Below are 409637 nucleotides of genomic sequence, written 5' to 3' on the forward strand. Positions count from 1 at the left end.
AATAAATGAAGCCGGACTGTCGTAGGAGGGATAGTAAGGGCGAAAGTCTATAAAGCCCAGCTCACCCTGAGGCGCTTTGCGTACCGCTTTATAGGCATCAGCCAAGCCACTGGTTGAATACGGGCCGGTTAACAGGTTGGTCGCGTAATCCAGCTCTTTGTAAACGCTATAGACAATATTACCCTGATTATCGACCAGGAAAATATCGTAGTAGCCGAAGGTCTTTAAATAATGCTGAAAGTTGGGATGAAAGACGCTGTGGATCTCACTGTAGACACTGCCGTCGTTGGCTTTCGCCATGGCATCTTTACTTCCTAATGGATGGGGGTTGCCGCTGATATACGCGTGTTGCAGCCGTTTAGCTACATCAGGTAACTGATTGTACCTTCCCATTACGTCGGTGGATGTATCGTTAATCTCTTGATAGGTCGCGCCGAATTGATTGCGATAATAACTGGCCAGTTGGCTCTCTTGGCTAGGGGAGTTGGCAGTGTCTGCGGCGATGGTGTTAAACGCTTGTGCCAATTGTGCCAGTGCATCTTCTGTCATGGTGGAGTCTGACAGCGTATTAATTTGATCACCAATGAACTTGAAGTAATTACTTATTTCTGACTTTTTCGACGCTTTCACCGCCGTTAGTTGCGATTTTACTTTCTTATCAAGTGCTTGTGATGATAAGCCGATGGTTCTAAACGCTAAGATAGCCGCAATAGTTAAAACACAGGTTAATGATGCCGCAACGATTGCGAGCGTGATCTTATTACTGATTCTCATCGTGACACTCCTTCCTACCTCACGTTTTGAATCTAGTCACGGCGGATAAAAAGTGCGTAGAAAAGGGGATGAAATTTGAACAAATGGTGAGCGTGTGTCTAGCTAGTAAGGCGTAATGGGTGGTTTCTAGACAGACAGCGAGAAAAGCAGGGAGGTGCGATGACCTCCCTAGGTAGCGTGAGTATTTACTCAGTTTTGAAATGACCGATAGTATCAGCCAGACGTGCTGACCGTTGGCTTAAGCCGGTGACGGTTTCTGCGGTGTCATGCGTGCGTTGTGAGACGGTTTCAGCCGATTGCGCGATATCAGAGATGCTTTCGCTGATTTCTGTCGTCACTTGCGTTTGCTGCTGGGTGGCATTGGCAATGTGTGAGGTCATCTGATTGATTTCGGTGACCATGTTGGCAATATCAACCAGTGCGGCGTTATTTTGCTGACAATAATCCACACAAGCGTCGACGGTTTGGCTGGTGGTATCCATATCTGCCACCGCTGACTGCGTCTCTTGACGTAATGCGGCAATTTTATCGCGGATACTTTCGGTCGAGTCTTGGGTACGTGAGGCGAGGGTGCGTACCTCTTCGGCGACCACGCTGAACCCGCGGCCTTGCTCGCCCGCGCGCGCCGCTTCAATCGCCGCATTCAGTGCCAACAAGTTGGTTTGCTCGGCAATGGCTTGAATCACATCCAGTACGGTACCGATTTCTTCGCTCTGTTGCGATAAGCGACCCATGGTCGCTGTTGCAGCATCCATGCTCGATGACAAGGTGCGGATTTGCTCAACCAGGTCGTCACCAATTTTTGAGCCCGTGTTGACGGCTTGCGTGATGTCATCAGACGCGGTGGAGGCTTGGTCTGCATATTGGGCAACGTCCGTGACGGAAGTGGCCATTTCTGTCGCTGCCGAGGCAACTTGATGGGTATGCTTGACTTGGTCGGCGACCCTATCGCGCATAGTGACCACGTCTTGATTAATGTCGTTAGAGGCTTGGCCGAGTAACCCAGAAGCTTGGTGCGCCTCTTGAATCACCTGTTGGAAACTGGCGAACATGTCATTGAGCGAGCGGCCGAGCAGTGCCATTTCATCTTTACCGCTATCAGGTAAGCGTTGGGTTAAATCTTTATTTTCTGCAATGGTTTTGATCCGTGTAGTGACCGCAATCATTGGTTTGGCAATATTGCCACCGAGAATATAGGCAATTACGATCGCCACGCCAACAAGTACCAACGAGGTAATAACCGTCGCTTTTAAAATAGTGTCTTGCATGGCAGCGACTTGTGATAGCGCCTCTTGCTGACTGATTTGATTGACCAGTGCCCAGCGCTTGCCGAAGACATCAATCGGTGAGTAAGCGGTATAGACGGTTTGGTTGCGATAACTCTGCTCTTTGCCAGTGCCCGTTTCGCCGGCCAGTGCTTGCGCAATGCTTTGGGATGCCATCGGCATTTGGCCCGCTGCGGTATCGGTGAACTCAATGCGGCGAATCAAGTCGGGTTTGACGCCATTGGTGCGCAACAAGTGTAAATACTCAGATTTGTCCTCTTGTAAAGCGCGCGCTTCGGTGCGGAGGACTTTATCAGGCCCCACCATAAACATTTCGCCGCTTTGTCCAAAGCCTGCGGATTGCCATTGGCCTTGACCGCTGATCACGCCACTTAAACGCTGAATCGGCAATTTAAAGATAAGTACACCCTGCGTTTCGCCGTTTTCGACGATAGGGGTGGCGATAAATGAGGCCGGTTCATCGTAGCTGGGAAAGTAAGGGCGATAATCAACAAAGCTGATGTCACCGGCTTGCGCGTCAATGGCTTCTAAGAAGGCATCGCCCATGCCGCTGGTAGCGTAGGGGCCAGCAAATAAGCTGGTTCCAAAGTCAATCTCTTTGGCCACTGAATAGACGATACGGCCATTGGCATCGGCTAACACGATGTCTTGGTAGCCAAACGTTTCGGCAAAGCGATGGTAGTTGGGATGATATTGAGTGTGCACCTTGTCATACGTGGAGCCATCGTTGGTTGTCACCAACTTGTCTTTCTCGCCCAAAGGATGGGGGCTGCCGCTGATATAAAATTGCTGCAGTGTCCGCGTGGCAGGGGCTAGCGCTGCGAGGTTGGAGCGTGCATTGGCGTTGGTATCATTGCGCGCTTTGTAAACATCGCCGAAAGTGTCGGTGTAGTAGTCTTGCAGCGCGCGCCGGGCCGCTCTATCGGTGCGGACTTCACGACTGTAGCGTCGATAAGCTTGGCTAAAAGAGGTCACCGCATTTTCGGTCATGGTGGAGTCGGCCATTGAGGTTAATTGCTGGCCGATAAATGAAAAATAACTGGTTAATTCAGAGTGCTTGGCTTCGCGTACGGCTTTAAGCTGGCTAATCGCCTGCTCTCGCATTTCATCGCCAAACAGTGYGGTGGTTCGGTTTGCCAACACCGCGGCGGTGGCGACAATACAAATAACACAGGCGGAGATGATCGCCGCAGAAACCTTGGTGCGAACTTTCATACTACTAAACTCCTGAAACGTCGTTATGACGGCATCAAATCAAGGCACCTTACTGGCGTAAAGTGGAGGTGGGGGCTTATTCGATAGGGAAATAACATGCTCAAACCGTTAGGTCGCACTCTAGCATTGCCACACTGTGGTATTGGCCAAATTTTTCACCGACATCATTTAGCTGTCCAACTTGTTGGAAGCCAAAGCGACGATGCAATGCCAATGACGCTGGGTTGGGTAGCGTGACGAGAGAATAGGCGCGGCGCAGGGCCTTATCGCGCATTCCGTCAAGCAAGGTTTGCATTAATGCCGAGCCAACCCCACGGCCACCGGCATCGGGGGCCGCATAAATGGTGATTTCTGAGGCGATGTGGAAAGCCTGCTTGGGATTGAAAGGCGTATTGTAAGCAAAGCCAAGGATTTGTTGGTCTTGCTCTGCCACCCAGGCTTGATAGCAGGAGGACGGATCAAACTGAGCGAACCATTGTTTACGTTCAGCTAATTGCCATGGGCACAAGTCAAACGTAATGGCAGTGTGTGTAATGTAATAATTATAAATCGTATTGATCGCGTCACAATCACGCAATTCCATGCGTCGAATAAGCATTTTCGCTTCCTTTTCGCTTTTTTTGCGCGACATAAGATAACGAAGTTCACCGCATTCGCCAAGTGTTGGTGATAAATTAAACACTTGTCGTACATTTAACACCCAAACAGTGCTGTCCTTTGCGCGAAAACAAACGAACGCACTGTTAGGCTAACAAAATGCTCGATAAGGCATTGAGGGTGGCGGGAGATAGGATTAGCATGATAGCTCCACTTCTCGGCATAAAGGATCCGTTTTGTCAGAGTTTAAAGCGACATCTATTTCTCCGGTCGGTCCGTTTTTCTCGCCCATGGTGCAAGGTTACTGGCGACTGGATGATTGGCAAATGACACCGCAGCAGCGTTTAAGCTTTCTTAAGGCGCATATCGATTTGGGGGTGACGACGGTCGACCATGCGGATATTTATGGTGACTACCGCTGTGAAACACTGTTTGGCCAAGCGCTGAAGCTTGATCCCAGCGTGAGGGACGATATCCAAGTGGTGTCGAAGTGCGATATCAAGTTGGTCAGTGAAGCGGCTCCAAACCGCAAAATCAACCATTACGATACCAGTTACCGGCATATTTTGGAGTCGGTAGATAACTCATTGTCTCGTTTGGGCGTGGAAAAACTGGATGTGTTACTGATCCACCGTCCTGACGCGTTGATGGATGCGGATGAAGTGGCTGAAGCATTCACCACGTTGCGTCATCATGGCAAGGTGGCTCACTTTGGCGTGTCTAACTTTACGCCTGCACAGTTCGACCTGCTTCAGTCTCGTTGGGATGAATCCTTGGTCACCAACCAAGTTGAAATCAACCCGCTACGTTTTGATGTGGTCCATGACGGGACCCTGGAGCAGTTGCAGCGCTTGCGTATTAAACCGATGGCGTGGTCTTGTCTTGCAGGTGGTGAGATGTTTAACGGCGAGTCTGAGCAGGCTGTGCGGGTACGTGATACCTTGCATGCTATTGGCGAAGAGCTCGGTGGTGCGACGATCGATCAGGTGATTTATGCTTGGGTGATGCGTCATCCGTCTCAACCTTTGCCGATCATTGGCTCGGGCAATATTGAACGTGTCAAAGCAGCCAAAGCGGCTTACGACCTCAAACTCACGCGTGAGCAATGGTATCGGATCTGGGTAGCGTCAAAAGGACACAATGTACCTTAAATAACAGCGTGTAACCGACTGACTCTCAATCCATAAGGCGGCTATTAGCCGTCTTTTTTTGTTGATTGTCTGGAGACGGAATAGGGGCAATATGGCGCATTGATAACGGATGAGTGGAAACTGCTATACGGTAAATGGTGCGACTGGGTGTCGCATGCAGAGCCAGTGCATGACTGATGGCGACAAAAAGCGAACGTCCTTTGCTTTTAATACGCCACTTTCTTTTAATACGCCGTAGTAGGCAGGTGGACCGGTGGAGACATCCTGTTTACCCGCCGGAGACCATTATTTTTTTGCCTGGAATTGCGAATTATGTGAGGTGAGGGCAGACACTTCTAGCATCGGTGCCGCATCAATATCATCGGCGTTCATCATCGAAGAGATACGTTGTACCGATGACAGCAATAACGATTGCTCCCACTCATCTAAACTTTGAAAGCGTGAAATAAAGTTTTCTTGTAGGGGCTTGGGTGCTTGTTCTAACGCCGCTTCCCCTTGCTCGGTCAAGTGGGCATGCACTTTACGCTTATCAAGCTCACTGCGAACACGCAAAATCAACCCGCGCTTTTCTAGACGATCAAGAATGGTCGTTGCCGTTGCCTGACTCATATTGGTATGGGTCGAGAGCTTACGAATGGTCACTTGGCCCAGCTCTTTAATCGCACGCATTAGGACAAGTTGGGGGCCAGTGATCCCGGATACTTTGTTAAGTTTTCGTGAATGCAGGTCTATTGCGCGGATGATTTGCCGCAGCGCAACCAGTACTTCTTCGTGTTTTTCCATTTACTCACCTCCACCAGAAAAAATCGCCAACGAAACTTACAATACCCGCGGTTGGAGTGCAAAGGCATCGAGAGAAAAATCGACTTTTTATGGTTTTTTTCACTATCAAATAATCAATGTGCTTTCAGTCTATTATAACCCTTAGAGTTCAAATTAAATCTAATTTATTGTTATTTTTAGCTGTTTCAGTGAGCAGGCGCAAAAAGTGCCACATAGTCATCAATTTAAGCAGTCAAGAGGTCGGATCAGCGTTGCAACAAGTTGCATTAAACCATGCTTAGAGTGTGGAGATCACAGCTTTGATAATAGCCTCAATTCTTTGTTGCATTTAGTAACATAATGCTTAGAATCTCTCGCATACAAACGATAATAGTTCTCATAACTGTTCATATCAAAGCGAAGGACAAAGTACTATGGAAATGACCCCTTTTAAGCGTAACCTTATCGCGCTTTCCTTATTTGCCGCACCTCTGGGTGTTAATGCGGCGACGCAAGAAGACGTTGTTGAACATTACGCTGATATCGCGCATGCGGTATTCGCAGACTCCCACGCGACAGCGGTCGCGCTCGATGAGGCCATTGAGGCTTTTACTGCCAGCCCCTCTCAAAAAACCTTTCAGGCAGCTAAAAAAGCATGGTTAGACGCGCGAGTCCCTTATCAGCAGTCAGAAGTGTTCCGTTTTGGCAACGCGATTGTTGATGATTGGGAAGGACAGCTGAACGCGTGGCCATTGGATGAAGGTTTGATTGATTATGTGGCAGACGGTTACCAAGCAGAGCTGGGGAATGCCGGTGCGACAGCAAACATTATTGCCAACCAGAGTATTCAAATTGGTGCGACCGATTTAGACGTGGCTGACATTACGCCAAAACTGTTGGCAAGTCTCAATGAGGTAGGTGGGTCAGAAGCCAACGTTGCTTCCGGTTATCATGCGATTGAATTTTTGCTGTGGGGGCAAGACTTAAATGGCACTAACCCAGGTGCGGGCGAGCGCCCATACTCTGACTTTGCTTACGGGGAAGACTGCACGAACGGCCACTGCGACCGTCGCCGCGAGTACTTGAAAGCGGCCGCTGATCTTTTGGTGGATGATTTAGCCTGGATGCGCGACCAGTGGGCGGAAGGTAATAAAGATAACTATCGCGCGACGCTATTGGCGGATTCGAGCGAGAACGGTTTACGTAAGATGCTGTTTGGTATGGGGTCACTCTCGTTGGGCGAGTTGGCCGGCGAGCGCATGAAGGTGGCATTGGAAGCCAACTCGACCGAAGACGAACACGATTGTTTCTCTGATAATACCCACAATTCGCATTTTTATAACGAGCAAGGCATTTATAATGTCATGATGGGAACCTATCAGCGTGTTGATGGCAGCAAATTGACCGGGCCATCAGTGCTCGACTTGGTCAAAGACAAAGATACTGACGCGGCAAGCGCGATCAAGACAAGCTTTGACCAAGCGCGTGAGCAAGTCAAAACGCTGGTTGTGTCAGCGGAAGAAGACAATGTGCATTTTGATCAATTGATAGCGGCGGGCAACAATGACGGTAACCAACTCGTCAATGCATCCATTACCGCACTGGTTGACCAAACCAAACACATTGAGAAAGCCGCTCAGATCATCGGCATTGATAATCTCAACCCAGATACCGCGGACCATCAATTCTAATTGTCCGCTAATGATGTTAAGCCCCGTGCCGCGGGGCTTTTTGCTTTGTCAGGATACAACATGAAGTCCAAAGTCATTGTTTACCTCGGTGCAATCGGCATCAGTGCCTTGGTGAGCGCTTCAGCGGTTGCTTTTGAACGCACCTCTGGTGGCCGCACCACGGTGATTAAAGAAGGTGCCAACGCTTTCTCCCAACCTGCCGCTAACCTACCCATGAGCGAGCGCATCGACTTCAGTGTCGGGAACAGTTTTTTTCGTAACCCCTGGGTGAGTTCGCCGGCTTCAACCGATGCGCGTGATGGGCTTGGCCCTTTGTTCAATACCAATGGCTGTCAAAATTGTCATATTAAAGACGGCCGTGGGCATCCGCCTTCTCCTGGCGATACCAACGCCGTGTCTATGTTGGTGCGATTGAGTGTGCCGGCAATGAGCGAAGCAGAGCGGCAGAAATTGATCCAATATGGCAATATTCCCGAGCCAAATTATGGGGGTCAGTTGCAAGACTTTGCACTGCCAGGCGCGAAGCCAGAAGGAAAGGTCGCCATTACCTATTCTGCGGTCCCCGTGACCTTTGCCGATGGTGAGACTGTCACTCTGCGTAAGCCACGTTTAACGATCACCGATCTTAATTATGGGCCGATGGCAGAAAATGTTCAGATGTCGGCGCGGATTGCGCCTCCGATGATTGGATTGGGGCTGTTGGAATCCATTCCTGCGGAAGACATTTACGCCCTGGCTGATCCTGATGATGCCAATGGCGATGGGATCTCAGGACGACCAAATCAAGTGTGGGATATCGAAAAACAACGCACTGCGCTTGGCCGGTTTGGTTGGAAAGCAGGGCTACCCACGGTTAACCAACAAAACGCCGCGGCCTTCAATGGCGATGTGGGATTAACCACCTCCATGTTTCCTCATCACAATTGTATGCCGTCACAGTCTGTGTGCGACGAGATGCCCAATGGTGGTGATCCAGAAGTCAGCGACAATATCCTCGGGTTTGTAGAGTTTTACGCCCGTCATTTGGCTGTGCCAGCACGTCGCAATATGCAGGATCCGGCAGTGAAAAAGGGACAAGATACCTTCGTTCAAGCCGGCTGCAATGCGTGTCATGTGGCGTCTTTTACCACTGCAAAGCGTCCAGCGCTTCAGGCGCTCAGCGAGCAACGTATTCACCCCTATACAGACTTGCTTTTGCATGACATGGGAGCGGGGCTAGCGGATCATCGTGGAGAGTTTATCGCCAACGGCAGAGAGTGGCGCACACCGCCTCTATGGGGCATTGGGTATACCAAAGAAGTGAATGCGGATGCCACCTATCTACACGATGGTCGCGCGCGTACCCTCATGGAAGCCATTTTATGGCATGATGGCGAAGCCGCCAGTGCGAAACAGCGTGTGCTGGCGATGCCGAAAGCTGAGCGTGACGCCTTGATCGCGTTTTTACGTTCATTATAACAACAATATGCTGGAGTCTTGTCGCATGCGTTTTCGACTCAATCCTATCGCCGCGCTCTCTCTGAGCGCCACGGTATTACTCGGTGGGTGTTTATCTCAAACTGAGACTGGGCCTAATCACGGCCTATGGCAACTACAAAAGCAGCGAAGTGAGCAGTTTCTTTCTGCGACCACGGATCTGGCTAAGACCACGCAATCGGTCTGTACTCAGGGTACGCCCATTGATGATGCGCGCCAAGCGTGGAAGACGGTGATGGCCAATTGGATGCCGTTACAAGGGGTAGAAAAAGGGTCTGAGGACGCCTTGGCGCAAAGTTGGCGTATTCAGTTTTATCCTGACAAAAAAAATACCACAGGGCGAAAAATTAATGCCTTGCTGGCCAGTGAAACACAGTGGACCGCGGAGGCATTGGCCGAGCAAAGTGTGGCCGTGCAAGGCGTCGGCGCGATGGAGTGGTTGCTTTATGATCAGCAAGCTGACTTAAGTCAACCGAAACACTGTGAAGTGGCGATGGCGGTCAGTGCTCGCTTGCAACAAACGGCATCTGCGCTCAATGCGGCTTGGCAGCAAAATCCTTGGCATGGCATGCCGCCTTCGATGGCGGTATCAGAAAAGCTCGGTGCGTTGACCCATCAGCTGGATTATGTGCTGAAGAAACTGTCTGGCCCTCTGGGTAAACCGGGCTTTCCTAACCCTTACCAAGGTGAAGCGTGGCGCTCACGGCACTCTCTCACATTGTTACGCCAAAGCATCAAAGCGATGCAAACCCAATATCACGCTGAGGGTGGCATTGAACAATCCCTCCGTGAGCGAGGTTATGATGAGGTCGCGGATCGTGTCAGCGAGCATTGGCAGTTGGCATATAACAGCGTGCCACAAGATGGTGAACCCTTATTTGACAGGCTAAATAGCGTCGCAGGGTATCGAGACATGCTCACCGTCTACAACAATCTAGAATATCTCAAATTGGTGCTTGGCGGTCAGGTCGCGCAAGATTTAGGTATTATCGTCGGGTTTAATGCATCAGATGGAGACTAGTTTAAAGCGACGCCGTTTATTAAAAGCGGCACTGATGGGAGCGGCGCTGCCTACCGTGGTGAATGCGTTGAGTGGTTGTCGTGGCAACAGCACGTCAGCGCGTTGTGAGCTACTCGGCTGCGCGCTGAGCAGTGATGGAACGTTCGCGGTTGTCGGCGCTGACCGTATGGGACAGCCCGTCTTCCGTCTTCCTTTACCCGCGCGCGGTCATGGTGTCGCCGCCCAACGTCGCGAGGTTGGGACACTGGGTGTGGCATTTGCGCGTCGGCCCGGTCATTTTATGCAGGTGTTTGATTATCAACGTGGCGTGACGTTATCACAGGTAATGGCCAGCGCAGAACGCTACTTTTACGGCCATGGTGTGATTTCTGATGATGGTCAATGGTTATATACCACTGAAGGAAAACGTCAAACCAGCGAGGGCGTGGTCGGTGTTTATCGACTGAGCGAGCACGGCCAGGTGAAAAAAGTGCGTGAGATAAGCGGCTTTGGGATTGGTCCTCATGAAATCGCGCTGGCGGATGCGAACACACTGGTGGTGGGGGTCGGTGGCATGCATACCGATGGCCGCACCGTGCTAAACATTGATTCAATGTCACCGGCGTTGGTGTACATTGACATCGACACGGGTGAGGTGGTTGAGCGTGCTGAATTAGCCAATAAAAAGCTGAGTATTCGTCATTTGATGGTGTCAGATGAGGGCTATGTGGTGACGGGGCAGCAATACCATGGTCAGGATAATGCCCCCTTGGTGGCCATTCACCGTCGTGGTGAGCCGATGAAAATGCTCAATGCTACCCCTGAGCAATGGGCTCGATTTAACAACTATGTGGCGAGTATCGCGACACTCAATGGCTGGGTGGTGGCGACCTCACCCAGAGGCAATTGCTACGGTGTCTGGTCATTAGACACGAAAAAAATGATAGGTTTGCATCCATTAGTGGATGCCTCTGGTGCCAGTCGTGACGGTGATGTGATCAACTTAAGTTCAGGGGGCGGCAAAATGGTGACCCTTGATAGCGCACATCATCCCGATTATCAGATGACGCCAGTACGATGGGATAATCATTGGATAACGCTGGTGTAATGAAAGCATGGTAGCGTGAAAAGCGGTAGTCTGGAGAGGCTGCCGCTTTTTGTTTCATTGCGGGTTGGGGGGCGAGAAAAAATCAGGCGATGATTTTGTCGAGACGGGGGCAAAATTTGCCATAATTAAAGCATGGATGAGGAGGGGCGTATGGTGAGAAGGCACGGTGCCTGGTTGGCTAACCTTCTGATAGGATATTGTTTTTGGGTAAACCCCGTTGTGGCAAATGAGGCGATCGAGGCCGGTGGCATGCGGTTTTTGGCACCATCCACCTTGGCGCATTCGGCCTCAGATCAAGCGGCGTCGGCTGAGCAAGCCCTGTCGGCTGACGATCATCGTCAACGCGCCTATCAGTATGCGCGCGACTGGCTGGAGTCGGCCGCCCCCGATGCCACTGTTTTGGCCTATCCCTCAGCGCTGACTCAAGACTATCTCGATAATGGTTTTTCTTTGCTTTGGACCCAGGATGCAGCGCGGGACGAGCTTGCAACGCAAGTTAATGTGATTTCATTAGCCAGCTTCAGTCCGGAATTTGAGTGGCGCGCGTGGCAACTTCGCCAACTCCGCCAGCAGGGTAGCGACACCGCGTATGATATTTTTGCTACCGACACCGCGTATGCCTTGATGAGTTACCTGGATGCGGTGTCCGATAAAGGTATGCGTTGGTTTTTTGGCTCTTTGCATCACACGCCACTGCCCGAGCCCTCCGAGTCTCAGCGAGCGTCCTTTTTTCAAGCAGGTTTGGGGCCGGCGTTGCCCGCTTTTCTGCGCAAGCTTCGGCCACAGCATCCGCAATATACCGCGCTGATTAAGCAGATTGTTCGCTTGCAACGTCAAGCCCGCTCAGTGTGGCCCAGCGTGACCAGCGATGGATTGATTTACCCTGACCAAGCGGTAGCGATCCCCTTGGCGCTCAACTTAGTTGATAATCTGCGGGTGCAGGGATATTGGGGGGACAGTCAACGGTTAGAGGCACTGGATGGTAAAACGGTGCAATATGGTGGCGATCTACTCGATGCCGTTAAACGGTTTCAGTTACAACACGGACTGAGTGTGGATGGCATCATTGGCCCATCAACATTGAAATGGCTTAATTTAGATGCGTCGGCGCGGATCCGGCTGCTGGCGCTTAATGCGGAGCGGTTACGGTTATGGCCCCAGCAACAACCGGATCGCATTGTGGTCAACATCCCGGATTATCGTATGCGCCTGTGGTCTAACGATCAGAATGTGTTCGAGAGCAAAGTGGTGGTCGGACGCCAATCTAGACGCACGCCCTTGTTCTCGTCACGACTCGACTCTGTGGTACTCAATCCAAGCTGGAATGTGCCTCGGAGCATAGTGCAAAAAGATATCCTGCCCAAGCTGGTTGATGGGCACGAGTATTTGTCTCAGCATCAATATCGTATTTTGCCCAATTGGCAAAGTGACACCCAGATTGACCCTAACTCGATTGATTGGCAAAAAGTGTCAGTCGACGGGTTTCCCTATCGGCTTCAGCAGGCACCAGGTCGAGGCAACGCCCTCGGAAAATACAAATTCAACACGCCCAATCGTAATGCTATTTACCTGCATGATACGCCAGCGCAAAGCTTATTCAGCCGGTCACGGCGTGCATTTAGTTCCGGCTGTATCCGTGTCGAGCAAGCGGAGCAACTGGCGGACTTATTATTGGATTTATCGGGTAAGCAGCTGACCGACTACCAGTACTATATTGATAAAACCCAGACCAAGTGGGTACCGCTCAAAAAACGTTTAGCGGTACAGACCATTTACCAGACGGCTTGGGTCACTGATGAAGGGGAATTGGCCTTTCGTGATGACGTGTATGCCTATGATGTCCCTGCAAAACGTAAGATCACCACACAAGAGCCCAGTTATTTAACCCAGCAGCGTCATTCTGTGCAGATGCAAGCGCAATAGTCACCAGGAAGCCGCGTATAACCGCGGCTCTCTCTTCATGTCGGTATAGGCGAGTCACGCCATTGTCGTTAGCTCAACGAGATGTATCAGCGTTAGGCTGGTGGCTCAGGTGAGGGGCAATGTAGCGTTGATAACGTTTGGGTTTTAAGCGCTTAAGATCGACCAAAACAAGACCATCAATACAATCGGCAAAGTCAGGATCCACGCCGAAGTCCAGGAACTGGACACCACCTGGTTCGCATAACTCACTATACTGTTTGTACAAGGTGGGGATCCCAACGCCTAAGTGATCGAGTAGCATTTTAAGTTGTTTAAGGTCTTTGGCGTAATCGTTCCCGCAGAAGTGACCCAGAAGCTCACTTTCTTTACTGTCTGCTAGTTCAAAGGGGCGTTTAGAGCGTGCACACTCGCTCTCGCCAGTAAAGTAGGTACGGTAAAAGAAAATGAGCAATTCTTTAGCCGCCTGTGGCATGGCGTTGCTGATGGTGACTGGACCAAACAGATAACGGTACTGTGGCTTCTGCGCGAGCAAAGCGCCAATACCAAGCCATAAATAGTCCAAACTCCGTTTACCCCAATATTTAGGTTGCACAAAACTACGTCCCAGCTCCAGCCCCTGTGTAAGATACGGCTGCATGCCTTGCTCAAAATCGAATAAGCTCGCGCTATAGATCCCATCAAGCCCTTGGGCGGTGAGCGTCGCTTGGGTGTCACATAAGCGGTAGGCGCCCACAATATCGAGTTCGGCAGGATCCCAAAGGACCAAATGCCAGTAATGCTGATCATATTTATCGAGATCACGTCGCTGACCTGTGCCTTCTCCCACAGCACGAAAAGCGACTTCACGTAATCGTCCAATCTCGCGCATGACAGGGGAGTCTGCTTGATAGTCGAGTAAATAAATCAACTTACCATCAGGTGTTTGTCCGAGTTGCTGGCCAGCATTGAGGGCTTGTTTAAGCGCTAAACGAGGCTCGGGAGAGGCGATGGCTGTCTCTGTGGGAAACAAGCCAGGCTTGCGTTTGGCAATACGATACAAGTGCTTATGGAATAACTTAACGCGTGTTTTGACGGGCAGGGAGGCAGTAGCACTGTAACTGTGGTGTGGGATTAATTCGCCGACGGTAAAAGCAATGGTATTGTTCTCTTGGCGAAACATTTCCTCGACGAGCAACAGGGTAGAGAGCGGCTTATATACCATGGATGCGCCATAAAAACGGGCTGAATTACGGCCCTGGACGTGAATCGGGAGAATGGGCGCTTTTGATTTGGTTGCCATGCGTAAAAAGCCAGGGTGCCAGGCGCCATCACGGATCCCGGTTGGCGCCACCCGTGACACTTCACCGGCGGGGAAAATGATGATTGCTCCGTCATTTTCCAGCCACTGAGTCATGTTTTGTAGGTTCTGTTTCGGGGTATATCCCCCCATATTGTTGACGGGCAACAAGCAAACGTGGAGCGGTTTAACCTGCATTAATAAATCGTTAGCAATCACTTTGACGTCCGGTCGGACAGAGCGCACCAGTTTTAACAGCGCCAGTCCATCCAGCGAGCCGATAGGGTGATTGGCGATAATCACGACACGTCCTGATTCGGGAATCCGCTCTTTCTCGCGATCACTCACCCGATAGCTAAAGTTAAAGTAGTCGAGCACTTGTTCAACAAACTCAAACCCTTGCAGATGAGGATACCGCTCAGCAAAGGCTTGAAACTCCTGCTCATGAAGTAACCGTTTAAGGGTTCTACTGACGGGACGTTTTAGCCAGTCACGCTGTTCTAGTTGGGGATAATGAGACGATAGAACTTTATCAACATCTAACATAAGCAACCCTGCATGCAAAAATGCGCATCTGATTTATCCAGATATCCTGACGTTAGCCTAGATAGTAAAAGTGACACCTCCTTGGCAGCATAGTTGCAAACTGATGACAGCGTGGCATAGTGAGGCGCATATTGACGATTCAAAACCTGAGGGCGTGTCACGGATTACGTGTTATTGCGTCACTGAACAGACAAAGAGAAGGTTAACTCCATGGCGTTGCATTATGAAATTGTGCCAGTCACGGCATTTCAGCAAAATTGCTCCATTATTTGGTGCGACCAAACGCAACAGGCGGCTGTCGTGGATCCCGGTGGGGATATTGCTAAAATTCGCCAAGTCATTCATTCGCTCGAAGTGACGGTGACGAAAATCCTCCTAACGCATGGCCATTTAGATCATGTTGGCGGCACTGTTGAGCTTGCTAGCGCGTTAAATGTCCCTGTGGTGGGACCGCACAAGGAAGATGCTTTCTGGCTACAAGCGTTGCCGGCACAAGCCCAAATGTTTGGTTTCGCGCACGCTGAGCCGTTTGACCCTGATCAGTGGCTACAACAAGGTGACACCGTGTCCGTGGGTAATAGTACGCTCTCGGTGTTGTTTGCCCCTGGACATACCCCTGGCCACATTGTGTTTGTCGATCTGGAAGGGCGAACCGCTTGGGTAGGAGATGTGCTGTTTAACGGTGGTATCGGGCGAACTGATTTTCCCAAAGGGGATCACGCCACCTTGATCAACGCCATCAAACACACCTTGCTGCCGGTTGGGGATGATGTGACCTTTATCCCTGGCCATGGCCCTACATCGACCTTGGGTCACGAGCGGAAAACGAACCCCTTTTTAACGGGAGCGTTCTAACCTACCGTTGAGAACAGCCGGCCTTTTGCTGCTATCTGATGCTAAAGGCTAGTCTTTAGTCATCACCGCTGGCAGCGGCCAAATAGCGCCGGGCGACGCCAACAAAGTCCTCGAGGGGTCTATCGAGCAAGTCTTCGCTGACAAACAAATCGTACCCGAGTAACTCTCTGGTATAGCGCATACGGTTTGCCAGCATGGCCATCAACCCTTTGTATAGCACGCCGTTGCTTCCCCGATACGGCGTGTCATCAAACATCATGTCTTCTAGCGGTTTACTGGGTTTATGGTCTCCACGCCGATACGCAGTGATGAGTAATGCGCGTTGCGTCATAATAATGTGGGTTACCATTCGCAAGCTGATACTGTCTAAGAGCGCATCGTAACGCTTAATTTTTATTCCAACCCATGGAAGCGGTTCACCTAATCCTTGCCGGTGGAGGTGCGGGATGCCAATGGCTTCAATGTTTCGCCACTTAAGCGCCCAGCCACCACGAAAACTATGGTGCTGTAAGTGCATAAATGACAATGAAAAAGAGAGCTGAACACGTTGAAGCAACTGGTTAACGGCATAAAAAATGGCAATTATGGCCGCCAAGCCCAATAAGCCCTGGCCAAGCGAGAGCGTCGGTTGGACGAGGAAAAAGCAGATCAAAAGAAACGCCACCGCCATGGCGGCTAACATGCTCCAGCGCGCCGCTTCAAATTGAGGAGGATAGATTTTGATCGTCTTTAAAGCATCCATGATCATCCATTCTTCGCAAGAGGTGGCAAAACCGCCCCGTCTTTTTTACAAACTACCCGTTAAATATACGCGCATAGTGTCTGATTAGTTTGCCTAAGAATCACTGGATTGGTAAACATTTATCGCTGAATATCACGATCTTTGCGCCTATTAGGGGGCGGTTACCTACAAAAGTGGCTGGAAATTTGGTATAACACGCGCTTTGTTTTTCACCCGCTGCATTCAGCAAGCCTGAACGTAGTGCGTCGGAGTAGGATGATTGAATGAAAATCTCTCACAAGCGTAAGGTACAACTTAAACTCAACAAGCGTGTTAAGGCATCATCGCCAGCACGTCAGCGTCCGGTTAAATCAAAACCGGTTGCCGCTGCGAAACCAGCAGCAAAACCAGCCGCTAAGGCACCGGTGGCGAGCTCAGCCTCTTCATTGACGCCAAAGCAACAGCAAGTACTCGAGATTGTTCAAGCAAACCCTGACGGCATTAATCCAAAAGGGATTGGCCTTGCGGCTGGTCAAGAAGACACGAAAGCGGCTTCTTGGGCGACAGGCGCATTGAAAAAATTGACTGAAGAAGGCGCCGTTGAGCGTGTTCAAGTCGCCGCCAACAAGGTGATTTACAAAGCTTGTTGATCCCTTTGCGCATCCGCTTACGTGTTTGATGATGGTATTTGATACGTAAGCGGATGTTCACTCGACTCACCAATATTCTTGTCTGATTTTCTCCCCGCATTGTGATGCTAGGGTAAACAAACTTTTCTATTATCAACTATTTGTTTTTATTGTGTTAATAAAGTTTGTCTTTATTGCGCATTCCCTTAGCTAAAGCATGATCAAGCGCAAAATACTGTACGATCTTCCAGACATACGTTTAAAACTGCCTATAGTGGGAGTGTCTATTTCATTTTCTGTCTGGAGGTAAGCCATGGATGTGCTGTCAACCCAGCTGAAAGCGCCCACAGAAGTCGTTTTCGACTACACCCACTTTTTGTGTGAGAGTCAGCAACCAAACTGGACGTTTACCGATATTTTTCGCAGTTTATTACCCATCTTTACGACTGTGCTTGAACATCAAGCCAGTGATGGAGCGTCTCCGCTTTCTGCACAAGAGCAGCTATACCAGCAAGCCACTCGCGTGATGTCGGTGCGTAACACCGATACGGCCAATTTGGTGCAGCTGGCACGTCTTGCGCGTCAACAAGGCATTGAAGAGCTAACGATTTTAATGCCTTATGCCCTTGAATATCGACAAATGGAGGCGATTAGCCAGCAAACCGATGCGCAAATTGAGTACAGCAATGAGAACCGTGAATGGGTTCGTCTAACGCTACCCTCAGGTCTTAATCCTCAATCCTAACCAGCCATGATCCCAACTTATTGATACTGCGTGAATTAGTGACGCTGGATAAAGGCGGGATCGACGCGCGCGATCCCTTGTTTGTTTTGCTCACAGTAATTGAACGGCTTGTCTGTTGGGGTAAAGGCGATAATGGCACATGAGGTGTCAGCCGCTAACGCCGCATCAATAAGCGCTTCATCATCGTACCCTGCTTGGCGATGGACCACTCGTACTTGATTCGCATTAATGCCCCAGAGGCTAAGCTGTGCCGCATTTAAAGCGCGAGGTGGATTAATGATCGTGACCCACTTGGGCTGGCGTGCTTGCAGTGCAATCGCGCGTAAGGTCGCTTGCCAGTGTGCGTTTACCTGTGTGGCGGCGGTAAAAGCAGCATGATAGCAAGATGATGGCGTGACACGCGCGGGAGACTGAACCTTAGCTTGATTTGACACATTAGACGTCACGTACATAAAAAACCTGTATATATAATCAATACTGTATGTTTAAACAGTAATGTTTTGTGGCGTCACTCGCAAGTCACTTAGTGGCTAGTTTGTGATCAAGATCGATAATAGCGTCTAACGCGCCTGAGTCTCGACGTTAGTGAGTTTGGGGAAATAACTTGCTAAAATCACCGTTTTCATCACGTTGGAGAGAGCATGGAACAAGCGTTCTGGCATCAGCGCTGGGCTGAAAACCAAATAGGCTTTCATCGCGATACGGTACACCCGATGCTTATCCGCCACTGGTCATCACTGGCCCCACAAAGTGACGAAACGGTTTTGGTGCCCCTTTGCGGAAAGTCGATCGATCTCAACTGGCTTGCTGAAAAACATCAGCATGTGATTGGCGTCGAGCTTAGTGAGATCGCAGTGCGTGCGTTTTTCTCGGAAAACTTATATACCCCTCAGGTTTATCGCGCACCGTCAGGGCATATGCACTATTGTTTTGATGAACTGGAGCTGATCAATGGCGATTTCTTCACCGCGCGCCTGAGTCCTATGCCATTGATTTATGATCGCGCCGCCTTGGTGGCCATGCCGCCTGCTATGCGCGCGCAGTATGTCAGCCATATTCGAACCTTGCTGGCACCTGGAGGGCGTTTGCTGCTGATTACCTTATTTTATCCGCAAACGGATGACACGCCGCCATTTTCCATTGATGCGTCGGTGGTAGAAGAGGCGTTCCAAGGCTTAGACATCAGGTTGCTCGAGACACACACGGAACCCGACGGCGAGCGTGGTGAACAAGTGTGGTTAATCAAAGCAGCGGCGTCGTAGTGGCCGATGTGGGTGAGAATGTGTCAAGGGGCCATGACGGCCCCTTTTCTTTGACGTCGCACGCTCTTTGACGGCGTAAGCAGCCATCTTAGTGGGCAAGAAAGCGTAGAAACTGGCAAACCGACTACGCGAGCTTATTTTGTGCCTGCGTGTATTGGCGTGATTCCCAGTGAGTAATAAAAAAGACCGCTGCAATAATAATACCTGCCCCTAACCACAGTCGGCCGGGTGGAACCCAACTAAACACCAGCCAACCAAAGAGGACGTTAAGAGGGAGTTTAGCGTGATCAAAAGGCTGCACAAAAGAGGCATCGGAAACAGCATATGCCTTGGCAATGGCCCACTGTGCGAGGGCGGTCAGTATGCCGGCGCCAAATAACATCCACCAAGCAGTGGATGTCTGAGGGAGCGTCCAATCAGGCACGGCGAGTAGCAAATTAAAGGGCGTGATCAACAAAAGTAGATATACCACCATGGTGGTGGGCGGGTCATAAGCGGATAAACGTTTCACCATCAGCGAGTAGGTGGCCCAGAAAAACGCCGCACCAACAGGCAATAACGTTGCCCAAGTGAACGCATTTGACCAAGGCTCGAGGATAATCATGGCGCCGCAAAACCCAGCGAGCGTCGCAAGACCGCGCGCGATCCCCACTCGCTCTCGTAAAAACAGCCCAGAGCCTACCGTTGCGAATAGCGGTGAGGTCATTAATAGCGCAATCCCTTGCCAAATGGGCACTGGGTAGGCCAGCGCCCACAGCCACAGTTGAATGCCAATCACGGAGACAAACACCCGCAGACAATGCTGACCAAGGTGTTGGGTTTTGAGTGCTTGACGGATCCCGAGTTGCTTCAACCAGGGGATCATCGCAACCAAGGCGATGGCGTATTGAATGAAGGCAACCGTGGTAGAGGGTAAGCCCATTTTAAAACTAACGTACTGAGACAGGCTGTTAACGAGGGCAAAACACAGGCCTGCGGTCAGCATCCAGGCCGCACCTTGGAGTGGATTATGAATCTGTTTCATTGCCGTGACTATCCGAAAAAAGACGCACGGATAGTAGCGCAAATCCGACCTCAGGGCGACCTGAAATCCCCTGAGGGCCGGACAAATAAGGAGGGCGCTTAGCGGGTTGAATACACTAAGGGAATATCTGGGTCAATGGCATCCAGTGTTGCCTGGGTATCGGCAAGGTGACTGACTGTACTCGTTGCCATTTCGGCCAACGCAACAGAGCGAATGTCTGTCCAATGGTAGCCCGCCATATTGACCGCAATTAATGCAACCTGAAGAGGCGGAAGACTTGGGTTAAAAGCCGCGTTCTCGGCATACATGCCAGAGAAAAATTCGCCATCATTGGTTTCAACCGCTGCCCCGCTATAGTTACCTGAGTAGGGCGCGTGACTGCGGTTAGCGGCGTCAGCGGCGGCTTTTAGCAATGGGATATCGATATCATCCGTTGATAATTGATTGGACTCGTCAGTCAATAAACGAGAGTCAATCCCCAAATCGGCAGGACCAAACGGCTCGGGTAGATAGGTGTGCAAATCTTTCGGATCGGATTGTGGCAGCTGGATGATCAAGGACTCAGCGCCATTGAGCTCATTCATGAACTGCCGACAGTGACCACATGGGCTGTAATTGATCGTAATATCGGTGAGGCGTTTTGCCCCTTTTGTCCAAGCATGGCTGATAGCGCATTGCTCGGCATGCACTGTCTGCCCTAGCTGCACCCCGGTGAATTCAATGTTTGCGCCTAAATACAGGGTGCCACTTTCATCACGGACAATAGCACCAACATTAAACTGAGAAATGGGGGTAACCGCATAGGCCGCCGCCAAAGGCAATAAAGCAAGACGCAGTGCGGCGCCGTTAAGGCCACTGGCGGATTCCATCTGCGCCACCTGCTCTGGTGTGAAGGTAGCACCAAAGTTTGCGTCATTTATCCAATCAGAGACAACGCTTTGTAGGGCGTCGGGTAATTGTGTCAGTGCGTCAGTTAGTGCGGTTCGCATAGCATCTCTTCTTTATCGTTAACGGGAGGACAGTGTAGAGAAGCCTTTTCAATAATTGTGTGAGTAATGTCACGCATGTTTTGCAAGAGCGGATTTGTTGCTGAAAGTTAGAGTGACATCAATATTTTTATGCCTCTTAATGTGGCCATCATGACGACGTGCGTAGGCAGACACGTCCGCGAGCCGAAAGACGGTTGATGCATTATGGCTGCCAATCGACATAGGGGCGATGTACCTTACGATACTCACGCGTGAGATCGCCCTGGTCACGCAAGCGAGTAATCAGTCGTGTGAGATACGCATCGATTTCTCGGCCCGCTTCGCCTTTAGGAATGATGAAGACATCGTGGAAGTCAGCAAAGTGTGCGCGTTTGATCATGGTTAAACCTAGCTCTTTAAGTGCCATGTCAGCTTCCTCTTGCGCCCAAACGAAACCATCAATTCTCCCCGCGGCCAAGCGCAACAAAGATTGTTTAATACTGTGCGAGCGTTGCACCTTAAAAGGCATATAGTAGGGGACGGCTTCAATGGTATAGCGTGAGGGGGTTGCCCACAGCGCTTTGACCGAGAGCGGGAGCGCTTTATTGGTGTAAAGGACATGCGTGACCTGGCCAAATGACACCTCGCTAAAGTCGAAAGGCAAGGTGAACACTTCCCGCGTCGGACGCACCGCGGGTAAACCAAAGTCGGCTCGCCCTTGTGCGACACTGTTTATCGCGCGATGAATAGGGAAAACCTCGATAATAATCTTGGTGCTAGGGTCTTGCGCATCAAGGTAGCGGACGAAATCGACAAACGCGCCGCTACCGTCCAAATTGATCAAGCCAGGTAGTTCGCCAAGGTGTGCGACATAGGTTTGTTCAATGGTGGCTCGGGTAGGGGTGGAGAGGCTGAGCAGCGTGATAAACAACAGAAGCGGTAAATAGCGGCGTGGCATTATCTCTCTCTCAGATTTTAAAGCCGATGGACAAAGCAAAAACGACGACCTAACACGACACGCCCGTGGCGCACCACGGGCATCAAACACGCTAAGCTTGAGTCAATAATGCTGTCATGCCAATAATGACCGCCGCTGCCGTGACCAGGATCGTGAGTGGTTTAGCGATACTAAACGACGACTCTTCAATGGTCGTTGAGTGCGTTAAAGACGGTGGAGGCGTCTGTGATGCAGCGTTTGCTGCTCGTCCTGGACGCTTGGCAAGTGTTTGCTGCGGAAGCGACACACGAAAACCAAATTCACCGACTACCTCAAAGGGAAGGCACTTTTTGCCGTTGCGGTAGGATTTGGCCATTAATGATGTCACCACACTTTGATGCTGGGCAAATGAGCTGTCGGGCAAGGCCACTTGTTTGAATAAGGTGCGGCTAGAGAGTACCTCTCCGGCATAGTAGCAAAGCATCTCGAGTAAACGAGACTCTTCGTAAGAGAGAACCGTGATCGTGTCATCGGCCCAATATAACGTACGGCTTTCTGGTTCAAAATCAACCTCGGGAAAGCGGTAACAGCGCGTATCTACTTTTGTTGTCATCATTGCCCACACTCCAAACAACATCCTTTTTAAAAGTGTGGACTCAAATCACAGAACTGCAACTGGTCAAGCTATCTTTTTTTTGGTAGGACAAAGTGGGCAGTGTGTCAGCATTGCTAGTTAATAACTTAAAAAACATGACGTTAAAAACAAAAGGCGACCAAACCTGTCCACCACCGCTACCTGATAGGTAGACTAAGGTCGGAGTGATGGTCGGTCGCCTTACTGACCGGACGGTGTATTCGCGATGCGTCTTTAGCAACCGTGCCAGTGTTAGCCAACCAGTGATTCCACATAGTGGTAAATCGCTTTTAAAACGCGAACTTTATCCTCCTCAGCTTGGTGCTGTTCAGCGAGATGCTGCAAGTTATCCATATAAGCAGGAAGGTGTGTTTCAAAGTAATCACGTCGATGCATAAACCATTTTTGCTGCTCGGCTTCGGTGAGCGTCCATGGGTAATTGCGCGCGCGATAACGGAATAACAGCGGCTTAATGCGCCAGTCATCAACACTGAGATCCAGGGCTGCAAGATTCTCAGGATCGCGTGCACGGATGATGTCCATCGCACTGCGGTCGCTTTTCGAGAAAAAGCCCGCATACAGGGCCGTATCCACGTCCTGATCGTTGAAAGGCTTGGCATCGGCAAACACGGCAACGAGCTTTTCGCGTAATTCTGGCGCGGCTTTCAATGCTTTTAGGTGTTGTAAGCACGCTTCGCGATCCACACCGAGTCGGGCAGCATCCTCTGGTCGTAATGTTTTTGCATCGGCGAGAACGGGGCATTTATTGATATGCACCAGTTTAAGTGGTGCCGGTAACTGTCCTTCCGTGAGGTCGTGGTGCGGGGTATACAGGCGCTCGCGTAACGTATCAGCGTCCAATTCAAACAAAGGGGCCGGGTCACGGGCCAGATCGACAGTAATCACGGCATTGGGGTTATCAGGATGCCAAACAACGGGCACAATCCAGCTGGTGTTGCCTCGCTCGGTGCCGAACATGCCAGAGACATGCACGAGAGGCGTCATATTCACCACATCGATCAGGTGCTTGATTTTGTTTTTATTCCGATGTTTTAACAAATAATCAAATAGCCGTGGCTGTGCCGCCTTAACCTTTTTCGCCAGCTCTATGGTCGCGTGCACATCCGCCATCGCATCGTGTGCGTCGCTATGTTCTATACCATTGGCAACAGAAAGGTTTTCTAGTTTAAAGCTGGGTTTACCGTTGTCATCGTGGGGCCATTCAATACCATCCGGACGCAGTGCGTAGCAGGCGCGCATTACATCGAGCAAATCCCAGCGCGAATTACCGTTTTGCCAACTCCATCCGTATGGGTCAAAAAAGTTGCGGTACAGCGTGTAGCGCGTGACTTCATCATCAAAGCGCACGTTGTTATACCCGACAATGCAGGTATTGGGTTGCGAGAAGGCTGTATGGATCTGCGCGATGAACTCCGGCTCGGATAAGCCTTTTTTCAGTGCCAGCTGCGGTGTAATCCCGGTGACCAAACAGGCTTCCGGAGCCGGTAAGTAGTCATTGGGTGGTTGGCAGTACAGGACTAAGGGTTCACCGATGACATTAAAGTCACTGTCGGTACGAACGCCAGCAAATTGGCAAGGTCTGTCTTTACCTGGATGGGTGCCGAATGTTTCAAAGTCGTAGAAAAAAAAGCTTGGCTGGTCGGCGTCTGTCACAATCGAATCCAACTTGGTCAATAAGAAAGCAGGCGCAAAATCCTGCGATAAACCAGTATGGTAACACTGGCATCGCGTATCACCAATCCTGAGCTAACCGGCGCAATATTGAAGCGCTGATGCGTATAAAAACAGGCAGTCAGCAGTGAAGATCGATAATGAGAGCCTGCACGCAGGCAGGCTATCGTGATAAGGCAGGTGGAAAGGTCGGTTCGTTCACGTCGCGCGAACACTCAAAAGCATGCGTTATCCGCCGCTAAGACGCTAAGACGCTAAGACGCTAAGCGTTTCAGTGTTTGCTTGGCCTCATCAATGGCTTGGCTTGCAGTGTCTTCGCCCATTGCCAGCCCCTCGGCGTAAACAAACTCGACGTCGGTGATCCCAATAAAGCCAAGTACGGTCTGCATGTAACCCGTGATATGGTCGGTCGTGCCCCCTTTGTGCATCCCACCGCGTGTGGTGACCACAATGGCACGCTTGCCTTTCAGTAGACCTTCGGGACCATTTTCAGTGTAACGGAAAGTCACCCCCGCACGGGCAACGAGATCAATCCAAGCTTTGAGTTGCACGGGGATAGTGAAGTTGTACATAGGCGCAGCAATCACTAGGGTATCGCTTTGCTGAACTTCTTCAATCAACTGATCTGAAGCTTGCTGCACGTGCTGCTGGGCATCAGTGAGTTCACCTGTACCGCGTAGGCCGCCTACATTGTCCCCAGTGAGAATCGGCAATGGGGTAGAAGCAAGATCGCGCTCAATCAGCGTGTCTGGAGACAGCTCATCCACCACACTGTTAATCACAGCGTTTGAGCTCGAGTAGGGGCCAAGAATACTTGATTTCAGTACCAGCGCTTTCATGCGTCTCTCCTTACAGTTTATGGCGTTTTGCCCATGAGGTTGTTTTGTTGACTCGATGTAGTCTAGAGACTTTCACAATGAACACCAGCGTACAGATTCGTTAAACTTGTTCAAAATTTTTGTTGATGTCGCTGCACGTGGCGTGGTCAGTTGCGCTGCGTGAGCATGGGCGTATGATAGCGGCCGATAGTCGTTCAAAATGTAAAAATAATGTTATAATGCCCGTTGTGTTGGCTAGGGATCCAAGACAAAGAACGGCAAAGCGCCAGATCAAATCACAAGTCGGTCGCTTGTGGGACGCAACGGGGTTTGAGGAAATGCGCGTGAAAAATTTATTTATGTTAGACGTGGATGGCACGCTGGTCGATAGCTGCCAAATGGACCACGAGTGTTTTAGTCAAGCTGTTTATGAAGTCACCGGTTTAACGGTGCCGGATGATTGGGGTGGCTACACCAATGTCACCGATGCGGGGATCATTGAAGAGCTGATTGATAGTCATGATCTTCAGCGCGAAAAGATCATGTTGTTTCGAGAAATTAAGCGCGTGTTTACGCATAAACTGGCCAGCGCAATTGCTAACCACGGATTAAAGCCGTTGCCAGGTGCGGTAGCATTTATTGATGAGATGCGTCATATGCCGACCGTTGCCTTGGCGATAGCAACAGGAGGCTGGGAAGAGACCGCACGGATGAAGCTTAAAGCCGCTGGTTTTAATATTGACGGTATTGTTTTTTCTTCGTGTTCAGATGCGATGAGTCGTAGCGAAGTGATGGCATTGGCTGCGTTCCGTGCCAAACAAGATTACGGTGTCCATTTTGAGCGGCGCATTTATTTTGGTGATGGGGTGTGGGATAAACAAGCCACACAGTCGCTAAACTACGAATTTGTCGCCGTGGGCGATAAAGTCGAGCACGACGTAAGCGTGAGCAATTTTGTCAACCCGCGTGCGATTTTAGGCAAACTGGGTATTGATGAAGCGCAGCGTCAATACGCCTAATCGTTTTATGCGTAAACGCGATGCAATGCGTGAACGCGAACAATGAGCAGAAAAGAAAAGCCGACGCGTCGACACGTCGGCTTTTTTATCCGCTGTTCAACTTCTTAGCGAGTCGCTAATCACTTTCACTGTGCATCAACAACGGCGTTGTTTTCTTGGCTCGTTACATTGGTTGCGCGAGTCCGGTTGTCTAGTGTGGCAAAGTAAGCTTGGGTTTCCGCAATGACCACCTTGCGCAGCAGCAATAAACCAATCAAGTTAGGAATCGCCATTAAGCCGTTGACGATATCGGCCAGTATCCAAATCGTATTCAATTGAATAAAGGCACCGGATGCAATTAAGCCGATAAAGAATAGCTTATAGATATAAATGGCTTTTTTGCCAAACAGGTACGCGACGCAGCGCTCGCCGTAATAGTGCCAACCTAAAATGGTGGTGAAGGCAAAAAACAGTAGGCCAATGTTGACCAGCACCGGACCAACACTGCTTTCCATCCCTACCGCAAACGCATGTGAGGTCATGGCGGCGCCTGCGAGCTCCCCAGACCAAGATTGCGTTAGGATCAAGGTCAGTCCTGTCATGGTACAAATCACCAGCGTATCGATAAAGGTGCCAGTCATTGATACTAAGCCTTGCTCAACACAGGAGTCCGTTTTTGCTGCGGCCGCGGCGATGGGCGCACTCCCGAGGCCTGATTCGTTAGAGAATACCCCACGTGCAATACCCGATTGAATCGCAAGCATCATGCCGGCACCCGCAAAGCCTCCGGTTGCGGCCATGCCGTTGAAAGCAGATTCAAACACCAGGCTGACTGCTTGTGGTAGTTGTGCGGCGTTTGCCACGAGGACCCATAAGCACGCGCTTACATAAAGCACTGCCATAACAGGCACAATTTTGGCGGCGACGGCGGAAATGGATTTGACGCCACCCAAGGTGACTGAGGCGACGAGCACGGTTAACAGGGCTGCAACAACGGCTGTTGGGATATTAAATAAGTGGGTCGCCGCGCTGCTAATCGCGTTCACTTGTGGGAAGGTGCCTATGCCAAAGCATGCCACTCCCAGTCCAAATAAAGCAAAGAGCTTGGCGAGAATGGGTTTACCGGCACCTTTAGAAAGGTACATCATGGGGCCACCAAGCATGTTGCCTTTATGGTCGACCTCACGGTATTTCACCGCGAGTAGACACTCGGCGTACTTAGTCGCCATGCCCAAAAAGGCGGCGAGCCACATCCAAAACAGTGCCCCTGGGCCCCCAAGAGAAATGGCGGTGGCCACGCCGATGATATTTCCGGTACCTATGGTTGCGGATAAGGCTGTACACAGTGCCGCAAACCCTGAAACATCCCCTTGGGTTTTGGCGTTCGACGGCTTAAAGATTTGCTTGAGCGCAAACGGCAGGCGACGGAGTTGGAGTAGCCCTAACCGTACTGTAAAAAAGAGCCCCGTACCGGTGAGTAGCAAAAGAAGCGGTGGCCCCCATATCCAGTCGTCAATGGTGGCTAGAAGTGTTTGTATATCTGGTAGTTGCGAAAAAAATGGCATTCATTCCCCCTTTAAACATCAAAGGAGGAGATAGACCACACTAATATTAACAAAAGTGCTACATATTGGGGTGGGTATCTCCTCTGTCCTTTTGCCTGAGAGTTTCACTTGAAAACAAGCTTGCTCCTTCGGCGCCCGAACTAACGGGTCTCTCCAGAGTCTCCTCCAACAGCAGTCCATACAATTAAGTGCCTGAAAGATTTACTTCTTCGGCGGATGGCGTCAGCCACCTCTCTCCTGCTGTCTTCATCGGAACGTCGTCATGACGGAAAGTATGATAGATCACAGAAATATGAATGCAATGCAAAAATCAGTGAATGGGGAATAATTCTTTCTTAATGGCAAAAAACACAAACTTTTAGTATTTCTTTCTAACAACAGAGATGTCGACGCATGCCTTCGCCGAGTTTGTTAACTTGAAAACAAGATGAAAGGGGTTAATTTTTTCCCACATTGGCCGATAAATTGGCTAATCTGGACAGGCAACGAGTAGGATAACGAGCAGCAGCATGACCACGTGGAACGAACTTTTAGGCGTGAACGCTGGCGACAATGCCGAGCAAATAAAACAGCGCTATAAGCGACTTTCTAGCCGCGTACATCCAGATAAAGGAGGCAGTACGGGGCTAATGCAGCTGGTCAGTGAAGCCTATCAAGCGGTTAAGTCAGGTAAAGGCGAGGGCAGTGCGCTGGGTCAGTCGCTAAGTGGTGCCAGTCAGGCAGCATTGCGTAGCCAAATTGCGCATCTACAAAAAGAACTGGCGGCGCTACAACAAGAAAATCGGACATTGAAGTCTCGCCAAGCCAATACTCAAATCCCCGCACACTTGACAGCCAAAATTGCCAAACTCGAATTTGATAATCGCCAATGGCGCGAGCAATACCAAAAGCTTGAGCGACAGCATCACTCATTGGAATCTCAGCATCACGCGTTACAGCGCGAGCAGGACCAACGTAAAAAAGACCTGGTACAGGTGAACCGTGAGTTAAAAGAAGCGCTATCGCGCGCAGAGCAATTGGAAACTGATCTCACTCGCAAAGCGACACCAGTGACATTAAAGCCAGCCAAACCTGGTTTATCTTGGCGCTGGGTGCTTGTGTCTTGGGCCATGATGGCGCTGCTGATAAGCCCATTGGGCCAATGGCAGCAATGGGTTGACCGCTTTTGGGGGCAAGATCAGGACCAGACCGCACAACGTGTACGTATTATCGACCCAGCGCCCTCAGAGTCTCAGCCCACGCAAGCGAATAATGAGCCTCAGCCTCAGGCGGCGCCTGCACCAGCGATACCCGTTGCCCCTATGATTCAGCTTAACCCTGACGCGAATCAGTGGCACATCAATCAATATGCAGAGACCGCACGGCCTTACTTGGCCTTACGCAGTGAGCAGGGGTCATATGTGGTCGCGAATTGTATGGGCGAGTTTTATATCTACCTTAATCAGGGCTATCAGCCGCTTCGTGTGCCACCAAACTTGGATTACGTAGCACAGCGTCAGCACTTTCATGTTTATGCCATTCCTTACGGGCAGGGGGCGTCGGTGGATAGTTGGCAGTTGGCACGTAAGGTACAAATACTCGAACACACCTTCGTTAGTGCTGACTTGGCGCCCAAACTCAGCGCTTTTGAACAATCCTGTCGACAAGTACCAGGTTTAACCGCGGTAAACTTATAAACAATATCGTGACTAGGCACGCATCTCACATCGCTTTAATCATTGCCTCGCACGGAAATCGATAGCGAGATCGCAGACCGCGAGTGGACACGCTCAAGATATCAGAGCGGAAAACCGTGAAATAGCGTCTGATTTCACGCACATGTATTACACTGATCAATAAGTAATAAGCGTGACTGATGAGGCCTGTGTACATGCTCGATCAAGCGATGTTTGCGCACCCGTTCGATCCACCACGTCAAGACAGCCTAAATGGGGTATTTCGGCGTTATAAACTGGCAGTTTCCCACTCGGTGTCTGTTGAGGAACATGTCGCTGGTATCGGGATCCCCTCATGGTCTGAGGGACGCACCGCCGCCAGCCAAGACGCTGCGGTTGTCAAAACCATGATGGCCCAGGGCGCCAGCTTGATTGGGCAGCTGCAAATGGATCCTTTAGGCTTCAGTATTACCGGTTTTAATCCGTTTTATGCGGAGCTTCGCAACCCTCACTTCCGCCAATACCGCGTCGGAGGGGCAAACGCAGGTATCGCAGTGGCGGTGGCAAAAAAGCTGGCGGATTTGGGCATTGGTAACGATGCATTTGGCGGCGTACGGATCCCTGCTGCACACTGTGGACTGTTCGGATATCGTCCCACGCCAAGCCTTATCGATACCCAGGGGATCATCTCTGTCGCAGAAACCTTTGATAATGTAGGTGTGTGCAGCGCGGCACTTGGCCCGCTAAGTCAGTTCCAAGAGTTGGTGGCCAAGCCGTCCTCCGCCGTGACGAATATCCAAGGCGTGGTCATCGCCGAGGCGGTTTTTGCGTTATTCTACAGCGATGAAGCGATGGCGCAGGTCTACCAGCACCTTGAGCATTTAAGCTTACCGCAAGAGTCGACGTTGACCATGAACAAACTGGTGCTGTCGCGGCTTGAAAATGCGCAGGTGTCAATTGCCAGCCAAGAGTTTCTGTTGATGTACGGCGCATGGTTGAAACAGGCCAAGCTTGATTTGCCCACCTCAACGCAACAGTATTTAGACCGCTTACAAGCTGTCGACTACAAAGCGCATTATCAGGCGAAGAAAACCCGCAAGCAGTTGAGAGATACCGTTTGTGCCATGTGGCCAAGCGATAAGGTATTACTGATCCCATCCACACCGGGCGCCATTTTACCTCGTGATGCGGATGCATCAGACGGTGATGCGTTTAATTTATCCCAGCGACGACTCATGGCGCTGGCGGATGTATGTGGCTTACCCCAGCTCACTATCCCGTTATTTGAGCATCAAAACACACCTTATGGCGTGACATTATTGGCTCACCCTTTTAAAGATAAGTTATTGATGGAAGTAGCACGCCGTTGGCTCGATTAACCGTATGGATTGCACCTTTATCCGCCCAGCCGTCAAGAATTTTCTATAAAAAACCGTTTTTTGTGTTTAAAGTTCTGATAATAAAATAAAAAATAAGTTTATCGTTCCGCGTTTACTATCAACAGAAACTGTGGATAACCGGTTGGATTAGTCGGTGTTTAACTTGGTAAATTATTGAAAATAAAGATTATAGTATGGGCCTGTTGAGCTTGGGACGGGGTGGGTGAGTGTTACAAGAAAGTGACAAATTGGCTGTCACTTTGGTTTAACACCGCGTAGAGACTGTATTCGCCCATATTCCGATGCGGTGATGCTGTCACTTATCGTCAATATGGTCACTTTTTGGCGGCTTTAAACTTGTATTGTGTCTTACAATGGCTACGCACCACGCTCCTGGAACGCAGGGCTGTGTGCTTGGTTTTGCGACCACGTGTACGCGTACGCCATACTTTGAAACTACGCGGTTTTAATTCACGTCGCATTAAAGCAATCACATCATCTTGGCGTAGCCCATAGAGTGCTTCAATCGCCTCAAACGGGGTCCTATCTTCCCACGCCATTTCAATGATCCGGTCTAAGTCACCAGGCTCAGTCAGTCGCATAGTCTCCTCCTCGCATTGGACTAATAATTACGTATACGTTGAGCAACGCGGATCAATAAGTGGGGATGCCTAAACCCCTTATGACCCTTATTTTTTGACTTTTTAAAAATAAACAATAAATACAGCTAGTTAAGAAAGGCCATTTTAAACAAGGGTAAAAGGCCATTTTTATCCTAACGGCCTGTTGTTCCGAGCTATTATTACGTTATTCTATTGTTCACTGCCGCACAGGCAGCTTAGAAAGTCAGTGGCAAGGCCACACAGCGACGCTTTCTGTTCACTGCCGCACAGGCAGCTTAGAAATTGAAGATGATCCCCCGGCTATCGAATACCGCGTTCACTGCCGCACAGGCAGCTTAGAAATAGGGTTGGGATTTCGTAACGAGCGCCCGAAAGTTCACTGCCGCACAGGCAGCTTAGAAAGGCGCGATGCTGTTTATCGATGACGCGCATAAGTTCACTGCCGCACAGGCAGCTTAGAAATCGCTGAAAGGCATCCTCGGCCCTGGCGCCGAGTTCACTGCCGCACAGGCAGCTTAGAAATTGCGCACTTTGCCTGCGACAATCGGGTCGATGTTCACTGCCGCACAGGCAGCTTAGAAATTTCGCCATTTTCTGGACCATCTGCCCCGCGTGTTCACTGCCGCACAGGCAGCTTAGAAAGTGAGCCTCAGTGTCGTGTAGTAGCTGGACATGTTCACTGCCGCACAGGCAGCTTAGAAATAGACAATCAGTGTATTTTTACTCGGTTGGTAGTTCACTGCCGCACAGGCAGCTTAGAAATGGCGTTGTCGACCTGGCCACCGCTTCCGGCCGTTCACTGCCGCACAGGCAGCTTAGAAAAGACGCAGACAATGGTGACGCGTCAAGATATGGTTCACTGCCGCACAGGCAGCTTAGAAAATGTGACAGCGGATGTTGCTATCGGTGTATGCGTTCACTGCCGCACAGGCAGCTTAGAAAGTTTGCGCTTGCTCAATATGACATTGTTCATGGTTCACTGCCGCACAGGCAGCTTAGAAATTGGCGTAGTTGTTTTGCTTGTAGTACTCCAAGTTCACTGCCGCACAGGCAGCGTAGGTGACACAAGCCCCAGCACTATGTTGGATAGGRGACATTGCYAACGGGCGCCTRTCACGATCGAGRTTAATCGTTGGCGCCGATGTCGGAGGCGCGCAGKCYGCTTGGRTAATAGATGGCTGACATTGCACTGGCGCTTGTCCGACCTACGCACAGGCAGCGTAGGTGACACAAGCCCCAGCACTATGTTGGATAGGAGACATTGCCAACGGGCGCCTGTCACGATCGAGRTTAATCGTTGGCGCCGATGTCGGAGGCGCGCAGKCYGCTTGGGTAATAGATGGSKGACATTGCACTGGCGCTTGTCCGACCTACGCATAGGCAGCGTAGGTGACACAAGCGCCGGTACGGTGTTGGATAGATAAAAACTGTCAACGGGCGCCTGGCTCGATTGGCGCTTATATCAAACGATGTAAATGCACCATGCTAGTCTTGATGTTGTGACTTATTAAACAATGAATATGTTGTAATTCCTTAAATGACAACTAATATGTTGTATATAGACTATAGTACAACATTAAAGTTGTTTGAGGGTGTGATGGTGTCACTAAAAGATATAGCGCGTGCATTGCAAGCGCGTCGCAAGTCACTTGGGCTAGAGCAGTCTGACATGTACATGCGTATTGGCATGAAACAACAGCAGTACCAGCGAGTAGAGGCGGGGAGTGATGTCCGGCTATCGACTTTGCTGCGTGTGCTCGAAGGGCTCGACCTGACATTAACGCTTACGCCCAAAACGTCTCAGACGATCGATGAGCCGGTAAACCTCGGTCGTTATAAAGATGATGATAACGACGATCTCGACTTTTGGTTAGGGACGGAGCACAGCGATGACCAAAACCAGTGAAAAGGTTGAGGGACTAAACATTCAACTGCATGGCGTTGACGTAGCGATTGTCACCCACTACGCGGGTGGGAAGAATATTCTCACGTTTAATCCGGCGTTTATCGCCACCTCTCAGCATGAGCGTTTAACCTTTTCGTTGAGGCAACGTCGCGATTCGCAATACTTACGCACACCACAAATTCGCACGGACAAACTGCCGCCAGTGCTCTCCAACTTGCTCCCAGAAGGCGCATTAAGAGATGTCGTGTCAAAGGCGTTACAGTGTCATACAAACAATGAATTCGCGATACTGGCATACATGGGTAAAAACCTGCCCGGTGCTATTGTGGCGACGCCAATTAAAGCTGGAGAGTTACCGCGTTGGGCATTGGCGCAAAGGCTTTCAACCGCGCCGCAGCAGATTGATGTTAAGCATGCTGATAGCAAATTCTCATTAGCCGGCGTACAAATGAAGTTTTCTTCATCGCACTGTGATGGGCGATACCATATTGATCACGACGCCAATGAAGACTCATGGATCATAAAAACGCCCTCAACCGTGCATAAAGGGGTGCCTCTCAACGAGTTCACATGTATGACGCTCGCTGAGCAGGTCGGTGCCGTGGTTCCCGAAAGACGTTTGATTAATGTGGCTGAGTTAGAGGGTTTACCCAATATTCAGCTGCCAAATGAGCCTCTTGCGTATGGCATACAACGCTTTGATCGCGGAGCCGACGGCCGAATACATGCGGAGGATTTTGCACAGGTATTTGGCTTATATCCTTCAGATAAATATCAAAAAGTGAACTATGAGCAGTTGGGAAAAGTGTTATATCGTGAGAGCGCTAATGGACGAGAAGACATACAGCAAATGGCACGCAGGTCGCTGATTAATATCTTGCTCGGGAACGGCGATGCGCACTTAAAAAATTGGACGATCTGTTACCCCGACCGCATGTTGCCGCGTTTAGCACCGCTTTATGATGTGGTCTTTACGCAGCCTTATATTGAATATGACAACATTGCGTTGAAAATGGCGAAAAGCAAGCGTTGGTATGATATTGGTTTGAGCCATTTCGAACGCTGGTCGCAAGATGTGGGTGTGCCGTGGCAAATGATCAAACCGCACCTATTGGATACGATCAACCTGGCGCGAAATATGTGGCCAAATCAACTTAAGCAATTACCGATGTTAACGGAGCACAAAGCGATGCTACGTGATCATTGGAAAGCCCTGCACGAGGACTTCACCATCGGTTCATGATCCAGCCAAACCGGGCGCTAAATCGGCGCCTTCTTACCCTTATTTTTTGGCTATTTAAAAATAAACAACAAATACAGATAGTTACGGAATCCCCTTTTAAACAAGGGTAAAAGGCCATTTTTATCCTAACAGCCTGTTGTCACTGACGATTATTAAGCTATTCTATTGTTCACTGCCGCATAGGCAGCTTAGAAAGCCCAGGAGAAGGGCCGCGAGTTCACCGACTTGTTCACTGCCGCATAGGCAGCTTAGAAATGCGGCTTGCGGTCGTCGGTCAACTTGGCCGTGTTCACTGCCGCATAGGCAGCTTAGAAATGTGGCCGCTGTGTGGTCGCAATGACTTGGATGTTCACTGCCGCATAGGCAGCTTAGAAAAACCCGCTGCGCGTATCGGCCACCACTGCGCCGTTCACTGCCGCATAGGCAGCTTAGAAATTCGGCGACATTACGCGGCGGGACGACTTAAAGTTCACTGCCGCATAGGCAGCTTAGAAAATTCGAAAAGCTGCTGATCTGTTTTACCCTGCGTTCACTGCCGCATAGGCAGCTTAGAAAAGACAAAGACAAAAAAGTATCGGCGCGTTGTTGTTCACTGCCGCATAGGCAGCTTAGAAAATGATGTACACCGCGCCCTGACATTCCGTGGTGTTCACTGCCGCATAGGCAGCTTAGAAAAACATTACACGGTGGCCGTTATAAAACGCCCAGTTCACTGCCGCATAGGCAGCTTAGAAATGTCTCGCTCGGTGATGGGGGTAGCGAATTACGTTCACTGCCGCACAGGCAGCTTAGAAATTCAGTCGCAGCGTAGTACCGTGTGATGTTCGGTTCACTGCCGCACAGGCAGCGTAGGTGACACAAGCCCCAACACTATGTTGGATAGCGGACATTGCCAACGGGCGCCTGTCACGATCGAGGTTAATCGTTGGCCTTAATGTCGGAGGCGCGCAGTCCGCTTGGGTAATACATGACAGACATCGCACTGGCGCTTGTCCGACCTACACACCATTTTAATATCGGCGGTGCCATTGGCGTACATTGGTTATCGGAATAGCCACTTTTGGCCCGATAATACCATTGGCGTAGGTGACACAAGCCCCAGCACGGTGTTGGATAGATGCACATTGCCGACGGGCGCCTGTCACGATCGAGGTTAATCGTTGGCCTCAATGTCGGAGGCGCCAGTTGCACTGCGCGCGGTGCAAATCACACCTAGCTTGTACGATCGAGTTAGCGCTTCTCCGACATACGCACAGGCAGCTTAGAAAGGATTGAATGAGAAGTCTTATGTGTGCTGCTATATACCTAACGTTGTTCGGCTGAATCAATATGAGTCAAAAAGTTGGGAGTCACTTACAAAAAGCGCTATATTCATTATTCATATTTATGAATAAGTGCGATAATTATGGCAACAACAAGTTTAAGCTTAGGGGAGCACTGGGAAGTGTTTATTAAAAACGAGGTAGCAAGTGGCCGGTACGGCTCTGCTAGCGAGGTTGTTCGTGATGCATTACGCACGCTTGAGGAACGCAAAACCAAACTGGATGTGTTGCGCGCACATCTTGATGAGGGGGCTCAACAGGCAGCCAGTGATACGTTTGTCGATGACTTTTCAATGGATGAACTGATTAACGACTTGGACACAGAATCTTGACGGCGAGCCAAACAAAAAAGCAGGTTCGTATTACGCCCAGAGCACGTGATGATCTTAAAAATATTGGTCGTTACACTGAGCGTAAATGGGGAAAAGCACAGCGTAACACTTATTTAAAGCGCCTAGCTACGCGGTTTAACTGGCTAGCAGAGAACCCGCAACTAGGCCAGCATAGAACAGACATTGAAGACGGATACTATTGCTTTCCTGAAGGACAACATCTTGTCTTTTATCTTATCCGACGCCATGCAATTGATATCATTGGTGTTCCTCATAAAGAAATGGACATTATTAACCATTTCACTATTGGTTAGTGCGCACATTGTGATTGATAACTACTGACATACGCACTACTAATGCGATCTTCCTTCAAATTCTTTGCTATGTTCACTGCCGCACAGGCAGCTTAGATACTGAAATAGTTGTTTTTTTTGATGCCAGTTCATTGTTAGTGGTCGTGGCATCGAGGAATTAGGGGATGGTTAAAGGTCAATAAAAGCGTATGACTAGTAATGACCATATACGTCAATTTAACGCATGTTTATAGCCAAAGTTAAGCTTGCAATTGCATGCTTTTGCATAGCTAAGCAGGGTTTTAAGGGTTGGATTACCTTTCCCTTTTTCAAGTCGAGAAATATTGCCTTCTTTCGTCCCCATACGTTCTGCAACCTGCTGTTGAGTTAGCCCGGCCTGCTTACGCATACTGAGTAACATATCGATCAACTCAAACTCAGGCGTCAATTCATCGTATGCTTGTTTCACGTCTGGGTTTTGCAATGCTTTCGCTTTTAGTGCTTGTAGGCTATTCACTTTTCACCTCTTTCATACGCCCTGTTGCCAATGCTAAGTCGTTCTTTGGTGTCTTTTGGCTTTTCTTCACAAATGCATGAAGGACATAGATGTTGGGGCCGTCTAAATAGCAGAATAGACTGCGTCCGATCCCTTCTTTTGCTTTGGCACGAATTTCAAACAGGCCGTTACCTATTGATTCTGTGTGAGGAGGACCTAAGTTTGCGCCATGTTTTTCTATTAGTTAAAGCAGCTTGAGCATTCGCGCTTGAATCTTAGGAGGCATGTTGAGAATGCTCTCTTCCACGCCTGGGTAAAAAACAATGTTCCAGTTCATCTTTTACTTCTTTTTATCATATATGATAAGTTTTTGTGGGTCAAAATCCACTTATCATACCGAGTAATCTCGAGCAATCTTGGCTGATTAGTGTTATCTGGTTCGCATAACAATCGCACAGACAGCAGAATGCGATCTTCCTTCAAACCCTAAACTGTGCCTTGTTTCACGGGCATGCATTGCTATTTTTGTTACCTTTCTTGCGCTTGTGAGTGATCTGTTTTGTCACTCGGGACAACCACGAAAGGGACACCCATGGACGATCTCTCGCCCTCGGATCTTAAAACCATCCTTCATTCCAAACGCGCCAATATGTACTACCTCGAGCATTGCCGTGTGATGCAAAAAGATGGGCGTGTGTTGTACTTGGCGGAGGCGAAACGCGAAAACCTTTACTTTAATATCCCCATTGCCAATACCACGGTGTTGTTGCTCGGGACTGGCACATCAATCACTCAAGCGGCGATGCGTATGCTCTCGCAAGCGGGCGTGCTGGTTGGCTTCTGCGGAGGTGGCGGTACACCACTGCATATGGCAACTGAGGTTGAGTGGTTTACACCGCAAAGCGAGTATCGACCTACTGAATATCTGCAAGGGTGGTTGTCATTTTGGTTTGATGATCAAAAGCGATTGGACGCTGCGCGAACTTTTCAGCTGGCACGCCTGAGTTACTTAAAGCAGGTCTGGCAAGCGAGCCGTGAGCTCAAGCTTGAAGGGTTTGATGTGGCCGAATTGGCCGGCGCACTCGATACCTTTGTGGAGCGAACTGACAAAGCCAACAAGCCGGCTGATTTATTGCTTACCGAAGCGCAGCTCACCAAAGCGCTTTACAAACACGCGGCGAACCGTACTCAAAAAAACGGTTTTAAACGTCAGCATGAGGCGGACGATCTCGCCAACCGCTTTTTAAATCATGGCAATTACTTAGCCTATGGCTTGGCGGCGAGTTGTTTATGGGTGCTTGGGATCCCGCACGGATTTGCGGTGATGCATGGCAAAACCCGTCGCGGCGCGCTGGTGTTTGATGCCGCGGACTTAATCAAAGATGCCATCGTGCTGCCTTGGGCGTTTATATGCGCTAAAGAAAACGCCACCGAACAAGAGTTTCGCCAGCAAGTTCTGCAAGCCTTTATTGAACACAAAGCGATGGACTTTATGTTCAACACCATCAAAGCCATTGCGCTGCAAAACGACTCCGACGATGAGATGACGGAGCCGCAACGATGATGGTGACCTTTATTTCTCAGTGCGAGAAAAAGGCACTGAAGAAAACTCGCCGCGTGCTTGATGCCTTTGCTAACCGAATTGGTGATAACACCTGGCAAACACTGATCACCGAAGATGGCTTAAACACGGTGCGAAAACTGCTGAGCAAAACCGCCAGCCGCAGCACCGCGGTCAGTTGTCATTGGGTTCGTTCGAGAACCCACAGCCAACTCGTGTGGATTGTGGGTAATCGCCGCAAATTTAACTTAGAAGGCAATGTGCCGGTTAATCGCACTGAGTTGGACCTTAGCCACAAAGAATGGGAGCAGGGCTGGCAGCTTAATGAGGTGATTGTGCTGGCAACGGCCATGGCGGGATTGTTTCATGATTTTGGGAAAGCCAATGCGTTGTTTCAGCAAAAGCTTCGCGGCCAAACAGTACACCAAGGTGAACCGTATCGCCATGAGTGGGTGTCGTTGCGTTTATTCGAGGCGTTTGTCAAAGGCAAGGCGGATCAGCAATGGCTTGATGAACTTAGTGAGCTTACGCCTGAAACCGCCGTCGAGCATGAAGCTGCGCTACTGGCGCGACTGTTTACCGAAACGGACGGCTATCAACCTGTCTTTGATGACTTATCGCCATTTGCACGTATCGTGGCTTGGCTTATTGTCTCGCATCATCGGTTGCCCGTGAACTATGATGTCGACAAGGCTCCAGTTGAACTCTCGCAAATCGACCAATGGCTTCGCCGTTGCTTTGGTAGTCACTGGAATGCGCCCAACGCGCTCAACCTTGGTAAATATGACCCGCCAGCACTTGCCAATAACTGGCGTTTTCCCGATGGCACGCCGTTTTTAAGCCAGCCTTGGCAACAAAAAGCGCGCCAATTGGCCCAGCGTGCCCGCCAATATCCATGGCACTCTCATGGACAAATTAATTGGTTATCACAGCGGTTTGTCAGCCATATGGCACGTCTATCATTAATGCTAGCGGATCATTATTACTCGTCACTGCCACTGGAGAAATCCAAGCCCAAATGGCGCGATCGCCATTACGCACCGATTGCTAACACAGACCTGTCTCAAGGCAAATGCAAAAACGCGCCGCCTAAACAACAGTTAGATGAGCACAATATCGGTGTAGCCATTAATGCGAGACGCTTTGCAGAGAATTTACCCTCACTTAAATGGACATTACCAGCGATTGCTCAACACCGCCGTTTTAGCCAAGGCGCCGAACAAGAAAAGTATCGCTGGCAAGATATCGCTTATCGGAAAACCAAAACTATAGCTACTCAGTCGGAAACACAGGGATTTTTCGGCATTAATATGGCGTCGACAGGTTGCGGGAAAACCATCGCCAACGCGCGCATTATGTATGCGTTATCGGACCCTTGGCAGGGATGCCGTTTCTCGGTGGCGCTGGGGCTGAGAACACTCACCTTGCAAACCGGCGATGCGTATCGCGACTTGCTAAAACTTGGCGATGACGAGTTGGGCGTCCTCGTTGGTTCGCAAGCGATCCAGCGCTTACACGAGGCGCAAAATACGTCACATCAGTCTTCCGGTGGCAGTGAGTCTACCGAAGACTTTCTTGAAAAACTGTTTATTAGCTACGAAGGGCAAATATACGATGGCCGGTTGAAACACTGGCTAAGTAGTCAGCCTAAGCTGGAGAAATTGGTCAGTGCGCCGGTATTGGTGAGCACGATTGATCATCTGATGCCCGCCACTGAAAGCCTGCGCGGCGGCCATCAAATTGCGCCCATGTTGCGTTTGCTCAGTACCGACTTAGTGCTTGATGAGCCCGATGATTTTGGTCTTGAAGACTTACCGGCGCTGTGCCGCTTGGTAAATTGGGCAGGCATGTTGGGGTCACGGGTGCTGCTCTCATCGGCGACCTTGCCGCCTTCGTTAGTAAAAAGCTTGTTTGATGCCTATCGTGCGGGCAGGGCGCAGTTTAATCATGCCCAGTTTGGTGACAGCGCGACGACAAACGGCGCTGACGGTGCGCCTGTGATTTGCGGCTGGTTTGATGAATTTACCAGCGAGATCCAAACGGTGACGAGCAAAACCGATTACGTGACTTACCACCGTGAATTTGTCGCCAAGCGCGTTAAGCGATTAGAGGGCGAGCAACAGGTGCTACGCAAAGGGAAGACGGTAGACACCTCCGCGATTACCTCTTTAGTAGTCCCCCCAACACCCAGCGAACCTAACCTCGATTTTGGGCCGCTAGCGCAACTTATCCATACCCATATTCATCAGCTGCACCATGCGCATCATCAAAGCCATGCATCCGGCAAAACAGTGTCGGTAGGTGTGGTGCGCATGGCCAATATTAACCCCATGGTGGCGCTGACTCGGGCGCTGGTACAAATCTCGCCGGAACCGGATCATGCGCTCTTTATTTGTCCGTACCACTCCCAGTTTCCGCTGGCATTACGTTCTTATCGAGAAAGTCGTCTCGATGCGGCGTTAAATCGCCATGATGAAGCGGCGATTTTCGAGCAGCCAGAGATTCGCGATGCCATTTCGAACAGTGATGCCAAACATCTGATATTTGTGGTGGTGGGTACCGCAGTGGTGGAAGTTGGGCGTGATCACGATTACGACTGGGCCATTGCTGAACCGAGTTCAATGCGTGCCTTAATTCAGTTGGCGGGGCGGGTACAACGTCACCGTCAGCAACCGCCGACAAGCGCCAATATTCATGTGCTCGATCAGAATGTCCGTGCGCTAAAAGGCAAGCATCCCGCTTATTGTAAGCCAGGCTTTGAAAGCGCTGCTATCCCGCTTGAAAAAGGTTACAAGGTCACGCTTGATGAAGGGCTGACTGCCATTTCCGCCACGCCGCGTATTCAGGAAATCCCCAAGCTGGAAAAATCTGCCTTTATATTTGCTTCGTCGGCAAAAAGAGCGGCCAAGCCGGTGAGCCACTGGGGCGTGCAGGAGCACCGTGCGTTGCGCTTTACGTTAGAAATCACGGGCGGGGAAAAGCATCAGCCTGATTTTTTCCGAACCGGTAAGGAAGCCGAGCTTTGGTGGAATGAAACACTGATCAGTCAAGCTGCTGGACTACGTTACCCCGGTAAACATGCTAGCTGGAGCGGCGAACTGATCCGGCGCACTCCGTTTCGTCACAGCCAGCCCCAAGAAAGCTTTGTGCTGGCTTATAACGACGATGACACGCTGGCTTGGCAGCAGTTAGATACCTCACGTTATCCCTACCAATACGCCGATCACTCATATCGCTTTAAACCCGTCGAGATATCGCTAGCAGCCGGTTGCCATTGGTGGTTTGACGTTGATCCGGAAGCTGTTTATCAGCACTTTGCTGACCAAATGGGATGGTCGATTAAAAAAGCGAGCCAGCATTTGGGCGAAATACGCCTCGCGGCTGAGCGGGAAAGCCAAAACAGCACTTGGTGTTGGCACCCACAGCTGGGTGCTTATCGGGAGTAAAAAATTTAATGGAACAAATAGGATAAAAGGAAGCGCTTATGGAACACAGACTATACGATGCGCTGCTGGCATATATTGAACAGCGCAAACAGGCGAAGCTTGAGCCTTTGCAAAAGGCGCGTGATAAGGCCCTAAAAGCCGCCGCCAGCCAAGAGCAAGAGGCGATCGCCAATGCCGATTACGCAGAGAAAGCTGCTCCGATCGAAGCGAAGTTTGAGCCAATTCATTGGATCACAGACGCTGCGACGCGAGCCAAGCAAATCAGCCTCGCCACGCATTGCCCTAAATTTACTCACGGCGATGCTAAAGCAACTAGTATGCTTGTCACTGAGGTCGATAAGAGTGAGTCTCGCTACCTTACTAGCTATTCGCTGACCGATAAAGCCATTGATGCGGATTGCAATGCGGCTGTGTTGGATGTGGCGCGTTTTTTAAAAGTCACTGTGGAAGGTGAGTCGCTTATTTCGCAGTTGCAAGCCGGCCATATCAACGCGCTTAAGCCACTCATTGATGACGCTACCTTGCTAGAGACTTGGCGTGCGGGATTTTCACTTGCTTTGAATGATCAGACGTTGTCAGCCCATAATTTAACTAAGCAAACCTACTTTCCGGTGAATGAAGGTGAGTACCTCCTGCTGTGTCCGCTATATTCATCCAGCCTTGCGCACGCACTGTATAACAAGGTGCGTGCGACACGGTTTGGGGAGAAAGTTAAAGCGATTCGTGAGGCAAAGAACAAACAGTATTATCATCCGGAGAGATGGGAAATTTTTCCGCACACTGTTAAACAAGCTTTTGGCGGAACAAATAAACAGAACATCTCACTCTTAAATAGTAATCGCCAAGGCGAGGGATTTTTACTCAATGCCGCCCCGCCAAGCTATCAGCAGCAGCCGGAGGATCCGAGCAAGCAAACCAGCATCTTTAATCTCCGTTTAGCCTACCAAGCCAGTCATTTGCTTCACGACTTTCGCGCCTTTCTGGCAAGCCTTACCGAACGGGATCGTAACTTTGCCACCCGTTATCGGCGTGATCATGACTTTATTCTGCCACTCACTGACTTGGTGTTTGACTATGCCGCGCGGGTTCAGCAGCAAGTTCCAGCCGGTTGGAGTCAAGGCACTGATGATCAAGCATGCCGACTAAAACGTGAACATGCAATTTGGCTGGATGTGCACAACCCCGACGATCAATTTCAGCGAGAGCGTGACGCACAAGCGTGGCTGGACACTGTTGCCTCTGATTTTGCCGCTTGGTTACTGCGCCAGCTTGAGGACAAACAACACTACCTGCTTGGTGATACGGAGTTCAATTACATCCGCAAAGTGTTCCTAACCCAACTCAAAGCGTTTGAGCGCGACACGCCTCAATTTGAGGAGAACCGATAATGGCACAGTATTTATTGCTTAAGCACATTGAGGTGCAAAACGCGAATGCGGTCGCAGGGCTGACTTATGGTTTTCCGGCGATCACGCACTTTCTTGGCTTTGCCCATGCGCTATCACGTCAACTCCCTGATGCCTTGGGGTTGCGATTAGGTGGCGTGACCGTGGTTAGCCATAAAAACAATGTTCATGTGCGGCAGCCCACAGGGTGGGGCGACTATGTTTTTGCCTTAACCCGCAATCCGGTCACCGCCAAAGGAGAAACAGCGCCGATCAATGAAGAAGGACGCATGAACATGCAAGTCTCTTTGCTGATCGAGGTTGAGGGACTGATTGCTGGTGATAAAGCCGCGGCAGCACAGTTGATCGCGGAAGTGAAAGATTTGGCGCCTCAGCGACGGCTCGCGGGTGGGCAAATCTTAACCATTGGCGAGGTTGATTTGCTCGCGGATGCAAGCATGCAGAAAAAAGCGTTGCGCCGCCTCATGCCGGGCTTTGTCCTTTGCGACCGACATGATTATCTCGCCCAGCATCATCAACAGCTATTGCAACACAATGCGCAGGCCAGCTTGTTTGATGCGTGGTGTGAGTTTGCCATGTTGTCGTACCACGCTGTCGCCGATGATGAACACGTGCCTGACGACGATAACCAACCGATTCCGGCGCAATGGCAACGCGAGTCCAAACCTAAGCCAGGATATTTGGTGCCGATCATGACGGGCTACCGCGCGATTTCCCCGTGTTATGCCGCAGGTGAGGTCGCCAATGTGCGCGATCCGGAGGTACCGGTAAGCTTTGTGGAAGCGGCATACAGCGTAGGTGAGTGGCGCAGCGTCCACCGCCTTAAGGATATCGACGACGCATGCTGGCGTTATCACGGTGAGCATCCTTGGTATCTTGCCCGTGTGACGACAGCGACGCATGCCGAACCCATTGAACCTGACGTTGTGCCCACAACCGATGACGACACTGACTTTGACCCCGACTTTTTGTAATTAAGGAGATTTCATCATGGCTGATAAAAAACTGACTAACCCTTCCGTGTTTGCTTTTGAGGCGAAACTTTTACCTTCCGATGCACTAATGTATGCGGGTAATTGGGAAAAAGGCGATTGGCAACCCATTCAAGTGGGAGAGAAATCGGTGCGAGGCACGATTTCGAACCGCTTACAAGCGCCTACCGCCAATGATCCCACCAAGCTGGATGCGGAAGTATCTAAACCAAACCTACAAACGGTCGATATTGCGGCACTGCCGCATGATACTGATACGCTCAAAGTGGCTTTTTCGCTGCGTGTGCTCAGCGGGCTGCATGTGCCGTCAACCTGTAACAATCCAGACTATCAGCAAGCACTGGCTGATAAAGTGCGTGACTATCAATCAGAAACCGGTTTTAAAGAGCTGGCGCAACGTTACGCGCACAACATTGCCAATGGGCGTTTTTTGTGGCGCAACCGTGTCGGTGCCGAGCAAGTCAAGGTGGTGGTCATCGCAGGCGAGAAGCAATTTAGCTTTGATAGCTACGAATTTAGCTTGCATGATTTTGACGCGCACCCAGATGTCACTGCGCTAGCAGAGGTGATCCAATATGGCCTGACAGAAGCGCATGCACTTATTCATGTTGAAGCCTACTGCCAACTGGGCGAAGGGCAAGCGGTCTACCCCTCTCAAGAGCTGGTGATGGGCGGTGGTAAAGGCGATAAAAGCAAGTTCTTATATCAATTAGATGGCCAAGCCGCGATGCACTCACAAAAAATCGGCAACGCGCTGCGCACCATTGACACCTGGCACCCCGCCTATGACGAAGTGGGTGCAATTGCCATTGAACCTTATGGCTCAGTGACTAACCGCGGGGCGGCGTATCGTCAGCCAAAAGAAAAGAACGACTTTTACAACTTGCTCGATGGATGGATGTTAAAAGACAAAACCCCAACGCTCGAGCAGCAGCATTACATTATGGCGATGCTGATCCGCGGCGGCGTGTTTGGCAAGGGTGATAAAAAATAGGTGACGGGAATGAACTACTATCAAGAGGTTACTTTATTGCCAGATGTAGAGATCGCAGTAGGCTTTCTCTGGCACAAGGTGTTTCAGCAAGTGCACATTGCCTTAGCGGAAAACAAAATCGGACCGAATCAATCGGCCATTGCGGTGGGGTTTCCGGATTACCGCCAAGGTGATTTTCCACTCGGCCATCGGTTGCGCCTGTTTGCGCAAACTGAGGTGGCATTTGAGCAGCTTAATATTCCGCGATGGCTGTCACGCCTGACCGATTACGTGCATATCAAAGCCGTTAAGCCGGTGCCAGACGGGGTGCAAGACTATGCCTACTTTAAACGCTGGAACTACAAATCGCCGCAGCGACTGTATAAAAATGTCGATCGGCGTGCGGCCGCGATTGCCAGCAAAAATGGTTACGATGAGGAGGAAGTAAAGCGTCGTTTGTTGGCAAACATTAAAACGGACGACAAACGCTGGTCCCTGCCTTTTATTCAAGTGACCAGCCTGTCGAGCCAAAAACGAGCGGGGCAGCCAAATACCGAGTTCGCCTTGTATATCGAGCGGGAACTCACCAAACAGCCGCCCAATAATGGCCAACCATTCACCTGTTATGGGTTAAGCAGACGAGAGCCCGACCAGCAATGTGCGGTGCCGTGTTTTTGAGGGGGCAACCCCTCTTTACCCCTTCTTTTTGGCTCTTTAAAAATATACGGGAAATACAGTCAGTTACAGCAGGTGCTTTTTAACAAGGGTAAAAGACGATTTTTATCCTAACAGCCTGTTGTACCTGACGATTGTTAGGTTATTCTATTGTTCACTGCCGCACAGGCAGCTTAGAAAAAAAAAATGGAAGCGCGTGAACACCTAGGAAAGTTCACTGCCGCACAGGCAGCTTAGAAAGCCAATTAGGCGCAATCACGCCATAAGCGGCCGTTCACTGCCGCACAGGCAGCTTAGAAATGAGTATCCGGCTGCGCACTTTGAGAAGAACTGTTCACTGCCGCACAGGCAGCTTAGAAAAAAATCCGCAACGGTTACACTCAAAGTCGCAAGTTCACTGCCGCACAGGCAGCTTAGAAATGTTCGTCATCGTGCACACCTGCGGTCTTACGGTTCACTGCCGCACAGGCAGCTTAGAAAGTGCTGTGTGTGCATCACGCCGGTTTCTTTCTGTTCACTGCCGCACAGGCAGCTTAGAAAACTTGGCCAGCGGGGCCAGGTTGGTGCCCTCCGTTCACTGCCGCACAGGCAGCTTAGAAATATGAAATAGCGTTGCCACAGTATCAACGCGGGTTCACTGCCGCACAGGCGGCTTAGAAAATGCGATGCAAGCGCAAGCCGTGCAAAGCTCGGTTCACTGCCGCACAGGCAGCTTAGAAATCGCGATGGTGATGTATCCATTCAGTGGATGAGTTCACTGCCGCACAGGCAGCTTAGAAACGACGAAACCACAGCAAAAGCTGGCAGCGTGGGTTCACTGCCACACAGGCAGCTTAGAAATATGACAAGGGTAACATAAAGGAAACTAACCCGTTCACTGCCGCACAGGCAGCTTAGAAAGCACGGCTAATTGATACCCCCCCGAGTACGCTGTTCACTGCCGCACAGGCAGCTTAGAAAAACAACGCACTTTAAAATCAATTTTGAATCACGTTCACTGCCGCACAGGCAGCTTAGAAATTTAGTGGGGTTCGAGCGCTCACTGTTCAGAAGTTCACTGCCGCACAGGCAGCGTAGGTGACACAAGCCCCAGCACTATGTTGGATAGGGGACATTGCCAACGGGCGCCTGTCACGATCGAGTTTTATCGTTGGCGCCGATGTCGGAGGCGCGCAGTCCACTTGGGTAACAGATGGCTGACATTGCACTGGCGCTTGTCCGACCTACGCACAGGCAGCGACGGTGACACAAGCCCCAGCACTATGTTGGATAGGGGACATTGCCAACGGGTGCGCGTCGGCCAGGTACCTATAACTCACATCATACTGGCGCTTGTCGACCTACGTGAACGTTAACGTCGGTGGTGCCATTGGCGATGCTGCCTGTCTGGGTTTTTCATTGAAATGACTAGTTTAATGTATCTATGAGCCACTTAACTTTATGGCCCTACATTAATCGTTGCGTTTATTTTTATCGAGTAATCAAAAACTAATTGATATCGAGACTTTTCCTGTCCAGCTTTTTTTAATTGATGGCGAGAATCTATTCTACGATCAAACGGTAGTGGCATTTTGGTCGATGTTGTCTGTTGTTGAGTGGCAGGAGTTGGATATGAACATCAATAACACCATGAAGTTAGTGTTCTTTATTATTGGGGCAGGGATTGTCGTTAGTTTTATAACTATTATTCAACTCAACGGCCTGATGAATAAAGTCGATGAAATGGCTCAGGTGCGATATGAATCGTACCAAACGGCCGATGAATTAAGGCAAAGCTCTGATGACTTGACCCGCTTGGGTAGAACGTATGTGGTGACGGGAGATGAAAAGTACGAAAAGATGTACATGGATATCCTCGCTATTCGCAACGGAGAGAAACCTCGCCCTGAAGATTATCACACCATTTATTGGGATTTAGTATTAGATTATGGGCAAAAGCCAAAACCTGATGGAGAGAAGATCGCGTTAAACCAGCGTATGCAGGCGCTTGGTTTTACGGAGAAAGAGTTTGATCTTCTTAAAAAAGCTCAGGCTAACTCTGATGGATTGGTGAATATGGAAGTGAAAGCCATGAATGCGGTCAAAGGGCTTTATCCGGACAGTAGCGGTAACTATACCGTTCGTGGCGAGCCAGATAGGCAAATGGCGATCGACTTGTTACACAGCCCGCAATATCACCAAGAAAAAGCAAAGATCATGAAGCCTATCGAGCGTTTTTTTGTGGCATTGGAAACACGAACCAATGCGCAATTTAATCAGGCGGCGGCTAGCGTGAAAAAAACCGTTCTCATTGGCAATATTTCGTTGGCCGTTGTGGTTGTGATTGCTGTACTGGGTTATGTGGTCACCAAGCGTAATGTTGTTAACCCCATTGATAGAATGGCATCTATCCTTAAAAGCGTTGATGACAACTCAGATCTAACGTTGCGTGTTGATGATAGCAAAAATAATGAAATTGGCACGATTGGTAGCACGGTAAATAAAGTTATCACTAGCTATTCGTCGACCATTGAAAAAATCAATACTGTTAACCATATGATTTCCCAGATCACAGATAGCTTGGTGAACATCACGGATAAAAACGCTAAGGTGTCGAGCCAGCAGAATCAGGAATTGGAAATGGCTGCGACCGCGATGGAAGAAATGACCTCTGCATTATCAACGGTCGCGGAAAATACGTCGATGGCGGAAAAATATGCGGGCAATACCGAGCAAGAAACTGGTTCGAGTAAAGAGGTGTTTGACAAAACAATGCTAGAATTCGGTAGCTTGGAAACGGAGTTCAAGAAAACCTCGGAAGTCATTCAAGAATTAGCTGATGAGTCGACCAATGTCGGTAATGTTTTGGACGTGATTAAAGACATCGCTGAGCAAACAAACTTGTTGGCCCTGAATGCGGCTATCGAGGCGGCACGTGCAGGTGACCAAGGCCGCGGCTTTGCGGTGGTGGCGGATGAAGTTAGATCACTCGCACAGCGCACGCAAAAGTCGGCTGGCGAAATAGAGGAAATGATCGGTGGTCTGCAAGGTAAAGCCGAGCAGTCGACACAAACTATTCGTATTAATGCTGAAAAGATCTCATCCACGCGTGAGAATATGACCACGGCGAATGACGCCTTGGGGACAATCAAAGAGTCGGCAATAGAAATACATCGCCTCAATACCTCGATTGCCTCAGCGACCGAAGAGCAGCTGTCTGTCAGTGACGAAATTTCTGGCAACTTATCGAATATAAAGAACTTGTCGAGTGACATGAATGAGGAAATTGAGCAGTTAGGCCCGATTGTCTCTAACTTGAAAGAGAATGTTGACTCGCTCAGTGGCGCTATTCGACATATTCGCACGGAATAACCGCACTTTAGGCTGCTTGCCTGGGGCAGGAAAGCAGCCATTCTCCCCGAGGGAGTACGGTGTTTATGTAGAGCGCGCTCTCACGGTCATCTGATTTCTAAGCGGGCGCGAAACTAAACACTCGCGCGTCTTCGAAAGAGACGATGCCCCATTGCATTGAACAACGCGCCAGCGACAATTAACCCGCCACCGATATATGTCCAGATCGAGGGCACTTCGTTAAATATCCATACCCCAATTAATGTCGAGAACACGATTTGAATATAGGCGTAGGCAGAGGCTTGTCCCGCTTGTTGGGTTTGCATCGCTTTAGTTAAGCCGTATTGGCCAACTTGGGTAAAGACGCCGACTAACACCAACAGCAAGGTCAGTGACAGGCTGGGCAGTACAAAAGACGGCCACATCAGCACGGTGGAAACCGGTAAGGCGATCATGGGGAAATACAAGATGATCACTGAGCTGTCTTCGGTGCGACTGAGTTTGCGCACAATCACATAGGCAATCGAGCTGCCGAATGCGCCCATTAACGCCACTACCACGCTAAAGGTAGGAAGTGCATCGTCAATGGATGCATTGAGGTTAGGTTGCACCATAATATAGAGCCCGGTTAAACACAGGGCGATACACACTAACGTCGCCCCTTGTAAACGCTCTTTAAGCAGCACGAGCCCTAGGATGGCAGTAAATACTGGGTGGGTGTATTGCAACACGGTGGCTTCGGCGAGTGGCAGCATCGTTACCGCATAATACACACACATCAATGCCATAGTTCCCAACACGCCGCGCAATAAAAGTAGCGGTTTGTTGTTGCCCCAAGGCGATAGGCCTTTGCGCCTGACATCGGTATAACTGATGATTAGCGAGACCAAGGCTCGCGATGCCACAATCTCAAACACTGGGATGCCGTTGATGCTGACATATTTCACACAGGCCGACATGAGCGCGAACCCGAGTGCAGAGAGGAGCATATAGCGGATCCCGATGGGGATCGCAGAGAGAGAAAAGGTAGGCATAATCACACGGCGTTGAACAACAAGGCGGATATGATAACGCGTCTCGATGCTTTTTTCTTGCCGGTTTGTTAAATAAACACGCGACCCTCAAGGCCGCGTGTGGAAAGCGAGTGTGAGGTTAGGGCCAAAGTTGGGTAAGGGAACTGAGCAACCCTTGACTGGCACCTTGTTGCCCAAGGTACTCAAGCACAATGGGCACAAATTGTTGAAGCGTTGCAGGGTCAATCCCGAGTTGCTGTGTGACGTCGTATAATGCACTGATGGAGCCAATGCCGCTGCTGACGCCTGAACCGCCAAGTAGCGAAGACAGTGATGTTAAATCGGGGCGGAGATTGGCAAGCTCTTGTTGGTTGTTACCGGTGAGGTTATTAGCTGCCATCGCTAACAATGCAGTAGCGCCGCCGGCGGCTTGCGTTGAACTTACATCCACTTGGTCGGTAATCGACTGGACAAGGGGAGATTGGCTGGCCTGGTCATCCGCGAATTGCGTCGCCATTTGCGTCATCACATCGGTCGTTTTATCGCCTTGGCCGAACAGTGCGTAGCTTGGTGTTGCGAAAATAAGACTTGAGAGCGTCAGAAAGGTCGCCGCGTATTTCATCATGATCATCCATTAAGCAGAAAAGAGAACCGTGATCTAGGTATAGCGAGGATCGCCGCTGAAATAAAGCACCTCAGCGGCAAAGTGTTGGCGAGTCTCAGCGTTAAGCCACGGCACGCACTTTTTCTAAATGGGCGAGGTACTCATCGTAACTGCCATTAAAGTGGATCAATTGCTGATCTTTTATCTCAATAATGTCGGTGGCCAGTGAGGAAACAAATTCACGGTCGTGGCTGACAAAAATTAAGGTGCCAGGGAATTGCTCTAGCCCTTTGTTGAGAGATTCGATGGCTTCCATATCCATGTGGTTAGTCGGCTCATCCATCACAATCACATTGATATCTTGCATCATCAATTTGCCAAACATCAGGCGGTTTTTCTCGCCCCCTGAACAGCTTTTGGCTTTTTTATTCACATCATCAGCCGAAAACAGTAAGCGGCCTAAAATGCCACGAACCATCAAATCATCGTGCTTGGCCGTACGCCACTGCGACATCCACTCAAACACGGTGAGATCGTTATCAAACTCAGCGCTGTTATCTTGCGCACAGTAACCAATGGATGCGTTCTCTGACCATTTGATCGTGCCCTCGCTTTGCGCAAGCTCACCGACCAAACAGCGTAGCAGCGTTGATTTACCCACCCCGTTTTCGCCAATAATGGCGAGACGCGAGCCGGCTTCCAGTAAGAAGTGGCCACCGCGGAACAGGGGCGAATCGTCAAAGGCATGGCCTACCTCGCGCAATTCGACCGCTTGACGATGCAGCTTTTTACTTTCAGTAAACTGGATGTAAGGGTGCACGCGACTGGATGCTTTGACTTCATCAAGTTGGATTTTTTCCATGCGTTTCGCGCGAGAGCTGGCCTGTTTGGCTTTGGAGGCATTGGCCCCAAAACGGTTAACAAAGTCTTGCAGCTCACTCAGTTCGGCTTCTTTTTTGGCATTGCTGGCCAGTAATTGCTCGCGTGCCAAGCTAGATGCTGCGACAAAGTCATCGTAGTTGCCGGGGTAAACACGAAGCTCACCAAAATCGATATCGGCCATGTGTGTGCACGTGGCGTTAAGGAAATGACGATCGTGAGAAATGATAATCATGGTGCACTGGCGCTGCTGAAGCTCACCGGCCAACCAGTTGATGGTGTGAATATCCAAGTTGTTGGTTGGCTCATCCAACAGCAAAATATCAGGATTGGCGAACAGCGCTTGCGCGAGCAGCACGCGTAGCTTCCAGCCCGGTGCGACTTGCGACATCAAGCCAAAATGCAGCTCTTCGGCAATACCCGCTTGTAGCAGAATGTCGCCCGCGCGGCTCTCGGCGGTGTAACCGTCCATTTCGGCGAACTGGCTTTCTAGTTCCGCCACGGCCATACCGTCTTCTTCGCTCATTTCCGGCAGAGAATAAATGCGCTCTCGCTCTTGCTTGATCTCCCACAGCTTGCGGTCACCCATCATCACCGTATCAATCACTGAATACTGCTCATAGGCAAATTGGTCCTGGCTGAGCTCGCCCAAGGTTTGTCCTGGTGTGACGGACACATTGCCTGCGGTGGGCGTGAGGGCACCACTCATGATTTTCATCAGGGTTGATTTGCCACAACCATTGGCACCGATTAACCCGTAGCGGTTTCCGTTACCAAATTTGGCAGAGATGTTTTCGAATAGCGGCTCGGCACCAAATTGCATGGTGATATTGGCGATTGAAATCAAAAGAGTTTCCTAGCGACTGTACTCAACCAAGGCCCGTATCGTTTATGACAAGCGATAAATTCACGGCCCAGCGAGGAGGGTGTAAAGATAAATATGACTGAGCGCGCATTGTACAGAAATGTGATGGAATTAACAGATTAACCTGAAGAAACCCAAGCCAGCTGGGCTGGCGTGGGGAATGTAGAGAGGCTTACAAATACCGCCCTTGAATGTAGTCGCGAAAGTGGGCGGGGTTAAGGGCTTCGCCGGTGGCGTCTTTGAGTAGGTTATCGGTTGAGGTGGTGCTGGCGCGTTGCCAGATATGTTGGGACAGCCAATCAAAAATCGGTGACAGATTGCCGCTGGCGATAATGCCATCCACGTCCAACTGCTGGCGCATCGCTTGCATCAATTGTGCGGCATAGAGGGCCCCCAGCGTATAGGTTGGGAAGTAGCCAAAGCTGCCATCGGTCCAGTGGATATCTTGCATGCAGCCGTTTTTGAAATTCCCGGCGGTGCTGAGGCCAAGGTATTGCTGCATTGCGTTGTCCCAGCGCTCAGGGATATGCTCGACCTCCATCTTGCCACTGATCAGATCGCGTTCAATGTCATAGCGCAGCATAATGTGCGCGGGGTAGGTGACCTCGTCGGCGTCGACGCGGATATAGCCAGGTGATACCTGAGTGAGCACGCGGTGGAGGTTTTCGACCTGAAACGCGGGATCGTCTTGGCGGTTAAAGGCCTGCTTGGCTTGCTGACAGATTAATGTTGCGAAGGGTTCGCTGCGGGCGAGCTGCATTTCAAAAAATAGGCTTTGACTCTCGTGTACGCCCATTGAGCGTGCTTGGCCAACCGGTAAACCGGCTAGGTCTTTAGGTAGCCCTTGCTCATAACGCGCATGGCCGGTTTCATGAATCACACCCATCAAGGCGGAGGTAAAATCTTGCTCATCATAGCGGGTGGTAATCCGTATATCGGAGGGTACGCCGCCACAGAATGGGTGGGTGCTGACATCAAGGCGACCATGGGCAAAACTAAACCCAAGCTGCTTCATGATTTGCTCACCTAGGGCTTTTTGTTGCGCTTGCGGGAAGGGGCCATTAGGCGTGATGGCTGGCTGCTTGGCTTGCTTGTCGACCACGGCTTGGATAGTTTCCGGCAGCCATTGTTTGAGTGCACCAAACACTTCATCAATACGCTCTGCCGTCATCCCCGGCTCATACAAATCAAGCAGCGCATCATAAGGCGAGCAAAGCTTTTGATCGGCACGAATATGAGCTTCTTCACGCGCGAGCGCAACCACCTCTTTCAAGTTTTTGGCGAAGCCTTGCCAATCGTTGTCTTGGCGCTGCTGGCGCCAAGCATGCTCGCATTTAGCCCCAGCCAAAGACTTCGCTTTGACCAAGGTGTCGGGTAACACGCTGGCCTGCTGCCACTCGCGCTTCATCTCTTCTAGACTGGCGTGTTGCGTCGTCGTCAGTGACGAGGATTTTGCGTCCACATCTGCAAACCAATCACCCAGCTCGGGTTGTGTCAGTTGGTGATGACAATACAGCGCGAGCTCTGCCATGGCTTCGGCGCGAGCCTTGTTGCCGCCTTCTGGCATCATGGTTGCTTGATCCCAACCGCAGATTGCGGCAAGGTGCTGAAAATGCGAAAGGCGCTTAAAATGTGCTTCCAGCTTATCGAGTGGTTCCATTATCACTTCCTTGTTGACAACATTGCCGGATATTCTGGCAATTTCAGTGAGAAAAGCAAGGCAGCGCCTCTGGTTCTGCCAGTGAATGCAATAAAGGAGTTTGCAACGTCATGTATCTATTTGGGTACGGCAGTTTGATGAATCCAGCCTCACGGGCGCTGACAGGCGACTCAGGGTGGGCCTGTCCGGTGACTGTCAGTGGACTTAGCCGCCACTGGAGCAATGTGAGTGAGGCATTTATCTCACCGCTGGTGGTGCTTGAAGGGGAGGGGGAATGCAACGGGGTATTGGTAAACATTGACCCACAATCACTGCCCGATTTTGATCGGCGCGAAGCGGGTTATCAGCGTTTACAGTTAGCCGAATCAAACATTGTTTTGCCCGAAGACGTTATCCTGGATGGTCCCGTGTATGTATACGTTGCTGATAAACGGCGTGCCCCAGATGCAGATAAGCCGATTGCGCAATCCTATGTGGATACGGTAATGGCAGGGTGTTTGCGCTATTCGACGGACTTTGCTCGCGCCTTTTTAACCACCACTCAGGGATGGGAAGGCGCTTATCATAACGATCGCTCAGCGCCAAGATACCCGCGGGTGGCGGGCGTGAGCGATCAAGACAGAATCGAAATAGACCGTTTGATGCAGAACCATTTACAAGGTGTTGTCGCGCCCTCCGTCAATTTTTAATCTCGCGAGCACAATGAAACAGGCCACCGCTCAAACGGTGGCCTGGTGGGCGTTTAAGTCATTTTAAGCGCGGGTGGCGTTAATTGACTTCCACGTACACGATCTCGGGCGAGGTAACCTCAACGCGGCGGTTTTGTGCGCGTCCTTCCGGCGTGTTGTTACTGGCGATGGGATCGGCTTCGCCTTTGCCTTCGACGGTGAGGCGGCTCGCATCGATACCCGCATCCAAGAACACATCTGCCACCGCTTGCGCGCGCTCAACAGACAGCTTCTGGTTATAAGCCGCAGGGCCTTTGCTATCCGTGTGACCCACAATCGTCGCGGTGGCTTGTTCGTGGCGAAGCAAGCGGTCAACCAGCGGTTGTAATGATGCCGCTGCTTGGTCAGAGAGTGTGGCTTTGTCAAAACCAAACATTTCGGTTTCGCCGGCTTCCGAGAGCACGATTGATTGTGGTTCAGCCACGGGTTGTGGCTCTGGTGCAGGCTCTGGCTCTTCCACCACTGGCTCTTCAACCATCGGCTCTGGCATTGGCTCGTGGTTAGTGCGTCCAAAGTGATACGTCATACCGACAGTGACCAAATTGTTATCGACGCTTGAGAAGTAGCCATCATCCATATCGTTGATGTGCTGATATTCAAGGCGAACGTTAAGTTTTTCAGTCGCTTGGTGATCGACACCTAACGCCCCCATCAGTGACACATCATCACGATCGCCGGCGTTGCTATTAAAGTCCCACATGGTGCCACCAAGCTTACCGTAAAGCGCCGTATCAGGTTTGAAGTGATAAGAAAACTTGGGCGCAAGTGTCAACGCAGTCAGATCGCCCGAGGCGCCAACAGTGGTACCTGATTGGTCAAATGCGGTATCAAAGCGGCCTAAGTAATCATAGGTGCCTTCGAGCGCAAACCAATCGTTGAAATCATACCCGGTGATTATCCCCGCGCCGAGCTCTGAATCTCCGCAATCGGTGTCAGTCACACAGCTATCTTCTAAAAACGAAGGACCAATGCGGCCACCCATATATAGGCCACTGTCTTGCTGTGCATAGGCGGTAGGTGCCACCGCGATTAATAACCCTAGGCTTGTCACTATTTTTTTCATGCCACTGTCTCCTCAGTAAGGATATGAAGAATTATTTTACGCATTTGCTGCTTGTTATAGGCTCACATTAGCTCATAGCAACTGGACTGCCAGCGGGCAGCGCCAATAGCCATTGATAACGTGACACTGATCCTAGGCTAGACGCCAGCGCAGTGTAACTCAACCGGAGAAAAGGGATTTAACCTTGATTTGACGAGGTTTAACACAGGTGTCTTATCGATGGGAAAGTGCTGACACAGGCCGGACATAAGCCGGCCTGTCACTCAACAAGATTATGACTTGTGGGTTCCCGTCAGACGCTTTTGAGGGCCTTGACCACTTACGGGACGACTGACTGAGATTTCACGGCCCTTTTTCATTCCACGCTCGTAGTCATCGGTCATGGCCGCCATGGCTTCTTTCAGTTGCTGCTTAAAGGTCTCGCGGTCAATATTGGCGAACTCTTTATCGATATAGCTTTTGATTTTGTCGTCGCTATCACGCGCGTCAAGCTGAGGAAGTTTATCGAGCGCGCCCTCAAGCCAGCCTGTGGTAAATGACTGTACGCGCCGCGTCACCTCTTGCGTACTGGTGCCAGTGCCTGCAAAGCTATTGCGAAACTGGCCGATATGTTCATTCATATCACGATAGACCACATCGAAGGCAAAGGCCGCAAAGATGGCACGGTCTGCATCACCAATAAACTCGGCCTGCTTTAGCCCCTTGTGATTGACGAGCACACACTCCACCTCAAACCGGCTATTGATACCGCGAATGATTTTTAAGATCGATTGGCCAATTGAAGCGGGTAATAGCTTTTCTGAGCGCGTTTTGCCCATGCTGATGAAGTCAATGTCGTCCTGGTCGAGGCCATGCTTACGCATCAGCCGCTCGGCCATTTTGATCGCCTGCGCTGCCTCATTCACATTGGCGGAATTGCTGAGCTCGAGACACTTAGCAATTTTTTTGAGCGCTTTGCTTTTCGGATCTGACATGCATACTTCCCGGAAACGAACAAACGCGTATTGTATCGCGTCCGCAAGAGACAACAAAGGGTTGAAAGAATGGGTGGCTGCGTTCGGTCTTGTTGAAAGAATCAGTAATAAGGTATGAGGACGAATGAAAAGAGCGAATCGTGTCATTGGCGCGTTAGTGGTGGTTGTGGTTGCGGTGATCAATGCCGAGGTGGGCCGCCGTGTGATTAATCAATGGATTGATCCGGCCAGTTACATTGGCCTTTGGTTGTTATCTGCCGCCGTCATGGCGTTGGTAGGGCAGCGATTTTCCCCGCTAAAGGACGTGGCCAACCGTTGGCAAGGGGAAGCTCTCGCCTCGCGTCAAATGCCGCCTTTTACCACATGGCGCCTTGCAGGCTTGCTTTTCCTGGCGGTGACCAGCGCGGTATTCGCCTGCCGATTACTTGATATCGCCACCTTGGGATTGGTCGTGGTGGCGAGTGTGCAAGGTGTCTTGGGGCTGGTATCCCGTTCAACGCATCAACATTGGTTGTGGATGGGGTTAATGTTGATTTTCGCGGGACTGGGATATTTACTCGCGCCGGGCATGTATGCCCCCAGTCCGTTAGGTATGGTGCTAGGGCTGATTAGTGGTGCTGCATGGGCGAGTTTTTGGCTACAAGTGACCCAAGGTGCTCATCAAGCCGACGTCATCGTGGCGACCAGTTTACGGATGAGTTTATTGTTGGTGCTGCCCCTAATCATCTTTACCTTACCCAATGGTTTTCTTTCGCTGCGCGGTGTTGGGTTTGCTGTCCTTGCTGGTGCATTTTTTGTGTTCGCTGTTGGGGTATTTTGGCGCATGATGGCATCAACCCAGAGATTGTTGGCACAACAGCTCATTTGGGTGGCCGTCTTGCTCGCCTTAATGAGTCTGGTGGCTTGGGATCAAAGTAGCATGATGAATATGCGACTCACTAGCGCGGCTGTGGTCGTGGTGGTTGGGGTAGTTGTCATTGGTGTTGCCGGGCGCGCTGAGGATCCCGACCAACTTACTTAGGGCTGTTTATCTATACAGTGGTTGGTGGGGTTTGTTACACTGAACGCATGACCTACACAATGCAACCGTGATAACGCCTGTGCCCTCACTCTCTTCGTCCTACATGCAGCAAGGCTTCGTGATCACGCGCCAACAGCGTGATCGTGGCCAAACCACGTCGATTGTACTGTGGCTATCGACGCCAGATGGTCCCGTAAAGCTGTGTATTGATGATCAGCAAAGCGTGTTTTTTGTGCCTCAAGAAGAAAAAGCGCGAGTGGATGCTTTACTCCCATCGGTTGACCCTCACGCTTACTGTAAAGCGGTGTCATTATCCACCTTTCAACACACCCCCGTGGCGGCTTGTTATTTCAGTAGTGTGAAGCGCGCGCAAGAGGGGCAGAGGGTGATAAGCGGGGCGGCTATTCCTTTGTATGAAGGGGATATTCGGCTCGCCGACCGCTATTTAATGGAGCGGTACATTTGTGGCAGCTTGTTGTTCACCGGTCAAGCACGTCAACGTCAAGGTTACCTAGAGGTGACGCAAGGCAAAGCGAAACAAGCAGACTACACCCCCGCATTGCATCATGTGTCTTTGGATATTGAATGCTCACAAAAAGGGCAACTTTATTCAGTGGGGCTCGCGAGTGAAAAAGACAGCCGAGTGATCATGGTGGGCAGCCCGCAAGACAATGCCCCTGATTGGATAGAGTGGGTCGATGACGAAGAAGCATTACTGAGCGCGCTAGAAAGATGGTTTGCCTATTACGATCCTGACGTTGTGGTGGGTTGGAATGTGATTGATTTTGACTTTCGCTTGCTTGTGAAGCGCGCCCACATCTATCAACGTGATCTACGTCTTGGGCGCGGCGGAGAGCGAGCTTATTGGCGGGATGGGGGGAGCAATAAACCTGGCTTTATCAGTTTATCGGGGCGGGTGGTGATTGATGGTATCGACGCACTAAAAACCGCGACTTATGGGTTTCGTTCATGGGCGCTAGAGGCGGTTGCACAAACGTTATTGGGAGAGGGAAAAGCGATTGATAATCCCCATGATCGCATGGCCTCCATCAATCGCATGTTTCATCACGACAAAGTCGCACTGGCCACCTACAACTTACAAGACTGTGTTTTAGTCAACCGTATATTTGATCACACCCATTTACTCGACTTTCTCATTGAACGATCGCGGTTAACCGGGGTGGAGCTTGACCGTGTAGGGGGCTCGGTAGCGGCCTTTACCAACTTGTTTTTACCACGCCTGCACCGATCGGGATATGTGGCGCCTAACCTTGCCAGTGAAGGGTGGATAGCAAGCCCCGGCGGTTATGTGATGGACTCAAAGCCTGGGTTGTACCACTCGGTGTTGGTCTTGGACTTCAAATCGCTGTATCCCTCTATTATCCGCACCTTCCTTATCGATCCCTTGGGGCTTATCGAAGGACTTAGAGCGCAAGAGGCAGGGCAGGACGCGGACACGGTGCCAGGCTTTCGAGGCGGCGTCTTTCATCGTGAAAAACATTATCTCCCCGCCTTGATTGATGATTTGTGGCAAGCCCGTGACCGGGCAAAAAAAGCCGGTGAAAAAGCCTTTTCACAAGCGATAAAAATCATAATGAATTCCTTTTATGGGGTGCTGGGCTCACAAGGGTGTCGGTTTTTTGATCATCGTTTGGCATCGTCGATTACCATGCGTGGCCATGAAATCATGAAAACCACCCGTGAATTGATTGAGGCGCAGGGCTTTGAGGTCATATATGGCGATACGGACTCGACGTTTGTGTCCTTGGGCGGTGAGCAATCGAGCGAACAAGCGGACCGTATTGGTCAGCAATTAGTGAGTGAAATCAATCGGTGGTGGCAAAGCCATTTACGCGACACATATGGGTTAGACTCGGCCTTAGAAATCGAATACGAAACCCATTACCAACGCTTTCTCATGCCCACCATTCGGGGTCAAGAAACGGGCAGTAAAAAGCGCTACGCCGGCCGCGTAGTAGACAGACAGTCTGGCGAGGCAACACTGGTGTTTAAGGGGTTAGAAACCGTTCGTACCGATTGGACCCCGTTGGCACAAACCTTCCAAAAACAGTTGTACCAACGTGTGTTTGATGGTGACGAAGTAGACGGGTTTATTCGCGACATCGTAGAGCGTACCAACCAGGGTGAGCATGACGATGCATTGGTCTATCGCAAACGGCTGCGCCGACCATTGGCAGAGTATCAAAAAAATGTGCCACCGCACGTGCGCGCGGCGCGGATGGCAGAAAGTGAAAACCGTAAACTTGGGCGTCCCGAGCAATACCAGCGGGGTGGCTGGATAGAATACGTGATCACGGTAAATGGCCCGGAACCCTGCGATTATTTGCGTAGCCCGATTGATTACCAGCATTATATTGATAAACAGTTAAAACCGATTGCTGACGGCATTTTGCCCTTTATCGGCAAAGAGTTTGATACGTTGGCGCTGCCGCAACTGGGGTTGTTTTAATCTAAATTTGCAATTTCGTTGCCCACCCGCTTGAATGAAAGAATCAGCAGGGAGGTCGACGTGGAACAGCTCGATTTTTTCGAGGTGCCGAACCCGTGTAAAGGCATCTGTCAGGTCAACAACAAAGGCTATTGCAAAGGATGCTTTCGCAGCCGCGACGAGCGTGTTCACTGGTATGCGTTTACCAACGAGCAAAAACGCAATGTCGTCCGCCTTTGCCATCAGCGCTACCTGCGCATCTTGCGCGCGAAAAGAAAACAGGCGCAAGACGCGGCTTTAGACGCAGAGCCCCTGCCTTACCAACCTTCTTTGTTCGATGAACTAAACGACGACTCCTCGTCTTAGTTATTTGCTTTCCCTCTCCCTTGATTGAACGGCATGTTCGCTGGCGAGTTGGCACGTCCTTTCTAAAATAGAAATAGGAGGGCGAGCGATGAGCGGTAAAGTATGTGGGTTTAAAGCGCGTAATGGGTGGCAATGTGATCAGCAAGCGGGTGAGTCCGGTCTTTGCTATTGGCATGATCCTAACATTGACAAGCGACACCATGACGTAAAAGCGGATGTAGAAGCGTGGGCAGCTTCGGGCCGGCCACTGGATGGTTTTCAGCTGGCGCGCACCAACTTGACTGACATTCATTTGGTCAATCGTGGTAACAAGCAAGGTTACTCGTGCCAAGGTGCGGATTTTTATCGTGCGAATTTAACCGAAGCCCATTGCTTTGGCCTGGACTTACGCAATGCGTCGCTAATGAAAGCGAACTTGCTGCGCGCCAACCTTAATTGTACCCGTCTCGATGGTAGCAATTTATTGGGGGCGGATATGGCGCGCACGGGGCTCGAAAATGTCGATTGGGGTGCGCAACTTAAGCAAGAGCGGTTGGCTTTTTTGGAAAAGGATCCGTCTCGGCGTCAATCTTTGTTCCAAGAATCGGAAGAGGTATGCCGCAACATCCGCAAACAATGTGAAAAACAAGGGCTGTTTGATGTAGCGGGATATTTTTTCAAAAAGGAAATGCGGTTTCGCCGTTATCAGATGCCGAAGCTCGGCTTTCAGCGCGCACTATCGAAGACGGTCGATTTGTTTTGTGGTTACGGTGAGGATCCGTTACGGGTAGTGATTTTTTCCGTATTAGTGATTGCGTCTTGTGCGCTGGCGTATTTTGCGCTGGGTACCACACAAGCCAACCCGATTTATCCGGATCTGACTGGCGTCGAAGCCCGCTTTTATGAGTTGCTGAATGCGCTGTATTTCAGTGTGGTGACCTTTACCACCCTAGGATATGGCGATATTACACCGTCTGGCTTTGCTCGCTTTATTGCTGCTTTTGAGGCATTTCTGGGGAGCTTTACCATGGCGCTCTTTGTGGTGGTGTTCGTGAAGAAGATGACGAGGTAGGGAAGGAAAAGCAGAGGAAGAACTCACAATGAAAAAGGCGCCGCGAAGGCGCCTTCTCTCATCTCATCATGATCGCAAATGCGATTAGATGCGGATGAAGTCCATGTGCTCAACTTTTGGCTTGAACGCGTGGCGCTGGATGTCTTGTGGCTTAACTTTTACTTCTTGGCCATCGATAACCAGGATGATGCCTTCGTAGAACTCAGGCTTGTCCATTTGGTTAACAACCACTGGGTGGTCAAGTGCGATTGATACAGGCTCTTGGTTGCCACCGTAAACGATCGCAGGGAATTTCTTCTGATGACGTAGGCGGCGGCTCGCACCTTTACCCTTTTCTGTACGTACTTCAGCTTCGAACTTAAACATAATTAATAACTCTCTTTAGAGTGAAAACACAGTACTGAGCGTAGCGACCTAACTCAGTACCCAAAAACGAGCGCGGATATTAGCACTGCTTGACCACTAAAACAAGCTTTATAGGCGGGATTCATCACCGCCCAAGCCGCCCACACAGTGCCTTTTGCTCGTGGAGGCGTCTTTGAATGGACCCTTAGTGCTTTCAACTCGCGTCGGATTCTGCGAAGGCTTGCCCTCGGCTTTGCGCTAACATGGCCGTTAGCCTGTCTTGGCCAATAAAGCGCTCCACATCAAAGATTTTCTGACGCAGATGCCAGAATCGGCCTTGTTTACGTGCAATCACAAAGTCGGGCGGACGAAATCGGTGCTGTGACGCGGCCACTTTGGTCGGGGCGGTGGCGTCGAAGGGGCGGTGCCGATCGACCAGGTGTGGTCGGACAAATCGTGCCAGGAAGTCTTGTTTTTGTTTTTTGCTGGCCAGCGGCCACACCTCGTGTAAATCGTTGCCCTCGTGGGTGTGATAGGTCACTTTAAGTTGTGGTTTTTGATAGCGGTTTTTGCCCGCGGTGAGGGTCATGTCGGTGCATGCGACCACGAGTGCATCCTTGAGCTTGAGTGCTTCACGGAGTGTTTTGTCTGGATCAATTAAGGGGGCGTCACATTGGTGACAGCGACGTGCGGCAATATCGTTATCGGCGCCACACTCATCGCAAAACTTGGCGCGAAAGCGGTAACCACAGATCTCGCGTTCGCCATCTTCATCCTCAAAATAGCCTTGGCACTGGCGGCCATAGTGTTCAATCAAAAAGCCATTGTCGTCCAGTTTTCCCCAAAAGCTGTTATTAAACCCGCATGCGGGGCAGGGAATCGTCACCAGCTCGCTGTCACTATCAGGTTTGGGCATGCCTATTTCTGGTTGGTACAAGTCGTAGACATTCCCGGCGTAGTCGAGAATCAAACAATCTTGCTTTCCTGGCGCGAGGCGAAGACCACGCCCGGCAATTTGTTGATAGAGACTGACCGATTCCGTGGGGCGTAAAATCGCGATCAAGTCCACATGAGGCGCATCAAAGCCGGTCGTGAGTACCGATACGTTCACTAAGTATTTGAGCGCTTTTTGTTTGAAAGCACTGATCAAGCGATCTCGCTCGATACCAGGCGTGTCACCCACGATCAACGCGGCGGAACCGTCCGGCAAATAAGAGAGAACTTCCTGCGCATGATTGACCGTGGCGGCAAAGATCATCACCCCTTGGCGTTCTTGTGCATATGCAATAATTTGTTCGACAATTTGCGGTGTCGCGCGAGGGGCATTGGCAACCACCTTCTCGAGATCCGCTTCCCGATAATAACCGTTCGCGGTGCGTGATACTTGGGAAAAGTCATAGCTAAGTAGCGGTGCATCCAGAACATGGGCAGGGGTAAGGAAGCCTTCATCAAGTAAGTGACTAATCGGCAGCTCAAAAACACAGTCACGGAAAAACCGGGAAGCAGTCGTGCGCACTTTGCCACTGGTATGGTATTGATAAATCCAGCCTTGTCCGAGTCGATAAGGGGTGGCAGTGAGTCCCAACACTTTGAGGCCAGGGTTGACCGTTTGCAGATGCGCAATGACGCGGCGATAACTACTGTCTTGGTTGTCAGGAACACGGTGACACTCATCTATCACCAGTAAGGAAAACTGGTCTGCAAAGGCATCCAAGTTTCTTACCACTGACTGAACTGACGCAAAAACCACTTTGTCGTCAGAGTCTTTGCGGCCGAGTCCAGCGGAAAAGATCCCGCCCGTTAATCCATAGCCTTCATATTTGGCATGGTTTTGCTCGACAAGTTCTTTCACATGAGCGAGCACCAGTACTCGACCTTTGGCGATACGTGCGAGCTCTGCGATCACCAAACTTTTTCCCGCACCGGTCGGTAACACGGCGACAGCAGGAGACGTATGGCGGCGAAAATAATGCAGCACGGCTTTAACCGCGTCAGATTGATAGGGGCGTAGGGTATACATAACGAAAAAACGGCCTAAATGAGGCCGTTTAGTTTACTGACTTGTGACGTCAGGTACAGAATTAAAGTCGTTTAGTCATAATGCAGTGCTGGCGGCGAGGCTGGTAATCGAACTGCTCATAGAAAAGTCGAGCGCCTTTGTTGCCAATATTGACCTCGAGGATGACGGCCACACACTCTTTTTCTTTGGCTCGCGCTTCAACGTGTGGGATCACTTGCGACCCCACGCCTTGCCGCCGCCATCTTTGTTGGATAAAGAATTGGTCTATCACACCGACGCTACCGCCGTTTTCCACGCTGAAGCTGTAAGCGACGACTAAAAAGCCAATCGTTTCGGTTTCTCCCTCATGCTCAACATCAATCAGAAAAACATCACCACGCTCGGGTTGTGAGAGCAAGGTGTTGAAAGTGGCCGTGACGGGAGTACGATCAAAGGGCAGCGCTTCGTGGTCGTGCTGTTCGTGTGACAGCGTCAATAAGGTTTCAAAGGCATCGGCGTCGGGGCGGCGAAGAGAGACAATCATGGTGTTTCCTTCTTTATCACTGATTGGTCAAGACGACCGTATCATACTCGCCAAATTGGCATGCTCAATCACCAACAATATTTTGATTAGCAGGTTGTGACAGACTCGGCGTCTCAGCAAAAAGCGTTGGGTTTTGCTTGCATTGTCATATGTCCATCACCTGGACGATGACAATCAGTTTATCCTATCACGGCGTGTTTTTCCGTCAGATCTCGTAAAACTTGATCTGTGTCTGAGCCGCAATGTGACGTATAATCCGCGGCAAACAAAGGTGCAATAAGCGGTAATATGCGATTAGATAAATTTTTATGTGAAACCTTAGGGGTGACACGAAAGCAAGCAGGGCGTGTGCTTAAAAGCGAGCTGGTGACGGTTGATGGTGAGGTGATCAAGTCGGGTGCCGTCAAAGTGAGCGATCAAGTGGAAGTGGCGTTTGAGGGACGTGCCCTTACGTTGTCAGGCCCGCGCTATTTTATGATGCACAAGCCTGCTGGCGTGGTGTGCTCGCATGAGGATGCGTTTAATCCGACGGTCTTTGTATTGCTCGATGAAGTCAATGCGGAAAAGTTACACATTGCTGGGCGCTTGGATGCGGACACAACGGGACTGCTGTTGTTTACCGATGACGGTCAGTGGTCACATCGTATTACATCTCCTAAACATCAGTGCACCAAAACCTACCGTGTGTGGCTGGCTGATCCGATCAGCGCGGAGACGGCAAAAGCCTTTGAAGAAGGGGTGATGCTACGAGGCGAGAAGCAACCCACGCTACCGGCAACCCTCGAGAAAGTTGATGATTATGAGGCACTGCTCACTATTCAAGAGGGCAAGTATCATCAAGTAAAACGTATGTTTGCGGCAGTGGGCAATAAAGTCGATGCGTTGCATCGAGAGTCAATCGGTGACTTGGTCTTAGACGAACACTTAGAGCCTGGTGAATATCGTCCATTAACAGACGAAGAGATCGCGTTACTGGGTTAACGTAGGTGACTGGTTAGCCCCGTCATTGTTGGCGCTCGGTGAGTAACGGTAAGCACAGCATGGGCTGTGCTTTTTTATTGCTCATCGAGAGGCATGTGTTACGACAACGTGACCAAAAGAAAGACATTCTTTCCCACGGCGACACAATAAATTGTTACACTTTGACCACGCTCACGTTATTTCCCTTTGTCCTGTCTTTTACGTTAAGGAGAGTTATGTCGCAATCATCGGCTGTCACGTCGTCCCCGACTCAATTAAGCTGGCTTTTGATCTTGGTGCTTGGTGCGATTGCTGCGTTGACACCGTTAGCGATCGACATGTACCTCCCGGCGATGCCAGCGATTGCCGCGGATTTAAATGCACCAAGCAGTGCGGTGAAATCAACCTTGGTTGCGTACACGGCCGGCTTTGCCATTGGACAGCTTTTTCATGGTCCGATTTCTGACAGTTATGGTCGAAAACCGGTGATGCTGGCCGGTGTGGCACTGTTTTTCATTTGTGCCGTGGTCAGTGCGATGGCTCAAGATATCGACGTACTGACAGTTGTACGTGCAACGCAAGGGTTTGCCGGAGCCGCTGCCGCCGTCATTATTCAAGCCTTGGTCCGTGATATGTTTGAGCGCGAGGAGTTTGCGCGCACCATGTCTTTTATCACCTTGGTGATGACGATTGCGCCTTTAGCGGCACCGATGATTGGTGGCTATTTGCTCACTTGGTTTGATTGGCGCGCGATCTTTTGGGTACTGGCCGGTTGGGCGTGTTTTGTGATGCTTTGCATTATTGTCCGGATCCCTGAAACCTTACCTAAACACAATCGTCCGCCTATGCGTATTGGCGCGTCATTGCGTAACTATGCCCGCATGCTTAAAACACCGTTTGCCGTAGGAATGATCTTCTGCTCTGGGTTTTCCTTTGCTGGGATGTTCTCTTTCTTAACCGCAGGCTCATTTGTTTACATTGATTATTACGGTGTGAGCGCGAAGATGTTTGGCTACTTGTTCGCGTTAAACATTGTCTGTCTGATTGTGATGACCTTTATTAATGGCCGTTTGGTGCGCAAAATGGGCTCGCATTGGATGCTGCGCTTAGGTCTGGGATTGCAGCTGGCTGCGGGGATAGCCATTGCCGTGTTCCAATGGTTAGACATTGGGCTTTGGGGCACTGTGATTCCAGTGATGATGTATGTTGGGGTAATTTCAACCATCGGCAGCAACAGCATGGCTTGCTTGTTGGCCTGCTATCCGCAAATGGCAGGCACCGCGTCTTCTTTAGCGGGGACAATGCGGTTTGGTATCGGCTCGTTGGTTGGTGCAGGGGTTGCCGTTGCTTCAGACGGTACGCCCTGGGGGATGGTTGGCGCGATCGCCCTTTGTGCGATACTCTCTGCCGCTTTCTATTGGCTAATGGCAAGCAAAGAACCATGAGTTATGTCACCGAAATTCAAACTGTGATGGCCGCCGCCTTTGACGATCTCGCGGCAGCGATCGCCGCCAAAAAAGTGGCCGATGCGCCCCATGCGCGTGAGGCGTTTCTTGGTCGTTGGGTGGCGCAAGCGGTGAAGCAACAACGTTTTCATCACAGCGTTAAAGCGGACTTACAACGCTGGACTCAACGTGCCCGCAGTGCCGGCACGCAGGCGGGTCTCGGCGCTGAATTTGCTCAAATCCAAACAGTGTATGCCGAGTGGTTTCCGGTTGGCGAACCTGCCAAGCCTGTCTACAAATCGCAATTACAGCAGTGGATTGATTGTGCGGTTGAAGCGGGTTGGTGCGTGCATACACAAGATACGATTGACCGAAAAGTGAAAATCATATCAGGTGGGCAGCATTCAATGGCCGTGTGTCCAGACGCGATGCAATCGGCTTTTGATGATGAGCAGCGCTTGGTCTCACCACTGAGCGTTTATGTCCGGGGGCCTGAGCAGGCGGTAGTAGCCTGGGCGCATCAGGCATGGATAGCACCGACGAGAGTGACTGCCTATAAATCGATCGTCAAATACCATGCTGAGTACCGTATTTGGCCGAACAATCAAGCCGATGGCTTAATGGTGATGCCACATTAATCGGAATGTCTTCGCAGATAAGAAAACGCCCTCGGGCGTTTTTTTCTGTTTTAAAGGCACGTAAACTAACTAGGTTACCTATAGGTTGGAGTCGTGTGTGACCGTACTTTCCCGTCCTTTCTTTGATCCTGTGTTTTTAAAACGCTTACTTTTAATTGCGGTACCGATTGCGCTGCAAACCATGATGTTTTCGAGCCGCAGTTTGGTCGATATCCTGATGGTGGGACAGTTGAGTGAAGCGGATGTCGCCGCCATTGGTATTGCCGGTAAAGCGATGTTTGTCTCCTCCTTACTGATTCTCGGCGCCATGACCGGCGGCTCTATGCTGGTGGCACAATATTGGGGCGCGGGTGATCGGCAAGGCTTTCGTGAAAAAACGGCGCTGACTGTGACTTTAACCAATGCCACGGCGGCGTTAAGTGCGTTTGTCTTTTGGGCTTATGCAGATGTCATTGTGGGGTTTGCCAGTGATAATCCCACCGTTATTGCGCTGGGCCAAGACTACTTGCAAATTGCGGGTTTATCCCTGTTTTGTCTGGCCAGTGTATCCGGGTTGGCTGCCGGGCTTCGTGCCATGCATAAGCCAGGGATCAGCACCTTTTTTAGTGGGGTCGGGATCAGTGTCAACGTGGTGCTCAACTGGGTATTTATCTTCGGTAATCTGGGCGCGCCTGAACTGGGTTCGAAAGGGGCAGCAGTGGCGACTGTACTTAGCGGTATGGTTGAGGTTGTTGCCTTGTATGTCTATTTGTATCGCCGTCAACACTTGGTTGCCTTCTCTTTGGCTGATTGGCGTGCGTCATTAACGTTACTCGCCGTAAAGCGCTTTTTATCACTTTCGTTACCGACGGCATTTAATTTTTTAATGTGGTCGTCAGGCTTGTTCGTTTACCACGCGATTATCGGTCACGTTAACGAAGCAGGCTTGGCGGCTATTGCGGTTATCACGCCCGTCGAGTCACTTTCACTGTCGTTTTTGATTGGCACCGCCAATGCTGCCGCCGTTTTGGTCGGCAATAACCTTGGGGCGCAACAAACGGACACCGCTTACCACCAAGCCTGGCAGGTGGCGGTATTTAATTTTATCGCCGGCGTGGCAATTGCCTGTTTGATGTTGATGATTCAGCCCTGGGTGTTAAGTTTCTTCCCTGCATTAACGGGTGAGACCGCACAGATCACGGCTTATTTTTATTGGGCGATGTGTGCGTTGATTGTGGTGAAAACGATCCCCATGGCGATGATTGTTGGGGTACTGCGTGCTGGTGGTGATGTGCGCTACTGCTTGGGGCAAGATTTTGTTGCACAGTGGCTCATCGGCATTCCTGTCGTATTGGCCGCCGCGGCGGTTTTTGAGTGGCCGGTTTATTGGGTGTATGTGCTGCTGGGAGTGGAAGAAGTGGTCAAATGGATAGGGTCCTTGATTCGGGTGAAGTCAGGCGTTTGGCTAAATAATCTTGTTAATGATGGCTAAGGATAAACGAAATATAAATTGGGAAGCTGCCCATCGGTTTTAACGCTTTTCTCAGCCTCTTAATTGGGGTACATTGCCAAATTAATCAAACAGTGTGACCTAGTTCTCGTTTATTGCTGTTTTTAAGACACTATAAGGGTGTGCATTGGCATGTTAGCAATTAAAGGGCTGTGTAAAGGTTATCAGGATGGGAGCGATTTCCACCCTGTGCTGCAAGGCGCCGCGATGTCGCTGTCGTCGACTAGCCAATTGGCGTTGATGGGCGAAAGTGGGTCGGGTAAAAGTACCTTGTTAAATTTGATTGCGGGATTGGATAAACCCGACAGTGGCGAGATCTGGTTTGACGATACCCCCCTTCACCGATTGAGCGAGGCGGCACGCACGCAGTTTCGACGTCAAAACATCGGCTTGATTTTCCAACAGTTTAACCTGCTTCCCACCCTCTCTATTGCGGATAATATTCGCTTTTGTCGCCAATTAAAAGGCTTGAAAGAAGACGGTTGTCTGTGGCGACAAATTGTCTCTCAGCTTGACTTGATGCCATTGCTCAATCGTTACCCAGAAGAAGTGTCTGGTGGTCAACAGCAGCGCGCCGCCATCGCACGTGCGTTATATATGTCGCCCAAACTGCTACTTGCCGATGAGCCAACGGGAAGTTTGGATGAGCGTAATGCGGACGCGGTGATGCGCCTGCTTATCACGCTAACCGGTCAGCAGGAAGCTGGGCTGCTATTGGTGACACACAGTGATACCGTGGCCAGCTACTTGCAAGGTAGTGTGGGGCTACAAGGAGGCGTGCTCAGTGTTCGGGCCCGTCGCTAGCGCTTTATGGGGGCATTATCGCCGCCATCCGTTTCAAGTCTTTCTCGTCTGGCTTGGGTTAACCCTGGGTGTCTCTTTGCTGGTTGGTGTGTTATCGATAAACCAGCATGCGCAGCAAAGCTATCGCCAAGGTGCACAGCTTTTTAGCAATCCGTACCCGTTTAGCATTCATCATACCGAGCGAACACAGCGCGTGCCGCATGCTTTTTACATTGGCTTGCGCCGTCAAGGCTTGACGCAATGTGTGCCGATTGATCGTCTCGACGTTGTGACACCGTCACTTAGCGATATTCATCTGATGGGAGTGGATGCGATCGCGATGCTGCCATTTATCGCGAATCAGCGTACAGATGACGCCCCCTCATTGTCTCCCATGGATGCCATTTCAGTGCCTTATCCTGTCTATGTAGGAGAAGCCATGGCTGAGCACAAAGGCTGGGAAGAGGGGCAAATGATCGATTTGCTGGATTACCCGCCGATCGGCCCTTTGCGTATTATCGATAATGATGCGCTGAGTATGGGCACCTACTTGGTGGCGGATATGGCGCTACTGCGTAAGCTTTCGCCTCGTACTGGGTTTACCGAGGTGTTATGCGGGGATTTGTCTCAAGCGGAACGACAAACGATTCGTGACAATTTACCTTCAGCCTTGACGCTGACCAAAACCCAATCAACCCAACTAGGCCCACTCACCCGTGCTTTTCACTTAAATTTGCTTGCGATGGGATTATTGGCCTTTGTGGTGGGGCTGTTTATTTTTTATCAGGCGATTTCCCTTTCCATGACCCAGCGTCAGCCCTTGGTCGGTACCCTTCGGCAGCTAGGCGTTGATGGACGCCAGCTTTCTGGTGTTATGGCGACAGAGTTATTACTTTGGGTGCTACTTGGCGTGGTCAGTGGCAATGTGTTGGGTATGTTGCTTGCCAACCAATTACTCCCCGCGGTTGCTACGACCTTGTCTGATTTGTACGGCGCAGATATCACTTTAGTCATGCATTGGCAGTGGCAATGGGGACTCTACAGTTTACTCCTCGCTATTTTGGGGGCGGCGATGGCATCCGCTTGGCCGCTGGTGCGCTTAGTCAGCACCTCACCAGGGCGCTTATCGCAACGGATGACCTTGATGCGTGGCACACATCGAGAGTATGCCGTGCAGGCGATTTTAGCGGTGTTGCTTGGCGTGGCGGCGTGGGGCGTATCGTATCGGGAGACCAGCCAATGGCAAGGCTTTACCTTGATTGCCTTTACCATGTTAAGTGCTGCTTTAGCGCTGCCATATTTGTGTGGCGGGCTGTTTCATGCCAGCGCAGCAGCCTATGCGGGCGCGCGATGGCGATGGTTTTTCACCGATGCGGCGGCAAGTTTAAGTTACCGTGGTGTGGCGGCGATGGCATTTATGCTCGCGATTTCGGCGCATATTGGTATGGAAACCATGGTCGGTAGCTTTCGCACCAGCACTGAAACTTGGCTACAGCAGCGCTTGGCTGCGGACGTTTATGTTCGACCGAGCCATGCCGCTCTCAATGAGATGGAAACATGGTTGGTCAACAATAAAGACGTGGCGCAATTTTGGACCAGCTACCGGCGTGAGCTGACGGCAAACCAAGGGCGGCTTGAAGTGCTGTCGGTAGGAAACCGTCCGTCTGAGAAACAAACGTTGGCGATGAAGGCGGCTCAGCCTGATTATTGGGCACAAGTGCACCAAGAACGTGCCGTATTACTCAGCGAGGCATTAGCGGCTAAATTTGGCGTGGGCGTGGGGGAGAGCATTAACCTTCCCGCGCCGATGGGCGAGCGGTGGCAGGTTGCTGGGATCTATTACGATTATGGCAACCCCTACGGCCAGCTTGTGGTGTCTACACGCAGTGATGCGGGACAATGGCTAAAGCAAGGCCGATCATCACTGGCGGTGGTCTTGAATCAGGACACGCAAACAGAGCAATTCGTTGATCGCATCAATCACCGTTTTTCGCTGACCACCGGGCAGGTGCAAAACCAGGCGGATATCATGCGTTATGCAATGCGTATCTTTGATCGCACGTTTACTGTGACCGAAAGCTTGTGTGCACTGATGTTGGTTGTCGCGATATGTGGGTTGTTCTTTTCGACTTTGGCGACCGAGCTATCGCGCCAACGGCAATACAGCTTGCTACGTTACCTTGGCCTGTCAGGGCGTGAGCTCATTGCGCTCGGGGGAGGACAGTTAGTGTTGCTTGGTCTCACCAGTGCGCTGATTGCTATCCCGTTGGGGCTTGTGCTGGCGGGCATGTTGATCCATGTTGTCCTGAAAGCATCGTTTGGGTGGACCATGACCATGAGCGTCTTCCCGATCAGCTATGCCACCACGATCGGGCTATCCATGTTGGCGCTTATGGTCGCAGGGGCTTGGCCTGTTCATCGCATGCTAAAACGCACCGCGGCGGCGTCGTTGCGTGATGCGCAGTAAAAAAGAGGCAGTGAAGTGATTCAGCGATGGAAGCGGAAAATGATACGTTCATTGTTAGGAGGCGGAGTGATCATCGCGCTCGGCGCGCTGGTATGGTGGGGTCAGCAGTCCGCATCGTCTCCTGATACCAGTGGAAATTTTGCCGTTTTTGATTCGCAAAGTGGCTTTGCCCCTGTAACCCCAGACCATACGCCTTCCTATCCCCAAGACATGGCGGCACACTCAGACTTTGCCACTGAATGGTGGTATTTGACCGCGACCTTAACCGACGCTAATGGAAAAGCGTATGGCGTGCAATGGACATTGTTTCGCCGCGCATTAGCACCGGATCGTAAAGAAGGATGGGCGAGTCAGCAGCTGTATATGGCGCATGTCGCTATCACGAGCGATGATAAACAATGGGAGTCGGAGCGCTTTGCCCGTGGTGGGATTGATCAAGCAGGAGTGACGCTGTCACCTTTTGAAGCTTGGTTAGACGACTGGCAATGGCAGGGCGGTAAACAACCTTTTCCTGCCAATGTGCGTGCAATGTGGCCTGCGCAAGGTAAGCAAGTAGGCTTTACGTTGGAGGTGCGCGAAAATGGACAACAGGTCAAGCATGGTGAAGAGGGATATAGTGTCCGTCATGCCAGTCAGCCGTCGGCTTCGTATTATTTTTCTTTGCCACAGCTAACCGTCAAGGGTGTGCTAACCATTGCGGGTGAAACCATTCCCGTGACAGGAAAAGGCTGGTTTGATAAGGAGTGGTCGAGTGGTGCGATGGCCGCCGAACAAACGGGATGGGATTGGTTTGGGCTTAACTTAGATGATGGCCGTGCGTTAATGGTTACCCAAATACGCGGCACCGAGCCGTTTATGTTTGGTTCATTACTGTTTCCTGATGGCCGAGTCGTGACGCTGAGCCAGGATGATATTCGTATGCTGCCGGTCAGTCATGCCAAGATGGCGGAGGGCGCTAACTTGCCGATTCGTTGGCAGATCAAAGTGCCCAGTGAGGACATTAGCCTTATCACTCAACCACTTAACCCACAGAGCTGGATGGACTTGAGCTTTCCCTATTGGGAAGGGCCTGTGGAAGTGCATGGCAGTGCCACAGGCCGAGGCTTTATGGAAGCGACAGGCTATTAACCCAGCCCGACCCAGGCTTGTGTTTGATGGGGGCGCCAAATCGGTTGGCGTTCAACCGTGATAACCCCAGGATGGTTGTCTCCTTGCGCGGCCGACACCGCGAGACTGAGCGCCGCGTCGCTAATTGCTTCAAATTGTTGAGGGAGAGACTGCACGCCGAAAGGAAGAAAATCGAGGATGCGGCTATCACCAAAGGTGGCAAAATACAGTGCAGTAGGGGCGATACCTGTTTGCCTAATGGCGTCCAGCACCCCTTCACACAGCGTGAAGGACGTGGTGAGCAAAGCATCGGGTAAGTCACCAGCTTCAATCCACTCTGTCATGAGCCTTTGTCCCTCAGCACGGCTAAAAGCTTGGCCGTAACGCACTTGTCCATCTACGCCTTGTGCCGCTAATGCACCACGAAAGCCGTTCTCCCTGTCTTGTGAGATGGCCAGCGATGGGACGGCCCCAATCAGCCCTGCTTGATAGACATCCGTTGGGGCAATTAACATCTCGGTGAGCTGGTAAGCGCCTTTTTCATCATCACTCAGCACATTCGCGAATTGGTTGGCATCCAGCCCACGGTCAATGGCAATGATGGGAGTGCCTTGCTGTTGTAATTTGGGGTAGAAGGTATTATCTGCAGGCAAACAAGAGGCGACGATTAACGCATCAATTTTCCTGGAGACGAGGGTCTCAGCCACTATTTTTTCTCGTTCTGGGTCGTCATCAGAGCCCGTGATAATAACCTGATAGCCCTGATCGTGGGCTTTTCGTTCAAAGAGTTTTGCCAACGTGGCGTAACTGGTGTTCGCCAAGTCAGGAACGACTAAACCAAGCGTTTGTGTGGTGCCTGCACGCAAGGCTGTGGCGGCGCGGTTCGGCTGATAATTGTGTTGTTCGACCACAGCCATCACGCGTGCTCGCGTTTTTTCACTGATCCGATAACGGTCGGCTTTGCCATTAATCACATAACTTGCCGTTGTGCGTGATACACCGGCAAGACGGGCAATTTCATCAAGCTTCATAAAGCGATCCTTAAGTAGGCCGATCGTTACTGATGGCTTTGTGAATGCGATCAAAGTTTACGCACTTCAGATCCATAATTTATTTGCATTATAAGCTAAAACGATTCAGCCTTAAAGCTGAAAGGTTTCAGCTTGTGTCAATTATTGGCGGCTGATCTCAAGATGCTGGAAAGACGATGCGGCTTATCTCTTCCGGCACTTATAAGTGGAAGAGATTGACCAAACGCCGGGAGCAATGTCTATCGCTTTACCTAAAAGCTGAATCGTTTCAGTTTTTAGGTAAAGCGAATGTGGCAAGTCAAACGCGAACACGGCCAATGAACGGTGACTTGCGACCAACCAATATGTCCGCCATGTCTCAGTGATACTGATGTGGCCGACGACAACATCAACCCGTGCCGCGGCACTGAAAAAAGAGGAACGACCTCATGTTGGCACTTAACGTACACGATATTCATATGCAGCAACACGCGGCGTCTAAGCACGAGGCTATCAAAGCCATGGCCGCAGCACTCACCCAAAAAGGGCTAGTCGACGCGGGCTATCAAGACGGTATGCTGGCGCGAGAAGCCCAAACCAGTACCTATCTGGGCAACGGTATTGCCATCCCGCATGGCACAACGGATACCCGCGATCAAGTTAAACAAACAGGGGTACAAGTGTTTCATTTTCCCCAGGGTGTTGACTGGGGAGAGGGAAACCTCGCTTACGTGGCCATTGGTATCGCCGCTAAATCAGATGAACACTTGAGTATCTTACGTCAGTTGACGCGTGTGCTGTCACAAGACGGCATAGAGCAACAACTAAAAACGGCGTCGGCGGCAGAGCAACTGGTTGCTTTGCTCAATGGGCAAACGGCGGATACTCAGGCCTTCACGTTTAGCAGCGACATGGTGTTAACTGGCTTTCCAGCGTCAGATATCACCACCTTGCAAGCCGTGGGCGCGGGATTGCTCAAAAATCATCACTGTTTAAATAGCGATGGCGTAAGCCAAGCCGTCGCTGGCCAGCCGGTGCACCTTGGTGAAGGGCATTGGTTGCTCGGTGTGGGAGACGGTGTACTGCAGAGCGGATTGTCGTTGGTGATGCCTGCGACGTCATTGTCTCACCAATCCCTGTCGGTCAGTGCGCTTTGGTGTGTCGCAGCCAACAACCGTGCGCATCTTCCTGTGCTCAATACCTTGATGCAATGGAAGCTTGATAAACAACTGGCGGCATCTGGCCGTTACTCGCCACAAGCGCTGGTTGATGCGTTGTCTGCTGAACCCGCCCCCGTACAACCTCATACAGCGGCGCCGTCTGAAGCGCCCACCGCAGAGGGGCCAACAGGGCTGTATACGGTGACGAATGCGCATGGTTTGCACGCTCGTCCTGGGGCGATGTTGGTCAATACGGCGAAAAAATTCAGTGCTGATATACAGGTTGCCAACGCTTCCACCCAGTCGGCGCCGGTTAACGCAAAAAGCTTGATGAAAGTGATCGCGCTTGGGGTGAAACATGGGCACCAGTTACAGTTTTCCGCCCAAGGAAGCGACGCCGAACAAGCGATTGCGGCACTGGGTGATGCCATTAAAGATGGGTTGGGAGAGAACGCATGAGTGCCATTCTGACCGTAACCTTCAATCCCGCACTCGACATGACAGGCTCAGTCAGTGCGTTGCAGCCTGGTGATGTCAATTTGGTGCAAAACTATACACTGCACCCGGCGGGAAAAGGCGTCAATGTCGCTCGTGTTTTAACGGATTTGGGCGCGACGGTCGCAGCGTCAGGTTTTCTTGGCGCAGATAACCAAGACCCGTTTGCCCACCTTTTTACCGAACACGGCATTGCCGATCACTTTTTGCGTGTACCGGGCGTTAGCCGCACCAACGTCAAGCTGGTTGAAAAAGCGGGACGTGTCACTGATTTGAATTTTCCTGGTATGGCGGTTGAACAGGCCGATATTGAGGCATTGACGGCGCGGTTGCTTAGTCTGGCTGAGCACCATGAGTGGATCGTGCTTGCGGGCAGTTTACCTCCCGGCGTCTCGACCGAGCAGTTGACCGCTTGGATAACCACCTTGCGCGATGCAGGGAAAAAAGTGGTTGTTGATACCAGTCAGCATGCCTTACGCGCAGCCGTTGAGGCAACCCCTTGGTTGGTTAAACCTAATGAAGCTGAACTGGCTCAATGCCTCAACGCGCCGATTAGCAATGAGCAAGCCGTGTTGCTGGCGCGCGGTGAGCAATTGTTTAACCAGGGGATCGCGAATGTGGTTATTTCTCGCGGCGTCGATGGGGTGCTTTGGCGCGATAAGGAAGGCTGGCTTAAGGCTGTGGCGCCTGCGCAATCAGTGGTGAGTACCGTTGGGGCGGGGGATTCTTTAGTGGCAGGGCTGGTATCAGGATGCCAGGCCGGCCTAAGCAAAGAGGCGGCGCTGTGTCGCGCGGTCGCTATCTCTGCGCTTGCTGTCACCCAAGTGGGGGTCGGTGTGCGCAATCGTAAAGACGTGAACCAATTAATCGAAAAAATCAGCGTGTCGCCTGTTGAGCTGTCAGTGCACGCGTAATAAAACCAATCCATGAGTGGGGTAAAAGGTATGAATCTGGTGATTGTGACGGCGTGCCCAAGTGGCGTCGCCAATACCGTTATCGCGGCTGGGCTGTTAGAAAAGGCCGTGATGTTAAAAGGATGGACGGCACAGATCGAGTGTCAGTCCAGTGTACAACCAACCCAGGCGGTATCGACAACTGATATTGAAAACGCTGACCGTGTTCTTTTGGTGGGGGAGCCAAAAGAGTCGGACCGCTTTAACGGCAAGCCTGTCTATCAAGCAAGCTTGAATGAAGTGATGGCCGATACCCAAGCGGTATTGGATGCCGCCGCGAATCATGCACAGCCGTATCACGCGCAGACGCAAAGCGAGAGCAGCACCGTCAGCATCGTGGGTATTACGGCGTGTCCTACCGGTGTTGCGCATACCTTTATGGCGGCAGAAGCGGTTGAAGAAGCGGCTAAAGCGAAAGGTTATCAGGTCAAAATTGAGACACGTGGCTCGGTAGGTGCGAAAAATGCATTAACAGATCAGGAAATTGAAGCGGCGGATCTCGTCTTTATCGCGGCGGATATTGAGGTCGACTTGAGCCGATTTGCGGGTAAACGTTTATACAAAACCAGTACGGGCACGGCGTTGAAAAAAGCGTCGCAGACGATCGATGATGCGCTTGCTAACGCAGAGGTCTATCAAACAACGCAAGCGAGTTCATCGAACAGCAGTGCCAACCAAGGTGAGCGCTCAGGTGTCTATAAGCACTTGATGACAGGCGTATCACATATGCTCCCTCTGGTCGTCGCCGGCGGGTTGGCTATCGCGCTCTCGTTCGTCTTTGGTATCGAGGCGTTCAAAGAAGAAGGGACGCTTGCGGCGGCATTAATGCAAATTGGTGGCGGCAGTGCATTCGCGCTGATGGTACCGGTATTGGCCGGGTTTATTGCCTTCTCAATTGCAGATCGCCCTGGTCTGGCGCCCGGCTTGATTGGTGGTATGCTTGCCGCGTCTACCGGTGCTGGGTTCTTAGGGGGGATACTGGCAGGTTTTATCGCCGGTTACAGTGCTAAATTTGTGGCAGACAAAGTCAGTTTGCCGGCCTCAATGGAAGCCCTTAAACCCATTCTCGTGATCCCTTTATTAGCCAGTTTGTTTACCGGTTTGGTGATGATCTATGTCGTGGGCGGGCCTGTCTCTGTTGCCATGGAAAGTCTTACCAGCTTCTTGCAGGGTATGAACTCGACCAATGCGGTGATCCTTGGCGTCGTTTTGGGCGCGATGATGTGCTTTGACCTTGGCGGTCCCGTCAACAAAGCGGCGTATACCTTTGGCGTCGGCCTGATTGAGAGTGGTACCTATATGCCGATGGCAGCCATTATGGCGGCAGGTATGGTGCCGGCGCTAGGGATGGGGCTATCGACGTTCTTAGCCAAGCGTAAATTTAATGATGCAGAACAAGAGGCGGGTAAAGCATCGTTTGTGCTTGGGCTGTGTTTTATCTCGGAAGGGGCGATTCCATTTGCGGCCAAAGACCCAATGCGAGTGATCCCATCGTGCATCGCAGGTGGTGCACTGACAGGAGCGATATCTATGCTAATTGGTGCAAAACTGATGGCACCACACGGTGGCCTCTTTGTGCTGTTGATCCCGAACGCAATCAGTCCGGTGTTGATGTATTTAGCCGCCATTGCCGCAGGTACGCTGGTAACTGGTTTGGTTTATGCGGTGCTTAAGCCCGTCAGCCAACCGTCACCCTTGACGGCGGCTGAACAGTCTTAACCTCACATTGAGTGGCGGACACGTAATAAAAAAGGCCCATCAGGGCCTTTTTTATGGCGGTAAAACGGGTTAAGAAAGCGCTTCTGGCTCGGGAACCATCGGATAGCGTACTCCCATCATTTGTTCCATGCAGTGAACAACCTGGCAGCTGTAGCCAAATTCGTTGTCATACCAGATGTATAGCACACAACGGTTTCCCTCGGCGATCGTCGCTTGGCTGTCCACCACGCCGGCAAAGCGCGATCCCACCAAGTCACTTGATACCAACTCCGTCGACTGGGTAAAGTCTATTTGCCCAGAGAGTGGTGAGTACAAGGCCACATCTTGCAAATAGGCGTTGATTTCGTCTTTGTGAGTTGGGTTATCTAAATTCAGGTTGGCGATAGCCATGGAAACATTTGGCGTGGGTACACGTACAGAGTTCCCCGTTAACTTACCTTTTAGCGCGGGCAAAGCTTTCGCGACCGCACTGGCGGCACCGGTGGACGTGAGAACCATATTCAATGAGGCAGAGCGACCACGGCGATCGCCCTTGTGGTAATTATCAATGAGGTTTTGATCATTGGTAAACGAGTGAACTGTCTCAATGTGTCCGCCATCAATACCAAATTTATCGTGCATGGCTTTGAGCACGGGTGTGATTGCATTGGTGGTACAGCTAGCGGCAGAAATAATTCGATCATCTTCGTTAATCACATCATGATTAACACCGAATACGACATTTTTAAGCTCGCCTTTGCCCGGCGCGGTGAGTAGCACTTTCTTGGCGCCTTTGCTGTCAAGGTGTTGACGCAAGCCTTGTTCATCACGCCACATGCCTGTGTTATCGACCACCAGTGCATCATGAATACCGAATTGGGTGTAATCGACTTCTGTTGGGTTATTGGCATAAATGACTTGGATAAAATTACCATTGGCGATCAATGCATTGCGCGATTCATCAACGGTAGTGCTGCCATTGAATGGGCCGTGTACAGAATCGCGACGCAGCAGGCTGGCGCGCTTTTCCAGGTCGCCTTCTTTTCCGCCACGCACCACGATCGCGCGTAAACGTAAGGGATAGCCGGGACCGCTTTTTTCAATCAGTAAGCGCGCGAGTAAGCGACCGATACGACCAAAGCCATAAAGTACTACGTCTTTAGGGTCGACTCGATTACCCGTTCCCAATAAATGCCCCAATTGGTGATGTAGAAAATCAGGAATGCCGTTCTCACTGTCATGCTGTTGCCAGTAGGTCCATGCGAGCTGACCGATATCGATTTTACTGGGAGCAAGATCTAATTCAGCCATCACTTCGATCAACGGCAACGTTTGGCTGGGCGATAAGGTGCCCCCCGTATAGCGGCGCGCAACGCGGTGTGCCTTAATGATATCAATGGTGCTAGCGTTGATCAGTTGACGACCGAACAGTTGAATTTCAACGCCTTTTTGGCGGTAAAGCTGGCTAAGCAGCGGATACATGGTTTCAGAGTGAGTTTGACTGGTTTGCCAATCGAGTAGGTAGCTTTCTGGACTCATGAATCGACCTTTTTCACGAATGATAGTGGGTGGGCAGGGTGCCCAGTAGGGTATTTGGCTGATCGTCGCCAGCCTTTTGATTTTGCCGCGCAGTCTAAATGATGCGGAATTATTCACCTACTAAAAAAAAGTGGGCAGAGATAAAGACTTATGAGGGCGAGAGGTGGGGAAACGACGACCACAATATCTATCAAATGTGATCAAGATTGTAACTCATATGAAACAAATCAAATTGGGCACTTATAACTGTGAAGTGCTGTGTCCGTTGAATTGCCTTAATAATCGTCAAGAAAAAAGTAAGCAAAGAAGAAAAAACACAAGTTACACGCGTCTTTGCAGCGAAGCGTTACAAATCGATAGCAACTTGTGTTTATGTCTTAGCGACAGTAAGAGGGGGAGGGGTTAAATCCCTAGTTCGTCAAGTAAGTCATTACTACCGCTGTCTTTTTTGTCGCTTTTGTCGTTAGACTTTTCTTCTAGTTGGCGTACTGTTTCTGCTTCCAGAATGGAATCAGGATCAACCTCTTCCCCTTCTTCAAAGTCCTGAAGCTGAATAAACTCGGTACGCTCCATGGCAAGCTCAAGATAGAAGATATTGTTGTGCTCAGTGGTAAAGCTCACGCGGCGCGCCTGTGGCTTGTCGATGTTGCTATCGACTGACACCGTAATATTTTTGTTAACCGCCATCATCTTCGGCTGGTTTTGGGTGATAGAGGTTTGGATTGAACGCTTAATCTTACCGGTGAAATCGCCAATAATCTGGTTCATGAGCTCACCGAGCACATCGCCCACTTCATCTGCGGTGTGTAAGCTTGCTAACTCTTCTTCGGGGATCCCCATATGCTGCATGTAATTGCGGTAAATTTCTAACGCCGCGGCGGAGGAGAAGTTGATCACAACAAGGCCAGAGAAGCCACCATCAAACAGCACAAAACAGCCGAGGTCAGGCTTGAGGCTGGTTTTGGCAATCTTTTGTACCATAGCAGCATGGTGTACGGGAGAGTCAGTCGCTTTGGTTAATACTGCCGTGGCGGACTGACACAGTTTGAGCAGAATGTCCTCGGAGGTGACTACTTTGGTTTTTCTCATTATTCACTACCGTCATGGTTGATAAAACTTACTGTCAGTGTGGCACTGGATTGCGCGATTTGTACACCGATTTTCCGGATATCCGGATAAGGGATCACATTCATCTGTCTGTGACCGCGTATATTGGGTCATTGAGGATCACGCGGTAATACCTCCAGCAAATGATCAAGTACCGTGTTGATACGGGTTAATGCCTGAACAAGTGCTTCTGTTTGCTGATTGTTGGCGGCTTGTTCGGCCTCAAGACAGGCTTGGTGAAGCGCTGTCGCACCAATGCTGCCTGCGGCAGATTTCTGTTTGTGTGCCGCCTCTTTTAATGCTTGCCAGTGTTCAAAAGGCGGTTGCGATTGCGCGAGGGCGCGTAGGCCAGGGACGCTACGTTTGAGGAAAACATTCACAATGTCTTGATAGGCGTGTTGCTGTCCGCCATATAAGCGATCAACCACCGTTGGATCGAGTATAGATGGCGCGTCGGCGCTGGCTGTCACAGGGGGTGGAGTAGGTCGCGTCGTCGCGTGTGGACGGTTAATCCAATAGGTTAAGCGTTCGTCAAGCGGATCCAGCTCAATGGGCTTGGTAATGTAATCGTCCATGCCTGCTTCAAAACACCGTGTTTCTTCACCACTGAGCGCATTGGCGGTAATGGCGATAATAGGCACCCAACCCGATGCCCCTTGGATCTCGCGTAAAGCCGCGGTGAGTGCATAGCCATCCTTGTTGGGCATATGGCAGTCGGTCAGGACAAGATCCACCTGATGGTGTTGATACGCTGTGAGTGCCTGGTCACCATCATCCGCCATCACCACCTCATAGCCAAGATAATGGAGTTGCTGGGTGAGTACCTGTTGGTTCGTGGGGTTATCCTCTGCGACTAAAATACACCCGCGAGTGCGTTCGGGATCGCGTGCTTTGGCTTCTGCCTCGTCGGGAAGAGGCAACATAGCGTCAGATTCCGCCAACATACTGATATCGGGACTTTCAAGCCCAAGGCATACACGTAGACCGTGGACCAGACGACGATAGGTTAATGGTGAGGCAAACAGCTCTACGATGCGTTTATCAGGGTGGGTTGCCAGCGATAAGGTATGTTTGAGCGCAATCACATGATCGACCGCGCGTTCAGCGATTAATGTACTTGGCTCGGCGTGGGTGGTAATCAATAACCGGTGTGTGGCCAGTTGCTTGTCCACTTTCGACGGCGATGAATCATGGTGATAAGCGATATGCAAGTGCTCCAGATAGCGGCACACCGCGTGATTGAGTGCGTCTTGAGGAATATCCACTGCAACCGATAATTGTTGCGCATGCTCGCGATTAATCGGTCGCTCTGCAGGTTCTGCCAATGGGTTTACCGTATAATCGATACGCACGGTAAATCGTGTGCCGTTTCCCTGCTCACTCTCAATGTCAATCTCACCGCCGAGGAGATCGATAATATTCTTACAAATGGCTAAGCCGAGCCCTGAGCCTCCAAACTCTCGGGTGGTAGACGACTCCGCTTGGCTGAATGGCTGGAAGATAGTGTCGAGTTTATCTGGTGCAATGCCGATCCCGTTATCGGTGATGGTAAACACCAGCTGTGCTTTTTGCGCCTGTGGGTTATCTATCGCATCAATATTAACTGTTACAAAACCAGGCTGACGGTGATGGCCACCAGAGAACTTAATCGCATTACCAACCAGATTAAACAGTACCTGTTTTAATCGGTTGGGATCGCCCACCAGTTGATCGGGGAGGTGAGGGTTAATGAATAGTGACAGTGTCACCTTTCGCTTATTGGCATGATGGCTGACGGTGTCCATCACTTGCTCTACGGTATCGGACAAAGAAAAGGTGACACGTTCAAATTGCAGCTTTCCGGCCTCGGTGCGTGAAAAGTCGAGGATGTCGTTAATGATGGAGAGCAAAGAAAGAGCGGATTCGCGCACCGTGCTAATCAGGCTTTGCTGAGAGGGCGTTAACGACGAGCGACGAAGCATATCGAGCATCCCAATCACACCATTCATTGGTGTGCGGATTTCATGACTCATGGTGGCGAGAAATTGCGCTTTGGCGCGAGAGGCACTTTCTGCGCGCTCTTTTTCGGCCATTAATTGCTCTCGAGCCTGATTACGAGAAATGATATGCGCACGAAATATCACTAGACCATGGGCGATCTTACCGACTTCATCCGTCCGATCTTGAAAATTACTGGCCGGTGGGGTCATATCGCCAGCCACTAGGCGCTGCATGGAATCGGCGAGTTTGGCAATCGGCTGAGTGAATGTGCGGTAAATATAAAAGTACATCGCGCCACTGACGAACAAGATAAAAATCAGCAAATAGCCAAGGTTGAGCTGATTTGAGTGGAGTATTGAACGCAAATCAACCATTGAGCGGGTAACCACTTTTCCTGTCTGTTGTGCGAACGTTGAGAGCGCATCCTCAAGCGCTTGGTATTCTTGATCACTCAAGGTTCGCACTGCGGTCATGGCGCCGACTTTGGCACTGGGCTGATAGTTATTAAAAATGGCGATACCACTGCGCTTTAAACTGGTGAAATGGTGGCGGATGTTGGACAGTTTTTTCAGTGAGGCAGGGTCGTTGAGCTCGAACTGCGCCAAGGAAAGATAGCGCTCGAATGTTGCCATATCTTCCATAAAGCGTTGTCGGCTACTTTCTCGCCCATCTAGATATTGGTTAAGCTCAGTCAGCATATCGCCATTTTCATCGACCAGCTCATCAAGGTATTGCAACACGGCCAGGTTATCGGGCTGTGTGAGCGATTGTGAGGCCTTTAATTCGGCAATCAAGTTATCAATCGGTCGCACCACATCAATGGATAGTCGCATTACCTGTTTACGTGCCCATTGCTCAGCGACCGGATCAAACTCTGTTAAGACTTTTTGATGAGCGATACGTTGAAAGCGCTCATAAAGCTGGCTGATCAATGAAAGTCGCTGCTCTGCGTCGGGTTTTACCTCACGTAGGCGAGCCAGTAATTGTTCAAAATCTTGCTGACTTTCTAGAAAAACCGCGAGCGATTCATGACGGCCCATGACATATTTGAGCATGCTGGCATTCATATCACTGGCGGCACGCTGCATGCGCATGGTGATAATTGCACTCGGGATTTCTTGATGAGTAGCGCGGCCAACATCGCGGTTGACGCGCTCCTGCATGATGTAGCTCGAGACTGACAGGCCCAGCACCATCAAGGTGATGAAGGTCATGATCAACCCAATCTTGCTGACGATACTCTTACCAAATGGGCGAGGGTGATTTACCTTCATGACGATTCCTACATCCTTGTCAACGATTGATTTGGGCGTGATCCGTGTTAAATTGCGCGTTGTGTTGTTTGCTTTCATCACAGTGAAGCCAGACTATACTGCAAGGAGACTGGCGTCAGTCGTTTGTATGATTTGACGTTGTCACTCGGCCCCCTTATTTGAGCCAGACTGAAAGGGAAGAGGACGATGTGAGCAGACACCATGTCATAGAACGATGATCAGTTTATAGTATACAGTGCGCTAAGCACTGCGAAGCGTGACTCGCTTTCTAATTTCGCCTTCAATAGGCGCAAATAGCCGACGGGCACGGTACAATAGCGATAGTTGAATAGTCTAAGGACAAGTAATCATGGTAGTAGACTCAGACGGGTATCAAGCACTGATCGAACATTTTGCGTTTAATCTCTCTGTGTTTGAAAAACCGGGTGAAGCCATTGGCGATGATACCATTGCCGATATTGTGCACGATCTGGTCGCCTCTAATATTATGACCATTTGCGAGCAAAATCCTGGGCTTTCGTCTGCATTGCGCTTCACCATATTACGAGAGGCTGACCGTGTGGTTGAAGATATGGAAGAAGTGCTGGCGGGTCGGTGGGAGCAACCAGTGACCGCAGAGCAGGTAGGCTTTCTCGAAGAGTACGTTGCCTTGGTAAAAAACCTTTTTGATGGTGCCATGGTCGAGCTGCGCTAGTGACAAGCCCTGGCGGTTACCGTTTAATGCCTGTCTTCCTCTGCTTTTGTGATCTTGGCCGCGCGATACTGACAGCAAACCTCAGTTCGGTATACTAGGCGGTCCATTTACAACCTCAGATTTTACCATGTGCCAATCCGCCCCGCGTCACGCTATTCATGCGCTTTATTCCGCCCGTTTGGCTCGTGCAACGCGTCCCTATCTCGCACGTGGCGCCGGTGTAGACCGCTGCCCATCATGCATGTTAGTTCGTCATTTCTGTGTGTGTGAGTACCGAGCAGCGTGCCAGACCCATGCCGCGTTCATGTTACTCATGTACGATGATGAGGTGCTAAAACCCAGTAATACAGGACGTTTGATTGCTGACTGCGTCGCGGATACCTACGCGTTTATCTGGTCACGTACGCAGCCTGATCCTGATATGTTGGCGTTGTTATCCCGCTCAGCGTTTCAACCCTATGTTGTCTTTCCTGCTCAGTACACAACCCCGACGCGTATGACGGCGCCAGCACGTATCCATGACAGCGCGAAGCGGCCGTTATTTATCATCATTGACGGCACTTGGCGGGAGGCGAAAAAAATCTTTCGTAAAAGCCCTTGGCTTGATCACTTTCCGGTTTTAAGTATTGAACCTCAGGCATTATCTCGGTACCGCGTGCGCGATGCTCACGGTGAAAACCAACTGGCGACAGCAGAAGTGGCTGCGGAAGTGCTTGCTGTCAATCAAGAGCACAAGGCGGCAGATTACTTAAACCAATGGTTCGATGTCTTTCGTGAGCGATACCTCGCAGGCAAACGACAAAAACACCTTGCGGAAGACAATGCGTTGACGCGCTTTCTTGATGACGACCCCTTGTGAATGATGCCGACCCCTGAGTGAAAAGTCTGGTTGGAAAACAACGAAACTTGGGGCTAATCACGGACTTTTGCCTTGGTTTGCTGAATAATCTGGTTAAATAACGACAATTTAAGGTGGCTTAGCCATGTATTACGGCTTTGATGTGGGCGGCACAAAAATTGAATTTGGCGCCTTCGATAAACAACTCAATCGTGTTGCGACCGAGCGTCACCCAACACCAACGCAAGATTACCCCGCATTAATCGACACATTGGTGCGGTTGGTGGAAAAGTATGATGCGGAGTTAGGGCAAAAAGGAACCATTGGTATTGGTATTCCAGGCTCTCAAGCAGAAGATGGAACGGTGCTGACCGTCAATGTGCCCGCGGCAAATGGACAGTCGTTACGGGCTGATCTACAAGCACGCGTCGGGCGCGAAGTGCGTATTAGCAATGACGCCAATTGTTTTGCGTTGTCAGAAGCATGGGATGCGCAAGCGCAATCGGCGAAAACCGTGTTAGGGCTAATCTTGGGCACAGGCTTTGGTGGTGGCTTGGTGATCAATGGCAAAGTCATTAATGGCAAAAACCAAATGGCGGGCGAAGTCGGGCATATGCGTATGCCGATTGATGCCTGGCTAAGGTTGGGTGATAACCCGCCGATGTTTGCGTGTGGTTGTGGGAATAAAGGTTGCCTAGACAATTATTTATCTGGGCGTGGGTTTGAACAGCTTTATGCTCACTTTTATCAGCCGTTGTCAGCGATCGAAATCATCGAACAGTATCGCCAAGGTGAACCGGATGCGGTGGCATTTGTTGACTGCTTCTTTGATGTGTTAGCCATGGCTCTGGGGGGCGTATTAACCGCGTTTGATCCAGACATGGTCGTGCTTGGTGGCGGCCTATCTAACTTTGATGAGCTGTATCAAGCGATTCCTGAACGCTTACCGGCACACCTACTGTCTGCGGCTAACGCCCCTGATATTGTCAAAGCGCAGCACGGTGATGCGGGAGGGGTGCGTGGCGCTGCCTTCCTACACCTAACTTGATGCCAATAACAAAGCCGACGCAAGTCGGCTTTGTGGTGAGACATTTTATTCTGGTTTTTTATGCTGACAATGGCGGATGGCGTTGTCGAGTAATTCAAGTGCCGTTTTATCGGTTGGCGGTAACGCTGCGTCAGACTCAGCGATTGGCGTTGTACGCTCGCCCCAACGGATTAAGCCTGCGCCCCAAGTCAGGCCAGCGCCAAATGCCGCGGTGAGTAGCTGGCTATGTGGCTTGACCGCCCCTTGCTCAACTGCTTCGCACAAAGCGATGGGGATCGTGGCTGCTGAGGTATTGCCATAGCGCTGGATATTAATAAACGCCTTATCTAACTCGATGCCAGCGTGCTCACATAAGGTTTCGATAATCCGTTTGTTGGCTTGGTGTGGCACGACCAGATCAATACCGTCAGCATTGAGCTGATTCCGTGTTAACACCTGATTCGCCGCTGATCCCATGCCTTTAACCGCGCGTTTAAAAATGTCACGGCCGATAAAATCAAACGCAAAATAGCCATTGTCCGGGTCGAAGCGATCCATTGCGGTACCAAAGGCAGGGATCGCGAGTACATCACGGCCTGCTGGATCACAACCAAGTTGCGCGTCAAGTAGCCCCACTTCCTGTTCGCTTTTGCTCACCACGACCGCGCCGGCACCATCACCAAATAGCACGGCGGTATCGCGTTTGCTCCAATCCAAATACCAGGTTAAATGCTCTGCGCCGATAATGAGTGCATGCTGATAGTGGCCAGCTTGGAGCATCTTGGTTGCGGTTTCTAATCCGTATAAAAACCCGGTACAAGCGGCATTCATATCAAATGCAGCGGCACGAAGTGCACCTAAGTTGCCTTGCACTTTGGAGGCAATATTGGGGATCAGCGTGTCTGGTGAGCAGGTCGCTACAATCAACAGATCAAGCTGGCTTGCCTCAATGCCTGCCGCCGCTAATGCGCGTTGAGCGGCAACGGTGGCGAGCTCTGAGGTTTCTACATGACTCACTCGGCGCGCTTCAATACCTGTGCGTGAGCGAATCCATTCATCATTGGTCTCTAAAATTGTGCTGAGATCGTCATTGCTCAACACCGCGGGCGGAAGGCACTTCCCCCAGCCTGTAATTTCTGCAAATGCCATAGTTATTTACGGGTTGTTTAGCGTTGCGCTAGTGTAAACCTGAAACTCGGATGAAACAATTTTGATGGTTGATAAGGCGTGAAAAACACTACCTGGCGCAAACACCAGGTAGTGGGAGAGTGATTACCAGAACAGGCGAGTGAAAATCGCCAAGACAGCAATACAAACAATGTTGAGATATAAGCCAACACGCATCATATCACGTTGTTCTATATGGCCTGAACCAAACACAATGGCGTTTGGTGGCGTGGCGACCGGCAGCATAAAGGCACATGACGCGGCAATAGCGATCAGCGCAGAGAGTGCAACGGGTGACACACCCAATGCTTCGGCGATGGTAGCAAAAACCGGTACTAGGAGTGCAGCGCTGGCGGTATTACTCGCAAACTCAGTCAAGAAAATGACGAATGCCACCACGCCTAGCATAGTGAAAAACAGCCCAGATCCTGTCAGTGCATTGCTCAGGTGGTTGGCGAGAAACAAACTCGTGCCGGTTGCTTTGAGGACATTGCTCAAACAAATTCCCCCACCGAAGAGTAGCAGCACGCCCCAGTCAGCGGTTTTTTCGACTTCTTTCCATTTCACAACTCGCGTTGCCCCCAGCAAGACAATCGCGGATAACGCCACAATAGAGTCAAACTTGCTAAGGCCACCAAGCATGGCATTCAATGGTTTACTGAATATCCAGGCACTGACGGTCAGTGCGAAAATCACAAGCGTGATCACGCGAGGTTTGCTCCAGGTGAAGTCACGCTGATCCGCTTTAAAACTATGGTTAAGGTTCGGCTTGGTGAGCACATACAAGACGGCAACGGCGATGGGGAGCAATATCAGAGTGACAGGCAGGCCTAATTTCATCCAATCTGCAAAGCTAAGCCCAGCTTCAGCCGCCGCAATCGCATTTGGGGGACTACCGACAATGGTCGCTATGCCGCCGATGCTCGCGCAATAGGCAATACCCAAGAGCACAAACACATAGGTGCCATGATCTTTTTGATTATTTACCTTGTGCAAAATGCCTAACACCAGTGGCAGCATCATAGCGGTTGTCGCGGTGTTACTGATCCACATGGATAGAGCGGCCGTGACCCCAAATAACATCATGACGGCCACCGACATTTTGCCTTGGGCAATGGTGAGCACTTTATTGGCGATGGCTTGATCGAGGCCTTGTGCTTGCAGCGCGGCTGCCAAGGCAAAACCACCGAGAAAGAGAAAAATGATGGGATTGGCGAAATTTGACATCGCTGCCGGTGTTTCAAACACGCCAAGCGCGACGGCCATAATGGGCACCAGGATCGCGGTGATGCTGACATGAATCGCTTCAGTCAGCCATAACACGGCAATGAATATCAGTAAGCTTAGGCCGGTTGTGACATCTGTTTCAAACGGCAGGGTGTTGTACAAGATGAAAAACAGGGCAATGTCAGCAAACAAGATCCACGCTTTTCTATCCAGCCCCGACGCACGGGAGGAAAGGGTTTGCACATCCATAGGGCGTCCTTTTTTAAACGTTATTGAGTATTTTTATAATGTTTTGCTTTGAGTTTTTAGGTGCTTGATAGGGGTAGGGTTACTGCCATTTGGGCGACAGTGGGCCTCCAAGCGACGGCTAATATACGCCTAAATAGTCCGCGTGTTAATCGATTGCAGGCAGGTTTTTAAACAAATGATTAAAGTAATGTGAAAATTGTGATTGGGTCGGCACTGGTCGATATTGGGGTTAGTCGTTCGACGTTGAGACGCCACTGATTGGCTCTTTTGGGCCGGTAAACTTGGGTTTGACGTTGAGAATAAAGCTATCAAGTACCGCTTTGGTTCTTGCTAATACTTCACGTGCGCGAATTTTGACACCTGCCCAGCCTTGCGGACTCGGTACAGCGTAACAAATAGCATCAATATTGTTTACATCGGCGAGAAATAACGCACGCTCGCAATGAAACTGTTGGCTGATCACGGTGTAGCGCGCCAAACTGAAAACGGTTTTCGCGCGGACAACGGAGTCCAGCGTTCGAAAACCCGCATAGTCAAGGTGAATCGTCTCTTCCGGGATCCCTGCTTGACGTAAATCTCGCTTCATCGTCCAGGGCTCATTATACGAGCGGTGCGCGTTGTCGCCACTGAGTAAAAGGTGCTGAATCTTACCCGCATGATATAACGACTCCGCGGCTTCAATCCGGTAGGTATAATAGGGATTGGGTGTTTTACCAATATACTTACTGGTTCCCAGAACCAAGCCGACTTGCCGAGCGGGTAGCGTCTCAGCTTGTTGATAAACACGTCCTTTGGCATTAAGCGTGATCGCGATATCACTGGCGGCCATCACGATAGCGGTGACCACAGTAAAACCAATCAATGTGAAAATCGCCCGATGAAAAAGGCGCTGGAGAGCCATGGTGCGTTTTATTACCTTTGCGCGAATTAAGCCGCACTCGGGGTCACGTGTGCGGGCAAGTAGATGGAATAATAGCAAAAAAAGCGCCGGGATAGACGCTTTTTTCTGTTAGGCTCGCGTTAAAAAGAGGTCCGTTTGTAAGCACGATATTGTGGTGACCAGAAGCTCTCTTCAATACGCTTTTTAAGGGCCTCGTCAGACAGTTCTGAGGCAACCCCCTCAGCAATAGCCTCTTTCGCAACCGCAAACGCGATGCGTTTTGATACCTGCGTGATATCTTCCAACGACGGTAGTAGGGCGCCTGTGCCACGCTTGGCTAATGGCGAGCACTCAGCTAAAGCGCGCGATGAGGCCATCAGCATGCCATCTGTCACCCGGGATGCAGCAACCGCTAACACGCCCAGCCCAATGCCTGGGAAAATATAGCTGTTATTACACTGTGCAATAGGAAAGGTCTTGCCATTGTCTAAACGAACAGGTTCGAACGGACTCCCTGTGGCAACCAGCGCTTGGCCGTCAGTCCAGCGCAAAATATCAAAGGGCGTTGCCTCCACACGGCTGGTAGGGTTAGAGAGAGGGAAAACGATAGGACGTGGGCAATTGGCATGCATTTCTTTCACCACATCCTCGGTAAATAATCCAGGTGCGCCAGAGACGCCGACCAATACGGTCGGTTTCGCATTCCGCACGACATCGAGCAACGAAATGTTACTGTCTTCTAACTGCCAGTGGTTGAGCGCCTCGCTCTTTTGCACCAGCCGTTGCTGAAAGTCGAGTAAGTTAGGCATGGCATCGATTAATAGCCCCCAACGGTCGACCATGTAGACACGTGCGCGCGCCTCTTGATCGGAGATACCTTCAGATACCATTTGCGCGATGATCGCTTCGGCAATACCACAACCGGCTGATCCAGCGCCCAAAAATGTGATGCGTTGCTCGGAGAGCTTAGTACCTGCGGCTTTACACGCTGCAATCAAAGAGCCAACAGTCACCGCGGCAGTACCTTGAATATCGTCATTAAAGCAGCAGACTCTATCCTTATATCGCTCCAGGATCGGCATAGCATTTTTTTGTGCAAAGTCTTCAAATTGAATCAAGGCATCTGGCCAGCGGCGTTGAACCGCTTGGATAAACTCTTCAATAAAGGCATCGTATTCTTGTCCGCTGATGCGGGTGTGACGCCAGCCCATATACATGGGATCAGAAAGGCGTTGTGGGTTATTGGTACCGACATCCAACACAATAGGGAGTGTGTAGGCTGGACTGATCCCACCACAAGCTGTGTAAAGCGACAGCTTACCAATCGGGATGCCCATGCCGCCAATTCCCTGATCGCCGAGTCCGAGAATACGCTCCCCATCGGTGACAACAATCACTTTGACGTTATGACGAGAGGCGTTATTAAGTACATCATCAATGCGATCGCGGTTAGGATAAGAAATGAAAAGCCCGCGGCCTCGGCGATAGATATTGGAGAAGTTCTCACAGGCTGCGCCTACCGTCGGAGTATAGATGATGGGCATCATTTCGGTAATATGGTTGGAAACTAACCGGTAAAAAAGCGTTTCATTGGTATCTTGGATGTTGCGTAGATAAATATGCTTGTCGATATCGTTCTCGAAGCGCTGATACTGTTGGTAGGCACGCTCAGTTTGTTCTTCAATCGTTTCGATGGCGTCAGGCAATAAGCCCTCGAGGTTAAAAAACTTACGCTCTTCGACGCTGAATGCGCTTCCTTTATTCAACAATGGCGTTTCTAGCAAGGCTGGTCCCGCATAGGGAATATAGAGAGGACGTTTTTGGTTATTCATGAATGATCAGACTCGATGTTGTCTTTTAATTAGGTCGATGATGAGTATTGGGCGTTATCTGGTGCCTTCGTGGCAAAAATGATCCCTTGCGAAACGCTTTAAAGGCGTCAGTCTGCGATAGCCCATAATTACGCTGTAATTGGGGACAAAGTTTAGGCATGAATGGTGACCTAATTCAACTTTTTTACTTGATTGTGCGGGATCGGCAGAGGTATCTAAGAGAGCGTTTAAATTTGTTATCAGCGCTGAACGGCTCATTTTTTTCTGATTATTCAAACGTTTGTACATAGAAAAAACGGAAGTTAGATCACAACCTCCGGCAAAACTGCGCACGGGACATGGAAGCTGACTACACTAGAGGTGGTGAGCGAATAGTGACAAGGCCACGCCTTATCCTATTCAGCTTCTCCAATTTGGTATGAGCTAATAATAATAATGTTGGCTGAGCACATTTAATGGAAGGTTAAAAGAGGTAGTCCAATGAAGTCACTCATTGCCGCCAGCTTGCTGGTTTTCTCAACCACCACAGTCGCTGCAAACTTAGGCGATCTTGATTATATCACTGAGGTGTATCCGCCGTTTAACTATGAAGAGCGCGGTGAGTTAAAGGGAATTGCGGTTGATTTTCTCGAAGCTGCAACAGAAGCAGCAGGGGATCCGGTAAGCCGAGATCAAGTGAAGATTCAGCCATGGGCACGTGGTTATGCCACGGCACTGTCTGAGCCCAATACCGTATTGTTTTCAACCACACGGACGGATGAACGGGAAGATAAGTTTAAATGGGTAGGGCCGATTACAGACACAAAAATTGTTGTCTGGGCCCCTAAAAGCAAAGGGATCACTATCGACAATGCGAGTGACTTTGCCAACTATAAAGTCGGCGTTGTACGCGATGACGTCGGTGAGCACTTGTTACGCTCAATGGGTGTCGATGAAGGCGCGCTACGCCTCTCGCCAAAAGCGGATTTACTCGCCAAACAATTGGCGGCGGGTCGTGTTGATATGTGGGCGTACGAGGAAAACGTCAGTGCCTTCATTATGAGCCAAAACAATATTGACACTAGCCAGTTTGAAGTGGTTCATGTCTTGGATGAGTCTCAGCTCTACTATAGCTTTAGTAACAACACGCCAGATAGCTATGTTGAAAAGCTACAAGCGGGCATTGATCAAGCGACCGCCGATGGCACGCTTGAGGAAATCAAAAGCAAGTACAAGTAGTATGACGCGAGTGTTGTCACGAAAAAGCGCTTAGCGACTGACACGCGCTGCCGAATAAAACGGGCCTAAGTCTAACAGGCCCGTTTTTTTATGCTATTGATAACAAGTGCTCGGGGCTAGTCGCGAAAGTTTTCAAATTGGAAAGGCTGCTCAAAGTCACTTTCCTTGATTAATTGAATCACTGCCTGCAAATCATCCCGTTTCTTTCCGGTGACACGCACTTGCTCGCCCTGAATCTGGGTTTGCACTTTCATCTTGGCATCTTTAATCGCTTTGGTGATCTTCTTCGCGACAGGCGTTTCAATACCGTTTTTAAATTTCACCTGTTGATAAAAGGTTTTGCCAGAGTGAACCATGTCTTGGATATCCATTGCGCGTGCATCAACACCACGCTTGGCGAGATTACTGCGCAGCATGTCCATCATTTGGTTAACCTGAAAATCCGCTTCAGCCGTTACTTTCACGGTTTCTTTATCGAGTTCGAAGCTGGCCTCAACACCACGAAAATCAAAGCGAGTTGCAAGCTCTCGGTTGGCGTTGTCCACTGCGTTTTTTAGCTCAACGTTGTCAATTTCAGAGACAATATCAAATGAAGGCATAGTCTTTTCCTAATTGGGGCGTGAGCCAGTCACGCCGATAAATCGTCAGTCATTATGGGGTGTTGCGCGCCGCGACGGCATCAGCCAGTTGCTCGAGCAAGCGCTCGGTATCGGCCCATCCCAGACAGGGGTCAGTGATCGACTGGCCATAAACGCGTGATTGCTCGTCACCCATGGTTTGATTGCCTTCTTGTAAGAAGCTCTCAGCCATGATACCGGCAATCGCTTGCTCGCCATGGCGGATCTGATCAGCAATATTCGCGCATACATCAAGCTGGCGGCGATGCTGCTTTTGGCAATTACCGTGGCTGAAGTCTACCACAAGCTTACCAGGCAATTTGAAATCGCTTAGCGTTTGCGCGGCGGCTTTCACATCGTCGGCGTAATAGTTCGGCTGATGACCGCCGCGTAAAATGACATGCCCATCTGGGTTGCCTGCGGTTCGATAAATGGTCATGCTGCCATTTTTGTCGGGTGAGCAGAAAAGGTGAGACTCTCTGCTCGCGCGAATGGCATCGACGGCAATACGGATATTGCCGTCTGTGCCATTTTTAAAGCCGACAGGGCTGGAGAGTGCAGAGGCCATTTCACGATGAATTTGTGATTCTGTCGTGCGGGCGCCAATCGCTCCCCAGCTGATCAAGTCAGCGATATACTGACCCGTGATCATGTCGAGAAACTCGGTAGCAGTCGGCAGTCCCATTTTGTTGATATCGAGCAGGAGCTCACGCGCCGTAAACAGGCCTGCACGAATATCACCGCTTCCGTCAAGGTGCGGGTCATTGATAAGGCCTTTCCAACCGACAACCGTACGTGGCTTTTCAAAATATGTGCGCATCACCACCAATAATTGGTCGCTGTACTTATCGGCGAGCGGTTTAAGCTTGGCTGCGTAATCACGGGCCGCGTCGGGATCATGAACAGAGCAGGGACCAACAATCGCTAGCAGCCTCGTATCGTCGCCATTGAGAATACGACTGATCGCCTGTCGTGCGGCGGTAATATGGTGAGCAACATTGTCGTTGATGGGGTGGGCAGCTTCCACCTCTGCAGGCGTAGGCATGGTATCAACCACACGTGTTCGAAGCTCATCGGTTTTCAGTGGCATAGAGGACAGCCTTCCTCACATCTTATTCTGTTGCGAAGCCAGTAAGATAGCAAAAAACGCCGCCCATGAAAGCATCAATGTGACATCTGTTGGATTTTTCTTGTCAGAGCGGTGATCACCGAGGCGTATTTTAGTGAATTGATGATGAGCGCCTCAGTGGCAAATGACTCAGGCGCACGTTTAGGCTACGAGGAGCAGCTAAGGGTCATATCTTTCTCTTCATCGGCGGGACGCCGAGCAAGAGAGTCAAGCGCGGAATGTGACGCAAACGGGGAAGCCAGTACTGTCATCAAATTGTGAGTTGGCTGCATGTCACCTTGTTCTGCCGCCTCTATCGCCTGCTGGGCCAAATAATTACGTAAAATAAACTTAGGATTGGTTGCCTGCATGCCAGCGAGGCGAGTGTTGTCGTCATGATCTGCCACCCGTTGGTGGTATTCGCTTAACCAAGCCGTTAAGGCATCGGCATCTGATACGAGGTCGTTAAACTGGCTGAGTGTCTTTGCACTTAATAGCGCCTCTTGCTTGATGTCACTGAGCCTGCGAAAGAAAAGGGTGTAGTCGACTTGTTGAGATTCGAGCAATGAAAAAAGCGCGTTGAACAAATCACTGTCCCCTTGCTGTGCATCGGACAACCCTAGCTTGTCGCGCATGGCTTTGCTGTAAGCTACCTGGAGATGGTGTTCATAACCGCCGAGAATGTCGTTAATCACGTCACTTTCAAGCAGTGGGGTAAAGGCGTAGCCAAGCGCAGAGAGGTTCCATAGCGCGATAGCAGGCTGCTGATTAAAGGCATATCGCCCCGTGTAATCAGTGTGGTTACAAATATTGCTCGGGTTGAAATCATCCAAAAAAGCATAGGGGCCATAATCGAAGGTCTGGCCTAAAATCGACATATTGTCGGTATTCATGACACCATGGTTAAAACCAACCGCTTGCCACTTGGCAATCATTTCTGCCGTGCGCTCGACAATTTCTTGTAGCAAGGCGGCATAAGGCTTCTCGGCCTCGGCAAGCTCAGGAAAATGGCGTGCAATGACATAGTCTGCCAGCGTACCCAGTGCATCGTGCTGTTGGCTGTAAAACAAGTACTCAAAATGGCCGAAACGCACGTGGCTTTCCGAGACCCGAAGTAAGGTTGCGGCCGTCTCGATGCGCTCGCGCATCACCGGGGTATCGCTGGTGGCCATGGCTAATGCCTGCGTGGTAGGGATGTTGAGTCCCTTCATGGCCGCGCTCGCGAGATACTCACGGAGGGTGGAACGTAACACCGCACGCCCGTCGCCGTGGCGGCTATAGGGCGTTTTTCCCGCCCCTTTTAAATGCCAATCCCAGAGTGTGCCATTATCATCACGCCACTCTCCCAATAACACCCCACGACCATCACCGAGCTCAGGGTTGTATTGGCCGAATTGGTGCCCTGTGTATTTCATTGCAAAGGGTTTGCGGCCCGCAAGCGGCGCCTCCGCAGACAGAATTGCACGAAAGCGTTCACTGTGAATGTCTGCCGTCGTTAAGCCGAGTTCATCAGCTAGCGCGGCGTTGTATGTTAGAAGCCGGCCGTTGTCCAAAGGCGTAGGGGTCACTGCTTTACCCAATGCGCTCCCTAATTGGCTAAAGCTAAACCGAATATGTTCACCATCAAATACTGCCATGCATCCCCCTTTAGGTTAATCATTTAAGCCTAACAGCCTGTCAGCCGCTAACAAGGGATAGAATGTAGGGGTATTGGTTGACATGGGTTGGTGTTTTTTTCCTCACCCGAACCGTATTTCTTCCACATCTCAAGGACAAATTGCGTATACTCACGGGCATTATTTTCTACAGCGCTGAGACAATGATTAAACTAGGGCAATACAACAAACTATCAGTGGTGAAACAGGCAGACTTTGGCGTGTTCCTTGATGGCGATGACTTTGGCAATATTTTGCTGCCGACCCGTTACGTCCCTGAGAATACCCGTGTTGGTGATACGCTCAATGTGTTCATCTACTTTGACTCCGAAGATGAGATTATTGCCACGACTGAAACACCCTATGCGCAAGTGGGTGAGTTTGCATCATTGCGCTGTGTTGGCGTCAATACGGTCGGGGCGTTTGTCGACTGGGGGTTAAGCAAAGATTTGTTGGTGCCCTTTAGCGAGCAACGTACGCGCATGGAGGAGGGAAAACCCTATGTGGTGCGGGTTTATACCGACAAGGCATCTGGGCGTATTGTTGCTAGCCGCAAGTTCAATAAGTTTATCAGTGAGGAGCCGCCTCAGATAAAAGTCGGCGATAAGGTCTCGGTGATCATTACTGACATCACCGACCTTGGCTTTAAGTGCGTGGTGAATAACCAGCATTGGGGGCTTATCTATCGCGCTGAAGCGTTCGGTAAGCTGTTTATCGGCAAAAAACTCAGTGCCTATGTAAAAACCGTTCGTGAGGATGGCAAAGTTGATCTGGCATTACAAAAACATGGTAAAGCGCGGGTTGACGATCTCAGTGACAAAGTGATTAAGATGCTAGAGAGCAAAGGGGGCTTTTTACCACTTAATGATAAAAGCTCACCTGACGCTATTTTTTCTCTCTTTCGTACCAGCAAGGCGACCTTTAAGAAAACACTGGGTGGGCTTTATAAGCAACGTAAAATTCGTATTGAACAGGACGGCATTTACCTGAACAAGTGACGGTGTCACAAATTCCCGATAAAAAAAGACCCGGAACGTCCTGTTCCGGGTTCAGGGAAAAGGCTCAAGGAGCCATATGCCAATATTTAGGTTGTGATTCCTATAGTGTAGTCTATCAATAGCGACATGCCAGTTTGTGACACAATTTTGTTAAAGGATAAGTATTATCAGGGACCTAGCGAGCGCGTTGAGGTCCCTGATTTTTTAGCGAGCATATCGAGGGTCGCTTAGTACAAGCAGCTTATGGTGTTGGAATAGCCGTTCGCCATTCTTGCCATACTTTTTTACTCTCACTGTGCAGCAAGAAGTGACGATGATCATTGGCCACTGGCTGCAAAGGTTGATCGTCCGGGGTTGAGAAAGCAATACCGCCTTTCAGCAAACTATCAATCGTGCCGCTTTTGAGATCTGCACCCGTTAGCCCAATGGAGACATCGACCCCGGACTCGTTCCAAAAGACCGTGTTTTCACGAACCAGGTGTGCATATTGAGGCGCGATTTGTAGTTCGAAGATGACTCGGTCAGACAGCTCGCCTAATCTAACGCTAGAGACGATACCCACTTCGATATCGCGATGTAATACCGGTGTGCCAGGGGCGATAGAGTGGCGAGCGTCGCTCTCCAGGATGAGTGTCAGCCCTTTTGGGTACTTGGGCGAGTCATGGAGGGTGAACTGTTGGGTGAAGTCACCCTCGCCGGGGACCACCGAGATATAGGTGCCAAATAGTGAGTCCAAGTTCTCTGTTTTGGTCAGGCTGAGGACGGGTTGAGTGAGCCAGAAATAGCTGCCGGTGCGCGCAAGCGCATTTTTGTATTCAGGGTAGAGACGAGCCTGAATGGTCACGTTTTCGTGGTCGAAGTCGGGGCTTAGGGTGATCACTTCGCCAACATCGACTCCTTGATAACGGATCGCGCTGCCCACTTTTACCCCGTTAGCCTGGTCAACCGTTAGCCTAATATCTACACCGTATTGAGCGGCTTCTTGCTTTGAGGGGTAAAGCTTCCAATCTCCGTTTCGTTTATTACTAATACCAGGCATGGTGCCGAAGGCGATACCGCCGTTAACCAGTGAACGCAACGAGCCTGTATTAATTTCGACGCCGCTGAGGTTGGCTTTGATATCCAGCCCAGATTGATTCCAAAATACGGTTTGTGGATTAATCAGATGCTTATAGCGATTACTCACCGCAATGGCGATGGAGACAGTGTTGCCGTTAAGCTGATATCCTTCCACTTGGCCGACCACAAAATTGCGGTACATCACGGGACTGCCTTCACTCACACCAGGCATACGACTCGCCACTAAGGTAAAGCGTGTTTCACCGCGTGCATCTTGCTTGGCGTGCTTCGCTTGAATAGGGGAGGTGTAAAGTGGATATGTCTCCTTGATGCCTTTCGCCCCTTCGCTGGTAAAGCTTAAAGCCGGGTCGGCGATTTGTTCCATCGCTGGCACGACCACATTGAGACCGTCACCACTGAGCTCGCCCGTGATCCCACCGAGAATAAAAAACTGCGATTGTTGTTTCACCAAGTGGCGGTATTCTGGATAAATCAATAGCTTTAAAGTGACAGTGTCACTTTCATTGAGCGCGACACGGTCGATAAAGCCCACTTGAATGCCGCGATGCAATACTTTGGTGTGGGGGGTTAAGCCGTATGCATCGTCTGCGGTTAAGGTTACTGTGAGGGCACCGGTCAGTTGCTTTTGCTGTTGGTGCCAGGTTCGGGCGGTAAACACATTGTCAGGCATCGCGGGATCAGCATCTGCCGAACCAGGTTGGATCGTCAAGTAGTTGCCGAGGACTAAATTACCCAGGTTCTTTAGTCCATCAAAACCAATTTGGGGCTGCTCTATCTGAAAGTAGGTGTCTTGGTTGAGCAGCCAGCTCATGCTGGGGTCAATGTGTGCGGTCGCGACTGGGCGTTGTTGCTGTGCCGCGACGCCTATGTGGGTAATTTCACCGACTTCTAATCCTTGATAGGTGATCTTCGTCCCCGCGCCGGGCAGCCCATGTTGTTCAGGGAGCGCTATTTGTATCGATTGACCGCGTGCGGCCTGCGAAAGGCTTTGGTAAAGCTGAAAAGGGCGATTGTCCTCAAGTGTTGGGCTTGCTTTCGGGGAGTCGAATGCAATGCCACCGGCAATCAAGCTCGCCACACTCTCGAGCTGCACATCAACACCCGACACATCAACATTGGCTTTTACACCGCTGATCGACCAAAAGCGTGAGTCTTGTTTGAGTAAATGCGAGAATTGCGGCTCAATTAACGCGGAGAGCGTCACCCCTTGCGAATCTTGATCAAGCCGGTAACTGTAAATTTCGCCGACACGAATTTTCCGATAGTAAATCGGCGAACCGACATTCAGTGAGCCTAATGTCGGTGCGTGTAGCTTGACGGTTGTGCCGGCTTTTTCTGCGATATCTGTCGGTGGTTCGTCACGCGCGACGAAGGATAGGCTGGGGTCACCACTGCCAGGCTGTAAGGCAATATAGTTGCCTGAGACCAAGGTTTCGAGGCCGCTGATCCCAGTGATCGAGGCGCGTGGTTTCACAAGCCAAAACTCGGTGCCACTTGTGAGCAGTTGCGTCGCCTCTGGATAGATATTGGCGTCAACATAAATGCCGTCCAAGTCATCCGCGAGTGTAATATTTCGCACCTTACCCACTTCCAACCCTTGGTAACGGATCGTGGTTTGGCCAGCCTCCAAGCCTTGCGCATCGCTGAACACAATTTGAATCCGTTGCCCCGCTTCACTGATGGATTGAAACAGGAGCCAAGCGGCCATCAGCAAGGCCAATACAGGCAGTATCCATAGGGGAGACAAGCCATAGCTGCTTTTAACGATCGGTGAGGGTATGTCTTGTTTGTCGCTCATGATGATCCCATATCAAACGCGTATCAAGAAATTCAGTGGCAAGCATGGTTAATACCACGACCAAGCCGAATGCAATGGCACCCGGTCCAGGCATAAAGTCCATAATGCGACCACGATCGACTAAGGCGACCATAAACGCAATCACAAATAAGTCCATCATCGACCACTTTCCAATCCATTTCACCCCTCGGTATAGCCACATATGCTGACGTGGTGTGATGGCGGTGGTGCACCGTAAGCTTATTAATATCAAACCTAGCCCTAGTATCTTTGCTACGGGCACGACGATGCTGGCAGTAAAAATGATCGCAGCGATGCCTGGCATCCCATTATTAATCAGACTCGCGACGCCCGAAAAAATGGTGTCTTCAAGTCGAATGCCGTTGGAGAACAAAATGGAGATTGGGAACAGGTTGGCCGGAAACAGAAAAATGGTAGCGGTAATTAAGCAGGCCCAGGTTTTTTGCTCGCTTCGAACCATTCGGCGGTGAAGCGGTAAATGACACCGACGACAGTGAGCGCTTTTCTGGTGCCCTTGTGTTAAGCCGCAGTGGCTGCACCGGATAAGAGGGGACGGCTCGGATTGTGGTGCTGGGCGAGTAAAGGCATCCCAGTATCTTTGCGTGTTTACCCGCACCAGTAAAACCGATAGTAGGATTTGTATCGTCGCATAGCAGGCAAGCCCCACGGAAAAGTGCAAGGTGGCGTAGTCTTGAATTTTAAAACAGGCGATGGCTAAGCTGACCATTAAAACATCCGCCATCACCCAGTGGCGGCTGTGCGCAATCACGCGTACCGCTGGGCGAAACCAGCGGATGGATTGTTGGCGTCGAGACAGGTGCATCACCAATAACGCACAGGTGAACAAAAGCGGTGCAAATGAAGCACAGAATACGACGAGGCTAGCGACAAACGGGAATGAAGACCAGAGAATCTTGGCACCGGTAAGCACGGATGTGGTGATGGTTTTTCCCAACAAATCGATGGAAAGGAGCGGCAGAAGGTGAGCGGGAAGAAACAGCACCAAAATCGTGAGTGCCAAGGCTATCTCTCCATTAAAAGACAGCCGTCGTCCGTGCGCGAGCTTGGTCGCGCAACGTGGGCAGATAGCAAGATGATCGGAGTCAGTTTGGCACGGTTGTAACACCAGATCGCACCCCGAGCACCTCGTTAAAGGTGGGGACGCCGCAAACGGTGTGTCTGGTGACTGTGTCATGGTCTACTTTCCCGCCGCCTGTTGTATTTGCCCATACAAGGTTTGATATACCCCGGGCGCATTGACTAACTCTGTGTGCGTGCCTTGTTGGGTCACTTGTCCTTCATCCAACACATAAATCACATCGGCTTCTTTAACCGCAGAGAGGCGGTGAGCCACGATAAGGGTCGTCCGTCCCGCCAAAAATGTTTGCATTGCTTGATGTAGCGCGCGCTCAGTGGCCGTGTCTAGGGCGGACGTGGCTTCATCCAAAATAACCAGTTTAGGGTCACTCAGGAGCATTCGTGCAATCGCCACACGTTGTCGCTGACCGCCAGATAAACGGATCCCTTGTCGTCCAAGCGGTGTATCTAGCCCGTCGGTGAGTTGTGTCACCACATCCCCCAATTGGGCGTGCTCGATAGCTTGCCAAAGCGCGGTGTCGGCAAGGTGACGGCCTAAGCATAAGTTATTTCTCAACGTATCATTAAACAGCACTGGCTGTTGCAATACCACGGCAATTTGATGACGGAGAGCATCCATGTCGACATGGTTAATCGAGTGGCCGTTAAAGCGTATATCACCTTGTTCTACCGGATACAGTCCTAACAGCAACTGAATAAGGGTTGATTTTCCGCCGCCACTGGCACCAACCAATGCCACACGCTGGCCGGCAGGGATACGCATGCTTAAACCATTGAGTACCGACTTATCCTCATCGTAGGAGAAACATAGATTATCAATCTCGACCGTTAAGCCCGAGGCCTGTGTGTGGGCGGCGATACGACTTGGGTCAATGCCCGCGGGTCGACGCGGCTCTTCGGCCAGTTGTAAAACCTCATTAATACGCGTCATCGCGGCTTTAGCACTATACCAAGCAAATTGAATCCCGAGCAGCTCTTGCACTGGGCCGAGCATAAACCACAAATAACCAAACACCGCGAACATCAGACCAATCGATAAATCACTGAAAAAGACCATTCCCATTGCTACAGCGCGAAAGAGCTCGAAACCGATCAAGAACATTAAAAATGATAAGCGTCCCGCGGCTTCTGACTGCCAGGCATACTTGTCAGCACTGTCTTTAATCTCACTGGCACTGTGGTCAAGCTGACGCAAATACTCACGTTCACGATTGGCAGCACGAAGTTGATACAAACCGTCTAACGTATCCACGAGACGTTGCTGGAAGCGCTCAAAAGATTGGTTCTCTTGTGTTTTAAGGTGCTTAACTCGTTGGCCAAGGGTGCGGCTTAACGCCACGACAATAGGGTTAATCAGTAAGATGAACAAGCCGAGTCGCCAATCAATCCAAAGTAAGACGACCGCGGTGCCGGTGACCGTCAACAGACCAATAATAAACTTGCTTAGTGTGGTACCAATAAACTTATCGATGGTTTCGACATCGGTGACAAGGTGAGAGGTGAGGCCGCCACTCCCACGTAATTCGTACTCACGCATACTGATCCGCCCAAGTTTGGCGATCAAGTGTTGGCGGATTTTGTAGGTGATTGCCTTACCAACCAGGGTAAATTGGCGGCTTTGTAGAATGTTAAGTCCTTGGCTGACGATGCGCATGATAACGACAATGATCAGCACAGCGGCAATGTAAACGCCCGCCTGTTGCCAGCTTATAGGCAGGAGGGTGTTGAGTACCGCAAGTCCCCAGTCTGGCTTATCCAATAGCACCTCATCGACCAATAACGGCATGAGTAACGGGATAGGCACACTGACCAAGGTGGCGGCAATGGCTACCACGTTAGCCCAAATGAGCCGGGTGCGATGGGGTCGAGCTTGGTCAAGAAGCCAGCGCCAGGTGATCATAAATAGGGATACTCAATTGAAAAGTCTTTGGATTATTTCTATTGTAATGGTCTTGTTGTTTGAGATGCAGTGATTTATGGAAAACAAAGCTGATTTTTACCGCTTGTTAACCCAACAAGCGGTTGCGTTGTGCGAAGGGGAACCCAACCTTATTGCAAAACTGGCCAATATAAGTGCGTTACTCAATAGCCAGCTTGAAGATATTAACTGGGTGGGTTTCTATCTCGACGAGGGAGAAGAGTTAGTCCTTGGCCCGTTTCAAGGTCAACCAGCCTGTGTACGCATCCCCTATGATAAAGGGGTATGTGGGGCCGCCTATCGTCAGGATACCGTAATGCGAGTAGAAGATGTGCACGCCTTTGAAGGACATATTGCGTGTGATGCGGCGAGTAACTCGGAAATTGTGGTGCCTGTTCGGGTCAATAATCAATTGCAGGCAGTACTGGATATTGATAGTCCAAGTATCGGTCGCTTTGACCAAGAAGATGAACATGGACTCGCTACCTTGGTCAAAGAAATGCAAAAACACTTGTGATTTCGCCAATCTTGGTAGTTTTTTCATATCAGGTATCTATAATACGCACCACTTTCATACTTAAATACACGTAGATACGCTGCTGTGGTTTCTCGCAGCAGGCCAGGAAAAAACATGGAAAATACTGAAAAGCTCGCGAACAGCAAAGAAGTCATTGCCTACATTGCTGAACGTTTCCCTAAATGTTTTACTGTTGAAGGCGAAGCCAAGCCATTAAAAATTGGTATTTTTCAAGATCTTGCGACACGTCTTGAAGGCGATCCCAAGGTAAGCAAGACCCAATTGCGCGCCGCGCTTCGTCAGTACACGTCTTCCTGGCGTTATCTGCACAGCGTGAAACCAGGGGCGTCACGCGTTGACCTTGATGGCAATGCGTGTGGCGAGCTTGAGCAAGAGCATATCGACCATGCTGCGCAGACCTTGTCAGAAAGCAAAGCGCGTGCGGCAGAGCGTCGTAAGCAGCAACAAGCGAAAAAGTCAGAAGGCCAGGCGAAAAATGCGGGTAAAACCGCACCAAAAGGCAAAAAGGCGGCTGCGCAATCAGCGAAAGGCCGTACGAGTAAACCAAAGCCCGCTAAAATGACTAAGAAAGAGAGTGAGCCACGTCGCGAACTCAACGCCAACGATGTTGTCGTAGGTAAAGACGTGAATGTGAACATGGGCAACGGTAATCTGCCAGCGACCATTGTTGAAATTAATAAGGATGAGGTGCGTGTTCGCCTGACTAACGGGTTAACCATGTTAGTAAAAGCGGAGCACCTCAGCGCCTAAAGGAGACTCCTCGACGCATGTTTTGTCGACGCCGCGTTTCGGCTATCGCTGCCAGCTTGATGCTGGCAGCCTCTGCCCAGGCCGTAGAAGCCAATTTTCAACTCAGTGAACTACCTTCACTGTCCGCTGAACCCCAACACGAAACCGCTTCCAAGCGTGTAACTTCTCGTTTCACTCGATCCCACTATAAGCAGTTCGCGCTCGACGATGCCTTCTCGGCGGCGATTTTTGATCGTTACTTGGAAACACTGGATTATAATCGTGTGTTTTTAACCCAAGATGATGTCGAACGTCTATCTCGTTGGAAAACGCGTTTAGATGATCAGCTCAAAGAAGGTGAGACACAAGCGGCCTATGCGATTTACAACCGTGTGCTGAAAAAACGCTTTGAGCGTTATCAGTACGCGCTGCACGTGTTGGATAAACCCTTTGATTTCTCTGCTGACGAAAGCATGGTGCTGGATCGTACTGAGCTGCCATGGGCGGCTAACGAGGCCGAGCTGGATGCTATCTGGGACAAGCGGGTAAAAAATGATGCCTTGAACCTGCGCTTAACGGGGAAAGAGGATGAAGAAATCCGAGAGACCTTGGGCAAGCGTTATAACAGCGCGTTAAAGCGTTTAACGCAAAGCCATAGCGAAGATGTGTTCCAGGTCTACATGAACGCCTTCGCGCGTGAAGTTGACCCACATACTAGCTACCTTTCACCGCGCAATGCTGAGCAATTCCAGTCGGAAATGAATTTATCCCTCGAAGGGATAGGGGCGGTATTGCAGATAAAAAATGAATACACAGTGATTCGTTCTCTCGTTGCGGGTGGCCCTGCATCCAAGTCCAAACAGTTGTCACCCGGTGATCGAATTATTGGTGTGGGCCAAGAAGACGAAGCGATTGTCGATGTGATTGGCTGGCGACTGGACGATGTGGTCGAGCTGATTAAAGGCCCGAAAGGCAGTGAAGTTAAACTGAAAATCTTACCCGAAGGGGCGAATGCTAAAAGTTACAATGTCACGCTAACCCGTGACAAGATTCGCTTGGAAGATCGCGCAGTAAAATCTGAAGTGATTGAGCGCGGTGACGAAAAAGTTGGCGTACTGACGGTCCCCGGATTCTATGTTGGTCTGGCCGATGACACCAAAAAAGAGATCGCGAGTCTGAAAGAAAAGGGCATTAGCGGTATCGTCGTGGACTTGCGAAATAACGGAGGGGGGGCACTGAGTGAAGCAACCGCGCTCAGTGGGTTGTTTATTGACCAAGGCCCTATTGTACAAGTCAGAGACAGCTATGGGCGAGTGAAAGTCAACAGTGATACGGACAATAAACGTTTCTATGATGGCCCGATGACGGTGTTGATTAATCGCTACAGTGCCTCCGCTTCGGAGATTTTCGCGGCCGCCATGCAAGATTATGAGCGTGCGGTGGTGATTGGCGAACAATCTTTTGGTAAAGGGACCGTACAGCAGCACCGCTCTTTGAATCATATCTACGATTTATTTGATAAGCCGTTAGGTTATGTGCAGTACACGATCCAAAAGTTTTATCGGATTAGCGGTGGCAGTACCCAAAATAAGGGTGTGGTGCCAGATATTGTCTTCCCTTCTCCCGTTTCACCGGATGAAACAGGTGAGAGTGTGGAAGAAAATGCCTTGCCATGGGATCGAATTGAGAAAGCGGATTATCAGCCTAGATCCTTGCCTGATTCGGTGCTTAATACGATAGGTGAAAAGCACAAAGCGCGGATCAAAGATGATCGAGAGTTTGATTTCATCCGCCAAGACATTGCGCGCTATCAAGAAGAGAAAGATAAAAACACAATCTCCTTGAATGAAGACGCACGGCGCAAGGAAATGGATCGAGAAGATCAAGAACGCTTGGCGCGATTAAATGTACGTCAGAAGGCGTTGGGTGAACCGCCCTTCAAAACGCTCGATGATGTGCCTAAAGACTATGAAGAGCCAGATGCATACTTAGATGAAGCCGCGAGCATCACAAAAGATTTGGCTAACCTTCTTTCAGCCAACCGTTAAATGTCAGGTCGGCATACGGTCTTTTAGCACGTTAGCGCACCCCCAAGCCTAGGCAATTCGCCTAGGCTTTTTTTATGACGTTATGGTGACGACTAGGCGGATTCAACCTACATGAAACGAGATCTTGCTCAAAAAACTGCATAAAACTGAGAAGTCAGTCTAACCTTATCGTTAAGGCATCACTGCCAATGAGGGGGAAGGTATGCGTTGCTTATTGGGTGTTTTTCTGGCCTTAGTGATGGCCTTGCCAGTGCGCGGTGACGATTTAGCACGATTTGATGTCCCGTTACTGCTTGGTCAATGGTATTGGTTTAGTGCTGAGGAAGAGTCAGAGGCGAGCCATCCGTATAAAGCGATTAATCTTTCGTTTAACTCTCATTATGAGTTCCGTATTGATATGCTACGTCGTGATGGGCAGCTCGAGACGGCTGCAGGCAGTTATGCGGTGAATCATCAAGCATTGCGGTTGTACGATGGGCAGGGGGCGGATCAAGTGCATGCCTACCAGTTAAATCATAATCAATTGCAGCTTCAGGGAGCCGTGTTTACTAAACTGCTACCTGACGATCTCTCCGGGGTGTGGCGTTCAAACAGCATAGAAGGGGAAGATGTGAGTGAAGAGGTGGATGGTGTCTCGCTGAAACTTCGCCCAGACTTTCTTTTTGCGATGCAAGTTCGCGGCAACAACGGCCGTTCAATTACTCACCGAGGCGTTTACTTGGTGGAAGGTGACAACCTGATGCTTATTTATGAAGAAGGACGCCATTCATCCCAGTACCAACTTGCCTCAGATACCTTGCGCTTGACCAATGAGGTGTTTGGTATGGAGGCGGTGTTACAACGGCAACGGTGAGCAATGACAGAGCGTGTTATCATAAAAACTCATCAATAAAACATTGATGAAAAGGGCCGGTGATAAATAAACTGGCCCTTTTCTATTGGGGAAGCGTTTAGTCTGACAACTTGAACGCGGCTTTTAGTGCAGAGAGGTGCGCTTCATCTTTACAAATGGCTTTGTTAGGCTCATCAGAAATTTTGGCAACAGGTTTCCCTTGGCAGCTGGTTAATTTGATCACCACATTGAGGGTTTTCACATTAGGGAGATCACAGGTTAGCTGCGTGCCAATACCGAATGAGGTCGTGGCTTTGTCGGCAAAGTATTGATAGATGTGCACGGCTTTCGCCAGCGTGAGGCTATCGGAAAAGACAAGTGTCTTATCTTTGGGGTCAATACCATGATACCGATAATGCGCGATCGCCTTCTCACCCCATGCAATCGGGTCACCACTGTCATGACGCAATCCGCTAAAGGCGTGACAGAGCGAACGATCAAAATCCTGTAAAAAGGCATCCATGTTGATACAGTCGGTTAACGCTATCCCTAGGCTATCGGGATACTCTTGCAACCACATTTGTAACGCAAGCTGCTGGGAGTCAGCAAGCTGACCTGCAAGCTGTTGATGGGCTTGAAACCACTCATGCGCTTGGGTGCCGACAGGCACAAGCCCTAACTGTTTGGCTAGCCATACGTTAGAGGTGCCTTTTAAAGGCGGATAGACCGCGTGCAGACGTGTCACTATCGCCTGATGGACCTCACGAGAAAAACGACGCCGCGTGCCAAAGTCAACGAGCTGGAACCCATCGGCAAATCCCTCTTTAGGGAGATGGGCTAACTTATCGTCAAGACGTGCAATCGCGTCATCGACACTTAGTTGAGCATAACAAGCGCGGTTTCTCAGCTCACAAATAATCGCCAGTAGTGGCACTTCCCATAGAATCACCTCTTGCCAAGGGCCGGCGATATGAATTGCTAATTGACCGTCTTCGACACCGACAGTGACTTGGTCAGGATCGAATTGAAAACCTGACAAAAAGGCGAGAAAGTCTGCTTGATATAGACCTAGCGAGTCCAGATAGCTGAGCTCGTCTGCATGAAACCGCAACGTCGCGAGATGATTGACATGCTCCACCACCTGTTCACGTAGGTAGGAGAGGTTTTCATCACTGCGGCAGTAAAAGTCAGCGGTAACATGGACATCAGGATAATGATGAAATACGGCCTGCTGCATATTGATTTTATAAGCATCAGTATCCAAGAGTGATGTAATGATCGGATTGTGCATGCGTGGTGAACGCCTTACGGGTTACAAAACGAAATGAGCGTCATAGTACCGCAATTTTTAGAAAATTTAACCGTCGTCACATTATATTTCAGTCGGGATTGGCAGGCTGCGTTGACATTATACTGCGCTTATTGAATGTAAACGCAAACATTTGATAACAAACTGTTAAATCTATAGTCATTAATGCCGAGCCGCGGTATGGTATGGCATGCAAAATCGCCCTTGGGCGAATGAATACAGTTCGTTGGCTGAGGTACACTCGATAAAAAGGAAACGACATGTCTCAACAACCCACCGCCAAATACCGTGATGATTACCGTGCGCCGGACTTTACCATTACGGATATCAACCTTGAATTTGATCTTGATCCGAACAACACCCTAGTCACGGCGGTTAGCCAGGTGAAACGCCTGAATGATCACGCCACCGATCTGGTGTTAGACGGGGACGCGCTCACGTTAGTGCGCCTAGATATCAACGGCGACCCCTGGACAGCCTATAGTGAAGAGGCGGGCAAATTGATTGTCCGAGACGTCCCAGCCGCATTTACTTTAACCATCCAAACTCAGCTCGATCCTGAAAACAATACCGCTCTCGAGGGGCTATATATTTCGGGCGGGGCTTATTGTACTCAGTGTGAGGCGGAAGGATTTCGCCGGATCACTTATTATCTCGACCGTCCCGATGTGTTAGCTCGCTTTACCACCAAGGTGATTGCGGATAAATCTACATACCCATACTTACTCAGTAACGGCAATAAGATTGCGTCGGGTGAGTTGGAAGGTGGCCGCCACTGGGTAGAATGGCATGACCCGTACGCGAAACCCAGTTACCTATTTGCACTGGTCGGCGGCGATTTTGATGTGTTACGTGATACGTTTGTGACCCGCTCTGGACGTGATGTGGCACTGGAAATCTTTGTTGATAAAGGGAATTTAGATCGTGCCGATCATGCGATGACTTCATTGAAGAACGCAATGAAATGGGATGAAGAGCGGTTTGATCTTGAATATGATCTAGATATTTACATGATCGTCGCCGTTGACTTCTTCAACATGGGTGCCATGGAGAATAAAGGCTTAAACATCTTTAACTCCAAGTATGTATTGGCAAACGCCGAAACCGCCACCGACGCCGATTATCTCGGTATCGAAGCGGTCATTGGGCATGAGTACTTCCACAACTGGACGGGGAACCGAGTGACATGCCGTGATTGGTTCCAACTTAGCCTGAAAGAAGGGTTAACTGTTTTTCGTGATCAAGAGTTCTCCTCCGACTTAGGCTCGCGCTCTGTCAACCGTATCAGCAATGCGCGTATTATGCGTGGCCCCCAGTTTGCTGAAGATGCCAGCCCTATGTCTCATCCGATCCGGCCAGAAAAAGTGATCGAAATGAATAACTTTTACACCCTGACGGTGTATGAAAAGGGCAGTGAAGTTATTCGTATGATGCATACCATTTTGGGTGAAACCGAGTTTCAAAAAGGGGTCAAACTCTACTTTGAACGTCATGACGGTACAGCAGCCACTTGTGATGATTTTGTTCAAGCAATGGAAGATGCGTCTGGGGTCGATCTGACTCAGTTCCGCCGTTGGTACAGCCAATCTGGGACGCCGGTATTGAATGTATCATCGACCTACGACCCCGATAGCAAACAGTTGGCGTTACATGTCACGCAGCACACGCCGCCAACAGCGGATCAGCAAGAGAAGTTGCCGCTATATATTCCACTGGATATTGCACTCTATCGTCGCGACGGCAGTGTGATTGAGTTACAACGTCACGGTGAGTCGGTCTCAAACGTCCTGGCGGTGACAGATGCTGAGCAGACCTTTATTTTCGATGGGGTGGATGAGCAACCTGTGCTTTCCCTGCTCAGGGAGTTCTCCGCGCCAGTGAAGCTTGAACATGACTATCAAGACGATGAGTTGGCATTCTTACTGCAACATGCGCGCAATGATTTCGCGCGGTGGGATGCGGGTCAGAGTCTACTGGCCAAGCATATTAAGGAGAACGTCGCACGGGTACAAAACGAACAGCCTATTGATGTGCCTTTGTCAGTGATTGATGCATTTCGTGGCGTATTGCTCAGCGACAACACGGATCCGGCATTGATTGCGGAAGTGATCAACTTACCGACCGAGACGGAAGTGGCTGGCTGGTTTGATATTGTCGACGTTGATGCGATTCATCAAGTCATGGCGGCGTTCAAGCAACAATTTGCCGATCATATGGTTGATGAGTTTGACGCGGTATACCGTCAGTATGCGCAACCTGAATATCAGATCACCCACAAAGCGATCGGTGAACGCGCTTTACGTAATGCCTGTTTGAGCTATCTCGCGCACACGGAAAACGGCAACACGCATGTAGAGCGTCATTACCAAGCCGCGAACAATATGACTGACACCATGGCAGCATTGAATGCCGCTAACAATGCGCAATTACCGTGTCGTGAACCACTGATGAAAGATTTCAGTGATAAATGGCAGCATGATGGACTGGTGATGGACAAATGGTTCATGCTCCAAGGTGCGAACCCTTCCGAGACTGCCTTAGAGCAGGTGAAAGCACAGATGGCGCACCCTGCCTTTACGCTCAAAAACCCCAACCGTGTACGCAGTTTGGTCGGGGCATTTTGTAATCGTAATCCGGCGCGTTTTCATGCCCAAGATGGTAGCGGCTACCGCTTTTTAAAAGAGATCTTGGTGACCTTGAATCAGTCGAATCCACAAGTGGCATCACGATTGATTGATCCTATGCTCAAGCTGGCCTATTACGATCACCATCGCCAGCAGCAAATGCGACAGGTACTGCAAGAGTTGGCAGATATGGATAACTTAGCTGCGGATCTCTATGAAAAAGTAGAAAAAACACTTGAGCAGTAAAAAACGATTTGGGATAAAATCAGCCAAGCGTTAACAAGTGTGAAAAGCCGTCCACCTTGGGCGGCTTTTTGTTTTCGGTGGTTGATTGGTTTGCGGTGTCACGGTGATAGGTTGAGCGGAAGAGATGGAGTACTATTTTAACGTTTACATTGCTTACTCAGAGTATCAACACTACTACAGTGGTGCCGCGGCCAATGTGGTGGTGACGACCGATCAGGGTCTGCGTCTTCAGATCCCGGCTTCGCGTTTTCGTCCTTTCCTATCGCAACTCGGTATACGCGGGCGTTTTAAACTGGTGACCGACGCCAACCATAAGTTCCAGTCGTTAATGCGGGTTGCCTAGTGGGGCGCGAGTGATGCCTCGCCAATTCTTCTGTTTAAATAGCCACACCAGTCACATTCTGGCGAAATTCGCGTAAATCCAGCCGTTTACCTATAACGTTTTTACCTGCCAAGCCTTACACTAGACAGTGCGTTTGTTAACGCAATGTTTACCTCTGAATACTCACAACGATAATGTTCTAAAAAGGACAACGGAGCTCCAGAATGACCTCGCGTGACCCTATAGTACCTGTGTTACTTGAGAAGGTTTATCAGCTGATTGCCGATAAACTGGATGATACTCAACAACCACTTGTCGATGCATTAGCCAAAAGGATATTGGGTCAAATCTCTGATGATGACTTGCAGGAACGCAATGAGTCAGATCTTTATGGTGCTGTGATGAGTTTGTGGCACCATCTAAACACCTTCGAACAAGACAAAGTGTTTGTAAAAGTCTTTAACCCGAGCCTCAGTGGCAATGGCTGGCAGTCCACCCACACCATTGTCGAGATCTTAGCACCAGATGCCCCCTTCCTGGTCGACTCGGTGCGCATGGCCCTCAACCGTTTGGGGATCACGACCCACCTAATGCTTAATACCCCGATAAAATCACAAAAAAATGATCAGGGTAACGTGATTGCGATTGGCGGTGACAACGGGCAGTTCCAAAGTACGTTCCACATCGAAATCGACAAAATGTCCGATGAGTCAGAGATGGCGGCATTAGAGGCGGAATTGTCTGAAACCTTGATGGATGTGGTGATGGTGGTAAACGACTGGAAGCCGATGCGTGAGCAAATGCTTGCGCTGGTATCGGAGCTGAAAGATACACCGTTACCCATTGATGATGAACGTCGCCAAGAAGCGATCGAGTTTTTGAGCTGGATTACCGACAACAACTTTACCTTTATGGGGTATAAGTGTTTTGACTTAGTCGCGGTGGAAGGGGATTACGAGCTTCGTGCTAGCGCAGATTGCAATGCACTCGGCTTAGCCAAAAAGCATAAATCGCCCGCCGTCCTTAGCCTATCAGACATGCCAGAGTCAGCGCGCGCCGAGGCGCTGAAAAAAGAATTACTGGTGTTGACGAAAAGCAATGCCAAATCTCGTGTTCATCGTCCGGCTTATGTGGATTACATCGGGATCAAAAAATTTGATCAAGATGGCAATGTGATTGGTGAGCACCGTTTCACCGGTCTTTATGCATCTTCAGCGTATAACCAATCCACCGCCAGTATTCCCGTCTTGCGTAACAAAGTGCGTCGCATTCTTGATAACAGTGGCTTTTATCGTGAATCACACTCGTGGAAAGCACTGGCGAATATTTTGGAAAACTATCCCCGTGATGAGCTTTTTCAGGCGACCGAAGAAGAAATGCGCGACGTTGGGATGGGCGTGGTGCAAATGCAAGATCGTGACATGCTGCGCGTGTTTGTTCGTCGCGATCCATTCGGGCGGTTTTTCTCGTGCATGGTGTACATCACCCGTGAGCGCTACAACACCGAGTTCCGTCGTCAAACCCAACGTATTCTTCAGCAGTACTTTGGCTCTGATCAGACGGTAGAATTTACCACTTTCTTCTCGGAAAGCCCCTTGGCGCGGACGCACTATATCGTCCGAGTAGAAAACAACAATTTCGATATTGATGTGAAGAAGATCGAACACAATCTAACAGAAGCGGCTTCGTCTTGGGACGATCGTCTGCAAGAGGCTGTGATCGCAAACTTTGGTGAAAACCGAGGCACACCGATCGCCAAGCGTTACCTGCGGGCGTTTCCACGTTCGTACAAAGAGGCCATGCTGCCTGGATCAGCGGTGGCGGATATTGAGCGCCTTGAGGGACTCAGTGATGATAACAAGCTCGATATGCTGCTTTATCGCCCCCAAGAGGTAAGCCATCAATCGAACGCGATCAGCCTGAAACTCTTCCAAAAAGGCGAACCTATTCACTTGTCTGATGTGATGCCAATGCTAGAAAACCTTGGCTTACGCGTGATTGGTGAATCACCTTATGAAGTAGAAACCAGTCAAGGGGATGTATACTGGATCCTCGACTTTTCGATGTTGCACAGTGCTGGATCGGCGTTTGATCTTGGTAATGCCCGGGATCGTTTTCAGCATGCCTTTGCGGATATCTGGCATGGCCGCCTGGATAACGATGGCTTCAACCGCTTGGTGCTTAATGCCGGTTTGTCGGGGCGCGAAGTGACGATTTTACGTGCGTATGCGCGTTATATGCGTCAAATTGGCTTTCCATTTAGCCAAGCCTATATTGAAGAGACGCTAGCGTCACACTCTCAACTTGCCAGTTTCTTGGTAAAACTATTCAATACGCGTTTTGACCCGGTTGGTAAACAAACGAAGCGGGCACAAGACATCATCATCAATGATATTGAAGAAGCCCTCGATAATGTCGAGAGTCTTGATGATGACCGTATTATTCGCCGCTACATGGAAATCATGTTGGCGACCACGCGAACGAACTTTTTCCAAAAAGATCCGGACAATGGCCAAGACAAGCCTTACTTGTCGTTAAAACTCGAGGCCTCTGAGATCCCGGATATGCCTAAACCTGTTCCTGCATTCGAGATCTTCGTGTATTCACCGGATGTAGAAGGGGTGCATTTACGCGGCGGCAAAGTCGCACGTGGTGGCTTACGGTGGTCCGATCGGCAAGAAGACTTCCGCACCGAAGTGCTGGGGCTGGTTAAAGCGCAGCAAGTGAAAAACACGGTGATTGTGCCCGTCGGAGCCAAAGGTGGGTTTGTATGCAAGCGACAGCACCAGCTCTCGGGCCGAGATGCAATTTTTGCAGAAGGGAAGCGCTGCTATCGGATCTTCATCCAAGGGTTGCTCGATATTACCGATAATATCGTTGAAGGCACCCTGACACCGCCGCAACACGTTGTGCGTCATGACGAAGATGATGCCTATCTCGTGGTAGCTGCAGATAAAGGTACCGCGACCTTCTCCGACCTTGCTAACAGTGTCTCAGCGCAATATAACTTCTGGCTGGGCGATGCTTTCGCGTCTGGTGGCTCCAACGGTTATGACCACAAAAAAATGGGGATCACCGCAGCGGGTGCTTGGGAATCGGTGAAGCGTCATTTCCGCGAAGTGGATATCAATTGTCAAACCACAGACTTTACCTGTGTGGGGATTGGCGATATGGGAGGCGACGTGTTTGGTAATGGCATGTTGCTCTCTAAACATATTCGCTTAGTGGCAGCCTTTAACCACATGCATATCTTCATTGACCCTGAACCTGATGCCGCGAAAAGCTGGAAAGAGCGCCAACGCCTTTTCAACCTGCCGCGCTCAAGCTGGGAAGATTATGACAGCGAGTTGATTTCCAAAGGCGGGGGGATATTCTCTCGTCGAGCGAAGTCGATTAACTTAACGCCAGAAATACAAAAACTGCTTGGTACACGCAAGCAATCCATGGCGCCGAACGATCTGATCAAACAGATCTTAAAAGCCAAAGTCGATCTGCTATGGAATGGTGGGATTGGCACCTATGTTAAATCGTCCGATGAAACCCATACCTCTGTTGGCGATCGCGCCAATGATGGGTTACGTGTTAACGGCAATGAAGTCGGTGCGCGCATTATCGGTGAAGGCGGTAACTTAGGGATGACACAACTGGGGCGTATTGAGTATGCGCTCAAAGGTGGCCGCGTCAATACCGACTTCATTGACAATGTCGGCGGGGTAGATTGCTCAGATAACGAAGTTAATATCAAGATCTTGCTCAATGGGCTGGTCGCTGCCGGTGACTTGACCATGAAAAAACGCAACGAGCTTTTGGAGCGGATGGAAGATGAAGTGTCTGATATCGTGCTTGAAGATGCGTACAGTCAGAGCGAGTCAATTTCCGTAACCCACAATCAGCAAGCGGCGTTATTAAAAGAGCAGATCCGCTTTATTCATTATCTTGAAAAAGAGGGCAAGCTGGATCGTGCACTTGAATATTTGCCGGATGATGAGACCTTGTCTGAGCGTAACTTACGTGGCACGGGCCTAACTCGCCCAGAAATTGCTGTGCTGGTGGCGTACGGGAAGATGGTGCTCAAAGAGCAACTGGTGGTTGATGAAGTGACGCAAGATGCACACTTTGGCCAGCTACTCCCCAGTTATTTCCCGAAAGAGTTACAGCGTCACTATCGCAAAGAAATGGAATCCCATCCATTGAGAGGCGAGATCATTGCTACCGCCTTGGCGAACCAGATGTCGAACGACATGGGCTTCAATTTCATTACGCGTATGCAAGATGAAACGGGAGCAAGTGTCAGTGATATTGCCAAATCGTATGCGATTGCCCGTGATGTGTTTGGTTTTGAACAACTGTTTGACGATGTGCGAGCGCTAGATAATCAGGTCAGCGCCAAGGTGCAATACGATATCTTGTTCCGTTGTCGCCGGATGCTACGCCGAGCAACCCGATGGATGCTACGTAACAAACGCAAAGGGGAAAGTATCGAGGCACAAGTGGCCTTTTATCGTCCGGCGCTGCAAAACTTGGTCGAGCACTTGGATGACTATCTGGTTGAGAGTGAAATCAAAGAGCATGATCAACAAGCGGAGACGCTACGACAAGCTGGGGTGCCGGATGCACTGGCGAATAGAGTCTGTCGTCTAACCAGCGTGTTCTCTGGATTGGACTTAGCACAGGTGTCAGAGCAGCTGAATAAACCGTTCGAGCTGGTGGCACGCTTGTACTATGTGCTAGGGGATAGCTTGTCACTGCACTGGTTCTTGAAACAAATCAACAACCAACCGGTGGATAACCACTGGCAAGCGTTGGCGCGTGCGTCTTTCCGCGAAGATCTGGATTGGCAGCAACGATTACTCACCGCCCGTATCGTGTCCGAAATGGCAACCGATCAAGATGCTGAGACGGGATTAGCCCAGTGGATGGATGAGCACGTAGTCATTCTCGGGCGTTGGCAGAGCATTGTTGATGAGTTCAAAGTGGGCTCAGTACATGAGTTTGCCAAGTTCTCCGTCGCGTTACGCGAATTGTCGCTGTTAAATTTAAATTGAATTAAAGCGCCAATAACGCAATAATCTAGCCCCGTTTATACGGGGCTTTTTTATTAGGAGGGATAATGCTTTACCGCCTCGCCAGACCGGCTATCTTTCAGTTAGATCCAGAAAAAGCACATGATCTAACCATCAACACCCTTTCTCGATTCCATCACACCCCGCTTCGTTTTCTCTATTCCCAACAGCTTCCTCCTCGTCCAGTTACCGTAATGGGACTCAACTTTAATAATCCCGTTGGTCTAGCGGCAGGATTGGACAAAAACGGCGAGTGCATAGAAGCCTTTGGTGCGATGGGTTTTGGTTTTGTGGAAGTGGGGACAGTGACACCCCGGCCACAACCGGGAAACGACAAACCTCGACTTTTTCGTATTAAAGCCGCCGAGGGGATCATCAACCGTATGGGGTTCAATAACCTGGGGGTTGATGCGTTGGTAGAAAACGTCAAGCGTGCGAAAAACTTCGACGGTGTGTTGGGTATTAATATTGGCAAGAACAAAGATACACCCATCGAGCAGGGCACCGATGACTATGTCGTCTGTATGCGAAAAGTGTACCCATATGCCGACTATATCGCGGTTAATATCTCGTCGCCCAATACGCCAGGATTACGGACGTTGCAATATGGCGAGATGTTCGACGAACTCCTGAGCACACTGAAAGCCGAACAGGCACAGTTGGCAGACACTCACGATAAATACGTGCCTCTGACGGTTAAGATTGCCCCAGATTTGAGTGAAGAAGAAATTCAACAAGTGGCGCAAGCACTGATTCGTCACCAGATCGATGGTGTGATTGCGACCAACACCACGCTTGAGCGCTCATTGGTAGATGGTATGCCTCATTATCGTGAAGCGGGTGGGCTAAGTGGCCGTCCTGTTCAACTAAAAAGCACCGAGGTTATTCGTCAACTACATCGTGCGCTCGATGGGGCGATGCCCATCATCGGTGTAGGGGGAATTGATTCAGTCACGGCGGCGCGTGAAAAGTTGGAGGCAGGAGCCGACTTGGTGCAAGTCTACTCTGGGTTGATTTACCAAGGCCCTGGGCTCATAAAACAAATCGTGCGTCATATTTAAGTTAGGAAATAAAGTCTTAAGGTATAAAAGGGGGCGTTTTCTTCCCCTTTTTTTTTCGCTTCAGCCCATTACACTTCAGGCAATGGCAGTTTTGGTATCGCCAGACACCCAGTTAGTGAGTCATCGCGGGAGCTGAAGTATGTTAAAACCTAACAATGCATGGAGATGGTATTTCGATAATACGTCGAATTCACTAATGCTGGATTTAGGCGACGACATGGTTTTTCGCGTGGCGGTCAACGCCAAACATCTCATCCCCGATGCGTTCTCATCATCCCCATTTTCTGTTGAGGATGCATCACTCTTTCAACGTTTGACCGATCCCCTGTCAAACCTCTCTCTTTCCGGCCCTCGTCAGGCCGAACTCGCTTTGAACGCAGTGGCAGCCTATCGCTTCCACAAACCTGTCTTACCTAAAAGCTGGTTTTTCGAGCCACAACAAGACACTATCGCCACCCCTGAGTGGGGGCAAATAGTCGAGCTCACCAGCCAAACAGGGGATAGGGCGCCGTTTATTATCATAGAGAACGCCGGTTCTGCCTCGCTCTGCATGCTCGCACGTGAGGCTGATTTTGAACTGAGCGCGAATAAAACAATGGCGTTTTGTGGTGCGATTAAAGTAATGAACGACCGGCTATCGCAACCAATACTTCAAACAAATAGCCAAAAAGGTCGCTTTGCGTTAGTGGGCTGAGTGGTTTTCACTCAGCCCACGCCTCCTTTCTTCCCTCACTTTTCTTGTTTCTTGTACAGACTACAGCGCTATAGCTGTATCTTGACGTTTCTTATACCAAACAGATGTGCATAAAAAATGTGATATCAGTTCATTTTATGAGCGAAAAGTGTGCACATGCCTGCGCATTTTTTCATTGATTTTGGGGTGTTTTCACCATTATAAGGCCAATGAATGACGTCTTTCTTCCTATTTTAGCCGTTAAAATGCTTGAATAAACCCATCCTGGTCTAGTCCAGTTTGCGCAATTTGCGATTCGTTCCCAAAGGGAAAGGTAAGCCATTTTCGTTTTAATAGTATCAGACATAATGTGCGTAATAGTCACAGTGAATGCTTACACGCGTTCAGCTCAAAACGGATTTGGCGAGGTGAGATGAGTGACAAAGCAAGGTGGTTTCCTGAGGGAAACAGGTATGCGCATCTAGTTGGGGTGATTGATTCTCATTGGAAACAAAGGCATCTAGATATCTGTTTCTTAGTGGAAACAACAATCCGGCGATTTATTCATCACTCAATGAGATTGTCGCCGCTTGGGTCAACGATAGGCGTAAGATTGATGTATAATCGCCGCCATGATGACAACGACGCCCAAAGGGTGTAGAGACTGAATGAAACACTATCTCGCAATAACCGCTCGAGGTCTCGAGCACATGCTAGCTCAAGAGCTTGAACAACTTGGCGTATCTAGCCTCAAACAAGTCCATGCAGGGGTTAAATTTAAAGCCGACGATTCAACACTGTATCAATGCTGTTTATGGAGTCGGATTGCGTCACGGTTCGTCTTGGTGCTGGGCGAGTTTGCGGTGCGCGATGATATGGATCTCTACCTCGGTGCAACGGCCATTAACTGGCCAGATTATTTTCACGCCAGTCAGCGGATTGCGGTGGACTTTAATGGTACCAATCGCGAGATACGTAACAGCCAGTACGGGGCGTTGAAAGTCAAAGATGCGATTGTAGACAAATTTGAAAAGTCGAATTTGCCCCGTCCAAGCGTCGACCGCGAGCAGCCTGATTTACGTATCCATATGCGGTTATCGAAAGATCAAGGCCTGCTTGGGATTGATATGGTGGGGAGCGGCCTACATCAGCGTGGCTATCGCACCCAGGCTGGCGCGGCACCATTACGAGAAACCCATGCCGCGGCTTTGGTGGCAAGGAGTGGCTGGAAGCCCGATCAGCCTTTGATGGACATCATGTGTGGCTCGGGCACCTTGCTGATAGAAGCGGCGATGATGGCAGCGAAAATTGCGCCTGGATTAAAGCGCAAGCGTTGGGGCTTTGAATCATTGTTGGGCTTTGATGATGAAGCCTTTAAAGCGATCAAAGCTGAAGCGAGTGTCAAGGCGAAACGAGGTGTAAGTCAGTGCCAGACACGTTTTTATGGCACTGATAACGATGCCCGTATCATTGAGACAGCACGTGCGAATGCACGACGTGCTGGCGTTGGTGAATTGATTGACTTTGAAACGGGTGATGCCACGCAAGTGACGCCGCCTGAGGGATTCTCAGGGGGACATATTCTTTCTAATCCGCCGTATGGGGAGCGCTTGGGAACCACGCCTGGCTTGATAGCCCTCTACACGCAGCTCGGTGATCACCTTAAAGAGGCATTTGCGGGGAACACGGTTTCTTTGTATTCAGGTTCGGAAGAGTTGCTTAGTTGCTTGCGGATGCGTGCGGATGACAAATTTAATCTACGCAATGGTGCGTTAGATTGTGTGATGAAAACCTATGCGGTCACCGCGCGTGGTGAAAAATCGGAGAGTGAGGCGGCAAAGGCGGACGTCGCCCCAGATTTTGCTAATCGCTTGCGCAAGAACATGACCAAACTGGATAAATGGGCAAAGAAACAAGGGCTAGAGTGTTATCGACTCTATGATGCTGACTTACCGGACTATAAAGCCGCGATTGATCGGTATCGCGACTTTTTGGTCATCCAAGAATATGCGGCACCGAAAACCATTGAGCCAGAAAAAGCACGTCGTCGCTTGCTGGATATGGTGCGCGCAGCCATCGCGGTGACCGGTGTGGATGCCAATAAAGTGGTGCTAAAAACGCGCGAAAAGCAAAAGGGCAATAATCAATATCAAAAACTCGCCGGCGCATCTAGAACGATGACGGTCGATGAATATGGCGTGGCGCTTGAAGTTAATCTCTATGATTACCTGGATACAGGATTATTTCTCGACCATCGCTATACCCGTCGTCTAATTGGTGAGAAAGCACAAGGGAAAGATTTCCTTAACCTCTTTGCCTACACGGGCAGCGCGTCCGTTCATGCTGCGGTAGGTGGTGCACGGTCTACAACGACTGTCGACATGTCAAAAACCTATATAGCGTGGGCTGAACGCAATATGGCGCTCAATGGCATTGTCGGACGTCAGCACCGTTTTGAGCAGGCAGACTGTCTACAATGGATTCGCCAGTCTAACCAGCAATTTGATTTGATCTTTATCGATCCGCCGACATTCTCCAACTCGAAAAGAATGCAGAGCACTTTCGATGTTCAACGTGATCACCTTGATGTGCTTTTAGCACTGAAGGACCGTTTGCGTCCCGATGGGGAAATTATTTTTTCCAACAACAAACGGCACTTTAAGATGGATAGTGAGGGGTTAGCCGCGGCCGGCTTACGTGCGGAGAATATTAGCAAGCGTTCGATTCCTGAAGATTTTGCCCGCAACCCACATATCCATAATTGTTGGATAATCCGTCATCAGGCAGTATCAGCATGACACTCGTATTGTTTAGCACGGAAGGGTGCCACCTTTGTGAACAAGCGTGGGCACTCTATCAATCTCTCGGTTATCAAACGCCACTCAACAGTCAAGACATTGCCTTTGACGATGCGCTCTTTGAGTGTTACGGCGTCACAATTCCTGTGATTGCAATCCGCGATCAGTCTGGAAAGGTGAGGGCTGAATTAGGATGGCCGTTTGATCACACACAATTACAAGCTTGGTTAACGCAACATGGCATTGATTAAAATAACCTCCGCCCAGTTGGCGTATGGCGACAACCCATTACTGGACAAAACAGACTTTATTCTTCAGCCAGGTGAGCGCGTGTGTCTTGTTGGACGCAATGGTGCGGGCAAGTCGACGCTGATGAAAGTCCTTGATGGTCAGGTACAGCTCGATGATGGCAGTATTCAAAGCCAATCTGAACTTAAAGTCTCTCGGCTTGAGCAAGATCCACCACGAGATAGTCAAGGAACTGTGTTTGACTATGTGGCCGAAGGTCTCGCTGAGGCAGGGGACAAGCTAAAGCAGTATCACCAACTGATCGCGAAGATCGAAGCAGATCCTAGCGATCGCAACATAGCCGAGTTGGCCAAAGTGCAAGAAGCACTGGACCATGCTGACGCTTGGCGCTTTGACAATCAAATAATGGTGGTATTAGGGGCATTAGGACTGGAAGGTAACACCGCGCTTAAAGCCCTATCGGGTGGCTGGCAACGCAAAGCCGCCTTAGCGCGCGCACTTGTCTGCGAGCCGGATGTGTTGCTTCTTGATGAGCCAACTAACCATCTGGATGTTTCGACGATTCTGTGGTTGGAGCAGTTCTTGAAAGACTTTAAAGGCGCGATCGTCTTTATCTCGCATGACCGTTCGTTTATCGGGGCAATGGCCACGCGTATCGTGGATCTTGACCGCGGCAAGTTGACCTCATGGCCAGGTGATTATCAAACCTATCTGGACGGTAAAGAAGAAGCTCTGCGTGTAGAAGCCGAGCAAAATGCCGAGTTTGATAAAAAACTTGCCCAAGAAGAGGCTTGGATTCGTCAAGGTATCAAAGCGCGTCGCACCCGCAATGAAGGACGTGTACGCGCATTGAAAGCGCTACGGCAAGAGCGTGCGAGTCGTGTTGAGTTACAGGGTAACGCAAATCTGCAGCTCGATGACGCCAACCGCTCGGGGAAAATTGTGTTTGAAGCCGAAAACGTTGCCTTTACCTATCAAGATCAGCCACTGATTAAGCCATTTAGCTTTACGGTGATGCGCGGCGATCGCATTGCACTAATTGGCCCCAACGGATGCGGTAAGAGTACACTGTTGAAGCTTATGCTTGAAAAACTCACCCCAGACAGCGGGCACTTGCACGTGGGGACCAAGCTCGACGTGGCCTATTTTGACCAATATCGTGAGAAATTGGACCCAGAAAAAACGGTGATCGACAACCTGGCAGGGGGCAAAACAGAAGTTGAAGTAGGTGGCCGAAAACGTCATGTCATGGGTTATCTACAAGACTTCTTGTTTCATCCACGCCGTGCGCAAACCCCGGTGAAAGCGCTATCAGGAGGAGAGAAAAACCGCCTATTGCTGGCCAAGCTTTTCCTCAAGCCTGCCAACTTACTGGTACTTGACGAGCCGACCAACGATCTTGATATCGAAACGCTCGAGTTGCTGGAAGACTTACTTTCACAGTTCCAGGGAACCCTGTTATTGGTCAGCCACGACCGTCAGTTTGTCGACAACACAGTGACGCACAGCTGGATATTTGAAGGCGACGGCACCATTAATAAATTTGTTGGGGGGTATCACGATGCCCAACAACAGCGTGAGCAGTATCTCAAAGCCATCACACCCAATAGCCGTAACCATTCAATGAGTGGTGAGGGTGATACGGAACAAAAGACGGCAAAACCTAAGAGTAAGCCACGCAAGCTATCTTATAAACTGCAACGTGAGCTAGAAGCCCTGCCGGCGCGGCTTGAAGCGTTAGAAGAAGAGATTGAAGCGTTACAATCAGAAATGAACGATCCTGATTTTTTCTCGAAAAGTCAGGACATTACTCAACCTAAACTGACCCGATTAGCTGAGGCTGAACAAGCTTTAGAGCAAGCCTTTGAACGCTGGGAAGAATTAGAGGCTATGCAATAATTGTGTTAGTGACGTTGTCACATATAGAGGGATATGACTCACATTTTGTTTAGTCGTTGCTCGATAGTGCTTGCTTAAAAAATAATCATGATCGAAGCTGTAGAGGATGCTTCATAAAAACGTCATAGACGGAAGTATCCTTGCAAATGGCAAGCAGCATTGAACAAAATGGAATAAAGAGGGCGACCCTATGAAAAGACAGAAGCGAGATCGTTTGGAACGCGCACAGTCAAAGGGCTTTCAAGCTGGGATAAACGGTCGATCGTCTGAACTATGTCCTTACCAACAAACGGATGCGAGAAGTAGCTGGCTTGGCGGATGGCGCGAAGGCAGAACCAGTAAATCGGAAATGATGAAGTAACCTCTTTTTATATTTCACGGCCTTATCGTTTTGGTAAGGCCTTTTTAAATACATCTTAATGCACTATAACTTTATATATTTGCCACTAAATAGACATAAATACAGCAATCAATTTATCCAATCACTAAAAATTTCCTTCTTAGTTGTCCAAAAGCGGAGAAGTACTTGATAAGTAGGAAGGGAGGGGTAATAGAAGCCGGCGATGGTCATCTCACCGGCTCGACAGAGAGGATTAGAACGCGGATGTGTCTTGGAAAAGACCCACTTTCAGATCTTTAGCGACGTAAATCTCTTTATCATCAACGTAGACGCGGCCATCACCGACACCCATAACGAGTTTACGGTTAATCACGCGTTTCATGTGAATTTCATAACGAACACGCTTAGCCGTTGGCAATACTTGTCCGGTAAACTTCACTTCACCAACACCCAGGGCACGGCCTTTGCCTTCGCCGCCAACCCAGCCGAGGAAAAAGCCAACTAGCTGCCACATAGCATCTAAGCCAAGGCAACCTGGCATCACTGGATCACCTGGGAAATGGCAGTCGAAAAACCATAAATCTGGGTTGATATCCAACTCAGCGACAATCACGCCTTTATCAAAGTCACCACCTTGATCGGTAATGTTGGTGATACGGTCCATCATCAGCATGTTTGGTGCCGGAAGCTGTGGGCGTCCCGGGCCAAAGAGCTCACCTTGGCTAGATGCGAGTAAATCGTCGCGGTTATAGGAATTTTGGCGTTTCATTATATCTAAACTGCTCCTTATTCAATTGCGAGCAGGTTAGCGTACACGTGTACGCCAAACAACTCGGATCAGTACTGGCCAAACCAGTTTTTTAAGCGTTTAAACAAACTGTTGCAGCTTTGTTTTTCATCAGTATGAAAATGATTTATTCGATTAGATATTTTTCTTAGCAATGTCTCCTCATCGTCTCCGGAGAATGGGAGACCTGTCACAAGCGGCAAGGCTTGTTCGACATCATCCACCGCCCAAATATGAAATTGACCGGCTTTAATCGCTTCAACAACGTCGTTCCGTAGACACAAGGATGAGAGGTTCGTTTTAGGTAACACGACACCTTGTTGACCCGTTAATCCTCGATGCGCGCAAACTTGATAATAACCTTCAATTTTTTCATTAATCCCGCCTACCGCTTGTACGCGACCAAATTGGTCAACTGCACCAGTGATGGCAATGGCTTGATTAATCGGTTGTTGAGATAGCGCGCTCACAAAGGCACACAACTCGGCCAAGGATGCACTGTCACCATCCACTTCACTATACGATTGTTCGAATACAATAGAAGCCGAATAGGGTAAAGGGTCATCAAGATTTAGCGCCACGCTCACAAAGGCTTGCATAATCATCATGCCTTTGGCGTGAATGTTACCTGCAAGCTCGGCTTTGCGCTCCACATCAGCAATATCGCCATCACCGGAGTGAACAACACAAGAAATTCTCGCTGGCTCACCGTAACTCATCGGATGGCCAGGCACTTCGATCACAGTTAAACCGTTGATTTGGCCGATATGCTCGCCACGGGTATCAATAAAAACCTGTCCTTTGTGGATATCTTCAATCGCACGCTCGGGGAGATAGGCAGCACGTTGGTAACGCTGAGAGATAGCGGCATCAATGGCGGCTTTGTCGAGCGCATCCGACGCCGTTATGACAGACTCAGCCAGTAGTTGCTGATACCAAACTGGACACAAGGGCATCCGCCATTGATCTTCGCTTTCTCGTGCCCCTGCTTGTAATAAACGCACTAAGCCTGATTCTGTCATGGGTAAATGCGTTTGAGCGGTGGCCAAGCCTTTAAGCCAAGCAAAGTAGGGCACAATGGTGGCCGAGTCGAGCGCAATGTCTTGCTCATATTCGGCATAAGCTGACAGACCTTCGTAGAGATCAGGCTCATTGGTTTCAAAGTCGGCCAGCCACTGTCTGTCGCCGACTAACACCAAACGTACGTTCAGTGCCTCATCGGGCAAATCCGTTACTTGATCGGCACGGGCGGTTTGCCAGGCGAGTTTGCCTGATGATAAAAACTGCTTGAGGCGCACCCAGACGCGTGGCTGCTGCAGTACATCCGCCACTTTTAAAATCAATACGCCATCGTGAGCTTGATGCAGTAAACCGTACTTCCTTTGTGACGCTGTCACATTTTTATTCGCATCATAAGCAAAGCCAAACAGTGTTGATTCGGTAAATGCGTCACCGATCACAACCGGCATCTCTGGGTACTGTGCAACTAATTCTGCTTGATAGGCATTAAGATATTGAGGCAAGTCAGCTGACATCACGGTAAGACAAGCCGTTGGACACGAAGGTGACATTAACCAAGTCAGTGCCTTTTTTAAGCGCGATTGCAGTGATAACAGTGAGGCCGCCTCTAAATGCGCGAATTGTGCAATGTCGAGAGAAAACTGAGAATAATGTGGTTTGGCATCACGCCAATCAACTTCATGCATGTCTATGATTACTGACTAAGATTAGAATGGACAGAGTATAAAGGATAACACACTGTGGTAATAGGATAGTGCGGCCATTGGATCGTCCACTGGCGTACGCGGTATCTTTGAGGTGTGCGATAATTGAACAGACAGCGAGTTAGTGTTACGCTGTCACCACTTGGCGTGACTGAAGCTTGGCATATGAAATATCAACAACTCGAGAACCTTGAGGCAGGCTGGAAATGGGCCTACCTAGTGAAAAAGTGGAAAGACGGTGACGCTGTCACAAAATACATTGATAGTGATGAGGCTCAGACGGCCGTTGACGCCTTGTTAGCGCTGGAGCATGAACCAACGCGTGTACATCAATGGATTGAAAAGCACATGTCACCTTCATTGGAGAAGAAACTAAAACAAGCGATTCGTGCCAAGCGCAAGCGTCACTTTAACGCCGAGCAAGAGCAAACGCGGAAAAAATCTATCGATTTGGATTATCGTGTGTGGGAGAAGCTCTCGCAAAAAGCACACGAGCTTGACGCGACCTTGTCAGATACCATTGAATATTTACTTTCTGAGGCTAATCGCTCAGAGAGTGCTAATAAGCAGGTAGACACCTTAAAGCAAGATCTGAGTAACTTGCTGGGTATGTAGAACCGTTTGACCGATAAGCGAGCATCGCAGTATGGGCTATTTTTTACTTATCTCTTTTGCCATCTTTCTCGCATTTATGTTGATTGACCGGCCACTGATCGTGATTGCGTTTAAAGATGGCCAGCTAGTGCGTCACAAAGGGAAAGTGCCGAAAGGTTTCTTACATGACTGCCAAGACATTGCGAAGCGTCATCCGTTCACGGGCACAGTGAAAGTGTATAGCAACCGCTTTAAACCCGCGAAGGTGGTGATGTCGCGCAGCATTGATAACCGCATTCAGCAACGCATCAAAAACGTATTCCCACATCAGTCATTCAAATAGCATCAGATTACAAGCCATGCTGGACAAGGAGCGATATGATAAGCGAGAAAAGCGATATCGCTCCTATATTGACTCGTACCCATCAGTGCGCATTATATAGATTATGTTAAATTAAGGCTTGAGGTCTGACGTTGGATACTGCTTCTGCTCGCCCAGCACTCTTCCTTTTTTTGTCATTAAACGTAATTAGCTATTTACCATAAAATAGCTAATTACTACTTCCTTGAATCGTCATTATCCAAGAGTTACTTGGCCTAAGTCGATTCAAATCAGCGGTAATTAGTGGAAAGATCTAATGGCTGATGAGCATGCAGTACGGCGTTAAGGCTTGCCGCCCTAATGGGCTTGGTAACAAAGTCATCCATGCCGGCACGGACACAGCGCTGTTTATCCTCATCCATTGCATTGGCGGTCAGCGCAATGATCGGTCGTTTAAACCCTGAAGCACGCAGCGCTTTGGTGGCAGCGATGCCGTCCATGACAGGCATCGACATATCCATCAGCACAAGATCAAATTCTGTTTGTTTAACCTGTGCCAGTGCTTCTTCACCATTGGATGCTAATACGACGGTATGACCTTGTTTTTCCAGCATTAACCTAACCACCATTTGATTAGCACGGCTATCTTCGGCGACCAATATCGACATAGCCTGCACGGCGTCGGCCGAGACGTTTGGTTGTGCTTGGTGTTTTTGTGCATCTTGAGGTGTTTCGACAATCGGCAAACGAACGCAGAAGTCAGTTCCCTGGTAAGGCTCACTTTCCACGTGAATACTGCCTCCCATCATCTCTACCAGCTTTTTACAAATGGATAATCCAAGGCCAGTACCGCCAAAGCGGCGAGTAATGCTGCCATCCGCTTGAGTAAAAGGCTCAAAGATTCGACCAATCTGTTTTTCGTCGATGCCGATTCCTGAATCTTTCACCCATAACTCGAGTACATCATCATGAGCGTCAAGTGACACTGTCACCCCGCCGCGTTCCGTGAATTTTAAGGCATTGGCCACCAAGTTAAGGAGTATCTGCGTAAAGCGGTTCTCATCCATAAACAAGGTGTTGGGCACAGAAGAAGAGACACTAACAGAGAGGTTAATGCGCTTTTTATCGGCCCGCTCAATCAATTGTTGATAGACATTCGATACGCTATCGCTGGGCTTCATCAATGAGGGAGATAGCGAAAAACGGTTGGACTCAATTTTAGATAGATCGAGAACATCGCTGATCAATGTTAGCAATAGCTGAGCAGATTTATCCATTTGCCCTACCCACTGCTTTTGTTCTTGCGTTAATGAAGAGTGTTGCAATGCATCGATCAACCCTAAAACAGCATTGAGCGGCGTGCGGATTTCGTGGCTCATAACGGCAAGAAACTGCGATTTGGCATTATTGGCTAACTCAGCTTGCTGACGAGCCTGTTGCAATTCGACAACACGACGCTTGGTCGCAGTGATATCTTTAGCCGTCCCTCGATAACCGGCGAGCTCACCGCGCTTATTATAGCAAGGACGGCCTGAGAGGCTTACCCAGTAGTCATGGTGACGAGATTCTATATGCCATTCAATATCGCTAAAGGCTTCTTCTGTATATATGTACTCTTCTAATTTCGTTTTTAATTCGGCGTCTGATTTGAGCTTTGCCAGCAGGGCTTCAGCATCGATGTCGGTATCAGTATTGGGTGATGACAGGTAAGTCAGTTGAAATTGGTTGTCGAGCTCCCAAAACCAGTCACTCGCTGTTTGGGCAAAGTCTTGAAAGCGTTGCCGGCTAGCATTAAGTTCCTGAGTGCGACTCCCCACTAATGCATGTAGACGGTGACGGTAGTCGATGTCCATAATGGTGCGTTCAATCAAGGGGCGAAATCGGTCGATGACTTGCTGGGCTTCGTTATTAAATGCATCGCGGCGGTGTGACAGCAAAATAAGCATGACTTCGCTGTCATTTACCGTTAATCCGCTAATCAGCGCAGTACCTTGTAAATAACTGGCGTATTGATGCGTTAAGCAATGCATCTCTTTCACCATGCCAGGTTTATAGATAGCAACCGTTTCACCACTTACACAGCGGCGGAACACATCGCCTGTTTGCCAAGTGACTGTTTCCAGTAAGCGTTCAGTCGATACGAGACAGCGAAACGCATCTTCTGTTTCTCGGTTACGGCTTAGCGCCACGGCGCTATCAAAGCTGACATACCGGCGGATCACATCAAGTAAGGAAGCAAAAATATCAGTTTTTGACGTCGCTTCCGTCATGGCTGAGATTGCCGACAAAATCGCGTCGTTTTCTTCCCTTAAACGCTTTTCTCTTGCTTCAACACGACTGAGTTCAAATAAGGTTTCTTGTAAAGATTCAGAGTCTGAACGTTCAGAGGCCGATACGCGTTTCGACGTCATGATTAATCCTTATGAAATAACACAGCCGAGATCATTAAATTACCATGGGACAGTTCCCCACCTTTAAACAAGCCTTGTTCACCAAAGGTAAACGGGCAGACAAACGGCGCAGTGTATAAGGCCGTGTTGATATTGTCGGCGACTTGGTCAAGGCGATCTTTGACATGAAGCATACACCCCGCACAATAAATCGCCAGTCCACCGAGAGGTTGAGGCGTTCGCAGCGCATGATCGTTTGCCGATTCCACGACTCGACTTGCACGGGCAATCAACCCTTCACTGGTGCCTGTCATAAAGTGCGCGGTTTGCCCTACGGCTATTTGCGAGAAGAGTTCCATGTGCCCTTCTTGGTTAACAAACATGGGGTGTGACAAGGTGTAATAAGGTAAGCCGTGTATCTTGCCCGTTTGTGTCCCGAGCGGATACAAGGTTGATCGTGCGAACAGCGAGTCGCCTAAATCTAGCGTTTGCCCGGTTTCTTCTTCGTACCAGTCTTTATATACCGCCGATGCGGGTTTATGGTCCAAACTCACTAAGGTACGACCACGTACCTCTGTGACGACGGCCTTCTTGGTGGTGGCCGCATAACCAGAGTGGAATGAATAACTCACCCGTGCGGTTGGATAAAAAACACTGATTGCGATGCCAGATTGCGCGGTTTGCTCATTATCGAAAATGGCCCATCGTCCGCCGACGGTGTCGGCCGCAGCGGAGCCACCTATCACTGGGACCGATACGCCCAACTCTTCTCGAATGGCGGCTAACGTCGTTTCCTCATCACCCGGTGTACTGTGTAAAGCGATGAGTTTGGGGAGCTCGCCACAACGGCCGCTCTCTTCTATCGCTTGATTAAGCGCAATGCGCGCTGAATCGCGTATAGGACGATGGGCTTGGTGTGGCACGAGGGATGTGCCGTAACTCCCCTTTTCATCACTGCAAGCCCAGACGGCGGCTGTCGGCCCTTCGATATAACCGGCTTGCGTCATGACACCGCAGCAGGTCGTACACCCTATCAATGGCACGCCAGGGAAAAGCGCAACCATTGCTCGCTGAAGTGCATCAACATCGTATTGTTCCGTGCAGTAGAGCATTAAAAGCTTAGGTGCCTTTAGACGGCCCAATAAAGTGCGCGCCAGTGTTTGCGCGGCGTCTACTGCGTCTGGATTTTGTGTGCATGCCGTGGCTATTTTCATCTTAATGTGCGTTATTGTGCTCGCGATTTATCACGATTTTAATGATACCTGCATCAGGCGATCAAATCATTGCGCTAGTCGGCTGAAATAGTGGTTAAAATCACGTATCCTATTTCCCATTTATATCGCTAGAGTGCTCAACATGGATTGTCGACCCGTTGCGTTATTCGGTGGAGCCTGCGCCTTGGGTGCCACTATCGCCTACCAATTGGCCGCGAAAGGCTATACGCCAATTATTATTGATCACAATCAAACGGCAGCGCTCGATATCGTCGCTCATGATCCCAGAGTCAGGTTTAAAGAAGCACCTGTATTCACGCCCGGTACCCTCCAAGCCACGCTTGATCAGTGCACCGCGCAACTCTCCCCTTTTGTCGGTGCTGTTGTCGTGTCTGAGCAGGGGCATGCCTATATACAATCACTAGGGGTTGGTGGGCTGGATTCATTTTGTCAGATGGGGGCTCGTTGTGTCGTTATTCATACGAACAGCCATCTGAGCAACACCCCCCTACTAAATGACAAGCTGGCTACAAATCGCCTGCAACGGATTAACAGTATAAGTTTCTGGTCGGATCACAATATTAACACTGATGTGGAAACATTACCGTCGCGTAAAAAGAGCGAAGTTTTATCTCCATTGGTATGTTTTCTTTTAAGTGATGAGTCAAATAGCATTAATAATCAAGAATTTAAGATGAAGATATGAAAAGTAAAAAAAAGAAACACTCATAAATAAGCATTTCCTTTTATAATGACTACAAAATAGAATAAATAAGATTTAAACCGCAGTTTATCACTCGCTTTTGGGGTAATTAAATTTAAATTGATATCGATCAAAGACAAGGTTAAACCTCATCGGATTGCGAGGTAAATCTTGGGTTTTCCACTGCCACGTTAGCGTGATCTTCTCCCCATTTCGGTCTAGCTGATCGCTAATTTCGATCTGCTTACTTCCTTCTTCTCCCCAATAAGCCGAATGTGGCTTTTTGTCTGAAACCACTGAAAAAATTACATTATCTTGTTCTTTACTCCAGGCGAACTCTATGAGCTGCTGAGATTGTGACGTGCCACAAAATCCACGTTCCCCTTCACAGTCTATAATGGTCAATCCAGGTGTATAGACCAGCGTCCTCCAGAAGAAAGCAACCACCAAAAGTGTAAGCATAACGATGATTTGCGCGAGTCGTCCTCGAGTGAGTTTTTCTGCTGCCATGAGTCGCTTTCTCCGTGTTACAGAGGTCAAAGTTTTATAAGAAAGGTAGGTAAGCCGCACTAAGTGTGTGGGTTAGACCCTGTTTTTTAACCAGTATCTACAGTATGATTCTGGTCGAAAATGCCATTTTTACAAAGAAATAGCAACGGAGTGTGCAAAGTGGTTAAAAACCATACGCAACGGGGCGTTTTCTTAAAAATGGTATGTTAACAGGCGAAGCGGAGGCTTCGTCCGTATCAAACGTGAGTGTAGTTAACTAAAAGTGGAAGCATGCAATATGAGCCAAGTTAAGCAGCTTGAACAAGACTACAACTACCGCGTTGTCCGCTTATTTACCCTAACAACGATTTTGTGGGGTATTGTGGGCATGGCTGTAGGTGTACTTATTGCCGCTCAGTTAGTGTGGCCTGCACTGAACTTTGATATTCCGTATTTGACGTATAGCCGTCTGCGTCCACTGCATACCAACGCAGTGATTTTCGCTTTCGGTACCAGTGCGTTGTTTGCAACCTCTTATTATGTTGCGCAGCGAACTTGTCAAACACGGTTGTTCGGAGGGAAGTTAGCAGAGTTCACCTTCTGGGGTTGGCAAGCCATCATCCTTTCTGCAGCCATCTCGCTGCCAATGGGATACACCACCTCTAAAGAGTACGCTGAACTAGAGTGGCCAATTGATATCGCCATCGCGGTGGTATGGGTCGCATACGCTATCGTGTTCTTTGGCACGCTTATCAAGCGTAAAACGTCACATATTTATGTGGCCAACTGGTTCTTCGGTGCCTTTATTCTGACCATCGCGGTGTTGCACATCGTCAACAGCATGGCAATCCCTGTTTCACCGATGAAGTCTTACTCCATCTATGCTGGCGCAGTTGATGCGATGGTGCAGTGGTGGTACGGACACAACGCGGTTGGCTTCCTGCTGACAGCAGGCTTTTTGGGTATGATGTACTACTTCGTTCCCAAACAAGCGGGTCGCCCTGTTTACTCGTATCGACTCTCCATCGTCCACTTCTGGGCATTGATTTCGCTCTATATCTGGGCGGGTCCTCACCACCTTCATTACACGGCTCTGCCCGATTGGACACAGTCACTGGGGATGGTGATGTCGTTAATCTTGTTTGCACCTTCTTGGGGCGGGATGATTAACGGTATTATGACGTTGTCAGGTGCGTGGCATAAACTTCGCTATGATCCCATTTTGCGCTTCCTTATCGTGTCTTTGTCATTCTATGGCATGTCTACGTTTGAAGGCCCAATGATGTCGATCAAGACAGTTAACGCCTTGTCGCATTATACCGATTGGACAATCGGTCACGTTCATTCTGGTGCACTCGGTTGGGTCGCAATGGTCTCTATCGGCTCTATCTACCACTTGATTCCTAAACTGTTTGGTCAAGAGCGTATGTACTCAGTGTCTTTGGTGAACGTACACTTCTGGCTTGCCACGATTGGTACCGTGCTTTACATCGTTGCTATGTGGATTTCTGGTGTGATGCAGGGTCTGATGTGGCGCGCCGTCAACACTGACGGTACGTTGACATACAGCTTTGTGGAGTCATTGGAAGCCTCCTATCCGTTCTACTTCGTCCGCTTTATCGGCGGTGCGATTTTCCTATCAGGCATGTTCTTGATGGCTTACAACGCATATAAAACGATTCGTGCGCCTGAAGCTAGCTTGAAGTCGCTTGAGCCTGCGGTGTAAGGAGGACGATTAAATGAGTTCAAATCGCCACGAGATAGTAGAAAAAAACACAGGTTTGCTAGCGATTTTGATCATCGTTGCAATCAGCTTTGGTGCATTGGTGGAGATAACGCCATTGATTTACCAAAAGCAAACCACTGAACCGGTAGATAACCTTCGTCCGTATACAGCGTTAGAAATGGAAGGACGTGACATCTACATCCGTGAAGGATGCAACGTGTGTCACAGTCAAATGGTTCGTCCATTCCGTGCTGAAACCGAGCGTTACGGTCACTATGCCGTCGCAGGGGAAAGTGTTTGGGAGCATCCCTTCTTATGGGGCTCTAAACGTACCGGTCCTGACCTCGCCCGAGTTGGGGATCGTTACTCTGACGAATGGCACCGCGTTCACTTAATTAATCCACGTGACGTAGTACCTGAATCGAACATGCCTGGTTTCCCTTGGTTAGCAGAGAACAAGCTGGATGGGGAAACAACGGCCGCGAAGCTGAAAGTATTCCGTGACCAATTTGGTGTGCCATACACCGATGAGGACATCGAGAATGCCAAGGCGGCGGTTGAAGGTAAAACGGAGATAGAAGCGTTGATTGCTTATCTTCAGTCACTAGGTCACGCAATGAAGTAATAAGGAGGGCCTATGGATATCGGCACCTTTCATAGTATCTGGACAGTTGTCCTATTTGTGAGCTTCATTGGGATCGTTGTTTGGGCTTATAGCAAACGTCGCAAAAAGCACTTTGATGAAGCGGCTAACCTGATTTTCGACGATGAGGAGAACAATCAGGATAAGTCCAATAACAAGACAGGAGATAATCGCTAATGAGTACGTTTTGGAGTATCTTCGTAACAGTCATCGTACTCGGCACGATTGCTGGCTGTGCTGCTCTTATCATTTGGACAACCAAAGATAAAATGGGCGTCGCAGAAGGCGATGACATGGGTCACGAGTATGATGGTATTCGTGAACTCAACAACCCACTGCCTAAGTGGTGGTCGTACATGTTTTGGGCGACCTTGGTGTTTGGTTTGGGGTACCTCATCCTCTATCCGGGGCTGGGTAACTTTGCTGGCGTATTAGGTTGGAAAAGTTCGTACCAAGACGTAAGCAGTGTCGAGGAGTCGCGTGAGTTAATGGCAAAAGCGCAAGAAGCGCAGCATATTAACCAATATGCGATGGAGCTCGAGGCAGCTGACAAGGTGTTTGGTGAAGCATTCCGCAAACTGGCGTACCAAGAAGATGGCAAATCATTGCGTCCGATTACCCAAATCGCGCGTAATGAAGAAGCCTTGAAAGTGGGTCAACGTTTGTTTAGCCAAAACTGCGCGGCCTGCCATGGGTCGGATGCGCGCGGTCAGGCTGGTTTCCCGAACCTTACGGACGATGCGTGGTTGTATGGTGGTGAGCCTGAAACCATTAAAGCCACCCTTCTCCATGGCCGAAAAGGCAACATGCCGGCTTGGTTAGATACTATGGGTGAAGAAGGCGTTAAAGAAGTCGCCGCTTATGCACTGAGCTTGTCAGGTCGTAAAGTCGATCCGCAAATGGCTGCTAAAGGTAAATCTCGCTTTGTTGTATGTGCCGCATGTCACGGCACGGACGGCAAAGGTAACCCTGCCTTTGGTGCGCCGGATTTAACGGACAATATCTGGCTATATGGTGGCTCTCGCCGCGCCGTTGAGCAAACCATTCGTGGTGGCCGTCAAGGCGTGATGCCCGCGTGGGAAGCTCACCTTGGCGAAGAAAAAATCCAGATACTCTCTGCCTATGTATGGCGCTTGAGTAATCCTGAGGTAGAATAAGCACTTAGGTGTGATACAGCCCTTGCTTGCAGGGGCTTCTTAAATGTAAATGCTCAAACCGAGGAGCTTCTGATGGTAACACCCTGGTACAAGCAGTTTTGGCCTTGGTTCCTGATTGCCCTTCCCGCTTCTGTTGTCGTCGCGAGTTTGTTAACTGTGACCGTCTTTTCGATGAATTCCGTGTCTCTGGTAGCAGAGGACTATTACAAGAAAGGCAAGGCGATCAATGTTGATCTATCCAAACTGAAAGTCGCGGCCCAGCTGGGTGTTTCAGCGCAATTGTCGTCAAACAACCAGGCAATCGCGATAGCACTAGATAAGGGCGATCTCGCGTCATTTCCTGCGCTCAAGGTGCATATTCAGCACCGTACGCTCGAGCGAAAAGATGTGAACGTCATGGTAAACCCAAACCAAGCGGGGATTTATCATATCGATCTTGCTGAGCCAATATCCGGCCCCTGGTTTATCGAAATTACTTCATTCGATAAGCAATGGAAAGTGCACGGTCGTATCAATTTCCCTGTCTCAACTCCCCTGACGTTAACCGGTAAGCAGTAACCATGACCACGCCTTGTTATCACTGTGGTGATCCTGTACTAACAGGAGACACCTACCAAGTAGTGATTTTCGATAAACCCCGCCTTATGTGTTGCCCTGGCTGCCAAGCCGTGGCAACCACGATCGTAGACAGTGGTTTGAGTTCTTATTATCAGTATCGTACAGAGAACGCCGATAAGGCCGACCTCGTCCCCGAAGAGCTCAAATCACTGACGCTATACGATAATCAAGATGTACAACAAGAGTTTGTCCGCGATGTGGCAGACCAAAAAGAGGTGACGTTGTCACTTGACGGTGTCTCCTGCGCTGCGTGTGCGTGGCTGATTGAAAAGCAGTTACAACGCACAACAGGCGTCACACATATTCAGGTCAACACCACTACTAACCGCGCCCAGGTGCGTTGGGATGAGAGTGAAACTTCCCTGAGTACAATACTCACACGCATTCATCACCTAGGTTATAAAGCGGCACCTTTTGAGGCTGACAGACAAGAGCAACAATACCATCGCAACATGAAGCAGTACTTATACCGATTGGGGATTGCTGGCTTGGCCACCATGCAAGTCATGATGTTAGCCGTGGCGATGTACTTCGAAGTGTTTGGGGATATGGATGAAACCTTTCGGAATTACTTCCGTTGGATAAGTTTAATCTTCGCGACGCCTGTCTTGCTTTACTCTGCGTTGCCCTTTTACACCAATGCTTGGCGGAACCTTAAGGCACGCACACTGGGAATGGATGTCCCCGTTTCTATTGCCCTGTTATTTGCCTACTTTTCAAGCCTGTACGCGACTGTCACTGGAAAGGGCGAAGTCTTTTTTGAATCGGTGGCAATGTTTACCTTCTTCTTATTGCTCGGGCGTTTTCTGGAAATGCGCGCACGCCGCACGGCAGCAGCAGCCAGCGCCAACTTGTTAAAACTGGTTCCCAAAATGGCGCGCCGCCTTAACGGTGAAGCCGTGCCAGCTAACAGTCTTAAAATAGACGATAACATTCGCGTATTGCCCGGTGAGCCCTTCCCTGCCGATGGACAAATATTGTCTGGCACAACCTCTGTCGATGAAGCCATGCTGACAGGCGAGTCACTACCTCAGACTAAGCAAGTGGGTGATGCCGTTTATGCCGGCACCATGAATGTGGAAGGGAATGTCGATATTTGTGTTACGAGTAATCACAAAGAGTCTCTCGTGGCTCATATTGTGCGTTTGCAAGATGAAGCTCAAATGGCAAAACCCAAGGTGGCAGTGTTGGCAGACCATATCGCGCGTTACTTTGTCGCCGCCATCTTAATTATTTCCGCATCGACTTGGCTCTATTGGCATTTTGTTCAACCTGACGATGCCTTTTGGATCATGCTATCCGTGCTTGTTGCGACCTGCCCTTGCGCATTATCACTCGCCACCCCCACGGCCCTGACTTGCTCAACATCGACCTTTGGCCAGCTCGGCATCATGTTACGCCGAGGTCACGTCTTAGAAACCTTAACCAAGGTGAATCGATTGGTGGTTGATAAAACAGGTACACTGACCGAGGGTGAGGTGAAAATTGATTCAGTCCACGTGTTTGCTGCTGACATTAGCGAACAATCGGCCTTGAACATTGCGGCCAGCTTAGAAGGGTTTGCCAATCATCCCATCGCCAACGCGTTCCAATCAAAAGCGACTGAGTCTCTGACAGTCAAAGCGGCGGACAACCATATTGGTCAAGGGGTAAGCGGCGAGATCAATGGCCAGCATTGGCGTATTGGCAAGGCGGCGTTTGCTCTATCCTCGCCTAAAACGCACTATGATTCCTATCCCGTCGTGCTCAGTTGCGAGGGGCAAGCGGTGGCCGCGTTTTCACTGACCGATCGGATTCGTCCCAGTAGCGCACGCTTGATAGCCGCATTTAAACAAGCTGGGATCCAAACCACCATGCTAACCGGTGATCAATCGCGAAATGTTGAACAGGTCGCTAACCAGCTCGGCATTGATTCTGTGATTTCAGGGGTATCTCCTCAAGGAAAATTGGCGTACCTTCAAAGCCTTGATGATGATACCGTGACCCTGATGGTGGGTGATGGCGTCAATGATGCCCCCGTTTTAGCCGGTGCCCACTTGTCGGTTGCGATGGGAGGAGGCACTGATATCGCTAAATCGTCCGCCGATATGGTGTTGCTGAGTGACGATTTGGAAAAACTACTGACCGCCAGGCAGCTTGCCCAGCAAACTCGCCGTATTATCCGCGAAAACTTAATTTGGGCTTTAGGCTACAACATCACCATTCTGCCTTTGGCGGTTATGGGCTATGTCGCTCCTTACATAGCGGTGGTAGGTATGTCAGCAAGCTCAATCATTGTCGTGTCTAACTCGCTGCGCCTACTTAACAAAAAAGAGGATTAGCGTTATGGCTAGTTTGTATATTTTGATCCCCATCGCCATTATGCTGGTTTGCGTGGCGGCCGTCGTGTTTATCTGGGCCGTCAAATCCGATCAATTCGAGGATCTAGAACGACAAGGCTCTTCGATCCTTTTTGATGAAGAAGAACCGGGGAAAGACGCCGGATCACAATCAAGCCAACCAACCGAACCTCACGCGTCGACGCAAGATGACAAACATTGATTTTATTGGTGCTCTCGTCATTGGCTTGTTGGGGGCGGGCCACTGCCTAGGGATGTGTGGTGGGGTCGCAGCGGCTATGTCGCTTGGTATTCCGCCACAAAAAGCCAAGTGGCCGTATCTTGTCTTGTATAACTTGGGGCGTATCAGCTCGTATACCCTTGCCGGCGCAATGATCGGTGGTACCGTGGCTTCATTGCTTGCTTTGTCTGATTTAACACAGCATCTTGCGGTATTGCGGCTGTTTGCGGCCATTATGATGTTGCTATTGGCAGCCTATATGGCTCAAGTATGGAATGGCCTTAGCTATATTGAACGGCTGGGTAGCAAACTCTGGCGATTTATTTCTCCGCTAACGTCCAAGCTAATGCCACTGCGTTCGCCATTATATGCCTATCCTTTTGGCCTTGTGTGGGGCTGGCTCCCCTGTGGGCTCGTTTACTCCGCGCTGAGTTGGGCCGCCGTTGCTGGCAGCGCATCCGGGGGCGGCCTTGTGATGCTTGGGTTTGGATTAGGGACGCTACCGGCGATGTTAACCGTTGGTGCCCTTGCCGAGCGGATAAAGCCAATTCTTAACAACCACGCACTGCGTTTGATATGTGCCACAATGTTGGCGCTTTATGGTTTTTATACGGCTTACTCCGCCCTCAAACTCCTGATATAAGGTCGACCTGGCACACAATCATGGTGTAATATGTATATTGACGTTTATCAATTTTAGGCAGGTGTATGGTGTCGAATAAGATCATCACTCGGCGGGTTCAGTCAGGCGGCTGCGCAATTCATTGTCAAGATTGCAGTATTAGCCAACTGTGTATTCCCTTTACGTTAAATGAGCAAGAGTTGGATCAACTGGATAGCATCATTGAGCGAAAAAAACCTATTCAGAAAGGCCAAGAACTGTTCAAAGCCGGTGATAATCTACGAGCGCTGTATGCGATTCGTTCAGGTACGGTTAAGACCTACACAATCACAGAACAAGGTGATGAGCAGATAACTGCCTTCCATCTCGCCGGCGATTTGGTAGGCTTTGACGCTATTAACGATAGTGAGCACCCCAGCTTTGCTCAAGCGCTAGAAACGTCAATGATTTGTGAGATCCCCTACGACACACTTGATGACCTCTCTGGGAAAATGCCCAAGCTTCGCCAACAAATCATGCGACTAATGAGCAATGAGATAAAAGGTGATCAGGATATGATTTTGCTGTTATCGAAGAAAACAGCTGAAGAACGTCTGGCCGCTTTCCTTTATAGCCTCTCGAAGCGCTTTGCTCAGCGTGGATTCTCTCCTCGAGAGTTCCGCCTTACCATGACACGAGGTGATATTGGTAACTACCTAGGTCTCACCGTTGAAACTATCAGTCGCTTATTAGGCCGCTTCCAAAAGTCAGAAATATTGGCCGTCAAAGGTAAATACATCACGGTTCTAGACTTAGAAGAGCTTGCACGTCTTGCGGATGAAGAGTGCTTCGTTTAGCGAATAAAAGTAAATAAGTTGTTAATAAATGGCGCTTTATGCGCCATTTCTCTTTTTTGCTCAATGGTGAACAATTTCTTTCGCGTGAACGGACTAAGTAGGTTAAAGTGAAATTAACCGATGCATCTGTGCAAAGGAGGCAGATATGTCTAGGTACACGAACCTGCTCGTCGTCATTGATCCTTCCCAAGAACAACAACCTGCACTTTCACGTGCGGTCACGCTTAGCCAGCGAAGTGATGCAAAGGTTAAGCTCACCCTCTTTCTTGCCATTTATGACTTTTCATACGAAATGACATCTATGCTCTCATCAGATGAGCGGCAAGCAATGCGCCAAGGTGTGATGCACCAGCGTGAAGAATGGATGAATGAGGTTATTCAAACGCACCAAGCTCAAGAATGTGAGATCGAAAAAGTCGTGGTATGGCATAACCGCCCTTACGAAGCGATTGTCGAACGCGTGCTGAGCCACCACCACGATTTGGTGGTTAAAGCGACACACCAGCACGACACACTAGGCTCTGTCATCTTTACGCCCACCGATTGGCACTTGTTACGCAAATGCCCAAGTTCAGTGTTATTAGTTAAAGATCATGGTTGGCCAGATAAAGGCAAGATAGTCGCCTCTGTTCATGTGGCATCTGAAACCGAAACTCACGCTGAGCTCAACGACAAATTGGTCGATGAAGGGAATATCATGAGTGCCATGCTAGGGGCTGAGTTGCACCTGGCTAACGCCTACCCTGCTACGCCGGTGAATATTACTATCGAGCTGCCTGACTTTGATCCAACATCGTATACCGATGCTGTACGAGGCCATCACCTCACCGCAATGAAAGCCCTGCGTCAGCGCCATCACATCGAAGAAACACGCACGCATGTCCAAGAAGGATTGCCGGAAGATGTTATCCCTAACATTGCCCGGGAGCTGGATGCAGAGCTTGTCATTCTCGGGACCACAGGGCGCACTGGCTTATCCGCGGTGTTCATTGGGAATACCGCAGAACATATGATTGATCAACTCGACTGTGACTTACTTGCCATCAAACCTGATGGTTACATTAGCCCACTCGACCCTCGCGCTAACGATTAACCTTTCTCATTCCATCATACAGCAGGCAGTGGCATTCACTGCCTGCGGGTGACTAGCATTTGTGGTCAAAATCCGTATCATACCCGCCATTCATGCACACTGGCAGTGTAATGCGTTTACCTTGCCTGACAACGCGATAGTACTTATGAGCACCGAAGAGCTGAGCAAAGCACAAAAATACGGATTTAATAAACTGCAAAAGCGCATTCGTCGCAACACCGGACAAGCGATTGCCGACTTTAATATGATCGAAGATGGCGATCGCATCATGGTTTGCTTATCAGGCGGCAAAGATAGCTATACCTTGCTTGATATGTTGCAAAGCCTGCAAAAGAGCGCGCCAGTTTCATTCCAACTCATTGCGGTCAACTTAGATCAAAAGCAACCTGGGTTTCCTGAGCACATTTTGCCAGAGTATTTAGAGGGCTTGGGCGTCGAGTACAAAATTGTTGAAGAAGACACTTACTCTATCGTCAAAGAGAAAGTGCCTGAGGGCAAGACAACCTGTTCACTATGCTCGCGACTTCGCCGCGGTATCTTATATCGCACAGCAAAAGAGCTGGGTGCGACCAAAATTGCATTGGGCCATCACCGAGATGACATACTAGAGACCTTGTTCTTGAACATGTTCTATGGCGGCAAGATGAAAGGCATGCCACCGAAGCTCGTCTCTGATAACGGCGAACATGTGGTGATCCGTCCACTGGCCTATTGCCGAGAAAAAGACATTGAGCGTTATTCAGAGCAAAAAGCCTTCCCGATCATTCCGTGTAACCTTTGTGGCTCACAGCCCAACTTACAACGCCAAGTGATCAAAGATATGCTCCGAGATTGGGACAAGCGCTACCCAGGCCGCATTGAGACGATGTTCCGAGCAATGCAAAATATCGTCCCCTCGCATATGGCCGATACCGAGCTGTTTGATTTTAAATCCGTCGCAGCGGGTATGGCGTTTGAGGGGGATGGTGATACCGCATTCGATAAGGAAAACTTTACTGATCCGGCGCCCGTTTCAGAGAGCCCTGTCGAGGTTGACCCCAACTTATCACTCGACGTGGTCAATGTCGGCACATAGTGTTTGAAGCATGACAGAATTGTCGTTGGCCCTAAATGGCCTGCTAATAAAAACGCCCACTTTAAACAGTGGGCGTTTTTTGTCGTTTCAGCCTTCTACATCATGCGCATTATGTCTTTGAAGCTCAGTGCAGACTTGAAGTCTTTTCCCGTTTATCCGTTTTTCGGCAACCAAGGCGACACCTTGATGGGAGCGTCTGGCAGCGTTAACGTGGCGCTATCGCCAAGATGATTGACATCTATAATGGCTTGGTGAGCATCGATTGGGTATTTTGTTCCCTCACTGCTAGTCACCGCACCAGTCACCGAGGGCGCAAAATGCAAGACGACTCCCTGTGTCTTCGGCATAAACCAAGAAGCAAACATCCCGCCTAAATTTTCCATCATCGTATCCATCTGAGGCAACCAGCCCTGAATCTGCTGGCTGGTTAATTTCTTTCCTACTGGTTGATCAACCAATACCTGGAACGAAATATCGCAGTTACGATCGGCGGGCGTTTCAACAAAGACATCCGGATTCACTTTGCGGAGCTGGTTATCGAGAGGAAGCGGCAGCGCTTGAGAGGCTGGAATATCAAAGGCTTCATAATGCTCTTCCTTGCTCATCCATGCGCGAGAAATCGGGCAAACCTCTCCCGACTCGGCCGAGACCATAAAGTACGCTACACCAATATCAGGGTGCCCTTCTTCCACGTTATGTTTAAGCTGAGTAAATAGCTTGCTATAGCTAAAACGGTATGTATCGGCACTGGCTGGGACGCTCACCATTCCCAACAAAACCAGTACACTGGCTAGTTTTTTCATCAGAACTCCAGTTGCAGGCTCAAAGCGAATCAAGCGTCAAAGGTGTCTTGGTCAGATGACGACGGAGTTGTACTATTCGGTGCTCTTTCTTCATTCTCATTTTGTGACACTGTCACCTCCACACCAACGCCAAACATTTCTCGGTAAATCACACCTTTAACATTGAAGAGAAAGGGTAACGCCCAAACCAAGGCAAAGCCAGCGGTGGCAAAAGAAATGAGAAATAGCACGCCGACAACGGCATAAATGGTTGCCATTTGGAACAATTTCTTGTTTACCGCCCGGAAGGATACGGTGAGAGCTTTAACCGGCGTGAGGCGTTTTTCACAAATCAATAACGGCGACATGGAAAACGCCATCGCAACATAAAGGCTCAGTAATGGAAAAATCATGCTCGCCACACTTTGCAATGTCGCCGACAGGCAGATCACGACCGTCACGGGTAAAGCAAACACGAGCCCTTTTAGTAGATGGCGTGGTTTAGAGCGAAAGCCTATAGCGTGACTCAAGCCCATTAAGCTCGCCCCCGCATATAATGGCGCAATCAGAACCTCGGAAGTAAAATTCGCTAACCACACGGATGAAATCATATCTGTGGTGAGCTCACGTTGACCGACCAATGCCTCAAATAAATGCGACGGCGCCCCCAACAACAACGTCAGCATCAGCATTAATATACCTATTTGAGTCGCGAATAGGCACAAGGTAGCGGGCAAAAACGACCAAAAGTGCTTGAAGGTCTGAGAGAAGGCTTCTTTGATTATCTCAAAAGGATCGAGCCGGTAGCGACCGTTTAGCGCCGTTTCTACCGACCCACCGATATGTAAAGCATTGTTGTATTCTTGTTGACTCATAATCGTTATCTATCATGACTAATGCACCCAGTATATCTGACTGTAACCCATAGCCAAAAATCATTCTGACAAATAAGGAAAAATAACCAGATCAGCTTTGCGTTGACAATGGTCTGGTTTAGGCTGGACACCTTATCGAACAACAGACACCAAAGTGCCAAAACGAGCGAAAAACTGCTTTAACTTCGACTGGCACGCGTCTATTATGCGCCGTCTGTTTTATGGGTACGAATGTACAAGACAATTTGCCAGGTAGAGAGAGAACGAACCATTGAAGCACGCAAATGTATCTCACAAACCGGTTGTCGAGCTCGCGTCACTAACCAAAAGTTTCGACGGCAAAGAAATCATCTCCCGTTTCAACCTAACGGTCAATAACGGAGAATTCCTAACGATCCTTGGCCCTTCAGGCTGTGGCAAAACAACCGTACTGCGTTTGATTGCGGGGCTGGAAGATGCCGACAGTGGTGCTGTCGTTATTGATGGCAAAGATGTCACGACCCTCCCAGCAGAAAAACGCAATGTAAACACTGTCTTTCAAAGCTATGCGCTTTTCCCACATATGACAGTGTTTGAAAACGTCGCATTTGGCCTGCGCATGCAGGGCGTGAATCATCACCATATTGAACCTCGGGTGATGGAAGCGCTGCGAATGGTACAGCTTGACCATTATGCCTCTCGTAAACCTCATCAATTGTCTGGCGGACAGCAGCAACGTATCGCGATTGCACGCGCCGTGGTGAATAAGCCGAGCGTGCTCTTGCTGGATGAATCCCTCTCTGCACTCGATTACAAACTGCGTAAACAAATGCAGATGGAGCTTAAACAGCTGCAACGCAAACTGGGGATTACGTTTATCTTCGTTACCCACGACCAAGAAGAAGCCCTGTCGATGTCAGATCGCATTATCGTTATGCGTGATGGCGAAATCGAGCAAGACGGCTCACCGCGTGAGATATATGAAGAGCCTAAGAATTTGTTCGTGGCACGCTTTATTGGTGAAATCAATGTCTTTGATGCCAATGTGATTAAACGCATCGATGACAAACGTATTTGGGCCCGAGTCGAATCACGTGAGTGTGAGGTCTATTGCAAGCTCGATGTCCATCCAGGTGACGCTATCAAGGTATTGCTTCGCCCTGAAGACATCCGCTTGGAAGAAATTCATGGTAATGCTAAGCCCAATGGTATTGTGGGCTATGTACGCGAGCGAAATTACAAAGGCATGACCCTAGACTCGGTCCTCGAGTTGCCATCAGGGCAAACCGTGATGGTGAGCGAGTTCTTCAATGAAGATGACCCTGACGTCGATCACTCCATCGATCAGAAAGTGGCTCTGACGTGGGTAGAAAGCTGGGAGGTGGTGCTGGCCGATGAAAAAGCTTAATCTGCAAACCGCCATCGTGGGTTTGGTCGTAGGTTGGTTGCTGATCTTTGTTTTTTTACCCAACCTAATGATTATCGCGACCAGTTTTTTAACGCGCGATGACGCCGATCTTGTCGAGATGACCTTCACGCTGAGCAATTATGCGAAACTGCTCGATCCTCTTTATGCGAAAGTAGTCTGGCACTCTTTCTACATGGCGGCCTTGGCAACCCTGATCTGCCTACTCATTGGCTATCCATTTGCGTTTATCATTGCCAAAATGCCTAAAAATACACGTCCTTTGATGCTGTTTTTAGTGATTGTTCCGTTTTGGACCAATTCCTTGATCCGTACGTACGGGCTAAAAATATTTCTTGGTACCCGTGGGCTACTCAATGAAAGCATGATGTGGCTTGGCTTGATAGAACGCCCCGTTCGCATCATGTACACCGAGTATGCGGTGATGGTTGGCCTTGTCTATATTTTGCTGCCATTTATGATCCTGCCTTTGTACTCGAGCATCGAGAAACTCGATCGCAGCTACCTTGAAGCGGCGCGTGATTTAGGCGCCAACAAATTCCAGTGTTTTGTGCGCGTGATCCTGCCATTGACCACACCCGGTATTATTGCTGGCAGTTTGCTGGTCATTCTTCCCGCTCTAGGCATGTTCTACGTCTCGGATTTGCTGGGGGGAGCGAAAAACCTACTGATCGGCAATGTGATTAAGAGCCAGATTTTGAACGTTCGTGATTGGCCATTTGGCTCAGCCGCCAGTATCTCTCTGACGGTGTTAATGGGCCTGTTGCTGTTTGCATATTGGCGTGTGGGTAAGTGGATGAATCGCAAGGAGGCCTTATCATGATCCGGTGGCTAAGGAATAGTTTTCTCTCCTTGGTTTACGCCTTCCTTTACATCCCAATTCTGGTGTTGATCGTTAACTCGTTCAATGCCAGCAAATTTGGCATGAGTTGGAAAGGCTTTACTTGGGAGTGGTATGGGCAGCTGGTCAATAATCATAGCCTGATGCAAGCGGCGGGTAACTCATTAACCATTGCGGTCTTTTCTGCTAGTGCTGCCGCCATGATTGGTAGCTTGACTGCCGTTGCCCTCTTTCGCTACCGCTTTCGCGGTAAACAGTTTGTCAATGGCATGCTTTTTGTGGTGATGATGTCCCCGGACATTGTGATGGCTATTTCGTTATTGGCGCTATTTGTGTTGATGGGCGCGCAACTGGGATTTTTAACCCTACTGCTCTCTCATATTACTTTCTGCCTACCATTCGTGGTCGTCACGGTATACAGTCGCTTAAATGGCTTTGACGTTAAAATGCTTGAAGCCGCGCGTGATTTAGGCGCGAGCGAATGGGTGATCCTCACCAAGATTATTTTGCCACTGGCGGCTCCTGCGGTCGGTGCAGGTTGGCTACTGAGTTTTACCCTTTCGCTGGACGACGTTATCGTTAGCTCATTTGTGACCGGGCCAAGCTATGAAATTTTGCCCTTAAAGATTTATTCGATGGTTAAAGTGGGCGTATCACCCGAAGTGAATGCACTTGCCACTATCATGTTATTGGTGTCGTTAGTGTTGGTCATGTGCTCGCAATGGCTCGCGAAAGACAGGTTAAAGTAACCCTTGCGCTAGGGCTGCTATTCCATCAGCAGCCCTTTTTTCTATCTGTATCCTCTTGCGTTACTGCTCCAGTGCCAGAATTTCCTCCACCAGCTTCGGCACGAGCGTGCTCGCCTTCCCGTAACGCCGCTCATTAAATTCACTTTCCACAGCGCTGGGCTCCAAGTTTATTTCAATAGTGTGCGCACCATGCATCGCCGCTTCGTGCACAAACCCCGCCGCTGGATACACCGCCCCAGAGGTGCCAATAGAAACAAACAGATCCGCTTGATTGAGTGCATCATGAATTTTCCCCATTCCCAGAGGCATCTCTCCGAACCACACCACGTGTGGCCTCAACGGTGCGGGCATCTGGCAACAATGGCAGTGATCGGACACCTGGATATCACCCGTCCAATCGATGGTTTGCTGCGAGTGGCTACAACGCGCCTTTAACAGCTCACCATGCATATGAATGATATTGTGCGTGCCGGCGCGCTCGTGGAGATTATCAATGTTTTGGGTCACAACGAGCACACTGGCCTCGGTTTCCTGCTCTAGGCGTGCCAGTGCCTCATGGGCCGGATTGGGGATGATCTCTCCTTGTAACTGGCGCCGACGATCATTATAAAACTGTTGAACAAGGGTCGGGTTTCTCTCAAAGCCCTCAGGCGTTGCAACGTCTTCAATATGATGCTCTTCCCAAAGGCCATCTTGATCTCGAAAGGTTCTAATCCCTGACTCTGCAGATATTCCCGCGCCTGTCAAAACTACGATGTGTCGATAAGGGAATGCCATACGCCGTTCCTATGCAAGTGACCTGTTTATTTATTTTATAACACTCTCACGCTTACCATTGAAGTAGTAAGGGTTTAGACCTTAGTCGTTGACTCCAATCACAAAAAGATAATGCAACGACTGGCTAGACCAATGCCGCGCTTCGCTTGGGTTACAATGTCGGCTTATTTCTCGCATCTGTTATCCATTATGAAATTAGAACATTATTACACTGAGCAAGATGGCAAACTGATTTTTACTCGCCAGCAAGCAAGTGACTTTGCTAAACGTATCGCCGGCGACTTTAACCCGATTCATGACACAGACGCTTCACGGTTCTGTGTGCCCGGGGATTTGCTGCTTTCTATCTTATTGGCCAAAACAGGGATCAGCGAGCAAATCGAGATTCAGTTCAATGGCATGATCAGTGCCAACACGCCCTTGTCGATTATCGAAACAGACGATGGCGTTACCGTCGTCGACGATAATCAAAAGCTTTATCTCACCATGACACGCCATGGACAAACACGTCACGATAAAGCATTAGCAACAGAGATCGCCGAGCACTACGTGCAGTTTTCCGGTAAGAACTTCCCGCATATCATGGTGCCGCTAATGCGGGAGCAACAAATGATGATTAACACTGAACGTCCACTCGTCATGTACGAGAAAATGAGCTTGGCGTTTGATGATCTCTCAATCAAATCTGCCGATGTCGCTTTATCGGATTCGGTGATGCAAGTGAGCGGCAAACGCGGAAAAGTCGATCTTGCTTTTGATTTTATTGTCGATGGGCGGCGTGTGGGACACGGATGCAAAACGATGGTTGCCAGTGGTTTGCGCCCCTACTGCGAAGAGGCCATTCAAAACCTAGTAGAGCGTTTCAATGCCAGAAAACAGGCCTACTGCGCTACGCCCGCCACGGAGTAATTTTCTTCCCTGAAGCCTTTGGCTCTGATCTATAGTTACATCAGAGCCAACGCTGAAGGAAGTTGTTATGGAATCCAATAGCTTGGTCGAGCTTATCGATCGTCTCCCGAAAATCCCCAAAGTCGTGCAAGAGTTGATTGAGTTGGTCAACAGCCATGACGCTGAGCTTAATCAAATCGCCGAAAAAATCGCCTACGACCAGGTCATTTCCGCGCGAGTGCTTCGCTTGTCTAATTCAGCCTATTTTGGCCGCGCCCGAAACGTAGGCTCTGTCAACGAGGCCGTTATCCGGCTAGGTCTAGGCCCTGTGAGAACTCTGGTGGTGTCTAGTGCACTGATGAGTGCCTTTGACGTCGATGACGAAGTGGATATGGATGCGTTTTGGCAACACACTTTCGAAATTGCAACCTTGAGTAAAGCCTTAGCAAACGCATTAAGAATGGACGGTAACGAAGCATTTACCGCCGGCATGCTCCATAATCTCGGTGAGCTGCTGATCATGACCACCGCTTACGACAAGCTGGACCGTATCAATCTGCACATGGAGGCGGGTAAGCCCAAGCAAGAAGCCCAGCAGCTTATTTTGGGGATCACCAGCGCCGAGTTAGGTGGAGAGCTCGCACAAACTTGGAACTTTCCCCAGCGCTTAAGCGATGCAATTCGTTATCAGTTTTCGCCCGTACACGATGAGCAGTTTTCGCCATTGGCGGGCATACTTCGCTTAGCCAACAAAATTGACGCCGCTTGGGGCGAGTTTGTTACCACCGACTCTAAGCTTGATTGGCTCGACCAGCAGCTCGAGTACAACATTCTCGGTTTGCCTAAAACCGTGGTCGCTAATATCGACGATGTCATTGGCTCAGGGCGTGAAATGGCCAGAATGCTTAAATAACAATGGCGTCTCTATCACCACGTGGGCGCAGTATATGAACCACGTGGTGCTTTCTAAAAGCAATGCTGAATCGCAAGGTATTTATTGCGGATGTGCTCTATCAGCAAACGTACTTTTTTAGGTGGCTGGCGAGTGAATGGATACACCGCATAAATCCCGAGTTTTTTGCCCACTTGGTCAGGAAAAAGATCAACCAATACGCCCTGCATCAAATCGTCATACACCAAACAACGCGGTACATACGCGATGCCATGGCCACTTAGCGCACCTTGTCGCAGGGCGATGGGGTTATCGGTCGAAAAGTTGCCGGCCACTTTAATCACTTGGTTTTTATGCTCGCCTTTAAACTCCCAGTCACTGGCTCCCGTGGTTTGGTAGGCATATTGCAGACAATTATGCTGTTTTAACTCGATAGGATGTTGTGGCCGCCCATGACGCGCAATATAGCTGGGCGCCGCACATACCACCCATTGTGAGTCGATAATATGGCGAGCAATTAAGCTAGAGTCCTCGAGGTAGCCGGTGCGGATAACCAGATCAAACCCCTCATCAATTAAATCAACAAAGCGATTGTCCAACGACATATCGATGTTGAGACCAGGGTATTGCCCACAAAACGCCGCCACCGCTTCGGCCAACAACAGTTCCCCAGAAATGGTCGGCACTGAAATTTTAATTTGGCCCGTTATCGCCTCCCCAAACCCTGCGACCGCATCAAAGGCTTCATCAGCGGCCTGCTTCACATTTTTTGCACCTTGATACAAGGTACGTCCGGCATCAGTCAGTGTCAGCTTACGCGTGGTGCGATACAAAAGCTGCACTCCCAACCCCTCTTCGAGCTTTTTAATCCGCTTGCTAACTACGGAATTTGTCAGGGAATTTATTTCCGCTACCTTGCTAAAAGAGCCTAATTCGGCGACTTGAGCAAAGAGGACAAGATCATCTGTTTTCGGCATATTATGTCAATTATGGAAGTAATTATTTTCATTATTTCCATATATCAGAAAAATGCAAACGCGTAATGTCACATACGGTTAACATCGAGTCACCGAGCTGTCAGCAAAATAACAACACATTGGTGACTTGTTTATTCAACGTGATTCAACGGAAGAGACACCTAATAAGGAACCCTTATGACAGATACCCTATACGCCCTCGTCGCGTTCTCACCCATCGTGGTCGCGGCTATCTTACTGGTCGGCTTAAATTGGCCAGCCAAGAAGGCGATGCCCGTTGCCTTTATCATGACAGTCTTAATCGCACTCTTCCAGTGGCAGATGAGTGCGGCACGCGTATCGGCCTCCATCGCACAAGGTTTAATCATTACAGCAGCCGTACTTTGGATCGTGTTTGGTGCCATCCTTTTGCTCAACACCTTAAAGCACACTGGCGCGATTACCGTAATTCGCAACGGCTTTACCACCATCTCCGATGATAGGCGTATTCAGGCCATCATCATTGCATGGTGCTTTGGCTCGTTCATTGAAGGGGCATCAGGCTTCGGCACCCCCGCTGCCATTGCGGCGCCGTTATTGGTCGCCATCGGCTTCCCTGCTCTCGCCGCGGTTGTGGTGGGGATGATGATTCAATCTACGCCTGTCTCCTTCGGCGCAGTGGGCACACCTATTATCGTGGGCGTAAACAAAGGGTTAGACAGCCATGCAATTGGGCAAACACTCACCGCCAATGGCAGTGATTGGGCGGCCTACCTGCAGTCTATTACCACGCAAGTGTCGTTTATTCACGCGGTGATTGGCACACTGATGCCTTTGCTAATGGCAATGATGTTGACCCGATTTTTCGGCAAGAACAAGAGCTGGAAAGAAGGCTTAGAGGTGGCGCCGTTTGCGATTTTCGCCGGGTTAGCATTCACCGTTCCTTATGCCCTCACCGGCTGGTTGTTAGGACCCGAATTCCCTTCATTACTCGGTGGTCTAGCAGGGATTGTGCTTGTAACCACCGCGGCACGTAAAGGCTTTTTAGTGCCGAAAAAACAGTGGGACTTTGATGACGAGTCAACGTGGCCAACCCATTGGCTGGGCTCGCTGAAGATGGATCTTAAGGTTCAAGAAAAGCCGATGAGCATGGCCATGGCCTGGACCCCTTATATTTTGTTGGCGGTTTTCTTGGTGATCAGCCGCGTTAGCCCGACGGTCAAGACGGCACTGACCGATGTCAGCCTCGGTTTCTCCTCTTTGTTTGGTGAAACAGGGGTCAACGCCGCCATTCAGCCACTTTATCTACCGGGCGGTATCCTTGCGTTCGTGGCTTTATTAGCCGTGTTGCTGCAAGCGCGTCAATTGTCACCGCTGGTAACGGCTGCGCGAGAATCGAGTAAGACACTGATTGGCGCAGGATTTGTCTTGGTGTTTACCATTCCCATGGTACGGATTTTTATTAACTCAGGCGTTAATGGTGCTGATTTGGTGAGTATGCCAGTCATGACCGCACGCTTTGCGGCCGATTTAGTGGGGAATGGCTTCCCAGCGTTAAGCGCCACCATTGGGGCGTTGGGCGCTTTTATTGCTGGCTCCAATACGGTGTCCAATATGATGTTTAGCCAGTTTCAGTTTGAAGTGGCACAAACGTTAGGCGCATCGACCGTGGTGGTAATTGCCCTGCAAGCCGTTGGTGCCGCAGCTGGCAACATGATCGTCATCCATAATGTGGTCGCAGCATCCGCGACGGTAGGCTTACTCGGCCGTGAGGGCGTGACGCTGCGGAAAACCGTCTTACCCACCATTTACTATCTGATTGCCGCGGCGGTTATTGGCTTGGTGTTAATCAATGTATTGCAATTTGCCGATGTCCTCTCCGGGGCGTAATCTTACATGTTATTGGCCGAGCTACCTCTCGGCCTTTCTCTCCACAAGCGGGCCAGCTAGGCTGACCCCAGCCTTTGTCGTAACATAAAGGAAAGGAACGCTTATGAATACCCCATCACGTTTGTCGTCATCACAGCAACAAGCATTTATTTCGACCTTGACCGACATCGTGGGCGAAAACAACGTACTCACTGAGACAAGCCAGACCCAGCATTATCGTACAGGCTTTCGCTCGGGAGGCGGCCCTGCGCTGGCGGTTATTTTCCCCACCTCTTTGGTGATGCAATGGCGAGTGCTCCAAGCATGTGTCGACGCGGATGTGGTGATGATCATGCAAGCCGCGAATACGGGCTTAACCGAAGGCTCAACCCCCAAAGGCAGCGACTACGACCGTGATGTGGTAATTATCAACACTACACGCCTAGACGGATTACAGCTTCTCGATAACGGCAAGCAGGTACTGAGTTTTCCCGGAACAACATTGCACCAGTTAGAGCAGACGCTCAGGCCTCTTAAGCGCGCGCCGCATTCGGTCATCGGTTCGTCGTGCATTGGCGCATCGATTGTCGGTGGTGTGGCCAATAATTCCGGTGGTGCATTGGTCAAACGCGGCCCAGCTTATACCGAGTATTCTTTGTTCGCACAGTTGAATCAACATGGTGAACTGACGCTGGTTAATCATTTGGGCATTGCCTTAGGTGATGACCCAGAAGCTATTCTCTCGCGCGTTGAGCATGGTGATTACACCGCCGATGATATTACCTATGACGAGCGCAAGGCGTCTGCTGATGACTACGAGCAGATCTTGCGTGATGTCGATGCTGACAGCCCCGCGCGCTATAACGCCGACAAACACCGCTTACATGAAGTGAGCGGCTGTGCGGGGAAACTTGCCGTATTTGCCGTGCGCCTTGATACTTACCCGATCCCTGAGCGCGAGCAAGTTTTTTACATTGGCACCAACAACCCAGATGTGTTTAATACCCTGCGCCGCCGTGTTCTGAGCGAACTCTCTCACTTGCCTGAGGTGGCTGAGTATATGCATCGTGATGCCTTTGATATCGCCGAGCGTTACGGAAAAGATGTGTTTTTAGCGATTGGTCGACTGGGGACAGATGCAATCCCGAAAATGTTTGCCTTGAAAGCAAAAATAACCGCCTGGCTAGACAGTGTTCCCCTACTGCCTAAAGCATTACCCGATAAAGTGATGCAATACGCCAGTCAGCTTTTTCCACAGCACTTACCCAAACGAATGCTCGCATTTCGCGATAGGTTTGAGCACCATCTAATATTCAAAGCCTCAGATGAGGGAATAGAAGAAGCCTCGGCGTTTCTGAGCCGCTTTTTCACCGAACACGCAGACAGTGATTACTTTGCCTGTAGTGAGGATGAAGCGAAAAAAGCCATGCTTCACCGCTTTGCGGCAGCCGGTGCGGCGATTCGCTACCACACCATGCACAGCCGTGATGTGGAAGACATTCTGGCGTTAGATATTGCGCTTAAGCGCAACGAGACCGAGTGGGAAGAGCACCTGCCCATCGAGATAGAACAAGAGATGGTCGCCAAGCTTTATTACGGGCACTTTTTCTGCCACGTCTTCCATCAAGACTATGTGGTGAGAAAAGGTGCGGATGTGAGTGCGATTAAGGCGAAAATGCTGGCGCTACTCAATGAACGAGGTGCCAAGTATCCTGCCGAGCATAACGTAGGTCACCTCTATGCGGCGGAGCCGGACTTAGCTAACTTCTATCACCAGTTAGATCCTACCAATAGTTTTAACCCAGGGATCGGTAAAACGGGGAAACAAAAATACAGCGCTGATTGCCAGTGCCTGGACCATCAATTGCGCCAACAGACAGGTGCTTCCTCCTCTTCCGTCACTCAGGCGCATTCGTGAGCGCTAATCGTTAACGGGGAGCGGCTACACCGCCAACGGTGAGGTATCACTCTCCGTTGGCGGAGGTTTCATTACAGGGACGGCTTCTCGCGAATAAAACGTGCAAAACGTGGAATGCCTTTTTGGGTGACACCGTTATGGCGCACCAAGATAGTACTACCAACCTGTGGCGGATCAGCCCGCTGCGCATCACTAAAGCCAGATCCCACGCTAAACTCGGTGCCGTCAGCCAGGCGTACCACCAGAGAGCCCATCAAACCTTGTAACCGCCCTTTGCCAGGGTTCATCCCTACCACAGTCACGTCTTTTTCTTGGTAGGTTTTCAACTTAACGACGCTTTCTACCCGCTGACCCACATACACACTATCAGGGTGATGCAGCATCAAGCCCTCACCGCCTGCTTCATCGATGGTAGCCAACCTCTCCTTAAGTGCTTCATTGCTCGTCACAGGCTTCTGTGGGACATACGCTAAGTGCGGCGATGCTGTCTTAGATACGATCTGTTTTAACGCTGTATAGCGGGTTGAAAATTGGCCTGAATGATCGGGCATATCAAACGCATAAAAGCGAATACGCTGCCACGCATCCTCATCCGGGGTATCATCAAGCACAGTGCGTAGTACGGCTTGAAACTCTCCTCGTCCTGCCCATAACTCGCCATCTAAGGGTGTCTGGGGAAGCGATTGGATAAACGCTTCAGGGGCGTGAATAGGATTGCCTTGCCGCGTCAATAATCGAGATCCTGTCCAGTAAGCACGGATCCCATCGAGCTTTTCACTGGCCCAATAACCGCGATAGTCTTGTTCGGCAATCTGTCCGTCAATACCATGCATCAACGCTGGCGCCGACGGTGCAGCATCAGCATCACTGGTAGGAAACAGGGTAAAGGCGGAGAGTAAGCATAGAGTAAAAGGATTTAGGCGTGCCATGGCATTCCTCCTTAGTGGTAAGGAGCATACGCTAGCGCGATAGAAGGCGTATCAACATGCCTTTATTTTTTCTTGGTAGAGAACGCGTGTTCACGGTGAACAATGGGCAGGTGTTACATCGTCCACCGTGAAATGACTCGTGAAAGCCCGTCCGCTATGACATCTTTGATCATCAAACTTGGCTGGCAAACGCATAGATAAAAGTGCCGTTTTTTATCGCATCAATCACGCGGGCCGATAAATAGCTAGGTAGCGCTGGGCAGCCCCAACTTCGACCGAGTTGGCCATTTTGTTTGATCACGTTCGGATGGGCATAATCGGCACCGTGAATAACAATCGCTCTTTCACGTGCATTGTCATTTAACCCCTTTGACAAACCATCGAGGCGTAATGAATAGCCATGTTTGCCATGGTAGGTTTCAGCCGCGCGATAGACCCCCAATGATGTTTTTAGCGAGTTGATTCTGTTAGAAAACTGCTTTGCGTAAAGGGCGCCGCTATTTTTTCCATGAGAGACATAAGAGCGAAATAGCATTTGGCGTTTTTTCACATTGATCACCCAAAACCGCTTTTCTGACGACGGTTTTCCGTAATCAATCAGTGTCATCACCGGCTTGCTACTTGGGTTGTGCTTAAAATGGCGATACGCATCAGAAAAGGCTTGGTACGACACCTCCCCAGCGAGATTGAGTGATTGATATAATCCACTGACCTCATCTTTAAAACTGGCCCAAACCGAGGTTGGCATGCTTAGCGCCAATACATACAAAACCACCCGATACCAAGGGGCCACATCTGCTTGTTTCATTTTTTGCTCCTTTCTTGCCACGGCAACACGCACCACCGAGCTGTCTGTCGTTCGTATTGACAAAAACAAAAACCGTGCCATGTGACACGGTTTTGATTATTTATTGATATTTATATAAATTATCTCGCATCGACGTTTTACCCGTCTTCATCTAATCCGTAGCGGCATAAGCTTGCCGCATTTAAACCGCCGCAATGGCGTTTTTAATCCGCTTATCCGAAACAGGGTAAGGCGTGCCGAGTTGTTGCGCAAAGTAGCTCACACGTAGCTCTTCAATCATCCAACGAATCGCTTTCACCTCATCAGGCACAGGCTTTCCTTTAGGCAGCTTGTTCAGCAACGCCTTGTACTCATTCATCACAGATTCAATTTTGAGCATGTGGTTGCGATCGCGGGTTGGATCCACAGGTAGCTTTTCCAACCGTCGCTCGATCGCTTTCATGTAGCGAAGAATATCAGGCAGCCGCTGCCAACCTGATTCGGTGGCAAAGCCTTTGTAGATAAGCCCCTCTAGTTGGGCTTTGATATCCGACATCGCAAACGCCATGGAAAGATCCACTTTGCCTTTGAGCTTTTTGTTGATATTGAACGCGTGCGTCAATATTTGCTCGACCTGTTGCGCTATCTCCACCACGGTATCGCCTAGCTCAGCACGCACCGTCTCTTTAAGCGATTCGAATGCCTGTGCCTCCCAGGTTAAGCCACCGTGTTGCTCGATAAGCTTATCGATCCCGCAAGCGATGCAATCATCAATCAAATCCAACACGCGACCATACGGATTGAAATAGAGTCCCAATTTGGACTTGTTGGGCAAGTGTGCATGCAGATATTTAATCGGTGATGGCACATTGAGCAAGATAAGCCGACGCTGCCCCGCTTGCATGGCTTTATGTTGTTGATCTTCGGTTTCGAACAGACGAATGGCAACACTGTCTTTTTCATCGACTAATGCGGGATAGGCTTTGACTTCAAAGCCGTGTTTTTTCTGCTGATAGCGCTGGGGCAAAGCCCCAAAACTCCATTGGGTAATCCCTTGCTGCTCGATATCATCATCCGCCACATCCGATAACGTCGCTTGTACTTTGTCTTTCAGAGAGACTTTAAGCGCATTTAAGTCTTCGCTTTCGGCCAAGGTTCGATTCTTATCGTCGACGACACGGAACTGAATACGCAAATGCTCGGGAAGTTGACTGAAGTTCCAGCTGTCACGCTCGATGGTGACACCGGACATCTGCTTCAAGGCTTTCTCCATGCTATCGAGCAAAGGTGCCTCCATGGGCGTCACTCGTTGTAAGACCGCATCCGCATAGTTTGGCGCGGGTACAAAGTTACGACGTAACGGCTTAGGTAGCGATTTAATCAGCGCGACAATCAGCTCGTGACGTAGCCCGGGAACGTGCCAGTCAAAACCTTCTTCTGACACCTGATTGAGGATCGGCAACGGGATATGCACCGTCACCCCATCGTGGTCTTGGCCTGGCTCGAATTGGTAGCTCAACTTGAGTTTCAAGTTGCCTTGATGCCAAAAATTGGGGTAATCCAGCTCCGTGACATGGCTGGCGTCCCCTTGCAGTAGCATGGCTTTTTCGAAGTTGAGCAGGTCGGGATTGTCTTGACGTGCCTTTTTCCACCACGTATCAAAGTGACGCCCGCTGACGACGCTATGATCGAGGCGCTGATCGTAAAAGTCGAACAAGGTATCGTCGTCTGCCAAAATGTCGCGCCGGCGAGATTTCAGCTCAAGCTCTTCCACTTCCGCCAGCAGCTTTTGATTTTGGCGGAAAAAGGCATGCTTGGTTTGCCAATCCCCCTCAACCAATGCCGAACGAATAAACAGCTCACGACTAAGCACCGGGTCGATGGCGCCATAATTGACTTTACGGCTGGCCACAATTGGGATCCCGTATAGCGTGACCTTCTCACTGGCCATCACAGCCGCTTGCTTGCGTGACCAATGTGGTTCACTGTAGCTGCGCTTAATCAAATGCTGCGCCAGTGGCTCCACCCATTCGGGTTGGATACGCGCGACAATTCGCCCCCAAAGTTTCGAGGTTTCAACCAGCTCGGCCACCATCACCCATTTAGGCTGCTTTTTGAAAAGCCCAGAGCCGGGGAAAATATGGAACCGTGCATTCCGCGCGCCTTGGTATTCATTCTTTTCTTGGTCTTTCAGACCGATGTGACTTAATAGCCCAGCGAGCAGTGCCATGTGAATGGCCTGATAACTGGCAGGCTCTTGGTTGAATTGCGCATTCTGCTCTTTCATCACTTGGCTGATCTGATAGTGAACGTCTTGCCACTCTCGCACGCGCAGGTAATTGAGATAATCTTTTTTGCACTGTTTACGGAACTGGTTATTCGACAGCGCTTTTTGCTGGTCTTTAACGTAATCCCAAAGGTTTACATAGGCTAAAAAGTCCGATTCTTTATCGGCAAAACGACGATGCTTTTCATCCGCTTGTTGCTGCTTATCAGCCGGACGCTCACGTGGGTCTTGAATAGCCAAGGCCGCGGCAATCACCATCACCTCATGTAAGGCACCATGCTTGGGCGCCTCAATCACCATGCGTGCCAAACGCGGGTCAATCGGCAGTTTGGCCAAGGTTTTACCAATCGCGGTCAGCTTACGTTTATCGGTGGTTTGGCCGGGCTTAATCGCTCCCAGCTCTTCGAGCAAACGGACACCATCTTTGATATGACGGCTATCAGGCGGCTGAACGAACGGGAAGGCTTGAATATCACCGAGCCCTATTGCCGTCATTTGCAGGATCACTGAGGCCAGATTTGTCCGCAGAATTTCTGGATCGGTAAATTCAGGACGGCCTAAAAAGTCCTCTTCGCTATATAAACGCACACAAATGCCTTCCGACACACGGCCACAGCGCCCTTTACGCTGGTTAGCACTGGCCTGTGAAATCGGCTCAATCGGCAGTCGCTGCACCTTAGTCCGGTAGCTATAGCGAGAAATCCGTGCCGTGCCGGGATCAATCACATACTTAATGCCCGGCACGGTTAGCGAGGTCTCGGCGACGTTGGTGGCCAATACAATCCGGCGCCCCGAGTGAGATTGGAATACACGATTTTGCTCGCCAGCAGAAAGCCTTGCGTACAAGGGCAAAATCTCGGTATCGCGCAGTTGACGACGCTGGAGATGATCGGCGGTGTCGCGAATTTCACGCTCACCGTTCATAAAAATCAGGATATCACCCGGCCCTTCCTGACACAGCTCATCGACCGCATCGCTGATCGCTTCCAGCTGATCACGATCGCTATCTTCCTCTTCCACCAATGGACGGTAGCGCACTTCCACCGGATACGTTCGGCCAGACACCTCTATCATAGGCGCGTTATTAAAGTGCTTAGAAAAACGCTCCGGGTCGATAGTTGCCGAGGTAATGATGACTTTGAGATCGGGGCGCTTAGGCAATAACTCGCGCAAATAGCCGAGAATAAAATCGATGTTTAGGCTGCGCTCGTGGGCTTCGTCGATAATGATGCAGTCGTACTGATTCAGATACCGATCGTGTTGAATTTCGGCCAGCAAGATCCCGTCCGTCATCAGTTTGACTTGCGTCGACTCTGAGACTTTGTCGTTAAAGCGCACTTTATAGCCCACGCTGCTGCCTAACTCGACGTCAAGCTCTTCAGCAATCCGTGAGGCGACCGAGCGTGCAGCCAAGCGACGTGGCTGAGTGTGGCCTATCGTACCGGCGACACCTAGCCCAAGTTCCATACAAATTTTGGGCAGCTGAGTGGTTTTACCTGAGCCCGTTTCCCCCGCGATGATCACCACTTGGTTATTCGCGATTGCCTCGGCAATGTCATCTTTCTTTTGGCTGACTGGCAATGCTTCTGGATAGCGAACGGTTGGCGCATTGGCACGACGGGCGAGCACACGCTGCATACTCTGCGCCATTTCCGCGGCGATTTGATCGTACACCGCCTGTTTGGCGTCGTCTTTTTTGATTTTTTGCGCGCCATGGATGCGCTTTTTAAAACGAAAACGGTCTTGCAGCATACAATCGTTTAGTGCTGCAAACAGTGTCTCTGGCGTGTTGTGATGACGTGAACTCAAGGCGATTCCTGCTTACTGCTTAATCTTTTAAGGCGTTTATCAGTGTCACAGCCGATAAATAAGGTTGATTGGTGTCGCATCCTATCACAAAGTAAAAAGAATCAAAGTCGCGCCAGCCACGCGCTCACCACCAACGTGGCAGCGTAAAGTAAACGCATTGGCCGTTCGTCGCGTATAAACGCATAATGACGGCCAACAAACCCCGCAGTTTGGGAGAGCAGCCATGCTAAAACAGCTTTTTAAAAAACTCGAATCCGCCCTCGCCGCTGAAACCGGCCAACACGGTAAGCAATCCGGGCTATCCCTTCACCAAGCGATGGCGGGGCTATTAAGTGAAGTGGCGATGGCCGATCACGATATTGATGAGCGAGAGAGAACAACCAAACGCAACCGTATTTGCCAGTTGCTATCACTCGACGTGACACAAGCCGAGCAATTACTTGAGGAGGCGAGACAACACAGCGAGCATGCGACCTCGCTGTATGAATATACGGATAAATTACGCGACCTTGACCCACAAGCGCGGATAGCATTAATCGAGGCGATGTGGTCAGTCGCGTATGCCGATGAGAACATTGATCCGCTCGAGGAAGCGGTGATCCGTAAAACCGCCGAGCTGCTCTATGTCGATCATGCCGAGTTTATTCGCGCCAAGCTTAACGTGATTGAGAACGACGACAGCGAAAGTTAGGTCAAAACGTTCAAACTCATGCCGAGGACGCGCGCATGATCACTGGGCCATTGGCGGTTGATACCTGTTCCAGTGGCGTGGCAAAAACATCTGAGAGCAGCTGATCCGTCAATACCGCTTTCGGTGGGCCTAGTGACACAACACGACCTTGTTTAAGCACCACAACCGTATCCGCGTGCTCTAGGGTGCGGTTTAAGTCGTGATTAGCCATGATAACTGCGATTTCCTGCTCTCGCGCCAAGGCGGTCATTTCTTGGTAAATCACTTCCTGTTGCGCGACATCAAGTCCGGTTGACGGCTCGTCAAGCAAAAGCAAGCGCGCATGTGGATTTAACGCCTTTGAAACTTGCAACATAACGCCCGCCAATCGCACCCGTTGCCACTCTCCGCCCGATAAGCTGTCTATTCTTCGGTGGAGCTTGTCGCTGATAGCCAAACGAGACACCACGTCCGCGACCGTCTTGTCTCGAATCTCACCGGTTGCCAATTGCACACTATCGAGCACGAGATTGAGGTATTCAAATACCGCCATGACAAACGCAGGGCGCTGTTGTTGCATTAGGTATCCCCGCACTTGCGCCAAATCGTATCGGGTTTGTCCTGATACGGGTTGGCCTTGCAGCCAAACACTCCCCGATTGCGGCACTTCCAAACCCGACAAGAGTTCCAGTAAGGTGCTTTTGCCACTTCCGTTGGGACCGATAAGGTGTACCACTTGCCCGGCATCAACCGATAAGGACATCGGTAGTAAACGTGGCGATAAGCTCAAATCTTTAGCGCGAACGATCATCCCGCCCTCACCAACATCCACATAAATAATGGAGCACCAAGCACACTGGTGACCACCCCCACCGGAAGTTCCGCTGAGGGAAGGATAAGTCGACCAACGGTGTCGGCGCTGACCAATAATAGCGCCCCAGCCAACGCAGACATGGGCAACAAGGTACGGTTGCGGCTACCAAGCCACAGGCGTAAGTAATGCGGAACAATGAGGCCAATAAAGCCAATAACACCCGCAACAGCCACAGATACCCCGACCAAAACGCTAATTAAGGCGATCAATTGCCAACGTAGTTGATGTGTATCTAGCCCTAACTGCTGCGCCTGAGACTCTCCTAGCATAAGCTGGTCAAGCTTATGTCCGTATCGCCACAATACCGCAATGCAAGGTAAGGTCATTGTCAGTATACCCACATGCTCCAATCGCATGCCGGACAGTGATCCCATTAACCAGACCATTAACTGGCGCAAATTAAAGTCAGTACTGAAATAAAAGGCCAAGGTAACGCCTGCCCCCGCCAAAATGCTCAGAGCAACACCGACCAATAAAATGCGTGCCGTCGCTAGAGCGCGACGGGCTAATATCACTAATATAAAGGTAAACAAGCTCGCGCCCAGCATGGCAGTGACCGCCATACTGCCACTCGACGCCCAAGCTGGTGCGAGTAATAACAGTAAGACCACAGCAATGCTTGCGCCACCGGAAATGCCTAAGACACCGGGCTCCGCGAGTGGGTTACCCAATAGCACTTGTAGGCTTGCCCCGGCCATTGCCAGTGAGGCCCCTATCATCACACTGACCAGTACACGAGGGAGGCGAAGCTGTAAGAGTAACTGCTGCTCTAATGTTGAGTCAGGCGCGAACGGATTGATCCATATCTCGCCAACACTCAGCGCGAGCCCACACACCAACAGCAGTAAAGCCGAGAAAGTAAGTAACGCGCGCCGCCAACGGCTCTGTTGGCGGGCGGTGAGTTCTGACACTCGCATGCGTCATCCATTAAGCCAATACTGTGACGCACTTTACCGACTGATTGCCAGCTTGAAAAGCGCTACGCCGAGGCTTTTTGTGGTGCGTGCACAAAGAGTGGCTGATTGACATTAGGCTCAAAGGGCGTGGCGAGTAATCCAGCCCGATGACCTAGGTGGACATTGGCATTGGGAAAAATCACCACTTCCCCCTCATGCTCGGCATAGATTTCTTGTCCCTTGTCGGTGGCCAATAATGCCCCCTTCTCGAACGGTGTGAAGTTTTTAGCTGATGAAGGGAACGTGAGGGCAAATTGCTCCGTGTGCTTGGTCAAGGTTCGGGTCACACGATAAAAGCGCATCGGCGCCAATTCAGTCGGTAATGTGGCGGCTTTGAGTAAGCCTCGTAAGGTGCGTTCAAGCGGCTCGTATTCACGCATATCATTTTCAAACAAAGGCGCGACACGGCCCATTTCTAAGGTGGCAGCCAGTGCATCATGGTGGTTGGCACTATACCAACTGAAAGTCGGTGATGGTGATTGAGACAGAATAGTGGCATCCATTTTGGCGTCATTGAGTAATGCCGCCAATGAACGTACATCCTTTTGGGTTGGCGTCGTTGGGATCACCCCAAACATATAATGATAGGACTCGCGAATCGCACTGTGTAAGTCAAGATGCCAACGAGTCATACTGTCCGGTTGAGCAGAAAAGAAATCGCTTACCGCTTGTTGCAACTGATTGGCTAGGTAGTGCTCTTCGTTTTTTTCCTCATTCCAGCCTCCGAATAAGCGGTTGAGGTTATCTTCAATAAAACGAGTGTGCGCTTTAATCGCTTCGGCATGGCCAATAATCAGTAATAGCGGCACATTGGGGGTAAATGTCTCTGACATTATATCGGCAAGAAGACTGTCAACGAGCTCAATGGGCGCGGTTTCGTCACCGTGAATACCTGAAGACAATACGACGCAACGCGAAACCTTGGCGACATCGGGCTGTATCGAAATAATACCGGGGGCACTGTGATTGAAGGTAAGCGAGCCTACTCGCCATGAGTCTGGGGTAAAAGCATGAGGTGCAGTCAATGCGGCATCAATAAAGGCACCTGGGCGTGCTGTCAGCATAATGCTTCCTTTTATTACAACTAGACAACAAAACGTTACAGCGAGATAACCAATAAACCCAGGATTTTCCCCTCACAATGTGATCATGTATAGACAAATTAAAAAGCCGTGGCGCATCGGCACACGGCTTTCTAGTGTGGTGTCGTCACCACTGTCGGGGTCACACAGCGTTATTCTTCAACGTCTGCGTTTTCAACTCGCGCTTTGAGTTTTTGGCCCGGTCTAAATGTCACGACGCGGCGCGCCGTGATCGGAATATCTTCCCCTGTTTTAGGATTTCGACCGGGACGTTCATTCTTGTCTCGCAAGTCGAAGTTACCAAACCCTGATAACTTGACCTGTTCGCCACTTTCGAGCGCCTTCCGAACCTCTTCGAAAAACGCTTCGACTGTCTCCTTGGCGTCCCGTTTGCTAATCCCGATATTTTCAAACAGGTTCTCAGCCAAATCGGCCTTAGTGAGCGCCATAGGTTTTTCCCTCAAGAATTGTTGAACACATATGCAATACCGCAGTATCGACACCACCATTCTACACTTGGCCCATACGCCTTTAGCCCTTGTATTTTAGGGATATTTGAAGGCCAGCTCAAAACAAGTGTATGCCAACTGGCTGATTTGCGCCAACTTTTTTACATTAAAAAAGCAAGAACAATGTCCAAAAAATTGACCTTTCAAACCAAGATGTTACAAGGGTTTTCTCAACCAGCATAGTCAATAGACGGCTAAGCTGCTTAATATTAGGCTTTTTTATCAATATCTGAACACTTTCTCATCAAATATAGTGAATTTATTTAGTTTTTCAAATGGATAGATGTTAGGCCATTTAGGCATAAAAAAAGCAGCGTTTCCGCTGCTTTTTGGGATGACGTTAGGTTAGTCACGCAAGGTAACGCCTAATTTCTCTGATAAATAGCTGACAACACCAGACACGGCTTCACTGATATCGGCTTCCTCAAGCGTGCGCGCATCAGATTGCAAGGTCAGTGCGATCGCCAAGCTCTTCTTGCCCTCTTCCACACCTTTGCCGGTGTAAAGGTCGAAAAGCTGTGCGTCCTTAAGCAAGGGGTTGCCGCTTTGCAAACACGCGTCCACCACATCGCCAGAAGCAAGCGATTGATCAGCAATCACCGCGATATCCCGGCGGTTAGCAGGGAATTTAGACAGCCCTGCCGCTTCGGGAATAAAGCGTTCGTCAATGGCCTGCCACTCTAGCTCAAACACCACCGTTCGGCCATTTAAGCCAAACTCACGTTCAAGTTCAGGGTGCAGGGTACCAATGTGACCCACCACTTTGCCGTCAAACGCTATCGCGGCGGTTTGACCTGGGTGCATGGCAGGATGAGAGGCTGACACGAAACGGAAGTCTTTCAACTTGCCTGTGAGTTCCAGTACCGCTTCTAGGTCGCCTTTCAAATCAAAAAAGTCAACGGTCGCGCTCGCCAGATCCCAATGCTCTTCACTGCCAGGACCTGCAATCACCCCCGCAAGCATGCTTTCTTGGCGAATGCTCGATTGACGAACGGCACCACCGACCTCGCCTTCCGGGGTAAAGCGTAAACCAAATTCAAACAGACGCACCCGAGGCTGCTGACGCTTTTGGTTATAGGCAACCGTGTTTAAAAGCCCAGGAAGCAAGCTCAGGCGCATGGCTGACATATCTGCAGAGATTGGGCTTGGCAGGATCAGCGGCTCAACATCCGGAACAATCAGCGCTTGCTGTTTAGGTTCAACAAAGCTGTAGGTAATCGCCTCGTGGAAGCCACGGTCAACCAACAAATCGCGGACACGTTTCAGTGGCATCGCTGCTTCTTTGTATTCGCGCATCGTCAGTGCCGCTTTAGGCGCACGGGTTGGAATGTTGTCGTAGCCGTAAATACGCCCGACTTCCTCAATCAAATCCTGCTCAATGGCAATATCAAAACGCCAGCTAGGTGCCGTTGCTTGCCACCCTTTCTCGGTTTCCGTTACCGCACAGCCAAGGCGAGACAAAATGGCTTGTACATCACTGTTATCGATAGAATGACCCAATAGGCCATCTAACTTCTCTCGACGGAGAGTGACGGTGTCACGAGTGGGGAGTGTTTCTGCCGACTCAGCGGTAACAATATCTCCCGCTTCACCACCACAAATCGCCAATAGCAGTTCAGTCGCCCGCTCCATCGCCGCTGCTTGTAAAGCTGGGTCGACACCACGCTCAAAACGGTGAGAGGAGTCTGTGTGTAGCCCATAGCTACGTGCACGGCCGCGGATCACATCAGGGGCAAAAAACGCCGATTCGAGTAAGATATCTTGCGTGTCTGTGGTGACGCCAGAGTCTTGCCCGCCAAAAATTCCGGCCATCGCCAAGGCTTTTTTCTCATCGGCAATGACCAAGGTTTGCGCATTGAGTGTTGCTTCGTTGCCATCGAGCAATGTGAGCGTTTCGCCCTCTTTTGCCATACGCACCACAATGCCACCCTCAAGCTTGCTAAGATCAAAGGCATGCATCGGCTGACCTTGCTCAAGCATCACATAGTTAGTGACATCCACCACAGGGTCGATAGCGCGAATGCCACTGCGGCGCAGTTTCTCTTGCATCCACAGCGGGGTCTGGGCATTAAGATCCACATTTTTTACCACACGCCCTAAATAACGTGGGCACGCTTGTGGTGCATCAATACGCACGGATACCTTATCTTCAATGCTGGCAGCGACCGGAGTGATGGTCGGCTCGGTGACATCAGTGCGGTTCAATACGCCGACTTCACGCGCCAAACCACGCAGGCTCAAGCAATCAGCACGGTTCGGGGTTAAGTCGACATCGATGGTTACATCGTTTAGTGCGAGGTAGTCACGGATATCAGCACCAATCGGTGCATCGGCAGGCAGCTCGATAATGCCGTCAGATTCGACATCAATCCCTAGCTCAGTAAATGAGCACAGCATGCCGAAAGACGGTTGACCACGCAGCTTCGCTTTTTTTATTTTGAAGTCACCTGGCAATACCGCACCAACCATTGCGACCGCGACTTTCAGGCCTTGACGACAGTTTGGTGCACCACAAACGATATCAAGCAATTCATCTTCGCCGACATTGATTTTGGTGACACGCAGCTTGTCTGCATCTGGATGCTGGCCACACTCAACCACTTCGCCCACAACCACACCACTAAAGTCGCCAGCAACGGGTGCAATTTCATCGACTTCGAGGCCGGCCATGGTGATCTGATGGGCAAGCGCGTCGGTGTCGTTTGCTGGGTTTACCCACTCTCTCAACCAAGATTCACTGAATTTCATTATTACCTTGCCCCACTGATTACTTAAATTGTTTCAAAAAGCGCAAATCGTTCTCAAAGAACGCACGGAGATCATTCACGCCATAACGCAGCATGGTTAGGCGCTCTACGCCAATACCAAAGGCAAAGCCTTGATATTCCTCTGGATCGATATTCACCGCACGTAGTACATTCGGGTGAACCATGCCGCAGCCTAAGATCTCGAGCCATTTTCCGCCTTTGCGGCGTACATCAACTTCAGCAGAGGGCTCTGTGAACGGGAAGTAAGAGGGGCGGAAACGCACTTCCAGATCTTCCTCGAAAAAGTTACGTAAGAAGTCGTTGAGGATCCCTTTGAGATCAGCGAAGGTGATGTCTTTATCGACCAATAACCCTTCCACTTGGTGGAACATCGGGGTATGCGTTTGGTCGTAGTCATTACGATAAACGCGACCGGGGGCAATAATACGGAATGGAGGTTTACCCGCTTCCATGGTACGAATTTGTACGCCAGAGGTATGCGTACGCAACATCAAATCAGGGTTAAAGAAGAAAGTATCGTGATCGGTACGTGCAGGATGATCTGGGGCGATATTCAGCGCATCAAAGTTATGAAAACCGTCTTCAACCTCTGGCCCAGAAGCGACAGAGAAGCCCAATTCACCGAAAAATTGCTCAATACGTTCAATGGTACGCGTCACGGGGTGAATACCACCGTTTTCAATACGACGGCCCGGCAAGCTTACATCAATGGTTTCTGCGGCAAGCTTCGCTTCCAACTCGGCGCGCTCAAGCGCATTTTTACGCTCAGCAATCGCTTGTTGTACGGTTTGCTTCGCTTGGTTAATCTTTTGACCCGCTTCGCGGCGCTCTTCCGGTGGCAGTTTGCCCAACGCCTGTAATTGTGCGGTTAGCTCGCCTTTCTTTCCTAGGAATTTAACCCGGACTTCATCCAATGCAGCCACAGAGGCGGCATCGGCCACCGCACTGGTTGCATTCGCAAGAATTTCTTCTAATTGTTGCATTGTTTCCTCGTCGACCCGTTGGGCAGTCCAAATCAGGTAGGTGCGTGACAATACCTGCTGACATCATGGTTTCACCCATTGTCTAAGCAAACTGACAGAGTCGCCTCAATAATACGCCTCAATGCCAATTGACTGAGAGAACAGGTAATAAATTGACCTTACATACTAATTAATGCCACGACTAATGCCAAACGCTAAACAGCATTTACGCGATTTTTCCTTGCCATCCGGTCACAAGGGGCGTCATTTTGGTGGTAGATTGGTCATTCAGCGCTTCAATCCAGTAAAAATCGAGCATATGGGCGTTGATCGAATAACTCGCTAAGCATTGTTTGGTATTCTAGCGCCTATATTGCCAAACAAGCTTGTGTGGCCACTCTCTACTTGGCCTCCGACCGCGTTTCCCTAATAACTTGTTTCCCGAACAATTGGAGCCAGTATGCAAGACACCAGTCGTCCCTTACGTGTGTTTGTTTCGACGTCGACTCACCCTTGGTTCAACCTCGCCGTGGAGGACACCATATTTCGAACCATGTCCTCGCAGCAGAACGTCCTGTTCCTCTGGCGTAATGACAATACGGTGGTCATTGGACGCGGACAGAACCCATGGCGCGAGTGTAATACGCGCAAAATGGAACAAGATGCCGTAGTGTTGGCGAGGAGACAAAGCGGCGGTGGCGCGGTGTTTCACGATTTGGGCAACACCAATTTTACCTTTATGGCGGGTAAACCAGGTTATGATAAATCAGTATCAACGCAAATTGTACTCGATGCCCTGAAAACGCTCGGGATCAGTGCCTCAGCCAGTGGCCGAAATGACCTCACCATGGATACACCCGACGGCCCAAGAAAAGTATCGGGCTCAGCCTACAAAGAGGCCAAAGATCGCGGCTTTCACCATGGTACGCTCTTGATTAATGCCAACTTGTCGCGACTGGGTGACTACCTCAACCCTGATCCTAAAAAGCTACAAGCCAAGGGGATTTCATCTGTACGTGCCCGCGTGGCCAATATCGCTGACTTTGTCCCAGACGTTGATCACCAACGCGTGTGTGACGCGATTAAAACCGCCTTTTTCCGCCATTATGGCCATACCACTGAGATTGAGTATATTTCTCCCGACGCCAAGCCCGATGTCGAGGGGTTTGACGCGATTTATGAAAAACAGTGCAGTTGGGCGTGGAATTTCGGTAACAGCCCGCAGTTCATGCATACCTTTGATGAGCGTTTTGAATGGGGAGGCGTTGAGCTGCACTTGGATGTGAAACATGGAGAAATCATCGATTGCCAGTTATTCACTGATAGTTTAACGCCAGGCCCGCTAGAAACCCTGGCTAATCAATTGGTCGGACAAGCCTACCACCCGGAAAAACTTTACCACTTTGTGATGAGCTGGGCCGACGCAGACCAAAGTCATCAAGTGATGTACGAAGATATTGCCCTGTGGTTACGTCAAGCCATCGCCTGATCGCTGAACACGGCTAGAGTGACCTTTATCACATAATCCCCTCTCCTTTGATCCCACGCAAAGACGCAAACGCCTGTCACGTCACTATAGGTGACAGGCATGTTCTGGTCATATATCCCACATGTAATAGACAGACTGTTATTATCCACGCTAATTTGGCTTGAATAATAGTTTTTAATTTTGGTAAAAAACCATTACGCTAGTTTTACATATTTTGTTACAAAATACAGGAGGCCATTTTACAAAGGCGTTAACGCCAACACCCTGCACCCGGCTAGCCCCATGCAGACCCAACAATCATTCAACGAATAATTAGATAGTTATGGAAAACCAAAAAACAATACTTGGTCACCCTCGGGGACTGTTCTTACTTTTTGGCACTGAGCTTTGGGAGCGCTTTTCCTACTACGCAATGCGTGCCATCCTCGTCCTTTATTTGACCGATCAAACCATCAACGGTGGTTTAGGCTGGTCAACCAAAGACGCACTCGAACTTTATGGCTACTACACTGGCCTCGTCTATATCACGCCGCTGATTGGTGGGTGGATTGCCGATAACTTCATTGGCCAACGTCGCGCTGTCGTCGTTGGTGGTGCACTGATGGCGATTGGACAATTCACCTTAGCTTTTCCTGCTCAACAATACGGTTTGGACATTGTTCATACGTTATACGCCGGTCTCGCGTTGCTCATCACCGGTTGTGGCCTGCTAAAACCCAACATTTCGACGATGGTTGGTGACCTTTATGATGAAGGCGATCATCGTCGTGATGGTGCGTTTACCATCTTTTATATGGGCATCAACATTGGCTCATTGTTAGCAGGCTTCGTCTCGGGCTCTGTGACCAGCGCTTACGGCTGGCAATATGGCTTTTTCGCCGCCGGTGTAGGTATGGTGATCAGCCTGCTGATCCAGCTAACCATGGCCAACTCTTGGTTAGGTGAAATAGGTCGAGTCCCAGCCGCACAGCAAGCGCGAGACGCCAATCACTCCAAGACCAACGCTCCATTGACGAAGCAAGAAATCGATCGCCTTAAAGTCATCTTATTAATGGGTTTGTTTGTCATTATTTTCTGGGCTGGCTTTGAACAAGCCGGTGGCTTGATGAATATTTATACCCAAGAGTATACGGACCGTATGGTTGGTGGGTTTGAGATACCGGCGGCTTGGTTCCAATCACTTAATCCTTTCTTCATCATTGTCTGTGCACCCATCGCAGCCTCACTGTGGGTACGCCTAGGCCCTAAAGAGCCCAGTTCGCCCGTGAAGTTCGCGATGGCGCTATTTATGTTGGCACTGGGGTTTGTGTGCATGATTGGCGCGGTGTTAGAGCAAGGTGGCGATACCACAGTGAAAACGTCAATGTTTTGGCTGGTGGGCGCGTTCTTCTTCCACACGTTAGGCGAACTTTGTCTCTCGCCTATCGGTTTATCCTTGGTCACTAAGCTCGCGCCGCTACGCTTGGCTTCATTGATGATGGGTGCTTGGTTCGGCTTTAACGCGATTGCCAACTATGTGGCGGGTATCATAGGCTCGCATGTGGGTGATTATGGCGCTATGGCCATCTTCGGCGGTATCGCGGCAACCGCTGCGATTTCCGGTGTGATCTTACTCGCGCTATCCGGCACGCTGATTCGTTGGATGCATGGCGCTGAGTCCGGCGCCACACCAAGTGAAGAAATCGAACAACAACAAGTGCAAGTGGCTTAACACGCCCACTTCACCACTGAAAAAGAGGCCGTTTGGCCTCTTTTTTTAGTTGCGCTGATTATTGCTAGGTCTTACTTAAATCCAGCGTTCCGCTAAATACGGTTACTGCTTGGCCTTGTAGCAACACATGGTCTTCGCTAAGCGTCATCTTGATACACCCACCGCGTGCGGATGCTTGATAACCGATAAGCTGCTTTTTACTCAACGCTTGTGACCAATACACTGCCAGCGCGCAATGCGCCGAACCCGTCACGGGATCTTCATTCACCCCCACCCAAGGAGCGAAGTAGCGAGAGACAATATCGACCGTATTATCAGAGCTTGCCGCAGTCACCACCACGCCACGTCCAGGGTGCGTATTTAACGCGGCAAAATCCGGAGACAGCGCTTTTACATCGTCTTCAGAATCAACCACCAATAGCTCTTTTTCGCCAAAAGAATAACTCGTGCGGATATCAGAGCCACGTAAACCTAAACCTTCTAGCCGCGGTGGATTTGGCGTTATTTCTGTCAGCTCAGGAACAGGAAAGGCCATGGCTATACCCTCGCGTTGAATCGTCACATCAAGAGGCCCAGACTGCGTATGAAAAGTGACATTGTCACCTATCTTGACGTCACCACGCTCAGCTAAAATATGAGCTGTGGCGAGTGTGCCATGACCGCAGAGTGCGACTTCAACTTTCGGTGTAAACCAGCGTAAGGACATGGTATCTAAAGCAAGAAATGCGGTTTCAGAGACCGCCATTTCCTCGGCAATGGCCAACATGGTTGCTTCATCCAACATGGACGCCGAGATACACACCCCTGCCGGGTTTCCCTGAAACAATGACGCGCTAAAGGCATCAACTTGATAGATATCGACAATCATCATTTAGCTCCAAGACGACGACGCAGCGAATGATACATTTCCATAATAAAGGTCGTAAAGCCAACGGTAGGATCGTGCTGAATGTAATCTTCAATCGCATTGAGATTAATCTGGCGAAATTTTTCAATCGCGGTCTCCGCACAATCAGCAACAATCACATCCCCTTCAATGATCATTCCCTGCTCTAACAATGTGCCTTTTTCAACAAGGTAGCTGGGGGCTTCCTTGACCAAGTAAGTAAACTGGTCACAGTGGTTAGGCTGACAAAAGAAGACGTATTGGTTCATCGTTATGCCCCTAATGGTATTTTCAGACACTATATCATGATACGAGTAATGGGTAGGCGTTAGCAGTGAATACTTTTGCATGCTCAGAGTTAAATTACTTAGGCAGTGATAAATAATAAAAAAGGAGAGCCGAAGCTCTCCTTTCTCAGCAATTCTTTACTGTAAAAATTACAGTGAAGCTTTCGCTTTTTCTACCAGCACAGAGAATGCTGCTTTGTCATATACCGCGATATCGGCAAGGATCTTACGATCGATTTCGATAGATGCCTTTTTAAGACCGTTAATCAGACGGCTGTATGACATACCGTTTTGGCGAGCCGCAGCGTTGATACGTGCGATCCACAGTTGACGGAATTGGCGTTTCTTGTTGCGACGGTCACGGTAAGCATATTGACCAGCTTTCGTTACCGCCTGAAAAGCTACGCGGTATACGCGTGAACGCGCACCATAGTAACCTTTCGCTTGCTTCATTACACTCTTGTGACGTGCACGAGCTTGTACACCACGTTTTACGCGAGCCATTGTCTCTCTCCTAAACTAAATAATAAAACTAAAAACTTATGCGTATGGCAGCATGCGAGCTACTTGCGCGTTTTCGCACGCAGGAAGAACCGCATTTGGACGAAGCTGACGCTTGTTCTTAGTAGTACGTTTAGTCAGGATATGACGCTTGGTTGCACGCTTGTACTTGAAGCCACCAGCTGTTTTTTTGAAACGCTTAGCAGCACCTTTGTTGGATTTCATCTTAGACATGATGAATAACTCCGCATTGTATTAATAACATAGCAATTTGGCGAACAAAGCGGCTGCACCCAACGGGCGCAGCCGCATGTTACTTGGAAGCCAGAATTACTTCTTCTTTGGGGCCAGAACCATGATCATCTGACGGCCTTCGATGCGTGAAGGGAAGCTTTCTACTGAAGCAATTTCAGCAGTGTCTTCTTTCAAGCGGTTCAGCACGTCAACACCGATGCTTTGGTGCGCCATTTCGCGACCGCGGAATCGGATAGTGACCTTGACCTTATTGCCCTCTTCAATGAAGCGAACCAGGTTGCGTAGTTTTACCTGGTAGTCGCCTACATCTGTGCCAGGACGGAATTTGACTTCCTTAACCTGAATAGTCTTTTGTTTTTTCTTCTGCTCTTTCGCAGCTTTACTCTTCTCGTAAAGGAATTTGCCGTAATCCATAATACGACAAACCGGCGGCTCAGCGTTCGGACTGATCTCTACCAAGTCAAGAGTCGCCTCTTCTGCTTTGGCGAGTGCTTCATCAAATGGGACAATACCCACTTGTTCACCGTCGGCGTCAGTCAGACGTACTTCCTTAACACCACGAATTTCGTTGTTTAGACGATGAGCGTTCTTCTTTGCCGGGGCTTTTCTTGCGCCTTTAATACCTTATTCCTCCACAATATTGAGTGTTCGATCTTGCACTTCTTGCTGCAACTGCGCTAAGAAGTCATCAATCTTCATTTTACCCAAATCTTTACCTTTACGGGTCCGTATTGCGACTTCGCCAGCTTCCATTTCCTGGTCACCACAAACCAACATATACGGAACACGCTTCAAAGTGTGTTCGCGGATTTTAAAGCCAATCTTCTCGTTTCTCAAGTCCGCAGAGGCTCTAAATCCAGCTTTTTGCAGTTTTTTCGCAATCTCTTGCGCGTAATCTGCTTGTTTATCCGTGATATTCATCACAACGGCTTGTTGTGGTGATAACCACGCGGGGAAATGTCCTGCGTATTCTTCGATAAGAATACCGATGAAACGTTCTAGTGAGCCCAAGATAGCACGGTGGATCATGACCGGTGTGTGCCGCTCATTATCTTCCCCTACATAGGTCGCGCTTAGGCGCTCGGGCAACGCAAAGTCAAGCTGCACTGTACCACATTGCCATGCACGATCGAGACAATCATGCAAGGTAAATTCAATCTTAGGTCCGTAGAATGCGCCCTCACCTTCTTGAATTTCAAACGGAATGTCCATTGCCGTTAACGCTTCATTCAAGGCTTGCTCGGCTTTATCCCACATTTCATCGGAGCCAACACGTGTTTCAGGGCGTGTCGACAGCTTGACTTCAATGTTGTTAAAGCCAAAGGTCTGATAGGTCTCATAGACCATCTCGATACACGCACTGACTTCTTGCTGCACCTGTTCTGGGGTACAGAAAATGTGCGCGTCATCTTGGGTAAAGCCACGAACACGCATCAGACCATGCAATGCGCCTGATGGTTCGTTACGGTGACAACTGCCGAACTCAGCCATACGTAACGGCAGGTCACGGTACGACTTAAGGCCTTGGTTAAAGATCTGGACATGACCGGGGCAGTTCATTGGCTTGAGTGCGTATTCACGGTTCTCAGAATTCGTCGTGAACATGTAATCCGCATACTTGTCCCAATGGCCTGAGCGCTCCCAAAGCACGCGATCCATAATGAGCGGCCCTTTGACTTCCTGGTAATCATACTCAGCCAGTTTGTCACGAATAAACTGCTCTAGCTCACGGAAAATCGTCCAGCCGTTGTGATGCCAGAAGACCATACCCGGCGCTTCTTGCTGCATATGATACAGGTCAAGTTGCTTACCCAGTTTACGATGGTCACGTTTGGCAGCCTCTTCCAAGCGCACCAGGTGTGCTTTAAGTTGTTTTTTATCAGCAAATGCTGTGCCGTAGATACGCTGTAGCATTTTGTTGTCGCTATTCCCACGCCAGTAAGCGCCAGCCACATTCAGGACTTTGAAGTTCTGACAAAAGCTCATGTTTGGCACGTGTGGGCCACGACACATATCAATGTATTCTTCGTGGTGGTACAAGCCCGGACGGTCGTCACGTGATACATTCTCATCCAAGATTTCTATCTTGTATGACTCACCACGCGCTTCAAACGTGTCGCGCGCCTCTTGCCAGCTCACGTTTTTCTTCACGACTTGATATTTAGTTTTCGCCAACTCTTTCATACGCTTTTCAATGGCGTCCAGGTCATCCTGGGTGAGCGAGCGATCCATGTCTATGTCGTAATAGAAACCGTTGTCGATGGTTGGGCCAATCGCCATCTTAGTGTCAGGGAAAAGCTGCTTAATCGCATGACCTAAAAGATGCGCACATGAGTGGCGAATGATTTCTAACCCGTCTTCGTCTTTCGCAGTGATGATTTCCAGTTGGGCGTCTTGCTCGATAAGATCACACGCGTCAACACGTTCACCATTTACACGGCCGGCAATGCAAGCTTTAGCAAGGCCTGGACCAATATCGTTGGCGACATCGTAAGTAGAAACCGGATGGTCAAAAGCACGCTGACTGCCGTCAGGGAGAGTAATTAGAGGCATTGATAACAATCCTTCTCAGTGGTGCCACACACCAAGTGGCACATGAAGTGTATTTTGGCGATTAGTAAGTAACCGCACAGTGCGAGTAGAATGACGATTATGAAGATCCCGCATTTGTGATGCAAGTCATCCCAACAATAATTTCTGCGCGAGAATCAGCGTGATAAACAATCAAGTTTTCTATCATTCACTTGATTTTACGCGAGACTTCATCAATCCTGATTTGTATACACAATTTTGACAAGGAAACCGTATGGCCAACGCGCCTCGTTATCAACAAATCAAAGCCTACATTGAAGAAAAAATTGAGACACGGGTTTGGCCGGTTGGTACGCGTATCCCCACCGAATACGAGCTGTGCGATCTATTCAACGTTAGCCGGATGACGGTCAATAAGGCGGTTCGTGACTTGGTGACTGATGGGCTACTCGAACGCACGCCGCGGCTAGGCACGTTTGTTACTGAACCCAAAGCGGAATCACCGTTGATGGACATTCGCAATATTGCCGATGAAGTCACTGCACGCGGTCAGCACTATCACAGCGTCATCCATGCATTGAAACGCCTCTCTGCGCCCGTTGATGTGGCAATGCGCTTGGGTGTGATGTTAGGCACCGACGTCTACTACAGCGAAATTGTCCACTACGGTGATGAGATACCGCTCCAGCTCGAGCAGCGCTGGGTGAACCCGGCGCTTGCGCCTGCCTATCTGGAACAAGACTTCAACCAGACCACCCCCAATGAGTACTTGTCTTCAGTGTGCCCAGTTAACACCATTGAGCATAGTGTCGAAGCGATTAATCCATCAGCAGCAGTCAAAGAGGCATTGGCGATGAAGTCTGATGAGCCCTGCCTTTTACTCCACCGCCGCACCTGGAGTCAGCAAACGCTGGTCAGCGCCGCATTACTCTACCATCCTGGTTCACGTTATAAGCTAACATCACGTACAGACAGATAGCCGACCTGCGTCGGTAGGCTATGCTTGTTGAAAGGTCGTGTATCGGGGTAAAGAGATGTTTGCGCGTGTGTTAACGCTATTCAGCCGCCATTGTCTATTCATCGTGATCGTTTTGACGCTGATCACTCCCACCGCTGGCGCCACAGACAAAATCATCCGCCTTACTAGCGGTGAATTCGCCCCGCTAATGTCAGTGAAAATCAAACACAGAGGCCTTATCAGTCATATTGTTGAAGAAGCGGCGGCGCTAAGTGGTTATCGCGTTCACTATGGTTTTTTCCCGTGGAAACGCGCCTATGTGATGGCAAAAAGTGGCTACTGGGATGGCTCTGTGGCTTGGGGCTACACAGAGGAACGTGAGAAATACTTTGCCTACTCGGCGCCCATCTTTCCTGAGCATGTTTACCTTTATCACCGAAAGCACTATGCATTTGACTGGCAAGAAGAAGCGGATCTGGAAGGTATAAAGCTTGGTGTTAACCGTGGTTACCTTGACGAATACATGCTGCAGCAAATGCAAAAACGCGGATTGCAAATTAACTATCAAGCCACGACCACCGAACTACAAAACTTTCGTGCCCTCATTGGAGGCCGGGTCGATATTGTCATCAGTAACCGCCTCATTGCCGAGCGAATACTCAGAAAGCATTTCGACGAACAAGCGCGTGGTAACATCGTTCGTCATTCACGCCCTTTTCGTGTCACCTCATTGCATGTACTGATCAGTCGAGAAATCGAACAGACGGATGAGTACATCTCCGCGTTCAATCAAGGGCTAGAGCGCTTGCATCAATCCGGACGCTACGATGAACTGATCACGGATTTTGAAAACGGCGCTTACGACTAGCGGTTCGCTTTCCGCGCCATTAATCTCTCTAATCTCGCCAAAACGATCGAGCCGATCACAAAACCTTTACAACCCCTCTTGTGCTCGCGCCCTTATTTGTATATACATTTGTATAGACATTTATGAAGCAGCAAGGGATTCGCCATGAAGAAGGTATTTACCGACGCAAATGTGGTCAGTATGGCGAGCGATATTCGTGAGAGTACTGGCTACCAATGCCAACCCAATACAGCGATTGCCGTCGAGAACAGCAAAATTGTTGCGGTAGGACAGCAAGCCAAGCAGCTCGATTGGCCTACGCAGTCGTTAAAAGGGTGTCTCGTCACCCCGGGACTGATCGACAGTCATACCCACCTCGTGTTTGCAGGTAACCGCGCCGGTGAATTCGAGCAGCGCCTCAACGGTGTGCCCTATCAAACCATTGCAAAACAAGGTGGGGGGATTTTATCGACCGTGAATGCTACCCGTGCGGCCAGCGAAGAGACATTACTGGCGCTTGCTCTCCCTCGGGCAGAGGCGTTAATGCGTGACGGTGTCACAACAATCGAAATCAAATCAGGCTATGGGCTTACCCTCGAAGACGAGCTCAAAATGTTGCGTGTAGCAAGAGCCATTGAACAGCACTTGCCTATCAATATCTCAACGACTTTGTTAGCGGCGCATGCATTACCGCCTGAGTATCAACACGATGCCGACCATTATATTGATTATGTTTGTCACTCGGTGATCCCCGCCGCGGCAGAACAGCAACTGGCTGACGCCGTAGACGTCTTTTGTGAAAAAATAGCCTTTAGCGTCGACCAAGCAGAAAAGGTGTATGCCGCGGCCAATGCCTATGGCTTAAACATTAAAGCCCACACCGAGCAGCTCAGTGACCTTGGCGGCAGTGTGGCAGCCGCAAAGGCAGGCGCCTTGTCCGTTGATCATATTGAATACTTGTCAGAAGCTGATGCTCAGCTTTTGGCCGCGTTCAGCACGGTTGCAACCTTGCTTCCTGGCGCGTTTTACTTTTTGAGAGAAACCCAGAAACCACCGATTCAAGCACTTCGTGATCATCATGTGCCAATGGCGATCGCCACCGATTTTAATCCGGGCACATCACCGTTTGCGTCTTTAACCCTGATGATGAATATGGCCTCCACCTTTTTTAGCTTGACGCCCAAAGAGAACCTTTACGGCGTAACCCGCCATGCCGCGCAAGCGATGGGGTTGACCCAAAAAGGCCAAATAGCACCTGGCTTTGACGCGGACTTTGCTGTTTGGCACTGCGACTCACCGGCTGAGCTTAGCTACATGGTGGGCACCGCACCACTTGCCGGGCGCATCGTTGGCGGAACATGGTACGACAATCAAGGGGTACGAGGATGAAACATCTACCTGCAGACATGAGTGTGTGGCAAGGGCGCGTTGACCCAGAGGACGGCGAGCGCGGACTGCGCTTGCACCAAACGGTTACCTCGTACACGCCATCGTGTGAACAAGGCGGCGTGGTGATCTACGGCTTTGCTTGTGATGAAGGTGTCGCTCGTAACAAAGGTCGTCAGGGGGCAGCTCTGGCACCGAATACAATCCGGCAGGCATTGGCGAATTTAGCTTGGCACAACGCCCCTGCCCTCTATGATGGCGGCAACATTGTCTGTGATGACACCGACCTCATCCTTGCACAGCAAGGGCTAAGTCAACACATTCACCAAACACTATCACAGCATAATGTCTTGGTGCTGGGGGGCGGGCACGAAACGGCGTGGGCAAGCTTTCAAGGCTTATCCAGTTATGTTTCTCGCCACACGTCACCAACACACGCACCAACAATCGGTATCATTAATTTTGATGCGCACTTTGACTTGCGCACGCCACAAGGGATCAGCGAAGCCGGTAGCTCAGGGACACCCTTTGCGCAGATCGCCCAGCTTTGTCAGCAAAAAGGCTGGCCATTTCACTATGCCTGCCTAGGCGTAAGCCGAACCAGCAACACCCAGGCACTCTTTGATAAAGCCGCACAACTTGGGTGCTGGGTAGAAGAAGATATCGACATGCAGGTGGCTGCGCTACCGGCACTCAAAGCGAAATTAAGCGAATTCATCCAAGGATGTGATTACTTATACCTCACGCTCGATATGGATGTTTTTCCCGCCAGTGCCGCGCCAGGTGTGAGCGCACCAGCGGCAATCGGCGTCCCAGTGCAAGTCATTGAACCACTGATTCAATCCATTTTTAGTGAAGCCGACCGGCAGCGCGTTCGTGTTCCCGTGTGCGACATCACTGAAGTTAATCCTCACTACGATCGCGACCAGCAAACCAGTCGATTAGCGGCTCGCATGGCTTGGACCATGCTACACGCGGCGTCGCACCATATTCACCAACAAGGAGAGTAACCATGACGGATCCACGTTTTGATTCACGCACGGTTAAAGCCCCAACCGGGCCAGAGCTAAATACTAAAAGCTGGCTAACCGAAGCCCCCCTTCGCATGCTAATGAATAACCTACATCCAGACGTGGCCGAACACCCTAATGGCTTAGTTGTCTATGGAGGTATTGGTCGGGCCGCCCGTAATTGGCAATGTTTCGATAAAATTGTCGAGGTGCTTAAACGTCTTGATGACGACCAAACCTTGTTGGTGCAATCCGGTAAGCCTGTCGGGGTATTCCCGACCCACAAAGATGCGCCCCGTGTGCTTATTGCCAACTCAAACTTGGTGCCGCACTGGGCAAACTGGGAACATTTCAATGAGCTCGATAAGCAAGGGTTAATGATGTATGGCCAAATGACCGCGGGGAGCTGGATTTATATCGGCTCACAGGGCATTGTTCAAGGCACTTACGAAACCTTTGTTGCCGTCGCTAAGAAGCATTTCGATGGTGAAGCCAAGGGACGTTGGATCTTGACCGGTGGTCTAGGTGGCATGGGTGGCGCACAGCCGCTAGCAGCCACCATGGCTGGCTTTTCAATGATTGCGGTTGAGTGTGATGAAAGCCGCATCGATTATCGCTTGCGCACCGGCTATGTCGATCGTAAAGCCACCTCGCTTGACGAAGCCCTGGAGATGATTGAGCAAGCTAATCAAGCTGGTAAGCCCGTTTCCATTGGGTTACTGGCCAATGCGGCTGATATTTTCCCAGAGCTGGTGAAGCGCAATATCACCCCTGATGTGGTCACCGACCAAACCTCAGCCCACGATCCCCTTAACGGTTACCTACCGCAGGGCTGGACCATGGAACAAGCCGCTGCTCAGCGCAAAGAAAGCGAAGCAGAGGTCGTGAAAGCGGCGAAAGCGTCAATGGCCGTACAAGTAAAAGCGATGCTTGATTTGCAAACGCGCGGCGCGGCGACCTTGGATTACGGCAATAACATTCGCCAAATGGCACTCGAAGTGGGGGTTAACAATGCCTTTGATTTCCCAGGATTTGTCCCTGCCTATATTCGTCCGTTATTCTGCCAAGGAATTGGTCCGTTCCGCTGGGCGGCCCTGTCGGGCGATCCGGAAGATATCTATAAAACCGACCAAAAAGTCAAAGAGCTGATCCCGGACGACCCACACCTGCACAACTGGCTTGATATGGCCAAAGAGCGCATTCAATTCCAAGGCTTACCGGCACGTATTTGTTGGGTGGGTGTCAAAGACCGTGCCCGCTTGGCCCTTGCCTTTAACGAAATGGTGAAGAATGGCGAACTCAAAGCGCCCGTTGTGATTGGCCGTGACCACTTAGACTCAGGCTCAGTGGCGAGCCCGAACCGTGAAACCGAAGGCATGCTTGATGGCTCAGATGCGGTGTCAGATTGGCCATTGCTCAACGCGATGCTAAACACAGCATCAGGGGCCACCTGGGTATCTTTGCACCACGGTGGCGGTGTTGGTATGGGCTTTTCACAACACTCTGGCGTTGTCATAGTGTGTGACGGTACCGACGATGCACACCAACGTGTGGCACGCGTGCTGCGCAACGACCCCGCGACCGGCGTCATGCGCCACGCCGATGCCGGCTATGACATTGCCATTGATTGTGCCAAAGAAGAACAACTCGATCTGCCGCTGTTGGACTTACCTAACCAACCGCTGCGCTAAGGAGAGCAAGATGTACACATTAACGCTACAACCTGGTGAGCTCACCCTGGATCAACTGCGACAAGTTAGCCGAGAGCCCGTTCAACTGGCGTTTGCTGACGGCATTGAAGCCACCATGAAAACCAGCACCGACACCGTCACCGATATCCTTGAACAAGGACGGGTGGTGTATGGAATCAATACTGGCTTTGGCTTATTAGCCAATACCCGCATTGAGCTTGACGATCTCGAAACGCTCCAGCGCTCGATTGTACTGTCTCACGCGGCGGGCATTGGTGAGTTTATGGACGATGCCACCGTGCGCTTGATGATGGTGCTCAAAATTGCGAGCTTAGCGCGAGGCTATTCAGGGATCCGCTTTGAGGTTGTCAAAGCACTGGCAGAATTGGTCAACCGCGAGGTGTATCCCTGTATTCCTAAAAAAGGCTCCGTTGGCGCTTCAGGCGATCTTGCCCCGCTGGCTCATATGAGCACGGTTTTACTGGGAGAAGGCCAAGCGCGTTATAAAGGCGAAGTGATCTCCGGTGAAGCCGCGTTAAAAATCGCGGGGCTGTCTCCTATCACGCTGGGGCCAAAAGAAGGGCTTGCGCTTCTTAACGGCACCCAGGCGTCAACGGCCTTTGCGCTCGAAGGCTTATTTGAGGCCGAAGACTTGTATGCCGCCGCCACGGTTTGTGGTGCATTATCAGTGGAAGCGGCACTCGGCAGTCGCCGCCCCTTCGATCCACGCATTCACGCAGTGCGCGGCCACCAAACCCAAATGGATGCCGCTGCCGCTTATCGGCATCTGTTGAATGAATCCAGTGAAATTGGTGACAGCCACCAAAACTGTGAAAAAGTGCAAGACCCTTACTCACTGCGCTGCCAGCCACAGGTGATGGGCGCCTGCTTACAGCAAATTCGCCAAGCAGCCGACGTGCTTACCACTGAAGCCAATGCAGTGTCGGATAACCCCTTGGTGTTCCCAGAAGATGGCGACATCATATCTGGGGGGAATTTCCACGCCGAGCCCGTTGCCATGGCCGCGGATAACCTGGCATTGGCGATTGCAGAAATTGGCAGCTTATCGGAACGCCGCATGGCACTGCTCATCGATAGCAACCTCAGCAAACTCCCGGCGTTTTTGGTTAACAACGGTGGCGTTAACTCTGGGTTTATGATCGCACAGGTCACTGCTGCCGCGTTGGCAAGTGAAAACAAAACCCTGGCTCACCCAGCGTCAATTGACAGCCTACCCACCTCAGCAAACCAAGAGGATCATGTCTCCATGGCCACCTTTGCCGCTCGTCGCTTGCATGATATGAGCAGCAATACACGCGGTATCTTAGCCGTCGAACTGCTGTCGGCCAGTCAAGGCATTGACTTTCGCGCGCCCGATAAAACCTCGGAACGACTGGAGCAAGCCAAAGCAGAATTGCGTGGCGTGGTGCCGTTTTATGATAAAGACCGCTACTTTGCCCCTGATATTGAAAAGGCCAACGCACTACTCAAAACCGGGACCTATAACCGCTTAATGCCAAATGGTATCTTGCCAAGTTTGACATCCGTCTCCTAACATCGGTAACGCGTTCCAAACTTGACAGTTAAACGGCTCTTTATGAGCCGTTTTTTATCTAAACTGTCGTCATATCCACAGATATTGGGCGACATCATAGGCTAATATATAACCAGTTGCTGTTACTTCCCTCTTTACCTCGATGTAACGGAGTCGCTTATGTGGCATGCCCTGTCTGTACACCTATCCGAACAACTCGGGATTGATTTCGAGATCACCGAAAAACACGCTATCAGTGGTGGCGATATCCATGATGCCTATTGCATTAGCGATGGCGGTGATCAGCGCTTTTTCGTCAAGGTAAACGAGCGTGCACTACTCCCCGCCTTTGAAGCCGAGGCGGAAGGGTTGCGTCAACTCGCGATGAGCGGCCATATTCATGTTCCTCGGGTGTATTTTATTGGCCCCGTGAAAGACAGTGCTGTCTTGGTGCTCAACTACCTGCCCATCAAACCGATAGATGACACGCAGGCTTATTTGTTGGGGCAACATTTAGCGCGTCATCATCGCTGGGGAGAGCAAGCAGAGTACGGCTTCGATGACGATAATTTCATCGGCACCACGGAGCAGAGAAACTGTTGGCACCGCAAATGGTGTCGTTTTTTTGCCGAACAACGCATTGGTTGGCAATTGCAATTGGCGGCTGAGCGCTCGCTGCATTTTGGCGACATCGATACCATTATCGAGAATGTTAAAGCCCAACTTGTCGGCCACACGCCCAAACCTTCGTTACTGCACGGGGATCTTTGGTCTGGCAATATGGGCCTGTCGGTCAATGGTCCGGTGGTGTTTGACCCTGCCTGTTATTGGGGCGATCGAGAAGCCGATATCGCGATGACAGAGCTCTTTGGTGGTTTTCCATCAAGCTTTTACAACGGCTATCAAGCCGAGTGGCCGTTAGATGAGGGTTATCAAAATCGAAAAGACATTTACAACCTTTATCACGTGCTTAACCATGTCAACTTATTCGGCGGGCCATACCTCACACAAGCAGAACAATTGCTGACAAAACTCACACTCACGGTGTAGGATGCGGTGCACACAAACTGAGAATGAGGTTGGCGATGTTATCTGCCGCAATATTTGATATGGACGGCCTGTTGGTTGACTCAGAGCCGTTTTGGCAACGTGCACAAATTGACGTCTTAAGCGAGCTGGGTGTTTCCATCAGTTTACAGGATACGCGTGACACCACAGGCGTTCGAATTGACGAGATAGTCAAATACTACGCACGCACTCAGCCCTGGCAAGGTTCCTCCAATGCGGATGTGCAGGCGCGAATCGTCGACCGTGTGGTTGAGTTAGTGAAAGACGAAAAGCCGATGATGCCAGGCGTTAAAGACGCGTTAGCAATTTGCCATCAAGCAGGACTAAAAGTGGGCTTGGCATCGTCGTCGCCACTCACGCTTATCCATCCTACTTTGGATGCATTGGGACTCAGTGATCAATTTGCCATCGTGGAGTCAGCCGGTGCACTTAAACACGGCAAACCTCACCCAGAGGTCTATCTTAACGCCGCCAATGCCTTGGGTGTGGAGCCCGATCACTGTGTAGCTTTTGAAGATTCATTTACTGGCCTACTTGCTGCCAAAGCGGCCTCGATGAAAACCATCGTCGTGCCAGCAGCCCATGAGTGGGAGGATCCTCGCTTTGTGATAGCCGACCAAAAGCTTGCGAGCCTTCGTGCATTTAGCGCAGATAATCTCGAATCGCTCTAGCCGTCGACATCATGATAGCAATATAAATGGCATTCACCGGCATCAAGGTGATATGCCATTTGTCGCGACGCATAGCCCAGTTTATCGATCATATTATCCCCTACGTTTATCCCCTCAGCATCCTCATCTATACTGATTTTGAGTACAGAGAATCAAAAAGAGGTGTGTAACCATGGATGATATGACTGACCGGATCGTAAATTGCCCGCACTGTGGTCATCGCTTTGATATCACATTGGATCTAAGTGGTGGCAACCAGGAGTTTTATGAAGACTGCCCAAACTGTTGCAATGCCATTCATTACGATATGCAGATTGATGAATCTCATCGAACCATTCATTTGTTTATTGATGCGGATGATGAGCAAATTTTCTAACCGTTAAGCGCGATGCCGCCGCAACGCGCCTGTTCTAAGGACTTTGCATCGCCGAGGGTGCGAAATTGATAGTGCTTTCGCTTTCCTTTCTCTTCCCCTAGCACGTATAATTGCGCGCGATTCCATTCCCCTTCCGTTCAATCACAAACTATTGAGGCCGACGTGCAGCAATACCATGATGAAGCAAGAGCCATTATTCGGCTCAGTGTGCCTGTTTTTATTGCCCAAATAGCTCAAACCTCAATGGGGTTTGTCGATACCGTAATGGCAGGTGGCTACAGTGCCACTGATATGGCTGCCGTGGCGGTTGCCTCAAGCATATGGATGCCCGCCATTTTATTTGGCATCGGCTTGTTAATGGCGATGGTCCCGGTGATTGCCCAGCTCAACGGGGCTGGCAAAGAAAACCAGATCCCCTTTCAATTTCAGCAAGGTGTATACATGGCACTGCTATTAAGCGTGCCGATTGGGCTCATCTTGTATAAAGCCGGCTTTATTATTGACTTGATGGATGTCGAAGCGGCACTCACACTTAAAACCATTGGTTACTTGCATGCGGTGATTTGGGCAGTGCCAGCCTTTTTGCTTTTTCAGGCGATTCGCAACCTATGCGAGGGGATGTCGTTGACCGTCCCAGCGATGGTGATTGGCTTTATCGGCCTAGCCGCCAATGTGCCGCTTAACTGGATGTTTGTCTACGGTAAGCTAGGGGCGCCAGAACTTGGCGGCGTGGGATGTGGCGTTGCCACCGCGCTGGTTTACTGGTTAATGGCGGGACTGATGGGCGTGTATGTCATGATCAGCAAAAAGCTCAGTGGCCTACACCTATTTGCAACGCTCTACACGCCGATTATTAAAGAGCAAATCCGCTTATTTAAACTCGGCTTCCCCGTGGCGGCCTCACTGTTCTTCGAGGTAACGCTGTTTGCGGCCATTGCTATTTTAATCGCCCCACTTGGGCCGATCACCGTGGCCGCGCACCAAGTGGCGATCAACTTCTCCACCATGATCTTTATGTTGCCGATGAGCCTTGGCGTAGCGGTCAGCATTCGTGTCGGCCACCTATTGGGCAAACGCACCACCGAAGGGGCGGCTAATTCCGCCAAAATCGGTATTTGGCTGGGTGTCAGCACCGCCGTGGTAACCGCCTTACTCACCGTGTGGCTACGCGACCCAATTATCGCCCTGTATTCTGATAATCCCGATGTCGCCACGCTGGCATCATCATTGATGTTATTAGCAGCTGTCTATCAGATCACCGATGCGATTCAAGTGGTTGCTGCCGGTGCTCTGCGTGGCTACAAAGACATGCGCGCCATTTTCCAGCGCACCCTGATCGCCTACTGGGGGCTGGGCTTGCCGCTCGGCTATGTGCTTGGCATGACAGACTGGCTGGTACCGGCCATGGGCGCGCACGGTTTTTGGGTTGGCATTATTATCGGTCTATCCAGTGCCGCGGTATTGTTGGGCCTACGCTTGCGCTGGATGCGCCAGCAATCTCCTGAGTTCCAACTGGCTATGGCAGAGCGGTAAGCGTCTTACATAGCCCCAGCAATACGGATAAACTAATATTACGCAGAGCGATCGCGGGTCAGATCGCTCGCGTAACATCAGGAAGTGAGTCTCGAAAGCCAAAGGATAAAAACGACATCATGCGCCGAATACAAACTGTAATACTCGTGATATCGTTAGCAGCACTAACAGGTTGCCAATCAGATGATCCGGCCAAGGATATGATGGCCGACTATTACCAGCGACTTGGCAATGTATTGGATGCACCCACCCCCGATTTCACTTCCCCCGAACTGCCAGCATTGCCACGTAAACGCGATCTGGTTCAGCCGCTTGATGAACTGCGAATGGGGGTGCTCGATGCCTATGAGCTTCGCCAGTGTGGTCTCTTCAACCTTATCGCGGAGCGCAATTCATCCTTGGGTAAAGTCGCGGATCGCTTTCGCCAACTTGACTACGAGCTCAAATTCATCGATACCGCGGCGCAGTGTTTGCCGCAAGTGAAGGATCCGAGCATTCAAGCTGAGCTGAAAAAGGCATTAACACTTAAACGCCAGCAACGGGAGAAAGTGATCTGGAATACGTTGATTGATAGTGACGCCTGGCGCAAACAACTCAGCTTACCCGCCTTTACACTTCCCATCGAACTGCCGGCCCACAGTAATGCGGTTAACACTATTGAGCAGTTTAGCCAATTGATACCCTCAACCCAAGCGCCCACAGAGCCTGTTACGACTTGGCAAGAAAGTATCGAGAAACAACCCATCTTAGGCGATTTGTTTGTGAGCTTGAGCTATCACACCGCGTGGCTTAACCAAACCAGTGAACTGATCGCTAATCATCAACAGACAGTGCGTTGCGGCGGTAATTTCGATACCACACGTTTAAAACGCCTACAGACCGTGTTTTATAAGTTTTATGTGGGTGATGTGCAGCCATACCTTGCTCGGGTAGACGGACTTTATCGTGATCTCGCCCCCGCGCTTTCGCGCCTCGCGAGCTTAAACACCCCAGATATATTTAACGATTATAAAAAAGCCTACTGGGAGGGAGAAGCATATCAGGCGTATAAAGCGGCGATTAAGCATCATGCTGATGTCTGGCAGCAATTGTTCCAGCGCTGTGAGGTTAAGCTTGGGCAATAAAGCACCAAAAATCAGTAAGTCAGTGCAATCGCTTAGCGATATAAGCAAGATGAATACTGAAAATACCGCCATATTGACGATCAAATCGCCAAACAGTCGTTTCTGCGCAAAAATATGCGCTTAAGCGCTTGCGTGACAAAGATGAACTCGCTACTATTCATCCCGCTTTCAAGCACTGTGCGTCCGTAGCTCAGCTGGTTAGAGTATCGCCTTGACATGGCGGGGGTCGGTGGTTCGAGTCCACTCGGACGCACCACTTTGCTTGAAACGAAAAATTATGCGTCTGTAACTCAGTTGGTTAGAGTGTCACCTTGACATGGTGGAAGTCGGTGGTTCGAGTCCACTCAGACGCACCACATTTTGAAATTCGCGTCCGTAGCTCAGTTGGTTAGAGTACCGCCTTGACATGGCGGGGGTCGGCAGTTCGAGTCTGCCCGGACGCACCATTTCCAGAGAGCCTGCTTAAAAGCAGGCTTTTTTGTTTTGCGCAAAGACCGCTATCTGTTCTTTAAAGCAAGATAGGCTCACGCCACGTCAGTAAACGATGCCATCAGTATCATGAAATAAAACGAGGCAGGCACAAACACCCACCCCATTTGTTCATGCTTGTTCGTTTTACGCTACGGCGCTATCGGCCGCTAACACAAACTTTTCAATCGCTTTGGCCACACCGTGCTCATCATTGCTCTCGGTAATGTAATCCGCGATTTGCTTGGTTGCTTCCATCGCATTCGCCATCGCAATACCAAGGCCTGCGTATTCCAACATTGCGTGGTCGTTTTCAGCATCGCCCATACAAATCACTTCATCGGGTTGAATGCCTAAATGCGCTGCAATGGCGGCTACCCCCGCCCCTTTATTGCTAGCAGGATTTAAAAACTCGAGGAAGAAAGGCGCACTTTGCACGACCGTAAATTCCTCGCGTAGCGCGGATGGTAACGCACTGATCACTTCGTTTAACTTGCTTGGCTCTGCCACCATCAACACTTTGATAATCGGATGATCATCGCTTAGGGTCTCGAAATCCATCACGGTAATATCTAGGCCGTTGATCTTGCCCTCAATCTCGGTATACGGATTCTGTGCTGGTGTAATCAAACCGTGCTCAGTACTAAATGCATGCACGAAGGCACCCAGTGCCTCGGCATGCTGAGCCAGCGCTTTGGCGGCTTTGCCGTCAAGCCCTTTTTGCAAGATAACTTCATCAGTACCTAGGTTTTTTACCATTGAGCCGTTGTAATACAGCACAAAGTCTTTATCCGATCCGATTCCCAGTTCGTCTAGCTTAGGCTGCATGCCCTCAAGCGGCCGACCAGACGCCAATACCACAGTCACGCCTTTCTCACGCGCGCGGGTAATGGCTTGTTTATTCTCAGCAGATATTGCTTTCTCGCTGTTTAACAAGGTGCCGTCCATATCTAGGGCGATTAATTTGTACATCGTTTACTCACTTCAACATCAAAATAAAATCAGAAACTGTCCCAGAACTGCAAAATAAACGCCGTGCCTACAACAACATATCGTCTTCAATCGCAATAAAGCGATCGACACTGTTCACCAAGGAATTAGCCGTTAGGGAAGGCACACCAAGCACTATCGCTTCAGTGTGATAGCGCGCGCGGATTTTGTTCATCAGCAAGTCAAAATCCCCGTCACCGGATAACAGCACCACGGTATCAACCTCGGGAGCTGTTTCCATCACATCAATGGCAATCCCCACATCCCAATCGCCTTTGGTGCTACCATCAGCGCGTTGAATATAGGGTTTTAGCTTGACGGTAAAGCCAATGTGGCGCAGGGCATCTTGAAATTTGATTTGCTGATCGTCATCGCGGCGAATGGCATAGGCATACGCGGTTACCACCTCACCCATATCATTGAGGGTTTGCCACAACTGGCGATAGTTAAACTGACGCCCGTAAGCTTGGCGTGTGGTGTAGTAGATATTTTGAACGTCGACAAAAACCGCGATTTTTTTCAAGTCAGGCTCACAGTCGGTGGGAGAATTGAAGCCAGAGAGGATACCACATCACACGACCGTGAAGACAATGACGAGCGTGGCCGCATGTAGCACAAACAAAAAAGCCGCTGACAACAGCGGCTCTCACGAGAAATATAAACGATTACTGACACTTAGCTGTTTGCTCTGCCTTTGTGAGCATGTCTTGCTGCTCTTTAATCGTTTCTCTCACTATTTTATCGAAAAACTTTCGCTTTTCTCTCGACGACGAGTGACGCACGAAGTCAGAGAAAGCGGTAGATTTTACCTTATTACGCTTATTCTGCATGGCTCCCTCCTTTCGTGATACCGACGATACGTTCAAGCGACTTTCGATTGTACTTTTTGCGCAATAGTGCGTCAATGTCACCGACGTTAAAGTGTGGTCTCTTGTTGACACCATCGACGTTTTTCTCAATAAAAGTGATATCAATCTGATCCCTAAACAGTTTCTTTAATTCACTCACCACACGTTGCGATTCTAGGAACTGATTAATGAAGACTTCACTGGGGACACGACGACCTTCAACACTTTCTCTCGCTTTCACTAAACGCCAAGCTTGCACTGGCTCTTGATATACAAAAACAATCATAACAAAGCGGCCTTTTTTCAAAGATCGCTCGATGTTATCTTTCGCTTTATCGAAACTGGAAAGCGTTGAATCAAGAATAAAGCTGACTCTTCGCTTCAAAGCGCGATCATGAATAGCTTCTACCAAGATTGTAGCTGGGCGCTGAAACAAGGGCGAGTTATAACCTTGATAATCTTCAAATGCCTTTCTTAACTCGTCGTTCTCTATGTGCACTAATGTCAGGTCGTGCTCATTCTTAAAAGCACGAACCATCGCTCTAGCCGTTTCCGTTTTACCTGCGCCTGGCGACCCTGCCATAAATACAGAAGCCGCTTCCTCCTCCTCGGGCAAATGATCAACAAGCTTTCTGGCAATCATTTTTTTCATTGCTTTCGCTTGCTTTATAGCTTTACCTGTAATTTGTTGATCATCCATTGAATTCGCCTTTAAACGAGCAAAGTCATCTAATCCTAGCACTTTAGTCGGGCACTAAGTCATCAACTCAATCCAACAATACTGCCCTCACCATCGAGGTCGAGATTCATAAACGCCGGTTTTTCCGGTAGGCCGGGCATGGTCATCACGTTGCCGCATAAGGCATAGATAAACCCAGCACCAGCGCACAGTTTTAACTCGCGGATCGGTACATCAAAGCCTTTGGGAGCACCTTTTATCGCACCATCGGTTGAAATAGACAGTGGCGTTTTCGCCAAACAGACTGCCAAACCGTCATACCCTTGCGCTTTAAATTGTTGCAGTTGCTGTTTCGCGGTCTCACTTAACGTCACGCTTCCCGCGCCATAACCAACTTCCGCAACCGCCATCAGTTTTTCTTCCAAGCTTTGCTGGGCATGATACAAGGGCGAGAATGATGCATTGGTTTCACATTGCGCGACCACTTGTTCCGCCAGTTTACGCGTACCCTCGCCACCTTGGGCAAAGCCTTCACTGATCGCTACTCTTACTTTGTTGGGCAGCGCTTCAATCATCGCCTTGAGTGTCGCTAGCTCAGCATCACTGTCTTGTGGAAAGCGGTTAATCGCCACTACCGCCGGCACACCATATTGAGTCACGTTATTGATATGCCACTTGAGGTTTTCAAACCCTGCTACCAATGCTTCATCATCATCCGCAAAGAGCGCGTCGGGCATAGACTGACCGGGCTGTAAGTTGTAGTGACCCGAGTTGGCTTTTAAGCCGCGCAATGTCGCCACAATCACCGCACAGTCTGGCGTTTTACCGGATGCTTGCGCTTTGATATTGCAGGCTTTTTCAAACCCCATGTCCGAGCCAAAACCGCCTTCCGTGACGGTATAATCGCCTAGCTTAAGCGCAATGTTATCGGCGATAATCGACGAATTGCCATGAGCAATATTGGCAAACGGACCAGCGTGAATCAGTGTAGGCACGCCTTCTAGGGTTTGCATCAAGGTGGGTTCAATCGCTTCTTTCATACTGACCGTCATCGCGCCGGCCACTTGCAAATCTTCGGTGGTGATCGGCTCACCGGTATGGCTATAAGCCAACACTATGCGGCCGATGCGCTGACGCAAATCGCGAAGATCGCTCGCCAACGCCAGAATCGCCATTAGCTCAGAGGCCGCCGAGATATCAAACCCGCCCTCACGCTCGTAGCCGTTGATGGTTTTACCCGGCTCGTTTTTACCCACAGTCACCATACGCAAGGCGCGATCGTTGTGATCCATCACCCGCTTCCACACCACGCGACTTGGGTCAATTTTTAACGCTTTTAAGCCACTGCGCGCTTCAAAATCGTCATAGCCTCGACGTTGCTCGTGATAAATTCGCGCATCAATGGCCGCAGCAGCCAAGTTGTGCGCCGCGGTCACCGCATGAATATCTCCCGTCAGGTGGAGGTTTAGCTCCTCCATCGGAGCCACTTGCGAATAACCACCGCCAGCTGCGCCACCTTTCACACCAAATACGGGCCCCATCGAAGGCTGACGAATACACGCCGTTACAGAATGATTCAGCTTGGCCAAGCCTTGCGCCAGACCAATGGTGGTGACGGTTTTGCCTTCACCCAAGGGCGTGGGAGTAATGGCGGTGACCAGTACTAACTTTCCGGTTGGGTTGGGCGCAAGACGCTTTAAGCAATCGAGAGAGATTTTGGCTTTATGGCTACCTTGCGTTTTAAACTCTGAGTCAAGGAGGCCAACTTGCTTGGCTATGGTGGAAATGGGGGCGAGTGTGGTGTTACGACAGATCTCGACATCAGGCAGCATGAAACCCTCTCAATAGCGCACAATATGTTCTAGGCAAACGTTTGCGTCAGCATAATACCGCTAAAATTGCTATTGTAAAGCGAAAGGACGCTTGCGGTAAGCGTCCTTTATGACTTTTTATCCCATGTGCCGAGAATAGTGATCATGCTATTGGCTTAGGCGACTTTAAATTGCCCCACCAAGGTATCGAGATCTTGACCCAGTGAGCTCAGCTCTTCCGCCGCGTGTGACGATGCCTCACTCGAGTTCAATAAGCTAGCGACAATGTCACGAATCGATACCAGATTACGATGAATATCTTCCGTGACCGTGGTTTGCTCTGACGCCGCACTGGCAATTTGCGAGGTCATATCGTTCACTTGCGAAAACGCCGCACTCACCGAGGTGATTCGCTCGCCAATTTGCGCTGAAATCGTTGCCATGCTTTGGCACTCTTGATCGCTGTCGGCAATGGTTTTCACGGCACTATCCACATGCACGTGTAGACCATCAAGCATGTCACGGATCTCATGGGTACTGGTTTGAGTGCGACTGGCCAAGGTGCGCACTTCATCGGCCACCACCGCAAAGCCTCTCCCCTGCTCACCCGCGCGAGCGGCTTCAATCGCCGCGTTCAGCGCCAATAGATTGGTTTGCTCAGCAATCTCACCAATCACGGACAGTACCGAGGTAATTTTATCCGACTGAGCTTTAAGTTGATCCACCTGCCCGCTCGACTCGCTCATTTTCGCTACCAACTTCTCGACCGATGCCTCTGATTCACGCACTTGCGCCTGAGCATTTTGCGCATCTTGGGTGGCAGAGGTGGCGGCATCAGCCACCTGTGTCGTGTTTTGTGCCACTTCTTGCGCAGCAGAGCTCATCTCTGTCACCGCGGTGACCACTTGCTCGGTCTCGTTATCATGGGTTTGTAGTTTTTCAGCCACTGCGGATGTTTGCTGAGCCATATCACAGGCGGTGCTGTTTACTTGCGCCGTGACTTGCGCGACGCGCTGAATGGTGTGCTGCAGCTTCTCTACAAAGCGATTAAAGGCATGACCGAGTTGGGCGATTTCATCATAGCCATGTACGTGCAAACGCTGAGTGAGATCGCCCTCACCGCTAGCAATATCATTAAGCTTATCAAGCATGTTTTTCACCGGCTCACCAATACGCTGCGCAAACCAGCTCACCAGCAACACCGTGATAATCACTGTGCTTATCCCCAACAGGGTTAAACGGAAAATTTGTGCATCCAGGGTTTGCTCTGCGTCGGTGCGATAGGCAGCAACCTCTTGCTCAATGTCATCGGTGTAGGCGCCAGTGCCTAATAGCCATTGACCATTATTCACCATTACCGCATAGCCTATTTTATCAATCAGCGCATCGGTACCCGGCTTATCAAACATAAAATTAAAGTAGCCATCGCCACGGTGTGCCGCCTCGAGTAACCCTTGAATCACCTTATTGCCTTTAGGATCGGTAAAATCAATCAGGTTTTTTCCTTCAAGCGCCGGTTTAACAGGGTGAAACACATTGATCCCCTGTTTGTTGTAAATAAAAAAGTAACCCGTCTCGCCAAACTGCACATCAGTAAGCGCCGTTTTCACCTCAGCCAAGCGAGCCTCACTGGTGCCTGGGTTAAGACGCTTAACGATGTTCTCCGCTACCTGAGTCACTTCTTTGAGTTGTTTTTTACGCTCGTTGACCAACTTCTCCCGAAACGTGGCAATGTTTTCTTCTATTAACGCCTGTTCGTTATAGGCCGTGACCGCACTCATAATCAGCATTGAGGCGATCAGTGGCACGATGGCAAGTAGCAGTATTTTCGTTTTAAACATCAGCTTCATTGGCAATTACCCTACAGACTAACTTTGTAAGCAAATGCTACTACTTAACTAGACAGTCAAAAATATAAACTGCTGTTTTATTTGATCTAAACGCGATTTCACCCCCGAGGCTGTGACCCGGGTTGGAATGTCATGTAAATGGAAAGGTCTTTGCCATATCGTGGTGTGGATTTGGCTCGTTAACTCGCATCTTTGTGAGCGCGAGCAACTCGTCCCACCAAACCATTCCGCTGTTCGTCGCGTATTCTTAGGAGGATTCAGGAGGTGGCTATGAAAAATCGTAAAGTGCCGCATGGTAAGTTTTCTCGCTTTGGTGCACTGGCTTCGTTGGCGGGGCGTGTGGCGTCGAATGTGGCGTGGGAAGGTACCAAACAGTTTGCCCAGGGCAATCGGCCGAGTCGTAAGGATTTGGTGATGTCGCCGGCCAATATTGCCCACGTGGCGGACAAACTGGCGGACTTACGTGGAGCGGCGATGAAGGTCGGTCAATTGTTGTCAATGGATGCGGGGGATTTGATTCCGCCAGAGCTCAGCGATCTGCTCGCCCGTTTGCGTAATAATGCCACTCCCATGCCACCGGCGCAGCTCAAAGCGGTGCTTAATGAAGAGCTGGGCGACAATTGGCAGGCTGAGTTCACCCACTTTCGTTTTTCGCCCATCGCGTCAGCGTCGATAGGCCAAGTGCACGAGGCCTATACCGATGCCGGTGAAAAAGTAGCGGTAAAGGTGCAATACCCGCGCATCAAAGACAGCATTGATAGCGATGTGGATAATGTGATCACCCTACTGCGCTTAAGTGGCCTGATCCCCAAAGAAGCGAATTACCAAGCCTTACTCGATGAAGCCAAGCAACAACTACATGATGAAGCCGATTACGGCAAAGAGGCACAAGCATTGACTCGGTTTGGCGACCATTTGAAAAATGCCAACGGTTTGGTGGTGCCAAGGGTTCACTCAGCCCTTACCTCAGATCGCATTCTCACCATGAGCTATATGGCAGGAGAGCCGATTGAGCAACTCAACAAGGCTTCAGAGACGATTCGTCACCGCGTGATCAGTCGTTTATTCCAGTTGCTGTTTGAGGAAGTCTTTGTGTTTGGCGAGGTCCAAACCGATCCTAACTTTGCCAACTATTTGTATCAGCCCGATACCGGACGCGTCGTGTTGCTCGATTTTGGCGCCACCCGTCAGTATGCCCCGACGTTTACCGATGGCTATCGCAAACTATTTTTAGCGGCGATTGAAAAAGACAACGCAGGGATTGAGGTGGCACTAACCCAAATTGGCTTTTTTGCCGAGCACATCTTGCCAGAGCAAAAAGCCAGTGTGCTGGAGCTTGTGAACACGGCTTGTGAACCGATTGCGACGGATGCGCCATTTAACTTTGGCGACGCCGATTTGGCAACGCGTTTACGTAACCGTGGGATGGCGCTGAGTATGGAACAAGGCTATTGGCACACGCCACCGGCGGATGCACTGTTTTTACATCGTAAAATTGCGGGGTTATATTTGCTGGCGGCCAAGTTAAACGTGAGCTTTAATGTCCGCCAGTTGTTATTGCCCTATTTAATCCACTCGCATACGGATAATCCGGTCGAAGCGTAAACAGCCACAGCGTGCTGCGCGTGGGACTAGGGGCTATCGCGCAGCGCTTCACAATAGGCGACCAAATCTTCCGCGGCCCAGTGGCTCGCCACATTACGAGCGGTGAGAGCAGCATCAACCCGCCCTTCGCTGACCACCTCAAACCAATGGCTGAGCATAGCCGCAAAACCTTTGCTCGCTTGCATACCCGTCCAATCTGGCAAGGTAAGCTGTGTGGTGACGTTGTCTTGCATGCGCGCACCGCGGGTAAAGCCATCAAAGAAATAGCACTCGTTACGATAGGCCGCCGCAATGGTTTCTTTGGTGACCCCATACTGGCGGTTCATGCTGGCCTCAAACAAGCTATTGTCGCGGTGCCAACGCACGTCTAAGCGGCCTAGCAAGCCTTCGCTAAATTGAGCAAACACGTCCAAATCATCAATATTGATGTCACCATGAACGTTTATACTATCGAGTGGATGAATGAAATCATCAAAAATAAAACGACGCGGTGCATCGGGCAGCGCATGACGGTGTTTTTCCCAACGCAGCGATAAAAGGGGTGTGCCCAGTTCGTCTTCGGGGCGCTGGCCATTGAGATGGGTGTTGAGCAAAGGCAAATAACGCCGGTTAAAGCCTGCAAACAAGGGGGTTTGCTGTTGTTCTGCCAAGTTGAATAAGGCTTCAACCTCCGCGCCTGATGGGGCGACAGGTTTATCGACAAACACCGGCACACCTGCTTGCAAGCAGGTACGAATCAAGGCCGCATGCGAGTCGGTGGCGCTGTGGATCATCACTCCATCCACCCCTAATGCTAAGCATTGTTGAATATCACTTGCGGTCTCACTCACTCGGTATTGCGTGGCGAGCGTCGCCAGCTTAGCGTCATCACGGCTGCACAATACCCATTCGAGCCCTGGCCAATTGACCATCAATGGCAAGTAGGCTTTTTGCGCAATGTCCCCTAACCCGATCGATGCGATTTTCATGCCTTCTCCTTACATCGTGCGCTCCCGCGGGCTAAGTCCGCGCTGGAAGTCGCCAGCAGAAATCAGTACTCTAGCCGCATTCTACACAGTGTAAATCGTTATGAATATTTTAATCTCTTGGTTTTCTCAGGCGGGTGCGTGGTTAACGCCATGGCTCAGTGATATTGCAGTGGCAATTGTGGCGTCACTGTTGGTGGTATTTGGCAATGATATTAATCGGACGCTACGCCGTTTATTGACCGGTCATCATTTTATCGTTCGCACTCTGGTATTTGTGGCGATCAATGCCTTTGGTTACGGCGCTTTTATCATTACCGTCTCTCCGTGGCTGGCGCGACAAATGCGCGGATGGCCAGATCATTGGCTCTTTGCCGGTTTGGTCGCCACCTTTGTTTTTATTGGAATGTGGGCGCAACGCCAGCGACAGATCTAGTCTTCGTCCATAACACTCATTCACACCCCCAGCGCGCACTTAGGCGGATGTGAGAGCCCGCATTCATGCTCGTGGTTGGCGAATAGTCACCCAGTTGATCCAATCAAGCAATCCACCCGCAGCCTGTGAGCGTATTGGAGGGAAAAAGGAGATAGGTATGCAACGCGGATTAATGTGGTTTCGCCACGATCTTCGAATACATGATAACCCTGCACTCGCCAATTTAGCCTCGAGCTGCGATCAGCTGACCTGCGTGTTTGTGATTGACCCGAGCTGGTATCGTGCGGATCACTTTCAAAGTAAGCACCTCGGTGCCCCGCGGGAAGCGTTTTTGTGGCAAAGCCTAACCGAACTGCATCGCGCCCTGGATGCGATGGGGCAAAAATTGATTATTCGCACCGGCAAGCCGCTAGAGGTGGTGGCAAATCTGTGTATGGATCATGAGTTTGACCTTATTGGCGTCACCGACCACCCAGGGACACGTGAGCGTCACCAGGTTGATACGCTGGTTGAGCGCTTTCCGCAGCGGGTGGTTGTCTCGGATGCTCACACCTTGTTTACCCAGCATCAGCTGCCGTTTGACTTACCTGAGATCCCGACGACCTTTACTCAATTCCGTAAAGCGGTGGAAAAGCGCGGGATCAAACCACGCTTGCCGTTACCAGTACCTGAGTCATTGCCAGCCCCCATCACAGCGATTAAGTCCGACCCAGCGCCCCTATCTGATCGCCGAATAGCCCCTTATCAAGGCGGTGAAATCGCCGGGCGTGCGCAACTGAATCATTACTTATGGGATACCCATCGTATTCAGCGCTATAAAGAAACGCGCAACGGCCTTGATGGTTGGGATTTCTCGTCACGCTTATCGGCTTGGCTCGCAAACGGCAGTTTGTCCGTACGCTGGGTCGCCGCAGAGCTCGATCGATATGAGCGCAATGTTGAAAAAAACGAGTCAACCTATTGGCTATATTTTGAGCTGTTGTGGCGCGAATATTTCCAATGGATGCTGTATCACTATGGTGCCCGCTTTTTTGCGTTCAAAGGCATTGCCAACAAACGGCCACTCACCACTTTTTATGCCGAAGCCTTTATGGCATGGCGTGAAGGCACGACGTCCTTTCCTATTGTCAATGCGGCGATGCGCCAGCTTAAACAAACCGGATGGCTCTCGAATCGCAGTCGTCAATTGGTGGCCAGCTGCTTAGTCCATGAGTTAGGTGTTGATTGGCGCTATGGCGCAGCATACTTTGAGCAGCAACTGATTGATTTTGATGTAGCGGCTAATTATGGCAATTGGCAATACTTAGCAGGCGTTGGTGCCGATCCGCGCGGCAGCCGCCGGTTTAACCTCGACAAACAAGCCGCGCAATATGACCCCGATGGGACGTTTGTTAATACTTGGGTGGGAACACACGAATCATCCGAACTAAAGTGACCTTATCAAACCATCACTTTAGCCCTCGGCGGCTGGCACAGCCGTCGGCTCATATTGAGCGACTAACTGAATCACACGCTCACTGACCCGCCTTGAAAACAGTAATGCAATGTGGGTCACCGAGTACAGATCGTGACTGGTCATGCCCTCGATTTTGGTTTCTTCGACCAGCACAGTGCCATCGCAGACTTGGTTCTTTAACAACAGCGCCGCGGGTCCCCAGGGGCAATCGCCGGCAAGGCTATGTAACGGCGGAAGATTCTTCCAAGGCCTGACCTTGTCAGGGATAAGCATGTCTTCGCTACGTTGAAACAACCAGCCGCCCCACCCCAGATCGCCAAAAATACTTGCTAACTTAGCGCCTTGATGCGGCGTGCCCAAAGTGATCACCGCGCGAACATCGAGAGGCGGTCTATCACACCGCTTTGTGCTCTGTTCCAAGTAACGGCGAATAATGAGTCCGCCCATCGAATGGCCAATCAAGATCGCTGGCTGGTCGCCAACAAACGCATCGATTTTGGCGGTGATACCCTCTAGGTCCGGATTGAGCGTATTATACGAAACATTCAGCACCTGGTGCCCATGTTTTTCTAAGCGCTCGCACAGCGGAATCAAAAAAACACCGTGCATGTATAACCCATGAAGAGTGACTATTTTCATCCCGCCTCCCATTAGCCGCTGCGTTCAGCATACCAATATATGTCCCTTTCTGCCCATAGGTGGTTGATACAACCGAGGGCTTGCATCACAACAACGAGGACGCGTTAACAAAAAAACGCCCCACAAAAAGTGAGGCGTTGATGATGTAAGGAGGACGCGCATAGCGGCTTATGCGTAGCGCCTAATTAGAAAATCAGGTGAGCAATCCCTGCGATAACAGGCAGAGTGACTAGCGTACGTAAAATAAAGATCACGAACAGCTCCCACAGCTTGACTGGGATTTTGCTTCCCAGTAATAAGGCACCCACTTCCGAGATATAAATCAACTGGGTCACCGATACCGTAGCAATCACAAAACGGGTCATTTCACTGTCGATTTCTGCGGCTAAAATGGCAGGAATAAACATGTCTGCAAAACCAATCACCATGGTCTCAGAGGCTTTCACCGCATCAGGGATATGCAATAGTTCAAGCAGTGGCACAAAGGGCGCCCCTAGGATGCTAAACACATCGGTGTACTCAGCGACCATCAACGCCGCCGTACCAATTGCCATCACAACTGGCAACACACCTAACACCATATCGACGGCGTTTTGTACGCCTTCTTTTAGCACACTGCTTACCGAGCGAATTTTCTCGGCACGTGTCAGAGCACAGTGCAGTCCATAGCTCAGCGTATTGTGGCCAGCCGGTAGGACTTCATCATTGGTTTCACGCTCAGAGTTATCGATAAGCGCATCTTTTTTCCAGCTCAGAGGAGGAAGACGAGGAACGATGATCGCCGCCGCAATCCCAGCTAAACAGACGGTGAGATAGAACCAAGCAAACATGTGCATCAAGTCGACTTGCGCTATCACCACCAAACTAAAGCTGATTGAAACCGCAGAGAACGTCGTGCCAACCACTGCCGCTTCACGCTGGGTATAAAAACCTTGCTCATATTGTTTACTGGTCATCAAGATACCGACGCTGCCATCGCCCAACCAAGAGGCAGCACAGTCGACCGCAGAGCGCCCCGGCAGACCGAATAACGGACGCATTACCTTGGTGAAAATAGCACCAAGCAGCTCGAGCAAGCCGAAACTTGTCAGTAGCGGCAGTAATAGACCAGCGAAAATAAACACGGATAACAAGGTAGGCAATAGCTCATTGAGCACAAAGGCCCCCGTTGTTTCACCCATGATGACTGACGAGCCAAAACCATAAAACGCCATTACGATGAAGGCGGCACCGAAAACACGGGTGACAAGCCACACCGGAGAGACATTAAACAAACCATTAAGAAAGCCATTTCGCATGATAACGGCAGGCTTGGTCAGCGTAACCAACACTGAAACGACGGCACTCAACACCACTAAGGCAGTGACGACCGCTGTTGCACTGTTACCTAGTAAGTCCAAGACACTGCTCGCCATTACCGCAATCGGGATGGTGACGCTGTCACCGAAACTGACTGGCGTCATAAAAAGGAACAACCCCAATAATGATGGGATTGCGAACATCAGAATATTTCTCATCGAAGGTGACTTCGTAGAGAGAGTGTCAGTTTTTTGCATACGTCTGAATCCTGAATTTTTATTTATCTCACCGCGAGCATCAACGCCTTTGCTGATTAATTATTCACTCACTGTGACTAACTGGCATGCAGATTATCGAATCATACACAGGATGTAAATAACTATTTAGTCATAAATACTGAATAAATACACCCTAAAAGCAGATTACACATGCCTACTGGTGGTTTTATAGTTCAACAAACCATCTTTTGTGAAAAGTTTGTTACACCGTTTTATTGACCAAGATCAGATTCTGTTACTCACTTGTAGGGAATGAGGCGGGTTAGCTCACAGAATACGCTTAATATTCAAGCGTCCAACGCCAGCATCGTTGCCAAACGCTAGTTAACCAATTTTAAAGTCAATGCGCGCATATTCTTTGATCAACCAATCGCCAAAGTCATTGAGGAGGGTCATGACAGCACGTTTTTTTACCGGTTTGCGCTCTAGCAGGATAAAAAGTCGCTCAATCGCCATTTTTTTATCCGGGTAGTGTTTAATAAAAGCATCCGCACACTCGTTGAGTGATTCACTCCACTGCGCTTCTTTATGAAGTACCAAACCAAATGCACCGCGTATCAGGGTGTCTGCAATCGCTTGTGCGGTATTGAGCTGAGTGTTCCATGTGGTAGCGGCGGTGATTTTTTGTTTGGCACGCGCGAGTTTGTCAGAGATATCTGGATTCATCGCCTTCGCCACCTCCCAGCTGGCTTCAAACAAACCAAAACTAACCGATAAGTCTTGGCCATAGAGGCAAATGGCTCTGTGTTTAAAAAAGAATCCCCAGTGAAAGACTTGTGAGAGATCTCTAACATGTGACACGGTCACGATATCGATATGGCAATCACTGATCACCTTGCTATGACTGGTTTTTAATCGCCATAGCAAGGTGTTTAATGCGTTCGATTGATCAAGCGTCAGGGCGTGTTGGCACACCACAGTCAGCGATAGCACGCTGTCTTTCACCACGGCTCGCCGCCAAACAATATCTCCACTCACGTAGACGCTGTGAAGCCGCTTGCCGAGCAAGCCACGTAGTTGCTTCACCGCTTTAATCATCACGGGGATAAATTCAGATTGAAACGGGGCACGCCGGTCGGGCTCCGGTAAATAAGCGTTTCTGGATTGCAACTGAGTCACGACTTTCACACAGGTTTGAGTACGCGCGCTATTGTTGGTCATCTGCATAAACAAATCAACGCTCTAACTGTGGGTCTGCTTTTATTTTAGCCGGAGGTTGTCTATTTGACCATGAGAGCCGTCGGTTGAGAGGACAAACACGGATACGCTTTAGATACCTCTTTGTGCAGGTCAACCGATACGGCGCGGCTGAGATACCCCTTACAGCATGGTATAATGCGCATACATACAGACAACGAGAGCTTACCATGACGCAAGAGAATCAACTCAGCTTGGAGACCGTGCTAGAGATCGCGTTCGAGATTTTTGCCGAAACGGCCCCAGACAACTTGGAGTTCGACGATTTAATGCTCTATGAATCACGCTTTGAAGAAGAAGGGGGCGCTGTGGTGGTTGAGGTAAACAATGATTGGCCAGAGCATGTGGGAGCGGATGTTGACTTATCTCAGTGTGCCGAGGTGCAAATGGGTATAGCTGGCGCTGAGGTGCTAGATGAAGTCTTTGTTCGTATGCTCATCAGCCGAGACCCAGATAATAAATTCTGTCATTTATTGTGGAAGCGCAGCCCAACACAGATCCACTAGCCCTGCCCCACAGAATAACGGCAGCGATAGGTGCTGCCGTTGTGGATGCGAACTGGCGCTGACTTCATTGGATAATACCGGTTGAATGATTACAGTACGGTCACTGAGTCCGCGTCATCATGGGCGTGAGCGCGATAACTGATGACCAGTCCCAAGCTTGCCAGCGTCGCCAATGTCAGCATGATTACCCCTAATGATAATTGGCTAGCCACACCGAAACTACTGGCGACGAGTGTTACCAGCCCTGCCAATAGATTTTGCGCGCCGCCAAGAATTGCCCCTGCCGTGCCAGCATGGTAAGGAAAAGGACTAATCGCTCCTGTACTGGCTGCCGGAAAGAGAATACCTGCACCAGCAAAATAGACACAGCCGCCACCCACTAACGCATAGAGTGAAACATCACCGAGCATACCGGGTAATCCTATGATGCCTGCCCCCAACAACGCTAAGACACTGCCCAATGTCAGGGTGGGATAATACCCCATACTTTCGGAAAGCCGGCTCGACAACCCTGACCCGACTAAGTATGCCGGCAGAGGGACAACAAACAGCAAACTGATCACACTCGGAGACAACGCTAACGCATCTGACATGATCACACCTGCCGCCGCCTCGAATAAAGATACACCGGAAAAAACGGTAATTAAGCACAGCAAATACCCTTTAAATTGATGTGATCGCATAACATGACGATAGCGCGCACCAAAATGACCAGGTTGGCGTAAATCGGCAGGCAAAGTCTCGCTAAACCGCCAAGCCATGACTGTATAAACCAAGACACCGAGTAACAATAAAAAGAAGTAGCTGGCACGCCAATGTAGGGCCTCGGTTAACCCTCCTCCTAGAAGCGGAGCCACTAAGGGAGAAAAGATCAGTCCCATACTAACTAGGCTATTGGCGCGGTGCAGTTTGGCCCCGGAAAAACAATCTCGGGTTAAGGTGCGCGCCATGGCGCCGCCGCAGCCAATGCCCGCGCCTTGAACCATACTGCCCAGTAAAAATACGGCAAAGGAGGTGGCCAACAAGGTGATAGCCGTCCCGACTAAAAACAATGCCAACCCAAACAAAATAACCGGCTTACGACCGATGCGATCGGAGACAGGGCCATAGACAAACTGCGATAAACCATAAGGAATAAGATAACAAGCCATCACCGCTTGTAACCAAGCGGGTGATACAGCGAAGTCGTCTGCCATTGCACCGATGGATGGGACATACATGGTTTGGGTCATTTGCCCAACAGCCGCTAATAGAACGATCAATAGCAATAGCTTGCCCATAGGCATTGCCGAGGACATACCAGCACTCCTAAAAATAATTATGCGAAAATAAGTAAGAAATAGGTATCGAGGTTGAGGGTAAAGGCCTAGCCCACCTAGCCACCTAATGATAGACAGGCGAATGATAGGCTTTAAGAGAGAGTGTGGCAATCAGAGTTGAGAATAACGATCCCGATTCTTTATTATATTAAAGATTAGTTTTTCTAATCCTAAAGCCAGCGTCGGACACGAGCTACATAAGCGTCAAAATCATCTGGCCATTGGCGTGATAAACGGGCTTCTTCAGCAGGAATAAATGTGGCGGATAGGTAGGCCATAAAAGCGGGAATCATCCCCCAGCACCATAGCGCATTAAAATAAAGCCCAGCTGCGGCGATAATGAGTACCAACGCCAGATACATAGGGTTGCGGGTATAGCGATAGATCCCAGTCGTCACCAGCGCTGAGGGCATTTGCAGCGGATCAAGCGTGGTGTGATGGCGATGAAACGCCCATTTAGCGGCGGCTAATAACCCCACGGCTAACCCCAGAGGCAAGGCAGCCCACATCGGGGCACCCAGTACCAGCGAAAAAGGAAAGAAATGGCTCAGTGATAAACCAATTGCAATCGCAATGAGCATCGCCACGGGAGGCAATGGGGGAAAGAGATAATGCCATGTTTGCACACGCATGACTCGTCCTTGAGCAATGACTGATATAATGGCAATAATGTAGCGAATATAGACAGTGATTGTCACTGCCTGGCTGGCAAATTAGCCAATTTTTAGCGACGAATGTTTAATCTTGCTCAATATTGAGACGGTGCTTACCATGCTCAATCTTTGCCTTAAGATAGTTACGGTTGCCGTCTTTAAGGTGGGCTTTGGTGCCAATCACTTCTTTGAGGGTAACCCCTGCCGCTTGCAGCTCTTCAATCTTTTTGGGGTTATTGGTGATCAAGCGAATACAGTGAGCGTCTAACGCTTTTAGCATCTGCGCCGCTTCGGCAAAATCACGCAAATCATCCGCAAACCCCAAATGGTTGTTCGCTTCATACGTCGTCATCCCTTCGCTTTGTAACTTGTAGGCATCCAGCTTGTTATACAGCCCTATCCCCCGCCCTTCTTGGCGCAAATAAAGAATAATACCGCCATCTTCACCCATCTTTTGGATGGTCTCTTCAAGCTGCTCGCCACAATCGCATCGAGAGGAATGGAAAACATCACCGGTTAAACACTCGGAATGCATGCGAACCAAAGGCGGATCGGCTTTCTTATCGGCTTGTTGGAAAATTAGCGCGACGTGCTCTTGCTCAGACTCTAAACCATGGAAGGAAAGGATCTCTGCTGGGATCTGGCTTCCCACCCCGACTTTCAACGGCACTCGGGCCCTAACTTTAACCATTCTGCGTCTATCTCTTACTGCTGATACCCGATTGAGGGCGCTAACATTACTACACCCACATCAGTATGCCAATTCAAAAATGTTATATTATAACATTTATCGGGAGGATGCGATAAAATCGTATTGGGAGGTATCTGTCACCTTGTCTCTATCCTCATCACTGCAAACGCCGTACCACCGCAGCCGGATTGCCAGCCACAATAGAAAAAGGTTCGATATCCGTATCAACCACTGATCCGGCTTCAATCACTACCCCTTCACCGATTGCCGTGCCTGCTTTTATCACGGTATTTCCCTCGATGATAACGTTATTACCGATGATGACATCCTGAGAGGACTCACATTCACCGCGGGCAATGTCTAGCGGTAATACGCGATGACGCGTGGTATAGATCCCAACGTTGGGGCCAATACTCACGTTATCGCCAATACTGACATGCGCCCCGTCTAAAATGGTGCAATTTGGACCGACGCTAACATTGTTGCCAAGATGAATATTCATCCCGTAATGGCAAAAGAAAGGCGCGTCAATTTCAACGTTATCGCCAACACGGGCGAATAGCTTGGTGGTTACCACCGCTAAACTGGCCGCATCTTCAGGATCGAGCCGGTTAAACTGTTGGCAAAGTCGGCGCGCGGCATATCGAAACAAAGTCAGCTCTTCATCCGCAGGACAATAAGGCAAGCCACGTTGCATTTTTTCAAATTCTGTCATCGGCTCTACCCTTGATGCGGCATTCTTACTGACGTTGGCTCAAAGCTAGGGTTATCTACAGTCGACATAGAAACCAGCGAGTCACCGTATTCACGTAAGAATTGGTTCCCCAGCGAGACCCCTAGCTGATAATCGGCTTCCAATGCCTCCGGCTTACTCAGTAAGGCACTACTTTGCAACGGAGCGCTTGGCGCAATTTGCACTATCTGAGCACGCGCAGGCGGTGACGCCAAAAATTGCAGTTCACTTTGATAGCTTTGATAATGCGTCGTCAGCATCTTAAGCATTTCGGTGTTTAGCGGCTTGCCGGATAAAGACTGGAGCCGATAAATCGTGTCGCCACCAAAAAGCCAACGACCACCATTTTGCATCGCTTTCTCTTTCATACTGTCGCGCACACGATTAACCAATTGCTCGCGGCTGGACTTATAGCGATCTGACAGTTCACCGATTTGCTTACTGAGCTCTTTCTGGAAGGTTTCAAAGCGTGCGAGTCGATATTTGGACTCAAAGTTTGATAAATAGTCGGAGAGCTTAAATTGCGGCCTCTTCGCCTCAAAGCGTTCGCGTAGTGTTTCAAGAAAGCGCCGGTTTTCATCATCACGTTTATCTTGTTCAACCACTGGCTCAGTGCGAACCACGACGATAATATCCGCCCCGCGCGCAAACGCTTCTTTTGCCGGGATCGCCGCTGTTACCCCACCGTCCACATAACGGTGCTCACCGATGTTCACCGGGTGCGGATAAAGCAGCGGAATCGCACAGGTCGCTTTCAGGGCATCTGGCCAGGTGTCTTCTGTCAGTGAGAAGAAGGCTGGTTGCAGCGTATCTGTGTCAGTCGCGCATGCATAAGCATAACGGTTTTGCAGATGGTGCCGCGCCGCTTCCATATCCAGAGCCGTTTCTTTACCAGGTAACGCCGTGTCTAACGCCCAATCCAAGTCCATGTAATGCTGCCGGCGAACATACTTCATTAAATGGAAGAAACGCTCCTGCGTGGTGAGTTGGGTAATAAAGCGGTAACCATATTGGTACTGTTGGCAGACATAGGCACTCATATTGAGCGCCCCCGCCGATGTACCAAAATAAAGCTCAAAGGGGTCAAATCGGTGGGTTAAAAACGCATCCAGCACACCGGCTGTAAAAATACCTCGTTGTCCGCCCCCTTGAAGCACAAGGGCTATGCGCTGCGGCCGCGCGTGAGTCCCGCTCTGTGCGCCAGCGGTCAGCGCGTTGTCGGTCAACACCGTGGGCTGCACGGCTTGATTGGTTTCTACCACGTTCGCCCCTTACCATCACATTTAGCGTTATGCTTATGTTTTATTGACTATTTTTAATTAGCTAAGTCTCACAGTTTAACGCGTCGTGTGACACTGTGCTAGCACTACCGTGCCGTGGCATCGTCATCAAACCGGAAGCCGCCGAACCAAGTGTTGTCTATGCCATTACCGCCACGGCGGCAAACGTAAAAATAAGGCCGAGTGCGCAGGCAGTCGTGACCAGTGCATAAGTGAGTGTCGTATTCATGATGTCCTCCTAGGTGATAACGCTGCTATAACAAGTATAAACCACATTTAGTGTGCGTCTTTGTTGTCTAAAATTCTGCTAATGAGATCATGTTTTCTGGCGCTGTGGCACGCGTTCAACACGTCTTGGCGTTGTTTTTTTCATCAATTGACGAGCGAACAAAAATAACCATTAATCACCACTTATTGATAATTATAATAGTTTTTATCACTACATAAGGTTAACAAAACATGATTTATATCTACCTCACTCTACCAATAGCAGGTTAACCCCCATTTTTTTGCTAACTTGTTGGTTTTATGGCTATTGATTTAGCCTCACGCTGTGCTTAATGTGCAATGACTGCCCGCTTTAGATAAAAAATTCAACATTCGGGCAACAGGAAGTTAAAAATCAATATTGCGGGAATGTGCTATTTCTTTCATATCGGCCAAAAAACGCAGCCTCACAACACTGCATATTTGGATGGGCGTAAAGAAAGGCGATTCGCAAAGGAGTAAGTAGATATGAAAAGAGAACAATGGGGCTCACGCGCTGGGTTTATCCTGGCTGCCGTGGGGTCAGCAGTCGGCCTAGGGAATATTTGGCGCTTCCCTTACATGGCCTATGAGAACGGTGGCGGTGCCTTTTTTATTCCATACCTTTTCGCCATGCTCACCGCGGGTATTCCATTTATGATTATGGAATTTGGGCTAGGGAAAAAACTGCGCGGCTCATCGCCCGTGGTGTTTTCTAAGCTCAATACCAAATTTGAATGGCTGGGGTGGTTTCAAGTTTTAATCGCGGCAACCATCGGGATTTACTACGTCGCCGTTATTGGCTGGGCCATTTCATACTTTGGCTTTTCGTTTGGCCAAGATTGGGGCACAGACACCAACGCCTTCTTCTTCTCCGATTACCTAAAATTGGGGGAAAACTCTCCCACCAGCTTGGGTGATTGGCAGTGGCACATCGCGATTCCAATGATCATTGCTTGGGCCATCACCTATGCAGCCGTTTTCCGTGGCGTAAAAGGCGGCATCGAAAAAGCCAGCAAAATCATGATGCCTTTGCTGTTTATCATGGTGTTGTTACTCATTGGCCGTGTGGTGATGTTGCCAGGGGCACTGGATGGTTTGAACTATCTGTTCTCGCCTGACTTTAGCAAATTGGCCGATGCCAGTGTGTGGTCCGCCGCTTATGGGCAGATCTTCTTCACGCTGTCGGTGGGCTTCGCCATCATGCTTGCTTATTCTAGCTACTTGCCAGAAAAGTCCGACGTCAACAACAATGCTTTGATGACGGTATTGATCAACTGTGGCTTCTCAATTGTTGCCGGCGTGCTGATCTTCTCGATTCTTGGCTATATGGCGGCGGAACAAAGCAAAGGGATCACCGATGTCGTCAGCGGGGGCGTTGGCCTAGCGTTTGTCACGCTACCTGCTGCGATTAATTTGCTCCCTATCCCTTATATTCTTGGTCCATTGTTCTTCCTCGCATTGGTTGTTGCTGGCTTGAGTTCGCACATTTCCATCATTGAAGCCGTGACGTCGTCAATTATGGATAAGCTCAATGTGACTCGTCAAAAAGCGGCGACAGCCGTATGTGGTGTGGGCTTTGTCGTATCAATGGCGTTCGCTACCAACGGCGGTCTATTGCTGCTTGACTTGGTTGATTACTTTGTTAACAACGTTGCACTGCTCACAAGCTGTTTGCTTGAACTGCTGCTGGTCGGCTGGCTAGTTAAACTGTCAGACATCCGTCAGTATGTTAACCGTGTCTCTGAATTCAGCGTGGGTCAGTGGATGGAAATTTGTATCCGCTTTATCAGCCCCATTATGCTGGCGGTGATCTTGGTGAAAAACCTGATTGACACCTTCAACGAAGGCTACGGCGGTTACGCACAATTCGAATTACTGACCCTGGGTTGGGGCTTGGTCGCTGCCATGCTGGTGGTTGGTATTATCGTTAATAGCACCACGACCCCTGCTCGCGATATGGAGACAGACGCATGACAACAGGCGCAATCATCATGATGCTTATCGGCTTTGCCGTCACTTGGGGTGGCGCGGCCTTGTGTATTCGCAAAGCGATGCACAGCAATAGCGAATAGCTCGTCACGGTTCATAACACACTGTGATGTCAACCAAAGCCCTCTTAATGGAGGGCTTTGTCTTTTTCACGATCTCGCGTCGTCAAGCGATGAACTATCTGCCTTTTTATACCTTTCCCCCTCCTGGGTGTCTGCTCTGACATCATCACCAAAACGGTTATCAACAAGTCGCTGATTAATTACACAAAGTGCGGCTTTGTTTGTAGCATCTCAACGATAAAGCACCGATAATGGAGGAACTGACTTTAGCAACGAGGACAATGGCGATATGGCTTCAGCCAAACGCATCTTAGTGGTCGACGACGATGTCGAAATCCGTGAGCTTCTCCAAGCTTATCTCACCAAAGCCGGTTACGAAGTGATGACCGCGCAAAACGGTCATGAGATGCAAACTAAGCTGGCTGTCCAATACCCGGATTTAATTTTACTCGACGTGATGCTCCCAGGGGATGATGGCTTTACGCTATGCAAAAGTATTCGTAAAGATTCGAGTGTGCCTATCATCATGCTCACCGCTGTATCAGACGAAACGGATCAAATTGTTGGGCTAGAGCTAGGCGCCGATGATTATATCGCCAAGCCCTTTAGTCCACGCCAATTGATCGCCCGTATTCGTGCATTATTACGTCGCACCCAGCAATTGCAGGAGACCACGCTGTCCCGACCTAAAGCGATTCGGTTTGGCCAGTGGCGCCTAGAGCCTGCCACCCAGCAATTGCACCAGGTTGTCACCGGCATGGAGATAGAGTTGTCGGCGTCTGATTATGCCCTGCTGATGCTGTTTATCGATCACCCACACCAGTTGCTCGATCGTAATGCGATTAGCCAAGCGACGCGCGGCCGCGATGCACAGGCACAAGAACGTGGCATCGATGTACAAGTTAGCCGCTTACGCCAGCGCTTACGTGACACAGGCAAAGCGAACTTGATTAAAACTGTGCGTGGTGCGGGTTATATGTTTGTCGCTGAGATCCAATATGAATCATGAATGGCTAGAAAAGCTGATCCCTCGCTCTTTGCTATCACGCACCTTGCTGCTGACCTTGTTATCCGTGGTATTGGCGCAGGGCATTGCCACCTCAATTTGGTATACCCAATCAAAACGAACCCAGCTTGCGGGGCTAGAGGCGGCGTCGGCGAGTTTAGCTAACATGTTTGCCTCAACCACCACCTTCTTTCAATCGTTGCCCGTTGCTTATCGGCATGTGGCGCTTAATCAATTACGTAACATGGGCGGGACACGGTTTTTTGTCTCCTTTAACAAAGAAAAAATCCAAATCACGCCTATTGAAGAGACACAGGCGAAAAAGGTCGCCACCCGTACCGTATCAGGCATTCTCCACGAGCAGCTCCCGTCATTGAATACCATTGATGTTGACTTTTCGCGCCCTGAAACCTTACGCGTGCTCAACAACGACATTTTATTGCAAGACTTGCCCAAATCTTGGGCACATCACACGTTAAGTTTAGAGCCATTAAATCCCCCCATTTTGGTGGTACAAATGGAGCTGAAAAAAGATGAGTGGATCTATATCGCTGCATTGTTACCCGCGCCCTATGTCACGCTCGATGATACCTTGATTACCGCCGATCAAGTGGTCTTTATCGTGGTGATCACTGCGCTATTACTGTTCTTTACTTACACCTTGATTCGTCAGCAAGCACGCCCCTTAAAACGTCTGGCCAAAGCAGCGAACTTGTTTAGCACCGACATTGAGCAACCTCCCCTGAAGGAGGAAGGCGCGGCAGAAATCGCCATTGTGACACGGGCGTTTAACCGTATGCAGCGTCGCCTACAACGTCACCTACGTGAGCGCGAAACCTTATTCCGCTCCATGTCGCATGATTTAAAAACGCCTATCACCCGCTTACGTTTACGGGCCGAATTAATTGATGACGACGTGCAAACAGCGAAGCTCAATAAAGATTTAGATGATCTTGAAATTATGGTTAAAGGTGCCGTACAAACGGTCAGAGACACCGATATCCATGAGAACATGGCGGCTATTGATGTCATTGATTTCTTAGCGATGATTGTCGAACCACACAACCAAAACCGTATTCGAGTCAGTATTGAAAGCGACGCAGTACCTCCGTTTACGTGTAAGCCACTCGCCTTCAAACGCTGCTTATCCAATTTAATTGATAATGGTGTGAAATACGGCGATAAGGTGACGATTTATGTGATGGACGCAAAACACACGTTAGATATTACCCTGATTGACGAGGGGCCAGGCATTCCTGAGCAAGAGCTCGACTCGGTGTTTGACCCTTATGTACGCTTACATGATGATAACGACGGTTCGGGGCTCGGTTTAGGGATTGCGCGCGATATCATCCACGCGCATGGCGGGGATATGGTGCTCAGTAACCGCAGTGAAGGCGGCCTGCAAGTTGATATCAGTTTTCCTCGGGTAGAAGAATAATGGCACGTTTAACACGCTTAAATAGATACCTCTCTCAATGGATCATCGGTGGCATGCTTGCCACCTATAGCCTTGCAGTGTCCGCGAGTGATGTTGAAGTTTTACACTGGTGGACATCAGCAGGTGAAGCCAAAGCCGCCTCTGTCTTGCGAGAAGGCGTTGAGCAACAAGGCCATCAATGGCAAGACTTCGCGGTCGGTGGCCGCGCAGGGATAAGCGCGATGAACACTTTGAGGATCCGTGCCATCAGTGGTAACCCGCCCCTTGCGGCACAAATCAAAGGGCCGGAGATCACCGAATGGGCCCGTTTAGGCTTTTTACGCAACCTCAATGAGATTGCTGAAGCGGAAAGTTGGGAAGATAAAATCCCTGCCCCACTACGTGATGTCATGCAGTACCAAGGTAACTATGTGGCGGCGCCCATCAATATTCACCGCGTAAATTGGCTGTGGGTCAACTTACGCGCCTTTGAAGCAGCCAATGCCGACATCCCTACCGACTTTGATAGCTTTTTTGCTGCCGCCGATAAACTGCAGCAAGCAGGCTATATCCCACTCGCGTTGGGAGGGGAGCCATGGCAAGTCGCGACGCTTTTCGACAGTCTGGCGCTATCAGTACTGGGGCCACAAGATTACCAACGTGCCTTTTTAGACTTTGATCGCCAAGCACTCCTTAGTGACGATGTGGTCAAAGCCTTTACCCTGCTGGCGAAGATGCGCCAATATGTGGATGACTCGGGTCAAGGACGCAACTGGAGCGATACCACTCGTCTACTCATTGATAACCAGGCGGGGATGCAAGTGATGGGTGATTGGGCCAAAGGGGAGTTTTTTGCCGCCAACCAGCAAGAAGGCAAAGCCTTTACCTGTGTCGCCTTCCCTGGGACGAAAAAAGCCTTTAGTTACAATGTCGACAGCTTTGTATTTTTCAAGCCCAATAGCCAAAGTGAGCGACAAAGCCAAACAGACATGGCCTCGTACCTCCTCACACCACAGTTCCAGCGTGACTTTAACCGTTACAAAGGCTCGTTACCTATCCGATTTGATGTGCCCCTCCCCAAGGGAGACCGGTGCGCACAACAATCACGTGATGCGTTTACTTACGCGCAAGAGAATGGCACCTTAAGCCCCAGCATGTCACACGGCCTTTCCACCACACGTTATGTACAAAGCGCGGTGTTCGACGTGATTAATGAGTTCTTCTACAACCCTGAGCAAACGCCGCGTGAAGCCACCGAGGCACTGTATCGCGCTATATTATCCGCGCAAGCTTGACGGTCGTCATGCAGGCTTTTTCATCACACAGACTTAGCCAGCCCTTCTCAATTGGCAGTTGGCGCTTGCGTGGGGCCGAGATCGTGCGAGTCACAAGGAATAAAAGCAATATCTGCCGGCAGCGTCGAGTAGTTGCTCAATACATCGTTGGTGAACACATAATCAAACTGACTTAACGTTGTCACTTTCACCGGCGCACTGCGCTGCCACTTTGACCCATCTGCCACCAACCATCTTGCACTCGCTGCACTAAGCATGGTGTCACTGACATCAGCTTCATCGGGGGAAAACTCACACACCCATCCCTCTTCATTGACTGCCGCACAGCCGATAATGGCGATATCCGGTTGGAAACGCGACAGGAACTGAAGCACCGAGTGTCCAACCATATCTTGGTCATTGGCGCGCAGCTTCCCTCCTGCCAGCCAAATATCGAGGTCGGGATTAGCCCCCAGAATATGCGCGATCTGAACGTTATTGGTGATTACGCGAAGGTCGCGCCTTGTTAATAGCTGCTCAGCAATCGCAGAAACCGTGGTCCCTATCCCGAGCATCACGGTCGCCCCCTCAGGAATGTGCTCGGCCACCGCGCGTGCAATCGCCGTTTTAACGCCACTGTGCCTTTGCAAACGACGTTGGTAATCGCTATTGACATGCGCAGAGGGCATATTAATGCCGCCATGGTGACGCCGAGCTAAGCCAAGCGCACAGAGCTGATTAATATCACGACGAATAGTCTGCGTCGTGACCGAAAACTGCGTGGCCAAATCATCCGTTTCTAGGTGCTCTGTTTTTGCTAATTGCGCTAATATTTCGCGCTGGCGCCAATTTAACTCTGCCTCTTGTGACACATAAGCTCCTTGTTGTATGACATTATCGACCGCTCACCTAACGATTCGGTTGACTCCGTGTCAGTAAGGGTGTGCTAAGTATTTACTTGGGTCGTCGGTGATCATCATGTCTACGCCCCAACCCCACAAGGCTTCGACCTCAACAGGCTTATTAGGGGTATAACACTTAAGCGCTAAACCTGAATCTTTAACGGCTTTGGCTTTCTCTTGGGTGAGGTGGCGATAGTTGCAGTGAATGCTAAACGTGGCTAAGTCCCGGAAATCACGCCAATTATCAGGGATCGTTTCCCATAAAATCGCCCGCGCTAACTCAGGCATTTCATCACGAACAATCGCGAGTGCCTCAAGAGAAAAAGATGAGACTAATACCTTCTCGGTGCTGATAGGGCTTGCCGACAAGCAAGCAAATATCGCGCGGCACAAGGCAGGTATATCGCTATCCGGGTAAGTTTTGATCTCAAGGTTGATATGAAGCGCATCGCGGTGCGCTTGGGCTAAAACGGCCATGAGCGTGGGTACCCTTTCATACCCAAACTTTGGCGAAAAGTACCCACCTGCATCGAGCTGCTGTAAATCGGCCAAGGCGGTGTCTTTTAACGCCCCTGCACCATTGGTGCACCGTTGTAAGCTATGGTCATGAAACACCACGGGAACACCGTCTTGGGTCAGTTGCACATCGACCTCGACCCAACTTAACCCCATCTCTCGCACCTTTGCAATAGACGTTAACGTGTTCTCAGGAGCATGAGCAGCGACACCTCGATGCCCACATAATTGCTGTGGCGCGATTTTCATTTGAACAGTCTCATCTCAATCAGTTATTTGGGTATTGTAGGACAGCGCGAGCCGCATTGTCTCGTGTAAATATGACAGAGTGTTTACGAGTAAATCTTTGCGCTTGCAGGATTTTCATCATCAAAACACGCTCTAATTAACAATTTTTCACATATCATGCGACCGTGGTCAAAAGTCATACAATTGTCATCTCCCTTTTCGTTTGGGTTCATATTATGTTCATTTTTGTTCATTAAGTTGCCGAATGAACATTACCCCATCCTCAAAAGGAGTGACGCATGAAAACCCAACGCTTAACCGCGCTTTCTTCGGCCCTGTTGCTGGCCTCTTTTTCTGCCAACGCGACAACCGAAATTGAATGGTGGCACGCAATGGGCGGAAACCTTGGCGAAAAAGTGAATGAAATTGCTGAGAAGTTTAATGCCAGTCAGGATGACTATTCCGTCAAACCCGTCTACAAGGGTAACTACACCGAAACCATGACAGGCGCTGTGTCGGCATTCCGCGCCAACAAGCAACCTCATATCGTCCAGGTGTTTGAAGTAGGCACCGCGACAATGATGTCAGCAAAAGGGGCGGTATACCCGGTTTATGAGCTAATGGAAAACGCGAACGTCCCGTTTGACCAATCTGACTACCTCTCTTCTGTGACGGGTTATTATTCAGACGAAGACGGGAATATGCTGTCGATGCCATTTAATAGCTCAACGCCCGTGCTGTATTACAACAAAGATCTGTTTGCTAAAGCTGGCGTTAACCCTCCCAAAACCTGGGAAGAAGTTGAGCAAGTGTCTGAGAAACTGCTTGCCAATGGCGCTCAGTGCGGCTTCACGACTGGCTGGCAGTCTTGGGTACAAATTGAAAACCTCGGTGCTCGCCACAATGCGCCCATTGCCACCAATGACAATGGCTTTGGCAGTGTCGATAACAAGATGCTAATTAACCAGTCTCCATTTGTGGATCACATTGCCAAAATGGCGGATTGGCAACAGGCTGGCATTTTTGAATATGGAGGCCGCCGCTCTGACAGTGCGCCGCTGTTTTACAGTGGTGAATGTGCCATGTACATGAACTCTTCAGCGTCTTACGCTGGTGTGCGCGAAAGCGTAAAAGATTTCGAGTTTGGCGTTGCCAAGCTGCCTTACTGGGATAAAGCCGTTGAGCAGCCAAGAAATACCATCATCGGCGGGGCCACGCTTTGGGTTCTACAAGGCCACGAGTCAGAAGAGTACAAGGGCGTCGCCCAGTTCTTCTCCTTCTTGTCTCAACCTGAAATCCAAGCGGACTGGCACCAGTTCACCGGTTACTTGCCCATTACCCACGAAGCCTATGAGCTAAGCAAGAAGCAAGGCTTTTATGCTCAAAACCCAGGCACAGACGTCGCGATTAAACAAATGACCGAGGTCGAGCCAACGCCTGCCTCTAAAGGGATCCGCTTAGGTAATTTCGTTCAAATCCGTGATGTGATTAACGAAGAGCTTGAGACCGTATGGTCCGGCGATCAATCGGCTCAAGAAGCGCTGGATGAAGCAGTTGAGCGCGCCAATGGCTTGCTTTCAAAGTTTGCTAAAGCCAATCAATAAGCGGTTTAGTTCCATTCAGTAAAAACCTTGTTGTATGACGGAGCGGTATAGACTGCCGCTCCACTTTTTGAGAAAGCCTATGTCCAATAAACCCACATTTAATCATTGTGCGTTTCCCATTTTATTGCTCGCGCCTCAATTGCTGATCACCTTTATCTTTTTTATCTGGCCAGCGGCGCAGGCTGTATGGCAATCCACCTTGTTGGAAGACCCTTTCGGTCTTAGTACTGAGTTTGTCGGTGGCGAAAACTTCACCGAGTTATTGGGAGACACCAGCTATTATCGCTCTTTTTTGACCACCTTATTCTTTAGTTTTTCTGTTGCAGGCATCGCGCTTCTATCGGCGCTTGTGCTCGCGGTGATGGCTGACCGTGTCATTAAAGGGGCGACAGGCTATAAAACACTCTTGGTGTGGCCCTACGCGGTCGCTCCCGCTGTGGCAGGGGTGTTGTGGTTATTCATGTTCAATCCCACTGTCGGTGTATTAGCCCACGCGCTAAAAGCCATTGGTTTAGACTGGAATCCGTTTATCCATTCTGGAGATGCCATGACCATGGTGATCATTGCCGCTACATGGAAGCAGATTAGCTACAATTTTCTGTTCTTCCTCGCCGGGCTGCAATCTATCCCACGTTCATTGGTTGAAGCGGCAGCTATTGACGGCGCAGGCCCAGTAAAACGCTTTTTGACCATCATTTTTCCACTGCTCTCTCCGACCTCTTTTTTCCTGCTGGTTGTGAACTTGGTCTACGCCTTTTTCGAAACCTTTGGGGTGATTCATGCCATGACGCAAGGTGGGCCCGGTCAATCCACCACAACGCTGGTTTATAAAGTGTATGCAGACGGTTTTGTCGGCCTCAATATGGGATCGTCCGCCGCGCAATCCGTCGTGTTGATGATCCTCGTGGGCGCATTAACCGTGATTCAGTTTAAATATGTTGAAAAGAAGGTGGCTTACTAATGGTTGAACGTCGCCCTTGGCTTACTGTGTTCTCGCATTTGGTGTTGATTTTAGGCGTCGCCTCGGTGGCGCTCCCTGTGTGGCTTGCGTTGACCGCCGCCACCCATGACAGCAGCGCCTTTGTAAGTGGTGTCACGCCGTTATGGTTTGGTGACAAAGGATTATCTGTGTTCGAGGAGGTATTAACCGAAGGCACATCACGCGAGTTAAACATTTCCGTGGCCGGCATGCTGTGGAATTCATTTTTAATGGCAATGGGCATCGCCATTGGCAAGCTCGCGATTTCCATTCTTTCAGCCTATGCCGTGGTGTATTTTCGCTTTCCCGGTCGAATGTTGGCATTTTGGGTGATTTTCATGACCCTAATGCTACCGGTGGAGGTGCGCATCATGCCAACATTCCAGGTCATTGCCGACCTGAACATGCTCAACTCGATGTCGGGATTGACCATTCCACTCATCGCCAGCGCTACGGCGACCTTTCTATTCCGTCAGTTTTTTATGACGGTCCCAGGTGAAATGCTTGAAGCCGCGCGAATTGATGGCGCGGGCCCGTTCAAGTTTTTCAAAGACATTCTGCTGCCTCTTTCGCGCACCAATATCGCCGCACTGTTTGTGATCACCTTTATATATGGTTGGAACCAGTACCTTTGGCCGATTTTGATCACCACCGATGATGAGTACTACACCATTGTGATGAGTATTCAGCGCATGCTCTCTGTTGGTGATGGTGAGGTGCAATGGAACCGCGTAATGGCAACAACTCTAATGGCGATGCTACCCCCGGTGATCGTGGTGCTCGGCATGCAAAAACTCTTTGTAAAAGGCTTAGTGGAAACGGAGAAGTAAATGGCAACGGTAACCCTAGAACAGATGGCAAAGACCTACCCTAATGGGTTCAAAGCCATTCACGGCGTCGACTTATCAGTGAAAGATGGCGAAATGATTGTATTGGTGGGCCCCAGTGGTTGTGGCAAATCAACCTTACTGCGCATGATTGCCGGCCTAGAGGCGATTTCCAGCGGACAATTAGTCATTGACGATAAAAAAGTGAATGATCTTGAGCCTGGCGAGCGCGATATTGCCATGGTATTTCAAAACTATGCGCTTTACCCACACATGAGTGTATTCGACAACATGGCCTATGGCCTTAAAAATCGCGGGACACCAAAAGCGACCATTCAACAGCTTGTCACCGAGGTCGCGACCATGCTCGAGCTAGAGCACCTACTCGACAGACGGCCCAATCAATTGTCCGGCGGACAACGACAACGGGTGGCAATGGGCCGTGCGATTGTGCGTCGTCCCAAGGTTTTTCTCTTTGATGAGCCGTTATCCAACCTTGATGCCAAACTGCGTGTACAAATGCGCCTGGAAATCAAAGGTTTGCAGAGAAAGCTGAATACCACTGCTGTGTATGTCACCCACGACCAAGTTGAAGCAATGACTCTCGCGGATCGCCTCGTGGTATTAAATGGTGGTAACGTTGAACAAATTGGTACGCCTTTAGACGTCTACGATGCCCCGGCTAGCTTGTTTGTGGCCACTTTTATCGGCTCACCAGCGATGAATATCGTTGAAGGTCGTATCGACAATGACGTCCTCTCGATAGGTCAACACGTATTGGCTGAGTGTCAGGGCATTGACACACAATCCGTGTCCGTCGGATTACGTCCCGAGCACTTAAAAGTGGTACCGGCCGATCAGGCCTGTTTCACACTGTCAGTTACCTTAACCGAGTCTTTGGGAGCTGATTTGCTGGTCTATGGGCATATAAGCGATACTGACAGCTTCATCACACTGCGTTTAGAGGGGCACAGTAAGGTCGTAGAAGGAGATAACCTACCCTTGGCGATTGCCCCTGAGAACCTCCACGTGTTTGACCATGAGCAGGGAAAACGGCTGGCGCTCACTCTGCGTCAAATGAATCATCGCCATGTGGCAGCTATTTAATTAGTGAGGATCGCAATACCTATGCCGAATCAGTGTTTGCCCATATCGTCAATGCATGACCACGCCATACGCTGGCGTAACGTGCAATGGCTGTTTACCGACGTCGATGACACCTTGACATGGAAAGGTGAGCTCCCTTGGCAAACACTGAAGGCAATGGCCGATCTCCGTGAAGCCGGCATTCACGTTGTCCCTGTTACTGGCGCGTGCGCTGGCTGGGGCGATCATATGATTAACGCCTGGCCTGTCGATACGGTGATAAGCGAAAACGGTGGCGTGATCCTATGGCAAGAAAACGGTCAGCGCTTCACGAAAATCAATCATGCCGCCCATCAACAGCAAGCTGCGCTACTTGACTGGGTAAACCGCTTACTTCAGCGCTATCCAGCTCGCGCACTTGCTGCCGATCAGTCCTATCGTCTCTGTGAAGTGGCGATTGATATTGGCCAGCATACGCCACGCGCATCCGCAGACGAGATCAATGCATTACTCGACGAGCTTCATGGGCAGGGAGTCAATGCAACGGCCAGTTCGATTCACATTAACGCCTGGTTAGGTAACCACAGTAAACGACACGCGGCGCAAGAATGGTTAGATCGTTACAGTGTCACAGGAAAGCAAACTCAGCAACGCGCAGCGTTTATTGGCGATTCACCGAACGACAGCGAAATGTTTGCCCACTTTCCTCTGAGCGTCGGCGTCGCGAATATCTCCTCTCACCTTCCGACATTGGCCACCGTACCAACTTGGATCACAGATGCACCGGGAGGGTTTGGTTTTGCCGAATTTGCCCACCACTGGCTGTCGGTACTGTCGAACCCACAAGCTATGTCAACGCGCTAACTGAGTGTGACGTCACAGCTTTTCTGCTACAGGGCTTTTTATATCAATGTGTTATTTAACTTTGTCGCTGGCTCGTTCTACAATATCCGCGTTTTATCATTCACAAAGATGCCCAAACCTCAACGTTTGCGCCCCGCACATGGTTGGTGCGTATAATCATAAAGCGCAAACACGATAACGATTAGGATAATGTTATGAAACGCTATGCCCTTGCACTGGTCGCGGCACTATTGCCGATAATGTCAAACGCTGCGCCTGTCAAAAATGCAGATTGCTATTCGGCCAAGTATCATGATTATGTAGATGCATCGATCAATTGGTACCAAGCGTTGGTCGATATGACGGTGAAAAAAGACGCATCGCTCGATGAGGTTGCACAGTGGTTTTTGCAAGGCCGTAAAAATCACTTTAACCTCAATGCAAAAGCGTTTGATTACTATTTAGAAAATGACAGCGCCAAGCTCAATTTGGAAGCGCCTGTGGAATCTTGGTTAAAACTAGGCCAAGAAGACGTAAAAACACTCGCACAAAGCTCGTTGCCCCCCTCTGCGCTGGCCGAAAAAGTGTTTAACTTCCGCCAAGGCGAAGCCATGGACGGGAACTACGCCCTTCGCAGTGCACTTGCCGATCTGCTAAGTCATCCAAAAGAGATTGATAAGGCACTTAACCAGTACAATGACCAAATGAACAGCATTAACCAACGTCAGTGTCAGTAAACAGGCCGCTGTTTGAGAGCCGGCAACCGCTGGCTCTTTTATCGACTCTCTTTCGCGTGTGCTGTTTCAGCTGTCATCTATCAGTAAAAAAAGCCTGATGCTCTCGCTTTTTTTTGCTATGTTGAGGCCTAATTTCAGTCAGTGATCGTGACCCTACTCCCAATGCGCATGAGAGAGTCACTATTTGGACAGCCAAGCAGATATAAGAAGAACGTCATGGCAACACAAAATAAAGCCGCGGACGCCACACCGGAAACCTTGCACCGGATTTTCACTGTCCCCGAAGCCCCAGATTCAACGCTCAGTCAAATTGAGCAAGCGATCTCTCAGAATCTAAACCGGTTTTTACAAAACCATATTACGGCCACCGAACGGTCGCTCGCTGATATTGAGCGCGATTTTAGCGATCCGGCCATCCCTGAAAACCCCACTTTTGTCTCTGATCACACGCAGTTTCTGCTCGATAAGCTCGTCGCTCAATCGGTACATACCGCTTCACCGCGATTTATCGGCCACATGACCTCTGCACTGCCTTATTTTTTGATGCCGCTCTCTAAAATCATGATTGGCCTCAACCAAAATACGGTCAAAATTGAAACATCTAAGGCATTTACACCGCTTGAGCGGCAAGTGCTTGGCATGTTGCACAACCTGATTTATCAGCAAGACGACGCCTTCTATCAAAGTTGGATGCACAGCGCGAACCATTCATTAGGGGCCTTCTGCTCAGGTGGAACGGTGGCGAATATCACCGCGTTGTGGGTCGCGCGAAATAACGTGCTCAAACCTGACGGAGAGTTTCCTGGCATCAACAAGGCTGGCTTGTTTGGCGCGATGCGTCACTATGGCTATCGCGACCTCGCGATCTTGGTGTCAGAACGAGGCCACTATTCATTGGGTAAGGCGGCTGATGTACTCGGCATTGGCCGCGACCAACTGATCTCGGTTCCTGCAGATAGCCAAAATCGTATTTGCATTGATGCACTCGAAGAGACCATTGCCACACTTAACCGGGACAATATTAAACCGATAGCTATCGTGGGGGTGGCGGGCACCACAGAGACAGGCAGCATTGATCCTCTCAATGCACTGGCTGATATTGCGGAACGTGAGGGCATTCACTTCCACGTTGATGCCGCGTGGGGCGGCGCGACCTTGATGTCAAATAATCAGCGCCACAAACTGGCTGGGATTGAACGTGCCGATTCTGTCACGATTGATGCGCACAAACAGCTTTATGTCCCTATGGGGGCTGGTATGGTGTTATTTAAAGATCCGTCGCTCGTGGCGTCGATCGAACATCATGCGGAGTACATCCTGCGTAAAGGAGCAAAAGATCTGGGGAGTCACACACTCGAAGGCTCTCGCAGTGGTATGGCAATGTTGGTGTTTGCTTGTATGAACATCATTTCTCGCCGCGGTTATGAGTTATTGATCGATCAAAGTATTGATAAAGCGGCGACGTTTGCCGACATGATAACCACAGATCCAGATTTTGAGCTGATATCGGAACCCGAGTTGTGCCTACTCACCTATCGCTTTGTGCCCGCAAAAGTACAAACCGCGCTGGCTGTGGCAAGTGAGGAGCAAATTGAGTTGATGCATGATTTGCTTAACGACCTAACCAAGTTCATTCAAAAGCGCCAGCGCGAATCGGGCAAAACCTTTGTCTCCCGTACACGTCTCACGCCTGAGCAATGGCAACGTCGCACCACCACGGTTTTCCGTGTCGTGCTGGCCAATCCCCTCACCACCGCTGATATTTTGCAAGAAGTGTTGGCGGAGCAGGGTGAAATCGCCAAAGAAAGTGAGTTTGCCTACCCACGCCTGATGACACTGGCTGACAGTATTCTCAAAGCCTAAGTCGGTGCGGTTCGAGCAATAAAAAGGCAGCCCCGTTACGGTGGCTGCCCTATTGCGCTAAAAAATGATGACCTGCGCAGCAAACGGGCTACTTCAGCGGCCCTGCTTTTGGTGACGTCGTTGATTGCAAGCAATGTGTTTGGCTCAGTACTGCCTCGCGTTGATGTTCGATATCAATTTGGGCTTGACGCCACTGCATCTGTACCTGAGATGCCGTCATCGTTCGTCCCGGTTCTGAAAACAAAAACCGCTGCAGCGTGTGATCAAACTCTGCACTGTTCTCTTGTTCGCTGTAGACAATGCCCATTAGCTCAAACGCACGTGTTTTCTCTCGCGCCGTACCAATCACGGTGTAGCGCTGAGCCGTATCAAGTGTTTTGTCATAGCGGCAATGGACAAGATCTTGTTGCGCGCCACGCAGTGCTTCATTGAGACCAATGGTGCTGTAATTGCGCCATAAGTCCGACATTTTTGGCAGTGAGCATCCGACCAATAACATCGACAAGCACACTGCGGCCATTATCTTAATCATCACTTCTTCCTACACTGTGCACCGAATACAACGCGTCTCTCTATGGCTGGTCACTTATCAAGACGCATCGCGCCGTCACCACGCCCGGCTGTCACATTAGCGCATGGCTACCATTGGTAACGGCACTACCGCTGATAACTTGAGGTCAGTCACGTTTGCCAATCACCACTTCGCCTGATTGCTCAAACATAGCGACTTCCTTGCGACGACGCCCAAGCAAAATAGGCTTATCATCGTAGAATAGAAAGTTTTTCCAATACCGTTTAAACACGCCCCATTGGGTTTCGACAATATTATGTTTGTCGTAGCAAAAATAGACCGTAATATTGTCTTCCCAAGGAAAGTTAGCGAGAAACTCTACGGGAAGATCATCATCGTCGTCCCAGGCTTGTTGCCAAACCAGTCGCTGGGTCCAAACGCTTTGATGCGTCGGCCAATCTTGCTTGCCAAAATGATCCGGTGTTGGGCTGTCTTTACTGATAAATTCTTGCCATAACTGCGCCGCGCGTGCCTCAGCCATGGGTTTAATATCAGCGAGATCCTGTTCGGGAATAGGCAAAGACTGGTGGGTGAAGATCCACTTTCTTTTATATTCAGACAACGGGAGATAATTCATGCTAATCAGGTTATACGCTCTATGATGCCGACAACTTTATCATAATCATCACTGGGTTGTTACTAAGTAAACCCGGACTGAAGCGACACAAGAGTGGCGATGCTTCACACATCGCCGTTTGAGGAAAGCAAACTCGGTTAGTCGTTAACCGCTATCTCATCGGTCGATTGAACATCTTGGCTGTCGCCAAGTTTTCGATGACCTTGGTCAAGGTGTACCATATCGACAAAATCATCACTGCCAACCTGAAAGGCCTGACCAAACCCTTTGACATACAGACCATTTTCCGGCTTTAGACGGAATAAATGGAAGTCAGCTAACCCGCTTAAGCTGTCGATAATATCGCCAAAGCGGTGGGTCAGCGCCGAAATCCCCGTTTGCCACTCAGTGGTATCACGCATCACTAATTCAGCATTGGCATCAAAACTAAGGCGCTGGCGCGCATAAATCTGTTTTGCCCCGCTTTCGTCTTCGATCATCATCAGCGAAACTTGGGGGTTTTGTTGTAGGTTCCGAGCATGACGAGCAATTTCACTGATTAAAATATAAAAACCGTCTTCCAACTGTGCAAATGGCGCATAACTCACGTTGGGTTTTCCCTGGGCATCGACGGTTGCTAGCTGCAAAGTCCGACAGTTAGCACGAAAGGCTTCGATTTCTGGGCCAAGGCGGTTTTGTAGGCGTTGTTGTTTTGTCGCTTGATCCATGATTATTGCTCCGGGTCTGTTGGTGTTGAGGTCGCTAACTGCGTTTTTAGTTGATTAAAGGCTTCAACCTGATGTTCAAGAAGCTGACGTTTGTCGTCTCTTCCCACGTAAATCTTAAAGATTGAATCCCCCTGTTCGGTGAAAAAGCCGATATAGTGGGTTGTTTTACCGCGAAAAGGCTTGCTGACGAAGGCAATGCCAGTCATGCGCTCTAATTTTAGGTGGCCATGCATTTCACCCGGCTTTCCCATTAAGTTGTAGTAGCCATAAGCGATCTTTCCTTTGGGAAACGGGGCTTTTACTTCAAAAATTGAGCCACCGGAATGCACAATCGCTGTGACTGGGCCACCCCATTCGGCCACCTGGGTGAAAACGGTTTCCGCATGCTGCCCGTCCACCCACGTTTGATACTCAGCCGGCATGGCACGTACTGCCTCGCCTTCACTCACGCCTAGGGTTTTCGCTATATCAGCAGGCAATATAGAGGCATTATCTGCCAATAGTGCGTTTACCTGCTCGTTTAAAGTAGTTGTCATTGATCACTCCAGCCTATTCTTATTGTGGTGTGTCGTCTCTGAGTGGGCAGGCGTTCACCTGCCCTTTATCTTTGGGTTAAAACTGGTACCGAACATTAAACTTAATATCACGCCCGGGTGACGCGGTTTGCGCCCACGCTTGGGTGTATTGTTCATCGGTTAAATTATCGATCGCGAGATCAAGCTTCACCCCATCCCAGGCGCCATTCGGGCTATAACTTGCATACAGATCCCACAGGGTATAGCCGTCGTAGGTGTTGGCATTATTCGTGTCGTCTTGATCGGCATAATGAGAGACGCGACCACCAACACTCACTGGTAACGTCGCCAGCGCGTAGTCGGTTTCCGCAACCCATTTATGAGCGGGAATATTATCTAGATAGCTGCCATCATGCTTATTCTTGCCTTCGGTTTGGCTGTAGCTCAGATTATTGGTAAAACCACCAAGTTGGTGATGCAAGCTAATCTCGATGCCTTCAAGTTTAGCTTCGGGAAGGTTCGTCTTCACCGTGGTGCCATTATACGCCCCCCAAGAGCCGTCTTTAACCGATTGATTTATAAAATTATCGACGTCATTGCGAAAGACTCGGGCATCAATATAACCTTGATCAATATACTGACTCGATGAAAACGTATAAGTAATATTGAGTTCTTTGTTGGCACTTTCCTCAGGTTTCAAATCTGGGTTGGGCACAAACTGGTTCATTCCAAAATGTGTGCCACTGGCATACATTTCTTCTAAACTCGGGGCTCGAAATGCTTCGCGATAGCTGGCAGTCAATGCTAACTGTTCAGTCGCATTCCAAGTCAATGCAGTTGAAGGCGACCACGCCGTATTATCATGGTTACCAATGGTCGATTCGGGTCGCTTATCTTTCGCATCATAGGCATCAAAACGGACACCCGCTTGCCAGTGCCATGCTTGTCCCAGCGGTACATCAACTTGGGAAAATACGCCGACGCTTTGTGCTTCGGCATCTTGGTTGTCTGGGCGAGAGGTATTGCTTTTATCTCGGACGGTTTCAAAGCGATCTTGATAAGCATCCAGACCAGTGGTTAGTGTTAGTGCTTTAAACGTCGAGCGATTCGATAAAGACAAACCCAGCGTTTGCATCTGATTATTATCAAACTCACCTTTATCAACCCGATGCTCATTGACCTCGGTGTCGTTCCAATACAGGCGAGTGTCTAAATCCACCCATGACTGGCTAGGGTTATAGTTGTACGTGAGCGACAGGCTTTGGTCTTCGACTTGGCGATACACGAGGGGCGACGAGGTTGACGGCTCTTCTGTCGTCGGATTAGAGGGAACCATGGCGTCACGTTTACCTTGACGCGCGATGAATGACCACTGGTGATCCAAAGAAGGCGTAAACACCAGTTTAGCAAACCCGCCTTTTTCTCGATCCGCAGAATACGACAAGGTCTTGCCATTGCCTAATTGGCTATCGTCGCTATCGTGATAGTAGCTTTGTACTAGCCAATCAACCGTCTCCGTGCGACCAAACACCGCACCGCTTGTACGTGAGGCGTTGTCGTTGCTGTGGAAGCCTTGTTTGACATAGCCACCCAAGGTTTCTGTGCCAGAGAGAAAGTCACTGGCTGATTTGGTGTTTTGTGCGAATACACCGCCTAATGCACCAGACCCCCACAGCGTACTGGAAGGGCCACGGACCACTTCGACTGAACTGAGCAATTCAGGATCGATGAATAGACTGGAACGATGGCCGACCGAAAAATTCTGACGGGCACCATCAACAAGCTGGATGACGCGGCCGTTGTCACTGCTAAGGCCTCGAATGCTAACAGACTGAGCGGCATCACGCCCTCCTCCGAGTACGGAGACATTGGGTAAATGACGAATCAAATCCGTGACATTACTTCCCTGGCGTTTCTCTATCTCTTCCAATGACACTGTACTCACCGCCACGCCAGCGTTCGCTTTTTGCGTGTCCATACGACTTCCGTAGACAGAGAGCGTCTCTACAGGGCTAACCTCTTTAGACTGGCTGGCGGCACTCGCGCTCTCAGCGACGGCCTGAGGCGCAACAGTCATCGTACTTAGCACGGCCCCGACTGCCAAGGCGACACGGTGGCTATGCTTTACTGTCCAAATATCCTTTCTGGTTTTCATAACGGTTCTCTATGCCTTACTGCAAATGCGACTTATCATCATTTGAAGGTGATTCTATTGATCGAGAACAGGAATGCAAACGATAATTGATCTTGTTTGTATTGGGTAATATATTGTCTGCGTTCATGTCGCACGGTGTGGCGACCTAACCAGCATATAAACCACTCAACACTACTGACACTGAAAAATAAGGATAAAGCATGGCAACCGCTGCTGTTCGACTGATTGCCCTCATGATGACACTCGTTTCATTTTCAATTCACGCATCGCCACGCATAGTGAGTGCGGGGGCAAGTGTTACTGACCTACTGATTGATCTGGGGGCAGAAAAACAAATTGTGGGGATTGATGCCACGAGCCAGCTTAATAATAAAGATGTCCCCAATATCGGTTATCACCGTCAGTTATCAGTAGAGGGGGTACTCTCATTGTCACCCACGCTTTTGTTAGGCTCTGAGGAAATGGGCCCCAAACCTGTATTAACAAAGCTCGACAATGCCGGGGTTAAGGTGGTTGCGCTACCCAGTGCATCGACGGTGGCGGCACTGAAACAGCGCATAACCCAAGTTGCCAACCTCACAGACAAGCAAAGTAAAGCGGCACCCCTGCTTCGTGCGGTCGGTGGAAAACTCACGCAACTGAAACGTCGCGCCCTAGCGTCGACACAGCAGGGGGTTTTCTTACTTGTTCACCAAGGTCGTCCCGCGAGTATTGCCGGCGCGAGCACGACACCCAATACGCTCATTGAGCTTATCGGCGCGACTAATCCGGCTGCCAATACGGTTACCAGCTATAAACCCCTCTCACCCGAGGCGTTGCTCGGTTTTAATCCCGATTTTATTTTGGTGATGCAACGTTCTTTGGACCAATTGGGTGGCTTGACAGGACTCGCCAATGCCGTCCCCTTGCTAGAAAACACCCAAGCTTTTCAGCAAAACAAGATCCTCGCGATCGATGGCAGTGTGTTGGTTGGCGGTTTGAGCCTGAAAAGCTTAGATGAGGCGCTTCGTGTGCAATCACAGTTAATAGAGCTTAGCCAGTGATGCCATTACAGATACAGCATCCTCATCAGCGACTCTTTCCCGCGCTGATCATTTTGTTGCTTGCCGTATCGGTGACCTCGATTGCAGTCGGTCAATGGCAGTTAGGTTGGCTCGTCAGTCTACAAAGTCTAACGCCTTGGCAAGACCAGCTTGAGCCTCATGTATTAGCCATCGTGCAGCAAGTCAGACTGCCCCGAACGCTGCTTTGCTTATTTGTGGGCGCTTTACTCGCCGTTTCCGGTGCATTAATGCAAGGACTATTTCGTAACCCTCTCGCGGATCCTGGGATTATTGGTGTCTCAGGGGGGGCGTCTCTAGGCGGTGCACTGGGGCTGTTGTTATTGTCATTTGGCAGTACAAACATGGCGTTTCACTTATCAGTGCCTCTATTTGCTTTTTTTGGTGCACTTTTCGCAACGTTATTTGTATACCGAATCGGCACCACCGCGATGGGCACGTCCGTTACCGTCATGCTATTGGCCGGTATTGCTATCAGCGCGCTATCAGGCGCGGCGCTGGGAATGATCAACTATGTGGCCGACAATCAAACCCTACGCGATATCGCATTGTGGTCTATGGGATCACTGACCGGTGCCAGTTGGGGGCAAATCGCTTTAACTGGAGTGGCGGCTGTCGCTCTCACGGTGTTTGCTTGTTGTCGTGCTCATCAGGTGAACGCTTTATTGCTCGGTGAAAACGAAGCCGCGTATTTAGGGATCGATATTCACCGCCTAAAACGTTTGCTGATCATTGCAACCGCTGCCGGGATGGGCGTATCCGTTAGTGCTGCGGGATTGATTGGGTTTATTGGCTTAGTGGTACCGCATATTGGCCGCCTGATCGTTGGGCCCGACCACCGTATGCTCATCCCTTTATCTGCAGTATTGGGGGCACTTTTACTCACGCTTGCCGATATTATTGCTCGAGTGATTGTCGCACCTGCGGAGTTGCCCGTAGGCATTATTACCGCTTTGATGGGCGCACCTTTTTTTATCTGGCTTCTTATTCAGCAACGACAAACGATGGTGCACTAATGTCTCGTACGGCGCTTCATGTTCAACACCTTCATTACACCCTTGGTCAACGCCCACTGCTTCGCGACATCAATGTCGCGTTTCAAAGTGGACAGTTACATGTCTTACTCGGTCCAAACGGAGCGGGTAAAAGTACCTTGCTCAAACAGCTGATGAGTGAGCAACACCAACAAGGCGACGTATTGTTTTGGTCAGCGTCAAGAGCGACATGGCCTCGTGATACATTCGCGAGACAGGTTGCCTTTTTGCCGCAAACCAGCGAGTTAACCTTTGCGTTTACGGTTAAAGACGTCGTCGAAATGGGCGGCACACCATTAAAAGCAAACCGTAAACAAATCCGAGCGTTAGCCGAAGAGCAGCTACATCAATGGCATGTATCTCATCTTGCACATCGTGCCTACCCCACTCTGTCGGGCGGTGAAAAACAGCGTGTGCATATGGCGCGTATTTCCATGCAATTAGCGCACACTGAACCGACTCGTGCCATGATGATGCTTGATGAGCCGACATCTGCCCTTGATATTAGTCACCAACACCAAACGCTCATGCAGTGCCGGGCACTGGTTGATCAAGGAATGACAGTGATCATCGTCCTACACGACCTTAACCTTGCCAGTCGCTACGCGGATTATCTTTATTTTATGAAACAAGGCGAAATGGTTCTCTCGGGAACGCCTTGGCAATGCTTTACGCACCACCAGATGACTGAGATTTATCAACACCCACTGACAGTAATGACACACCCAACGCATGCTTGCCCACTGATAGTGACGTAATGACAATTTTGCCGACTGTGAAGAAAATGAGATCACGCTGCAAGAGCATAGCTGGGTCACAAAACCACCTGTTGGTGATGGCTTGCTCATCAGACCAATTGCGACTGAGCAGCAACCTAAGTAAACTGAGACCGCAACCGATTAACTATGAGAATGGATGAAATCGGATTCGTTACCTTCGCAACCCTCTGATGAGCCGGGATTGTGAAAGACAACGCCGCTGCGTTACAGCGGCGTTTTTCTGTAAGGTCGCGAGTAACGATCCCAAGGCTTCACAATATAGAAGAATTAAGATGGCAACGATTAAAGATGTCGCGCGTCTCGCGGGCGTTTCAACCACCACGGTTTCACACGTTATCAATAAGACCCGCTTTGTCGCAGAGAAAACAACCGAGAAGGTTTGGCAAGCCGTTGAAGACCTTAATTATGCGCCAAGTGCGGTCGCGCGTAGTTTAAAGTGTAATACGACGCGCACGCTTGGTATGTTGGTGACCAAATCAACCAACCCTTTTTTCGCTGAACTGGTTCACGGTGTAGAAGATTATTGCTATGAGCAAGGTTATACCCTGATCTTATGTAATACCGAGGGTAACCTAGAAAAACAGCGTGACTATTTACGCATGTTGTCAGAAAAACGTGTCGATGGTTTGATTGTGGTGTGCTCGGATCTCAATGAAGATCTCATGCTGCTGTTAGAAAAGAAACGCGATCTCCCGATGGTGGTAATGGATTGGGGGAGTCATCATATCAACACCGATCGCATCGAAGACAATGCCGAGTTAGGCGGATACTTGGCAACCAAACACTTTATTGACAATGGCCATACCCAAATAGGCTGTATTTCCGGTCAAATGGATAAAAATACCTGTAAACAACGACTAGCAGGATTTTACCGTGCACTGGATGAAGCCAATATAACAGCGAACCCTGACTGGATCGTAGAGGCTGATTTCGAGGCAGAACAGGCCAAAGTCGCTGCGCAACAGTTCATTGATATGAATCATCGTCCCACGGGCGTGTTTTGCTTCAACGATATTATGGCGCTCGCCGCAATTAGCACCTTTAACCAAGCGGGGTTGCAGGTACCTGAAGATATTTCTGTGATTGGTTATGACAATATTGATCTGACCGAGTATTACTCACCACCACTGACAACCGTCCACCAACCTAAGCGGCGACTCGGTAAGACCGCTGTTAAACTCTTGCTTGCACGCATTAACGATAATGATACGCAACAGCAAGTATTTGAAATGGATCTCGAGCTCATTAGTCGGGAATCTGTAAAAACGATAACTTAGTGTTTTATAATAACTTTTTAAGCTGCCATACCATTGGGTATGGTGGCTTTTTCCCCTTTCTTGAGCCAAAAAGAGCCTTTACTCTAACTTGTCAATTACAAACTTTTTGAACCAAAATCACACTTTGTGTGGTTAGTGAGGGCGACATCACTGTCTAATTATTATATGCTTATCCCTGTTTGAACAAGGCAAACCATGGCGAAAGCATGGGACGCAAAGCCACCGGCCTATGGACGCTGATAAAATTCAATCAGTTAGTTACGGTAGCGGGGTTGCCAGCATCATTGTTATAAAGCTGAAGATAGCGTCAAAACTTACGATGTATCATCGTTGAGATTTTGATAACTCGCTGACAATTCTGCCTGTTTGCCTTGTTACACTACGGTACTATTTTTTAGGCATTTGCATTCATCGAGATTGTTATTAATGGATAAACCAGCTTTAAAAGACGCGATGCGTTTATTTGCCGATTTTGGCAATATCAAATCCCGATCCATGTTCGGCGGATTTGGCTTATTTTGCGAAGACACCATGTTCGCCCTTGTCGTCAATAACACCCTTCATCTACGCGCCGGCAAAGAAAACGAAGCTTTACTTAAACAACAGGGCCTCGCTCCCTATGTATACAAGAAACGTGGTTTCCCGGTGGTCACCAAGTACTTTGCCATTCCTGATACTTGGTGGGACAATCACCAAAAACTCATCAGTGAAGCTAAAAGTGCACTCGATGTTGCCATTCGCGATCGTTCGCTAAAAACCGAAACCAGTCCGTCACGATTGAAAGATCTCCCAAACCTTCGACTCGCCACCGAAAGAATGCTGAAAAAGGCAGGGATCGACTCGCCTGAATCCCTTCATCAACAGGGAGCAGTCAACGCCTACAAAGCACTCGTCTCTGCACATGATAAAGACCTAAGCTTGGAGCTATTATGGTCACTAGAAGGCGCGATTACTGGCAAACACTGGTCAGTTGTCCCACCCCAACGCCGCCAAGAGTTATTACAACATCTAGAGAAATAACACCTCACAATAACACTCTCTACTCTGACTCTACTTTTTCTGTGAGCAATGTTCGCGTCCAACACCGCCTTAGGGCGGTGTCGCTTCTCTCTTTTCGCTCAAAAAAGCGTCAACCACACTTTTTTTACACTCCATGTGAAAGTCTCCTGCGATCGATCAGGTCTGATTCAAGGTACGATTAAGAGCACAGTTTCTTAATGCAACAGAAAAATCAGCCAGTTAATTAATCTACAGCACCTAATGTTATAACTGGATCCTATTTGCTACCTGACGAGATACCGTATGCCAATAAAAAAGCTCTTACTTGGCTTTGCGATTGCTGCATTTATTACCCTCTGGTTTAGTTTTGATCTCAGCCAATGGCTGACACTTGAAAACGCCAAGGCGCAACAAGCGGCATTGAACGATTACATTATTGAAAATGCGACCACCGCGAGCTTGGTGTTTTTCGCCGGCTATGTGGTGATGACCGCCCTGTCGTTGCCGGGAGCGGCCGTAGCCAGTCTATTGGGCGCGGCACTCTTTGGCTTTTGGTGGGCATTGGTGTTGGTCTCCTTTGCTAGCTCGATTGGCGCCACCCTCGCCTTCTTGGTGAGTCGCTTTATGCTGCGTGACTGGGTCCAAGCCAAATTTGGCAATAAGCTCGATACCATTAATCGTGGCATTGAGAAAGACGGCAGCTTGTATTTGTTGACCCTCCGCCTGATCCCTATTTTCCCGTTTTTTCTGATTAACTTGGTGATGGGGCTAACCTCGTTCAAAACCCGCACCTTCTATTGGGTCAGTCAGCTCGGTATGTTGCCGGGTACCGCAGTCTACGTGAATGCAGGGACCCAACTGGCCCAAATCGACGCACTCGGCGATGTGGTGTCTCCCTCGGTGCTTGGCTCTCTCGCATTACTGGGTGTCTTCCCACTGCTGGCAAAATGGGTCATGGCTTGGATCACGCGTCGTAAACGCTATCAAGGTTGGAACAAGCCTCAACAGTTTGACCGCAATATGGTGGTGATCGGTGCTGGTGCAGGCGGCTTGGTATCGAGTTATATCGCTGCAGTGGTAAAAGCAAAAGTCACGCTGGTTGAAAAAGGTTCGATGGGAGGTGACTGCCTAAACACCGGATGTGTTCCCTCAAAAGCGCTAATACGCGCGGCAAAAACCATGCGAGAAATTGGCAAGGCCAAAACGTTTGGCATTCATACCCAAACGCCAGCTGTTGATTTTTCAGCGGTGATGGCACGGGTTAAACAAGTGATTACCCACATTGAGCCTCACGATTCGGTCGAGCGTTACACCAAACTCGGCGTGGAGTGTGTGCAAGGCGAAGCGCACATCGTTTCGCCATGGGAAGTTGAGGTGAACGGCGAGCGACTGACCACTCGCAACATCGTGATTGCCACAGGCGCACGCCCCATGCTGCCCCCCATTCCTGGTTTGGCAGAGGTCACGCATTACACCTCGGATACGATTTGGTCTCTGACTGAGCTGCCACCACGGTTATTGGTTTTAGGCGGTGGCCCCATTGGCGCGGAATTGGCGCAAAGCTTTTCATGCTTAGGCAGTCAAGTGACGCTCGCGGAAATGGCCGACCAACTTCTCAGCCGCGAAGATAAAGATGCCGCCCAATTGGTTGAACAGGCGTTAGAACGTGACGGCGTCACGGTTTTAACACAGCACAAAGTCAAAGCATTTGAACACAGTGATAATGAGCAAATCGCCTTACTCGATGGGCCTGACGGTGAGAAAACCGTCGCATTTGATGCGGTGCTGGTCGCGTTAGGGCGCAGTGCCAACACCAAAGGATTTGGTCTCGAAAAGCTCGATATTCCAGTGACCGAGCGTGGCACTATTCAAGTCAACGAGTATCTGCAAACCGCCTATCCCAATATTTATGCGGTGGGTGACGTAGCGGGGCCGTTTCAGCTCACCCACGCCAGTGCCCACCAAGCGTGGTATGCCGCCGTGAATGCACTATTCGGTCAATTTAAACGCTTCCGAGCCGATTATTCAGTGATGCCGGCGGCGACTTACACCTCGCCAGAAGTCGCGCGCGTAGGTATCAATGAAAAAGAAGCCAAAGCCAATCAGCAAGAAGTGGAAGTGACCTATTACGGCATTGATGATCTGGATCGCGCGATTGCTGATGGCAATGATCACGGTTTTATTAAGGTGCTGACACCGAAAGGAAAAGATACCATTCTGGGAGTGACTATTGTTGGCGAGCATGCGGGCGACTTGCTCGCAGAATTTACTCTCGCCATGCGGCACGGGTTAGGACTAAATAAAATTTTGGGCACCGTCCATCCGTATCCGACCATGAGTGAAGCGGTGAAGTATACCGCTGGGATGTGGAAACAAGCCCATGCACCCGAGAAGCTGCTTAACTGGGTCGAAAAATATCATCGTTGGATGCGTCACTAATTGAAAAGGAAGATGACAATGAAACACTGGATAGCGGCGTTAACATTGGCAATTGCGAGTACTGCCAGTTTTACTACCTCTGCAAGCGCGGAAAACAACAGTTGGGAAAGAATTGAGCAACAAGCCAAAGGTCAAACTGTTTACTTTAACGCATGGGGCGGCAATCAAGAGATCAATGCTTACCTGCGCTGGGCAAGCCGCGAGTTACAACGCGATTACGGTGTCACACTTAAACATGTCAAAGTGGCGGATATCGCTGAAACCGTCAATCGCCTGCTTGCCGAAAAGACCGCCGGTAAGGATAGCGGCGGCAGTGTCGATATGGTTTGGATTAACGGCGAAAACTTCAAATCGATGAAGGAAAATGATTTGCTGTACGGCCCTTTTGTCAGCACGCTCCCCAATTGGCAAATTGTCGATAAAAGCTTACCGGTTGWAGAAGACTTCACTGAGCCAACAGACGGCCTCGAAGCGCCTTGGGGGGTGGGACAGCTGGTGTTTATCCATGATCAGAAAACCTTGGCTAATCCGCCTCGATCATTTGCCGAGCTGCTAGATCTAGCTAAAGCATTCCCTGACCGTATCAGCTATCCCAAACCCCCTGAGTTCCACGGCACCAGTTTTCTGAAAGCGGCGTTACTCGAGCTCACGGACAGCCGCGAGGCACTTTACTTGCCGGTTGATGAGGTGGATTTTGACGCGGTGACCGCCCCATTGTGGCGCTATCTCGACCAACTGCACCAAGTCGCTTGGCGCGAAGGCGCGCAGTTCCCATCGGGTAGTGCTGAAACTATCCAATTGTTGGACGATGGTGAGCTTCTCGTCGCGATAGCGTTTAACCCCAATGCAGCAAAAGCGGCGGTGGCCTCTGGAAAACTTGCCCCATCAGCGCGTGCGTTTGCCTTTGACCAAGGCGCGCTGTCTAACATTCACTTTATGGCGATTCCATACAACGCTAATGCCAAAGCCGGCGCCATGGTCGCCATCAACTTCTTAATGAGCGAAAAGGCACAGCTGCGCAAAGCCGATACTCAAGTATGGGGCGATCCACCCGTGGTGAAGCTGCCTGACACCGCCGAAGTCAGCCGCTTTAACACCCAACCCGAGCCACACCCAAGCTGGCAAACCGCGCTTGAGCGCGCTTGGCTGAAACGCTACGGCCAATAGAAAGAGGTTGATATGGCACGTTTGCTGTTTGCCATTACCCTAACGGTGTGCTGCCTACCCTTGTTGCCAGGGGTGGGCGGCTTATTCGCGACCGCCTTTGCATTCTTACCCACACTAGGGCTGACAGAGGCTAATTTTAGCGGCTGGCAAGCTGTCATGGCATGGCCGGGGCTATCACAATCTATTCAGCTAACGCTCATCTCGGGGTTAGGCAGTAGCCTGCTCGCGGTAGCACTTAGCTTTATGATTTTACAGGCTACTTGGCACACGCCTATTTGGCAAAAGATCAGTGCACGCTTGCCTGCGCTACTGGCATTACCACACGTCGCGTTTGCGATTGGTCTGGTTTTGCTGCTATCCCCGTCGGGTTGGCTGTTTCGCCTGTTAAGTCCCCTTCTCGGCGATCAACCCGTGACTTGGGCACTGGTACAAGACCCTTATGTTATTGGGCTCACCTTGGCGCTGACGCTAAAAGAAACCCCGTTCTTACTATTGATGAGTCTATCGGTGCTGCGTCAAATTGATGTGTCTAGACTGACGATGGTATCAACCAGCCTCGGGTATAACCGCACCGCAACCTGGTTAAAAGTCATTCTTCCGCTTTGGCTGGCCAAAATGCGTTTCCCGATTTTTGCCGTCATCGCCTACAGCCTTTCAGTGGTTGATGTGGCGATGATCCTTGGGCCGAATACGCCGCCCACCTATGCGGTATTGGTATGGCAGTGGTTTAATGACCCTGATTTAGCGCTATTGCCTAGAGCCTCAGCCGGTGCCTTGCTGTTGTTTGCTCTGTGTGGCTTGGCTTTATTGCTATTTCGCTTTTTGGCGTGGCTTGGTTGCCAATGTCTCAATCGCTGGCAATACACGGGGCGCCGCCACGCATGGTTACCCGGCAAATCACTCTGGTGGCCGGTGTTTATCACTCCCCTTGCAATTATGCCTGTGTTGCTGATGTGGTCATTCGCGCTGCGCTGGTCATTTCCCGATTGGCTACCCAGCCGATATAGCTTACGGTTTTGGGAGCAAGAGCTTAGCTATGTGTGGTCATTGGCGGGGAACAGCGTCGTTCTGGCAGTGATCAGCGCCAGTGTCGCCTTGCTGTTTGCCATCGGGTGTCTGGAACGCTCGGTCAATCAGCAACGCTCAGTGCCGAGAGCGGTCATCGCTATTCCATTATTGGTTCCTCAACTCTCTATCTTGTTCGGTATTCAGGTGGCGGTGTATAGCCTTCCCGGCCAGTGGCACGTGCCGGCAACCCTTTGGGCTCACATTTTTTTCGCGTTTCCTTACGTGTACCTCGCACTCGATGGGCCGTGGCAGCAATTTGATATGCGTCTTATGCAAACCGCCAGAAGCCTCGGTGTCAGCGCCACGCTTGCATGGTGGCGAGTGAAACTGCCACTCCTTTTGCCCGCCATTATCTTGGCGTGGGCGGTCGGGGCAAGCGTTAGCTTAGCGCAATACCTCCCCACACAATTGCTGGGCGCGGGACGCATTAATACCCTGACCACAGAGGCGGTTAGCTTATCGAGCGGCCTCGATCGCCGTATCAGTGGCCTGTATGGGCTGATGCAAGCGATGCTTCCACTTGTCGTTTTCGCCTTAGCCACTGTGCTGAGCCGCATCGCTGAACGTCGCCTTTTACCTAAATCAACACCAACTTATTCAGGAGCTGAACACCATGACACTGTGTGTCAACCAACTCACCATAAACGCGCCTGATCAATGTTTGGTGCGTGAGCTGTCATTTTCGGTCGCTCCGGGAGAAATACTCACCGTGATGGGACCCAGTGGCTGCGGAAAATCGAGTCTGCTGAGTGTATTGGCGGGGCACATCCAACCGCCGATGCATTACAGCGGTCAACTGACGTTAAATGGTGAGCCCTTTGATCACTTACCGCCGGAGCAGCGCCGTATTGGGATTTTGTTTCAAGATGATTTGCTCTTTCCGCATCTCAACGTCTGGCAAAACTTAGCCTTTGCCCTGCCTTCATCGATGAGCAAAGCGCAAAAACGTGATCAGGCCATCGCAACATTAGGGTCTGTCAATTTAGCGGAGTTTGCGGATTATGCCCCCAGCCAGCTTTCGGGCGGACAGCGTGCGCGAATCAGTGTGTTGCGTGCATTACTCGCCGCGCCCGATACCATCTTGCTTGATGAACCCTTTAGTAAGCTGGATAAGCCGCTGCGACGGGATTTTCGGGCCTTTGTGTTTGAGCAAATTGCGCAGCGAAACATTCCTGCGTTGATTGTGACGCATGATGCCGAGGATATTGCGGATCAGAGCCGCTGTTTAAATTGGCCAGCTCGCCCGACTGACCCCGCACCGCACGAGGAGATGCAGAATGCTTGATCGTTACGCCATCGCGATAATCCGCTGGCCATTGAAGCAGGCAGCGGTGCAGCTTACAAAATGGAGGGTAAAACCCGATACCGTCACGCTCTCAGGCTTTTTGATTGGCTTGCTGGCCGTGCCCGCTCTCGCGCTACAAATATATTGGCTGGCGCTTGTGTTTATTATCATCAACCGACTTTTCGATGGCCTTGATGGTGCCCTCGCCCGCGAGCAAGGGCTCACGGACGCGGGGGGCTTTTTAGATATTACCCTCGATTTTATCTTCTACGCTGCCATTCCTTTTGGCTTTGCGCTGGCCGATCCGGCCAATAACGCCATCGCCGCCAGTTTTTTGCTGTTTTGCTTTATGGGGACTGGCGCAAGTTTTTTAGCGTTTGCAATTATGGCCAGCAAACACCAGATTGATAACCCGGTTTACGCCAATAAGTCGATGTATTACATCGGCGGGATCACCGAAGGAACGGAGACCATCGCGAGTTTTGTGTTAATGTGCCTTTTCCCAACATACATGGCGTGGATTGCCGGCATCTTTGGCGCAGCCTGTTTAATTACCGCAGCAACACGAGTCTGGGCGGGGTACCAAACGTTGCGTACGCTCAATACGCCCTCCTCCTAGCTTATAGCCACTGGTGCTGCAGCTGCTCTTTATCGCCTAAGTAATCGAGCAGCCAGCGCACCGGTGGTGATTCTTTATCCGAGCGCCATGCAATGCAGCACGGACTGCTTAATAGCGGCTCTTCAAGCGCAAGCTCCACCAGCTCTCCTCTCGCAATCGCATCTTCTGCCATGTGTGAAGGCATCACACCAATGCCTAACCCTGCCTTAAAACATTGCATGGCACTGTGCCAATTCGGTACCGTGAGGCGGCGCTGATTATCCAATAGCCAAGTGGTACGGCGCGGTAAGCGGCGCGAGGTGTCTTCCAAACAGATCGCCGGATACGGCGCGAGCTGATCATTAGCCAGTGGCTGGGCACACTGGACGAGTGGATGCGAGGGGCTCACCACAAACCGCCAACGCAGGGTGCCCATTTCCCGATAGCGAAACGCGCCGCTCACTGGCACGGCAGCCGTGGCACCAATCGCAATATCGGCTCTATCATCCGCCAACGCATCCCATACGCCGTTAAACACTTCCATGGTTAGTAACAGCTCGACATCAGGAAACGCATCGTAGAAATCCCGCACCAGCGTATTGACGCTATCTTCGCGCACGACGTTGTCCAGCGCTAACGCGACACTTTGTGTCCAACCATTGGCCACACGTTGTGTTTGCTGGCGAATAGTTTCCATGTTCTTAATCATCTCACGCGATTGAGAGACAAAAAACTCCCCCGCCGCCGTCAACCGAACCTGACGATGAAGCCGCTCAAACAGGGTAACCGCCAGTTTGTCTTCAATCTGGCGCACCGTGTAGCTCACCGCACTCGGCACTTTGTGCAACTCGTCGGCCGCCGCGGAAAAGCTTCCTCGCCGTGCGACCACGTCAATCACTTGAAAATCTTGGTAAGAAAACATTCAAATCAATTTTTTTGAAAGCAATGTTCAAATCATAGCGTTTCACAGCATAGATTGTTAGTCATAAACTGCTTGTTACACTATTCTTTACATCAAGAGATAAAAAATGAACAAACAAGTGCCGTTTATCACTCTGTTCTGGCTAGCAGGGCTAAGTATGCTGGGCTTTTTAGCCACTGATATGTATCTGCCCGCTTTTGAAGCCATGCAAGTCGATTTTGCTACATCGTCGGCAAATATTGGGTTGACCTTAAGTATATTTTTGCTTGGTATGGCTTGCGGTCAACTGGTTTATGGTCCGCTGTCCGACCGCGTTGGCCGTAAGCCTGCGCTATTGATCGGCTTGCTTCTTTATATTGTCGCGACTGTCGTATGCCTTTTCGCGAGTAATATTTATCTGCTACTCGGTGCACGTCTTGTTCAAGCATTGGGCGCATGTAGCGCGATTGTGATTTGGCAAGCGGTGGTCATTGATCGCTATGAGGGTAAACTAGGTCAGAAAGTGTTCGCCACTATCATGCCTTTAGTTGCCTTATCTCCAGCTCTAGCACCATTATTAGGTGCCTACTTACTCCAGCATTTTGATTGGCGCAGTATTTTTGTGGTTTTATTTGCACTAGGACTTGTTTTCGTTGCACTTACTCTACGTGAAAAAGAAAGCTTAGCTAAGCCAGTACAAGACACTAAAATTATTGATAAACTTAAAAGTGACTACCAACAAGTTTTTAAATCAAAAAAATTCATCGGTAATATGCTAATTTTCGCGGGTTGTTCCGCAGCATTTTTTGCCTATCTGACAGGGTCACCGTTCGTGATGTCCGCCATGGGTTATACCGAAGCGGATATTGGTCTGAGCTATATTCCACAAACCATTGCTTTTGTCGTCGGTGGTTATGCCTGTCGTCATGCCCTCAACAAGCTTAAAGATCACAGTATCTTGCCTTGGCTGCTTAAGCTGTTTGTCATCAGTGTCGTGGTTATCTTTTTGATCAGCTGGCGCACCGACGTCACCAACATCTGGGCAATTTTAGGTCCGTTTTGTTTCCTTGCAGCGGCGAACGGTGCCATCTACCCACTGGTCGTCAATCGCGCCTTGGAAGATTTCAAATCCTGTAGCGCGACCGCTGCGGGGTTATTGAACTTCTTGCAAATGATGGTCTGCTTCGTGGCGAGCGCGGTGGTGTCTGCGTTTGCAGCCTCCGGCTTGATCGCCGTCACCACGGTCATGCTATCAACCTGCGCGGTGGTCATTATTGGCTTTGGCTTGGTCTGGCATGCAAACCGTCAAGCGCAAACGCTAGCAGCCGCGTAAGGCAACGGGGTTTAGAGACTAAAAAGGCGTCTTTCCAGACGCCTTTAAGTGGCCTCTTGCTTATCCGCTGGACTGCGGCATCGCGCGCGAGATGATCGCGGTCATATCAATGTGCGAAGGGAGCGTACCATATTGATGATATTCTGACGTTTCGACACGCGCTTGCACGAAGGACTCGGCAATGTCTGGTTCTCCATAACGCAACAGTGTCGCAGCTTGCCACAGTATCGCCATTTTCTCTATCACTTGGCGAGCACGATAAGCTAACATCTCAGCATTACCTAGGTGTCGTTCCAGCAGATCTACCGCTCTATCAAAAGCGTCATTCGCCCCTGTCGCACAGCGTAATTCTGCAATGAAGACCGATACAGTATCCGGCTCTCGAGTCAGCACTCGGAGTAAATCCAAACATTGCACATTACCCGATCCTTCCCAAATGGCGTTAACAGGTGCCTCACGATAAAGCCGACTGGCGACATTTTCGTTTACATAACCCACCCCACCCAAGCACTCCATCGCTTCATAGGTATGTTGTACTGCGCGCTTACAAATCCAATATTTACCAATAGCCGTGCCAATCCTAACCAAGGCGGCTTCATGTGGGTTATCCAGTTGTTCAAGCGCCCGAGCCAATCGCATGGAGATCGCGAGCGCGGCTTCTGACTCTAAGGCCAGATCAGCCAAAACATTTTGCATTAATGGCTGATGGTGCAAAGGTTTACCAAATACCTCACGACCTGCAGTATGCCAAACGGCCTCTTTGGTGGCTTGTGCCATAAGAGCGCTAGAGCCTATCATGCAGTCATAGCGCGTTAATGCCACCATTTGAATAATGGTTTTAATCCCCTTTCCTGGCTCACCTAACAGCCACCCCTGCGCATCACGAAACTCAATTTCCGAACTGGCATTTGATTGGTTTCCTAGCTTGTCTTTCAGACGCTGAACGTGAATCGGGTTTTTACTCCCGTCTTCTCGCCAACGTGGAACCAGGAAGCAGGACAAACCGTGGTCAGTTTGTGCGAGAACAAGAAAGGCATCACTCATGGGTGCTGAACAAAACCATTTATGCCCCACAAGTGAATAACGTTTACCTCCTCCGGGCGCTTCACAAGGCGTTGCATAGGTTGTATTAGCCCGCACATCCGATCCTCCTTGCTTTTCGGTCATTGCCATTCCGATAGTGACACCCGCTTTCTCAAACCAAGGAATGTTACGTCCATCGTAGCGACCACTCACGATTTTAGGCAGCCATTTTTCTGCGATATCTGCTTGAGCTTGTAATGCGGGTACGCTGGCAAATGTCATGGTGAGCGGACAGCCAGAGCCCGGATCCGCATGGGTGTGAAGAAATGCCATGGCAGCACGAACCACATGACGCCCCGAGGCTTTTTCACACCAAGGCATGGCGCAATGGCCATGCTCGATAGCATGTGCCATGAGCTGATGATACGCAGGATGATAATCAACCTGATCAATTCGATAGCCAAAGCGGTCAACAGGCCGGAAAGTGGGCAGAAACTGATTCGCATCCATACCCGCCTCTAACAGGTCGCCGCCAATACGTTCACCAAAGGACGTTAAACGGTCTTCTCCCCATTGCCCGCCAAATTGTGTAACCCAATACTGTAAAATACGGTCCGCAGTGAAGGCATTATAATTTTCCAATGGCTTAGGTTGATTAAAAACAACATGTGTATCCGATTGATGGTTTTTGCTTTCCATAGCTTGTTGCGCTCTCCATGTCTTTATCGAAAGTCATCATGTAAGTAGACGACGCGTTCACCTTTATGACTGTCACTAGTCCAAGACAAGGCTGCCGTTATCATCAAACTGCCAACAATCGCCATAAGCGACTTCCCAAAGGTAGTTATCCGGATCGGCAAAGTAGCCGCTGTAGCCTCCCCAAAAAACGTCTTGTGCGGGTTTAACAATACGACCGCCACATCGCTCTGCCAACGCCAACACCTCATCCACTTCCTCTTTGGACCGCGTATTATGCGCCAACGTAATGCCACCAAAACCCGTCTCCGCCACAGCTGTGCCAGGTTTAATGTCATCAGCCAAGGCATCAATGGGGTACAGCGCCAAGCGTGTGCCTGCCGTACTAAAAAACACAATCCCCTCTTCGGGATGACTATGCGTGGGGAATCCCAACTGGCGATAGAAATCATAAGAGTGAGAGAGATCTGCAACCCCCAATGTGATGATACTAATTCGTGCTTCCATACCATTGCTCCTTGGTTTAATCCGTTGGGGCGGTCAGTTTGTCTTTCCCTAACCATGAAAAAGCGCGCAATAAATGGGGCACCGCCTCATCAATGATTTCGCCATGTGCCATGACAAGACGCTGTGGTGCCCAATGAATCAAGGTGCGAATGTGTGTTGCTAATTCGTCTTTGTGAAACCAAAAGCTTAATCGCCAATCAAGTGGTGTCTTACCATTGGGGGCTGTCACACCTGACCACTCGGCAATTTTGCGTTTAAAAGGTGGAAATGCCTCTGGACGAAAATTTTCGATAAGATCAGTGACAATCAGCGTTTGGCTTTGCCGATGAAAAAACACGCATTCTGTCATCACTGGAGACCCTGTAACCAAACACTGGGCAATGTCATCTTGCCAAGCGGGCTCAAGCAGATCTTCAAAATGATAATCAAATCGTAAATCTTTTCGCTTTTTCGCCACTTGTTGGGTGCCAATAAGTTGCGCCTCGGGAAAGGCCTCAACCCATTCGGCTAAGTAGAGGTGGTGCAACTGGTTAGGGGCGATTAAATAGCGAACGGCCCCTAACGACGCCAGTTCACTGCGCAGTGCGCCAGTGAGCTTTATCGGGCTGTGAATCCATAGGGACTGATCGGCAAGCCTCACCACCACCATACGTGTGGTGTAGGGCAGCGTGAAAAAGGGAACAGCCTCGCCATCAGCTATCCAAATTGACGTATCGAGTTGATACACAGCACTCTCCTAATGACCGACTTTACACTGTAGCGTGTCAGCCAACCGCTAAGTGTGCGAACAATCACAGCCTTACAGAGTGCCTAACTGGACATGGCGCGTAATGTTTTTCAGTGTGACCCCTGCAGCTGCAAGGCGAGATTGCATATCATCCAGTGCGCGCTGGTAGTCATCACTTTGCTCAAAGCTAGCTAGCGTTTGCCTGTCTTTAAACATCAGCCGCACGGTTAAGCTTTGTGGAAAGCGTTGATAATTCACCTCATGCGTGAGCCATTCAAACCCCTCGACCTTTTCCATTGTCAACTCACAGACGTCAGTCAGTGCTTCTCGAATAGCTTTGTCATACTTCTTGTCTGTTTTTCGCATGATGCTTCTCTTCTACTGCTGGGTTTTCTTGTGTTTGGGGTCCGTGCGGCTGTGCTCGACAAAAATCAGCTCTTCGGTGGCAAAGCCTCGCTGTTTTGCCGCTGCAATAAACTGCTCCTTCACGGACTCCGAGACAGTTGGCGTGCGCGATAACAGCCATAGGTAATCGTGGTCAGGACCCGAAATAAAGGCATATTGATAATCATCATCCAAATCAAACACCACATAGGAGCCATAGAAAGGACCAAAGAACGATACCTTTAGGTACCCCGTCTTATCGTTTTCAACGAAGTACGCCTTGCCTTCTGCCTCTTGCCATTGGCCCTCTTCACGGCTGTAGCCACGATTAATCACTTTGACGCCGCCGTCTTCACGTAAGCTGTATGTTGCGGTGACATCCGATAAACCCCGCTCAAAAGAGTGATCCAGTCGCGCGACTTCATACCAAGTGCCTAAATAGCGGTTAAGCTCAAAATCGTTGACGGGAGTGACTTGTTTCGGCATGCCTAAGCATCCGGACAATATTAAGGAAAATAACCCAATCATCCAGCCTCTTTTCATTGTTATTCCCTCTTTAAATCCAACATGATGAGTTTTACTCAGCAACAGGTTTGATCGTTTACATGCTTTGTCAATTTTTGGTCAACTCGCTGTTTGTCTGCTTGCCAAGGTGTCAAGTGAGTGCTTTTATAAGCGCTCTTTAGTCACAGAGGTAATCAAAAATCCATGGACAGCGACCGATGTCGTGTTATGCCCTCCCCCGCTTCCTTTAATGAGGAGGCAATCGTATGTTAACACTCTTTATGGAACCCCAAACTTGGGTGGTCTTTTTTACCCTTCTGACCCTTGAAGTGGTGTTGGGTGTCGATAACTTAGTCTTTATTTCCGTATTGTGTGAGCGTCTCCCCAAAGAGAAACGACGCTTCGCGCGTACCTTGGGTATTGGTCTTGCCGTGATCAGCCGGATTGGCTTGTTGCTCTCCATCGCTTGGGTCATGTCGTTGACCGCGCCACTGTTTACGATTGGTACGGAACCGGTTACCGGTAAAGACCTTATCATGCTGTTTGGTGGTGGCTTTTTGCTGCTAAAAAGTACCAAAGAGCTGTGGGCATGGTTGGGCCATGGCGAACCCATTACCCACTCGACACAAGTGCGCACCGGTATGGCAGTGATTTTGCTGCAAATCGTTGCGGTAGATGCGGTATTTTCAATGGACTCAGTGATCACTGCGGTGGGTCTTACCCAAGATGTGCCCGTGATGGTCGCCGCCATTATTACCGCCGCCATCATTATGATGATCGCGGCAGAACCCGTAAATAATCTGGTCAGCCGTTATCCTGGGTTTAAAACCTTGGCCTTGCTGTTCTTAGTGCTACTCGGCGTGCTGCTGATGGCCGAAGGTGCTGGCATTCATATCAACAAAGGCTACGTGTATGTTGCGATGGCATTTGGTTTGATACTTGAGCTTTGCCACATTCGATTGCGCCACAAGCAGCGCTTGAACATCAAGCGTATTGGTCCGCACTTTTCGTTAAAAGTGTCACGTCGCATTGCTGACAGCCGTTAATTCTCAGGGACCGTCGCCACACTCTTGATGGCGGCGGCCCTATCTTTGAATTGAATTTTTCCCACACAGCATTGACCCAATTGCGCATAATGCGCTTGGACATGTGCCACGAGCTGCTCAAGTGGCATGATTTGCCCACTCGGCTGCCAGTGCTGACCGCCGTCTTGGTTCAACCAGCATACGCCTTGGCTATCCACCAGCCGGTCGTCTTCTGTGATCACGTTTTCGCACAGCGCCTCAAGGGACGCCAGATCGGATGCAAACGAGAGTTCGTCATCGCCATGCCAAATCAGGAGCGCCGGATACTCAAGAAACGTATTCATTGCTTGGGCTTAAACATGGCCAGATTGAGTTCAACAGGCGAACCCATCCAACCGACATGGTCAGTATGATCTATGTAGTCATCGCCCGTCACGCCATGCAAGAACACGGTTAAATCGCCCCGGTGCGCCTCAAGCCATGTCATCACCTCATCGAACGCGGCTTTGTCAAAAGCGATCTGAAAACTCCACTTTGGATGTGGGCCAACGCATTTGCGATGAAAGCGGCCAAGGTCGATAGGCAGTGACGATGCAGCGGCTGCTTGATAGATAATATCCGCCTGCGCTTCGGTGTCAGCCTCATAGTAGACATGGGCGTGGTAAGCCTGATGGACATTGGGAAAAGAGTAAGAAGATGACATAAACGCAATGTAAATTAACAGAATGAAGTGAACGATAGTTTACTCTAAGCACACAATGATAAACAGACGATACCGATAAAGAGACTCGGATGGGGACGAATATGTTTGCTTACGAATACGCATGTTATGCTGAGAATGAACAATCATACAACGATTAAAGGAGTCATCATGATTCAGCAAGGACAACCTTTACCTAGCGCGACGCTCAGTGAACTCACCGAAGATGGCATGCAAACCCACGACATTCCTGCCCTTTTCGCCAACAAGAAGGTTGTGCTGTTCGCAGTGCCGGGTGCCTTTACCCCAACCTGTTCCGAGTCCCACTTACCGGGTTTTGTGGTGAAGGCGGATGAGATTAAAGCAAAAGGCGTCGATATGATTGCTTGCGTCTCCGTCAACGATGCCTTTGTGATGCAGGCGTGGGGCGAAGCACAAAACGCCAATCAGATTCATATGCTGGCTGACGGCGATGGCAGCTTTACTCAAGCACTAGGCTTGGAAATGGACTCAGGTAAGTTTGGGGGTATTCGCTCGCAGCGTTATGCGATGGTGATTGATAATGGCATCGTCACGCATTTGAACGTTGAAGCGCCAAAAAGCTTTGACGTCTCCAGTGCCCAGGCGATTCTCGCCCTGCTGTAGCAGTTAGTTAGCGATGGCTGCCAACAGCCATCGCTATCGTTTAAGCGACATGCTCCACCGTTTGATAGTCTCGGCCTATAGCGCTTAACCAGCGGGCGAGATCTTGGGTGGCAATAACCCAAGTTTGATCGTGACAAAAAGGCTGGCATTCCACCGCTTGGACTTGCCATATCGCATTCGCGATCACCAAACTGACCCGATGCTCAGGATCGTTCATTACATCAAATACCGATACGGCACCTGATTGTGCCTGCAAATAGGTGTCGAGTTGCTGAGACGACGCAAACGATAGGCGAGACGTGCCCAAAGCTTCACTCAATCCGGCTAAATTGACGGTGGCTTTGCCCGGTAACACCACCAAGAAAAACTGTTTTCCTTTTCTGTCTTTCAACAGCAAATTCTTGGTCGGATTTGCATCAGTATGCAAACCGAGCGCGTCTGCTTGTTCACACGTATAGACAGGCTGATGGCGGTATATATTTACTGAAATACCGTGCGCATTGAGGCTTTGAAACAGCGCAGCCTGTTGACTAGATAGTGGAGGATTACCCGTCATAACGCTCCTGTTTGAAAATAATGTTGACGAAGTTTTTCGATCTCGCCGCGTTCCGCAGCGGACGCTATATACGTGTTTATTAGCGCCACTAAGTCATTCGCTTGCGGCGCATAGCGGCTGACCTGAGCATGAAAGGCTTTAGGGTTAGGTAGAGAGATATAGGCAAGATCGCGTGAAAATTGATAAAGCCCCAAGCGAATGCCACCCAATACAGGCTCTATTTCACTGGCAAGAAAGCGGCACCGCCCCGCTTCCAACATACGCAAAGCCTGCTGCAAAGTATTGGCTTCAAACCTCGGCTTAGGGTTGTCGCCAAAGCCGGCATAGTTGTAGCCATTCACACCACACACTGAGTCCGATACGGGCAATCTTGGCCGCACATTGGCCGCTGGATCACCGATATATAGATATCCGAGAGAGATAGAATACAAGGGCGTTGTCAGTCGACTGTACTGCGCACGCTCAGGTTTATAACTCGCATCCCAAGTAAGGTCACAACGGCCAGACTCTCTTGCCAGTTCATGCTGCACGCGCGCCCAAGGCATAAATACCAGTTGATAAGTAATGTCGTTACGCTCTAGTGCGGAAAGCACTAGAGCGGTCGCATAACCCGTCAAGGTGTCCGCTTTTTGCTGCCGCGTCTCACCCTGCCAATAAGTGTAAGGTGGCCAAGGACTCCCATCCCCCACACAAACATTGAGCGGCTCAGAGGTTGCCGACCAAACTTGAAAAGAAAGCATGGTCAGCCAAACGATGGTTAGCCTTCGTACCCAGTTGGTCATTAAGCAGCATTTCACGTTGGTTACTTCGCAATCAGTATAACCGAATGTATTGTCATGTCAGCGCAGTAAAGCGTCCATGTTTGCGATACGTCATACCCTCAAACATCAAACCGAGACACGCTCTTCTATTTATTGACGAGCGCATCTTGATGTGGTTTGAAAATGACACTGTCACGCAACTGTTGTATGAGTGCAATCGCAGCCCCCGATAAGTCACCTTGACGCTGATGCAACGTAATTTCAGTATTGGGGAGTTTCGGTAACCCTTCCTCTTCACCAAGTACTCTAAGCCCTTCCCCCATCATCGATGGCGTTAACACCGTAATCGCTAGCCCTGCACGAACGGCTGACGAAAGCCCTGACAAACTTGCACTCGAATACGCAATTCGATGGGTAATACCGGCTGATGTTAAGGCCGCCAGTGCACGCTCTCGGAAAATACACACCCCTTGCTTAGACAGCGCCAAAGGTAGAGGTTGGCGCTGATGCGTATCGTGCCCCACACCCGTGACCCACGTCATCGGCTCGGCGCGCAATACTTCGCCACCCGGGCTGTTAGGCTGACGTGTTGTTATCGCAATATCTAGCGCACCGGCTTTTACTTCTTGTACCAGTTCGACACTCAAACCACAGCTCACCTCAAGCTCTACTCCTGGGTAACGAGCCTCAAACATAGAGAGCGCCTCAGGAAGATAGATTAAGTAATCATCAGGGATCCCTAAACGAACGACGCCGTCTAGCCGTTGGTCGGTCATCTCTTGCCAAGCGAGTGCATTTTGCCTAAGTAGCTGTCTGGCATGCGCCAATAACCGCTCACCTGCAGGAGTAGGCAGTACAGCAGTTTGCCCTCGTTGCAACAACGGTTTTTCGAATAGTGCCTCGAGCCGTTTCATATGTGCACTCACGGTAGATTGCGCAAGGTATAAGCTCTCTCCAGCTCGGGTAAAGCTACCCTTTTCTACCACGGCGACAAAGGTTTTAAGAACCACGAGATCGAGCTCTCGCACGGCGCCTGACTCACGCATCATGATTTGTGATGACCCTATTATAAAAATTCGTTTTCATGATTGTAGCGTTTTCGCCAAAGTACACCAACACATTCACTGAAACAGAGATAAGGAGAGACGCGATGAATCAGAAAAAATCGCCTCAATATCAGTCATCTCGAGATTCGTTTCCCGCACTGTATATGCCTGCGATGCCACCAATGGCTTGGATTAACGGTCGCTCGAAAAAAAGAACACGTTAACCCGACAATTTCTCACTCACAGGCAAATAAACTCATTATGCGTCACGAACACTCATCAATAAGCGCGGGCATTAACCCGCCGGTATTTTATCCTGCCGCCGCTTTAATCGCGGCTTTTGTTATTTTTACCATTAGCGTGCCAGATACCGCCGGCGCGCTATTTGGTAGCACGCAAGCTTGGATCATCGACACCTTTGGTTGGTTTTACTTACTCGCGATGGGGCTATACCTTGGCCTGGCCTTGATTTTTGCACTGAGCCGCTATGGCCAATTTAAGCTGGGCCCGGATCACAGTGAGCCCGAGTTCAGCTACCACTCATGGTTTGCGATGCTTTTTTCTGCTGGCATGGGGATCGGGTTAATTTTTTACGGGGTCGCCGAACCAGTATTTCACTATGCGACCCCAGTAGTTGGCGAAGGCAATACCGCAGAAGCGGCTAAAGCAGCAATGCGCATGACCTTTTTCCATTGGGGATTACACGCATGGGGCGTTTATGCGATTGTCGCCCTTGCCCTCGCCTATTTTAGTTTTCGCCATCGTTTACCACTCCGCATTAGCTCAGCACTTTATCCTCTAATTGGTAAACGTATTCATGGCCCAATTGGTTATACCGTCGACGTATTTGCTGTTTTTGGCACCATGTTTGGTATTGCTACCTCTTTGGGCTTGGGCGTGATGCAGATAAACGCAGGCTTGAACTATTTATTTGATATTCCGACAACAACCAGCGTGCAGTTAATACTGATTGCTTGTGTGACGGGACTCGCCACCATCTCAGTCGTACTAGGGCTCGATGGAGGCATCCGTCGATTGTCTGATTTAAATCTCTGGCTAGCGATTGCCTTACTGCTCTTTGTCGTGGCGGTAGGTCCTACCCTCTTTATTTTCGAAACATTAGGGCAAAATATTGGCACCTATTTGTCATCAATGGTTGATATGACATTTAATGCCTACGCCTATACGGGTGATGAAAGTACAGATGGTTTTTTAGGGGGATGGACACTCTTTTACTGGGCGTGGTTTATCGCTTGGTCACCGTTTGTAGGGATGTTTATCGCAAGGATATCTCGCGGCCGGACGATCCGCGAATTCATTCTTGGCGTCATTTTTGTCCCTGTCGGTGTCACCTTTATTTGGCTCACTGTGTTTGGCGATACCGCGCTACACGGTATTCTTACCAACACCATGCCAAACTTGGTAGACCAAGTATTTGCCAACAGTTCAACATCGTTATTCCACTTTTTGGATAGTTTCCCGTTGGCAGGTGTCTCCTCCGTGATTGCAACTTTATTGGTGATCACCTTTTTTGTCACCTCATCCGATTCGGGCTCATTAGTGATCGATACCTTAACGTCCAAGGATGATGGCGAGTCGCCGGTAAAATTGCGTATTTTCTGGGCGCTTGCCGAAGGTTTAGTCGCCTCAGCGTTGGTCGTGGCTGGCGGTAGCAATGTACTATCTGCACTGCAAGCAGCCTCTCTGACTTCGGCACTGCCTTTTGCGGTCATTTTACTCGCGGTTGGCTTTGGTTTGCTTAAAGCGTTAAAAATGGAGGCTCTCAAACGCGATAGTCTCCAACATCTGGCGACGATACCGGGCAATGTGACGCGCCATAGTCCACATTACGCAGAAAACTGGCAAAATCGCCTACAAACCTTGGTGGCTTCACCTGAGTGGCAGGAAATCGCTGTAATGTTGGATAAAACCATTGAGCCCGCGATGCGTGCGGTCGCCGAAGAGCTTGAGAAGCAGGCGCTGGATGTCAGTATCAACCGCGAACACGATCGCTGCTATCTGCGAGTTCACCACGGCAATGACCCTGATTTTATTTACGGAGTACGAGCCCGTGCCTATGCCAGCCACACGTTTAACCTAAAAACCTTAGCGGATAATGAGACATTGGATACGCCACACCATTATCGTGCAGAGGTATTCTTACGGGAAGGCGGCCAGCAATACAATATTGCGGGCTACAATCAAGCGCAAGTGATTGAAGATATGCTGGATCACTACGAAAAGCATCTACACTTTCTTCACGTGATCAATAGCTAAATCTTATTTTGTCGAGTAACTAGCGCCGCCTTTGCGCGGCGCTTCATCCTTGTCGAGCGTTTACGGCACTCACACCTTGCCAATCTTCCAACTCTTGTTCGGGGTGCTCGGCTCTAAATTGCTGATACAGCGCAATGCCCTGTGGATCTTCCAGCACATCAACCATCACCCCTTTCTCTTGCAGCACCGTCTCGTTACCGCTCGCACTGGTGATATCCCCTACCACCACTCGAGAGAAACCGCGCATGGCGATCAATGCCGCGCACACATCGCATGGGCTTAAACTGGTAAACAAAGTTGTTTGGCTGAAGTCGATTCGCCCGGCATCACGTATCGCGGCCGTTTCACCGTGGTTGTAGGGATGGTTTTCTTGCACCAAGGTGTTGTGTCCTTTGCCCACTATACGACGTGTTTCATTGTCAATAATCACCGCGCCGATGGGGCATCCTCCTTCCTCAGCGCTTTTTTGGGCTAGCAGCACCGCAATGCGCATCAAGTCCGCATCCGTTAGTTTTTGGCTGAAGCTGTTATCCACCAGCACCGGCAAACTGCGCGTTGGCATATGCGCCATGGCACGCAGCGCCGCTTCGTTCACCGTACTGTTTGCATTTAATAGCATCCGCTCTCTCCTTATTCCATCTGACAGATAACGTTAAGCTGCGTCATACCACAAGATCATCAATTTACTCGCAATTAATGAACCAAACAGTGATAAGGTTTGTATTGGTCAATTCGATATTTGTTATTGGTTTAATCGACCTTTTGCGCCTTCGTCTGTACTTGTTAGCCAAGGGTGGTGATAGCAACTCTGTTCAGGGATTTTTATGATAAAACGTTTGATTATTATGTTAGTCGCATGTGGTCTCCTTTTTGGGGGAATTTTTGCTTACAAAGCGGTAGGCAACCATTTTATGAACCAATTCTTTGACAACATGCCTGCCCCCACGGTCACCGTGACGGCCACCACAGTCTCAACCCACCCTTGGCGTGAACAACAGACCACTATTGGCAGTTTTGCGGCCATTAATGAAACCCAGCTAACCACCGAGGCAAGCGGCATTGTCAACGATATTATGTTCGATAACGCGACATCGGTGAAAAAGGGACAATTGCTCCTCACGCTAGATGCCAGCGTTGATGAGGCAGAATTGCGTCGGCTCGAGTCCGTGGCAGAACTGGCACAACTTGAACTGCGGCGTTATCAGCGGCTATTTAGAGATAAAAACATCTCCGAGTCAGAGCTAAAGCGCAAAGAAAGCGAAGCCAAACAAGCGATTGCCGCTGTCGACAGCCAAAAAGCGCGCATTGAGCAAAAGTCATTAACCGCGCCTTTCGACGGCATCATTGGCATCCGAGAAGTCAGTCTTGGCCAATTAATGTCCCCGGGGACAGCGGTTGCGACACTCACGTCAGTGACCCCGATTCACCTCAACTTTACCTTGCCGGAACAGCAACTCAGCACGTTGAAAAATGGTCAAACCGTTTCTGCCACGATTAGCGCACAGCCTGACGAGGTCTTTGCCGGCACAGTGACTGCAATTTCGCCGGTTGTGACGCCGTCGAGTCGCAGTGTCGATATTCAAGCCACCTTTGACAACCCAGATGCCGTTTTACGGTCAGGTATGTTCGCACGCGTGAGCCTTGATCAAGGTGAAGAAACGCAAAATGTCTTGCTGGCACCACAAAGCGCAATTCAATTTAATCCGTATGGCAACGCAGTCTTCGTGATCCAAGAGCAAGACGATGCATTGACGGTACAACAGCGCTTTGTGCAAACGGGCGCGCGCCGCGGTGACATGATTGTGATTAAAGACGGCCTTCAACCCGGTGACCGTATCGTTACCTCCGGCCTCCTCAAGCTCCGTAACGGCAGCAACATCAAGATCAGTGACAATGAGCGTGTTCAGCCGAGCGAAGATCTTGATCCCAACGTTGTGAATCAATAGGAGCGATTCGATGCGATTTACCGACGTCTTTATCAAGAAACCCGTCTTGGCCTCCGTAGTGAGCCTATTCATTATCTTGCTCGGCTTACGCGCCATCACCGACATGAATGTGCGGCAATTCCCCGAGATCAAAAATGCAGTGGTCAGTGTCTCTACCACTTATATCGGTGCAGATGCCGACCTGATTCAAGGCTTTATCACTACGCCGCTGGAGCGTGAAATCGCTGCCTCAGAAGGGATTGATTACTTAGTCTCCACCTCAACCGCTGGTGTGAGCACCATCGAAGCCTATTTACGCCTTGATTACGATCCGAATGAAGCACTCACGCAGATTGCCGCACAGGTGAATAAGGTGCGCTCAGAGCTCCCTGATGATGCCCGTGAGCCCGTCGTCACCCTGCAGGTGGGGGAAACGGTCGCAGCGATGTACCTCGCGTTTTATTCTGACGTCCTCACTGATAATCAAATTACCGATTATTTGGTCCGGGTGGTCGAGCCACAGCTGTCGACGATTCCCGGCGTGCAGCGTGCTGATGTGTTGGGTGCCAGTAGTTTTGCCATGCGAATCTGGCTCGACTCGGTCAAAATGGCCGCGTACGATCTCACCGGTACGGATGTGATTGCCGCCCTGCGCAGCAATAATGTGCTTGCGACGCTAGGGCGCACCAAAGGCCAAGACGTAGCGATTGATTTAAACGCCGCCACCGACATTCATGACGTGAAACAATTTGAAGATCTGGTGATCAGCAGTGATGGCCAATCTGTTGTGCGTTTGAGTGATGTGGCGACCGTTGAGCTCGGCGCGGAAAGTTACCAAACATCGGTCAACTTTAACGGGCTCGATGCCACCTTTATCGGCATCGAAGTCTCGCCAGATGCCAATGCGCTGGATGTGATTGAGGCGGTGAATCAGGTATGGGATGCCGACATTACCACCCAGTTGCCTCAAGGGTTGTCGGCGTATATCGCCTATGATTCAACCGAGTATATTGATAATGCCATTGATGAAGTAGTGATATCGATTATTCTCGCCTTAGCCATCGTAGTCTTTGTGATTTATGGCTTTTTGGGGTCGTTACGCTCGGTGGTCATTCCTGCGGTCGCGATCCCCGTATCGCTCATCGGCACCTTCTTTTTAATGTGGCTGTTAGGATTTTCCATCAACCTACTGACACTGCTTGCCATGGTGCTGGCGATTGGTGTGGTGGTTGATGATGCGATTATCATGCTTGAAAACGTGCACCGCCATATCGAAGAAGGTAAAAGCCGAACACAAGCCGCACTGGAAGGCGCGCGCGAGCTGGCGTGGCCGATTATCACCATGTCGACTACCTTGGTCGCGGTGTTCCTGCCCATCGGCTTTGTCGGTGGCTTAACCGGGGTGTTGTTTGTTGAATTTGCCTTTACCCTCGCCGCGTCGGTGATCTTATCCGGCGTGGTGGCACTCACGCTCTCGCCCATGATGTGTGCCTATGTGCTCAAGCCCTATCAGGCGGACAAAGCGACCCAAGAGCGCTCCCTTGAGCACTGGCTGGATAAGCAGTTTGACCGATTGCATCATCGCTACCAACGCACACTCCATAGCTTGTTGAATACCAATGCGGTGATCCTCACGTTCGGCGCGATTGTTTTAGTGTCTTGCTATTTCTTGTTTATCACCAGTCCTTCTGAGCTTGAGCCCGCCGAAGACCAAGGGTTTGTGTTCTCCATACTCGAAGCCGACAGCCAAACCACGCTGGATGCGTTGTCTGCCAGTACCGATGAATTAAACCGTCTGATTGACGATGTACCAGAAATCGACAACGTCTTTATTATCAATGGCTCTGGCGGCACCAATAACGCAATAGCCGGTATTGTACTTGCGCCATGGGATGAGCGAGAGCGCAGTACCCAAGCGATTTTGGAAAACGAGATTCAACCCTTTATGGACAGCCAACCGAGCTTAAGCAGCTTTGCCTTGGTGCCCCCTTCACTGCCGTCTCCGGGCGGCGGCACACCGGTTGAATTTATTATCGGCTCAACACAACCCTTTGAGGCGATTAATGAAGTGGCGAACAATATTGTGGGCAAAGCGATGCAGACTGGGCGGTTTATCTTTGTCGATACCGATCTGAGCATTGACCGCCCCAAACAAACGGTCAAGATCGACCGTGAAAAGGCGGCTTTGATGGGCGTCGATATGCAACAGCTCGCCGCGGATATGGGCTCATTGTTATCCGGGGCGGATGCGGGACGCTTTTCACTGGAAAACCGCTCTTACCGAGTGATCCCCCAAGTGGCGCGTAATGAACGCCTCACACCGGAACAATTGCGCCAGTTTTACACTCGCAACCAAGACGGTGAATTGGTTCAGCTGTCAACGTTAGTGACCTTAGAAGAAAGTGTGCAGCCCCAAGCATTGCGCGGTTTTCAGCAGCTGAATGCGGTGAAAATTTCCGGTGTACCGCGCCCTGGTGTTCCCTTGGGGGAAGCGCTGGGTGTACTCGAAGAAATTGCGGCGACAGAATTGCCAGCAGGCTTTAGTGTCGATTATGCCGGGCAGTCACGCCAGTTTATGAGCGAAGGCCAGCAACTGGTCGTGACCTTCTTCTTTGCTTTAATCGTGATTTTCTTGATCTTAGCGGCGCAGTTTGAGTCGTTTAAAAACGCAATCATTATTTTGGTCACCGTGCCAATGAGTGTCTGTGGCGCGCTGATATTTATCAGCCTAGGATTTACTACCTTGAACATTTACACTCAAGTTGGCTTGCTCACCCTCGTTGGTCTGATTGCTAAACACGGGATATTGATCGTCGAGTTCGCCAATCAGCTCCAACAAGAAGGACGGACCAAACGTGAGGCGATTGAAGAAGCGACCGCCATCCGTTTACGCCCTATCTTGATGACCACGGCAGCGACGGTGCTCGCCATGATCCCGCTATTGATTGCCTCAGGAGCCGGTGCTGGCGCCCGTTTTGCCATGGGCCTAGTGATTGCCAGTGGGATGACACTGGGCACCTTGTTCACCCTGTTCGTGGTGCCTGCCATGTATCTGTTCTTAGCCAAAACCATCACGCCGGCATCCACCGAGTTATCGCCAGCGCAGACGCATCATAGCGATTAATCGAAAAATCGTACCCATTGGGGCCACTGTAACGTGGCCCCTATTGTCTCGGGCAACAGCCTTTTATATCCGGTTACGCGCTAAGAGGACATAAAACGCGCGAGAACAAATTCCACCAGCAATCGAACACGCAAAGGCACTTGTTCTCGGTCTCGATAGAGTAAAAATAGCGTGCGCGCTCGACTGCACCATTGCGGTAACACGCGCTGTAATTCACCCTTTTCTATCAAAGGTAGCGCGGAATAATCAGGAATATAGCCGATGCCAAATCCAGCCTCCACCGCATGGGTTAACATCTGAATTTCATCCACTTCTGCACGTATACCCGTGGTGGCTTGATAATCAAACGCCTCCCCCGTTTGATGGTGTGTGAGCTCCCAAACTGTCATTGGATGACAAATCACCACCGATTTACCTCTCAGATCACTAGGAGAGCGCACATCGTGATAGTCACTGTCAGGGCTGGCGCACAAAATGAAGTGAATATCGGTGAGCGGCCGTGCAATCCAGTTTTCTACTACCGGATTCCCGACTCGAAACACCACATCCATGCCTTCCGCTTCAATATCTATCAAGCTATTGGAAAAGTTAATATCCAGTTGAATCTCTGGATACTCACGCATAAAGTCGAAAAAGACGCGGCGTAAAAACTGCTTACCGGCATTGATGGGTGCGCTGATACGAATTTTGCCCTGAGGGTGATGTTTCTCGCTCACCAAATCATCGTTCAGTGTCTGCAACTCATCGAACAACCCTGCGGCACGTTCAAAATAGCGATGGCCAATTTGGGTCAGAGAGATACGATGTGCATCGCGATTGAGTAAACGCAGGGCAAGATCCTGCTCAAGCTGGCGAATTCGACGGCTTAGGGTGGATTGCGGCATGGCAAGCTGCTGCGCCGCGGCTTTAAAACTCCCCAACTGCGCCACAGTACAAAAACAGCGCAAATCGTCTAAGGAATAGTTAGGTTTCATATTTGGAATCTACCGTTCTGATATTGCCGGTTTATTCATATTTTGAAACTTATACACTAGCGCCCATCACTCAACAAGTCAGGTCTTGCTATGACAACTACTGCTTCACTGTGGAAAGCCGTTGCCCTTCTCATTTTATGTGCCTTTTTTTGGGGTAGCACTTTTCCTATTGGTAAAGATGCGCTGAATGAAGTGAATGCGCTCACCTTGGTCTTTTGGCGCTTTGCCGTCGCCGCGATTTGTCTAGGCTTTTATCTCAAGCTCACCCGTAGCCGCGTTCCCACACTCAGCGCCAAGCAGTGGCTGTGGGCGACTACCGTCAGCGCCGTGGGGATTGGCGGTCTTAACCTCTGTTTATTCACTGGGCTCGAGTACACCCAAGCGACCAATGGGTCATTAATCATGGCGCTCAGCCCGTTGGTGACTTCACTTATCGCCTGTATCGCGATTCGCGCATTGCCGCGTAAGGGACAAGTTTTCAGCTTGGTGGTGAGTTTATCGGGCGTGCTCGTGGTGATCACCAATGGGCAGTGGCAGATGCTCAGCCAATTAAACTTTAACCAAGGTGATCAGATGATTTTCACTGGCATGTTTGCATGGAGTGCATACACCTTCTTCAGCCAAGGCATTGGCCGCTGGATGCCGGTGATCCCCTACACGTTTTTAGGCATGCTCAGTGGTGCGACTGTGATTGGCATCATGTGTGCGCTTACACCAAGGGTTCATCCATTTGGCGAAGTTTGGGCTGCAAGTCCGCTGGCCGTCTCCGAACTCCTGTATATCGGTGTGCTGGGTACCGTCGCCGGTTACTTACTCTGGCTCAACGGCGTGCGCCATCTCGGCTCTGCCAATGCAGCACTCTTTTTTAACTTTGTGCCCGTGTTCGCGGTACTCACCGCGTTTTTGATGGGACAAGCCGTGAGCCAACTTCAGGTGATGGGCATTGTCATTGTAATCGCAGGACTGTTGCTGCCGCGCCTCCCTCACCCACGCCACTGGCGCGTTGCACGCTCTGCTTAGCGGTGTCGCTATTATACCTCTAAGTGCATCATGAGTCGCGCGCGGTGACTCGTTTTCATCGCGTGCAACTCATGCCTCATCATAGGGTTATCCGCCGAATCGGGTGACACGATAGGGTTGCATATCCACATCCGTGGCCTCCCCATCCATCATTTGCCCTAATAATTTCCCGGTGACCGGCCCTAACGTAAATCCTTGGTGGCCGTGACCAAAGGCAAGCCATAACCCTTTACGTTGCGGCGCCTCACCTATCACCGGTTTCATGTCCGGCATACACGGACGTCCACCTTTCCACGGCGTTTCATCAATACGCGCGCCAATAGGATATAAAGCCTTCGCTTCATGCTCTGCTGCTTGCAGCTGGCTTTGATCCGTGGGGGCGTCCAAGGCGGTTAACTCTGCACCCGTGGTCAAGCGGATACCTGCACGCATAGGTGCCAGCAAATACCCCACTTCCGCATCCATAATCCAGTGATTAAGTGGCTTTTTCTCATCGCATTGGTAATGCATGTGATAGCCACGCTTGGTAAACAAAGGGACTTCTAGACCTTGTTGACGCAACCAGTAAGAGGACCAAGGGCCCATTGCCATTACGACTTGGTCAGCATGTAACTGACCGTCATCGGTTTCGATAACCCACTGCTCGCCTGCTTGTTTCAATGCCTGCAAGTTCGCGCGTTTAATCTCGCCGCCTTTAGCAATCACATCGTCAGCATAGGCCTTGACCAAAGCGCCTGGGTCGGTGACTGTCCAAGGTTGTTTCCAGTGGATCGCGCCCGCCAGCGAAGCCGTTAAATTTGGCTCCATCGCCGTGATCTGTGCTGCGTTTAGCGCCTCATAGTCAACGCCATAGTTGGCACGATCTGCGGCGGCACGCGTGCATTCATCATCTAAGGCTTTTTGCGTGCGGAAAAGCTTGAGGTAACCTTCCTTACGAATCAAGGACGCTGCGTTCGCGGAGGCAATCATTTCCTCATGAGTGTCTAACGACTGCATAATTAACGCCGCGTACTCTGGCACCAATTGTTTGTATTTACTCTCACTGGAATAATGCCAGTATTGTAATAACGGATGGGCGGCTCGGATAACGCTCGTAGGACGGTAACGAATATCGACCGAGCGATTCGGCAATACGCGCAATAAGGTGGCAAGGTCGCGGGGAAATGCGTAGGGTCTAACCGCCTCGCGCTGAATAATCCCGGCATTACCAAATGAGGTTTCTTGTCCGGGGCTTACCCTATCGACCACGATGACCTCATACCCGCGCTTTAAAAGGTGCCATGCCACAGAGACACCTACCATGCCTGCACCTAATACCACTACCCGCTTTGCCATACTTCACTCCCTGAATAACTTGAAATTATGTTTTTATTGTACTTTGCTTGTCATTGTGCCGTTGTGTGCTTTTTGCACATAAGTTACAAGCTTTTAACCAATGCAGGTAGAGGTATTTAACAATCAATCTCACACTTTTTCGACCATCCCCGCCCCTGTCAGACAAGCTCAAGCAAGTAAGTCTTTGTCAATGAAACAATTCATTGTTCTTACTGATTGCAGCTAGCTAGCGCACACTTCCAGCAGAGAAACAGGGGCAAGTGGTTACTATTTAGACCTAGCTATGTGAGAGTGACAAAACACATTCGACGTAAAAGGAAGCAATATGGCTGACTATGATCCAAACAAAGGCTTCGTCGTCATTCTAGGATGGAGCCTCAATGCAATTGATGCGATTAGCCGTTTCGATCGTAAATATGTCGTTGTTGCCCCAACATGGGCAGAAGAGTATGCCAAAGAGCATGATATCCCCTACCTTCCTTGGGACTTTGAGCGCCTCAATGACCGTTCCTTTGAAATTGCCACCACCCTACAAGAAATGGGCGTCGATGTGGCGATTCCTCTGTTCGAAGAAACCGTAGAATGGGCCGGCGCCATTAACGCCGTGCTGCTCAAAAACCCTAAGCTGATGGGACAGTCGCTTCTTTTCCGCGATAAATCCTTAATGAAACGCCGTGCACAAATCGGCGGTATTCGGGTTGGGATCTTTGAAGAAGCGCAAGATAAATCCGACGTGGTACGTTTCCTGCGCCGGGTTAACCAAGCCTTGCTGAAACTTGACGGCGACCCAAATGACCCGATCCACCTCAAAGCCTTTGACAAAGCAGGCTGCGAAGGCCACTGGGTGGTGCGTGAGCCTGATGATCTCGATCGTGTTTCCGATGAAGAGTTCCCGCTATTAATGGAAAGCCACCTCGATGGTTGGGAGTTTGCTGTCGAAGCATTTATTAAAAACCGCAAAATCCAGTTTTTAAACATCTCCGAGTACGTCACCCTCGGCTACTCTGTTTTCGTTCCGGCCTCCCCCGAGTTGGAAAAATATCGGGAAAAAGTGACCCAGGAAATCGAGAAGCTGATCGAAGCGTTTGATATTGATTTCGGCTTTATCCATCCAGAGTACTTTGTTACTAACGATGGCCAGATGTACTTCGGTGAAGTAGCCTACCGCCCACCCGGTTTCCAAGGCTTTGAAATTATTGAACGTGTTTATGACTTTAACTGCTATCAAGCGATGGTGGTAGCGTTTGACCCTAAAACAACTGACGAAGAACTCAACGCTTTCTTCCCAACGCCTATCAAAGATGCCAAAGGCGTCGCCGGTACCTTTGGGGTATATCCAAGACGCCGAGTGGTAAGCCAGCTGGCCATACCTGAAGAGACCGAGAATCACGAGTACTTTGAGTTTCATGAGCTGCAGTCACCTATGGAGGGGAAAGTGCCTAAACGAAGTGCATTTGGCACACACTGGGGTTTGCTACACTTTTATGGTGACGACCCGCATGTTATGCGTGACTTATTAAAAGCACAGGAAGACCTTGATTTCTATGTCTAGCTTACTCAATAAGCTTGATCATGCCGTTGAACAACTTGGTCAAGTAAGCTCCATCGCCAAGGCACGCCACCAATTTCACGTGATTGATATTTGTGGGCGTGTATTGGCACAGGATGACGGCATTAATCAACTGTACTCACGGATTGTTACTCTCACTGAGGCAGGCCTTTTTGAGGGAACAGATTGGGGGCAGCCCGAGTATCTCGTACCGAATCTCGTGCCAGATACGCTCGCGCATGCCGACAAAGCCACCGTGGTGCTAGATTGTCTCAGCCAGCTTCGAATGCTGGCTATCGTCGAGGGGAAGCTCTCTTCCCCGCCTTTTTCCCAACAAGAAGCACATCAATTTCTTGCCAGAGTATTAAGCCTCAATTTATCACTCGTAATGGGTCTTACCGATGAGTCGAGCCGTATTCGACTCGGTGCAACGGCGCCCGCTATTAGTGCTTTATATCGTTTTATTCTCAGCCACTTGGGCTATGAAACCATTCTCAGTGAACTGGTTGATGAAGTTTGGCGTGTACTCGCGCAGCGCCCCATTCAGGTCAATCCAATTAAGGCAATGATCAATCAGATCTCTATCTTGGTGTCGCAGGAGCAGATTAACCTCGGTGAAGCCAAGCTCGGCATCGATCGTCTTGTCAGTGCGTTATACGGCCCAACCCAGGGCTGCTATGACGATCCGGGGGTGGACGCGTACTGTGAGCGTCTGAATGCAATGGACAGCAATGCTTTACAACAAGAGGCGTTGGGATTTGCACGTGCGATGCATGATGTCGGTTTAGCATCTGATTACCACGCCATATTTTTACGATGGTTACTGGACAATGAGGGAAGCGACACACTCCCCACCGCGCTAGGTTTAAGTAATACTGGCTTAGACTGCCTAGTGACCTATCGTCAGCTGGTGCACACACTGATCCAGGAAGCCATTTATCCGCAAACCGCGCAAGCTGTGTATGGTTTGGCAATGATGCTTGAACGGGGTGTTCTGTTCGATGCGCCTGTCGCCCCGAGTCTGTGGCGTCAGATTCATCTCAACCTACACCCAGACGTCGCCCATACACTGACCTTGGCCTTTGGTGAGCAACTCCCCGCTCGCGTTCATCTGTTAGCGGGTGTCATGTCAGTGCTTGGCCAGCCGCTAGGTGTGGCTCAAGGCAACAACCCGACTTGCCAATCGGCACGTGCAATATCCATGTGGGCGTATAATGACCCTGATTACTTACTTAACTGTATCGTTCAAATTGCTTGCAATCAGAGCCTACGCATGCATTTTGAAGGACAGTCGTTAGACTCTCACACCCTCTTACAGGGGCTGAGTACCGCACTGCCATTCGATACTGACCCTGTGTCAGTCGTTCTGGTGCCGCATTTGGATAAACTTTACATCGAAATGGGCCGGCTTTGTGTCAACCGAGAGGAAGACCCCCATAAGTGGATCAATCCAGAATTTCATGGTTGGTACGTGGGGCGTGAGTTCATGATTGCCGTTGACGTTAAAACAGGACAACTGAAAGAGTTTGATAGTTTTATCGAGAGCTTCTATCGCAGTTATCATCCGCTTTATAACGGCAATATTCCCGTTATACATCCCCAGCCGGTTGGGATCGCAGTCACCAGCAGCCAGGGCCGATTTATCGGCTGGCACGCGATCACCTTGATACGTATCGCCCTTGACCAAGACAGCGTGATGCGGGTTTATTTTTACAACCCCAATAACGATAGTGGTCAAGATTGGGGACACGATGTGGTGGTGTCAACGCAAGGGAAAGGAGAGCAATACGGGGAAGCTTCCTTACCCTTTGAGCAATTTTTATCTCGACTATATCTGTACCATGATGACACGATTCAAGTTGGTATAAAGAGTCCTCTACCCAGCGAAGCTCTCAATGAAATCAAGCGTATGGCGTTTGAAAGCTGGGCACAAGAACGCATAGAAAACAGCACAGATGCCGTTGTTAATGGCTAAGCATCAACCTGTTCAGTGGTCTCGAAACCACTGAACAGGTGTTTATTATTTATCCCCTCAGGCCTTTAAGTGTCAAAGGTTTATCCCCACCTCTTATCTATCGTTGATAAAAAATGAGGCTTAAAAACCATGGATGCGCCAGATTCATCACTGAAAACACCGCCTCAGATCACCAACGCTGAGGGGAAAACGCGTCGCGTAGGCGTTGAGATAGAGCTCAGTGGCTTAGAGCTGGATACCATTACGCGTTTAGTGGCGGATTTTTTCTCCCTACACATCAAGCGAGGGGGTCGATATGATCGCCGCTTGAGCGGAGACAAAGCCGGAGACTGGGTAGTGGAACTCGACTATGCCAAGCTCAAGCGCTTGGGACAAAGCGATCGTAGTGAAAACACCGTGACCAACCGACTGGATCAATCCGCCGAAGATCTATTGGCATGGGCGGCAAAAGCCTTTGTCCCCGTGGAAATTGTCGGCCCGCCTCTGCCACTTGACCGCCTGCAAGAGGTTGACCAACTCATTGCTCATCTGCGTCAACAAGGTGCCGAAGGAACCGAAGACAGCCCAGTTTATGCGTTTGGCATGCAGCTCAACCCAGAGCTGCCTGATTTAACCGCCAAAACGATTTGTGCTCATTTAAAAGCATTCTTATGTTTGTATGACTGGCTTTTAAAGCGTGCTGATATTGATTTATCGCGGCGTCTAACCAACTATGTCGACCCTTTCCCGAAAGCATATATTGAACGCGTGCTAGCCGCTGATTATTGGCCGGATCTCGATACCCTAATCGACGACTATCTGATTGATAATCCTACACGCAACCGTGCGCTAGATATGCTGCCCTTATTCACTCACCTTGATGCTGAGCGAGTGAATAAAGTGATTGATGATGGGCTCACACAAGCACGGCCAACGTTTCATTATCGGTTGCCGGACAGTAAAGTCAGCCGACCCCATTGGGGCATTCACGAAGCATGGAACGATTGGGTGGAAGTCGAAAAACTCGCCGCCGATCCTGCACGACTGGAAACATGCTGCAAAGCCTATTTGGGCTATCTCAACGACCCATTGGCACGTATCGTTAATAATTGGGCGGAAAAGGTGCACAATTTATGGATAAACCCGTCATCGCAATAACCGGCCCTAGTAAAGGCGCAAGGCTGCCACGTTTTTTTGTCGCCGCGGCAGTCAAACTTTATGGAGGCAAACCGTTACAACTGCACCCCGGCACCACCTTAGATCCAGACGCCTATCAAGGCGTGGTGATTACTGGCGGGCACGATGTCGAGCCTGTGCTGTACGCCGCCGAGCCCGAAGTGAAACCCAACTACGACTCTGAACGCGATGCGCTAGAGAGCAAAGTTATAAAAAGCGCATTAGCGAGCCAAAAGCCCTTGCTGGGCATTTGCCGTGGTGCGCAACTTCTCAACATCTGTTTAGGCGGCACCTTGCACCAAAGCTTGCGCGAGCAACGCAAAAAAACCTCTCATCGCTGGACAATATTCCCGATGAAAACCTTGTGTATATTGCGTGATGTCAACGGCCATATACAGCAACGGTTGGGGCAAGGCAGACGCAAAATAAACAGCCTACACAACCAAGCGATTAACGCGTTAGGCGAGGATTTGACGGTAAGCGCACGTGATTTAGATGGCATTGTACAAGCCATTGAGTCGCCCAACCGCCCTTATACACTGGGGGTACAGTGGCATCCAGAATTCTTGCTTTATCTTCGCTGTCAGCGTGCACTGTTTAAGGGCCTAGTCGAGCACGCAACGCGCTTCCAGCAGCGACAAGCGGCATCTCAGTAAAGATGTCTGTTAGTTGGTGAAAAACAAAAACGCCGAGGCACATTCGCTCGGCGTTATCAGGTAGCGACTAACGCTTTGACCGCGCATTCAGTCGCTTCTCTATTTGGCGTTTTTCCCACTTATCACCAAAGAGATCGACAATGCCCAGAGCACTGACGCCGTGGCTGACCACTGCAATCCCCCATCCCATTGCTGCCCACCAAGCCCAATAATAGCCGGGGTTAGTTTGCCAGTTGATAATAAACAAAATCGCCATCACGACCACATAGCGCGTCAAATGAGAATAAAACCCGCCGAGGGCACGGACGCGATTGGCAATCACTCTTTCTTCTGGACTCATTGAAGTATCTGCCTGCATGTCTGTCTCCTTTTGCAAATCACTAATGTCGATATCAAACACAGCAGCCAACGATTTCAGCGACTCCAATCCGGGTTTGTGGCCGCGTTCGATACGTTGAATCGTTCGAACACTTAGCCCACTAAATTGTGCTAATTGGTCTTGCGACCACCCTTTTTGAACTCTGAGTGCTTTCACGTTCATCCTTGCTCCTTTGTGCTCTTCCCTAGCGACACTATGCAAAATGGGGGCGACATTACCACGACAGCACCCCGACACATTAACGACAGTTTCTTAAAATCAATTACTTACAAAAAAACCGCCCGATAGCCAATCCGCGTATTTTACCCTTAGCAAAAGGTATCAATATACAAGGCTTCGACTTTATCGCGCGCCCACTGCGTTTTACGCAAAAATTTCAACGATGATTTCATCGAAGGATCGTTAGAAAAACAGTTCACATTGATATGTTGGTAGAGGCCTGACCAACCATAGTGTTCAACCAAACGGGTCAAAATGGTTTGTAGGGTTAACCCGTGCAGCGGGTTATTGGGTTGTGTATCCATAAGGGTTCTCAGCAACTCGAGCACGCGCTCGTCAATAAAAGCGCTACTTTACGTGACGATATTGCAAAACGCGAATTTAACCACGGTAGCGCGCCAGCTTATAATCAAGGTTTAGCTGGTATCAAGGAAACCGTGTCACCGTGCAATATGATGTCATCTTGAGTAAAAAAGCGTTCCATTCTCATGGTTCATTCCTGATGGTTAGGCAAGTTGACGCGATATAACGGGTTAACGGGCTGATCAACAAAGTAAGCCCAAACATGATCATATACGGCATGCTGATTTGGATACGGCGCCAAGGCTTTTGCCTCATCAAGTGAGCACCAGCGAAACTCGGTGTGTTCCTCATTAAGCGTGATGGCTTGATTATCATCACACATCACCACAAATACAGGAATAAGCTCGATCACATTCACCGATGCTTCGTAAAACTGCTCCAAAAATTGCGCGTTATATAAATCAGCCACCGCAATCTGGGTTTCTTCGCTAAACTCACGGACGATGGCGTCCACTCCGGTCTCACCCGCTTCAATCGAGCCCGCAACATGGCACCAGAAGCCACCTTTCACTCTCTTCATCAGTAGCATTTTTGTCTCCCCGTCAATACGAGAGAGCGCTACGCCCGAGACCACGGAAGTATTCACAGGGATCATTATTTCTCCTCTGTTTCAAATGCCGCCACTTTTGCATAAACCACAGTGCTAGAAATCGCACCGCTCGGCAGGATACGGTCATTGATAAGTATCGCTTCTTGATGATAACCACAGCGCTCGGCTACCGCACGGCTACGTGTATTTTCGTAGGCAGTTTTGATTTCGACACGCTTGGCATTAAGGTCATTAAACGCGTATTGCTCTAGCGTTCGCACCGCTTCACTCATATAGCCAAGGCCTTCTTTGGAGCTCCGCAGCCAATAGCCTATTTCAAAATAAGGAATCGCGATGTTGCGGATGATTAAGCTGATCACACCCACCAATTGCCCCGTCGATTTTTCAAAAATCGAGTAGCGTAGTTCATTGATAAACATGTCGAAGTCATCAATCGCTTGTTGGGTGTTTTCAATCGAGCTCGATTCGGTCAACGCGTGCGGAAGCCAATCCATAAAAGGCGCAAGGGTGTGCTGACTTTCCAACACGGCTTCTAAAATGAAAGGCTGATGGGTCATATTGGGTGCCACCAGCAACAGACGGTCACTGTCCAATTGGTCTACGCGCGGGGAATCATCCATTAATATCCACCCAGTACCGAGCCAATGATTCATTGAACACTTCATCATTGATGATGTTTTCCAACGTGCCGCCATTGGCTTCAATTACTTGGCGCGATGCCATATTGTCTTCATTCGCGGTAATTAGAGCGCGAGTGATCCCCAGCTCTCTCGCCTTGGGCAGTGCTAAGGCTAACATTTGCTTGCCACATCCGCGTCCACGATATGATGGCGCAATGTCGTAGCCAATGTGTCCAGCTTCTTGGGTTAGAAATGGCGTATTGATGTGATGACGGATCCGAATCGCGCCAATGATTTGTTGCTCAGCATCAAGCAGCCAAAAATGACTACACGGCACATACCCTTTACGAAGGTTTTTACCCAATGACTCATCCGTTAACCGAGTCACGTAAGTGGGGAAATCGTCTTTCCCCGACCGATAGTAATCGGCATTGTCGGGGTCAAACTGAACAAAATCATCATAAAAACGTGTAAAGGCTGCTTGGTGATTGAGTGCGGGGACGACTAATTCCATGTGCTTGTTCCAAGTCCTATAATAGAACTAGGCTATCTCATTGATATTGAAAAATAAACACTTATTGGCCGCCTATCATCCGCCGCCTTAGCGCGCCCTGCTCGCCACACAGGAGTGATTGAATGGTTGATTGCCGCGCATCACTGCCAACGCATCACCGCATCAAACGTTTGACAATGTTGAACCGCTTGCTCCGCCTCTTGCAGATAAACTTGCTGGGCACTTGAGGTTGGATAGGTTAAATACTCGGAACATTTCGCGCTTTGACCATTACCCACCACAATCTTGGCGCCTGGTTGCAAGGTGCACTGTACCAATTTATCGAGCGGCGACCATTGATAACAAATCTCATAGTCTTGGCGATAATCCGCCACCAAGCCAGACGGTTGTGATAACGCCCACCAGTGACCAAACTGACTATGCGGGTTGGTGCTATTCCACGCACGATACACTGTTACCCCTTCAGTCGCCTGATATACCTTGCCTTGGCAAAGCTTCCCTTCCAATGGCTGACCCAGCGACGCCGCCAGTAGCGCTGGATCGTCCACGGCTACAAACTTATCTGCCCATGCGCTTGGCAACGCCGTGCTACCGACACATTCTGCAGCGTCGGTCGTTTCATTACCAACGGGCGTACTGGTACACGCTTGCAGTGTAACGATCAGTGCGCCAAGCAGTGCTTTTTTCATCATCCTTGCTCCCATTCGTGTCGTAATATGGCGTAAACCACCGTATCCCACCACCGTTCTTTAAAGAAACGATGCTGATGAAAATGGGCCTCTTGTCGCATGCCAAGTGAACGACAAAGCTTGGTTGCAGCGAGATTATCGTTAATGGTCTCAGCGTATAACCGATGCACGCCCAGACACTCAAAACCGAAGTTGGCCAGTGCGACAGCCGCCTCTCTCATTAGCCCCGCGCCTTGCGCCTCCACAGCTAAGCCGCACCCGATGGATGCTTGATGGTTGTCCTCAAGCCTTAAACCGACAGTGCCAATACATTTTTCTGATTGCTTGCAGATAACCGCCAACTGATAAGCCACGCGTGGATTTGCGTTGGCTTGTTCGATAAAGCGCGCGTGTAAGTCTCGGTATGTCTCTGGCTGGCAGTCCGTTTCGCTATAAAAACGCTGGTACTTCTGGTGTTGCGTTAAGTGAACAAACGCCTCTTCATCGCTTGGCTGCATGTCACGCAGCACTAGTCGACGTGTTTCAATCATAAACATCCTTGTCTCTCTTGTTGTTTTAGCTCAGCGCCTTGACCATGGTGGTGGCGCCTGAAAAGCCGACTAACCATTTTAGGTGCGGAAAGCGCTCTTCTTTAGTGGCGACAAAGCCTTTGGTTTCATAAAGCTTGCGGGCTCTGGGGTTACTATCAATCACATCCAACCGAACGCTTTCAAAGCCATGCGCTTGGGCATAATCCATAATGGCATCCAACAAGTGGGAGCCAATCCCCTGCCCGCGTACCGCGCTATCAACGGCAATGCCATCCATCACTAATTCATTGGATGCCGCTTTACGCTCAAACAGCGCCAATACTGCACAGGCCCAAGTACCCTTGATGAGCCCCAAGCTATCGATCAGTTGTTTTGCGCCCATACCCTGTGTCAACGCGCCGGCTTGGGTTTGAAACCCGGCCAACCCCACCACCTTGCCGTTTTGCATAGCAGCAAACGAAAAGTCTGGGACGAAACATCGGGATAGTATCGCCACGCGCGCTGCCTGATTAGGGATTGCCCGTGCGAACTTCATCCCAAACGCCTGCTCATATAACTCAGCGACGTTTTGTGCTTGCTCAAGCGGCCATCCTTGCTGGATCGCGATATCCATTGGCTCCCCCAGTTTTTTCCTAGATTAAAAAAGCCACACATTTATCTTGACGTAAAGATTAATGGCGTTTATCTTTATATCAAGATAAATAATTAATAATAACTTAATCAGTTCAGCATGGTTTAACCACAACCGTATGACAGCCGCATCCTTTTACTGGTTATCGCGCGGCATAAGGACACACAGGAGTCATGACATGGAAACTAACACAATGAATATAATCGTATTTGGTGCCACGGGCGATATTGGCAGTCGAATTGTGGCAGAAGCGTTGCAACGCGGGCATAAGGTCACGGCAGTCACACGTAACGAGGCCGCTTTTGCGAAGTTACCCGACGGCGTAACGCCTGTCGCCGTCAATTTGAACGATGCGGACAAGGTGGCATCGGTAATGGCTGATCATGATCTTGCCATTACGGCGTTACGCCCACCGACAGGCGAAGAAGCACAGTTACCCGTGTTAACCCAAGCCGTCGTCCAAGGCGCAGCACATCATCAAATGCGCGTTCTGATTGTCGGCGGTGCCGCTCGACTGATGATTCCGGGCACTGACGGTGAAACCGTGTTAAACGCAAAGGGCTTTCTCCCCGCCTCAGCCGTTGAGATAGCACGCGCGTGCCAAGTGCAATATGAGCAATGTTTAGCCAGCCAAGATGTGATTTGGAGCTACCTCTCGCCTGCCGCCATGATCGCACCTGGTACTCGCACCGGTCAGTACACATTGGGGACAGACACCTTAGTGACAGATAGTGACGGACAGTCTCGCATTTCAATGGAAGACTTCGCGGTCGCTATGCTTGATGAAGCCGAAACACCTAAGCATCTGCAGCAAGCATTTACCGTGGGTTACCAATAATCAAAGTAAGAGCCAGCGGCCACGAATAGGCGCTGGCTTTCACTTTCCGATATGTAACAACGCTAATCAGCCTCATTACTGAGCCACTGCTGTTTTTGCGTCACCTTGTCACAAATGTATTCACCAATCGGCATCGCAGAGGTCGCGGCCGGCGATGGCGCATTACACACGTGTAAACTCCGCGCACTCTCAGCAAACAGAAAGTCATGGACCAAGGTGCCGTCATTTAACACGGCTTGAGCACGGATCCCCGCAGGATAAGGCTTCAAATCCTTAGCTTTTATCGTTGGGCAATACTTGTTCACCTGCTTGACATAACCCGGCTTCCACCAGGAATTTTTCAGCTCAACCAAGCCGGCTTTTAGATTATTGATGGTGACTTTCCAAAACCCAGCAAAGGTCAGCATTTGCCAGGTATCTTTCAGACTGACATTCACCTTGCCATAGCCTTCACGCTTCCAGCCTTGCACCGCGTTAGGTCCAACCGTAATGGAGCCGTCTATCATCCGCGTGAGGTGAACGCCTAAAAAAGGTAAATCGGGATCGGGAATTGGATAGATAAGGTGATTAACAAAGCCTTGGTACTGGCTCGCAAGTTGATAGTATTCCCCGCGGTAAGGGATAATTTGAAACGCTGTCGGGATCCCCATCATTTGGGTCATTCTATCCGCCATCAACCCACTGCATGTCACCACAAATTGACATTGAATCGTCAGACGCTCCCCGCTTGCTTGGCAATGGAGAGTGACTTGTTCAGCCGCTTCACTGGCCCCAATCACTTCTGTATTGAGTTGGGTGACACCGCCGAGCGCTTCAAACTCACACACCATTTGCTCAGTCACCCGCCGATAGTCAACAATGCTGGTCGCGCGAACCGCTATGGCACCCAAGCCTTTAACATTCGGCTCTTCAGCATGAAGCGCCGCCGCATCCAGCCAGCGCACGTCGATATCATTGGTTAAGCATCGCTCATAGAGCGCCCGCATCCGAGCCATCTCTTGCTCGTTGGTGGCGACCAATAGTTTGCCACAGTTCTCCACCGCAATATCGTGCTTGGCACAAAATTCAATGGTCAGCGCCGCTCCTCGTTTACAGAAATCGGCTTTTAAACTGCCTGGTGGATAATAGACACCCGCGTGGATCACACCACTGTTATGCCCGGTTTGATGCTGGGCAACGCTTGCCTCTTTTTCCACCAGCAATACAGAGCAGTCTGGGTATCGCTGCTTTAATTGCCAGGCTGTGGACGCGCCAACAATACCACCACCGACAACTACATAATCATAAACAGATTTCATACACGCCTCATGACACTGGCAGCTGAGATTGTTGCAACTGATACTTGCGCCCACTGTATATAAACAGGCTCGCAAACCCAACGACGCTCACTAAGCGAAGCCACAACGGAATATCGTGCCACACTAATAAGGCACCAATCATTAATAGACAAAGGCGGCTTAGCCAGTTAATCGGCCCTTCAAGATACCCTTCAATCGCGCCAATTAAGGCATACGTACCAATAATGGCAAAAAAGCCAACCTCTAACACCGAGGCGATATCCCAGCTGACCAAGCTGGTATAAGCAATGAGCAAAGGCACGAGATACAAGCCTTTGGCAATTTTCCACGCCATCAGCCCGGTTCGCATCGGTGGGGTTTTAGCAATGGTGGCCGCCGCAAATGCCGTCAAACAAAACGGTGGCGTCACGTTACTGTCTTGCGATAACCAAAAAATAATCAAGTGCGCAGCAAGCAGAGCCAAACTGACCGCCTCCAGCCCTAAGCTTTGCTCTAACAAAGTTTCCATAAAGTCAGCCGGCACTAAGGCAACCATTTGCTTAGCGGTTTCCATGGTCATGGGCGCATTTAAAAGATCGAGTTTGTCTGGGGCCGCCAACATAAATATCGCCTTGGCTTGCTCGGGAAGCTGGCCTGATACCAGCAGCTCCAACAATTGGCTTTCAGCAATAAGCTTATACAGTACGGGAGCTGACAAGGTGCCCAGTACGATATAGGCAGCGGTCACTGGTAAGCCCATCCCTAACACTAACGAGGCGACAGCAATTAGCACCAGCATCATAAACAGATCACCGTTCGCCCAACCATCAATCATCAGCGAGAACGTATTACCGATACCCGTGGTGCTGATCACATTCACCACCAAACCAATCCCCACGAGCAAAATGGCGGTGGTGGCCATATTTTTTGCCCCTTGCGCCAAGGCCTCGATGATCGCTTTCGGCCCCATCCGATGCTCTTTAGAAAACCAGGAAGCGAAAATCACAGAGATAATCGAAATACCCGCGGCATAGGTGGGCGTGAAGCCTTTAATCAACAAGGTGACAAGCACCGCAAGGGGGATCAGGTTATGCCAACCGCGGAGAAGCACCATCAATAAGGAGTCTTCAGTGGTAACAATCTTTTGCACGCCGCTGCGCTTTGCTTCGATGCGCACAAAAAAGCCCACCGAAAGAAAGTAGATCAGCGCAGGAACCAGTGATACGGCAATAATATCCACGTAAGGAATTTGGGTGTACGAGGCCATGATAAACGCCCCCGCCCCCATTACGGGTGGCATTAATTGTCCCCCGGTTGAAGCCGATGCCTCGACCCCAGCAGCAAAGCGCGACGGAAAACCGGCTTTTTGCATTAAAGGAATACTGATCACCCCGGTGGATACGGTATTCGCTACGCTCGAGCCTGACACTGACCCCATTAGCCCAGAGCCAATCACCGCAATAAAGCCCGGCCCACCGATAATTTTGCCCGCGGCCGCACGCGCCACATTGATGATGTAATCCCCAACCCCAGAGCGAACAAGAAAGGCGCCAAATAAGATGAACATGAACACGAACGTCCAGCTAATTCGGGTGATCGCGCCAAACATCCCCTCCGAGGAGTAGTAACTGCGATATAACAGGGTTTCTAGGCTCAAGCCGGGAAAGTGAAAAATCCCCGACGCCCACTCGCCCCACAGCACGACATAGCTCAAGCACACCATAATCAAAATGGGAATAAACCACCCCATGGTACGACGAATCAGCTCCACCACAATCACAATGGCTAAGCTGGCGAATACCCAATCAGCAGTAACAAATTTTACCCCACGCGCGTATAACGCATCTTCGGCATAAGGGATATATAGCAGACAAGCCACTGCACCTAACGCGATAAAAATATCGACCGCCAGCGCTATTTTATTCCGCTTCAAAGAGATATGTGCCGGGTACCAAAGCGCACAAATCACCGCAAACCCCGCAAAGTGTGTCGCGGAAATCCATAACTCGGGAAGCGTTGATAAGGTGTTAAACCAAATGTGCAATACAGACAACACCACGCCCAGCACAGTGATGGTGGTGGTCACCCACGGAAAGTCATCGCGTGTGGGTAATTCAAATTTCTCCAACGCTGTTTCATCTGGCTCTTGCTCAACTGACTGATGCTTAACTGGCTCGCTCATCCCTTTACTCCAAGCAGTGTCTGCGTTTCCATGCAATCTTTGATCTCGATAAGCGCTCCGAGCCATCCCGGAGCGCTATTGCGCTATTGCGTTATTCCATTACCAGTTCAGACGGGATGTCGATACCCACTTCTTGATAGTAGCGTGCTGCACCTGGATGGAGCGGCACAGGCAAACCAGCGATCGCTTTTTCAATCGCCATCGCTTTGGTGGCTTTATGAATGCCTTGAAGGAAAGACAGATTCTCATAAATAGCCTTGGTGAGCTGATACACATCCTCATCGGAGAGATCTTTGCGCACGGCCAAGAAGTTAGGTTGCGCAATAGTGGTGACCGGCTTATCTAGCTCAGGGTACGTGTTGGCAGGAATTTCGTACTTGGTCCAAAGGTTATATTTACCGTTAGCCGCTTTGATTTGCTCGTCAGTAAAAGACAAGATGGAAATGTCATTCCCCAGTGCAGCGAACGCTTGGGTAACCGCGCCAACTGGTACACCGGCTGGGGTGTTCATACCATCAATGGTGCCATTTTGTAGTGCACTGGCACTGCCGCCATAACCCATATACGCCAAATTAAAGGATTCCGGATCCACGCCGAGTCCTTTCATAATCTGACGACCTGAGTTCTCGGTACCTGAATTCTTCTTACCAATCGAAAATTTTTCACCTTCAAGGTTACTCAAATCACTCACGGTGCCGGTTTCTGCCAGCTCACTGCGCACAATAAAGTGCTCAACATTCTGCCAAAGCATAGACACAGAGCGCAGTTGATCTTGGCGGCCACTTTCTGCATATGGCCCCTCGCCGGACCAGGCCCATGCGCCGTATAAGCCCTGCAAGATCGCAAATTGCGCTTCGTCTTCATTAAGCAGTTTCACATTCTCGCCGGAGCCAGCAGAGCTAATTGCCGACAAAGAAAAATGGTGCTTAGGGGCAAGCTTGACCTTACTCAGTGTCGCCAGCGCAACACCAACAGGGTAGTAAGTGCCACCGGTGGAGGCCGTTGCGAGGATGTAGCTTCTGTCTTCTGCGACGGCGGTGGAGGCGACGCTAAATGAGGCCACGGCAAACGTCAGTGCTTTAAACAGCTTATTGATTTTCATTGTTACTCTCCATGTAGGGCTGCGTTATTGATTTACACAAATTAAACGGTTCGTTAACAGCAACACATGGTTAGCAAAGAGAGTGCCAACAGCTAAAACGTTGTTATTAGTGGTATTATTAGGAGGACTTATCGGTAATGAGCAAGATTTTTCTTATTTCCCGCTCAGCTAGTAAGCAAAATCTTGCTCATGGTGCGGCGCCAATAAGCAGTTGACCGTCACAAAACGTAAACAAAGTGTGATCACAGAACGCTTGCTCGCGAAATAGTACTGAGCAACTTTTTGCCGACGCATCAGGTATAGTCTGCGCGGTTGAGTCCAAATTTCTTCATTTTTTGGTTCAAGGTACGGCGAGGTAAATCGAGCGCCAACATCACTTCATGAATACGCCCTTGATGCGCCACCAAGCATTCGTGTAGCACCTTGCGCTCAAAGTTATGTAGCTGGATTAAAAGCGGAACATCCGATTGAACGGCTTCCATGGTCGATGAAGGGCGATTGGACAGTATTTCCATCACTGAAATGCCATCATCCAAGGCAAACCGCACTGCGACGTTACGCAGCTCACGAATATTACCCGGCCATGAGTAAGACAAAATGGCGTGCCGATCCGCCTCACTGGCCAGGCGTGTCTCCGGATTGGTCTGACGGGTAAAGTGCTCAAACAAGATCAAAGCATCATCTTCACGCTCTCTTAAGGGCGGAAGATGGATTTGTGCCACATTTAAACGGTAGTACAAATCTTGTCGGAAGGTTTCATGGCCATTGAGATCGGCTTTAGCGGCCGCAATGACCCGCGTATCGATCGCTATCGACTGGTTCCCTCCCACTCTTTCAATGGTGTGCTCTTGAAGCGCGCGCAACACTTTCACCTGCATACTTGCCGGCATGCTCTCGACTTCATCAAAAAACAAGGTACCTTTGTGCGCGTATTCGAACTTACCAATGCGGCGCTGATTGGCACCGGTAAACGCCCCTGACTCATGGCCGAACAGCTCACTTTCAAATAAGTTTTCCGGGATGGCGCCGCAGTTTATCGGCACAAAACGTTGGGCTTGTCGCGCACTTTCATTGTGTAAGCTGGTAGCCACCAGCTCTTTGCCACACCCCGTTTCCCCATAGATGATCACATTGGTGTCAATACGCGCCAGCTTCGCCACCTGCTCACGAAGTTGTTGCATCACTCGGCTTTGGCCAATCAGCACTTTCTCCAGTCCACTAATACGCGCTAAATAGGCTTGTCGCTCTTGCGTCGATGCTTGCTGGCGATAACTATCAACCGCCTCGGATACACGCTGAGACAAACGCTCGGGCTCAAAAGGCTTTTCGATAAAATCAAACGCCCCGTTTTGCAACGCCCCCACGGCCATATCAACATCACCGTGTCCGGTAATAAACAACACAGGCGTGGCCACCTGATGCAGCTCAAGCTCATTCAGAATCGATAATCCATCAACATCAGGGAGTTTTACGTCGCTGACCACCGCATCAAACGGGTGCTGTAGCACTGCATCCAATCCGGCTTTCCCATGACTAAATGCTTCCACCTCAAAGCCTGCCAACTCCAACCACTGGCAGGTGGTCTGGCGAACAATCTCGTCATCTTCAATCAAGGCAATGCGCGGGAGTGTCTGTAACGTCATGAGGAAACCATCCGTGATAAGTGACTCATTACGGTAGCAAAAGTCACACAACAGAAAAGGAGCTAGCTCTCACTTTCTCATCACACTGCTTTAACATTTGTTCGGCGCACCGCAGTCTAAAGCAGAATAAGAATGAGAGTGTGTTATGCATCAGGATCACCACAGGCACCAAGAAACCAGCACCAAGACGACATGGGCTCGATTAGTCGTCGTCAGCGTATTGGTGATTTTCTCATATGGCATCAGCCGTGAAGCGGCTTATCAGTGGTTAAGCGTACAACATCATAATGAAGTCCAGAACAAGCTTTTGGACTACATCGGTGAGGTCCGCCGTGCCTTAAGGCGCTTCTATCATCTACCGTATTTGCTGACCAACCACCCTGACACACTGGCAATTGTAAAGGGCGAGCAGCATGACCCCGCCGCCTTCCAAGCAAAACTCACACAGCTCGATAAAGCAGCCAATACCGAAGGCTGGACACTGCTCTCGACATCAGGTGATGTGCTGGCGTCGAGCTTGATTGATGAACGCTTTAGCCGCCCCGATCGGTTGGCGATCGTCGAGCAAGTATTGCACCAAGGTGAAGGCGTATCATTGGTGAATAAAACCAAAGGCTATGGCCCACTCTACTATTTATCCGCCCCGGTTTTTGAGGGGCTTAACATCGCCGCTATCGTGGTAGTGCAGATTGATCTTAGTTTTCTCACCGAACAACCCATTACCAGTCAAGACATCATTCTGCTGCAAAATCGGCAACAGCGCTTTTTCCTTTCAAGCAGCAGCGAGTACAACGCAGACTGGCTGAATGCAGCCCAGCTGAATGCAGCCCAGCTGAATGCAGCCCAGCTGAACGCAGCCCGGCTGAATGCAGCCCAGCTGAACGCAGTTCAACAGAACGCGACACAAACGCCAGAACACGATAAGACACAGACGGTTAACAGGGAAACGCGTTATCTCTACGACAGTACCGCCATCAGTCAATGGCGGCTGAGTGCCACCTCCTTTCTTGGCCACACGGTAAAACTGGACGATCTAAAGTGGTCAGTGAGCTACCTTACGCCCTACAAGCCTATCAAAGGCGCGGCAAGCCTGTTCGCATGGGGAGTGGCCGCCGCACTGCTCGTGGTCATTCTGCTGTTGATTATCGGTCAACAACGCCGGCAAAAACACCGTCACCAGCAGCGTATTCAAAGCTTATTGCAAGAGTCGCAGCGCCGACTTAAACAAATGATCGATAAAACACAAGTCGGGTTACTGTTAATTGATCAGCAAGGAGCGCTGTTTGATCTCAACCCGATGGCCAAGCGGTTATTTGGCTTGCCAGAAAACAATCATCACCGCATTTTTGCTTGGGAGTTGTTTGATACCGGCAATCCACACGCTACCACCCTCACCTTGCTGAAAAACCTCGATAAACACAATGAATTGGCTGAGCTCAATGCGGTTGAAACCATGGCGCGTCGCAGCGACGGTAGCGTCTTTCCAGCGCTTTTTTCACTCACTCGTTTCCCTTGGCATGATGAGCAATACTACCTCGCGACGTTGATTGACATTAGCAAACGTAAAAAAGCCGAACAATCACTGCAACAGATGAACCAAGCACTCACCGAGCGCGTGGAAGAGCGCACCCAAGCGCTGCAACAAGCACAAGCGCAACTGATTGAGACCAGCAAAATGGCCGCCTTAGGGAGAATGTCGAGTGCTATTACTCATGAGCTGAATCAGCCACTTACCGGCCTTCGCACCTTACTCACCACTAACACCTTGCTCGCTGAACGCGGTGAAACAGAAAAAGTTAAAGCCAACAATCAGCTAGTGCAAAAGCTGATCGATCGTATGACCAATATGACCAGCCAACTCAAAACCTTTGCCTACAGCAAACCACAGCATCTCCACCCCGTGTCGCTGGCTGATGCCCTCAATGAGACCTTGCGTGTGTATCAAGCTCAGCTGGCAGACATTGATGTGCGAGTGCGGATGCCTCACGACACGCCCCTGATTGAGGGTGAAGGGCAAAGGCTGTTGCAGATCCTGGGAAACTTGGTGTCCAACGCGTGCGATGCGATGGCAAATACCGCGGCGCCGACCTTGGTGTTTGTGGTCACGCCTGCCGAAAGGACAGTCGAGCTGACGGTCAGTGACAACGGCTGTGGAGCCTCCACAGACGTTATAGAGACCATGTTCGAGCCATTTGTCACCTCTAAAAAAATCGGCGACGGACTGGGTTTGGGACTCGCGATTACCGCCAACAACGTGCGAGATATAAATGGACAAATAAGCGTCGCACCTAATGCCCAGAATGGACTGACCTTTACGCTTACTTTTCAGTCAGTCATCCCTGGTCACTAACCCGCGCGCCGCTCGCCTCAGCGCGCAACTACAACGCGGCAAACATAATATGCTGAGGCCCTGCCGCACCGCCCCAATACAACTCGCCTGTATCAGTAAAACCGCCTTTTTGATAACAGGTTTTAGCAACCGGGTTTCGACAGTTCACCGTTAAATACACCCAATTAAAATCACGATAATCAACGGGCAAATACGCCAGCAAGGCTTTAACCGCACCAGTGCCTAGGCCCTGCCCTTGATAACGCGCATCCACCACAAACATGCGCAAACCCAGCGTCTTTGGCGGACAAAAGTCGTACTGAGACGCATAGTCGGTATCGAGTTTAAAAAAGCCTACTATCTTGCCCGCTCGCTCGATCACATGGCGGTGAATGGTCTCACTGTCCTCAGCAAGAAATTCGTCTGCGGTGCCGGCAAATTTCACTTGTTGGTCGTGAAGGGATACCTGACGAACACCGTCGATGTCCGCATCAGTCAGTGGAGCGACATTTATCTCGGTAAGCTGACTAGTGGTGGTTTCTGACATACCAGTTCTCATCATCCTTGTTATTGGTATAGGGCTTGTGCGCTAGTCTTCGTGGTCAATAGTCTTTGCGCTCAATGCTGAGCACTCGAGGTCAGGGAGCACCGAACAACGCGCTGCTTCCATAAAAGACAGGCATAAAAAGGGAGCCCTGCTTGACAGCGCTCCCTATCATAGCGTGCCAGTTAGGTTAAATCACTGACAATTCAACCTTAATATTGCCACGCGTAGCATTGGAATACGGACATACTTGGTGTGCTTGCTCGACCAATGACTGCGCGGTCTCTTTATCCAGATCACCCACAGACACTGCCAACTTCACGGCAATGCCAAAGCCGCCATCGATCGGACCAATCGACACTTCAGAGTTGATGTGGGTGTCTTCGGGCAAGGTGACGCCTGCTTTACCCGCCACTAAACGAAGCGCGCCAATAAAACACGCCGCATAACCGGCGGCAAAAAGCTGCTCAGGGTTTGTCCCTTCACCATCGTTTCCGCCCAAACCTTTAGGCGTGGAAAGCGCCACATCTAAACGTCCATCATCAGATTTGGCTGACCCTTCACGGCCTCCGGTAGCGGTCGCTTTTGCTGTATAGGCAACACTTTGTAGCTCTTTCATTTCACTCTCCTGTGGTCCAGTCCGCTTGCGGCTCACTGCTTCGCACCCAGCAGGTGCGGTGAAGCCGCTTGCATCAGGTTTATTTATTTTGCATGCAAAATACTAGATCGCATGACCCAGCATTGCAAATGTTTTGCGTGCAAAATAAAATACTCACCAGACACACATACAATGACAAGCCCATGACCTATCCCCAATTACAGCTCAACAGCCAAATCTGTCACCGCTTATACAAGGCCTCTAACGGTATTTCGCGCGCCTACCGAACCTGGCTGACCGAGCTTGATCTCACTTATCCGCAATATGTGGTGATGATGGCGCTGTGGGAAGAAAATCAACTATCGATCGCCACGTTAGTCGAGAAAACCGGCATTGATGGTGGTGCGATGACGCAGATTTTGAAAAAGATGAGCGATAAAGGCTTGCTCACCATCGTCAAAGACGAAGACGATAAACGAAAACGGTGGGTAACATTGACGGGCAAAGGCATTGAGCTGCAGCACCAAGCCGCTGCTATCCCTGAGAAAATCCGCTGCAAGTTTCCCAGCATTGATGATCAGCAAGCCCAGCATCTGATTGCGCTGCTGGATAAGATTAACCACGATTTAGGAGAACGTGACGCATAACCGTCCGGAAAACGGCACCTGCACAAGGCGCATCGGCAACACAACAAAGGCAAACTATTACTTGGTCGTCACCCGCTTTACTGCCACAATCGGTGCTGTTACCTCGATATTAACGGACAACAATGAAACTATTAGCTCGCAACCTTGCACGCACCACCACCGAACACGAACTCCGTCAGCTATTCTCCGCTCACGGCAGCGTCAAAGCATGCACCCTTGTGCTGKACCAAGAGACTGGCGAATCCAAAGGCTTTGCTTTCATCACCATGCCTGACGAAGAAGAAGCCAAAGCCGCGCTAGCCGCTTTAAACCTCACCAGCGTTGCGAAAAGCAAAATCCGCGTGAAAGTCGCAAACTAAGCAAAAAGCCCCCTTGCACTTACATTGGCTATGAGGCGAGAGCGATAGTCAACACGATCACACGTGTTGGCTTTTGTTTATGGTCGAAACTTCTGTCCATGGGCGAATACTATTCAGCTGATCTTCGAGCTCATGTTCAGTAATTTCAGTATCATAGGCAACTTGAGCACGCAGCCAATAGCCCTTCGACAATCCAAAAAAACGACATAAACGCAAGTCTGTATCAGCCGTTATAGCCCGTTTACCAGCAATAATTTGACCAATACGCTGTGCGGGCACTCCGATTTCTTTAGCCAAACGATATTGCGAAATCCCCATCGGAGTCAGGAACTCTTCTTTTAGTAACTCGCCAGGTGTGACAGCTTCTACAGTACGCATGAGCGACCTCTTAGTGATAATCAACGATTTCGACATCTTCCGCACCACCTTGAACCCAGCGAAAGCAAATGCGGAACTGATTATTGATTCGAATGCTAAATTGCCCTTTACGATCACCTTTTAGCGGCTCTAGTTTGTTACCAGGTGGTATTTTGAGATCATCTAAATCGGTTGAGATTTGTAGCTGCCGCAATTTTCTAAGCGCGACTCGCTCAAAATTGACGAAACGCTTTACCCGCTTTCCCTGTGCTAGCTTTTCAGTATCTTTGCAATTAAACGTTCGAATCATAAACCCAATAGTAACGCAGAGCGTTAATAACGTAAAGCGTCATCAAACCATAGCTGATTGACAGCCTACGTCCGGCTCGTCACTATCAAGCTTTGATAATGTAGTGACGCTTGAGCAGTAAAAATGGCAAAACCGAATAAAAAAGGCCCCAGTAAAACCATCGATATTTTCTGTAAACGCTGTAATGCGCCACTGTTTAAATACCGCAAAGGTGGCAAAGGTGCTTTGGTGAAATGCTTTAAAGAAAGGATTGTTGAGGATGCCACCACCACGCCGTGTCACTGCCCTCAGTGCAAACAGCCCTTTGCCCGTGACACCTTGGTGCGAGGCACACCAACCTATAAATTTATTGGCGGTAAGGTATGGTTCAAATGAAGATAACCCCTTTAGGCGATACATTAGGGGCGCAAATCGATAATATCGATTTATCCCAGCTTTCAGACACTGAGTTTGCGGCATTGTACCAAGCATTTTTACGCTACAAAGTGCTTTTCTTTCGCGAGCAGCCCCTCTCGACCGACGACCATGTCGAACTGGCAAAACGCTTCGGCGAGCTTGAGCCTCCTCACCCGTTTTTTCCGCACCTGCCCGACAACGACCAAGTGGTCGTGATTGAAACCAGCCGCGGCAATCCACCCAGCCAAAGCTATTGGCACACCGACATGACATGGCAAGCGGTGCCGCCCAAGTGCTCGGTTTTACACGCGCAATATGTACCAGAACATGGCGGTGATACGATTTGGTGTGACATGACAGCAGTATGGGCTGATCTCACCGACGAAGAAAAAGCCGAGCTACGCCAGCTCGACACCATTCACGCACTGCACGCCTTTGAAGGTAGCCGTTACGATCATCAAGACGCCGACGGCCAGAGTGTGGTTTCGAAACGCGCTCAAGACTACCCACCCATTCGCCGTGCCATGATGCAAACCCATCCAGAAACCGGCCAAGAAGTACTATTTATTAACGAGCAATTTACTCGCACGATTGCCGACTGGCCAGAGGCTGACAGCCAACAACGGCTTGCGACACTGTTCAGTCAAGCACGCCAATCGAAATATCACGTTCGTTTTCGCTGGCAAAAACACTCGGTGGCGATCTGGGATAATCGCGCCACCCAACACTACGCAGTAACCGATTATGGCGACGCACCCAGACGATTACACCGTGTCACCGTTCAGGGTGACAGTGCTCAGTAACACCAAACGGCATTCAGGCGCGGGTATATTGATACAGATTGTTGCTATGCCCATAAAGCATGATTTGGCGTTGTAGCTGAAACCCTAGCTTTTCGAGCAAACGGTTTGAAGGTTGATTGTCTGGTAAGGTAACGGCCTGAACGGTACTCAGTCCGGTCGCTATCAGGGTTGCTTCAAGCACCGCCTCGGCGGCTTCTGTGGCGTATCCTTGCCCGGTATAACGCGATAAAAACGCGTAGCCTAAATCTGGATATGCCAACTCATCGCGCTTGAGCACACCGCACATACCGATGGGCTCACCATCTTCCCGGCGTTCTACCAGATTCAGGCCAAAGCCATATGCTTGATAGCTCGCAAGCGGTCCGTGACGGAGATACTCGACTGCATCTTGTTCAGTACGCACCTTTTTATCTGCGATACAGCGTATAAACGACGCATCATTAAGCAGCTCCACAATAAACGGCGCATCGTCGAGATGAAACTGTCGCACATTGAGCCTTTTTGACCGGCATATCAGAGTCATAAACCACTCGCCTACTGAAACAATCTATCGCGCCATAATCGCATATTGGCGCGAATAAGTATCTACGCCGGCAACCAACACTGATAAAAATCGGTCTTCGCATGTTTGGAGTTGGCGCGAACAAATTCCCAGCCGTGCTGGCGATAAAAGGTTAACGCACGATGGTTATCACGGCTCACAGAAAGCATTGCTCGGCGGCACCCGGCGTTTGTTAAGGTGGTTTCGATATAGTGCTGCAGCAAAGGGGCAAACCCTCGACCTCGAAAGGCAGGTGCAAGGTAGATAAGATGCACATAACCAGTCTCAGGCTCCGGCGACGTGCTGCGAAATTCAAGCTGCCCAGCCCATTCTCCATCGACAAAAATATGCCGATAAAACCATTCGGGCTGACCCACGCGTTCACTCATCCGTTCATAATAGCCAGTTAGAAAGTCTTCAAACCCCTCATCGGAGCCAAAGCTACAGACAAAAGCGTCCCGACGTGCAGCCACGCAATAAGCAAAATCGGTTTCAAGATTGATGGGACGGAAGTCAGGTGCATGGGGTATTCTCAAACTCTAACGACCATATGCGCTGCATAACGATAATATACACCTAGGCTTTACTCGATGATCTGATAGTGACGCGTGACATTTTTCGTAACCGCTCCCCAATAGGATGATTTAACTCTCTCTTGGTGCTTATCAAAAGCTGAGCGATCGACAAACTCCTCATAAACATCAAATCGCAGCGGGTTGTCCGAATGTTGCTGAACCTTAAAGACCAAACAGCCCGGCTCTTCCAACGTCAACTTTTTATGATTAACAAGCTCTCGCGTCATAGCCTGAAGATCAGAGCTTGGCACGAGAATAAAACCTTCTAGAGTGACTTTTGACATATAGTTTATCTTTGAAGAACTCAGTTAGCTTGAGAAAACGCTCACTGACTAAACAGTGAGACGCGTGTCTAGTAAAACGGAGCAAGTCCAAGCACTATTTCTACGGTACTTGTCATGCATTTTCTCGATTTACGCGAGATACTATTTGTTGAGCAGACAATTCAGGTAACCAAGACATATGCATGTTTAAGCTATCGGAATGGGAGCCCTCTAGCGGTAAACCTAGCAAACACAGTTTGCCTACTTCAGCTGGCAAATCATGTTTAACTCGCAGGTTGACTATATCACTTGCAACCGAGTATGCTTTATTAGCCTTTATATCTAGCAAAACCTCACTGAGCTTTTGGAAACAGTTGTGCCAAACTTCAAGGAAACTAACTACTGGTAAATTTTCAGGGAATGCGCGTAAATCTTGTTTAAGCTGGCTATTCCAAACCGATTTCTCTTCTAACAAAATATCAATTTTCAAATCTAGTTGAAACGTTACCTCTTCTAAATCCATAGAGTCTTCAAGTTGAAAATCGAAAGGAGGAATACCAACATGCTGACAATAGTTCCTCAATTTGTAAAACAGTCTGTATTCACTATGTGCGTCGTATAGCTCAGATTGAGAAGCTTTCCATTTCTTAATTTCTGGCGATTCTTTTCCACAAAGACGAGAAATTGAAAAATCAGAATGATCAAGCAAGGAACGAAACATACTAGACAGGTTCAAAAATTGCCTGGTTAGGTCTAAGTTTATATTTTCATACAGCTCGTCTGTCATGTGCTTTTGGTCTATGTATTGACGAACATACCCTGCTATTGAGCTAAAGAGTTCGTCCAAGTTCATCTGAACGCTTTTGATTAACTTAAGGCTTTGTGAAAACTCTGAAATGAGTTGATTATTGCTTAAAACACTATCCTTACAGGCAAGCTCTAAAGCTTTTATTTTAGTACTTCGCTCTAGCTTACCATTTATTTCCTCTAGTAGATCGTAAACATAAGCATATTCCCAACCAAACGATGAATCTGTCATATATTTCCCTGATGCATAGCGAATGACATGGAGCGCCCCTCTTGAAGATCTGCCACACTTAGGTGCGACCTTTAATACCGGAGGCAACCATGTCTACTCAATTCTTTTGTGGCGTTGATCTCGCCGAGTACCACTTTTTAAGTAACAATGTATCCGCTTGTTTCTTGGCTGCGCTCGCGCTGAAAAAAGTGCCAGACGCAGCGCCTATCTATGCGCTTTCGAGCTATTTACTTAATAAAGCAACGGGCTTGTTCAACACCCAAATAAAGTGTCGGCTGCGCGACACTTATTCTTATTTGTTATGCATAAATAGCAATGGGAAGAATTTGAATTGCAGGCCCTTCAATTTCTAACTTTAAGTCCGGAATATCAAAACCTTGTTCACTACCCAAAGAACTCAAATTTCCCAGCGCGTCAAGCATTAAAGTTGATGGCATCTTGCTAAGCGCAGTTTTTCTAAGCAGATTGATAGAATCTGAAGAATCACTAACACTTTTAATAACTTTCCCAATTATCTTAAACTGACCGTCAACTAAATCAGACATCAATGGATCATTAAGAAATCCTGTCTCGACTGTCACAACTGCTGTGTATCCAGCTTTCAAGCTAGCAGAACTTAGGTCAATAGTACTACCAGCCTTTAGTGTATCCGAAAATCTAAGCATCTGTTGTTTAATTTTCTGATTTTCAGATATCTGATTACGCCGACCTTTCTTAGGCTGTGGTTTGTCTTCAAATACATCAGCCATGTCCATCATTTCAGCAAGGCTATCGATAGTCTCAACGATCGGGTTTCTTTTAAGGAAACCTTCGAACTCGACAAAATCACCAGCCTTAGGAAGCTCTTCATGAGTTTCTTTAAGGTACCCTTTTTCTAAAAGAGTGTTCCGCAATTGAAAAAATAGCGATGCAGGAGTGTGGACTCTTTCTTGAGATGATGTATTTGCTTCTTCGGTTCCCACAGTTTTTTCTTTGGAACCAGTAAGATCTATTTTCAGAAGAGTAGAGAAAGCTTCACTCAACCCAAAACCAGCGGAAACCTTTTCGCCATCAGTATTCTTATTCAACGAAGATTCAGTAACCGTGGTTACTGTACTAATTCCACCCTGTAGCATTGCCAGCAAATCAAAAACAAGCTTTTGATTAAGATATACAGGGACTATCAATCTATCCATGATGTTTCCTTTTATTCATAACGCCCGCATTTGCGGCTGGTTTGGAGCGCAGCGAAAAACCAGTCCGGCAACATGCGTTTGTTAAGCGCCAAACCTTAGTGCGCTAAAGTACGAGTTCTTTGGCCAAAGAAACCATTACTCCGAGGCACACGTAAAACCCCCACACAGAGAACGATTTTAGTGCAGCTATTTGATGATTTGTCATATTTCCTTTGGGCACAACAGAATATAGATCCTCTGAACAAATCCTTTGATCATGAAGCTTACCAATAAATTCGTTGTAGGAATCTCTAAATGCTTTTTCGAGCGCCAAATAATATGAGTCTAGGGCCAAGAAGAGCAAAATAGGTACTAACGCTATAAATGCATATTCTGGCTTGCTTTTGTCGGCAACCAAAACCAGTATTGCTGACACGATCGTGATACACCACGTCTTTGATGCCGTACTATTTGCAGCCATCCGACTAATTACGCCCTGCATAATTTGCAGGTGAGCTTGAACCGATGGTGATTCTTCGGTTAGTGCGTCTGGATTCGACATTGCTATATCCAACTCGCGAAATTATTGTATCCGTTATCAGACACCCAATCATATACGTTGAAAAAGTTACTAAGATTGTAACTATTTCCTCTATATTTTTGAGCGACTTCAACCCGATAAGATGCAGTTCCACCAATCTTGTCGTATTTCACCCATTTCCCATTAATTTTCTCCCATAGAGTGGCTGTCAAACCAGAATCGGAAAAGGTAACCCCTACATACTCTAGTGGGTTTGGCCCCTTTATTTTGGTCTGTTGGTTCCTGCATTTTATTGAATTGACATGAACGCCAACGATATTATTTCCCCTTTTGAAGCTTTTCAGGAGTTCGTATCTTACCCACGGTCGCTCATACGTCTGGCTACCTATTAGAACACAAGTATTCGAAGTCCTTTCTAAGCCCGAATTTATTAGTTTTTTGAGCGCAACGTCACCTTGTTTTTTTGCGCTCTCCCATATTGATGCATCGTGATAGCCAGCTATTTCACGGTTAAGCTTAAACCTCCAATGGTTTCTAACAACATTAGCCCTAAACTCAGCAACGTCTTTATAATGAAAGCTAAAAAACACCCTCTTTGCCATACGCTCCCTCAATATTTAAAAACTTTTGGATTTTCCCCGCGCATCCAGCCATCCAAATTAACCCATTCGTTCGACCTTTTGTGGACATAGAATTTATTCATAGTCAGATCCAAGTAGGGATACATGCCTAAATACTCTCTACCTTCAAATTGCTCGTCATCTCCGACTATTGGCGCAACAGAGACTCGACCAGTTTTTGCATCCATGTATCCAAGCTCCCACGGCATCCAAAGAGATTTTTCCGCTGACGGCGAGGTCAAATAGATTAGTGAGGAGCAATTGTTCATTCTATTTCGAAGAACTGCTGCAGTTTCGGGGGAAACTTCACCACGATCCAGATGGTCATCTTCTATCCAGTCCACATAGACGCTGTAACCACTCTCTTCGAGCAACTCTTTTACTATTTTCACCACTCTCGCATCATCGAAGGAATGTGAGAGAAAAATGTCATAGCTTTCAGCATACGAGAACGCTTGAGCTGATTCTTCAAGCTTCTTCTTCGCGAACCTCATCTCTCCCGCCTCGTCGATAATGTACGATTGACGGTTATTGTAGACGTTCAGTAATTGTGATTTTTTGAGCAGAGCCAATTGTGTTCCCTAGTATTCCTACTCTTTACCATGTTGCTTAACATTGTATTAGTGCGCATGCGCGATTTCCCAAAACCGTTATACGCGTCTTTTTTCATCTAACTACTTATTATTAAACACATTTACAGCAATTAAAGCAATCATCTCGTCTACGAAAGTGTGCATGCCGCCTATCATGGCTCAGGCGTTCACATTACCCTCAAGCAATAAAATGCAACCCATTGATTAAATAGCATTTCTATTTTTTTCGTTTGGTGATAATGTGAATGTGTGTCGGATAATCGTGCACACAATCTGGCTTCCCTCGCCGATAAGCTGTGTAAATATATAGCTTGGCAGTTTAGTGGAATGCGCTTTAACCCCCACGCTACCGCCCTCTGGTTGGCGGCGTCCAAAAGGCCATGTATGGGCGAGAATTTTAGGGGCTTAGATTATCAAACGCTGGGTAATGTGTTTAGGCAAAGGGGTCTAAAATGTTGGCGCGGTCAGGGTTTGGGGATTTATAAGGGGTTAAACGCAAAAAAGCCGCTGACTGAGCAGCGGCTTTTCGGCATATGGCGGAGAGATAGGGATTTGAACCCTAGAAGGGCTATTAACCCTTGCCGGTTTTCAAGACCGGTGCTTTCAACCACTCAGCCATCTCTCCGGAACGCGGCGTATATTATTGGGTTCGCTGTGGCTTGTAAACCCTTTATTTGCCGCTTTTTGTCTGCTCGCTCAATCAATGATCAGCTTGGCGAACGTGCTAGCAAAAGGCGATTAGCTTACCGCCAATCGCCCCTGCTTTTAACTGAGACACGTTAGCTGAGTCTCTTTGCTGCGCAGTGTTTATAGCGCGATAAAAATACCCGCCAGTGCCGCACTCATTAGGTTGGCAAAGGTGGCGGCAATCACTGCGCGTACGCCAAGGCTTGCCACATCTTTGCGGCGTTCGGGCACCATAGCACCAATCGAGCCAAGTTGAATGGCAATCGAGCCAATGTTGGCAAAGCCACACAAGGCAAAGGTGACAATCACCTGGCTTTGCACCGACAGGTTCGCTTTGATATCGGAAAAGGATAAGAAGGCGACAAACTCATTGAGTGCGATTTTCTGCCCTAATAGGTTGCCGACGGCAAACACTTCATGCACCGGCACCCCAGTAAGCAATGCCAAGGGTGAGAATAAATAGCCGAACAGGCTTTCTAGGCTTAAGCCTTCTAAATCAAGCAGCTCGCCAATGCTCCCGAGCCCGGCGTTTAGCATTGCAATCACACTGATAAAGGCCACCAGCATGGTACCCACGGCCACCGCGACTTTCATACCGTTCATCGCGCCGCTGGCCAAAGCATCAATCGCGTTCGCTTGGTCGCTATCGCTGATCTCCACCTGGTTTTGCTCAGCCGGTGTTTCCGTCTCAGGGACGATGATTTTGGCCATCAATAATCCACCGGGCGCGGCCATAAAGCTCGCGGCAATCAGGTATTTTAAATCCACGCCCATGGCGGCATATCCGCCAAGTACACTGCCGGCCACTGAGGCCATACCGCCGACCATTACGGCGAAGAGTTCAGAGCGGGTCATTTTGCTAAGAAAAGGGCGAACTACCAAAGGAGATTCGCCCTGAGAAAGAAAGATGTTGCTGGTTGCCACCAGAGACTCTGCGCGGCTGGTGCCGAGTAATCGCTGTATGCCGCCGCCGAGCAATTTAATAACCCATTGCATAATGCCGAGATGATAAAGGAGAGAAATCAGCGCACTGATAAAAATGATTAACGGCAGTACTTTAACAGCGAAAATAAACCCATCGTTCGCCAGTGGTCCAAACACAAACTCGATGCCTTCGTTGGCAAAGGAGAGCAGCTTCGCCGCGCCATTACTCATTGCCCCTAGCATGGCTTGACCAAAGGGAATATAGAGCACCAGGGCAGCAAACCCAGCTTGCAGGCCAACCGCGCCTAGCACTGTTCGCCAGTTGATGGCTTTTCGGTTGGTGGAAAATGCGCACGCGCACAGAAACAGAGCGACCAGACCTGCCGCACTATAGAGGAGTTGCATAAATAGATTACCTTGCCGTTGTGTTGCACTTGCGGTACGGATGAGTACGACACGCTGCCGGGGTGGCAAGAGGTTCCATCATGCGTTACATCGTACCGCGGGTTCGGTGAAGGTGGGCCCGACCTTGGACGCTTTTTCTTCAGCCGCGAATCGCGACACAGTCACTCTTTGGCTATCGCTGCGCAAAGAGCACATGTTGGGCGGGCATTCTATTGTGATTAAACTCTCATTTCCAGCAGAATTTGACGCTCGATCACACTTATTTAGAGATTGTCGAGGGTGGCAAACTGCCCTTTTGGCTTTGTCTTGTCTCTCAGACAATGGTCGGATGTTTATCCCCCTCTTTTTGTGTCACGTTGGCAGTGTCTATCATTCACACCCAGCATCACGCCTACGCTTAACAAATTTGGCAAGATTGGTTGACACGTTTGGCTCATATGATACTCATGGGTGGCTATTGACAAAACAATTGAAGGCAAAGTGATAAAAATACGCCTCAATGGAAAAAACAAAAGCAATAGCGCTAAAAAACATAAAACAAAGCAAACACAACAACGCAACCATAATAAAGGAAACACACATGCAAACCGTCTCTTCGCATCAGGCAGGATCTAGCTTGTCGGTGATGCAACGTCTACGCGCATTGGGGCCAGGTATAATGATGGCCGCGGCAGCTGTAGGCGGCTCTCACCTTGTTGCTTCAACCAAAGCCGGAGCCATTTATGGCTGGCAGCTTGCGGCATTGATCCTGCTCGTTAACTTGTTTAAATACCCCTTTTTTCGTGCAGGCGTACAATACACCGCAGGAACCGGTGAAACCTTGGTCGAGGGCTATGCACGTTTAGGCCGCCCTTACTTGTGGCTGTTTGTCGCTTTAAGTGCGGTCTCTGGGGTGATTAACACCGCAGCCTTAACCTTATTTAGCGCCAGCTTGCTCAGCTATTTTGTGCCGTTTGATCTCTCACTGACGGTGCTCTCAAGCATTATTGTGGTCACCTGCTTAGTCATCCTGATTGCAGGGCATTACAAAGCGTTAGATACCTTATCGAAAGTGATCATGGCGACGCTGACTTGCGCCACCTTGGTGGCGGTGACGGTTGCCGTGGGGAATCCTGTCGCGATTGAGCCCAACTTCAATGCGCCCTCGATTTGGTCTGTCGCCGCCATCGGCTTTATCGTGGTGACCATGGGGTGGATGCCTGCCCCGATTGAGATTTCTAGCATCACCTCGGTGTGGCTCAAGCGTAAAGCACAATCAGAGCCGATCAACGCCAAAGCGGCACTGTTTGATTTTAACGTTGGTTACATTGGCACCGCGCTGTTGGCGATTGTGTTCTTATCACTCGGTGCCTTGCTTCTGCATGGCAGCGGGGTTGAACTAAAGCAATCAGGTATTGGCTTTTCGCACCAGTTAGTGGGGCTGTATGCCGCCACCATTGGTGAATGGTCACGTTATTTGATTGCGGTGGTCGCCTTTTTCTGTATTTTCGGCAGCACTATTACTGTGATCGATGGCTATGCGCGCGTGGTGTCTGAATCGCAACGCTTGTTGCGTGAACAAACAGAAGCCGAAGCGCACCCGGCTATTGCACAAGGCTGGATGGTGCTTATCTCGGTGCTGGCGCTGGCGATTGTGGCATTTTGGACCGGCGCACTGCTGACCATGCTTGATTTTGCCATGGTCGCCGCATTTGTCACCACGCCCTTTTTTGCATTGCTCAACTATATTTTGGTGACCAAGCACCGCTTACCGCCTGAAGTGACCATGAGCAAAGCGATGCGCGCATTGGCGATCACCGGCTTGGTGTATTTGTTCGGCTTTTTGGCCGTATTCGTCTGGTGGAAGTGGTTGATGTAACAAAGTTTACCTTGTTCACGCTTAAAGGGCTGGGTTAACATCCTTTTACAACTTCAGCAACGGTGTTGGGCGTGGATAAGGTATTATTGACTTTATAAAAGCCAGTCGTGGTTTAGGTTAAGGACGTGGGCGGCTTGAAAAAGTGAACGACTGCCCACATAACTGTCGTATATAGAAATGGATTGTTAACCCAACCGGGAGAACGTTATGAACGATCGTATCGTTTCGCACAGCCAGTCACAGCAGAGTGCGTTATCTACAAACAAAGTGCTACGTAATACGTATGCACTGCTATCGATGACACTGATCACCAGTGCAATCGCGGCCTTTATCGCTATCGCTGTCGGCATCGGCCCAATGATGTCGCTAGGTATGACCCTAGGTGCGTTGGCGATCGTGTTCTTTGTGCTACCTCGCACCATGAACTCCTCTGCCGGTATTGTATGGACCTTTGTGTTCACCGGCCTTTTGGGTGCCTCGTTAGGCCCAACGCTAACCTACTACCTGAGCCTATCTAGCGGCCCAGGGATTGTGATGCAGGCGCTCGCCACCACAGGTATGGTATTCCTAGGCCTGTCGGCATATGCCATTACCTCTAAGAAAGACTTCTCTTTCATGGGTGGTTTCTTGGTCGCCGGTGTGATTGCCCTTCTGGTGGCAATGGTCGCGAACATCTTCTTACAGATCCCAGCGCTGAGCTTGGCAATCAGCACCATCGCGGTACTGATTTTCTCAGCCTTTATTCTGTATGACACCAGCAACATCATTAATGGCGGTGAGACTAACTACATCCGCGCCACGGTGTCGCTGTACTTGAACATCTTCAACATCTTCGTTCACATGCTAAGCATTCTTGGCTTTATGAACGACGACTAACCCCTGGATTTAGTCAATAACAAACACAAAGAGCCGGCACGCGCCGGCTTTTTTTATGGCTGCGTTTTTATGCCTGAAGGCGTGTGATTACATAGCGCACCCACTCAGTGCGGCGCGCCACATCCGCACGGTGAACGCCAGTTGCACTCGCCTTCCCTGCTCGCTATGCTTTGCAGCCTTAATCAAAGCGATAACGTCCGGTCAGATGACGAACAAAGGTAAGACTATGCTGGTGTATGAAGGTGAAACCATTGCGACGGATGCGCAAGGGTATTTAAAAAATGTGGACGATTGGCACGAAGCCTTGGTGCCGCTGCTTGCCGAACAAGAAAACATTGCGCTGACCGAGGCACATTGGGAAGTGATTCACTTTGTCCGCCACTTCTATCAAGAGTACAACACCTCACCGGCGGTGCGTTTGTTGGTTAAGTCGATGGAAAAAGAATACGGCCCAGAAAAAGGCAACAGCAAGTACTTGTTCAAGCTATTCCCGAAAGGCCCAGCCAAACAGGCCACCAAGCTGGCAGGCTTACCCAAGCCCGCTAAATGCCTCTAGTCACCGAGGCAGACAAGTACCGAAGCTGACAAGTCCCGAGGCCGACAGATCATGCGCCGCCACACCCTCGCGGCGCATATAACGATTGGCACTAGGTTCTATGTTATTGAGACCTGTTATTAAGGCCCTATAAAATGGCGAACCCATCAACGGCACGCCATTCCGCCTCTTCTTTATCAACTTGGTCGACGCCCGCCGTCGGTGGCCCTTTATCTAGCCACGCCATTAACGAGTCCACTGACTCCTCGCCTCCACAAGCCAATACCTCAACGCGACCATCCGGCAGGTTCTTCGCGTATCCGGTTAATGAGAGCTTTAACGCCTCATGGGCGGTGTGATAACGAAAGCCAACTCCCTGAACGTGACCTGTGACATAGGCTTTGACACATTTTTGAGACATCTGTCACCTCTGCTATATTCCCATTGCAAAACGACACCTGTATAACGCTACATGAGACAAGTCGTTTGACAGGATGGCGTCATGAAAGAAGTTGCGTTTCGATGGATTGATAAATACTTTATCCACCTTCGGCTACAAGAAAAATTTTACCTTATCTTTTTCCTCCCCTTGCTCGCAATGGTTGTGATTGCGCTTACCTTGGATGCCGCCTCAGATACCCGCGTGGCACACAAGATGGAAGCGGAAGGTCAAGCCATTCAAGCCATGGTTGAAAAATACGACCTCCCGAGAGGCGAGGTGCAAACTCTGCTCAATAATCAGCAAACCGGTTTTACCTTTAATGGTAATGAGCTTGTCTACCAAGTCGACGGCTCGCTGTTTAGCCATATGAGCGCCACTGATTGGAGCCTGCTACTCGGCATGGTGCTGGTGATTGCGGTGCTTGTTTACTACATCATGACCTTTATTGGCGGTGCGATGTACACCATGAACCAAGCTTTATTAAAGCTAGCAGATGGTGAACTGAGTTACCGAATGAACTTTATTCCTGTTCGTGATGAGTTCAGCCAAATTGCCGTTACTATCGATAAAGTGCTCGAGCGCGAGCAAAGCCTGGTGAAAGCCATTCAGCAAAGCGCGGAGATGATGGATGGTCTGTCCTCCAGTCTGCAGCAGCGTAGCGATGAAAGTGAAGCCTTGGGTGAGAGTCAACGCCAGTATCTTGATTCACTGGCCAGTGCCACCGAGGAAATGGCAGGCTCGATTCGCGAAGTGGCCAGCCATGCCACGGACACCTCGACCCAAACACAAGAGGCCACCGAAGCGGCGAACCAGGGGCGTCAGCAAGTTCAACAAACCATGAACGCGATTAACGGCCTTGCCAGCGAAATTGCCCAAGCGGCGGATAAAGTCAGCGAGCTGAGCAAAAACGCTGAGCAAATTGGCAGCGTGGTAACCACCATCAATGGCATCAGTGAACAAACCAACTTGTTGGCTCTTAACGCCGCAATCGAAGCGGCACGTGCCGGTGAGCAAGGCCGCGGCTTTGCGGTGGTGGCCGATGAAGTACGTACACTGGCCAGTCGCACCCAAGAGTCAACAGTTGATATTCAGTCGATGATTGAATCACTGCAAACGCATACCGCGGATCTGCGCCGCGTGATGGAAGGCACGGTTGAAAATGCCTCCGCCAGCGAGGCGGCGGTGCAAGAAATTGATACCGAAATCAGCCAAATCGCTGAGCGCAGTGGCACCATTGCTGATCGCAGTACCGAAATTGCCGCCGCTGCTGAGCAGCAAGGCAATGTCGCAGGTACGATTTCGCAAGATGTCGAACAAGTACGTAGCCAATCGACGCAGGTAGCACAAATGCTGCGTGATTCCGCCACTGAAGTGAGCGAGTTGGGTGCCCAAGCGCATCAGTTAAAAACCTTGGTGGCAGGGCTTCGCACCTAACTCCTTGGCCTAGCTCTCTCACACTGGTTATCACGCGCCCTTCCCTGGGCGCGTTTTTATTGCAATGTTACTCACCTTGCTCGACAATACCCGCCCTTTTTTGCTTTGCCTATCCATCATTAATCGTTAGGACACCCCATGACTGTCACTGTGTATCTTGCCAAAGGCCGCGATAAATCGATCAAACGCCGCCACCCTTGGATCTTCTCACGCGGTATTGCCCGTATTGAAGGGAAGCCCAGCTTAGGTGACACTGTCACGGTTTGTGATCATCAAGGCGAGTTTTTAGGCCTTGGCGCGTTCTCGCCACAATCGCAAATCCGGGTACGCATGTGGTGCTTTGAAAAAACCGCTATCGACAGTGACTTTTTCCTTGCCCGTATTCGCGCGGCAAAACCGCTGCGTACCATGCTCGCCGAGCGTGATGGACTCACCGGTTATCGTCTCTTGGCCGCTGAGTCAGACGGTGTGCCCGGTATTACCGTGGATAAATACGATAACTACTTGGTGTGCCAATTGCTCAGCGCTGGTGCGGAAGCTCAGCGTGATAATCTGGTCACCGCCCTGCGTACCGAGTTCCCAGATTGTCATATCTACGAGCGCTCGGATGTGGCAATTCGTAAAAAAGAAGGCCTCAAGCCTCGCGTGGGAGTGTTACACGGTGAGGAGCCGCCTGCCTCCGTCATCATCGAAGAAAATGGCGTGGCGATTGAGGTCGATATTGCTAACGGCCATAAAACTGGTTTTTACCTCGACCAACGGGATAGCCGCGAACAAGCGGTGAAATACATGGATGGCAAGCGCGTCCTGAACTGCTTTTGTTATACTGGCGGCTTTGGCTTATATGCGCAAAAAGGCAATGCTAAACACGTCACTAATGTCGATGTGTCACAATCGGCGCTCGACAAAGCCAAAGCCAATGCGGCGCGAAACGGCTTTGATCTTACCCGCGCGGAATTTGTCAATGCCGATGTGTTTAAGCTGCTGCGCACTTATCGTGAACAAGGTGAACGCTTTGATGTGATTGTGATGGACCCGCCCAAATTTGCAGAGTCGAAATCGCAACTGAACGGCGCGTGTCGTGGTTACAAAGATATCAACATGCTTGCCATGCAGCTGCTGAATCCAGGCGGTGTGCTGCTCAGTTATTCATGTTCAGGGCTAATGGACGCCGGATTGTTCCAGAAGATCCTCGCAGATGCGGCCTTGGATGCGGGTAAAAATATGCAGTTTATTGAGCGCTTTTCACAAGCTGCCGACCATCCCACTCACAGTGCCTACCCAGAAGGGTTCTATCTGAAAGGCTTTGCTTGCCTGGTGCAATAACACGCAAGCGGTATCGCAATTTTGTGTCAGCAGGCAGCAGATGTCGCCTGCTGGCCTAGACACTTCTGTCTAGCCCCTCTACTGTTCTTAGAGAGTCAGCATTTAGAGAGCTAGCAACAGGAGTGTATGAATGCTCAGTCCCATTAAGCCACAAGATGAAGAGCAACGTTTAAAAAAACTGCAAGAAACGGGTCTGCTCGATAGCGAAGACGAAGAGCGCTTTGACCGAATCACCCGGCTCGCTAAGCGATTGTTCGATGTCCCGATCGCCCTCGTTAGCTTGATTGATAACGATCGTCAGTGGTTTAAATCCTGCTTTGGCCTCAACGTTCGCCAAACATCACGAGATATCTCATTCTGTGGTCACGCCATTTTGGGTAATCAGCCGTTTGTGGTACAAGACGCCAGTGCCGACCCGCGGTTTGCCGATAATCCATTGGTAACAGGCGAACCACATATTCGCTTTTATGCGGGGCACCCGCTTTCTCTCAGCGATGGCACCAATGTCGGCACACTGTGTGTCATTGATACTCAACCAAGGCGCTTTAGCCAAGAAGACTTGCGTTTTTTAAAAGATCTGGCGCTATTGGCGGAAAGCGAGTTGTCATCAGCCCATACCGCTTACACTGATGACATTACTGGCATTTCTAATCGACGCGGTTTTATGCAACTGGCGAGCCGGGCGGTGCAGCATTGTCAGTCGATTAATGCTCCTTATTCATTGGCTTTTTTAGACTTAAATAACTTTAAAGCGATTAATGATACCTACGGCCATGCTGAAGGGGATATCGCGTTATCTCACTTAGCGAACTTGCTGCGTGCCAATATGCGCGAATCGGATGTGTTCGCCCGCTTTGGCGGGGACGAGTTTGTGGTATTTCTCTATGGTACCGGACGCCAAGAAGCAGAAAACGCACTCGAGCGCTTTGCGGGCGTGGTTGAGCGGTTTAACCAGATTAATCGCCATACCTATCCCCTTTCATTTAGCCAAGGGATTGCGACCAGCTCGGCCACCTCGCACCGTGGATTAGATGACTTGTTGGATGAAGCGGATACCAAGATGTATCAACAAAAAATGGGTAAAAAGGCCAACAGCGGTGATGAGCGCTAAGCGGTGTAGAAGAATCAAATAAAACGTGGCACACAGAGGTGCCACGTCTTTCTATAGTGCTCACAGCCTTTGTATCTAGTGTGAAAGCGCCGAGGCGATGGTCTCCAAACTACTCGGATCATCAATCGTCGAGGGAACGTGATAAGCCTCGCCATCCGCCATTTGGCGAATAATGCGACGTAATATTTTCCCTGACCGTGTTTTGGGCAACTTATCGACGATAACCGCTTTTTTAAAGCAAGCGATCGCGCCAATTTGATCCCGCACACGCTGAACTAACTCCTGTTCTATCTCGCCACTCACAGAGACAAAACCATCTTTCAGTACCACCAAGCCGAGCGGCAATTGGCCTTTGAGCTCATCGTGCATGCCCACCACCGCACATTCGGCGACCGCTTCATGGCTGCCTAGCACTTCTTCCATTTCTCCGGTCGATAAGCGGTGACCCGCGACGTTAATCACATCGTCAATCCGTCCCATCACAAACACATAGCCATCTTCGTCCATGTAGCCCCCATCACCAGAGACATAGTACCCGGGGAACTGGCTGAGATAGCCGGCTTCAAAGCGATCATGGTTGCGCCACACCGTGGGCAGGCAGCTGGGCGGCAGGGGGCGCTTCACGGCAATATATCCTTGCTGGTTTGGCGCCGCAGGGTCGCCCATTTCATCGAGGATACACACCTGATACCCCGGGCTTGGCATGGTTGCCGAGCCAGGCTTGGTCGCAAAACAGGTTAACCCCAATGGATTGCCGGCAATCGCCCAGCCGGTTTCAGTTTGCCACCAGTGATCGACCACGGGTCGCTGGGTCTTTTCTTCTACCCATTCCAATGTCGGTGGGTCAAGCCGCTCGCCGGCCATAAACACCGTGCGTAAGTATGTCATCGGATAACGCGCCAGGTGATCACCATTTGGATCTTGCTTTTTAATCGCTCGAAAAGCGGTAGGTGCCGAGAATAAGATGCTGACGTTATACTCATCACACACGCGCCAAAACGCACCCGCATCCGGTGTACCGACGGGTTTGCCTTCAAACATCACCGTGGTGCAGCCGTGTAGCAAGGGGGCATACACGATATACGAGTGCCCCACGACCCAGCCGACATCCGATGCGGCCCAAAACACTTCACCGGGTTTGACGTTGTAAATCGCGCTCATGCTGTACTTCATCGCCACCGCGTGGCCGCCATTGTCACGCACTACGCCTTTGGGTTTGCCCGTGGTGCCGGATGTATAGAGGATATATAAGGGATCCGTAGCATTGACGGGCACCGGCGCCGCAGGGGTGGCTTCAGCTAATAGCGACGCCCAATCAGCATCACGCGGATTATCTAAATTGGCACGACACATCGCACGCTGATAGACCACCACATGGTCGGGTTTGTAGCGACTGTCCATGATGGCTTGATCAACCATCGGCTTATAGGCCAAGGTTTTCGCGCCCTCAATGCCGCACGAAGCGGTGAGCACCACTTTGGGCTCCGCATCTTCAATCCGTACGGCCAGCTCGTTCGGGGCAAAGCCACCAAACACCACCGAATGGATCGCACCAAGCCGTGCACAAGCGAGCATTGCCACGGTGGCTTCTGGGATCATGGGCATATAAATCACCACGCGATCCCCCTTTTCAACCCCTAAGCCTGCAAGCATGCCAGCAACTTTCGCCACGTAGTCACGCAACGCCGCATAAGTGTAGGTGGTTTTTTTATCGGTAACCGGTGAGTCGTAAATAAGCGCGGTTTGTTCGCCCCGACCTTGTTCAACATGCGCATCGAGTGCCATGTACGCGGTGTTCATAGTGCCATCGGCAAACCAGCGCTCAATGCCATTGTCGTCTTTACTAAGAATGGTTTGTGGAAAGGTGAACCAATCAAGCTGTTTGGCCTGCGCCTGCCAAAACCCTTCAGGATCGCGGCTGGCCCAATCCGCATGGTGCTGGTAACTGGCTTCTTGCATAAGCGGCTCCTTATCGCCCGCCATGAGCGAGCGATGAGTTAGCAAGCAACGTGTTTAGAACGTGCTTAGTTAATCACAAACAGCGACATAAATTCGTGCACCGGCGTTTTTTCCAGCGCGGCCTGATCGCTACACAAAGCGGCGATTCTTTCGCTTTGTGCGTGCGGGAACCGAGTCGCCAAGTTGGTACGGAATTTTTGCTCCAGCACAGGGATCCCTTCTTCGCGACGGCGGCGGTGACCAATCGGGTATTCCACCGCGACTTGTTCGGTGCTGCTGCCATCGGTAAAGAAGATTTGGATCGCATTGGCAATCGAGCGCTTGTCATCTTCTAGGTATTCCGCGCTATAGCGTGGGTCTTCTTTGATCACCATTTTTTGCCGTATTGCGTCAATACGCGGGTCGGCGTGATGGAAGGCGTCTTCATAGTGCTCGGCCACTAGGTTGCCGTATAGCAGCGGTACTGCCACCATGTATTGCAGGCAGTGGTCACGGTCAGCCGGGTTAGCCAACTCCCCTTCTTTGGAAATGATGCGAATGGCCGATTCATGGGTGGTGATTTCAATACGTTCAATCTCATCCACGCGGTCTTTCACCTGTGAATGCAAAGTCACCGCCGCTTCCACCGCGGTTTGAGCATGAAACTCAGCAGGGAAGGAAATCTTAAACAGTACGTTTTCCATTACGTAGCTGGCAAAGTCTTGCTTGATACTAAAGGCGTTGCCGTTAAACAGCACATCGTAATAGCCCCACTTAGGTGCGCTGAGCACCGACGGCAAGCCCATCTCGCCTTTCATGGTGATCATCGCCAAACGCACCGCGCGGGAGGTGGCATCGCCCGCCGCCCACGATTTGCGTGAACCGGCGTTTGGCGCATGGCGGTAGGTGCGCAGCGCACAGCCATCCACCCAAGCTTGTGAGACGGCATCAATGATCTGATCGCGATTACCGCCCAGCATTTTGGTGACCACGGCTGTTGATGCCACGCGCACCAATAAAACGTGATCGAGCCCGACGCGGTTAAAGCTATTCTCAAGGGCGAGCACGCCTTGGATCTCATGCGCTTTGATCATCGCGGTCAACACATCGCGCATGGTGAGTGGTGGTTTGCCTTCGGCCACGGCCACGCGGCTTAAATAATCGGCGGTGGCCAAAATGCCACCCAAGTTATCAGACGGATGGCCCCACTCGGCGGCGAGCCAAGTATCGTTAAAATCGAGCCAGCGAATAATACAGCCGATGTTAAACGCGGCAGTGACCGGATCAAGCTCGTGAGAGGTGCCCGGCACCCGCGCCCCATGCCGTACTGTGGTGCCCGGCACCAGTGGCCCCAGGTGTTTGGTACATTCAGGGAAACGTAGCGCCAGCAAGCCGCAGCCAAGGGTATCCATCAAACAGTTACGGGCAGTGTTGTAGGCTTCTGCCGAGGCAATCGGCGTGCTATCGACATAATCAGCAATTTGCACCAATAAGGCATCAGGGTCAGGGCGCAGGTTCAGTTCTACGTTGTTGCTCATGGTCAATTCCTTCTGTGATTTCAATCGGGTGAATGCGCGCTGATTAACAGCGCTGATCGATAGGTAGCCAATCTTGGTGTTCAGGGCCGTCGTAATCGGCACTTGGGCGAATAATGCGGTTATTAGCGCGCTGCTCAAACACATGCGCCGCCCAGCCCGTTACTCGGCTCATCACAAAAATCGGGGTAAACAACTTGGTCGGGATGCCCATAAAGTGATAGGCCGATGCGTGATAGAAATCGGCATTGGGGAACAAGCCTTTCTCGCGCTTCATCACTTGCTCAACCCGTTCAGACACGTCGTACAGCCAAGCGTCTGGTGCGTTTTGCGCCAACTGTTTCGACCAATGTTTGATAAGCGCATTGCGGGGGTCTGACTCACGATAAATCGCATGACCAAAGCCCATCACCTTGTCTTTATTGGCGAGCATTTGCATTAATCCTGCTTCGGCTTCGTCAGGTGTGCGCCATTGTTCTAGCATCGCCATCGCCGCTTCATTGGCACCACCATGCAATGGGCCGCGCAAGCTGCCGATGGCCGCGGTAATGCAAGAGTGCAAATCGGACAAAGTGGACGCGCACACACGGGCGGTAAAGGTCGAGGCATTGAACTCATGCTCGGCATACAGCACCAGCGAGCAATGCATCACGGATTCATGCAGTGGCGACGGGGTTTCATCAGTGAGCATTTTGAGGAAGTAACCGCCAATGCTTTTCACCTCCGGCTGATAGGTATCGACTCGCACGCCATCATGCGAGTAGCGGTACCAATAGCAGATAATGGCCGGCAACATCGCCAGCAGGGTATCGGTTTTATCCGCTTGCTCACTAAAGTCGGTTTCTTGATCCAAATTACCCAGCATCGAGCAACCAGTACGCATCACATCCATGGGGTGCGCATTGGCAGGAATTCGCTCCAGCACGGCTTTTAAGGCGTCAGGTAACCCCCGCTTGCCGACCAAGGTTTCTGAATAGTCAGCCAGCGCTTGGCGATTGGGGAGTTGGCCTTTGAGTAGCAGGTAAGCCACTTCCTCAAATTGGGCGTGATTGGCTAAATCGGTAATGTCATAACCGCGATAGGTTAATCCAGTGCCGGTTTGCCCCACCGTACACAAGGCGGTGGTGCCGGCACTTTGGCCGCGAAGGCCCGCGCCGGAGAGTGATTTATCTTTGGGTGCGACGGCGACATTTGTCATGATTGGCTCCTTTCCTTTGATGCCATCAGATTCAACCGCTGCATGAATCCGTGAACGTGGCGATAATTCCAGTGGTGTAACCGACGTTTTCACACCGAGGGTGTGCGTTTGTGATCACTCTTTTCCAAATAGGCGATCCAATTGCTGTTCGTAGGTGTGATAGCCCAAGAAGTCATACAGGGCATCACGGGTTTGCATGGTGTCGACCACGTTTTTCTGGTGGCCATCATCCAGCAGGTGTTGATACACATTGAGAGCGGCTTGGTTCATGGCGCGAAACGCAGTGAGTGGATACAGCACCATGCTGACCCCGACGCCCGCCAACTCTTGGCTAGTGAACAGTGGGGTTTGACCGAACTCGGTGATATTCGCCAGCACCGGCACCTTTACTTGCTCGACAAAGGCTTGGTACTGCTCGAGCGTTTGCATGGCTTCGGGGAAAATCATGTCCGCTCCCGCTTCTACGTACGCTCTGGCGCGGGCGACGGCACTGTCCATGCCTTCCACCGCCAAGGCATCAGTGCGCGCCATGATCACAAACTCAGGATCGGTGCGCGCATCGACCGCGGCTTTAATGCGGTCGACCATTTCAGCTTGGCTGACAATTTCTTTGTTGGGACGATGACCGCAGCGCTTTTGCGCCACTTGATCTTCCATATGCACCGCGCCCGCGCCGGCGCGTTCCATTTCACGAATAGTGCGAGCAATATTGAGCGCACCACCAAAACCGGTATCAATATCTACCAGCAAGGGCACGTCGGTTGCTGCGGTGATCCGGCGGACATCTTCCAACACATCGTTGAGAGTCGTGATCCCCAAATCCGGTAAGCCGTAAGAGGCGTTAGCAATCCCGCCTCCGGATAGATAAATGGCTTGATGTCCCACCCGCTCTGCCATCATGGCGCAATAGGGGTTAATTGTGCCGACGACTTGCAGCGGGATATTGTTGCGCACCGCTTGGCGAAAACGTGCACCTGCACTCATAGCATTCTCCTTGTGAACTCATGGCTTAGCGGGTTGAACCGCCGGCATTTTGTAGCCAATAGCGTGTTAGTTAATCGGTAATTTGCTGTTCAATCAGTTGGCGACTGCGCTGAATATGTCGACGCATCAGCATTTCCGCCAGCTCGGCATCGCGCTCGCGAATTGCCGCTAAAATTTGCATGTGCTCTTGCAGTGCTTGCTTAGGGCGAGAATGCGCCCGCGGCGATTGAAACCGGTACATCCGCAAGAGGTGGTACAACTCACCGCACAACAGGTTGATCAGTTTCTGGTTATGGCTGGCCTTGATGATGCAATAATGAAAATCAAAATCGCCTTGTTGGTGAAAGTAGGCCGCCCCTTCCACCCGTTCGATATAGGCATGGTGGGTGTCTAGCACCGCACTGAGCTGCTCAATTTCCGCATCGGTGATGTGCGCGCAGGCCAATCTTGCGGCCATGCCTTCTAACGCTTCACGCACCGCGTAAATCTCAGCCAATTGTCGATGGGTGAGTGTCACTACTCTCGCGCCCACATGAGGGACGCGCTCGACCAACCCCAAAGCTTCAACGCGCATCATCGCCTCGCGCAACGGGCCTCGGCTGACGCCAAATGCTGTGGCCAACCCTGCTTCCGACACCTTGGTGCCCGCTGGATAGGTGCCGGTGACAATCGCCTCGATAAGTTGTTCGGTCAGGCTGGCTGACTTGGTGGGCTCACGTGACTCAGCTTGCGCCGATTGCGTGTCCTGATCGAGAACCTGGTCATTTGTCGACAATAAAGACATAAATACCGCCTAAGAACTTCAATAAAGCCAGAATAGAATAAGATTGTAGACAATGTAGATTAGACTTTGGTCTGTAGCGGCGCCTTTTTATCGTGATCAAAACCACAACGTAAATGATAATGTACGCATTGGATTGTTATTCACTTGTTATCAAACGGGCGTTTGACTCGACCTATTGCGAAAGCGGCGTATGGTAGTGCGGTCGTTTTAATAGGGATAGAACGCAAATATGGATAGAAATCATTCCAAGCGTGAAAACGCACTCGCGCTGCTTATCGGCAGTAGTTTGGTGTCACTCGGCATCTTCTTTTTCAACCAAGTAGGGTTATTGACCGGCGGCACCGCTGGATTAGCGCTGTTTTTACAGCGAGTCACTGACTTCAGTTTTGGTGAACTTTTCTTCGTGATCAACCTGCCTTTTTATTGGCTCGCCTACACCCAAATGGGGAAACGCTTTACCCTAAGTACCTTGGTTGCGGTCAGCATCGTCTCATTTTGCGCCGATCATTTAACCGCAGTGCTCACCATCAACACCATTCATCCTGTTTATGCCGCGCTATTTGGCGGCGGGTTAATCGGCATGGGTATGCTAGTGATGTTCCGCCATCAGTGTAGTTTGGGTGGATTTAACACCTTAGCGCTGTTTTTGCAGCAACGGTTTGGCATCCGTGCCGGAAAAGTGCAAATGGCGCTGGATTGCTCAATTGTGGTGCTGTCGCTGATGGTCGTTGACCCATGGCTAATTGCCTTATCGGTCGCTGCCGCAATCACCACCAATCTTGTCCTTGCCATGAACCATAAACCCGGACGCTACCAAGTTCAGCCACCCCAAGCCGCATAGCGGGCGTGAATGACACGGAAAACACAGATAAATATAGATAGAGGCGGCCTTCCGCCTCTTTTTTCAATCACTTCCTCTGCGACACCTTGTCCCCAATCGTTACGATAGCGCCTCTACATCTAAATACGAATCACTCTTACAATTGATTGCTACACATGCTAAATTTCGCGTTTTGATCGCCTATCGTAAAGGAGTGTTGATGAACGCGGCCGATCCTAGCGTTGATGTGTTAAGCCTGCCCGACACGGTTGCACTACCCTCTTTCCCTTCTGCTTTAGGCTTGTCAGTGATCCCTGATGATGTGCAAGGCGTGCCGCTTCGTGAACAGCTCACCACCCCACAAGGATTGGCGCAATGTTTTGCCGCGGTGAACTCGACCTATGGCGATGCAGATAACCGCGCCCAAGGCACGCTATTTATCGGCGCTTACGCCTATGAATTTCTGCTGCCCGTGCTGGCCAGCTGGCTGCAGGGTGGACAACTCCCCTCGCTGGACTTAGATAACTGGCACATTAAATACCAGCCTACTCGCGTCACTAAACCCAATGGCGAGGAGCTGGTGTATCACAAGCCACATTTTTATCTCAATGCGTTGATTGGCTGGAAACAGCCAGTGGCAGAGAATTGGCAGGCTATTTTACATGGTGCCTTATTACGGCATTTTTCGCCCATCGTCGATGCGGTCGCGGAACGAAGCGGTATGCGTGAGGGGCCACTTTGGAAAGTGGTTGCCGATTCAATCTGTATTGCCTTTTTGATGGTGGGTAAACATCGTGATTGTGAACAAGCCGCGCGTGAAGCGGCGCTGTCGATCGTCCATCAACGCGGCACCCCCCTTTATAGTAAGCGCAGTGGTTTTCACGATGTGACCGTCTACGATCCGAACGACACGCAAACCGTATTACAAACCCACAGCTTCCGTTTGCGCGGCGGCTGCTGCCGGATCTTTACCGTGGAAGAACACAGTTATTGTTCAACCTGCTGTTTTTTAAAGCCTGACGAACAAGCTAAGCGCCTCGCAGAAGTTGCGTGTCAGCGTGAAGGCGTGGCGCTGGATACGCAGCCTCGCTAACTCAGCGCCACATCGACCCAAACAAGACGATGATCGGAGTGAGCACGCGCATGCTCTTGGCCGTTTTTATCACAGATCAGTGGGTAGTCGGCATCATCAGGGGCAGGCCAAAATACGCCGGAGGCTATCACCGAGAGCTCACGCGAAGGTAGGACATAATCGAGGCGCAACCCACCGTTATGGGTAGCAATTGCCCGCCCTTTACCATTGATAAAGCGAAACGCGTGAGACTGGGCTGCGTCACTTTTTGGCACCTGCGTGCCGACAGCAACCTCGGGATGCACACGCGGATGGTGAAGCAAGGCGCCAATGGCTTGCTTATCCCCGTCGCCGTAGCTCGGGTCTGCATTTAAATCGCCAATTACCACAAACGGTGTCTTGGGAGAAAGTCCGCCGTGAGCGCCCTTGTCGTCCACCAGCCAATCCGCGTTATCCAAAAGGCCAATCAGTTGGTGAATTTCATCACTGTTGCGCCGCCAGTTACGCTTTTCTGGCCCATCAAACACGGGCGGTGTGGGATGACACGCCACGACCTGTATTCGATCATCGCCAACCAAAATCGGCACTGAAACCAAGTTTTTCGAGGCGAGACGTAACGCCTGTTGTGCTTGTTCGGTGTAATAGTCTGTAGGGAGTTGATGGTGAGGTAATTGATGCCAAGCAAAGTGCTGCCAAGTGCGAATCTCATCGTCTTCGATGGGGTAACGCGATAAAATCACATAGCCAAATTGGCCATGATAGTCGCCAAAGCCATGACACTGCTGAGCATTCGTTAAGTGTTGATGCTCACTGACTGGCACCGTGAGTTTTAACCCTGTGTTGGTGGCGGGTAAATAGCGATACGGATAATCAATCGGTGTTTCACCGTGTTGCGATTCAGCCAAGTGACGCTCACAAAATGCGACAAGCGCCCCATCATCACCGCCATCACCTGGATGATCGAATTCGCAAAGCACCACCACATCGGGACGCACTCGTTGTAAGGTCGCGGCGAGGTTTTTAATTTGTCGGCTGGGGGTGGGCGCTAACATCTTTGCTTTGATCTCACCGGCCTGACGCCCGGCTAGAGACAGGTTGAATTGTGCCACCCTAAGGATTGAAGGTGCTGTCATGACATCCCGATAATGAGCTGAAAGAACCCCTATTTTAACAAGCTATCGAGGGCGCGACGAATTTGCCGCGCATCTTCTTCTGCTCGATGCGGCGTCGGCCCCAACGCCTCCATTTCGCGACTAAAATCGCGCCGATCGAGATCACTGTGCTTTTTTAGCCACTGGTTTACCTCCATTAAGGTGAATGAAGGGCGCATATAGCAGGCTTTGTAAAGTCGCCCCATCCAAAACAGATCCCACTGGCTGTCGCACAATACATGCTCAAAGGGGGCAAGGGTTTGGTTAAGGTGCTGGCATACTTCTAACACACTCATCCCTTCACTAAAAAGGCGTTCGCGGGAGATCCCATGAATTCGGCTTTCGGCTTCTTTGTCCCAGTGCTGCCAATGGCCACTGGCGGTGGAAGGGTCAATCAAAAAACTATCACTGTCGCCATTTGGTAACACGTACCCGACCTCAATCGGGTAAGACACTAACGACAAACCGGATGCTTCAAAATCCAGTGTCACCCACATACGCGTACTCCTTGCTCATAAACACTCCTGCATGAATAGGCACTTCCATTGCCTGATTACCTAACTGTAGCCTTTTTGTTGCTACTTGGACGGGTTGTCGCGCTACTTTTGCGTGCTTGATTAACAAGTGGGTGAAAAAATAGATGTTATTTCATCTGCTTGGCTATTTTTTTATTGATAATGTGATAATTCTGACAAGTGACCGTCGGAGTTTGACCGTTGTACGATATATTTCATCGCCGGATTGATTTAGGCTTCGGTAAATGCTGCTTCACGCAGTTTGATAGCAACCACCTTGTTAACGAGGGATGATAGGTATGAAGCAAACGTCTCGCACCATGCTTGCGCGTAAACACGTGGCGTTAGTGGCGCACGATCACTACAAAAACGCCTTGAGCGAGTGGGTACAAGAGAATAAAGAGATACTGAGTCAGCATGAGCTTTATGCTACTGGCACCACGGGGCATATTCTTGCGCGAGAAACCGGATTAAAAATCACTCCGCTTATCAGCGGCCCAATGGGTGGCGATCAGCAACTCGGTGCGATGATTTCTGAACAAAAAATTGATGCGATGATTTTCTTTTGGGATCCGCTCAATGCCGTGCCACACGACCCAGATGTCAAAGCACTACTGCGTGTCAGCACGGTTTGGAACATTCCCGTTGCCACCAATCGCTCGACCGCCCGCTTTCTGATTACCTCCCCGCTGTTCGGGCAAGAGGTGGATGTTCAAATCCCCGATTATCAAGCCTATTTAGACGAGCGTTTGTAGTGCTTGCCCCACGCTGTGAGTCGTTCGCTGACAGTGTGGGTTATACACCTTCTAGAGATACCCTTTGAGCTCCTCAACAAATGATGAGGCATGACCTTTTTGGTGTACCAGCCACACTTGTTTTTGTGCGCGTGTCAGGGCGACATAAAACAGTCGTCGTTCTTCCGCGTGCTCAATCGGCTCTTCATTTTTTCCCAGTAACGCCTCATCGAGTGAAAGCGAGCGTGGTTTGGCGGGAAATACGCCATCATCCATGCCGAGGATAAACACATAGTGGGCTTCTTGGCCCTTGCTGGCGTGTGCGGTGGTATAGCGAAGCGCCAATGAAGGATACGCATTTTGCCAGCTTTCTAGTGCGTCAGGACGAATAGCATGCGTGCGACCAATCAGCATCACACTCACAGCGTGCTCTGCTTTAGCGTGCTTTTTCTCTAAGCTTGTCAGCGTCTTTTCTAGCTTATCGTCAGCGATCACCTTGATCGCTTTGGGTGTTTTCGCCGATGCCTTGTCTCGCGCGTAATCCAACTGTTTGCTCAGCTGTTTGGGGTTTTGGCCAATGAATTGTTGTGCCACATTCCCCAAGGCAGACGGGTAGCGATAACAGGTGGTCAGCCAGCAAATTTCACTGTCACCGAAACGCTGTGCAAACTCGGTGGTTAAGCTAACATCGGCACCGGCAAAGCGATAAATGGCTTGCCAATCATCCCCCACGGCATACAAGGAGGCGCGTGGTGATTGGGTTTCACTGTCCGTTTTACCGTGACACAGTGCCTCGAGCATCGCCAACCGTGCCGGGGAGATGTCTTGATACTCATCGACCATCACAAACTGAATAGGCGTGACGAATTTTCGCTGCTGAAACAACTTGGTGGCTTTTGCGATCAAGCCGTCAAAGTCAACAGCGTTCTCCGCTTTTAGCGCCTGTTTGTAGGCTTGGTACAACGGCCAAATCACCGCCAGTTCATTTTTTAACGCACTCTGCTCATCAAAGCTCGCCAATCTATCGGTCAGGGCGCGCTTGGTGGTATTGGCTTGGATCACTCGAGAAAGACGCGACCAAATCCAGGTGTGCAACCGGTTTTCATGGGCACAGGCGCTGAGCTCAGCATTATCATCAAGTGGTAGTGCGTGCTGCTGATGTAATTTGTCCCATGCTTTACGGGGAGAGGACTGTTGCCAGTGTTCGGCGAGTGTTTGGGTCAGCCATGCCGATTTCGCCGTCTCATCACTGGCGAGTGGAGAAATAATCGGCGCCTTTCCTTCATGTTCAGCAAGTTGCTGGCGGGCAAAACCATGGAAGGTGGTTACATTCACTTCATGGCCCGTTTTGGTCTTAATCCGAGTTTTGAGCTCGGTGGCGGCATCTCGACCAAAGGCAAGCAACAAAAGCTGCTCAGGCTTGGCTTGACCGCTTTCAATCAAGTAGGCGGCGCGTGCTACCAACACGCTGGTTTTACCGCTTCCGGGCCCAGCCACCACCAAGGTATGAGATTCATCAGTAAGCACGGCCTCGCGCTGTCCCGCATTCAAAGGCGACGACTCAACCTGATCAAACCAGGTTTGCCACTGGTTAAGCATCGCCGCTTGCCACTGTTGATTGCGGGCTTTCAGCCAGCTTGAATCGGCCTGCAACACAGGCGCTAACGTGGTGGCAAGGCTTTCGTCCAAATTGGCTAAGAATGAGGCGGGTATCCCCTCGCCTTCCAGCTTATTCAATACCGTTTGCTGCGCGGTGCGTAATTGTGTGACACGTGCATAACCTGGCGCATTCACCAGTGCATCAAACTCTGCCAGTAAACTGGGGCGTATCATTGCCAGCCGTTTTTGATAACGGGCGATATAGGCTTGATAGTGGCGATAGATAGTTTGTCCCGCCTGTTGGGCGTGATCCCATGGCAAGCCAAAGACCTCGAATGGCAGTGGGTCGCCCTCTTCGGTATAACCGGTCAGCGAAATCGTGCCCCAAAGCAAACCACGCGACACCCGAAGTTGCCCGTCCCATGCTGAGAAAGGAATGTATTGGCGATGGTGGCGAGACTCCAGCAATAAACCATCATCTTCTAACTGCAGGCTGTAATGATCGCCATAAACAAGCCATTGTGCCCAACGGTTGGCCGTAAGTTTCATATCTCAACGTTATTCAGCGAATAGCGCACGCGTTGTGCCCTAAAAAGATGCTTGGCATGCTACTTCTCAAGGCTCGATAAATCAATTCACTAGCGCGATGCCACTGCCTACGCACTGCGCTGACAACGCGAAATTGACCTGCCGCAACCATTTTCTTAATCCATGACAAAATACCCGATTGAGGCTTAGTTTCTGGTCCCGTTTCTGCTATCTTGCCAGCATTGTTGGCCGATCATCCTTATTTATGCCTTTTTCTCTGCCACGTTTACCTTTCCTGCCGCTCGCCGTGCGTGAGTATTGGGCGAACCATCGTATTAATGACAGTATTCGCGTCCTGATCGCTCTCATGGGTGTGGCGTTGTACGCGGGATACGCTGGACGCACAGATATTGTGACGCCACTGGTGCTCGGTGTAATTGCCTCGGCATTGGCGGAAGTAGATGATCACTTTTGGGGACGGTTGCGTGCGCTCGGTGTCACCCTTGTTTGCTTCACGGTCGCCGCCTTTTCTGTCGAACTGCTTTACGGCACACCTTGGTTATTTGCCATTGGCCTCACACTATCGAGTTTCGGTTTTATCATGCTGGGTGCGATCGGTGAGCGCTATGGCACCATTGCCTTTGCCTCTTTGCTTCTCGCGGTTTATACCATGCTGGGGATGGAGCAAGGCAGTGATATGTGGTTGCAACCTATGATGCTGCTGTCAGGCGCACTCTGGTATGGGCTGCTATCGCTAGTATGGATCCTCATTTGGCCTCACCGCCCTGTGCAGCACCGGCTCGCGGCGGTTTTTCGTCAAACGGCGACGTACATGGAAACCAAATCCCGTTTATTTCATCCGGTGGCTGAATTGGTTCCGCAGCCGACTCGTATCGCCGCCGCTAACCAAAATGCCCAAGTGGTGGCGGCGCTAAACCAAGCAAAAGCGTCATTGCTGACACGCGCGCGCCGTGGCCGACTCACACAGCGGCATCAAACCTTGCTACAAACCTATTTCATTGCCCAAGATATTCACGAGCGTGTCAGTTCATCCCATTATCGTTACCAAGATCTGGCGGCGCATTTTTTCCATTCCGATATCCTCTTTCGCTTTGAAGCCTTATTAAACGCCCAAGCTCAAGCCTGCCGGGATGTCGCTCAAGCCATGTCAATCGGTACACACTACCAGCATCCGAAAACAGGCCAGCAAGCGCTCACGGCAATCAAACAGTCGATGGCCTATTTGTCGGCACAAGAGGAGCAAAACAGCACTCGCCTAGCACTGCTGCAGCAACTCGATTTTCTCTACAAAAACTTGGAGACAGTGGAACAACAACTCGCCAGCTTGAGCCACTTAGCTAGCACGGACAATCTGCAAGAAAGTGAACTGGCCGACCCTGATGCACACTCGTTGGGGGAAATGGCTTACCGCATTCGTCGACAGCTCACGGTCAAATCATTGCGGTTTCGTCATGCTGTTCGCCTGTCTTTATCGTTATTGACCGGCTACGCCCTGATCCAAGGGCTTTCGCTAGAGCACGGTTTTTGGATTTTGATGACCATTCAGTTCGTGTGCCAAACCAACTATTCAGCCACCCGCAGTAAGCTTAAAGAGAGAGTATTGGGCACCGTCGCCGGTCTACTCTTGGGCGTACCGGCGCTCTATCTCTTTCCAGATCCCAGCAGTCAACTGGCGTTGATGGTGATCACCGGTGTGCTCTTTTTCGCATTTCGCACCGTGCAATACACCCTCGCAACCTTGTTTATTACGCTGTTGGTATTAATGTGCTTTAGCCAATTCGGCCAAGGCTTCGCTGTTATTCTTCCCCGCCTTGGCGATACCGTCATTGGCAGCTTGATTGCCGTCGCGGCCGTCCGTTACGTGTTACCCGACTGGCAAGCACACCGTTTGCGCGGGATCATGACCGAAGCCTTGCAAGCCAATCGAGACTATCTTGCCCATGTGATTGCGCAATACCGCGTCGGTAAGCGCGACAACCTGGCTTATCGTATCGCCCGACGTCACGCCCACAATGCCGATGCCGAGCTTACCACCGCTATCAGTAACATGCTGGTGGAGCCTGGACGCTATCGCACCAACATCGAAGAGACCTTCCGTTTCTTGTGTTTAAACAACGCAATGTTGAGCTATATTTCGGCCCTCGGCGCGCACCGTAGTCGCATGGATGATGAAGTTAATCACCAAAAAATGGCGCAACTCCATCGTGAGATTCATCAATCACTTAACACACTGACTGAGCGTTTGGGTCAAGCATTGCCAGCAGAGTTACCCACCCAAGTACCATCCACTGGCACCAAGACACCCGCAGGCGAGCCTGTGAGCATTGATGAGCACCACGCCAATGACGCTAACGCATCGCAATCACCTTCGTACGCGCCTGTTGATAACGCGCCGCTAAGCATGGTGCTGCAACAGCTACACTTAATTCGACGCATGTTGCCTGAGCTCAATAGTTTGACAGAAACACTGCGCCAGCAAGCACTTAAGCAAAGTCGCGCCTAAAAGGAAGAAAAGCGGTTACACAGGGTTAGCTCGGCACTGTCACGTGAAAGGCACGGTTATTGCGGAGTTAACAGGACGGATATCACGTCAGCGCTGTGTAAAATTACACTTATTTACGCAGCGAATGGTTGAAAGCCTGACCGCGAGGCCGGATATTAATAGTTACGCCACCTGTTGAGGCTGGCAACTATACTGATAATTAAGCGGCCTAATGCCGCCTCGTAGCCCGCCTGGAGCAATTATGGCTATTCATGTAGGAATCATCGACTCTGACCCCGTCCGTCTCGTCACCCCTGTTTTACATCAGCAATTGCCTGTGAGTAAGCTGATACTCATTGGCACACTGGAGCAAGATCTGGAGTTTGAGCGTTTAACACGTGTGCTGGCACCCAAGGGGATTGAAACCGAGTTTTTTGAAATCTCGGACGACATCAATATTCGTGAAGTAAAAAGCCAAGTGAAACAACTGGCAGAACAGCTCAGCAACGCTTCTGAAGACATCCTTTTTAATGCGAGCTGTGGCCTGCGCCACCAATTACTCTCCGCTTATGAAGTCTTTCGTACCTATCAGTGGCCCAGCTATGTAATTGAGCCCTATAGCGACGAGCTTTGTTGGCTGTACCCTGACGGCCTCCCCCAGCAACAAGTGGAAGACCATATTAGTCTCACTGAGTATTTAACGGTTTTCGGCGCGCGCTGTGAGCATCAAGATGACCAAGTCTCAGGTTGTTTAACCAATGACATTTACCGGTTAGGAGAAAAGTGGGCCAGCAATGCCTATGAGCTAGGTCCAGGCTTGGCCACTTTGAACTACCTCGCAACCACGTGTCGTAAAGAGCAACGTTTAGACGTCGCGCTTAGTGAGAAGCAGCAAGGTTATCGCGAGCTTGGTATTCTTCTCGATGACCTCTCGGATGCCGGCTTAGCCAGTTATGAGCAAGGGGTGCTGACATTTAGCTGTGAAGAAGCACGACGTTTTGCCAACGGGGAGTGGCTAGAAAGCTACGTGCACCACACTGTCACTTCCATCCAACAGGAGCTTCCCACCATCCAAGACAGTGCCCTCTCTTTACAGGTATATCGTCAAATTGGTGAGCGCGAGGTGCGCAATGAGTTAGATGTCGCCATGGTGGTGAATAACAAGCTGCATATTATTGAATGCAAAACCAAAGGCATGTCGAGTGATGGCGACGATACCCTATACAAGCTGGAGTCCTTGCGTGATTTGCTCGGAGGGCTGCAGGCGCGCGCGATGTTGGTAAGCTTCCGTCCATTAAGGCATCACGATATTACCCGTGCCACCGATTTAGGCTTAGCCTTGATTGGCCCGGATCAACTGGCCAACCTGCGTACTCATCTTTATGACTGGTTTATCGCAGCGGGCGGGACGATTGAGGTAAGAACGAGCTAAACGCTTGCGCGAAGCAATAGGACAGGTTCGCTAAACGGTCGACAATAAAAAAACGCGGTGCCCGAGGGCACCGCGTTTGGATAGGATAACGAGGTCTCGCTTATGACAGAAGCTTACGTGCAGCCTCTACCACGACTTTAATCGAGCGCGCTTCCGTCTCTTTCAAGGTTGCATGATCTGGGGTCTCTTTCTGTGTGCGGTTGATAATCACGCCCGCCACGCAACCCGCTCGCAGGCCGGAGCTCGCACACATGGTCAGCAATGTGGCTGATTCCATCTCAAAGTTCAGCACACCCATGTCCTGCCATTCTTGCATTGAACCTTGGAAACGACGCACAACACGGCCGCTAAAGGTATCGTAACGCTCTTGACCTGGGTAGAAGGTATCACTGGATGCCGTCACGCCAGTGTGAACCGTCGCACCATCTTCATCAACGGCGGCTTTCATGGCCGTGGCGACGTCAAAATCGGCCACCGCAGGGAACTCCATTGGTGCAAAGTGCGTACTTGCACCGTCAAGGCGTACAGAGCCGGTGGTCACAATCATGTCACCGACATTAATGTCAGGCTGAATCGCCCCCGTCGTGCCCACACGCAAGAAGGTGCCAACGCCAAGTTGTGCCAACTCCTCAACCGCAATAGAGGTCGATGGGCCACCGATACCCGTTGAGCAAACCACCACAGGTTTGCCATCAAGCCAACCGAGGTACAAGGTATACTCACGCTGTGAGGCGAGAAACGTGGGTTTTTCCATCAAGTTAGCAATTTTTTCTACGCGCGCAGGGTCGCCAGGAATAATCGCCGTGGTTGCGCCTTGAAGATCCGCTTTTGTTACGCCAAGGTGAAATACAGGGGTATCAGACATCATTCGTCTCCTCGCTGGATGGTATCATCCGCATTAGAATCAATGTGATGCCTACGTGAGCAGGCATCAACGCGTTATTGGTTATGTGGTTAGGATACCCAAATTTTACGCCTTTTGTGTGACCACCATCGACCTATTACCATATTGAATATTACAGATTTCAGAATTTAGAGATCGTTATCACTTTATAAAGGCAAAAGCAGACAGCCTTTGCCCTGGTTTTTAGCGCGGGTCACGAAGTAAGCGTAGCGCATTCAGCGTGACTAACGCCGTGGCCCCGCTATCAGCCAGCACCGCGACCCAAAGTCCTGTGATACCGAGTACACTTGTCACCAAAAACACCCCTTTAAGCCCTAATGCGATCGTGATGTTTTGCCGTACATTCGCTTGGGTCGCTCGCGCCAGTTGCAGTACTCTTGGTAACTCGACCAGCCGGTTATGACTCAATGCCGCCTCAGCCGTTTCTAACGCCACATCGGTACCACTTCCCATCGCAACACCCACGTGAGACGCTTTCATGGCCGGTGCGTCATTAATGCCATCGCCAACCATGGCGATACGATATTGCTCCGCCAGCACTTCTACCGCCTCAACCTTGTTCTCCGGCAGTAGCCCCGCGCGGTAATCAATATCCAGTTCGCGGGCAATTTCAGCGGCTGAGGTCGGGTTATCGCCGGTCAACATCACAGGCTGGATACCCATAGCGCGCAATTGCTCGATGGCTTCTCGCGCATCATGTCGCAGTGTATCTCGCCAGCCGATCATCCCTTGTGGTTGCTCGTCAATGAGCACAACCGCAACCGTCACCCCGCGCTCGGCCACCGATTGGGCCTCTTGATATTGCGCGTGGTTTAACGTCGACTCTGCCACTTTATCCAATGCAACCAACCTGACTAACTGTCCTTCGACCATGCCTTGCACGCCGCGACCAGCATTCGCTTGAATATGCGAGGCATCCGGTACCGATAGACCACGCTCGGCGCTATACAACACCAAGGATTTCGCCAAGGGGTGGTGGCTGCCACGCTCTATCGCCGTCGCCGCTTGAAGCAGAGCGCTCTTATCACCGTGCCATGCGCGCACATCGGTCACCATGGGTTTACCTTCGGTCAAGGTACCTGTCTTATCCAATGAGACGGCATTGATACTGGCGAGTGTCTCTAACGCTGCTCCACCTTTGATCAAAGCACCACGGCGTGCCGCGGTGGCAAGCCCCGAAGTAATCGCCGCAGGTGTCGAAATCACGAGCGCACATGGGCACGCGATCAACAATAGCGCTAACCCTCGGTATAACCATTCTTGCCAGCTGGCTGCAAAGAACAGGGGTGGAATCACCACAACCAGCGCGGCGAGCCCAATCATTGCCGGCGTGTACCAACGACTGAATTTGTCGATAAATCGCTCAATCGGCGCTTTTTTCGACTCGGCCTGCTCGATGAGACGCAAAATACGGTCAATGGCATTTTCGCCCTGTGCGGATGTCACGGTCAGCTGTACGGTTTTATCAGTTGCCAAGCTGCCCGCCATCACGGTATCACCCGCGTCGATATCGACGGGAATAGGTTCACCTGTCAGCGCACTTTGGTCGAAACTGGCGGCACCTTCCATCAGTTGCCCATCCGCGGGGAGCCGCTCACCGGCACTGATTTCAATCCGATCACCCGGCTCTAGATCACTGGCCGCGACTGTCTCACGCGAACCATGACGATCAATCCGCGTCACGGTTTCTGGCACTAACGCCATGAGTGACTGGATACCATCACGGGCACGTGTAGAGGCATATCCCTCTAGCCGCTCGCCAATAAGAAACAGCACAAGTACCATCGCCGCTTCCGTGGTTTCTCCCAGATACAGGGCCCCGATGGCTGCAATGCTCATTAAGGTTTCTATCGAAAATGGCGATCCTTGGCGGGCAAGCCGAGCCGCTTTAAGCACAATGGGTGCCAGTCCAACTACAGTCGCAGCAGTAAACAACCAATCGGATAAAGAAGCGGACCAGTAATCTAGTCCCCAAGCCACCAACATAATGCCCATTAGGCCAAACAGCAGAGCGTCATCACGCCATTTCAGCCAGCCAGAAGGCGTAGTGGCGGTTTGATTCAAGGGAACCAGCGGAAAACCGGCTTTTTTCGCGGCTTGCTGAATCGCAGAGCGAGTATCGGTTGTTGGCGCTTCGTGAGTCAAAGCGACGCGTAGCTTTTCAGTCGCAAACAGCACTTGTGCGCTCTCTACACCCGGCGTGGCATGAATCGCCTTTTCAAGTTTGCCAGCACAGCTTGGACAATCCATACCAGTCACCCCCCACTCATGGGTCATAGAGGACCATGACGGGGATGACGCCGAAGATGCATTCTCGCAGGTATCGTTACACGAGGTGTGAGGCCTGTCGGGATCGTCATCGCCCGCACTGCCCTCTCCGTCTTGGTGACTTGCACAGCAGCTCGATGCTTGGCAGCTATTCGTTACCGTCTGCGCAGACTGAGAAACCGTTTGGTGATGTGGCTGATGACAGTGGTGATGTCCACAATGCTTACACATAATCGACTCCTTCTTTGGTCGTTGTGTCATTATCTTGTGGTCAGTATAAGGGTTGGAGCCCACTCCAGAGTCAAGCGCTTATCGAAACAACTCTCATTTGTTTTGCCAAACGCCGCACAACAGCAGGAAAAAGATGCGCCCAGCCATGATGGCTGAGCGCAATCCGCCTATTGGATAATAAAAATATAGCCCTGTAATATTAGGAGGTTAACAATATCGATAAAGAAAGCCCCCACAATCGGCACCACCATAAAGGCTTGGGGCGCGGGGCCGAAGCGATTCACAATTGAGCCCATATTCATTACCGCGGTCGGGGTGGCGCCAAGGCCAAAACCACAATGCCCGCCAGCAATAACGGCCCCTGTATAATTGCTCCCCATCAGCTTAAACGTGACGTAATAACTGAATAAACCGATAACCACCGATTGAATCGCCAAAATAATTAAAAATGGTACCGCTAAGTCGAGAATGTTCCACAGCTTGAGCGTCATCAGCGCCATCGCTAAAAATAAAGATAGAGAGACAGTCCCTACCATATCCACGGTTTCTGACTCTAGCTTTCTAAGTTTAAAGACCTCTAGCGTATTCGTAACAATCACACCCAAGAATAAAGCATAAACAAAGTCAGGCACCATGAGCCATTCAATATTAAACCCGTTTACCCACTCAGATAAATGGCGAGCCCCCGTAATACAAAGTAGTAAAATAAATAAGACTTCAATGACTTTCTTCGCTGTCACTTTATCTTCTTCATTTTCATTGTAAGTCACAAGCTCGGGATATTTTTCGTGTGTTGTGGTGCCACGCCCATATTCAGACTCAAGCTGATGTTTATTAATCAAACGCTGAGCAACTGGGCTACCAATGATACCGCCAATCACGAGGCCGAGTGTTGCCGACGCCATGGCAATTTCGAGGGTACTTTGAATACCATACTCATCGGTTAATATCTGTGCCCAAGCCGCGCCAGTACCATGCCCGCCGGACAGGGTAATAGAGCCAGCTACCAACCCCATCAGAGGATCCAAGCCAAGCATCGACGCAAAACTGACACCAATGGCGTTTTGTATAATGATGTACACAGATGCGATGGCAAGAAACCAAAATACCTTTAAACCACCTTTTACCAATTGTTTATAATTTGCTGCCAGACCAACGGTAGCAAAAAACATCAACATGAACGTATCTTTTAGTGGCAGACTAAACTTAAAATCGATACCGTTGTAATGTAATACAGATATAACACACGCAATAATTAACCCGCCCACAATCGGTTCTGGGATATTAAACTTGCGCAATGCGGGAATTTTTGAATTAACAAAATGGCCTAAAAAAAGGACACCGATGGCAATCAGGAATGATTCTAGCGCACCAATTGAATTGAGTTGATACATATAACCTCTTTGTTTCTCTTACCTCATCCTCCCTGATTGTTTAATTTGACCTTTGTTTTACCTCATTTACGTTCACATTAACGTCAATACGGGTTAGCCACACTTCACGATACTCCAGCATCCTGCTTATCGTTTTGCTGCCGCGCTTGGGCTCTTTTACGCCTCAACCTCGCGATAACTGCCCGCTACCAACGGGCGGCACAATAGCAGAAAAACGCAAAACAAGCACCAACAATCGAACTATATATCGTCATATAGCAAGTAACTACTTAAATAGGCAGGATTAAAATTGACTTACCAGCACATAAGACTGAATGAAAAACAACCACAATTCGTTCGGTTTTTGTACTTGGGCAGCGATAAAGCGCGGCGAGATAGTCGTAAGGTAGGAGGAGAGAGCAAGAGAAGCGACGCGGGTATCAATACTAAAATGGGCGCACCTTACCCCGATTGTAAGGTGCGCAATTAACAAACCTCAAACAGGATGGGTAAGACATTCACCCATTTGCATACTGATGGCTCTCAAGACATCCCGCCGGGTGATAATACCCACCAACTTGCCCTCGTCGACCACGGGGTACAGTTTAGGTTTGGTCGGCGCCATCATTTCAGCCAATTTGATAATGCTATCCTCAGATTCAACCGCTAAGGCATTACTGGTCATGCAATCAGCCACGGCGTGTGAATCTTGACAGTGATAGCTGTCGCGCAATAGCTGTTGCAACATATCTTGCTCAGAAATAAAACCAACCAAACGCTTATTAGCATCCACCACAGGTCCACCGGTCTGCTGACTGCGGAGCAGTTTTTCCAGTGCACTGGAAAGCGGCATATCCGGTGAAAAGGTTACCGGGCGTTTATTCATATAATCTTTAACGGTGATCGACTCCATGTCGCCTCCCTTAATCGTCATGACAATCTGTTGTCCAGTACTTTAAGTGTTGTCGAAGTTGGCGAAATGTCTAAATCACTTTAAACAATTTGTGTTATTGAGCAAACCAATGGATAAATAGCTCGCTCTATAGGTGGGCTACCAGCCGAGTAAACGATAAAGCTCACCGGTTTTTACACTTCGGTGTGCATTCTCGATGGTGCCATCACGAGCCCACTTTTCAACGACAGGCCGAATGATAGCTTGCGCCGTTTGCCAATCTTGCCCTGCTTCTATCTCGTCGAGATACAACAATCTTAGCAGTAAGCCATCCAGCCCAGTCAAAAGCTGCTGTGGCGTGCGGTCATTAAAAATCGATGGAAAAACCCGGTCATCGTCATTAGGCAGTCCCATCACTTGGGTCAACTCTTCCACCACACAGGCCACGAGCTTCCCCTTGGATCGCGCCAAATCAACGGGAATAACGACCGCTGCATAACGAATCGCACCATGCTTATTGACTCTAAAATTGGCAGCACAAACGGCATCTTGTAACGGGGAGACATCCGCATTGGCAAATTGCTTGCGCGCATCATCTAAAAAGCGGTCGTGATTAGTAAACATGATGGTGAGGTTGGCGCGCTGCGGAATGTCGGTGGGGATAAAGTCGATGCCAGTTAGCGTTTCGAGGTGTGATACGTGATATGTGACAAGATCATCATGCAGCTGGCTCTCGTTGATTGGGTGCGCCACATGATAACGGATCGGGCCTTCCCACTTGCGGACGCCTTGCTCACCTTGCACATACTCACTTTTAAACGCAATACGATAAAACGCGTCGACAATATAATCGGGCGACTGCCAAGCCCGTTGGTTGGCCATTACAGGCGTCACCATTAAGCACAAGGCCAATAACACCATCCGCTGAAAAAGCCGCCAATATGAGTGACTCACAGTATTACTCCCGATATCGAATCCCTTAGCTAGCATAGTCGCGAAAGTGCAACGCTTGAATCATTTTTTTAACAATCCCTAGCGCTGTCTTTTATTTTGTGCATAAAACGTAAAAACCTAATATCAGTTCCATTTTTCTAGACATTTTTTGAACCAAATCCTCATTCTCACCGCTAAAAAAACCCCGCTAGACGCACACTATGGATAGTAACCAACGATTTTTAACTCGTTGTAGTATGAAGAGGAAACTATGCGTAAAACGCTACTCGCTTTAACCCTTCCATTAGCGATACCTGCTCAGGCTGCCAATGTGGTCGATGCCTCAAGCTTAGATTTGAGCGCGGCATTAAACCATGATCAGTCACGCGCAATGACGGCATCATCGCCAGCACTAAGCTTTCGTGAAAAATCACGCCTACAAGTGGGTAATAAAGCCTTGGTGCGCAAGCAGCAGCTGCATCATGGCGTTCCCGTTTACGGTTATTCGGTGGTCGAAAACACCACCGCACGCGGCTTCGCGCCCAGCGTAAAAGGTGACGTTGTCACTGATATCGAGCAAGATATCGGTGGTACGCTACCGATGATTAATCAGCAGCAGGCCATTGCAATTGCACAAGGTCAAACAAGCCAAGGCAATCGGCATTTTCACCAAGCCGATGCGAACACAGAACTCTTGGTCTGGCTGGATAAACAACAAACAGCGCGCCTAGTCTACAAAGTTGACTACCTTGCCAGCGACAACGGTCACCCTTCGCGTCCGATGAAAATTGTTGATGCTAAGTCTGGCGAGATCCTCGATAGCTGGGAGGGCATCGCGCACCTAGAAGCGGGAGGGCCCGGCGGTAACCAAAAGAGCGGTCGATTTAACTTTGGTCCCAAAACCGAACTAGGTAGCTTTCAAGTCAACCGCGACTGCCAAATGGATAGCCCGAATGTGGTGACATTAAACATGAATAACCGCGAATGGGGCGGAGAAGTTCATCAGTTCAATTGCCCACAAAACACCTACCGTCAAGTCAACGGTGCGTATGCGCCGATGAATGATGCGCAGTTTTTTGGCCAGAAAGTATTTGATATGTACCAAGACTGGCTCGGTATACGTCCGATTCGACAAAAGCTCACCATGCGCGTCCACTACGGCCAAGGTTATGGCAATGCTTTTTGGGATGGCAGGCAAATGACCTTTGGCGACGGTAATCGCAGCATGTATCCCCTAACCACTTGGGATGTCATTGCTCACGAGGTGAGCCATGGCTTTACCGAGCAAAACTCAGGGCTTGAGTACCGAGGCATGTCCGGTGGGATGAATGAGTCTTTCTCGGATGTCGCCGCAGCGGCTCTGGGACAGTACGTATTTGGTGAGTTTAACTGGAAAATGGGTGAAGACGTGATGAAACATAGCGAAGCTATGCGTTATTTCATCAACCCAAGCCAAGATGGACGCTCAATTGGTCATGTGAACCGCTATTACTCTGGTATTGATGTGCACTTTAGCTCTGGCATCTTTAACAAAGCTTTCTATCATCTCGCCACCAGCGATCAATGGAATATCAAAAAGGCCTTTAAGGCATTTGCGACAGCAAACCAGCTTTATTGGCGCCCAAACTCCAGCTTCCAGCAAGGCGCGGAAGGCATTTGCGAAGCGGCCAAAGCATTAAACTACCCAGCCGGAGCAGTAAGCCAAGCCTTTGCAGAAGTGGGCATTCAAACCCAAGGTTGCCAAGGAACGGGAGGCAACCCTACGCCAGACCCAGAGCCACAACCTGATCCAGGAATCTTGCCACTGACACTCGATCAGCCCGTGCAAATCCAAGGGCGCGCGGGCGCTGGTTACCAGTTCGTGGTACACAATGCGCCTCGCGGCACTGTTTGGCTGCAAACCTATCGTGGTCACGGCGAAGTAGATTTATATGCCGCGGTAGGTCGCCCTGCAACCGTCAATGATAACGACTGCGCCTCAACGAATGCGGGCAACGAAGAGTACTGTGGCTTTAGCCAAATTCAGGGCATGGATCTGTACGTCACTGTCGTGGGGGCGCGTGATTATGCGACCAACGTGTTAGCACGCCTTGACGATCGCGGGGTTGAGACCAACCGCTGTACCAATATGCCGACTTGGGGTGGATACAACTATTATCCAGCAGGCGTCACCGTTCAGTATCAAGGGCATCTATTCCAGGCCACGCAAGATAACTGGGGCATAGACCCTTTCACTAACCAATGGGTTTGGCAGTATCAAGGCAGCTGCCAAGGCTAACTTCTCTGCGGCCGACTTCTCCCGGCCGCTTTATTTGAGTTAACACCTCCTCACGTTACGCCAAGAGTGTGATCCCCTAGCGATTATTCCCGTCAATGCTTCGTGCAACGTCATCGCGCCGCTCGCATTACGGTTTTATTGCATCTATGTTAATGATTACTGGTGATAATCTAGCAATGTAGAGGCGATAAATGCGACTAACCGCGTTGAGTAATACATGGCAATGGCGCTGTTTGGCCATCCTCTTATTTCTACTCCCCACCCTTGCATGGGCAGCGAACACGAACGCGTCTTCGCTCCACACCCTCACCATGTTGATGGGGCTGCTCGGTGGCTTAGCGCTGTTCTTATATGGCATGGAAAAAATGTCTAATGCGCTGAAAAACGCCGCTGGAAGCCGACTCAAATCCTTACTCGCCAAACTCACCACCAACCGTGTCGCCGGTGTTTTAACGGGCGCGGGAGTCACAGCCACCATTCAATCCTCTTCTGTCACCACCGTATTGCTCATCGGTTTCATTTCCGCAGGGTTAATGTCGCTCGCGCAAGCAACTGGGGTGATCATGGGGGCCAATATCGGGACAACCATTACCGCCCAGATTGTGGCCTTTAAAATCACTCAAGCTGCCTATCTGATGGTCGCTATCGGCTTTTTAATTGAATTTACAGCCAAAGCCGATAAAACCAAGCAATACGGTAAAATGCTATTCGGATTGGGGTTGATCTTCACAGGGATGAATGTGATGAGTGAGGCAATGTCGCCTCTGCGCGATTATCAGCCATTTATTGATGCCATGGCGAAAATGCACAATCCTTTTTTTGCCATTTTACTTGCGGCCTTGTTTACCGCATTAGTGCAGTCTTCATCTGCGACAACCGGGATTGTCATCGTCCTTGCGGGGCAAGGCTTTATCTCGCTTGAAAGCGGGATCGCACTCGCAATGGGCGCCAACGTCGGCACCTGTGTGACCGCCCTCCTCGCCGCTATCGGTAAATCGCGGGAGGCCAAACAAACCGCCAGTGTGCATATTCTGTTTAATATTATCGGGGTGTTGATATGGCTTCCATTGATCAGTGTTTTGAGTGATTGGAGCGTCGCACTGTCGCCGAGCCATCCTGATCTCACGGGCGTTGAACGCTTAGGGGCTGAACTTCCTCGTCAAATTGCCAATGCCAACACCCTATTCAACGTCGTCAATACACTTGTCATGTTGCCGTTTATCGGCGGGTTTGTTTGGCTTGCAAAGAAGATTGTCCCTAAAACTCGTAAGCCTGCACCAAGTGAACAACCGATTGTTTCGCCGAAATATCTCTCCAAAGAACTGCTGATGACACCCGATATTGCCATGGATCAAGCCCAGCTCGAGATTGGACGCATCGGACGCCGAGTTTGCAATATGATGAATGCACTCCCGCCTCTCACTTCTAAATTAGCTTCCCAGCAAGAGCGAGAAGCGGCTAATCATGCGTTAGAGAAAATCGATGAGCTTGAGCATCAAGTCGATATTTTGCACGGACATGTGCTTTTTTATCTCGGTCGATTGCGTAAAGAGCCTCTCACGCAAGCACAGAGTGACCGACAGATCACCCTAATTAGCATGACCGATCAGCTTGAGAGCATTGCTGATCTGATTGAAGACACCTTGGTGCCCATCATGGATAAATCACTGCATGCTGAGATCGATATCAGTGATGAAATGCGTGAAATCCTTGATAATATTCAAGAAAAAGTCACACATGCGCTGCTAGATAGCGTGAATGCCATTCGACGTGGTGATAATAAACGCGCGAAACAAGTACTGCATACCAAACGTGCGCTTAACGCGCTATTGGATAAAGTGCTTGCCCATCAAGCCGAGCGCTTGGTAGAGCATGACACCAACCGCTTGCAACTTTTTAGTATCGAGATGGAGTGGACCGAATCGCTAAAGCGCGTGTATACAGTGACGAAACGGATCGCCAAACTACACCTGCGAGAAAAAGACCCGCAGTGATACGTCACTAGCAGACTTTAAAAAGAAAACGGAACCAAGCCCTAATTTTTAGGCTGATTAAACCAATAGTGTCGGGAAAATCGTTATAACGGCTCCGCCTAATCATATCTAGGAGCTTGAAATGTATACACTATTTCCTTCCCGACCCAAAACTCTATCGGCACTCATTGCGCTTGCTGCCTTTAGTAGCACCAGTGCATGGGCTGATGCTCAATGTGACATTGCCGATTTAGCGGCCAGTAACATGCCGCTCCAAGCCATTATGAGTGCTGAACGCAGTTGCTTTACCAGCTGGTACGACACCACGTCTATTCGATATCACAACGTCTACCAAGAAACCTTTGTAAACAAAGTGACGCAGCGCCTCGCGCAGACCATTGCCAATTATCAAGGGGATGACAGCCAAGCCCGCCAAATTGCTAACTTAGCCGAGTATGTGCGCGCCGCCTACTATGTTCGCTTTTATAGTGATAAAGCGAACGCCGACTTTTCGGACGCACTAGACGACCGCCTTGCGGATGCCATCAATACTTTTTTGCGCTCACCCTACGCAACGGCAAAAGGTAGCGCCCAAACCGATGCCTTGCATGGCTTAACGCTGATGGCCGATAGCATCAAGCGTTTACCGCAAACTTTGGACCTACAAATTCAACTACTTGAAAACCTCAGGCAAGATCGCTTACATGAACGCCGTTACGCGGATGCACTGAATAACCTTTTCCGTGCCATGGCAGGCCACCAATCACGTCAGGCCTTTTATGACGAGCTTGCTGCCGATCTCTCATTGATTGACCGTCTCTATCAATTCGTGTTGGATAACCCACAACTGTCCAACAGCGAGCACGGTGCACTATTGGTGTCGAATACCGTCCGTGAAATGGGGCGGCTATTGATGGCGCCACAAGCCAGCGTGCGAGATCGTGTGATGAGTCATTATCGCGACCTGTTACCCCGTTTCCCACTGGGCGGCAAAAACGACGCGGTTTGGGTAGGCATGGTAGAAATGGTGGATGCTTACGCCCCCGATAAAATGACCGAATTAGGTCTGTCTGACGCCAAAGCGACACTGGAAGCCAAAGTGGTACCTTATCGCCACCAATGTGAAGGCCCGGCGATCATTCGCTCACAAAGCATGACACAGGCCCAATCGCAACAAGCATGCGAAAGCCTGCATCAAAAAGAAGTCGCCTTCCATCAAACCGTGAACTCAGGCTATCAGGCCGTCGCCGATGATCTAAACGACAGTGTTGAAGTCGTGGTATTTGATAACCCGTCCGACTACAAAACCTATTCCTCATTTTTGTTTGGTAACTCGACGGACAATGGCGGCCAATACTTAGAAGGTAACCCTGCCGATCCAGATAACCAAGCCCGTTTTATCGCGTACCGTAATGATAATGGCCAATCGCTTTCCATTTGGAACCTTGAGCACGAGTACGTTCACTATCTGGATGGGCGCTTTAATATGTACGGCGATTTCAACGACGTGCTTCGCCACGGTCATACAGTGTGGTGGCTTGAAGGCTTTGCGGAGTATATGGCCCATGGCGATGACTATGCCGACGCCATACGCTTGGGTAAAGAAGGCGGCTATTCACTCAGTGAAGTCTTTGCCACCACCTACCAGCATGATGTGAACCGCGTATATCGCTGGGGCTATTTGGCGGTACGCTTCTTGTTTGAACAGCATCCAGATGCTGTAGAAACCTTGCTTGAAGCCGGGCGCTCCGGGAAATTCGAGCAGTGGGCAAATTTAGTCAAAGACTATGGCCATCGTTATGACCAGGCCTTTGCGCAGTGGCTGAACACCTTGGATAACACCGGTGGCGGTGAACCACCACGTCCAGACCCTGATCCCGAGCCAGAGCAGCCAGAGGTAACAACGCTATCATTGGGACAAACGGTCACCATCAGTGGACAAGCGTACAGTGAGCACCTGTATCAGATTGATATTGCTCAGCCTGCCAATGCGCTTACATTTAGCATTGCGGGGCAAGGAAACGCGGATCTCTACGTGGCGAAAGGTCGTCAAGCGCACTATTACGATTTTGATGCCACTGAGTGGAACCAAACCAGTCATGAGACCGTGACGCTTAATGATGTAGAACCAGGCCGCTATACCTTAAGTGTCACCGGACGTGGAGACTTTACTGATGTCACCGTCGCGGTAAATGCGGAAGGCCAAGTCGATCCCGAGCCAACGCCAGAGCCTGAAACACCGGCTGGCACCGATGACTTGCGCCCGGCTCAGCTTAACGTCGCGAGTCCCAATAGCATCAGCGTTTATCAACGTCGTTACCTGTATGCCGATGTGCCTGAAGGCGCAACCAAAGCACAAGTGTGGGTCATGGCGGATGGTGACGCGGGCGATCTGAGCGTATTCGCCGCCGAGGATTACTGGCCAACGCAAGCACAAAATCAAGCCGTTTCAGACGTGCCGGGCAGCAACCAGTATATCGAGGTCGATTTACGTGATCAGCAACGTCTGCACCTGCTGCTCACGGGTGATGGAAGCCGAAGCCAAACCGATGTGCGTGTTTACTTTCGCTGATCGCTAAGCACTAAGCACTAAGCACTAAAAAAATTCTACCAAGCGCCACTGCCGAGTGGCGCTTTTTTGTTCGATTTCCATAGGAGGAGGAAAATAATAGAAAGAGGAAAAACGCTTAAGGAATGATTTCTGTTTTCACGCTCCCACAAACTGAGATAATGCCGTCATGACTGGTCTTGTATCACTGTTCACGAATAATAAGGAGAAACCATGACCGAATGGGAAAAAATGTGCCAAGGACTTGTCTTCGATGACAGTGATGGATCCATTGATATCAGGCGAGACCATGCCACACGAACCTTACTGGCATTCAATCAAACAATAGAGACGACGACAAGGCAGCAACTGCTGCGCGAGTTATTAAGTGCTATCGGCGAAGGTTCGGTGATCCAACCGCCGTTCCATTGTGAATTTGGTGAGACCATTCGGGTTGGCAGCAATAGCTTAATCAATATGAATGTCACTATGCTCGATGGCGCTCCGATCACTATCGGTGACCATGTGCTGATTGGCCCCAATACCCAGTTTTACACTCCCACTCACTCTCTCGATTATCAAAGCCGCCGATCGTGGGAGACCTGGTGCAAACCCATCGTGGTGGAAGACGATGTGTGGATTGGCGGCAATGTGGTGATCTGCCAAGGCGTGACGATCGGCGCGCGCAGTGTCATTGCAGCAAACGCCGTGGTGAAACAAGATGTGCCACCTGACAGTCTTTACGGTGGCACACCCGCTCACTATATAAAAACGCTCAATGGCAAGTGAGACAGACAAACTAGTCGATATTTCGCCAATGTGTCGGAGGAGTCAGCCCCCAGCGCTCAAATTCTGTGGCGCTATAAATGGCTCTCCCTTTTTTGCCATGAATAACCGAAATTTCCGAGGCTTCTTCACCCGCCAACACGCGGTTGACGTATTTGCCCGCTTGTATACCCTGGGATTCGCCAAATAGCACGACCCCGCCAGCAGTTTGGCCTTTCCCGACCGAAAAGTCCCAAAAGCCAAACAAAGGTGTCTCACTGTTTTCATTAGTCCATGAGAGCACTTTATTGGCATCAACCACTTTGTCCGACTCATTGCGGATAATTTGGTATAAACCAACCACAATCGCGTCGTAATCATCGGATTGCTCTACTGAGTTTTTCCAAGACGAAAACAAGCGGTGATTTTCGATGGTCACATCGATACCCAGCTGTTGTTTCAAATCTTCATATTGGTTGGCGATGTGATCGGTTGCAATCGTCGCCGTGGTGCCCGCATCAAAGAGGATTTTTACCTTCATTTGATCTTTCCCTAATAATTCGCTCATCTCTTTCATACTGCGAGCAAACAAGGGACGCTCCAACACACCAGTGACTCGCGCCGTACCGGCGTATTTCGCCATTAATCGACGTGGATTGGAGTTAATACCTAAAAACACTATATCGATATCTTCGTTTCTCAGTCTCGGCAGCATATGGCTCAACGCATTATCATCTCCAAGAACAACGACCTCGGGGCTAATCTTTTGATAAAGCGCCAACGCTTTATCTGCTTGCGCGTCAAACTGAGACCTGGGTAAGCGCTTAGTATCCATTTCAAAAGTATGTAGCGTCACATCATCGCCAAGCGTACTTTCAAGCCCACGGATATAGCTTTCATCCCAGCCGTATTCTTTATGATAACTCTGAACCAGCAGTACATCGGCAGCCCAAGTGGGTGCAACGCTCATCAAATAGAAGGCCAGGATTTGTAAATAGAGTTTCATTATGGCTCCTTGACGCCGAGTTCAACCTTCTACAACTGTAGAACAAGATTTTGAAGTGAGACGTTCCCCCACCCGCCACCTGAAAAAAAGCCGCACCTCTTGGGTGCGGCACGTTTGCTGATTGCCTGCATTTTCGGCTTACTGAGCAGGTTTAATCGTCAGTTCAGCATTTTCAAATCCGAGTGCGGCCAACTCATCCGAATCAAAGTTGGAAATGAGCTCCACCCCATTTGCGCTATCATGACTTGCCATGGGCGTCGCAGACCGCTTACTGCGCGTTTGACGAGAGGTTTGCGACTTCGCTTGTCCGACTTCGATAGTGCCCGCGTATTGTGACTCTGCATAGAAATCGCCAGATACGTGGGAGTAGAAAGGACGTAAGCTTTTGCCTGTTGCCCATTGCATACTCTGTAGGCCGTATTTCTCAATGGCCCAACTCCAGTCCCACCATTTTACTTCACCTGGGATATAACGATGATGCCACTGATAGGCAATATCGGCAGACGGCTGGCTACTGCGGCCCATGGTGAAGGTATGGTCATGTGTAGGGCGATTGTCTGGATGGGAGTGCCATGCATTGCCGCCCCAGCGCAAGAAACCGTTAAAGTTAACGTCATAACTGATGTCTGCGCCGAAGCGATAAGGATACGAAATGCTTGAGCGATATAACTCAACACGGATGGGGATCTCTGAGTGTGCTGGAACGAAAGGACGTGCTTGCAAGGTCACTTGCTCGCTGCTCGCGCCGCCATTGCTGCTGGCAAAACTTTGGTTTGCCTCAAAAGAAATGGTTAACTTGGTCTCACCCACCAGCGGCCAATCAAAACTGTTTTCAGTTTCCACTTTTTGTGAAAAGCCATAGGTGTTGGTTTTTTCCCAACTGGTGGATTCATCGACTTTAAGATCGACCACAACCTGTTGATCAATATCGGTATTATTCCGTGCTACCGCTGAAACAGTTTTAACTAACTGGCGATCAGACTCGACCACATCACCGTGCCAGAAATCGCTATCATTGAGGGTATAAGCAAAATTATCGACCGTGATAGTGGTCTTATCACTACAACGATAGCCATCACAGCCCCCGTCATTATTACCGCGAATATGCCACTTATCACCTGAGCGCCAGACGTCCATATCTTCACCGACATAGTCACTGTGGTTGCCACCTACCCATGCATAACCGAGATAATGCGCGAGATAGCTCAGTGGTTTAACAAACTCACTGCGGTTATTCACGAGTGCATACTGGATATCAAGTTCTGTGCCCTCAGGGATGCTTTTGGCAGCATAATGAGGAATTTCGCCCTCATCGTTTTCTGGATAACACCAAGTATCGGCCGTCTGGCCGTATTGCTTGATTTCACCGTTGTATCCACTGCCCATAATGGCCCAATCACCTGCTAGGCCGGAAATCTGCCACTGTCCCATGCGATCCATCAGAAAATGACGATGTGTGCTTGCTTCATCGGCAGTAAGGGGGCGGTAATTCGCGCGACATTGGTCATCACCTAAGTTATCGAGCACAATTTGATCAGGATAAATATTTGCCTGCGCGAGCCCAGCATAAACCAGTACTGATAGGCTGGACACAGTGAGCGCCGTTACACGTATTGTATTAGCCATTTGACGTATTCCTTATTGAACCTTAAATAAGAGTCATAGTGCGACTGTCATGGTCGTCGCAGCCCTTACCCTTTCATAACGGTTCAATAAAAAATAATGAAAAGCGTTGAAATTAATTCCTCCTAAACTTCATAAAGTTACCGCTAGGCATTCAAAAAAACACCAAATATTCAATGTGATTTTCATTCAATAAAATAAGGGAGGAAGCTGGTGATGAAAATAGAGTTAAGGCTCTATTTTTAGCCTATCAGAACATCATGTTTGGGCATGAGAATAAATTTAGTTGTTGCTTATGAATCTAGCGTATTATTTTTCCTGCTGAAGAAATTCATCTATTTTTTGTGTCGCATGAATAATATTGAGCGGAGAGTATCGAATAAAAGTGCTCCGATGGGTCTGCTTTGAAACAAAAAGAAAGGTGGAGTACTTGTGTCTTTTTTCAATATAAACAAGGCAGTTACACTGGCTATGAGTTAAAAATTGCTCTATAGAAAAGCCGAGCTCACTACCGGGCGGGTAAAACACGTAAAGCGCCCCAACACGCTTTTGATTTAACCCTCCTCGCTGAACCCAATCACTCCACCGCCATCCATTCATTTTTCCAACCACAAACACGCTTGTTGCCACGCACAGCAATAGTGTTATCGCAATCAACAAACACTGCCGGTAGAGAGGCACTTTACGCTGAGCCGGACTTGATGGCTTAGGGTGTGAGGATCGCCCTGTTTGAGGGAGGGAAGGTTGAGGTAATGGCGTAACGTCATCTACCCCACTACATGCGGGCTCAGCGGTATGATGAGCGATCATGCCTTGTGTTAATCGGTAGCCATACTTAGGGACCGTGACCACCAATGAAGCGTCTGCACCTATTGCGATCAAGGCGCGCCGCAAAGCACTGACTGATTTAGCCAGCGACGTCTGACCAATGTACTCACTCCCCCAGCTATAACAGATCAGCGTCTGCTTACTGACGGCTTGCGGTGCGTGCTGCAGAAGGCACTCAAGGACAAGCGTCTCGCGAAATCCAATTCGAGTTGACTTGTGATCGTTGTGGAGTTTCCTTGCGACATTGTCGAAATAAATCATAGTTTTTTCTTTTAATAATAAAACAATCAGTTATTTAGTGCGATAAACATCGTTTTATTTAGAAACAAGATCACATTTCAAGAAATGATGTGATTAACCCGTTTATTCATAAAAATATTAACCCCTCACAATATATGGTTAATACTGGGTTCAGCTGATGTCTCTTCACACAAAATACGGTCATTTACTATACAAAACAAGGGTATGGATAGGGTGCTTTCTTCTTTTTTCGTTTAAATTTTCTTTTGCTGACCCATTTATTACTATGGCAATGAGTTTATAATCAGCTATAAATACTGAGTGTTTACTCAAAACAGGTTGGCAACAATAATGAAATATATTTATAAAACACTCTTCATCCTCTCTGCATTGTTCTCTGCTGCAAGTTTTGCAGCCATAGGACCCTACAAAGTCGTTTTAATCCATGGCTTTCAACCCGATCAACTACAAAGCCGACCAGATCGTGATCAAGTAGCCGTAGATGGTTCAGACTACTGGCAAAACTACTGGTTACAGCATGCTGATGCCCGTGTCGATTGGCCCGCTCACGAGCGGATCGAAGGAAAGATTGCATCAGACTATCTATGGCCTGCATTAAAAACGCTTTCCGAGCAAAAAACCTGTCTGTCCGGCTGCATTTTAGTGACCCACTCTACCGGCGACTTGGTGGCACGCTACCTGTTAGACAACCAAGCAAACTGGCTGAATAACGCAGGGCTCGAGCCACTCAACATTGTCGGCACCTTTGACTTTGCAGGCGCAGGCGGCGGCGTTGAACTGGCCAACATCGCGGTGAATGTTGCTGAAGGTGGTGGTTGGCTAAATCATGCGATGAAAAAAGCCGTGTCACTGTGGATGGGACAACTCCCCAGCAAAGACAATATCGGCGTACTGAACGACTTGAAAGTGGCAAACGCGCGCCAACTCGCCATGTGGCCTGATAACCGTGTACCGCGTATTCGTTTCGTGGGCAATGGCTCTGACTTCTTAGGGGCGACATCACCCTTTATACCAGGCAGCGACGATGGCGTGGTCGCCGCCCACTCGGCCTGTGGTGCCGCCGATGTCGATGCATTTGATAGTTGTTCAACCGCCATTGAGTTTGATGGCCAATTAGATTATGTCCACAAAGGGGTTCGACGCTTTATGCCCTCACACTACCCGCTATTGATGGGCGATAAGTATAGCCATCTGACTATCTTTAATCCTTGGCATAAAGGCAAAGTAACAGCCACCGATCCTGAGCTTAAGCTCGGCGATCAGTCTCGTATCGCTGTCGAGACCATTGACGAAGATGGCTGGTTTGGTAAGAAGTACCGTTATGTCCGTGATTCAGACCGTGACACCTTGTCGGAGCTGGTTCATGCCCTCCCACAATGATTTCGGACAGGCTGTGACGTGATTAACAAAGCTGCCCTTTCATCGAGATAAGGGCAGCAGGTTGGATTTATTCGCTTTTCTTTCCTGTGCTACCGTGGCTGTAACACATTAATTAGGGATTACTATGACTAGACTGCTGCTCGCAGTAACCTTGGTCGTATCAATGGGAACGACAGCGTATTTATGGCTAGATGCACCAGACACGCTGACACATCAAACGACGACCGAACGTGGCCACACACCTTCGCCCCCGAGTATGCGTGAAGCCGCCTCCTCCCTTTCTGATACCACGCGCCACAAAGCACAAGCTCAACCTGCCGAGCCCGATGTGATGAAAACCTCGATGGCGCCGACACTGAGCTACATTGCCGCCGATTATGCAGAGCAAATCCAGCATCCCGACTACTCGATCCCCATTCCATCAAAACAAAGCCCGTATTTACACTGGAATCAACATATCTCGACCCCAATGCCAATTCTCGATGGCTCAGTGAAAGCGGCATTAAAGCTCAACCAATACCGTTACTTTTATCCAGAAAATATCCAAGCCTCACTGGTCACCCCTGCCTCTTTTAATCACGCGACTTTGTCGGTCATTGATGTCGAGGCTAATCGGGAATTGACCCACCTCGATGTCACAGATACACAGTGGAACATTGAGCCCGAAGCCGATTGGCCTGTCGAGCTTCGCCTTAAAGCAGCCCTCAGTTTTGATGGGGGCGACGATGTGCTCACCGCCGACTTTCGTCTTTATCAGCCCATTGCGGAAGTGAAAGGGGTGAAGCCAGTTTTCGGCCGCGGGCCGGATATGGTTATCCCGCTCGTTTTGGATATCGACAAAGGCGGTATTTATCGGGTACGTGCTAATCTATTTACTGCTGACGATCAACCCGTTGCGGTATTAACCAATAAGACACGCCTCAGTGAGGGCGAGCAAACGCTAGAGCTACGCGCTTTTCGAGCCTCGATGCGTGGCTATGGCGATGAATGGCAACTGAAAGACGTGGTGATTGAGCGTATGTCGGGCTATCCCGGTGAGCGGGCACAATTTGGCATCAGCCCACAGGATCATTATTCACTCGGTGTTTTTGACACCGGACAGTTATCCGACGAGCCCTATCAAATGAGTGAGCAAGAGCGAATGCAGTTGGAATTTCTGCAACGTGCAGCTCAGCAATCTTAGTCGCCCATGAAGGCCTCTGACGCTAACCGTTCACTTTGTTCACGTGCGGTATGAATACACCGACGCACACCCTGAGCGGTATTGGTGCGCTGCCACGCGAGTACGACGTGGCTGACTAACGGCATATCTTCAACCGCGACGACAGCGACATGATCGCTCAGCTGTGTGGTCAATGATTCAGGTACCAAGGCAATACCAAACCCCGCTGACACCATTGCCGTTGCTGAATGTAATTGCGGTGCCAACGAGGCATTCGAGGGCGCCAGTCCTGCTCCTTTTAATGCGTCCACCAAAGCATCATGTAACCCTGGGCCAATATCACGTGGAAACAGAATAATCGGATCATCGCCCAATTGTGACAACGTCACGCTTTGCTGCTTGGCAAAGGCATGATTAGCGGGCACCACTAGCTTAAACGGGTCAGGAAACAGCGGCGTGTGCGCCACGTGTTCACTGGCATAACATGGTAAGCGTAGAAAGGCGAGATCGACATCCTGCTGACGCAAGGTTTCCACCAAAGAAGGCATGGGCAGCTCTATTGGTTGAAAATCAATCTCTGGATGGGCTTGCTGTAATCGCCGAACCAGTTCTAACACGGCTTGGCTCACCACCGTGGAGCTGGCAAACCCAAGCCGTAGTTGATTCCGCTCTCCTCGCGCCACTTGTTTGACCCGCTGCACGGCGTGATCCAACTGCGCCAAGATTTTCACCGCATCATCATAAAGCACCTGACCGGCCGGCGTTAGCGCCACCCCACGCGACAAACGCTCAAACAAAGGCACGCCCACCTCTTGCTCTAGCTTTTTAATTTGTTGACTCAGTGGTGGTTGCGCAATGCCCAATTTTTCGGCTGCGCGGGTGAAGTGTCGGCACTCTGCCACCGTTACAAAATACCGTAAATACCTTAGCTCCATGACTCTACCTCTGAGAAGTCTCTGATATTCAGTATCTTACCACGTTTTTTATGTGCCATATCTTTTCGATATCAAAGCCAACCTTTTTTGTATTGGATGCTATTCACGTCAGCTCGCATCATAACTATAGGTTTCACGCAACGAACCGTTTGATTATCAGAACGGTCGTTAAATACGGTTAACGAGGACGCTTTATGAGCACCCAAACCTGCCACTGTGCCGAGCACATTGCGGCCGCCTACGTTGAGCATCACCAACACACGGGTGAAGGCGAAATCTATCAAACCTCCCTGATGAGTGCCTTGATTGATGGCATCTACGAGGGCGACACCACCATGGCCGATCTCCTCAAACATGGCGACTTCGGCCTCGGCACATTCAACCAACTCGACGGTGAGCTCATCGCCTTTGATAAAACCATATTCCAGCTGCGCGGTGATGGCTCGGCGCGTCATGCCGACCCGGACCAAAAGACCCCCTTTGCGGTCATGACCTTCTTCAAGCCAGAGATCAGCCAGACTTTTGATCACCCCATGTCGCGCCAAGAGCTGCATGATGTCATCGATAGCTTGGTGCCAAGCGACAATATTTTTTGTGCGGTTCGTATCGATGGTGCCTTTGAGCATGTTCGCACTCGCACTGTGCCCAAACAAACGCCGCCGTACAAACCCATGCTTGAGGCCATCGCTGCACAACCTGAGTTTCGCTTTGACCATGTCAATGGCGTGATTGCTGGCTTCCGCAGCCCACAATACACCCAAGGGATCAATGTCGCTGGCTATCACGAGCACTTTATCACTGACACACGCCAAGGCGGTGGCCATGTCCAAGACTACGAATTGGCTTGTGGTACCTTGCAAATTGGGCGGGTCTCTAAACTGGTGATTGATCTTCCGACCAATGCCAGCTTCCTCGACGCGAACTTAACCTCGGACAACATACACACCGCTATCGAACAAGCAGAAAAATAATATCACCTCCCATTGGGAGACAACCTCACGAGGAGCCCAACATGACTACAAAAACACAGTGGGACAATGGCGCACAACTGATCGCAAATCACCTAGAACAACAAGGTGTAGAATACATTTTTGGTATTCCTGGCGCCAAAATCGACCGTCTCTTTGACGCCGTTGAAGACACCAACATCAAGATGATCCCCATTCGTCACGAGGCGAATGGCGCCTTTATGGCAGGCGTCGTCGGCCGTCTAACCGGTAAGGCGGGTGTGACTATGGTGACCTCTGGCCCAGGCTGTGCCAACTTGGTCACCGGTCTGGCAACCGCAACCTCAGAAGGCGATCCCTTGGTCGCATTAGGGGGCGCGGTAAAACGGGCCGATCAACAAAAACAAACCCACCAAAGCCTTGATACAGTGAGCGTATTCCGCTCCGTCACCAAATACAGCGCCGAGGTTCAAGCCAGCACTGCTGCGTCTGAGATCCTTGCCAATGCCTTCCGCTCAGCAGAAAGCGGCCGCCCCGGCGCTGCCTTTGTCAGTCTGCCCATGGACATTCTCAACGAACCCGTTGAAAGTGATATCCTCGCACCGACCTTCCCCGCCCAGCCCGGCATGGCAGATACGCGAGCCATCAGCGAGGCAGCCAATAAAATCAAAGCAGCGAAAAATCCTGTGTTTCTCCTAGGCTTACAAGCCAGCCGCCCCGAGAATGCCGCCGCTATTCGTACTCTGCTCAATCGTACCCAATTACCCGTTCTCGGCACCTATCAGGCGGCAGGTACTGTTGATATCAGCTACTACCAGCGCTTTGCGGGTCGGGTGGGTTTGTTCAACAACCAGCCCGGTGATCTATTGCTCGCAAATGCAGACCTTATCATCACCATTGGCTTTAGCCCGATTGAATACGATCCTGAGCTTTGGAATACCCAACACACAGACATCGTGCATATTGATGTCGAGCCTGCGGAAATCGAGCATTACTATCGCCCCAGCGTTGAGCTCGTTGGCCAAATTGAGCCAACCCTGAAAGCACTCACCGAGCAGCTCGATCATCACTGGCTGATGCCATCTACCACCGTCGATGTGCTCGAAGAAGTCGCCCACCAACGTCAAGCGATTCGTGCTTATAGCCATTCACACCAAGAGTTTGCTTTGCATCCGTTACACCTAATCAAAGTGATGCAGGATGTGATCACCCCAGACACAACCTTGTGCTTGGACATGGGTAGTTTCCACATTTGGATTGCTCGTTACCTCAACTGCTTCCGTTCCCGTCAATTGTTGGTCTCGAACGGCCAACAAACCATGGGCGTCGCCCTTCCTTGGGGAATTGGTGCTAGCTTGCTCAATCCCGATCGCAAAGTGGTGTCCGTTTCCGGTGACGGTGGGTTTATGCAATCAAGCATGGAGCTTGAAACTGCTGTGCGCCTCAAATGCAACTTGCTACACATTATTTGGGTGGACAACGCCTACAACATGGTAGAGATGCAAGAGGTCAAAAAATATCAGCGCTTTTCCGGTGTGAAATTCGGCCCGATTGACTTTAAAGCCTACGCCGAGGCGTTTGGTGCCAAAGGTTTTGCGGTCACACGCCAAGAAGATCTTGCCAGTCAATTGAAGCAAGCCATGGACACCGAAGGACCCGCCGTGATCGCGATCCCCGTCGATTACAGTGACAACTACAAGCTAATGGCCCCGCGTGAGGCCGGCAGTATGGATCCGGTATTTGCTTGATCAATCAGATAAAAAGGAGAACACAATGAAAGGTATTAACCAAAAAGTCGCATTGATTACTGGCGCAGCCAACGGCATTGGCGCAGCCATTACCGACCGCCTCTATCAAGAAGGTGCCAAAGTGGCCATTGCAGACTGGAACCAAGCGGCATTAAATGACACTGCAGCAAAATACGATGCTGATCGCGTCTTGAAGCTCTCTGTCGATGTGTCAGATCCAAAAGCGGTAGAAGCCATGATTCAAGAAGTGGTATCCCACTTTGGGCAGCTAGATATGCTGATCAATAACGCAGGGGTGCATACGCCTGGTTCGGTCATTGACGGCACTCTGGCTGACTGGGAGAAAGTATCAGGAGTAGATATTGATGGTGTGGTTTTTTGCGCCAAATACGCCATGCCTGAGTTAATTAAAACCAAAGGTTCAATGGTAAACACGGCATCAGTATCAGGCCTAGGCGGTGATTGGGGCGCGGCTTTTTACTGTGCCGCCAAAGGCGCCGTTGTGAACTTGACACGTGCCATGGCACTCGATCACGGCCTTCAAGGCGTGCGCATTAATGCCGTCTGTCCTAGCTTGGTCAAGACCAACATGACCAATGGCTGGCCCGAATCGGTGCGGGAAAAGTTCAATGAACGTATCGCACTAGGTCGTCCGGCAGAGCCTGAAGAAGTCGCGTCTGCGGTCGCATTTCTTGTCAGTGACGATGCATCATTTATTTCCGGTGTTAACCTCCCCGTTGATGGCGGCGCCACCGCCTCGGATGGTCAACCCAAAATCGTCTGAGAAATCACCAAGCGTCGCGATGCGTCCGTGTTACCGGGCGCTTTTTTCATGGCGCACTGTCAGTCCATGCGCTGCGAGCGCGCGAGCTGTTAAGCCAGATGAAAATCAATCACAAACAACGGAGGACGTTCTGGGTAGATTTGCAAAATCAGCGCCTTCAACTCAGTTAGCGACATCCCTTCTTGTTCCGCATGGCGGGCATCAATGTCCTCGAACGCTAACGGCACAACGCTGTCGATTACAATGTCACACACATAATGATCGGTTTCTAGCTGATGCACCGCGACACGCGAACCAGGTTGATAGTGACTTTCGGACTCATCGCGAATAGTGATGGTTTTAACACCGGCGGCCACCATGGGCGTTAAGGTGGAGAAAAAGGTGATTTTGGTCGGGGCAGTCATGTTGTTTTCTTCCAAACCGTGTTGGCCTATAGTGCGATACGATTAAAAAAGCCCGCGCGCACTTGCACGCGGGCTTTCCATGCCTTGTGACGTTACGCCATCATCGGCACCAATACAAGCGTTCCAATAATCACGGTGATTAATCCGCAGAGAACTGGCACCGAGGTGCGTTTAACCACCTCAAACGGGCTGAGTTTTGCCATCCCAGATGTCGCTACGATCACTCCCGATACAGGCGAAACCGTGCGACCTAAATTAGACGCTTGCAACATGGGGATAATCAAAAACGCTGGGTTAAGCCCCATCTTCGCGGCTAACGAGGGCGCGAGTTCAACAAACGCATAGAAAGGCGCATTGCCCGACCCGGTCGCAATCGCAGCCGCTACAGTGAGCAGGGTTAGCAACAACATCAGCGCGATACCGCCTGCACCCGCACTTTCCGCCAAGCCCAATAAGTTGTCTATCGCACCAATTGACATCAAGCCTTGGGCAAATACGCCGGCAGCCACCAACAGCATCACCACGCCTTTAAAGGCATCCGCCATGCCTTCGTAGCAGGCGTCGAGATCTTCTAGCGTTCTTCTACCATCAAATTTCTTGGTAGCAAAGTCCACCAATGCCCCCAAGAAGATCGACAAGACCACGATGGTATAAATATCAAGATACAGCCCCTCGATGGTTTTCCCATTGAACAGGAACACTCCGATAATGGGTAAAAACGGCAACACTGCGTAATAAGCAGGCGCGTGGGTTTCTATCTCAGAGACATCCACACGTTCCATCGGCGTGTTTTCTTTTTTATCCAGATATTTATTCCAAAAGTACGCCGCTGCTGCCATCACGATGATCGCACAAATAGAGACCGGCAATACGGTTTCAACCGCAAACACATGGAGAGGCAACCCGGATTTTTCCGCCGCAATCACCACATCGCCCGACGTAGGTGACAAAATAATGGCAGCGGGAGAGGCACACACCGCGGTGGCGGCAGGACGAGAAATGCCCATCGCGGTCATCATCGGGAACAAGGTGGCCATCAGAAGGACACCCAACCCAGTTGCAGAGCTGACTGCCAGCGACATTAAACATGCCACGATATAAGCCGCTACGAGCAGCACATAGGGTGACTTGATCACCGATAGCGGCTTAGAGAACTGTTTCACCACCACATTGTTGGCACCAATGTGCGACATATAGGCCGCAAAGCCACACAACAACATAATTTGCATCCCGAGGCCGCCACCTCGGTATTGCAGCATGTATTTCACGTATTCAAGCGAGTCGGTAAACAGATTGCCCGTCGACGTTAATTTAGCTGGCAGCACACTGTGTCCGATTAACCCGGTGATAATCAGTAATAAAATCCCTGCGGTTAGCAAGGTACTTGCAGCACGATAGCCTTTGACAATGAAGTAGCCCACAGCCACTGTTACAACGAGCCCAATGAGCAGTTCTAGCATAATTCACTCCGCCAGATGATAAAGATAAAAGAATGGGATGGAATTTACTCAGCTCACTGTACTAAACCCCTGCCTGTAGCACGACAACAACCAAACCCGAGCTTGATTTAAGACAAATAAAAAGCCGCCTATCAATAAAAGGCGGCTTGGCGATCACAGTTTGTCTTAGTTAAGTCATCGGCTAATGGTGGAGATCAAAACGGTCAGCGTTCATCACTTTCACCCACGCCGCCACAAAATCGTGTACAAACTTGGCTTGGTTATCATCTTGCGCGTAAAACTCGGCATAAGCGCGCAAAATTGAATTAGAGCCAAACACTAAGTCGACGCGACTTGCCGTCCACTTCACCGCACCAGAGTCGCGCGCAATGATTTCATAGCGGTTGCGGCCGACGGGTTTCCATTGATACGCCATGTCTGTCAGATTGACAAAAAAGTCATGACTTAGCTGCCCCACTCGGTCAGTCAGCACACCTTCCGGCGCACCACCATAATTGGTACCCAGTACGCGCATACCTCCCAGTAGCACCGTCATTTCAGGGGCCGTGAGTCCCATCAATTGGGCACGGTCGAGCAGTAACTCTTCAGGCTGAACGGTGTAGTCTTTTTTCAGCCAGTTACGGAACCCATCTGCAACCGGTTCTAACACCTCAAACGAAGCCACATCGGTTTGTTCAAGCGTGGCATCACCACGTCCGGGTGCAAAGGGAACGTCGACGGGGAAGCCAGCCGCCTTTGCTGCTTCTTCGATGCCTTGGTTGCCTGCCAGCACGATGGTGTCGGCCAAACTAATCTGGTGCTTCTGGGCTATATTGCTCAGCACGTTAACCACCTTCGCTAGACGCTCCGGCTCGTTCCCTTGCCAATCTTTTTGCGGCGCTAGGCGGATCCGCGCGCCGTTCGCCCCACCCCGTTTATCAGATTGCCGATAAGTACGCGCACTGTCCCATGCGGTCGTCACTTTCTCTGCCAGTGTCAGGCCACTGTTGGCAATATCCGCTTTTACCGCCGCGACGTCATAATCGGTGCGTCCTGCCGGTACAGGGTCTTGCCAAATCAAGTCTTCACTTGGCACATCTGGGCCGATGTAACGCGATTTAGGCCCCATGTCGCGGTGCGTGAGTTTAAACCAAGCTTTAGCAAAGGCATCCGCTAACTGCTCGGGATGTTGATAAAAACGCTCCGCAATGCTGCGATAGGTTGGGTCCATCTTGAGTGCCATGTCGGCATCCGTCATGATGGGATTACGACGAATGGAAGGGTCTTCCACATCGACAGGTTTATCTTCTTCTTTGATGTCGATGGGCTCCCACTGCCACGCACCTGCTGGGCTTTTCTTCAATTCCCACTCGTAGTTAAACAACAGATAAAAGTAGCCGTTATCCCATTGCGTGGGATGGGTGGTCCACGCCCCTTCAATGCCACTGGTGACCGTATCGCGACCAATGCCACGCGCTTGATGGTTGTTCCACCCTAAGCCTTGCTCTTCAATCGCTGCGCCTTCCGGCTCGGGGCCGAGCTGTTCCGCATCGCCATTGCCGTGACACTTACCGACTGTATGGCCACCTGCGGTGAGTGCGACCGTTTCTTCATCGTTCATCGCCATGCGCTCGAAGGTGACACGCATATCTTGCGCGGTTTTAAGCGGATCCGGATGGCCATCTACCCCTTCTGGGTTGACATAAATCAGCCCCATCATCACCGCTGCCAATGGGTTTTCCAGATCGCGTTCACCAGAGTAGCGGCTATTCTCAGCATCACTTGGCGCCAGCCATTCTTTCTCTGCGCCCCAGTAGGTATCTTTCTCAGGGTGCCAAATATCCTCGCGGCCAAATGCAAACCCATAGGGTTTTAAGCCCATCGATTCATACGCCATCGTCCCCGCCAGCAAGATCAAATCTGCCCAGCTTATTTTGTTTCCATATTTTTTCTTGATAGGCCACAACAGGCGGCGGGCCTTATCGAGGTTGGCATTATCCGGCCATGAATTTAAAGGCGCAAAACGCTGGTTACCGGTAGCACCGCCACCGCGGCCGTCGGCAATGCGATAGCTCCCCGCGGAGTGCCATGCCATGCGGATCATCAAGCCGCCATAATGTCCCCAATCGGCGGGCCACCAAGACTGACTCTCGGTCAGTAACGCTTTCACATCCTTTTTTAATGCATCGATATCGAGAGCTTTAAGCGCGGCGTGATAATCGAAGTCATCATCAAAAGGAGAGGTTTTACTGTCGTGTTGATGAAGAATGTCGAGGTTTAGCGCGTTTGGCCACCAGGTTTTGTGTGCCATCGCTTCCGATGTTGCGCCACCATGCATCACGGGGCATTGACCGACCGACGTTGAGCCTTGTTGAGACATTGCTTTCTCCTTGCTCTTATTGTTCGACAAGCTTTCTTCACAGCGAATCAGCTTGCGCATTGCGTTAATAGGCAATCAGGCGAAGTGTCTGATTGTCCCGACTAATACAACGTTAATAGGCATTAGACATCCGCGCTAATCTGTTTTGCCAATTACTGTGATTGCTGCCACCACAGTTACCAGTCAGCATACGCTTAATGCCACACCGTTAATGCATTGATAAATATACACGACATTTCCTAACGCCTTGTGTTGTCATCAAAACACAATAGCAGCATGACTTCGTCAAATCGACGTCAAGAAAAAGGCATTATATTTCAATCTATAACGACAGAGTCCCATTCCCCATAGAAGATTATCTTCGTCGACTGATGGAAAATAAAACAAAGCAGACTAGCCTAATTTTGCAGGCAGGATTTTGTTGTTGCCCTAGCGATTGAAGATCATTCAATCACGATTCACATCGTCGCAATTAGGAACACAATTATGAACGCTTCAGATGCACAAAACCTGACATCCCAATTTGATACTTGGCTGAATAACCACCAAAATTTGGTTTCTAACCAACAGCAACTGCAGCACAGCGCGCTCTTTGCGGTACCGCGCGATGGCGACAGCACAGTATCAGGTCAAAATACCATCGGTGCCGGTAAAAATGCGCAAACAGAATCGGCGCAAGGTAAGAAATTGGATGATGCCATTAGCGCTGGCAATCACAGTGAGATTGTTCGCTTGCTTACCGAGTCTACCGGTAACGCGGTATCGAGCATTTTAGGCTTAGCTCAAAGCCGCACCGGCTGGAATCCGCTAGACCCAGATAATGACAAGAATGCCGAAGGGTTTCAGGAGTTTGTGAGCTCCATTCTTAAAGTGCCCTTTTTTAATGTCACCCAATCAGAGCGCACCACGGTGCATTACGAAGAAGAGAACTACAACTCTCTGATTGATAAAGTCGTTGGCCTCTACGACGGGATCACTGAGCAAGATATTCCGCTGATTAAAAACAGTATTGTGAACCTTGCCAAGGCGTGTACTAGCCGAGTGAATACCCAAAACACTAAAACCTTGTTTGTCCAAAACACCATGAACGCGACTGGGACGGACATTGTCGTCGGTATTCAGCAAACCTTTATGATGATGGAGCGCAGTCACAGCTCAGGTAAAGGTGCGCCTAAAGATCAGTACAAAACTGAGATCACTGTGAATGTGATGGAACTGACCTTTAAAGGTGGACTGTGGAATGAAAGTGCCGCGGAGAAGCTCGCCGATAAATTTGTGAAAAGCTGGGATGACTGGCTGGATGGCACCACAACACCCGCTTCACCGAGTGCGGACCAAATTCAGTTCTGCTTTGGTCCGGCACATCGCGCACGTCAAAAACAAGAAGCGGACGCGATTAAGTAATCATCCTCTGCTCCCTTTATTTAACGGGGGAGTATTGGCCCATCTGTAGACAACACGGCAAGTCGATTGTTGGCTTGCCGTTTTTAATACGCCCACTTACGGTTTTGTAGTACCACACGGTAACCGTCCAGATCTTCAAAGGTACGCCCGTCTTTATCCCAGTAGCTATTGTAGCTCGACACAGGTTTAAACCCAGCGGCTTCAATTTGTTGACACGCAGTCTGCCATGCAGCGTGATCCGGCAAGTAAAAGACCAACAGGTTTTCCTGTGACGGTGCTGGACCGACATGGGTGCCGCGATGATGGGTAAATTCAAGGTGATAGTTATGATGTGGGTGACCAATAATGGCACCATCAAAATCATTATGGCCAGAAAACGTCGCCAATAGCTCAAACCCCAGCCCATCACAATACATGTTGGTAATGTCGGCCAAATTGTCGGTGGGTCGTGCCACCCGCATCACGGTGTCTTTATCAATCATTGTGCTGGCGCCTCCGGCTCGCAATTCAATGTTTGCATCATGGTGATAGAGTCTGGGGTAAACCCCAGCGCATGGTAAAACGCCTGCGCATCCTGATTAAACGTCATCACTTCTAGTTTAATCACAGTGGCATGATTGTCTTTCGCCCATTGGGTACAGGCCGCCATTAACGCTTTACCTGCACCGGTTCCTCGCGCATCACGGTCAACCACAATGGTATTCACATGACACATGGGATCGTCGACCAGATGAGGAATGTGTTCAAACGACTCCAGCCTTGCCGACAAAAAGCCAATCACTTTGTTTTGATGCTCTGCCACCCAAAAGTACTTATCCGCTTCTTGCAGCGCTTGCTGCAAAAACGCCCGACCGCTTGGGCCAGGCGTTGCAAACAGATGCGGCGCATGTTGATGGTGCATGTCACCAATTTGTACATTCAGGGCGAAGATGGCATCCAAGTCCTCAACCGAGGCACGTCTCACTTGCATCCTTGTGTCCTTTAAATCCTTTTGTGTATTAGGCGATAAAAATCTGCCCTAATACATAACCGAGCGCACAAGCGCTCACCACGCCAATTAAGCCGACCGCCATAAATGAATGGTTGAAATACCATTTACCAATTTTGGTGGTGCCGGATGCATCGAAGTTCACGGTCGCAATATCTGAAGGATAGTTGGGAATAAAGAAGTACCCATACACGGCCGGCATAATACCGATAAGCAGCGCAGGATCGAGCCCTAACCCAAGACCCACCGGCAACATCATCCGTGCGGTCGCGGCTTGCGAATTAACAACCACTGACACGATAAACAAGGCAAGTGCAAAAGACCACGGATATTGAGTGACCATCTCCACAATTCCCGACTTAAATTGCGGCATCGCGTATTGGAAGTAAGTGTCTGACATCCAAGCAATCCCGAAGATAGCAATGGCCGCCACCATCCCAGATTTAAACACCACGCCATTCGGCACATTACGCGGATCTGTTTTGGTCGCCAGTAAGATGATCCCGCCAAAGCAGAGCATCATCATTTGAATAACCACCGACATGCTGATGGCCTTACTCTCCCCTGCCACTGTGCGGATCTCTGGCCACATCGCGATAATCACAATGGTGACGATGGCACCAATAAACAGCAGTACCGCATTGCGGGCCGAACGAGGTAACACCTCATCAAGTGACGTCGCGGTGGTATTTTCGATTCGCTCACGCCATTCGGGGTCTTGTAAGCGCGCTTGGTAATCCGGATCGTCATCCAGCTCTTTGCCACGGCGCAAGCTGTACAGAGACATCAGCAAGGTACCAAACAAGGTGGCGGGGATAGTCACCAACAAAATCGAGACTAACGTAATGTCATGTTGAATATCGGCAAGCTGGGCAAGGTAATAGACCACGGCTGCAGAGATCGGCGAGGCTGTAATCGCGATTTGAGAGGCAACCGACGCCGCCGCCATTGGGCGTTCCGGACGAATACCATTTTTCAGCGCGACATCACCGATAATCGGCATAATGGAATACACCGCGTGACCGGTCCCAAGCATAAAGGTCATGGCATAGGTGACAAACGGCGCAATCAAGGTGACGCGTTTTGGATTTTTACGCAATAATCGCTCGGCCACTTGCAGCATATACTTAAGGCCACCTGCCGCTTCCAAAATAGAGGCACAGGTGACGACCGCAAGAATAATCAGCATCACGGTCACAGGCGGTGACGTTGGCGGCATCTGGAAGATAAACACTTCAATGACCAAGCCAATCCCTGAGACCACGCCCAGCCCAATGCCCCCGTATCGGGAGCCGATATACAGCATTAGCAGTAAGAACAAGAACTCTAAATACAACATACCCTCACCTCTCTACCCGACTACGCAGGCTGTTTTTGTTATGCGTTTAGCCTAGAACTTGTGTCATGCCTGCCAAGTGGTGCCAATAGCCGTTGCAATCGTTGTTGAGCGGTTGCGGGTTATTACCTACTTGGTTAGCACGGAATTTGTCTACCCAGTGCAAGGTGTCAAGCGACAGTGGGCTTAACCGCACCACATCCACCAGCCCTTGCATCGACGGTAAATCGTTAATGAGATTTGTGCACTGCCCGGACTGGGTTTGAATGCCGTTCAGCACAAATACGGCCTGACCCTCTTGTGATTCCGTTAACCGCCCATTGGGATAGTTGATACAGCACAGTTCGCAGTCATCTTTGGCGCGGTTTTCTGAGCGCGCGGTAAAACAGCGTGCTGAATAAGCCAGTGGTAAGTAACCATAGCCAGTCACCTCCACCTCAAACCGGTCGCGAATGCCCAGTTCATCGCAGCCGTTTAACATATTCACCAGCCAGTCGCGCGAAAGTTCTACCGGCATCACCCAGCGCGTCATGCCAAGGTCAACAAATTGCTTCAGTGTTTGTGGGTTATAGCAATTGATGGCGGACCCAACCACAAAGGGCTGCCGACGCTCACTTAAAAACTGCACCGCGCTCACGTCATTCGCTTCAATGCGAATATCATCATTGTCGCAATAGCGTTTCAGCATGGTCAGCTCTGAGGGCGCTTCAATCAGCGCCATGGTCGAGAGCACCACTTGTTTACCAGACTCGGCCAGCTCACGCGCGAGCCCGATCCAGTCTTTGGTTTTCAGCTCTCGCCGCTTGGCACAGACAGTTTCACCGAGATAAATCACATCGGCTTGGCTGTCAGCCGCTGCTTGATAAAAGGCTTCAACCTCAGCCTTAGGCCAGTAATACAGGATCGGCCCGAGAGAAAATTGCATCATAATTCCTTATTGCCACTTGCGATGGTAAGCGCCCAAACTGGTTTGCACCCCTTCAGAAAGACTATCGAGCGAGTGCGCCCAATCCGGCGCAATATCAAACGCCTCGGGGTTTGCGATACAGCGATCAATCGCTTGACGCCATACCCGTGCAACTTGCTCCACATACGCTGGGCTGCGCTGACGACCTTCGATTTTGACCGATTTGATCCCGGCGCGATAAAGCTCAGGCAGGACACTTAAGGTGTTCAAACTGGTGGGTTCTTCCAGTGCGTGATAGCGGTTACCGTCGACACAAAAACGGCCTTTGCAAAGGGTGGGATACCCCGCTTTTTCATCGGCTTGGTACCGATCAATCAAGACCCCGTTTAAGCGCGACTCCAGCCCTTGCTCAGTATCTTGCCAACGCACGAATGCCGCCGGTGAGCAAGCGCCCACGGTATTGGGCGATTGGCCGGTAAGGTAAGACGATAAATAGCAGCGCCCTTCGGCCATAATGCACAAGCTGCCAAAGGCAAATACCTCTAAGTCGACATCGGTATCGCGTGCTAGTTGTTTAACCTGATGAATAGACAGCACCCGCGGCAATACCACTCGCTTAACGCCATATTGCTGCTGATAAAAGCGGATCGCCCCAGCGTTAGTGGCGGATGCTTGAACAGAAAGGTGTATATCCAAATCGGGATAGGTGTTGGCGGCGTAATCTAAACAGGCCATATCGGCAAGGATCAGCGCATCGGCACCATTACCAGCGGCGCTATCAATCGCATATTGCCAGCGGCGCCAACCATCAGGATGAGCAAAGGTATTAATGGCAACGTGCAAGTCTTTGCCGTGGTCATGTACATACTGACTGGCACGCTGCAATTTGCTGTCGGTAAAGTTCAGCCCCGCAAAATGGCGCGCATTGGTGTCATCTTTTAAGCCGACATACACCGCATCGGCGCCATGTTCGATCGCTTTTTTAACCGCCGGAATATTGCCCGCCGGACAAAGGAGCTCCATAACATTGCATTCCATTTTATGATTGTCCGGCTAAGATAAGGGCGTTGCCAATGTGGGGGGTTGATGTGTATCAAGCTCACTTCTCCATGATGACAAAAATCGCGATAAATGACGCTGTTGGCACAAAAAATCCTCTCATTTTTGACTCGGATCCAATGGCGTAGCATTCAACCTCGCTACTCTAGTGGCATTCAACCATTGGCACCAAAGGAAAGCCAAATGCTCGTTAACCCAATCACCCAACAACCCCTTAGTCTTCCAATGCCCCAACCAAACCTGATTACACCGGGGCTAAAAGCGATCACTCAATTACCACAAGGACTGCAAGCTCAGGTTCTAACGAAGGTCATGAATGCCGCTTTTGCGGTGCCGCTGGCAGAGGACGAGTTCGATTTTCTTGCTGGCCGCACTATTCGCATTGGTTTGCGCGATCTCAACGCCAATTGGTTCGTATCACTGAACGAAGACAACCAATTATTGGTACGTTTATCGGGGGAAGAAGACGCCAGTATCGAGGGAGATTGGTTAGCGTTTTTAAAAATGGCGACCCACTATTGCGATCCGGATACGCTGTTTTTCCAGCGCCAACTCAGTATCAGTGGTGATACCGAGCTCGGGCTGCATGTGAAAAACTTACTTGATAGCCTCGAAATCGATACCCTACCCAAACCACTGGCACGCTCACTGACGTTAAGCCATCACTACCTCACTAAACTCGCGTTGTAGTTGTCACGCTTTTCAAGTATCTGACCCATCAATGGGAGCTTGGATATCATGCTGCCAGCAGCTTGCCAAGTGATCGATAAAGTGGCGCACGACAGGCTGTTGATAACTACGCGATAAATAGACCGCCCACAGTGCGCTGGGCGGTAAGCGATAATCGGTCAGCAAGGGTATCAATTCCCCTTGCTTCACATAGGGATTGGCTAAATCACATGGCACACGGATAATCCCTTTTCCCATTCGCGCCGCATTGACCAAGGTGCCTAAGTCGTTGGCGTGAATCGGCCCACTCACTCTTACCTCTTCTCGGCGATTGTCTTTAATAAACTGCCAATGATCACCGCTGACATGAATTAAGCACGGGTGATCACTGAGATCGCTCGGGTGATTAGGCTGCGACGCGCTGGCTATATATGCCGGTGATGCACACACTATAGAATCGATGGCCATGAGTTTGCGGGCAATTAAATGTTCATCCGGCTGAGGTGTGAAGCGCAGCGCAATATCGACCCGCTCATCCACTAAGGGCGTAAATTGGTCGGAGGCAATCACTTCAATGATGACCTCTGGATGCGCATCGGTAAATTGCGTTACTGGCGCAACAAGGATCCCTTGCGCTAACCCGATTGGCGCAGCAACTCGAATACGACCGGTTAAGGCGCCCTGTAATCGTCCAGTCGTCAACGTTAACGCCGCCGCTTCGTCCAAAATACGCTGGCAGTGACCATAGGCTTGCTCACCGGCATACGTTAAGCTGACTTTACGCGTTGTCCGATGCAACAGACGCTGCGCAAGCCATTGCTCGACTTCTTGCACATGCCTTGAAACCTGCAAACGCGTTAGCCCGAGTTGTTCGGCCGCCCGCGTAAAGCTTTTGGAATTGGCCACCTCTACAAAACTACGTATTGCCGTTAGCCTATCCATATTGTCTCTATAATTGATACAAACTGTATCTATTATGATTATTTATCCAATAAATGAAAGCTAATAAGCTACATCCATCCAAGCAATTACAGCATGAGGAAGACAATATGAAAATCGCAATTATTGGTGCAACAGGTTGGATCGGTAGCCAAATCGTCGAAGAAGCGCGTCATCGTGGGCATGAGGTTATTGCTCTTGTCCGTCACCCAGAAAAAGTGACCCGCGACGATGTCGAAGTACGTCAATTCGACTTGCTGGATAATCATCACTCTGTACAACAGGCCGTTGCTGACGCTGATGCAGTCATTGCCGCCGTGGGCGGGCGCGCTGCAGGCAACCATGAGATGGTGGCAACCAGCGCTAAGCGCTTAATTGACGAATTACCCGCCGCTAATGTCAAACGTTTACTTTGGGTCGGCGGTGCTGGTTCGCTAGAAGTTGCACCGGGTGTCGAGCTGGTCAGCCTGCCCGACTTCCCTGACGCTTATAAAGCAGAAGCGCTCGCTCAAGGCGACGCTTTGAAGGTATTCCGTGAGCACGCCCATACCCTAGATTGGACGTTCGTCAGCCCTGCTGCGGAGATTTTCCCGGGCGAAAAAATAGGCCGCTATCGCGTTGGTGCGGATACCTTGCTTACCGATGACCATGGTGACAGCAAAATCAGCGTTGCTGACTATGCTATCGCGATGATCGACGAACTGGAAAGTGGCGCCCACCGTCGCCAACGTATCGGTGTGGCTTACTAATCCAAGCTCATTGCCCAGCGTGCTCACCCGCCAACCAAGGTTGCGTGAGTGAGACCGTCTGGGCATTAAAATCGTACGCCATTCGCTACGCCTTTCGTCACCCGTTAATCGGTCACGTCCAGAAAATAATACTGGCTAACGTCGCAAATAAAACCAAAAGATTCAAAAAGATGATGAGCGGCATGGTTGCTTTGATGGGCTTGTAGCAATAAGCAAGCGGCTTGGCGGGCACGAGCCTCCATGAGAGCGTGCGAGATTAATGCCCGTGCGATACCTTGTCGCCGTGAATCCGGCTGCACGCACAAATCGTTAATAATTAAGCCACGGCGCGCCCTCGCCAGTGAATACAAAGGCGTTAGGTGGACAAATCCCACCAAGGAGGACTGGTGAGATGCGGTCAGTATACACGTGTCTTGCTCATGCAACCGTTGCTCAGTAAACGCCCTTGTTTGACTGAGCGGCGGACGAATCGCAAGCCAGCGCTGGTATTGGTCAAATAACACGGTGAGGGTATCTAGATCATTTAACTCCGCTTTTGCTATATGCAACATTCTTTCTCTACCGCAGCGCTATGGTTACTTTTCAGTGTAAGCGCCATCACGACGTTCTGCTGCCAACACCTCAACAGACGAGCATAGAGAACAAAATGTATACCGTCACACTACGTTGAAATCGTTCACAGTATCTAGGTTGATATGAATACCAACATAAAAAGTTATAGTGCATAAAGTGCGATAAATAAGGCGGCTAAACGCCGCCTCAGTATATGCCGACCCCTGCAAGGATATAGGAGAATCGTTTGGCTAGGTCCGTGTTGCGTCGTGTTCTGATTACGCCATGGAGCGGGTGCGATACCACTTTACCGTGACAGGTGCGAGCTCTTTTAACGCGTTACGCACCATGACAAATGGCACTTTGATAAAGTAGAACGACATCAACACCATCATCACAGGATCTGCATAAACCGCATAATCCGACCAAGGTGAATGCGCCACTAACCAAGCACCTAAAAAGCCCAAGGTGACTGCGAGACTTAATAAGGTGTCCATTTGCCACTGGCGCGATTCCGCCTCCACCAACTGGCTTTGCCCTGTTTGGTTTTTGCGTGCAATCATCCACCATCCGTAACCACAACCCACTACGTTGACAATACCAAACAGCACCGCCAATGAAGGGTTAACCGCACGCCCACCCTCGACTAAGGACGAGACTGCTTCATACAGAGAATAACTTACCAGCAGCAAAATCACGGCGCCTTTAATGGCGACAACGAGCGGTGTCAGCAACGCACGTGTGATCGGCCTTGCGTAACGCGAGTGGATATACCACGACGCGCCCAGTGACAACAAAGTTAACACTAGACTAATCAACGAGTAGATACCGTCGAACATAATCACTAAAGAGCCAGCAATCCATCCAACGGCAAGGCCGGCGATGGCAAACCCCAATGCGAGAAGGGCCGAAAACACTAATACTGACTTTTCATTGATCACGTTTTGAGAAGACATAAAACACCAAAAGTAGAAAACACGCACATATTCTTGGTGCGACTGCGCCGCTTTACAAACACGAACTTGCTGACATTTTCACCTCCCTGCTAAGGGAAAAATGAAAGTCGTTTTATTTCAATAGTTTATGCATAAAAATAACTGTCAATATTTCTGACAGTGAGTGTTCTAAACAAATTTTAGTTATGAGATAGCGCTAAATCGCATTTTGCTTGCATATAACTTTTACGCATACTAAATCTAAATTTAGATTCTTTATGGACTAAAAAGATGAGAAAAGGCGTGTTAATCGCGGCAATTAGCTTGCAGCTTTTCCTCGCGATGACCAGCACAGGATGGTGGCAGTTTGGTGCGGCACTCAGTGCGTTTCTGTTGGTCGCGGTATTACGTTTGCCTCAGGACACGCCGCATGAGTGAACCTGAGGCAACGACGGAGACTAGGCAGCTAGCAGCAGCCAAGCAAGCGATGTAAAGGAGATAACCACCCACAGTGCGACACCAAACAGTAAGGGTTTGGGGCCTGCCGTGCGTAGCTGGGTGACAGAAATACTGCAGCCGATTAAGAATAAACACACCACTAATACTTGCTTTGAGATGGCGAAAATCATCTCATAGATGGGTTGCGCTTGGACAAAAACATCACTGATACCAATCGCTAGACAATAAAAAACGATAAAGTAAGGAATCGTGATTTTTTTAGCGTGGCTGCGAAACATGAGTGCGCTAACAAACGCCACAGGCACAATCCATAATGCGCGCGCAAGTTTGAGGGTGGTCGCAGTGGTTAGTGCTTGCTCACCATAAGCGGACGCCGCACCCACCACTGATGATGTATCATGAATCGCGATCGCCGCCCAGGTTCCAAACGTGTGCTGATCTAAGCCCAGTGCATGTCCTACCATGGGAAACACAAACAGCGCCAATGAATTCAACACAAACACCGTGCCTAACGCGAAACCAATTTGTTTATCATCCGCGTTGATAGCGGGCGAGACAGCTGCGATTGCACTGCCGCCACAAATGGCAGTGCCTGAGGCAATCAGGTGACCAGTCTTTTTATCCAGCCCCATAAGTTTGCCCAGTAATGTGCCAAAAATCAGCGTGCCTGCAATGGTGGCAATAATCAGCCCTATCCCATCGCCTGTCACGGCGAGCGCCTCTTGCAGCGGGATACCAAACCCCAGACCCACAATCGAATAAGCCAGTAACTTTTTGGTGATTTTCGTGAGCGGAATTGCACTTGGCACCCAGCCTAGGGAGGTCAGCAAAAAACCCAATACCAATGCAATCGGCGAGCTCACCCAAGGGGTTAAACAGGCTAATACAGCCAATGAAAAAGGAAGATAACGCGTGTATGCGGTCATAATGATGCTCGGTGAAATTCAGTGACGGCATTGTAGCGCTCAGTGATTGTTCAGAAAATCTTAAACTTTTTAACCTAGGTTAAGTTTTACTTAACATGTATTGCAAGGCATTGAAAAACAATCATCGAGGCGCACAGTTAGAAATCAAACAAGTAATTGGTAATGCTATCACTCAGCCATTGGATCCCTGGATGCTCGGCCATCCCTGAGGCGGTGAATAGGCAGTAGTCTTCTTGGGTTAAGCCATAGGTGTGTTTGATCACCGCTAAGCGCTGTTCTCGTAAGTATTGCCGGATCAGCGGCTCAGGCAACACGCCCCACGCTTCTTCTTGTAAGATGGTATTGAGCATATATTCAAAGCTCGAAAAGCCAATATAACGGCGTGAGAAAGGCTGCAGCTCGGGATTGTCTTTTTCATTGAGATAGACCATTACCGCTTGCATGGCATTACGCAGTTGATCATCACTGACCCGACGCAGTCGACTCAACGGGTGCTCGCTGTTGCACACCGACATCATGCGAATTTTACCCAACGGCTGATAGTTGATGCGCGGATCGTCAATGCGCTCGTAATCCACTCCAAACGCAAAGTCGACTTGTTGGGTTTCAACCAAATTGGCCAAATCACCGCTCGAGGCCAAGACTAGGTTGAAGGACGTCGCCGTAAAGCGCTTATTGAGCTGATGCGCCCAGTCCTGCCAAAGCTGATCGGGGATCGCATCATCACGCGCGATCCATACTTCGGCATTAAAACCCGCGTTCGCTTGATCGCACGTACGACGAATGCGGGCCGCGGTGACCGATATACTCTCGAAATCTTTGTACACAGCTTTGCCGATTTCCGACAGTGTCAGACGGTTACCGGTACGAACGAACAATTCGGCGTTGAGTGATTGTTCTAGCGCTTTAATCGCCATGCTCAACCGTGAACGATTCACATCCAGCTGACGTGCAGCTTCAGACACCGAGCCAGTCTCTGCGACTGCACAAAACGCATCAATTTGGGTTAGATTCATGCCGCCCTCCTCACGCTATCCTACCGGAGCGCGGCAAAGACACAAAGCGCTATTACCGCTTGTCAGCACCCTTGGACTATCGGCGATCATGCATTATTATTAGCGACTTATTGCATATCAGAAGACGCTAAGCTCTCTGTGCTTGAGGCTAGACAGAATAAGAATCGTTTATTTGTGATAGAAGATAGATAGGGATAATGAGAGTGCTATGGTGCCCCGGGCCGGACTTGAACCGGCACAGCGCGAACGCCGAGGGATTTTAAATCCCTTGTGTCTACCAATTCCACCACCAGGGCAACGCAGTTATGCGTGATAGCACCATAGTCCGCAGACTGCGCCGCGAACGTGGGTGTACTTTAATGAAATTTAACCCGAGGTCAATAGCCCTTTTATTCTTTTTGATTCAGATGATTGAAAAGCGAGCAGGCATACTAGGTAGTAGCTGGCTTTCACGTTATGTTTATTGCCTGACACTTTTGATGGCAGCAATCACAGTTGCATCCAAGTTATCACCATAGTCGTGTTTTTTGAAGCCAATGGCGACAGGGATCTGAGCCTCACTCAATTCTTTCGCAAGACGTTCAACCATCACCGCCATTTGCTCTTCGGTTTTATTGGCACAGAGCATGGTGTAGATATCTTCCCCTAATCGAGCGATATAGCCATCGTCATGTAAAACACCATTGAGAATGGACACAAACAGAGTGGTCATTGCGGTATCTTTCAAATGCGTTGACTGGTTGCTCTGAGAAACATCAATAGCCACCACATACACGGGCGTACCCACCGAACGGATATTGCTTTCTTCTTTTTCTAAATATAAAGACCAACCTAATCGATTAAGAAAACCGGTTTCATGATCTTTTAATTGTGAGGGTAAAAAACTCATTTGTTTTCGCGACAAGTCGATGTTTTGCAGCTCAAGCTGTAATAGCGTTGAAAGTAATTTAGAGACAAGCTCGATGGTTTCCAACCCGTCAGGCGGAATGCGATCGACCGGTTCGGTGTCTATCGCGCACAAGGTGCCAAATAAGTTACCATCCGAATAGCAAACAGGGATCCCAATATACGACTTAATATTCTCCGCTTGATAGATTGGCGCGTTCACATACGCGGGGACACTGTCAACGTCAGGCGCCCAGCGCGGTCCTTCACCCTGCACCATACGACTGCACATTGAATCGCTCCACGTGAGTGTGGTCAATTCATCAATACCGTATTTGCTCCCTTCTACCTGTAAGATGACCCATTGATCTTCATGCTTACGGGTCATCATCCACGTACCGTAGCCAAACTTTTTATTCAAATACTTGAGTGTATCGCGACTCGCTTTTTCAAAGTGCTCAAAAGGAATTTGGTCTTGCGTGTTGATATGTATCACATCGCGCCTCTTACATTCATTGAATGATTTTTTCTTCCCGCAGATCGGTTTCGATTGCGGTCATCATTGCACTTATTTCGGTAAACACGGCTTTTACTTGTTCGAGATCGTGACTGCTTTTTTCGATAACTCGGAATAACTCGCTCAAACGCATCGCCCCACTTGATGCAGATGCACCTTTTGCCCCATGTGCAATGGCTCTTATTCTTTCATCGTCGGCCCCGACAATGGCCTGCTCAAGCGCATTGACATCCGCCGACACGCCGTCCCAAAACATAGACAATATAGCGCGCTTCATTTCCTGATCTGAGCTGCCAATGACTTTCTCGAGCTGACGGTCATCGATGAGTGCTTCGGTATGAGAGACTTCTTCGCGGGTCTGAGTCAGCGTGGGCTCGCCCTCTCTTAACGCTCTTCCTCTAAGACGTAATGCCAACACGCGCTTGAGTGTCTCAAGCTCAACAGGTTTGGAAATATAATCATCCATCCCCGCTTGCAGGCAGTGATCCGCTTCTCCCACAAGTGCATTCGCGGTGATGGCAATAATTAAGGTACGCTCGCGATTTTCTTCTGCCTCTAGCCGCCTTATCTCAGCCGCCAATTCAAACCCATCCATTTCAGGCATATGACAGTCTGTTAAGAGCATCGCGTACTCCCCTTGATGCCATTTCTCAAGTGCTTCTTTGCCGTCTGATGTCATTTCAAATGAATAACCAAGCTGTTTTAGCTGCTTAGCGAGGACAAGCTGGTTAGTTGGCTGATCTTCTGCACATAAAATGGTGCCACACACTTGTGCATCTAACTGACTGCTATAGGCAAAGGCATTGCTATGTACCGCTTCATTCCAATCAACATCCGGGCTTTCAAGCCCGCACATCACTGCAGCGCCGAGCACAAACTCACTGGGTTTAAGGGGGTACCGGTTTAACCGATACGGCCCTGGATGCCGATAGGCGTCGTTTCCACCTAAATCATTCCCCAACAACAGGCACCGCATACCTTGATGTCTTTCCAAAATACTTGCATCTGTTGTCACCGCAATCATAGTATCCGGATTCCAGTTAGCCGGCACCGTCGCCTTAGCATCCAGAATCTCGCCAGGACATAGACTTTCAAGTAATGCTAAACAGGTATTTTTGAGCGGCTCATGGTCGATAAATACGACGAAAGAAAACGCGGAAAACGGATAACGCCGGCTGGTTTCATGAGTTTTGACGCTGCTAGGCGCAGGTACTCGCACTATAAACTCACTGCCTTTACCAAACTCACTCTCAGCCGCAATATCGCCACCCATCATATCGACAAATGACTTGGAAATACTCAATCCTAGGCCCGTTCCGCCGTATCGCCGAGTGGTGGAACTATCCGCTTGTGTAAAGGGTTTGAACAGTTTATCCATCTGCTCGTGCGTCATGCCGACGCCAGTATCTTGGATGCTCAATGTAAGCATCTGACTGTCATGACAATATGCTGTTTTGACAAAGACATGGCCTCCCTCTTTTTCTTTGCTGGTGAACTTAATGGCGTTCCCCAGTAAGTTAAGAAGAATTTGGCGTACTCGCACCGGGTCAACCAAGATAAAGTCAGGGGTAGCGTAGTCATGTGAGAAAAAGAGCTCGACGCCCTTTTGGTCAGCACTAATCCATAGTGCGTCTAAGGTTTTCTCAATTAGGTCGAGCACGTTAACATCGGTCGGATCGAGCTCCATTTGTCCTGATTCGATTTTGGAAAAGTCGAGAATATCGTTGATTATTTCAAGTAAAGAGAACGAAGAATCTCGAATCGTCGACACCATTTTGGATTGCTCTGGCGCCAGAGGCGTTTCTTTTAATAAGTCCACCATGCCAATCACACCATTCATGGGCGTTCTAATTTCATGGCTCATAGTGGCTAAAAAGCGAGATTTTGCCTCGTTGGCTTTTCTCGCCATGACCGATTCTTTCTCTAGCTTGGCTTGTGTCTGTCGCTCATGTGTAATGTCTAAATTGATGCCAAAGAGCATTTCTCGTCCCGACTGCTCATCTTTCACCACATTGCCCGCGGCTTTAATCCAACTGACCCTCTGAGTCTGAGGGTGGATCACGCGAAACTCGGCATTAAAGACATTGCTATCGTTTAGTGCTGTTTCGACTTCTTTGATAGCATGTTGACGATCATCGGGGTGAAGGCATGCCTGCCAGACCTCGTAATTCACTGGCGCTTCAGGTGCAATCCCATATAGGCGATACATGTTAGCGTCCCACTTAAGCTCCCCCGTGGTAACATCCATTGACCAATTGCAAATCCCGCCTGCATCAGATGCTAGCTGCATACCGCGAAGCAACTCATCTCGCGCCCTTTTTGCTGAGAGCAGCTCGCCTTCTATCGCTTTGCGCTGACTAATATCTTCCAGCGCAGCAATGAAGTACTTGGTCGCACCATTTTCATCGAGCACTGTCGCGACCGATACCGTGGCCCACAGCACCTCTCCGTCTTGCTTAATATATTGTTTATCTACCGAAAACGATCGGTTCTCGCCCGAGGCAAGTTGAGTGACGTGTTTGATACTTGCTGATAAGTGGTCTGGATGAGTGATGTCTTGATAGCTTAATTGCAACAGCGCTTCTTGGTTGTACCCGAGCAATTCACTCATTCTGTCATTGACCTCAATAAAGTTTCCCTCTAGGTCAACACGACATATACCCACTGCCGCCTGATCAAAAGCAGTTCTATAGATGACTTCTCTTTCTTTTAGCGCATCCTGAAGACGTTGTTCTCGCTGCTTAACGTCCTCCTCTACGGTGATATCTTTAATCACACCGACAAACCCCTGGGTATCGCCAAACCAGGTTTCGCCAACGGATACCTCAATGGGGAATTCACGCCCGGATTTATGCAAACCCTGTAGTTTTCGTGGTGTGCCAATCAGCTTTTTACTCCCTGTTAACTGATACTGACTTATAAATCCATCATGGTCAGCTTTATACTTATCTGGCATCAAAATAGAGACATTTTCTCCCACCAGCTCTTCACGGATTCGTCCAAATATAAGCTCCAATGAGCGGTTAACTTCAAGGATATTACCCCGCGTATCGATCACCACCATGCCATCAAGTGCAGTGTCAAACACCGTCCTCAAACGCCCTTCGGATTCTTGTAAGTCTTGAGTTCGGCGCTGTATTTCTTGTTCGAGTTTAAGTTTCGCCTCATCTTCTGCCTGTTTGAGGTCGGTAATGTCCGACTGCATCCCAATATAATGGGTTAACGAGCCCACTTCATCAAAGATGGGATCGAGGCGTAGATTATTATAAAAAAGCGTGCCGTCTTTTTTATAATTGCGCACGACGACGGAGCAAGATAAGGCATTTTTAAGGGCATAGCGGAGGCGATCAAACTCTGGCTGATCACGATCATCGGCCTGCAAAAAGCGACAGTTTCTGCCCACCACTTCTTTCGAGCTATACCCTGTTAAGGTCTCAAACGCTTTATTGGCATAAATAATGGGATAATCTGCAAGCCTGACATCAGAGACAATGATGCCTGTTGCCGTCGCTTCGATAGCGCGACTTTGAATATCCAACTGGAAGCGCTGCTCTTCCGTTTCTCTGATTAAGCTTTCTCGCTCGCTCACCATATCACGCAGTTTGAGCAGCTCACTGGCCATGACCCCAACTTCATCGCCTCGGTCTCGCTGCGGTAGGGAAAAGTTATGTTCGCCCCGCGCCAATTTTCGCACCGCGGCGCTCAGCTGCCCTAAAGGTTTGAAAACTTGTCGTGATACATAAAAGGCCAGCAGTACAATCAACGACAGCAGCGTGGCAGTCATGATAAAAGAATTTTTATACAGGGTATTGGGCGCAAGCAGCGCCTCTCCAACTTCGACGCGGATCATCGCTGACCAACCCAATCCTGGGTAATCATACGCACCTTCGGTGTGGGCAAACCCCGTGACCTGATCCACTTGTTTTCGATAGTGTGTTGAGATGTTTGACCCCGTTAATCCAGCAACGGCTAATCTCGCCCCTTCGACACCATTCGTCGCCAAGTTTAATTTACCCAGAACTTGAAAGTCCCTTTGATACGTTGATTCATTTTGTCCTACAGGATCATAATCAACGATAATACGGCCCTGGCGGTCTAAGAGGGTTAATTCCGCACTAACGAGCCCGCGTTTGGCGAGTAAGTCGTAGCTTTCGGCCACAATGGATTCGACCGTAGAAAAATCGACCACATTGACCCATATACCGACAGGCCGATTCGCGGTATTACGGATCACAGACGCAAAAATCATGTCGTAAGAGGAAGCATTGGATCCGAAAATAAAACGCTCTGGCCCGGTTACATACGTACTATTCGGTTGTTCGGGGGCGAGGGTTTGGCCGTTAAGGATCTCATTAAACCAAACACTGTTCATAATTTGTGCTTTGGAAAGGTCAAGAGGCGCGAGCGATTTACCATGCTTATTTTGATTATTTATCGCCAGTAATTCGCCCTCCATACTTACTATCGCAATGCGACGGTAGACTTTGTAATTAGCGATTAACTCGTTAAGGTTTCTTACCGTATTGTCATTTACTTGGCGGTTACTCAGACTATCTGATTCAATACTTCCTAAAGACAAAGGAAACGCGCGTGCATCGTGATACCTTTCAAAAAGATTCCTTTCAATCAATCGAATCAGTAGTGCTGCTTCTCGCTCTATGTTAGTTAATGTGCTTTCTTGAAGCAGTTCGCGGCCTTTCCAAGAGACTACAGTAACGGATGCCAGCATTAAACCGCCCAGCATCAGCAAAATAATAGGTAGCTTCACAGAAAACTTCATTCACGATTCCCACCCTGAATACTGGCTGCACGCCAATCAAATACACTCAGTGGCTCTGGTTTGGCGTAAAAGTAACCTTGCCCAATGTCACATCCCAGTGCTTTAACAAAGTCACACACCTCTTGATTCTCGATCCCCTCCGCCACCACGTTTACCCCGATTGCTTTTGCGAGTTGAATACTTTGTTCAACCACAGCCGCAGATTTTGTATTCGATAAACAATCAAGCACAAAGCGCTTGTCCACTTTGAGCTCATCAAAAGGAATCGAATGCAGTTGGGCAATGGACGAGTAACCCGTGCCAAAATCATCGATAGACAATTTAAACTTCATCATTTTTAAGCGCAGCATTTGGGTGTCAATGGTCGCCTGATCAGTGGTAAAAGCCGTCTCTGTTAGCTCGCAGATCACTTGTTCTGGACGCAATTGATATTGGGCGGTTGTTGCTTGTAACCACTGTGGAAAATTTGCCGCCTCCAACACTTTGGCGGATATATTGAAGGCAAATGATAAATTGCCGATATCTTTTCCATACTGATTGATATCGCTGTAAGCACATTCAATGACGCGTTTGGTGAGGTCAGTGATGCTCTCAAGATGTTTTTCTGCGGTGGGGATAAACTGGTCGGGAAAAACCATGCTATCATCAGGTTTAAATAGGCGAGCCAAGACCTCAAACCCCTTGAGTCGACCAGAGGACAAGGAAATTTGCGGCTGGAAAAACGCGCTTAACCCTCCTTTATCTATGTATCCTTTGAGTAACTTGGCAGTGAGCGGCGGTAGTGAGTGCGGCGCGTGGTTAGCCTCTATGTCTAGTTCACGCTCACTGGCGCTCAGCAGTCGTTTGACTGTTGCAAATGAAAGCGGTTTGGCGACACATTCGATGATATTCAGTTGATAAAGGCGCGCCAAATTGGCGGTTGAGGCCAGCACTTCCTCCTCCTCGCCACTCATTAATATTATGGCGCCTGGGTAGGCTTGCGCATCCAAAAACTTGAGTACCTCAAACCCATCTTCTACCGGCATATTGAGATCGCAGAGCACGCACCGGATCGAATGTGAGCTCAGGATCTTTCTCGCTTCCCGACCATTTTCGGCCTGATAAATTCTAGTGAAACCAAGGTTTTGAAGACATAGCGCCAGTGTGTGCCGAACCACTTGCTGATCATCAACAACTAATATTCCCTGTTGGAAGTCACTCACTCACGGCCCCTCTTCGCCCTTTAGAAAAGCAAACGCCTCAAGGTTTACCACCTCGTGCCTACTTTAGTACTATAGACCAACCATAACGGGTGCACTTGAGTGACAATCGACCTATACGACTAAAGTCTAGTGACGTGTGAAAAAGGTTAAGAGAAGGACGTTGAGCGTATATTCACTCGCCGATGTCGTTGAGAACCGCTTTCACGAACGGTGCTTTATGTTTTACGTAGCTGTCTTGTTTGTGAACGCCTGCTTTTAAAATGGTGCGCTTTTTTTCTTCGTACTCGGCGCGCACATCAGGGTTATCGAGCAAATGGTGTTTATATGCCACTTGGCGATGATGCTCATCACTGTCTTTTTCAATCACGTGAGCATGAATCAAAAACCGCTCACCTTGATAGGTTACAGAGGCGTCTTTACGAGGGCGGTGTTCGGGAAACGGCTGCTTACTATGTTGATCTTGAAAGCCTAGCGCGTAAAGATGGGTAATCGCGTTTTCTCGCTCTCCTGGGAAATAAAGAATAGATAAATCAATGATCCCTTTGCCACCGACTTTGGCTGATGTTGAACCAAAATGCAGTACCTCAATACGAGGTGTCGAGATATGGTCAGACAGGGCTTGGGCAACGTCTAAATAAATAGGACGCCACGGAGAAAAACTAGCGTCAACTAATTGGTAGGGCTCGAGTGTGATCATGTGGCACCTAAGGTAAAAAAGGAATGCTGGTAAACACGAGTGAGTCGGCATGAGCGACACATTGACTCAAGTTAGTTGATTATCGTACCAGCAGTTCCCGTGCAAACAAATCACACCACCTTACTAGACGCCTTCCGCAAGCTTAGGGTTAGAACCGTATTGATTGCTATTTTGATCCCCTTCCAATGCACAAAGCACCAGCAGCGCAATCATCCCGATAATAGGAATGAATGAAATCAGCAACCACCATGCAGAACGTCCCGTGTCATGCAAACGCCTTGATGTAACGGCTAAGGTTGGCAGTAGTACCGCCAATGAGTACACAATGCTCAGCAACACCAGCCCCGTCGCTTCAGCGACAATGTTTAGCGCCAAGGAGATGCAAAAGTTAACCAGAAAGAACATCCAATACTCTCGACGATGGGCGCGCCCTGAAAAAGTGACATAATTGCGCAGCACTTTTAAATACCATTCCATACGTAACCCTATTTTTAGTTGAAAGAAGTGTTCGCACGTATCATAGAACGGACTATCGAGTCAGTACTATTTCAGTGATAAGACATCCGACCGCTTTATCATCAGCTTGAGAAGCTTATCACTGATTCGCCACGTAATAGAAAGTTAACGGCAGCTAGCTTTGCAAACCCGCGGCATGCATCAAAAGCTTAAATAGCCAAGAAATAACCCCCAGTGCCGCCACACTGGCTATCCAGATCACGATTAACCAGAGCCAGCGCTGCCAAGCAGGTTTTGTCATATCAGCCATTAGTGGTACGCCTCATCCGGATTTACCTTGCCACTAAAGACGCGGTAGCTCCAATAGGTGTACATCAAAATAACTGGAATGATAAACACCGCGCCAACCAGCATAAATTGCAAGCTTTGTTGTGGTGAGGCAGCCTGCCAAATCGTGATCTTGGGTGGAATGATATGCGGCCAAATGCTGATGCCGAGGCCAATAAATCCGAGCAAAGTGACACACAACGCCATGATAAATGGACGGTGATGAGCGTGATCAGGACGGGTACGCCAAAGGCGTAGCAAACAAAAAACCGTCAATAAAGGAACCGGAGAGAGCATTAGCAAATTTGGCAAACTAAACCAACGGTCGGCAATCCCCGGATAGGCGAGTGGTGTCCAAACACTGACTATCGCGATACTTACCGCCATCAACAAAACCAGTCGACGACTAAGGTGGTACATACGCATTTGCAACGCATGCTCCGTTTTCATGATCAGCCAAGTAGCACCCAGTAAACCGTACGCAATGATCAAGCCTATCCCGCAGAAGATAGGAAACGGTGCCAACCAATCGAGTCCACCGCCGGCAAAAGCGCGTCCCTCGACAGGAAAGCCTTCAATCACCGCGCCTACCGTCACCCCTTGGAAAAAGGTGGCAAAAATCGACCCCGCCATAAAAGCGGTATCCCAAAAGCCATGATGGCCGGGTAACGCCTTGAACCGGAACTCAAACGCCACGCCGCGAAAAATAAGCGCTACCAACATCAAGGTGAGAGGGATCGTTAACGCATCGACAATCACCGCATACGCCAAGGGAAAAGCACCAAATAATGCCGCCCCACCAAGGACCAACCAGGTTTCATTGCCATCCCAGACTGGAGCGACACTGTTAACCATCAAGTCGCGCTCTTCGCGTTGAGTGACAAACGGCATCAGAATACCGATCCCTAAATCAAATCCGTCCATCACGATATACATTAAGGTGGCAAACACGATGATGCCAAACCAAATCATTGCTAAATCCATGTTTCCCCCTTACACACGGCCAGAGACAGTTAACGGTTCATGCGGCGTGTTATCGTGCTGATCCGGCCCTAATTTAATTTGATGGATCATATAGATGTACCCCAACCCAAAGACCAAGCCGTACACCACAAAGAAACTGATCAAGCTAATACTCATGTGCAAGTCGCCGTGCGCAGACACCGCATCTTGCGTGCGTAAAAGGCCATGCACCACCCAAGGCTGACGCCCTACCTCAGTCGTTACCCAGCCTGCAAGAATCGCGACCAAACCTGCGGGTCCCATATAGAAAGCAAAACGGAGCAAACCTTGATGTTCATAAAGGCGACCTTTATAACGTTGCCACGCCGCCACTAGCCCAAGTGTGATCATCAATAGTCCTAAGCCCACCATCAGGCGAAACGCCCAGAAAACCACGGGCGAATTAGGTCTGTCTTCCGCAGGAAATTCGTTTAGCGCAGGGATTTGCTCGGTCAAACTGTGTTTTAAGATCAGACTCCCCAAATAGGGAATTTCTACTTTGTAGTGAGTGGTTTCCGCCTCCATATCCGGTAAGCCAAACAAAATGAGCGGTGTGGGCTCGCCATGACTGTTATCCCAATGCCCTTCCATCGCTGCTATTTTGGCAGGTTGATACTCCAAGGTGTTCAAGCCATGCAAATCACCAATAAAAGCCTGAATAGGCGCGGTGAATAACAGCATCCACATCGACATCGAAAACATCCGCTTCACCGCTGGGCTGCGCAGCCCTTTAAGCAGGTGCCACGCCGCCGATGCACCAACAAATAAGGCACTGGATAAAAACGCCGCGACGACCATATGCGCCAAGCGATAAGGGAAAGAGGGATTAAAGACCACCGCGAACCAATCCACAGGCACCACTTGACCATTAACCACTTCATGCCCTTGTGGCGTGTGCATCCAACTGTTGGAGGCTAAAATCCAGAAGGCAGAGATCACCGTCCCCAGCGCCACCATGGACGTAGCGAAAAAGTGCAAGCGATCACCGACACGTTGCCAACCAAACAGCATGACGCCGAGAAAGCCGGCTTCTAAAAAGAACGCCGTAAGTACCTCATAAGTCAGCAGTGGGCCAGTGATACTGCCCGCAAACTCGGAAAAGCCACTCCAGTTGGTGCCGAATTGGTATGCCATCACCAACCCAGACACCACGCCCATCCCGAAGTTGACCGCGAAAATTTTCGACCAGAAAAGATAAAGGGTTTTGTACTCCTGCTCGCGAGTTTTAAGCCATAGCCCCTCAAGCACGGCAAGGTAGCAGGCAAGGCCGATAGTAATTGCAGGAAAGATAATGTGAAAAGAAACCGTAAACGCGAATTGAATACGGGCCAACATAAAGGCATCAAGACCAAACATACGTGAAGTCCACTTTAGTAATTAGACCAACGCGCATGGTAGAAGCCCATTATTAATGTGCCCATATACAGACGGTTCAGATTAACCTATAACAGCCTGCTGACTACCGTGTTATAGTCTGAGCGGCCCAATAGACTGAAGGGGGTAAAGGTGTCTAAATATCAGAATCTTAGTGAACAGATTAAACAGCAGGTTCAAGCTGGCATTTGGCACGTGGGAGAAAAGCTTCCCTCGCTGAGAAAACAGGCCGCCTATTCAGGTCTGAGCATGATGACAGTGCTCCAAGCCTATCAACAGCTAGAAAGCCAAGGGTGGATAGTTTCACAGCCCCGTTCAGGCTATCGTGTCGCTCCTCATGCCGCACTTAGCCAAAACCGAACGGATACAGCCCTCCATCCTGCTGAATCGGTCGATATTAATGACTATATTTTCGATGTCTTGCAAGCCAGTCGCTCTCCCGGCGTGGCAAGCTATGGGCATGCCTATGTCGATCCCCTGCTCGCCCCTCGCCATCAAGTAAATCGATCGCTCACCACTGCCGTGCGCTTTATGTCGATTCATAGCGTGGTCGATAATCTCCCGCCGGGTAATGCGCAACTGAGACACCTGATTGCCCAACGCTATGCAGCGCAGGGCATGCAAATCTCACCCGATGAGATAGTAATCACAGCAGGCGGATTGGATGCGTTAAATCTTAGCTTGCGTGCGGTCACGCAACCTGGCGATTGGGTCGCAGTCGAAAGCCCCGCGTTTTACGGCGCGTTGCAAGCCCTTGAAAATCGCGGACTCAAAGCGATGGCAATCCGAACACATCCTACAGAGGGGATTGACATCGATGCACTTGAACGCGCCTTGCAAACACACCCAATTCGCGCTTGCTGGTTGATGAGCAATCATCAAAATCCGTTGGGGTACTCACTGTCAGATGAAAAGAAGGCGCGTCTTGCCGAACTCGTCAAGCGCTATCAGGTGTACTTAATCGAGGACGATGTCTATGGCGAACTCTATGATGGGGAACACAAACCGAAGCCCATTAAAGCGTTTGATAACAGCGGCCATGTTTTGCACTGCTCGTCTTTTTCAAAAACCTTGGCCGATGCGTTTCGCCTCGGTTGGGTAGCCGCTGGCGATCAAGCCCAGAAACTACAAAAGCTGCAGCTAATGAGCACGGTGACCACCAGCGTCCCCATTCAACTTGCTGTAGCCCACTACCTGCATAACCGAAACTATGAACATCACTTAAAGCAGCTTCGCCACACGCTTGCCGAGCGAAAGCGAGCGACGTGTCAGTTCCTTGTCGATCACTTGCCCCAAGCTGTGGAAGTCGTTAACAGCCCAGGCGGATACTTTTTATGGATAATCTTGCCCAAAGGCAGTGATACTACTGCCCTATACCACCTTGCGCTCAAACATCATATCAGTATCGCACCAGGGAACATGTTTGCGACACACGCACAGTTTGCCCATTGCTTTCGACTCAATGCCTCTTACCCACTCGATCATGCTCACCAAAATGCGCTGGCCACCTTATGTGATTTGATTGCACAGCACATTCAAGCCTTGGTAAGGCACTAAGATTGGTTGAGTAACCAAGTAAGGATGGCTTTCCGCGAGGTAGGGGTCGCCTGCTGATACCAATAACCCATCATCTGCAAAGCCTTACTTTGAGTGGTCGGCAGTACACCGCTTCCGTCACGATGCGCAAACGCCCAATCCGCAAAAGCGCTGCGTTCAGAGTCAGTCGCTTGCTGATACCAGTAGTCCACCATTTCTTCTGGTTTCTCTTTTGTGTCTTTCACTGAGATTGGCTGACTCGCGGATACAGCGGACTGGCTTTGTTGCCCTAAAACACGCGACGCCTCATCATTGGCCGCCATAAAGTAAGCGTTGGGAATCGACAATTGCACCCGATTTCCGCCCCCAGCACTATTGAAGGTATAGGTAACCTGTGGTTCAGACCAATTGTTGGCAATGTCTGGGGAGAACGGAAATGATACATATTGCGTCGTCACACAGTGCTCCGTGCACGTTTCTGACGTTACTTGAGTATTTTCAAGCGGCAGCGTCTCACCATTGATGGTGACGGTTTCATACTCTTGATAATTCTTAAAATACGAGATTTCAGTCATCAATTTGGAAGGAGCCACGTCGGGGCCTGCTGACTTATCAACGGGATAATTCGCCACATAATTCGCACTTGCTTTAACGACATTCGCCCCAGACAAGACCTGAATGTCTGGCGTGATCGATTTCGTCACCACCTGCACATAGTGGCGACGCTCTTTCACTGAACTCGCAACATCATCAAACTGACTCGACGAATCAAAGCTAGTACAACCGACAATAAGTAGACAACTCGATGCGGTCACAAGACGGAAAGTTGCTTTCATACAGCCCCCTTACAGGAAGTTAAAAAAACCGGCCATCCTGGCCGGCAAAAAAGAATAGAAAGGCAAAGTGTTACTGTTAAAAGTTATATTCGATACCTAGACGGGCAAACGCTTTTTTGTCCTCTAGATTGCCCGCATCGTGCTGGCCAATACGAAGATAAGGCAAGAAACCATTCTTCGAGTACATTAGCTGACCGGCAATCACTGAATCACTATCATCGACATCGGCATTGTTGTCTAAATCAGAATCGCCATTTGCAGCATAACCTAAGCGGTAACCCCACGGACCATTCCAGTACTCACCAACCACTGAGATTTGATCTTGCTCTGCCTCAGTCCCCTTGTTAGCTCCCGCGGTGTTGTACACGCCATCATTATATTTGTAAGCGGCAGATACCTTAAAGCCACCTGGAAGTGGAATTTCAACCCCAGCTAAATACGCCTTGGTATCAATATCACCCTCATAATTAGAGTTATATTCGTACCCACCATGGAGGGTAAATGCATCCGCTAACGTATAGTGTGCTGCGGCCCCAAAGTGATTTGAGCCTTTGACATCTTTATCGCCACGTCCCACTGACACGTCAAAACTAAAACCATTTAAATCGGGAGAGTCATAACGCGCAATATCGCCTTTACGATCATAATGCGACTTCGTATCCGCCCCCCAGTCAAAGACGCGGCCTAACCCTGGGTTAGAATAGGGCCAATCGACCACTTCATACATTGGTGTCAACATACGACCAAAACGCACTTGGCCCCAGTCTCCTTTCATACCAATGAAAGTATCACGATTACCCAATGTCGCGCCCGTTCCATCTTCACCGACATACCCTGACTCAATTTGCATGAAGATATAAACGTCGTCATTAAACGCCTTACCGGCTCGAACCCCGACGCGAGACTCATTTTCATAGTCGTAACCGTTACCATCTTCTTGGTTGAAGGCTGAAATAGCCGCAACACCATAAAGGTCAACATTGTAGTCAGTTAAAACACCAACCACACCTTCGTGGTCGGCGGCCATTGCGCCAGTTGATCCTAATGCAACCACTGCACTAATAAGCGAACGCTTAAAAATCTTATTCATGAAAGACTCCTGCTATCTGCAAGATACGGGCTTTGCCTCGTTGGTTTATTAAGTTTTATCGAGTGCAAAACCGATTTGAAAGCTGAGAAACGTATTTCAGCTTTCCCCCGCTGCTTACACATTTCGTGTAACCACACCTTCAGACTAATTACGCAAAGAAAAATATCAATCACGACTTAATTTTTAATACGAATAATATGAACTAGAGCATATTTTTGACCATTTTATGACATAGATCTTATCCACAAAAAACAAAACCCCTTAAAAACAACAACTTAAATAAAAACCCAAAAGTCACAGTACCCGCAGGCAAGTACTTGCATGCAAATAATATGAAATAAATATCATAAAACATGGATAGAAAATCACGTCAAAAACGGCAAAATTCGCCAATCTTATTTTTCTTACAAAATTAACGAGAAGAAAATGGATAGAGGAGGGTATTTTTTTACGTAAAATAAATTTTATTATCGTCAAAAACGGCAAAAGAATGCATGAAATTTAGGATTTATGTAATTTTATTATGAAAAATAACCACGACTACAACTGTGTTTACGTCATCGGTATTCCCCCGCGACAAAGCCTTGTCTCGCAATTGAGAGCTTTTTGCATCGCCGCACAACGATCGCTGTTGCATATTGAGCCGTACTCGCCGTTATAGAAAAACTGATGCGCATCAAAAGTTAGGTTGACCTGTCATTCAATCAACAGATTCGCGTGATAAATTAGTCAATGAAGCGTTAAGCGCCCCCCATAGCGCAACACACCACCACGCCATGGCGAAAAAGGATCCCGGCATCAATGAAAGGACTACGTTGGTTTTTACCTCTTGTTATTCTCGGTCTTGGCTATCTTGGCTATACCGCCATCGCGGCAACAGAGACAGCTACTCAAGAAAATGCTGCGTCCCCGCCCCCACCAATTGTTGAGACACGCGTTGTTCACCCAACTCAACATCAAGTGGTTTTACGGGCACACGGTGAAGTCACCCCTGTAGAGACCACACAGCTTTCTGCCCAAGTGTCCGGTGAAGTGGTCGCATGGCATCCAAATTTCGTTGCTGGCGGCATTGTTAAACGTGGTGATGTGCTGTTTTCAATTGAGCCTGATAACTATCAAGCCGCGGTACTGAGCGCCGAAGCCGACCTTGCCAGTGCAAAAGCGGCCTTGATAGAAGAACAAGCCCAGGCGGCAGTGGCACAACGTCAGGCAAAAAGCCTTCCATCCTCACAAGTCACCGATCTCTACTTACGCAAGCCACAAGTACTCAGTGCAAAAGCCCGCGTAAAATCGGCACAAGCGGCGTTAAAGCGCGCACAACGCGACTTAGAAAACTGCCAAGTGACCGCCCCTTACGATGCGCTCGTCGTGTCGCGAGACGTCGGGGTTGGGCAGTACATCAACGCAGGAAGCCCGGTGGGGGTACTTAATAGCATCGAGGCTGCGGAAGTGCATTTGCCTATTGCTGGCTTCGACACACTCTTTCTCCCTACACCATTAGCGGGGATCGAGGTTCAGCTTACCCGCAACGGCAGCGAACCGACTCAACGCCAAGCACGACTCGTGCGCGATCTAGGCATCGTGGAGCAAAGCACCCGCATGATGCGAGTTGTGGTGCGTCTTGATGATCCTTACGGCACCCAATCGGCTAAACCTGCCCTACCCTTTGGCAGTTATATCGAGGCGACTTTCAAAGGGGCAACGTTGGAGAACGTCTTTAAGCTTCCGCAATCCTTGATGAACAATCGCCAAGTTTGGGTCGTCGATCAAGCAGGAAAACTCACCCCGCGTACACTGCGCGTGGTGAGAACGGAAGGCCAGTATATCTACGCTGACCAAGGCTTAAGCGATGATGACCAAGTAGTTACCACGCTGCCTGAATTCCCCGAGCCTGGCATGACGGTTCGCGTGGCATCTCAGGTATCGCCGGAGGGTGAAAATGAGTAATGCTGACACGCCAACGCGTGGGCTCATTGCCTATTTTGCCCACAATCCGGTTGCTGCAAACCTGATCATGGTGTTTGTACTCATCATGGGGGTTGCCAGTTACTTTTTCATTCAGCGACAGATGTTCCCTAACATCGAGATTAACTATATTCATATTACCGCTGACTATCCCGGCGCCTCCCCCCAAGAGGTAGAGGAGAGCATCTTAGTTAAAGTGGAGGAAGCCATTAAAGATGTCACCGGGATCGAATCGGTGGTTTCAACCGCGCGGCGCGGATTTGGTCAAGTAGAAATCGAAGTGGATGTTGGGGAAGATCTCAATCTCGTCCTGGACCGCGTAAAGCAAGAGGTCGATGCCCTCTCTAATCTCCCCGCGTCGATGGAACCGCTTAATGTCGCGCAAGTGGAGTTTCGCCAAACCGTCATTCAAATGGCAGTGGTAGGCAATAAGCCGCTCACTGAGCTAAAACGCGCGGCACAGGACATTGAAGACGAACTCCTCCAACTCAAGGACGTCACCTTGGTGGAGCTCAGTGCCCCTACCTACGAGATTGCCATCGAGGTAGCCCCCCGTATTCTGCGCAAGTATAACCTCACGCTTAATCAGGTGAGTGACGCCATTGCCCGCTATTCCGCCAACTTCTCTGCCGGTGAAGTACGTACCGACAGCGGCATGATTGCAATTCGCGTCGAGAACCAGCGTTATCGCGGTGATGAGTTTCGCCAGATCCCAATTAAAATCGGCCCCAATGGCAGTCGGTTATTGCTGCAGGATATTGCCACCATCAAAGACGGGTTTACCGAAGGCGAGCGTTACTTTAAGTACTCGGGGCAGAACGCAATTTTTCTCTCGGTGAATGCAACCGCTAGCGAAAATATGGTGACCGTTGCCGACGCCGTCAAAGACTACATACAAAACAAAAACGCAGCATTGCCCGCCGGGCTGGCACTCAAATCGGTGGTCGACATGACACACTACCTTAATGCCCGCCTTGATATGATGCTAAAAAACTTATTACAAGGGGCGGTATTGGTTGCGCTACTGCTGACATTGTTTTTGCGCTTTAAACTTGCCCTCTGGGTGCTTATCGGTTTGCCCGTATGCTTTCTTGGCGCGGTCATGCTAATGCCAGTGATTGGGGTCAGCATTAACATCGTTTCACTGTTTGCGTTCATTATGGTGTTGGGGATTGTCGTCGATGACGCGATCGTTATCGGCGAAAGTGTTTATACCGAAGTGGAGCACAAAGGTGGCGGCGTCAATAACGTTGTCGCCGGGGCGCAGCGTGTTGCCACACCTGCCACGTTTGGCGTACTCACCACCATTGCCGTTTTTGCACCTTTTATCATGTCGAGCGGCCCTGAACGCGCCTTTTTCTTTGGCATCGCGTCAATCGTCATCTTGTGTCTCATCTTTAGCTTGGTAGAGTCGAAGCTTATTTTGCCCGCTCACTTGGCGCACACCCACTTTTCCACGCCCAAATCAAATAGCTTCCGCTCGCGTTTTAATCGGCAATTCCATCGCTTCGTCAATGGACCATACCGCCGCGCCGTCACCTTCGCGGTACATTGGCGCTGGTCGGCTTTCGCATTGTTTGTTGCCTTATTAGCTATCAGTATTTCGTTGGTGGTTGCCAGCCACGTGCGTATGGTGCCTACGCCCAAAGTCCCGCATGATTTTCCCAATATTCGCCTTGAGATGAACAATAACGCCTCGAGTGAGCAAACCATTGCCGCACTCAAAGCCATTGAAGGCATGGTCTACCGCGTCGATAACGCCACAGAAGCCGAGACGGGCCAAGCCATGGTGCAAGACACGCTCGTATTTAATGAAGGGCGAACCTCGGGACAACTGGTGATTCCTTTAGTCGATGATACATTGCGCCCCTTTACCACCTTCGAATTGTCGCGGCGCTGGCGTGAGGCGATGCCGGAGATCCCAGGAGTTAAAAAACTAACCATTCAAGATGACGTGAATGGTGGAGAACAAGGTGATGAGTTTGGCTTTCTCCTCTTTGGGCCCAACATCGACACACTCAATGCGGCCGGACGTGCTTTAATGTCGCGCCTTAACCAGCAAGCGGGTCTTTTCGATGTGTCCTCATCCATCGATTCAGGCAGTCAGGAAGTGCTCATTTCCCTCACGCCCGTGGCTCATGATCTGGGGCTGGATCTCACCACCATTGCTCAACAGGTAGGAGGGAGTTTCTATGGCGGGGAAGCCCAACGTCTAATCCGTGACGGTGAAGAAATAAAAGTCATGGTGCGTTACCCCAAATTAACGCGGGAGGCATTTTCATCACTGCGTTATGCCGTGATCACCACCCCCACCGGTCAACAAGTCATGTTGGGCGATGTGGTGAAACTGGAGCAACAACCCGGTGTGAGTAGTCTGCGCCGCGAAGCAGGATTTAGAACGGTTTATGTCTATGGCGCGATTGATGAAGAGTTAGTCGAACCCAATGAAGTAGTGGAAACCATTCAACAATCCGTCATACCAGAGGTATTGGCCGGTTATCCGGATGTCACTAGTGAACTCAGTGGTTCGATTGAAGAACAACAAGCACAGCAAGATGAACAAAAGCTTTTCTTTGTTGCCGGGATGATTGTGGTCTATGCGTTATTAGCTGTGCCCTTAAAAAGCTATACGCAACCACTGATTATCATGTCGGTGATCCCTTTTAGCTTAACGGGTGCTATTTGGGGACATTATTGGTTTGATATTGATTTAAGTATGATGTCGACCTTTGGTTTGATTGCCGCCGCAGGCGTGGTGGTCAACGATGCGCTGGTGATGACTGACTATATTAATCGAGCGCGTCACGCGGGGGTTGCGATCAAAAAAGCAGTTATCGACGCAGGCTGTGCCCGCTTTCGGGCCATCACACTGACGTCTATCACCACCTTTGCGGGGGTGTTGCCCATCATGTTTGAAACCAGCCTGCAAGCAAGATTTGTGATCCCAATGGCCGTCGCACTTGGCTTTGCGGTGATGTTTGCCACCTTGCTAACGCTGTTTCTGGTGCCTTGTTTATATCTGATGCTGCAAGATATTGGACAGCTGCTGCGCCGGCTCACTCCCGGCCTTTCCTCGTCACAATCAGAGCCTAACGCGCGATAAAAGAGGTGCCGAGCGCAGCCCCTTGTGCACCGTGTTTGTCCAGCTGGTTAGCAATGGCGGTCATCGCTAGCCAGCGATTCTCGCACCATGAAGGGGCCAGTAACGTCGGTGGACGTGCACTCGCAGACACGCGATGATACACCACCTCAGGAGGCGTTCGCTGGATCATCATGCTGGCGCTGTCGACGTAGTCTTCTAACGTAATCGCGTCTTGACGCCCTGCACGCCACGCTTTCGCCATGGTGCTACCCTCGACAATATGTAGCGGGTGCAGTTTAATCCCATCGGTGCCTGTGCTCACGACCCGGTCAATCGTTGTTTGATGATCGGTGATGCCCTCACCGGGCAGACCAACAATCAAATGCGTGCATACTTTAATGCCCAGTGCACGGGCTTGTTGAGTGATTCGCTCGTACACTGCCACATCATGGCCACGGTTAATGCGTTTCAACGTCTTGTCATGACCCGTTTGTAAACCAAGCTCTAACCAGACTTCAAATCCTTGTTGACGATAACCCGCCAACAGCGTCAAAACCTGGCCGGGCACACAATCTGGCCGTGTACCAACACACAGCCCGACCATGTTTTCACGCGCTAATGCTTGCTCGTACAAAGCCTTTAACCGCGCAACCTCGTCATAAGTACTGGTATAAGCTTGAAAATACGCCAGATAACGACGTGCTCGGTCTACCTCTTTCGCACGCTGGTGCAACTGGTGGCTAACGGATTGGTGCTGCGCGGTTTCATCAGAAAAGGATGCGACATTGCAAAAGGTGCAACCGCCCCGCCCGAGCGTACCATCACGATTGGGACAGCTAAAACCACCATGCAGTGTGAGCTTATGAACACGTTCGCCATAACGGTGTTTTAAATCTTGGCCTAGTGTATTAACGAGTTGATGCAGATCCATAACGCCTCAACGGAAAAAGACAAAGGCGAGATTTTAACAACTGTTATCGAAGAGATATTGGGACGGATCAAGCAAAGGCGTGCTTGCCCTAAAACAACAAACCCGCCTTGGCGGCGGGTTTAAATCATTGGCGTGATACGCCCATTAGGCTTTGGCTTTCTTCTTGCGTTTATCAGTGACTTCCCACTGACCGTCAACAAAGAAGGCTGACCAGCCCGTTGGCTTGCCATCTTCCTCGCTACGCACGTAATTCTCTTTGGTTTTACGTGCAAAACGAACCACAGTAGGACGTCCATCGGGATCTTCCTGCGGCGCATCGGCAAGGTATTTGAACTTGTCCGAAATGCGGTCTTTGAAGCGATGAAGCTCCTCCACCAGCGGCGCACGTGTCTCGCGGGATTTGGGGAAATTACTCGCGGCCATAAATAGGCCAGAGGCACCATCACGTAACACGAAATAGGCATCCGAGTTTTCACATGGCAACTCTGGGAAGTGCACCGGATCTTCTTTCGGTGGCGCAACGTCCCCATTTTTGAGGATCTTACGCGTGTTCTTACATTCCTCGTTGGTGCAACCCATGTATTTACCGAAACGGCCATTTTTCAGCACCATGTCGCTACCACATTTGTCGCACTCTACCACAGGCCCATCGTAGCCTTTGGGTTTGAACTCCCCTTTTTCAACCACATAGCCTTCGCAGCTCGGGTTATTACCACACACGTGCAACTTGCGATGCTGATCAATGAGGTAAGAGTCCATTGCCGTTTCACAAATCGGACAACGCTTCATCGCCCGAAGATCAGCGGTTTCAACGTCCTCTTCGAGCACATTGACAATACCATCTTCGTCCATCAAGTTGATGGTGGTTTTACACCGCTCTTTCGGGGGTAATGCGTAGCCCGAACAACCGAGGAACACGCCAGTCGATGCGGTACGAATCCCCATTTTACGCCCACAGGTTGGACAGTCGATATCTGTCATCACCATGTTATTGGGCTTCATTCCACCTTCGTCTTCATCCTGCTCGGCTTGGCCTAACTCAGCGGTGAAATCCGCAAAGAAATCATCAAGCACCGCTTTCCAGTCGGCTTCACCTTCGGCAATTTTATCGAGCGACGCTTCCATACGAGCGGTAAAGTCATAGTCCATCAAATCGGCAAAGCTTTGGTTGAGACGATCAGTGACAATCTCGCCCATTTTCTCAGCATAGAAGCGACGGTTTTCAACTCGCACATAACCGCGGTCTTGTATCGTGGAAATAATAGACGCGTACGTCGATGGACGACCAATGCCCGCTTTTTCTAACTCTTTGACCAAGGCCGCTTCGGTATAACGGGCGGGTGGCTTAGTAAAGTGTTGTTTCGGATCAAGCTTGTCGAGTGTCAGTGATTCACCCACCTCAACCGCTGGCAAGGTTTGATCTTCGTTTTTACCAGAAGGACGCTGTACCCGAGTCCAACCGTCAAAGCGCAGTGTGCGTCCTTTTGCTTTCAAGGTGTAATCGCTCGCATCGACCGTCAAGGTCGTCGAGTCATATTTTGCCGGTACCATTTGACAGGCCACAAACTGGCGCCAAATCAAGTCGTACAGACGATGCGCATCAGGGTCCATCCCCTGCAAATCACTGGCATTGACACCCACATCAGAAGGCCGGATGGCCTCGTGCGCTTCTTGGGCATTGGCTTTGGCACCATACACGTTCGCCGACGCTGGTAAGTACTTCTCACCGTATTCGCTAGCAATATGGCCACGAGCCGCTTCGACCGCTTCTTTGCTGAGGTTGGTCGAGTCGGTACGCATGTAAGTGATATAGCCGGCTTCATACAAGCGTTGCGCCAACATCATGGTTTTCTTCACCCCAAAGCCGAGACGCGTGCTTGCCGCCTGCTGCAATGTTGAGGTGATATAAGGCGCCGAGGGCTTACTCGTTGAGGGGCGATCTTCGCGATCACGCACCACAAAGCTGGCGTGCTCGAGAGCCGACACCGCCGCCATCGCCTCATCTTTATTTTTCGGCTTAAAGGCTTTGCCATTTTGTTGCGCCACGAGCAGTCGCAGCGCCTGCTCTTTCGGTGTGAGCGTGTCGGCGTGCACATCCCAAAACTCTTCGGGAATAAAAGCTTTTATCTGATGCTCACGTTCAACAAGCAGCTTTACCGCGACCGACTGCACACGACCGGCCGACAAGCCTCGCGCCACTTTTTTCCATAGCAACGGCGAGACCATAAAGCCCACCACACGGTCGAGGAAACGCCGCGCTTGCTGTGCGTTGACACCGTCGATATTGACGTCACCCGGTGCGTCAAACGCCTGTGTGATCGCATTTTTGGTGATCTCATTAAAGACCACGCGTTTGAAGCGGTCGTTATCACCACCGATGAGTTCGCGCAGGTGCCAAGCAATGGCCTCCCCTTCGCGGTCCAAATCCGTTGCGAGATAAACGTTGTCGGCTTTCTCAGCCAGTGACTTAAGCTCGGCGACGACTTTTTCCTTACCGGGCAACACTTGGTATTTTGCTTGCCAGCCATTGTAAGGATCAACGCCCATCTTGTTGATGAGCGCCTTCTGTTCTTTTTCTTTTTTAATTCGCGCTTTTTCTTCGGCGCTGAGCCCTTTCGTGGACACAGGTGCGGCCTTTTTACCGCCTTGCGTCGCTCCAGTTGGCAAGTCACGAACATGTCCGACACTCGACTTCACCACGAAGTCTTTGCCGAGATATTTATTGATCGTTTTCGCCTTTGCTGGGGACTCCACGATGACGAGAGATTTGCCCATAATGACCTAATTGACGCCCTTTGCGCTAAAACTGTCGAAAATTCGTTGCGTTGCACTTCCATGCCGGAGTGCCGCTATCTGTTTACAATATTGAGCGAGTCTAGCCGAATATCAACTAAATTCGCAGCAAAACACGCTGATTGCTCGTCCCTTCCACAATTGTTAAGCAATTGTGATGGTAATATCCCGATTGTTCTTCATGCCGGTTTCCGGCAAAAACGCGCTAATCATTACCATTGCCGCACGCAAAATAGCTAAATGGATGCGGTAATCTTTGGCTTGGCTCACATTATTATGGCTATTTCGCTCATTATCGTGCGCCTGTTACCGCTATTTTCTTCCGTTGTTTATCGCCCAACGCTAACAGGCAGCACTCGGGGAGTGAGTTAAACCAACGGACGCTGACCACGACTAATCCATTTTAGCAGCACACGATCTGCCACCTCCGCGGATGCGCCAGCAAGCTTTTCAGCAATGTTTTTACGCTGATGGTAAGACACCGACAGCACTTTTCGCTCGTTATTCGCCGCCTGGAACAAATACTCGTCGCTGGTACAGACCTCATCAATCAATCCCAGATCCAATGCTTGGTTACCAAACCAGTGTTCACCGGTGGCAACCTTATCGACATTAAGAGACGGGCGGTATTCGCTGATAAACGCCTTGAACAGGCCATGGGTTTCTTCCAGTTCCGTTTTGAACTTCTCGCGCGCTTTGTCAGTATTTTCACCAAACATGGTTAGCGTGCGCTTAAATTCACCGGCGGTCAGCTGCTCAAATTCAATATCGTTCTTCTTAAGCAACTTGTTGAAGTTGGGCAGCTGGGCAATCACCCCAATCGAGCCAATGATCGCAAACGGCGCTGCAATCAACTTATCCGCGACGCATGCCATCATATACCCGCCGCTTGCGGCCACTTTATCAACCGCCACGGTTAAGGGCACGCCTGCTTGACGGAAGCGTGCCAGCTGAGACGCCGCTAGGCCGTAGCCATGCACCATACCGCCGCCACTCTCGACGTTGACCAAGACTTCGTCCTGTTCGGTTGCTACCGACAAAATCGCCGTGACTTCTTCTCGCAACGCCTCCACTTCGCGGGCATCGATGCTGCCTTTAAAGTGGATCACAAACAATTGTGGATCCCGTTGAGCCGATGGCTCATTTTGCTTTTTGGCTGCGGCTTTTTGCGCCTTTTCTTCTTTCTTCTTGGCTTTTTTCTCGTCTTTCTCTCGCGCTTTTAACGACGATTCATTGTACAAGTGCTGCTCTAGCGATTGACGATAATGCTTAAACCGCTCAGTTAAGTCAGTGAGCTTTAGGCTACCTTTTTGCCCCCCTTTGTCGCTCGCGGCGCGCACTAAAGCGACCAATACAAATGCCGCTAATAAGAAGGTGACGACTTTTGCCAGAAAAAGCCCATAATCCGCAATGAAATCCAATGTTGTATCCTCTTTTTTGTCGCTATGTTGGCAATGCCGTTAACCGTACATCACGCACTTGGTTGTCACACCTTACCCGCAACCTTACAATAATCTACGTTTAACAATAAATAAGGATTTATATCGTGGACTACCAAGTAAGCTCAAACGCGCTTGACGGGCGTGTGATTTTGGTGACCGGTGCGGGCGCTGGCATTGGCCGCCAAGCCGCACTTAGCTATGCAGAGAAAGGCGCTACCGTCATCCTTCTCGGCCGCACCGTGAAAAAACTTGAAGCAGTATACGATGAAATCGATGCTTTGGGCGCGCCACAACCAGCGATTATCCCATTGGATATGCTGGGTGCCACGCGTCAGCATTATTTGGATATGGCAGACACCATTGAACAACAGTTCGGGCGCTTAGACGGCGTACTGCATAATGCTGGCTTGCTCGGTGTGCTGAGCCCGTTCGATCAGATTGATGAAAAATCTCATGACGATGTGATGCAGGTGAATGTCAAAGCCACCATGCTCATGACGCAAGCCCTGCTGCCATTATTGAAAAAGTCTGACGATGCTCGCGTGGTGTTTACCACATCGACTGTCGGCCACCAAGGGCGTGCTTATTGGGGCAGCTATGCGATTTCTAAGTTCGCGACCGAAGGCATGATGCAAGTGCTGGCGGATGAAATGTCTGATACCAAGGTACGAGTCAACGCCATCAACCCAGGCGGTACCCGCACGAGTATGCGCGCGAGCGCTTTCCCAGGAGAAGACCCTGACACGCTCAAAACGCCTCTCGATATTATGCCACTTTACCTGTATTTGATGGCCCCAGAAGGTATTGGCGAGCACGGCCAGTGTATTGATGCACAACCTAAGCGCTAAGCATTGCGCCCCCATGGCTGGGGGCGCTCGTTTTAGCAAACCGATTTAAAAATCGATGCTGAGTTTGGCTTTGATGTTGCGTTCGTCCCCATACCAACAGTTCAATTCATCAAAACAGCTGTAAGTGGTTTTATCGAACAAGTTTGTCGCAGATAGGGACAATTTTGCGCCTGATAGCGACGGTGATGCTTGCGAAAGATCGTAACTAATCGCGGTATCAAACACCGTATAGTCGGGCACCGTAAAGGTATTGGTGGCGTTACCCTGTGACTCACCCACATACCGTGCGCCTAAACTCACGCGTGTCCCCGCACTGACCTGGTGATTCAGCCACGCACTGGCAGTCTGCTCTGGCACCCAAACTGGGGTCTTGCCCTCTAGGTTAGGGTCATCCGTGATCTCCATATCAATATAGCCATAAGTTAAGGCCACATCCGTCTCTACACTAAGTGCATGATTAAACTCAACCTCTATTCCACGAGAGCGGATTTCACCGGTTTGAATTTTCGCGTATGAGTCGTTGGGATCATTCACCAGCGCGTCTTGCTTTTTAAGCTCGAACAACGCCACGTTGACGCCCGTGCTACCGTCTAGTGACAAGTACTTGAGGCCGGTTTCCCATTGTTTACCCGTGGAAGGGTCAAACACATTACCCCGATTATCCATATCGGTTGGTTCAAAGCTTTCTGAGTAACTCAGATAAGGGGAAATGCCGTTGTCAAACTGGTACATCGCACCGGCACGGAATGCCAGATTATAGTGACGAATGTTTTTCTCTGAGGCACTACTTAAGGTTTGCTTGTCATCTTTTAACTCGTACTCGTCGTAACGTGCCCCAGCGAGCAACACCCATTGGTTCCACAAGATCTGATCTTGGGCATAGAGGCCAGTCTGTGTCACTTCAATATCATGGTCTTCTTGGTAAGCAAAACTGAGTGAGTCGGGGTTAACCTGGTTATTATCGGGATCGAAAATATCAATATCCGGCACCACATTCGCCAAAGTATCGTCATAGTCAACGTCGGAAGACATATCTTGATAATCAATACCGAACAAGGTGTAGTGCTGTGCCGACCCCCAGTTCAAATCACCAGAAAGCTGTGTATCGACCACCCAAGCCGCCATTGTTTCATCGGTTAAGTAAGCGTTTCGCGGATAGTGGCGGCCGTCATCGCTTTTTTGGTGATACATGTTTTTTTGCAGCAAATCAGCATCTGTGTAGCGTGCCGAGTGCAGTAACGACCAGTTTGATGAGAGCTGGTGCTGCACCTTGTAACCCAGCATCAGAAACTCACGATCATAAGTATTCCAGTTGTTGTCACCGGAAAAGCTATCGCTAGAAAGGCTGCCTTGGTCACTATGCAATACCGAGCCGTTGGCCGGCAATGAGGTATAAATACCCGCCGCTGGATCCGCTTGGTAATAAAGATTAAGGTTCACCAACGTATCTGGCGACACCCGCCAATCTAGCGATGGGGCGACGACATAGCGCTCTTCTTCTGAATCGCCCGCTTGGCCATCTTTTTGTCGTGCCAGCGCCACCATCCGGTACGCCAATGGGGTGTCAGAAATCGCACCAGTACTGTCAACAGACACTTCACGCAGCGCATCAGAGTCGGTGCTCATCGTCACACGGTGCGCCGCCTCTTGTTGCGGTGTCTTGGCGATCATATTCACCATCCCACCCGGTGGAATATTCCCGTATAACACCGACGTCGGCCCTTTGAACACTTCCACTTGTTCAATCGCAATCGGATCGATTTGTGGCTGTAAATTCCAGGTGTTGTAAGGTACCGCGAGACCATCAAAAAAGTTCTGATAGTTGATAAAACCACGAATATTAAAGAGATCGAGTCGCGTGACGGCCCCACCCCGCAGCTCAGTATTTACACCCGGTGTGTAACGTACCACTTCACTCAATGAACTGGCTTGACGCTGTTCGATGGCCTCTCGGTCGATGACAGTGACCGCTTGAGGCGTTTCTTCTGGTGCCAGTACTGTTTTCGTGGCCGTATTGCGGTAGGTGTCGCCTAAGACTTGTATGGTTTCCATCTCGGCGTGTTGCGACTCGGCATAAGCTGATGGCAGCATCAAGCTCCCCATAACCGCCATCGCTAACGGGGACAGTCGCCATCTGGCAACCTGCTGCACGCGTGCACAACCCATATCCATGATGATTTTCCTCTCAATGCAAATTAAACGTAAAACGGAATCATTCGCATTTTAAAGGTGTGCATGGTGAATACTGTTCATTTTGGTGCATGATGGTGACAATCCAGCGGGATCCAGTACGTCATTACCGCGTCATCGGCTTCTGGTTGATATCCAGGCGGATAGACTTCAAGCTCGATACCATCCGTGCATCGGTACCCTGAGGCAGGCAACCAATGATAGATAAAGGTATGCAAGGTCTTAGGCAGTTCACTCACGGGCCCCAAATGCGTAATCACCGCATAGGTCGCCTCTGGCACCGTCCACGTGGCTAAAGATAGGCTTGACGGCGCATCTCGCTGCTGACCGGCGAGGTAGGGTAACGGGGTTTGAAGTGTATCAGCGCTGGCCACATCAATCGCACCAATGCTTGGCTGACCAACATCAATCAACCCAGCCTCGTGCGCATCACGCCACAGCTTAGGCACCACGTCAGTAAAATCAGGCTCAGGTGCAAACAAGCCTAATATAGGCGACGTCTGCCCCACCAGCGTGATCGATGATCGCGTTTGAATGTGCACCGACAGCCAAGACGGATTGGGAGTCGCCAGTGTCGTAATATGCAGTGGTGTTCGAATACCATCCATCACCCCCCGCTGGCGATACGTACGAGGACTCACCCCGAACTGCTGACGAAATGCGCGGGAAAAATTCGCCTCTGAGGTAAACCCAAACGACAGCGCGATATCAATCACTCTATCGGACCGAGAGAGCAACTGTTTGGCGGCATAGCTAAGTCTGAGTTCACGCACATAATACGCCACACTCACGCCCGTTTGTTCCGAGAACACGCGCTGCAATTGCCAGCGAGACCAGCAGCTGTGAGCGGCCAACTCACTGACAGAAAGCGGTTGGTCAAGGTTTGCGTGGATAAAGTCTAGAACCCGCTCGATACGATCAAAGCGTGCGGTTTGCTCTGGTGCTAATGCCGTTGTCATCACATCCTTTTATCGACAAAATTGTAAATAAACTCCAAGATAACACAAACAATAATCATTATCATAACTGAAGTGAAAGAGGCCAACCGATACGACAGATAATAAGGCTGCAACTGTTATAGTGAGCGCGACGAGTTAGAGCGTCACACAGAAATAGAAAGCCCGGCACATGGCCGGGCTTTAGCGAACATCACGCAGACTTACTTACGCGTTCTTGGTTTGCCTTTACCACGCGGCGCGCCCGAGCGCTGATTGCCCTTTTTCGGGCTTCCGCCTTTCGGTCCTGCCGCAGGTGCGTTACCCCGACGAGCCTGACGGGTTTTCTTCGGCTTATCATTGCTATCGATACGCTCTTCGTAACGGCGTACTGCACGACGGATCTTCTGGCGCGACTTTTTACGCTTTTGATCATCTGGCGTGATAACCGTTTGCGACTCTGGCTTCATCTCTACCATTTCGCGCAGATAATTCACTTCTTTCAGATCCATCTCACGCCAACCACCACGCGGCAGATCTTTTTCAAGATAGATATCGCCGTAACGCACACGCTTCAAACGGCTTACGGTCACACCTTGGGTTTCCCACAAACGACGCACTTCACGGTTGCGCCCTTCAGTAATCACCACATAGAAAGTGTGATTCATCCCCTCGCCGCCCGCATAAACGACATCTTCAAAGCGCGCCACGCCATCGTCTAGTTCTACGCCGTGAACAAGGTTTTTCACCATATCTTCGTTCACGTCACCAAACACACGCACCATGTACTCACGTTGCACTTGGCGGCTTGGGTGCATCAAACGATTCGCTAGTTCACCGTCGGTAGTGAACAGCATTAAGCCTGAGGTATTGGCATCCAAACGGCCAACCGCTACCCAGCGCGCATCTTTCAATTTGGGCAAGCGATCGAATACCGTACGACGCCCCTCTGGGTCGCTTCGCGTACACAGTTCACCCTCTGGCTTGTTGTATGCAAGAACGCGACACACAGACTCAGAAGGCGCATTAAGCTGCACCGCATGACCATCAACACGCACCAATGCACTGGGATCATCAAGGCGGTCACCCAGTTTGGCGACGGCACCATTAACACTCACCCGGCCGGCTTGAATGTATCCTTCCATTTCGCGGCGTGAACCTACGCCAGCACGCGCTAGCACCTTCTGTAATTTTTCGCTCATGTTTTTTACCTTACTGTCGCCTTCACAGGCGTCATCACTGTCACGATTGGCATAAGAGCTAACGATAATGAGTTAGCCAGCCGTTAATGATACCAATAAGCGTAGAGATAGAGAAACAGTTTCACGCGTTCACGGCATATCAGCTGTTGTGGCTGAGTCAATCGCAAAACACCTGGACAAAAAAACGCCCAGCAAGGTGGCTGGGCGGGAATGGAAGGTCAACCACAGGTTGACGCAACATCAGAACAAGAACATTGCATGAGTAATTACGCGCGACACTGTGCGTTGGTTCACCCACAGTCAGACATTAATCAAACGGGGCGGGATCACCACTCCCGTGACGGCGAACCTCAGGCATGCCTTCACTGAAATCAACCACTGTGGTGGGGTGCTCACCTAATACACCACCGTGCATAATCAAATCCACACTGTGCTCTAACTGATCACGAATTGCTTCGGGATCGGATTCGGTAAAGTCGTTACCCGGTAAAATCAGTGAGGTCGACATTAGCGGCTCACCCAGCGCCTCGAGCAAATCCAGGGCGATTTGGTTATCCGGTACGCGAATGCCAATGGTTTTCCGTTTTGGATTCATCAACCGTTTTGGCACTTCTTTGGTCGCTTTGAAAATAAACGTATACGCGCCAGGTGTGTTGTTGCGGATCAAGCGAAATGCAACGTTATCGACCCGTGCGTACAGTGATAACTCAGACAGATCGCGACACAACAAGGTGAAGTTATGATCTTTATCGAGCTCGCGAATACGGCAAATACGCTCTAACGCTTGTTTGTTCTCAAGCTGACAGCCAAGCGCATAGCCCGAATCGGTCGGATAAATGATTACTCCACCGTTTCGGACAATTTCCACCGCTTGTTTGATCAGCCGCGCTTGCGGGTTCTCTGGGTGGACATAAAAAAACTGACTCATGGTTCCTCCTGCTGTAGCTTGACCCCGTGGGGATGCGCACCGCAAATCCAGCGTGAATGGTCTGCGCGCCGGATAATCCTTATCGCTATCAATATAACGTATTTCGTTATTGTAACGCGTCTGGCTTGTCGCTATCTAGTTGATTTACTGATTGCCATTTTTGTTCAGCCGCCTCTAACCACGTCCAGTCACACCAAACCGGCTGACTGTCCTTCGGCAGCCATAAATTGCGGCCCAGCTCTGTCCACGGCGAAGGATAATGAAAATCCGACCCCAGCGAGGCCAGCAAGCCATAATCGCGCGCGTAATCGGCCAGCAAACGACGCTCTTGTTGAGACTGCTGAGGAAGAGCGACTTCGATAGCATCGCCATTGGCGTCAGAAAACGTAGCCAGTAATCGTTTCAGCCACTTGGCTTTGAGTTTGTATCGCCCCGGATGAGCAAGCACCGCTTGTCCCCCAGCCTCATGGATCGCTTCAACGGCCTCTGCAATCGAGCACCAGTTCGGTGGTGCATAGCCGGTGTTCCCTCGGGTTAAAAAGCGCTTAAAACAGGCTTGCATGGTTTTCGCGTGACCTTGCTCCACCAACCAGCGCGCAAAATGGGCACGGGTGAGCGGCGCATCGCCAGCCAGTTCGCGCGCACCTGCGAGCGCACCTGTGTAGTGCGAGCGCTCTAACCGCTCAGCAATCAGCTCAGCACGTTGTTGGCGTCGCTCAGCTTGCTCCGCAATCAATGCGATTAACGCCGGGTGCTGGGGGTCGACATTTAACCCTACAATGTGGATATCAAAGTTCTGCCACAAGGTTGAAACCTCAATGCCGTTGACCAGCGTAAGGGGCAAGTTTTGATGGTCAATTTCTGCTTGCGCCTCCACCAGCCCAGCGGTGGTGTCGTGGTCGGTAATCGCCAACACGCCCACGCGACGCTCGACCGCGCGCTGCACCAAGTCTTTTGGCGATAAGCGGCCGTCGGAGGCAGTGGTATGGCTATGTAAATCAATGATCATGGTGTACCGGGTTTCCTTAATGTACTCGCGCCTTGGCACTGTCGGTTTGCGCCATATCAGCCTGAGGCTGAGTACGCGCCATGCGGGCTCAGTCGATGTGAATGCGCTAAGTTGACCAGCGCTCGCGAGCACGGTGAATATCTTTGCTCTTTATTATCGTGTGTTTAGTCCGCACATTTTCTGCATTCTTTTCGATTTACCCGTTGACACAGAAGCAAAATATCAGTTTACTAGTACACAAGTTAACGCGCACCACTTCTCAGTCTCGGGGAGCGATATGGCGCTAAGGGTAACAGTCACAACGGAGTCTCGCAGCATGTATTTCAACGCCGCGTCTAGATCACATTCGATTCACACTGCACCCACTGCCGAACAGGCCGTGAGTGTATTGGCGACATCCATGACCTCTGTTGCGCTTATTTGGTGGCACGGCTCCTCACGGGCGGTGTGACGCGCTGTATAGACAGCCATCCTATTCACAACGCCCGCCACTGATGCGGGCGTTTTTGTCTCTCAGTTTTGCCATCACGCGTTATCGTGCCACCACGCATTCAGCCACGGTAACTGGCAACCATAGTTTAAAAGGATATTTGATGATTATTGTACTTAAGCCCCAAGCCACCGAGCAGGATGCCAAAGCCCTCCTCAATAAAATCGAGCAATGCGGTTTAAAACCGCTTTATATGCCGGGAGTGGAACGCATTGTATTGGGCGCGCTGGGTGATGAACGTGTGCTGCAACAATGCCATTTTGAGGCCAACCCGCTGGTTGAGGAAGTCAAACCGATTTTAACCAAGTACAAACGTGTGAGCCGTGATGTACAGCCGCATGACAGCGTGGTGCATATCGGCAATGTACCCGTGGGCGGTCAACACTTCGTGGTTATGGCAGGCCCCTGCTCGGTGGAATCCGAACAACAACTATTGTCCGTGGCGGAGCGAGTCAAAACGCACGGCGCACGTGTGTTACGGGGCGGCGCCTTTAAACCACGCACTAGTCCTTATGATTTCCAAGGCATGGGGATTGAGGGGCTAAAGCTGCTCAAACAAGCCAGTGACCTGACTGGCATGCCAACCGTGTCAGAAGTAATGGAAATTAGCCAAGTCGACGCCGTGTGCGAGTACATTGATTGCCTGCAAATTGGCGCGCGTAACATGCAAAACTATGGCTTACTCAAAGCGGTAGGCGAAACCGGCAAACCTGTCTTGTTAAAACGTGGGCTTTCCGCCACTATCGAAGAGTGTTTGCTGGCGGCGGAATATGTTGTCGATGCAGGTAACCCCAATGTGATTTTATGTGAACGCGGTATTCGTACTTACGAAACCGCCACACGTAACACCTTGGATTTGAATGCCGTGGCCTTGATGAAGCAGCGCAGCCATTTGCCTGTGTTGGTCGACCCAAGCCATGGTACCGGCGTGCGAGAGCTGGTGACGCCACTATCACGCGCCGCGGCGGCCGTGGGCGCGGATGGCATCATTGTGGAAAGCCACCTAAACCCGAGCGAAGCACTGTCAGACGGCCACCAAGCGTTAACCGGCGATATGTTCGCGCAGCTGATGCAAGAACTCACCCCCTTTGTGCAAGCGGCAGGGAGAAAGCTGTGAACACTCATGATCCCCAACATGGCGAGCTTGATACGCTCCAACTTTCGGTGCCTTATGTCGCCGACCCGACCGAGTTGTATGCCGCCGTGTGCCAAGATAAGCCTTACAGCATGCTGTTGGAGTCGGCAGAGATTGACTCCAAACGTAACCTTAAAAGCCTGATGCTGGTCGATGCCGCCGTGCGCATTGAGTGCCGCGGGCAGCGCGTTACCTTACAAGCGCTCACCCATAATGGCAGCCATTTGCTGGAGAGCATCGCCCAGATCGCAGCGCTGAAAGCCCTTGCCTGTAAGTTAGAGCAGGCCGACGATGGAGACTTTCCCTCCCTGACCTTGACGTTCCGCCATCCCAACGACAATGGCGCGCTGTTGGATGAAGACGCCCGTCTGCGCCAAGCGTCGGTGTTTGATGCCCTGCGTGTCATCAAACAAAGTATCGCGTTGGATAATCAACCGGACGATGCGCTCTTTATCGGTGGCCTTTTTGCCTATGATTTGGTGGCCAGCACTGAAACGCTGCCCGAGGTGGACGGCACCGAGCACTGCCCCGACTACCTGTTTTATGTCGCGGAAAGCTTACTGGTGATTGACCACCAGCACCGCCAAGCGCGCCTACAAGGCACCTTATTTGGTGGTGATAACGCCCGCGCCCACTATGTGGATTTATCGCGTCGCTTGCAGAGCATCAAAGAAGCCTGCTTATCGCCTGCGCCGCTTCCAGAAGCGCCCGTGGTGACCGATCACAGCGTTGCGGTTTCCGTCTCTGATTCAGACTTTTGTCAGCAAGTTGACGCGCTGAAAAAGCACGTGATTGCCGGAGATGTGTTTCAAGTGGTGCCATCGCGCCGCTTTACCCTCGCCTGTCCCTCGCCGCTCAATGCTTATCGAGCGTTGAAGCGTGGCAACCCTAGCCCGTATATGTTTTATCTGCGTGATAGCGAATTTAGCTTGTTTGGCGCCTCGCCGGAAAGCGCCCTCAAATATACTCAATCGACTAATCAGGTGGAGATTTATCCCATCGCGGGTACGCGCCGACGGGGAAAAACCGCCCAAGGCGACATTGATCACGACTTAGATAGCCGCATTGAGCTTGAGCTGCGCAATGATGAAAAAGAAAATGCCGAGCACATGATGCTGGTCGATTTGGCCCGCAACGATGTGGCGAGAATTAGCGCGCCCGGCAGCCGCCATGTCGCCGACTTGCTCAAAGTCGACCGCTACAGCCACGTCATGCATTTAGTTTCTCGGGTGGTGGGTCAGCTGAAACCCGATCTAGACGCGCTGCATGCGTACCAAGCCTGTATGAATATGGGCACGCTCACCGGTGCGCCCAAGCTTCGCGCGATGCAGCTTATCCGTGACACCGAACAGTGCCGACGCGGCAGTTATGGCGGGGCCGTGGGCTATTTTACCGGTTCGGGTGAGATGGATACCTGTATTGTGATCCGCTCTGCCTACGTTGAAAACGGCGTTGCCACCGTGCAAGCCGGCGCGGGTGTAGTGTTTGATTCTGACCCTCAAGCCGAAGCGGACGAAACCCGCGGCAAAGCACAAGCGGTGATCCATGCGATTCAAACCGCCCACCAAGGAGGCCAATCATGAGTACCCCGCTAATGGACATCGTCCTGCTCGATAACATGGACTCCTTTACCTATAACTTGGTGGACCAATTTCGCGCACTGGGTTACCCGGTCACGGTGTTCCGCAATCATTTAGAGGCCGAGGCGATTGCTCGCCACATTCGAACCCTGCCCCAACCACTGCTAGTGCTCTCGCCCGGCCCTGGCGCGCCGGCTGACGCTGGCTGTATGCCCGCATTGATTGAAAAACTGCGCGGCCAAGTGCCAATGCTGGGGATTTGCCTAGGTCAGCAAGCGATCGTCGAAGCCTACGGCGGCACAGTCGCCGGTGCTGGCACCATCATGCACGGCAAGGCTTCGGCCATGCATCACCAACAGCATGCGGTATTTGGCCCATTGGCATCCCCACTCACCGTGGCCCGTTACCACTCACTGGTGGCGACTGAAGTGCCTGCCAGCTTGGATGTCATCGCCACCGTGTTTGATGGCGACGATCAAAAAGTAATGGCGGTGGTGAGCAATACCGACTATGTGGTCGGTTATCAATTCCATCCAGAGTCCATTTTGACCGCACAAGGCGCAGCTCTGCTCACCCACACTATCGATTGGGCGAGTGGCTACTATCAGTGCTAACAACAACATCAGCGCTAACAACAACACGTGCCAGATAAGCACGGAGCTCGAACAGACAAATACCGAGGTTAAGTACAGTGATGGATCAACTACTAGAGACGCTCTACCAACAACAGTCACTCAGCCAAGCACAAAGCGAGCAGCTGTTTAGTGCGATCATTCAGGGTGAACTCGAGCCAGCACGATTAGCGGCTGCGTTAACCGCATTGAAGATTAAAGGGGAAACGCCTGAAGAAATCGCGGGCGCAGCAAAAGCACTCACCGACAACGCCGAACCTTTCCCCCGCCCCAGTTATCCGTTTGCCGATATCGTTGGGACGGGAGGCGATGGCGCGAACACCATTAATATTTCAACCACGGCCGCCTTTGTCGCCGCCGCCTGTGGCGTTAAAGTGGCCAAACACGGTAACCGCGGGGTGTCGAGCAAATCGGGCTCATCGGATTTACTCGCCGCCTTTGGCATTGATTTGGCGATGCCTGCCGACCACGCCCGCGAGGCCTTGGATAATCTGGGCGTTTGCTTTTTATTCGCGCCGCAATATCACACTGGCGTACGACACGCGATGCCCGTACGCCAAGCAATGAAAACACGCACCATCTTTAATCTGCTTGGGCCGTTAATTAACCCAGCGAAACCTCGCATTGAGCTGATGGGCGTGTACGACCAAGCCTTAGTTGCGCCAATTGCACAAACCATGCAAAACCTCAATATGACACGCGCGGCCGTGGTTCACGGTGACGGTCTGGATGAAGTGGCTATCCACGGCCCCACAACGGTGGCAGAAATCACCCCGACCCACATCGAGCATTACACCTTAACCCCTAGCGATTTTGGTGTATCTCAATATCCGCTGGATAGCATTGCTGGGGGCACGCCGGAGCAGAACCGAGCGATGATCAGCGCGATTTTGCAAGGTAAAGGCACAGACGCCCAGCAAGCGGCAGTAGCTGTCAATGTGGCACTATTGCTACGCTTATTCGGACAAGAAGACTTGAAAGCAAACACACAACAGGCCTTGGACGTGATGGCGTCGGGCAAGCCTTACACCATCATGCAAGCGTTAGCACAAAGGAGCGCAGTATGACCACCTCAGCCCTCAACGACACTATTTTAGGCCGCATTGTCGATGACAAAAAACGCTGGGTGGCCGCGCGTAAGCGCACTCAGCCGCTGGACAGCTTTATCGACCAACTGACGCCCAGTGATCGTGACTTTCGTGCTGCACTGGCCGCGCCGGGCTCACAGTTTATCTTGGAGTGCAAAAAAGCCTCACCTTCAAAAGGGTTGATTCGAGAAGACTTCGATCCAGCCAGTATTGCCCGTGCCTACCGACCCTTTGCCGCGGCCATTTCAGTCCTGACGGACGAGGACCACTTTCAGGGCAGTTTTGACTTCTTGCCGATCGTGCGCGAACAAGTCGATGCGCCTGTGCTTTGCAAAGATTTTATTATCGACCCTTATCAGGTTTACCTCGCGCGTCATTATCAAGCCGATGCGATCTTATTGATGCTGTCAGTACTCGACGACGCCGAATACCGCGAGCTGGCCGATTTAGCCGAGTCGCTAAAGCTGGGCGTGCTTACCGAAGTGAGCACCGAAGACGAGCTCGCACGTGCCAATGCCTTAGGGGCGGTGGTGATTGGCATTAACAACCGGAATTTGCGTGATTTAAGCATCGATCGCGATCGCACCAAACGTTTAGCACCACAAGTGGGCGAAAAAGCGATCGTGATTTCAGAAAGTGGTATTCATAGCCACCGTCATGTGCGCGATCTTGCCCACCACGCGGATGGCTTTTTAATTGGCAGTGCATTAATGGCAGAGCCCGATCTTACCCTCGCGCTACGTAAAGTGATCTTGGGAGAAAATAAAGTCTGTGGGCTTACTACCGCCGACGATGCCCTCGCCGCCTATAACGCTGGCGCTGTCTACGGCGGACTTATTTTTGTTGAGCACTCGCCGCGTGCTGTCACACCCGCCGTGGCCGAGCGCGTCCAGCAAGGCGCGCCGCTGCGCTATGTGGGCGTGTTCCAAAATCATGCGCTAGATACCGTGGCTGAGTACGCACAACAGCTCAGCCTTCACGCGGTGCAACTGCATGGTGATGAAGACGCAGCGTATCTACAAGCATTGCGTGAGAAGCTCCCTGTGCACTGTGAAATTTGGAAAGCGCACGGTGTCTCTGATGTCGCACCGGCTTTAGACGGTGTGAATGCTGACCGCCACCTTATCGACAGCCGAGTCGGCCAACAATCTGGCGGCACGGGTAAAACCTTTGATTGGCACCTGATCCCTAAAACCGCCAAAGACAAAGTCATGATTGCCGGCGGGCTCACCCCCGAGAATGCGGCCAAAGCGGCTGAACAAGGGTGCCTTGGGCTGGATTTTAACTCCGGCGTCGAGCATGCGCCCGGCGTGAAAGATGCCAACAAGTTACAAGCGGCGTTCCGCGCCCTTCGCCGCTATTGATTTTTCGAGATAGTTGATTTTCCGAGATGGTTGATTTCCCGAGATAATTTAGCTGAGAGGATAGATGTCGCCAAGACAGTCAACGTATCTCGGCCCCAGTTAAAGACGTAAAAGGATAATTATGAGCAAGCTTAACCCGTATTTTGGCGAATTTGGTGGTCAGTATGTGCCCCAAATTCTAGTGCCTGCGCTTGATCAGCTCGAACAGGCGTTTATTGATGCCCAAGACGACCCGAAATTTAAAGACGATTTTATCCGCCTGCTGCAAGAGTATGCCGGACGACCCACCGCGTTGACGCTTTGTCGTAACCTCACCAAGGGGACGAACACCAAGCTGTATCTTAAGCGCGAGGACTTGCTGCACGGCGGGGCGCACAAAACCAACCAAGTACTGGGCCAAGCGATGCTTGCCCAGCGTATGGGCAAGTCAGAGATCATTGCCGAAACCGGAGCCGGCCAACACGGTGTGGCGACCGCACTGGCGTGTGCGCTACTGGGGCTGAAATGCCGCATTTACATGGGGGCCAAAGACGTTGAGCGCCAAAGTCCTAATGTGTTTCGAATGAAGCTGATGGGTGCCACTGTGATTCCAGTACATGCGGGCTCTGCCACGTTAAAAGATGCATGTAACGAAGCGATGCGCGACTGGTCAGCCAACTATGATACCGCCCACTATTTGCTCGGTACCGCAGCGGGCCCGCACCCCTTCCCGACCATTGTGCGCGAATTTCAGCGTATTATTGGTGAGGAAACCCGTGCGCAAATTCAGCAGGTAGAAGGTCGCTTACCGGATGCGGTAATCGCCTGTGTGGGCGGTGGCTCAAACGCCATTGGCATGTTTGCTGACTTTATCGATGACAAAGACGTGCGTTTAATTGGTGTTGAGCCCGCGGGCAAAGGACTCGATACCGATCAACACGGCGCGCCCTTAAAGCACGGCAAACCCGGTATTTTCTTCGGTATGAAATCCCCATTGATGCAAGATGAATATGGTCAAGTGGAAGAGTCGTATTCAGTCTCAGCCGGATTGGACTTCCCGTCTGTGGGGCCACAGCATGCGCACCTTAACGCCATTGGTCGCGCCGAATATCCGGCGGTCACCGACGATGAAGCCTTAGAAGCGTTTCAAGCTCTTGCGCGCAACGAAGGTATTATTCCCGCGCTAGAATCTGCCCATGCACTGGCTCAAGCCCAAAAAATGATTGCCGCTGATCCTGAAAAAGAGCAGCTTTTGGTGGTCAATCTATCCGGACGTGGTGATAAAGATATCTTTACTGTATATGACATTTTAGAAGGCAAAGGAGAGCTGTCATGATGGCATCATCAACTCGATATCAAGCGATGTTCGCAAATCTGGATGCCAAACAGCAAGGTGCCTTTGTTCCTTTTGTCACCTTGGGGGATCCAAATCCAGAACAATCACTCGCCGTGGTCGATGCCTTGGTTGAGGGCGGTGCCGACGCGCTGGAGCTTGGCATGCCGTTTTCCGACCCATTGGCTGATGGCCCGACCATTCAGGATGCAACCATTAGAGCAAGATCGGCTGGCACTACCCCCGATACCTGCTTTGAAATGTTGGCAGCGATACGCGAAAAACACCCTAACGTGCCGATTGGGCTGCTGATGTACGCTAACCTCGTCTACGCACGTGGTGTTGACGCTTTTTACCGCCGGTGTGCGGAAGTGGGTGTCGATTCGGTGCTCGTGGCAGATGTGCCAATTGCTGAATCTGCGCCATTTCGCGAACAAGCGCTAGCGCATGGTATTGATCCGATTTTTATTGCGCCACCCAACGCAGACGATGCAACCTTAGCTAAGGTGGCGGAGCTCGGTCGTGGCTATACCTATCTGGTGTCGCGCGCCGGCGTCACAGGGGCAGAAGCCAAAGCAGGGGCTCCGGTTGAGCATTTACTCGGCACCTTGCATCATCATGAAGCACCGCGTCCGCTGCTTGGCTTTGGCATCTCGACCCCTGAGCAAGTCAAAGCGGCAATTAGCGCCGGGGCGGCAGGCGCCATTTCTGGCTCGGCGGTGGTGAAGATCATCGAGCACCATCAACATGATGTACCTACGATGCTCCATACGCTCACGCAGTTTGTCCATGAAATGAAAGCGGCGACGCAACAATAAAACGGCGCCAGTTACCACAATGGGCAGAATTGCCTGCCCATTTCACGTCACCCACCTATTAACGCTCGCGATAGTGTCATTCACGCGCATTAGGTTTACTGATTTGGCGGATTGTCGCGAGCGAAACCTTAAACGCATCCCCCTGATCAGTCTGTGTTTCATTGCTGTCGTCGCTCTCCAGCGCTGGTCGACGCGCGCCACGACTGTGCAGTCGGTGGTTAGATGCTTGCATCGCGTCATGGTAAACACGATATTGGTTTTTACCGCCATGTTTTGCCGCATACATCGCCGTATCCGCATACCTCAGTAGCCTTTCACCACTGATGTTATTTTGCCCGAATGCCAGGCCAATACTGGCTGACACTTTGCACCGGTGGCCAAGCAATACCGATTGTCGCTGCGCAATGTTGACCAGTGTCGTCGCTATCTCACCAGGCATATTTGCCTCTTGATAGGGAATTATCGCCGCAAATTCATCGCCACCTAATCGCGCGATAACGGCATGACTAGGGAGTTCATCAGCAAAGCGCTTTGCCAGTGTGCGCAAAAACACATCACCCACATCATGCCCATGCGTATCGTTTATCGCCTTAAAACCATCCAAATCGATCACTAAAATCGCCACCCCTTCTGTCGAGGTCGCAAAGCGGTGGTTCAAGGCATCAAACAGCCAATGTCGATTATTCAGGCCAGTCAGTTGATCCTCTCGGGCGAGTTTGTAGTAACGTTTCGCGTCATGCGCGATAAGCAGCAGAACCGTCGCACCAACCGCCATCATCCCCAATGTCATCATGGTGGTCAGCTGCCCAAGTTGATTAAGAAGCCGTGTGTGTTCTCGATAACCATTGCCTGGCAATGACAGTGTCTGCGCAAAGTAGTCTTCCAGCTGTTGCCGCTGTTGGCGATAGCGCGCCATCACGTCACCAATATTGTGTGTAGAAAAGCGTAAGGCATAGAAGCTAGCTTCGCTCGCCTGAAGATCGCGATATATCGCGTTAAGCAACATCCTAGGATTGGGCTGTGATGCGGTTTGTTCGCGAGCCATATTGATCGCGACAGGAAAGCGGCTCCACAAGATCTCATGCTGCACCGCCACATTATCAAAACTGCTCTTTCCGCCTTGATAGCGTGCCAGCAACGTCATCAGTGCATCGTACTCTTTGGACAAGCTAAGCATGTACCATACAAGTTTGCTTTGGCTGCTGGTTAACCGATCCGATAAGCTGGTTATCTTGTGCGTCGTCAACACCACGCCGACTGCCATTAAGGCGATACAGCCAACCAAGATCACGCGCTTAGCAGGCATGATCTTCAATTGCTTACTTCTCATCATTCATGCCTCCTCAAGGCTCAACCTCAATGTCTGTTAACTGCCAAACCATCGTCTCGTAGTAGCGATCGGATTGCAGTTGCGGGTAATCATCCAAAGGGTAAATCAACCAAAGTGGCCCTAATGTTCGAATGGTCATCGGTTTACCATTGCGCTCAAACGCAATAATGGGCTGATAGCGTGTTACCACATCCCGTGGTAAACGTGCCTGATAGCGGTTCATCGCATGAAGCGTCAATGCTTGATAGTGCGAGACATTGGCGGCTTCAAGCAATGTTGATAGTTTGACTCCTCGAAAGGTTTGCAACCCGGCGGTAAAAGGCGTGTGTGTACTGATATCGATGTGGGGCAATCTATCTAATTGTTGGCGATCAAACGTGATACGCTCCGCATCGCCCACCGTGAGGGTCAGAGATACAGGAAGACGAAGTGAAGCTTGTGCGCTGTCTAATGCGAGCACAGAGACAAATACCACCACGAAGGGAATGAGTACGCGCGTCGACGCGCAAAATACCGTTATATAGGTTGGGCATGATTGTATGTTCATCGCTCACCATTTACGTCTCTACGGTTGTGTTTACCAGCTGTCGCTCAACCGTTACCACTCAACAAAAACAGGTTTAGGTTGCGTACCAGACACACCCTGACCAAGCGTATTGCGTGCCCAGAATGAGCCACCTGTTAGCATCTCGCCACGTGTGTGGCGGACTTGCGACTAGTGTGCTTCAAAAGGATGCATATTGAACAGTGCTAACAAGCGGGTTTATTGATAATTCGCATAATTGAGACAGGGGGAGTCAATACGATCAGACCACACGTCATGAAGATAAAAAAGACCCACCAGTGAACGCACTGGTGGGTCAGGGTGTTAGCTCAGGTCGCGCATTAATATCTCAAACTCTTCTTGAGCTTGATCGATCAATGTCGCGAGCTCGTTGGCATCGCGATGGTTCAAAGGTAACGCCCAATTATCGTGTTTGCCAGGCTCAATATGCTCAGCCAATAACTGGGTGATTTTTCCTTTGCGCTGAAACGTCACTTCATCAAATTCAGCGAGATGAGGGCTTTCCTCGTCGGCGATGTGCACCGTCACATTGCCATTGGGGATCACCCGCACATGCGCTTGACGCGCGGGAGTGGTGTTTAAGGTATAACTACGTGAATGGATAGACATGTTAGCCTCCTATCACTCGACTTGGGGCACTCCCTATTATAGTGCTTAGCCATAAGGGATGGAGGACTATCCAGCTTTGTATTGCTTAAGATCATAGATGGTTACATTCTTGTTGCATCACCCCATGCAAAAACAAATACTTATTCAATAATACTGCATACGGTAAATGAATTCGCCCGGCGACTCAGCACCCCTTACAACAGCGGGCTAAACATGTAAAAGAACTGCTCAATCGGCTTATGATAGACCGGTCTTTGTTGCCAAGCGTCCGCACTAATGCGGGTCGATTGTGCCAAATAGTGTCGATGTAGCGCATGAATACTCGCACAAAACTCGGGATCGTCGACGGTCAGCGTGAGCTCAAAATTCAGCCATAAACTGCGCATATCAAGGTTAACCGTACCCACGAGGCAGTACTGCTCATCGACCAACACGGATTTGGTATGTAATAACCCACCACCGAAGCGGTAGATTTCTATCCCTGCTGACATTAAATCCTCAAAAAACGAGCGGCTCGCCCACTCCACCATCAAGGAGTCATTTTTCTCGGGAATAATCAGAGTGACTGACACCCCACGCTGCGCGGCCGTTTGTAAGCTCACCATCAGACCTTCACTTGGCACCAAGTACGGGGTGGTGATCACAATGCTCTTCTCTGCTTGATGGATAGCCAGAGTCAGCACTTGTTGAATCATCCCTTCTGGCAAGCCAGGTCCAGACGGGATAGCTTGCACCGCGTGATTGGCATGTTGGTGATCTTCAATCAGCAAACACTCTGGCGATGACGGCAAGTCGCGTAGCCCAGTTTCCACCTCCCAATCCCACGCAAACACGCTACTTAGAACGGGTACCGTAGGGCCCGAGACCCGCACCATTACATCCACCCATTGCCCGACCCCCGCGTCCTGCTTGAAAAAGCGAGGATCCACCATGTTCATCGAGCCAGTATAGGCAATATGGTTATCAATGATCGCCACCTTGCGGTGCTGGCGAATATCAAGGCGACGGAAGAACATCCGAAATGGATTCACGGCAAGAGCTTCAATCAGCTCAACGCCGGCTTCACGCATTGCATGTGGCCATTTGCTGCGGAAAAAAACTTTACTGCCGGCAGAGTCCAGCATAATACGCACGGGGATCCCACGTTTGGCCGTATCGCAGGCCGCCTGCGCAACTTCATCAGCATGGCCGCCGGGATGCCAAATATAAAACACCATATCGACGCTTTTTTGCGCTTGGCGAATATCAAGCGCGATCGACTTAAGAATATCGGCCGGTTCTGTTTGCAACGCCAGCTGGTTGCCGGTGAGCTCCGGCACACCAATTCGGGCATGGCAGAGTCGATTGACATGGTGAGATTGTTCATTGATATGCTGAGGACGATGTGCAGGGCACGCCTGCAAACTGAGCAGCCATTGACGATATGGCTCAAACATCGCTTTTGCTCGCATTGCACGCGTCTTACCAAGGTTAAGTTCGCCAAATAGCAGGTAGGCAATCACCCCCACGATCGGGAGGATATAAATGATCATTAACCAAGCGATCGATACTCCCAGCGCGCGGCGCTTGAATACCACTCGGACTGTCACCCCAGCAATGGTTAACCAATAGACCAGGAGCAACAGTAAGGTTACGATCTCGTAGACTTTTTCCATGCCTAATTGCACACCTTAATAATAACTGACGAAAGCGTGTTCTCTCGCTTTCTCTATTCTGCCTAGCTTGCCACTCGGTGCAAGCCATGATTTGTCTTTAGAAAAAGACAAGCGGCGTAAAAATCGTGATAAATGCCACACCAATGTAATGTTAAGTGCACCTTAAAGTGCATTTTAACGTGACCCAAAGCAGTAATGTTAACAATGTGTTAAATCAATAATTGCGATAGAGAAAGCCACTGTGATACTCACTATAGGCAGCGGATTCACCTTATCGATGCACACTAAGTAATCACACGGAGAGAGAATATGGGGAAATGTGGCGATATGATGGCATTACGTACGGCATGATCTTCAAATTCTACGCATAAACTGGTTTACTTACGAGTCTTTGTAGAGGGAACCACTCGTCTCATAGTGTAATAATTAGTTTACACAATGAGCGAGCACCTGACGGGAGCAACTGAGTATGCGCCCATAAAAATCAATTAATTATCGAATACGATATCGAGTAGGTATGGCAAACACACAACGCGCACAATTTTCATCCCGATTAGGGTTTATCTTGGCGGCAGCCGGCTCTGCGATTGGGCTCGGCAACATTTGGGGTTTCCCCACGCAAACAGCCTCAAACGGCGGCGCCGTTTTTCTGTTTATTTACTTGCTGATGGTCTTTGTCCTAGCGTATCCCCTTTTGATAGCAGAACTCACTATTGGACGCTATGGCAATGCCAACCCCGTTCGCTCACTGTCAGCCGTATCCGGTGGACAAAAATGGATTGGTCGGTTACTTGGATTAGTCGGCTTACTCGGCGCGACTGGCATTTTAAGCTTTTACACCATCGTGGCCGGTTGGTTGGTGGGCTATATGGTCTCTCCCTTACTTGCATTAATAGGCTTTACCGATGCGGCAGCATGGTTAGAGTCATTTAGCGAGACCCGTAACCTCGCATTAATGCTGTGCTTTATGGTGCCGACGATTTTGGTGGTCCGTAATGGTATTGCCAACGGGATCGAACGTTGGTCCTCACGTTTAATGCCCGTCCTCTTTTTACTGTTCGTGATCATGGTGGTTTACATTTTATTTCAGCCTGGCGCGATGGAAGGGCTGAAGATGTACCTGATCCCAGATATGTCGCACCTCTCGCCGGGGCTGGTCGTGAGTGCCATGGGGCAAGCGTTTTTCTCACTCTCTCTGGGTGTGTGCGTGATGATGGTATACGGCTCGTATTTGTCCAAAACCGCCAACATTCCTAAAACCGCTGCACAAGTAGCACTGCTGGATACGGGCATCGCCTTTATTGCGGGGCTATTGATCATGCCTGCCATGTTTGTTGCCCAACACAATGGCGTGGCTATCTACAGCGATGCAGGCGCGCTTCTCAGCAGTGACACACTGGTATTCAGTGTCCTCCCTGCCATGTTCGACACCATGGGAACAGCGGGCATCTTTGTCGGTTTTGCCTTCTTCTTGCTGATGGTCATTGCCGCCCTCACCTCAGCCATCTCATTGCTTGAAGTACCTGTAGCCTGTGCTACTGAGGAATTCCGTCAATCACGAGAGAAAGCGGTATGGTGGATTGGCGGCCTTATCACCATTGCATCGGCGGTGATTGTTTACAACTTTGGCGATCTGTTTGGCTTGGTGGTTACCGTCACCACCGAGTACGCACAGCCTATCCTTGGCCTGCTGTTTGCTTTGGTTGCAGGCTGGCTATGGCACCGCAATGAAATCTTGAAAGAACTGGTGCAAGGCAGCCCTGAGCTCGGTGAAACCTGGTTTTGGAAGATCTGGCCAGGCTATGTTCGTGTTATCTGCCCGATACTGATGCTACTGGTGTTCGGCTGGGATTGGATTTAATCTTAAACGCGCCTTGGCAACCCCCCTGCCAAGGCGCCTACCTTGTTATCTTTTCTCTCTCCGCCTTGTCGTTTCCCCTCTCTGCGCATTTGGGTACACTGCGTACATACTTAGCTTAAATACACCTAGTTACGCGGCGGCGTTATGAAACAACTGATTGATTTTATCCCTTTAATTATCTTTTTTGCCTTATACAAATTTTACGATATTTATATGGCAACAGGTGCACTGATCATCGCCACCCTAGTGCAAGTTGTGCTGGTTTGGGCGTTGTATAAACGCGTTGAAAAGATGCAAATCATCACCGCCGTTCTGGTCGCCATATTTGGCGGCATGACGCTATTTTTTCACGATGACAACTTCATCAAGTGGAAAGTCACCATTGTGTATGTCTTATTCGCCATTGGCTTGGCGGTGTCCGAGGCGATGGGTAAGCCTTTGATTAAGAATATGCTCAGCAAAGAGATTACACTGCCAGAACGCGTGTGGCGCACCATTAACTGGGCCTGGGTTGGGTTCTTTTCCCTATTAGCCGGCGTGAACATTTATGTTGCTTATAGTATGCCGCTTGATACCTGGGTGAACTTTAAGGTCTTCGGCACTTTAATCCTGACCTTCCTGTTTATGATTGCAACTGGGGTGTATATCTATCGCCATATGCCCAAAGAGAGCAACTCAGACCAATAAAAACTTGCCCAAATGCTGTGTTAGCGGTCACAATTCTTATCTGTTCTATAAAAAAGGGGGTGCATGCCCCCTTTGCGATAAGATGTGAAGAGAACCATGCCTGACAATAAAAACAACTGCCCACGTGGCCAACTGCTGCTTCGTACATTAGCAATGCCCGCCGATACCAACGCCAATGGGGACATCTTTGGTGGTTGGATCATGTCCCAGCTCGATTTAGCCGGCGCGATTCTCGCCAAAGAGATTTCTGGTGGACGCGTTGTCACTGTCTCTGTCAACGACATTACATTTAAATCGCCCGTCAGTGTCGGCGATGTGGTTTGCTGCTACGGGACGTGCCAACGTATCGGCAATACCTCGATTACCATTGAGCTTGAGGTCTGGGTTAAGCCCGTCAGTCATGATGAGATAGGCGATCGCAGCAAAGTGAGCCATGCGACCTTTAATTATGTCGCCATTGATGAAAACGGCCGCCCTCGTAAAGTTTAGGCTCACTCAAGACTTAATCGCCAAACTACAGTTAATGAAGTAAACCAAATCCAACACACTATTTTTGAGCCAAGCTAGATATTTTTGAACTAAGCGTGAGAAGGAGAAAATACCCGCCTTCTCTCGCTTTTTCCTGCTAGAAAGAAAATGTGTGAGTAACGGCAGCTTATCTGTTCGTGCCGACTTATAAATGCCCTAAGTCAATTGCAACCCAATAGCACATGTTTTATAAACAAGAGTAAGGTAGCGTTACGACGTGTGGTCACGATGATCACCGGCTGATAAGTACAGGGAAGTCGAAGTATGGCTCCAGGATGGGCTTTTGGTGTTGTTGTACTTGCTCTCTTTGCACTAAAGAGCTGCAATGATGACACTGGAGACACAAATTTTACGATTACTTCCTCCACTAGCGGTGGTGGTTCCATTGCGCCTTCAACCTCTCTGGACGTTGGTCAAGGTGCGCGCCAGCGTTTCACCTTAACACCGTTCGACGGCTATCAGCTGGATAAAGTGGACAGCACGTGTGGTGGAAAGCTAACTGGTGATATATACATCACAGCCCCTATTTATTCGGATTGTTCCGTGATTGCCCGGTTTGGCCTTACGGTGCCTAAAGCGCCTCACTTATCGATGACGCCACAACAAACCAAAACATTTGCTTTTAACTGGGATGACCTCTCGAATGAGAATCAGTACCTGCTTTATGAAAATTCCGATGGTAATTCAGGATTTACCCAAATCGCTACCATCTCTAACAATGTAACAACCTACGAGCTTGAAAAGTTTCTACCCACTAGCGCCAATGCTGAATACATCCTCTCCGCGTGCAACGATAAAGGCTGCACAGACTCATCGACCTATACTGTGAACCAGAGCGAACTAAAGGATGCTATTGGTTATATTAAAGCCTCCAACACAGATGCTAGCGATGAGTTTGGTTATTTCGCTGAGCTATCAAAAGATGGAGAGACGCTTGCAATTGGTGCCATTAATGAAAGTAGTAATGCAACAGGAATTAATGGCAACCAAACCAACAACGCAACACAATCATCTGGTGCTGTGTATATATTTAGGTATGTGAATCACGCTTGGCAACAAGAGGCGTATATCAAAGCTTCAAACACTGACACTGATGATATTTTTGGTCATAGTCTCAGTTTATCAGAAGATGGGAGTACTCTTGTGGTGGGCGCACCAGGGGAAGATAGTGCAGCAACGGGTGTCAACGGTACTCAAAACGATGAATCGAGTACAAACAGTGGTGCTGCCTATGTATTCACTCGCGATAATAACACTTGGAGTCAACAAGCCTATTTAAAAGCATCAAATACCCACTCAAACGATGAATTTGGCTGGAGCCTTGCGTTAAGTGCTGACGGAAACCGACTGGCTGTCAGTGCTTACAAGGAAAGCAGCAATACAACAGGTATCGATGGCAATCAAGCTGACACATCTTTCAGTGGGAGCGGTGCAGTTTATATATTTAATCGCGATAGTGGCAATACATGGTCACAAGACACATATATAAAGGCGTCGAATACTGGCGCATCAGATCAATTTGGCTACAGCATCGCACTCTCCAACAATGGCAATACATTGGCAGTTGGCGCCCGTTATGAGGACAGTGACGCAACAGGTATCAACGGAGATGAAAGTAATAATGCTGCCACAGGTAGTGGTGCGGTTTACGTGTTTAATCACGATGGAAATAGCTGGAGCCAAGAAGCGTATCTCAAAGCTTCTAATACCGAATCCAATGATTCTTTCGGGGCATCAGTCGAACTATCTGCAAATGGGAACACCTTGGCAATAGGCGCACCACTTGAGAGTAGTGGCTCCTCGGTGATCAACAACGGGCAAATGGATAACTCAGCACCCTCTAGCGGAGCGTCTTACGTTTTTGTAAGAAGTGGTACCACATGGAGCCAACAAGCTTACTTAAAAGCATCTAATACTGATGCAAACAATGTCTTTGGCTGGTATCAATCAATGAGTTCAAATGGCGATGTATTAGCGATAGCCGCCGTTGGTGAAAAAAGTGCAACGGTTGGAATTAACGGTAATGAGAACGACACGTCGGCGGCAGATAGCGGCGCGGTCTATCTGTTTGAGCGAGATGGAATCACCTGGGTACAACAATCTTACATCAAGCCACCCAATACTGAGGCAAGCGATTTATTCGGATTTGTTGCTTCTCTATCCGCCAATGGAGACGTATTAGCGATTGGCTCTCGCAGAGAAGACAGCGCGTCTTCCGGAATCAATAGTGACCAACAGAATAACAGCGCGAGCAGCAGCGGCGCTGTATACTTATATTAATAACTTCCCTCTTAGGGTAGAGGGTGGACGTGATGGCAATGGAATATTCATATCGGCGAACGTAACCCTAAGGCTACGTTCCACTATGACGTGATTGCCAACCAATCTTGTTAAGAACAATGCCTTTGAATTTAAAAAACGGGGGATCTGCGTATCCACCATAATATGTACATCGACGATATTTTAGTCCTATTCATCGATATCATCTTGCTCATTCCAAAAACAGTAATGATTCTTTCCATTGCTTTTGGCTCGATACATCGCTTTGTCAGCTTTCGCAACCAGCCCGTTTATACTGTTATCATCATTTGGAAAGATAGAAACACCAACACTTAACGAGACAAAGCTGAACTTGTCAGAGTGAGACAGCGTCATTCTTACTGATGACATCACTTCATCGACTAGTAGTTTAATAGCATTGTAATCAGGCATGTTGGCTAATAAAAGCAAAAACTCATCTCCACCAATCCTCGCCACAACATCAGTTTGTCGGACTGACTCCGTTAACGTCTTAGCTACGTCGCACAAAAGTCGATCCCCTGTTTGATGCCCAAAACTATCATTTACTTTTTTAAAATTATCTAGATCAACAAAAACTACAGAAACATAATTACCTTTTTCTTTTGATGCTTGAGTTATAACCTCCAATTTTTTCATCGCGAAATCACGAGTGGCCAATCCTGTCAAATTATCATGGTTAGCCAAGTGTTCTAACTGAGACTTTAACTCTTCTCGCTTCTCAGCATTATTTTTAAATACAACAAGTGCTTTCGCCATTTGGCCAATCTCATCCTCACGCTTACTAATGTAAACGTTAGTCGAGAGGTCATTTTTTGCTAGCCGTAGCATTGTACTTGTCATTGTCCTAATCGGGTTTGAAATACTAACACCTAATAAATACCCCGAAAAAACAACAAACACAAAAACGATAAGATTAGTAAACAGGAATATTTGACTCATTTCCGATACAGGCTGGAACACCTCATCTTGATCGACTTCGGCAATCATCACCCACTCAACGCCTTTGAAAGAGATAGGTGCATAAGCGGAGTACACACGTCGCCCTCGGTAATCGGTAAATAACCCTTTTCCTGATGAACCTTGTAAACCATCTCTTGATGGCACAGTGTCCACTCTAGTCTTCAGTATATTATTGTGCTCTAAAAACCTGGAGTCACTTCGCATTAAAAAATCAGAGCCGACTAAATAGGATTCGCCAGTGGCTCCCATTCCCGCCGTCACTTGCATGATTTTATTTATAGGTTCAATAGGAAGCTGAAAGATTAACGCGCCCATATAATTAACATTTCTATCAAAAACAGGAATCCCTATAAAACTCGAGGGCATGTTATTATTGGGCTCATAAAAATCAATATCTGAATAGTATACTTCACCAGGCTTTCTTTCATTATTTATTTTACTAAAAAGTTTTGAAAGAGAAGAGTCTTTCCATGGGCCATGGATTAGATTTGTTGCATAGTCTTCATCTTTTTTTACCGTGTACACCAAATGACCATCCGTATCAACCAAAAACATGTCATAGTAGGTGTTTGAACGAACAAGGTTTAAAAATATAGGATGGTAATACTGATGTTTTTCGCTATAAACACTACCATCGTCTGGTGAAAGGAAGTGGTCTCTCTGCCCTGATGAAAAT

Annotated in this window: 353 protein-coding genes, 5 tRNA genes, 1 pseudogene, 3 CRISPR repeat arrays, 2 riboswitches and 1 other annotated feature (1 of these 365 only partly in view); of the genes and pseudogenes, 177 read left to right on the forward strand and 182 right to left on the reverse strand. The window is 50.0% G+C overall.

Translation table 11 applies throughout. From position 1 onward, the window contains the following. From BZG20_RS00260 to BZG20_RS00270, 3 genes are all read right to left on the reverse strand, one after another. A protein-coding gene (locus tag BZG20_RS00260; protein WP_077577748.1) for a methyl-accepting chemotaxis protein crosses the window boundary here: on the reverse strand, positions 1 to 774 show its 5' portion. It extends 1542 nt beyond the left edge of the window; the window shows 774 of its 2316 coding nt (coding positions 1–774); its start codon is at positions 772 to 774; the stop codon falls past the left edge of the window. A gap of 185 nt (positions 775 to 959) precedes the next feature. Further along, positions 960 to 3275, reverse strand: a complete 2316-nt coding sequence (locus BZG20_RS00265; protein WP_077577749.1) for a methyl-accepting chemotaxis protein — start codon at positions 3273 to 3275, stop codon at positions 960 to 962. Positions 3276 to 3375: 100 nt separating this feature from the next. Further along, positions 3376 to 3873 (reverse strand): GNAT family N-acetyltransferase, encoded by a 498-nt coding sequence (locus BZG20_RS00270; RefSeq protein WP_046073797.1) that lies wholly within the window; start codon positions 3871 to 3873, stop codon positions 3376 to 3378. A gap of 289 nt (positions 3874 to 4162) precedes the next feature. Here BZG20_RS00270 and BZG20_RS00275 point away from each other — a divergent pair, with 289 nt between their 5' ends. Then, entirely contained in the window at positions 4163 to 5023 is an 861-nt protein-coding gene (locus BZG20_RS00275) for an aldo/keto reductase family oxidoreductase (RefSeq protein WP_077577968.1), read from the forward strand. Between the two features lie 285 nt (positions 5024 to 5308). Here BZG20_RS00275 and BZG20_RS00280 read toward each other — a convergent pair whose 3' ends face one another. Beyond that, on the reverse strand, positions 5309 to 5806 hold the full coding sequence (locus BZG20_RS00280; RefSeq protein ID WP_046073151.1) for a MarR family transcriptional regulator: 498 nt from the start codon (positions 5804 to 5806) through the stop codon (positions 5309 to 5311). Positions 5807 to 6225: 419 nt separating this feature from the next. Here BZG20_RS00280 and BZG20_RS00285 point away from each other — a divergent pair, with 419 nt between their 5' ends. The 5 genes from BZG20_RS00285 to BZG20_RS00305 all read left to right on the forward strand — a co-directional run bounded on the left by BZG20_RS00285 (position 6226) and on the right by BZG20_RS00305 (position 12983). Continuing rightward, a complete protein-coding gene (locus BZG20_RS00285) occupies positions 6226 to 7476 on the forward strand; it encodes an imelysin family protein (protein ID WP_241828710.1) in 1251 nt (416 codons plus the stop codon). 60 nt (positions 7477 to 7536) lie between these two features. After that, positions 7537 to 8934, forward strand: coding sequence for a di-heme oxidoredictase family protein (locus BZG20_RS00290; protein WP_077577751.1), 1398 nt, complete (start codon positions 7537 to 7539; stop codon positions 8932 to 8934). A gap of 25 nt (positions 8935 to 8959) precedes the next feature. Continuing rightward, positions 8960 to 9973, forward strand: a complete 1014-nt coding sequence (locus BZG20_RS00295; RefSeq protein WP_158010006.1) for an imelysin family protein — start codon at positions 8960 to 8962, stop codon at positions 9971 to 9973. Next, positions 9963 to 11060, forward strand: a complete 1098-nt coding sequence (locus BZG20_RS00300) for a DUF1513 domain-containing protein (protein WP_077577753.1) — start codon at positions 9963 to 9965, stop codon at positions 11058 to 11060. Before BZG20_RS00295 ends, BZG20_RS00300 begins: the two co-directional genes overlap by 11 nt. A 150-nt stretch (positions 11061 to 11210) precedes the next feature. Further along, the gene (locus BZG20_RS00305; RefSeq protein ID WP_198531440.1) at positions 11211 to 12983 is read left to right on the forward strand and encodes a L,D-transpeptidase family protein; all 1773 of its coding nucleotides are present in this window, start codon (positions 11211 to 11213) and stop codon (positions 12981 to 12983) included. 73 nt (positions 12984 to 13056) lie between these two features. On the opposite strand, the gene BZG20_RS00310 is transcribed toward BZG20_RS00305, so the two are convergent. Further along, on the reverse strand, positions 13057 to 14805 hold the full coding sequence (locus tag BZG20_RS00310; RefSeq protein ID WP_077577754.1) for a GNAT family N-acyltransferase: 1749 nt from the start codon (positions 14803 to 14805) through the stop codon (positions 13057 to 13059). Between the two features lie 210 nt (positions 14806 to 15015). On the opposite strand from BZG20_RS00310, the gene BZG20_RS00315 reads away from it, so the two are divergent. Then, positions 15016 to 15660, forward strand: coding sequence for an MBL fold metallo-hydrolase (locus BZG20_RS00315; RefSeq protein WP_046073157.1), 645 nt, complete (start codon positions 15016 to 15018; stop codon positions 15658 to 15660). Between the two features lie 55 nt (positions 15661 to 15715). On the opposite strand, the gene BZG20_RS00320 is transcribed toward BZG20_RS00315, so the two are convergent. Continuing rightward, positions 15716 to 16402: a DUF2982 domain-containing protein gene (locus tag BZG20_RS00320; protein WP_046073158.1), complete on the reverse strand. Its 687-nt coding sequence runs from the start codon at positions 16400 to 16402 to the stop codon at positions 15716 to 15718. Positions 16403 to 16665: 263 nt separating this feature from the next. On the opposite strand from BZG20_RS00320, the gene BZG20_RS00325 reads away from it, so the two are divergent. Together BZG20_RS00325 and BZG20_RS00330 are read left to right on the forward strand one after the other, a co-directional pair. After that, complete coding sequence (locus BZG20_RS00325) at positions 16666 to 17031, forward strand: hypothetical protein (protein ID WP_046073159.1); 366 nt, start codon at positions 16666 to 16668, stop codon at positions 17029 to 17031. 292 nt (positions 17032 to 17323) lie between these two features. Beyond that, entirely contained in the window at positions 17324 to 17755 is a 432-nt protein-coding gene (locus tag BZG20_RS00330) for a hypothetical protein (protein WP_046073160.1), read from the forward strand. A gap of 35 nt (positions 17756 to 17790) precedes the next feature. Here BZG20_RS00330 and BZG20_RS00335 read toward each other — a convergent pair whose 3' ends face one another. Continuing rightward, positions 17791 to 18207: a hypothetical protein gene (locus tag BZG20_RS00335; RefSeq protein ID WP_046073161.1), complete on the reverse strand. Its 417-nt coding sequence runs from the start codon at positions 18205 to 18207 to the stop codon at positions 17791 to 17793. A gap of 189 nt (positions 18208 to 18396) precedes the next feature. Between BZG20_RS00335 and BZG20_RS00340 the strand changes: the two genes are divergently transcribed. Further along, entirely contained in the window at positions 18397 to 19017 is a 621-nt protein-coding gene (locus BZG20_RS00340) for a thiopurine S-methyltransferase (protein ID WP_077577755.1), read from the forward strand. A gap of 124 nt (positions 19018 to 19141) precedes the next feature. On the opposite strand, the gene BZG20_RS00345 is transcribed toward BZG20_RS00340, so the two are convergent. From BZG20_RS00345 to BZG20_RS00370, 6 genes are all read right to left on the reverse strand, one after another. Then, positions 19142 to 20041, reverse strand: a complete 900-nt coding sequence (locus BZG20_RS00345) for a DMT family transporter (protein WP_172969948.1) — start codon at positions 20039 to 20041, stop codon at positions 19142 to 19144. Between the two features lie 98 nt (positions 20042 to 20139). Then, positions 20140 to 21030 (reverse strand): cytidine deaminase, encoded by an 891-nt coding sequence (cdd, locus tag BZG20_RS00350; RefSeq protein WP_046073163.1) that lies wholly within the window; start codon positions 21028 to 21030, stop codon positions 20140 to 20142. 202 nt (positions 21031 to 21232) lie between these two features. Next, on the reverse strand, positions 21233 to 21967 hold the full coding sequence (locus tag BZG20_RS00355; protein ID WP_077577756.1) for an ABC transporter substrate-binding protein: 735 nt from the start codon (positions 21965 to 21967) through the stop codon (positions 21233 to 21235). Between the two features lie 91 nt (positions 21968 to 22058). After that, the gene (locus BZG20_RS00360) at positions 22059 to 22562 is read right to left on the reverse strand and encodes a hypothetical protein (RefSeq protein WP_077577757.1); all 504 of its coding nucleotides are present in this window, start codon (positions 22560 to 22562) and stop codon (positions 22059 to 22061) included. Between the two features lie 270 nt (positions 22563 to 22832). Beyond that, the gene (gene sbcB, locus BZG20_RS00365) at positions 22833 to 24254 is read right to left on the reverse strand and encodes an exodeoxyribonuclease I (RefSeq protein ID WP_077577758.1); all 1422 of its coding nucleotides are present in this window, start codon (positions 24252 to 24254) and stop codon (positions 22833 to 22835) included. Between the two features lie 272 nt (positions 24255 to 24526). After that, entirely contained in the window at positions 24527 to 25111 is a 585-nt protein-coding gene (locus BZG20_RS00370) for an FMN-dependent NADH-azoreductase (protein ID WP_077577759.1), read from the reverse strand. A gap of 323 nt (positions 25112 to 25434) precedes the next feature. On the opposite strand from BZG20_RS00370, the gene BZG20_RS00375 reads away from it, so the two are divergent. After that, on the forward strand, positions 25435 to 26109 hold the full coding sequence (locus tag BZG20_RS00375; RefSeq protein ID WP_231637370.1) for an HAD family hydrolase: 675 nt from the start codon (positions 25435 to 25437) through the stop codon (positions 26107 to 26109). Positions 26110 to 26234: 125 nt separating this feature from the next. Here BZG20_RS00375 and BZG20_RS00380 read toward each other — a convergent pair whose 3' ends face one another. Beyond that, on the reverse strand, positions 26235 to 27653 hold the full coding sequence (locus BZG20_RS00380; RefSeq protein ID WP_077577760.1) for an alanine/glycine:cation symporter family protein: 1419 nt from the start codon (positions 27651 to 27653) through the stop codon (positions 26235 to 26237). A gap of 73 nt (positions 27654 to 27726) precedes the next feature. Beyond that, positions 27727 to 27820: riboswitch (glycine riboswitch) on the reverse strand. A 342-nt stretch (positions 27821 to 28162) separates the two neighbouring features. Here BZG20_RS00380 and BZG20_RS00385 point away from each other — a divergent pair. Together BZG20_RS00385 and BZG20_RS00390 are read left to right on the forward strand one after the other, a co-directional pair. Beyond that, complete coding sequence (locus BZG20_RS00385; protein ID WP_046073169.1) at positions 28163 to 29329, forward strand: J domain-containing protein; 1167 nt, start codon at positions 28163 to 28165, stop codon at positions 29327 to 29329. A 194-nt stretch (positions 29330 to 29523) separates the two neighbouring features. Continuing rightward, positions 29524 to 30687, forward strand: a complete 1164-nt coding sequence (locus BZG20_RS00390) for an amidase family protein (protein WP_158075447.1) — start codon at positions 29524 to 29526, stop codon at positions 30685 to 30687. Between the two features lie 335 nt (positions 30688 to 31022). On the opposite strand, the gene BZG20_RS00395 is transcribed toward BZG20_RS00390, so the two are convergent. Then, the gene (locus BZG20_RS00395; protein WP_077577762.1) at positions 31023 to 31289 is read right to left on the reverse strand and encodes a TIGR03643 family protein; all 267 of its coding nucleotides are present in this window, start codon (positions 31287 to 31289) and stop codon (positions 31023 to 31025) included. Between the two features lie 215 nt (positions 31290 to 31504). Beyond that, positions 31505 to 32372: a CRISPR direct-repeat array (repeat unit 28 nt; unit sequence GTTCACTGCCGCACAGGCAGCTTAGAAA). Positions 32373 to 32907: 535 nt separating this feature from the next. On the opposite strand from BZG20_RS00395, the gene BZG20_RS00400 reads away from it, so the two are divergent. From BZG20_RS00400 to BZG20_RS00415, 4 genes are all read left to right on the forward strand, one after another. Then, entirely contained in the window at positions 32908 to 33216 is a 309-nt protein-coding gene (locus tag BZG20_RS00400) for a helix-turn-helix domain-containing protein (protein ID WP_077577971.1), read from the forward strand. Beyond that, positions 33200 to 34459 carry a type II toxin-antitoxin system HipA family toxin gene (locus BZG20_RS00405; protein WP_077577763.1) on the forward strand — a complete coding sequence of 420 codons (1260 nt, stop codon included), beginning with the start codon at positions 33200 to 33202 and terminating at the stop codon, positions 34457 to 34459. Before BZG20_RS00400 ends, BZG20_RS00405 begins: the two co-directional genes overlap by 17 nt. Before the next feature lie 167 nt (positions 34460 to 34626). Continuing rightward, a CRISPR array of direct repeats spans positions 34627 to 35314; the repeat unit is 28 nt; unit sequence GTTCACTGCCGCATAGGCAGCTTAGAAA. Between the two features lie 547 nt (positions 35315 to 35861). Next, positions 35862 to 36113 carry a type II toxin-antitoxin system ParD family antitoxin gene (locus BZG20_RS00410; RefSeq protein ID WP_198531447.1) on the forward strand — a complete coding sequence of 84 codons (252 nt, stop codon included), beginning with the start codon at positions 35862 to 35864 and terminating at the stop codon, positions 36111 to 36113. Then, entirely contained in the window at positions 36110 to 36427 is a 318-nt protein-coding gene (locus BZG20_RS00415; protein ID WP_077577764.1) for a type II toxin-antitoxin system RelE/ParE family toxin, read from the forward strand. Before BZG20_RS00410 ends, BZG20_RS00415 begins: the two co-directional genes overlap by 4 nt. A gap of 211 nt (positions 36428 to 36638) precedes the next feature. Here BZG20_RS00415 and BZG20_RS00420 read toward each other — a convergent pair whose 3' ends face one another. Next, complete coding sequence (locus BZG20_RS00420) at positions 36639 to 36923, reverse strand: helix-turn-helix transcriptional regulator (RefSeq protein ID WP_077577765.1); 285 nt, start codon at positions 36921 to 36923, stop codon at positions 36639 to 36641. Beyond that, complete coding sequence (locus tag BZG20_RS16135) at positions 36916 to 37143, reverse strand: type II toxin-antitoxin system RelE/ParE family toxin (protein WP_256363589.1); 228 nt, start codon at positions 37141 to 37143, stop codon at positions 36916 to 36918. Before BZG20_RS16135 ends, BZG20_RS00420 begins: the two co-directional genes overlap by 8 nt. Before the next feature lie 351 nt (positions 37144 to 37494). Between BZG20_RS16135 and cas1f the strand changes: the two genes are divergently transcribed. The 7 genes from cas1f (at position 37495) to BZG20_RS00460 (ending at position 49306) form a co-directional block, all read left to right on the forward strand. Further along, entirely contained in the window at positions 37495 to 38466 is a 972-nt protein-coding gene (gene cas1f, locus BZG20_RS00430) for a type I-F CRISPR-associated endonuclease Cas1f (RefSeq protein ID WP_077577766.1), read from the forward strand. After that, the gene (gene cas3f / locus BZG20_RS00435) at positions 38463 to 41909 is read left to right on the forward strand and encodes a type I-F CRISPR-associated helicase Cas3f (RefSeq protein WP_077577767.1); all 3447 of its coding nucleotides are present in this window, start codon (positions 38463 to 38465) and stop codon (positions 41907 to 41909) included. Before cas1f ends, cas3f begins: the two co-directional genes overlap by 4 nt. A gap of 38 nt (positions 41910 to 41947) precedes the next feature. Beyond that, entirely contained in the window at positions 41948 to 43297 is a 1350-nt protein-coding gene (gene csy1 / locus BZG20_RS00440; RefSeq protein WP_077577768.1) for a type I-F CRISPR-associated protein Csy1, read from the forward strand. Further along, the gene (gene csy2, locus BZG20_RS00445) at positions 43297 to 44289 is read left to right on the forward strand and encodes a type I-F CRISPR-associated protein Csy2 (RefSeq protein ID WP_077577769.1); all 993 of its coding nucleotides are present in this window, start codon (positions 43297 to 43299) and stop codon (positions 44287 to 44289) included. The genes csy1 and csy2 overlap by 1 nt, the downstream gene beginning before the upstream one ends. Positions 44290 to 44305: 16 nt before the next feature. After that, the gene (csy3, locus tag BZG20_RS00450; RefSeq protein WP_077577770.1) at positions 44306 to 45301 is read left to right on the forward strand and encodes a type I-F CRISPR-associated protein Csy3; all 996 of its coding nucleotides are present in this window, start codon (positions 44306 to 44308) and stop codon (positions 45299 to 45301) included. A gap of 9 nt (positions 45302 to 45310) precedes the next feature. After that, positions 45311 to 45958, forward strand: coding sequence for a type I-F CRISPR-associated endoribonuclease Cas6/Csy4 (cas6f, locus tag BZG20_RS00455; RefSeq protein WP_077577771.1), 648 nt, complete (start codon positions 45311 to 45313; stop codon positions 45956 to 45958). A gap of 149 nt (positions 45959 to 46107) precedes the next feature. Continuing rightward, a CRISPR array of direct repeats spans positions 46108 to 47035; the repeat unit is 28 nt; unit sequence GTTCACTGCCGCACAGGCAGCTTAGAAA. Positions 47036 to 47566: 531 nt separating this feature from the next. Next, on the forward strand, positions 47567 to 49306 hold the full coding sequence (locus tag BZG20_RS00460; RefSeq protein WP_077577972.1) for a methyl-accepting chemotaxis protein: 1740 nt from the start codon (positions 47567 to 47569) through the stop codon (positions 49304 to 49306). Positions 49307 to 49419: 113 nt separating this feature from the next. Here BZG20_RS00460 and BZG20_RS00465 read toward each other — a convergent pair whose 3' ends face one another. From BZG20_RS00465 to BZG20_RS00480, 4 genes are all read right to left on the reverse strand, one after another. Then, positions 49420 to 50319: a DMT family transporter gene (locus BZG20_RS00465; protein WP_077577772.1), complete on the reverse strand. Its 900-nt coding sequence runs from the start codon at positions 50317 to 50319 to the stop codon at positions 49420 to 49422. Between the two features lie 118 nt (positions 50320 to 50437). Further along, a complete protein-coding gene (locus tag BZG20_RS00470; protein WP_227986286.1) occupies positions 50438 to 50923 on the reverse strand; it encodes a DUF2780 domain-containing protein in 486 nt (161 codons plus the stop codon). Between the two features lie 100 nt (positions 50924 to 51023). Then, complete coding sequence (locus BZG20_RS00475) at positions 51024 to 52628, reverse strand: ABC-F family ATPase (protein WP_077577774.1); 1605 nt, start codon at positions 52626 to 52628, stop codon at positions 51024 to 51026. A 190-nt stretch (positions 52629 to 52818) separates the two neighbouring features. After that, the gene (locus BZG20_RS00480; RefSeq protein WP_077577775.1) at positions 52819 to 54306 is read right to left on the reverse strand and encodes a carboxypeptidase M32; all 1488 of its coding nucleotides are present in this window, start codon (positions 54304 to 54306) and stop codon (positions 52819 to 52821) included. A gap of 110 nt (positions 54307 to 54416) precedes the next feature. Between BZG20_RS00480 and BZG20_RS00485 the strand changes: the two genes are divergently transcribed. Further along, on the forward strand, positions 54417 to 54995 hold the full coding sequence (locus BZG20_RS00485) for a gamma-glutamylcyclotransferase family protein (protein ID WP_077577776.1): 579 nt from the start codon (positions 54417 to 54419) through the stop codon (positions 54993 to 54995). Between the two features lie 79 nt (positions 54996 to 55074). On the opposite strand, the gene BZG20_RS00490 is transcribed toward BZG20_RS00485, so the two are convergent. Beyond that, positions 55075 to 56097, reverse strand: coding sequence for an OmpA family protein (locus BZG20_RS00490; protein WP_077577777.1), 1023 nt, complete (start codon positions 56095 to 56097; stop codon positions 55075 to 55077). Positions 56098 to 56369: 272 nt separating this feature from the next. Next, a complete protein-coding gene (locus BZG20_RS00495; protein WP_077577778.1) occupies positions 56370 to 57071 on the reverse strand; it encodes a DUF2786 domain-containing protein in 702 nt (233 codons plus the stop codon). Positions 57072 to 57195: 124 nt separating this feature from the next. Here BZG20_RS00495 and BZG20_RS00500 point away from each other — a divergent pair, with 124 nt between their 5' ends. The 4 genes from BZG20_RS00500 (at position 57196) to BZG20_RS00515 (ending at position 61958) form a co-directional block, all read left to right on the forward strand. Continuing rightward, positions 57196 to 58092, forward strand: coding sequence for a hypothetical protein (locus BZG20_RS00500; protein ID WP_077577779.1), 897 nt, complete (start codon positions 57196 to 57198; stop codon positions 58090 to 58092). A 103-nt stretch (positions 58093 to 58195) separates the two neighbouring features. Beyond that, positions 58196 to 60562, forward strand: a complete 2367-nt coding sequence (locus tag BZG20_RS00505; protein ID WP_077577780.1) for a DNA polymerase II — start codon at positions 58196 to 58198, stop codon at positions 60560 to 60562. Positions 60563 to 60622: 60 nt separating this feature from the next. After that, positions 60623 to 60907 (forward strand): DUF1289 domain-containing protein, encoded by a 285-nt coding sequence (locus BZG20_RS00510; RefSeq protein WP_046073180.1) that lies wholly within the window; start codon positions 60623 to 60625, stop codon positions 60905 to 60907. An 88-nt stretch (positions 60908 to 60995) separates the two neighbouring features. Next, the gene (locus BZG20_RS00515) at positions 60996 to 61958 is read left to right on the forward strand and encodes an ion channel (protein WP_077577781.1); all 963 of its coding nucleotides are present in this window, start codon (positions 60996 to 60998) and stop codon (positions 61956 to 61958) included. Positions 61959 to 62042: 84 nt separating this feature from the next. On the opposite strand, the gene rplY is transcribed toward BZG20_RS00515, so the two are convergent. From rplY to BZG20_RS00530, 3 genes are all read right to left on the reverse strand, one after another. Next, positions 62043 to 62324 carry a 50S ribosomal protein L25 gene (rplY, locus tag BZG20_RS00520; RefSeq protein WP_046073181.1) on the reverse strand — a complete coding sequence of 94 codons (282 nt, stop codon included), beginning with the start codon at positions 62322 to 62324 and terminating at the stop codon, positions 62043 to 62045. 193 nt (positions 62325 to 62517) lie between these two features. Beyond that, a complete protein-coding gene (locus BZG20_RS00525) occupies positions 62518 to 64323 on the reverse strand; it encodes a DEAD/DEAH box helicase (RefSeq protein WP_046073182.1) in 1806 nt (601 codons plus the stop codon). Between the two features lie 61 nt (positions 64324 to 64384). Beyond that, complete coding sequence (locus BZG20_RS00530) at positions 64385 to 64846, reverse strand: GNAT family N-acetyltransferase (RefSeq protein WP_077577782.1); 462 nt, start codon at positions 64844 to 64846, stop codon at positions 64385 to 64387. A 288-nt stretch (positions 64847 to 65134) separates the two neighbouring features. Between BZG20_RS00530 and rsuA the strand changes: the two genes are divergently transcribed. The 7 genes from rsuA to BZG20_RS00565 all read left to right on the forward strand — a co-directional run bounded on the left by rsuA (position 65135) and on the right by BZG20_RS00565 (position 73756). Beyond that, complete coding sequence (rsuA, locus tag BZG20_RS00535; protein ID WP_077577783.1) at positions 65135 to 65827, forward strand: 16S rRNA pseudouridine(516) synthase RsuA; 693 nt, start codon at positions 65135 to 65137, stop codon at positions 65825 to 65827. Positions 65828 to 66042: 215 nt separating this feature from the next. Then, complete coding sequence (locus BZG20_RS00540; RefSeq protein WP_077577784.1) at positions 66043 to 67251, forward strand: Bcr/CflA family multidrug efflux MFS transporter; 1209 nt, start codon at positions 66043 to 66045, stop codon at positions 67249 to 67251. After that, positions 67248 to 67889 carry a DUF2913 family protein gene (locus BZG20_RS00545; RefSeq protein ID WP_077577785.1) on the forward strand — a complete coding sequence of 214 codons (642 nt, stop codon included), beginning with the start codon at positions 67248 to 67250 and terminating at the stop codon, positions 67887 to 67889. The genes BZG20_RS00540 and BZG20_RS00545 overlap by 4 nt, the downstream gene beginning before the upstream one ends. Positions 67890 to 67986: 97 nt before the next feature. Continuing rightward, complete coding sequence (locus BZG20_RS00550; RefSeq protein WP_231637374.1) at positions 67987 to 69360, forward strand: MATE family efflux transporter; 1374 nt, start codon at positions 67987 to 67989, stop codon at positions 69358 to 69360. A 150-nt stretch (positions 69361 to 69510) separates the two neighbouring features. Beyond that, a complete protein-coding gene (locus BZG20_RS00555) occupies positions 69511 to 70182 on the forward strand; it encodes an ABC transporter ATP-binding protein (protein ID WP_046073188.1) in 672 nt (223 codons plus the stop codon). Next, positions 70163 to 72628 carry an FtsX-like permease family protein gene (locus BZG20_RS00560; protein ID WP_077577786.1) on the forward strand — a complete coding sequence of 822 codons (2466 nt, stop codon included), beginning with the start codon at positions 70163 to 70165 and terminating at the stop codon, positions 72626 to 72628. Before BZG20_RS00555 ends, BZG20_RS00560 begins: the two co-directional genes overlap by 20 nt. Before the next feature lie 39 nt (positions 72629 to 72667). After that, a complete protein-coding gene (locus BZG20_RS00565; protein ID WP_077577787.1) occupies positions 72668 to 73756 on the forward strand; it encodes a lipocalin-like domain-containing protein in 1089 nt (362 codons plus the stop codon). Here the strand turns inward: BZG20_RS00565 and cra are convergent. Continuing rightward, positions 73753 to 74766 (reverse strand): catabolite repressor/activator, encoded by a 1014-nt coding sequence (gene cra, locus BZG20_RS00570; protein WP_077577788.1) that lies wholly within the window; start codon positions 74764 to 74766, stop codon positions 73753 to 73755. The two genes, BZG20_RS00565 and cra, sit on opposite strands and share 4 nt — an antisense overlap. 428 nt (positions 74767 to 75194) lie before the next feature. Between cra and fruB the strand changes: the two genes are divergently transcribed. Genes fruB through fruA form a run of 3 tightly spaced genes read left to right on the forward strand, consistent with a single transcriptional unit; the run spans position 75195 to position 79072 of the window. Continuing rightward, entirely contained in the window at positions 75195 to 76364 is a 1170-nt protein-coding gene (gene fruB / locus BZG20_RS00575; protein ID WP_077577789.1) for a fused PTS fructose transporter subunit IIA/HPr protein, read from the forward strand. Continuing rightward, entirely contained in the window at positions 76361 to 77314 is a 954-nt protein-coding gene (pfkB, locus tag BZG20_RS00580) for a 1-phosphofructokinase (RefSeq protein WP_046073192.1), read from the forward strand. The genes fruB and pfkB overlap by 4 nt, the downstream gene beginning before the upstream one ends. Before the next feature lie 30 nt (positions 77315 to 77344). Continuing rightward, positions 77345 to 79072, forward strand: a complete 1728-nt coding sequence (gene fruA / locus BZG20_RS00585; RefSeq protein WP_077577790.1) for a PTS fructose transporter subunit IIBC — start codon at positions 77345 to 77347, stop codon at positions 79070 to 79072. A gap of 69 nt (positions 79073 to 79141) precedes the next feature. Here fruA and BZG20_RS00590 read toward each other — a convergent pair whose 3' ends face one another. From BZG20_RS00590 to BZG20_RS00600, 3 genes are all read right to left on the reverse strand, one after another. Further along, positions 79142 to 80590, reverse strand: a complete 1449-nt coding sequence (locus BZG20_RS00590) for a glyceraldehyde-3-phosphate dehydrogenase (protein WP_077577791.1) — start codon at positions 80588 to 80590, stop codon at positions 79142 to 79144. A gap of 402 nt (positions 80591 to 80992) precedes the next feature. Continuing rightward, positions 80993 to 81679 (reverse strand): DUF3334 family protein, encoded by a 687-nt coding sequence (locus BZG20_RS00595; protein WP_046073195.1) that lies wholly within the window; start codon positions 81677 to 81679, stop codon positions 80993 to 80995. Between the two features lie 128 nt (positions 81680 to 81807). Beyond that, entirely contained in the window at positions 81808 to 84951 is a 3144-nt protein-coding gene (locus BZG20_RS00600; RefSeq protein ID WP_198531442.1) for an ATP-binding protein, read from the reverse strand. A gap of 349 nt (positions 84952 to 85300) precedes the next feature. Between BZG20_RS00600 and BZG20_RS00605 the strand changes: the two genes are divergently transcribed. The 3 genes from BZG20_RS00605 to nagK all read left to right on the forward strand — a co-directional run bounded on the left by BZG20_RS00605 (position 85301) and on the right by nagK (position 87531). Then, positions 85301 to 85645 (forward strand): DUF3802 family protein, encoded by a 345-nt coding sequence (locus tag BZG20_RS00605; protein WP_046073196.1) that lies wholly within the window; start codon positions 85301 to 85303, stop codon positions 85643 to 85645. A gap of 127 nt (positions 85646 to 85772) precedes the next feature. After that, the gene (locus BZG20_RS00610) at positions 85773 to 86504 is read left to right on the forward strand and encodes a tRNA-uridine aminocarboxypropyltransferase (protein WP_077577793.1); all 732 of its coding nucleotides are present in this window, start codon (positions 85773 to 85775) and stop codon (positions 86502 to 86504) included. Between the two features lie 124 nt (positions 86505 to 86628). Continuing rightward, positions 86629 to 87531 (forward strand): N-acetylglucosamine kinase, encoded by a 903-nt coding sequence (gene nagK / locus BZG20_RS00615; protein WP_046073198.1) that lies wholly within the window; start codon positions 86629 to 86631, stop codon positions 87529 to 87531. A gap of 45 nt (positions 87532 to 87576) precedes the next feature. On the opposite strand, the gene BZG20_RS00620 is transcribed toward nagK, so the two are convergent. The 4 genes from BZG20_RS00620 to BZG20_RS00635 all read right to left on the reverse strand — a co-directional run bounded on the left by BZG20_RS00620 (position 87577) and on the right by BZG20_RS00635 (position 92865). After that, entirely contained in the window at positions 87577 to 88665 is a 1089-nt protein-coding gene (locus tag BZG20_RS00620; protein WP_172969973.1) for a ketoacyl-ACP synthase III, read from the reverse strand. Positions 88666 to 88782: 117 nt separating this feature from the next. Continuing rightward, positions 88783 to 90153 carry a DASS family sodium-coupled anion symporter gene (locus BZG20_RS00625; protein WP_077577794.1) on the reverse strand — a complete coding sequence of 457 codons (1371 nt, stop codon included), beginning with the start codon at positions 90151 to 90153 and terminating at the stop codon, positions 88783 to 88785. Between the two features lie 229 nt (positions 90154 to 90382). Then, positions 90383 to 91054 (reverse strand): ElyC/SanA/YdcF family protein, encoded by a 672-nt coding sequence (locus tag BZG20_RS00630; protein WP_077577795.1) that lies wholly within the window; start codon positions 91052 to 91054, stop codon positions 90383 to 90385. 119 nt (positions 91055 to 91173) lie between these two features. Beyond that, positions 91174 to 92865: an NAD-dependent malic enzyme gene (locus BZG20_RS00635; protein ID WP_077577796.1), complete on the reverse strand. Its 1692-nt coding sequence runs from the start codon at positions 92863 to 92865 to the stop codon at positions 91174 to 91176. Positions 92866 to 93345: 480 nt separating this feature from the next. Between BZG20_RS00635 and BZG20_RS00640 the strand changes: the two genes are divergently transcribed. Then, complete coding sequence (locus BZG20_RS00640; protein WP_077577797.1) at positions 93346 to 94083, forward strand: transporter substrate-binding domain-containing protein; 738 nt, start codon at positions 93346 to 93348, stop codon at positions 94081 to 94083. A 116-nt stretch (positions 94084 to 94199) separates the two neighbouring features. Here the strand turns inward: BZG20_RS00640 and BZG20_RS00645 are convergent, their stop codons facing one another. The 3 genes from BZG20_RS00645 to BZG20_RS00655 form a co-directional block, all read right to left on the reverse strand. Continuing rightward, entirely contained in the window at positions 94200 to 94682 is a 483-nt protein-coding gene (locus tag BZG20_RS00645; RefSeq protein ID WP_046073201.1) for a YajQ family cyclic di-GMP-binding protein, read from the reverse strand. Between the two features lie 52 nt (positions 94683 to 94734). Then, complete coding sequence (locus tag BZG20_RS00650; RefSeq protein WP_077577798.1) at positions 94735 to 95790, reverse strand: 3-deoxy-7-phosphoheptulonate synthase; 1056 nt, start codon at positions 95788 to 95790, stop codon at positions 94735 to 94737. Positions 95791 to 95975: 185 nt separating this feature from the next. Next, the gene (locus tag BZG20_RS00655; protein WP_077577799.1) at positions 95976 to 97445 is read right to left on the reverse strand and encodes a protein adenylyltransferase SelO; all 1470 of its coding nucleotides are present in this window, start codon (positions 97443 to 97445) and stop codon (positions 95976 to 95978) included. A 182-nt stretch (positions 97446 to 97627) separates the two neighbouring features. Here BZG20_RS00655 and BZG20_RS00660 point away from each other — a divergent pair, with 182 nt between their 5' ends. Next, complete coding sequence (locus BZG20_RS00660) at positions 97628 to 98461, forward strand: S1-like domain-containing RNA-binding protein (protein WP_077577800.1); 834 nt, start codon at positions 97628 to 97630, stop codon at positions 98459 to 98461. A 241-nt stretch (positions 98462 to 98702) separates the two neighbouring features. On the opposite strand, the gene BZG20_RS00665 is transcribed toward BZG20_RS00660, so the two are convergent. Genes BZG20_RS00665 through BZG20_RS00675 form a run of 3 tightly spaced genes read right to left on the reverse strand, consistent with a single transcriptional unit; the run spans position 98703 to position 104358 of the window. Beyond that, positions 98703 to 101339, reverse strand: coding sequence for an MlaD family protein (locus BZG20_RS00665; protein WP_077577801.1), 2637 nt, complete (start codon positions 101337 to 101339; stop codon positions 98703 to 98705). Continuing rightward, entirely contained in the window at positions 101302 to 102555 is a 1254-nt protein-coding gene (locus BZG20_RS00670) for a paraquat-inducible protein A (RefSeq protein ID WP_077577802.1), read from the reverse strand. The genes BZG20_RS00665 and BZG20_RS00670 overlap by 38 nt, the downstream gene beginning before the upstream one ends. A gap of 3 nt (positions 102556 to 102558) precedes the next feature. Next, a complete protein-coding gene (locus tag BZG20_RS00675) occupies positions 102559 to 104358 on the reverse strand; it encodes an ABC transporter ATP-binding protein (protein ID WP_077577803.1) in 1800 nt (599 codons plus the stop codon). Positions 104359 to 104434: 76 nt separating this feature from the next. Between BZG20_RS00675 and BZG20_RS00680 the strand changes: the two genes are divergently transcribed. The 4 genes from BZG20_RS00680 (at position 104435) to BZG20_RS00695 (ending at position 108544) form a co-directional block, all read left to right on the forward strand. Beyond that, positions 104435 to 104893 carry a GAF domain-containing protein gene (locus tag BZG20_RS00680; protein WP_046073208.1) on the forward strand — a complete coding sequence of 153 codons (459 nt, stop codon included), beginning with the start codon at positions 104435 to 104437 and terminating at the stop codon, positions 104891 to 104893. A 114-nt stretch (positions 104894 to 105007) separates the two neighbouring features. After that, positions 105008 to 105664 (forward strand): RNA chaperone ProQ, encoded by a 657-nt coding sequence (gene proQ, locus BZG20_RS00685; protein WP_069362426.1) that lies wholly within the window; start codon positions 105008 to 105010, stop codon positions 105662 to 105664. Positions 105665 to 105681: 17 nt separating this feature from the next. Further along, the gene (gene prc / locus BZG20_RS00690) at positions 105682 to 107691 is read left to right on the forward strand and encodes a carboxy terminal-processing peptidase (protein ID WP_077577804.1); all 2010 of its coding nucleotides are present in this window, start codon (positions 105682 to 105684) and stop codon (positions 107689 to 107691) included. Positions 107692 to 107893: 202 nt separating this feature from the next. Beyond that, on the forward strand, positions 107894 to 108544 hold the full coding sequence (locus tag BZG20_RS00695) for a hypothetical protein (RefSeq protein ID WP_046073211.1): 651 nt from the start codon (positions 107894 to 107896) through the stop codon (positions 108542 to 108544). Between the two features lie 97 nt (positions 108545 to 108641). On the opposite strand, the gene pncB is transcribed toward BZG20_RS00695, so the two are convergent. Further along, positions 108642 to 109814, reverse strand: coding sequence for a nicotinate phosphoribosyltransferase (gene pncB, locus BZG20_RS00700; RefSeq protein ID WP_077577805.1), 1173 nt, complete (start codon positions 109812 to 109814; stop codon positions 108642 to 108644). 278 nt (positions 109815 to 110092) lie between these two features. Between pncB and pepN the strand changes: the two genes are divergently transcribed. From pepN to rmf, 9 genes are all read left to right on the forward strand, one after another. Further along, a complete protein-coding gene (gene pepN, locus BZG20_RS00705; RefSeq protein WP_077577806.1) occupies positions 110093 to 112702 on the forward strand; it encodes an aminopeptidase N in 2610 nt (869 codons plus the stop codon). Between the two features lie 124 nt (positions 112703 to 112826). Then, positions 112827 to 113045, forward strand: a complete 219-nt coding sequence (locus BZG20_RS00710) for a DUF2835 domain-containing protein (protein WP_046073214.1) — start codon at positions 112827 to 112829, stop codon at positions 113043 to 113045. A 203-nt stretch (positions 113046 to 113248) separates the two neighbouring features. Beyond that, the gene (locus BZG20_RS00715) at positions 113249 to 118069 is read left to right on the forward strand and encodes an NAD-glutamate dehydrogenase (protein WP_046073215.1); all 4821 of its coding nucleotides are present in this window, start codon (positions 113249 to 113251) and stop codon (positions 118067 to 118069) included. Between the two features lie 65 nt (positions 118070 to 118134). Beyond that, a complete protein-coding gene (gene pyrD, locus BZG20_RS00720; protein ID WP_046073216.1) occupies positions 118135 to 119148 on the forward strand; it encodes a quinone-dependent dihydroorotate dehydrogenase in 1014 nt (337 codons plus the stop codon). Between the two features lie 139 nt (positions 119149 to 119287). Continuing rightward, the gene (locus BZG20_RS00725) at positions 119288 to 119842 is read left to right on the forward strand and encodes a cell division protein ZapC (protein WP_046073217.1); all 555 of its coding nucleotides are present in this window, start codon (positions 119288 to 119290) and stop codon (positions 119840 to 119842) included. A 647-nt stretch (positions 119843 to 120489) separates the two neighbouring features. After that, positions 120490 to 122619 carry a bifunctional 23S rRNA (guanine(2069)-N(7))-methyltransferase RlmK/23S rRNA (guanine(2445)-N(2))-methyltransferase RlmL gene (gene rlmKL, locus BZG20_RS00730; RefSeq protein WP_077577807.1) on the forward strand — a complete coding sequence of 710 codons (2130 nt, stop codon included), beginning with the start codon at positions 120490 to 120492 and terminating at the stop codon, positions 122617 to 122619. Further along, positions 122616 to 122870, forward strand: coding sequence for a glutaredoxin family protein (locus BZG20_RS00735; protein WP_077577808.1), 255 nt, complete (start codon positions 122616 to 122618; stop codon positions 122868 to 122870). Before rlmKL ends, BZG20_RS00735 begins: the two co-directional genes overlap by 4 nt. Then, positions 122857 to 124767, forward strand: a complete 1911-nt coding sequence (locus BZG20_RS00740) for an ABC transporter ATP-binding protein (RefSeq protein ID WP_077577809.1) — start codon at positions 122857 to 122859, stop codon at positions 124765 to 124767. Before BZG20_RS00735 ends, BZG20_RS00740 begins: the two co-directional genes overlap by 14 nt. A gap of 190 nt (positions 124768 to 124957) precedes the next feature. Further along, positions 124958 to 125128 carry a ribosome modulation factor gene (rmf, locus tag BZG20_RS00745; RefSeq protein ID WP_077458712.1) on the forward strand — a complete coding sequence of 57 codons (171 nt, stop codon included), beginning with the start codon at positions 124958 to 124960 and terminating at the stop codon, positions 125126 to 125128. A 232-nt stretch (positions 125129 to 125360) separates the two neighbouring features. Here rmf and fabA read toward each other — a convergent pair whose 3' ends face one another. Together fabA and BZG20_RS00755 are read right to left on the reverse strand one after the other, a co-directional pair. Beyond that, entirely contained in the window at positions 125361 to 125879 is a 519-nt protein-coding gene (gene fabA / locus BZG20_RS00750; RefSeq protein WP_101494473.1) for a bifunctional 3-hydroxydecanoyl-ACP dehydratase/trans-2-decenoyl-ACP isomerase, read from the reverse strand. 65 nt (positions 125880 to 125944) lie between these two features. Then, positions 125945 to 127600: a Lon protease family protein gene (locus tag BZG20_RS00755; RefSeq protein WP_077577810.1), complete on the reverse strand. Its 1656-nt coding sequence runs from the start codon at positions 127598 to 127600 to the stop codon at positions 125945 to 125947. A 183-nt stretch (positions 127601 to 127783) separates the two neighbouring features. Here BZG20_RS00755 and matP point away from each other — a divergent pair, with 183 nt between their 5' ends. Both matP and BZG20_RS00765 read left to right on the forward strand, forming a co-directional pair. Then, the gene (gene matP / locus BZG20_RS00760; protein ID WP_046073223.1) at positions 127784 to 128233 is read left to right on the forward strand and encodes a macrodomain Ter protein MatP; all 450 of its coding nucleotides are present in this window, start codon (positions 127784 to 127786) and stop codon (positions 128231 to 128233) included. 31 nt (positions 128234 to 128264) lie between these two features. After that, complete coding sequence (locus BZG20_RS00765; protein WP_046073224.1) at positions 128265 to 128555, forward strand: DUF3634 family protein; 291 nt, start codon at positions 128265 to 128267, stop codon at positions 128553 to 128555. Positions 128556 to 128824: 269 nt separating this feature from the next. Here BZG20_RS00765 and BZG20_RS00770 read toward each other — a convergent pair whose 3' ends face one another. Beyond that, positions 128825 to 130945, reverse strand: a complete 2121-nt coding sequence (locus BZG20_RS00770) for an ATP-binding protein (RefSeq protein ID WP_077577811.1) — start codon at positions 130943 to 130945, stop codon at positions 128825 to 128827. Between the two features lie 2 nt (positions 130946 to 130947). Continuing rightward, a complete protein-coding gene (locus BZG20_RS00775) occupies positions 130948 to 132138 on the reverse strand; it encodes an FIST N-terminal domain-containing protein (protein ID WP_046073226.1) in 1191 nt (396 codons plus the stop codon). 142 nt (positions 132139 to 132280) lie between these two features. Between BZG20_RS00775 and BZG20_RS00780 the strand changes: the two genes are divergently transcribed. Next, positions 132281 to 132844, forward strand: a complete 564-nt coding sequence (locus BZG20_RS00780; RefSeq protein ID WP_077577812.1) for a hypothetical protein — start codon at positions 132281 to 132283, stop codon at positions 132842 to 132844. Between the two features lie 87 nt (positions 132845 to 132931). On the opposite strand, the gene BZG20_RS00785 is transcribed toward BZG20_RS00780, so the two are convergent. Next, complete coding sequence (locus tag BZG20_RS00785) at positions 132932 to 133351, reverse strand: hypothetical protein (protein ID WP_046073228.1); 420 nt, start codon at positions 133349 to 133351, stop codon at positions 132932 to 132934. A 277-nt stretch (positions 133352 to 133628) separates the two neighbouring features. Between BZG20_RS00785 and ccoN the strand changes: the two genes are divergently transcribed. The 11 genes from ccoN (at position 133629) to ttcA (ending at position 143659) form a co-directional block, all read left to right on the forward strand. Further along, on the forward strand, positions 133629 to 135056 hold the full coding sequence (gene ccoN / locus BZG20_RS00790) for a cytochrome-c oxidase, cbb3-type subunit I (protein WP_046073229.1): 1428 nt from the start codon (positions 133629 to 133631) through the stop codon (positions 135054 to 135056). A gap of 13 nt (positions 135057 to 135069) precedes the next feature. After that, positions 135070 to 135681, forward strand: coding sequence for a cytochrome-c oxidase, cbb3-type subunit II (ccoO, locus tag BZG20_RS00795; protein ID WP_046073230.1), 612 nt, complete (start codon positions 135070 to 135072; stop codon positions 135679 to 135681). A gap of 12 nt (positions 135682 to 135693) precedes the next feature. Further along, positions 135694 to 135876 carry a CcoQ/FixQ family Cbb3-type cytochrome c oxidase assembly chaperone gene (locus BZG20_RS00800; RefSeq protein ID WP_046073231.1) on the forward strand — a complete coding sequence of 61 codons (183 nt, stop codon included), beginning with the start codon at positions 135694 to 135696 and terminating at the stop codon, positions 135874 to 135876. Then, positions 135876 to 136856, forward strand: coding sequence for a cytochrome-c oxidase, cbb3-type subunit III (gene ccoP, locus BZG20_RS00805; RefSeq protein WP_046073232.1), 981 nt, complete (start codon positions 135876 to 135878; stop codon positions 136854 to 136856). The genes BZG20_RS00800 and ccoP overlap by 1 nt, the downstream gene beginning before the upstream one ends. A 72-nt stretch (positions 136857 to 136928) precedes the next feature. Beyond that, complete coding sequence (locus tag BZG20_RS00810) at positions 136929 to 137414, forward strand: FixH family protein (RefSeq protein ID WP_046073233.1); 486 nt, start codon at positions 136929 to 136931, stop codon at positions 137412 to 137414. A gap of 2 nt (positions 137415 to 137416) precedes the next feature. Continuing rightward, entirely contained in the window at positions 137417 to 139795 is a 2379-nt protein-coding gene (locus BZG20_RS00815; protein ID WP_077577813.1) for a heavy metal translocating P-type ATPase, read from the forward strand. A 4-nt stretch (positions 139796 to 139799) separates the two neighbouring features. Next, positions 139800 to 140015, forward strand: coding sequence for a cbb3-type cytochrome oxidase assembly protein CcoS (gene ccoS / locus BZG20_RS00820; protein WP_077577814.1), 216 nt, complete (start codon positions 139800 to 139802; stop codon positions 140013 to 140015). Then, positions 140002 to 140676, forward strand: coding sequence for a sulfite exporter TauE/SafE family protein (locus BZG20_RS00825; protein WP_046073236.1), 675 nt, complete (start codon positions 140002 to 140004; stop codon positions 140674 to 140676). Before ccoS ends, BZG20_RS00825 begins: the two co-directional genes overlap by 14 nt. A 65-nt stretch (positions 140677 to 140741) precedes the next feature. Next, on the forward strand, positions 140742 to 141491 hold the full coding sequence (locus BZG20_RS00830) for an FNR family transcription factor (protein ID WP_046073237.1): 750 nt from the start codon (positions 140742 to 140744) through the stop codon (positions 141489 to 141491). 145 nt (positions 141492 to 141636) lie between these two features. Continuing rightward, complete coding sequence (uspE, locus tag BZG20_RS00835) at positions 141637 to 142584, forward strand: universal stress protein UspE (RefSeq protein ID WP_046073238.1); 948 nt, start codon at positions 141637 to 141639, stop codon at positions 142582 to 142584. A 145-nt stretch (positions 142585 to 142729) separates the two neighbouring features. After that, positions 142730 to 143659, forward strand: a complete 930-nt coding sequence (gene ttcA, locus BZG20_RS00840) for a tRNA 2-thiocytidine(32) synthetase TtcA (RefSeq protein ID WP_046073239.1) — start codon at positions 142730 to 142732, stop codon at positions 143657 to 143659. A gap of 152 nt (positions 143660 to 143811) precedes the next feature. Here the strand turns inward: ttcA and BZG20_RS00845 are convergent, their stop codons facing one another. After that, positions 143812 to 144462: a DUF2987 domain-containing protein gene (locus BZG20_RS00845; protein WP_077577815.1), complete on the reverse strand. Its 651-nt coding sequence runs from the start codon at positions 144460 to 144462 to the stop codon at positions 143812 to 143814. 29 nt (positions 144463 to 144491) lie between these two features. Next, positions 144492 to 145316, reverse strand: coding sequence for a hypothetical protein (locus BZG20_RS00850; protein ID WP_077577816.1), 825 nt, complete (start codon positions 145314 to 145316; stop codon positions 144492 to 144494). A gap of 271 nt (positions 145317 to 145587) precedes the next feature. Here BZG20_RS00850 and potA point away from each other — a divergent pair, with 271 nt between their 5' ends. The 3 genes from potA to potC are packed head-to-tail and all read left to right on the forward strand — an operon-like array spanning position 145588 to position 148311. Next, positions 145588 to 146703: a spermidine/putrescine ABC transporter ATP-binding protein PotA gene (gene potA, locus BZG20_RS00855; RefSeq protein ID WP_046073242.1), complete on the forward strand. Its 1116-nt coding sequence runs from the start codon at positions 145588 to 145590 to the stop codon at positions 146701 to 146703. Next, on the forward strand, positions 146690 to 147544 hold the full coding sequence (gene potB / locus BZG20_RS00860) for a spermidine/putrescine ABC transporter permease PotB (protein ID WP_077577817.1): 855 nt from the start codon (positions 146690 to 146692) through the stop codon (positions 147542 to 147544). The genes potA and potB overlap by 14 nt, the downstream gene beginning before the upstream one ends. Next, positions 147541 to 148311, forward strand: a complete 771-nt coding sequence (gene potC, locus BZG20_RS00865; protein ID WP_077577818.1) for a spermidine/putrescine ABC transporter permease PotC — start codon at positions 147541 to 147543, stop codon at positions 148309 to 148311. The genes potB and potC overlap by 4 nt, the downstream gene beginning before the upstream one ends. A 60-nt stretch (positions 148312 to 148371) precedes the next feature. Here potC and cobB read toward each other — a convergent pair whose 3' ends face one another. Beyond that, positions 148372 to 149088 carry a Sir2 family NAD+-dependent deacetylase gene (cobB, locus tag BZG20_RS00870; protein ID WP_077577819.1) on the reverse strand — a complete coding sequence of 239 codons (717 nt, stop codon included), beginning with the start codon at positions 149086 to 149088 and terminating at the stop codon, positions 148372 to 148374. Between the two features lie 189 nt (positions 149089 to 149277). On the opposite strand from cobB, the gene BZG20_RS00875 reads away from it, so the two are divergent. Together BZG20_RS00875 and BZG20_RS00880 are read left to right on the forward strand one after the other, a co-directional pair. Beyond that, positions 149278 to 149997 (forward strand): DUF3581 family protein, encoded by a 720-nt coding sequence (locus BZG20_RS00875; RefSeq protein ID WP_077577973.1) that lies wholly within the window; start codon positions 149278 to 149280, stop codon positions 149995 to 149997. 67 nt (positions 149998 to 150064) lie between these two features. Then, positions 150065 to 150889, forward strand: a complete 825-nt coding sequence (locus BZG20_RS00880; protein WP_046073246.1) for an HDOD domain-containing protein — start codon at positions 150065 to 150067, stop codon at positions 150887 to 150889. A gap of 53 nt (positions 150890 to 150942) precedes the next feature. Here BZG20_RS00880 and BZG20_RS00885 read toward each other — a convergent pair whose 3' ends face one another. Next, positions 150943 to 151845, reverse strand: coding sequence for a LysR family transcriptional regulator (locus BZG20_RS00885; protein ID WP_046073247.1), 903 nt, complete (start codon positions 151843 to 151845; stop codon positions 150943 to 150945). Between the two features lie 177 nt (positions 151846 to 152022). Between BZG20_RS00885 and BZG20_RS00890 the strand changes: the two genes are divergently transcribed. Both BZG20_RS00890 and dld read left to right on the forward strand, forming a co-directional pair. Beyond that, positions 152023 to 153714 (forward strand): L-lactate permease, encoded by a 1692-nt coding sequence (locus BZG20_RS00890; protein WP_077577820.1) that lies wholly within the window; start codon positions 152023 to 152025, stop codon positions 153712 to 153714. Between the two features lie 103 nt (positions 153715 to 153817). Continuing rightward, entirely contained in the window at positions 153818 to 155611 is a 1794-nt protein-coding gene (gene dld / locus BZG20_RS00895; RefSeq protein WP_077577821.1) for a D-lactate dehydrogenase, read from the forward strand. A gap of 71 nt (positions 155612 to 155682) precedes the next feature. On the opposite strand, the gene BZG20_RS00900 is transcribed toward dld, so the two are convergent. The 3 genes from BZG20_RS00900 to hrpA form a co-directional block, all read right to left on the reverse strand. Next, positions 155683 to 156540 (reverse strand): DNA ligase, encoded by an 858-nt coding sequence (locus BZG20_RS00900; RefSeq protein WP_077577822.1) that lies wholly within the window; start codon positions 156538 to 156540, stop codon positions 155683 to 155685. 172 nt (positions 156541 to 156712) lie between these two features. Then, entirely contained in the window at positions 156713 to 157348 is a 636-nt protein-coding gene (locus BZG20_RS00905; RefSeq protein ID WP_077577823.1) for a murein L,D-transpeptidase catalytic domain family protein, read from the reverse strand. A 181-nt stretch (positions 157349 to 157529) separates the two neighbouring features. Next, positions 157530 to 161366, reverse strand: a complete 3837-nt coding sequence (hrpA, locus tag BZG20_RS00910; protein WP_241829510.1) for an ATP-dependent RNA helicase HrpA — start codon at positions 161364 to 161366, stop codon at positions 157530 to 157532. A 280-nt stretch (positions 161367 to 161646) separates the two neighbouring features. Here hrpA and BZG20_RS00915 point away from each other — a divergent pair, with 280 nt between their 5' ends. Continuing rightward, positions 161647 to 162114, forward strand: coding sequence for a TerB family tellurite resistance protein (locus tag BZG20_RS00915; RefSeq protein WP_077577825.1), 468 nt, complete (start codon positions 161647 to 161649; stop codon positions 162112 to 162114). A gap of 16 nt (positions 162115 to 162130) precedes the next feature. Here the strand turns inward: BZG20_RS00915 and btuD are convergent, their stop codons facing one another. From btuD to pheS, 6 genes are all read right to left on the reverse strand, one after another. Then, positions 162131 to 162904, reverse strand: coding sequence for a vitamin B12 ABC transporter ATP-binding protein BtuD (btuD, locus tag BZG20_RS00920; RefSeq protein ID WP_108743445.1), 774 nt, complete (start codon positions 162902 to 162904; stop codon positions 162131 to 162133). Further along, a complete protein-coding gene (gene btuC / locus BZG20_RS00925; RefSeq protein ID WP_077577826.1) occupies positions 162901 to 163884 on the reverse strand; it encodes a vitamin B12 ABC transporter permease BtuC in 984 nt (327 codons plus the stop codon). Before btuC ends, btuD begins: the two co-directional genes overlap by 4 nt. Before the next feature lie 62 nt (positions 163885 to 163946). Beyond that, positions 163947 to 164987, reverse strand: a complete 1041-nt coding sequence (locus BZG20_RS00930) for a succinylglutamate desuccinylase (RefSeq protein ID WP_077577827.1) — start codon at positions 164985 to 164987, stop codon at positions 163947 to 163949. A 170-nt stretch (positions 164988 to 165157) separates the two neighbouring features. After that, positions 165158 to 165454, reverse strand: a complete 297-nt coding sequence (gene ihfA / locus BZG20_RS00935; RefSeq protein ID WP_046073253.1) for an integration host factor subunit alpha — start codon at positions 165452 to 165454, stop codon at positions 165158 to 165160. 405 nt (positions 165455 to 165859) lie between these two features. Then, on the reverse strand, positions 165860 to 168262 hold the full coding sequence (pheT, locus tag BZG20_RS00940) for a phenylalanine--tRNA ligase subunit beta (protein ID WP_077577828.1): 2403 nt from the start codon (positions 168260 to 168262) through the stop codon (positions 165860 to 165862). A 19-nt stretch (positions 168263 to 168281) separates the two neighbouring features. Then, complete coding sequence (pheS, locus tag BZG20_RS00945; RefSeq protein WP_046073255.1) at positions 168282 to 169265, reverse strand: phenylalanine--tRNA ligase subunit alpha; 984 nt, start codon at positions 169263 to 169265, stop codon at positions 168282 to 168284. Between the two features lie 439 nt (positions 169266 to 169704). On the opposite strand from pheS, the gene BZG20_RS00950 reads away from it, so the two are divergent. After that, positions 169705 to 170733 (forward strand): lipoate--protein ligase, encoded by a 1029-nt coding sequence (locus BZG20_RS00950; RefSeq protein ID WP_046073256.1) that lies wholly within the window; start codon positions 169705 to 169707, stop codon positions 170731 to 170733. A 322-nt stretch (positions 170734 to 171055) separates the two neighbouring features. After that, positions 171056 to 172444, forward strand: a complete 1389-nt coding sequence (locus tag BZG20_RS00955; RefSeq protein ID WP_046073257.1) for a peptide MFS transporter — start codon at positions 171056 to 171058, stop codon at positions 172442 to 172444. A 64-nt stretch (positions 172445 to 172508) separates the two neighbouring features. On the opposite strand, the gene BZG20_RS00960 is transcribed toward BZG20_RS00955, so the two are convergent. From BZG20_RS00960 to thrS, 6 genes are all read right to left on the reverse strand, one after another. Next, positions 172509 to 173312 (reverse strand): PhzF family phenazine biosynthesis protein, encoded by an 804-nt coding sequence (locus BZG20_RS00960; RefSeq protein ID WP_077577975.1) that lies wholly within the window; start codon positions 173310 to 173312, stop codon positions 172509 to 172511. Then, positions 173312 to 173599 carry a hypothetical protein gene (locus BZG20_RS00965; protein WP_046073259.1) on the reverse strand — a complete coding sequence of 96 codons (288 nt, stop codon included), beginning with the start codon at positions 173597 to 173599 and terminating at the stop codon, positions 173312 to 173314. The genes BZG20_RS00960 and BZG20_RS00965 overlap by 1 nt, the downstream gene beginning before the upstream one ends. 168 nt (positions 173600 to 173767) lie before the next feature. Beyond that, a complete protein-coding gene (gene rplT, locus BZG20_RS00970; protein ID WP_025673305.1) occupies positions 173768 to 174121 on the reverse strand; it encodes a 50S ribosomal protein L20 in 354 nt (117 codons plus the stop codon). 36 nt (positions 174122 to 174157) lie between these two features. Next, positions 174158 to 174352: a 50S ribosomal protein L35 gene (gene rpmI, locus BZG20_RS00975; protein WP_025673304.1), complete on the reverse strand. Its 195-nt coding sequence runs from the start codon at positions 174350 to 174352 to the stop codon at positions 174158 to 174160. Between the two features lie 96 nt (positions 174353 to 174448). After that, positions 174449 to 174994, reverse strand: a complete 546-nt coding sequence (gene infC, locus BZG20_RS00980; protein ID WP_077459463.1) for a translation initiation factor IF-3 — start codon at positions 174992 to 174994, stop codon at positions 174449 to 174451. 3 nt (positions 174995 to 174997) lie between these two features. Continuing rightward, positions 174998 to 176926 carry a threonine--tRNA ligase gene (thrS, locus tag BZG20_RS00985; RefSeq protein ID WP_046073261.1) on the reverse strand — a complete coding sequence of 643 codons (1929 nt, stop codon included), beginning with the start codon at positions 176924 to 176926 and terminating at the stop codon, positions 174998 to 175000. Between the two features lie 253 nt (positions 176927 to 177179). Here thrS and hutC point away from each other — a divergent pair, with 253 nt between their 5' ends. The 14 genes from hutC (at position 177180) to BZG20_RS01055 (ending at position 189549) form a co-directional block, all read left to right on the forward strand. Beyond that, positions 177180 to 177884, forward strand: a complete 705-nt coding sequence (gene hutC, locus BZG20_RS00990; protein ID WP_046073262.1) for a histidine utilization repressor — start codon at positions 177180 to 177182, stop codon at positions 177882 to 177884. A 55-nt stretch (positions 177885 to 177939) separates the two neighbouring features. Next, positions 177940 to 178731, forward strand: coding sequence for a transporter substrate-binding domain-containing protein (locus BZG20_RS00995; RefSeq protein ID WP_046073263.1), 792 nt, complete (start codon positions 177940 to 177942; stop codon positions 178729 to 178731). Positions 178732 to 178875: 144 nt separating this feature from the next. Next, positions 178876 to 180099, forward strand: a complete 1224-nt coding sequence (gene hutI / locus BZG20_RS01000) for an imidazolonepropionase (RefSeq protein ID WP_046073264.1) — start codon at positions 178876 to 178878, stop codon at positions 180097 to 180099. Further along, positions 180096 to 181106 (forward strand): formimidoylglutamase, encoded by a 1011-nt coding sequence (gene hutG, locus BZG20_RS01005; RefSeq protein WP_046073265.1) that lies wholly within the window; start codon positions 180096 to 180098, stop codon positions 181104 to 181106. The genes hutI and hutG overlap by 4 nt, the downstream gene beginning before the upstream one ends. Before the next feature lie 2 nt (positions 181107 to 181108). Further along, positions 181109 to 182797: a urocanate hydratase gene (gene hutU / locus BZG20_RS01010; RefSeq protein ID WP_046073266.1), complete on the forward strand. Its 1689-nt coding sequence runs from the start codon at positions 181109 to 181111 to the stop codon at positions 182795 to 182797. A gap of 10 nt (positions 182798 to 182807) precedes the next feature. Further along, entirely contained in the window at positions 182808 to 184352 is a 1545-nt protein-coding gene (gene hutH / locus BZG20_RS01015; RefSeq protein WP_046073267.1) for a histidine ammonia-lyase, read from the forward strand. A 159-nt stretch (positions 184353 to 184511) separates the two neighbouring features. Continuing rightward, positions 184512 to 185381, forward strand: a complete 870-nt coding sequence (locus BZG20_RS01020; protein ID WP_046073268.1) for a fructosamine kinase family protein — start codon at positions 184512 to 184514, stop codon at positions 185379 to 185381. Between the two features lie 35 nt (positions 185382 to 185416). After that, positions 185417 to 186070 carry a hexitol phosphatase HxpB gene (gene hxpB / locus BZG20_RS01025; protein ID WP_077577829.1) on the forward strand — a complete coding sequence of 218 codons (654 nt, stop codon included), beginning with the start codon at positions 185417 to 185419 and terminating at the stop codon, positions 186068 to 186070. Between the two features lie 172 nt (positions 186071 to 186242). Further along, entirely contained in the window at positions 186243 to 186446 is a 204-nt protein-coding gene (locus BZG20_RS01030; protein WP_046073270.1) for a CPXCG motif-containing cysteine-rich protein, read from the forward strand. Positions 186447 to 186608: 162 nt separating this feature from the next. Continuing rightward, positions 186609 to 187979 carry an MATE family efflux transporter gene (locus BZG20_RS01035; protein ID WP_046073271.1) on the forward strand — a complete coding sequence of 457 codons (1371 nt, stop codon included), beginning with the start codon at positions 186609 to 186611 and terminating at the stop codon, positions 187977 to 187979. Between the two features lie 119 nt (positions 187980 to 188098). Beyond that, entirely contained in the window at positions 188099 to 189103 is a 1005-nt protein-coding gene (locus BZG20_RS01040; RefSeq protein WP_077577830.1) for a DUF3080 domain-containing protein, read from the forward strand. Between the two features lie 179 nt (positions 189104 to 189282). Continuing rightward, positions 189283 to 189359, forward strand: a tRNA-Val gene (locus BZG20_RS01045). Between the two features lie 23 nt (positions 189360 to 189382). Continuing rightward, positions 189383 to 189459: transfer RNA gene (locus BZG20_RS01050), tRNA-Val, on the forward strand. A 13-nt stretch (positions 189460 to 189472) separates the two neighbouring features. After that, positions 189473 to 189549: transfer RNA gene (locus BZG20_RS01055), tRNA-Val, on the forward strand. Between the two features lie 169 nt (positions 189550 to 189718). Here BZG20_RS01055 and BZG20_RS01060 read toward each other — a convergent pair. The 5 genes from BZG20_RS01060 to BZG20_RS01080 all read right to left on the reverse strand — a co-directional run bounded on the left by BZG20_RS01060 (position 189719) and on the right by BZG20_RS01080 (position 195740). Next, a complete protein-coding gene (locus BZG20_RS01060) occupies positions 189719 to 190543 on the reverse strand; it encodes a Cof-type HAD-IIB family hydrolase (RefSeq protein WP_077577831.1) in 825 nt (274 codons plus the stop codon). 67 nt (positions 190544 to 190610) lie between these two features. Next, entirely contained in the window at positions 190611 to 191084 is a 474-nt protein-coding gene (locus BZG20_RS01065; RefSeq protein ID WP_046073274.1) for an NYN domain-containing protein, read from the reverse strand. A 296-nt stretch (positions 191085 to 191380) separates the two neighbouring features. Beyond that, a complete protein-coding gene (locus BZG20_RS01070; RefSeq protein WP_077577832.1) occupies positions 191381 to 192109 on the reverse strand; it encodes a zeta toxin family protein in 729 nt (242 codons plus the stop codon). Between the two features lie 62 nt (positions 192110 to 192171). Continuing rightward, positions 192172 to 193920 (reverse strand): formate--tetrahydrofolate ligase, encoded by a 1749-nt coding sequence (locus BZG20_RS01075; RefSeq protein ID WP_077577833.1) that lies wholly within the window; start codon positions 193918 to 193920, stop codon positions 192172 to 192174. Between the two features lie 155 nt (positions 193921 to 194075). Then, positions 194076 to 195740, reverse strand: coding sequence for a methyl-accepting chemotaxis protein (locus BZG20_RS01080; RefSeq protein WP_198531443.1), 1665 nt, complete (start codon positions 195738 to 195740; stop codon positions 194076 to 194078). Between the two features lie 273 nt (positions 195741 to 196013). Between BZG20_RS01080 and BZG20_RS01085 the strand changes: the two genes are divergently transcribed. Further along, entirely contained in the window at positions 196014 to 197354 is a 1341-nt protein-coding gene (locus tag BZG20_RS01085; RefSeq protein WP_197075720.1) for an AarF/ABC1/UbiB kinase family protein, read from the forward strand. A 26-nt stretch (positions 197355 to 197380) separates the two neighbouring features. On the opposite strand, the gene BZG20_RS01090 is transcribed toward BZG20_RS01085, so the two are convergent. Further along, complete coding sequence (locus BZG20_RS01090) at positions 197381 to 198322, reverse strand: Gfo/Idh/MocA family oxidoreductase (protein WP_046073278.1); 942 nt, start codon at positions 198320 to 198322, stop codon at positions 197381 to 197383. 100 nt (positions 198323 to 198422) lie between these two features. Here BZG20_RS01090 and BZG20_RS01095 point away from each other — a divergent pair, with 100 nt between their 5' ends. Next, positions 198423 to 198755 (forward strand): DUF3392 domain-containing protein, encoded by a 333-nt coding sequence (locus BZG20_RS01095; protein ID WP_046073279.1) that lies wholly within the window; start codon positions 198423 to 198425, stop codon positions 198753 to 198755. 157 nt (positions 198756 to 198912) lie between these two features. Next, positions 198913 to 200190 (forward strand): DASH family cryptochrome, encoded by a 1278-nt coding sequence (locus BZG20_RS01100; RefSeq protein ID WP_046073280.1) that lies wholly within the window; start codon positions 198913 to 198915, stop codon positions 200188 to 200190. Between the two features lie 18 nt (positions 200191 to 200208). On the opposite strand, the gene BZG20_RS01105 is transcribed toward BZG20_RS01100, so the two are convergent. The 3 genes from BZG20_RS01105 to BZG20_RS01115 form a co-directional block, all read right to left on the reverse strand. Beyond that, positions 200209 to 200850 (reverse strand): alpha/beta fold hydrolase, encoded by a 642-nt coding sequence (locus BZG20_RS01105; RefSeq protein ID WP_077577835.1) that lies wholly within the window; start codon positions 200848 to 200850, stop codon positions 200209 to 200211. 185 nt (positions 200851 to 201035) lie between these two features. Then, a complete protein-coding gene (locus BZG20_RS01110) occupies positions 201036 to 202406 on the reverse strand; it encodes a YjiH family protein (RefSeq protein ID WP_241828633.1) in 1371 nt (456 codons plus the stop codon). Between the two features lie 345 nt (positions 202407 to 202751). Beyond that, a complete protein-coding gene (locus tag BZG20_RS01115; protein ID WP_131825336.1) occupies positions 202752 to 203588 on the reverse strand; it encodes a hypothetical protein in 837 nt (278 codons plus the stop codon). 206 nt (positions 203589 to 203794) lie between these two features. On the opposite strand from BZG20_RS01115, the gene BZG20_RS01120 reads away from it, so the two are divergent. Further along, complete coding sequence (locus tag BZG20_RS01120) at positions 203795 to 204130, forward strand: DUF440 family protein (protein WP_046073283.1); 336 nt, start codon at positions 203795 to 203797, stop codon at positions 204128 to 204130. A gap of 89 nt (positions 204131 to 204219) precedes the next feature. On the opposite strand, the gene emrD is transcribed toward BZG20_RS01120, so the two are convergent. The 5 genes from emrD to BZG20_RS01145 form a co-directional block, all read right to left on the reverse strand. After that, positions 204220 to 205428, reverse strand: a complete 1209-nt coding sequence (gene emrD, locus BZG20_RS01125; RefSeq protein ID WP_077577838.1) for a multidrug efflux MFS transporter EmrD — start codon at positions 205426 to 205428, stop codon at positions 204220 to 204222. 191 nt (positions 205429 to 205619) lie between these two features. Continuing rightward, on the reverse strand, positions 205620 to 206081 hold the full coding sequence (locus tag BZG20_RS01130) for an isoprenylcysteine carboxylmethyltransferase family protein (RefSeq protein ID WP_046073285.1): 462 nt from the start codon (positions 206079 to 206081) through the stop codon (positions 205620 to 205622). A 106-nt stretch (positions 206082 to 206187) separates the two neighbouring features. Further along, positions 206188 to 206793, reverse strand: a complete 606-nt coding sequence (gene ribA / locus BZG20_RS01135; protein WP_046073286.1) for a GTP cyclohydrolase II — start codon at positions 206791 to 206793, stop codon at positions 206188 to 206190. 157 nt (positions 206794 to 206950) lie between these two features. Beyond that, positions 206951 to 207508, reverse strand: coding sequence for a sugar O-acetyltransferase (locus BZG20_RS01140; protein WP_077577839.1), 558 nt, complete (start codon positions 207506 to 207508; stop codon positions 206951 to 206953). A 5-nt stretch (positions 207509 to 207513) separates the two neighbouring features. Further along, complete coding sequence (locus BZG20_RS01145; protein ID WP_241828631.1) at positions 207514 to 208788, reverse strand: patatin family protein; 1275 nt, start codon at positions 208786 to 208788, stop codon at positions 207514 to 207516. Between the two features lie 753 nt (positions 208789 to 209541). Here BZG20_RS01145 and BZG20_RS01150 point away from each other — a divergent pair. The 5 genes from BZG20_RS01150 (at position 209542) to BZG20_RS01165 (ending at position 214827) form a co-directional block, all read left to right on the forward strand. Continuing rightward, positions 209542 to 211029 carry a sodium-dependent transporter gene (locus BZG20_RS01150; protein WP_046073288.1) on the forward strand — a complete coding sequence of 496 codons (1488 nt, stop codon included), beginning with the start codon at positions 209542 to 209544 and terminating at the stop codon, positions 211027 to 211029. Next, positions 211026 to 211127 (forward strand): MetS family NSS transporter small subunit, encoded by a 102-nt coding sequence (locus BZG20_RS15885; protein WP_100297978.1) that lies wholly within the window; start codon positions 211026 to 211028, stop codon positions 211125 to 211127. Before BZG20_RS01150 ends, BZG20_RS15885 begins: the two co-directional genes overlap by 4 nt. Positions 211128 to 211395: 268 nt before the next feature. Next, entirely contained in the window at positions 211396 to 212115 is a 720-nt protein-coding gene (locus tag BZG20_RS01155; protein WP_046073289.1) for a response regulator transcription factor, read from the forward strand. Next, positions 212105 to 213553, forward strand: a complete 1449-nt coding sequence (locus BZG20_RS01160; protein ID WP_077577840.1) for an ATP-binding protein — start codon at positions 212105 to 212107, stop codon at positions 213551 to 213553. Before BZG20_RS01155 ends, BZG20_RS01160 begins: the two co-directional genes overlap by 11 nt. Continuing rightward, complete coding sequence (locus BZG20_RS01165; protein ID WP_241828630.1) at positions 213553 to 214827, forward strand: ABC transporter substrate-binding protein; 1275 nt, start codon at positions 213553 to 213555, stop codon at positions 214825 to 214827. The genes BZG20_RS01160 and BZG20_RS01165 overlap by 1 nt, the downstream gene beginning before the upstream one ends. A gap of 47 nt (positions 214828 to 214874) precedes the next feature. Here BZG20_RS01165 and BZG20_RS01170 read toward each other — a convergent pair whose 3' ends face one another. Both BZG20_RS01170 and BZG20_RS01175 read right to left on the reverse strand, forming a co-directional pair. Continuing rightward, positions 214875 to 215678 carry a DeoR/GlpR family DNA-binding transcription regulator gene (locus BZG20_RS01170; RefSeq protein ID WP_077577842.1) on the reverse strand — a complete coding sequence of 268 codons (804 nt, stop codon included), beginning with the start codon at positions 215676 to 215678 and terminating at the stop codon, positions 214875 to 214877. 60 nt (positions 215679 to 215738) lie between these two features. Continuing rightward, positions 215739 to 216473: a glycerophosphodiester phosphodiesterase family protein gene (locus tag BZG20_RS01175; protein ID WP_077577843.1), complete on the reverse strand. Its 735-nt coding sequence runs from the start codon at positions 216471 to 216473 to the stop codon at positions 215739 to 215741. A 278-nt stretch (positions 216474 to 216751) separates the two neighbouring features. Between BZG20_RS01175 and ugpB the strand changes: the two genes are divergently transcribed. The 7 genes from ugpB to panP all read left to right on the forward strand — a co-directional run bounded on the left by ugpB (position 216752) and on the right by panP (position 224391). Beyond that, positions 216752 to 218056: a sn-glycerol-3-phosphate ABC transporter substrate-binding protein UgpB gene (ugpB, locus tag BZG20_RS01180; protein WP_046073294.1), complete on the forward strand. Its 1305-nt coding sequence runs from the start codon at positions 216752 to 216754 to the stop codon at positions 218054 to 218056. A gap of 79 nt (positions 218057 to 218135) precedes the next feature. After that, entirely contained in the window at positions 218136 to 219017 is an 882-nt protein-coding gene (gene ugpA, locus BZG20_RS01185) for a sn-glycerol-3-phosphate ABC transporter permease UgpA (protein ID WP_046073295.1), read from the forward strand. Next, the gene (ugpE, locus tag BZG20_RS01190) at positions 219017 to 219865 is read left to right on the forward strand and encodes a sn-glycerol-3-phosphate ABC transporter permease UgpE (RefSeq protein WP_046073296.1); all 849 of its coding nucleotides are present in this window, start codon (positions 219017 to 219019) and stop codon (positions 219863 to 219865) included. The genes ugpA and ugpE overlap by 1 nt, the downstream gene beginning before the upstream one ends. Continuing rightward, complete coding sequence (locus BZG20_RS01195) at positions 219866 to 220969, forward strand: sn-glycerol-3-phosphate import ATP-binding protein UgpC (RefSeq protein ID WP_077577844.1); 1104 nt, start codon at positions 219866 to 219868, stop codon at positions 220967 to 220969. A gap of 21 nt (positions 220970 to 220990) precedes the next feature. Further along, on the forward strand, positions 220991 to 221812 hold the full coding sequence (locus BZG20_RS01200; protein ID WP_077577845.1) for an HAD-IIB family hydrolase: 822 nt from the start codon (positions 220991 to 220993) through the stop codon (positions 221810 to 221812). A gap of 194 nt (positions 221813 to 222006) precedes the next feature. Further along, a complete protein-coding gene (locus tag BZG20_RS01205) occupies positions 222007 to 222528 on the forward strand; it encodes a hypothetical protein (RefSeq protein ID WP_046073298.1) in 522 nt (173 codons plus the stop codon). A gap of 216 nt (positions 222529 to 222744) precedes the next feature. Continuing rightward, the gene (panP, locus tag BZG20_RS01210; RefSeq protein WP_077577846.1) at positions 222745 to 224391 is read left to right on the forward strand and encodes a pyridoxal-dependent aspartate 1-decarboxylase PanP; all 1647 of its coding nucleotides are present in this window, start codon (positions 222745 to 222747) and stop codon (positions 224389 to 224391) included. 88 nt (positions 224392 to 224479) lie between these two features. On the opposite strand, the gene BZG20_RS01215 is transcribed toward panP, so the two are convergent. The 5 genes from BZG20_RS01215 to BZG20_RS01235 all read right to left on the reverse strand — a co-directional run bounded on the left by BZG20_RS01215 (position 224480) and on the right by BZG20_RS01235 (position 228916). Further along, a complete protein-coding gene (locus BZG20_RS01215; protein WP_046073300.1) occupies positions 224480 to 224923 on the reverse strand; it encodes a hypothetical protein in 444 nt (147 codons plus the stop codon). Positions 224924 to 225068: 145 nt separating this feature from the next. Continuing rightward, a complete protein-coding gene (locus BZG20_RS01220; protein ID WP_046073301.1) occupies positions 225069 to 225539 on the reverse strand; it encodes a DUF2947 domain-containing protein in 471 nt (156 codons plus the stop codon). Positions 225540 to 225676: 137 nt separating this feature from the next. Next, positions 225677 to 226246: a heme utilization protein HutZ gene (gene hutZ, locus BZG20_RS01225; protein ID WP_046073302.1), complete on the reverse strand. Its 570-nt coding sequence runs from the start codon at positions 226244 to 226246 to the stop codon at positions 225677 to 225679. A gap of 2 nt (positions 226247 to 226248) precedes the next feature. Then, positions 226249 to 226782 carry a heme utilization cystosolic carrier protein HutX gene (gene hutX / locus BZG20_RS01230; RefSeq protein WP_046073303.1) on the reverse strand — a complete coding sequence of 178 codons (534 nt, stop codon included), beginning with the start codon at positions 226780 to 226782 and terminating at the stop codon, positions 226249 to 226251. 76 nt (positions 226783 to 226858) lie between these two features. Beyond that, on the reverse strand, positions 226859 to 228916 hold the full coding sequence (locus BZG20_RS01235; RefSeq protein ID WP_077577847.1) for a TonB-dependent hemoglobin/transferrin/lactoferrin family receptor: 2058 nt from the start codon (positions 228914 to 228916) through the stop codon (positions 226859 to 226861). 200 nt (positions 228917 to 229116) lie between these two features. Here BZG20_RS01235 and BZG20_RS01240 point away from each other — a divergent pair, with 200 nt between their 5' ends. The 10 genes from BZG20_RS01240 to BZG20_RS01285 all read left to right on the forward strand — a co-directional run bounded on the left by BZG20_RS01240 (position 229117) and on the right by BZG20_RS01285 (position 240644). Next, the gene (locus BZG20_RS01240) at positions 229117 to 229959 is read left to right on the forward strand and encodes an ABC transporter substrate-binding protein (RefSeq protein WP_077577848.1); all 843 of its coding nucleotides are present in this window, start codon (positions 229117 to 229119) and stop codon (positions 229957 to 229959) included. Further along, positions 229959 to 230993, forward strand: coding sequence for an iron ABC transporter permease (locus BZG20_RS01245; protein ID WP_077577849.1), 1035 nt, complete (start codon positions 229959 to 229961; stop codon positions 230991 to 230993). Before BZG20_RS01240 ends, BZG20_RS01245 begins: the two co-directional genes overlap by 1 nt. Further along, on the forward strand, positions 230993 to 231769 hold the full coding sequence (locus tag BZG20_RS01250) for a heme ABC transporter ATP-binding protein (RefSeq protein WP_077577850.1): 777 nt from the start codon (positions 230993 to 230995) through the stop codon (positions 231767 to 231769). Before BZG20_RS01245 ends, BZG20_RS01250 begins: the two co-directional genes overlap by 1 nt. Positions 231770 to 232062: 293 nt before the next feature. Further along, entirely contained in the window at positions 232063 to 233067 is a 1005-nt protein-coding gene (locus BZG20_RS01255; protein ID WP_077577851.1) for a substrate-binding domain-containing protein, read from the forward strand. A 177-nt stretch (positions 233068 to 233244) separates the two neighbouring features. Continuing rightward, a riboswitch (cyclic di-GMP riboswitch) is annotated at positions 233245 to 233347 on the forward strand. Between the two features lie 146 nt (positions 233348 to 233493). Continuing rightward, a complete protein-coding gene (locus BZG20_RS01260) occupies positions 233494 to 234087 on the forward strand; it encodes a TfoX/Sxy family DNA transformation protein (protein WP_077577852.1) in 594 nt (197 codons plus the stop codon). Between the two features lie 282 nt (positions 234088 to 234369). Next, positions 234370 to 236505: a dihydrolipoyl dehydrogenase gene (gene lpdA / locus BZG20_RS01265; RefSeq protein WP_077577853.1), complete on the forward strand. Its 2136-nt coding sequence runs from the start codon at positions 234370 to 234372 to the stop codon at positions 236503 to 236505. 18 nt (positions 236506 to 236523) lie between these two features. Further along, positions 236524 to 237672: an ABC transporter substrate-binding protein gene (locus BZG20_RS01270; RefSeq protein ID WP_198531444.1), complete on the forward strand. Its 1149-nt coding sequence runs from the start codon at positions 236524 to 236526 to the stop codon at positions 237670 to 237672. Between the two features lie 12 nt (positions 237673 to 237684). Further along, entirely contained in the window at positions 237685 to 239394 is a 1710-nt protein-coding gene (locus BZG20_RS01275) for a thiamine ABC transporter permease (protein ID WP_077577855.1), read from the forward strand. After that, a complete protein-coding gene (locus tag BZG20_RS01280; protein WP_077577856.1) occupies positions 239354 to 240025 on the forward strand; it encodes an ATP-binding cassette domain-containing protein in 672 nt (223 codons plus the stop codon). Before BZG20_RS01275 ends, BZG20_RS01280 begins: the two co-directional genes overlap by 41 nt. Further along, positions 240018 to 240644: a CDP-alcohol phosphatidyltransferase family protein gene (locus tag BZG20_RS01285; protein ID WP_077577857.1), complete on the forward strand. Its 627-nt coding sequence runs from the start codon at positions 240018 to 240020 to the stop codon at positions 240642 to 240644. The genes BZG20_RS01280 and BZG20_RS01285 overlap by 8 nt, the downstream gene beginning before the upstream one ends. A gap of 1 nt (position 240645) precedes the next feature. Here the strand turns inward: BZG20_RS01285 and punR are convergent, their stop codons facing one another. Continuing rightward, a complete protein-coding gene (gene punR / locus BZG20_RS01290) occupies positions 240646 to 241545 on the reverse strand; it encodes a DNA-binding transcriptional activator PunR (protein WP_046073314.1) in 900 nt (299 codons plus the stop codon). A 106-nt stretch (positions 241546 to 241651) separates the two neighbouring features. Between punR and punC the strand changes: the two genes are divergently transcribed. Further along, positions 241652 to 242857, forward strand: coding sequence for a purine nucleoside transporter PunC (punC, locus tag BZG20_RS01295; protein WP_046073315.1), 1206 nt, complete (start codon positions 241652 to 241654; stop codon positions 242855 to 242857). A 60-nt stretch (positions 242858 to 242917) separates the two neighbouring features. Here punC and BZG20_RS01300 read toward each other — a convergent pair whose 3' ends face one another. From BZG20_RS01300 to BZG20_RS01320, 5 genes are all read right to left on the reverse strand, one after another. After that, complete coding sequence (locus BZG20_RS01300; protein ID WP_077577858.1) at positions 242918 to 244579, reverse strand: acyl-CoA dehydrogenase family protein; 1662 nt, start codon at positions 244577 to 244579, stop codon at positions 242918 to 242920. Between the two features lie 75 nt (positions 244580 to 244654). Then, a complete protein-coding gene (locus BZG20_RS01305; RefSeq protein ID WP_046073317.1) occupies positions 244655 to 245083 on the reverse strand; it encodes a VOC family protein in 429 nt (142 codons plus the stop codon). 16 nt (positions 245084 to 245099) lie between these two features. After that, complete coding sequence (locus BZG20_RS01310; RefSeq protein WP_046073318.1) at positions 245100 to 245810, reverse strand: DUF4336 domain-containing protein; 711 nt, start codon at positions 245808 to 245810, stop codon at positions 245100 to 245102. 72 nt (positions 245811 to 245882) lie between these two features. Next, entirely contained in the window at positions 245883 to 246176 is a 294-nt protein-coding gene (locus tag BZG20_RS01315; protein ID WP_077577859.1) for a hypothetical protein, read from the reverse strand. A 12-nt stretch (positions 246177 to 246188) separates the two neighbouring features. After that, positions 246189 to 246737, reverse strand: a complete 549-nt coding sequence (locus BZG20_RS01320; protein ID WP_077577860.1) for a lipocalin family protein — start codon at positions 246735 to 246737, stop codon at positions 246189 to 246191. Positions 246738 to 246964: 227 nt separating this feature from the next. On the opposite strand from BZG20_RS01320, the gene BZG20_RS01325 reads away from it, so the two are divergent. After that, complete coding sequence (locus tag BZG20_RS01325) at positions 246965 to 247744, forward strand: TerC family protein (RefSeq protein WP_077577861.1); 780 nt, start codon at positions 246965 to 246967, stop codon at positions 247742 to 247744. Here BZG20_RS01325 and BZG20_RS01330 read toward each other — a convergent pair. Together BZG20_RS01330 and BZG20_RS01335 are read right to left on the reverse strand one after the other, a co-directional pair. After that, positions 247741 to 248067: a DUF4144 family protein gene (locus tag BZG20_RS01330; protein WP_077577862.1), complete on the reverse strand. Its 327-nt coding sequence runs from the start codon at positions 248065 to 248067 to the stop codon at positions 247741 to 247743. The genes BZG20_RS01325 and BZG20_RS01330 overlap by 4 nt on opposite strands. Further along, on the reverse strand, positions 248064 to 248426 hold the full coding sequence (locus BZG20_RS01335) for a DOPA 4,5-dioxygenase family protein (RefSeq protein ID WP_077577863.1): 363 nt from the start codon (positions 248424 to 248426) through the stop codon (positions 248064 to 248066). Before BZG20_RS01335 ends, BZG20_RS01330 begins: the two co-directional genes overlap by 4 nt. Before the next feature lie 168 nt (positions 248427 to 248594). Here BZG20_RS01335 and BZG20_RS01340 point away from each other — a divergent pair, with 168 nt between their 5' ends. Continuing rightward, positions 248595 to 249068 (forward strand): peroxiredoxin, encoded by a 474-nt coding sequence (locus tag BZG20_RS01340; protein WP_077577864.1) that lies wholly within the window; start codon positions 248595 to 248597, stop codon positions 249066 to 249068. A 40-nt stretch (positions 249069 to 249108) separates the two neighbouring features. Here the strand turns inward: BZG20_RS01340 and BZG20_RS01345 are convergent, their stop codons facing one another. The 3 genes from BZG20_RS01345 to BZG20_RS01355 form a co-directional block, all read right to left on the reverse strand. After that, the gene (locus BZG20_RS01345) at positions 249109 to 249624 is read right to left on the reverse strand and encodes a prolyl-tRNA synthetase associated domain-containing protein (RefSeq protein WP_077577865.1); all 516 of its coding nucleotides are present in this window, start codon (positions 249622 to 249624) and stop codon (positions 249109 to 249111) included. Beyond that, positions 249621 to 250406: a transporter substrate-binding domain-containing protein gene (locus BZG20_RS01350; protein ID WP_077577866.1), complete on the reverse strand. Its 786-nt coding sequence runs from the start codon at positions 250404 to 250406 to the stop codon at positions 249621 to 249623. Before BZG20_RS01350 ends, BZG20_RS01345 begins: the two co-directional genes overlap by 4 nt. Positions 250407 to 250531: 125 nt before the next feature. Beyond that, complete coding sequence (locus tag BZG20_RS01355) at positions 250532 to 251434, reverse strand: LysR substrate-binding domain-containing protein (RefSeq protein WP_197075722.1); 903 nt, start codon at positions 251432 to 251434, stop codon at positions 250532 to 250534. Positions 251435 to 251692: 258 nt separating this feature from the next. Between BZG20_RS01355 and betT the strand changes: the two genes are divergently transcribed. Continuing rightward, entirely contained in the window at positions 251693 to 253708 is a 2016-nt protein-coding gene (gene betT / locus BZG20_RS01360; RefSeq protein WP_077577867.1) for a choline BCCT transporter BetT, read from the forward strand. 43 nt (positions 253709 to 253751) lie between these two features. On the opposite strand, the gene BZG20_RS01365 is transcribed toward betT, so the two are convergent. Beyond that, a complete protein-coding gene (locus BZG20_RS01365) occupies positions 253752 to 254327 on the reverse strand; it encodes a nucleoside deaminase (protein ID WP_077577868.1) in 576 nt (191 codons plus the stop codon). A gap of 205 nt (positions 254328 to 254532) precedes the next feature. Between BZG20_RS01365 and BZG20_RS01370 the strand changes: the two genes are divergently transcribed. Then, positions 254533 to 255654: an efflux RND transporter periplasmic adaptor subunit gene (locus BZG20_RS01370; RefSeq protein ID WP_077577869.1), complete on the forward strand. Its 1122-nt coding sequence runs from the start codon at positions 254533 to 254535 to the stop codon at positions 255652 to 255654. A gap of 10 nt (positions 255655 to 255664) precedes the next feature. Next, on the forward strand, positions 255665 to 258757 hold the full coding sequence (locus BZG20_RS01375) for an efflux RND transporter permease subunit (RefSeq protein ID WP_077577870.1): 3093 nt from the start codon (positions 255665 to 255667) through the stop codon (positions 258755 to 258757). 80 nt (positions 258758 to 258837) lie between these two features. On the opposite strand, the gene BZG20_RS01380 is transcribed toward BZG20_RS01375, so the two are convergent. Then, positions 258838 to 259731, reverse strand: coding sequence for a LysR family transcriptional regulator (locus BZG20_RS01380; RefSeq protein WP_077577871.1), 894 nt, complete (start codon positions 259729 to 259731; stop codon positions 258838 to 258840). Between the two features lie 90 nt (positions 259732 to 259821). Here BZG20_RS01380 and BZG20_RS01385 point away from each other — a divergent pair, with 90 nt between their 5' ends. Continuing rightward, complete coding sequence (locus BZG20_RS01385) at positions 259822 to 260751, forward strand: DMT family transporter (protein WP_077577872.1); 930 nt, start codon at positions 259822 to 259824, stop codon at positions 260749 to 260751. An 87-nt stretch (positions 260752 to 260838) separates the two neighbouring features. Here the strand turns inward: BZG20_RS01385 and BZG20_RS01390 are convergent, their stop codons facing one another. Beyond that, entirely contained in the window at positions 260839 to 262086 is a 1248-nt protein-coding gene (locus tag BZG20_RS01390) for an FAD-binding oxidoreductase (RefSeq protein ID WP_077577873.1), read from the reverse strand. Between the two features lie 325 nt (positions 262087 to 262411). On the opposite strand from BZG20_RS01390, the gene BZG20_RS01395 reads away from it, so the two are divergent. The 4 genes from BZG20_RS01395 to BZG20_RS01410 all read left to right on the forward strand — a co-directional run bounded on the left by BZG20_RS01395 (position 262412) and on the right by BZG20_RS01410 (position 267421). Next, positions 262412 to 263638, forward strand: coding sequence for a carboxylate--amine ligase (locus BZG20_RS01395; protein WP_077577874.1), 1227 nt, complete (start codon positions 262412 to 262414; stop codon positions 263636 to 263638). Beyond that, the gene (locus BZG20_RS01400; protein WP_077577875.1) at positions 263631 to 265610 is read left to right on the forward strand and encodes a hypothetical protein; all 1980 of its coding nucleotides are present in this window, start codon (positions 263631 to 263633) and stop codon (positions 265608 to 265610) included. The genes BZG20_RS01395 and BZG20_RS01400 overlap by 8 nt, the downstream gene beginning before the upstream one ends. A gap of 129 nt (positions 265611 to 265739) precedes the next feature. After that, positions 265740 to 266747, forward strand: coding sequence for an amidoligase family protein (locus BZG20_RS01405; RefSeq protein WP_077577876.1), 1008 nt, complete (start codon positions 265740 to 265742; stop codon positions 266745 to 266747). Continuing rightward, complete coding sequence (locus BZG20_RS01410) at positions 266723 to 267421, forward strand: gamma-glutamyl-gamma-aminobutyrate hydrolase family protein (RefSeq protein ID WP_077577977.1); 699 nt, start codon at positions 266723 to 266725, stop codon at positions 267419 to 267421. Before BZG20_RS01405 ends, BZG20_RS01410 begins: the two co-directional genes overlap by 25 nt. Before the next feature lie 67 nt (positions 267422 to 267488). Here the strand turns inward: BZG20_RS01410 and BZG20_RS01415 are convergent, their stop codons facing one another. The 8 genes from BZG20_RS01415 to BZG20_RS01450 all read right to left on the reverse strand — a co-directional run bounded on the left by BZG20_RS01415 (position 267489) and on the right by BZG20_RS01450 (position 271898). Beyond that, positions 267489 to 267962 (reverse strand): 2TM domain-containing protein, encoded by a 474-nt coding sequence (locus BZG20_RS01415; protein WP_077577877.1) that lies wholly within the window; start codon positions 267960 to 267962, stop codon positions 267489 to 267491. Between the two features lie 146 nt (positions 267963 to 268108). Further along, complete coding sequence (locus BZG20_RS01420) at positions 268109 to 268324, reverse strand: VF530 family protein (protein WP_046073336.1); 216 nt, start codon at positions 268322 to 268324, stop codon at positions 268109 to 268111. Positions 268325 to 268512: 188 nt separating this feature from the next. Beyond that, positions 268513 to 268977, reverse strand: a complete 465-nt coding sequence (locus tag BZG20_RS01425; RefSeq protein ID WP_077480129.1) for an NUDIX domain-containing protein — start codon at positions 268975 to 268977, stop codon at positions 268513 to 268515. Next, on the reverse strand, positions 268977 to 269552 hold the full coding sequence (locus BZG20_RS01430) for a GNAT family protein (protein ID WP_241826692.1): 576 nt from the start codon (positions 269550 to 269552) through the stop codon (positions 268977 to 268979). Before BZG20_RS01430 ends, BZG20_RS01425 begins: the two co-directional genes overlap by 1 nt. Then, positions 269545 to 270066 carry a GNAT family N-acetyltransferase gene (locus tag BZG20_RS01435; RefSeq protein ID WP_077577878.1) on the reverse strand — a complete coding sequence of 174 codons (522 nt, stop codon included), beginning with the start codon at positions 270064 to 270066 and terminating at the stop codon, positions 269545 to 269547. The genes BZG20_RS01430 and BZG20_RS01435 overlap by 8 nt, the downstream gene beginning before the upstream one ends. 140 nt (positions 270067 to 270206) lie before the next feature. Continuing rightward, positions 270207 to 270755: a hypothetical protein gene (locus tag BZG20_RS01440; RefSeq protein WP_077577978.1), complete on the reverse strand. Its 549-nt coding sequence runs from the start codon at positions 270753 to 270755 to the stop codon at positions 270207 to 270209. Beyond that, complete coding sequence (locus tag BZG20_RS01445) at positions 270755 to 271291, reverse strand: GNAT family protein (RefSeq protein WP_077577879.1); 537 nt, start codon at positions 271289 to 271291, stop codon at positions 270755 to 270757. Before BZG20_RS01445 ends, BZG20_RS01440 begins: the two co-directional genes overlap by 1 nt. 19 nt (positions 271292 to 271310) lie before the next feature. Further along, complete coding sequence (locus BZG20_RS01450) at positions 271311 to 271898, reverse strand: GNAT family N-acetyltransferase (RefSeq protein ID WP_077577880.1); 588 nt, start codon at positions 271896 to 271898, stop codon at positions 271311 to 271313. A 211-nt stretch (positions 271899 to 272109) separates the two neighbouring features. Between BZG20_RS01450 and BZG20_RS01455 the strand changes: the two genes are divergently transcribed. Next, the gene (locus BZG20_RS01455) at positions 272110 to 272754 is read left to right on the forward strand and encodes an NAD(P)H-binding protein (RefSeq protein ID WP_077577979.1); all 645 of its coding nucleotides are present in this window, start codon (positions 272110 to 272112) and stop codon (positions 272752 to 272754) included. A 62-nt stretch (positions 272755 to 272816) separates the two neighbouring features. On the opposite strand, the gene lhgO is transcribed toward BZG20_RS01455, so the two are convergent. The 4 genes from lhgO to BZG20_RS01475 form a co-directional block, all read right to left on the reverse strand. Then, on the reverse strand, positions 272817 to 274052 hold the full coding sequence (gene lhgO / locus BZG20_RS01460; protein WP_077577881.1) for an L-2-hydroxyglutarate oxidase: 1236 nt from the start codon (positions 274050 to 274052) through the stop codon (positions 272817 to 272819). Positions 274053 to 274059: 7 nt separating this feature from the next. Further along, positions 274060 to 276213: a TRAP transporter permease gene (locus tag BZG20_RS01465; RefSeq protein WP_077577882.1), complete on the reverse strand. Its 2154-nt coding sequence runs from the start codon at positions 276211 to 276213 to the stop codon at positions 274060 to 274062. A 91-nt stretch (positions 276214 to 276304) separates the two neighbouring features. Next, a complete protein-coding gene (locus tag BZG20_RS01470; protein ID WP_077577883.1) occupies positions 276305 to 277315 on the reverse strand; it encodes a TAXI family TRAP transporter solute-binding subunit in 1011 nt (336 codons plus the stop codon). A 293-nt stretch (positions 277316 to 277608) separates the two neighbouring features. Then, positions 277609 to 278958: a sigma-54 dependent transcriptional regulator gene (locus BZG20_RS01475; RefSeq protein WP_077577884.1), complete on the reverse strand. Its 1350-nt coding sequence runs from the start codon at positions 278956 to 278958 to the stop codon at positions 277609 to 277611. A 145-nt stretch (positions 278959 to 279103) separates the two neighbouring features. Here BZG20_RS01475 and BZG20_RS01480 point away from each other — a divergent pair, with 145 nt between their 5' ends. Further along, positions 279104 to 281308, forward strand: a complete 2205-nt coding sequence (locus BZG20_RS01480) for an ATP-binding protein (RefSeq protein ID WP_077577885.1) — start codon at positions 279104 to 279106, stop codon at positions 281306 to 281308. Between the two features lie 28 nt (positions 281309 to 281336). Here the strand turns inward: BZG20_RS01480 and BZG20_RS01485 are convergent, their stop codons facing one another. Together BZG20_RS01485 and BZG20_RS01490 are read right to left on the reverse strand one after the other, a co-directional pair. Further along, complete coding sequence (locus tag BZG20_RS01485; protein WP_077577886.1) at positions 281337 to 281834, reverse strand: GNAT family N-acetyltransferase; 498 nt, start codon at positions 281832 to 281834, stop codon at positions 281337 to 281339. 187 nt (positions 281835 to 282021) lie between these two features. Further along, a complete protein-coding gene (locus tag BZG20_RS01490; RefSeq protein WP_069361329.1) occupies positions 282022 to 282450 on the reverse strand; it encodes an organic hydroperoxide resistance protein in 429 nt (142 codons plus the stop codon). 182 nt (positions 282451 to 282632) lie between these two features. Between BZG20_RS01490 and BZG20_RS01495 the strand changes: the two genes are divergently transcribed. Continuing rightward, entirely contained in the window at positions 282633 to 283076 is a 444-nt protein-coding gene (locus tag BZG20_RS01495; RefSeq protein ID WP_077577887.1) for a MarR family transcriptional regulator, read from the forward strand. Between the two features lie 122 nt (positions 283077 to 283198). Further along, positions 283199 to 283435 carry an RNA-binding protein gene (locus tag BZG20_RS01500; RefSeq protein WP_077577888.1) on the forward strand — a complete coding sequence of 79 codons (237 nt, stop codon included), beginning with the start codon at positions 283199 to 283201 and terminating at the stop codon, positions 283433 to 283435. 57 nt (positions 283436 to 283492) lie between these two features. Here the strand turns inward: BZG20_RS01500 and BZG20_RS01505 are convergent, their stop codons facing one another. Together BZG20_RS01505 and BZG20_RS01510 are read right to left on the reverse strand one after the other, a co-directional pair. After that, a complete protein-coding gene (locus BZG20_RS01505; protein WP_077577889.1) occupies positions 283493 to 283813 on the reverse strand; it encodes a HigA family addiction module antitoxin in 321 nt (106 codons plus the stop codon). Between the two features lie 10 nt (positions 283814 to 283823). Continuing rightward, positions 283824 to 284102 carry a type II toxin-antitoxin system RelE/ParE family toxin gene (locus BZG20_RS01510; protein WP_069587542.1) on the reverse strand — a complete coding sequence of 93 codons (279 nt, stop codon included), beginning with the start codon at positions 284100 to 284102 and terminating at the stop codon, positions 283824 to 283826. A 123-nt stretch (positions 284103 to 284225) separates the two neighbouring features. Between BZG20_RS01510 and BZG20_RS01515 the strand changes: the two genes are divergently transcribed. Beyond that, complete coding sequence (locus BZG20_RS01515) at positions 284226 to 284477, forward strand: hypothetical protein (RefSeq protein WP_077577890.1); 252 nt, start codon at positions 284226 to 284228, stop codon at positions 284475 to 284477. Beyond that, on the forward strand, positions 284474 to 285301 hold the full coding sequence (locus tag BZG20_RS01520; protein ID WP_077577891.1) for a TauD/TfdA family dioxygenase: 828 nt from the start codon (positions 284474 to 284476) through the stop codon (positions 285299 to 285301). The genes BZG20_RS01515 and BZG20_RS01520 overlap by 4 nt, the downstream gene beginning before the upstream one ends. Positions 285302 to 285314: 13 nt before the next feature. Here BZG20_RS01520 and BZG20_RS01525 read toward each other — a convergent pair whose 3' ends face one another. The 10 genes from BZG20_RS01525 to BZG20_RS01570 all read right to left on the reverse strand — a co-directional run bounded on the left by BZG20_RS01525 (position 285315) and on the right by BZG20_RS01570 (position 292643). Next, on the reverse strand, positions 285315 to 285791 hold the full coding sequence (locus tag BZG20_RS01525) for a GNAT family N-acetyltransferase (RefSeq protein ID WP_338012963.1): 477 nt from the start codon (positions 285789 to 285791) through the stop codon (positions 285315 to 285317). 95 nt (positions 285792 to 285886) lie between these two features. Then, complete coding sequence (locus tag BZG20_RS01530) at positions 285887 to 286378, reverse strand: GNAT family N-acetyltransferase (RefSeq protein ID WP_241829506.1); 492 nt, start codon at positions 286376 to 286378, stop codon at positions 285887 to 285889. A 47-nt stretch (positions 286379 to 286425) separates the two neighbouring features. Next, entirely contained in the window at positions 286426 to 286701 is a 276-nt protein-coding gene (locus BZG20_RS01535) for an antibiotic biosynthesis monooxygenase (protein ID WP_077577893.1), read from the reverse strand. Positions 286702 to 286813: 112 nt separating this feature from the next. Next, the gene (locus BZG20_RS01540; protein WP_077577894.1) at positions 286814 to 287719 is read right to left on the reverse strand and encodes a hypothetical protein; all 906 of its coding nucleotides are present in this window, start codon (positions 287717 to 287719) and stop codon (positions 286814 to 286816) included. Positions 287720 to 288018: 299 nt separating this feature from the next. Continuing rightward, on the reverse strand, positions 288019 to 288894 hold the full coding sequence (locus BZG20_RS01545) for a hypothetical protein (RefSeq protein WP_077577895.1): 876 nt from the start codon (positions 288892 to 288894) through the stop codon (positions 288019 to 288021). Between the two features lie 103 nt (positions 288895 to 288997). Further along, the gene (locus BZG20_RS01550) at positions 288998 to 289435 is read right to left on the reverse strand and encodes a hypothetical protein (protein ID WP_198531445.1); all 438 of its coding nucleotides are present in this window, start codon (positions 289433 to 289435) and stop codon (positions 288998 to 289000) included. Positions 289436 to 289437: 2 nt separating this feature from the next. Beyond that, positions 289438 to 290016, reverse strand: a complete 579-nt coding sequence (locus tag BZG20_RS01555; RefSeq protein ID WP_077577896.1) for a TIR domain-containing protein — start codon at positions 290014 to 290016, stop codon at positions 289438 to 289440. 8 nt (positions 290017 to 290024) lie between these two features. Further along, complete coding sequence (locus BZG20_RS01560) at positions 290025 to 290606, reverse strand: toll/interleukin-1 receptor domain-containing protein (protein WP_077577897.1); 582 nt, start codon at positions 290604 to 290606, stop codon at positions 290025 to 290027. Positions 290607 to 291161: 555 nt separating this feature from the next. Then, positions 291162 to 291252, reverse strand: a tRNA-Ser gene (locus BZG20_RS01565). Between the two features lie 182 nt (positions 291253 to 291434). Continuing rightward, a complete protein-coding gene (locus BZG20_RS01570) occupies positions 291435 to 292643 on the reverse strand; it encodes a NupC/NupG family nucleoside CNT transporter (RefSeq protein ID WP_077577898.1) in 1209 nt (402 codons plus the stop codon). 580 nt (positions 292644 to 293223) lie between these two features. Here BZG20_RS01570 and BZG20_RS01575 point away from each other — a divergent pair. From BZG20_RS01575 to BZG20_RS01585, 3 genes are all read left to right on the forward strand, one after another. After that, on the forward strand, positions 293224 to 294501 hold the full coding sequence (locus BZG20_RS01575; protein ID WP_077577899.1) for a divalent metal cation transporter: 1278 nt from the start codon (positions 293224 to 293226) through the stop codon (positions 294499 to 294501). Positions 294502 to 294708: 207 nt separating this feature from the next. Beyond that, positions 294709 to 295377: a Bax inhibitor-1/YccA family protein gene (locus tag BZG20_RS01580; RefSeq protein ID WP_046073363.1), complete on the forward strand. Its 669-nt coding sequence runs from the start codon at positions 294709 to 294711 to the stop codon at positions 295375 to 295377. Positions 295378 to 295603: 226 nt separating this feature from the next. After that, a complete protein-coding gene (locus BZG20_RS01585) occupies positions 295604 to 295933 on the forward strand; it encodes a TusE/DsrC/DsvC family sulfur relay protein (protein WP_025672953.1) in 330 nt (109 codons plus the stop codon). Positions 295934 to 296060: 127 nt separating this feature from the next. Here the strand turns inward: BZG20_RS01585 and yccX are convergent, their stop codons facing one another. Further along, positions 296061 to 296333, reverse strand: coding sequence for an acylphosphatase (gene yccX / locus BZG20_RS01590; RefSeq protein WP_077577900.1), 273 nt, complete (start codon positions 296331 to 296333; stop codon positions 296061 to 296063). Positions 296334 to 296414: 81 nt separating this feature from the next. Between yccX and BZG20_RS01595 the strand changes: the two genes are divergently transcribed. The 3 genes from BZG20_RS01595 to BZG20_RS01605 all read left to right on the forward strand — a co-directional run bounded on the left by BZG20_RS01595 (position 296415) and on the right by BZG20_RS01605 (position 300225). Beyond that, a complete protein-coding gene (locus BZG20_RS01595) occupies positions 296415 to 297788 on the forward strand; it encodes a methyl-accepting chemotaxis protein (protein ID WP_077577901.1) in 1374 nt (457 codons plus the stop codon). 138 nt (positions 297789 to 297926) lie between these two features. Beyond that, positions 297927 to 299114 carry a class I SAM-dependent methyltransferase gene (locus tag BZG20_RS01600; RefSeq protein ID WP_077577902.1) on the forward strand — a complete coding sequence of 396 codons (1188 nt, stop codon included), beginning with the start codon at positions 297927 to 297929 and terminating at the stop codon, positions 299112 to 299114. A 130-nt stretch (positions 299115 to 299244) separates the two neighbouring features. Beyond that, positions 299245 to 300225, forward strand: coding sequence for a sensor domain-containing diguanylate cyclase (locus BZG20_RS01605; protein WP_077577903.1), 981 nt, complete (start codon positions 299245 to 299247; stop codon positions 300223 to 300225). A gap of 75 nt (positions 300226 to 300300) precedes the next feature. On the opposite strand, the gene BZG20_RS01610 is transcribed toward BZG20_RS01605, so the two are convergent. The 5 genes from BZG20_RS01610 to BZG20_RS01630 all read right to left on the reverse strand — a co-directional run bounded on the left by BZG20_RS01610 (position 300301) and on the right by BZG20_RS01630 (position 306664). Further along, positions 300301 to 302184: a propionyl-CoA synthetase gene (locus BZG20_RS01610; protein WP_077577904.1), complete on the reverse strand. Its 1884-nt coding sequence runs from the start codon at positions 302182 to 302184 to the stop codon at positions 300301 to 300303. A 65-nt stretch (positions 302185 to 302249) separates the two neighbouring features. Further along, positions 302250 to 303701, reverse strand: coding sequence for a bifunctional 2-methylcitrate dehydratase/aconitate hydratase (locus BZG20_RS01615; RefSeq protein ID WP_077577905.1), 1452 nt, complete (start codon positions 303699 to 303701; stop codon positions 302250 to 302252). Between the two features lie 43 nt (positions 303702 to 303744). After that, positions 303745 to 304896 (reverse strand): 2-methylcitrate synthase, encoded by a 1152-nt coding sequence (prpC, locus tag BZG20_RS01620; protein WP_077577906.1) that lies wholly within the window; start codon positions 304894 to 304896, stop codon positions 303745 to 303747. Positions 304897 to 305010: 114 nt separating this feature from the next. Beyond that, entirely contained in the window at positions 305011 to 305880 is an 870-nt protein-coding gene (gene prpB / locus BZG20_RS01625; protein WP_077577907.1) for a methylisocitrate lyase, read from the reverse strand. Positions 305881 to 305950: 70 nt separating this feature from the next. Further along, entirely contained in the window at positions 305951 to 306664 is a 714-nt protein-coding gene (locus BZG20_RS01630; RefSeq protein ID WP_077577908.1) for a GntR family transcriptional regulator, read from the reverse strand. A gap of 229 nt (positions 306665 to 306893) precedes the next feature. Here BZG20_RS01630 and BZG20_RS01635 point away from each other — a divergent pair, with 229 nt between their 5' ends. After that, on the forward strand, positions 306894 to 307505 hold the full coding sequence (locus tag BZG20_RS01635; RefSeq protein WP_077577909.1) for a YitT family protein: 612 nt from the start codon (positions 306894 to 306896) through the stop codon (positions 307503 to 307505). A 199-nt stretch (positions 307506 to 307704) separates the two neighbouring features. Continuing rightward, entirely contained in the window at positions 307705 to 308577 is an 873-nt protein-coding gene (locus BZG20_RS01640; protein WP_077577910.1) for a hypothetical protein, read from the forward strand. On the opposite strand, the gene BZG20_RS01645 is transcribed toward BZG20_RS01640, so the two are convergent. Together BZG20_RS01645 and BZG20_RS01650 are read right to left on the reverse strand one after the other, a co-directional pair. After that, positions 308574 to 309689, reverse strand: a complete 1116-nt coding sequence (locus BZG20_RS01645) for an endonuclease/exonuclease/phosphatase family protein (protein WP_077577911.1) — start codon at positions 309687 to 309689, stop codon at positions 308574 to 308576. The two genes, BZG20_RS01640 and BZG20_RS01645, sit on opposite strands and share 4 nt — an antisense overlap. A 29-nt stretch (positions 309690 to 309718) precedes the next feature. After that, a complete protein-coding gene (locus BZG20_RS01650) occupies positions 309719 to 310204 on the reverse strand; it encodes a hypothetical protein (protein ID WP_046073376.1) in 486 nt (161 codons plus the stop codon). Between the two features lie 317 nt (positions 310205 to 310521). On the opposite strand from BZG20_RS01650, the gene BZG20_RS01655 reads away from it, so the two are divergent. After that, positions 310522 to 310977, forward strand: coding sequence for a methylglyoxal synthase (locus BZG20_RS01655; protein ID WP_046073377.1), 456 nt, complete (start codon positions 310522 to 310524; stop codon positions 310975 to 310977). A 51-nt stretch (positions 310978 to 311028) separates the two neighbouring features. Here BZG20_RS01655 and helD read toward each other — a convergent pair whose 3' ends face one another. Beyond that, complete coding sequence (gene helD / locus BZG20_RS01660; RefSeq protein ID WP_077577912.1) at positions 311029 to 313104, reverse strand: DNA helicase IV; 2076 nt, start codon at positions 313102 to 313104, stop codon at positions 311029 to 311031. A 244-nt stretch (positions 313105 to 313348) separates the two neighbouring features. Here helD and yccS point away from each other — a divergent pair, with 244 nt between their 5' ends. Further along, positions 313349 to 315607: a YccS family putative transporter gene (yccS, locus tag BZG20_RS01665; RefSeq protein WP_077577913.1), complete on the forward strand. Its 2259-nt coding sequence runs from the start codon at positions 313349 to 313351 to the stop codon at positions 315605 to 315607. Between the two features lie 241 nt (positions 315608 to 315848). After that, positions 315849 to 317018, forward strand: a complete 1170-nt coding sequence (locus tag BZG20_RS01670; RefSeq protein ID WP_046073380.1) for a DUF1887 family CARF protein — start codon at positions 315849 to 315851, stop codon at positions 317016 to 317018. A 100-nt stretch (positions 317019 to 317118) separates the two neighbouring features. On the opposite strand, the gene udp is transcribed toward BZG20_RS01670, so the two are convergent. The 5 genes from udp to BZG20_RS01695 all read right to left on the reverse strand — a co-directional run bounded on the left by udp (position 317119) and on the right by BZG20_RS01695 (position 323640). Beyond that, a complete protein-coding gene (gene udp, locus BZG20_RS01675) occupies positions 317119 to 317883 on the reverse strand; it encodes a uridine phosphorylase (protein ID WP_046073381.1) in 765 nt (254 codons plus the stop codon). A 222-nt stretch (positions 317884 to 318105) separates the two neighbouring features. After that, positions 318106 to 320421, reverse strand: a complete 2316-nt coding sequence (locus BZG20_RS01680) for a zinc/cadmium/mercury/lead-transporting ATPase (RefSeq protein WP_241829507.1) — start codon at positions 320419 to 320421, stop codon at positions 318106 to 318108. A gap of 167 nt (positions 320422 to 320588) precedes the next feature. Next, entirely contained in the window at positions 320589 to 321815 is a 1227-nt protein-coding gene (gene gltS / locus BZG20_RS01685; protein ID WP_077577915.1) for a sodium/glutamate symporter, read from the reverse strand. Positions 321816 to 322290: 475 nt separating this feature from the next. Further along, the gene (locus BZG20_RS01690; protein ID WP_046073384.1) at positions 322291 to 322707 is read right to left on the reverse strand and encodes a CBS domain-containing protein; all 417 of its coding nucleotides are present in this window, start codon (positions 322705 to 322707) and stop codon (positions 322291 to 322293) included. Between the two features lie 138 nt (positions 322708 to 322845). Next, positions 322846 to 323640: a DUF2927 domain-containing protein gene (locus BZG20_RS01695; protein ID WP_158010008.1), complete on the reverse strand. Its 795-nt coding sequence runs from the start codon at positions 323638 to 323640 to the stop codon at positions 322846 to 322848. 250 nt (positions 323641 to 323890) lie between these two features. On the opposite strand from BZG20_RS01695, the gene BZG20_RS01700 reads away from it, so the two are divergent. The 4 genes from BZG20_RS01700 to BZG20_RS01715 all read left to right on the forward strand — a co-directional run bounded on the left by BZG20_RS01700 (position 323891) and on the right by BZG20_RS01715 (position 331207). After that, positions 323891 to 325897, forward strand: a complete 2007-nt coding sequence (locus BZG20_RS01700; RefSeq protein WP_077577917.1) for a M4 family metallopeptidase — start codon at positions 323891 to 323893, stop codon at positions 325895 to 325897. Positions 325898 to 326088: 191 nt separating this feature from the next. Next, positions 326089 to 327891, forward strand: a complete 1803-nt coding sequence (locus BZG20_RS01705; RefSeq protein WP_241828689.1) for a Na/Pi cotransporter family protein — start codon at positions 326089 to 326091, stop codon at positions 327889 to 327891. A 121-nt stretch (positions 327892 to 328012) separates the two neighbouring features. After that, the gene (locus BZG20_RS01710) at positions 328013 to 330442 is read left to right on the forward strand and encodes a M9 family metallopeptidase (protein WP_077577918.1); all 2430 of its coding nucleotides are present in this window, start codon (positions 328013 to 328015) and stop codon (positions 330440 to 330442) included. Between the two features lie 210 nt (positions 330443 to 330652). Further along, positions 330653 to 331207 (forward strand): sugar O-acetyltransferase, encoded by a 555-nt coding sequence (locus BZG20_RS01715; protein WP_046073389.1) that lies wholly within the window; start codon positions 330653 to 330655, stop codon positions 331205 to 331207. Between the two features lie 10 nt (positions 331208 to 331217). On the opposite strand, the gene BZG20_RS01720 is transcribed toward BZG20_RS01715, so the two are convergent. The 3 genes from BZG20_RS01720 to BZG20_RS01730 all read right to left on the reverse strand — a co-directional run bounded on the left by BZG20_RS01720 (position 331218) and on the right by BZG20_RS01730 (position 334901). Beyond that, the gene (locus BZG20_RS01720; RefSeq protein WP_046073390.1) at positions 331218 to 332189 is read right to left on the reverse strand and encodes a sugar ABC transporter ATPase; all 972 of its coding nucleotides are present in this window, start codon (positions 332187 to 332189) and stop codon (positions 331218 to 331220) included. A gap of 138 nt (positions 332190 to 332327) precedes the next feature. Next, entirely contained in the window at positions 332328 to 333815 is a 1488-nt protein-coding gene (locus BZG20_RS01725) for an aerolysin family beta-barrel pore-forming toxin (RefSeq protein WP_077577919.1), read from the reverse strand. 306 nt (positions 333816 to 334121) lie between these two features. Continuing rightward, positions 334122 to 334901, reverse strand: coding sequence for a winged helix-turn-helix domain-containing protein (locus BZG20_RS01730; protein WP_077577920.1), 780 nt, complete (start codon positions 334899 to 334901; stop codon positions 334122 to 334124). 330 nt (positions 334902 to 335231) lie between these two features. Between BZG20_RS01730 and BZG20_RS01735 the strand changes: the two genes are divergently transcribed. Both BZG20_RS01735 and BZG20_RS01740 read left to right on the forward strand, forming a co-directional pair. Further along, positions 335232 to 336281 (forward strand): hypothetical protein, encoded by a 1050-nt coding sequence (locus tag BZG20_RS01735; protein WP_046073393.1) that lies wholly within the window; start codon positions 335232 to 335234, stop codon positions 336279 to 336281. Between the two features lie 124 nt (positions 336282 to 336405). Continuing rightward, positions 336406 to 337464: a hypothetical protein gene (locus BZG20_RS01740; protein WP_077577921.1), complete on the forward strand. Its 1059-nt coding sequence runs from the start codon at positions 336406 to 336408 to the stop codon at positions 337462 to 337464. Here BZG20_RS01740 and BZG20_RS01745 read toward each other — a convergent pair. Next, positions 337461 to 338378, reverse strand: coding sequence for a LysR family transcriptional regulator (locus BZG20_RS01745; protein WP_077577922.1), 918 nt, complete (start codon positions 338376 to 338378; stop codon positions 337461 to 337463). The two genes, BZG20_RS01740 and BZG20_RS01745, sit on opposite strands and share 4 nt — an antisense overlap. Before the next feature lie 194 nt (positions 338379 to 338572). On the opposite strand from BZG20_RS01745, the gene budA reads away from it, so the two are divergent. Genes budA through BZG20_RS01760 form a run of 3 tightly spaced genes read left to right on the forward strand, consistent with a single transcriptional unit; the run spans position 338573 to position 341857 of the window. Then, a complete protein-coding gene (budA, locus tag BZG20_RS01750) occupies positions 338573 to 339349 on the forward strand; it encodes an acetolactate decarboxylase (RefSeq protein WP_077577923.1) in 777 nt (258 codons plus the stop codon). Positions 339350 to 339390: 41 nt separating this feature from the next. Continuing rightward, complete coding sequence (gene alsS, locus BZG20_RS01755; protein ID WP_077577924.1) at positions 339391 to 341073, forward strand: acetolactate synthase AlsS; 1683 nt, start codon at positions 339391 to 339393, stop codon at positions 341071 to 341073. A 25-nt stretch (positions 341074 to 341098) separates the two neighbouring features. Continuing rightward, on the forward strand, positions 341099 to 341857 hold the full coding sequence (locus tag BZG20_RS01760; RefSeq protein ID WP_077577925.1) for an SDR family NAD(P)-dependent oxidoreductase: 759 nt from the start codon (positions 341099 to 341101) through the stop codon (positions 341855 to 341857). A gap of 89 nt (positions 341858 to 341946) precedes the next feature. Here BZG20_RS01760 and yqfB read toward each other — a convergent pair whose 3' ends face one another. The 3 genes from yqfB to katG form a co-directional block, all read right to left on the reverse strand. After that, positions 341947 to 342261: a N(4)-acetylcytidine aminohydrolase gene (gene yqfB / locus BZG20_RS01765; RefSeq protein WP_077577926.1), complete on the reverse strand. Its 315-nt coding sequence runs from the start codon at positions 342259 to 342261 to the stop codon at positions 341947 to 341949. A gap of 92 nt (positions 342262 to 342353) precedes the next feature. After that, the gene (gene dcuC, locus BZG20_RS01770) at positions 342354 to 343721 is read right to left on the reverse strand and encodes an anaerobic C4-dicarboxylate transporter DcuC (protein WP_077480766.1); all 1368 of its coding nucleotides are present in this window, start codon (positions 343719 to 343721) and stop codon (positions 342354 to 342356) included. Positions 343722 to 343902: 181 nt separating this feature from the next. After that, positions 343903 to 346080, reverse strand: a complete 2178-nt coding sequence (gene katG / locus BZG20_RS01775; RefSeq protein ID WP_077577927.1) for a catalase/peroxidase HPI — start codon at positions 346078 to 346080, stop codon at positions 343903 to 343905. A 486-nt stretch (positions 346081 to 346566) separates the two neighbouring features. On the opposite strand from katG, the gene BZG20_RS01780 reads away from it, so the two are divergent. Continuing rightward, positions 346567 to 347484: a hypothetical protein gene (locus BZG20_RS01780; RefSeq protein ID WP_077577928.1), complete on the forward strand. Its 918-nt coding sequence runs from the start codon at positions 346567 to 346569 to the stop codon at positions 347482 to 347484. Positions 347485 to 347567: 83 nt separating this feature from the next. Here BZG20_RS01780 and BZG20_RS01785 read toward each other — a convergent pair whose 3' ends face one another. The 5 genes from BZG20_RS01785 to BZG20_RS01805 are packed head-to-tail and all read right to left on the reverse strand — an operon-like array spanning position 347568 to position 351738. Beyond that, on the reverse strand, positions 347568 to 347966 hold the full coding sequence (locus tag BZG20_RS01785; protein ID WP_077577929.1) for a VOC family protein: 399 nt from the start codon (positions 347964 to 347966) through the stop codon (positions 347568 to 347570). Further along, a complete protein-coding gene (locus BZG20_RS01790) occupies positions 347963 to 348454 on the reverse strand; it encodes a GNAT family N-acetyltransferase (RefSeq protein WP_074212882.1) in 492 nt (163 codons plus the stop codon). Before BZG20_RS01790 ends, BZG20_RS01785 begins: the two co-directional genes overlap by 4 nt. Positions 348455 to 348482: 28 nt before the next feature. After that, positions 348483 to 349811 carry an anaerobic C4-dicarboxylate transporter gene (locus BZG20_RS01795; RefSeq protein ID WP_046073405.1) on the reverse strand — a complete coding sequence of 443 codons (1329 nt, stop codon included), beginning with the start codon at positions 349809 to 349811 and terminating at the stop codon, positions 348483 to 348485. Positions 349812 to 349857: 46 nt separating this feature from the next. Next, positions 349858 to 350733, reverse strand: a complete 876-nt coding sequence (locus BZG20_RS01800; protein ID WP_077577930.1) for a U32 family peptidase — start codon at positions 350731 to 350733, stop codon at positions 349858 to 349860. A 9-nt stretch (positions 350734 to 350742) separates the two neighbouring features. Then, the gene (locus BZG20_RS01805; protein WP_077577931.1) at positions 350743 to 351738 is read right to left on the reverse strand and encodes a peptidase U32 family protein; all 996 of its coding nucleotides are present in this window, start codon (positions 351736 to 351738) and stop codon (positions 350743 to 350745) included. A gap of 219 nt (positions 351739 to 351957) precedes the next feature. Between BZG20_RS01805 and BZG20_RS01810 the strand changes: the two genes are divergently transcribed. Then, entirely contained in the window at positions 351958 to 352464 is a 507-nt protein-coding gene (locus BZG20_RS01810) for an SCP2 sterol-binding domain-containing protein (RefSeq protein ID WP_052707996.1), read from the forward strand. A gap of 12 nt (positions 352465 to 352476) precedes the next feature. Here the strand turns inward: BZG20_RS01810 and BZG20_RS01815 are convergent, their stop codons facing one another. After that, positions 352477 to 353385 (reverse strand): LysR family transcriptional regulator, encoded by a 909-nt coding sequence (locus tag BZG20_RS01815; protein WP_077577933.1) that lies wholly within the window; start codon positions 353383 to 353385, stop codon positions 352477 to 352479. A gap of 107 nt (positions 353386 to 353492) precedes the next feature. Between BZG20_RS01815 and BZG20_RS01820 the strand changes: the two genes are divergently transcribed. After that, a complete protein-coding gene (locus BZG20_RS01820; protein WP_077577934.1) occupies positions 353493 to 354131 on the forward strand; it encodes an NAD(P)-dependent oxidoreductase in 639 nt (212 codons plus the stop codon). 104 nt (positions 354132 to 354235) lie between these two features. On the opposite strand, the gene BZG20_RS01825 is transcribed toward BZG20_RS01820, so the two are convergent. Continuing rightward, positions 354236 to 354682 carry a GNAT family N-acetyltransferase gene (locus BZG20_RS01825; protein ID WP_077577935.1) on the reverse strand — a complete coding sequence of 149 codons (447 nt, stop codon included), beginning with the start codon at positions 354680 to 354682 and terminating at the stop codon, positions 354236 to 354238. Between the two features lie 324 nt (positions 354683 to 355006). After that, positions 355007 to 355639 (reverse strand): annotated as a pseudogene (locus BZG20_RS01830) (cation transporter); the annotation flags it as partial. A 270-nt stretch (positions 355640 to 355909) separates the two neighbouring features. Between BZG20_RS01830 and BZG20_RS15975 the strand changes: the two are divergent. Further along, the gene (locus BZG20_RS15975) at positions 355910 to 356056 is read left to right on the forward strand and encodes a hypothetical protein (RefSeq protein WP_156146649.1); all 147 of its coding nucleotides are present in this window, start codon (positions 355910 to 355912) and stop codon (positions 356054 to 356056) included. Positions 356057 to 356076: 20 nt separating this feature from the next. On the opposite strand, the gene BZG20_RS01835 is transcribed toward BZG20_RS15975, so the two are convergent. The 11 genes from BZG20_RS01835 to BZG20_RS01885 all read right to left on the reverse strand — a co-directional run bounded on the left by BZG20_RS01835 (position 356077) and on the right by BZG20_RS01885 (position 369241). Beyond that, entirely contained in the window at positions 356077 to 357003 is a 927-nt protein-coding gene (locus BZG20_RS01835; RefSeq protein WP_077577937.1) for a putative sulfate exporter family transporter, read from the reverse strand. A 137-nt stretch (positions 357004 to 357140) separates the two neighbouring features. Continuing rightward, a complete protein-coding gene (locus BZG20_RS01840; protein WP_077577938.1) occupies positions 357141 to 358019 on the reverse strand; it encodes a LysR family transcriptional regulator in 879 nt (292 codons plus the stop codon). A 209-nt stretch (positions 358020 to 358228) separates the two neighbouring features. After that, positions 358229 to 358315, reverse strand: a tRNA-Leu gene (locus tag BZG20_RS01845). 164 nt (positions 358316 to 358479) lie between these two features. Next, the gene (locus BZG20_RS01850) at positions 358480 to 359400 is read right to left on the reverse strand and encodes a GAF domain-containing protein (RefSeq protein ID WP_077577939.1); all 921 of its coding nucleotides are present in this window, start codon (positions 359398 to 359400) and stop codon (positions 358480 to 358482) included. Positions 359401 to 359416: 16 nt separating this feature from the next. Continuing rightward, entirely contained in the window at positions 359417 to 364201 is a 4785-nt protein-coding gene (locus BZG20_RS01855) for a PAS domain S-box protein (RefSeq protein ID WP_077577940.1), read from the reverse strand. Further along, a complete protein-coding gene (locus tag BZG20_RS01860; protein WP_241829508.1) occupies positions 364198 to 365403 on the reverse strand; it encodes an EAL domain-containing response regulator in 1206 nt (401 codons plus the stop codon). The genes BZG20_RS01855 and BZG20_RS01860 overlap by 4 nt, the downstream gene beginning before the upstream one ends. Positions 365404 to 365575: 172 nt before the next feature. After that, positions 365576 to 366100: a GrpB family protein gene (locus tag BZG20_RS01865; protein ID WP_077577941.1), complete on the reverse strand. Its 525-nt coding sequence runs from the start codon at positions 366098 to 366100 to the stop codon at positions 365576 to 365578. A 123-nt stretch (positions 366101 to 366223) separates the two neighbouring features. Then, on the reverse strand, positions 366224 to 366577 hold the full coding sequence (locus BZG20_RS01870; RefSeq protein WP_077577942.1) for a DUF805 domain-containing protein: 354 nt from the start codon (positions 366575 to 366577) through the stop codon (positions 366224 to 366226). A gap of 154 nt (positions 366578 to 366731) precedes the next feature. Continuing rightward, on the reverse strand, positions 366732 to 366866 hold the full coding sequence (locus BZG20_RS01875) for a DUF2474 domain-containing protein (protein WP_077577943.1): 135 nt from the start codon (positions 366864 to 366866) through the stop codon (positions 366732 to 366734). Then, on the reverse strand, positions 366866 to 367867 hold the full coding sequence (cydB, locus tag BZG20_RS01880) for a cytochrome d ubiquinol oxidase subunit II (RefSeq protein ID WP_077577944.1): 1002 nt from the start codon (positions 367865 to 367867) through the stop codon (positions 366866 to 366868). Before cydB ends, BZG20_RS01875 begins: the two co-directional genes overlap by 1 nt. A gap of 9 nt (positions 367868 to 367876) precedes the next feature. After that, the gene (locus tag BZG20_RS01885; protein WP_077577945.1) at positions 367877 to 369241 is read right to left on the reverse strand and encodes a cytochrome ubiquinol oxidase subunit I; all 1365 of its coding nucleotides are present in this window, start codon (positions 369239 to 369241) and stop codon (positions 367877 to 367879) included. Between the two features lie 150 nt (positions 369242 to 369391). Here BZG20_RS01885 and BZG20_RS01890 point away from each other — a divergent pair, with 150 nt between their 5' ends. Continuing rightward, entirely contained in the window at positions 369392 to 370816 is a 1425-nt protein-coding gene (locus tag BZG20_RS01890; RefSeq protein WP_077577946.1) for a PLP-dependent aminotransferase family protein, read from the forward strand. On the opposite strand, the gene BZG20_RS01895 is transcribed toward BZG20_RS01890, so the two are convergent. Continuing rightward, positions 370813 to 371631, reverse strand: coding sequence for a DUF2057 family protein (locus tag BZG20_RS01895; RefSeq protein ID WP_077577947.1), 819 nt, complete (start codon positions 371629 to 371631; stop codon positions 370813 to 370815). The genes BZG20_RS01890 and BZG20_RS01895 overlap by 4 nt on opposite strands. 76 nt (positions 371632 to 371707) lie before the next feature. After that, a complete protein-coding gene (locus tag BZG20_RS01900; protein WP_077577948.1) occupies positions 371708 to 372721 on the reverse strand; it encodes a porin in 1014 nt (337 codons plus the stop codon). Positions 372722 to 373522: 801 nt separating this feature from the next. Here BZG20_RS01900 and BZG20_RS01905 point away from each other — a divergent pair. Continuing rightward, positions 373523 to 374668: an efflux RND transporter periplasmic adaptor subunit gene (locus BZG20_RS01905; RefSeq protein ID WP_077577949.1), complete on the forward strand. Its 1146-nt coding sequence runs from the start codon at positions 373523 to 373525 to the stop codon at positions 374666 to 374668. Next, the gene (locus BZG20_RS01910; protein ID WP_077577950.1) at positions 374661 to 377789 is read left to right on the forward strand and encodes an efflux RND transporter permease subunit; all 3129 of its coding nucleotides are present in this window, start codon (positions 374661 to 374663) and stop codon (positions 377787 to 377789) included. The genes BZG20_RS01905 and BZG20_RS01910 overlap by 8 nt, the downstream gene beginning before the upstream one ends. On the opposite strand, the gene BZG20_RS01915 is transcribed toward BZG20_RS01910, so the two are convergent. The 4 genes from BZG20_RS01915 to sohB form a co-directional block, all read right to left on the reverse strand. Then, entirely contained in the window at positions 377776 to 378699 is a 924-nt protein-coding gene (locus BZG20_RS01915; RefSeq protein WP_046073424.1) for a TIGR01212 family radical SAM protein, read from the reverse strand. The two genes, BZG20_RS01910 and BZG20_RS01915, sit on opposite strands and share 14 nt — an antisense overlap. A gap of 144 nt (positions 378700 to 378843) precedes the next feature. Then, positions 378844 to 381474, reverse strand: coding sequence for a type I DNA topoisomerase (topA, locus tag BZG20_RS01920; protein ID WP_077577951.1), 2631 nt, complete (start codon positions 381472 to 381474; stop codon positions 378844 to 378846). A 162-nt stretch (positions 381475 to 381636) separates the two neighbouring features. Then, entirely contained in the window at positions 381637 to 381762 is a 126-nt protein-coding gene (locus tag BZG20_RS16230) for a hypothetical protein (RefSeq protein WP_268794217.1), read from the reverse strand. Positions 381763 to 381860: 98 nt separating this feature from the next. Next, the gene (gene sohB, locus BZG20_RS01925; protein WP_077577952.1) at positions 381861 to 382913 is read right to left on the reverse strand and encodes a protease SohB; all 1053 of its coding nucleotides are present in this window, start codon (positions 382911 to 382913) and stop codon (positions 381861 to 381863) included. Positions 382914 to 383038: 125 nt separating this feature from the next. On the opposite strand from sohB, the gene BZG20_RS01930 reads away from it, so the two are divergent. After that, positions 383039 to 383782 carry a YciK family oxidoreductase gene (locus BZG20_RS01930; protein WP_046073427.1) on the forward strand — a complete coding sequence of 248 codons (744 nt, stop codon included), beginning with the start codon at positions 383039 to 383041 and terminating at the stop codon, positions 383780 to 383782. Positions 383783 to 383827: 45 nt separating this feature from the next. Here the strand turns inward: BZG20_RS01930 and BZG20_RS01935 are convergent, their stop codons facing one another. From BZG20_RS01935 to BZG20_RS01955, 5 genes are all read right to left on the reverse strand, one after another. Next, positions 383828 to 385954, reverse strand: a complete 2127-nt coding sequence (locus BZG20_RS01935; RefSeq protein WP_241829509.1) for a TonB-dependent siderophore receptor — start codon at positions 385952 to 385954, stop codon at positions 383828 to 383830. Positions 385955 to 386031: 77 nt separating this feature from the next. Next, positions 386032 to 386931, reverse strand: coding sequence for an AraC family transcriptional regulator (locus BZG20_RS01940; RefSeq protein ID WP_077577953.1), 900 nt, complete (start codon positions 386929 to 386931; stop codon positions 386032 to 386034). 200 nt (positions 386932 to 387131) lie between these two features. After that, the gene (gene rluB, locus BZG20_RS01945; protein ID WP_046073429.1) at positions 387132 to 388109 is read right to left on the reverse strand and encodes a 23S rRNA pseudouridine(2605) synthase RluB; all 978 of its coding nucleotides are present in this window, start codon (positions 388107 to 388109) and stop codon (positions 387132 to 387134) included. A 307-nt stretch (positions 388110 to 388416) separates the two neighbouring features. Next, the gene (locus BZG20_RS01950; protein WP_077577954.1) at positions 388417 to 389037 is read right to left on the reverse strand and encodes an L-threonylcarbamoyladenylate synthase; all 621 of its coding nucleotides are present in this window, start codon (positions 389035 to 389037) and stop codon (positions 388417 to 388419) included. A gap of 106 nt (positions 389038 to 389143) precedes the next feature. Next, a complete protein-coding gene (locus BZG20_RS01955; protein WP_077577955.1) occupies positions 389144 to 390046 on the reverse strand; it encodes a PHP domain-containing protein in 903 nt (300 codons plus the stop codon). Between the two features lie 415 nt (positions 390047 to 390461). Continuing rightward, positions 390462 to 390556 (forward strand) — a sequence feature (Trp leader region). A gap of 83 nt (positions 390557 to 390639) precedes the next feature. Here BZG20_RS01955 and aroF point away from each other — a divergent pair. The 7 genes from aroF to trpA all read left to right on the forward strand — a co-directional run bounded on the left by aroF (position 390640) and on the right by trpA (position 398465). Then, positions 390640 to 391653, forward strand: coding sequence for a 3-deoxy-7-phosphoheptulonate synthase (aroF, locus tag BZG20_RS01960; protein WP_077577985.1), 1014 nt, complete (start codon positions 390640 to 390642; stop codon positions 391651 to 391653). Beyond that, the gene (locus tag BZG20_RS01965) at positions 391650 to 393254 is read left to right on the forward strand and encodes an anthranilate synthase component 1 (RefSeq protein WP_077577956.1); all 1605 of its coding nucleotides are present in this window, start codon (positions 391650 to 391652) and stop codon (positions 393252 to 393254) included. Before aroF ends, BZG20_RS01965 begins: the two co-directional genes overlap by 4 nt. After that, entirely contained in the window at positions 393251 to 393865 is a 615-nt protein-coding gene (locus BZG20_RS01970; RefSeq protein WP_077577957.1) for an aminodeoxychorismate/anthranilate synthase component II, read from the forward strand. The genes BZG20_RS01965 and BZG20_RS01970 overlap by 4 nt, the downstream gene beginning before the upstream one ends. 80 nt (positions 393866 to 393945) lie before the next feature. Further along, positions 393946 to 394950 carry an anthranilate phosphoribosyltransferase gene (gene trpD, locus BZG20_RS01975; protein ID WP_077577958.1) on the forward strand — a complete coding sequence of 335 codons (1005 nt, stop codon included), beginning with the start codon at positions 393946 to 393948 and terminating at the stop codon, positions 394948 to 394950. Continuing rightward, entirely contained in the window at positions 394947 to 396335 is a 1389-nt protein-coding gene (trpCF, locus tag BZG20_RS01980; RefSeq protein WP_077577959.1) for a bifunctional indole-3-glycerol-phosphate synthase TrpC/phosphoribosylanthranilate isomerase TrpF, read from the forward strand. Before trpD ends, trpCF begins: the two co-directional genes overlap by 4 nt. 121 nt (positions 396336 to 396456) lie before the next feature. After that, positions 396457 to 397650, forward strand: a complete 1194-nt coding sequence (trpB, locus tag BZG20_RS01985; protein WP_077577960.1) for a tryptophan synthase subunit beta — start codon at positions 396457 to 396459, stop codon at positions 397648 to 397650. Beyond that, on the forward strand, positions 397647 to 398465 hold the full coding sequence (trpA, locus tag BZG20_RS01990; RefSeq protein ID WP_077577961.1) for a tryptophan synthase subunit alpha: 819 nt from the start codon (positions 397647 to 397649) through the stop codon (positions 398463 to 398465). Before trpB ends, trpA begins: the two co-directional genes overlap by 4 nt. A 76-nt stretch (positions 398466 to 398541) precedes the next feature. On the opposite strand, the gene BZG20_RS01995 is transcribed toward trpA, so the two are convergent. The 4 genes from BZG20_RS01995 to cls all read right to left on the reverse strand — a co-directional run bounded on the left by BZG20_RS01995 (position 398542) and on the right by cls (position 402624). Further along, positions 398542 to 399798: a GGDEF domain-containing protein gene (locus BZG20_RS01995; RefSeq protein ID WP_077577962.1), complete on the reverse strand. Its 1257-nt coding sequence runs from the start codon at positions 399796 to 399798 to the stop codon at positions 398542 to 398544. Between the two features lie 10 nt (positions 399799 to 399808). Continuing rightward, positions 399809 to 400342 (reverse strand): molybdopterin-dependent oxidoreductase, encoded by a 534-nt coding sequence (locus BZG20_RS02000; protein ID WP_052707999.1) that lies wholly within the window; start codon positions 400340 to 400342, stop codon positions 399809 to 399811. Between the two features lie 321 nt (positions 400343 to 400663). After that, positions 400664 to 400969, reverse strand: a complete 306-nt coding sequence (locus BZG20_RS02005) for a hypothetical protein (RefSeq protein WP_046073439.1) — start codon at positions 400967 to 400969, stop codon at positions 400664 to 400666. 194 nt (positions 400970 to 401163) lie between these two features. Next, on the reverse strand, positions 401164 to 402624 hold the full coding sequence (gene cls, locus BZG20_RS02010) for a cardiolipin synthase (RefSeq protein ID WP_046073440.1): 1461 nt from the start codon (positions 402622 to 402624) through the stop codon (positions 401164 to 401166). 517 nt (positions 402625 to 403141) lie between these two features. Here cls and BZG20_RS02015 point away from each other — a divergent pair. The 4 genes from BZG20_RS02015 to BZG20_RS02030 all read left to right on the forward strand — a co-directional run bounded on the left by BZG20_RS02015 (position 403142) and on the right by BZG20_RS02030 (position 407980). Beyond that, positions 403142 to 404485, forward strand: coding sequence for a sodium-dependent transporter (locus tag BZG20_RS02015; protein WP_046073441.1), 1344 nt, complete (start codon positions 403142 to 403144; stop codon positions 404483 to 404485). 144 nt (positions 404486 to 404629) lie between these two features. Continuing rightward, positions 404630 to 405172, forward strand: a complete 543-nt coding sequence (locus BZG20_RS02020; protein WP_077577963.1) for a septation protein A — start codon at positions 404630 to 404632, stop codon at positions 405170 to 405172. Between the two features lie 96 nt (positions 405173 to 405268). Continuing rightward, entirely contained in the window at positions 405269 to 405661 is a 393-nt protein-coding gene (gene yciA, locus BZG20_RS02025) for an acyl-CoA thioester hydrolase YciA (RefSeq protein WP_046073443.1), read from the forward strand. 303 nt (positions 405662 to 405964) lie between these two features. After that, positions 405965 to 407980 carry an FG-GAP repeat protein gene (locus tag BZG20_RS02030; protein WP_077577964.1) on the forward strand — a complete coding sequence of 672 codons (2016 nt, stop codon included), beginning with the start codon at positions 405965 to 405967 and terminating at the stop codon, positions 407978 to 407980. A gap of 189 nt (positions 407981 to 408169) precedes the next feature. Here BZG20_RS02030 and BZG20_RS02035 read toward each other — a convergent pair. Next, the coding region (locus BZG20_RS02035; protein ID WP_131825337.1) for a diguanylate cyclase at positions 408170 to 409637 on the reverse strand (1468 nt) is incomplete at its 5' end.

It is taken from the genome of Salinivibrio sp. IB868, from assembly GCF_001995655.1.
Classification (GTDB): Bacteria; Pseudomonadota; Gammaproteobacteria; order Enterobacterales; family Vibrionaceae; genus Salinivibrio; species Salinivibrio siamensis.

Bases quoted from the DNA above. Each gene is read 5' to 3' on its own strand.
- BZG20_RS01390 (WP_077577873.1), bottom strand. From the start codon at position 262,086: ATGGCAAAGCGGGTAGTGGTATTAGGTGCAGGCATGGTAGGTGTCTCT.
- BZG20_RS01740 (WP_077577921.1), top strand. From the start codon at position 336,406: ATGACTAGACTGCTGCTCGCAGTAACCTTGGTCGTATCAATGGGAACG.
- BZG20_RS01730 (WP_077577920.1), bottom strand. From the start codon at position 334,901: ATGATTTATTTCGACAATGTCGCAAGGAAACTCCACAACGATCACAAG.
- hutX (WP_046073303.1), bottom strand. From the start codon at position 226,782: ATGACAACTACTTTAAACGAGCAGGTAAACGCACTATTGGCAGATAAT.
- ccoS (WP_077577814.1), top strand. From the start codon at position 139,800: ATGGCTAGTTTGTATATTTTGATCCCCATCGCCATTATGCTGGTTTGC.
- BZG20_RS01805 (WP_077577931.1), bottom strand. From the start codon at position 351,738: ATGGAGCTCCTTTGTCCGGCGGGCAATATTCCGGCGGTTAAAAAAGCG.
- ccoN (WP_046073229.1), top strand. From the start codon at position 133,629: ATGAGCCAAGTTAAGCAGCTTGAACAAGACTACAACTACCGCGTTGTC.
- BZG20_RS01095 (WP_046073279.1), top strand. From the start codon at position 198,423: ATGAATATTTTAATCTCTTGGTTTTCTCAGGCGGGTGCGTGGTTAACG.
- ccoP (WP_046073232.1), top strand. From the start codon at position 135,876: ATGAGTACGTTTTGGAGTATCTTCGTAACAGTCATCGTACTCGGCACG.
- BZG20_RS00355 (WP_077577756.1), bottom strand. From the start codon at position 21,967: ATGCCACGCCGCTATTTACCGCTTCTGTTGTTTATCACGCTGCTCAGC.
- BZG20_RS01600 (WP_077577902.1), top strand. From the start codon at position 297,927: ATGACTGTCACTGTGTATCTTGCCAAAGGCCGCGATAAATCGATCAAA.
- BZG20_RS01490 (WP_069361329.1), bottom strand. From the start codon at position 282,450: ATGAAAGAGCTACAAAGTGTTGCCTATACAGCAAAAGCGACCGCTACC.
- BZG20_RS01435 (WP_077577878.1), bottom strand. From the start codon at position 270,066: ATGGAATTAGTCGTCCCCGCACTCAATCACCAAGCAGCCTTTACACGT.
- BZG20_RS00815 (WP_077577813.1), top strand. From the start codon at position 137,417: ATGACCACGCCTTGTTATCACTGTGGTGATCCTGTACTAACAGGAGAC.
- BZG20_RS00315 (WP_046073157.1), top strand. From the start codon at position 15,016: ATGGCGTTGCATTATGAAATTGTGCCAGTCACGGCATTTCAGCAAAAT.
- pyrD (WP_046073216.1), top strand. From the start codon at position 118,135: ATGCTTTACCGCCTCGCCAGACCGGCTATCTTTCAGTTAGATCCAGAA.
- BZG20_RS00680 (WP_046073208.1), top strand. From the start codon at position 104,435: ATGGAAAACAAAGCTGATTTTTACCGCTTGTTAACCCAACAAGCGGTT.
- BZG20_RS01100 (WP_046073280.1), top strand. From the start codon at position 198,913: ATGCAACGCGGATTAATGTGGTTTCGCCACGATCTTCGAATACATGAT.
- ugpE (WP_046073296.1), top strand. From the start codon at position 219,017: ATGGTTGAACGTCGCCCTTGGCTTACTGTGTTCTCGCATTTGGTGTTG.
- fruB (WP_077577789.1), top strand. From the start codon at position 75,195: ATGTTGGCACTTAACGTACACGATATTCATATGCAGCAACACGCGGCG.
- BZG20_RS01745 (WP_077577922.1), bottom strand. From the start codon at position 338,378: ATGGAGCTAAGGTATTTACGGTATTTTGTAACGGTGGCAGAGTGCCGA.
- BZG20_RS00460 (WP_077577972.1), top strand. From the start codon at position 47,567: ATGAACATCAATAACACCATGAAGTTAGTGTTCTTTATTATTGGGGCA.
- BZG20_RS01905 (WP_077577949.1), top strand. From the start codon at position 373,523: ATGAAAGGACTACGTTGGTTTTTACCTCTTGTTATTCTCGGTCTTGGC.
- BZG20_RS01395 (WP_077577874.1), top strand. From the start codon at position 262,412: ATGGCTGACTATGATCCAAACAAAGGCTTCGTCGTCATTCTAGGATGG.
- BZG20_RS01840 (WP_077577938.1), bottom strand. From the start codon at position 358,019: ATGAATCTAACCCAAATTGATGCGTTTTGTGCAGTCGCAGAGACTGGC.
- BZG20_RS00320 (WP_046073158.1), bottom strand. From the start codon at position 16,402: ATGGATGCTTTAAAGACGATCAAAATCTATCCTCCTCAATTTGAAGCG.
- BZG20_RS01450 (WP_077577880.1), bottom strand. From the start codon at position 271,898: ATGGATATCGCGATCCAGCAAGGATGGCCGCTTGAGCAAGCACAAAAC.
- BZG20_RS00825 (WP_046073236.1), top strand. From the start codon at position 140,002: ATGACAAACATTGATTTTATTGGTGCTCTCGTCATTGGCTTGTTGGGG.
- ttcA (WP_046073239.1), top strand. From the start codon at position 142,730: ATGAGCACCGAAGAGCTGAGCAAAGCACAAAAATACGGATTTAATAAA.
- BZG20_RS01155 (WP_046073289.1), top strand. From the start codon at position 211,396: ATGGCTTCAGCCAAACGCATCTTAGTGGTCGACGACGATGTCGAAATC.
- BZG20_RS01455 (WP_077577979.1), top strand. From the start codon at position 272,110: ATGAATATAATCGTATTTGGTGCCACGGGCGATATTGGCAGTCGAATT.
- BZG20_RS01670 (WP_046073380.1), top strand. From the start codon at position 315,849: ATGGCTATTCATGTAGGAATCATCGACTCTGACCCCGTCCGTCTCGTC.
- BZG20_RS01885 (WP_077577945.1), bottom strand. From the start codon at position 369,241: ATGTTTGGTCTTGATGCCTTTATGTTGGCCCGTATTCAATTCGCGTTT.
- BZG20_RS00525 (WP_046073182.1), bottom strand. From the start codon at position 64,323: ATGTATACCCTACGCCCCTATCAATCTGACGCGGTTAAAGCCGTGCTG.
- pncB (WP_077577805.1), bottom strand. From the start codon at position 109,814: ATGCACAATCCGATCATTACATCACTCTTGGATACTGATGCTTATAAA.
- BZG20_RS00515 (WP_077577781.1), top strand. From the start codon at position 60,996: ATGAGCGGTAAAGTATGTGGGTTTAAAGCGCGTAATGGGTGGCAATGT.
- BZG20_RS01475 (WP_077577884.1), bottom strand. From the start codon at position 278,958: ATGACGTTACAGACACTCCCGCGCATTGCCTTGATTGAAGATGACGAG.
- hxpB (WP_077577829.1), top strand. From the start codon at position 185,417: ATGTTATCTGCCGCAATATTTGATATGGACGGCCTGTTGGTTGACTCA.
- BZG20_RS01255 (WP_077577851.1), top strand. From the start codon at position 232,063: ATGGCAACGATTAAAGATGTCGCGCGTCTCGCGGGCGTTTCAACCACC.
- BZG20_RS01060 (WP_077577831.1), bottom strand. From the start codon at position 190,543: ATGTACAAATTAATCGCCCTAGATATGGACGGCACCTTGTTAAACAGC.
- BZG20_RS00780 (WP_077577812.1), top strand. From the start codon at position 132,281: ATGGATTGTCGACCCGTTGCGTTATTCGGTGGAGCCTGCGCCTTGGGT.
- hrpA (WP_241829510.1), bottom strand. From the start codon at position 161,366: ATGCTGCAAGACCGTTTTCGTTTTAAAAAGCGCATCCATGGCGCGCAA.
- BZG20_RS01080 (WP_198531443.1), bottom strand. From the start codon at position 195,740: ATGTTTAAAACGAAAATACTGCTACTTGCCATCGTGCCACTGATCGCC.
- prc (WP_077577804.1), top strand. From the start codon at position 105,682: ATGTTTTGTCGACGCCGCGTTTCGGCTATCGCTGCCAGCTTGATGCTG.
- BZG20_RS01370 (WP_077577869.1), top strand. From the start codon at position 254,533: ATGATAAAACGTTTGATTATTATGTTAGTCGCATGTGGTCTCCTTTTT.
- cas3f (WP_077577767.1), top strand. From the start codon at position 38,463: ATGATGGTGACCTTTATTTCTCAGTGCGAGAAAAAGGCACTGAAGAAA.
- BZG20_RS01315 (WP_077577859.1), bottom strand. From the start codon at position 246,176: ATGCGAAAAACAGACAAGAAGTATGACAAAGCTATTCGAGAAGCACTG.
- BZG20_RS01345 (WP_077577865.1), bottom strand. From the start codon at position 249,624: ATGACGGGTAATCCTCCACTATCTAGTCAACAGGCTGCGCTGTTTCAA.
- BZG20_RS01820 (WP_077577934.1), top strand. From the start codon at position 353,493: ATGAAAATCGCAATTATTGGTGCAACAGGTTGGATCGGTAGCCAAATC.
- BZG20_RS00670 (WP_077577802.1), bottom strand. From the start codon at position 102,555: ATGACACAGTCACCAGACACACCGTTTGCGGCGTCCCCACCTTTAACG.
- BZG20_RS01615 (WP_077577905.1), bottom strand. From the start codon at position 303,701: ATGAGCAACAACGTAGAACTGAACCTGCGCCCTGACCCTGATGCCTTA.
- BZG20_RS01445 (WP_077577879.1), bottom strand. From the start codon at position 271,291: ATGTTTATGATTGAAACACGTCGACTAGTGCTGCGTGACATGCAGCCA.
- pheS (WP_046073255.1), bottom strand. From the start codon at position 169,265: ATGCAACAATTAGAAGAAATTCTTGCGAATGCAACCAGTGCGGTGGCC.
- BZG20_RS01430 (WP_241826692.1), bottom strand. From the start codon at position 269,552: ATGGATGATTCCCCGCGCGTAGACCAATTGGACAGTGACCGTCTGTTG.
- BZG20_RS01090 (WP_046073278.1), bottom strand. From the start codon at position 198,322: ATGAAAATCGCATCGATCGGGTTAGGGGACATTGCGCAAAAAGCCTAC.
- BZG20_RS01350 (WP_077577866.1), bottom strand. From the start codon at position 250,406: ATGACCAACTGGGTACGAAGGCTAACCATCGTTTGGCTGACCATGCTT.
- BZG20_RS00340 (WP_077577755.1), top strand. From the start codon at position 18,397: ATGGAACAAGCGTTCTGGCATCAGCGCTGGGCTGAAAACCAAATAGGC.
- BZG20_RS00270 (WP_046073797.1), bottom strand. From the start codon at position 3,873: ATGCTTATTCGACGCATGGAATTGCGTGATTGTGACGCGATCAATACG.
- BZG20_RS01810 (WP_052707996.1), top strand. From the start codon at position 351,958: ATGCTCGTTAACCCAATCACCCAACAACCCCTTAGTCTTCCAATGCCC.
- BZG20_RS00275 (WP_077577968.1), top strand. From the start codon at position 4,163: ATGGTGCAAGGTTACTGGCGACTGGATGATTGGCAAATGACACCGCAG.
- BZG20_RS00655 (WP_077577799.1), bottom strand. From the start codon at position 97,445: ATGGCAGTATTTGATGGTGAACATATTCGGTTTAGCTTTAGCCAATTA.
- BZG20_RS01995 (WP_077577962.1), bottom strand. From the start codon at position 399,798: ATGATGAGAAGTAAGCAATTGAAGATCATGCCTGCTAAGCGCGTGATC.
- BZG20_RS00400 (WP_077577971.1), top strand. From the start codon at position 32,908: ATGGTGTCACTAAAAGATATAGCGCGTGCATTGCAAGCGCGTCGCAAG.
- BZG20_RS00370 (WP_077577759.1), bottom strand. From the start codon at position 25,111: ATGAAAGCGCTGGTACTGAAATCAAGTATTCTTGGCCCCTACTCGAGC.
- BZG20_RS00775 (WP_046073226.1), bottom strand. From the start codon at position 132,138: ATGAAAATAGCCACGGCATGCACACAAAATCCAGACGCAGTAGACGCC.
- rmf (WP_077458712.1), top strand. From the start codon at position 124,958: ATGAAAAGACAGAAGCGAGATCGTTTGGAACGCGCACAGTCAAAGGGC.
- BZG20_RS01970 (WP_077577957.1), top strand. From the start codon at position 393,251: ATGAGTACCCCGCTAATGGACATCGTCCTGCTCGATAACATGGACTCC.
- panP (WP_077577846.1), top strand. From the start codon at position 222,745: ATGGCAACACAAAATAAAGCCGCGGACGCCACACCGGAAACCTTGCAC.
- hutZ (WP_046073302.1), bottom strand. From the start codon at position 226,246: ATGGATCAAGCGACAAAACAACAACGCCTACAAAACCGCCTTGGCCCA.
- BZG20_RS00385 (WP_046073169.1), top strand. From the start codon at position 28,163: ATGACCACGTGGAACGAACTTTTAGGCGTGAACGCTGGCGACAATGCC.
- rplT (WP_025673305.1), bottom strand. From the start codon at position 174,121: ATGGCTCGCGTAAAACGTGGTGTACAAGCTCGTGCACGTCACAAGAGT.
- BZG20_RS00290 (WP_077577751.1), top strand. From the start codon at position 7,537: ATGAAGTCCAAAGTCATTGTTTACCTCGGTGCAATCGGCATCAGTGCC.
- BZG20_RS00930 (WP_077577827.1), bottom strand. From the start codon at position 164,987: ATGCTGACAGCACGCCCAGGTGCCTTTATTGATGCCGCATTGACTGCA.
- BZG20_RS00345 (WP_172969948.1), bottom strand. From the start codon at position 20,041: ATGAAACAGATTCATAATCCACTCCAAGGTGCGGCCTGGATGCTGACC.
- BZG20_RS00675 (WP_077577803.1), bottom strand. From the start codon at position 104,358: ATGATCACCTGGCGCTGGCTTCTTGACCAAGCTCGACCCCATCGCACC.
- BZG20_RS01940 (WP_077577953.1), bottom strand. From the start codon at position 386,931: ATGACAACGGCATTAGCACCAGAGCAAACCGCACGCTTTGATCGTATC.
- prpB (WP_077577907.1), bottom strand. From the start codon at position 305,880: ATGAGTGCAGGTGCACGTTTTCGCCAAGCGGTGCGCAACAATATCCCG.
- rplY (WP_046073181.1), bottom strand. From the start codon at position 62,324: ATGTTTAAGTTCGAAGCTGAAGTACGTACAGAAAAGGGTAAAGGTGCG.
- BZG20_RS01575 (WP_077577899.1), top strand. From the start codon at position 293,224: ATGCAAACCGTCTCTTCGCATCAGGCAGGATCTAGCTTGTCGGTGATG.
- ugpA (WP_046073295.1), top strand. From the start codon at position 218,136: ATGTCCAATAAACCCACATTTAATCATTGTGCGTTTCCCATTTTATTG.
- BZG20_RS15885 (WP_100297978.1), top strand. From the start codon at position 211,026: ATGACAACAGGCGCAATCATCATGATGCTTATCGGCTTTGCCGTCACT.
- BZG20_RS01280 (WP_077577856.1), top strand. From the start codon at position 239,354: ATGACACTGTGTGTCAACCAACTCACCATAAACGCGCCTGATCAATGT.
- BZG20_RS01165 (WP_241828630.1), top strand. From the start codon at position 213,553: ATGGCACGTTTAACACGCTTAAATAGATACCTCTCTCAATGGATCATC.
- BZG20_RS00905 (WP_077577823.1), bottom strand. From the start codon at position 157,348: ATGAAACAAGCAGATGTGGCCCCTTGGTATCGGGTGGTTTTGTATGTA.
- BZG20_RS00765 (WP_046073224.1), top strand. From the start codon at position 128,265: ATGGGCTATTTTTTACTTATCTCTTTTGCCATCTTTCTCGCATTTATG.
- topA (WP_077577951.1), bottom strand. From the start codon at position 381,474: ATGGGCAAATCTCTCGTCATCGTGGAGTCCCCAGCAAAGGCGAAAACG.
- BZG20_RS00495 (WP_077577778.1), bottom strand. From the start codon at position 57,071: ATGTCAGATCCGAAAAGCAAAGCGCTCAAAAAAATTGCTAAGTGTCTC.
- dcuC (WP_077480766.1), bottom strand. From the start codon at position 343,721: ATGCTAGAACTGCTCATTGGGCTCGTTGTAACAGTGGCTGTGGGCTAC.
- BZG20_RS01325 (WP_077577861.1), top strand. From the start codon at position 246,965: ATGTTAACACTCTTTATGGAACCCCAAACTTGGGTGGTCTTTTTTACC.
- BZG20_RS00810 (WP_046073233.1), top strand. From the start codon at position 136,929: ATGGTAACACCCTGGTACAAGCAGTTTTGGCCTTGGTTCCTGATTGCC.
- BZG20_RS01375 (WP_077577870.1), top strand. From the start codon at position 255,665: ATGCGATTTACCGACGTCTTTATCAAGAAACCCGTCTTGGCCTCCGTA.
- cls (WP_046073440.1), bottom strand. From the start codon at position 402,624: ATGGAAAAAGTCTACGAGATCGTAACCTTACTGTTGCTCCTGGTCTAT.
- BZG20_RS00875 (WP_077577973.1), top strand. From the start codon at position 149,278: ATGAAATTAGAACATTATTACACTGAGCAAGATGGCAAACTGATTTTT.
- yccX (WP_077577900.1), bottom strand. From the start codon at position 296,333: ATGTCTCAAAAATGTGTCAAAGCCTATGTCACAGGTCACGTTCAGGGA.
- BZG20_RS01215 (WP_046073300.1), bottom strand. From the start codon at position 224,923: ATGATTAAGATAATGGCCGCAGTGTGCTTGTCGATGTTATTGGTCGGA.
- pheT (WP_077577828.1), bottom strand. From the start codon at position 168,262: ATGAAATTCAGTGAATCTTGGTTGAGAGAGTGGGTAAACCCAGCAAAC.
- BZG20_RS00335 (WP_046073161.1), bottom strand. From the start codon at position 18,207: ATGTACGTGACGTCTAATGTGTCAAATCAAGCTAAGGTTCAGTCTCCC.
- BZG20_RS00310 (WP_077577754.1), bottom strand. From the start codon at position 14,805: ATGTTAGATGTTGATAAAGTTCTATCGTCTCATTATCCCCAACTAGAA.
- BZG20_RS01550 (WP_198531445.1), bottom strand. From the start codon at position 289,435: ATGTCGAATCCAGACGCACTAACCGAAGAATCACCATCGGTTCAAGCT.
- BZG20_RS01790 (WP_074212882.1), bottom strand. From the start codon at position 348,454: ATGCAAGTGAGACGTGCCTCGGTTGAGGACTTGGATGCCATCTTCGCC.
- BZG20_RS00480 (WP_077577775.1), bottom strand. From the start codon at position 54,306: ATGGAACCACTCGATAAGCTGGAAGCACATTTTAAGCGCCTTTCGCAT.
- BZG20_RS00490 (WP_077577777.1), bottom strand. From the start codon at position 56,097: ATGAAAAAAATAGTGACAAGCCTAGGGTTATTAATCGCGGTGGCACCT.
- BZG20_RS01690 (WP_046073384.1), bottom strand. From the start codon at position 322,707: ATGGAGTCGATCACCGTTAAAGATTATATGAATAAACGCCCGGTAACC.
- BZG20_RS01935 (WP_241829509.1), bottom strand. From the start codon at position 385,954: ATGGATATGGGTTGTGCACGCGTGCAGCAGGTTGCCAGATGGCGACTG.
- BZG20_RS00600 (WP_198531442.1), bottom strand. From the start codon at position 84,951: ATGAAGGTAAATCACCCTCGCCCATTTGGTAAGAGTATCGTCAGCAAG.
- cydB (WP_077577944.1), bottom strand. From the start codon at position 367,867: ATGGATTTAGCAATGATTTGGTTTGGCATCATCGTGTTTGCCACCTTA.
- BZG20_RS01340 (WP_077577864.1), top strand. From the start codon at position 248,595: ATGATTCAGCAAGGACAACCTTTACCTAGCGCGACGCTCAGTGAACTC.
- BZG20_RS01640 (WP_077577910.1), top strand. From the start codon at position 307,705: ATGAACGCGGCCGATCCTAGCGTTGATGTGTTAAGCCTGCCCGACACG.
- BZG20_RS01875 (WP_077577943.1), bottom strand. From the start codon at position 366,866: ATGGCTGATATGACAAAACCTGCTTGGCAGCGCTGGCTCTGGTTAATC.
- BZG20_RS01720 (WP_046073390.1), bottom strand. From the start codon at position 332,189: ATGAAACTCTATTTACAAATCCTGGCCTTCTATTTGATGAGCGTTGCA.
- trpD (WP_077577958.1), top strand. From the start codon at position 393,946: ATGGATCAACTACTAGAGACGCTCTACCAACAACAGTCACTCAGCCAA.
- BZG20_RS01020 (WP_046073268.1), top strand. From the start codon at position 184,512: ATGTGGCATGCCCTGTCTGTACACCTATCCGAACAACTCGGGATTGAT.
- BZG20_RS02030 (WP_077577964.1), top strand. From the start codon at position 405,965: ATGGCTCCAGGATGGGCTTTTGGTGTTGTTGTACTTGCTCTCTTTGCA.
- alsS (WP_077577924.1), top strand. From the start codon at position 339,391: ATGACTACAAAAACACAGTGGGACAATGGCGCACAACTGATCGCAAAT.
- punC (WP_046073315.1), top strand. From the start codon at position 241,652: ATGAACAAACAAGTGCCGTTTATCACTCTGTTCTGGCTAGCAGGGCTA.
- nagK (WP_046073198.1), top strand. From the start codon at position 86,629: ATGTATTACGGCTTTGATGTGGGCGGCACAAAAATTGAATTTGGCGCC.
- BZG20_RS01610 (WP_077577904.1), bottom strand. From the start codon at position 302,184: ATGCAAGAAGCCAGTTACCAGCACCATGCGGATTGGGCCAGCCGCGAT.
- BZG20_RS00965 (WP_046073259.1), bottom strand. From the start codon at position 173,599: ATGAACCAATACGTCTTCTTTTGTCAGCCTAACCACTGTGACCAGTTT.
- BZG20_RS00605 (WP_046073196.1), top strand. From the start codon at position 85,301: ATGGTAGTAGACTCAGACGGGTATCAAGCACTGATCGAACATTTTGCG.
- BZG20_RS00595 (WP_046073195.1), bottom strand. From the start codon at position 81,679: ATGAGAAAAACCAAAGTAGTCACCTCCGAGGACATTCTGCTCAAACTG.
- BZG20_RS01160 (WP_077577840.1), top strand. From the start codon at position 212,105: ATGAATCATGAATGGCTAGAAAAGCTGATCCCTCGCTCTTTGCTATCA.
- BZG20_RS01900 (WP_077577948.1), bottom strand. From the start codon at position 372,721: ATGAATAAGATTTTTAAGCGTTCGCTTATTAGTGCAGTGGTTGCATTA.
- BZG20_RS00325 (WP_046073159.1), top strand. From the start codon at position 16,666: ATGAAAATCTCTCACAAGCGTAAGGTACAACTTAAACTCAACAAGCGT.
- BZG20_RS00710 (WP_046073214.1), top strand. From the start codon at position 112,827: ATGGAGTACTATTTTAACGTTTACATTGCTTACTCAGAGTATCAACAC.
- BZG20_RS01825 (WP_077577935.1), bottom strand. From the start codon at position 354,682: ATGTTGCATATAGCAAAAGCGGAGTTAAATGATCTAGATACCCTCACC.
- betT (WP_077577867.1), top strand. From the start codon at position 251,693: ATGCGTCACGAACACTCATCAATAAGCGCGGGCATTAACCCGCCGGTA.
- BZG20_RS01425 (WP_077480129.1), bottom strand. From the start codon at position 268,977: ATGATCCCTGTGAATACTTCCGTGGTCTCGGGCGTAGCGCTCTCTCGT.
- BZG20_RS01515 (WP_077577890.1), top strand. From the start codon at position 284,226: ATGGCAAAACCGAATAAAAAAGGCCCCAGTAAAACCATCGATATTTTC.
- potC (WP_077577818.1), top strand. From the start codon at position 147,541: ATGATCCGGTGGCTAAGGAATAGTTTTCTCTCCTTGGTTTACGCCTTC.
- csy2 (WP_077577769.1), top strand. From the start codon at position 43,297: ATGGCACAGTATTTATTGCTTAAGCACATTGAGGTGCAAAACGCGAAT.
- BZG20_RS01110 (WP_241828633.1), bottom strand. From the start codon at position 202,406: ATGCAAAAAACTGACACTCTCTCTACGAAGTCACCTTCGATGAGAAAT.
- BZG20_RS01150 (WP_046073288.1), top strand. From the start codon at position 209,542: ATGAAAAGAGAACAATGGGGCTCACGCGCTGGGTTTATCCTGGCTGCC.
- BZG20_RS01630 (WP_077577908.1), bottom strand. From the start codon at position 306,664: ATGTCTTTATTGTCGACAAATGACCAGGTTCTCGATCAGGACACGCAA.
- BZG20_RS01175 (WP_077577843.1), bottom strand. From the start codon at position 216,473: ATGAAAATCGCGCCACAGCAATTATGTGGGCATCGAGGTGTCGCTGCT.
- BZG20_RS01440 (WP_077577978.1), bottom strand. From the start codon at position 270,755: ATGAAAAAAGCACTGCTTGGCGCACTGATCGTTACACTGCAAGCGTGT.
- BZG20_RS00715 (WP_046073215.1), top strand. From the start codon at position 113,249: ATGACCTCGCGTGACCCTATAGTACCTGTGTTACTTGAGAAGGTTTAT.
- BZG20_RS01815 (WP_077577933.1), bottom strand. From the start codon at position 353,385: ATGGATAGGCTAACGGCAATACGTAGTTTTGTAGAGGTGGCCAATTCC.
- BZG20_RS00755 (WP_077577810.1), bottom strand. From the start codon at position 127,600: ATGCATGAAGTTGATTGGCGTGATGCCAAACCACATTATTCTCAGTTT.
- BZG20_RS00330 (WP_046073160.1), top strand. From the start codon at position 17,324: ATGGATGTGCTGTCAACCCAGCTGAAAGCGCCCACAGAAGTCGTTTTC.
- BZG20_RS00540 (WP_077577784.1), top strand. From the start codon at position 66,043: ATGTCGCAATCATCGGCTGTCACGTCGTCCCCGACTCAATTAAGCTGG.
- BZG20_RS00555 (WP_046073188.1), top strand. From the start codon at position 69,511: ATGTTAGCAATTAAAGGGCTGTGTAAAGGTTATCAGGATGGGAGCGAT.
- rsuA (WP_077577783.1), top strand. From the start codon at position 65,135: ATGCGATTAGATAAATTTTTATGTGAAACCTTAGGGGTGACACGAAAG.
- BZG20_RS01865 (WP_077577941.1), bottom strand. From the start codon at position 366,100: ATGATCACACTCGAGCCCTACCAATTAGTTGACGCTAGTTTTTCTCCG.
- BZG20_RS01700 (WP_077577917.1), top strand. From the start codon at position 323,891: ATGCGTAAAACGCTACTCGCTTTAACCCTTCCATTAGCGATACCTGCT.
- cra (WP_077577788.1), bottom strand. From the start codon at position 74,766: ATGAAGCTTGATGAAATTGCCCGTCTTGCCGGTGTATCACGCACAACG.
- BZG20_RS00695 (WP_046073211.1), top strand. From the start codon at position 107,894: ATGCGTTGCTTATTGGGTGTTTTTCTGGCCTTAGTGATGGCCTTGCCA.
- BZG20_RS01585 (WP_025672953.1), top strand. From the start codon at position 295,604: ATGCTGGTGTATGAAGGTGAAACCATTGCGACGGATGCGCAAGGGTAT.
- BZG20_RS01535 (WP_077577893.1), bottom strand. From the start codon at position 286,701: ATGTCAAAAGTCACTCTAGAAGGTTTTATTCTCGTGCCAAGCTCTGAT.
- BZG20_RS00300 (WP_077577753.1), top strand. From the start codon at position 9,963: ATGGAGACTAGTTTAAAGCGACGCCGTTTATTAAAAGCGGCACTGATG.
- BZG20_RS01250 (WP_077577850.1), top strand. From the start codon at position 230,993: ATGTCTCGTACGGCGCTTCATGTTCAACACCTTCATTACACCCTTGGT.
- BZG20_RS00995 (WP_046073263.1), top strand. From the start codon at position 177,940: ATGTTTGCGCGTGTGTTAACGCTATTCAGCCGCCATTGTCTATTCATC.
- BZG20_RS01305 (WP_046073317.1), bottom strand. From the start codon at position 245,083: ATGGAAGCACGAATTAGTATCATCACATTGGGGGTTGCAGATCTCTCT.
- BZG20_RS01760 (WP_077577925.1), top strand. From the start codon at position 341,099: ATGAAAGGTATTAACCAAAAAGTCGCATTGATTACTGGCGCAGCCAAC.
- BZG20_RS01130 (WP_046073285.1), bottom strand. From the start codon at position 206,081: ATGCGTGTGCAAACATGGCATTATCTCTTTCCCCCATTGCCTCCCGTG.
- BZG20_RS00770 (WP_077577811.1), bottom strand. From the start codon at position 130,945: ATGACGTCGAAACGCGTATCGGCCTCTGAACGTTCAGACTCTGAATCT.
- cas6f (WP_077577771.1), top strand. From the start codon at position 45,311: ATGAACTACTATCAAGAGGTTACTTTATTGCCAGATGTAGAGATCGCA.
- BZG20_RS01855 (WP_077577940.1), bottom strand. From the start codon at position 364,201: ATGAAGTTTTCTGTGAAGCTACCTATTATTTTGCTGATGCTGGGCGGT.
- BZG20_RS00630 (WP_077577795.1), bottom strand. From the start codon at position 91,054: ATGGCTCTCCAGCGCCTTTTTCATCGGGCGATTTTCACATTGATTGGT.
- lhgO (WP_077577881.1), bottom strand. From the start codon at position 274,052: ATGAAATCTGTTTATGATTATGTAGTTGTCGGTGGTGGTATTGTTGGC.
- pfkB (WP_046073192.1), top strand. From the start codon at position 76,361: ATGAGTGCCATTCTGACCGTAACCTTCAATCCCGCACTCGACATGACA.
- BZG20_RS01725 (WP_077577919.1), bottom strand. From the start codon at position 333,815: ATGGCTAATACAATACGTGTAACGGCGCTCACTGTGTCCAGCCTATCA.
- BZG20_RS00850 (WP_077577816.1), bottom strand. From the start codon at position 145,316: ATGAGTCAACAAGAATACAACAATGCTTTACATATCGGTGGGTCGGTA.
- BZG20_RS00735 (WP_077577808.1), top strand. From the start codon at position 122,616: ATGACACTCGTATTGTTTAGCACGGAAGGGTGCCACCTTTGTGAACAA.
- BZG20_RS01410 (WP_077577977.1), top strand. From the start codon at position 266,723: ATGGATAAACCCGTCATCGCAATAACCGGCCCTAGTAAAGGCGCAAGG.
- BZG20_RS00665 (WP_077577801.1), bottom strand. From the start codon at position 101,339: ATGAGCGACAAACAAGACATACCCTCACCGATCGTTAAAAGCAGCTAT.
- thrS (WP_046073261.1), bottom strand. From the start codon at position 176,926: ATGCCTCTAATTACTCTCCCTGACGGCAGTCAGCGTGCTTTTGACCAT.
- BZG20_RS00530 (WP_077577782.1), bottom strand. From the start codon at position 64,846: ATGATTGTCTCTCTTCGCCGCCCCGACGCCGATGCCTTTGAAACCTTA.
- BZG20_RS01400 (WP_077577875.1), top strand. From the start codon at position 263,631: ATGTCTAGCTTACTCAATAAGCTTGATCATGCCGTTGAACAACTTGGT.
- uspE (WP_046073238.1), top strand. From the start codon at position 141,637: ATGTCTAGGTACACGAACCTGCTCGTCGTCATTGATCCTTCCCAAGAA.
- ihfA (WP_046073253.1), bottom strand. From the start codon at position 165,454: ATGGCGCTCACTAAGGCCGATTTGGCTGAGAACCTGTTTGAAAATATC.
- cdd (WP_046073163.1), bottom strand. From the start codon at position 21,030: ATGCGAACCGCACTAACTGACGCACTGACACAATTACCCGACGCCCTA.
- BZG20_RS01680 (WP_241829507.1), bottom strand. From the start codon at position 320,421: ATGTGTAAGCATTGTGGACATCACCACTGTCATCAGCCACATCACCAA.
- BZG20_RS01330 (WP_077577862.1), bottom strand. From the start codon at position 248,067: ATGAATACGTTTCTTGAGTATCCGGCGCTCCTGATTTGGCATGGCGAT.
- BZG20_RS01580 (WP_046073363.1), top strand. From the start codon at position 294,709: ATGAACGATCGTATCGTTTCGCACAGCCAGTCACAGCAGAGTGCGTTA.
- BZG20_RS00830 (WP_046073237.1), top strand. From the start codon at position 140,742: ATGGTGTCGAATAAGATCATCACTCGGCGGGTTCAGTCAGGCGGCTGC.
- BZG20_RS00740 (WP_077577809.1), top strand. From the start codon at position 122,857: ATGGCATTGATTAAAATAACCTCCGCCCAGTTGGCGTATGGCGACAAC.
- BZG20_RS00955 (WP_046073257.1), top strand. From the start codon at position 171,056: ATGGAAAACCAAAAAACAATACTTGGTCACCCTCGGGGACTGTTCTTA.
- BZG20_RS01115 (WP_131825336.1), bottom strand. From the start codon at position 203,588: ATGACCAACAATAGCGCGCGTACTCAAACCTGTGTGAAAGTCGTGACT.
- rlmKL (WP_077577807.1), top strand. From the start codon at position 120,490: ATGAAACACTATCTCGCAATAACCGCTCGAGGTCTCGAGCACATGCTA.
- BZG20_RS01245 (WP_077577849.1), top strand. From the start codon at position 229,959: ATGCCATTACAGATACAGCATCCTCATCAGCGACTCTTTCCCGCGCTG.
- BZG20_RS00590 (WP_077577791.1), bottom strand. From the start codon at position 80,590: ATGAGTCCAGAAAGCTACCTACTCGATTGGCAAACCAGTCAAACTCAC.
- BZG20_RS01950 (WP_077577954.1), bottom strand. From the start codon at position 389,037: ATGAGTCAGTTTTTTTATGTCCACCCAGAGAACCCGCAAGCGCGGCTG.
- katG (WP_077577927.1), bottom strand. From the start codon at position 346,080: ATGTCTCAACAAGGCTCAACGTCGGTCGGTCAATGCCCCGTGATGCAT.
- BZG20_RS00960 (WP_077577975.1), bottom strand. From the start codon at position 173,312: ATGATTGTCGATATCTATCAAGTTGATGCCTTTAGCGCGTCATTGTTT.
- BZG20_RS01275 (WP_077577855.1), top strand. From the start codon at position 237,685: ATGGCACGTTTGCTGTTTGCCATTACCCTAACGGTGTGCTGCCTACCC.
- BZG20_RS00640 (WP_077577797.1), top strand. From the start codon at position 93,346: ATGAAGTCACTCATTGCCGCCAGCTTGCTGGTTTTCTCAACCACCACA.
- BZG20_RS01030 (WP_046073270.1), top strand. From the start codon at position 186,243: ATGGATGATATGACTGACCGGATCGTAAATTGCCCGCACTGTGGTCAT.
- BZG20_RS01955 (WP_077577955.1), bottom strand. From the start codon at position 390,046: ATGATCATTGATTTACATAGCCATACCACTGCCTCCGACGGCCGCTTA.
- BZG20_RS01710 (WP_077577918.1), top strand. From the start codon at position 328,013: ATGTATACACTATTTCCTTCCCGACCCAAAACTCTATCGGCACTCATT.
- BZG20_RS01485 (WP_077577886.1), bottom strand. From the start codon at position 281,834: ATGTCAGAAACCACCACTAGTCAGCTTACCGAGATAAATGTCGCTCCA.
- BZG20_RS02015 (WP_046073441.1), top strand. From the start codon at position 403,142: ATGGCAAACACACAACGCGCACAATTTTCATCCCGATTAGGGTTTATC.
- lpdA (WP_077577853.1), top strand. From the start codon at position 234,370: ATGCCAATAAAAAAGCTCTTACTTGGCTTTGCGATTGCTGCATTTATT.
- BZG20_RS01320 (WP_077577860.1), bottom strand. From the start codon at position 246,737: ATGAAAAGAGGCTGGATGATTGGGTTATTTTCCTTAATATTGTCCGGA.
- budA (WP_077577923.1), top strand. From the start codon at position 338,573: ATGAGCACCCAAACCTGCCACTGTGCCGAGCACATTGCGGCCGCCTAC.
- BZG20_RS01235 (WP_077577847.1), bottom strand. From the start codon at position 228,916: ATGAAAACCAGAAAGGATATTTGGACAGTAAAGCATAGCCACCGTGTC.
- BZG20_RS00845 (WP_077577815.1), bottom strand. From the start codon at position 144,462: ATGAAAAAACTAGCCAGTGTACTGGTTTTGTTGGGAATGGTGAGCGTC.
- BZG20_RS01465 (WP_077577882.1), bottom strand. From the start codon at position 276,213: ATGAGCGAGCCAGTTAAGCATCAGTCAGTTGAGCAAGAGCCAGATGAA.
- BZG20_RS00485 (WP_077577776.1), top strand. From the start codon at position 54,417: ATGTATCTATTTGGGTACGGCAGTTTGATGAATCCAGCCTCACGGGCG.
- BZG20_RS01650 (WP_046073376.1), bottom strand. From the start codon at position 310,204: ATGTGGGTGACACTGGATTTTGAAGCATCCGGTTTGTCGTTAGTGTCT.
- BZG20_RS00380 (WP_077577760.1), bottom strand. From the start codon at position 27,653: ATGCCATTTTTTTCGCAACTACCAGATATACAAACACTTCTAGCCACC.
- rpmI (WP_025673304.1), bottom strand. From the start codon at position 174,352: ATGTCTAAGATGAAATCCAACAAAGGTGCTGCTAAGCGTTTCAAAAAA.
- BZG20_RS01200 (WP_077577845.1), top strand. From the start codon at position 220,991: ATGCCGAATCAGTGTTTGCCCATATCGTCAATGCATGACCACGCCATA.
- BZG20_RS00405 (WP_077577763.1), top strand. From the start codon at position 33,200: ATGACCAAAACCAGTGAAAAGGTTGAGGGACTAAACATTCAACTGCAT.
- BZG20_RS01595 (WP_077577901.1), top strand. From the start codon at position 296,415: ATGAAAGAAGTTGCGTTTCGATGGATTGATAAATACTTTATCCACCTT.
- matP (WP_046073223.1), top strand. From the start codon at position 127,784: ATGAAATATCAACAACTCGAGAACCTTGAGGCAGGCTGGAAATGGGCC.
- BZG20_RS00610 (WP_077577793.1), top strand. From the start codon at position 85,773: ATGTGCCAATCCGCCCCGCGTCACGCTATTCATGCGCTTTATTCCGCC.
- prpC (WP_077577906.1), bottom strand. From the start codon at position 304,896: ATGACAAATGTCGCCGTCGCACCCAAAGATAAATCACTCTCCGGCGCG.
- btuC (WP_077577826.1), bottom strand. From the start codon at position 163,884: ATGCGAGTGTCAGAACTCACCGCCCGCCAACAGAGCCGTTGGCGGCGC.
- BZG20_RS01470 (WP_077577883.1), bottom strand. From the start codon at position 277,315: ATGAAAATCAATAAGCTGTTTAAAGCACTGACGTTTGCCGTGGCCTCA.
- hutH (WP_046073267.1), top strand. From the start codon at position 182,808: ATGTACACATTAACGCTACAACCTGGTGAGCTCACCCTGGATCAACTG.
- BZG20_RS00505 (WP_077577780.1), top strand. From the start codon at position 58,196: ATGCAGCAAGGCTTCGTGATCACGCGCCAACAGCGTGATCGTGGCCAA.
- BZG20_RS01795 (WP_046073405.1), bottom strand. From the start codon at position 349,811: ATGTTGTATTTAGAGTTCTTGTTCTTACTGCTAATGCTGTATATCGGC.
- BZG20_RS01120 (WP_046073283.1), top strand. From the start codon at position 203,795: ATGACGCAAGAGAATCAACTCAGCTTGGAGACCGTGCTAGAGATCGCG.
- BZG20_RS01385 (WP_077577872.1), top strand. From the start codon at position 259,822: ATGACAACTACTGCTTCACTGTGGAAAGCCGTTGCCCTTCTCATTTTA.
- BZG20_RS01540 (WP_077577894.1), bottom strand. From the start codon at position 287,719: ATGACAGATTCATCGTTTGGTTGGGAATATGCTTATGTTTACGATCTA.
- BZG20_RS01335 (WP_077577863.1), bottom strand. From the start codon at position 248,426: ATGTCATCTTCTTACTCTTTTCCCAATGTCCATCAGGCTTACCACGCC.
- trpB (WP_077577960.1), top strand. From the start codon at position 396,457: ATGAGCAAGCTTAACCCGTATTTTGGCGAATTTGGTGGTCAGTATGTG.
- BZG20_RS01605 (WP_077577903.1), top strand. From the start codon at position 299,245: ATGCTCAGTCCCATTAAGCCACAAGATGAAGAGCAACGTTTAAAAAAA.
- BZG20_RS02000 (WP_052707999.1), bottom strand. From the start codon at position 400,342: ATGAACATACAATCATGCCCAACCTATATAACGGTATTTTGCGCGTCG.
- BZG20_RS01240 (WP_077577848.1), top strand. From the start codon at position 229,117: ATGGCAACCGCTGCTGTTCGACTGATTGCCCTCATGATGACACTCGTT.
- BZG20_RS01040 (WP_077577830.1), top strand. From the start codon at position 188,099: ATGCGCCGAATACAAACTGTAATACTCGTGATATCGTTAGCAGCACTA.
- BZG20_RS01780 (WP_077577928.1), top strand. From the start codon at position 346,567: ATGAACGCTTCAGATGCACAAAACCTGACATCCCAATTTGATACTTGG.
- hutG (WP_046073265.1), top strand. From the start codon at position 180,096: ATGAAACATCTACCTGCAGACATGAGTGTGTGGCAAGGGCGCGTTGAC.
- BZG20_RS01785 (WP_077577929.1), bottom strand. From the start codon at position 347,966: ATGATTGATAAAGACACCGTGATGCGGGTGGCACGACCCACCGACAAT.
- gltS (WP_077577915.1), bottom strand. From the start codon at position 321,815: ATGTATCAACTCAATTCAATTGGTGCGCTAGAATCATTCCTGATTGCC.
- BZG20_RS01415 (WP_077577877.1), bottom strand. From the start codon at position 267,962: ATGAACGTGAAAGCACTCAGAGTTCAAAAAGGGTGGTCGCAAGACCAA.
- BZG20_RS01380 (WP_077577871.1), bottom strand. From the start codon at position 259,731: ATGAAACCTAACTATTCCTTAGACGATTTGCGCTGTTTTTGTACTGTG.
- BZG20_RS00650 (WP_077577798.1), bottom strand. From the start codon at position 95,790: ATGCCACTGAAAACCGATGAGCTTCGAACACGTGTGGTTGATACCATG.
- BZG20_RS01365 (WP_077577868.1), bottom strand. From the start codon at position 254,327: ATGCTATTAAATGCAAACAGTACGGTGAACGAAGCGGCGCTGCGTGCC.
- BZG20_RS01635 (WP_077577909.1), top strand. From the start codon at position 306,894: ATGGATAGAAATCATTCCAAGCGTGAAAACGCACTCGCGCTGCTTATC.
- BZG20_RS01495 (WP_077577887.1), top strand. From the start codon at position 282,633: ATGACCTATCCCCAATTACAGCTCAACAGCCAAATCTGTCACCGCTTA.
- BZG20_RS00565 (WP_077577787.1), top strand. From the start codon at position 72,668: ATGATACGTTCATTGTTAGGAGGCGGAGTGATCATCGCGCTCGGCGCG.
- BZG20_RS01555 (WP_077577896.1), bottom strand. From the start codon at position 290,016: ATGGCAAAGAGGGTGTTTTTTAGCTTTCATTATAAAGACGTTGCTGAG.
- BZG20_RS01570 (WP_077577898.1), bottom strand. From the start codon at position 292,643: ATGCAACTCCTCTATAGTGCGGCAGGTCTGGTCGCTCTGTTTCTGTGC.
- BZG20_RS00285 (WP_241828710.1), top strand. From the start codon at position 6,226: ATGACCCCTTTTAAGCGTAACCTTATCGCGCTTTCCTTATTTGCCGCA.
- BZG20_RS01910 (WP_077577950.1), top strand. From the start codon at position 374,661: ATGAGTAATGCTGACACGCCAACGCGTGGGCTCATTGCCTATTTTGCC.
- btuD (WP_108743445.1), bottom strand. From the start codon at position 162,904: ATGATCGTTCGCGCTAAAGATTTGAGCTTATCGCCACGTTTACTACCG.
- cas1f (WP_077577766.1), top strand. From the start codon at position 37,495: ATGGACGATCTCTCGCCCTCGGATCTTAAAACCATCCTTCATTCCAAA.
- helD (WP_077577912.1), bottom strand. From the start codon at position 313,104: ATGAAACTTACGGCCAACCGTTGGGCACAATGGCTTGTTTATGGCGAT.
- yccS (WP_077577913.1), top strand. From the start codon at position 313,349: ATGCCTTTTTCTCTGCCACGTTTACCTTTCCTGCCGCTCGCCGTGCGT.
- ugpB (WP_046073294.1), top strand. From the start codon at position 216,752: ATGAAAACCCAACGCTTAACCGCGCTTTCTTCGGCCCTGTTGCTGGCC.
- BZG20_RS01800 (WP_077577930.1), bottom strand. From the start codon at position 350,733: ATGCAATTTTCTCTCGGGCCGATCCTGTATTACTGGCCTAAGGCTGAG.
- BZG20_RS02005 (WP_046073439.1), bottom strand. From the start codon at position 400,969: ATGTCTATCCATTCACGTAGTTATACCTTAAACACCACTCCCGCGCGT.
- csy3 (WP_077577770.1), top strand. From the start codon at position 44,306: ATGGCTGATAAAAAACTGACTAACCCTTCCGTGTTTGCTTTTGAGGCG.
- BZG20_RS01655 (WP_046073377.1), top strand. From the start codon at position 310,522: ATGAAGCAAACGTCTCGCACCATGCTTGCGCGTAAACACGTGGCGTTA.
- potB (WP_077577817.1), top strand. From the start codon at position 146,690: ATGAAAAAGCTTAATCTGCAAACCGCCATCGTGGGTTTGGTCGTAGGT.
- ribA (WP_046073286.1), bottom strand. From the start codon at position 206,793: ATGGTTAAAGTTAGGGCCCGAGTGCCGTTGAAAGTCGGGGTGGGAAGC.
- BZG20_RS00545 (WP_077577785.1), top strand. From the start codon at position 67,248: ATGAGTTATGTCACCGAAATTCAAACTGTGATGGCCGCCGCCTTTGAC.
- punR (WP_046073314.1), bottom strand. From the start codon at position 241,545: ATGTTTTCTTACCAAGATTTTCAAGTGATTGACGTGGTCGCACGGCGA.
- hutU (WP_046073266.1), top strand. From the start codon at position 181,109: ATGACGGATCCACGTTTTGATTCACGCACGGTTAAAGCCCCAACCGGG.
- BZG20_RS00635 (WP_077577796.1), bottom strand. From the start codon at position 92,865: ATGAATAACCAAAAACGTCCTCTCTATATTCCCTATGCGGGACCAGCC.
- udp (WP_046073381.1), bottom strand. From the start codon at position 317,883: ATGTCTGATACCCCTGTATTTCACCTTGGCGTAACAAAAGCGGATCTT.
- proQ (WP_069362426.1), top strand. From the start codon at position 105,008: ATGGAAAATACTGAAAAGCTCGCGAACAGCAAAGAAGTCATTGCCTAC.
- BZG20_RS01520 (WP_077577891.1), top strand. From the start codon at position 284,474: ATGAAGATAACCCCTTTAGGCGATACATTAGGGGCGCAAATCGATAAT.
- aroF (WP_077577985.1), top strand. From the start codon at position 390,640: ATGATTATTGTACTTAAGCCCCAAGCCACCGAGCAGGATGCCAAAGCC.
- BZG20_RS01870 (WP_077577942.1), bottom strand. From the start codon at position 366,577: ATGGAATGGTATTTAAAAGTGCTGCGCAATTATGTCACTTTTTCAGGG.
- BZG20_RS00470 (WP_227986286.1), bottom strand. From the start codon at position 50,923: ATGATGAAATACGCGGCGACCTTTCTGACGCTCTCAAGTCTTATTTTC.
- BZG20_RS00785 (WP_046073228.1), bottom strand. From the start codon at position 133,351: ATGGCAGCAGAAAAACTCACTCGAGGACGACTCGCGCAAATCATCGTT.
- BZG20_RS01260 (WP_077577852.1), top strand. From the start codon at position 233,494: ATGGATAAACCAGCTTTAAAAGACGCGATGCGTTTATTTGCCGATTTT.
- BZG20_RS01105 (WP_077577835.1), bottom strand. From the start codon at position 200,850: ATGAAAATAGTCACTCTTCATGGGTTATACATGCACGGTGTTTTTTTG.
- BZG20_RS01505 (WP_077577889.1), bottom strand. From the start codon at position 283,813: ATGCGTACTGTAGAAGCTGTCACACCTGGCGAGTTACTAAAAGAAGAG.
- BZG20_RS00885 (WP_046073247.1), bottom strand. From the start codon at position 151,845: ATGCCGAAAACAGATGATCTTGTCCTCTTTGCTCAAGTCGCCGAATTA.
- BZG20_RS01835 (WP_077577937.1), bottom strand. From the start codon at position 357,003: ATGACCGCATACACGCGTTATCTTCCTTTTTCATTGGCTGTATTAGCC.
- BZG20_RS00360 (WP_077577757.1), bottom strand. From the start codon at position 22,562: ATGATGACAACAAAAGTAGATACGCGCTGTTACCGCTTTCCCGAGGTT.
- hutC (WP_046073262.1), top strand. From the start codon at position 177,180: ATGGCCAACGCGCCTCGTTATCAACAAATCAAAGCCTACATTGAAGAA.
- cobB (WP_077577819.1), bottom strand. From the start codon at position 149,088: ATGGCATTCCCTTATCGACACATCGTAGTTTTGACAGGCGCGGGAATA.
- BZG20_RS01735 (WP_046073393.1), top strand. From the start codon at position 335,232: ATGAAATATATTTATAAAACACTCTTCATCCTCTCTGCATTGTTCTCT.
- BZG20_RS00900 (WP_077577822.1), bottom strand. From the start codon at position 156,540: ATGGCACGCCTAAATCCTTTTACTCTATGCTTACTCTCCGCCTTTACC.
- yciA (WP_046073443.1), top strand. From the start codon at position 405,269: ATGCCTGACAATAAAAACAACTGCCCACGTGGCCAACTGCTGCTTCGT.
- BZG20_RS15975 (WP_156146649.1), top strand. From the start codon at position 355,910: ATGAGAAAAGGCGTGTTAATCGCGGCAATTAGCTTGCAGCTTTTCCTC.
- BZG20_RS01220 (WP_046073301.1), bottom strand. From the start codon at position 225,539: ATGAATTATCTCCCGTTGTCTGAATATAAAAGAAAGTGGATCTTCACC.
- BZG20_RS01510 (WP_069587542.1), bottom strand. From the start codon at position 284,102: ATGATTCGAACGTTTAATTGCAAAGATACTGAAAAGCTAGCACAGGGA.
- BZG20_RS00660 (WP_077577800.1), top strand. From the start codon at position 97,628: ATGATTAAACTAGGGCAATACAACAAACTATCAGTGGTGAAACAGGCA.
- BZG20_RS00645 (WP_046073201.1), bottom strand. From the start codon at position 94,682: ATGCCTTCATTTGATATTGTCTCTGAAATTGACAACGTTGAGCTAAAA.
- BZG20_RS00305 (WP_198531440.1), top strand. From the start codon at position 11,211: ATGGTGAGAAGGCACGGTGCCTGGTTGGCTAACCTTCTGATAGGATAT.
- rluB (WP_046073429.1), bottom strand. From the start codon at position 388,109: ATGAGCGAAAAATTACAGAAGGTGCTAGCGCGTGCTGGCGTAGGTTCA.
- BZG20_RS01195 (WP_077577844.1), top strand. From the start codon at position 219,866: ATGGCAACGGTAACCCTAGAACAGATGGCAAAGACCTACCCTAATGGG.
- BZG20_RS00625 (WP_077577794.1), bottom strand. From the start codon at position 90,153: ATGGATGTGCAAACCCTTTCCTCCCGTGCGTCGGGGCTGGATAGAAAA.
- emrD (WP_077577838.1), bottom strand. From the start codon at position 205,428: ATGTCCTCGGCAATGCCTATGGGCAAGCTATTGCTATTGATCGTTCTA.
- BZG20_RS01915 (WP_046073424.1), bottom strand. From the start codon at position 378,699: ATGGATCTGCATCAACTCGTTAATACACTAGGCCAAGATTTAAAACAC.
- BZG20_RS01355 (WP_197075722.1), bottom strand. From the start codon at position 251,434: ATGATGCGTGAGTCAGGCGCCGTGCGAGAGCTCGATCTCGTGGTTCTT.
- BZG20_RS00890 (WP_077577820.1), top strand. From the start codon at position 152,023: ATGACAGATACCCTATACGCCCTCGTCGCGTTCTCACCCATCGTGGTC.
- BZG20_RS01715 (WP_046073389.1), top strand. From the start codon at position 330,653: ATGACCGAATGGGAAAAAATGTGCCAAGGACTTGTCTTCGATGACAGT.
- BZG20_RS01545 (WP_077577895.1), bottom strand. From the start codon at position 288,894: ATGGATAGATTGATAGTCCCTGTATATCTTAATCAAAAGCTTGTTTTT.
- BZG20_RS00295 (WP_158010006.1), top strand. From the start codon at position 8,960: ATGCGTTTTCGACTCAATCCTATCGCCGCGCTCTCTCTGAGCGCCACG.
- trpCF (WP_077577959.1), top strand. From the start codon at position 394,947: ATGACCACCTCAGCCCTCAACGACACTATTTTAGGCCGCATTGTCGAT.
- BZG20_RS01895 (WP_077577947.1), bottom strand. From the start codon at position 371,631: ATGAAAGCAACTTTCCGTCTTGTGACCGCATCGAGTTGTCTACTTATT.
- BZG20_RS02020 (WP_077577963.1), top strand. From the start codon at position 404,630: ATGAAACAACTGATTGATTTTATCCCTTTAATTATCTTTTTTGCCTTA.
- BZG20_RS01205 (WP_046073298.1), top strand. From the start codon at position 222,007: ATGAAACGCTATGCCCTTGCACTGGTCGCGGCACTATTGCCGATAATG.
- pepN (WP_077577806.1), top strand. From the start codon at position 110,093: ATGTCTCAACAACCCACCGCCAAATACCGTGATGATTACCGTGCGCCG.
- csy1 (WP_077577768.1), top strand. From the start codon at position 41,948: ATGGAACACAGACTATACGATGCGCTGCTGGCATATATTGAACAGCGC.
- BZG20_RS00280 (WP_046073151.1), bottom strand. From the start codon at position 5,806: ATGGAAAAACACGAAGAAGTACTGGTTGCGCTGCGGCAAATCATCCGC.
- BZG20_RS01070 (WP_077577832.1), bottom strand. From the start codon at position 192,109: ATGGATGATCAACAAATTACAGGTAAAGCTATAAAGCAAGCGAAAGCA.
- BZG20_RS01705 (WP_241828689.1), top strand. From the start codon at position 326,089: ATGCGACTAACCGCGTTGAGTAATACATGGCAATGGCGCTGTTTGGCC.
- BZG20_RS01075 (WP_077577833.1), bottom strand. From the start codon at position 193,920: ATGCTGCCTGATGTCGAGATCTGTCGTAACACCACACTCGCCCCCATT.
- BZG20_RS00800 (WP_046073231.1), top strand. From the start codon at position 135,694: ATGGATATCGGCACCTTTCATAGTATCTGGACAGTTGTCCTATTTGTG.
- fruA (WP_077577790.1), top strand. From the start codon at position 77,345: ATGAATCTGGTGATTGTGACGGCGTGCCCAAGTGGCGTCGCCAATACC.
- BZG20_RS00390 (WP_158075447.1), top strand. From the start codon at position 29,524: ATGCTCGATCAAGCGATGTTTGCGCACCCGTTCGATCCACCACGTCAA.
- BZG20_RS01480 (WP_077577885.1), top strand. From the start codon at position 279,104: ATGCATCAGGATCACCACAGGCACCAAGAAACCAGCACCAAGACGACA.
- hutI (WP_046073264.1), top strand. From the start codon at position 178,876: ATGAAGAAGGTATTTACCGACGCAAATGTGGTCAGTATGGCGAGCGAT.
- BZG20_RS00950 (WP_046073256.1), top strand. From the start codon at position 169,705: ATGCAAGACACCAGTCGTCCCTTACGTGTGTTTGTTTCGACGTCGACT.
- BZG20_RS00915 (WP_077577825.1), top strand. From the start codon at position 161,647: ATGCTAAAACAGCTTTTTAAAAAACTCGAATCCGCCCTCGCCGCTGAA.
- BZG20_RS01285 (WP_077577857.1), top strand. From the start codon at position 240,018: ATGCTTGATCGTTACGCCATCGCGATAATCCGCTGGCCATTGAAGCAG.
- BZG20_RS01420 (WP_046073336.1), bottom strand. From the start codon at position 268,324: ATGGATACACAACCCAATAACCCGCTGCACGGGTTAACCCTACAAACC.
- BZG20_RS01300 (WP_077577858.1), bottom strand. From the start codon at position 244,579: ATGGAAAGCAAAAACCATCAATCGGATACACATGTTGTTTTTAATCAA.
- BZG20_RS01645 (WP_077577911.1), bottom strand. From the start codon at position 309,689: ATGACAGCACCTTCAATCCTTAGGGTGGCACAATTCAACCTGTCTCTA.
- BZG20_RS00500 (WP_077577779.1), top strand. From the start codon at position 57,196: ATGAAAAGAGCGAATCGTGTCATTGGCGCGTTAGTGGTGGTTGTGGTT.
- BZG20_RS00465 (WP_077577772.1), bottom strand. From the start codon at position 50,319: ATGCCTACCTTTTCTCTCTCTGCGATCCCCATCGGGATCCGCTATATG.
- yqfB (WP_077577926.1), bottom strand. From the start codon at position 342,261: ATGACTGCCCCGACCAAAATCACCTTTTTCTCCACCTTAACGCCCATG.
- BZG20_RS00880 (WP_046073246.1), top strand. From the start codon at position 150,065: ATGGAATCCAATAGCTTGGTCGAGCTTATCGATCGTCTCCCGAAAATC.
- BZG20_RS01140 (WP_077577839.1), bottom strand. From the start codon at position 207,508: ATGACAGAATTTGAAAAAATGCAACGTGGCTTGCCTTATTGTCCTGCG.
- BZG20_RS00395 (WP_077577762.1), bottom strand. From the start codon at position 31,289: ATGCGACTGACTGAGCCTGGTGACTTAGACCGGATCATTGAAATGGCG.
- trpA (WP_077577961.1), top strand. From the start codon at position 397,647: ATGATGGCATCATCAACTCGATATCAAGCGATGTTCGCAAATCTGGAT.
- BZG20_RS01405 (WP_077577876.1), top strand. From the start codon at position 265,740: ATGGATGCGCCAGATTCATCACTGAAAACACCGCCTCAGATCACCAAC.
- ccoO (WP_046073230.1), top strand. From the start codon at position 135,070: ATGAGTTCAAATCGCCACGAGATAGTAGAAAAAAACACAGGTTTGCTA.
- dld (WP_077577821.1), top strand. From the start codon at position 153,818: ATGAATACCCCATCACGTTTGTCGTCATCACAGCAACAAGCATTTATT.
- BZG20_RS00725 (WP_046073217.1), top strand. From the start codon at position 119,288: ATGTTAAAACCTAACAATGCATGGAGATGGTATTTCGATAATACGTCG.